At 71.0% G+C, this 331,817-nt stretch carries 282 protein-coding genes, 2 tRNA genes, 13 pseudogenes and 1 riboswitch; of the genes and pseudogenes, 150 read left to right on the plus strand and 147 right to left on the minus strand.

Going from position 1 to position 331,817, the window contains the following annotated elements; all coding sequences use genetic code 11:
- The first annotated feature begins 154 nt into the window (after positions 1 to 154).
- The 10 genes from clsA to NGF19_RS09085 all read left to right on the plus strand — a co-directional run bounded on the left by clsA (position 155) and on the right by NGF19_RS09085 (position 10,298).
- Entirely contained in the window at positions 155 to 763 is a 609-nt protein-coding gene (gene clsA / locus NGF19_RS09040) for a cardiolipin synthase ClsA (protein WP_252423882.1), read from the plus strand.
- A gap of 114 nt (positions 764 to 877) precedes the next feature.
- Positions 878 to 3,373, plus strand: coding sequence for a mannose-1-phosphate guanyltransferase (locus NGF19_RS09045; RefSeq protein ID WP_252423883.1), 2,496 nt, complete (start codon positions 878 to 880; stop codon positions 3,371 to 3,373).
- Between the two features lie 166 nt (positions 3,374 to 3,539).
- Positions 3,540 to 4,376 (plus strand): DUF881 domain-containing protein, encoded by an 837-nt coding sequence (locus NGF19_RS09050; RefSeq protein WP_252424318.1) that lies wholly within the window; start codon positions 3,540 to 3,542, stop codon positions 4,374 to 4,376.
- A complete protein-coding gene (locus NGF19_RS09055; protein WP_019708255.1) occupies positions 4,373 to 4,705 on the plus strand; it encodes a small basic family protein in 333 nt (110 codons plus the stop codon). The genes NGF19_RS09050 and NGF19_RS09055 overlap by 4 nt, the downstream gene beginning before the upstream one ends.
- A gap of 5 nt (positions 4,706 to 4,710) precedes the next feature.
- Positions 4,711 to 5,574 (plus strand): DUF881 domain-containing protein, encoded by an 864-nt coding sequence (locus tag NGF19_RS09060; RefSeq protein ID WP_252423884.1) that lies wholly within the window; start codon positions 4,711 to 4,713, stop codon positions 5,572 to 5,574.
- A 61-nt stretch (positions 5,575 to 5,635) separates the two neighbouring features.
- Positions 5,636 to 6,508: a double zinc ribbon and FHA domain-containing protein gene (locus NGF19_RS09065; protein WP_252423885.1), complete on the plus strand. Its 873-nt coding sequence runs from the start codon at positions 5,636 to 5,638 to the stop codon at positions 6,506 to 6,508.
- An 18-nt stretch (positions 6,509 to 6,526) separates the two neighbouring features.
- Positions 6,527 to 7,285, plus strand: a complete 759-nt coding sequence (ftsR, locus tag NGF19_RS09070) for a transcriptional regulator FtsR (protein ID WP_252423886.1) — start codon at positions 6,527 to 6,529, stop codon at positions 7,283 to 7,285.
- Between the two features lie 83 nt (positions 7,286 to 7,368).
- Positions 7,369 to 7,842, plus strand: coding sequence for a bifunctional nuclease family protein (locus NGF19_RS09075; RefSeq protein ID WP_067026588.1), 474 nt, complete (start codon positions 7,369 to 7,371; stop codon positions 7,840 to 7,842).
- A 229-nt stretch (positions 7,843 to 8,071) separates the two neighbouring features.
- A complete protein-coding gene (locus NGF19_RS09080) occupies positions 8,072 to 8,758 on the plus strand; it encodes a MerR family transcriptional regulator (RefSeq protein WP_308288462.1) in 687 nt (228 codons plus the stop codon).
- 67 nt (positions 8,759 to 8,825) lie between these two features.
- Complete coding sequence (locus NGF19_RS09085; RefSeq protein ID WP_252423887.1) at positions 8,826 to 10,298, plus strand: DNA polymerase IV; 1,473 nt, start codon at positions 8,826 to 8,828, stop codon at positions 10,296 to 10,298.
- 15 nt (positions 10,299 to 10,313) lie between these two features.
- Here NGF19_RS09085 and NGF19_RS09090 read toward each other — a convergent pair whose 3' ends face one another.
- Positions 10,314 to 10,682, minus strand: coding sequence for a PRC-barrel domain-containing protein (locus NGF19_RS09090; RefSeq protein WP_252423888.1), 369 nt, complete (start codon positions 10,680 to 10,682; stop codon positions 10,314 to 10,316).
- A gap of 126 nt (positions 10,683 to 10,808) precedes the next feature.
- A riboswitch (glycine riboswitch) is annotated at positions 10,809 to 10,906 on the plus strand.
- 177 nt (positions 10,907 to 11,083) lie between these two features.
- Here NGF19_RS09090 and gcvP point away from each other — a divergent pair.
- Positions 11,084 to 13,969: an aminomethyl-transferring glycine dehydrogenase gene (gcvP, locus tag NGF19_RS09095; protein ID WP_252423889.1), complete on the plus strand. Its 2,886-nt coding sequence runs from the start codon at positions 11,084 to 11,086 to the stop codon at positions 13,967 to 13,969.
- Positions 13,970 to 14,058: 89 nt separating this feature from the next.
- On the opposite strand, the gene NGF19_RS09100 is transcribed toward gcvP, so the two are convergent.
- Both NGF19_RS09100 and NGF19_RS09105 read right to left on the minus strand, forming a co-directional pair.
- The gene (locus NGF19_RS09100) at positions 14,059 to 14,265 is read right to left on the minus strand and encodes a DUF5999 family protein (RefSeq protein ID WP_289734579.1); all 207 of its coding nucleotides are present in this window, start codon (positions 14,263 to 14,265) and stop codon (positions 14,059 to 14,061) included.
- 279 nt (positions 14,266 to 14,544) lie between these two features.
- The gene (locus tag NGF19_RS09105) at positions 14,545 to 15,129 is read right to left on the minus strand and encodes a hypothetical protein (protein WP_252423891.1); all 585 of its coding nucleotides are present in this window, start codon (positions 15,127 to 15,129) and stop codon (positions 14,545 to 14,547) included.
- Between the two features lie 550 nt (positions 15,130 to 15,679).
- Between NGF19_RS09105 and NGF19_RS09110 the strand changes: the two genes are divergently transcribed.
- Complete coding sequence (locus NGF19_RS09110; protein ID WP_252423892.1) at positions 15,680 to 17,197, plus strand: glutamate-cysteine ligase family protein; 1,518 nt, start codon at positions 15,680 to 15,682, stop codon at positions 17,195 to 17,197.
- A gap of 291 nt (positions 17,198 to 17,488) precedes the next feature.
- A complete protein-coding gene (locus NGF19_RS09115) occupies positions 17,489 to 18,283 on the plus strand; it encodes a CPBP family intramembrane glutamic endopeptidase (protein ID WP_372505626.1) in 795 nt (264 codons plus the stop codon).
- A 63-nt stretch (positions 18,284 to 18,346) separates the two neighbouring features.
- Here the strand turns inward: NGF19_RS09115 and NGF19_RS09120 are convergent, their stop codons facing one another.
- Complete coding sequence (locus NGF19_RS09120; protein ID WP_252423896.1) at positions 18,347 to 19,156, minus strand: PhzF family phenazine biosynthesis protein; 810 nt, start codon at positions 19,154 to 19,156, stop codon at positions 18,347 to 18,349.
- Between the two features lie 267 nt (positions 19,157 to 19,423).
- Between NGF19_RS09120 and NGF19_RS09125 the strand changes: the two genes are divergently transcribed.
- From NGF19_RS09125 to NGF19_RS09135, 3 genes are all read left to right on the plus strand, one after another.
- Entirely contained in the window at positions 19,424 to 20,050 is a 627-nt protein-coding gene (locus NGF19_RS09125; RefSeq protein ID WP_308288463.1) for a Clp protease N-terminal domain-containing protein, read from the plus strand.
- Between the two features lie 46 nt (positions 20,051 to 20,096).
- On the plus strand, positions 20,097 to 21,101 hold the full coding sequence (locus NGF19_RS09130; RefSeq protein ID WP_252423899.1) for an EamA family transporter: 1,005 nt from the start codon (positions 20,097 to 20,099) through the stop codon (positions 21,099 to 21,101).
- Positions 21,102 to 21,283: 182 nt separating this feature from the next.
- Positions 21,284 to 22,222, plus strand: a complete 939-nt coding sequence (locus NGF19_RS09135; RefSeq protein WP_252423901.1) for a DMT family transporter — start codon at positions 21,284 to 21,286, stop codon at positions 22,220 to 22,222.
- Positions 22,223 to 22,564: 342 nt separating this feature from the next.
- Here NGF19_RS09135 and NGF19_RS09145 read toward each other — a convergent pair whose 3' ends face one another.
- Positions 22,565 to 23,254 carry a pyridoxamine 5'-phosphate oxidase family protein gene (locus NGF19_RS09145; protein ID WP_252423903.1) on the minus strand — a complete coding sequence of 230 codons (690 nt, stop codon included), beginning with the start codon at positions 23,252 to 23,254 and terminating at the stop codon, positions 22,565 to 22,567.
- Between the two features lie 35 nt (positions 23,255 to 23,289).
- Here NGF19_RS09145 and NGF19_RS09150 point away from each other — a divergent pair, with 35 nt between their 5' ends.
- Entirely contained in the window at positions 23,290 to 24,621 is a 1,332-nt protein-coding gene (locus NGF19_RS09150; RefSeq protein WP_252423905.1) for an aminotransferase class I/II-fold pyridoxal phosphate-dependent enzyme, read from the plus strand.
- A gap of 28 nt (positions 24,622 to 24,649) precedes the next feature.
- On the opposite strand, the gene NGF19_RS09155 is transcribed toward NGF19_RS09150, so the two are convergent.
- On the minus strand, positions 24,650 to 25,144 hold the full coding sequence (locus tag NGF19_RS09155; RefSeq protein WP_252423907.1) for a Rieske (2Fe-2S) protein: 495 nt from the start codon (positions 25,142 to 25,144) through the stop codon (positions 24,650 to 24,652).
- Between the two features lie 296 nt (positions 25,145 to 25,440).
- Between NGF19_RS09155 and NGF19_RS09160 the strand changes: the two genes are divergently transcribed.
- The 7 genes from NGF19_RS09160 to NGF19_RS09190 all read left to right on the plus strand — a co-directional run bounded on the left by NGF19_RS09160 (position 25,441) and on the right by NGF19_RS09190 (position 31,620).
- Complete coding sequence (locus NGF19_RS09160; protein ID WP_252423909.1) at positions 25,441 to 26,232, plus strand: HipA family kinase; 792 nt, start codon at positions 25,441 to 25,443, stop codon at positions 26,230 to 26,232.
- Positions 26,229 to 26,612 (plus strand): DUF3037 domain-containing protein, encoded by a 384-nt coding sequence (locus tag NGF19_RS09165; protein ID WP_252423911.1) that lies wholly within the window; start codon positions 26,229 to 26,231, stop codon positions 26,610 to 26,612. The genes NGF19_RS09160 and NGF19_RS09165 overlap by 4 nt, the downstream gene beginning before the upstream one ends.
- A gap of 160 nt (positions 26,613 to 26,772) precedes the next feature.
- Entirely contained in the window at positions 26,773 to 27,534 is a 762-nt protein-coding gene (fabG, locus tag NGF19_RS09170; protein ID WP_252423920.1) for a 3-oxoacyl-ACP reductase FabG, read from the plus strand.
- Between the two features lie 49 nt (positions 27,535 to 27,583).
- Positions 27,584 to 28,342 carry an SDR family oxidoreductase gene (locus tag NGF19_RS09175; protein ID WP_252423922.1) on the plus strand — a complete coding sequence of 253 codons (759 nt, stop codon included), beginning with the start codon at positions 27,584 to 27,586 and terminating at the stop codon, positions 28,340 to 28,342.
- Positions 28,343 to 28,533: 191 nt separating this feature from the next.
- Positions 28,534 to 30,114 (plus strand): ABC transporter substrate-binding protein, encoded by a 1,581-nt coding sequence (locus NGF19_RS09180; protein WP_252423924.1) that lies wholly within the window; start codon positions 28,534 to 28,536, stop codon positions 30,112 to 30,114.
- Between the two features lie 90 nt (positions 30,115 to 30,204).
- The gene (locus tag NGF19_RS09185; protein WP_252423925.1) at positions 30,205 to 30,888 is read left to right on the plus strand and encodes a uracil-DNA glycosylase; all 684 of its coding nucleotides are present in this window, start codon (positions 30,205 to 30,207) and stop codon (positions 30,886 to 30,888) included.
- Between the two features lie 174 nt (positions 30,889 to 31,062).
- A complete protein-coding gene (locus tag NGF19_RS09190) occupies positions 31,063 to 31,620 on the plus strand; it encodes a hypothetical protein (protein ID WP_252423927.1) in 558 nt (185 codons plus the stop codon).
- 25 nt (positions 31,621 to 31,645) lie between these two features.
- Here NGF19_RS09190 and NGF19_RS09195 read toward each other — a convergent pair whose 3' ends face one another.
- Both NGF19_RS09195 and NGF19_RS09200 read right to left on the minus strand, forming a co-directional pair.
- On the minus strand, positions 31,646 to 32,104 hold the full coding sequence (locus NGF19_RS09195; protein ID WP_252423929.1) for a hypothetical protein: 459 nt from the start codon (positions 32,102 to 32,104) through the stop codon (positions 31,646 to 31,648).
- A 144-nt stretch (positions 32,105 to 32,248) separates the two neighbouring features.
- A complete protein-coding gene (locus tag NGF19_RS09200; protein ID WP_252423931.1) occupies positions 32,249 to 32,860 on the minus strand; it encodes a TetR/AcrR family transcriptional regulator in 612 nt (203 codons plus the stop codon).
- 26 nt (positions 32,861 to 32,886) lie between these two features.
- Here NGF19_RS09200 and NGF19_RS09205 point away from each other — a divergent pair, with 26 nt between their 5' ends.
- Together NGF19_RS09205 and NGF19_RS09210 are read left to right on the plus strand one after the other, a co-directional pair.
- Positions 32,887 to 34,161: an FAD-dependent monooxygenase gene (locus tag NGF19_RS09205; RefSeq protein WP_372505637.1), complete on the plus strand. Its 1,275-nt coding sequence runs from the start codon at positions 32,887 to 32,889 to the stop codon at positions 34,159 to 34,161.
- A gap of 16 nt (positions 34,162 to 34,177) precedes the next feature.
- Positions 34,178 to 35,089 carry a Gfo/Idh/MocA family protein gene (locus NGF19_RS09210; RefSeq protein WP_252423935.1) on the plus strand — a complete coding sequence of 304 codons (912 nt, stop codon included), beginning with the start codon at positions 34,178 to 34,180 and terminating at the stop codon, positions 35,087 to 35,089.
- Here NGF19_RS09210 and lnt read toward each other — a convergent pair.
- The 4 genes from lnt to NGF19_RS09230 all read right to left on the minus strand — a co-directional run bounded on the left by lnt (position 35,007) and on the right by NGF19_RS09230 (position 38,126).
- A complete protein-coding gene (gene lnt / locus NGF19_RS09215) occupies positions 35,007 to 36,575 on the minus strand; it encodes an apolipoprotein N-acyltransferase (RefSeq protein WP_252423937.1) in 1,569 nt (522 codons plus the stop codon). The two genes, NGF19_RS09210 and lnt, sit on opposite strands and share 83 nt — an antisense overlap.
- Before the next feature lie 127 nt (positions 36,576 to 36,702).
- The gene (locus NGF19_RS09220) at positions 36,703 to 36,882 is read right to left on the minus strand and encodes a hypothetical protein (RefSeq protein ID WP_252423939.1); all 180 of its coding nucleotides are present in this window, start codon (positions 36,880 to 36,882) and stop codon (positions 36,703 to 36,705) included.
- Between the two features lie 163 nt (positions 36,883 to 37,045).
- Positions 37,046 to 37,276: a hypothetical protein gene (locus NGF19_RS09225; RefSeq protein ID WP_252423940.1), complete on the minus strand. Its 231-nt coding sequence runs from the start codon at positions 37,274 to 37,276 to the stop codon at positions 37,046 to 37,048.
- 70 nt (positions 37,277 to 37,346) lie between these two features.
- A complete protein-coding gene (locus NGF19_RS09230; RefSeq protein WP_252423941.1) occupies positions 37,347 to 38,126 on the minus strand; it encodes a TVP38/TMEM64 family protein in 780 nt (259 codons plus the stop codon).
- A 356-nt stretch (positions 38,127 to 38,482) separates the two neighbouring features.
- Between NGF19_RS09230 and tuf the strand changes: the two genes are divergently transcribed.
- Complete coding sequence (gene tuf, locus NGF19_RS09235) at positions 38,483 to 39,652, plus strand: elongation factor Tu (RefSeq protein WP_252423942.1); 1,170 nt, start codon at positions 38,483 to 38,485, stop codon at positions 39,650 to 39,652.
- A 78-nt stretch (positions 39,653 to 39,730) separates the two neighbouring features.
- Positions 39,731 to 40,576 (plus strand): spermidine synthase, encoded by an 846-nt coding sequence (locus tag NGF19_RS09240; protein ID WP_252423943.1) that lies wholly within the window; start codon positions 39,731 to 39,733, stop codon positions 40,574 to 40,576.
- Between the two features lie 63 nt (positions 40,577 to 40,639).
- Here the strand turns inward: NGF19_RS09240 and NGF19_RS09245 are convergent, their stop codons facing one another.
- A complete protein-coding gene (locus NGF19_RS09245; RefSeq protein ID WP_252423948.1) occupies positions 40,640 to 41,644 on the minus strand; it encodes a DUF8017 domain-containing protein in 1,005 nt (334 codons plus the stop codon).
- A gap of 129 nt (positions 41,645 to 41,773) precedes the next feature.
- Between NGF19_RS09245 and NGF19_RS09250 the strand changes: the two genes are divergently transcribed.
- Entirely contained in the window at positions 41,774 to 42,226 is a 453-nt protein-coding gene (locus NGF19_RS09250) for a DUF4442 domain-containing protein (protein WP_252423950.1), read from the plus strand.
- 182 nt (positions 42,227 to 42,408) lie between these two features.
- On the opposite strand, the gene NGF19_RS09255 is transcribed toward NGF19_RS09250, so the two are convergent.
- Positions 42,409 to 43,812 carry a type I glutamate--ammonia ligase gene (locus tag NGF19_RS09255; protein WP_252423952.1) on the minus strand — a complete coding sequence of 468 codons (1,404 nt, stop codon included), beginning with the start codon at positions 43,810 to 43,812 and terminating at the stop codon, positions 42,409 to 42,411.
- Between the two features lie 250 nt (positions 43,813 to 44,062).
- Between NGF19_RS09255 and NGF19_RS09260 the strand changes: the two genes are divergently transcribed.
- Positions 44,063 to 44,713 carry a DedA family protein gene (locus NGF19_RS09260; protein WP_252423954.1) on the plus strand — a complete coding sequence of 217 codons (651 nt, stop codon included), beginning with the start codon at positions 44,063 to 44,065 and terminating at the stop codon, positions 44,711 to 44,713.
- Between the two features lie 56 nt (positions 44,714 to 44,769).
- Here NGF19_RS09260 and NGF19_RS09265 read toward each other — a convergent pair whose 3' ends face one another.
- Positions 44,770 to 45,303 carry a gamma carbonic anhydrase family protein gene (locus NGF19_RS09265; protein WP_252424322.1) on the minus strand — a complete coding sequence of 178 codons (534 nt, stop codon included), beginning with the start codon at positions 45,301 to 45,303 and terminating at the stop codon, positions 44,770 to 44,772.
- Positions 45,304 to 45,422: 119 nt separating this feature from the next.
- Here NGF19_RS09265 and NGF19_RS09270 point away from each other — a divergent pair, with 119 nt between their 5' ends.
- Together NGF19_RS09270 and NGF19_RS09275 are read left to right on the plus strand one after the other, a co-directional pair.
- Positions 45,423 to 46,187: an acyltransferase gene (locus NGF19_RS09270; RefSeq protein ID WP_252423956.1), complete on the plus strand. Its 765-nt coding sequence runs from the start codon at positions 45,423 to 45,425 to the stop codon at positions 46,185 to 46,187.
- Between the two features lie 60 nt (positions 46,188 to 46,247).
- The gene (locus NGF19_RS09275; RefSeq protein WP_252423957.1) at positions 46,248 to 46,802 is read left to right on the plus strand and encodes a YbaK/EbsC family protein; all 555 of its coding nucleotides are present in this window, start codon (positions 46,248 to 46,250) and stop codon (positions 46,800 to 46,802) included.
- Positions 46,803 to 46,901: 99 nt separating this feature from the next.
- Here NGF19_RS09275 and NGF19_RS09280 read toward each other — a convergent pair whose 3' ends face one another.
- Positions 46,902 to 47,459 (minus strand): NAD(P)H-dependent oxidoreductase, encoded by a 558-nt coding sequence (locus NGF19_RS09280; RefSeq protein ID WP_252423959.1) that lies wholly within the window; start codon positions 47,457 to 47,459, stop codon positions 46,902 to 46,904.
- Between the two features lie 183 nt (positions 47,460 to 47,642).
- On the opposite strand from NGF19_RS09280, the gene NGF19_RS09285 reads away from it, so the two are divergent.
- From NGF19_RS09285 to NGF19_RS09300, 4 genes are all read left to right on the plus strand, one after another.
- Positions 47,643 to 48,302 (plus strand): TetR/AcrR family transcriptional regulator, encoded by a 660-nt coding sequence (locus tag NGF19_RS09285; protein WP_252423961.1) that lies wholly within the window; start codon positions 47,643 to 47,645, stop codon positions 48,300 to 48,302.
- A gap of 104 nt (positions 48,303 to 48,406) precedes the next feature.
- Positions 48,407 to 48,901, plus strand: a complete 495-nt coding sequence (locus tag NGF19_RS09290) for a MarR family winged helix-turn-helix transcriptional regulator (protein WP_252424324.1) — start codon at positions 48,407 to 48,409, stop codon at positions 48,899 to 48,901.
- Complete coding sequence (locus tag NGF19_RS09295; RefSeq protein WP_252423963.1) at positions 48,898 to 49,752, plus strand: ABC transporter ATP-binding protein; 855 nt, start codon at positions 48,898 to 48,900, stop codon at positions 49,750 to 49,752. The genes NGF19_RS09290 and NGF19_RS09295 overlap by 4 nt, the downstream gene beginning before the upstream one ends.
- Positions 49,712 to 50,572, plus strand: coding sequence for an ABC transporter permease (locus NGF19_RS09300; RefSeq protein ID WP_252423965.1), 861 nt, complete (start codon positions 49,712 to 49,714; stop codon positions 50,570 to 50,572). The genes NGF19_RS09295 and NGF19_RS09300 overlap by 41 nt, the downstream gene beginning before the upstream one ends.
- Here NGF19_RS09300 and NGF19_RS09305 read toward each other — a convergent pair.
- Positions 50,521 to 51,420: pseudogene (locus NGF19_RS09305) on the minus strand (alpha/beta fold hydrolase); the annotation flags it as partial. The gene NGF19_RS09300 and the pseudogene NGF19_RS09305 sit on opposite strands and share 52 nt — an antisense overlap.
- A 260-nt stretch (positions 51,421 to 51,680) precedes the next feature.
- Here NGF19_RS09305 and NGF19_RS09310 point away from each other — a divergent pair.
- Entirely contained in the window at positions 51,681 to 52,418 is a 738-nt protein-coding gene (locus NGF19_RS09310; protein WP_252423966.1) for a PP2C family protein-serine/threonine phosphatase, read from the plus strand.
- 8 nt (positions 52,419 to 52,426) lie between these two features.
- Here NGF19_RS09310 and NGF19_RS09315 read toward each other — a convergent pair whose 3' ends face one another.
- Positions 52,427 to 53,116: a protein-L-isoaspartate(D-aspartate) O-methyltransferase gene (locus tag NGF19_RS09315; RefSeq protein ID WP_252423967.1), complete on the minus strand. Its 690-nt coding sequence runs from the start codon at positions 53,114 to 53,116 to the stop codon at positions 52,427 to 52,429.
- A gap of 22 nt (positions 53,117 to 53,138) precedes the next feature.
- Complete coding sequence (locus tag NGF19_RS09320) at positions 53,139 to 53,567, minus strand: CoA-binding protein (RefSeq protein ID WP_252423974.1); 429 nt, start codon at positions 53,565 to 53,567, stop codon at positions 53,139 to 53,141.
- Positions 53,568 to 53,729: 162 nt separating this feature from the next.
- On the opposite strand from NGF19_RS09320, the gene NGF19_RS09325 reads away from it, so the two are divergent.
- Positions 53,730 to 55,172, plus strand: a complete 1,443-nt coding sequence (locus NGF19_RS09325; protein ID WP_252423975.1) for an MFS transporter — start codon at positions 53,730 to 53,732, stop codon at positions 55,170 to 55,172.
- Positions 55,173 to 55,692: 520 nt separating this feature from the next.
- On the opposite strand, the gene NGF19_RS30935 is transcribed toward NGF19_RS09325, so the two are convergent.
- Positions 55,693 to 56,811 carry a DMT family transporter gene (locus NGF19_RS30935; RefSeq protein ID WP_252423976.1) on the minus strand — a complete coding sequence of 373 codons (1,119 nt, stop codon included), beginning with the start codon at positions 56,809 to 56,811 and terminating at the stop codon, positions 55,693 to 55,695.
- A 98-nt stretch (positions 56,812 to 56,909) separates the two neighbouring features.
- Between NGF19_RS30935 and NGF19_RS09335 the strand changes: the two genes are divergently transcribed.
- Together NGF19_RS09335 and NGF19_RS09340 are read left to right on the plus strand one after the other, a co-directional pair.
- Positions 56,910 to 57,740: a LysR family transcriptional regulator gene (locus NGF19_RS09335; RefSeq protein WP_252423977.1), complete on the plus strand. Its 831-nt coding sequence runs from the start codon at positions 56,910 to 56,912 to the stop codon at positions 57,738 to 57,740.
- Positions 57,741 to 57,780: 40 nt separating this feature from the next.
- Positions 57,781 to 58,068, plus strand: coding sequence for a hypothetical protein (locus NGF19_RS09340; protein ID WP_252423978.1), 288 nt, complete (start codon positions 57,781 to 57,783; stop codon positions 58,066 to 58,068).
- A 105-nt stretch (positions 58,069 to 58,173) separates the two neighbouring features.
- Here the strand turns inward: NGF19_RS09340 and NGF19_RS09345 are convergent, their stop codons facing one another.
- The 4 genes from NGF19_RS09345 to NGF19_RS09360 form a co-directional block, all read right to left on the minus strand.
- Positions 58,174 to 58,779 (minus strand): nucleotidyltransferase family protein, encoded by a 606-nt coding sequence (locus NGF19_RS09345; RefSeq protein WP_252423979.1) that lies wholly within the window; start codon positions 58,777 to 58,779, stop codon positions 58,174 to 58,176.
- Positions 58,780 to 58,912: 133 nt separating this feature from the next.
- Positions 58,913 to 59,623: a hypothetical protein gene (locus NGF19_RS09350; RefSeq protein ID WP_252423981.1), complete on the minus strand. Its 711-nt coding sequence runs from the start codon at positions 59,621 to 59,623 to the stop codon at positions 58,913 to 58,915.
- Between the two features lie 149 nt (positions 59,624 to 59,772).
- A complete protein-coding gene (locus NGF19_RS09355) occupies positions 59,773 to 60,054 on the minus strand; it encodes a metal-sensitive transcriptional regulator (protein ID WP_308288464.1) in 282 nt (93 codons plus the stop codon).
- 53 nt (positions 60,055 to 60,107) lie between these two features.
- A complete protein-coding gene (locus NGF19_RS09360) occupies positions 60,108 to 60,380 on the minus strand; it encodes a heavy-metal-associated domain-containing protein (RefSeq protein WP_252423985.1) in 273 nt (90 codons plus the stop codon).
- A 186-nt stretch (positions 60,381 to 60,566) separates the two neighbouring features.
- On the opposite strand from NGF19_RS09360, the gene NGF19_RS09365 reads away from it, so the two are divergent.
- The 6 genes from NGF19_RS09365 to NGF19_RS09390 all read left to right on the plus strand — a co-directional run bounded on the left by NGF19_RS09365 (position 60,567) and on the right by NGF19_RS09390 (position 67,974).
- Positions 60,567 to 61,496, plus strand: a complete 930-nt coding sequence (locus NGF19_RS09365) for a DUF8832 domain-containing protein (protein WP_252423987.1) — start codon at positions 60,567 to 60,569, stop codon at positions 61,494 to 61,496.
- Between the two features lie 106 nt (positions 61,497 to 61,602).
- Positions 61,603 to 62,286, plus strand: a complete 684-nt coding sequence (locus NGF19_RS09370) for a hypothetical protein (RefSeq protein WP_252423989.1) — start codon at positions 61,603 to 61,605, stop codon at positions 62,284 to 62,286.
- Positions 62,283 to 62,828, plus strand: coding sequence for a SixA phosphatase family protein (locus NGF19_RS09375; protein ID WP_252423990.1), 546 nt, complete (start codon positions 62,283 to 62,285; stop codon positions 62,826 to 62,828). Before NGF19_RS09370 ends, NGF19_RS09375 begins: the two co-directional genes overlap by 4 nt.
- 62 nt (positions 62,829 to 62,890) lie before the next feature.
- On the plus strand, positions 62,891 to 63,517 hold the full coding sequence (locus NGF19_RS09380; RefSeq protein ID WP_252423992.1) for a YigZ family protein: 627 nt from the start codon (positions 62,891 to 62,893) through the stop codon (positions 63,515 to 63,517).
- A gap of 199 nt (positions 63,518 to 63,716) precedes the next feature.
- On the plus strand, positions 63,717 to 64,868 hold the full coding sequence (locus NGF19_RS09385; protein ID WP_252423993.1) for an exonuclease SbcCD subunit D: 1,152 nt from the start codon (positions 63,717 to 63,719) through the stop codon (positions 64,866 to 64,868).
- Positions 64,869 to 64,980: 112 nt separating this feature from the next.
- Positions 64,981 to 67,974, plus strand: a complete 2,994-nt coding sequence (locus NGF19_RS09390) for an AAA family ATPase (protein WP_252423998.1) — start codon at positions 64,981 to 64,983, stop codon at positions 67,972 to 67,974.
- 140 nt (positions 67,975 to 68,114) lie between these two features.
- Here NGF19_RS09390 and NGF19_RS09395 read toward each other — a convergent pair whose 3' ends face one another.
- Together NGF19_RS09395 and NGF19_RS09400 are read right to left on the minus strand one after the other, a co-directional pair.
- A complete protein-coding gene (locus tag NGF19_RS09395) occupies positions 68,115 to 69,809 on the minus strand; it encodes a DUF885 domain-containing protein (protein ID WP_252424008.1) in 1,695 nt (564 codons plus the stop codon).
- Positions 69,810 to 69,881: 72 nt separating this feature from the next.
- Entirely contained in the window at positions 69,882 to 70,385 is a 504-nt protein-coding gene (locus tag NGF19_RS09400) for an Lrp/AsnC family transcriptional regulator (RefSeq protein ID WP_252424009.1), read from the minus strand.
- A gap of 60 nt (positions 70,386 to 70,445) precedes the next feature.
- Between NGF19_RS09400 and NGF19_RS09405 the strand changes: the two genes are divergently transcribed.
- Entirely contained in the window at positions 70,446 to 71,696 is a 1,251-nt protein-coding gene (locus tag NGF19_RS09405) for a trans-sulfuration enzyme family protein (protein ID WP_252424010.1), read from the plus strand.
- 184 nt (positions 71,697 to 71,880) lie between these two features.
- Here the strand turns inward: NGF19_RS09405 and pdxR are convergent, their stop codons facing one another.
- The gene (gene pdxR / locus NGF19_RS09410; protein ID WP_252424011.1) at positions 71,881 to 73,341 is read right to left on the minus strand and encodes a MocR-like pyridoxine biosynthesis transcription factor PdxR; all 1,461 of its coding nucleotides are present in this window, start codon (positions 73,339 to 73,341) and stop codon (positions 71,881 to 71,883) included.
- Between the two features lie 47 nt (positions 73,342 to 73,388).
- On the opposite strand from pdxR, the pseudogene NGF19_RS31280 reads away from it, so the two are divergent.
- Positions 73,389 to 73,745, plus strand: a pseudogene (locus tag NGF19_RS31280) (EamA family transporter); the annotation flags it as partial.
- A gap of 525 nt (positions 73,746 to 74,270) precedes the next feature.
- Here the strand turns inward: NGF19_RS31280 and NGF19_RS09420 are convergent.
- A complete protein-coding gene (locus NGF19_RS09420; protein ID WP_252424012.1) occupies positions 74,271 to 75,101 on the minus strand; it encodes an alpha/beta fold hydrolase in 831 nt (276 codons plus the stop codon).
- Between the two features lie 150 nt (positions 75,102 to 75,251).
- On the opposite strand from NGF19_RS09420, the gene NGF19_RS09425 reads away from it, so the two are divergent.
- Both NGF19_RS09425 and NGF19_RS09430 read left to right on the plus strand, forming a co-directional pair.
- Complete coding sequence (locus NGF19_RS09425; protein WP_252424013.1) at positions 75,252 to 76,136, plus strand: RNA polymerase sigma-70 factor; 885 nt, start codon at positions 75,252 to 75,254, stop codon at positions 76,134 to 76,136.
- Positions 76,137 to 76,416: 280 nt separating this feature from the next.
- Positions 76,417 to 77,178, plus strand: a complete 762-nt coding sequence (locus tag NGF19_RS09430; protein WP_252424014.1) for a GntR family transcriptional regulator — start codon at positions 76,417 to 76,419, stop codon at positions 77,176 to 77,178.
- A 27-nt stretch (positions 77,179 to 77,205) separates the two neighbouring features.
- Here the strand turns inward: NGF19_RS09430 and NGF19_RS09435 are convergent, their stop codons facing one another.
- The 3 genes from NGF19_RS09435 to NGF19_RS09445 form a co-directional block, all read right to left on the minus strand.
- Positions 77,206 to 78,363 carry an ROK family transcriptional regulator gene (locus NGF19_RS09435; protein WP_252424326.1) on the minus strand — a complete coding sequence of 386 codons (1,158 nt, stop codon included), beginning with the start codon at positions 78,361 to 78,363 and terminating at the stop codon, positions 77,206 to 77,208.
- An 82-nt stretch (positions 78,364 to 78,445) separates the two neighbouring features.
- Entirely contained in the window at positions 78,446 to 79,108 is a 663-nt protein-coding gene (locus NGF19_RS09440; RefSeq protein ID WP_252424015.1) for a response regulator transcription factor, read from the minus strand.
- Positions 79,109 to 79,122: 14 nt separating this feature from the next.
- Entirely contained in the window at positions 79,123 to 80,277 is a 1,155-nt protein-coding gene (locus NGF19_RS09445; RefSeq protein ID WP_252424016.1) for a sensor histidine kinase, read from the minus strand.
- Between the two features lie 107 nt (positions 80,278 to 80,384).
- Between NGF19_RS09445 and NGF19_RS09450 the strand changes: the two genes are divergently transcribed.
- On the plus strand, positions 80,385 to 81,305 hold the full coding sequence (locus NGF19_RS09450) for an ABC transporter ATP-binding protein (RefSeq protein WP_252424017.1): 921 nt from the start codon (positions 80,385 to 80,387) through the stop codon (positions 81,303 to 81,305).
- A gap of 2 nt (positions 81,306 to 81,307) precedes the next feature.
- On the plus strand, positions 81,308 to 82,024 hold the full coding sequence (locus NGF19_RS09455) for an ABC-2 transporter permease family protein (protein WP_252424019.1): 717 nt from the start codon (positions 81,308 to 81,310) through the stop codon (positions 82,022 to 82,024).
- A 17-nt stretch (positions 82,025 to 82,041) separates the two neighbouring features.
- On the opposite strand, the gene mug is transcribed toward NGF19_RS09455, so the two are convergent.
- The 6 genes from mug to NGF19_RS09485 form a co-directional block, all read right to left on the minus strand.
- Complete coding sequence (gene mug / locus NGF19_RS09460; RefSeq protein ID WP_252424328.1) at positions 82,042 to 82,587, minus strand: G/U mismatch-specific DNA glycosylase; 546 nt, start codon at positions 82,585 to 82,587, stop codon at positions 82,042 to 82,044.
- Complete coding sequence (purB, locus tag NGF19_RS09465; RefSeq protein WP_252424021.1) at positions 82,584 to 84,026, minus strand: adenylosuccinate lyase; 1,443 nt, start codon at positions 84,024 to 84,026, stop codon at positions 82,584 to 82,586. The genes mug and purB overlap by 4 nt, the downstream gene beginning before the upstream one ends.
- 73 nt (positions 84,027 to 84,099) lie before the next feature.
- Positions 84,100 to 84,897 carry an SGNH/GDSL hydrolase family protein gene (locus NGF19_RS09470; RefSeq protein WP_252424023.1) on the minus strand — a complete coding sequence of 266 codons (798 nt, stop codon included), beginning with the start codon at positions 84,895 to 84,897 and terminating at the stop codon, positions 84,100 to 84,102.
- Between the two features lie 80 nt (positions 84,898 to 84,977).
- A complete protein-coding gene (locus NGF19_RS09475) occupies positions 84,978 to 85,991 on the minus strand; it encodes a hemolysin family protein (RefSeq protein ID WP_252424025.1) in 1,014 nt (337 codons plus the stop codon).
- The gene (locus tag NGF19_RS09480; protein ID WP_252424027.1) at positions 85,988 to 87,319 is read right to left on the minus strand and encodes a hemolysin family protein; all 1,332 of its coding nucleotides are present in this window, start codon (positions 87,317 to 87,319) and stop codon (positions 85,988 to 85,990) included. Before NGF19_RS09480 ends, NGF19_RS09475 begins: the two co-directional genes overlap by 4 nt.
- 99 nt (positions 87,320 to 87,418) lie before the next feature.
- Positions 87,419 to 87,856 carry a GNAT family N-acetyltransferase gene (locus NGF19_RS09485; protein WP_252424029.1) on the minus strand — a complete coding sequence of 146 codons (438 nt, stop codon included), beginning with the start codon at positions 87,854 to 87,856 and terminating at the stop codon, positions 87,419 to 87,421.
- A 118-nt stretch (positions 87,857 to 87,974) separates the two neighbouring features.
- Between NGF19_RS09485 and NGF19_RS09490 the strand changes: the two genes are divergently transcribed.
- The gene (locus NGF19_RS09490) at positions 87,975 to 88,490 is read left to right on the plus strand and encodes a GNAT family N-acetyltransferase (protein ID WP_252424031.1); all 516 of its coding nucleotides are present in this window, start codon (positions 87,975 to 87,977) and stop codon (positions 88,488 to 88,490) included.
- A gap of 84 nt (positions 88,491 to 88,574) precedes the next feature.
- Here the strand turns inward: NGF19_RS09490 and NGF19_RS09495 are convergent, their stop codons facing one another.
- From NGF19_RS09495 to NGF19_RS30940, 3 genes are all read right to left on the minus strand, one after another.
- Positions 88,575 to 91,169, minus strand: coding sequence for a M4 family metallopeptidase (locus tag NGF19_RS09495; protein ID WP_252424033.1), 2,595 nt, complete (start codon positions 91,167 to 91,169; stop codon positions 88,575 to 88,577).
- 358 nt (positions 91,170 to 91,527) lie between these two features.
- On the minus strand, positions 91,528 to 92,640 hold the full coding sequence (locus NGF19_RS09500; protein ID WP_252424034.1) for a hypothetical protein: 1,113 nt from the start codon (positions 92,638 to 92,640) through the stop codon (positions 91,528 to 91,530).
- Positions 92,634 to 93,755 carry a helix-turn-helix transcriptional regulator gene (locus NGF19_RS30940; RefSeq protein ID WP_252424035.1) on the minus strand — a complete coding sequence of 374 codons (1,122 nt, stop codon included), beginning with the start codon at positions 93,753 to 93,755 and terminating at the stop codon, positions 92,634 to 92,636. The genes NGF19_RS09500 and NGF19_RS30940 overlap by 7 nt, the downstream gene beginning before the upstream one ends.
- 361 nt (positions 93,756 to 94,116) lie before the next feature.
- On the opposite strand from NGF19_RS30940, the gene NGF19_RS09510 reads away from it, so the two are divergent.
- On the plus strand, positions 94,117 to 98,277 hold the full coding sequence (locus NGF19_RS09510; RefSeq protein WP_289734581.1) for a carboxypeptidase regulatory-like domain-containing protein: 4,161 nt from the start codon (positions 94,117 to 94,119) through the stop codon (positions 98,275 to 98,277).
- 99 nt (positions 98,278 to 98,376) lie between these two features.
- On the opposite strand, the pseudogene NGF19_RS09515 reads toward NGF19_RS09510, so the two are convergent.
- The 5 genes and pseudogenes from NGF19_RS09515 to bioB all read right to left on the minus strand — a co-directional run.
- Positions 98,377 to 98,580: pseudogene (locus NGF19_RS09515) on the minus strand (hypothetical protein); the annotation flags it as partial.
- 113 nt (positions 98,581 to 98,693) lie between these two features.
- Positions 98,694 to 99,257, minus strand: a pseudogene (locus NGF19_RS31100) (transposase); the annotation flags it as partial.
- Entirely contained in the window at positions 99,235 to 99,975 is a 741-nt protein-coding gene (gene bioD / locus NGF19_RS09525; protein WP_252424036.1) for a dethiobiotin synthase, read from the minus strand. The pseudogene NGF19_RS31100 and the gene bioD, both read right to left, overlap by 23 nt.
- Positions 99,976 to 99,978: 3 nt before the next feature.
- Entirely contained in the window at positions 99,979 to 101,259 is a 1,281-nt protein-coding gene (locus NGF19_RS09530; protein WP_252424037.1) for an adenosylmethionine--8-amino-7-oxononanoate transaminase, read from the minus strand.
- A complete protein-coding gene (bioB, locus tag NGF19_RS09535) occupies positions 101,252 to 102,406 on the minus strand; it encodes a biotin synthase BioB (protein ID WP_252424038.1) in 1,155 nt (384 codons plus the stop codon). The genes NGF19_RS09530 and bioB overlap by 8 nt, the downstream gene beginning before the upstream one ends.
- A 147-nt stretch (positions 102,407 to 102,553) precedes the next feature.
- Between bioB and NGF19_RS09540 the strand changes: the two genes are divergently transcribed.
- Complete coding sequence (locus NGF19_RS09540; protein ID WP_252424039.1) at positions 102,554 to 103,708, plus strand: 8-amino-7-oxononanoate synthase; 1,155 nt, start codon at positions 102,554 to 102,556, stop codon at positions 103,706 to 103,708.
- Positions 103,709 to 103,717: 9 nt separating this feature from the next.
- Here the strand turns inward: NGF19_RS09540 and NGF19_RS09545 are convergent, their stop codons facing one another.
- The 3 genes from NGF19_RS09545 to NGF19_RS09555 form a co-directional block, all read right to left on the minus strand.
- Positions 103,718 to 104,191, minus strand: a complete 474-nt coding sequence (locus NGF19_RS09545) for a C40 family peptidase (RefSeq protein WP_252424040.1) — start codon at positions 104,189 to 104,191, stop codon at positions 103,718 to 103,720.
- 517 nt (positions 104,192 to 104,708) lie between these two features.
- Complete coding sequence (locus NGF19_RS09550) at positions 104,709 to 105,011, minus strand: hypothetical protein (RefSeq protein ID WP_252424041.1); 303 nt, start codon at positions 105,009 to 105,011, stop codon at positions 104,709 to 104,711.
- 7 nt (positions 105,012 to 105,018) lie between these two features.
- Positions 105,019 to 105,651: an ATP-dependent Clp protease proteolytic subunit gene (locus NGF19_RS09555; RefSeq protein ID WP_252424055.1), complete on the minus strand. Its 633-nt coding sequence runs from the start codon at positions 105,649 to 105,651 to the stop codon at positions 105,019 to 105,021.
- A 213-nt stretch (positions 105,652 to 105,864) separates the two neighbouring features.
- Between NGF19_RS09555 and NGF19_RS09560 the strand changes: the two genes are divergently transcribed.
- Both NGF19_RS09560 and NGF19_RS09565 read left to right on the plus strand, forming a co-directional pair.
- The gene (locus NGF19_RS09560; RefSeq protein WP_252424057.1) at positions 105,865 to 106,140 is read left to right on the plus strand and encodes a type II toxin-antitoxin system Phd/YefM family antitoxin; all 276 of its coding nucleotides are present in this window, start codon (positions 105,865 to 105,867) and stop codon (positions 106,138 to 106,140) included.
- Positions 106,141 to 106,369: 229 nt separating this feature from the next.
- A complete protein-coding gene (locus tag NGF19_RS09565; RefSeq protein ID WP_252424058.1) occupies positions 106,370 to 107,965 on the plus strand; it encodes an alpha/beta hydrolase in 1,596 nt (531 codons plus the stop codon).
- 66 nt (positions 107,966 to 108,031) lie between these two features.
- Here NGF19_RS09565 and NGF19_RS09570 read toward each other — a convergent pair whose 3' ends face one another.
- Positions 108,032 to 108,226 (minus strand): hypothetical protein, encoded by a 195-nt coding sequence (locus tag NGF19_RS09570; RefSeq protein ID WP_252424059.1) that lies wholly within the window; start codon positions 108,224 to 108,226, stop codon positions 108,032 to 108,034.
- Positions 108,227 to 108,317: 91 nt separating this feature from the next.
- Positions 108,318 to 109,043, minus strand: coding sequence for an ANTAR domain-containing protein (locus NGF19_RS09575; protein ID WP_252424060.1), 726 nt, complete (start codon positions 109,041 to 109,043; stop codon positions 108,318 to 108,320).
- 246 nt (positions 109,044 to 109,289) lie between these two features.
- Here NGF19_RS09575 and NGF19_RS09580 point away from each other — a divergent pair, with 246 nt between their 5' ends.
- The gene (locus tag NGF19_RS09580) at positions 109,290 to 109,682 is read left to right on the plus strand and encodes a helix-turn-helix transcriptional regulator (protein WP_252424061.1); all 393 of its coding nucleotides are present in this window, start codon (positions 109,290 to 109,292) and stop codon (positions 109,680 to 109,682) included.
- A 45-nt stretch (positions 109,683 to 109,727) separates the two neighbouring features.
- On the opposite strand, the gene rocD is transcribed toward NGF19_RS09580, so the two are convergent.
- The 3 genes from rocD to NGF19_RS09595 all read right to left on the minus strand — a co-directional run bounded on the left by rocD (position 109,728) and on the right by NGF19_RS09595 (position 112,396).
- On the minus strand, positions 109,728 to 110,948 hold the full coding sequence (rocD, locus tag NGF19_RS09585; RefSeq protein WP_252424062.1) for an ornithine--oxo-acid transaminase: 1,221 nt from the start codon (positions 110,946 to 110,948) through the stop codon (positions 109,728 to 109,730).
- The gene (gene ddaH, locus NGF19_RS09590) at positions 110,948 to 111,757 is read right to left on the minus strand and encodes a dimethylargininase (protein ID WP_252424063.1); all 810 of its coding nucleotides are present in this window, start codon (positions 111,755 to 111,757) and stop codon (positions 110,948 to 110,950) included. Before ddaH ends, rocD begins: the two co-directional genes overlap by 1 nt.
- Positions 111,758 to 111,880: 123 nt before the next feature.
- Positions 111,881 to 112,396 (minus strand): Lrp/AsnC family transcriptional regulator, encoded by a 516-nt coding sequence (locus tag NGF19_RS09595; protein ID WP_252424064.1) that lies wholly within the window; start codon positions 112,394 to 112,396, stop codon positions 111,881 to 111,883.
- 101 nt (positions 112,397 to 112,497) lie between these two features.
- On the opposite strand from NGF19_RS09595, the gene NGF19_RS09600 reads away from it, so the two are divergent.
- The 4 genes from NGF19_RS09600 to NGF19_RS09615 are packed head-to-tail and all read left to right on the plus strand — an operon-like array spanning position 112,498 to position 116,542.
- Complete coding sequence (locus NGF19_RS09600) at positions 112,498 to 113,256, plus strand: LytR/AlgR family response regulator transcription factor (protein WP_252424065.1); 759 nt, start codon at positions 112,498 to 112,500, stop codon at positions 113,254 to 113,256.
- Between the two features lie 8 nt (positions 113,257 to 113,264).
- On the plus strand, positions 113,265 to 113,621 hold the full coding sequence (locus NGF19_RS09605) for a hypothetical protein (RefSeq protein ID WP_252424332.1): 357 nt from the start codon (positions 113,265 to 113,267) through the stop codon (positions 113,619 to 113,621).
- Between the two features lie 9 nt (positions 113,622 to 113,630).
- On the plus strand, positions 113,631 to 115,340 hold the full coding sequence (locus NGF19_RS09610; protein WP_252424066.1) for a sodium/solute symporter: 1,710 nt from the start codon (positions 113,631 to 113,633) through the stop codon (positions 115,338 to 115,340).
- Entirely contained in the window at positions 115,337 to 116,542 is a 1,206-nt protein-coding gene (locus NGF19_RS09615; RefSeq protein ID WP_252424067.1) for a sensor histidine kinase, read from the plus strand. Before NGF19_RS09610 ends, NGF19_RS09615 begins: the two co-directional genes overlap by 4 nt.
- A 3-nt stretch (positions 116,543 to 116,545) precedes the next feature.
- On the opposite strand, the gene NGF19_RS09620 is transcribed toward NGF19_RS09615, so the two are convergent.
- The 5 genes from NGF19_RS09620 to NGF19_RS09640 form a co-directional block, all read right to left on the minus strand.
- On the minus strand, positions 116,546 to 116,704 hold the full coding sequence (locus NGF19_RS09620; RefSeq protein ID WP_252424069.1) for a hypothetical protein: 159 nt from the start codon (positions 116,702 to 116,704) through the stop codon (positions 116,546 to 116,548).
- A gap of 169 nt (positions 116,705 to 116,873) precedes the next feature.
- Positions 116,874 to 117,842, minus strand: coding sequence for a cytochrome c oxidase assembly protein (locus tag NGF19_RS09625; RefSeq protein ID WP_372505627.1), 969 nt, complete (start codon positions 117,840 to 117,842; stop codon positions 116,874 to 116,876).
- 154 nt (positions 117,843 to 117,996) lie between these two features.
- A complete protein-coding gene (locus tag NGF19_RS09630; protein ID WP_252424071.1) occupies positions 117,997 to 119,022 on the minus strand; it encodes a 6-phosphofructokinase in 1,026 nt (341 codons plus the stop codon).
- A gap of 167 nt (positions 119,023 to 119,189) precedes the next feature.
- Positions 119,190 to 119,921 (minus strand): type 1 glutamine amidotransferase, encoded by a 732-nt coding sequence (locus NGF19_RS09635; protein ID WP_252424073.1) that lies wholly within the window; start codon positions 119,919 to 119,921, stop codon positions 119,190 to 119,192.
- Positions 119,922 to 119,953: 32 nt separating this feature from the next.
- Positions 119,954 to 121,192, minus strand: a complete 1,239-nt coding sequence (locus NGF19_RS09640; RefSeq protein ID WP_252424075.1) for a MurT ligase domain-containing protein — start codon at positions 121,190 to 121,192, stop codon at positions 119,954 to 119,956.
- A 143-nt stretch (positions 121,193 to 121,335) separates the two neighbouring features.
- On the opposite strand from NGF19_RS09640, the gene def reads away from it, so the two are divergent.
- A complete protein-coding gene (gene def / locus NGF19_RS09645) occupies positions 121,336 to 121,893 on the plus strand; it encodes a peptide deformylase (protein ID WP_252424077.1) in 558 nt (185 codons plus the stop codon).
- 7 nt (positions 121,894 to 121,900) lie between these two features.
- Here def and NGF19_RS09650 read toward each other — a convergent pair whose 3' ends face one another.
- Complete coding sequence (locus NGF19_RS09650) at positions 121,901 to 122,545, minus strand: TetR/AcrR family transcriptional regulator (protein WP_252424079.1); 645 nt, start codon at positions 122,543 to 122,545, stop codon at positions 121,901 to 121,903.
- 187 nt (positions 122,546 to 122,732) lie between these two features.
- Here NGF19_RS09650 and NGF19_RS09655 point away from each other — a divergent pair, with 187 nt between their 5' ends.
- Positions 122,733 to 123,995: an acyl-CoA dehydrogenase family protein gene (locus tag NGF19_RS09655; protein ID WP_252424081.1), complete on the plus strand. Its 1,263-nt coding sequence runs from the start codon at positions 122,733 to 122,735 to the stop codon at positions 123,993 to 123,995.
- A gap of 38 nt (positions 123,996 to 124,033) precedes the next feature.
- Here the strand turns inward: NGF19_RS09655 and NGF19_RS09660 are convergent, their stop codons facing one another.
- From NGF19_RS09660 to NGF19_RS09680, 5 genes are all read right to left on the minus strand, one after another.
- Positions 124,034 to 124,573 carry a cupin domain-containing protein gene (locus tag NGF19_RS09660; protein WP_252424083.1) on the minus strand — a complete coding sequence of 180 codons (540 nt, stop codon included), beginning with the start codon at positions 124,571 to 124,573 and terminating at the stop codon, positions 124,034 to 124,036.
- Positions 124,574 to 124,580: 7 nt separating this feature from the next.
- A complete protein-coding gene (locus NGF19_RS09665; protein ID WP_308288465.1) occupies positions 124,581 to 125,732 on the minus strand; it encodes a type III polyketide synthase in 1,152 nt (383 codons plus the stop codon).
- A gap of 117 nt (positions 125,733 to 125,849) precedes the next feature.
- Entirely contained in the window at positions 125,850 to 126,080 is a 231-nt protein-coding gene (locus tag NGF19_RS09670) for a DUF6213 family protein (protein ID WP_252424086.1), read from the minus strand.
- Positions 126,081 to 126,105: 25 nt separating this feature from the next.
- Entirely contained in the window at positions 126,106 to 127,491 is a 1,386-nt protein-coding gene (locus NGF19_RS09675; protein ID WP_252424087.1) for an NADP-dependent succinic semialdehyde dehydrogenase, read from the minus strand.
- 95 nt (positions 127,492 to 127,586) lie between these two features.
- Entirely contained in the window at positions 127,587 to 128,060 is a 474-nt protein-coding gene (locus tag NGF19_RS09680; protein WP_252424089.1) for an NUDIX hydrolase, read from the minus strand.
- Positions 128,061 to 128,182: 122 nt separating this feature from the next.
- On the opposite strand from NGF19_RS09680, the gene NGF19_RS09685 reads away from it, so the two are divergent.
- From NGF19_RS09685 to NGF19_RS09700, 4 genes are all read left to right on the plus strand, one after another.
- Complete coding sequence (locus NGF19_RS09685) at positions 128,183 to 129,154, plus strand: NADPH:quinone oxidoreductase family protein (protein WP_252424091.1); 972 nt, start codon at positions 128,183 to 128,185, stop codon at positions 129,152 to 129,154.
- Positions 129,151 to 130,332 (plus strand): acyl-CoA dehydrogenase family protein, encoded by a 1,182-nt coding sequence (locus NGF19_RS09690; protein ID WP_252424093.1) that lies wholly within the window; start codon positions 129,151 to 129,153, stop codon positions 130,330 to 130,332. The genes NGF19_RS09685 and NGF19_RS09690 overlap by 4 nt, the downstream gene beginning before the upstream one ends.
- A complete protein-coding gene (locus NGF19_RS09695; protein WP_252424095.1) occupies positions 130,329 to 131,426 on the plus strand; it encodes an acyl-CoA dehydrogenase family protein in 1,098 nt (365 codons plus the stop codon). Before NGF19_RS09690 ends, NGF19_RS09695 begins: the two co-directional genes overlap by 4 nt.
- A gap of 142 nt (positions 131,427 to 131,568) precedes the next feature.
- The gene (locus NGF19_RS09700; protein WP_252424097.1) at positions 131,569 to 131,763 is read left to right on the plus strand and encodes a hypothetical protein; all 195 of its coding nucleotides are present in this window, start codon (positions 131,569 to 131,571) and stop codon (positions 131,761 to 131,763) included.
- A gap of 3 nt (positions 131,764 to 131,766) precedes the next feature.
- Here the strand turns inward: NGF19_RS09700 and NGF19_RS09705 are convergent, their stop codons facing one another.
- On the minus strand, positions 131,767 to 132,996 hold the full coding sequence (locus NGF19_RS09705) for a phosphodiester glycosidase family protein (protein ID WP_252424098.1): 1,230 nt from the start codon (positions 132,994 to 132,996) through the stop codon (positions 131,767 to 131,769).
- 285 nt (positions 132,997 to 133,281) lie between these two features.
- On the opposite strand from NGF19_RS09705, the gene NGF19_RS09710 reads away from it, so the two are divergent.
- Positions 133,282 to 133,355 (plus strand) — tRNA-Pro (locus NGF19_RS09710).
- Between the two features lie 109 nt (positions 133,356 to 133,464).
- Here the strand turns inward: NGF19_RS09710 and NGF19_RS09715 are convergent.
- Positions 133,465 to 133,743: pseudogene (locus NGF19_RS09715) on the minus strand (site-specific integrase); the annotation flags it as partial.
- Positions 133,744 to 134,447: 704 nt separating this feature from the next.
- Positions 134,448 to 135,148: pseudogene (locus tag NGF19_RS09720) on the minus strand (transposase); the annotation flags it as partial.
- A gap of 693 nt (positions 135,149 to 135,841) precedes the next feature.
- Here NGF19_RS09720 and NGF19_RS09725 point away from each other — a divergent pair.
- On the plus strand, positions 135,842 to 136,450 hold the full coding sequence (locus NGF19_RS09725; RefSeq protein ID WP_252424099.1) for a hypothetical protein: 609 nt from the start codon (positions 135,842 to 135,844) through the stop codon (positions 136,448 to 136,450).
- Positions 136,451 to 136,680: 230 nt separating this feature from the next.
- Here NGF19_RS09725 and NGF19_RS09730 read toward each other — a convergent pair whose 3' ends face one another.
- The 3 genes from NGF19_RS09730 to NGF19_RS09740 form a co-directional block, all read right to left on the minus strand.
- Complete coding sequence (locus NGF19_RS09730) at positions 136,681 to 136,848, minus strand: hypothetical protein (protein ID WP_252424100.1); 168 nt, start codon at positions 136,846 to 136,848, stop codon at positions 136,681 to 136,683.
- Between the two features lie 291 nt (positions 136,849 to 137,139).
- A complete protein-coding gene (locus NGF19_RS09735; protein ID WP_308288470.1) occupies positions 137,140 to 137,646 on the minus strand; it encodes a GNAT family N-acetyltransferase in 507 nt (168 codons plus the stop codon).
- Between the two features lie 230 nt (positions 137,647 to 137,876).
- Positions 137,877 to 138,356: a carboxymuconolactone decarboxylase family protein gene (locus NGF19_RS09740; protein ID WP_252424102.1), complete on the minus strand. Its 480-nt coding sequence runs from the start codon at positions 138,354 to 138,356 to the stop codon at positions 137,877 to 137,879.
- 126 nt (positions 138,357 to 138,482) lie between these two features.
- On the opposite strand from NGF19_RS09740, the gene NGF19_RS09745 reads away from it, so the two are divergent.
- The 3 genes from NGF19_RS09745 to NGF19_RS09755 all read left to right on the plus strand — a co-directional run bounded on the left by NGF19_RS09745 (position 138,483) and on the right by NGF19_RS09755 (position 141,642).
- Positions 138,483 to 139,472, plus strand: a complete 990-nt coding sequence (locus tag NGF19_RS09745; protein WP_252424103.1) for a pirin family protein — start codon at positions 138,483 to 138,485, stop codon at positions 139,470 to 139,472.
- 36 nt (positions 139,473 to 139,508) lie between these two features.
- Positions 139,509 to 139,847, plus strand: a complete 339-nt coding sequence (locus tag NGF19_RS09750; RefSeq protein WP_252424104.1) for a GNAT family N-acetyltransferase — start codon at positions 139,509 to 139,511, stop codon at positions 139,845 to 139,847.
- A 298-nt stretch (positions 139,848 to 140,145) separates the two neighbouring features.
- Positions 140,146 to 141,642: a multicopper oxidase family protein gene (locus NGF19_RS09755; RefSeq protein ID WP_252424105.1), complete on the plus strand. Its 1,497-nt coding sequence runs from the start codon at positions 140,146 to 140,148 to the stop codon at positions 141,640 to 141,642.
- 127 nt (positions 141,643 to 141,769) lie between these two features.
- Here the strand turns inward: NGF19_RS09755 and NGF19_RS09760 are convergent, their stop codons facing one another.
- Genes NGF19_RS09760 through NGF19_RS09770 form a run of 3 tightly spaced genes read right to left on the minus strand, consistent with a single transcriptional unit; the run spans position 141,770 to position 144,236 of the window.
- On the minus strand, positions 141,770 to 142,450 hold the full coding sequence (locus NGF19_RS09760; protein WP_252424106.1) for a class I SAM-dependent methyltransferase: 681 nt from the start codon (positions 142,448 to 142,450) through the stop codon (positions 141,770 to 141,772).
- Positions 142,447 to 142,950, minus strand: coding sequence for a hypothetical protein (locus NGF19_RS09765; RefSeq protein WP_372505629.1), 504 nt, complete (start codon positions 142,948 to 142,950; stop codon positions 142,447 to 142,449). The genes NGF19_RS09760 and NGF19_RS09765 overlap by 4 nt, the downstream gene beginning before the upstream one ends.
- A gap of 2 nt (positions 142,951 to 142,952) precedes the next feature.
- A complete protein-coding gene (locus tag NGF19_RS09770; RefSeq protein ID WP_252424335.1) occupies positions 142,953 to 144,236 on the minus strand; it encodes a molybdopterin-dependent oxidoreductase in 1,284 nt (427 codons plus the stop codon).
- A 360-nt stretch (positions 144,237 to 144,596) separates the two neighbouring features.
- On the opposite strand from NGF19_RS09770, the gene NGF19_RS09775 reads away from it, so the two are divergent.
- On the plus strand, positions 144,597 to 145,040 hold the full coding sequence (locus NGF19_RS09775) for a GtrA family protein (protein WP_252424109.1): 444 nt from the start codon (positions 144,597 to 144,599) through the stop codon (positions 145,038 to 145,040).
- On the opposite strand, the gene NGF19_RS09780 is transcribed toward NGF19_RS09775, so the two are convergent.
- A complete protein-coding gene (locus NGF19_RS09780; RefSeq protein ID WP_252424111.1) occupies positions 145,005 to 146,420 on the minus strand; it encodes a glycosyltransferase 87 family protein in 1,416 nt (471 codons plus the stop codon). The two genes, NGF19_RS09775 and NGF19_RS09780, sit on opposite strands and share 36 nt — an antisense overlap.
- Before the next feature lie 80 nt (positions 146,421 to 146,500).
- Here NGF19_RS09780 and NGF19_RS09785 point away from each other — a divergent pair, with 80 nt between their 5' ends.
- The 3 genes from NGF19_RS09785 to NGF19_RS09795 all read left to right on the plus strand — a co-directional run bounded on the left by NGF19_RS09785 (position 146,501) and on the right by NGF19_RS09795 (position 149,022).
- Positions 146,501 to 147,559 (plus strand): NAD-dependent epimerase/dehydratase family protein, encoded by a 1,059-nt coding sequence (locus tag NGF19_RS09785; protein WP_252424113.1) that lies wholly within the window; start codon positions 146,501 to 146,503, stop codon positions 147,557 to 147,559.
- Positions 147,560 to 147,676: 117 nt separating this feature from the next.
- Positions 147,677 to 148,351: a glycosyltransferase family 2 protein gene (locus tag NGF19_RS09790; protein WP_372505638.1), complete on the plus strand. Its 675-nt coding sequence runs from the start codon at positions 147,677 to 147,679 to the stop codon at positions 148,349 to 148,351.
- Positions 148,348 to 149,022 carry a TIGR04282 family arsenosugar biosynthesis glycosyltransferase gene (locus NGF19_RS09795; protein WP_252424115.1) on the plus strand — a complete coding sequence of 225 codons (675 nt, stop codon included), beginning with the start codon at positions 148,348 to 148,350 and terminating at the stop codon, positions 149,020 to 149,022. Before NGF19_RS09790 ends, NGF19_RS09795 begins: the two co-directional genes overlap by 4 nt.
- Before the next feature lie 272 nt (positions 149,023 to 149,294).
- Here NGF19_RS09795 and NGF19_RS09800 read toward each other — a convergent pair whose 3' ends face one another.
- On the minus strand, positions 149,295 to 150,299 hold the full coding sequence (locus tag NGF19_RS09800) for a LysR family transcriptional regulator (protein ID WP_252424117.1): 1,005 nt from the start codon (positions 150,297 to 150,299) through the stop codon (positions 149,295 to 149,297).
- A 182-nt stretch (positions 150,300 to 150,481) separates the two neighbouring features.
- On the opposite strand from NGF19_RS09800, the gene snpA reads away from it, so the two are divergent.
- A complete protein-coding gene (gene snpA, locus NGF19_RS09805) occupies positions 150,482 to 151,174 on the plus strand; it encodes a snapalysin (RefSeq protein ID WP_252424118.1) in 693 nt (230 codons plus the stop codon).
- Between the two features lie 214 nt (positions 151,175 to 151,388).
- Here the strand turns inward: snpA and NGF19_RS09810 are convergent, their stop codons facing one another.
- The 5 genes from NGF19_RS09810 to NGF19_RS09830 all read right to left on the minus strand — a co-directional run bounded on the left by NGF19_RS09810 (position 151,389) and on the right by NGF19_RS09830 (position 157,636).
- Entirely contained in the window at positions 151,389 to 152,558 is a 1,170-nt protein-coding gene (locus NGF19_RS09810) for a M20 metallopeptidase family protein (RefSeq protein WP_252424120.1), read from the minus strand.
- Complete coding sequence (locus tag NGF19_RS09815; protein WP_252424122.1) at positions 152,555 to 153,712, minus strand: amidohydrolase family protein; 1,158 nt, start codon at positions 153,710 to 153,712, stop codon at positions 152,555 to 152,557. The genes NGF19_RS09810 and NGF19_RS09815 overlap by 4 nt, the downstream gene beginning before the upstream one ends.
- Positions 153,702 to 155,015 (minus strand): type I glutamate--ammonia ligase, encoded by a 1,314-nt coding sequence (locus NGF19_RS09820; protein ID WP_252424123.1) that lies wholly within the window; start codon positions 155,013 to 155,015, stop codon positions 153,702 to 153,704. The genes NGF19_RS09815 and NGF19_RS09820 overlap by 11 nt, the downstream gene beginning before the upstream one ends.
- 56 nt (positions 155,016 to 155,071) lie before the next feature.
- Complete coding sequence (locus NGF19_RS09825; protein WP_252424124.1) at positions 155,072 to 156,577, minus strand: APC family permease; 1,506 nt, start codon at positions 156,575 to 156,577, stop codon at positions 155,072 to 155,074.
- 150 nt (positions 156,578 to 156,727) lie between these two features.
- Positions 156,728 to 157,636, minus strand: coding sequence for a MurR/RpiR family transcriptional regulator (locus NGF19_RS09830; RefSeq protein WP_252424126.1), 909 nt, complete (start codon positions 157,634 to 157,636; stop codon positions 156,728 to 156,730).
- A gap of 331 nt (positions 157,637 to 157,967) precedes the next feature.
- On the opposite strand from NGF19_RS09830, the gene NGF19_RS09835 reads away from it, so the two are divergent.
- Positions 157,968 to 159,479: a DUF4246 domain-containing protein gene (locus tag NGF19_RS09835; protein ID WP_252424128.1), complete on the plus strand. Its 1,512-nt coding sequence runs from the start codon at positions 157,968 to 157,970 to the stop codon at positions 159,477 to 159,479.
- Here the strand turns inward: NGF19_RS09835 and NGF19_RS09840 are convergent.
- From NGF19_RS09840 to NGF19_RS09865, 6 genes are all read right to left on the minus strand, one after another.
- Positions 159,446 to 160,474 carry a helix-turn-helix transcriptional regulator gene (locus NGF19_RS09840; RefSeq protein ID WP_252424130.1) on the minus strand — a complete coding sequence of 343 codons (1,029 nt, stop codon included), beginning with the start codon at positions 160,472 to 160,474 and terminating at the stop codon, positions 159,446 to 159,448. The genes NGF19_RS09835 and NGF19_RS09840 overlap by 34 nt on opposite strands.
- Before the next feature lie 42 nt (positions 160,475 to 160,516).
- Entirely contained in the window at positions 160,517 to 162,220 is a 1,704-nt protein-coding gene (locus NGF19_RS09845) for an amidohydrolase (RefSeq protein WP_252424132.1), read from the minus strand.
- Positions 162,221 to 162,496: 276 nt separating this feature from the next.
- Complete coding sequence (locus NGF19_RS09850; protein WP_372505639.1) at positions 162,497 to 163,354, minus strand: S1 family peptidase; 858 nt, start codon at positions 163,352 to 163,354, stop codon at positions 162,497 to 162,499.
- Positions 163,355 to 163,553: 199 nt separating this feature from the next.
- Positions 163,554 to 164,756, minus strand: a complete 1,203-nt coding sequence (locus NGF19_RS09855; protein WP_252424136.1) for a cellulose-binding domain-containing protein — start codon at positions 164,754 to 164,756, stop codon at positions 163,554 to 163,556.
- A gap of 69 nt (positions 164,757 to 164,825) precedes the next feature.
- Positions 164,826 to 165,452, minus strand: coding sequence for a helix-turn-helix domain-containing protein (locus tag NGF19_RS09860; protein WP_252424138.1), 627 nt, complete (start codon positions 165,450 to 165,452; stop codon positions 164,826 to 164,828).
- Between the two features lie 404 nt (positions 165,453 to 165,856).
- Positions 165,857 to 167,908 carry a spermine/spermidine synthase domain-containing protein gene (locus NGF19_RS09865; protein ID WP_252424140.1) on the minus strand — a complete coding sequence of 684 codons (2,052 nt, stop codon included), beginning with the start codon at positions 167,906 to 167,908 and terminating at the stop codon, positions 165,857 to 165,859.
- A 241-nt stretch (positions 167,909 to 168,149) separates the two neighbouring features.
- Here NGF19_RS09865 and NGF19_RS09870 point away from each other — a divergent pair, with 241 nt between their 5' ends.
- From NGF19_RS09870 to NGF19_RS09925, 12 genes and pseudogenes are all read left to right on the plus strand, one after another.
- Positions 168,150 to 168,938 (plus strand): alpha/beta hydrolase, encoded by a 789-nt coding sequence (locus tag NGF19_RS09870; RefSeq protein WP_252424141.1) that lies wholly within the window; start codon positions 168,150 to 168,152, stop codon positions 168,936 to 168,938.
- 138 nt (positions 168,939 to 169,076) lie between these two features.
- Positions 169,077 to 169,737, plus strand: a pseudogene (locus NGF19_RS09875) (oxidoreductase); the annotation flags it as partial.
- Positions 169,738 to 169,765: 28 nt separating this feature from the next.
- Entirely contained in the window at positions 169,766 to 170,914 is a 1,149-nt protein-coding gene (locus NGF19_RS09880; RefSeq protein ID WP_252424142.1) for a hypothetical protein, read from the plus strand.
- A gap of 38 nt (positions 170,915 to 170,952) precedes the next feature.
- On the plus strand, positions 170,953 to 172,155 hold the full coding sequence (locus tag NGF19_RS09885; RefSeq protein WP_252424143.1) for a hypothetical protein: 1,203 nt from the start codon (positions 170,953 to 170,955) through the stop codon (positions 172,153 to 172,155).
- A gap of 126 nt (positions 172,156 to 172,281) precedes the next feature.
- Positions 172,282 to 172,773 carry a cupin domain-containing protein gene (locus NGF19_RS09890; protein WP_252424144.1) on the plus strand — a complete coding sequence of 164 codons (492 nt, stop codon included), beginning with the start codon at positions 172,282 to 172,284 and terminating at the stop codon, positions 172,771 to 172,773.
- Between the two features lie 182 nt (positions 172,774 to 172,955).
- Positions 172,956 to 174,628: pseudogene (locus tag NGF19_RS09895) on the plus strand (TlrC/CarA/OleB/SrmB family ABC-F type ribosomal protection protein).
- A gap of 337 nt (positions 174,629 to 174,965) precedes the next feature.
- Complete coding sequence (locus NGF19_RS09900; protein WP_252424145.1) at positions 174,966 to 175,298, plus strand: cupin domain-containing protein; 333 nt, start codon at positions 174,966 to 174,968, stop codon at positions 175,296 to 175,298.
- Between the two features lie 110 nt (positions 175,299 to 175,408).
- Positions 175,409 to 175,819: a hypothetical protein gene (locus NGF19_RS09905; RefSeq protein WP_252424146.1), complete on the plus strand. Its 411-nt coding sequence runs from the start codon at positions 175,409 to 175,411 to the stop codon at positions 175,817 to 175,819.
- Positions 175,820 to 176,325: 506 nt separating this feature from the next.
- Entirely contained in the window at positions 176,326 to 176,814 is a 489-nt protein-coding gene (locus NGF19_RS09910; RefSeq protein ID WP_252424147.1) for a CPBP family intramembrane glutamic endopeptidase, read from the plus strand.
- A gap of 143 nt (positions 176,815 to 176,957) precedes the next feature.
- Positions 176,958 to 178,190, plus strand: a complete 1,233-nt coding sequence (locus NGF19_RS09915; RefSeq protein ID WP_252424148.1) for a sensor histidine kinase — start codon at positions 176,958 to 176,960, stop codon at positions 178,188 to 178,190.
- Positions 178,154 to 178,794: pseudogene (locus tag NGF19_RS09920) on the plus strand (response regulator transcription factor). The gene NGF19_RS09915 and the pseudogene NGF19_RS09920 overlap by 37 nt, the downstream one beginning before the upstream one ends.
- Before the next feature lie 45 nt (positions 178,795 to 178,839).
- Entirely contained in the window at positions 178,840 to 179,280 is a 441-nt protein-coding gene (locus NGF19_RS09925; RefSeq protein ID WP_252424149.1) for a 2-thiouracil desulfurase family protein, read from the plus strand.
- Between the two features lie 95 nt (positions 179,281 to 179,375).
- Here the strand turns inward: NGF19_RS09925 and NGF19_RS09930 are convergent, their stop codons facing one another.
- Positions 179,376 to 179,912: an NUDIX hydrolase family protein gene (locus NGF19_RS09930; protein WP_252424151.1), complete on the minus strand. Its 537-nt coding sequence runs from the start codon at positions 179,910 to 179,912 to the stop codon at positions 179,376 to 179,378.
- A 135-nt stretch (positions 179,913 to 180,047) separates the two neighbouring features.
- Here NGF19_RS09930 and NGF19_RS09935 point away from each other — a divergent pair, with 135 nt between their 5' ends.
- Positions 180,048 to 180,380, plus strand: a complete 333-nt coding sequence (locus NGF19_RS09935; RefSeq protein WP_252424152.1) for a hypothetical protein — start codon at positions 180,048 to 180,050, stop codon at positions 180,378 to 180,380.
- 116 nt (positions 180,381 to 180,496) lie between these two features.
- On the opposite strand, the gene NGF19_RS09940 is transcribed toward NGF19_RS09935, so the two are convergent.
- Entirely contained in the window at positions 180,497 to 182,716 is a 2,220-nt protein-coding gene (locus NGF19_RS09940) for an NADP-dependent isocitrate dehydrogenase (RefSeq protein WP_252424153.1), read from the minus strand.
- 112 nt (positions 182,717 to 182,828) lie between these two features.
- Positions 182,829 to 183,593 (minus strand): crotonase/enoyl-CoA hydratase family protein, encoded by a 765-nt coding sequence (locus tag NGF19_RS09945; RefSeq protein ID WP_252424154.1) that lies wholly within the window; start codon positions 183,591 to 183,593, stop codon positions 182,829 to 182,831.
- Between the two features lie 78 nt (positions 183,594 to 183,671).
- Between NGF19_RS09945 and NGF19_RS09950 the strand changes: the two genes are divergently transcribed.
- The 4 genes from NGF19_RS09950 (at position 183,672) to NGF19_RS09965 (ending at position 189,038) form a co-directional block, all read left to right on the plus strand.
- Entirely contained in the window at positions 183,672 to 185,564 is a 1,893-nt protein-coding gene (locus NGF19_RS09950) for an ABC transporter ATP-binding protein (protein ID WP_252424339.1), read from the plus strand.
- A gap of 261 nt (positions 185,565 to 185,825) precedes the next feature.
- The gene (locus NGF19_RS09955) at positions 185,826 to 186,491 is read left to right on the plus strand and encodes a vitamin K epoxide reductase family protein (protein ID WP_252424156.1); all 666 of its coding nucleotides are present in this window, start codon (positions 185,826 to 185,828) and stop codon (positions 186,489 to 186,491) included.
- 339 nt (positions 186,492 to 186,830) lie between these two features.
- On the plus strand, positions 186,831 to 188,474 hold the full coding sequence (gene ctaD, locus NGF19_RS09960; protein WP_252424341.1) for an aa3-type cytochrome oxidase subunit I: 1,644 nt from the start codon (positions 186,831 to 186,833) through the stop codon (positions 188,472 to 188,474).
- Between the two features lie 3 nt (positions 188,475 to 188,477).
- A complete protein-coding gene (locus NGF19_RS09965; RefSeq protein WP_252424157.1) occupies positions 188,478 to 189,038 on the plus strand; it encodes a hypothetical protein in 561 nt (186 codons plus the stop codon).
- A gap of 80 nt (positions 189,039 to 189,118) precedes the next feature.
- Here NGF19_RS09965 and NGF19_RS09970 read toward each other — a convergent pair whose 3' ends face one another.
- Both NGF19_RS09970 and NGF19_RS09975 read right to left on the minus strand, forming a co-directional pair.
- Positions 189,119 to 190,435, minus strand: coding sequence for a cytochrome P450 (locus NGF19_RS09970; protein ID WP_252424158.1), 1,317 nt, complete (start codon positions 190,433 to 190,435; stop codon positions 189,119 to 189,121).
- A 92-nt stretch (positions 190,436 to 190,527) separates the two neighbouring features.
- Complete coding sequence (locus tag NGF19_RS09975) at positions 190,528 to 191,892, minus strand: glutamine synthetase family protein (RefSeq protein WP_252424159.1); 1,365 nt, start codon at positions 191,890 to 191,892, stop codon at positions 190,528 to 190,530.
- Positions 191,893 to 192,230: 338 nt separating this feature from the next.
- Here NGF19_RS09975 and NGF19_RS09980 point away from each other — a divergent pair, with 338 nt between their 5' ends.
- From NGF19_RS09980 to NGF19_RS10015, 8 genes are all read left to right on the plus strand, one after another.
- Positions 192,231 to 192,419 carry a ferredoxin gene (locus tag NGF19_RS09980; RefSeq protein ID WP_252424160.1) on the plus strand — a complete coding sequence of 63 codons (189 nt, stop codon included), beginning with the start codon at positions 192,231 to 192,233 and terminating at the stop codon, positions 192,417 to 192,419.
- 1 nt (position 192,420) lies between these two features.
- Positions 192,421 to 193,644, plus strand: coding sequence for an NAD(P)/FAD-dependent oxidoreductase (locus NGF19_RS09985; protein ID WP_252424162.1), 1,224 nt, complete (start codon positions 192,421 to 192,423; stop codon positions 193,642 to 193,644).
- On the plus strand, positions 193,641 to 194,447 hold the full coding sequence (locus tag NGF19_RS09990) for an acetoacetate decarboxylase family protein (RefSeq protein WP_252424163.1): 807 nt from the start codon (positions 193,641 to 193,643) through the stop codon (positions 194,445 to 194,447). Before NGF19_RS09985 ends, NGF19_RS09990 begins: the two co-directional genes overlap by 4 nt.
- A gap of 34 nt (positions 194,448 to 194,481) precedes the next feature.
- Positions 194,482 to 195,945, plus strand: a complete 1,464-nt coding sequence (locus NGF19_RS09995) for an aldehyde dehydrogenase (protein WP_252424164.1) — start codon at positions 194,482 to 194,484, stop codon at positions 195,943 to 195,945.
- On the plus strand, positions 195,938 to 196,852 hold the full coding sequence (locus NGF19_RS10000; RefSeq protein WP_252424165.1) for a 3,4-dihydroxyphenylacetate 2,3-dioxygenase: 915 nt from the start codon (positions 195,938 to 195,940) through the stop codon (positions 196,850 to 196,852). Before NGF19_RS09995 ends, NGF19_RS10000 begins: the two co-directional genes overlap by 8 nt.
- A 12-nt stretch (positions 196,853 to 196,864) precedes the next feature.
- On the plus strand, positions 196,865 to 197,710 hold the full coding sequence (locus tag NGF19_RS10005) for a fumarylacetoacetate hydrolase family protein (RefSeq protein WP_252424167.1): 846 nt from the start codon (positions 196,865 to 196,867) through the stop codon (positions 197,708 to 197,710).
- Between the two features lie 36 nt (positions 197,711 to 197,746).
- The gene (locus tag NGF19_RS10010) at positions 197,747 to 198,370 is read left to right on the plus strand and encodes a TetR/AcrR family transcriptional regulator (RefSeq protein WP_252424169.1); all 624 of its coding nucleotides are present in this window, start codon (positions 197,747 to 197,749) and stop codon (positions 198,368 to 198,370) included.
- A gap of 175 nt (positions 198,371 to 198,545) precedes the next feature.
- On the plus strand, positions 198,546 to 200,006 hold the full coding sequence (locus tag NGF19_RS10015) for an APC family permease (RefSeq protein ID WP_252424171.1): 1,461 nt from the start codon (positions 198,546 to 198,548) through the stop codon (positions 200,004 to 200,006).
- 7 nt (positions 200,007 to 200,013) lie between these two features.
- Here NGF19_RS10015 and NGF19_RS10020 read toward each other — a convergent pair whose 3' ends face one another.
- Positions 200,014 to 200,724, minus strand: a complete 711-nt coding sequence (locus tag NGF19_RS10020; RefSeq protein ID WP_252424173.1) for a type 1 glutamine amidotransferase — start codon at positions 200,722 to 200,724, stop codon at positions 200,014 to 200,016.
- A gap of 115 nt (positions 200,725 to 200,839) precedes the next feature.
- Between NGF19_RS10020 and NGF19_RS10025 the strand changes: the two genes are divergently transcribed.
- Both NGF19_RS10025 and NGF19_RS10030 read left to right on the plus strand, forming a co-directional pair.
- The gene (locus tag NGF19_RS10025; protein ID WP_252424175.1) at positions 200,840 to 202,330 is read left to right on the plus strand and encodes an aldehyde dehydrogenase; all 1,491 of its coding nucleotides are present in this window, start codon (positions 200,840 to 200,842) and stop codon (positions 202,328 to 202,330) included.
- Positions 202,327 to 203,034, plus strand: a complete 708-nt coding sequence (locus tag NGF19_RS10030; protein ID WP_252424177.1) for a gamma-glutamyl-gamma-aminobutyrate hydrolase family protein — start codon at positions 202,327 to 202,329, stop codon at positions 203,032 to 203,034. Before NGF19_RS10025 ends, NGF19_RS10030 begins: the two co-directional genes overlap by 4 nt.
- Positions 203,035 to 203,067: 33 nt before the next feature.
- On the opposite strand, the gene NGF19_RS10035 is transcribed toward NGF19_RS10030, so the two are convergent.
- On the minus strand, positions 203,068 to 203,646 hold the full coding sequence (locus NGF19_RS10035; RefSeq protein ID WP_252424179.1) for a helix-turn-helix domain-containing protein: 579 nt from the start codon (positions 203,644 to 203,646) through the stop codon (positions 203,068 to 203,070).
- Positions 203,647 to 203,795: 149 nt separating this feature from the next.
- Between NGF19_RS10035 and NGF19_RS10040 the strand changes: the two genes are divergently transcribed.
- Entirely contained in the window at positions 203,796 to 204,587 is a 792-nt protein-coding gene (locus NGF19_RS10040) for an IclR family transcriptional regulator (protein WP_252424180.1), read from the plus strand.
- A 106-nt stretch (positions 204,588 to 204,693) separates the two neighbouring features.
- Here NGF19_RS10040 and dmpG read toward each other — a convergent pair whose 3' ends face one another.
- The 5 genes from dmpG to NGF19_RS10065 are packed head-to-tail and all read right to left on the minus strand — an operon-like array spanning position 204,694 to position 209,504.
- The gene (gene dmpG / locus NGF19_RS10045; protein ID WP_252424181.1) at positions 204,694 to 205,713 is read right to left on the minus strand and encodes a 4-hydroxy-2-oxovalerate aldolase; all 1,020 of its coding nucleotides are present in this window, start codon (positions 205,711 to 205,713) and stop codon (positions 204,694 to 204,696) included.
- A complete protein-coding gene (locus tag NGF19_RS10050) occupies positions 205,710 to 206,654 on the minus strand; it encodes an acetaldehyde dehydrogenase (acetylating) (protein WP_252424182.1) in 945 nt (314 codons plus the stop codon). Before NGF19_RS10050 ends, dmpG begins: the two co-directional genes overlap by 4 nt.
- On the minus strand, positions 206,651 to 207,526 hold the full coding sequence (locus NGF19_RS10055; protein WP_252424183.1) for a 2-keto-4-pentenoate hydratase: 876 nt from the start codon (positions 207,524 to 207,526) through the stop codon (positions 206,651 to 206,653). Before NGF19_RS10055 ends, NGF19_RS10050 begins: the two co-directional genes overlap by 4 nt.
- Positions 207,523 to 208,509 (minus strand): 3-carboxyethylcatechol 2,3-dioxygenase, encoded by a 987-nt coding sequence (locus tag NGF19_RS10060; RefSeq protein ID WP_252424184.1) that lies wholly within the window; start codon positions 208,507 to 208,509, stop codon positions 207,523 to 207,525. The genes NGF19_RS10055 and NGF19_RS10060 overlap by 4 nt, the downstream gene beginning before the upstream one ends.
- Complete coding sequence (locus NGF19_RS10065) at positions 208,506 to 209,504, minus strand: zinc-binding dehydrogenase (RefSeq protein WP_252424185.1); 999 nt, start codon at positions 209,502 to 209,504, stop codon at positions 208,506 to 208,508. Before NGF19_RS10065 ends, NGF19_RS10060 begins: the two co-directional genes overlap by 4 nt.
- A 100-nt stretch (positions 209,505 to 209,604) precedes the next feature.
- On the opposite strand from NGF19_RS10065, the gene NGF19_RS10070 reads away from it, so the two are divergent.
- The 8 genes from NGF19_RS10070 to NGF19_RS10105 all read left to right on the plus strand — a co-directional run bounded on the left by NGF19_RS10070 (position 209,605) and on the right by NGF19_RS10105 (position 217,023).
- The gene (locus tag NGF19_RS10070; RefSeq protein WP_252424186.1) at positions 209,605 to 210,954 is read left to right on the plus strand and encodes an aromatic ring-hydroxylating dioxygenase subunit alpha; all 1,350 of its coding nucleotides are present in this window, start codon (positions 209,605 to 209,607) and stop codon (positions 210,952 to 210,954) included.
- Positions 210,951 to 211,286 carry a non-heme iron oxygenase ferredoxin subunit gene (locus NGF19_RS10075; RefSeq protein WP_252424187.1) on the plus strand — a complete coding sequence of 112 codons (336 nt, stop codon included), beginning with the start codon at positions 210,951 to 210,953 and terminating at the stop codon, positions 211,284 to 211,286. Before NGF19_RS10070 ends, NGF19_RS10075 begins: the two co-directional genes overlap by 4 nt.
- A complete protein-coding gene (locus tag NGF19_RS10080) occupies positions 211,283 to 212,497 on the plus strand; it encodes an NAD(P)/FAD-dependent oxidoreductase (RefSeq protein ID WP_252424188.1) in 1,215 nt (404 codons plus the stop codon). The genes NGF19_RS10075 and NGF19_RS10080 overlap by 4 nt, the downstream gene beginning before the upstream one ends.
- Before the next feature lie 68 nt (positions 212,498 to 212,565).
- Positions 212,566 to 213,141 (plus strand): 3-phenylpropionate/cinnamic acid dioxygenase subunit beta, encoded by a 576-nt coding sequence (locus tag NGF19_RS10085; protein ID WP_252424189.1) that lies wholly within the window; start codon positions 212,566 to 212,568, stop codon positions 213,139 to 213,141.
- A gap of 118 nt (positions 213,142 to 213,259) precedes the next feature.
- Positions 213,260 to 214,117, plus strand: coding sequence for an alpha/beta fold hydrolase (locus NGF19_RS10090; RefSeq protein WP_252424191.1), 858 nt, complete (start codon positions 213,260 to 213,262; stop codon positions 214,115 to 214,117).
- Positions 214,114 to 214,950 (plus strand): 3-(cis-5,6-dihydroxycyclohexa-1,3-dien-1-yl)propanoate dehydrogenase, encoded by an 837-nt coding sequence (hcaB, locus tag NGF19_RS10095; protein WP_252424193.1) that lies wholly within the window; start codon positions 214,114 to 214,116, stop codon positions 214,948 to 214,950. The genes NGF19_RS10090 and hcaB overlap by 4 nt, the downstream gene beginning before the upstream one ends.
- The gene (locus tag NGF19_RS10100; RefSeq protein ID WP_252424195.1) at positions 214,950 to 216,554 is read left to right on the plus strand and encodes an acyl-CoA synthetase; all 1,605 of its coding nucleotides are present in this window, start codon (positions 214,950 to 214,952) and stop codon (positions 216,552 to 216,554) included. The genes hcaB and NGF19_RS10100 overlap by 1 nt, the downstream gene beginning before the upstream one ends.
- A 1-nt stretch (position 216,555) precedes the next feature.
- Complete coding sequence (locus tag NGF19_RS10105) at positions 216,556 to 217,023, plus strand: hypothetical protein (RefSeq protein WP_252424197.1); 468 nt, start codon at positions 216,556 to 216,558, stop codon at positions 217,021 to 217,023.
- Between the two features lie 80 nt (positions 217,024 to 217,103).
- Here the strand turns inward: NGF19_RS10105 and NGF19_RS10110 are convergent, their stop codons facing one another.
- Both NGF19_RS10110 and NGF19_RS10115 read right to left on the minus strand, forming a co-directional pair.
- Positions 217,104 to 217,490 carry a peptidase inhibitor family I36 protein gene (locus NGF19_RS10110; RefSeq protein WP_252424199.1) on the minus strand — a complete coding sequence of 129 codons (387 nt, stop codon included), beginning with the start codon at positions 217,488 to 217,490 and terminating at the stop codon, positions 217,104 to 217,106.
- 251 nt (positions 217,491 to 217,741) lie between these two features.
- Positions 217,742 to 218,842 carry a hypothetical protein gene (locus NGF19_RS10115; RefSeq protein WP_252424200.1) on the minus strand — a complete coding sequence of 367 codons (1,101 nt, stop codon included), beginning with the start codon at positions 218,840 to 218,842 and terminating at the stop codon, positions 217,742 to 217,744.
- Positions 218,843 to 219,154: 312 nt separating this feature from the next.
- On the opposite strand from NGF19_RS10115, the gene NGF19_RS10120 reads away from it, so the two are divergent.
- A complete protein-coding gene (locus tag NGF19_RS10120; RefSeq protein ID WP_252424202.1) occupies positions 219,155 to 219,370 on the plus strand; it encodes a hypothetical protein in 216 nt (71 codons plus the stop codon).
- 40 nt (positions 219,371 to 219,410) lie between these two features.
- Here the strand turns inward: NGF19_RS10120 and NGF19_RS10125 are convergent, their stop codons facing one another.
- The 14 genes from NGF19_RS10125 to NGF19_RS10190 all read right to left on the minus strand — a co-directional run bounded on the left by NGF19_RS10125 (position 219,411) and on the right by NGF19_RS10190 (position 232,067).
- On the minus strand, positions 219,411 to 219,857 hold the full coding sequence (locus NGF19_RS10125; protein ID WP_252424203.1) for a hypothetical protein: 447 nt from the start codon (positions 219,855 to 219,857) through the stop codon (positions 219,411 to 219,413).
- Positions 219,858 to 219,932: 75 nt separating this feature from the next.
- Positions 219,933 to 220,643, minus strand: coding sequence for an NADase-type glycan-binding domain-containing protein (locus tag NGF19_RS10130; protein ID WP_252424343.1), 711 nt, complete (start codon positions 220,641 to 220,643; stop codon positions 219,933 to 219,935).
- A gap of 527 nt (positions 220,644 to 221,170) precedes the next feature.
- Positions 221,171 to 221,731 (minus strand): phage tail protein, encoded by a 561-nt coding sequence (locus NGF19_RS10135; protein ID WP_252424204.1) that lies wholly within the window; start codon positions 221,729 to 221,731, stop codon positions 221,171 to 221,173.
- Entirely contained in the window at positions 221,732 to 223,699 is a 1,968-nt protein-coding gene (locus NGF19_RS10140; RefSeq protein WP_252424205.1) for a putative baseplate assembly protein, read from the minus strand. It lies immediately after the preceding gene.
- Positions 223,696 to 224,103 carry a GPW/gp25 family protein gene (locus tag NGF19_RS10145; RefSeq protein ID WP_252424206.1) on the minus strand — a complete coding sequence of 136 codons (408 nt, stop codon included), beginning with the start codon at positions 224,101 to 224,103 and terminating at the stop codon, positions 223,696 to 223,698. Before NGF19_RS10145 ends, NGF19_RS10140 begins: the two co-directional genes overlap by 4 nt.
- 4 nt (positions 224,104 to 224,107) lie before the next feature.
- Positions 224,108 to 224,383 carry a PAAR domain-containing protein gene (locus NGF19_RS10150; RefSeq protein WP_252424207.1) on the minus strand — a complete coding sequence of 92 codons (276 nt, stop codon included), beginning with the start codon at positions 224,381 to 224,383 and terminating at the stop codon, positions 224,108 to 224,110.
- Positions 224,384 to 224,444: 61 nt separating this feature from the next.
- The gene (locus NGF19_RS10155; RefSeq protein WP_252424208.1) at positions 224,445 to 226,352 is read right to left on the minus strand and encodes a VgrG-related protein; all 1,908 of its coding nucleotides are present in this window, start codon (positions 226,350 to 226,352) and stop codon (positions 224,445 to 224,447) included.
- Between the two features lie 8 nt (positions 226,353 to 226,360).
- Entirely contained in the window at positions 226,361 to 227,161 is an 801-nt protein-coding gene (locus NGF19_RS10160) for a CIS tube protein (RefSeq protein WP_252424209.1), read from the minus strand.
- A 3-nt stretch (positions 227,162 to 227,164) separates the two neighbouring features.
- Positions 227,165 to 227,596, minus strand: a complete 432-nt coding sequence (locus NGF19_RS10165) for a phage tail protein (RefSeq protein WP_252424210.1) — start codon at positions 227,594 to 227,596, stop codon at positions 227,165 to 227,167.
- 25 nt (positions 227,597 to 227,621) lie between these two features.
- The gene (locus tag NGF19_RS10170; RefSeq protein ID WP_252424211.1) at positions 227,622 to 228,725 is read right to left on the minus strand and encodes a hypothetical protein; all 1,104 of its coding nucleotides are present in this window, start codon (positions 228,723 to 228,725) and stop codon (positions 227,622 to 227,624) included.
- Positions 228,726 to 229,414: 689 nt separating this feature from the next.
- Complete coding sequence (locus NGF19_RS10175) at positions 229,415 to 229,558, minus strand: DUF6760 family protein (protein WP_252424212.1); 144 nt, start codon at positions 229,556 to 229,558, stop codon at positions 229,415 to 229,417.
- Positions 229,555 to 229,995 carry a hypothetical protein gene (locus NGF19_RS10180; protein WP_252424214.1) on the minus strand — a complete coding sequence of 147 codons (441 nt, stop codon included), beginning with the start codon at positions 229,993 to 229,995 and terminating at the stop codon, positions 229,555 to 229,557. Before NGF19_RS10180 ends, NGF19_RS10175 begins: the two co-directional genes overlap by 4 nt.
- A complete protein-coding gene (locus tag NGF19_RS10185; protein WP_252424216.1) occupies positions 229,995 to 230,438 on the minus strand; it encodes a phage tail protein in 444 nt (147 codons plus the stop codon). Before NGF19_RS10185 ends, NGF19_RS10180 begins: the two co-directional genes overlap by 1 nt.
- Before the next feature lie 63 nt (positions 230,439 to 230,501).
- A complete protein-coding gene (locus NGF19_RS10190) occupies positions 230,502 to 232,067 on the minus strand; it encodes a phage tail sheath family protein (RefSeq protein ID WP_252424218.1) in 1,566 nt (521 codons plus the stop codon).
- Positions 232,068 to 232,361: 294 nt separating this feature from the next.
- Here NGF19_RS10190 and NGF19_RS10195 point away from each other — a divergent pair, with 294 nt between their 5' ends.
- The 4 genes from NGF19_RS10195 to NGF19_RS10210 all read left to right on the plus strand — a co-directional run bounded on the left by NGF19_RS10195 (position 232,362) and on the right by NGF19_RS10210 (position 238,098).
- Positions 232,362 to 236,249, plus strand: coding sequence for a hypothetical protein (locus NGF19_RS10195; RefSeq protein ID WP_252424220.1), 3,888 nt, complete (start codon positions 232,362 to 232,364; stop codon positions 236,247 to 236,249).
- Positions 236,250 to 236,267: 18 nt separating this feature from the next.
- Complete coding sequence (locus tag NGF19_RS10200; protein ID WP_252424222.1) at positions 236,268 to 237,047, plus strand: hypothetical protein; 780 nt, start codon at positions 236,268 to 236,270, stop codon at positions 237,045 to 237,047.
- Positions 237,048 to 237,418: 371 nt separating this feature from the next.
- Positions 237,419 to 237,784, plus strand: a complete 366-nt coding sequence (locus NGF19_RS10205; protein WP_252424224.1) for a type II toxin-antitoxin system RelE/ParE family toxin — start codon at positions 237,419 to 237,421, stop codon at positions 237,782 to 237,784.
- On the plus strand, positions 237,781 to 238,098 hold the full coding sequence (locus tag NGF19_RS10210) for a helix-turn-helix domain-containing protein (RefSeq protein WP_252424226.1): 318 nt from the start codon (positions 237,781 to 237,783) through the stop codon (positions 238,096 to 238,098). The genes NGF19_RS10205 and NGF19_RS10210 overlap by 4 nt, the downstream gene beginning before the upstream one ends.
- Positions 238,099 to 238,205: 107 nt before the next feature.
- On the opposite strand, the gene NGF19_RS10215 is transcribed toward NGF19_RS10210, so the two are convergent.
- From NGF19_RS10215 to NGF19_RS10230, 4 genes are all read right to left on the minus strand, one after another.
- Positions 238,206 to 240,338 (minus strand): AAA family ATPase, encoded by a 2,133-nt coding sequence (locus NGF19_RS10215; RefSeq protein ID WP_252424227.1) that lies wholly within the window; start codon positions 240,336 to 240,338, stop codon positions 238,206 to 238,208.
- Entirely contained in the window at positions 240,335 to 241,105 is a 771-nt protein-coding gene (locus NGF19_RS10220; protein WP_252424229.1) for a Pvc16 family protein, read from the minus strand. Before NGF19_RS10220 ends, NGF19_RS10215 begins: the two co-directional genes overlap by 4 nt.
- Positions 241,106 to 241,111: 6 nt before the next feature.
- Entirely contained in the window at positions 241,112 to 243,304 is a 2,193-nt protein-coding gene (locus tag NGF19_RS10225; RefSeq protein ID WP_252424231.1) for a VWA domain-containing protein, read from the minus strand.
- A 306-nt stretch (positions 243,305 to 243,610) separates the two neighbouring features.
- Positions 243,611 to 244,180, minus strand: coding sequence for a helix-turn-helix transcriptional regulator (locus NGF19_RS10230; RefSeq protein WP_252424233.1), 570 nt, complete (start codon positions 244,178 to 244,180; stop codon positions 243,611 to 243,613).
- A 371-nt stretch (positions 244,181 to 244,551) separates the two neighbouring features.
- Between NGF19_RS10230 and NGF19_RS10235 the strand changes: the two genes are divergently transcribed.
- Positions 244,552 to 245,922: a COG1470 family protein gene (locus tag NGF19_RS10235; protein WP_252424235.1), complete on the plus strand. Its 1,371-nt coding sequence runs from the start codon at positions 244,552 to 244,554 to the stop codon at positions 245,920 to 245,922.
- Between the two features lie 48 nt (positions 245,923 to 245,970).
- Here the strand turns inward: NGF19_RS10235 and NGF19_RS10240 are convergent, their stop codons facing one another.
- Together NGF19_RS10240 and gnd are read right to left on the minus strand one after the other, a co-directional pair.
- Positions 245,971 to 246,792, minus strand: a complete 822-nt coding sequence (locus NGF19_RS10240; protein ID WP_252424237.1) for an eCIS core domain-containing protein — start codon at positions 246,790 to 246,792, stop codon at positions 245,971 to 245,973.
- Between the two features lie 629 nt (positions 246,793 to 247,421).
- Positions 247,422 to 248,861: an NADP-dependent phosphogluconate dehydrogenase gene (gene gnd / locus NGF19_RS10245; protein WP_252424239.1), complete on the minus strand. Its 1,440-nt coding sequence runs from the start codon at positions 248,859 to 248,861 to the stop codon at positions 247,422 to 247,424.
- A gap of 269 nt (positions 248,862 to 249,130) precedes the next feature.
- On the opposite strand from gnd, the gene NGF19_RS10250 reads away from it, so the two are divergent.
- On the plus strand, positions 249,131 to 250,393 hold the full coding sequence (locus NGF19_RS10250) for a transglycosylase family protein (protein ID WP_252424241.1): 1,263 nt from the start codon (positions 249,131 to 249,133) through the stop codon (positions 250,391 to 250,393).
- On the opposite strand, the gene NGF19_RS10255 is transcribed toward NGF19_RS10250, so the two are convergent.
- The gene (locus tag NGF19_RS10255; RefSeq protein ID WP_252424243.1) at positions 250,363 to 251,460 is read right to left on the minus strand and encodes a DMT family transporter; all 1,098 of its coding nucleotides are present in this window, start codon (positions 251,458 to 251,460) and stop codon (positions 250,363 to 250,365) included. The two genes, NGF19_RS10250 and NGF19_RS10255, sit on opposite strands and share 31 nt — an antisense overlap.
- A 274-nt stretch (positions 251,461 to 251,734) precedes the next feature.
- Here NGF19_RS10255 and NGF19_RS10260 point away from each other — a divergent pair, with 274 nt between their 5' ends.
- The 8 genes from NGF19_RS10260 (at position 251,735) to NGF19_RS10295 (ending at position 261,343) form a co-directional block, all read left to right on the plus strand.
- Complete coding sequence (locus tag NGF19_RS10260) at positions 251,735 to 254,062, plus strand: GH92 family glycosyl hydrolase (protein ID WP_252424245.1); 2,328 nt, start codon at positions 251,735 to 251,737, stop codon at positions 254,060 to 254,062.
- A 120-nt stretch (positions 254,063 to 254,182) separates the two neighbouring features.
- Complete coding sequence (locus NGF19_RS10265; RefSeq protein WP_252424247.1) at positions 254,183 to 255,577, plus strand: wax ester/triacylglycerol synthase family O-acyltransferase; 1,395 nt, start codon at positions 254,183 to 254,185, stop codon at positions 255,575 to 255,577.
- Positions 255,578 to 255,738: 161 nt separating this feature from the next.
- On the plus strand, positions 255,739 to 257,214 hold the full coding sequence (locus tag NGF19_RS10270; protein ID WP_252424249.1) for an SDR family NAD(P)-dependent oxidoreductase: 1,476 nt from the start codon (positions 255,739 to 255,741) through the stop codon (positions 257,212 to 257,214).
- 99 nt (positions 257,215 to 257,313) lie between these two features.
- Positions 257,314 to 257,547 (plus strand): hypothetical protein, encoded by a 234-nt coding sequence (locus NGF19_RS10275; protein WP_252424251.1) that lies wholly within the window; start codon positions 257,314 to 257,316, stop codon positions 257,545 to 257,547.
- Positions 257,548 to 257,730: 183 nt separating this feature from the next.
- A complete protein-coding gene (locus NGF19_RS10280; RefSeq protein WP_252424253.1) occupies positions 257,731 to 258,420 on the plus strand; it encodes a nucleotidyltransferase domain-containing protein in 690 nt (229 codons plus the stop codon).
- Between the two features lie 519 nt (positions 258,421 to 258,939).
- Positions 258,940 to 259,116: a hypothetical protein gene (locus tag NGF19_RS10285; RefSeq protein ID WP_252424254.1), complete on the plus strand. Its 177-nt coding sequence runs from the start codon at positions 258,940 to 258,942 to the stop codon at positions 259,114 to 259,116.
- Positions 259,117 to 259,263: 147 nt separating this feature from the next.
- Positions 259,264 to 260,457 (plus strand): thiolase family protein, encoded by a 1,194-nt coding sequence (locus NGF19_RS10290; RefSeq protein WP_252424256.1) that lies wholly within the window; start codon positions 259,264 to 259,266, stop codon positions 260,455 to 260,457.
- A gap of 106 nt (positions 260,458 to 260,563) precedes the next feature.
- Positions 260,564 to 261,343: a sulfite exporter TauE/SafE family protein gene (locus NGF19_RS10295; RefSeq protein ID WP_252424258.1), complete on the plus strand. Its 780-nt coding sequence runs from the start codon at positions 260,564 to 260,566 to the stop codon at positions 261,341 to 261,343.
- Positions 261,344 to 261,357: 14 nt separating this feature from the next.
- Here the strand turns inward: NGF19_RS10295 and NGF19_RS10300 are convergent, their stop codons facing one another.
- The gene (locus NGF19_RS10300) at positions 261,358 to 262,134 is read right to left on the minus strand and encodes an HAD-IIA family hydrolase (protein ID WP_252424260.1); all 777 of its coding nucleotides are present in this window, start codon (positions 262,132 to 262,134) and stop codon (positions 261,358 to 261,360) included.
- Positions 262,135 to 262,208: 74 nt separating this feature from the next.
- On the opposite strand from NGF19_RS10300, the gene NGF19_RS10305 reads away from it, so the two are divergent.
- A complete protein-coding gene (locus NGF19_RS10305) occupies positions 262,209 to 262,955 on the plus strand; it encodes a cobalt-precorrin-6A reductase (protein ID WP_252424262.1) in 747 nt (248 codons plus the stop codon).
- A 3-nt stretch (positions 262,956 to 262,958) separates the two neighbouring features.
- Here the strand turns inward: NGF19_RS10305 and cobF are convergent, their stop codons facing one another.
- Positions 262,959 to 263,747: a precorrin-6A synthase (deacetylating) gene (gene cobF / locus NGF19_RS10310; protein WP_252424264.1), complete on the minus strand. Its 789-nt coding sequence runs from the start codon at positions 263,745 to 263,747 to the stop codon at positions 262,959 to 262,961.
- Positions 263,748 to 263,792: 45 nt separating this feature from the next.
- A complete protein-coding gene (locus tag NGF19_RS10315) occupies positions 263,793 to 264,308 on the minus strand; it encodes a DUF309 domain-containing protein (protein WP_252424266.1) in 516 nt (171 codons plus the stop codon).
- Positions 264,309 to 264,406: 98 nt separating this feature from the next.
- Between NGF19_RS10315 and NGF19_RS10320 the strand changes: the two genes are divergently transcribed.
- The 3 genes from NGF19_RS10320 (at position 264,407) to NGF19_RS10330 (ending at position 267,266) form a co-directional block, all read left to right on the plus strand.
- Positions 264,407 to 264,480 (plus strand) — tRNA-Pro (locus NGF19_RS10320).
- Positions 264,481 to 265,140: 660 nt separating this feature from the next.
- Positions 265,141 to 265,815 (plus strand): lytic polysaccharide monooxygenase auxiliary activity family 9 protein, encoded by a 675-nt coding sequence (locus NGF19_RS10325; protein ID WP_505016632.1) that lies wholly within the window; start codon positions 265,141 to 265,143, stop codon positions 265,813 to 265,815.
- A gap of 368 nt (positions 265,816 to 266,183) precedes the next feature.
- The gene (locus tag NGF19_RS10330; protein WP_252424268.1) at positions 266,184 to 267,266 is read left to right on the plus strand and encodes an ADP-ribosylglycohydrolase family protein; all 1,083 of its coding nucleotides are present in this window, start codon (positions 266,184 to 266,186) and stop codon (positions 267,264 to 267,266) included.
- A 13-nt stretch (positions 267,267 to 267,279) separates the two neighbouring features.
- Here the strand turns inward: NGF19_RS10330 and NGF19_RS10335 are convergent, their stop codons facing one another.
- From NGF19_RS10335 to NGF19_RS10345, 3 genes and pseudogenes are all read right to left on the minus strand, one after another.
- Complete coding sequence (locus NGF19_RS10335; protein ID WP_252424270.1) at positions 267,280 to 268,035, minus strand: glycosyltransferase family 2 protein; 756 nt, start codon at positions 268,033 to 268,035, stop codon at positions 267,280 to 267,282.
- Between the two features lie 147 nt (positions 268,036 to 268,182).
- Positions 268,183 to 269,063, minus strand: a pseudogene (locus tag NGF19_RS10340) (serine hydrolase).
- A pseudogene (locus tag NGF19_RS10345) lies at positions 269,060 to 270,033 on the minus strand (LysR family transcriptional regulator). Before NGF19_RS10345 ends, NGF19_RS10340 begins: the two co-directional pseudogenes overlap by 4 nt.
- A 152-nt stretch (positions 270,034 to 270,185) precedes the next feature.
- Between NGF19_RS10345 and NGF19_RS10350 the strand changes: the two are divergent.
- Positions 270,186 to 271,832 (plus strand): penicillin-binding transpeptidase domain-containing protein, encoded by a 1,647-nt coding sequence (locus NGF19_RS10350; protein ID WP_252424272.1) that lies wholly within the window; start codon positions 270,186 to 270,188, stop codon positions 271,830 to 271,832.
- Positions 271,833 to 272,322: 490 nt separating this feature from the next.
- On the opposite strand, the gene NGF19_RS10355 is transcribed toward NGF19_RS10350, so the two are convergent.
- Positions 272,323 to 273,378: a cytochrome P450 gene (locus NGF19_RS10355; RefSeq protein ID WP_252424274.1), complete on the minus strand. Its 1,056-nt coding sequence runs from the start codon at positions 273,376 to 273,378 to the stop codon at positions 272,323 to 272,325.
- A gap of 335 nt (positions 273,379 to 273,713) precedes the next feature.
- Here NGF19_RS10355 and NGF19_RS10360 point away from each other — a divergent pair, with 335 nt between their 5' ends.
- The 5 genes from NGF19_RS10360 (at position 273,714) to NGF19_RS10380 (ending at position 278,618) form a co-directional block, all read left to right on the plus strand.
- The gene (locus tag NGF19_RS10360) at positions 273,714 to 274,940 is read left to right on the plus strand and encodes a cytochrome P450 family protein (protein WP_252424276.1); all 1,227 of its coding nucleotides are present in this window, start codon (positions 273,714 to 273,716) and stop codon (positions 274,938 to 274,940) included.
- 207 nt (positions 274,941 to 275,147) lie between these two features.
- On the plus strand, positions 275,148 to 275,924 hold the full coding sequence (locus tag NGF19_RS10365) for a class I SAM-dependent methyltransferase (RefSeq protein ID WP_252424278.1): 777 nt from the start codon (positions 275,148 to 275,150) through the stop codon (positions 275,922 to 275,924).
- Between the two features lie 184 nt (positions 275,925 to 276,108).
- Positions 276,109 to 276,588, plus strand: coding sequence for an Hsp20/alpha crystallin family protein (locus tag NGF19_RS10370; RefSeq protein WP_252424280.1), 480 nt, complete (start codon positions 276,109 to 276,111; stop codon positions 276,586 to 276,588).
- Between the two features lie 72 nt (positions 276,589 to 276,660).
- The gene (locus tag NGF19_RS10375; protein ID WP_252424282.1) at positions 276,661 to 277,650 is read left to right on the plus strand and encodes an Acg family FMN-binding oxidoreductase; all 990 of its coding nucleotides are present in this window, start codon (positions 276,661 to 276,663) and stop codon (positions 277,648 to 277,650) included.
- Between the two features lie 83 nt (positions 277,651 to 277,733).
- Positions 277,734 to 278,618 carry a universal stress protein gene (locus tag NGF19_RS10380; protein ID WP_252424345.1) on the plus strand — a complete coding sequence of 295 codons (885 nt, stop codon included), beginning with the start codon at positions 277,734 to 277,736 and terminating at the stop codon, positions 278,616 to 278,618.
- A 6-nt stretch (positions 278,619 to 278,624) separates the two neighbouring features.
- Here the strand turns inward: NGF19_RS10380 and NGF19_RS10385 are convergent, their stop codons facing one another.
- Entirely contained in the window at positions 278,625 to 279,284 is a 660-nt protein-coding gene (locus NGF19_RS10385) for a CBS domain-containing protein (protein ID WP_252424284.1), read from the minus strand.
- 92 nt (positions 279,285 to 279,376) lie between these two features.
- Between NGF19_RS10385 and NGF19_RS10390 the strand changes: the two genes are divergently transcribed.
- Entirely contained in the window at positions 279,377 to 280,273 is an 897-nt protein-coding gene (locus NGF19_RS10390) for a DUF1918 domain-containing protein (protein ID WP_252424285.1), read from the plus strand.
- Between the two features lie 26 nt (positions 280,274 to 280,299).
- On the opposite strand, the gene NGF19_RS10395 is transcribed toward NGF19_RS10390, so the two are convergent.
- The 8 genes from NGF19_RS10395 to NGF19_RS10430 form a co-directional block, all read right to left on the minus strand.
- Complete coding sequence (locus NGF19_RS10395) at positions 280,300 to 281,547, minus strand: MFS transporter (protein WP_308288467.1); 1,248 nt, start codon at positions 281,545 to 281,547, stop codon at positions 280,300 to 280,302.
- A gap of 88 nt (positions 281,548 to 281,635) precedes the next feature.
- On the minus strand, positions 281,636 to 281,842 hold the full coding sequence (locus NGF19_RS10400) for an MbtH family protein (RefSeq protein WP_252424287.1): 207 nt from the start codon (positions 281,840 to 281,842) through the stop codon (positions 281,636 to 281,638).
- 84 nt (positions 281,843 to 281,926) lie between these two features.
- Complete coding sequence (locus NGF19_RS10405; RefSeq protein ID WP_252424288.1) at positions 281,927 to 283,417, minus strand: amino acid adenylation domain-containing protein; 1,491 nt, start codon at positions 283,415 to 283,417, stop codon at positions 281,927 to 281,929.
- Positions 283,414 to 286,764, minus strand: coding sequence for a non-ribosomal peptide synthetase (locus tag NGF19_RS10410; RefSeq protein ID WP_252424289.1), 3,351 nt, complete (start codon positions 286,762 to 286,764; stop codon positions 283,414 to 283,416). The genes NGF19_RS10405 and NGF19_RS10410 overlap by 4 nt, the downstream gene beginning before the upstream one ends.
- The gene (locus NGF19_RS10415) at positions 286,757 to 288,556 is read right to left on the minus strand and encodes a carbamoyltransferase family protein (RefSeq protein ID WP_252424290.1); all 1,800 of its coding nucleotides are present in this window, start codon (positions 288,554 to 288,556) and stop codon (positions 286,757 to 286,759) included. Before NGF19_RS10415 ends, NGF19_RS10410 begins: the two co-directional genes overlap by 8 nt.
- Before the next feature lie 50 nt (positions 288,557 to 288,606).
- On the minus strand, positions 288,607 to 305,742 hold the full coding sequence (locus tag NGF19_RS10420; RefSeq protein ID WP_252424291.1) for a non-ribosomal peptide synthetase: 17,136 nt from the start codon (positions 305,740 to 305,742) through the stop codon (positions 288,607 to 288,609).
- 473 nt (positions 305,743 to 306,215) lie between these two features.
- Positions 306,216 to 308,435 carry an AfsR/SARP family transcriptional regulator gene (locus NGF19_RS10425; protein ID WP_252424292.1) on the minus strand — a complete coding sequence of 740 codons (2,220 nt, stop codon included), beginning with the start codon at positions 308,433 to 308,435 and terminating at the stop codon, positions 306,216 to 306,218.
- Between the two features lie 464 nt (positions 308,436 to 308,899).
- Positions 308,900 to 309,778 (minus strand): helix-turn-helix domain-containing protein, encoded by an 879-nt coding sequence (locus tag NGF19_RS10430; RefSeq protein ID WP_252424293.1) that lies wholly within the window; start codon positions 309,776 to 309,778, stop codon positions 308,900 to 308,902.
- 227 nt (positions 309,779 to 310,005) lie between these two features.
- Between NGF19_RS10430 and NGF19_RS10435 the strand changes: the two genes are divergently transcribed.
- A complete protein-coding gene (locus NGF19_RS10435; RefSeq protein WP_252424294.1) occupies positions 310,006 to 311,043 on the plus strand; it encodes an aldo/keto reductase in 1,038 nt (345 codons plus the stop codon).
- 269 nt (positions 311,044 to 311,312) lie between these two features.
- Positions 311,313 to 312,086, plus strand: coding sequence for a polysaccharide deacetylase family protein (locus NGF19_RS10440; protein ID WP_252424295.1), 774 nt, complete (start codon positions 311,313 to 311,315; stop codon positions 312,084 to 312,086).
- A gap of 111 nt (positions 312,087 to 312,197) precedes the next feature.
- Here NGF19_RS10440 and NGF19_RS10445 read toward each other — a convergent pair whose 3' ends face one another.
- A complete protein-coding gene (locus NGF19_RS10445) occupies positions 312,198 to 313,211 on the minus strand; it encodes a zinc-binding dehydrogenase (RefSeq protein WP_252424297.1) in 1,014 nt (337 codons plus the stop codon).
- A 186-nt stretch (positions 313,212 to 313,397) separates the two neighbouring features.
- Between NGF19_RS10445 and NGF19_RS10450 the strand changes: the two genes are divergently transcribed.
- Positions 313,398 to 313,943 carry a TetR/AcrR family transcriptional regulator gene (locus NGF19_RS10450; protein ID WP_252424299.1) on the plus strand — a complete coding sequence of 182 codons (546 nt, stop codon included), beginning with the start codon at positions 313,398 to 313,400 and terminating at the stop codon, positions 313,941 to 313,943.
- An 11-nt stretch (positions 313,944 to 313,954) separates the two neighbouring features.
- On the opposite strand, the pseudogene NGF19_RS10455 reads toward NGF19_RS10450, so the two are convergent.
- The 6 genes and pseudogenes from NGF19_RS10455 to NGF19_RS10480 all read right to left on the minus strand — a co-directional run bounded on the left by NGF19_RS10455 (position 313,955) and on the right by NGF19_RS10480 (position 323,373).
- Positions 313,955 to 315,383, minus strand: a pseudogene (locus NGF19_RS10455) (DUF6177 family protein).
- Positions 315,380 to 319,384, minus strand: coding sequence for a type VII secretion protein EccCa (eccCa, locus tag NGF19_RS10460; protein ID WP_252424301.1), 4,005 nt, complete (start codon positions 319,382 to 319,384; stop codon positions 315,380 to 315,382). The pseudogene NGF19_RS10455 and the gene eccCa overlap by 4 nt, the downstream one beginning before the upstream one ends.
- Positions 319,381 to 320,286 carry a nucleotide-binding protein gene (locus tag NGF19_RS10465; protein ID WP_308288469.1) on the minus strand — a complete coding sequence of 302 codons (906 nt, stop codon included), beginning with the start codon at positions 320,284 to 320,286 and terminating at the stop codon, positions 319,381 to 319,383. The genes eccCa and NGF19_RS10465 overlap by 4 nt, the downstream gene beginning before the upstream one ends.
- 451 nt (positions 320,287 to 320,737) lie before the next feature.
- On the minus strand, positions 320,738 to 322,102 hold the full coding sequence (eccD, locus tag NGF19_RS10470) for a type VII secretion integral membrane protein EccD (RefSeq protein ID WP_252424305.1): 1,365 nt from the start codon (positions 322,100 to 322,102) through the stop codon (positions 320,738 to 320,740).
- Positions 322,103 to 322,115: 13 nt separating this feature from the next.
- Positions 322,116 to 322,445, minus strand: coding sequence for a hypothetical protein (locus NGF19_RS10475; protein ID WP_252424307.1), 330 nt, complete (start codon positions 322,443 to 322,445; stop codon positions 322,116 to 322,118).
- A 61-nt stretch (positions 322,446 to 322,506) separates the two neighbouring features.
- Entirely contained in the window at positions 322,507 to 323,373 is an 867-nt protein-coding gene (locus tag NGF19_RS10480; RefSeq protein ID WP_252424309.1) for an immunity 49 family protein, read from the minus strand.
- Between the two features lie 39 nt (positions 323,374 to 323,412).
- Between NGF19_RS10480 and NGF19_RS10485 the strand changes: the two genes are divergently transcribed.
- A complete protein-coding gene (locus tag NGF19_RS10485; RefSeq protein ID WP_252424310.1) occupies positions 323,413 to 323,571 on the plus strand; it encodes a hypothetical protein in 159 nt (52 codons plus the stop codon).
- 85 nt (positions 323,572 to 323,656) lie between these two features.
- Here the strand turns inward: NGF19_RS10485 and xynA are convergent, their stop codons facing one another.
- Both xynA and NGF19_RS10495 read right to left on the minus strand, forming a co-directional pair.
- Positions 323,657 to 324,343: an endo-1,4-beta-xylanase XynA gene (gene xynA / locus NGF19_RS10490; RefSeq protein WP_372505640.1), complete on the minus strand. Its 687-nt coding sequence runs from the start codon at positions 324,341 to 324,343 to the stop codon at positions 323,657 to 323,659.
- Positions 324,344 to 324,508: 165 nt separating this feature from the next.
- On the minus strand, positions 324,509 to 327,745 hold the full coding sequence (locus NGF19_RS10495; protein ID WP_252424312.1) for a glycosyl hydrolase 115 family protein: 3,237 nt from the start codon (positions 327,743 to 327,745) through the stop codon (positions 324,509 to 324,511).
- A gap of 407 nt (positions 327,746 to 328,152) precedes the next feature.
- Between NGF19_RS10495 and NGF19_RS10500 the strand changes: the two genes are divergently transcribed.
- Both NGF19_RS10500 and kilB read left to right on the plus strand, forming a co-directional pair.
- Positions 328,153 to 329,172, plus strand: a complete 1,020-nt coding sequence (locus tag NGF19_RS10500; RefSeq protein ID WP_252424313.1) for a LacI family DNA-binding transcriptional regulator — start codon at positions 328,153 to 328,155, stop codon at positions 329,170 to 329,172.
- 39 nt (positions 329,173 to 329,211) lie between these two features.
- On the plus strand, positions 329,212 to 329,673 hold the full coding sequence (gene kilB, locus NGF19_RS10505) for a plasmid transfer protein KilB (protein WP_252424314.1): 462 nt from the start codon (positions 329,212 to 329,214) through the stop codon (positions 329,671 to 329,673).
- A 37-nt stretch (positions 329,674 to 329,710) separates the two neighbouring features.
- Here the strand turns inward: kilB and NGF19_RS10510 are convergent, their stop codons facing one another.
- Entirely contained in the window at positions 329,711 to 330,268 is a 558-nt protein-coding gene (locus NGF19_RS10510; RefSeq protein ID WP_252424315.1) for a TetR/AcrR family transcriptional regulator, read from the minus strand.
- A gap of 64 nt (positions 330,269 to 330,332) precedes the next feature.
- On the opposite strand from NGF19_RS10510, the gene NGF19_RS10515 reads away from it, so the two are divergent.
- From NGF19_RS10515 to NGF19_RS10525, 3 genes and pseudogenes are all read left to right on the plus strand, one after another.
- Entirely contained in the window at positions 330,333 to 331,310 is a 978-nt protein-coding gene (locus NGF19_RS10515; RefSeq protein WP_252424316.1) for a DsbA family protein, read from the plus strand.
- A 58-nt stretch (positions 331,311 to 331,368) separates the two neighbouring features.
- Complete coding sequence (gene cutA, locus NGF19_RS10520) at positions 331,369 to 331,695, plus strand: divalent-cation tolerance protein CutA (RefSeq protein WP_252424317.1); 327 nt, start codon at positions 331,369 to 331,371, stop codon at positions 331,693 to 331,695.
- Between the two features lie 57 nt (positions 331,696 to 331,752).
- A pseudogene (locus NGF19_RS10525) lies at positions 331,753 to 331,817 on the plus strand (ATP-dependent endonuclease); the annotation flags it as partial.

Here is a 331,817-nt window from a genome sequence, read left to right on the forward strand (position 1 = left end):
TCCTTTTAGAACTCCGGTTCTTGGGCATCACGCCCAGGAACCGGAGTTTTTTGTTTTCCGACCGAACCCCGGTACAACCCCCCGTACCACGCTGTGAACCCGGCGGGTAAGGTCAGGAGGTATCGTTGGCTCATTTCCCACAGGAGGCCCCCGGGTGGAGGTCCAGGAGACCCGTGTCCAGACGGACCGAGTCCTCACCATCCCGAACATCCTCAGCATGGCACGGCTCGTCGGCGTGCCCGTTTTCCTGTGGTTGATCCTCAGGCCCGAGTTCGGTGGGCCCAAGAGCGACGGCTGGGCGCTCCTCGTCCTCGTACTGAGCGGCGTCAGTGACTATCTGGACGGCAAGCTCGCCCGGCGCTGGAATCAGATCAGCAGTCTCGGCCGGCTCCTCGACCCCGCGGCCGACCGGCTCTACATCGCGTCGACTCTCATCGGTCTCACCTGGCGTGAGATCCTGCCCATCTGGTTGACCGCTGTACTGGTGGCGCGCGAGCTGGTCCTGCTGGTGATGGTGGGCATCCTCCGGCGGCACGGCTATCCGCCGCCCCAGGTGAACTTCCTGGGGAAGGCGGCGACGTTCAACCTCATGTACGCCTTCCCACTGCTGCTTCTCAGCGACGCGACCGGATGGATCGCGACACCCGCGGCCATTTTCGGATGGGCGTTCGCAGGTTGGGGTACAACGCTGTACTGGTGGGCAGGACTCCTCTACGTGGTGCAGGTCCGCCGTCTTGTCAGGGCAAACACCATGGCCGATTGAGCCCGCCAAAGGGGGCGGCCGTAGCGGCTCGATGGCCCGCGCGGGGAAACTGCGGGACAATCTGACGGGTGAAGTCGGCTGAACCGTCGTCTCTTCGAGGAGGACGCTTCCGACATGAAGGCCGTCGTAATGGCGGGCGGCGAGGGCACACGCCTCCGCCCCATGACCTCGAGCATGCCCAAGCCGCTCCTGCCGGTGGTCAACCGCCCGATCATGGAGCACGTGCTGCGGTTGCTGAAGAGGCATGGGCTCAACGAGACCGTCGTGACCGTCCAGTTCCTGGCCTCGCTGGTCAAGAACTACTTCGGTGACGGCGAAGAACTCGGCATGGAGCTCACCTACGCCAACGAGGAGAAGCCGCTCGGTACCGCCGGAAGCGTCAAGAACGCCGAAGAGGCACTCAAGGACGACGCCTTCCTCGTGATCTCCGGTGACGCGCTGACCGACTTCGATCTCACCGACCTGATCCGCTTTCACAAGGAGAAGGGTTCGCTGGTCACCGTCTGCCTGACGCGTGTGCCCAACCCGCTCGAATTCGGCATCACCATCGTCGACGAAGAAGGAAAGGTCGAACGCTTCCTGGAGAAGCCGACCTGGGGCCAGGTGTTCTCCGACACCGTGAACACCGGTATCTACGTCATGGAGCCCGAGGTCTTCGACTACGTCCTGCCCGACGTGCCCGTCGACTGGTCCGGCGATGTCTTCCCGCAGTTGATGAAGGAGGGCAAGCCGGTCTACGGCTATGTCGCCGAGGGCTACTGGGAGGACGTCGGCACTCACGAGAGCTATGTGAAGGCGCAGGCCGACGTCCTGGAGGGCAAGGTCGACGTCGAGATCGACGGCTTCGAGATCTCCCCGGGCGTATGGGTGGCCGAGGGCGCCGAGGTGCACCCCGACGCTGTGCTGCGCGGCCCCTTGTACATCGGCGACTACGCCAAGGTCGAGACCGGCGCCGAGATCCGTGAGCACACCGTCGTCGGCTCGAACGTCGTCGTGAAGAGCGGCGCGTTCCTCCACCGGGCCGTCGTCCACGACAACGTCTACATCGGCCAGCACAGCAATCTGCGCGGCTGCGTGGTCGGGAAGAACACCGACATCATGCGTGCGGCCCGGATCGAGGACGGCGCGGTCATCGGCGACGAATGCCTCATCGGCGAGGAGTCGATCGTCCAGGGCAACGTCCGGGTCTATCCGTTCAAGACCATCGAGGCCGGTGCCTTCGTCAACACCTCGGTCATCTGGGAATCCCGCAGCCAGGCCCATCTCTTCGGCGCCCGCGGTGTGTCCGGGATCCTCAACGTGGAGATCACCCCCGAGCTGGCCGTGCGGCTGGCCGGCGCGTACGCCACCACGCTCAAGAAGGGGTCCACGGTCACCACCGCCCGCGACCACTCGCGGGGCGCGCGTGCGCTCAAGCGCGCGGTGATCTCGGCGCTCCAGGCCAGCGCCATCGACGTACGCGACCTGGAGAACGTACCCCTGCCCGTCGCCCGGCAGCAGACCGCGCGGGGCAGCGCCGGCGGGATCATGATCCGGACCTCGCCGGGCGTCCCCGACTCCGTCGACATCATGTTCTTCGACGGGCAGGGAGCCGATCTGTCGCAGGCCGGGCAGCGGAAGCTGGACCGGATGTTCGCGCGCCAGGAGTACCGGCGGGCCTTCCCCGGTGAGATAGGGGATCTGTACTTCCCCTCCAGCGTCTTCGACTCGTACACCGGATCCCTGCTGCGCAGCGTCGACACCACGGGGATCGCCGATTCCGGGCTCAAGGTCGTCGTGGACGCGTCGAACGGCAGCGCAGGGCTCGTCCTGCCCAGCCTGCTCGGCAAGCTCGGTGTGGACTCGCTGACGATCAATCCCGGCCTGGACGAGTCCAGGCCCACGGAGACCGTCGACGCCCGAAGAGCGGGGCTCGTACGGCTCGGTGAGATCGTCGCCTCCTCGCGGGCGGCGTTCGGCGTACGGTTCGACCCCGTGGGGGAGCGGCTCTCGCTCGTCGACGAGAAGGGGCGGATCGTCGAGGACGACCGGGCGCTGCTGGTGATGCTCGACCTGGTGGCCGCGGAGCGGCGCAGCGGGAAGGTCGCGCTGCCGGTGACGACGACACGGATCGCCGAGCAGGTGGCGGCGTACCACGGGACACAGGTCGAGTGGACGACCACCTCGCCCGACGACCTCACGCGCGTGGGCCGGGAGGAATCGGCCATCTTCGGCGGCGACGGGCGCGGCGGGTTCATCGTGCCGGAGTTCAGCAGCGTCTTCGACGGTACGGCCGCGTTCGTGCGCCTCATCGGACTCGTGGCGCGGACGCAGCTCACGCTCAGTCAGATCGACGCGCGGATTCCGCGTGCCCATGTCCTCAAGAGCGATCTCGCCACCCCCTGGGCCGTCAAGGGGCTGGTGATGCGCCGGGTCGTCGAGGCGGCCGGGGACCGCTTCGTGGACACCACGGACGGGGTACGGGTCGTGGAGGCCGACGGGCGGTGGGTGCTGGTGCTGCCCGACCCCGCCGAGGCCGTCACCCATCTGTGGGCCGAGGGGCCCGACGACGCCTCCGCGCAGGCCCTGCTGGAGGAGTGGTCCGCGGTCGTGGACAGCGCGGGCAGGTAGAACACACGGCACGCGCGGGTGCCGGGCGGGCTCCTCGAGGGGCCGGTCCGGCACACGGGACAGGGCCATTCGGAGGTATGGTTCGCGACGTGCGACGATGTGCGGCATGCCGCAGCCGCCCCCCATTCGGAGCACACCCGCGCACACCTCGCGTCCGGACGCGTCCATGTCGTTGCTCACCAACGTCATGGACCACAGCCTCGACGACGGATACGCCGAGGCCGCCGCCCGGAAGCGGTCGGAGGGCACCGGTGGCCTGCCCAAGACGGTGCGGGCCAAGCTCGGTCTCGCGGCCGGACTCGTGCTCGCCGCCGTCGTGGTGACGGTGGGCGCCGCGCAGGCGCGCGTGGCCGCCCCGGCGGTCGCGAAGGAGCGCGAGGAACTCATCGACCGCATCCAGCGCGAGACCACGGCCGCGGACAAGCTCGAAGCCACCGTCGACACGTTGCGCGACGACGTGGGCGCGCGGCAGCGGGAGGCCCTGAAGAAGGACGGGGGCGCCGACCGGGCCGACCTCGTCGGGATCCTGGCGGGCGCCGTCGCCGTGCACGGTCCGGGCGTGAAGCTCGTCGTGGACGACGCCAAGGAAGCCACCACCGGCGGCAACGGCAATCCGCGGGAGACCACCGGCTTCGCCGACACCGGGCGCGTCCGCGACCGTGACATGCAACGCGTGGTCAACGGGCTGTGGGAGTCGGGCGCCGAGGCGGTCTCGATCAACGGACAGCGGCTGACGGCGCTCTCGGCGATCAGGGCCGCGGGCGACGCGATACTCGTCGACAACAGGCCGCTGGTGCCGCCGTACACGGTGCTCGCGGTGGGGGACGGGGACCAGCTCGGCGCCACGTTCAAGGACAGCGCCGACGGGCTGTATCTGGACGCGCTGCGGGAGAACTACGGGATCCGGACCAGCCTGTCCACCGAGGACGACCTCCGGCTGCCCGCCGCACCGAGTGTGATCGTACGCACAGCACAACCGAGCACAGAGAAGGGCACATCGTGATCGCCGTACTGGGCCTCGTCGTGGGAGTCGTGGTCGGCCTGCTGGTCCGGCCCGAGGTTCCGGCGGTCGTCGAGCCTTACCTTCCGATCGCCGTCGTGGCAGCGCTCGACGCCGTGTTCGGTGGTCTGCGGGCCATGCTCGACGGCATCTTCGACGACAAGGTCTTCGTCGTGTCGTTCCTGTCGAACGTCGTCGTGGCCGCGCTGATCGTGTTCCTGGGCGACAAGTTGGGGGTCGGCGCACAGTTGTCCACCGGTGTCGTGGTCGTCCTCGGTATCCGTATCTTCTCCAACGCCGCGGCGATCCGTCGGCACGTGTTCCGGGCGTGAGGCCGATGAGCGACGCGGACGAGACGCCCGAGCGGCAGCCGCACACCGGCGAACACCGGCTGCGCAGGGAACTGCCGCAGGAGGTCCCGCCCAAGGCCCCTGAGGCGTCCGGGACCTCGACGTCCGGCAACGACCGCGAACCCGCGCTGACCGGCCGTCAGCGCCTGGTGAAGGGGCTGTGGCCGCCGCGCGTCACCCGGGCCCAACTCATCGTCGCGCTGCTGCTGTTCGGCCTCGGCTTCGGCCTGGCCGTCCAGGTCGCCTCCAACAGCGACAGCAGCAGTGCCCTGCGCGGCGCACGGCAGGAAGATCTTGTACGCATCCTCGATGAACTGGATGACCGTACACAGCGTCTTCAGGACGAGAAGCAGGGTCTCGAAGGCCAGCGGACCGAGTTGGAGAACAGCTCGGACCGGGCCGAGGAGGCCCGCAAGCAGACCGCCGAGAAGGAGAAGCAACTCGGCATCCTTGCGGGCACCGTGGCGGCACAAGGACCCGGCATCACGGTGACCATCGAGGACACGAAGGGACTGGTCCGGGCGAACATGCTGCTCGACGCGATCCAGGAGCTGCGCGCCGCCGGCGCGGAGGCCATCCAGGTCAACGGTGTCCGCGTGGTCGCCGGAACCTATCTGTCGGATACCGGAAAGGGTGTCAGCGTCGACGGGAACAAGATCGCCCAGCCCTATCGTTTCAAGGTCATCGGCAAGCCGCAGGATCTCGAGCCGGCGCTCAACATCCCGGGAGGCGTGGTGCAGACTCTGGAAAAGGAGCAGGCCACGGTCGACGTGGAGCGTTCGACGAAGATCGTCGTGGACGCCTTGCGAGTGGCGAAGCAGCCTGACTACGCTCGGTCGTCCTCCCCGTGAACCGCGGGTGCATGGAGACCGTCCGACGAGGGCATGAGGTTGCGGGGGGTCGGCGCACCGAATGGGTGGTGCGTGGTGGAAACTGTCTGGTGGATACGGACGTTGTGAGGATGTCCGGATCGGCCGGTGTATGCAATCAGGGTTCGTCCTGCCCCACGGGCGGGTCTGTTTCGGTCAAGGGGAATCGCCCGTGAAGTTGTTTGCGAAGTTGTTCGGCAAGAGCGCCCGAGGGGGCAGCGACACACCTGCCCGCCACCGCGCCGCGCAGCCGGGAGACGCGGAGAGCCAGCGCCCGCTGTTCCGGGATCAGGTCGGTGGCCCGGGTGGTGCCATGTCAGGAGGTCAGGGCGCGCCGTCGGTTGACCCTGCCGCGTCCGGACGCATAGGTTCCGGGAACATGTCGGCTCAGGTGTGTTCGAGGTGCGGTCACCACAACGCGGAAAGCAGCCGCTTCTGCTCCAACTGCGGTGCGCCGCTTCGGGCGGGCGCGGTCGCGGAGCGCGCGTCGGAGACGACCTCCACGATCTCCATCTCCGGTCTGGAGGCCTACGACGCGGAGGCCACGGGCCAGACGCCGATGCCGACGCTCTCCCCGGAGGCGCAGGCGGCCGTCGACGCGCTGCCGCTCGGCTCGGCCCTGCTGGTGGTGCGCCGCGGTCCCAACTCGGGAAGCCGCTTCCTGCTGGACAGCGACCTGACCACGGCCGGGCGCCATCCGCAGAGCGACATCTTCCTGGACGATGTGACGGTGTCGCGTCGGCACGTGGAGTTCCGCCGCGGTCCGGACGGCACGTTCACGGTCGCCGACGTCGGCAGCCTCAACGGCACGTACGTCAACCGGGAGAGCATCGACCAGGTCGCGCTCAACAACGGCGACGAGGTGCAGATCGGCAAGTACAGGCTGGTCTTCTACGCGAGCCAGCGGGGTATCTGACCCGCCAGGGAAGGGTCCATGCGTCACACACCGAGCGGCGGTGCCGGAAGCGGCACCGCCGCCGCGGACAACCGGCTGATGAGTATCGGCACGGTGCTGAACGTGCTGCGCGAGGAGTTCCCCGACGTCACCATCTCCAAGATCCGCTTCCTGGAGGCCGAGGGGCTCATCGAGCCGCAGCGCACGCCCTCCGGGTACCGGAAGTTCACCGCCCATGACATCGAGCGCCTCAGCCGGGTGCTGCGGATGCAGCGGGACCACTATCTGCCGTTGAAGGTCATCCGTGAGTACCTGGACGCCCTGGAGCGGGGCGAAGAGGTGCGCCTGCCCTCCCTGGGCCGCCAGCAGCGCGACGCGGCGGACACGGACGTCCTCGGCGGTCTTCTCGGCGACCCCGTGACCCCCACGGTCGCGCGGATCGGCCATGACGAGCTGCTCGCGGCCGTCGAGATCAGCGAAGAGCAGCTCAAGGACTGGGAGTCGTACGGGCTCCTCGTACCGCTGGCGGACGGAACGTACGACGCCGAGGCCGTCACCGTGGCCACTCTGGTGGCCGAACTGGGCCGCCACGGCATCGAGCCGCGCCATCTGCGCGTGATGAAGGCCGCCGCGGACCGCGAGGCGGGCCTGGTGGACCAGATCGTGGCCCCGCTGCGGCGCCATCGCAACCCGCAGACGCGGGCACACGCCGAGGCCCGGACGAAGGAGCTGGCGGGGCTCGCGGTGAAGTTGCACGCCGCGCTGGTGCGCTCCGCGCTGGGCGTACGGCACCCGTGAACGCGGGCCCGGCCTTCGGTGGATCGTCCAGCCGTTCCGTGCCCGACTACCCAAACATCCCGGGCACGGCCTAGGGTTGCTGTGTGAATGAGCTCGATGTCGTAGGTGTCCGGGTCGAGATGCCCTCCAACCAACCGATCGTGCTCCTGCGTGAAGTGGGAGGCGACCGCTACCTCCCCATCTGGATCGGCCCCGGGGAAGCGACCGCGATCGCCTTCGCCCAGCAGGGCATGGCCCCCGCGCGACCGCTCACGCACGACCTGTTCAAGGACGTGCTGGAGGCGGTCGGCCAGGAGCTCACGGAAGTGCGCATCACGGATCTGCGGGAAGGCGTCTTCTACGCGGAGCTGGTCTTCGCCAGCGGTGTCGAGGTGAGCGCCCGCCCGTCCGACGCCATAGCGCTCGCGCTGCGCACGGGAACGCCGATCTACGGCAGCGACGGCGTGCTGGACGACGCGGGTATCGCGATCCCCGACGAGCAGGAGGACGAGGTCGAGAAGTTCCGCGAGTTCCTCGACCAGATCTCGCCGGAGGACTTCGGTACGAGCAATCAGTGACGCTACGAGCAATCAGCGACGCTGCTCTGACAGCGGGGCGTTACCCGCCGGTGACCCGCGCGACAGGCCCCCGGCCCTTCGCTCAAGCATTCGGCTAGCCTTTCCCCGCGGGAGGGCACGGGAAACCACTCCTAGGGTGATTATCACTCGGCGTGCCGAGTGTGGCGATCGTTGACGCACCCCTGGTGACTGCCTACCGTCGAGAAGGCAGTCGAGGACGGAGGTCGGCGTGAGAAGCAGCGGCGGCGGTACGGCGGGGGGTGCCCCCGGACGCAGGATGGGGGAGAGCGGCTCGTACCCTTCCCCCGGCTCCCGGCTTCGCCCGAGCAGCGGATATCCCCACCACGGCAGCACGGCCGACCCGATCTCCCAGCGGCCGACGGCTGTGCCGGGTGACGGCGAGACGGACTCCGAGAACGCGTCCGAGCACATCGGCTACCGCGGCCCCACGGCGTGCGCCGCCGCAGGCATCACCTACCGGCAGTTGGACTACTGGGCCAGGACCGGGCTCGTCGAGCCGAGTGTGCGCCCTGCCTATGGGTCGGGGACGCAGCGGCTGTACAGCTTCCGGGACGTCGTCGTTCTGAAGATCGTCAAGCGCTTCCTCGACACCGGAGTGTCCCTGCAGAACATCCGTGCCGCCGTCCAGCACCTGCGGCAGAGCGGATTCCGCGATCTGGAGCGGATGACGCTGATGAGCGACGGCGCGACGGTCTACGAGTGCACGTCCCCTGACGAGGTGCACGCGCTGCTCCAGGGCGGGCAGGGCATCTTCGGTATCGCCGTCGGTGTCGTCTGGCAGGACGTGGAGAGCGCACTGTCGCAACTGCACGGCGAGCGCGTCGACACGGGCGAGACCATCGTCGGCCACAACACCACGGACGAGCTGGCGCGACGGCGTAACCGGGCGGTCTAGGACCGGTACGCCCGGCGTGGCGTGTGCGGGTGCCTCACTGTCAGTGGTGTAAGGCAGCATCGGACATGTGAGAACCGTGCCCACGATCCTGCATCTCGACATGGATGCCTTCTACGCCTCGGCGGAGCAGGCATCCAAGCCGAGCCTGCGCGGGAAGGCGGTCGTCGTGGGCGGGCTCGGGCCGCGCGGTGTGGTGGCCACGGCCTCGTACGAGGCGCGGGCCTTCGGGGTGCACTCGGCGATGCCCATGGCCCAGGCGCGCCGGCTCGCGCCGAACGCCGCGTATCTGGTGCCGCGCTTCGGGTTCTACCGGGAGATCAGCGAGCAGGTGATGGGGCTGCTGCGGACCCTGTCGCCGCTGGTGGAGCCGCTGAGCCTGGACGAGGCCTTCGTGGACCTGGAGGCCGGGGGAGTGGCCTGGGACGAGGAGTCCGCGCGGCTCACGGGGGAGCGGCTGCGCGCCGACATCCGGGCGGTGACCGGGCTGACGGGCTCGGTGGGGCTCGCCGCCTCCAAGATGCTCGCGAAGATCGCCTCGGAGGAGGCCAAGCCCGACGGTCTGGTGCTGATCCGGCCGGGCACCGAGCGCGCGCTGCTCGGGCCGATGCCGGTGCGCACGCTGCCGGGCGTCGGCCCCGCGACCGGGGACCATCTGCGGCGGGCGGGGATCACCACGGTCGACGAGATCGCGGAGGCGGGCGAGGACGAGCTGGTACGGCTGCTCGGGAAGGCCCATGGGCACGGGCTGTACGCGATGGCGCTGGCACACGACGAGCGGCCCGTGGTGGCCGAGCGGGAGGCCAAGTCCGTGTCGGTCGAGGACACCTACGACGTGGATCTCCACGACCGGCTCCGGATCGGCCTGGAGGTGCAGCGGCTCGCGGACCGGTGCGTGCGGCGGCTGCGGGAGGCCGGTCTCTCGGGCCGGACCATCGTGCTGAAGGTACGCCGGTACGACTTCTCGACGCTGACCCGCTCCGACACCCTGCGCGGGCCCACGGACGACCCCGCGGTGGTGCGGGAGGCCACCGCGCGGCTGCTGGAGTCCGTGGACACCACGGGCGGGGTGCGGCTGCTCGGGGTGGGCGTCAGCGGGCTCGCCGACTACACGCAGGAAGATCTGTTCGCCCAGGCGCGGCTGGCCACGGGCGAGGCGCCGGGGGAGGAGCCCCCGCAGCCCCCGCAGACCTCACAGCCCCCGCAGACCTCGCAGGCCGAGAGCGCTGACGAACCCGCCGAGGAGGAGCCCGCCCCCGCCGAGCGCATATGGCGCGCGGGCCACGACGTCCGGCACGCGGAGTACGGGCACGGGTGGGTGCAGGGCAGCGGGCTGGGCCGGGTGACCGTACGGTTCGAGACCCCGGACTCACCGCCGGGACGCGTCCGTACGTTCCGCACCGACGATCCACGGCTGGTACCGGCGGATCCCCTGCCCCTGGTCCCGAGAGAACCCGGAGAGTCCGAGACCGGAGAACCCGAGGCCCCCGGGCCGCCGCCGACGGCCCCGACGGGCGCGGGCACCGACGACGGCTCTCGGTAGCCCCGGGCGCGTGCGTCAGCCCCCGTCGGACCCCGCGAGACGCCCGAAGTCGCGGTCCGGCGGAGGCGGGGCGGCCACATCGAGGCCGTAGTGGTGGTAGAGCTGGAGCTCCTGTTCGGGCGAGAGATGGCGTCCGACCCCGAAGTCGGGGGCGTCCTTGATCAGGGAGCGGTCGAAGGGAACCCGCAGGGTGCCCTCCACCAGCTCGCTGGGCTCCAGGGGGACGAACGCGTCCCTGCTGAACAGCCCCGTGCGTATGGCCGCCCACTCCGGCACGCCGGTCGCGTCGTCGAGGTAGATCTCGTCGATCGTGCCGATCTTGACGCCTTGGCGGTCGAACGCCTTGCGGCCGATCAGATTCCGCGGATCGATGTCGGTCTGCACGGTCCCTCCAACTGGTCGCAACTCATCCGTTGCCACTACGAAAGAGCACAATCGGCGGGGCGGCCACTCGAAGGTCCACGGGACGGCCAGGGCGCCGTATCCGCTGGTAGTCTGACAATCGGCCGCTGAACCCGTGCGGGAGAGCTCTCCGGAATCATCCCCGGGGACGCCGAAGGAGCAAATCCTCCCCGGAATCTCTCAGGCACACGTACCGCATGGACGAGGTCACTCTGGAAAGCAGGGCGGGCGTCGACGGCTTCCGCTCTCACCGACGGTGAAAGCCGGTGACGCCTTGGTGCGGACCGGCGAAGCTCTCAGGTCGAGATGACAGAGGGGGAGGCCGTCGGGGTGCCCGCGCCGGGGTGCCCCTCGAAGGTCGCGCCAGACCAGGAGGCCTCCGCATGACCGCCCCTCGCATTCCGCTCTCCGAGCTCGAACAGGGCATCCCCTTCGAACAGCGACACATCGGGCCGGACCACGAAGCACGGGCCAAGATGCTCGCGCAGGTCGGCTACGGCTCGCTCGACGAGCTGACCGCCACCGCCGTGCCGGATGTGATCAAGAACGCCGACGCGCTGGACCTGCCGGGCGCGCGCACCGAGGCCGAGGTGCTGGCCGAACTGCGCTCCCTCGCCGACCGCAACCAGGTTCTCGGCTCCATGATCGGCCTCGGCTACTACGGGACGTTCACGCCCCCGGTGATCCTGCGCAACGTCATGGAGAACCCGGCCTGGTACACCGCGTACACGCCGTACCAGCCGGAGATCTCGCAGGGCAGGCTCGAGGCGCTGCTCAACTTCCAGACCATGGTCGCCGACCTCACCGGCCTGCCGACCTCCGGCGCCTCCCTGCTCGACGAGGGCACGGCCGCGGCCGAGGCGATGGCGCTGTCCCGGCGTATGGGCAAGAACAAGAAGGGCCTGTTCCTGGTCGACGCGGACGCGCTGCCGCAGACCATCGCCGTCATCCGGACGCGGGCCGAACCGACCGGTGTCGAGGTCGTCGTCGCCGACCTCGGCCAGGGCATCCCGGCCGACCTCGCCGCCCGCGAGATCAACGGCGTGCTGATCCAGTACCCGGGCGCCTCCGGCGCCGTACGCGACATCAAGCCGGTCATCGACCAGGCGCACGAGCTGGGCGCGCTCGTCACCGTCGCCGCCGACCTGCTCGCCCTGACCCTGCTGACCTCGCCGGGCGAACTGGGCGCCGACATCGCCGTCGGCACCACCCAGCGCTTCGGCGTGCCGATGGGCTTCGGCGGGCCGCACGCGGGCTACATGGCCGTGCACGAGAAGTTCGCCCGCAGCCTTCCCGGCCGCCTGGTCGGCGTCTCCGTCGACGCCGACGGCCACAAGGCCTACCGGCTCGCGCTTCAGACCCGTGAGCAGCACATCCGCCGGGAGAAGGCCACCAGCAACATCTGCACCGCGCAGGTGCTCCTCGCCGTGATGGCCGGGATGTACGCCGTCTACCACGGGCCGGAGGGCCTGAAGACGATCGCCCGGCGTACCCACCGCTACGCCGCGATCCTCGCGCAGGGGCTGACGTCCGGCGGTGTGGAGATCACGCACGGCGCCTTCTTCGACACCGTCACCGCGCGGGTGCCCGGCAAGGCCGCCGAGGTCGTCGCCGCCGCCCGGGACAACGGCGTCAACCTGCGTCTGGTCGACGCCGACCACGTCTCCGTGGCCTGCGACGAGACCACCACGCGCGCGCAACTGGCCGCCGTCTGGTCCGCGTTCGGCGTCGAGGCCGACATCGAGGCGCTGGACGCGACCGCCGCGGACACGCTGCCCGAGGCGCTGCTGCGCACCGGCGACTACCTCACGCACCCGGTCTTCCACCAGTACCGCTCCGAGACCGCGATGCTGCGCTATCTGCGCCGCCTCGCCGACCGGGACTACGCGCTGGACCGCGGCATGATCCCGCTGGGCTCCTGCACCATGAAGCTCAACGCGACCACGGAGATGGAGCCGATCACCTGGTCCGAGTTCGGGCAGCTCCACCCCTTCGTGCCCGCCGAGCAGGCCGAGGGCTACCTCACGCTCATCCGCGAGCTGGAGGAGCGTCTCGCCGAGGTCACCGGCTACGACAAGGTCTCCCTCCAGCCCAACGCCGGTTCACAGGGCGAGCTGGCCGGTCTGCTCGCCGTACGCGGCTACCACCGTGCCAACGGTGACGACCAGCGCGCTGTCTGCCTCATCCCGTCCTCCGCGCACGGCACCAACGCCGCCAGTGCCGCGATGGCGGGTATGAAGGTCGTCGTCGTGAAGACCGCGGCGGACGGCGAGATCGACGTCGAGGACCTGCGTGCCAAGATCGAGCGGTACCGCGACGAGCTGGCGGTCCTGATGATCACCTACCCGTCGACCCACGGTGTGTTCGAGGAGCACGTCGCCGACATCTGCGCGGCCGTGCACGAGGCGGGCGGCCAGGTGTACGTCGACGGCGCCAACCTCAACGCGCTGGTCGGCCTCGCCAAGCCGGGCCACTTCGGCGGTGACGTCTCGCATCTGAACCTGCACAAGACGTTCTGCATCCCGCACGGCGGCGGCGGTCCGGGCGTCGGCCCGGTCGGTGTGCGCGCGCACCTGGCGCCGTACCTGCCGAACCACCCCATGCAGCCCGCGGCCGGTCCGCAGACGGGCGTCGGCCCGGTCTCGGCCGCTCCCTGGGGTTCCGCGGGCATCCTGCCGATCTCGTGGGCGTACGTCCGGCTCATGGGCGGTGAGGGCCTCAAGCACGCCACCCAGGCGGCCGTGCTGTCCGCCAACTACGTCGCCAAGCGCCTCGAGCCGCACTACCCCGTGCTCTACACCGGCCCCGGCGGCCTGGTCGCGCACGAGTGCATCATCGACCTGCGCCCGCTGACCAAGGCGACGGGCGTGAGCGTGGACGACGTCGCCAAGCGGCTGATCGACTACGGCTTCCACGCGCCGACGATGTCGTTCCCGGTGGCCGGAACGCTGATGATCGAGCCGACGGAGTCGGAGGACATCGTCGAGCTGGACCGGTTCTGCGACGCGATGATCGCCATCCGCGCGGAGATCGAGAAGGTCGGCTCCGGTGCCTGGTCGGCCGAGGACAACCCGCTGCGCAACGCCCCGCACACGGCCGCCGCGCTCGGCGGTGAGTGGACGCACGCCTACAGCCGCGAGGAGGCCGTCTTCCCGGCCGGTGTCTCGGCCGCCGACAAGTACTGGCCGCCGGTGCGCCGGATCGACCAGGCCTTCGGCGACCGGAACCTGGTCTGCTCCTGCCCGCCGCTGGACGCGTACGAGGACTGATCGCCCTTGGGTGTGCGTCGGGGCCGGTTCGGAGGCGGTGTCTCCGGTCCGGCCCCTGGTGTGTGCGGCGTGCCTCGCGTGCGCGTGGCTCAGGCGGCCGTCATCACCTGGCCGGTGCCGAGCGGACGGTGCGGGGCGATGATCTGCCCGTCGGGCAGCAGCTCACCGGTGTCCTCGAAGAGCAGAACGCCGTTGCACAGCAGGCTCCATCCCTGCTCCGGGTGGTGCGAGACGAGGCGGGCGGACTCCCGGTCGGCGGATGCGGCGGTCGGGCACGGTGGCTGATGCTGGCACATGGTGGTGGGGATCTTTCGCTGGGTCGTGTGGTGTGCGTGGGCTGTCGTGTCTGTCCTGCGGCTCGTGGCGTCGTTCATGGCCGCCCCCCGTTGGCGATCCGGTGTAGGTGTGCAACCAGTGTTGCTCTGCGGACGTCGTTCCGCAGCTCTTTCGCGGCACCGTTCCTCACTGCTTGATGACGCGTCACCCCGGCGGACGGTTCACCTCGACCGCACGGTCCCTTCGGGTGGTTCGCGATGGCCGAAAGGGGCTACGGAGGATGGCCCGGCCAGCGCCGCCTAGGCGGGCGAGCCGAGCAGTGGGCCCGGGGTGACCCGGAGGGTGAGGACCGGGAGGAGTTCGGCGACGGGGTGCGGGCGGTGGGCCGCGATACCCGGCGGTGCGGGCGCGAGCGGGACCAGGAGGTCGCTCGCGGCGAGATGCCCTTCCGCCGCGTCGGCGGTGCTGTCCCCGTGCAGCCACAGCGTGAGCATGTACAGCTCGGGTACGGACAACAGCCGTGCCTGGTACGGCTGTTGAAGGGTCTCCGCCTGGCGCAGGGCGCGTTCGGTGGCGGCGACGTAGGGACCCTCGAAGAAGTGCGAGAACGCCCAGCCGTCGGGGGTCGGCACGGTCTCGGCGGCGGCCACCACGCGCTCGCCGCAGCGGATGAGGAAGCGCCAGCCGGCGAGCCGGGTGGCCGTCGCGCCCGCCGGGGTGATCCGGTCCCACACATGGACCGGCAGCGGGAGTTCGGGGGTCACGGGTCCCTGGGCTGCGCGCAGGGACGGGGTGGGGGCCGCGCGGACCGCGGTGGGGGAACCGAGCGCCGTGAGGACGGTACGGAGGGCGGGTGCGGGGGCCTCGGAGACATGCAGCGGCATGGCGGGTCGCCTCTCGTTCGACAGGCAGAGTGAAGCGAGGGAGTGACGCGGGGCGGGCGGACGACGCTGTCAGCTCTGGGGGCCGGAGAGCTGTGGGGGACGATGCCCGGACCGATGGCGCTTTCGGCGGCAGGGCTCGAAGCCGTGAGCGCCAACTCTCCGCCCCGTGGCCGAAGTTTATACGACAAGTGTTCAGGTGACGTTTCTTCCGCTTGTCCCGCCCAACGCAATCAAGGCGATATCCGGCCGATGGCGACCGCTATTCATCCTGGCCTTATGACGGCGTCCGGACGGTGACCTTGCCATACCCGTCCGTAGCGATCGGCCGAATCTCGGCGGCGCTTTTCACGACCTCTTGGCGAAGAAGCCACGCATTGTCCCATGCCCCGTGAATCATGCCTCGTGAATGTGCCCCATGGAACTCCCGTCAGCGTAGCGGGCAGCGGTCGCGCGCGGCGCGTTATGGATCGCCTCGTCTGGGCATCATCCCCGTGACCCGGGACAGTACGGGCCGGATCGTCGGCCTGCCCATCCGAGGAGGGACACTTCGATGGGGGAGAAGGTCGTGGCAGGACGGTTCGACCTGTCCGATCGGCAGCGCTATCGCGACAAGCTCAGGCAGTGTCTGGAGGGGCTGGCGCGATTGCTGGAGGAGAAGCGGTTCGACCGCCCCAGGAACCTCATGGGCCTGGAGATCGAATTGAATCTCCTGGGCTCCGACGGCATGCCGAGAATGATGAATGCGGAAGTACTGGAGAGGATTGCGAGCCGTGATTTCCAAACAGAACTCGCCATGTTCAATCTGGAGGTCAACATAGCTCCACACAGACTTGGCGGCCTGGTATTCGACCGGCTTGCCGAGGAGTTGCGCACCTCGCTCGCGTATGCGCATCGGAAAGCGAACGAGGTCGACGCCGGAATCGTGATGATCGGTATTCTGCCGACCCTCGACCGTGACGACCTGGTCTCTTCCAACCTCTCCGCCGTCGACCGCTACACCCTGCTCAACGACCAGATCGTGGCCGCCCGCGGCGAGGACTTCGTCCTCGATATAGACGGGGTGGAACGGCTCGTCTGCAATGCGCGCTCGATCACACCGGAAGCCGCCTGCACCTCCGTCCAGTTGCACCTCCAGGTCACGCCCGCGCGGTTCGCCGATGTGTGGAACGCGGCGCAGGCGATCGCGGCCCCGCAGGTCGCCCTCGGCGCCAACTCGCCCTTCCTGTTCGGCCGCGAGCTGTGGCGCGAGTCCCGGCCCCCGCTGTTCCAGCAGTCCACCGACACCCGGCCGCCCGAACTCCAGGCACAGGGCGTGCGTCCGCGCACCTGGTTCGGGGAGCGCTGGACCACCTCGGCGTACGACCTGTTCGAGGAGAACGTGCGCTACTTCCCGGCCCTGCTGCCGATCTGCGACGCCGAGGACCCGTTGAGCGTCATCGACCAGGGCGGCACCCCGAGGCTCGGCGAACTGATCCTGCACAACGGCACGATCTACCGCTGGAACCGGCCGGTGTACGGCGTCGTCGACGGGGTTCCGCATCTGCGGGTGGAGAACCGGGTGCTGCCCGCCGGGCCCACCGTCACCGATGTGCTCGCCAACGCCGCCTTCTACTACGGCGTCGTCCGCTCCCTCGCCGAGGAGGCGCGGCCGGTGTGGAGCCGGCTGCCGTTCGAGGCCGCCGCCGCCAACTTCGACGCGGCCTGCCGGTACGGCATCGAGGCGCGGCTGCGGTGGCCGCGGCGCGGGCGCTACGGCGGGATCACCGAGGTGGCCGCCGTGGACCTCGTACGCGACGAACTGCTGCCGATGGCCGAGGCCGGGCTCGACGCGTGGGGCGTCGAGCGCGCCGACCGGGACTACTACCTCGGAGTGATCGAGGAGCGCTGCCGACGCAGGGTCAACGGCGCGAGCTGGCAGACCACCACCTTCCACCAGGCCCTGGAGCAGGGGCTCGACCGGCAGACCGCCCTGGCCAGGACGACCCGGCGGTACTACGAGCTGATGCACATCGGCGAGCCCGTCCACACCTGGCCGCTCGCGTCACCGGAGCCCGCGCCGCTGGGCTGAGTGCCCGCTCCCTCGCGCTCGGGCCTGTCGTTTGGATCAGGCCGGATCAGGGAGCGGGGTCTGGTGCTGGGGGCACCTCCCACGCCGTTCAGGCAGTGGGGGAGCATCGCAAGGCGGAGGAGGGCGGCAGGGCGGAGCCCTGCCAACCGACGACAACGCGGCTGGGGGTCCCCCCTGCTCGAAGAGCTTGGGGGAGCGGTGCCAGACCCCGCGAGCCCGGCATGATCCAAACGACAGGCCCTGGGGCGAAGATGGGTGCGACAGGGTGCCCAACGGGATGCGGGAGTACAGGTGGAGTCAGAGTCGGTGGCCGATGCCGCCCGGGTGGAGCGGCCGACGCGACAGGTGTTCCGGAACGAGACGCTGCTCGTGCTGGCCCTCTCGCTCGGCGCGAGCGGCCTGTCCGCGCTGATCAGCTTCGTCGGCTCGGTCACCAAACCGGGCGGTCTCAAGGACCAGGCGGCCACCCTCAACGCCTCGGCCGCGCCCGGACGGCCCTGGCTCGACCTCGCCTGGCAGCTCTTCGGGATCACGACGGCCCTCGTACCGGTGGCGCTCGTCGCCCACCTCCTGCTGCGCGAGGGCGCCGCACTGCGCACGCTCGGCTTCGACCGGACACGGCCGGGCCCGGACCTCGCACGCGGCGCGATGGTCGCCGCGCTGATCGGGTCCACGGGCATCGCCTTCTACCTGACCGTCCGCGGACTCGGCGCCAATCTGACGGTGGTGCCGGAGGCGCTGCCCGACGTGTGGTGGAAGTACCCCGTGCTGATCCTGTCCGCGCTGCAGAACGCCGTGCTGGAGGAGGTCATCGTCGTCGGGTATCTGCTGCGCAGGCTCGGCCAGTTGGGCTGGACGCCCGGCACGGCCCTGGTGGCGAGTTCGGTGCTGCGCGGCTCGTACCACCTCTACCAGGGCGTCGGCGGCTTCCTCGGCAACCTGGTGATGGGCGTGGTGTTCGTCTGCCTGTACCGGCGCTGGGGGCGGGTCGGTCCGCTGGTGGTGGCCCACTCCCTGCTCGACATAGGCGCGTTCGTGGGGTACGCGCTGCTGGCGGGCAAGGTGGGGTGGCTGCCGACGGCGTGACCGCGCCCCGACAGGGCGGTGGGACAGGGGCGTGCGGGGAGGCCGTACGCCCCTGTCGTCGTGTCAGGCGAGCAGGTCGCCCTCGATGACGGTGACCGCGTGGCCGGTGAGCAGGGTGCGGTCGCCGCGAAGTTCCGTGCGGACGCGGCCGGAACGCGGGGAGGCCTGGAGGCCGGTGAGGTCCGGGCGGCCGAGGCGCGCGGACCAGTGCGGGGCCAGGGCGGTGTGGGCGCTGCCGGTGACCGGGTCCTCGTCGATCCCGACGTTCGGGAAGAAGCAGCGGGAGACGAAGTCGTAGCCGCGGACGGGGTCCTCCGCGCGTGCGGTCGCGATGATGCCGCGCCGGGAGTGCCGGGTGAGCGCCTTGTGGTCGGGACGCAGACCGAGGACCGTCTTCTCGTCGGCGAGTTCGAGGAGCAGGTCGCCGACGTTCGGGCCGGTGTCGAAGGCGGCCAGCGGCGCCGCGCCGAGGGCATCGGCCACACCCTCCGGCACCTCGACCGGGGCGAGCGGCGCGGTGGGGAAGTCCAGGGTCAGGGAGCCGTCCTCGCGCGGGGCGGCGGTGAGGACACCACTGCGGGTGGCGAACCGCACGGGGCCCAAGTGGGCGCCCGTGGTGTGCAGGACATGGGCGGTGGCGAGGGTGGCGTGGCCGCACAAGGCGACTTCGGTGGCGGGCGTGAACCAGCGCAGCGCCCAGTCCGCCTCGCCGCCCTCGGGCAGGCGGTGCGCGAACGCGGTCTCGGCGTGGTTGACCTCGCGGGCCACGTCCTGGAGCCACCCGTCGTCCGGGAAGGCGTCGAGAAGGAGGACACCGGCGGGGTTGCCGGTGAAGGGTCGGTCGGTGAAGGCGTCGACGATTCGAATCCGCATGGCCCGACGCTAGAGGCCCGAAGGGGCGGCGGACCAAGGCCAATTCGAGGTGACTGGACCGGTGCCGCGATGCGCGGCGGCCGGAACGGCGGTGCCGTGAGCGTCCCGTGGCGGCGCGTGGCAAGGAGGCGCGCGCCCTACGGGGACAACGGTGCGATCTCCTCCGTAAGGAGGAGAACCCGGTCAGCGATGCCCAACCTGTGTCGGACGTGAAGATGCTGCCCCACGGGGATGACCCGAGCCGACGGGGCTGATGGGGTAGGGAGCGTGCCACCCTGTCATTCCCAGCAACCGGCCGCCGAGCGCGGCGTACGCCACGTGGACCTCGACGCCCGGCTCACCGCCGCACTGACGGCCGTGGTCGCGGGCGCCCGCAGACGCGCCCTGCGGGACGGTGACCGGCAGATCGACACCGCTCATCTGCTGCACACCCTGCTGGAGTCCGACCCCGAGGTGCGGGCCGTCTTCGACGGTCCGCAGGTCGCCCGGCTGCTCGGCTATCTCGTCCAGCGCGCCATCGGCTACGGCCTGCGCTGGCAGAGCAGCGTCGAGGACTCCGGCGCGCTCCCGGTGCTGTGCGAGCCGGAGGGGTGGTCGCCGACGGCGGCGATCGCCCTGGAAGCGGCCTGCGTCCGCGCCGAGCGGGGCGGCCACCCCCGTACCCGCGGGCTCGATCTGCTCGCCACGATCGTCACGGACCCCGAGTCGCGGGCCGTCGAGGTCCTCGTGCGCGCGGGCGTCGACGTCGAGGCGCTGCCCGCGCGGATCGAAGCGGCGGCCGTGGTCGAGGAGTACGAGCAGGAGTGCACCGCGTACGAGCAGGAGCGCGCGGCGCCGGAGGGGCCGACCGCCGCACCGGGCCCGGTCCGGCAGGTGCGCAGGTCCATCCTCTGAGACAGGAGCTATCGGGGGTGACGCTCATGTCGTTGCCTGTCATCATGTGCCGGTGCATACGTCAAACGGCAGTCAGGGCGGCCAGGGCAGAGGCGTCGGACTGGGGCTCGCCCTGGTGTCGGCGCTGGCCTTCGGTGGATCGGGTGTCGCGGCCAAGCCGCTGATCCAGGCGGGGCTCGACCCCCTCCATGTGGTGTGGCTACGGGTCGCGGGCGCCGCGCTCGTGATGCTGCCGCTCGCCGTACGCCACCGGGCGCTGCTGCGCCGCCGTCCCGCCCTGCTCGTCGGGTTCGGCCTGCTCGCCGTGGCCGGTGTCCAGGCGTGCTACTTCGCCGCGATATCCCGCATCCCCGTCGGCGTCGCCCTGCTGATCGAATACCTCTCGCCCGCGCTGGTGCTCGGCTGGGTGCGGTTCGTCCAGCGACGGCCCGTGACCCGTGCCGCGGCCATCGGCGTGGTGCTCGCCGTGGGCGGCCTGGCCTGTGTCGTCGAGGTGTGGTCGGGCCTGAGCTTCGACGCGCTGGGGCTGCTGCTCGCGCTCGGCGCCGCCGGCTGCCAGGTCGGCTACTTCGTCCTGTCCGACCAGGGCGGCGACGCGGGCGAGGAGGCGCCGGACCCGCTCGGCGTGATCGCGTACGGCCTGCTCATCGGCGCCGCCGTCCTCACCGTGGTCTCGCGGCCCTGGACCATGGACTGGCAGGTGCTCACCGACCACGCGCACATGAACGGGATCGCCGTCCCGGCTGTCCTGCTGCTGTTCTGGATCGTCCTCGTCGCCACGGTCCTCGCGTATGTCACCGGGGTGCTCTCCGTGCGCCGCCTCTCGCCCCAGGTCGCCGTCGTCGTGGCCTGTCTCGAAGCGGTCATCGCGACCGTCCTCGCCTGGGTCCTGCTCGGCGAGCACCTCTCGCTGCCGCAGATCGTCGGCGGTGCGGTCGTGCTGGTGGGCGCGTTCATTGCCCAGTCGTCGGCGCCCGCCAAGAACTCCCCGGAGCCGGTGGCGAGCGGCGGCCCGGAAAGGGAGTTGTCGACTCGCGAGACGGCCGCATAGGGTGCGGACCATGCCCATGAACGCACTCGTTCTTCCCCCTCCGGCCGCCTGAGGCGGGCCTCCGGAGTCCATGCCCGGCCGAGCGGCCGGGCGGAACGGTGCTGCCCGCAGATGAAGTCCGCCGACCCCGACGTCGAACCGGGGTCGCCTTCCGAACTTCTGCACCTCTGCGGAGACAACTCATGTCGCATGCTGCTGGGAGCCTGCCCGTCGGGCGAGGCCTCCTCTATCTGATCATCGCCGGTGCCGCCTGGGGCACCGCGGGCGCCGCCGCCTCGCTGGTCTACCAGACCAGTGACATGGGGCCGCTCGCCCTCTCCTTCTGGCGCTGTGCCGGTGGACTGCTCCCGCTGCTCGCCGTCCGCCTGCTGCGCCCGCCCGTCCGTACCGCCGTACGGGAACCGCTCGGCCGCAAGGCGCTGCGGACCGGGGTCACGGGCCTCGCGCTCGCGGTGTTCCAGACCGCCTACTTCGCGGCCGTCGAGGCCACCGGGCTCGCCGTGGGGACCGTCGTCACACTCGGCGCCGGACCTGTGCTCATCGCGCTCGGTGCCCGGCTGCTGATGGGGGAGCGGCTCGGCCTCGGCGGGGTGAGCGCCGTCCTCGGGGCGCTCGCCGGGCTCGGGGTCCTCGCGCTCGGCGGCGACGGCGCCACCGTGCGCCCCTGGGGTGTGCTGCTCGCGCTCGTCTCGGCGGCGGCCTACAGCGTGATGACGCTGTACACCCGGTGGTCGGGACGCGACGGCGGGACCGACGCGTCGGGTACGACGCTGTCGGCGTTCGCGGTCACCAGCCTGTGCCTGCTGCCGTTCGCCCTGGCGGAGGGGGCGCTGCCGCACACCGTCGAACTCGGCCGGGTCTTCTGGCTCATGGCCTACATCGCGGTCGTTCCGACAGCCCTGGCCTACGTCCTGTACTTCGCGGGCGCCGCGGTCGTACGGTCGGCCACCGTGTCCGTGATCATGCTGCTGGAGCCGGTCAGCGCGGCGGTGCTCGCCGTGGTGCTGCTCGGCGAGCACCTGACGGCGGCGACCCTCGGCGGCACCGCGCTGATGCTCGGCTCGGTCGCGGGGCTCGCGCTGGCGGAAGCGCGCGGGGCACGGGAGCCGGTCCTCGTCTGACGTAGCGACCGACGGAGCGACTCGGGGCTGAGTACGGGACGGGCACGGATCGACGCACCCGTCCCGTCTCGGCCCTGGTCCGCCTGTTCCTTCTGCCGTCGCAGCAGATGCTCGCGGGCCCGCGCGTCGAGCGGACCGCCCCGTGCCGCCGGTTCGGCCGCGATCCGCTCCTGGACCTCCCGGGACTTCTGACCGGCGTACGTGAACTTCGCGCGTACACCGGTCACTTCGAGTCCGAGACCGCGGATGCCGGGCAGTATGCGGCCGTAGGGGTCCTCGCCCGCTGGGCGGCGAGCCAGAGTTGCCATTCGGCGTCGTCGCGGGGCGTGTCCCAGGGGTGGATCAGCGCGGTCCCTCCGGCAGGTAGTCCGGCAGTTCGATGCCGGGTGCCAGGTCCGGGTCGGCGAGCGGGGCGCCGTACTGCCTGCGGACCGGGAGCACACCGGCCCAGTGGGGGAGGGACAGGTCCTCGGGCTCGTCGTTCACGCCGCCCGTGCGCGCCTTGGCGGAGACCTCCGCCAGATCGAGGCGGAGCACCGCGGTGGCGGCCAGTTCCTTCTTGTTCGCGGGGCGGGAGTCGCGGGAACGGCCCGGCACGACGTGGTCGACGAGCGCGTCCAGGGCCGTCCGCTTCTCCTCGGGGTCGGTGACCTGGTGGGCGATGCCGTGCACCACCACGGACCGGTAGTTGATCGAGTGATGGAAGGCCGAGCGGGCCAGGACCAGACCGTCGACATGCGTCACCGTCAGGCACACCGCGAGCCCCGGCTCGGCGCCGTCCGCCATCCGCAGCGGGCGCGAGCCCGTCGAGCCGTGCACATAGAGCCGCTCGCCGATGCGGCCGTAGAGCGTGGGCAGCACGACCGGTGCGCCGTCGCGGACGAAGCCGAGGTGGCAGACGTAGCCCTCGTCGAGTATCGCGTGCACCGACTCCCTGTCGTACGACGCCCGTTCCGCGGCGCGGGTGGGGACGGTGCGGTCGCTCGGCGGATAGACGGCGGACGGTGCTGCCGACTGCTGGCTCCCCTGCATGGCGTTCTCCATTGCACTAGTGCATAATTGGGTTTGTGCTAGGAGAATATCGGATCAGTGGGCAGCGCGCAGCAGAGATCGCGGCGAGCGTCGAGAGCGCGGTAGGCGACGGGAAGCTGGAACCAGGCCAACTCCTCCCGTCCATGCGGCAGTTGGCGACGGAACTGGGGGTGAATCCCAACACGGTCGCCGCCGCGTACCGCATCCTGCGCGAACGCGGGGTCATCGAGACCGCCGGGCGCCGGGGCAGCCGGGTGCGGTCCGCGCCCGCCACGACGGGACGGGACGACCGGCGCGTGGACGTGCCCGAGGGGGTGCGCGACGTCTCCAACGGCAACCCCGACCCCGCGCTGCTGCCGCCGCTGGCCGCGGTCTTCACGGCGGCAGCGGCCCAGGGCGACGCCGAGCCGGTCCTGTACGGCGATGTCGCCGTGGAACCGGAGTTGGCGCGGCTCGCGCGGGCCGCCCTGGACGCCGACGGGGTCCCCGAGGGGCCGTCGGCCGTGGTCTCCGGCTCCCTGGACGCCATCGAGCGCGTCCTCACGGCTCATCTCAAGCCCGGGGACGCGGTCGCCGTCGAGGACCCCGGCTGGGGCAGCACCCTCGACCTCGTCCCCGCGCTCGGACTGCGGATGGTCCCCGTCCGCGTGGACGACGAAGGACCGCTTCCCGACGACGTACGGGACGCGCTGGCGGCCGGGGCGCGCGCCCTGATCGTCACGGGCCGGGCGCAGAACCCGACCGGTGCCGCGGTCAGTGCCGCGCGCGCCCGCGCCCTGCGATCCGTGCTCCGCGAGCACCCGGCCACCCTGCTGATCGAGGACGACCACGGCCACGGCATCGTCGCCGTGCCCCTCCACACCCTCGCGGGGGCCACCCGGCACTGGGCCTTCGTCCGCTCGGTCGCCAAGGGGTACGGGCCCGATCTGCGGCTCGCGGTGCTCACCGGCGACACCGTCACCGTCGACCGGGTCCGGGGGCGGCAGCGGCTGGGGCCCGGCTGGGTGAGCCGGATCCTGCAACGGGCCGTGGTGCGGCTGTGGACCGAGGGCGCGGTGGACGTCGGGGCGGTGGCGGCGGCGTACGACACGCGCCGTGCCGCGCTGATCGACGCGCTCGCCCGGCGCGGGGTCGCGGCCCAGGGGCGCAGCGGGCTGAACGTGTGGATTCCCGTGCCCGACGAGACCTCGGTGGTCGCGCGGTTGCTGCACGCGGGCTGGGCGGTCGCGCCCGGCGCCCGCTTCCGGCTGGGCGCGCCGCCCGGCATCCGTATCACCGTCTCGTCGCTGACGGCGGACGAGACGGAACTGCTCGCGGACGCGCTCGCTCATGCTCTCGGCCCGACCCCGGTCAGGAGGTATGCCTAGCGCGGACGAGCGCGGACGAGCGCAGGGGTCAGACGAGCTTGATCGTGTCCCCGTCGACCGCGATGTCCGCGGTGGGCAGCGGCTGGGGCGCGGGCCCCGCCTGCACGCTGCCGTCGGCCACGGAGAACCGGCTCTCGTGACAGGGGCAGGTGATCACGCCGTCCTCGACACTCGTCACGGCGCAGCCCTGGTGGGTGCACTTGGACGAGAACGCCTTGAACTTCCCCTTGCTCGGCTGTGTCACCACCACCCCCTGGTCGGCGAAGATCTTGCCGCCGCCCTCGGGGATCTCGGAGGTCTTCGCGAGGTCCGTGCCCCCGGAGCCGGCCGCCCCGCCGTCGTGCTCCCCGGCTTCGGCCGTGCTCTTGTCCGGCGCGTTGGACGCCTTGGACGCTTTGGTTGACGGGGTGCTGTCCGATTCCCCGCACGCGGTCAGCGCGGCGGCGAGTCCGGTCACACCCACCGCCGCCACGACCGTGCGACGGGACGGCTCGGAGTCGGACTGGAGCGGTTCGCTGGTCATGCGGACGTTCCCTTCCACGGATGGTGCGCTGCTCTGTACGGAAGTACGGAAGTACGGAAGTACGGAAGTACGGAAGTACGGAGGTGCAGGGGGTACAGGGGGTACGGAAGTACGAGGTACGGAGCAGTGGGCACTGGCTGTTCGAACGGCCCCGACATCTTGACCCGCGGGGGAACGGCCGCCCGCAAGGCGCGCACGGGGCCGGTGCCGAAGGGACCCGAACGCTCCACGATCCCCACCGAGCACGAGCCCACGGGCGCGTGTCGGCCGTCCAGGTCCTCGCATAGCCTGGCGGAATGCTTACACACGTCACGGCGACCCGGTTCGTCGCGCCGCTGCGCGAGGGGGGTTCGCTGCCGGGGCTCGTCGAGGGGGACGATCTCGGGGCCTATGTCATGAAGTTCAGGGGGGCGGGGCAAGGGCGCAAGACGCTTGTCGCCGAGGTCGTCTGCGGGGAACTCGCGCGGCGGCTCGGCCTGCGCGTGCCGAGGCTCGTGACGATCGGGCTCGATCCGGTGCTGGGCCTTGGCGAGCCGGATCAGGAGGTGCAGGAGCTGCTCAAGGCGAGCGGCGGGCTGAACCTCGGTATGGAGTTCCTCAGCGGGGCGATCGGCTTCGACCCGCTCGCGTTCGAGATCGGCTCCGAGGAGGCCGGGCGGATCGTCTGGTTCGACGCGCTCGTGGGCAATGTCGACCGCTCCTGGCGCAACCCCAACTTGCTCATGTGGCACGGAGATCTGTGGCTCATCGACCACGGCGCCACCATGATCTGGCAGCACAACTGGCCCGGCGCCGAGGCTTCCGCCGCCCGCCCCTACGACGCCCGCGACCACGCTCTCGCCCCCTTCGCCCCGGATGTCGCGGGCGCCGCCGCCGAGTTGGCGCCGCTGGTCACCGAGGAGCTGCTGACCGAGGTGACCGGTCGGATCCCGGACGAGTGGCTGGCCGGAGAGCCCGGCTTCGACACGCCGGACGCGCTGCGGCAGGCCTATGCGCGGCCGTTGCTCGCCCGCGCCGCCGTCATCCACGAACGCGTCCAGGGCATCGAGGCCTTTGAGGCCGAGGCCTTCGAGGGGGAGAAGAAGTGAGCGAGCGGGACGTCTTCGAGTACGCGCTGCTGCGTGTCGTGCCCCGCGTCGAGCGCGGCGAGTGCATCAACGCGGGCGTACTGGTCTACTGCCGCGCCCGGTCGTTCGTCGCCGCGCGGACGCACCTGGACGAGACGCGGCTGCTCGCGCTCGACCCGGACGCGGACGTCACCGGTGTACGTGCCGCGCTCCGTGCCGTCGAGGGCGTGTGCGCGGGCGGCGCGGCGGCCGGGCAGGCCGCGTGCGACGACGCCGGGAGGCGCTTTCGCTGGCTGATCGCGCCCCGCTCGACGGTCGTGCAGCCAGGGCCCGTGCACACCGGGCTGACCGCCGACCCGGCCGCCGAGGCGGAGCGGTTGCTGGAGCTCCTGGTGAGGTAATGGATCACACGCACCCGGTGGGCCGTTGACACCGGGTGCCAGGGCTTCTAGCGTCACGTCTACTGAAGGTACTAAGCGGTCGCTCACCCGTGGGCGTATCGCGCGGGACCGCAGATCCCCGAAGGTGTTCCAGGCTTTCCAAGGGCGAGGAGAACCAGCTATGTCCACCACTGAGCAGCGCGTGGCCGTCGTCACCGGCGCAGCGCGCGGCATCGGCGCCGCCACCGCCGTACGACTGGCCGCCGAGGGTCGGGCCGTCGCGGTCATCGACCTCGACGAGACCGCGTGCAAGGACACCGTCAAGAAGATCACCGACGCCGGGGGCAAGGCCATCGCCGTCGGCTGCGACGTCTCCGACGAGGCGCAGGTCGAGGCGGCCGTGGCGCGGATCGCCGAGGAGCTGGGCGCGCCGACGATCCTCGTCAACAACGCGGGCGTGCTCCGCGACAACCTGCTGTTCAAGATGAGCGTCTCCGACTGGGACACGGTCATGAACGTGCATCTGCGCGGCGCCTTCCTGATGGCGCGCGCGGTGCAGAAGCACATGGTGGACGCGGGCTTCGGCCGTATCGTCAACCTCTCCTCGTCCTCCGCGCTCGGCAACCGCGGCCAGGTGAACTACTCCGCCGCCAAGGCCGGTCTGCAGGGCTTCACCAAGACCCTGGCCAAGGAACTCGGCAAGTTCGGCGTCACCGCCAACGCCGTCGCCCCCGGCTTCATCGCCACCGAGATGACCAAGGCCACCGCCGACCGGGTCGGCATGGGCTTCGAGGACTTCAAGGCCGCCGCCGCCACCCAGATCCCCGTACAGCGCGTCGGCGAGCCCGACGACATCGCCAACGCGATCGCCTTCTTCACCGGTGACGCCGCCGGATTCGTCTCCGGCCAGGTGCTGTACGTCGCCGGCGGACCGCTCGACTGAGGCCGGCGGAACCGACCGAGGCCAGAAGAACCCAGAGGAACACGGACACATGACTGCACTGCCTGAACCCTCCGGCAAGGTCGCCCTCGTCACGGGCGCCAGCCGCGGCATCGGCTACGGGATCGCCGAGGCCCTCGTCGCCCGCGGCGACCGCGTCTGCATCACCGGCCGCAACGAGGACGCCCTCAAGGAGGCCGTCGAGCGGCTCGGCGCCGACCGGGTCATCGGCGTCGCGGGCAAGGCTCACGACGAAGCGCACCAGGCCGCCGCCGTGGAGCGCACCATGGAGGCCTTCGGCCGGGTGGACCACCTGGTCAACAACGCCGGTACGAACCCGGTGTTCGGCCCGATCGCCGACCTCGACCTGGGCGTCGTCCGCAAGGTCTTCGAGACCAACGTGGTCTCGGCGCTCGGCTTCGCCCAGCGGACCTGGCACGCCTGGCAGAAGGACAACGGCGGTGCGATCGTCAACATCGCCTCGATCGCGGGCGTGACGGCGTCGCCCTTCGTCGCCGCCTACGGCGTCAGCAAGGCCGCGATGATCAACCTGACCCAGCAGTTGGCGCACGAGTTCGCGCCCCGCGTCCGGGTCAACGCGATCGCGCCGGCCGTGGTGAAGACCCGGTTCGCCAAGGCGCTGTACGAGGGCAGGGAGGAGGAGGTCACCTCCTCCTACCCGCTGGGCCGGCTCGGGATGCCCTCGGACATCGGCGGCGCCGCCGCATTCCTCACGTCCGACCAGTCCGACTGGATCACCGGCCAGACGCTCGTCGTCGACGGCGGTCTCTTCCTGAACGCCGGGGTCTGACGAACCGTCCGCGGCACGGGCGTCCCCTGGACGGAAGGGCGCCCGTGCCGGGCCGTACGAGACAGACCGACCGATGACAACGTGGTCAATCACGCCTCGATCAAGAACCTCTGCGAACCCCGTTCCCCGGGCGGAGCGCTGCGGTAGCGTCTGCCGCCAACTTTGGGTACGGCAGAGCGAGGAGCGTGCGCGTGTTCCACCGGATTCGTTGTCTGCGTCGGCTGGCGGCGATCACATCGCTCACCTTGGTGACCGGTTGCGGGTCGCTCTTCTCCTCGTCCTCCGAGAAGGAGGACCCGATCGTCGTGGGCACCACCAGCGCGCCGAGCACCCTGGACCCGGCCGCCTCCTGGGACGGCTCCTGGGAGCTGTTCCGCAACATCTACCAGACCCTGCTCAGCTATCCGACGGGCGCGACGGCACCCGCCCCCGACGCCGCCGACCACTGCTCCTTCACCGACGGCACGAACCTCGTCTACCGCTGTGTGCTGCGCAAGGACATGACGTTCTCCGACGGGCAGGCACTGGACGCGCGCGCCGTGAAGTACTCCATCGACCGCATCCGCGCGATCAACACACGCGGCGGCCCCGCGGGCCTGCTGGGCAGCCTCGACCACATCACCACCAACGGCACGCGCGAGATCGCCTTCCATCTCAACAAGCCCGACACGACGTTCCCGTTCGTCCTCGCCACCCCCGCGATGTCGATCGTCGCCCCCGACGCGTACCCGGCCCGCTCCCTGCGCAAGGACGACAAGGTCCTGGGCTCCGGGCCCTACCGCCTCGCGTCGTACGAGGAGGGCGGCCAGGCCTCACTCGTGAGCAACGACCACTACAAGGGCGTCGCGAAGCGCCGCAACGACAAGGTCACCATCCGCTACTTCCAGGACTCGGGCGAGATGGTCGACGCCCTGCGGGAGAAGCGGATCGACGTCACCTACCGAGGGCTCGCCTCCTCCGACATCGTCTCCCTGCAGAGCGACGCCGCCAAGGAGGGCCTGCAGCTCGTCGAGGGCTCCGGCATCGCGATCAACTACCTGGTCTTCAACGCGAAGGACCCCTGGGCGGCGAAGCCCGCCGTGCGGCACGCCGTCGCGCAGGTCGTCGACCGCCCGGCGATCGCGCACAAGGTGTACCAGGACACCGTCGAGCCGCTGTACTCGATGGTCCCCACCGGGCTCACCGGTCACACCGCCGGCTTCTTCGACCGGTACGGCGACCCCAGCACCGACAAGGCCCGCAAGATCCTCCAGGACGCGGGCATCACGAGCCCCGTGCCGCTCACCCTCTGGTACACCACCGACCGCTACGGCTCCGAGACCGCCCCGGAGTTCCGCGAGCTGAAGAGACAGCTCGAAGGGTCGGGCCTGTTCACGGTCACGCTCAAGAGCCGCCCGTGGAAGACGTACGAGGAGGGGGCCAACAAGGGCGAGTACCCGGTGGCCGGGCGGGGCTGGTTCCCCGACTTCCCGGACCCCGACAACTTCATCGCGCCGTTCGTGGGCAAGCAGAACGCGCTCGGCATGCCCTACCCGGCCAAGCGGATCACCGATGAGCTGCTGCCCGAGACCCGGCGCCGGGACGACCGCGCCGAGGTCGTCGAGCAGTTCCAGGAGGCCCAGAAGATCCTCGTCGACGACGCGCTGCTGCTGCCGCTGTGGCAGGGCAAGCAGTACGTGGCGGCGAGCGAGGACATCTCCGGCGGGGAGCAGGCCCTGGACCCGTCGACGATCATGAAGATGTGGGAGCTGCACCGCAAGACGAGCTGGTAGCCGGGGTGTGAGGGGGCTCGGGAGTCCGTTGTCAGTGGTCGCCTGTAGGTTCAAGGAACTGCAAGCGACCGCACATCGGAGGAAGTTGACGTGACCGACATCGCCATGCTGCCGGAGTCCTGGCGGGGCGTACTGGGCGAGCAGCTTGAGCAGCCCTACTTCAAGGAACTCATGGAGTTCGTCGAGGAGGAGCGTGCCAAGGGTCCCGTCTACCCTCCGCGGGAGGAGGTCTTCGCCGCGCTCGACGCCACGCCGTACGACAAGGTGAAGGTGCTCGTCCTCGGCCAGGACCCGTACCACGGCGAGGGCCAGGGGCACGGCCTGTGCTTCTCCGTGCGGCCCGGGGTGAAGACCCCGCCCTCGCTGCGGAACATCTACAAGGAGATGCAGGCCGAGCTGGGCACGCCGATCCCCGACAACGGCTATCTGATGCCGTGGGCCGAGCAGGGCGTCCTGCTACTCAACGTGGTGCTGACGGTGCGGGCGGGCGAGGCGAACTCCCACAAGGGCAAGGGCTGGGAGAAGTTCACGGACGCGGTGATCCGTGCCGTCGCGGACCGGCCCGACCCGGCCGTGTTCGTGCTCTGGGGCAACTACGCGCAGAAGAAGCTGCCGCTGATCGACGAGACCCGGCATGTCGTCGTCAAGGGCGCGCACCCCTCGCCGCTGTCCGCGAAGAAGTTCTTCGGCTCGCGGCCGTTCACGCAGATCAACGAGGCGGTGGCCCGGCAGGGACATGACCCCGTCGACTGGACCATTCCGAACCTGGGCTGACAACCGGGGGCGGGGCCCGCGCCGGCCCCGCCCCGCCCGGCCCGTCGCGGGCCGCCGCTCGGCCGGTCACCGCCTCGGCCCAGTGCTCGTACGGATGCGCCTGAGCGCGATTGTCCGAGGTGGCGGCTAGCGTCATGAGGAAGTGGGCGACGAGCGGACGAGCGGGAGGACGCGGTGGCGAAGCGACAGGAGCAGGCGGCGCCGGACGCCGTGCTGACCCGGATCGGGCAGGTCGTCATGTTGCACCACGGCGGCGACCGCGAGGAGGCCCGCAACCGCTTCCTCGAGCTGTGGGCGGAGATCGGCGAGGACGGCGACCCGCTGCACCGCTGCACGCTGGCGCACTACATGGCGGACACCCAGGACGAGCCGGACCACGAACTCGCCTGGGATCTAAGGGCGTTGTCGGCCGCGGAGGAACTCACCGACGAACGCCCCGCCGAACATGACGGCGCGCTTGTCGTACGCGCGTTCTACCCCTCCCTGCATCTGAACCTCGCCGCCGACTATGTGAAGCTCGGCCGCTCGGGGGCCGCCCGCGCCCATCTCGGCCGGGCCCGCGGCGCGGCCGACGCCCTCGTCGACGACGGCTACGGCGACGGCGTCAGGGCGGCGATCGCCCGTCTGGAACAGCAGCTCGCGCGGGAGACACCGACGGGCGGCGCGCCCGAGCCCGGCCCGCCGGACGGTCCGGGCGGCGAGACGCTCGGACCGCCGAGACGGCAGCCGTAGGTTCTCGCTGTGCCGCCGTCCGTTCTCAACGCCCGTACGCGCGGCGGCAGATGACCGACTCGGGGCTGTCCGGCCGCCATCCGCCGTACTGCCGCCCGAGCGCGCACACGTCCGTGTTCCGGGGGATTCGGGTGGTGGTCCCGGGCGGTACGTCGATGTGCGGTCCGCGCGGGCCCGGCCTGCGGTGAGGCGTGGCGGACGGATCGTGCGAGGGCGCCGTCGGCGTGGCGCTGGACGCCGGTCGGGTCGTGTGCCGCGCGCCGGTCGGAGGTGACGGGGCGGGGGAGGGCTCGACCAGCTCCAGCGCCTCCCGCGCCGGGGCCTGGACGGGCCGGGGTTCCGCGCTGCCGTCCGGATGCGGTGCCAACGGGGACGAGCGGGCCGGAGGCGGGCCGGGCACGGTCGGTCGCTGCACGGTCACACAGCCGCTGAGGGCCGAGAGGGCCACGGTGACCAGAAGCGTTGCGGTCGTCGTTCGATGCACCCGCGCAACTCTGCTGTGTCCGGCCCGTTTTGGGGCGGAGGCAGGCGGATGATGCCCCCTACGGGTGAACCGGCTCGCACGCAGGTCCGGGCTCGGCGTGCGTACTGTCTTCCCTCCGGACAGGTCGTCCGGACGCCGAATTCCTCACCCCGCACCAGGCGTTGCCCGGTCGCCGAGCATCCCGTCGAGCAGCTCCCGCAGGCTTGTGCGTACCGCGGGCAGGTGGGGCGTGTTCGTGGTGAAGGAGCCGGCCACGCAGGACAGCATCAGGCCGTCGGCCCAGGCCACCAGTGACAGTGCGTGCCGGGCCGGGTCGGTCGAGCCCATGGCCGTCACCAGCGTGGTGAGTTGGTCGCGGAAGCGGGCGCCGGCCGCGTCGAAGTACGTCCGCAGCTCGGGGCGTCGGGTGGCCTCCAGAGCCAACTCGTAGCGCGCGACGGTGAGTTCGCGGTTGCGGGTCAGGGAGCGATGGGTCGCGAGGGCCAGGCCGTCCACCAGGGCGTCGAGCCCGTCCTCGGGGGAGGGCAGCTCGTGCAGCGCGAGCACGCGTGCCTCCCGGTCGGCGAGACGGCGCACCGCGAGTTCCAGCAGCGCCAGGCGGGTCCGCGCGAGGTTCGAGGTCGACCCCTGGGGCAGCCCCGCCGCCTCGTCCACCGCCCGGTGGGTGAGCCCGCGCATACCGCGCTCGGCGAGCAGGGCGAGGGCGGTGTCGGCGACGAGATCGGCGCGGGAGGCGCTCGTGGTGCGTACGGACATGGAGGTCACGGTACCCGGTTCACTACATCGGTAGTACAGTCGAGGCGTCGCCCCACTACACATGTAGTGAACCGGGTGATCGCCGACGTACCCAGGAGACGTTCCCAGGAGGAGTCATGGCACAGCCCTCGCACGCCGTCGTCATCGGCGGCGGCATCGGAGGTCTCACCGCCGCCGCGGCCCTGCACCGGCGCGGTCTGCGGGTCACCGTGCTGGAGCGGGCCCGCTCCCTGGAGCCGATCGGCGCGGCCATCTCGCTCTCGCCGAACGCCCTGCGCGCGCTGGACACCCTCGGCATCGGCGACCGCATCCGCGACCTCGCCGCCTGGCAGGGGGACGGTGGGCTGCGGACACCGCGCGGACGCTGGCTCTCCCGCACCGACGCCGCCGCCGCGGCCGAACGCTTCGGCGGCCCGCTCGTCCTGCTGCACCGGGCCACGCTCATCGACAGCCTCGCCGCCCTGCTCCCGGCCGACGCCGTCCGTACGGCCGCCACCGCGACCCTCGCCGACCCGGGCGACACCGGGCGCCCGGCCCGCGTCACCGTGCCGGAGGGCGAGCTTGAGGCCGACCTCGTGGTGGCCGCCGACGGCATCCGCTCCCGCGTACGCCAGGCACTGTTCCCGCACCACCCGGGACCCGTCTACTCCGGATTCACCACCTGGCGCGTGGTGATCCCCGTGCCCGGTGCCACGTTCGCCTCCCACGAGACCTGGGGCCGGGGCCGTATCTGGGGCACGCACCCGCTCAAGGACGGCCGGGTCTACGCCTACGCCGCGGCCGTCACCCCCGCCGGGCAGCATGCCCCGGACGACGAGAAGGCCGAACTCCTGCGCCGCTTCGGTGACTGGCACGACCCGATCCCCGCCGTCCTCGCCGCCACCCGCCCCGAGGACGTGCTGCGCCACGACGTCCATCAAATCGCCGAGCCGCTGCCCGCCTACCACCACGGCCGGGTCGCCCTGCTCGGCGACGCCGCGCACGCCATGCCGCCGACCCTCGGCCAGGGCGGCAACCAGGCCATCGAGGACGCCGTCGTCCTGGCCCACCACCACGAGGACCTCGCGGCCTACTCGGCGGCCCGGCTGCCCCGTACGACCGCCATCGCCCGCCAGGCCGTCCGCACCGCCCGGCTCAACATGATGGAGAGCCGCGCCGGGATCGCCGTACGCAACGCCGCCATGACCGCGCTCTCCATGGCGGGACCCGCGCTGGTCCTGCGCGGCTTCGCGGGCATCGCGGACTGGCGGCCACCGCACGGCCCGTATGCTTCCGCCGAGGTATCCACAGGCAACCGCTAACCGCTAGGAGACGTCCGTGAAGGTCGGCTGCATCGGGCTCGGTGACATCGCACAGAAGGCCTACCTGCCGGTGCTCGGCGCACGGCCGGGGCTCGAACTGCACCTCCAGACCCGGACCCCGGCCACCCTCCACCGCGTCGCCGACGGCCTGCACCTCCCGCACGACCGGCGGCACGCGGACCTGGACGCGCTGCTCGCCCAGGACCTCGACGCGGCGTTCGTCCACGCCCCCACCACCGCCCACCCCGAGATCGTCACCCGGCTCCTGGAGGCGGGCGTGCCGACGTACGTCGACAAGCCCCTCGCCTACGAACTCGCCGACTCGGAACGGCTGGTGAGCCTCGCGGAGGAGCGGGGCGTCGCCCTGGCGGTGGGCTTCAACCGGCGCTACGCACCCGGATACGTGCAGTGCGCCGAGCATCCGCGCGAGCTGATCCTCATGCAGAAGCACCGCGTCGGGCTGCCCGAGGAACCGCGCACGACGATCCTCGACGACTTCATCCACGTCGTCGACACCCTGCGCTTCCTGGCGCCGGGACCCGTGGACGACGTGACCGTACGGGCCCGGGTCGAGGACGGGCTGCTGCACCATGTGGTGCTCCAGCTCGCCGGTGACGGATTCACCGCGCTCGGTGTGATGAACCGGCTCAGCGGTTCGGTGGAGGAGATCCTGGAGGTCTCCGGGCAGGACACCAAGCGGCAGGTGGTCAATCTGGCCGACACGATCGACCACAAGGGCCAGCCGACCGTGCGGCGGCGCGGGGACTGGGTGCCGGTGGCCCGGCAGCGCGGCATCGAACAGACCGTACTGGCCTTCCTCGACGCCGTCCGCGCGGGAGAGGTGCTCAGCGCTCGGGACGCGCTGGCGACCCATGAACTGTGCGAGCGCGTGGTGACCGCGGTGCAGGAGCGCCCCCTCGCCCTCTGAACGCCCGCACGCCCTCGGTCGCGCACAGCCCGACGAGGATCAGCAGGGCGGCGTCGACCGGCCAGTCGCCGTAGCGGACGTACGGGGTGACGCCGTGACTGAGCGGCACGTCGTACACCACGGCGGTGCTCCGGCCGGTGCCGAGCCAGGAACCGATGCGCTCGCCGCTCGGGCCGTAGACGGCGGAGACGCCGGTCAGCGTCGCGTGCACCATGGGGCGGCCGGTCTCCGCGGCGCGCAGCGCGGCCAGCGAGGCGTGCTGCTCCGGCGCCCAACTGTGCTGGAACGTCGAGGTCGAGGACTGGGCGATCAGCAGATCGGCGCCGTCCTTGGCGAGATGGCGGCTCATGTCGGGGAACGCGGACTCGAAGCAGATCATCGGGCCGACCCGCAGTCCGTTCCCGACGTTCATCACCACCTGCTCGGTGCCGCGCCTGCGGTTCACCTCGGCCGCCTTGCCGACCGAGGTGGCCCAGCCGAGCACCGACCGCAGCGGTATGTACTCGCCGAACGGGACGAGCCGCATCTTGTCGTAGCGGTCGCCGGTCGGGCCGTGTGGGCCTATGAGCACGGAACTCTTGTATATGCCGGGCAGGTCGGAGCGGCGCGCGTCGACGTTCACGAGGACGTCCGCGTGCATCTGCCGGGACAGGGCGGCGATCCGGGCCGCGAGATCGGGCCGGCGCGCGAGGTCGTAGCCGACGCTGCTCTCGCCCCAGACGATCAGGCTCACCTGCTGTCCGGCCAGTTCGCGGGTGAGCCGCTCCTCGAGGGCGAACCGCTTGGTGGCGCTGTCCGTGCCGCCGACGATGCCGGGCTGGACGACCGCGATCCGGGCCCGCCCGTCGATCTCGGGGCGGGGCGACCAGACCCAGGCCGCCGAGGTCGCGACGGCCGCCGTGGCGAGCCCGGCCACCGCGGGGACGCGGGCGGCGCGCACCGTCACGAGCACGGCGAGCGCCACGTTCGCGGCGACGATCAGGAAGCTCAGCAGCCACACCCCGCCGACGGAGGCCAGCCGCAGCGCGGGCGCCACCTGCCACTGGCTCGACCCGAGCAGCCCCCAGGGGCCGCCGAGCCCCTGCCAGGAACGGACCAGTTCAGCCATCAGCCAGGCCGAGGGCAGGACGAGCAGGGCGGCGCCGATCCGCTTCGGCGAAGGTCTGCCGCCCAGGAAGCGCCGCACCAGCCAGCCCCAGGGCGCCCACAACAAGCCGAGCAGCGCCGCGATGACGAACAGGAACACGTGCAGACTCGGCAGCAGCCAGTGGTGCACCGCCACCAGGAACCCGAAGCCGCCGCACCAGCCGTCGTAGAGGGCGCGTCCGCCGGTGGGCGCGGAGCGGGCGAGCAGGATCCAGGGGATCAGCGCGACGTAGGCGAACCACCACCAGGAGGGCGCGGGGAAGGCGAGCATCGGCAGCGCCCCGGCGAGCATCGCGGCGGCGCCGCGCCACCAGCGGGAGGCGAGCCAGTCGCTGGGCATCCTCAAGTCGGCGCCTCTCTCCCGGGGTACGTGCCCTTCCAGTGTGCGCGCCGGTGAGGATCTTCGACAGGGCACCTCGGGGCAGGTGGCACGGGCCGATCGGCGCCGGGCCTCACCCGTGGTGTGCTCAGGCCGCCTTGATCATCTCGCCGCGCTTGGCCGCGGCCCACTCCACGACCAACAGCTCGTACTCCGCGCGCTGCTGGGCCGACAGAGAGCCACCCGCGCGCAGCCAGAGCGCGCGGATCCGCTCGTTCAGATCGTCGGCGGACCGTGCGGAACCAAGGCTCAAGGAATCGGGGGACATGCGGACAAGCCTAGGGGCAAGCACTGACAGCGCGCTACCGGGTGCCTGCGCACACGGTATGCGCTTGGTCACGATCGGTTCGGGTCCGCTTCGGACATGCGTTCGATGTCAAGGGGGACGCCTTCCCCTTGTGCGGGTGCACGGGATGCCTGTCGGAAGCTCGTCACGGCCAACTGTGCCGCTCGACGAACCATTCCTCAGGTCCGCCTCCGTACCACTCGATCAGGGGCGATTCGATCACGTCCAGGTCGTCCCAGCCTCCGAATCCGGCGCGTTGCAGCAGGACCGCCACGTCGTGCAGGCGGTATGCCGTGCCCAGGTTCACGTCGTCGGCCTGGATGCTTCGCCCACCGGTTCCGGTGGGCGCGGACACGATCAGATGGTGCTCGGCCATGCCTCCAGCTTCGCCCCTGGGCGCACGGCTCGCATGTTGAGCCGTTCGGGTACGGTCCTGCCCTGGCCGCCTAGCGGCCAGTGAAGTGGTGGCGCTTGCGCCAGGCCACCGCCGCGCCGGCCAGTGCCGGGACCGCGATGAAGCCCATCGCGATCAGGAAGGCGGGCGAGGTCGGTTGCGCGGCGCGGGCGCCCGCGACGGCGTACGCGGCGGTGTTCGGGATCGACCCGAGCGCCGTCGCGGCCAGGAACGCGGCCCAGCGCATACGCGAGACCGCCGCGCAGTAGTTGGCCGCCCAGAACGGCACCCCCGGGAACAGCCGGGCAGCCATCATCGAGCGGAACCCGTGCCTGCTCAACTGCCCGTCCGCCGCCTTCAGCCAGCGCCCGCGCAGCAGCGGGCGCAGCGCGTCCTGCCCGAGCAGACGGCCGAGCCCGAAGGCGATCCCGGCCCCGAGCACCGTGCCCGTCAGGGCCGTGCCGGTGCCCAACTCGGAGCCGAACAGCGCGCCCGCCGCGAGGTTCAGCAGCGGACGCGGTACGAACGCGACCGTGCACACCCCGTACGCCGTCGCGAAGACCAGCGCCGCCGCGACACCCCCGAGCTGCGGCGGCCAGCCATGGGTCAGCAGCCGCTGCGGCTCGAACAGCAGCATGCAGGAGGCGGCCGTGGCGAGCAGCAGCACCAGCAGGGACAGCCGCGACCAGGGCGAGAGCAGCACTCTTGTGCAGCGGTCGGCGATCCGGAGCGGTGGGGCGACGGTGGTGGCCGGCGGGATGGCGAACTCCGTGGCGGCGGCCCGGGGAGAGGCCGCGGCGGTGCCCCCAGAGCGGGTGGTGGCATCGAGCATTCGGTGACAGTAACCGACCGGCGTGTGTGATCGCCGCAGGGCGGGGGCGGTGCGGATCGGTGTGGGAGGGGGGAGTGGGTCAAAAACCGTTCGACGTGCGGGGGTTCTTCGGCGAGGATCTCACCCATGTTCCGGTACGCCTTCGTTCTCGCAGCATCCGCCGCAGCGGATGCCCCGAAGGCTGCCTTCCCGCTCCTCGTGGCAGCCGTCGACGGCGCCCGAAGCTGACCCTCCCCGGAACGTCCGGCGGACCCCGCAGGGGGAGGGTCGGTACGTCATCGGGGTCCCCGTCCCGGCCGGAATGCCCGCGCCGGGGCCGACACTCGGCACCACCGAACAGGCTTCGAGGTACAGCCATGTCCAAGACGGCATACGTGCGCACCAAGCCCCATCTGAACATCGGCACGATGGGTCACGTCGACCACGGCAAGACCACCCTGACCGCCGCCATCACCAAGGTCCTCGCCGAGCGCGGCGCCTCCGCCTTCGTGCCCTTCGACCGGATCGACCGGGCCCCGGAGGAGGCGCGGCGCGGCATCACCATCAACATCGCGCATGTCGAGTACGAGACCGACACCCGGCACTACGCCCATGTGGACATGCCCGGCCATGCCGACTACGTCAAGAACATGGTGACGGGCGCCGCGCAGCTCGACGGGGCGATCCTCGTCGTCTCCGCGCTCGACGGGGTCATGCCGCAGACCGCCGAACACGTGCTGCTCGCCCGGCAGGTGGGCGTCGACCACATCGTCGTCGCCCTGAACAAGGCCGACGCGGGCGACGAGGAACTCACCGACCTCGTCGAGCTGGAGATCCGGGACCTGCTCACCACGCACGGCTACCCGGGCGAGTCCGCGCCGGTCGTCCGGGTCTCCGGCCTCAAGGCCCTTGAGGGCGACGCCCGTTGGACCGCGGCGATCGACGCGCTGCTCGACGCGGTGGACACGTACGTGCCGCTGCCCGAGCGGTACGTCGACGCGCCGTTCCTGCTGCCGGTGGAGAACGTGCTCACCATCACCGGCCGCGGCACGGTCGTCACGGGCGCCGTGGAGCGCGGCACCGTCCGCGTCGGCGACCGCGTCGAGGTGCTCGGCGCCGAGGTGGAGAGCGTGGTCACCGGCCTGGAGACCTTCGGCAAGCCCATGCAGGAGGCGCAGGCCGGGGACAACGTGGCGCTGCTGCTGCGCGGGGTGCCCCGCGACGCGGTGCGCCGAGGCCACATCGTCGCGGCCCCCGGCAGCCTCGTACCCAGCCGTCGCTTCTCGGCGGAGGTCTACGTCCTGTCGGCGCGCGAGGGCGGCCGTACGACCCCGGTGTCCACCGGCTACCGCCCGCAGTTCTACATCCGCACCGCGGACGTGGTCGGCGACATCGACCTCGGGGAGACGGCGGTCGCCCGGCCCGGCGACACGGTCACGATGACGGTGGAGCTGGGCCGTGAGGTCCCGCTGGAGCCCGGCCTCGGCTTCGCGATCCGCGAGGGCGGCCGGACGGTCGGCGCGGGCACGGTGACGGCCGTGGACTGAGCCCAGGTGCGCGGGTGCCCGCCCGGTGGGGTGGGCGCCCGCGTCCACGGCGGTCCGGCGGCCCGGCACAATGGACCGGTGACCGAGCCCATACCAGTGACCCGCGCCGTGGACCACGGGACCGCCAAGCTGATGCCCGACGTGGACCGCGAGCGGGCCTGGCTGCTGACGGTCGACGGGGCGCCGCAGTCGTACGTCGATCTGGACGCGCCGACGCATCTGGAGTTCGAGTACACGAGGCGGCTCGGCCATGTGCTGGACACCGTGGCCGAACCGGGCCGTGCGCTGGACGTCCTGCATCTCGGCGGGGGCGCGCTCACCCTGCCCCGCTATCTCGCCGCGACCCGGCCGGGCTCGCACCAGGACGTCGTGGAGGCCGACCGGGGCCTGCTCGACCTCGTCGTGGCCCATCTGCCCCTGCCCGTGGGCGCCGACATCACCCTGCACCCGGCCGACGCCCGCGCCTGGCTGGAAGCCGCGCCGCCCGCCTCCGCCGACATCGTGATCGCGGACGTCTTCGGCGGCTCGCGCGTCCCCGCCCATCTGACGACGGCGGCGTACGCACGCGCCGCCGAGCGGGCGCTGCGCCCGGACGGCGTCTATCTGGCGAACCTCGCGGACGCCGCGCCCTTCGCCTTCCTCCGCTCCCAACTCGCCACGTTCGCCGCGGTGTTCGAGGAGCTGGCGCTGATCGCCGAGCCCGCGGTCCTGCGTGGACGCCGCTTCGGCAACGCCGTCCTCGTCGCCGGTCATCGGCCGCTGGACATACCCGTTCTGGCCCGCCGCGCCGCCGCGGACGCCTTCCCCGCCCGCGTCGAACACGGCGCCGCGCTACGGGACTTCATGCGCGGCGCCGAGCCGGTGCACGACGGCAACGCCGTACCGTCGCCCGAACCGCCGGGCGGGGCCTTCACCATCGGCTGACCGGGCCGGGACGCGCCAAGGCCCCACGACGCGTGGGGCCTTGGCGCGTGACTCAGGGGTGACTCACTCTCCGGTGGGGTCTCCGTGGAGCCGCACCGTGCTGAGTATCTTCATGACCGTGTCGTCCGGGACTTCGTCCTTCACGCCCGTGGCCCCGTAGAAGTTCCAGGCGACGAAGTCACCCTTGGAGTTCTTGAAGCCGAACGTGATGGCCTTGCCGTCGCTCGCGCACTTCCCCTTCTGGGGCGTGTTCTTGGAACGGGCCCAGGCGTACGCGCCCTCGACGCCGGACGCGGTCGTGTACGACTTCGCCGTCTCGTCGAAGGTCAGGCTCTTCTTGTCGGGCTGCGTATAGCCGCCGAACACCCACCAGGGGACGTTCCGAACGGCGGCGTCAGCAGCGTCCTTGGCGCCGCTGGAGCCCTTGGTGCCCGCCGCGGCCAGCTTGGTGTTCTCCATCTGGCCGTCCTTGTCCTCGTCGGCCGTGCACCAGTTCTCCTTGTAGATGGCGGGCGCGGACATGGTGATGAGGGGCGGTTCACCGGCCTTGCCGCCGGTCTTCTCGAAACCGATCAGCGTGTCCGGCGACTCGACGGACCAGTCCGGCGGCACATCGAAGGCGGTGCCCCACCTGGGGTTGATGACCGTCTTCCAGCCGGCGATGACCGGCTTGTCGCTGTCGGGGTCACGCGGGTTCACGGTCGAGGTCGGCGAAGGCTTCGCGCTGTGCGAAGGGCTGGACTCCGCCTTGACGTGCTTGCCGTTGTCGTCCTTGTCCTTGCCGAGCACCAGGAACCCGGTCACACCGGCGGCGACCACCACGGCAGTGGCGGCCACGATGGCGACGAGCTTCGTCCGGTTGCCGCCGCCCCCACCGCTCGGCGGCTGGGCCGAAGTACCGGGGACCGTCGGCGCGTTCCACTGCGGTTGGCCGGGCTGCTGATAGGGGTTCGGCTGCTGGTATCCCGGCTGCTGATACGGGTTCGGCTGCTGATACCCCGGCTGCTGGTAGGGGTTGTCGTTCTGCGGATTCTGCTCGCCCCCGGGCGGCTGCTGTCCTGGCCACATGGTCGACCAGCCTAGTGCCGCCCGTGACACGTTTCGGTCACCGATCTTCGTCAGGCCGGTACCGGAAGGCGGCCAGTGGTACCACCCATCAGCTACTCATTGGTACTACTCGCCGGTAACATCTCGTGCATGACAGTTGAGAACGCCTCGATGGGCGAGAAGCTGGCCACCGCGGTCCCGATGGTGCGCACCCTGAACCTGGAGTTCGTCGAGGTCACCTCGGAGCGCGCGGTGCTGCGGCTGCCGGACCAGCCGGACTACCACAACCACCTCGGCGGCCCCCACGCGGGCGCCATGTTCACCCTGGCCGAGTCCGCCAGCGGTGCCATCGTCCTGACCGCCTTCGGTGACCAGCTCTCGCGCGCGGTGCCGCTCGCCGTGCGGGCCGAGATCGACTACAAGAAGCTGGCGATGGGGGCCGTCACGGCCACCGCCACCCTGGGCCGCCCGGTCGCCGAGGTCATCGCGGATCTCGACGCGGGCAAGCGGCCGGAGTTCCCGGTGGCCATCGCCCTGCAGCGCGCGGACGGGGCCGTCACGGGCGAGATGACGGTGGTGTGGACCCTGCGCCCCAACGGCTGAGGCTGACGCCAACGCGGCTGCACCGCCCCGGAGTTCGGGGCCGTGCGGCCGTGGCACGGGTGCCGTCCCCGACCGCTCGACGCGCCAACTCGTCCACCCGGTAGGCGTTCTCGCGCGCAGTCCACGCAGCGATCCACCGGGCATCGGCCGGTGGGGACCTTCCCTGGCGGCCCCGTCCGCGCTCAGTACTTCCAGCGATACGCCGCCGCCACCAGCTCGTCGTCGAGTCCGGCCACGGCGGCGATCTCGCCGAGGCGTACGGCGGTCACCGCGTCCGCCAGGACCGGTCCCAACGCGGCGCGGAGCCGCTCGTCCTTGCTGAACTTCCCGACGGCCTCCTCCAGCGAGGCCGGCAGGCGGTACGCGCCCCGCGCCACCGCCTCCTCGGCCGTGAACCGCGCCGGATCCCCGGTGATCTCGTCGGGCAGCGGCAAGGACGACTCCAGGCCGTCGAGCCCGGCGGCGATGAGGCAACCGAGCGCGAGATACGGGTTGGCGGCCAGGTCGACCGGCTTCACCTCCAGGTTCGCCGCCCGCTCGGACAGCCCCGCCGTGCCGGTGATGACCCGTAGCGCGGCCTCACGGGTCTCGTGACCCCACACGGTGAACACCCCGGCCCACTGCGAGGGCTTGAGCCGGAGATAGCTCGCCGGGCTCGGCGCGGTCACCGCCGTGAGCGCGGGCAGATGGGCCAGGATCCCGGCGGCGAACGACTCGGCCTCGGCCGTCATGCCGTACCGATACCGGCCCCCCGCATGGAGATCGACCCCGTCGCGCCAGGCGGAGAGATGGACATGCCCGCCGTTGCCGACCCCTGCGCCGGTCACCGCCGGGCTGAAGACGGCCCGCAGCCCATGGCGCCTGGAAACCGCCCGGATGGTCTGCCGGACCAGAACGCTCCGGTCCGCGGCGGCGACGGGATCGAGTGCGCCCACCGAGATCTCGAACTGCCCCGCCGCGTACTCGGGATGGAGCTGGTCGACGTCCACTCCCTGGGCCGCGCACGCGGCCAGCAACTCCGCCAGGTAGTCGCCCAGTTCGACCTGGCGGACGGCGCCGTAGGCCGGACCCGTGGTCGCGGGCACGAACTCGCCCTCCGGCGCGGAGTCCAGCCCGAGCATCCACTCGACCTCGATGGCCGCCTTGAACGCGATGCCATGGTCCCGGGCGGCGTCCGCGACGACATGGCGCAGGAACGTACGGCCGCACGCCGGGTGGCGCTCGCCCTCCTGGGTGATCCGGTCCACCGGTGCCCACGCCCAGCCGGGCTGCCCGGAGAGCACCACGAGGCGGTCGAGGTCCGGATAGAGACGCAGATCACCGTCCGGCGAGCCGAGTACGTCGGTGGAGACGATCGCGTCGTTCGCCAGGAACGTGTCGAACACCGGTGACATTCCCACGCCCCAGGCGGCGGCCGAGGCGAGCCGGGCCGTCGGGATCGTCTTGACCCGCGTGATGCCCGCGGTGTCGACGTACGCCAGGACGACGCCGTGCACGCCCCGCGCCGAGAGTTCCTCGCCGAGCGCGGTGGCCCGCTCGACGTCACCCGGGCGCCCGCCGGGTCGGGGGTCTGCAAGCGCGGTCATGCGTCCTCCTCGGCGGTGGGGCTCGGCCCGACGGACAGGCGGCAGCGCCGTGTCCCGGCCGTCTCACCGGGTGAACGAGCGACGCGGCCCATGAGTTGCGTCACAGCGACGGCGCGCGGGGCGCGGGCGGGGCGGGCCCGGTCGGCGGGGGCGCGAGCCCGTCGTCCATGCCGGTCGAACAGGTAGGCTTCCTGGAGTGCGCCCCGAGGGCGTGCGCCAAGACATGGACGCGAAACGGGGAGGACCGGTAGTGCACGTCCAGGAGTGGCTCGACACGGTACCCGCGGCCCTCGTCTACGTCGTCGTCGGCCTGGTGATCGGCCTGGAGAGCCTGGGCATTCCGCTGCCGGGCGAGATCGTTCTGGTCTCGGCCGCGCTGATGTCCTCCCAGCACGGAGGCATCAACCCCGTGGTCCTGGGCGCCTGCGCGAGCCTCGGCGCCGTCGTCGGCGACTCCATCGGCTACGCCATCGGCCGCAAGGGCGGCCGGCCCCTGCTGGCCTGGCTGGGGAAGAAGTTCCCCCGGCACTTCAGCGAGGGCCATGTCGCGACGGCCGAGCGGTCCTTCACCAAGTGGGGCATGTGGGCCGTCTTCTTCGGCCGGTTCGTCGCCCTGCTGCGCATCTTCGCGGGCCCGCTCGCCGGTGTGCTGCACATGCCGTACTGGAAGTTCCTCATCGCCAACGTCCTCGGCGGCGTCATTTGGGCGGGCGGCACCACCGCGGTCATCTACTACCTCGGCGTGGTCGCCGAGTCCTGGCTCAAGCAGTTCTCGTACCTGGGCCTGGTGGCGGCCGTGGTCATCGGTCTCGCCTCGATGCTGATCGTCAAGCGGAAGGCGAAGAAGTCGAACGCCGAGCGCGAGGCGGCCGAGCCCGAGAGCGTCCCGACCGCCGACTGACGCCTCGGACCCACTGACGCCTCGGGCCGACCGAGGCCTCGGACCGACCGGGGCCCTCAGGACTCCTCGTGCACGTCTCGGTGCGCTCGCGCGAGATCCGCGTACATCGTTCCGTTCAGCGTGATGCCCTCGCGCTCCTCGGCCGTCAGTTCCCGCCTGACCTTCGCGGGGACACCGGCGACGAGTGAGCCCGGGGGCACCCGCATACCCTGCGGCACCAGGGCCTGGGCGGCGACGAGGGAGCCCGCGCCTATCACCGCGCCGTTGAGGACCGTGGCACCCATCCCGACCAGGCAGTCGTCCTCGACGGTCGCCCCGTGGACGACGGCGTTGTGGCCGATGGAGACCCGCTCCCCGACGGTGACCGGGAAGCCCGGGTCCGCATGGAGCGTGCAGTTGTCCTGCACATTGCTGCTCGCCCCGACCGTGATCCGTTCCACGTCGCCGCGCAGCACCGCGCCGTACCAGACACTGGCGCCCGCGCGCAGCCTCACATCCCCGATCACCACGGACGTGGGCGCGGTGAACGCCTCCTGGTCCACCTCGGGTTCCCTGCCGCCGATGCCCGTGATCAGCGCCTTGTGCGTCATCACCGTCTCCACCGTCTCCTCGTGCGTCGCTCCGTCGTCGGCACCGTACGCCATCGGTGGGGCGAAGATCACAGCCGTACGGGGCCGAGGGCGCACCCCGTGCTGAGTACGGTGAGCGGGTGCCCAGGAGCAGGAACACGTTCTCGTCATGGCGGCGCGCTCTCGCGCAGCGCGCCGTTCACGCTGTCTGGGCCTGGGCGCAGCGCACGGGTTCCGTGACCGCGGAGCGTCCCGGGCGCCTCCGCTTCGGCGCGATGGGCACCGGTACGCGGCTCGCCTTCCCGCTCGGCACGGTCTTCGGGGAGCCCTGGATCCACCTCGGCGCGCACTGCATCATCGGCGAGCAGGTCACCCTGACCGCAGGTCTGATGCCCGACCTCGATCTCGGCCCGCACCCCATCCTGCGTATCGGCGACGGCGTCGTGCTCGGCCGCGGCAGCCATGTCATCGCCGACACCACGGTCACGATCGGCAGCGACTGCTACTTCGGGCCGTATGTCTACGTGACCTCCACGAACCACTCGTACGACGATCCCCGCCAGCCCATCGGCAAGCAGTGGCCGCGGATGGAGCCGGTGGAGATCGGCTCCGGGTGCTGGATAGGGACGGGCGCGGTGATCCTGCCGGGCGCGCGGATCGGGCGGAACGTGGTCGTGGCGGCCGGGGCGGTCGTCCGCGGAGAGGTGCCGGACCACGCGGTGGTGGCCGGGGCCCCGGCCCGGGTCGTACGGCGCTGGACACCGGAGGACGGCTGGCAGCCGCCGCTGCGGACCCCGGCCCCGGTGCCGATCCCCGACGGGGTCACCCCCGAGCAGTTGCTCGCGCTGTCGGACCTGGACGACGAGGCCGTCTCGCGGCTCGCGGAGCTGGACGCCGAGGCCTGAGCCGGTCTCGGCGCCGAGGTGCCCGTAGGGGAGCCGGTCCACCGCTGTAACGTGCGGCCCATGCGCGCACCCATCGGAGACTTCGACCACGCCACGCCCGCCCCCGACTGCCTCGACGAGCTGACCCGCCCGGTCGCGGACGCCGTACGGCAGTGGAGCGGCAGTGTGCCCGCCGAGCAGATCGTCTACGTCGACACCAACCCCGAGTGGGCCGACACCTCGGTCTTCCTGGAGCACTACGGCAAGGATCTGCTCGACCGGTCCGCCAACTGCGTCGTGGTCGCGGGGAAGCGGGGCGGCGAGACGACACTCGCGGCGTGCGTCGTCCTCTCCGGCACGCGGGTCGACGTCAACGGTGCGGTCCGTCGCCGACTGGGCGCCCGTAAGGCCTCGTTCGCGCCGATGGAGGTGGCGACGGGGGAGACCGGCATGGAGTACGGCGGGATCACTCCGCTCGGACTGCCCGGTAGTTGGCCGGTGTTGGTGGACTCGTCGGTGGTCGACCTGCCCTGTGTCCTGGTCGGCAGCGGACGGCGGCGGGGCAAACTGCTGGTGCCGGGCAAGGCGTTCGCGGAGCTGGCGAACGCGGTGGTGCTGGAGGGGCTGGGCATCTGACGTCACGTCAGGACGAAACGGCCGTGGGCCAGGACCGGAGCGGTCCTGGCCCACGGGCCTTGTGGGGCCCGGCCGTTGATGCGGCCGGACCCCGATGGATCAGGCGGCGGCGGACACCGTCTGCGCGACCAGTGCGAGGGCCTTGGTCAGACCCTCGACGACCTCGGCGTCGTCGGCCGGGTGGGTCTCGGCGAAGCGGGTCATGGAGCCGGGGATGGCCAGCTTGGCCTCCTCGACGACGACGGCACCGGCGACCCCCACGGCCTTGCGGGCCTCGTCCTGCGCCCACACGCCGCCGTACTGGCCGAACGCGGTGCCGACGACGCCGACCGGCTTGCCGGAGAGGGCGCCCGCGCCGTACGGGCGGGACAGCCAGTCGATCCCGTTCTTCAGGACGGCCGGGATGGTGCCGTTGTACTCGGGCGTGAAGAGCAGCAGGGCGTCGGCCTTGCCGGCGGCGGCACGCAGCGCGGCGGCGGCCTGCGGAAGGCTGCCCTCGACGTCGATGTCCTCGTTGTAGAAGGGGACCTCGGCGAGACCCTCGAAGAGCTCCACCTCGACGCCCTCGGGGGCGTGCTTCACGGCGGCCTCGGCGAGCTGGCGGTTGTGGGAACCGGCGCGAAGGCTGCCGACGAGCGCGAGGATGCGTACGGACATGGCGAAACTCCCAGAGAGTGTGCGTTGAGAAGCCAAGCGGACCGAGTGAGTCCGTTGAATGTTGTACCACCTTAACCGGACCGAGGTCCACTTGCTCGTGGAGCATAACCGGACCAGGGTCCACTTCGCGCAACTTAAGCGGACCAGGGTCCGCTTGTCTCTCCGAGGCGCTACGCTGGCCCCATGATCGAGCCGCTCCCGCCCCTTCGCGCGCCGCAGGACGACCACGGCGGCCGTACCGACCTCGCGCTCATGCCGACCGGGCCGGCGCCCCGCCTGCGCGCCGACGCCGCCCGCAACCGCACCCGGCTGCTGGAGGTCGCCGCCTGCCTCGCCGCCGAACGCGGCATCGCGAACGTGACCATGGAGGACATCGCCCAGGGCGCGGGGGTCGGCAAGGGCACCGTCTTCCGGCGCTTCGGTGACCGCACGGGCCTGCTGGTGGAGCTGCTCAGCCACTACGAGCAGCAGCTCCAGTCCTCCTTCTTCTCCGGGCCGCCACCGCTCGGTCCGGGCGCGTCCCCGGCGGAGCGCCTGTGCGCCTTCGGCTCCACCGTGATCCGCCATGAGCACGCGCACCGGGACCTCTATCTGGCCGCACACGCGGAGCCGGGCCGCCGCCGCAGCAGCCCGCCGTACCAGTTCCGGCTGGCCCACGTCCGCATGCTGCTGCGCGAGGCGCGGGTGGGCGCCGACATCGACCTCGTCACGCACACGCTGCTCGGCTATCTGGAGACGGTCCTCGTGGACGACCTGCTCACCCGCCACGGGATGTCCGTGGAGCGCGTGGAGGCGGGCTGGTGCGATCTGGTCGGCCGCTACACGGGGCGATGTCCCGCCTGACGCGTGCCTCCGGGCTCTTCTTGCCCTTCCCGTGCCACCCCCTTGGCCCTCTCATTCCCCGATACCTCTGAAACAGAGCTATCGTCGAAAGCGTGGACCGCGAAATGACTGTGGGGCCGGACCCGGACCCGGAGCCGGGATCCGTGGGAGCCGAACGCTTCGCCGACGATCTGGCCGTCGCGCTCGCCGGGGTGCAGCGGCTGATCCGGCGGCGGCTGCGCGGCGGGATGACCGCGCCGCGGCTGCGCGGAGCCGAGGTCGAACTGCTGCGCCTGGTCGTGGCGCGCCCCGGTATCGGGGTGTCGGAAGCCGCCAAGGAGCTGTATCTGGCGGGCAACTCCGTCTCGACGCTGGTCAACCGGCTGGCGCGGGACGGCTATCTGATCCGCGAGACGGACCCGGCCGACCGGCGGGCCGCGCGGCTGCTGCCCACCGAGGCCGCCATCGCACGGCTGCGCGACTGGCGCGAGCGGCGCACCGCGCTCGTACGCCGCCAGGTGGCCCGCCTCGCCGAGGAGGACCGCAAGGCGCTGGAGGCGGCCCTTCCGGCCCTGCGCAAGCTGGCGGAGAACCTGCACGAGGAGGCCGAGGAGACATGATGGGCAACGTGACGTACGACGACGCCCCCGAGCCCCGCGCCGTCATCTGCACCGGGCTCGCCTACTCCTTCGCGGAGACCAAGGCGGTCGACGGACTCGACCTGTCCGTCCGGGACGGCGAGGTGTTCGGACTGCTGGGCCCCAATGGCGCGGGCAAGACCACCGCGATCCGCTGCATCACCACGCTCCTCCCCGTCCCGGCCGGCAAGATCCATGTCTTCGGCCATGACGCGGCCCGTGAACGCATGGCCGTACGGCGCCTGTTGGGCTATGTGCCGCAGCAGCTCTCCGCCGACTCCGGGCTCACCGGGCGGGAGAACGTGGCCCTGTTCGCCCGTGTCTTCGACGTCTCCCGCCGTGAGCGGGCCCGGCGTGTCGAGCAGGCCCTCGCGGCCATGGACCTCACCGCCGCGGCCGACCGGCTCGCCCGTACGTACTCCGGCGGCATGGTGCGCCGACTCGAACTCGCCCAGGCCCTGGTCAGCGCGCCCCGCCTGCTCATCCTCGACGAACCGACCATCGGCCTCGACCCGATCGCCCGCACCAACGTGTGGGAGCACATCGACATCGTCCGCGCGGCCACCGGCATGACCGTCCTCGTCACCACCCACTACATGGACGAGGCCGACCAGTACTGCGACCGGGTCGCCCTGATGCACCGTGGCCGCGTCCACGCCCTCGGCACCCCCGACGAGTTGCGGCGCGGCCTTGCAGAACGGCTCGGCACCGAAGGCCCGCTGCCCACGCTGGAGGACGTCTTCCGTGACGTCGCCGGCAGCGGACTCGACGACCAGGCAGGAGACTTCCGCGATGTCCGAAGCACCCGTCGCACCGCGTCCCGCGTCGGCTGACCGTGTCCACCCGGTCGACCTCGACCTGCTGGTGACCCCGCCCCGGGCCCGTACCGGCTGGCGGGTGCTGCCCGCACGGGTCCTCGCGATGTGCGCCGTCGAACTCCAGAAGCTGCGCCACGACCGTACCGAGCTGTACACCCGGGCGGTCCAGCCCGCGCTGTGGCTGCTGATCTTCGGCGAGACGTTCACCCGCATCCGCGCGATACCCACCGGAGGCATCCCCTACCTCGACTATCTGGCGCCCGGCATCATCGCCCAGTCGGCGATGTTCATCGCCATCTTCTACGGCATCATGATCATCTGGGAGCGGGACGCCGGCATCCTGACGAAGCTGCTGGTGACGCCCACGCCACGCGCGGCGCTCATCACCGGCAAGGCGTTCGCCGCCGGGGTGAAGGCGCTGGTCCAGGCGGTCGTGGTCGTCCTGATCGCGGCGGCGCTCGGCGTGGCGATGACCTGGAACCCGCTACGGCTCCTCGGCGTGGTGGTGGCGGTCGTCCTCGGCTCCGTCTTCTTCTCCTGCCTGTCCATGACGATCGCGGGCATCGTGCTGACCCGTGACCGGCTGATGGGCATCGGCCAGGCGATCACGATGCCGCTGTTCTTCGGCTCCAACGCCCTCTACCCCGTGTCCGTCATGCCCGGCTGGCTCCAGGCCGTCAGCAAGGTCAACCCGCTGAGCTATCAGGTCGACGCCCTGCGCGGGCTTCTGCTCGGCACCCCGTCCCATCTGCTGCTCGACTTCGCGGTGCTGCCGCTGGCCGCCGCCGCGGGCATCGCCTCGGCGTCGTCGCTGCTGGGGCGGCTGGCCCGCTGATCGGAGGAGGGGAGCGTCTGCGTGAAGAAGGCGAGCGCGCGCAGGTGGTACGTCCGGGCGGCCCAGCCCAGGCTGATGTTGTGCCCCGCGTCCGGAAGCCGGTCCACGAGCACCCGGGGCGCGGCGGTCATCAGCCCCACGAGTTCGGCCACGTCCTCGTCGGAGTGGCGCCACCAGGCCTCGTGCTCGGCGAAGGTCAGCCGGACCGGCACCCGGACGCGGGGCAGCAGACTCCCGCAGATCCCGGGCCAGTTCGCCGCGTCCTCGGCCTCGCGGCGCGGCATCGCCGCCACCACGCTCGAACCCGCCCAGAAGACACCCGGCGGGTAGAGCTTCAACGGCCCCCAGTTCAGGTGCCGTTGACGCAGGCCACCGGCCTGGCCCAGCGCGGACAGATCGGCGGCGAACCGGTGTCCGCAGCCGGAGACGTCCAGCGCGAGCAGGGGGGCGGGCAGGGCGTCGGCGGCCAGGCGCAGGGCGAGCTTGCCGCCGTAGGAGTGCCCGAGCAGCAGGATGCCCGCACCGGTCGCGAACCTCCGGGTGAAGTCCCCGAGCGCCGCGCCGATCGTGGCCGCCTGCTCGTCGAGCGTCTGTCCCTCCGGGAAGGACAGGGCCGAGGAGCCGTAGCCGGGACGGTCCAGGGCGAGCACGCTGAAGCCCTGGCGCGCGGCCAGGGTGAGCAGGGACAGATCGGGGTGCGCCTGGCCGTCGAAGTACCCGGCGGTCATGCCTCCGCCGTGCAGCGCGACCACGGTGGCGCGCGGCGGCCCGTCCACCGGTTCGGCGAGCAGTGCGGACAGCGGGATGCCCGCGCCGTCCAGCGTGATCGCCCGCACGCCGGGGGACATCGGTCTGCCCGCCTCCACCCGCTCCCGGGCCTCGGCCGCCCATGCCTCGCGCACCACGCACCCTCTTCCCGCGTCGTCTTCTTCGTTGCCCGGCGTCCAGCTTCGGAGGGGGTGCCGCGCCGCGCAAGACGGACCCCGCCCCGGAACGGCCCCCGCTGGTCCACGCAGGCATTGGCACCCCGCACGGCACCGTTCCTAGACTTGAAGCCGTAGCCCGGCTTCCGGCGGTGTGCCCCCTTGCGGGAAGGCGGTGGCCCCCCATGCCGTATGTCGCTGTGAGCGCGCTGAGCCATCCGGGGCTGCTGCGCGAGCGGAACGAGGACAGTCTCGTCATCGGGCCATGGACCCTGTGCGCCACTGTGACCGAGAGCCCGCAGACCCTGGTCTTCCCCCTCGGGACGCCCCTCGTGGTCGCCGTCGCCGACGGGCTCGGCGGGCAGCCGGGCGGCGATGTGGCCAGTGCCCTGGTCGTACGCCGCATCGCCTCGATCGGCCCCGCCCTGAGCGGCGAGGACGCCGTCCACGACGCCCTGAACGCCTGCAACCGCGCCGTGTACGAGGCCGCCGGAGGCGACAGGACCGCCATGGGGACGACGGTCGCCGGCGCCGTCTTCCGGCCCGGCTCGCTGCTGGCGTTCAACGTGGGGGACAGCCGGGTCTTCGCGGCGTCCGACGACGGACTGCGTCAGCTCAGTGTCGACGACAGCCCGCCGCTCGCCCCCGGGCAGCGCACCACGTCCCTGGTCACCCAGTGTCTCGGCGGCACCCCCGCCTACCGCGCCGTCCGGCCCCATGTGACGACCGTGCCCCTGTCACCGGGCGACCGCTGCCTCGTCTGCACCGACGGCGTGACGGACCCGCTGACGACGGACGTACTCGACGCGGTGATGCGGGAGCACGACGACGGCCGGGCGGTCTTCGAGCTGTGGAAGGCCGCGATCGAGGCGGGCGGGCCCGACAACATCACGCTGGCGGTGGCGCGGGTCGGGGGCGAATAGGCGGAGTTTCAGGGAGAGTTCGTACCGCCCTCGCCGTCCCGCTCCTCGTCCTGCGGGTAGCCGTACCGTCCCCCCAGCCGTACGAAGCAGGCCGCGGTGACGACGCGTAGCTGCTCCAGTTCCGGTGCTCGGGTACGGCGTACGAAGCACACCACCTGCTCGTGCCCGCCCGGCCCGATCGGCTGCACCAGGCGTCCGCCCGGCCGAAGCTGCGCGACGAGGGGAGCGGGCACCTCCGGGAACGCGGCCGACACCAGCACCGCGTCGTACGGAGCGCGGTCCGGCACCCCGCCGCTTCCGTCGCCGACCCGCAACTCCACGTTCCGTACGCCCCGGCCCGCCAGGTGGGCGCGCGCCTGCGCGGCGATGTCCGGCCGCATCTCGATACTGACCACGTCGGCGGCCAGGCGGGCGAGCAGCGCGGTCTGGAAGCCGAGACCGGTGCCCACCTCGAGAACGTGCTCGCCGCCGCCCAGCTCAAGGCTCTCGATCATCATGGCGGACAGCGACGGCTGCGTGGTGACCTGCCCCTGCCCGATCGGAACGGGAGCGTCCCGGTAGGCGGCGGCGCCCTGCCCGGTCGGTACGAAGTCCGCCCGGGGCGTCGTCCGTACGGCGTCGAGCAGGCGTTCGTCCCTGATCCCGGCGGCTCGAAGGGCCCGTACGAGATCTTCGGGGGTGCGGGGCAGGGCGTTCACGGGCGGTCCCGTCGGGTGGGGGTCAGCCGAGGCGCGGTACCTCGGTGGCGAGGCGCGGGATCTCGATGGCGGGGCAGCGGTTCATGACCATCTCCAGGCCGGCGGCGCGGGTCCGCTCGTACGCGGCCTCGTCGGTCACGCCGAGCTGGAACCACACGGCCTTGGCGCCCTTGGCCACGGCCTCGTCGGCGACCGCGCCCGCGAGTTCGCTGTTCACGAAGACGTCCACGACGTCGACGTCGAAGGGGACGGCGGCGAGCGAGGGGTAGCCCTGTTCCCCGTGCACCGTCTCGGCCTTGGGGTGGACGGGGACGATCCGCTTGCCGTAGCGGCGCAGGACGTCCGCGACCCCGTAGGCCGCGCGCCGCTCGTTCGAGGAGAGGCCGACGATCGCCCAGGTGTCACCGAGGTCCTCGAGGATCTTCCGGACCGTCGCCGTCTCGCTGTGCATGGCTGTGCCTCCACGGGGTCGTGATGTCGCTGTTGAGGGAACGGCCGTCGGCTGCGTGCCATTCCCGTACCGCCGCCCAGCGGGCTTACATACCCCGCAGGGGTATGCTACGTTGCTCCGCACGAGATACCCCCAGGGGGTATGTATAAGGAGGGTGAAACCATGTCAGCCGTCAATCCCCGGCGCTGGTGGGCGCTTCTGGTGCTCGCCGCCGCCCAGTTCATGGTGATCATGGACACGTCCATCATCGGGGTGGCGCTCCCGGAGATGCAGAAGGATCTCGGCTTCTCGCAGGGCGAGTTGCAGTGGGTCTTCAACGCCTACGTCATCGCCTTCGGCGGGCTGCTGCTGCTCGGTGGCCGCCTGTCCGATCTGCTCGGCGCGCGCAAGGTCTTCACCACCGGCTGGGTGGTGCTGATCGCGGGTTCGGTCGTCGCGGCGGCGGCGCAGTCCGTGACCGTGGAGGTCGTCGGGCGTGCGGTGCAGGGGGTGGGCGGTGCGCTGATCGCGCCCTCGGCCATGACGCTGCTGATGATGCTCTTCGGGCACAACCCGAGGGAACTCGGCAAGGCCATGGCGCTCTACGGGGCGGCGGCTCCCGCGGGCGGCACGGCCGGTGTCTTCCTCGGCGGAGTGTTCACCGAGTGGCTGAGCTGGCCCTGGGTCTTCGTCATCTACGTGCCGATCGGCGTCGCCACCCTGGCGGCCACCGGACTGCTGCCCGCCGTCGCCGGACGCCGAGGCGGCGTGGATGTACTGGGGGCCGTCGCGGTCACCGCGGGCCTGGCGCTCGCCGTCTTCGCCGTCGTCCGTGCGCCGGAAGTCGGGTGGGACTCCACCGGCACGGTGCTCGAACTGATCGCCGCCGTCGCGCTCCTGGCGCTCTTCTTCGTGGTGCAGAAGGCGGTACGCGAACCGCTCATGCCGCTCGCCATCTGGCGTGTGCCGCGGCTGGGTTCGGCCAACCTGGCGATGACCCTGCTCGGCGCCGCGTGGATCCCGATGTGGTACTTCCTCAACCTGTACCTCCAACAGGTCCTGGGTTACGGGGCGTTCGAGTCGGGGGCCGCGCTGTTGCCGATGACCGTGCTACTGATGATCTTCATGACCGTCATCACGGCCCGGCTGATGGCGAAGCTCGGCGCCAAGCCGCTGATCGGCGGTGGTCTGCTGGTCCTGGCGGCCGGTCTGCTGTGGCTGTCGGCCGTCGAGCCGACGGGTACCTTCGTGGTCGACGTCCTGCCCGCCTCGCTGGTCGCGGCGCTCGGTATGTCGCTCGCGTACATCCCCACGATGATGACCGCGATGTCGGGCGCCCCGCAGGAGCAGGCGGGCCTGGCCTCGGGCATCGTCAACACCACCTACCAGGTGGGGTCGGCCCTGGGCCTCGCGGCGCTCACCGCGGTGGCGACGTCGCAGGGCGCGGGGCAACTGGGCAACCTGCCCGCCCTTACGGACGGCTTCAGTTCGGCCTTCGTCTGGGCGGCGATGATCGCGGCGACCGGTGGCCTGACCACCCTGCTCGCCATGCGCGGAGACAAGGCGACCGCCGCAGGACATACGGACCCCGCTTCGACGGAGCAGGCCGAACGGGCCAGCGTTTAGGCGCACTTGAGGGCGCACTGGTGACTGGTCCTGTCTGTCGGATCGGCCGTCCGGGGAACTCCCGGGCGGCCAATGCCGTGTTGAGGACGGAGTGGGTCGTCGCGGGGGCGACGCTCGGGGTCGGCCGACGAGGATCGGTGGAATCGGTCCGTCCATGCATGCGCACGAGTACCTTCGCCCGCATGGAGGGCTCACAGAACACTCACAACTCGTCCACGGCCCGCACTCGATACGTTCGACGCGTCACAACAGCCGTTGCGGGGGCGGCCGTTCTGGTGGCGCTGAGCTTCGGGGTCGCCCTCGCGTCCGGCTCGGACGACGACACCACCGCCCCGCCTTCTTCGGAGGAGACCGTCATGCCGTCGGCTGGGGACACCAACGGCGGTACCGATGGTGGAACCGGCGGTGGAACCGGTGGTGACGGCAGCAGTGGTCCGTCGCCCACGTCCGGCGGCGAAGACCCGACCGCCCCCGGCACTGAGCTACCGCCGTCCACGGAGTCACCGTCGTCGCCCAGTTCTCAGCCCGATCTGGCCGAGCTGAACCGGCGCATCACACAACTCGACAAGAAGGTCGATGAGTTGCCCACGAAGAAGGAACTCGCCGACGCCCTGCGCGCGTTCGCCGACGAACTCGACAAGTCCGAGTAGCCGTAGCGGTACGGGAGAACCGGTGGCGCGCTGCCTGCGGGAGAGGCCGCGCGCCACCGGTGACGGTCTTCGAGTTCGTTCACCGGCAGGCATGCGCAACCAGTGAGGGCGACGCCTCCGGGGCGACCAGGGTCGGTGACGCGGGCGGCCCGGGTCTGGGCGACGCAGGCGAGTGCGCCGCCGGTGAGGCCGATCGCGGTGGTGATGTCGAGGGGCGTGCCCTGGACGAGCCAGGCCGCGACCACGGCGACCGAGGGGATGAGGGCGAAGAGGATCGACGCTCCCCTGGCCCCCGTGCGGCGTACGCAGGCCGCGTAGCAGACCAGGGCGAGCGCGCTGGCGAGTACCAGCAGGAGGAGCAGTCCGACAGCGGGCGCCGGGTCGGAGAAGTGCTGCGGGGTGGTGAGGACGAGGGCGCCGGCCGCCGGGACGGAACCGGTGACACCGATGGCCGTGAACGCGAAGGGGTCCACCGCGCGCAGCTTCCGTTCCTGGAGGAGGGAGCCGGCGGAGAGGCCGCCCAGGGCGATGAGTACGGTGATCAGTCCCGGTCCCACCGCCGGGTCGGACAACAGCCGTGGCAGGCAGGCCGCGATCACGCCCACCGCACCGCAGGCGAGCGCGAGGAGTCCCCACCGGTTCTCCCGTCGACGCAGCAGGAGTCGGGCGAGGACAGCGGTGGCGACCGGGTTCATCGCGATCACCAGGGATGCGATGCCCGCGCTGACACCGTGCGCCATACCCCAGTACAGGCCCAGGAATTGGACCCCCTGCACCAGCACCCCGCCGACCGCGGCCCAGGCGAGCACCCGACCGCGCGGCAGCGGGATGCGCCGGACGGCCACGACGGCCCACATCAGCGCGGCGCTGAGGACGAAGCGCAGCAGGATCAGCAGGAACGGCGAGACATGGTCGAGAGTGAGCGCGCCGAGCGGGTAGCTGACGGCGTAGAGGAGGACGGTCACGGTCGGGAGAAGGCGTTGATTCACGTGCCGACTTCAGCAGCACTCCCCGGCCCCGGGCGTGACCGATCACGAATCGCGATCGATGCGCTGTGCAGGGGTCGGTCACCGGCCACAATGAGGCCGTGACAACCCTCGACATCACGTGCCTGCGCAGCCTGGTCACCGTGGCCTCCTTCGGCGGAGTACGCAAGGCCGCCGACGCCCTGCATCTGTCGCAGGCGGCCGTCAGTGGGCATCTGCGCCGCCTCGAAGGGCAGTTGGGCTTCCCCGTCGTGGCGCGCCAGGGCCGTAACATCGCCTTCACTTCGCGGGGCGAGGACGTACTGCGCGAGGCGTACCGGCTGCTCGGCGAGCATGACGACGCCCTGCGCCGACTGCTGGGCCCTGGTGCCGGGGACCTCGTGGTCGTCTCCACCGAGCATGCCACCGAGCCGCTGCTGCGCGCCGTCGGTCAGGTGCTCTCCCGGGACCACCCGGACCGGCCTGTGCGGTTCCGGTTCCATCGCAGCGCGCGCGTACGGGAGTTCGTACACGATCACTCGGCGGACGTCGCTCTGGGGATCGGCGACCTCGGTCACGGCACACGCCATATCGCCGACCTTCCGCTGGCCTGGGCGGGCCCGGCAGACCGGGCGCCGGAGCCGGACAAGATCGTCGCCTTCACCGCCCCCTGCGCCATCAGGGAACGGATCCTCGCCTCCGAAGCCGCGGCGGGCAGACCCCCGGCCCGCGAGTGCGTCGACCTCCTCAGCCTCCTCGCCGCGGTCAGAACCACCGGCGGAATCACGGCACTTCCCTTGACCCGGGATCAGGAGCAGGGCCTGCGCAGGCTCGACACGCTTCCGCCCCTGCCCGCGATCCCCTTGAGCCTGGTCACCAGCGACCGGCTCGCCACCAGGACCCGGGAGGACATCGCCTCGGTGCTCTACGAGACGCGGCGTACCTACTGGTAAGGCCGCCCTGGTCGCCGTTCCGCCGTGAGAACATCCGTCCATGGGCGAAGACTTGGAAGTGAGTGCTCTGGCGATCAACGTCACGATCCCGCAGGCGCTCCGCTGGACGGACACCCGGCGCGGTGAAGCGTTCACGCTGACCACACTCAACGTCAGGCTTCTCCCTGACGGTCACCTCGCCGTGAAGGCCTACGGCCGACCGGTCGCTGGTGGCCGAGGCGCATACGTCTCGTTCCCTGTCCCCGACAAGCCCGAACTGGCAGCCCTGGTTGCCGAAGCGGCCAGCCGTGCGGGGGAGTTGTGGGCCGCCCATCGTGGCGTCGGCTGAGCTTGACGACGGTGACGCGCCGAGCCACCCCTCGTCGGTCACGCGGTCCGCGCGGCGCGGTTGAGCAGCGCCGCACACCATCGGAAGTGGCCGTCGCTGCTTGTGTCAGCCGCTGTAAGACGGCCAGTCCAGTACGGTCAGTTCGGGCCACTGTTGCTGCCAGCGTGCCGTCTTGCTCTCGTAGACCTCTCGTGGGGCGAGCGTCGGGTTGGGACGTACGACGAGGTTGAAGATGTCCGAGAGGCCGTGCGGTGCGTAGACGCGCCAACGGCCCCCGGGCTCCAGGCGTACCCCGAGGCAACACGTGGTCGCGGCGAAGCGGTCGATGGCTGCCTCGGTGGAGGTGTGCGGGGCGCAGGGGACGCCGAACTTCTGCTTGTACCAGAGGTGTACGCGGGCCTCGTTGCGGATCTCGACCTTGGCGGGCAGGTCAGCGAAGACCTCCTTGCCCGCACGGATCACGGTGTCCTCCGCTTCCCAGGACAGGTCGCCGTCGTCGAAGTAGAAGACGTCGTAGTCCTTGATCCCGCTCGTGGGAGGGCGGTCGGTGACCACGTTCCAGACGGTCTGGAACAGGCATCCCGCTGTCACGTACCAGCCGGGCAACGCCAACGACGCGGTGCGGTCCAGTACTTCCAGCAGTACGTCGTTGCGGGAGAGCACCGACTTGAGGGCGACGAGTTGTTCGTCCAGGGCGAGGTGACCGGTCATTGCCTATGACTACCACGCTGTGGGCGTCACCAGCCTTGCCTTCAGGGGGAGTTGAGGAGGGGACCTGCGGCTGGAACGGCGCACCTTCCTGTGACTTCGTACTGGTTCGACGTGGTCACGTCGCGGCTTCTGGTCAGACTGCGATCGGAAGCTCCTCGACCCAGCATTCGACCGACTTCGCCGTGATCACGGCCTGCGCCTCCTCCGCTTCCGCTCTGGTCAGGAAGGCGCCGACTCCCTTGACTTCGGGCCCCGTAGGGTGGATCACCCGCATCATGACGACGTAGACGTAGCCGTGACGCTTCCGACGCTTCGTGGCGTTCTCTTCGTCCGTCAGCGCGTCGGTGAGTTCCTGGGGCAAGGCCAAGTCGAGGCCGTGGTCGGGGCCGTCGAGAGGTCGGTGGGGCCAGATCGCCGAATCGGGGTGGAAGTCGGTGAAGAAGCTCGGGCGCGTCCGGTCGAGTATCCCCTCCGCCCAGCCGACGGCCATGGCGACCACGTAGTCGGACTCGCCCTGGCTCTCAAGGACGAAGACGTGATCTTCTTTGCCGAAGAACACGCTGGTGTACTCGGCTTTGACCCGTGCGCTCTCGGCCTCGGTCGCGCATCTGATCGCCAAGCCTCGGTAGGCGTCACGGATCTTCACGACGATGGCGGGCTTGAACAGCAGGTCGATCGTCGTCTCGGGTTCGTCAGGAGTGTCGGGTAGGCCGACGCTCCGGATCAGGAGACGGCCGTGGCTGTTCGAGTAGGCCAAGAGGTGGAAGCTGCGCTCGCTCCTGAAGACCTCGTTGCCAGGGGCGAGTTGGTGACTGCGGCAGTTGAGCCACGTGCTGTCGGTCATGGGCTCACGATCTCTGTCCTGCCCGAGTCGGTCAATGCGAGTGGGGTGGCTGAGGGAGCTGGTTTCGCTCTCTCCTCCTGCCCGGCCTGTGAGTGAAACAGGCTGCGGGGCCGGGCGGTTGGTCCGCTCGGCCCCGCAGCATGCGGTCGTCAGGTGCGTACGAGGCGTGCGATCGCTTTCGAAGCCTCGCTCACCTTGGTTCTGGCCTGTTCACCGCCCTCGACGATGGCCTCCGTGACGCAGCAGGCGAGGTGTTCGTCCAGGAGAGCCACTGCGCAGGACTGCAGCGCGGCGTTGGTGGCGGCGACCTGGGTGAGGATCTCGATGCAGTAGCTCTCCTCGTCCACCATCCGCTGGAGGCCCCGCACCTGGCCCTCGATCCTGCGCAGTCGACGGATGATGTCGTCCCGTTGAGTTCGGTGCCCGGTCATGTGGCCCCTCCTCATCGGGGACGGTGATCATCGGGGGGCGGTGACCTCGCCGGTCAGGCGGCCACGCGGCCCGCGAAGTCGTAACCGGCCTCGTCGACCGTCTTCTCGATCAGCGCGTCGAGTGCGTCGTCGGGCGCGGTCGCGGTGGTCACGGTGACCAGGCCGGTGCCGATCTCGACGTCGACCGCGCTGATCGCGTCCAGGCCACCCACGGCCTTGGCGACGACGCCCTGGCAGTGGGCGCTGCCGACGCCGTCGACCTTGTACGTGGTCTTCGTCTCCGCCTTGGTGTGGCAGCTTCCGTCGGGGGTGCAGCAGTCAGCCATGGGTCTTCCCTTTCGCTTCACCTTATACCCCTGGGGGGTATTGCTGTCGGTGGTTCATGTATACCCCCTCCCCGTATCTGGTGCAAGTCTGTTGCGGCAAGGGCTTCGGGGTTGACTTCATACCCCCTGGGGGTATGTTGATGTGCATCGGCCGCCCGCCGGGCGGCATGAACGGAGGAGTGAGCCATGAACACCGGACTCAAGGTCACCGTCTTCGCCGCCGCGCTGGCCGCGACGTTCGGAGCCACCTACGGTGTGGGCAATGCGGTCGGATCGGTCTCGCCCAAGGCGAAGGGCGACGCTCACGGAGCCCACGCCCACGCTCAGGGGCAGAGTCACACCGACGGCCACGCCTCCGGCGGCGGGCACGAGCAGCACGGGGCGGCGGCGCTCCCCGGAGGCCTCCAGGTCTCCCAGGGCGGGTACACGCTCGACCTGAAGAGCCCGCGCCTCGTGTCCGGCAAGGTGGACGAGGTGCGCTTCGCCATCGTCCGGGACGCGACCGGGCGCGCGGTCACCGAGTTCGAGCGCGAGCACGGCAAGGAACTGCATCTGATCGTGGCCTCGCGCGACCTGACCGTCTATCGCCATCTGCACCCCACGCGGGCCGCCGACGGCACCTGGTCCACCCCGGTGGAGCTGCCCGAGGCGGGCGCGTACCGCGTCTTCGCCGACTTCAAGCCCAAGGGCGGCGAAGGGCTCACCCTCGGCGCCGACCTCGCCGCGCCCGGTACGTACCGGCCCGCGGCGCTTCCGACGGACCACGGCACCGCCGAGGTCGACGGCTACGAGGTGACGCTCGACGGGGCCCTTGCCCCCGGTGCGTCCGGTGAGCTGAAGCTGACCGTGAGCCGGGACGGCAAGCCGGTGCGGGACCTCCAGCCCTACCTCGGCGCCTACGGCCACCTCGTCGCCCTGCGCGCGGGTGACCTCGCGTACCTGCACGTCCACCCGCACGGCGAGCCCGGGGACGGCGAGACGAAGCCGGGCCCGGAGGTCGCCTTCATGGCCACGGCCCCGAGCAGCGGCACGTACCGCCTCTTCCTCGACTTCAAGCACGAGGGCAAGGTCCACACCGCCGCCTTCACCGTGCACGCGGGCCACGCCGGACACTGAACCCGTACGCGCGCCCCGGTCGGCCTCGACGGTCGGCCGGGGCGCGTCTGTCCGGAACCGGTCCCACCTCCCCGCGCCGAAGCCGCCTCCCGCCTACGCTCGCCTCGTGCTCCGTATCACCGACGCCCGAAGCGGCGAGCCCGTCGACATCCGCCCGGGGCTGACCCGTGTCCACGCGCACGCGGTCGGCGCCGACACCTCGGCCCTGCGCGTGCTGCTGGTGGCCGACGTCCTGGCGCGAGCCCTGGAACTCGGGAGCACGCCCGTCATGACGGTCGCCGAGGTGCCCGCCGAACTCCGGGCGCGCGCCGACGACCTCGGCATCCGGCGCGCCGAACCGGACGCGCCCGGTGTCGGACGGGCCCTGCACGTGATCGGGGAACAGGGCGCCGCCCCCGAGGGCGTCTGCGTCGAGGTCGCCCCGGCGACCGGACCCGCCGACACCACCGCCGCCTCCTCGGTCGTCCGCCTCGCCCTCCTCACCCGCCCGCGCTGCGAGCCCGTCGACCTCGGCCCGGCCGCCCTGACCGACGCGCGGGACACGCTGGGGCGCTGGCGCAAGGCCGTCGCGGTCTGGGCGACGCGGCCCTCCAGGCCCGTACCCGACCCCGTACGCAACGAGCTGCGGGCCGCCTGGGAGAACGATCTCGATGTGCCCGCCGTCCTGGAGGCGCTGCGGCGTGTCGAGCGCGCCGACGACATGCCCGACGGGGCGCGCTTCGAGACGTACGCCTACGCCGACCGGCTGCTCGGCCTCGACCTCGCCCGGGAGATCGGGGCCCCGGCGTGAGCGGCCGGGCCGCGGCGGGCTCGCCGCGCAGACTCGTCGTGCTGCGGCACGCCAAGTCCGCCTGGCCCGACGGCGTGGACGACCACGAACGGCCGCTCGCGCCGCGGGGCCGCCGGGACGCCCCGGCCGCGGGGCGCGCGCTCGCCGAGGCCGGCTGCCTGCCCGACCTCGTCCTGTGTTCCACCGCCGTCCGCGCCCGGCAGACCTGGGAGCTGGTCGCGGCCCAGTGGGACACCCCGCCGCCGCCCGTACGGCTGGAGCCGCAGTTGTACGCCGCCGACGTACCCGATCTGCTGCAGGCCGCGCGCGCGGTGCCCGCCCAGGTGGGGACGCTGCTGGTGATCGGGCACAACCCGGGTCTCGAGGAACTGGTCCTCACGCTCGCCGGGCGCGCCGTCGGCGATGCCCTGCGCCGGGTCCGTACCAAGTTCCCCACCTCGGCGATCGCCGTCCTCGCCTGGCAGGGCGGCGGCTGGGACTCCCTCGCGCCCGGCGCGGCCCGGCTGACCGAGGTCATCGTGCCGAGGGGCGGCAAGGGGTAGCCGGGAGGGGTGGCCGGGGGTCGGCCTGCGGGGCCGGTGCGGCGAGCGCATACGCTGGCGTGATGCAGGACGAGTACCGCACAGTCGCCCGCGCGGGCGTGCACGAGACCGAGATCAACCGTTCCCGTTTCCTGTGCGCCCTCGCCCCGGCCGCCACCGAGCAGGAGGCGCAGGACTTCATCGCCGGTGTCCGCAAGGAGCACGCCGACGCCACGCACAACTGCTACGCCTATGTCGTCGGCGCCGACGCCGCGATCCAGAAGGCGAGCGACGACGGCGAGCCGGGCGGCACCGCGGGTGTCCCCATGCTGCAGATGCTGCTGCGCCGTGACATGCGCTACGTCGTCGCCGTCGTCACCCGCTACTACGGTGGCGTGAAGCTGGGCGCGGGCGGGCTCATCAGGGCGTACGGGGGCGTGGTGGGCGAGGCCCTGGACGCGCTCGGCACGCTCACCCGCCGCCGCTTCCGGCTCGCCACGGTCACGGTCGACCACCAGCGCGCGGGCAAGGTGCAGAACGGCCTGCGCGCGACCGGTCGCGAGGTGCGGGACGTGCGCTACGGGGAGCACGTCACCATCGAGATCGGGCTGCCGGACGCCGACGTGGAGGCCTTCCGGGCATGGCTCGCCGACGCCACCGCGGGCACGGCCGGGTTCGAGCTGGGCGGAGAGGCGTACGGGGACGCGTGAAGTGCGGACGAAGGGTGCAAGTCGGACAGTTCGGGCAATTGCCGTGATGCGCGGTCGAATTGGGGCGGCGCGCTGAGGTTCGTGGGGGAGCGGGTCCGGCACGCGTTAGCGTGGTGAGCGTCGACAGCGAGCCCGTGGTGGCTCCTGGCGGTTCCATAGACGGTGCAGGAGGGGGACACGTGCGGGTCGGAGCGGATTCTTGAGAGTGCTGCACACCTCCGACTGGCATCTGGGCCGGTCGTTCCACCGGGTGAACATGCTCGGCGCACAGGCCGACTTCATCGACCATCTCGTCACCACCGTGCGCGAGCGCGAGGTGGACGCGGTGGTCGTCTCGGGAGACGTCTACGACCGCGCGGTGCCCCCGCTGGCCGCGGTCGAGCTGTTCGACACCGCCCTGCACCGCCTCGCCGATCTCGACGTGCCCACGGTGATGATCTCCGGGAACCACGACTCGGCGCGCCGGCTGGGCGTCGGCGCGGGGCTCATCGGCCGCGCGGGCATCCATCTGCGGACGGACGCCGCGGCCTGCGGAACCCCGGTCGTGCTCGCCGACCCGCACGGCGAGGTGGCCTTCTACGGTCTGCCCTATCTCGAACCCGCCCTGGTGAAGGGCCAGTTCGGCGTCGAGCGGGCAGGCCATGAGACGGTGCTCGCGGCGGCCATGGAGCGCGTCCGCGCCGATCTCGCCGCACGCGCCCCGGGCACCCGCTCCGTCGTCCTCGCCCACGCCTTCGTCACCGGAGGCGAACCCAGCGACAGCGAGCGGGACATCGCGGTCGGCGGGGTCGCCGCGGTACCGGCCGGGGTCTTCGACGGCGTGGACTACGTGGCGCTGGGCCATCTGCACGGCAGCCAGACGATCACCGACCGCGTCCGCTACTCGGGCTCCCCGCTGCCGTACTCCTTCTCGGAGGCGAACCACCGCAAGAGCATGTGGCTCGTCGACCTGGGCGCCGACGGCACAGTCGGGGCCGAGCGCGTCGACTGCCCCGTACCGCGCCCCCTCGCCCGGATCCGCGGACGCCTGGACGACCTGCTCGCGGACCCCGAGCTGGAGCGCCACCAGGAGGCCTGGGTGGAGGCCACGCTCACCGACCCGGTGCGCCCCGCCGAGCCCATGGCCCGGCTGACCGAGCGCTTCCCGCACACCCTCAGCCTGGTCTTCGACCCCGAGCGGGCCCCCGAGGACCCCGGCCTGTCCTACGCACGGCGCCTCGCGGGCCGCTCCGACCAGCAGATCGCGGAGGACTTCGTGGCCCATGTGCGCGCCGCGGGCCCCGACCCGAGCGAACAGGCCGTCCTGCGGGCGGCGTTCGACGCCGTGCGCGTCGAGGGGGAGGCGCTGTGAGACCGCACCGTGCCGCACTGTGCCGACGAGGAGGCGCTGTGAGACCGCACCGTGCCGCACCGTGCCGACGAGGAGGCCTGGTGAGGCCGCACCGTGCCGAGGAGGAGACCCCGTGAGGCTGCACCGGCTCGACCTCACCGCCTTCGGCCCCTTCGGCGGCACCCAGCGCGTAGACTTCGACGACCTGTCCGCCGCCGGACTGTTCCTGCTGCACGGACCGACCGGCGCGGGCAAGACCTCCGTCCTCGACGCCGTGTGCTACGCGCTGTACGGGGCCGTGCCCGGCGCCCGGCAGAGCGGCCAGGGGCAGAGTCTGCGCAGCGACCACGCGGCCCCGGGGACGAGGACCGAGGTCCGGCTGGAGTTCACCGTCGCCGGACGCCGACTGGAGATCACCCGCCAACCGCCGTGGGAACGCCCGAAGAAGCGCGGCACCGGCATCACGACCGACAAGGCGCAGAGCCTGCTGCGCGAGTACGACGCCAAGGCCGACGCCTGGAAGGATCTCAGCCGCTCCCACCAGGAGATCGGTGAGGAGATCACCCAGCTTCTCGGTATGAGCCGCGAACAGTTCTGCCAGGTCGTGCTGTTGCCCCAGGGCGACTTCGCCCGCTTCCTGCGCGCGGACGCCGAGGCCCGCGGCAAGCTGCTGGGCCGCCTCTTCGACACCCGGCGCTTCGCCGACGTGGAGAAGCACCTCGCCGAGCGGCGCCGGTCGGCGGAGGCCGATGTGCGCGACGGGGACACCGCGTTGCTCGCCGACGCCCACCGGATGCAGCAGGCGGCCGGGGATTCCCTGCCGCTGCCCGATCTGGGGCCCGGCGAGCCCGGACTCGCGGACGCGGTCCTGGCCTGGGCCGCCGTCGCGCGCGGTGACGCCCGTGAACGGCTCACCATCGCGCACTGCGCGCGTACGGCCGCCGAGTCGGCGCGCGCCGCCACCGAGCGCGCCCTGGACGACGTACGCGAGACGGCGCGGCTGCAGCGTCGACACGCCGAAGCCCGGGAGCGGGCCGCGCGGTTGGAGGAGCGGGCCGACGCCCACCGCGAGGCGCGGGCGCGGATGGAGCGTGCCCGCAAGGCCGAGGCCGTGGCGCCCGCCCTGGACCTGCGCGAGGCCGCAGAAGCCGAGCAACGGCGGGCCGCCGCCGGGGAAGCACGCGCGCGTGCCCGGCTTCCGGAGACCTTCGCGGACGCCGGGGCGAGTGGCCTCGCCGCCGCCGCGCGCCGGGCCGCCGAGGAGCTGGGCGGGCTGGAGTCGGCCCGCCGCGCCGAGCGACGCCTGGCCGAACTCACCGCCGAGCGCGCCGACTTGGACCGGGAGGAGCGCGCCGACGAGGCGGTCCTTCAGGACGCGGCCGACTGGCTCGCCGAGTGGGAGCAGACCCGTACGGACCTCCAGGCCCGTATCGACTCCGCACAGGAGGCCGCCACCCGCGCCGAACACCTCGCCGCGCAGCGCGAGAGCGCGCGGCAGCGGCTCGCGGCGGCCCGCCGACGCGACCGGCTCGCCGAGGACACCGACGCGGCCGAGGCCCGCGTCCTCGCCTCGCGCGAACGCGCGTTGACGGCCCACGAACACTGGCTCGACCTCAAGGAGCAGCGACTCAAGGGCATCGCGGCCGAACTCGCCGCCGGACTCACCGACGGCGCACCCTGTGCCGTCTGCGGCGCCACCGAACACCCCGCCCCCGCACGGAAGCTCGCCGGACACGTCGACCGGGAGGCGGAGGAGCGCGCGCTCGCCGCCCATCGCGACGCGGAGCAACGGCGCGCCGAGGATGAGCGGCGCCTCGCCGACGTACGCGAGACACTGGCCGCCGCCACCGCCGAGGCCGGTGCCGCGCCGACCGAGCAACTGGCCGAGCAGGCCGAGGAGTTGGAGCAGTCCTACGGCTCGGCGCGGGAAGGTGCCGCACAACTGCACGCCGCGCAGGAGGAGTTGCGTCGCGCCGAGCAGGAGCGAGAGCGGCGTACCGCGGCCCGGCAGGACGCCGCGCTCCGGACGGCGGCCCGTGCCTCCCGACGCGACGCGCTCGATGACGAACGGGCCGCGCTGGAAGAGGAGTTGAGCCGGGCCCGGGGCGATGTCGGCAGCGTCGCCGAGCGCGCGGCCCGCCTTGAGGAGCAGGCCGCCCTGCTGACCGAGGCGGCCGACGCCGTGCGCGTGGCCGAGGACAGCGCGCACCGCCTCAAGGACGCCGACGCGCGACTCGCCGACGCGGCCTACCGCGCCGGGTTCGACACGCCGTACGACGCGGCTGCCGCCCTCCTCGACGACCAGGCCCACCGCGACCTGCAACACCGGCTGGACGCCTGGCAGCAGGAGGAGGCCGCCGTACGCGCGATCCTCGCCGAGGCCGACACCACGGCCGCCGCCCAGCAGCCGCCCGCCGACCTCCAGGGCGCCGAGCACACCGCGAAGGCCGCGGCCCGCAGGCTCCAGGAGGCGGTGTCCGCCCACGACGCGGCGGTCCGCCGCTGCGCCGAACTCGACCGGCTCTCCGCTCGCGTGACCGCCTCCGTACGGCGCCTGGCGCCGCTGCGCGAGGAGTACGACCGGGTGGCCCGGCTCGCGTCCCTGACGGCCGGTACCTCCGCGGACAACGAGCGCAGGATGCGCCTGGAGTCGTACGTGCTCGCCGCCCGCCTGGAGCAGGTGGCCGCCGCCGCGACCGTACGACTGCGGCGCATGTCCTCGGGCCGCTACACCCTCGTCCACTCCGACGACCGCTCCGGACGGGGCCGCAGCGGCCTCGGGCTGCATGTGGTCGACGCCTGGACCGGGCGGGAACGCGACACGGCGACGCTCTCCGGCGGCGAGACGTTCTTCGCCTCCCTCGCGCTCGCCCTCGGCCTCGCGGACGTCGTCACCGAGGAGGCCGGTGGGGTCCGTCTCGACACGCTGTTCATCGACGAGGGCTTCGGCAGCCTGGACGAGCAGAGCCTGGACGACGTGCTCGACGTGCTCGACTCCCTGCGCGAGCGGGACCGCAGCGTGGGCATCGTCAGCCATGTCGCGGACCTGCGGCGGCGCGTCCACGCCCAACTGGAGGTCGTCAAGGGGCGGACGGGATCGGTGCTGCGGCAACGAGCGCTCGGCTGACGGCCGTTCGGCGAGGTGAAGTGGGGTGAGGTGAGGTTCGGTGAGACGAGGCGTACGGCGCCGACGGCCGGACCCCGGCATGAACCGGGACTGGGACTGGGACCGGGATCGGGACTGGGTCCGGCCGTCGGCGCGTGCGGTCAGAGCCGGGACAGCTCGTCCACCAGGTCGTCCAGACCGAGCGGGCCCTGCGAGAGCGCCGCCATGTGCCAGGCTTTCGCGTCGAACGCGTCGCCATGGCGCTTGCGCGCGTTCTCACGGCCCCGCAGCCAGGCGCGTTCGCCGAGCTTGTAGCCGATCGCCTGACCGGCCATCGAGAGGTAGCGCGTCAGCTCGCTCTCCACGAAGTCCGCCGGACGGCTGCTGTGGGCGCCGAAGAACTCCTGCGCCAGCTCCGGCGTCCAGCGCTCGCCCGGGTGGAACGGCGAGTCCGCCGGGATCTCCAGCTCCAGATGCATACCGATGTCGATGATGACGCGCACCGCCCGCATCATCTGCGCGTCCAGATAGCCGAGCCGCCGCTCCGGGTCCGTAAGGAAGCCCAGCTCGTCCATGAGGCGCTCCGCGTACAGCGCCCAGCCCTCGGCGTTGGCGCTGACCATGCCCACCGTCGCCTGGTAGCGCGAGAGGTCCTCGGCCACGTGCGTCCACTGCGCGAGCTGGAGATGGTGCCCGGGAACACCCTCGTGATACCAGGTCGAGACCAGGTCGTAGACCGGGAACCGGGTCTGCCCCATGGTGGGCAGCCAGGTCCGGCCCGGACGGGAGAAGTCGGCGGACGGGCCCGTGTAGTAGGGGGCCGCAGCGCTGCCGGGCGGCGCGATGCGCGACTCCACCTTGCGGACCCGCTCGGCGAGTTCGAAGTGGGTGCCGTCGAGCGCGTCGATCGCCTCGTCCATCAGGCCCTGCAGCCAGGCGCGGGTCTCGTCCACGCCCTCGATGTGCGTGCCGTGCTCGTCGAGATGCGCGAGCGCCACCCAGGGGGTCTCGGCGCCGGGAAGGACCTTCTCGGCCTCCGCCTTCATCTCGCCGAGGAGGCGGTGGTACTCGGACCAGCCGTACGCGTACGCCTCGTTCAGGTCCAGGCTCGTCCCGTTGAAGTAGCGCACCCAGCGGGCGTAGCGCTCCCGGCCGACGATGTCCGGCGCGCCCTCGACCGCGGGCGCGTACACCGCGCGCATCCAGTCCCGCAGGTCGACGACGGCGGCGGTCGCCGCGCGGGCGGCCTCGTCCAGCTCCGCCCGCAGCGCGTCGGGGCCCTGGGCGGCGAAGTCCTCGAACCAGCCGTGCCCTTGGCCGTCCATGTCCGACCACTCGGTGAGCTGCTCGACGAAGGTCGCGGTCGCGCGCGGCCCGCCGTACAGCTTGCGCTCCAGACCGAGCGCGAGGGACTCGCGGTAGCCGCGCAGCGCGGCCGGTACGGCGCGCAGCCGCTCGGCGACCGCCGACCAGTCCTCCTCCGTCTCGGTGGGGGTCAGGGTGAAGACCGATCGCACGGAGTGGACGGGGGAGTGCAGATTGCTCACCGTCCTGAGGCCCTCTTCGGCCTCGTGCACGGCGAGTTCGGCGGTGAGCCGCTCACGCAGCAGGCGTGCGCAGCGGCGCTCGATGTCGCTGTCCGCGCCGGGACGGCGCTCCGCCTCGTCCAGCCGCGCGAGGGTCTCCCGCGCCAGCTCGGCGAGCGCCTCCTGGCCCGCGGGCGAGGTGTCGGGCAGCTTGCTCGAACTCTCCTTCACACCGAGGTAGGTACCGGTGACGGGGTCGAGGGCGACGAGAGCGTCGACGTACGCGTCGGCGACCTGCCGGGGCAGGGGGCTGTTGATGGTGTCTGACATACCGACCATCCTCATACGGAACCGGGCCTCCGTCACGGGGATTCGGCGCCCGGTGACCGAACAGGCCCGGTGCTACGCCCCGGCGGCGCGGGTCGGCACGGTCTGTCCGGGCGGCAGCAGGGGACCGCAGTCCCACTGCTGGAAGATCAACCGGGTCTCCACGCGCGCCACTTCGCGCCGGGCCGTGAACTCGTCGAGGACCAGGCGTTGGAGGTCCGCCATGTCCGCCACCGTGACATGGACGAGGTAGTCGTCGGGTCCGGTCAGATGGAAGACCGTACGGGACTCGGGCAGCGCCCGGATCCGCTCCACGAACGGGCCCACCAACTCCCTTCGGTGCGGCCGGACCTGGACCGACAGCAGCGCCTGCAGACCGCGCCCGAGCTTCGCCGGGTCGAGCCGCAACTGATGGCCGAGAATCACTCCTGAGCGGCGCAGCCTGGTCACGCGGTCCAGACAGGTCGAGGGCGCGACCCCGACCTGCGCGGCGAGATCGCGATAGGTCGTCCGTGCGTCGTTCTGCAACAGCCGCAGCAGATGGAGATCCACCGGGTCCAGTTGGACGGATTCGGACATGCGCCGAACGTAACACGGGGATCGGCGCCATGACCCCGTCCGGTGTTCAGGCTGCGATCCATGGATTCCCGCACGCATGACGCGTATGCAGCGCAGGACGGACACGCCGCCGGGGGCCGCCCGGCCGGCCGGGCGTTCGCCACCGAGGCCGTGCACGCCGGCCGCGAGGACCTCGCCGAACTGGGGCTGCACGCCCCACCGTTGGACCTCTCCACGACCTACCCCAGCCGCGACAGCCGCGCCGAGGCCGCCCGGCTCGACGCCTTCGCGGCCGACGGCGCGGAGCTGACCGGGCCGCCCGTCTACGGCCGGATCGGCAACCCGACCGTCGCCCGCTTCGAGACGGCGCTGGCCCGGCTCGAAGGCACCGAGGCCGCGGTCGCGTTCGCCAGCGGCATGGCCGCGCTCAGCGCCGTGCTGCTGCTCCGCAACTCGCTAGGGCTGCGTCATGTCGTCGCCGTACGACCGCTGTACGGGTGCAGTGACCATCTGCTGACCGCCGGGCTGCTGGGCTCCGAGGTGACCTGGACCGACCCGGCGGGCATCACGGACGCGCTGCGGCCCGACACCGGACTCGTCATGGTCGAGTCCCCGGCCAACCCGACACTCGCGGAGATCGACCTGCGCGCGATCGCCCACTCCTGCGGATCGGTGCCGCTGCTGGTGGACAACACCTTCGCGACCCCGGTGCTGCAACGGCCTGCCGAGCTGGGGGCGCGCCTGGTGCTGCACAGCGCCACGAAGTACCTGGGTGGGCACGGCGACGTGATGGGCGGCGTCGTGGCCTGCGACGAGGAACTGGCGCGCGGGCTGCGCCAAGTGCGCTTCGCGACGGGCGGGTTGCTTCATCCGCTCGCCGGATACCTGCTGCTGCGCGGCCTGTCGACGCTGCCGGTACGGGTCCGGGCCGCGTCCGCGACCGCCGCCGAACTCGCCCGCCGCCTCGCCGACGACCCGCGCGTCGCCCGCGTCCACTACCCGCGGATCGGGGGCGCGATGATCGCCTTCGAGGTGCACGGCGACCCGCACGCGGTGATCGGCGGGGTCCGGCTGATCACCCCCGCGGTGAGCCTCGGCAGCGTCGACACGCTCATCCAGCACCCGGCCTCCATCAGCCACCGCATCGTCGACGCGGACGACCGCAGGGGCGCCGGCGTCAGCGACCGGCTGCTGCGCCTGTCGGTGGGCCTGGAGGACGTCGAGGACCTGTGGGCCGATCTGCGGGGGGCGTTGGGCGCCGAGCAGGCCGACAACCGTCCGGCCGAGCAGACCGCGGACCGCCCGGCCAAGGAGGTCGCGGGAAGCCAGTGACCGCGCGCGGACTCGGCGGAGCGCCGCGCACCGGGGGATGACTCCGGTGCGCGGCATGCCGTTCGAGCGTACGCGAGCGGGTGGTCTCCCACGGAATCGGAACGATCAATTCCGGCCGACTTCCGTCAGGCTTCGGCCATCCCAAGGCTTCTATGTCACAAGGGAGTTACCGCTAGCGGGCGCGTCACGCGCGCGTGACAGCCGCCAACGCCCGTACACCCTCGCGGATCCGGGAAGGCGACAGATGCGCGTACCCGAGCACCAGCCGCACCGCCTCGTCGGCCACCGTGCCGTACGCCCCGAGCGGACGCACCGCCACCCGGTCCGCCGCCTGTTCCAGGAACCGGTCCCGCGGTCCGTACCGGTCGGGCAGCCGGGCGATGACATGCAGCCCGGCCGCGATCCCGGACACCTCGGTGCCGGGGAAGTGCTCCGCCAGGGCGGCCACCAAGGTGTCGCGGCGCTCCCGGTAGGCGCGTTGACAGCGGCGCAGGTGCCGGTCGTAGTCGCCGCGCTCCACGAACCGGGCCAGCAGCGCCTGGTCGAGGACCGGATGCCCGAGGTCCATGGTCCGTTTGCGTTCGGCGACCTCCTCGGCGAACGCCTCCGGTACGAGCAGCCAGCCGAGCCGCAGCCCCGGCGCGAGCGACTTGCTGACCGAGCCCGTGTACGCGACACGCTCCGGATCGAGTCCCTGCAGCGCGCCCACGGGGGCACGGTCGTACCGGAAGTCCCCGTCGTAGTCGTCCTCGATGACGAGCCCGTCGACGGAGCGGGCCCAGTGCAGCAGTTCGGCGCGCCGACGCGCGGAATACGCGATCCCGGAGGGGAACTGGTGGGCGGGCGTGGTGACAACGGCCCGGACCCGCGACGCGTCCAGGGGCCCGACGGCCAGTCCGTCCTCGTCCAGGGGCAACGGCACGGCGCTGATGCCGAGGGACGCGTACAGGCCACCGTGCTCGGGGCTGCCCGGGTCCTCCACACCCACGGCGCGCACCCCGCGCGCGTGCAGCACACCGCCCAGCAGCGTGATCGCCTGCGCCACCCCGGAGACGACCACGATCCGCTCGGGGTCGGCGACCACGCCGCGGCGCCGCGCGAGCAGCCCCGCGAGCGCGACGCGCAGCCGGGGCAGCCCGCGAGGGTCCGGGTATCCCAGCGAGTGGTGCGGGAGTTCGGCCAGCACCGCGCGGTGGGCCGCCGCCCAGGCCGCCCGCGGGAACAGCGACAGATCCGGGGCGCCCGGCAGGAAGCCCGCGTGGGCCGCGGGGGAGGGGCGCGGGGCGAGGTCGTGGGCGCGGGGGTGCGCCGCCCGCACGGCACCGCTCACCCAGGTCCCCGCGCCCCGGTCGGCACGCAGATACCCCTCGGCGGTCAACTGCTCGTACGCCTCCGTCACCAGCCCCCTCGACACACCGAGATCGGCGGCGAGTTCACGGCTCGACGGCAGCCGTGTGCCCGCGGCCAGCCGCCCCGAGCGGACCGCCTCCCGCAGCGCCTCCCGCAAGGTGCGGCCCCGCGCGCGTGCCGGTGCGCGGGCCGCCGGAAGCAGCAGTTCCCAGGCGGCGGCCCAGGGCGCCGACCCGTCCGGCGCGGAGGGTGCCCGACCGGGCGCCGTTCCCGAAGTGGTCCCCGATGGCGTCATGGAAGTGGACCTTAAACCGGACCGCCGCCCTGCCTAGCGTCGCCCGTATGAACGTCACCACCGCGCGCGGAGCCCTGCTCGCCGCGCTCGCCTGCGTCCTCGTCGGAGGATCCTTCACCGCCAACAGCGTCCTCGGCCACTACCCCTGGGCGGGCGGCCAGTTCCTTCGCTACGCCCTGGCCTGCCTGCTGCTCCTGCCTCTGGTCGGCCGCGGCGGTGCGGCGGCGCTGCGCGGCCTCGGACCCCGCGCGTGGGGGCGCCTCGCCCTGCTCGCCGCGGTCGGGATGGTGGGCTTCAACCTGTCGGTGATCGCCGCCGAACGCTCCGCCGAACCGGCCGTGCCGGGCGTCTTCGTGGGGTGCGCTCCGGTGGTGGTCGCCGTCCTCGTGCCGCTGCTGGCGGGGCGGCGTCCCGCGCGGCAGGTGCTGGGCGGGGCATTGCTGGTGGCCGTCGGCGCGTTCACGGTCCAGGGGTGGGGCCGTACGGACGGCGGCGGCATCGCCTTCTCTCTGTGCGCGCTCGCGGGGGAGGTCGGCTTCGCGGTGCTCGCCGTGCCCGTGGTGCGCCCGCTGGGGCCCAGGCTGCTGTCGGCGACCGTCTGCGGGATCGCGGCCCTGGAGTCGGCGGTGGCCGGAGCGGCCGTGGACGGCGGGAACTGGCTGCGCGTGCCGGACCGTACGGAGGCCGCCGCGCTGCTGTGGCAGGCGGCGGTCGTCACCGTCGTCGGCTTCGTGTGCTGGTACATGGGCCTGCAGCGCCTCGGCGCCGAGCGCGCCACCCTCTTCTCCGGGCTCATCCCGGTCGCCGCCGCCTGTACCGCGCCGATCGTCGGCACCGGCGCCTACGGGCCCGCGCAGGCGGCGGGAAGTGCCCTGGTCGGGGCCGGAGTGGCCGTGGGCTCGGGCGTGTCGGTCCGCAGGCGCCAAGGCTCAGCGGCTGCCGTCCAGGATGACCCGGGCGACCAGCGCCGGGTCGTCGTTCATCGGGACGTGGCCGCAGCCGGGCAGCCGGATCAGCCGGGCCTGCGGGATGAACCGCTTGGCGCGGACGCCCTGGCGGCTCACCAGGACCAGGTCCCTGGTGCCCCACGCGACGGTGACCGGCAGCCCGGCCACATCGTCGGTGAACCGGACGGACGTGCCCGCCCGCAGGCTCTCGGTGAACCCCTCGGCCTGGGCCAGCGCGAGCGTCTCGGCGACGACGGCCTCGGGTGAACGGCGCCCGGGGTGGGCGTAGATCGTGCTCGTCAGCACCGTACGCCCGGCCGCCGTGTGCGACAGCCGCTCCACCACCGGCAGTGGCATGCTCCGCGCGGCCCGGCGCATCGCCGCCAGGACCGTGAACGCGTATCGCCGCTCGGCCGGGGTCCAGAAGCCCGCGGGCGCGAGCGCGGTGACGGACCGTACGAGCTGCGCGCGCCCCAACTCCAGCGCCAGCAGGCCGCCCATGGAGTTGCCCGCCACATGCGGATGCTCGATCCCCAGCGCCTCGCACAGCGCACCGAGCGCGTGCACCTCGGTCGTCAGGTTGTACGGCAGTCCGTCCGGCAGCCCCGGAGAGGCGCCGCAGCCGGGCAGATCGACCGCGATGACGTCCCGCTCGGTGGCGAGGATGTCCATGACCGGGTCCCAGGCCTGGCGGTGATGCCCGATGCCGTGCAGCAGCAGAAGCGGTTCGCCGTGACCCCTGCGGGCGTAGGAGACGGTCACGGCGCGCGGGCCGTGCGCGGAGGGGAGCGGGAAGGAGACGGTGGCGGCCATGGTGCCCATGGTGCGGCGCCACGTCAGGCGGCGCCACCGGCTCGGCGGCCCCTTGTGCTCGGCTTGTGTCCTGCGCGGTGCTCGGCTTGTGTCCGGCGCTACAGCGGTTGCGTCTGGACACGGGCCGAGGACGTCGGATGGGATGGCACGGTGACCATCGACACCGTGACCGATGTCTTCGAGGAGCACCGCAGCGTCCTGATGGGCGTCGCCTACCGCATGCTCGGCCGGATCGCCGACGCCGAGGACGTGGTCCAGGAGGCCTGGCTGCGCTGGTCGGGCGCCGACCGCGACCCCGTCCGCGAACCGCGCGCCTACCTCGTCCGTATCACCACCCGGCTGGCCGTCGACCGGCTGCGTCAACTGCGGGCACGCAACGAGACCTATGTGGGCCCCTGGCTGCCCGAGCCGTACCCCACCGCCTTCGGCGACACCGTCCCGGACACGGCCGAACAAGCCGTGCTCGCCGACTCCGTCTCGCTCGCCGTCCTCGTCGTCCTGGAGTCCCTCTCGCCCCTGGAACGGGCGGTGTTCGTCCTCCGCGAGGCCTTCGGCTACCCCTTCGCGGAGATCGCCACCACCCTGGACCGCAGCGAGGCCGCGGTGCGCCAACTCGCCGCACGCGCGCGCAAGCACGTCGACGAACGGCGCCCGCGCTACGAGGTCGACCCGGCCCAACGCCGCGATCTGACCGAGCGGTTCCTCGCCGCCTCGGCCGAGGGCGACCTCGACGGACTGATGCGGCTGCTCGCCCCGGACGTCAAGCTGATCGGCGACAGCGGCGGCCACGCCAAGGCCCCGCTGCGGATCATGGAGAGCGCCGACAAGGTCGGCCGCTTCATGGCCGCCGTCGGCAGCCAGGGCCTCCCGGACGTGTCGTTCCACTTCCTGGAGGTCAACGGCGCTCCGGCCCTGCTGCTCAGGTCCGGTGGCAGGCCCGACACCCTCCTCCAGATGGACGTCGCCGACGGGCGCGTGCAGTGCCTCTACCTCATCCGCAACCCCGAGAAGCTGGCACACCTGCCCCGGCAGTAGCGGACGGCCCCAGGACGGCGAGGCCCGTGTTCGTGCGTGTTCACGAGCGCGGGCCTCGCCGTCGTCCGCTGCGGCAGTGACGGTGGCATCGCCTGCGGCATCGGCCTCGCGAACGTCGCGTGAACGCTTCGCGGCGGGGCGTCCGCGCGCACCGCGGGGGATCGAGAATTGGTCTTGACCAAGGGTGGGGGCCGCCTTATCGTCGCTGAGAAGTGCAACAACCTTTCATAAACAAGGGCGCTGAAACGCCGTCCGGGTCACGGCGATTGCGGAGGACAGGGTGGGGACCACGCAGCTCGAATCGGTGCCGGAGCCGAAGTACTGGCAGCTCAGGACCGTGCTCACCGAAGCACTCGACTCCGAGTTCTCCGTGGGCGAGATCCTGCCCAACGAACGCGACCTCGCGGCCCGCTTCGGCGTCGCCCGTGCCACCCTCCGCCAGGCCCTCGAACAGCTCGAACTGGAAGGCCGGTTGCAGCGCCGCCGCGGCGTCGGCACCACGGTCGCCCCGCCGCGCGTCGGCGTGGCCGTCGGATCCGCGCAGCACACGTGGCCGGGCGCGGCCGACGACGCCTGGCAGCCCACCGACTGCGTGCTCGCCCCACCGCCCGCCGCGGTCGCCGACCTCCTGGAGACCGGCCGGGACGAGCCGGTGCACACCGTGCGCCGCTCCCGGACGACGCACATCCAGCCCGTCGCCACCGAACTGCTCTATGTCCCGCGCTCGTCGGTGCCCGCCCTGCCCGCGATCGACACGCCCTCGGGCGCCGCCCGCGCGCGTGCCGTGCTGCGCGAACTCCAGCGCCTGCCCCTGGAGGGCCAGGACCAGTCCGTCGAACTGGGCTCGGCGGGCGCCGAGGACGCGCGCGAACTCGACCGGCTGCCCGGCGCCCCCGTCCTCCTCGTCACCACCCGCTTCCACACCGCGGGGCGTACGGCGGCCGTCTCCATGGCGACGTACCGCGCCGACACGTGCCGACTGACCTTCGGCGCCTTCGGCGGCGTCGAGATCCACCACGACCCGCAGCGCCACGCCTCCTGACCGCGCGAGGGACCAGGGGAGGCCGGTTCACCGCCGCGCCGTCGCCGTGCCCTCCACCGCGAACAACTGTTCCTCCACATGGTCCAGCGCCAGCCGCAGCGCCCCCGTCGCCACGGCGGCCTCGCCCAGCCGCGACAGGGTCACCTTCGGCGGGCGCAGACAGTAGCGGGCCAACTCCTCGCGCAGCGGGTCCAGTACGCCGTCCAGGCCCGCCGCCCAGCCACCGATGACCACCAGCTCGGGGTCGAGGGCCAGTACGAGCGCCGCCACGTCGTGCACCAGCCGCTGGAAGAAGCGGTCCACGGCCGCGCCCGCCCGCAGATCGCCCTCGCGGGCGAGCGCGAACACATCGGCGACCTGCTGTTCGTCCAGCGGCTTCAACGGCTCGTCCGTGGTCGAGAGCAGCGTCTCCGGGGCCGCCTCACGGCCGAGCAGATGCAACGCGCCGATCTCCCCGGCCGCGCCGCCGAAGCCCCGGTGCAGCCGTCCGCCGATCAGCGAGCCGGCGCCGGGACTCAGCCCCGCCAGGACGAACACGATGTCGTCGGAGTCGACGGCCGCGCCCTTCCAGTGCTCGGCGACGGCCGCCGCGTTGGCGTCGTTCTCGACCAGCACCGGGCACTTGAAGGAACGGCTGAGCCGCTCGCCCAGCCGCAGCCCGGTCCACTCCGGCAGCGCCATGCCGAGGCGCACCGTGCCGTCCGCCTCCACGATGCCGGGGCTGCCCACCCCGACCGCGCGCAGCGACCCCCGCGCCACACCGCAGCGGCGCAGCAACTCGGCGACCGTGCCGCGCAGCCGCTCAAGACGCTCGTCGGCCGGAGCCGTCTCGGCGACCTCCTTGGAGAGCGTGCCGAGCTCCCGGCCGTCCAGGTCGGCGAGCACCGCGGTCACCCGGTGCGCCCCCACGTCCAGGCCCAGCAGATGGCCCGCCTCGGCCCGGAACCGGAACCGCCGCGCGGGCCGCCCCTGCCGCCGGGCAGCACCCTCCTCGGCGGCCTTCTCCACCACCAGCCCGACCTCGATCAGCCCCTCGACCACGCCCTCGACGGTCGGCCGGGACAGCCCCGTCACCCGGGTGATCTCGGTCAGCGTCGCACAGTCCACGGCACGCAGCGCGTGCAGCACCACCGCCGAGTTGATCCGTCGCAGCAGAGAGGGATCCCCGCCGGTCAGCCGCCCCAACGTCCGTCCTCCCAGCTCGTGCGCGTGTTGGGGCGGATCGTACTCGGCGCCGCGCGCGCCCGCGAGGGCCGGTCCCACCGGATCAGCCCGGCGCGACGAACCCCGACTCGTACGCGGCGATCACCGCCTGGGTGCGGTCACGCGCGCCGAGCTTGGCCAGGACCGCGCTGACATGGGACTTGACCGTCTCCGTGCCCACCACGAGACGGGCGGCGATCTCCGCGTTGGCGAGCCCGCGCGCCATCAGCCGCAGCACCTCCGCCTCCCGCTCGGTCAGCCTGGCCCGCTCCAGGACGGCGCGCGCGGGCCGGTTGCCGCCACGGTCGCCGAACCGGGCGGCGAGCTGCCGCAGGGAGGCGGGGAACAGCAGCGACTCGCCCTCGGCGACCGTGCGGACCGCGTTCACGATCTCGGCGGGGCGGGCCCGCTTGAGGAGGAACCCGTCGGCGCCCGCGCGCAGCGCCTCGTACACGTACTCGTCCTCCTCGAAGGTGGTCACCACGAGGATCTTCGGCGGGTCGGCCACCGTACGCAGCACCGCGCGCGTGGCCTCGATCCCGTCCAGCAGCGGCATCCGTACGTCCATCGCGACGACATCGGGCCGCAGTCGACGCACCAGCGGGATGACCGCCGCCCCGTCCGCCGCCTCGCCCACCACCTCGATGTCGGGCTGTGCCTCCAGCACGGCCCGAAGACCCGTACGGACCAGGGGTTCGTCGTCGACGAGGAGTACGGTGACCGGCATTCGGCCAGCCTAGATCAACTCAGCGGCAGCTCGACGCGCACCTGCCAGTCCCCTTCCGCCGGGCCGGTCAGCGCGCTGCCGCCGAGCAGGGCCGCCCGCTCGCGAATGCCCCGCAGACCGCTGTCCCGCGTGGGCTCGGGGAACGGGGTCGGCAGCGTATTGCGTACCTGGAGGAGGAGTTGGTCGTCCGAGACCGCGACGCGGACCCGCACGGGGACGGTGCCCGCGTGCCGCAGGACGTTCGTCAGCGACTCCTGGAGGATGCGGTAGCCCTCGCGCGAGACCGGCCCCGGCAACGCCGTGAGCCGACCGGTCACTTCCGCGTCCACCGTCGCCCCCGAGGCCCGCGCCGACTCCAGAAGCCGGTCCGCGTCCGCCAGCGTGGGCCGCGCGCTCGCCGGGCGCTCGCTCTCGCGGAGGACGCCCAGCACCCGTTCCAGATCCGCGAGCGCGGCCCGGCCGGTCTCCTCGATGGCGCTCAGTGCCCGATCGGTGAACTCCGGATCACCCGCCGCGCGCGCCGCACCGGCCTGCACCACCGCCACCGTCAGGGCGTGCCCGATCGAGTCGTGCAACTCCCGTGCGATCCGCGTGCGTTCGAGCAACTGCTCGGTGCGCTCCTCCAGGGCGGCCAGCCGCTCGGCGGCGGACGGCCCGAGCAGCTTGCGCGCGCAGACCGTGACCAGTGCGCCCAGGCCGACGATCGCGCCGTACGTGACGAGCAGCGGGAGCGGTGCCAGCAGGGCCCAGGCGCGGGACGGCGGCAGTCGGTCCAGGAGCGGGAGGTCGGACGGCGTGTATCCCCAGGCGCACCGCGCCAGTTCGACCGCGGCGACGGGCGGCCACACCGACGCGAAGCAGGCCACCCAGCCGAGCACCCAGCGCAACTCCAGCCACACCACCGTACGCAGCCGGTCCCGCCAACTCGCGGACGGCACCTCGGAGATGCCGCAGTCCGGCACACCGGGCGTCAGCAGCAGCCGCGCCTGCACCCCCTCGCCCATCCGGACGGAGGGCAGCAGACCCACCGGGGCGAGCACCAGGGCGGGCACCCACGGGCGCGACGGATCGACGAAGAGCCACACGCTCGCCACCAGCATGGGCACCCACAGATGCAGCAGCCGCGTGTACGTCGTCCCGAGCACGAGCGGGCGCAGAATGCGAACCATGAGGAGATCGTCGCAGGTCGGCCCGGTGGGCGACCTCCCCCGCAGGGGGGAGACGATCTCCACCGGCGGGGGAGTCGCGGGCTGCCGCGAACCGACAGGCTGACGCCATGACCGACATCGACGTACGAGACCTCACCAAGGAGTACGGCGCCCGGCGTGCGGTGGACGAGCTGACCTTCCGCGTCCGCCCCGGCCGCGTCACCGGCTTCCTCGGCCCCAACGGCGCCGGCAAGTCCACCACCATGAGGCTCCTCCTCGGCCTCGACCGGCCCACCTCGGGCACCGCCACCATCGGCGGCCGGGCCTACGCCGAACTCCACGAGCCGCTGCGCCGGGTGGGCGCCCTGCTGGACGCCGGCGCCGCGCACGGCTCCCGCACCGCCCGCGACCATCTGCGGGCCCTCGCCGCGAGCAACCGCATCCCCGTCGGACGGGTCGACGCGGTGCTGGAGCAGACCGGCCTCGCCGAGGTGGCCCGGCGCCGGGTGAAGACCTACTCCCTCGGCATGCGCCAGCGGCTCGGCATCGCCGCGGCTTTGCTCGGCGACCCCGAGGTGATCGTCCTGGACGAGCCCTCCAACGGTCTCGACCCCGAGGGCATCATCTGGATCCGCACACTGCTGAAGGACCTCGCCGCCGAGGGTCGTACCGTGCTGGTCTCCAGCCATCTGATGAACGAGACCGCCTCGTTCGCCGACCACTTGGTGATCCTCGGCCGGGGCCGCCTCCTCGCGGACACCCCCGTACAGGAGTTCATCCGGGCACGCGTCCAGCCCGAGGTCAGGGTCCGCAGCATCGACCCCGACGCGCTCGGCGACCTGCTCGTCCGGCACGGCCACGACGCCACCCGGCACGAGGACGGCGCGTGGAGCGTACGGAACGCGCCCGCCGAGGAACTCGGCCGCCTGCTGGCCGAGGAGGGTGTGCCCGTACTGGAACTCGCCGCCCGGGAAGGCACCTTGGAGCAGGCCTACCTCGATCTGACCGCTACCGAAGCCGAGTTCACCGCCCAGCCCCAGGAGGCCTGACCATGTCGTTCACCCCGGCTCTGCGCGCCGAACTGATCAAGATCCGGACCCTGCGTTCGCTCGTGGGCTCCCTGGCCGCGATCCTGCTCACCACCGTCGCGTTCTCCGCGCTCTTCTCGGCCTCCTCCGACAAGAACGAACCGGACCAGTTGTTCAGGACGTTCTTCGGCATCAACTTCGGGGAGATCGCCGCCATCGCCTTCGGCGCGACGGCCGTGGCGGGGGAGTTCCAGGGCGGCGCGCTGCGGCTGACCCTGGCGGCCATGCCGGACCGGCTGCGCTGGTTCGCCGCCAAGGCCACGGCCGTCGCGCTGCCCGCGCTGGCCGTCGGACTGCTCACCGGAGTGGTGACGGCCGTGGTCGGCAAGGCGGCCTTCGGTGACTTGGGCCCGAGTTGGGGCCAAGCGCTGCGCGGGGCCCTCGGCTGTGGGCTGCAGCTCACGCTGATGGCGCTGTTCGCGGCGGGACTTGCCGCTGTGCTGCGCAGTGGCGTCGCGACCCTCTCGATCCTGATCCCGTTCCTGCTGATCGTGTCGTTCGTCGTGGGCGACCTGTCCGGCAGCGTCGCCGACTTCCTGCCCGACCGCGCCGGCCAGATCGCCCTGCACAGCACGTGGGACGGTTCCCTGGGCCCCTGGACCGGCCTCGCGGTCTCCGCGCTGTGGGCGGCGGCGGCCCTGGTCGCGGGCGCCTGGACGCTCCAGCGCAGGGACGCCTGACGCCCGGCCGCGCCCGGCTACTCCTGCGCGGCCACCCGCAGCCGGGCGTACTCCTCCGCCATGGTGGCCGCCGTCCAACGGGCGTTCAGCCCACTGGGGTTGGGCAGGACCCAGATCCGGGTGGCGCCGATGGTCCGCTGCTGCGGGCCGATGGTGGCCTTGCGCTCGCCGAAGGCCGCCCGGTACGCGGTGACGCCGACCACGGCCAGCCAGCGGGGCCGCAGCCGCTCCACCTTCGCACCGAGGAGCCGCCCGCCCTCCCGGTACTCCTCGGCGCTCAACTCGTCGGCCCGCGCGGTCGCCCGCGCCACCACGTTCGTGATCCCGAGCCCATGCGCGAGCAACTCGCCCTGCTCGGACGGCTCGAACCGCCGGGGTGTGAAGCCGGACAGATGCAGCACGGGCCAGAAGCGGTTGCCGGGGCGGGCGAAGTGATGGCCCGTCGCGGCCGTCGTGAGGCTCGGGTTGATACCGCAGAACAGGACGGTGAGGCCGTCCGCGACCACGTCCGGCACCGGACGGTCGCGGGCGGCCTCCGACTCCTCCCGGGTGAACCGGGTCAGAGGATCGCCCCCGGCGTGTAGCCGGCCGCCTCGGGGTGCTGCTTCATGATCTCCTCGACCCGGCCGACGACCGTCGCGACCTGGTCGGCCGCGGCGCCCGTGAAGGACAGCTTGTCGGCCATCAGTGCCGCCAACTCCTTGCGGTCGAGCGGCAGTCGCTCGTCGGCGGCCAGCTTGTCGAGCAGGTCGTTGCGCTCCGCGCCCTGCTCGCGCATGGCGAGCGCGGTGGCGACGGCGTTCTCCTTGATCGCCTCGTGCGCGACCTCGCGGCCGACCCCGGCGCGCACGGCGCCCATGAGTACCTTGGTCGTGGCGAGGAACGGCAGATAGCGGTCCAGCTCACGGGCAACGACGGCGGGGAAGGCACCGAACTCGTCGAGCACCGTCAGGAACGTCTCCAGCAGACCGTCCAGCGCGAAGAACGCGTCCGGCAGCGCCACCCGGCGCACCACCGAACAGGACACGTCGCCCTCGTTCCACTGGTCGCCCGCCAGCTCGCCGGTCATCGAGGCGTAGCCGCGCAGGATGACCATCAGGCCGTTGACGCGCTCGCAGGAGCGGGTGTTCATCTTGTGCGGCATCGCGGAGGAGCCGACCTGGCCCGGCTTGAAGCCCTCGGTGACCAGCTCGTGCCCGGCCATCAGCCGGACCGTCTTCGCCAGCGAGGAGGGTGCGGCGGCCAACTGCACCAGCGCGGTGACGACTTCGTAGTCGAGCGAGCGCGGGTAGACCTGGCCGACCGAGGTGAACGCCTGCGAGAAGCCCAGGTGCCCGGCGATCCGCCGCTCCAGCTCGGCCAGTTTGCCCGCGTCGCCGCCGAGCAGGTCCAGCATGTCCTGCGCCGTGCCGACCGGGCCCTTGATGCCGCGCAGCGGGTAGCGGCCCAGCAGCTCCTCGATCCGGGCGTACGCGACGAGCAGTTCGTCGGTGGCGGTGGCGAAGCGCTTGCCGAGGGTGGTGGCCTGCGCGGCCACGTTGTGGGAGCGGCCGGCCATGACCAGCTCCGCGTACTCGCCCGCGAGCCGGGCCAGACGGGCCAGTACGGCCACCGTGCGGTCGCGCATCAGCTCCAGCGAGAGCCGGATCTGCAACTGCTCGACGTTCTCCGTCAGGTCCCGGGAGGTCATGCCCTTGTGCACGTGCTCATGCCCGGCGAGCGCGTTGAACTCCTCGATCCGCGCCTTCACATCGTGCCGGGTGACCTTCTCGCGCTCGGCGATCGAGGCGAGGTCGACCTGGTCGAGGACGCGCTCGTAGTCGGCGATCGCCGCGTCCGGCACCTCGATGCCCAGGTCCTTCTGGGCGCGCAGCACGGCGAGCCAGAGCTGCCGCTCCAGCCTCACCTTCTGCTCGGGGGACCAGAGCGTGGCGAGCTCGGCGGAGGCGTACCGTCCGGCGAGGACGTTCGGGATACGGGGCTTTGCGGGCGCAGCAGTCACGTAGACAGATTCTACTGGCGATTCGTGCAGGCCAGCGCCGCGGGCGGGTTCGGCGGAACCTACGAGAGCCCGGTCACGGTCGGTGGCCGGGTGCGGTCGGGCCCTCGTACGGCAGCAGGTCCGGGCGCTTGGCCGGGAGGCCGTCGCCCGACGAGCGGCCCGTCAGCCGTCGCCCTATCCACGGCAGCAGATACTGCCGGGTGAAGCGGACGTCCTCGGTCCGGCGGGCGATCCAGTGCGGGCGCGCGGTCGCGGGCGGGGGCGTGCGCCAGTGCGGGTCCTGCGCCTCGTAGCCGAGCGTCTGCCAGACGGCCTCCGCGACCCGGCGGTGCCCGTCGGCCGTCAGATGCAGCCGGTCCACGTCCCACAGGCGCGGGTCGGCCAGCGACGGGGCGCCGTACAGGTCGACCACGAGCGTGCCGTGCCGTGCGGACAGCTCGTCGACGCAGGCGAACAGCTCCTCCATGCGGGGCCGGAAGCGTTCGAGGACCGGGCCCTGGCGGCCGGGGCTGCGCATCAGGACGAGCCGCTCGCACGACGGGGCCAGCCGCTCGACGGCCTCCGTCAGCAGCCCGCGTACGCGCCCCATGTCGCACTTGGGCCGCAGCGCGTCGTTGAGCCCGCCGACCAGCGTGATCACATCGGGGCGCATCGCGGCGGCGAGGTCCACCTGCTCGTCGACGATCTGCCCGATCAGCTTGCCGCGCACGGCGAGGTTGGCGTACCGGAATCCGGGTGTCCGCGCGGCCATCCGGCCCGCGAGCACATCGGCCCAGCCGCGGTAGGAGCCGTCGGGCAGCCGGTCCGACATGCCCTCGGTGAAGGAGTCGCCGACCGCGACCAGGCTGGTGTAGGTGGGGTTCGTCTGCATGGCGCCGTCGATGGTATCCCGCACACATACCCGCCGGTCGGTCACCCTCCGCGCGCACCCCTGATGACTCCGGCCGCCCCTTACGTGGATCGGCCGAACAGTTCCCGCAGCACGTCCTCCATCGTCACGAGCCCCGCCAGGCCTTCGTCCGTGCCCACGACCGCCGCCAGGTGCGTACGGCTGCCGCGCATCGCCGTGAGTACGTCGTCCAGCGGGGTGCTCTCCCGTACGCGCGCGATGGGGCGCAGATCGCGCAGCCGGAACGGGGCGTCCCGCAGCGAGGCTTCCAGTGCGTCCTTGACGTGCAGATAGCCGACGATCCGGCGCCCCTCCTCCACGACCGGGAAGCGCGAGAAGCCGGACTCGGCCGACAGGCGCTCCAACTGCTCCGGGGTGATGCCCACGCGCGCGTAGACGACGCGTTCCAGCGGCACCACCACGTCGCGCACGGGCCGGCGGCCCAGCTCCAGCGCGTCGTGCAGGCGCTCCCGCGCCCTGTCGTCGATGAGCCCGGCCTCGCCGGAGACCTTGACCAGGCTCGCCAGCTCGTCGTCGGAGAACGTGGCCGTGATCGCGTTCTTCGTCTCCACGCCCAGCAGCGCGAGCAGCCCGTTCGCCAGAGCGTTCACCGTGGCGATCACCGGGCGCAGTGCCCGGGAGAGGGCGACCAGCGGCGGCGCGAGCAGCAGCGCCAGACGTACCGGCTCCGCGAGCGCGACGTTCTTCGGCACCATCTCGCCGAGCAGCATGTGCAGATACGTCGCGAGGGTCAGCGCGATCACGAACGACACGACGTGGCCCGCGTTGGGCGGGATGCCCACCGCGTGGAACGCCGGCTCCAGCAGATGCGCGATCGCGGGTTCGGCGACCACACCGAGGACCAGGGTGCACAGGGTGATGCCGAGTTGGGCCGTGGCCATCAGCGCCGAGACGTGCTCCAGACCCCACAGAGTGCGCAGGGCCCGCCGGTCGCCCGCCTCCGCGTGCGGTTCGATCTGGCTGCGGCGCACGGAGATCAGCGCGAACTCGGCGCCGACGAAGAACGCGTTCGCGACGAGCGTCGCCAGACCGATAAGGAGCTGGACGAGGGTCACGGGGACCCCTCCTCGTCCTCGGTGGGCGGCGGTGCGTGCAGGAGCACGCGGGCGGCCCGATGCCCGGCGGTGTCCACCACGTCGAGGCGCCATCCCACGACCTCGACGGTGTCGCCCTCGGCGGGGATACGGCCGAGTTCGGTGGCGACGAGCCCGGCCAGGGTCTCGTACGGGCCCTCGGGCACCCGCAGTCCGACGCGTGCGAGCTGGTCCATGCGGGCCGAGCCGTCGGCCGAGTACAGCGCCCGGCCCGCCGCGTCCGTACCCGCCGGGGCCAGATCGGACGTCTCCTGCGGGTCGTGCTCGTCCCGCACCTCGCCGACGACCTCCTCGACGATGTCCTCCAGCGTGGCGACCCCGGCGGTGCCGCCGTACTCGTCGATGACGACGGCCATCGTGCGCTTGCCGGAGAGCCGGTCGAGGAGTCGGTCCACGGTGAGGGACTCGGGGACGAAGAGGGGGTCGCGCATGACATGGACGACCGAACGGCGTGGCCGTGCCGTGGCGGGCACGGCCACGACGTCCTTGATGTGCGCGGTGCCGACGACCGTGTCCAGGCTGCCGCGGTAGACGGGGAAGCGCGACAGCCCCGTCGCGCGTGCCGCGTTCGCCAGGTCCTCGCAGGTCGCCCGCGCGTCGAGGGCGACGACCCGGACCCGGGGCGTCATCACGTTCTCCGCGGTCAGATCGGCGAGGTTGAGCGTACGGACGAACAGCTCGGCGGTGTCCGCCTCCAGCGCGCCCTCCTTCGCGGAGTGCCGCGCGAGCGCCACCAGCTCCTGGGGGCCGCGCGCGGAGGCCAGCTCCTCGGCGGGCTCGATGCCGAGGCGGCGGACGACCCGGTTGGCGGTGTTGTTCAGATGCCGGATGAACGGACGGAACGCGGTACTGAACCAGCGCTGCGGCGTGCCCACCCGCTTGGCCACGGCCAGCGGCGAGGAGATCGCCCAGTTCTTGGGCACCAGCTCGCCGACCACCATCAGGAAGACGGTCGACAGACCCGTACCGAGGACGAGCGCGACGGACGTGGCGGTGGAGCGCGCGAGACCCAGGGAGGTCAGCGGACCCGCGATCAGCCGGGCGATCGACGGCTCGGAGAGCATGCCGACGACCAGGTTGGTGACCGTGATCCCGAGCTGCGCGCCGGAGAGCTGGAAGGTCAGGTTCCGTACGGACTTCAGGGCACCCGACGCGCCGCGCTCACCGCGCTCCACGGCGCGCTCCAGCGCGCTGCGTTCGACCGTGGTGAGCGAGAACTCGGCGGCGACGAAGGCACCGCAGGCCAGCGACAGCAGGATCGCCACCAGCAGGAGGAGCACTTCGGTCATCGGGTCACCTCCGTCCCAGGATCGTCCAGGGACAGGACGACCGCGCGATGTCCGGTGAAGCGGTCCAGCGCCCTCATGGTAAAGGCTGCGTAAAGCGCGTCAGGGGGTGAGTGGCTGGGTGAGCGGCTTCACCCAACGCCGCCAGTGGTCCTCGCGGTGATATCCGGCGGCTGCCCAGGTCTTCTGGGCGCGCTCGTTCACCTCCAGCACCATGGCGTCCCCGCGCCTGCCACCGAGGGCCACGAACCGCTTCTCGGCGGCGTCCAGAAGGGCCGTCGCCACACCTTGCCGCCGATGCGAGGGGAGCACGGCCAGCCGGTACAGGCTGCACCGCCAGCCGTCGTACCCGGCGATCACGGACCCCACGAGCAGACCGCCGGACTCGGCGAGCAGCAGCGCCCCGGGGTCACGGGCGATCAGCCCGGTCACCCCCGCCTCGTCGTCACTGACACTCGTGCCCTCGGCCGCGCTCTTCCAGAAGGCCAGCACATCGGCGGCGTCGGACAGGTCGGCGGTACGGATCGTCAACTCACTCATGATCATCAGCGAAGCACGCGCCACCCGGCCTGGCGACGACGTTTCACCGATCGAGACGGCCGACGCGGGGCGGGCGTACGGTCCGTGTGACCAACCGACGGCCACCGGAGGCGCGCCCGTGCTCAAGTCGACAGAGATCGGCACCAGCCGACTGGACCTGCTCCCCCTGAAGGTCGACCACGCCGAGGAGATGGCCGCGGCACTGTCCGACCCGGCCCTGCACACCTTCATCGGCGGCACCCCGCACACCCCGCAGACCCTGCGCTCGCGCTACGAACGCCTGACCGCGGGCTCTCCCGACCCGACCGTCACCTGGCTGAACTGGGTGATCCGACTCCGCGAAGCCGAAGCCCCCTGCCTGATCGGCACGGTGCAGGCGACGGTCAACCCCGTCCATCACGGCGCCGTCGCCGAGATCGCCTGGGTGGTGGGAACCCCGTGGCAGGGGAGAGGCATCGCGACGGAAGCGGCCCGAGGCCTCGTCGACTGGCTCGGCCGACAGCGGGTGCACACCGTCATCGCCCATATCCACCCGGACCACCACGCGTCGATGGCGGTCGCCACCGCCGCCGGCCTCACCCCCACCGACATACGCCACGACGGCGAGATCCGCTGGCACCGGAAGATCAGGTGAGGAGCTGATCAGGCACGGGCGGCCACCGTTCAACGGTGGCCGCCCGCGGTGCCGTGGCGCTCTCGGGTCCGGTGTCGCCGCGGCTTACGCGCAGGAGCCCGCGAACGTCGAGCGGGTCACGACGTCCGTCGCGGCGGCGGTGGTGTCCAGCCATACGACACGCTGTCCGTCACCGAGCGACGGAGCCAACTGTGAGCCGGAGGAGCAGGAGACGCGGCTGAAGTCGTTCAGACCGGCCAGCACGTCGGAGGTCTTGGCGACCTGCACCTTGGTGGGGCCGGTCCAGGCGCCGAGGCCGCCCCAGACGTCGTACGTCGAGTACGCAAGGTAGGTGTCGTTCACGGAGAACTGGGCGACGAAGAGATTCGACGGGTAGCGCAGGTCCGCCATCCGGGTGACGTCGTCGACCGGCGCCGAGCCCAGGACGGTGCTCGGGATCAGGAAGGTGTTCGTGATCCGGTAGAAGACGTGGTCCGAGGTGAGCTGGATGTCCGAGATGTAGTTGAACAGGAATCCGCCGATCCGCTTGTTCTGCGTCTTGCCGGTGGCGATGTCGTAGAGGTAGAGGTACGTGCCGTCGCCGCCGGCCCAGGCGATGGTGCCGTTCTTCATGGCGAGGTGGGATGCCTCGGTGCCGGACTCGGGCGTCACGTCGACCGTGGTGCCGTCGGCCTTGCGGAGCATGACGTCCTGCTCGCCGTCAGGGGAGGTGCGGATGTACGCGAGGGCGCCGTTCTCGGTGACCGGCTCGGTCTCGTCCACGCCCGGCGCGTCGACCAGCTTCTTGATCTTGCCCTGTCCCTGGTCGCCGGCCTGGTAGATGCCGACGCCGTCAGCGGTGATCCGGGTGAAGACGATCCGGTCGTCGTCGAGGGACGGGTCGAGCAGGTACGCGTCCTTCTGGGCCAGCTCGTGCTGCGACTTCTTGTCGAAGCGGCCCACGGTGATGCCGAAGGCGGCGCTGCCCGCGTCCCAGGCGATGGCGTCGCCGTGGCTGATGGCGTAGACGTCGCCGTTGACCTGGGCGGCCTGCTCGTCGACGCCGCCGTAGACCTCGTAGGCGGGCAGGACGTCGGCGCCGATGGTGGTGCCGTCGTGCGTGCCGCCCTTCTGCTCCCAGCCCTGCTCGATGCCGTGGGCGCCGAAGGCCTTGTCGATCGCGGCGAGGTCGGCCGTGGAGACCTTCATGGACTTCGCGGCGAGGGTCACGGCGTTGCGCATGTCGGTGAAGCCGGACAGCGGGGTGAGGTAGTTCTCCGCGGCCCGGTAGATGATCTGGTCCGCGAGCTTGGTGTCGACGTTCTTACGGAGGTCCCACAGCGCACCGCCGACGATGGTGGAGTTGGAGTGCACTCCGCCGTTGTCGATGTCGAGCGTGATGGGCTTGTAGTCCTTCTGCGCGTCGCGGCCGTCGTTCAGGTCGCGCAGGGCGCAGTCCTCGACCGGCTTGGTGCCGTTGCAGAGGTACTCGCCGACCAGACCGGACGTGGGGTCGCTCATCGCGATGCCCTTGTCGGCGGTCTCCATGGCGTTGCCGAAGTAGTCGGAGATCGCCTCGTTGAGGGCGCCCGACTGGTTGAGGTAGACGAGTCCGGCGGCGTGCTCGGTGACGCCGTGCGTCATCTCGTGGCCGACCACGTCCAGACCCACCGACAGCGGCACGCCGTTCATGTGGCCGTACACCATCTTGGAGCCGTCCCAGAAGGCGTTGGCGTAGTCCTTGCCGCTGCTGGCGACGTTGACGACGGAGTAGACGCTGCCGCCCTTGCCGTCGACGCCGTCACGGCCGAGCTGGTCCTTGAGGTACTCGTAGACCTTGGCGGCGTTGACGTGGGCGTCGACCGCGCCGGAGCCGGTGTTCGCGCCGTCGAAGCGGTCGGTCGAGGACTTCACCAGCGGGATGTCGTCGGTGACCGGGCCGCCCGCGACGAGCGTGTAGCTCTTGCGCTGCGCGTCATAGGTGCGTATCTGGCCGCCGGTCCGCGCGTACATGTCGCGGGTGGAGTCGACCAGGGTGTTCGAGCCGTCCGCCTCCCGGTTGGCGTTCAGCTGCACCTCGGTGCCGTCCACGCGCACGCCCGTCGCCGTCACGGGCGCGGCGTCGGCCGCGTCGATGTTGTTGTACGACAGGGCGATGCCGCCGACGCTCGCGTCGACGTACACCTCCTGGCGCACCGGACCGCCGTCAGCCCGGGCGCCAGTCACGGTGAAGTGCCAGGTCAGCGTGCCGCCATGGGAGTCGGGCAGGACGACGAGGCCGTGCTCGGCGGTCTTGGCACCCTTGACGGTGCCCAGGCGCGAGTCCAGGGAGAACATCCGCTGCTTGGCGGTGGCCTCGGTGACCTTCGGCGTGGTGGAGACGGTGAGATCGGTGTACAGGGTGCCGGTGGCGGAGGTGACCTTCTGGCCGCCGTCGGCCGGCTCCGTCTGCACCGCGTACTCGGCGCCGAGGACCGGCACCCCGTTGTGCTTCTGCTGGAACCGGACCGCGGACTGCTTGCCGACCTTCGTGGTCTTGAGGGTTTGCAGGTCGGAGACCGGGACCTGGTACGTGTCCTGATGGGCCTTGAGGTGCGCGCGGGCCGCCTCGGCGGGAGTCCCCTTGCGGGTCGCGTCGTCCAGGCCCTGGGTCATGGCGGGTGCGACCGGCACCCGGTCGGTGGTGACGTTCGCGGGCATTGGCGCCTCGCTCTCGGCCCAAGCCGATGCGCCAGGCAGCGCCGATGCCGCCGCCGCGACCACCACTGCGGCGGCAAGGGACCGGCGGAGCCGTCTTGTTCTTGTCGGGAACACGGGAACTCTCCCCATCTCACACGGGTACGTGGACTTGCACGGACACGCAGGGTCCGTGGTCTGCGCGTTCGGTGGCTCGATGGTTCGGTACGAGTCGTTCCGGGGACAAGGGATCATCACAGGCGTGAATGCGCCTTGGCGTGGATACGCCTCAAGCCGCGCCGGAATCACGCCGGTTGGGCAGTCTTCGGCCAACCGGCCCGGCGTGTGGTCGAGACGGCCCGCTGACCGCACCCCACGGTCGTCAGGTGCGCGGCCCGGCCCGCTCCGGCAGGTCGGCGGCGGTCACCGCCGGGTCCGGCGCCGCCGCGGACAGGCCGTCGTCGCCGTTCAGCCAGCCCGCCCGTACGGCCTGGCAGCCCAGTTGGAAGCGCGTCCGGGCGCCGGTGAGCCGCATCAGCCGACTGAGCCTGCGCTGCACCGTGCGGTGGCCGAGGGCGAGCTGTCGGGCGATGCTGACGTCCGTCAGGCCCACGTGCAGCAGCCCCAGGATCGACCGGTCCACCTCGTCCGGCCCGTCCGCCGGACTCGGGGCACGTCCTGTCCGCTCCGGGCCGACCAGCCGCCAGCCGCGCTCACGGTAGGCGTGAAAGAGCGCCACCAGGGCTTCCAACAGCCCGCTCTCATGAATGATCAAGGCTCCGGGATCGCGACTGCCCGGCACCGGCGAGAGCCGGACCATGGCGATCTTCCCGTCCGCGATGGCCAGTTGCACGGGCACGGAGTCCACCACGGTGAGTTCCTGCCCGGCGCGCAGCGACTCCTCCATGAGGTCCCGGATACCGGCCTCGTCGAGCCAGCCCCGCTCCAGGACCACCCGATACCGCACACCGCGCCGCATGGCCTCGGCCTCGGCCGCGTTCTCCTCCACCGGCACCACGGCCCCCTGCCGCCGGCTGACCGGCATCATGAGGCCCAGGACCTCCCGCTGCGCCGCGAGCTGCAGTTGCAGGAACCGGTGGCGTACCGCTTCCCGTCCGGTCACCACCTCCACGGACGCCCCGGGTCGGCCGCTCTGGGCCTCCTGGTACTGCTCGGTCAGCCGGGAGATGAGTCTCTCGGCCTGCCGCAGGCCGTCGCGCCGGGCGGTGAGCAGCGGCTCCAGGGCGAGGGCGGGTGGTGTGGCCCGGTAGCGGGGCTCCTCATCGACGCCGGTGTCGGCGAGGGCCAGGCCGGTGCTGACCAGTTGGCGCAGAACGGTGGCCACCCCGTGCTCGGACCAGGCGACGGCCGGGACCCCGTCGGCGGGCGCGGCGGCCAGTGCCCGTGCGAGGTCGGCGGCCCGCGCTCCCGGGTGTACGACAAGGGCGCGGTAGACCGCGTCCTCCTGGTCCGCCAACCCCAGCGCCGTCAGCATCCGCGTCCTCCGCGTTCCGGCGTCGGGACCCGCCCCTGCCCCGGGGCACCTTCGCCCAGGGGCGCGCCCGGGTCCAGCCAGCCCGAGACAGCGGCATACGAGCCGAGTTGGAAGCGGGTCGCCACGCCGACAGATTCCATCATCTGGTGAACCCGCCGCTGGACGGTGCGCTGGCTCATGTCCAGCTGGCGGGCGATGGCAGCGTCGGTGAGGCCGACGTGAAGCAGGGCGATGATCTTCCGGTCGGCCGCGTCGAGCCGTGCCTGCCCGGTGCTGCGCTCGGCTCCCGCTCGACCGGGGCCGAGAGGACTGAGCAGGCTGCCCCTAGCGAAGTACTGCTCGAACAGCGAGACCAACGCGGTGAGCAGGCCGCTGCGGCGCACTACCAGAGCCACCGGCTCTCCGGCCTCGTCCCGATCGGGGTCGAGTGGCAGCACGGCGACATCGAGGTCGGCGATCAGGAGCTTGGTGGGCAGCTTGTCGGTGACGGAGATCTGCTGTCCTTGGGCGGCCACCTCCGTGAGGGAGCGCGCGGACGCGGGGTCCTCCAGCCAGGCGCGCTCCACGACGGTGCGCATGGTCAGTCCCCGGCGCATCATCTGGCGCTCGACCTCGTCCAGGTTGTCCTCGGGGCTGATGACGGAGGCGTCCCGCATGATCGGCATCATCGCGCGGACTTCGCTTCGCGCGTCGCGCTGTATCGCGACCAGCCACCGCCGGATCGCCGCAGCTCCGGACAGGACCTCGACCGGAGCGTCGCGGACACGGGAGTATGCGGCGCGGTGGCGGTCGGCGAGCTCGGTGACGACATGCTCGACCCGGTGCAGGGCGGCGCGCCGGGACTCCAGCAGCGGCCCCAGCGAGAGGACGGGGGGCGCGGCGCGGTACCGCACACCTCCCGCGCGCCGCTCGGCGCTGGCCAGTCCGCTGTCGACGAGGGTGGTCAGTACGCGCGTGACCGCCTCTTCGTTCCCGGCGGCCGGTGTCAGGGCTGTCGGATCGCTGCCGGGGCGGTCGATGAGGAGGCGGTAGACGGCTTCCTGTTCGGCGTCGAGGCCCAGAAGGGCCAGCAGGGAGGACTCCGGTATGTCCGGTCGCGCACCCGGCTCGGCCACAGGTCCCCACTCTCCGTCCGTCCTGCTCCCTTTGTCTGTCCTGACGCGCGGTCATGGTAACGGAGCGTTCTATGTCGCCCAATGCCTCGGTGGGACGCGGCGATTGGAGCCGTGGCCCCGGCCGGGACTGACCCGGGCCGGGTCCCGCGACGCGTCGATCGAGACACCCTCGACCTCGCGATCGGCGCCCGTCGAACCGTCGCATGTCGCGTTTATGACGCGGCATAAACGCGACATGCGCTCTTGTTGCCGGTGGGGTGCTTGTTCCGACAGAAATTGAGCGGCGAGCGAAGACGTTCGCCGTCGACCAGGGAGCCATGCAAGAGGTCGACTCCGGCACCGCATGCAGAGGAGTCACACATTGCACACCCCAAGACTGTTCAGACGCCGGTACAGAAGGAGAACCCCTCCCCGCCCGGCCGTCGTCGCCTCCGCAGTCATAGCGGTCCTGGGCGCGGGGCTACCCCTCGCCACGGCCGCGGGCGCACAGCCGAGCGCGGCACCGAAGGACGCCGAACCCTCCGTCGAGCAGGTGTGCGGCACGCCCAAGCCCGGGGACGTCACCTGCCTCGCACTGCACCGCACCGACCTCGCCGGAACCAAGGGGGTCCGGTCGGCGGCGCCCAGCGGTTGGGGGGCGTCGGACCTGCGGAGCGCCTACAACCTGCCGAACGGCGGGGGCGCGGGCAGGACCATCGCCATCGTGGACGCCTTCGACAACCCGACGGCCGAAGCCGATCTCGCCGTCTACCGCGCCCAGTTCGGCCTGCCGGAGTGCACCACCGCCAACGGCTGCTTCCGCAAGGTCGACCAGCGCGGCGGCACCGACTACCCCACGGCCAGCTCGGAGTGGGCCGGTGAGATCTCGCTCGACCTGGACATGGCCTCCGCCGCCGCACCCGGGGCCCACATCCTCCTGGTCGAGGCCGACAGCGCCGGCTTCGAGGACATGGGTGCCGCGGTCGATCAGGCCGTGGCCATGGGCGCCCAGTACGTCTCCAACTCCTATGGCAGCGGGTACAGCAGCACACCCGGCAGCGGTGAGGACCCCTCCGAGGTCACCGAACTCGACGCGCACTACAACCACCCGGGCGTGGCGATGGTCGCCTCCTCCGGCGACAGCGACTACGGCGTCTCCTACCCCGCGGCGTCGCAGTACGTCACCGCCGTCGGCGGCACCGCGCTGAAGAAGGACACCGCCACGGCGCGCGGCTGGTCGGAGTCGGTGTGGCACAACAGCACCGGCGGCCCAGGATCCGGCTGCTCGATGTACGAGCCCAAACCCGCCTTCCAGACCGACACCGGCTGTGACATGCGCTCGGTCGCGGACGTCTCCGCGGTCGCCGACCCGCTCACCGGCGTGGCGGTCTACCAGACCTACGGCGGTGGTGGCTGGGGGGTGTACGGCGGCACCAGTGCCTCCGCCCCGATCATCGCGGGCGTCTACGCCGCCGCCGGCGCCCCCGCCCCGGGCAGCTACCCCAACGCCTACCCGTACCAGACCCCGTCCGCCCTCAACGACGTGACCAGCGGCGCCAACGGCTCCTGCACGCCGTCCTATCTCTGCACGGCGGGGCCCGGCTACGACGGTCCGACCGGCCTCGGCACACCCAACGGCCTCGCGGCCTTCCGCAGCGGTCCGCACGGCGAGATCAGCGGCACCGTCACCGACGGCGCCGGGGCACCGCTGGCCGGGGCCGCCATCGAGGCGGGCGACTTCCGGGCCACCACGGACGCCGACGGTCACTACTCCCTCACGGTGACGCCCGGGACCTACGACGTGACCGCCGCCGCCTACGGCTACCGCAGCGGCAGAACGACCGGAGTCGTCGTCGCCGAGGGCGGATCGGTCACCGAGAGCTTCTCCCTGGACGCGGTGGCCCGCCGGACCGTCACCGGCAAGGTCACCGACGGCTCCGGCCACGGCTGGCCGCTGTACGCGGCGATCACCGTCGACGGCATGCCCGGCGGCCCGGTCTTCACCGACCCGTACACCGGCACCTACGAGCTCCAGCTCCCCGTGGACCGGACCTACACGCTCGACATCGCCGCGCGCTACCCCGGCTACCAAGCGGTGAGCAAGGACGTCACCGCCACGAGCTCGGCGCAGACCGTGAACGTCGCCGTCCCGGTGGACCCGGACGCGGGCACCGCCGTCGGCTACAAGCTGGAGCGCACCGGTACCACCGAGCCGTTCGACTCCACGACCGCGCCGCCGAGCGGCTGGAGCGTGGTCAACGCCGACGGCACCGACGGTGGCTGGGACTTCTCCGACCCGCGCCCGCGGAACAACCACACCGGCGGCAGCGGGGCCTTCGCCATGGTCGACAGCGACCTCCTGGGTTCGAACAAGAGCCAGGACAGCTCGCTGATCAGCCCGGTCTACGACCTCAGCGGGCTCTCCGCGCCCGAGATCGCCTTCGACACCGACTACCTCGGCCACGACGGGCAGAGCGCCAGCGTGGACATCACCACCGACGGTGGCACCACCTGGACCTCCGTGTGGACGCGCACCAGCACGTTGACCGGCCCGGCCCATGTGGAGATTCCGCTCACCAAGTACGCAGGCGCCTCCTCCGTCAAGCTGCGGTTCCACTTCGCCGCCACATGGGGTTGGTGGTGGCAGGTGGACAACGTCCATGTCGGGGACCGGACCTACGTCCCGGTGACCGGCGGCCTCGTGGCGGGCACCGTCACCGACGCCAACACCGGTGACGGCGTCGACGGTGCCACCGTCACCAACACCGACGCCTCCGGGCAGTCGGCCGTGACCGCCGCCACCCCGGACGACCCGGAGCTCGGCGGCGGCTTCTACTGGATGTTCTCCGACACCGTCGGCAAGCACGCGTTCACGGCGGAGAAGGACAAGTACACCTCCGGGGACAAGACCGTGCGCGTGGCGGCGGACAGCACCACCGAGAGCGACCACGCCCTCAAGGCCGGACAGCTCGTCCTCTCCCCGGCGACCGTGGACAAGACACTGGCCTGGAGCGCCACCGGCACCCAGAAACTGACCGTGAAGAACACCGGGGGAGCCCCGGCCACGTTCGACCTCAGCAAGGGGACCGGCGGCTTCCAGACGCAGGCCGCCCACGGCGCGCCGCTCCAACGGGTCAAGGGTGAGTACTCACCGCTGCCGGACGCCACACCCGGCACCGGCGCGAAGGCCACGTCCACGGCCGCCGGGGACGCCTGGCAGCCGGTGGCGAACCTGCCGCAGCGCCTCCAGGACAACGCGGTCGCCGCGAACGACGGCAAGCTCTACTCCGCCTTCGGGTTCAACGGCAGCAAGGCCAGCACCGCCCTGTACGCCTACGACCCCGACTCGGGAGCCTGGTCCGAGCTGGCCCCCTCCGCCGACACCCGCAGGGCACCGGCCAAGGGCTTCATCGACGGCAAGCTCTACGCCGTCGGCGGATGGAGCCCCTCCGCCAGCCCCGACACCAAGCTGGAGATCTACGACCCCTCGTCCGACAAGTGGACCACCGGCGCCGACATCCCCCGCGCCTACGGAGGTTCGGCCAGCGCGGTCCTCAAGGGCAAGCTCTACGTGGTCGGCGGCTGCACCGCCTACACCTGCGGCACGTCGGACGCCTACGCCTACGACGCGTCCACCGACAGTTGGTCGGCGATCGCCCCGTACCCCGAGTCCGTCTCCTGGAGCGCCTGCGGCGGAATCGGCGACATGCTCTACTGCGCCGGGGGCACGAACGACTCCGGCACCACACGGCACGGCTATGCCTACGACCCCTCGTCGGACAGTTGGTCACCCATCGCCGACCTGCCGACCGACCTGTGGGGCTCGTCCTACACCGCCGCGAACGGACTGCTGCTCACCAGCGGAGGCGTCGTCGACACGAGCAGCGCCATCACCAACCAGGGCTTCGCCTTCGACCCGGTGGCCGGGACCTGGAGCAACCTGCCCAATGCCAACATCGCGGTCTACCGCGGCGGTGGCGCCCCCGGCTTCTACAGCGTCGGCGGCAACCCCGGCGATCCGGTCCCCGTCGCGGCTGTCCAGGTGCTGCCCGGGTACGACCAGGCAGGCAGCGACGTGACCTGGCTCTCCCTCGGGACCCAGCAGGCGACCCTGGCACCGGGGGCCAGCACCACCGTGGTGGTCACCCTGGACGCCTCGGCCGCCGACATCACCCAGCCCGGCGACTACACCACGAAGCTGGGTGTGCGCACCGACACCCCGTACAAGGTCTCCGCGATCCCGGTGACGATGCACGTCAACCCGCCGAAGACCTGGGGCAAGTACGCCGGGACCGTCCTCGGCGCCGACGGCAAGGGCGGGACAGTACCGCTCGCCGGGGCCACGGTCCAGATCGACAGTTGGGCGTCGAGCTACACCCTGAAGACCGGCAAGGACGGCAGCTACGCCCTCTGGCTGGACACCCGCAACAACCCGCTCACCGTGATCGTGGCCAAGGACGGCTACCAGCCGACCACCACCACGGTGAAGATCGTGAAGGGAGCGACGACGACGGGCGACTTCACGCTCAAGAAGTCGACCTGATCAGCACCCCCGCCACCGGTACCACCCTGTTCCACCCGTGCGGGCCGATCGGCGGATCGGCCCGCACGGGCTGTCCCACGACAGGCGTCATTCATGCGCGATCGCCGCCGAGCCGACCACCACGGCGACGATCGTGCCCCACGGGATCGCCAGGGCCTTCATGCCCTTCAGCGCGAGGACCTGTTGGGTGCACACGCCCCAGACGAGTCCGAGAGCCAGGCCGAGCAGTGCGCCGAAGACGGCGATCTGGTGGTGCACCAGCTTCTTGTAGTCGGCCTGGTCGCGGACCTGGACTTGGGGGTACCGGCGTCCCCGTCGTAACGGCCTTGTCGGCCCTGTTCGGGCCGAACTTGGGATGAGCGCATCTCAAGGCTGCTCTGGCGTGCGCCTTGGAGCGGGCGTTGTTGCTGTTCGATGTACTGGCGGACGCTCGCCAGTGGTGCTCCGCCACGGGAGGCGGAGAAGTACGAGGGTGACCGTAGGTGCCCGTGTGTGATGGCGTGGTTGGTGTGGCCGGTGAATTCCTGGCGTATCCGGCGGGGCGGAGACGCCTTTGAGGCTGTTGGCCGGCTTGGAGACGGCGGCCTTGGGCGGGCGGTGCACCAGGAGGTGGGCGTGAACGCGTTCGCCGTGAACTCCTTCAGCTCCGCCTCAAAGTCCTCACACGCCTTGCGCATGCCCCCTTCGCAGCGTGTCGGCATCTCGTCGTTGAAGACTCCATGCCGGTACTTCGTCACGGAGACCACGTGCACATGCACCGCCGAACCAACGTGCCAGCCCGCAACGTCCTGTTCGAGGGACGTCGCATCGTCGCCGCCGGACGGGCGGAGACGCCAAACGCCTGTGGAGCGCCGGTAAGACGGGCACACGTGCCCGCGCAGCGCGGTGAAGCAGGAAGCCCCCGGATGGGTCAGCCGACCCAGGCCGGAATTCCTGGACTTCAGGCCAGGGAGCACGTCAACGCATCGCCCCGTACGCACACACGTCGAGCCCCGCGCCGCCCGGCGCCGCCCCCTCCCACCTCCCGCCCAGCCGCGGCGCCAGCCAACCGGGCGCCCCCGCGCGGAAGTCGGCCGGCGCGAGGGCGCCGACACCCGCGGGCAGCATGCCCAGCAACGGCGCTCCCGCCACCACCGGAAGGTCCACGAGGTTGCACCGTGCCGCGAGATCGGCCTCCTGGGGCCAGCTCCCGATGACCACCCCTGCCAAGTCCAGCCCCTGACCGCGGAGTTCACGAGACGTCAGCTCCGTCGCGTTGAGCGTGCCCAGGCCTGCCGCCGCCACCACCACGACCGGCGCTCCCAGCAACCGCGCCGCGTCCGCCAGCGTGCCGCCCTCCTCGTCGAACCGGACGAGCAGCCCGCCCGCGCCCTCGACGAGGACCAGATCGTGCGCGGTGGCCAGTTCGGCGGCCACGCGTGCCACCTCGTGCGGCCGTACGGGCGACATCCCGGCCCGCCGGGCTGCCGTCGCGGGCGCCAACGGCTCGGGATAGCGGGCGAGTTCGACCGTGGTGAGCGCCCCCGACAGCCGGGTCGCCTCCTCCGCGTCCCCGCGCTCGCCCGGCCCCACGCCCGTCTGCGCGGGCTTGAGCACGGCCACGGACCGCCCCGCCGCGACGGCCACCGCGGCGACGGCAGCGGTCGTGACCGTCTTGCCGACCTCCGTACCCGTCCCCGTGATCACCAGTACCGACATGTGTCATCCCTCCCGCGCCGCCGCGCACACCGCGCGGGCGATCCGTGCCACGTCCGCGTCCTCGGTCACGTACGGCGGCATCGTGTAGACGAGGTCGCGGAACGGCCGCAGCCACACGCCCTCGCGCACCGCGGCCCGCGTCGCCGCCGCCATGTCCACCGGGTGGTCGAGCTGGACGACCCCGATCGCGCCGAGGACCCGTACGTCCCGCACCCCGGGCAGGGCCGCCGCCTCGGCGAGTCCCTTCCGCAGCCCCTTCTCGATCCGCCCGACCCGCGAGGCCCAGTCCTGGTCGCGCAGCAGGCCGAGCGAGGCGCAGGACACGGCGGCGGCCAGCGGGTTGCCCATGAAGGTGGGGCCGTGCGCGAGCACCGGCACCTCGCCCCGGGAGATCCCCTCGGCCACCCGAGGCGTGCACAGCGCCGCCGCCATGGTGAGGTACCCACCCGTCAACGCCTTGCCCACGCACATCACGTCCGGCGTCACCGCCGCGTGGTCCGCGGCGAACAGCGCGCCGGTCCGCCCGAAGCCCGTGGCGATCTCGTCGAAGACGAGCAGCACGTCCTGCGCGTCGCACACCTCGCGCAACACCCGCAGATAGGCGGGGGAGTGGAACCGCATCCCGCCCGCGCCCTGCACCACCGGTTCGACCACCACCGCGGCCAGTTCGTCCGCGTGCCGCTCGACCATCGCCCGCAGATGGTCCGCGTACGCCTCCTCGTACGCGGCCGGTGGTGCCTCCGCGAACAGTTGCCGGGGCAGGACACCCCGCCACAGCTCGTGCATCCCGCCCTCGGGGTCGCACACGGACATCGGATGCCAGGTGTCCCCGTGGTAGCCGCCGCGCCAGGTCAGCAGGCGCTGCTTGCCGGGGCGGCCGAGCGAACGCCAGTACTGCACACACATCTTGAGCGCGACCTCGACCGCGACCGAGCCGGAGTCCGCGAGGAAGACATGCTCAAGGCCCTCGGGGGACATGTCGACCAGGAGCTTGGCGAGCCGGACGGCGGGCTCGTGCGTGAGCCCGCCGAACATCACATGGCTCATCCGCTCCATCTGGGTGCGCACGGCGCCGTTGAGCACGGGGTGGTTGTAGCCGTGGATCGCCGACCACCAGGACGACATGCCGTCGACCAACTCGCCGCCGCCGTCCGCGAGTCGCAGCCGCACACCGCTCGCCGACTCCACGACGAGCGGCTCCTGACGTCCGGGCATGGGACCGTACGGATGCCAGACATGCCGCCGGTCCAGCGTCAGTAGCTCCTCCAGGGGCAGGTCAGGCATTGGGCGCGAGATCCGTTCCGGCACCCCGGCGCCGTACGGCGACCAGATCCGTACGCGCCTGACCCGCCTGCGCGTCGGAGGCGGCGGAAGCACAACCACCGCCGCCGCCCTCGGCGTTCTCCTGAGATCCGCACCGGCCCGCCGCCCGATGCGCCGGCAGCGTCACCTGCTCCATGCCCTCCACCTCGAACCCGGCGTCCGCGATCATCTCCAGATCGGCGCGGCCCGCCTGGCCCTCGCTGGTGAGGTAGTCACCGAGGAAGATCGAGTTGGCGAGATGCAGGGCCAGCGGCTGCAGCGTCCGCAGGTGCACCTCACGCCCGCCCGCGACCCGCACCTCGACATCCGGGCACACGAACCGCACCATCGCCAGGATGCGCAGACACCGCTGCGGGGTCAGGTTCCACTCCTTCCCGAGCGGCGTGCCCTCGAAGGGGATCAGGAAGTTGACCGGGACCGAGTCCGGGTCCAGGGCACGCAGCGCGAACACCACGTCCACCAGGTCCTCGTCGCTCTCGCCCATGCCCGCGATCAGCCCCGAGCAGGGGGACAGCCCGGCCGCGTGCGCCTTGCGCACGGTGTCGACCCGGTCGGCGTAGGTGTGGGTGGTGGTGATGTCGTCGTAGGTCGCCTCGGACGTGTTCAGGTTGTGGTTGTACGCGTCCGCACCCGCGGCGCGCAGCCGCTCGGCCTGGCCGTCGGTGAGCAGGCCCAGACAGGCGCACACCTCGACGCCCTCGTTCCGCTCCTTGATCGTCCGGATCGTCTCGGAGACCCGCTCCACGTCCCGGTCGGTGGGCCCCCGGCCGCTCGCCACCAGACAGACCCGCTTGGCTCCGCCCGCGACACCGGCCGCCGCGGCCTTCGAGGCGTCGTCCGGCCCCAGCCAGGTGTACTTGAGGATGTCCGCCTTGGAGCCGAGCCGCTGGGAGCAGTAGGAGCAGTCCTCGGGGCACAGACCGGACTTCAGGTTGACGAGATAGCTGAGCTTCACCCGTCGCCCGAACCAGTGACGGCGCACCTTGCCGGCCGCCGCCACCACATCGAGTACGTCGTCATCGGACGTGGCGAGAACGGCGAGCGCCTCCTCGCGGGACGGCGCTTCACCGCGCAGGCCCTTGTCCACCAGCGTGTTCAGCAGGTTCATGGGAGCCGATCCTGTCCTACGGGGATGCCTCGGGCCAAGGAGACTTCGCACAACAGACGCCGTTCGACGTGTGAGGTATTGCCACATCCTGGGCGGTGTGTCCGAACGCTAGGGTCTGTGGACTGCCCACAAACACCCGGAGGTTCCATGGCGTTCGGCTGGATCGAGGAGCAGGCGCGGGCGCGCCGCCGGGCCGGGCTCGTCCGGGCCCTGCGCCCGCGCGCCGCGGACTGTCCGCTGCTCGACCTCGCGAGCAACGACTACCTCGGCCTCGCCCGCCACCCCGAGGTCATCGAGGGCGCCGCGTCGGCGGCCCGACGGTGGGGCGGTGGCGCCACCGGCTCCCGGCTCGTCACCGGGACCACGGAGGCGCACGCCCGACTGGAGCGCGAACTCGCCGAGTTCTGCGGCTTCGACGCGGCCCTCGTCTTCTCCTCCGGGTACGCGGCCAATCTCGCGGCGCTCTCCGCGCTCGCCCCGCACGGCTCCCTGATCGTCTCCGACGCGGGCAACCACGCCTCGCTCATCGACGGCTGCCGCCTCGCGCGCGGCACCATCCAGGTCGTCGCCCACGCCGACCCCGAGGCCGTCCACAAGGCCCTGCACACGCACCGGGGACCCGCCGTCATGGTCACCGACGCGGTCTTCTCGGTGGACGGCGACGCGGCTCCGCTGGCTCGACTGGCCGCCGTCTGCCGGGAGTCCGGAGCCGGGATGGTCGTCGACGACGCGCATGGCCTGGGCGTCCTCGGGCCCGGCGGCCGGGGTGCTGCGCACGCGGCGGGGCTCGCGGGCGCGCCGGACGCCGTGGTGACGGTGACGTTGTCGAAGGCGCTGGGCAGCCAGGGCGGTGCGGTGCTCGGCCCGGCGCCGGTGATCGACCATCTCGTCAACACGGCCCGGACGTTCATCTTCGACACCGGGCTCGCCCCGGCCGCCACCGGAGCGGCCCTCGCGGCGCTGCGCGTGCTGCGCCGCGAGCCCGAGCGCGCCGCACGGGCCCGTACGGTGGCGGCGACCCTGCACGCCCGCCTCGCGGCCGAGGGCCACGAGGCGGTGCGGCCGGACGCCGCCGTCGTCTCGGTGCGGGCGCCCTCCCCTCAGCAGGCCGTGGCATGGGCGGCCGACTGCCGGGCGGCGGGCGTCGCCGTCGGCTGCTTCCGCCCGCCGTCGGTGCCCGACGGCGTGTCACGGCTGCGTCTGACCGCCCGCGCGGACCTCACCGACGAGCAGATCGAGCACGCCGTACGCGTGATCGGTGAGGCATGCCCCGTGACCCGGCGTACGGCGTCCACAAGGTGACCGGCGGGCTCAGCGGACCCGCCCGTACCACACGCTCTTCGTCCAGATCTTCTGGAGCTTGACCACGTCCCCGGTCTTCGGGGAGTGCCAGATCTTTCCCTTCCCGGCGTAGATGCCGACGTGGTAGACGTTCCGGCCCGAGTGGAAGAACACCAGGTCGCCCGCCTTGCGGTGCGACCCGGAGACATGGTGTGTCTTGTTGTACTGCGCCGAGGCGGTACGGGGCAGATGCTTGCCCGCCTTCTTGTACGCGTAGAGCGTGAGCCCGGAGCAGTCGAAGCGATGCGGTCCGCTGGCGCCCCACTGGTAGGGGGACCCCTTCTCGGCCGCCGCGACCCGCAGTGCCTTCGTCGCCACCGTGCCGGAGGCCGCGCTGGCGGTGGCTCCGGGGGCCACGATGCTGCCGCCGACGGCGGCGATGGTGAGTGCCGAGGCCGTACCGGCCCGGGTCAGCAGCGATGGGACACGATTGAGCGCAGTCATGCGTCACCCTTCGTCAGCCGCCTGTGAAGGATGACCTGTCGGATTCGGGCTGGCGAAGTAGCCCGGCCGCTCGCGCGGCTTCACCCCAAGGACCTCCGGATCGCTCCGGTGGCCCGCCTTGCCGGGTCCTCCACTCCTGCCGATCCACTTCCGTCGACCGGTCGTCCGGGCGGCGGCAGGACTCGGCGTCCGCCCGGACCGCCCCGCCGAGGTGGCGGGGGCTTGTCGTCAGGAAGGGATCTTCACGCAAGGAAGTCGGAAAATCACAATGGAATCGTGATTTTGTGGCGTTCCTCACCACCCACCCGTTCGGGTGGACACTCCTGCGCTGGAGGGACCTTGACGGGGTGTAGGACGTCCGGACCTGCAGCGCAGCGCCCCGCGCCGCCTCACGGACAGGCGAGTCGGGCGGCTCGTCCGGGCTCACGGACGGAGGACGGCCTCCACCGCTCGGGGGTAACCCGATCGGTCCGTTTGAACGCGGACGTGTCGTGCTACGCGGCGGCTTGACCCATCGTCAGTGCGCTTCGGGTGGTACCGCGAGACGGGCCGTACGGCGTTCGCCGTCGAGCACCCGCAGGGCGCGCGCGAGCGTCGGGGCGTGCAGCTCGCTCTCCCCGCGCTCGTGCATCAGCGTCAGCGCCTCGCGCAGCGCCATCGCCTTGCTCACCAGGGCCTGGGCGGCGCGCAGACCTCCGTACGTGGGTCCGGCCTGTGCGGGGTTGATGCGGCCGAGCAGATCGACCACCTCGAGGTAGCGGTCGATCAGCTCCGCCTCGGCGCGGGTCAGCGCGGGCAGCGGGGGAAGTTCGGGCAGCACCGGTGGCTCACCTCGCGTCGGTCGTACGGGACGCCCGGCGGTTCGGCACGACGTGGTCGACCAGTCCGTACGCGACCGCCGCCCGCGCGTCGAGGATCTTGTCGCGCTCGATGTCGGCGGTGACCCGCTCGCGGCTCTGCCCCGTGTGCCGCGCGAGCATCTCTTCCAACTGCCCGCGCGTACGCATCAGTTCCTCGGCCTGGATGGCCAGATCGCTGGCCTGCCCCTGCACGGGCTCCGCGAGGGACGGCTGGTGGATCAGCACGCGCGCGCCGGGCAGGGCGAGCCGCTTGCCGGGGGTGCCCGCGGCGAGCAGGACGGCCGCGACCGACGCCGCCTGACCGAGACAGATCGTCTCCACGTCGCACCCCACGTATCGCATCGTGTCGTAGATCGCGGTCATCGCGCTGAACGAGCCGCCGGGGGAGTTGATGTACAGCGAGATGTCCCGGTCCGGATCCAGGTACTCCAGGTGCATGAACTGCGCCATCACGTCGTTCGCCGACGTGTCGTCGACCGGCGCCCCCAGGAACACGATGCGCTCGTCCAGCAGCTTCGCGTACGGATCAAGGGTCCGGTGCCCATAACCGGTGCGCTCGGTGAACTCGGGCAGCACATGGCGGGCGGACGGTCGGATCATGGCTCGCGCCTCCTCGGGATCGCTCCGGATCGCTCCTGTAGAAAACGTACAGGACGTACGTTCTCTCCGTCGATCTCTCTTGGCTGATCTCTCTTGGTCGATCTCTCTTGGTCGGTCGGTCGATCTTTCGCTCCGATGGGGGTGGCGGGGGCCGCGGACCAGGGGCTGTCCCGCGCCCGCCGGGGATGTCGGGGCAGCCCTTAAGCTGGGGGTATGGCCTACGAGATTCCGGTGACGCAAGCCAGGGCTGAACTTGCCGATCTGATCAACCGCGTCGTGTACGGCGGCGAGCGTGTCGTCGTCACGCGGCACGGCAAGCCTCTCGTCGCCCTGGTCTCCGCGGCCGACCTCGAGCGGCTCGCCGAGCTGGACGCCGCGGAGGAGCAGGTGGTCAGCTCGGTCTCCAGCGTCCGCGAGGTGGCCCCGGCCCCGCAGGAGCGCCGCCGCTTCGGCATCGCCGCCGAGCATCGGGGAACCAGCGCGTCCTGACGGCGGCGACGCCCGGTCCGCGCCGTCCCCAGGCGCGCGACCGTTCCAGGCGCAGGAGACCGATGTCAACGGCGTTGTGCGGGAGGGGACTTGGCCCTCGTTCCGCTCAACGCGCCTTCGTGTACCGGTTATCGGATTGGTAAAGAAGCCAGGTCCCCCTCTGTTCCGTTGACCTGACAACAGACAAGATCCCCCGTATCTATCGAAACGATGTGCGGGGAGGTCCCTCTTGAGGGGAATCAGAGCGACGAGGCGAGCGACCGCGCTCGGCTCCGCGGGGGCGCTCGTGACGGCCACGCTGATAGCCGGCGCCCTGGCGCCGTCGGCCGCCGCGGACGCGGGCCAGGGTCAGAACCGAGAGGCGCGCGGCGCCGCGATCGCCGCCGAGCGGGCCGCCAAGGCCGGGATCGACTGGAAGGACTGCCCGGCCGACTGGGGGCTGGCGACGCCCATCCAGTGCGGCTGGGTCACCGTTCCGCTCGACTACGCCCACCCGGACGGCAAGAAGATCAAGCTCGCCGTCGACCGCATCGGGAACACGGGCACCAAGGCGGAGCGCCAGGGCGCCCTCGTCTACAACCCCGGCGGCCCCGGCGGCTCCGGGATGCGCTTCCCGACGCGCGTCACCAACAAGAACGCCGTCTGGGCCAACGCGGCGAAGGCGTACGACTTCGTCGGCTTCGACCCGCGCGGCGTCGGCCACTCCGCTCCCATCTCCTGTGCGGACCCCCAGGAGTTCGCGGCCGGTCCCAAGGCGGACCCGGTGCCCGACTCCGAGGCGGACAAGCTGGCCCAGCGCAAGCTCGCCCGTGAGTACGCGGAGGGCTGCGCCGACCGCACCGGCCGCGCGATGCTGCAGCAGATGACCACGCCCAACACCGCGCGCGACCTGGACGTCATCCGTGCCGCGCTGGGCGAGAAGAAGCTCAACTACCTCGGCGTGTCCTACGGTACGTACCTCGGCGCCGTTTACGGCACGCTCTTCCCGGGCCACGTCCGCCGCATGGTCGTCGACAGCGTCGTCAACCCCTCGCGCGAGAACATCTGGTACCAGGCCAACCTCGGCCAGGACGTCGCCTTCGACGGTCGCTGGAAGGACTGGGAGAACTGGGTCGCGGCCAACGACGCCACCTTCCACCTCGGCACCACGCAGAAGGCGGTCGAGGCGAAGTGGCTCGACCTGCGCGCCACGGCGAAGAAGAAGCCCCTCGGGGGCGTCGTCGGCCCCGCCGAGCTGATCAACTTCTTCCAGAGCGCCCCGTACTACGACTCCTCGTGGGTGCCGGTCGCGACCGTCTTCAGCAAGTACGTCGCCGGTGACACCCAGGCGCTCATCGACGCCGCCGCACCCGACCTGTCGGACACGGCGGGGAACATCTCGGACGAGAACGGGAACGCGGTCTACACGGCCGTCGAGTGCACCGACGCCAAGTGGCCCACCAACTGGCAGACCTGGAACCGGGACAACACCCGGCTCCACACGGACTACCCGTTCATGACCTGGGCCAACGCCTGGATGAACCTGCCGTGCGCCACCTGGCCGGTCAAGCAGCAGAACCCGCTGGACGTGAAGACCGGCAAGGGGCTGCCGCCGGTCCTGATCGTGCAGTCCACGCGTGACGCCGCGACGCCCTTCGAGGGCGCGGTCGAACTGCACAAGCGCTTCAAGGGTTCCCGCCTGATCATCGAGAAGGACGCGGGCTCGCACGGCGTGACCGGTCTGGTCAACCCGTGCATCAACAGCCGGGTGGACACCTACCTGTTGACCGGCGAGACGGACGGCTCCGACGTGACGTGCACGCCGCACGCCACCCCGAAGCCGTAAGTCACCGAGTGACATGAGAGGGGCGGCCGGATCTCCGGCCGCCCCTCTTCTCCGTCCCGGCCCGTCTCATACGTCGTCCTCCTGGTCGGAGAACAGGGGGTGCTCGGGGGACGGGGTCTCATCGGACGGGCGACCGCGCTCCTGCTCCTGCTGATGCTGGAGTTCCTGCCGTGCCTGCTCCTGGGCGCCGAGGGTCTCCTCGGTCATGTCCCTGATGTGGCCCGAGTCGTCCATCTGGCGATCACTTCTCCGGTCGGTCATGTCGGCTCACTCCTCGATGACGTTGACGGAGCCGGAGGCGCCGTGACGCCCCTGATCAGCGTGGCACGACTCGTACGTCCCCGCACACTGCTCACACAGGCGCCGTGAGGCGGCCTGCCACCCCCGTCCACGAGGCCGGGTCGGTCTCCCGGAGCCCGCTGACCGCGGCTGCCAGTTCCTGGCGTACGGGTCCCGCCGGGGCCTCGCCCGCCACGGCGTCCACCAGCTCCTGCGCGACCCGGTGCAGCTTGGTGTTGGTCTTCTGGGAGACGGTGACCAGCACGCCCCAGGCCTCCTGGGCGCTCAGCGCGAAGGACGCCATCAGGACTCCCCGTGCCAGGTCGATCACCGGCCGCGTCTGCATGGCGCGCCTGAGCTGGACCAGCTCGATCCGCAGATCCCGGTCGGGCTCGTCGGCCCGCGTGCCGTCCGGCCCGGGGGGCTGCGACGGGGCCGGGGGGATGCGGGGAAGACCGTGGTGGCCCCCCACGGGGCGCGTGGGCGTGCTGTCGCCCACGCCGCCCGTCAGATCGAACAGGGAGCGCGTACCGGTCAGCGAGAGCAGCCTGCCGACCGCCGGACCGGTCTTCGTGAGCGCGAGCGTCTTGGCGTCCCGCAGCGCCCGGCGGCGTACGAACAGCAGAGCGTTGAGGCCGGAGCAGTCGCAGAAGTCCACTCCGGCGAGATCGAGGTCGACACCGCTGGCCGAGACCCGCAGGGCGTCGTGCAAGGCGTCCCGCAGCGTCTGTTCCGTGCCGATGTCGAGTTCACCCGCCACCAGGACGGACGTCCGGTCGCCCGCGCCGTGCGACTCCACCCTCAGACAGGGCGGTGGCACGCTGGGCGGGGGAGAGGCCCCCGCGGTGCGAGGGGCTGCCCCGCAGGGCCCGTCGCGGGGAAGTAGGCGCTTGACCATGAGAGCCTCCCGAGCTCTTTCGCTCGCACGCCCCCCTGTCAGGCTCGACCCCTCCCGCATCGGATGTCAAGGGATACCTGAATTCCGATTCGTCCCTTCCGATTCGTCCCTTCCGATTCATGAATGACCGCCCCTACCCTCGGGAGTATGGGTGGAGTATCCGAGCCGCGCATCGGATGGACGTTCCTCACCAACCACGCACGCGTGCTGGTCACGATCGCCGAGGGCCGAAGAACCCGTATCCGCGACATCGCGGCGCACTGCCGACTGACGGAACGGGCCGTCCAGAAGATCATCTCTGATCTGGAGCAAGGCGGTTACCTCACCCACACCCGAGTGGGGCGCGTCAACACGTACCGCATCCAACCGGACACGTACTTGCGGCATCCGGCCGAGGAGGGTCTGACCGTCTCCGATCTGCTGACCCTCCTCGCCCACCGCGACGCGCAGCCCAATCACCGCGACGCGCAGCCCAATCACCGCGACGCGCAGCCCAATCACCGCGACGCGCAGCCCGGTCACCGACCGGCGCAGGGCTGACCGGGACCTGCGGCCCCGGAGAACTCGCCGCACCGCTCAGCGAGTTCAGGCGGTCAGGACCTTCTCCAACGCGCCCAGCGCGGACCGGAGTTCCTCCTCCGTGACCGTCAACGGAGGCGCGATGCGGATCGTGGAGCCATGGGTGTCCTTGACCAGGATGCCCTCGCGCATGAGGCGTTCGCTGATCTCGCGCCCCGTACCGACCGCGGGGTCCACATCGACGCCCGCCCACAGCCCGCGCGCGCGGAAGCCCACGACGCCCTTGCCGACGAGCGCTTCGAGCCCCTCCCGCAGCACCACGCCCGACTCGGCGGCCCGGCGCTGGAACTCGCCCGTCCGCAGCAGGTCCACCACCGCCGAACCGACCGCCGCGGCCAGGGGGTTGCCGCCGAACGTCGACCCGTGCTCGCCCGGCTTCAGCACCTCCATGACCTCCCGGCGCGCGACGACCGCCGACACCGGCACGATCCCGCCGCCGAGCGCCTTGCCGAGCAACAGGACGTCCGGTACGACCCCTTCGTGGTCCACGGCCAGGGTCCGACCCGTGCGGCCGAGGCCCGACTGGATCTCGTCCGCGATGAACAGGCACCCGGCACGGCGGGTGAGGTCGCGGACGCCGGTGAGATAGCCCTCGTCGGGGATGATCACGCCCGCCTCGCCCTGGATGGGCTCGATCAGCACGGCGGCCGTCGTCTCGTCGACCGCGGCCTCCAGCGCGGCGAGGTCGTTGTACGGCACGACCCGGAAGCCGGGGGTGAAGGGGCCGAAGCCCGCGCGGGCCGTCTCGTCCGTCGAGAAGCTGACGATCGTCGTCGTACGGCCGTGGAAGTTGTCGGCCGCCACCACGATCGTCGCCCGGTCGGCGGGCACGCCCTTGACCTCGTACGCCCACTTGCGGGCCACCTTGACGGCGCTCTCCACCGCCTCCGCGCCCGTGTTCATCGGCAGCACCATGTCCAGGCCGGTCAACTCGGCCAGCGAGGCGGCGAATTCGGCCAGCCGGTCGTTGTGGAAGGCGCGGGAGGTGAGGGTCAGCCGGTCCAACTGACGGTGGGCCGCCTCGATCAACGCGGGGTTGCGGTGCCCGAAGTTGAGGGCCGAGTACCCGGCGAGCATGTCGAGATAGCGGCGGCCCTCGACGTCCTCCACCCAGGCGCCCTCGGCGCGGGCGACCACCACCGGCAGCGGATGGTAGTTGTGCGCGAGCACCGGCTCCTCGGCCCGGATCAGCTCGGCGGACGACTCCGTACGGACGGGTGCGGTCATCAACGGATCTCCTGTGTGCAGCACTTGATGCCTCCGCCGGCCTTGTGGAACTCGGAGAGGTCGACGGGGACGGGTACGTAGCCCCGGTCCGCGAGCCGGTCGGCCAGGGCGGTCGCGGTCGGGGAGATGAAGACGTGCAGGCCGTCCGAGACGGAGTTGAGGCCGAAGGCCAGCGCGTCCTCGCGGGTGGCCAGCACCGCGTTCGGATACAGCCGGGCCAGCACCTCGCGGCTCCCCGGCGAGAACGCGTCCGGGTAGTACGCGACGGTGTCGTCGTCGAGGACGAACAGCGCCGTGTCGAGGTGGTAGAAGTACGGGTCCACCAACTGCAGCGTGATCACCGGGACTCCGAAGAACTCCTGGACCTCGCGGTGCGCCTGCCAGGTCGTACGGAAGCCGGTGCCGGCCAGGACATGGCGGCCGACGGGGACCAGGTCGCCCTCGCCCTCGCACACCGACTCCGGGCGGTGGACATCGAAGCCCGCCGCCTTGAACCAGGTGTCGTACGCGGTGGACTCCGGGCGGCGTTGCTCGGCGTGGAAGAGAGAGCCGAAGACCCGGCCCTCGAGGACGAGCGCGGAGTTGGCCGCGAACACCATGTCCGGCAGACCGGCCACCGGCTCCACGCTCTCCACGGTATGGCCGTGGGCGCGGTAGGCCCCGATCAGCGTCTGCCACTGGTTCCGGGCGAGATCGAGGTCGACCCGGACGTCGGGGTGCATCCACGGATTGATCGCGTACTGCACATCGAAGTGCCGGGGTTCGCAGACGAGGAAACGCCGCTGACGCGGCGCACGGGTCTCGGGCACAGAAAGGGTCCTCCACTTCCTGCGGTGGCTGCGGGGATTGACACCACGGTAGGAACTGAGGGAGATCGCCGACAAGCGACGAAAGCTGCGTATGCGCGCACGATCGCTGCGTGGTTGCCGAGGTCAGCGCACGTCTGCTGCGTGCCCCGGCGTGTCCTGCGGCGCGGGCTGGCTGGCGCCCGCCTCCGGGCTCTCGGGCAGCAGATGGGTCAGCACCATGTAGCTGACCGTCTTCCGGATGAACGGCTGGGTACGGATCCGCTCCAGCACCTCCTCGAAGTGCTCCACGTCCGTCGCCCGCACATGCAGCAGCGCGTCCGCGTCACCGGTCACCGTCATCGCCGCCGTGATCTCGGGGTGGTCGCGCACGACCTCCGCCAGCCGCCGGGGCGGCGCCGCGCCCTCGCAGTACACCTCGACATACGCCTCCGTACGCCAGCCCAGCGCCGACGGCTCCACCGTGGCCGTGAACCCGGTGATCACACCCGTCTCGCGCAACCGGTCCACCCGGCGCTTGACCGCCGTCGCGGACAGCCCGATCAGCGCGCCGATCTCCGCGAAGCTGCTGCGCGCGTTCGCCGTCAACGCGGTGATGATCTTGCGGTCGAGTTCGTCGAACGCGGTCGGCCTGCTGCTCATGGCGGAACTCTAACGACAGCCGTGCCCCCGTGGTCACACAGCGACAACGTCCCTGTCCCACGCATGTGCAGACGTACGGATTGCTCCTACACTCCACGTTCATGCTGCGCGCCCTTGCCGTCGACGACGAACGCCCCTCGCTCGAGGAACTCCTCTATCTGCTGAACGCGGACCCCCGGATCGGCAGCGCGGAGGGCGCGAGCGACGCGACCGAGGGGCTGCGCCGCATCAACCGCGCCCTGGAGTCCGGGCCCGACGGCCCCGACACGATCGACGTCGTCTTCCTCGACATCCACATGCCCGGCCTCGACGGACTGGAGCTGGCCCGGCTGCTCACCGGCTTCGCCAAGCCGCCGCTGGTCGTGTTCGTCACCGCCCACGAGGGCTTCGCCGTACGGGCCTTCGACCTCAAGGCCGTCGACTACGTCCTCAAACCCGTCCGCCGCGAGCGGCTCGCCGAGGCCGTCCGCCGCGTCGCCCACCTGCGGGACGCGGCACAGCTCATCCCCGTGCACGAACCCGACCCCGACCACATCACCGTCGAACTCGGCGGCGTCAGACGGTTCGTGCCCGTCGAGGACGTCACCCACGTGGAGGCCCAGGGCGACTACGCCCGGCTGCACACCGCCCAGGGCAGCCACCTCGTCCGCATCCCGCTGTCCACCCTGGAGGAGCGCTGGCGCTCGCGCGGGTTCGTCCGCATCCACCGCAGCCACCTCGTCGCCCTGCGCCACATCGAGGAACTCCGCCTGGACACCGGCGCGGTGAGCGTCCTCGTCGGCCCCGTCGAACTCCAGGTCAGCCGACGGCACGCCCGCGATCTGCGGGACCTGCTGATGCACCGGACCACGGGACGGTGAGACCGGCAGTGTCCCAGGACCCCGGCGACCGTCGAGTCGTCGTCACCGGGCCGCCCCGGCGCAGCCGCCGCACCTCCGGCTACTACCGGCCCCGTACCGAGATCGACGAGCAGACCACCCTCGGCCACACCTATGTCCGCTCCCTCATGCGCAGCCAACTCAGGGCAGGACTCACCGTGTCGGCCGTCCTCGTCCTGCTGGTGGGCCCCCTGCCCCTGCTCTTCGCCACCATCCGCGACGCCGGACTGCAATGGACCGTCCTCGGCTGCTGCCTCTACCCGCCGCTCGTCCTGCTCGCCCGCTGGTACGTACGCCGCGCCGAGCGCAACGAGCGGGACTTCGTCCGTCTCGTCGAGGACCGCTGAGGCACGACCGTGAACCAATTCGCCGTTCCCGCGGTCGCCCTCGTCGTCGTGGCGACCGTCCTCGTGGGCGCCTTCGGCCTGCGCATCTCCCGCACCACCTCGGACTTCTACGTCGCCTCCCGGACCGTCGGCCCCCGTCTGAACGCCGTGGCCATCAGCGGCGAATACCTCTCCGGCGCCTCCTTCCTGGGCATCGCCGGGCTCGTCCTGGTCCAGGGCCCCGACATGCTCTGGTACCCCGTCGGCTACACCGCCGGCTATCTGGTCATACTCCTGTTCGTCGCCGCCCCGCTGCGCCGCTCCGGCGCCTACACCCTGCCCGACTTCGCCGAGGCCCGGCTCGCCTCGCAGCCGGTGCGACGGCTCGCCGGGGCCTTCGTCGTCGGGGTCGGCTGGCTCTATCTGCTGCCCCAACTCCAGGGCGCCGGGCTCACGTTGGCCGTGCTGACCGGGGCGCCCGACCCGCTCGGCGGGATCATCGTCGCCGTCGTGGTGGTCGCGACCGTCGCCGCGGGCGGCATGCGCAGCATCACCTTCGTCCAGGCCTTCCAGTACTGGCTCAAGGTCACCGCCCTGCTCGTGCCCGCGCTCTTCCTGGTGCTGGCCTGGCAGGGCGACGGCGCGCCACGCGGCGCCTTCGCCGAACCGGCGACCTTCCGCGACCACCGCGTCGTACGGATCGACGACCGCCTCGACCTGAGGCTGTCCCGCCCGCTCGACGCCACGGCCACGGGCACCATCGACGGCCGCCGCTACCGGAGCGAGCGCGTGGCCCTCGCGCCGGGCGTCCACCGCCTCGACCGTGGCACCCGGCTGACCTTCGCCCCCGGCGACCCCGTCCCCACCGCCACCCACGGCAGCAACGGCGGCATGTCGACCTCGCTGGCCTCCGGACGCCAGGAGCGCCCGCTGTACGCCACCTACGGGCTGATCCTCGCCACCTTCCTCGGCACCATGGGCCTGCCGCACGTCGTCGTCCGCTTCTACACGAGCCCGCACGGCGTCGCCGCCCGCCGCACCACCGTCGCCGTACTCGCTCTGATCGGAGCCTTCTATCTGCTGCCCCCGGTCTACGGCGCGCTCGGCCGGCTCTACGCGCCGGAACTATCCCTCGCCGGGGACGCCGACGCCGCCGTCCTGCTGCTGCCCCAGCGGATGATCCCGGGGCTCGGCGGGGACCTGCTGGGCGCGCTGGTCGCGGGCGGCGCCTTCGCCGCGTTCCTGTCCACCGCCTCCGGGCTGACCATGGCGGTGGCCGGGGTGCTCGCCCAGGACGTCCTGCCCTCCCGCGGCGTGCGGCACTTCCGGCTCGGCACGGTGATGGCGATGGCGGTGCCGCTCGCGGCGAGCGTGCTGGTGGGCGGGTTGCCGGTCGCCGACGCGGTGGGGCTCGCCTTCGCCGTGTCCGCGTCGTCGTTCTGCCCGCTGCTCGTCCTCGGCATCTGGTGGCGGCGGCTGACCCCGCCCGGCGCGGCGGCCGGAATGCTCGTCGGCGGCGGCTCGGCGTTCGTGGCGGTGACGGCGACCATGGCGGGCTGCCCGGTCGACGGCACCCTGCACGCCCTGCTCGCCTGGCCCGCTCTCTGGTCGGTGCCGCTCGGCTTCCTGACCATGGTGCTGGTCTCCCTGGCCACACCGGGGCGGATACCGGCCCGGACGGCGGCGATCCTCGCGCGGTTCCATCTGCCCGAGGAAGTACGGGCGGAGGCGAAGGGATGAGCGGCTTCCTCGCGGGCCTGTGCGTCGCCGTCCTCCCGCTGCTGGCGGCCGGCTTCTGGCTCGGCCGGCGCACCGCGCGCCCGGAGAGCCTCGGCGGGCTCGGTACCCCCGTCGAGCACGCCACCTTCCAGACCCTGCACACCGCCTCCCTGGCCGCGCCCCCGCTGCGGGCCGGACTCACCGAGGAGACCGCCCGCAAGTCCGCGCGGCGGCTGCGCACCCTGCTGGGCACCGACGCGCTGTGCCTCACCGACCGGGAGGCCGTACTGGCCTGGGACGGCGTGGGGGAGCACCACCGCGAGGAGGTGCTGCAGCGCCTCGCCGGACCGTGGGAGACCGGCCGCGGCGAGGCCTTCCGGCTGAGCTGCGAGACCCCGGACTGCCCGCTGCGCTGGGCCGTCGTCGCCCCGCTCACCGTCGACGACCGCGTGCACGGCGCGCTGGTGGCCTGCGCGCCCCGCGAGTCCGCCGTCCTCGTCCGGGCCGCGGGCGAGGTCGCCCGATGGGTGTCCGTACAACTGGAGTTGGCGGACCTCGACCGCTCCCGTACGCGGCTGATCGAGGCCGAGATCAAGGCGCTGCGGGCCCAGATCTCCCCGCACTTCATCTTCAACTCCCTCGCCGTGATCGCCTCGTTCGTGCGCACGGACCCCGAGCGCGCCCGCGAACTCCTCCTGGAGTTCGCCGACTTCACCCGGTACTCGTTCCGGCGCCACGGCGACTTCACCACGCTCGCCGACGAGTTGCACGCCATCGACCACTATCTGACGCTGGTACGGGCCCGCTTCGGCGACCGGCTCTCGGTCACCCTCCAGATCGCGCCCGAGGTGCTGCCGGTCGCCCTGCCCTACCTCTGCCTCCAGCCCCTGGTCGAGAACGCCGTCAAGCACGGCCTGGAGGGCACGGTCGACAAGCGGCACATCAGCATCACCGCCCAGGACGCGGGCGCCGAGGCCCTCGTGGTCATCGAGGACGACGGCGCCGGAATGGACCCCGCGCTGCTGCGCCGTATCCTCGCGGGCGAGGTCAGCCCCTCGGGCGGCATCGGCCTCTCCAACGTCGACGACCGGCTGCGCCAGGTCTACGGCGACGACCACGGGCTCGTCATCGAGACGGCGGTGGGCGCGGGCATGAAGATCACCGCGCGGTTGCCGAAGTACCAGCCGGGGGTGCACTCGGCGGGACGGCTGCCCCGGGACTGAGGCTCAGGTGTGGTCGGAGACCACCATGCCGAGAGTGAGCAGGCCGAGGACGGCCCAGCCGAACCACAACCAGCCGTTGCCGCCGAGCGCCACCGTGTAGGCCGTCACCGCGACGAGTCCGCCGATGGTGAGCACCCCCATCGCCTTCGTCGAACCGGGCATCGCGACACCCTCCTCAGGGTTGGTTCCCCCCATGGTGCCCCGTTTCGCACCCGCTGCACTCGACAAGTCACAGGCTCCTCGCACCGGTTGCCGCACCGGACCCCCGGCGCCACGCAACACGAAGGGGGCCGCCCGGCTCCTCGGCCGGGCGGCCCCCTTGTGTGCGATCTCAGTGGCTGCGCGCGTTGAGCGAGGCCAGATAGGCGTTGTACGCCTTGAGTTCCTTGTCGCCGTCGCGCTCGGCGGCCCGGTCCTTGCGCCGCGCCTGCCGCTGCTCGGAACCGTGCCACTGGTACAGCAGCGCGATCAGCACGAGGACGGAGGGGATCTCGCTGAACGCCCAGGCGATGCCGCCCGCCGCGGTCTGGTCCGAGAGGGCGTCGATACCGAGCGAGGCGGCCGGGTTCTGGTAGGTGCCGATCATCGGCGTGGTCGCCATCATCAGCGCGATACCGAAGAACGCGTGGAACGGCATGCCCGCGAACAGCTCCAGGATCCGCATCAGATGGCTCGGGCGGTTCGGGCCCGGGTCGACGCCCATGATCGGCCAGAAGAACACCACGCCGACGGCGAGGAAGTGGATCATCATCGCGATGTGCCCGGTCCTGGACTCCATCAGGAAGTCGAAGAGCGGCGTGAAGTACAGCACGTAGAGGCTGGCGATGAACATCGGGATCGTGAACAGCGGGTGGGTGATCACGCGCATGTAGTGGCTGTGCAGCAGCATCAGCAGCCACTCACGCGGGCCCTTGTGACCGCGGCCCGCCGTCGGCAGCGCGCGCAGCGCCAGCGTGGTCGGGGCGCCGAGCAGGACCAGGATCGGCGAGAGCATGCTGATCACCATGTGCTGCACCATGTGCACGCTGAACATGACCATGCCGTAGTCGTTCAGCTTGGTGCACATGACGAGCATGATCGTCAGGACGCCGAGGACGAACGCGACCGTACGGCCCACCGGCCACTTGTCGCCGCGCCGGGTGAGACGTACGACACCCCACCCGTACAGACCGAGCCCGAGCAGACAGGAGATGAGGAAGAACCAGTCCGGGGACCACTCCATACCCCGGCTCAGCGTGAACGGCGGCAGATCCGTTGTCATCCCGTGCATGCCATGCATGTCATGCGCGCTGTGATCCATCCGCCAGCTCCTGTTTCATGGGTGTTGTGGACTGTTCTGTCCGCAGCAGAGTAGAACCGCCCCCCAGAGTAGAACCGCCCCCGGTCGCGGCTACGACCGGGGGCGGTGCAGTACGCCCGTCAGGGGCGCGGTATGTCACAGGGCTTCGGCGCCGTCACAGCACGCACTCCGCCTCGGCGTACCGCTCGTCGGGGACCGTCTTCAGCGTCTGCACGGCCTGCGCCAGGGACACCATCACGATGTCGGTGCCGCGCAGCGCGGTCATCATGCCGAACTCGCCGCGGTGCACGGCCTCCACGGCGTGCCAGCCGAAGCGCGTGGCGAGGACACGGTCGTACGCCGTCGGGGTGCCGCCGCGCTGGACATGCCCGAGGATCACCGGCCGGGCCTCCTTGCCGAGGCGCTCCTCCAGCTCCAGGGAGAGCTGGCGGGCGATCCCCGCGAAGCGCTCATGGCCGTAGACGTCCCGGCCGCCCTCGTCGAAGTCCATCGTGCCCGGCCGGGGCTTGGCGCCCTCGGCGGCCACGACGATCGCGAAGCGCTTGCCGGCCGCGAACCGCTCGCCGACGCGCGCGGTCAGCTCCTCTATGTCGAAGGGCCGTTCGGGCACGACGATCGCGTGGGCGCCCGCGGCCATGCCGGAGTGCAGCGCGATCCAGCCGGTGTGGCGGCCCATGACCTCCACGATCAGCACACGCTGGTGGGACTCGGCGGTGGTCTTCAGCCGGTCCAGCGCCTCGGTGGCCACGCCCACGGCCGTGTCGAAGCCGAAGGTGACGTCCGTGACGGCGATGTCGTTGTCGATGGTCTTCGGTACGCCGACGATCGGCAGCCCGTGGTCGGACAGCAGCCGGGCCGCCTTGAGCGTGCCCTCGCCGCCGATCGGGATGATCGCGTCCAGCCCGAGCTGCGCGACATGGTCCCGGGCCCGCTCCACACCGTCGCGCAGATGCTCGGGGCGCACCCGCGAGGAGCCGAGGATCGTGCCGCCGAGCGCCAGGATGCCGCCCACCGCGTCGAGGTCGAGCTTGAGGTGGTCGCCCTCCAGAAGGCCCTTCCAGCCGTCCCGGAAGCCGATGACCTCGTCGCCGTGGTCGACGACGGCACGGTGCACGACGGACCGGATGACGGCGTTCAGCCCGGGGCAGTCTCCGCCGGAGGTGAGCACGCCAATGCGCATGGACCCAGGATCCCTTCTCCACATGGGCCGGGGCCGGACCACGCTGTCCGGATCGATCCCCGCCACCCTACGGCGGCAGGCGGCGGGACGACACCGTTCGTCCGACTGCTGGACGCCCCCGCTCAGGTGTGCGGACGGGGTGTCAGAGGGGCGCCCGTGGCCCGGTGTTACGCGGTCTGCTGCTGCGCCGCCGCGATGCGCTCGTCGCGCAGCGCCTCGTACCAGCGGTCGTCCACCGGCGGCAGGGCGTTGACGTCCAGCGCCAGCTTCAGCAGCAGGTCGGCGATCAGCGGGTTGCGGGCGAGCACGGGCCCGTGCATGTACGTACCGAAGACCGTGTCGTTGTACGCGCCCTCCGTGCCGTCCCCCGTGCCGTTGCCCCGGCCCTGGCGGACCTGCGCGAACGGGCGGGCGGTCGGGCCGAGGTGGGTGACGCCCTGGTGGTTCTCGAAGCCGGTGAGCGGCGGCAGGCCGAGGCGCGGGTCGATGTCGCCGAGGACGTCGCCGACGCAGCGCTCGCCCTCGCCGCGCGTCGAGACCACGTCGAGCAGACCGAGGCCCGGCTCGCGCTGCCCGAGGTCGTTGATGAACTCATGGCCCAGGATCTGGTAGCCCGCGCAGACGGAGAACACGATCGCGCCGTTCTGCACGGCCTGGTACAGATGCCCGTCGCGGCGCAGCCGCTCGGCGGCGAGCCGCTGCGGACGGTCCTCGCCGCCACCGATCAGATAGATGTCGCCGGAGGTCGGGACCGGCTGGTCGCTGCGCACGTCGAGGCGGGCCACGTCGAGGCCGCGCTGCCGGGCCCGGCGCTCCACGACGAGCGCGTTGCCCTGGTCGCCGTAGGTGCTGAGGAGGTCGGGGTAGATCCACACCAGCCGGAGGCTGCTGTCACTCATCGATGATCGTCCTTCAGGGGTCGGTGCGGTGATCAGTTGCCGACGCGGCGGCGCAGGTCCTGGAACGCGGTGTAGTTCGCGATGACCTCGATCCGCCCGGGCGGGGCCTGCTGGACGGCCTGGTCGAGGCTGTCGCAGACCTGGAAGTGCTGGTTCGCGACCTCGAGCCGCACGGCGAGGTCCAGCTTGCGGTCGCCGAGGACGAAGATCGGGTGGCCGGTGAGGCGCGTGTAGTCGACGTCCCACAGCCAGGAGGTGTCGGTGCCGTCGGCGCCGCGCGCGTTCACGGACAGGATCACCGGGGTCGGCGGCGGGTCGATCAGCGAGAACGTCTCCAGCCAGCCGGCCGGGTTCTTCGCCAGCAGCAGCCGCAGATCGCGCTCCATGAACTGGACCACGTCATAGCGCCCGGCCACCGCCTGCACCTGGTACATCCGCTCCAGCGCGACCTGCGGGGGCACCCCGAAGACGGCGGCGACGGCCGTGGAGCTGGCGGCGTTGGCCTTGTTGGCGCGACCCGGCAACTGGAGGTGGATCGGCCAGGCCGAGCCGTGCGGGTCGAGGACGTGGTCGCCGGACAGCGCCCAGCTCGGGGTCGGTCGGCGGAAGCCGCACTCGCCGCAGTACCAGTCGTCACCGGGGCGCTGCATCACACCGCCGCAGGACGGGCAGGACCAGGCGTCGTCCTTCCACATCTGCCCGGCGGCCACCCAGACCACGTTGGGCGAGGAGGACGCGGCCCACACGATCAGCGGGTCGTCGCAGTTGGCGACGATGACGGCCTTGGAGCCCGACAGGCCCTCGCGCCAGTTCTCCGCGAGCATCCGGGTCTCGGCGGCGCGGTCGAGCTGGTCGCGGGAGAGGTTGAGCAGCGCGATGCATCGCGGGGCGGTGTCCCGGGCGACCCGGGCGAGATACTTCTCGTCCACCTCTATGACCCCGAACTTGGCGTCCGAGCCGCCCGCCAGCGCCGAGGTGATACCGGCGGGCATGTTGGCGCCGAGCGCGTTGGACACGACCGGGCCCGCGGCGCGGAGCGCCTCCGCGATCAGCCGGGTCGTCGTCGTCTTGCCGTTGGTCGCCGAGACCAGGACGACGTCCAGGTGCGTGGCGAGCCGGGCGAGCAGATCGGGGTCGAGTTTGAGCGCCACTCGGCCGCCGATCACTGATCCGCTGCCACGTCCCGCTGCGCGCGATGCCGCAGCGACCGCCTTGCCCGCGGTCACGGCCAGCTTGGCCCGCGGCGTCAGCGGGTCCGAGTTGCCTGCCATCAGTTCCCGATCCTCCTTGCGTACGGCGCGCAGCCCTGTCCCGGCAACGTGCGGATCTCAGCCTATCGAGATCCGGTCACACTCCCGAATCGCGGCACCGGCCCGGTGCCCGCGCGACATGCGGGAACCGTACCCTTGCCGCCATGCGACACCGTTCCATCCCGGGCGCCCACGGGCGAGTCCGGCCCCTCACCCTGCTCGGTGACCCTGTTCTGCACAAGCCCTGCGAGGAGGTCACCGCCTTCGGCCCCGAACTGGCCCGGCTCGTCGAGGACATGTTCGCCACGATGTACGCGGCGCGGGGCGTGGGCCTGGCCGCGAACCAGATCGGGGAGGCGTTGCGGGTGTTCGTGTACGACTGCCCGGACGACGAAGAGGTACGCCACCGGGGACATGTGGTCAACCCACGGCTCGTGGCGACGGACGGTGTGGTGCTGCGCGGACCGGAGGGATGTCTGTCCCTGCCGGGTCTCGAGGCCGGGACGGAACGCTACGACGAAGCGGTCGTCGAGGGCTTCACGGTGACGGGCGAACCGCTGCGGGTGCACGGCACGGGGTGGTTCGCGCGGTGTCTCCAGCACGAGTGCGACCATCTGGACGGCGGCCTGTACGTGGACCGGCTCGACGACCGCCGTCGACGCCGGGTGCTGCGGCAGGCGGCCAAGGCCCCCTGGAGCAGCGCGGACACGGCGCGGCGCTGAGCGCGCGTCAGAACCCCGGACCGCCCGCGCGGTCCCCGGCGACGGCCAGCCGCCCCCACAGCAGATCCGCCAGGCTGTGCACCAACTCGGCCCGCGCGCAGGGCTGTTCGCCGAGCCACCAGTCCCCGGCGGCATGCATCATGCCGACGATGCCGTGCCCCCACACCCGGGCGAGGCGGCGGCTGTCCGGGCCGAGGTCCACCCGCTCCTCGATGACCTCGGCCAGCTCCTCGCCCATGCGGCGCAGCAGCGGAATGGAGTGGCGGCCCGTGTCGAAGCCCTGGTCGCTCGGTGCGCCGCCCTCCGCCGGGTGCATCAGGAAGCGGTACACCTGCGGCCGAGCCTCGATCGCCGCGAGATAGGTGTCCAGCGTCGCCTCGACCCGCTCGCGCCGGGCGGCCGGGGCGTCCAGCGCCGCCCGCAGCGAGTCGAGCAGCGCGTCCGTGTGGCGCTTGGCGAGCGCGGCGTACAGCCCGCCCTTGTCGCCGAAGTGACGGTAGAGGATCGGCTTGGTGATGCCCGCCTCGGCGGCGATGGCGTTCATCGAGGCGCCGGGGCCGTCGCGGAGCACCACCCGGTCGGCGGCCTCCAGCAGCTCACGCCGACGCTGGTCGGCGGACCGCTGCTGATCGGTCCGCTGCCTGGTATCCATATCTCTCCCCACCCGTGGTGATCGGTGACGCCTGCGCAAACTAACACCGAAGGTCGGGGCGGCAGCGAGTGAGCTGCCGACTCCGCCGACGGGCGCTCGTGGACGGTTCGGGAGTTGACTTCTCCTACTGGCCGGTAACAGACTGCAGTTACCGCAAGTAACATGCTAGCGCAGCGCTGGAGGGGACATGGCCGAGTTCACCATGGAGCTCAACGACGAACAGAAGGAGGTCCGGGACTGGCTGCACGGCTTCGCCGCCGATGTGATCCGTCCCGCCGCCGCCGAATGGGACGAGCGTGAGGAGACTCCCTGGCCGGTCATCCAGGAGGCCGCGAAGACCGGCATCTACTCCCTCGACTTCTACGCCCAGCAGTACTTCGACCCCACCGGCCTCGGCATCCCGATGGCCATGGAGGAGCTGTTCTGGGGGGACGCGGGCATCGCCCTCTCGATCGTCGGGACCGGCCTCGCCGCCGTGGGCGTGCTCGCCAACGGCACCGACGAACAGATCGGCACCTGGATCCCGCAGATGTACGGCGACGTCCAGGACGTCAAGGTGGCCGCGTTCTGCTCCTCCGAGCCCGACGCCGGCTCCGACGTCGCCTCGATGCGTACCCGCGCCGTGTACGACGAGGCCAAGGACGAGTGGGTGATCAACGGCACCAAGACCTGGGCGACCAACGGCGGTATAGCGGGCGTCCATGTGGTCGTCGCCGTGGTCGACCCCGAGCTGGGCTCCAAGGGCCACGCCTCCTTCATCGTCCCGCCGAACACCCCCGGCCTGTCCCAGGGGCAGAAGTTCAAGAAGCACGGCATCCGCGCCTCGCACACCGCCGAGGTCGTCCTCGACGGCGTCCGCGTCCCCGGCTCCTGTCTGCTCGGCGGCAAGGAGAAGCTGGACGAACGCCTCGCCCGCGCAAGGGAGAAGGCCAAGAAGGGCGGCATGGGGGTCCCCCCGCTCGAGCGCAGCCGAGAGTGGGGGAGGGTGAAGAACGCGGCGATGGCCACGTTCGAGGCGTCCCGTCCTGCCGTGGGCGCGATGGCCGTCGGCACCGCCCGCGCCGCGTACGAGGTGGCTCTCGATTACGCAAAGACGCGCGAGCAGTTCGGCCGCCCGATCATCGACAACCAGGGCGTCGCCTTCCAACTCGCCGACATGCGCACCCAGATCGACGCCGCCCGGCTGCTGGTGTGGCGCGCCTCCTGGATGGCCGTCAACGGCAAGCCGTTCACGGCGGCCGAGGGCTCGATGTCGAAGCTGTTCGCCAGTGAGACCGCGAAGAAGGTCACCGCGCAGGCGATCCAGATCCTCGGCGGCAACGGCTACACCCGCGAGTACCCGGTGGAGCGGATGCACCGGGACGCGGCCATCTACACCATCTTCGAGGGCACGAGCGAGATCCAACGGCTCGTCATCGCCCGGACGTTGTCCGGGATGCCGATCCGCTGACTCCTTCGGCCCGTCGGCTCGTTCGGCCCGCGAGCGCGCTATCGGTGCCGCAGCGGCGTGAGTTGCTCGATGTCGTAGCGCCTGCGCAACGCCTCGATCGCCGCCAGATCCGGTGGGCCCCCGTCGCGCAGGATCTCCAGCAACTCCTCGAAGTAGCGCTCGTGGTCCGGGGGAGGGGACGCCTGGAAGAACATCTTCGCGGGGGCCTCGGTGGGGTTCGCGAACGCGTGCGGACAGCCGGGTGGTACGACGATGACCGTGCCGGGCGTCGCCCGTACCACCCGGTTGCCCGACCTCGACTCCCACTTCTGCCAGTGGTCGGGCGTCCGTACGCGCGGTTCGAAGGCGAGCACGTCCAGCTCGCCCTCGAGCACGTAGAACAACTCCTCGCTGCGCGTGTGCACATGGGCGCCGACATCGAAGCCCGGGGGCACCAGCACCTCGAACGTGGACGAGATGCGCGAGTGCGAGCCGGTCACCTTGAACGTCACCTGCTGGGCCGGTGTCTGCACGACCCGCCCGTGCCCCGGCGGCACGAGCAGACCTTCGACCGCCGCGAGCCCTTCCGTCGCCGTCATCGGTCGCTCACTTCTTCGGCCCGGCGCTCTGGGCGACCTGCCAGCGGCCCAGCGCCATCTCCGCGGTGATGCCCGGCCCGAACCCTGCGAGCAGCCCCCGCGAGGTGTGCTCGGCGCCGCCCGCCTCGAAGAGCCGCCGCAGCGCGTCCAGGACGACGGCGCTCGCGATGTTGCCGTACTCGGTGAGCGTGGCCCGGCTGAACCGGAAGGCCTCCGAGGGCACCTCCAGGAACGTACTCAGATCGTCCAGGATCCGCGGACCACCGGCATGCACGATGTAGAAGTCGAGGTCGGACGCGTCCCAGCCGTGATGTCTGGCCAACTCCCGCAGGGCCGGGGCGAGCGGCTCCATGGTGCCCGGCACCCGCTTGTCCAGGAGGAAGTGGAACCCGGTGGCCCGCACGTCGTACATGATCCACTCTTCGGTCTTGGGGATCAGATACGAGCCGTTGAGCTCCAGTCGGACGCCGGTACCGCCCTTGCCGCGGACCACCGCCGCCGCGATGCCGTCGCCGAACAGGCCGTTGGACAGCAGCGATCCGATGCCGAGGTCGGTGGGCTGGTAGCACAGCGAGCAGAACTCGCAGGCCACGATGAGCGCGTTGGCGTCCGGGTAGGCGGTGCAGAAGTCATGCGCCCGGTTGATGGCCGCACCACCCGCGGCGCAGCCCAACTGGGCTATCGGTATCTGCCGGGTGTCGCTCTTGAAGCCCATCGTGTTGATCATCCAGGCGGTCAGCGACGGCATCATGAACCCGGTGCACGACACGTAGATGATCACGTCGATGTCGGAGGGCAGCAGTTCGGCGTCGTCCAGCGCCCGCTGGACGACCGCGGGGACCCGGGCCTTCGCCTCGGCCTCGTAGAGCTTGTTGCGGTCCTCGAACCCCGGGTGCTTCAGGGTCTCCTCGATGGGCTGCACGATATGCCGGGTGACCACCCCGGTGTTCTCGATCAGCCGCAACGCCAGCGGGAGTTGGGGGTGGTCGGCGTGGCGGGAGCGCGCCAGGTCGAGCGTCTCCTCCATCGTGATCACGTGTTCCGGCACGGAAACCGCGGGTCTGCACAGAGTCGCCATGGAGCGCGCCTTCTTTCGCCTTGGCGGAGGACTTCCCGTCCCCCGGCGGAAGGGTGGGTGACCCCTCTTCGGGTGACCCACCCACGATCACCCCGGGGCGCGCGGATATCTCGTCGGACTACTCCACTTCAGCGATCCACCCAGAGTGAGATCCCTGGTACGCGAGCGGTGCACGTCCCGGCCCGGCGCGGCGAACGGTCAGCGCAGCGAACTGTGCGCGATGCACGCGACGTCGATCCGATCGGCGAGCTTCGCCAGCTCGATCGTCAGCGCGGCCACCGTGTCCTCGTCGAGCCCGTCGTCGCCGTCCTCCACGAGGCGCAGCCACCGGCCGCCCACCGTGCGCAGCAGCTTGCTGACATCGGCCGCCGCCACCTGCAACGTGCCGCGGTCGTCCACGATCAGCGGTAGGGTCACTTCGCGGTTCACAGGAGCGATCGTAGCGGCGGAACGCTCACGCTCCGTGCCATATGGTGGTGATGTTGCAGAACTCCCGGATTCCGTGCCCGGACAGCTCGCGGCCGTAACCGGACCGCTTGACGCCGCCGAAGGGGAAGGCGGGGTGCGACGCGGTCATCCCGTTGATGTAGACACCGCCCGCCTCCAGATCCCGTACGAAGCGGTCGACCTCGGTGCCGTTGTGCGTCCACACATTGGAACTCAACCCGAACGGCGCGTCGTTCGCGATCGCCACCGCCTCGTCCAGATTCGCGGCCCGATAGAGCGTGGCGACCGGACCGAAGGCCTCCTCGTGATGGATCCGCATGGGCGGGGTGACATCGGCGAGGACGGTCGGCGGGTAGTACCACCCCGGACCGTCGGGACGCTCGCCCCCGCACAGCACCGTCGCGCCGTTCTCCACCGCGTCGGCGACGAGCTCCTCCAGATCGGCCCGCCCCCGCTCGCTGGACAGCGGACCGACATCGGTCTCCTCCGCCATCGGGTCGCCGGTCCGCAGCGCCTTCATCCCGGCCGTGAACCGCTCGGCGAAGGCGTCGAACACATCCGTGTGCACGATGAACCGCTTGGCCGCGATGCAGGACTGCCCGTTGTTCTGCACCCGGGCCCGCACCGCGACCTCGGCGGCCTGGTCGAGGTCCGCGGACGGCATGACGACGAAGGGGTCGCTGCCGCCCAGCTCCAGGACCGTCTTCTTGACCTCGTCCCCGGCGACCGACGCGACGGCCCGGCCCGCCGGTTCGCTGCCGGTGAGGGTGGCGGCCCTGACCCGCGGGTCGCGCAGCACCTCCTCCACCGCGCCCGAGCCGATGAGCAGGGTCTGGAAGCAGCCCTCGGCGAAGCCCGCCCTGCGATACAGGTCCTCCAGATACAGCGCGGTCTGCGGGACGTTCGAGGCGTGCTTGAGCAGTCCCACATTGCCCGCCATCAGCGCGGGCGCCGCGAACCGGACCACCTGCCACAGCGGGAAGTTCCACGGCATCACGGCGAGCACCGGGCCGAGCGGCCGGTAGCGCACGATCGCCCACGCCGCGCCCGAGTCCTTCACGTCCTGCTCGGCGGGCTCCTCGTCCGCCAGCAGCTCCTCGGCGTGCTCGGCGTACCAGCGCATCGCCTTCGCGCACTTCGCCGCCTCCGCGCGGGCCTGCTTGATCGGCTTGCCCATCTCGGTGGTCATCACCCGGGCGACGTCCCGCTGGTCCTCGTCGAGCAGGTCGGCGGCCTTGCGCATGCGCAGCGCCCGTTCGGCGAACGTGGTCGTGCGATGAGTACGGAACGCGGTGTCGGCGGCGGCGAGCCTGCGTTCGATCTCCTCCGCGCCCAGGGCGTCGTACGTCGCGAGCGTCTCGCCGGTCGCCGGGTTCACGGTGGCGATGGGCATGGGCCGACCTCCTGGGAACGGGCTCTGCTTCGACCTTCCCGCGCGGCGGTGACCACCGCAACGCGGGCAGCGCTCCCACGGGGGCGCTCAGGTGCTCAGGCCGAGTGCTCCGCGAGCCGGTCGAGAAACACGGCCTGCGCGGTCACGATGACCTCCCGGGCCCGGTCGAGCCCCATCCACTCCACCCGGTCCAGCTCGGGGAACTCCAGGACGCGCCCCGACCTCGGCGGCCACTCCATCGTGAACGTCCCGGGCGTCACCTCCGCCGGGTCGAGGTCCGCCTCGACCGCCCAGACCGTGACGATCTTGCCGCCGGTCTGGCGCACCTCACCGAGCGGTACGGCCGCCCCGGCGGGCGGCGGCAGCCCCAGCTCCTCCTGGAACTCGCGGCGCGCCGCGTCCCACGCGGACTCCTCGGGGTCGTACTCGCCCTTGGGAACGGTCCACGCCCCGGCCTCCCGGCGGGCGAAGAACGGGCCGCCCATATGACCGAGCAGCACCTGGGGACCGCCGTGCTCGGTGCGCCGGAACAACAGCAGCCCGGCGCTGTGCCTGCCCCGCTTGCTCATGACCGCCACGCTATCCGGCGCCGCCAGACCTGTGCAGGACCGTTCCGCAACGGCAAGCGACCGCTTAGTATGCGATCGACCCCGCTCAGACGCAGCAGTCCCCGTCCCGTGGAGGCCCCGTAATGCAGGCATGGCGCGTGTACGAGAACGGCGAGCCGAGCGAGGTGATGCGGCTCCAGGAGGTGGAACGGCCCACGCCCGCGGACGGCCAGGTCCTGCTGCGGGTACGGGCCGCCGCCGTCAACTTCCCCGACGCGCTGCTGTGCCGCGGCCAGTACCAGGTCAGGCCGTCGCTGCCGTTGACGCCAGGTCTGGAGGTCTGCGCCGAGACCGAGGACGGGCGTCGGGTGATCGCCAACCCCGCGCTGCCGTACGGCGGTTACGCCGACTACGCCGTCGCCGACGCCGCGGTCGTCCTGCCCGCGCCCGAGGCGCTGGACGACGTGGAGGCCGCCGCTCTGCACATCGGCTACCAGACCGGCTGGTTCGGCCTGCACCGCAGGGCCGCGCTGGAGCCGGGCGAGACCCTGCTCGTCCACGCCGCCGCGGGCGGGGTCGGCAGCGCGGCCGTACAGCTCGGCAAGGCGGCGGGCGCGACCGTCATCGGCGTGGTCGGCGGGGCCGACAAGGCCGCCGTCGCCCGCGCGTCGGGGTGTGACGTCGTGATCGACCGGCGCGCCGAGGACGTCGTCGCCGCGGTGAAGGAGGCCACCGGCGGCCGGGGCGTGGACGTCGTCTACGACCCGGTGGGCGGTGCGGCCTACACCCAGTCCACGAAGGTCGTCGCCTTCGAGGGGCGGATCGTCGTCGTGGGCTTCGCGAGCGGGTCCGTGCCCAGCCCGGCCCTGAACCACGCCCTCGTCAAGAACTACTCGATCCTCGGTCTGCATTGGGGCCCGTACCTCGCCAAGAACCCGAAGCTGGTCCAGCACTGCCACGAGCAGCTCACCGAACTGGCCGCCCGGGGTGCCGTCAAGCCGCTGGTGAGCGAGCGGGTGCCGCTGGCCGACGCCGCGAACGCCGTGCAGCGCGTGGCCGACGGGACGACCACGGGCCGGATCGCCGTGCTGCCGGAGAACGGAGACGCCGTATGACCGACTCCACCGAACTACGCACTCGCACAAGGGAGTTGCTGGCGGCACACCCTCCCGCCGCCACCGACCGCCTCGACTTCCTCAGGGCCCGCTTCGACGCCGGACTCGCCTGGGTGCACTTCCCCGAGGGCCTCGGCGGCCTCGGTGCCCCGCGTTCTCTCCAGGCCGTCGTCGACGCGGAGTTGGAGGCCGCGGGCGCACCCGACAACGATCCGCGCCGTATCGGCATCGGCCTCGGCATGGCCGCGCCGACGATCCTCCGCTTCGGCACCGAGGAGCAGAAGCGCCGCTTCCTGAGGCCGCTGTGGACGGGGGAGGAGGTGTGGTGCCAGCTCTTCAGCGAGCCCGGCGCCGGATCCGACCTCGCGGCGCTCGGCACCCGGGCCGTCCGCGACGAAGGGGCCTGGGTGGTCAACGGCCAGAAGGTGTGGACGTCCAGCGCCCATGCGGCCCGCTGGGCCATCCTCATCGCCCGCACCGACCCGGACGTGCCCAAGCACCAGGGCATCACCTACTTCCTCTGCGACATGACCGACCCCGGCGTCGAGGTCCGGCCCCTGCGGCAGATCACCGGCGAGGCCGAGTTCAACGAGGTCTTCCTCACCGACGTCCGCATCCCCGACTCCCGCCGCCTCGGCGAGATCGGCGACGGCTGGCGGGTCGCACAGACCACGTTGATGAACGAGCGCGTGTCCATCGGCGGTATGCGCCTTCCCCGCGAGGGCGGCATGATCGGACCCGTCGCGAAGACCTGGCGCGAGCGCCCCGAGCTGCGCACCCATGACCTGCACCAGCGACTGCTGGAGTTGTGGGTCGAGGCCGAAGTCGCCCGCCTCACCGGCGAACGGCTGCGCCAGCAGCTCGTCGCGGGCCAGCCGGGCCCCGAAGGCTCCGGCATGAAGCTGGCGTTCGCCCGTCTCAACCAGGAGATCAGCGGCCTCGAAGTCGAACTCGTCGGCGAAGAAGGGCTGTTGTACGACGACTGGAGCATGCGCCGCCCGGAGCTGGTGGACTTCACCGGCCGGGAGGCCGGCTACCGCTATCTGCGTGCCAAGGGCAACAGCATCGAGGGCGGGACCAGCGAGGTCCTGCTGAACATCGTCGCCGAGCGCGTCCTCGGCCTGCCCGCCGAGCCGCGCACCGACAAGGACATCCCCTGGAAGGACCTGGCCCGATGACGACGCAGCCCGACCTGCTGTACTCGGAGGAGGAAGACGCGCTGCGCGCCGCCGTCCGGGACCTGCTCACGGACCACTGCGACCCGGCGGCCGTCCTCGCCCGTATCGCGTCGGACACCCCGCACGACCGGTCGCTGTGGAGGACGCTCGCCCAGAGCATGGGCCTTGCCGGGCTGCTGGTGCCGGAGTCTTTCGGTGGCCAGGGCGCCACGCATCGCGAAGCGGCCGTCGTCCTGGAGGAGTTGGGGCGGTCGGTCGCCCCGGTGCCCTACCTCACGAGCGCCGTCGTCGCGACCGAGGCGCTGCTCGCCTGCGGGGGAGAGGAGGCCGCCGGGCTCCTCGCGCAACTGGCGTCCGGACAGACCGTGGCGACGCTCGCGGTCGGACCGGCTGCCCGGCCGGGCGGCGCCCACCCCGTCGTACGCCATGAACAAGGCGCGCTGCACGGCGAGTTGACCGCCGTGGCGGACGCGGCCGTAGCCGACGTACTGCTGGTCCCGGCGCGGGACGGCGGCCTGTACGCGGTGAACACGGAGGTGGTGACCGTGACTCCGAAGGTGTCCCTGGACCTCACCAGGCCACTGGCCGCCCTCACCTTCTCCGGAGCCCCCGGCCGCCGACTGACCGACGACGCCGGACCGGCCGTACAACGCGCCCTGCGTACCGGCGCCGGGCTGCTCGCCTCCGAGCAACTCGGCCTCGCCGACCGGTGCTTGACCGAGACCGTGCGCTATCTGAAGGAGCGCAGGCAGTTCAACCGGCCGGTCGGAGGCTTCCAGGCACTCAAACACCGGCTCGCCGGGCTGTGGTTGGAGATCGCCGGGCTGCGCGCCGCCGCACGCAACGCCGCCGACACGCTCGCCACCGGCAGCGAGGACACCGACCTCGCGGTCGCCGTCGCCCAGGCCTACGCGGCACCCGTCGCCGTACGAGCCGCCGAGGAGGCACTGCAACTGCACGGCGGGATCGGTATGACATGGGAGCACCCGGTCCATCTGTATCTGAAGCGGGCGAAGGCGGACTCGATCGCGTACGGAACCGCGGGCGGCCATCGCGCCGCAGTGGCCGAACTCGCCGATCTGCGCGCGCCTTGACGCTGCCCGATATGCCAAGAGATGTGCCACGAGCGGACGGAACCACACGTTCGGCGGACACGTCAGCCGCACGGACCAACCCTCCACTACGCCAAACTTGCGGCCGAAAGCGGCAAAGCGGGCGTGGTGGAGGAGAACGACGATGGCCATTTCCATCTCTGTGGTGCTGCTGCTCCTGTTCTTCACGGTGGTCTTCATGCGCAACGGCGCGTTGAAGATCTCGCACGCCATGATCTGCGTTCTGCTCGGCTTCTATCTGGCCAGTTCGAGCATGGCCCCGACCATTCACCAGGGCCTGGCGGCGACGGCGGACCTGGTCAGTGGCCTGCGCCCCTGACTCTCAGAGCGTGGAGAACACACCGATCCCGTTCGGAACCGGGCGTTGGGCGCCCTTGCTGGGGTGATTGCGCACGCTCGCCGCGCGCGCCTTCGAGGCCCGGGTGACCATCGTCGTGGACCCGCCGCCGTCGAGGTTGAACCCGTCCGTGGCACCCAACTTCCCCAGGACACTGGCGACTTCGGCGACGGTGAGGCCGCCGCGATAACGAGGCCCACCGTCGAGAGCGAGGAGCAGCAGACGGTGCCCGCTGTCCGTGATGCCTACGGCGGTGCGTACGGCGGAGGTGGTGGCGTCGAGGCCGGGCAGCGGTGCGCCGTGGCGCAGTACAGGGAAGCCGCCGACGGCGAAGGAGTACCGGACGCGGGACGTGGTCGCCACCAACCGGTGCTGCACCTGGGCCCGTTCGCCCTCGGAGAGCCCGCGCAACGTCCGCGCCCCGGCCTCGCGACCCACGAGCACCGTGGTGCCGGCCGCGATGGGCCCGCTGCCGGGCCGGGCGGCCGTGGCGACGATCCGGCCCTTCCTGACCGTCACCTCGTAGGTGTCCTTGCTGCACGGCGCGGCCCGGTCGCTGTCGGTGCCGCAGGTGGCCCACCTGCGCGACACGCTGCCCCAGTCCGAGGTGTACGCCCCGATCGACCCCTGCGGCAGTGCGAACTGGTTGAGCCCACCGAGCTTCAACCGCCCTTGCGGGGTGCTCACGGAGCCGGACAGGGTGAGCCGGTCGAGCCGGGCCGTGCGGTCGGTGCCGACCCCGAGCACGTCCTTGGTGCTCGTGCCGGGCGGTAGAACGGGCCCGAACCGCTGCCCGTTCGGGACAGCGGCCTTCAGCGGGCGCCCGTCGGCGATCGCGGGCCCGTCGGACGCGCCGGTCACCGCCACGCCGGGGTGCTCGCTCTCCGTGATGTCGAAGAAGTCACCGTTGACCCCCGCGACCGCGCGCTGAGCGTCGGCGAGCCGCGAGACGGTGGCCCGCGCCGCCACGGCCTGCGGATGCAACAGCCCGACCCGTACCTGCGGATTGCGCAGATCGACAGTGAGAAGGTGCGCGCGTGCCACCCCCTTGGCCGCGGAGATGTCGAACTCGCTGTACAGAACGCTCGGTGCGATCGTCCGCGCCCGCTGCGCACCACTGGCCGGGCCCGCCCCCACGAGGGCCGCGCCGACCAGCACACTCGATACCGCAAGAGCCGTGAGCGCCCTGTCGATCCGCCAGCTCCGACGTGCCATCGCTCCCCCTGATGTCTCGTCAACTCCCTGGAAACCAAGGGGCAGTGCATCAGACACACCTCCTCACCGCATGCCCTTCGGGCACCGACGCCACGGGAACGTGTGAGTGAAAACACCCCTTCGAGTGCTTCGACCCCCAAGCCCGCCCGCACCACCCTCGGTTGTGCCACAGACCACCCCGCCAAGCCGCCATGCCCGACGGCGACCGAGGCGCGGTGAGCGGTGCCTGGCTCCGGTGCGGTAGTGTTTACCTGCGCAGTCACGCGGGTCACCGCGAGAACGCATCGGGACGTGGCGCAGCTTGGTAGCGCACTTGACTGGGGGTCAAGGGGTCGCAGGTTCAAATCCTGTCGTCCCGACTCGTAAGAGTCGCAGGTCAGGGGCTGTATCGGAAGTATTCGATACGGCCCCTTGATCATTCTTGGGGACCAGTTGGGGACCCGCGCGCTTGACCGCGTCAGCGGGTGAGCGCTGGGTGGTGGTCAGTGATCCGTGGCCGGCGATCCTGCGCAGGACGTGTACGGGGACCCCGGCGTCGGCGAACCAGATCAGTCCGGTGTGCCGGAGGCCGTGGCGGCGCAGGTGCCCGTAGCCGAGCTTGGTGACCACGTCGTCCCAGTGAGTCGCGTCGCGCAGGGCCGCGGTGAAGATGCGTCCGCCGCGCGGGCCGGTGGACGGTCGGGCGTCCGGGTCAGGACCGGCGGACAGGATGCGCTGGGCGACGAGGGGGTGGATCTCCTGGCTGACAGCTTGGCGGCCAAGTGCGAGTCGTCTCCAAGGAGTACGGAATACTAAACGGGTCTAACGGGTCTACGTAAGTGTCCAGAGGTCGATCGCATAATTCGCGAACGGAGAACACGTCGAGTGCTGGCACGGCGTGGCCGAATTGCCTCTGCTTGTGATCCGATCGGTTGGCGGTGCTCGGGGTCGGGTGTGAGGGAACATCGTCTCTGGAACCGCCGGTTTAGCTGGCGGTTTGCGCCTATATTTGCTCGCCCTCATGGCAGGATCCCGGGGGCTCTGTCCGCTCGGCGTGCAGATTTACCCAGAGGCCTCTCGGCCTCTCGGTTCCCCTGGCACCGAGGGTGGTGTGCCGTTTCCATTTACTTTCGATGACGCGTCATGTGGAGTGCGTTGCCATCCTTGAACCGGCGGCCAGGGACTCCTGCCCCGCGGCTTCGGCGGTGCACATTATGCGCAGTGTGGGCGTTACGGGCGATATCTTGACGCTCGTTCTGGTGGAGTGCCAGGCGGCCTGTCGGGCAGGTCACCCCCCTTGGCTTCGGTCTTGCATGAGGGGTCGTCGGCTTGTTGACGGGCCCCTTCCTGCTCGTCCGGAGGGGGGATTGCGGTTTGCGGGCGTGCTGATGGCCCGGTTGTCGCGTCGAGCGGGCGCAGGGTTCCACTGCTCTGGTGGGGCGGCGCTGCTCGCAGGGACGGGACAGTGCAGGTCAGCCGGGGTTTGGGAGTGCGTGGAGCCGGTCCAGGGCATCGGTGATCACGTCGGTCCAGGGCCAGTGGCGGGCGAGGCGGAGGTTGCGGCGGCGGCCGGTGGTGACGAGTTGGGAGGCGGTGGAGAACAGCCGCAGCCGCAGCCGCAGGCGGCGGGGCTCCCACAGGCGGACCTTGCCGGTCAGTGCGAGTATCGGCATCCAGGCCGGCAGGTCGAGGGCGATCTGGACGACCTCCAGCCAGATCTGGTTCTACGTGGCGTCTTGTAGGGGCAGGTTGCGCAGGCCGGTTGCGGTCCTCGGCCCGGCCTGCTGGCGGTGGCGCAGTTCCAGTTCCGCGATCGGTGCGCGGGTGTTGTTGGTAGCGAAGCACGTCAGCCGCATCCCGTCGGTGTCGGCGAAGCGCAACTGGGCGCCGGGGTGGGGCCGTTCCTTGCGCACGATCGGCCGCATGCCCTTCGGTCAGCCGGTCAGACAGTCGCCGGCCGGTTCGGCGACCCAGGCGCCGTCGCGGATCTCGCCGTCGGGTTCGACGGCCGGCGTCCATGCCGAGACCGAGATGCTCAAAGCGGCCTGGTGGATGGCGTCGGTGACGGTCATGCCTGGATCTCGCTGCGATCCTCGGCCTCCCTGGGGCGCCACCAGCGGGTCGACGGTCGTGCCGAGCCGTTCGAGCAGGGCCGACAGCGCGTCGGCCGCCCATTCGCTCACCGCGAGCAGGGATCGCGCTCCGGCGAGGACCGTGCGGGCCGTCAGTGCCAGGAGTGTCACGAGAGGGTGTCGTACTCCCCGCGGAGCGGATCTCACGGGTCCGGGACCTGTGCGAGCCGTTCCAGCAGATCCGGAAGATCGTTCCCGGACACTTCCGGATGCGGTCAGCGGACGTCCGTGCCTGCCGTGTACGGAACCCTGCCCAACGCGACGAGACGTCAGCATGGAGCGCCAGCCGACTGTGCCGAAGTCCTGACCGAAGAGGGCGCGGTAGTACGCGGCTCCGGTTCGCGCTCCATCCGAAGTTGCCGGTGGGAGTGTCCGTTGTTGCGTTGTCGGACCATCCGGTCTGTTTCCGCTGCGCCCTTCGAGATGCACGACGAATGGATCTCCTTACTCCGCCGCCACCTCCCCTGAAGGCGATATGGGTGATATCTATCCTAAACTCTCTTTTGGTTCCTCTGTGCTACTCAAAGCACCGAAATGCAACCGCAGTTGATCCCCAACTCCATAACGAGGGACACTGCCTGGCGGATGCGTGTTTCGACCGAGCGGCACTCGCTTCGGTATCCTCCCGTGCAGGTCATCGGAGGCCATCTACCCAAAGATTACTGGTCAGTTGACCTCAGGCTTTCGTGATAGCGTCCTCGGTCAGAGGGATAGTGCAACCTGAAAGGGAAATCGTGAACACGGAGAAGATCGCCGCTCGCCGCCTCTCGCTGGAAGAGGTGACGAAGCTCGGCGTGAAGGACAGGATCTTCGTTTCCGCCGACACGGCAGAACTCAAGCTTCCCGACTGCTATGTCCCTGCTTTCCTGACCAAGTCCGGTGAGGCTTTCGATGGTGGCTCGATCACGGTGAGAACCGTATTCCAGGAAGACGTCTCCTGCCTTCCCGACGACGAGAACGAAGCCGGAATCTACTTGGCCGACGAGAACGGCTCGGTGACCATCGAGGTCCTCCAGTCCGCCGGTGTCGTGCTGGACCTGGCGCTTTTCGTCCCTAATGGGGACAAGGGGGCCCTCACGGCCCTTTACGCTGCGGTCCGGCAGGCGTTCGGCGCCGACGTCGTGCAGATCTGGCGTCAGGGCCTCAAGGAGGTTCCCGACGTGAAGGTCGACATCTTCGAGGAGCAGATTCCCCGGGGGCGCAAGGGGAGCGACAGCCCCAAGCGTGACCGTCGCGCGATCGACACCTACCCCACCCGTGCGGACTTCATCGAGTTCTCCGCGGGGTGGAAGCCGGTCGTCGAGATCCACAGGCCGCTTGTCGACGACACCCCGACCATCTGAAGCGGTGTTACCTCTCGTTCTCGGCCCGAGAGAACGCCGAGAACGCATGCGCCGGACCCGGTCGACCCCTGAGCGGCCCAGGGAGCCGTGGGAATACAACTCACGAACGCCGAAGTGCCGTTCCGCTCGATGACCTCGCGAGACAGCCCGCCTGACCAAGGTCAAAGCCTGAAGTTGTTCAGCAACAGCCCTCAGGGCTTCGGCGTAGTCGAGTGACGTCCACTTCGTGCTCAGACGAGGCCGAGGAACGTGAGGGGTCGGCGGGCGTCACGCGCATTGCGGCGAAGGTCGTAGGCGATGTTCTTCGTGCCGTTCAGTCGTAGGGCACCGACCGTGAGGTTGCGCCAGGTCGCCATGGCGCGGGGTGTGTTGTCGGTCCGCCACTGTGTACTCGGCACCGTCGGCTGGCTCCGTTCGACGGTGCGCAGAGACGCAGGCCACCGAGGCGCCATGGACATGAGTCAGGAACCGTCCGCTCGCGCTCCCTTCACCGCAAGTGGTCACGAATCGGACGCCCGCCGACTACGCCGAAGCCCTGCGGTCGCTCCCGCATCCGAGCATGACCGGCCCCGACATCCTCACTGCTCAACGACGCGAACGCGCCCGCATTCGCAGCGAGAAGGAAATCCTCGGGGCGTACGCCACTCGCAGGTTCACCAGAAGTCACTGGTGAACCTCTGACCAGCGCATCAAAATGGCAGGCCCTGCAGGTCCACGCTGATGCTGGGTCGGGGCAGGTCGGTCAGGTCGTACGTCATGGTGCTCAGTGGGCAGGGTCGGACGGCAGCGGGCTGCTGGAGGGTGACCGCCGCAAAGATCTGGCGCCATCCGAGGCGCGTGAAGAACGGAACCTGCTCCGGGAGGCAGATCAGCATCACCGTTTCGGCCCCGGCCGCCCGTGCGTGTTCTACCGCGACGCTGATCATGGTCCTGGCGATGCCCCGGCCCCGGTGAGCAGGGTCCACCAGCACGCTGCCCAGCCCGGCGACACGGCGCGGCGCCCCGTCGAAGGTCATATCCCGTAGCAGCCAACCCAGGGATGCCACCCGCCGGCTGTCATGGAAGGCCGCGAGTGTGTGTTCCTTGTCCGCCCAGGCGAGACCGAGCCCGTTGATTCCGAAGGGGTCGGGCAGGCTGTCTCCGAGTGTGAGGGTGTCCTCCCGGTCGCAGGGGCCGGGCGCGTAACGCAGGCGGATGTCCGCGTCATCGCCACCGTGTTCGTCGACGAGCGCGGACCAGTCCGGTAGCCACCGCGGTGGTGTCCCACTCCTGGCGGCGAGGGGACTGGCCGAGGACGCAGACCGGGCACCGGGGGGCCTGGTCGCCTATCCGAGGTTCCACCGTGCCGTGGAGTCGGCGTCGGCGGCGCTGCGCTGATCCGGTCCTGACGCGTGCCGCGTGCCGCGTGCTGCGCAACGGGAACCGGCTACCGCGTCCGCACCGGATGCTTGCTCATGATCGAGACCCGGTTGAACGCGTTGATGGTGACCGCGACCCAGATCACGGCGGAGATCTGGTCGTCCGTGAGCACCTCGCGGGCGCTGTCGTATGCGGCCTGCTGCAGTGCCGCGTCAGCGGGATCGGTGGTCGCTTCCGCGAGCGCCAGTGCCACGCGCTCGTCGGGGGTGAACACCTCGGTGTCCCGCCACGCCGCCAGCACACCCAGCCGCTGCGCGGTCTCGCCCGCGCGCACGGCCGCCTTGGTATGTACGTCGAGGCAGTAAGCGCAGCCGTTGATCTGCGACACGCGCAGGTTGACCAGTTCCACGAGCGTTCGGTCGAGGCCCGCCTCGGCGGCTACCGCGCGGACCGCTTCCGAGGTCCGGACCAACGCCTGATAGGCCGTCGGGCTCTGCTTGTCGATGAAGATCCGCTGGAGTGCGGACCCGGTCGTGTGAGTGCTCAACCTGGGACTCCTCCGGGGCCTGTCCGGCTCCCCTGTTTTGTGGTGTGTACCTGTTGGTATCGCCGACCTGTCATCGTGCATGATGCATGATAGTTGAATCTGGAACGTCTTTGGAAGGAGTCCACGGTGAGCAATGTCGAGACGAAGCCGATGGAATTGCGATGCGGCGCGCCGGCGGACCTCGAGCGGTCGGCCGATGCGGCGCGGATCGACGTACTGACGCCCCGCGATGTGCCCCTCGGCGGCCCCCGCGCGATGACCGTGCGGCGGACCCTGCCGCAGCGCGCCCGGACCTTGATCGGTGCCTGGTGCTTCGTCGATCACTACGGCCCCGACGACGTCTCGGTGACCGGCGGCATGGATGTCGCCCCGCATCCGCACACCGGTCTGCAGACGGTGAGCTGGCTGTTCAGCGGGGAGATCGAGCACCGTGACAGCCTGGGCAGCCACGCCTACGTACGGCCCGGCGAGCTGAACCTGATGACGGGCGGGTACGGCATCAGCCACTCGGAGGTCTCCACCCCGCGCACGACCATCCTGCACGGCGTCCAGCTCTGGGTGGCGCTGCCAGGGGAGCACCGCAACACCGAGCGGGACTTCCAGCACTACGTACCCGAGCCCGCGCGAGTCGACGGCGCCGAGATCAGGGTCTTCCTGGGCTCCCTCGCCGGCCACACCTCCCCGGTGCGAACCTTCACGCCCCTGCTCGGCGCCGAGATCGTCCTCCAGCCGCACGCGGCCCTCACGCTCGCCGTGGACCCCGGCTTCGAGCACGGCCTCCTGGTCGACCAGGGCGAGGTATGTCTGGCTGACACCCTGGTGGGCCCGGCGGAGCTGGGCTACGTCCACCCGGGGATCGACGTACTGACGCTGACGAACGAGTCGGACGACGTCGCGCGGACGGTCCTGCTCGGCGGCACCCCGTTCGGGGAGGAGATCGTCATGTGGTGGAACTTCATCGGGCGCAGCCACGAGGACATTGCCAGGGCCCGGGACGACTGGCAGAACTCCTCCGATCGCTTCGGCGCCGTCGAAGGGTACGAGGGCGACCGTCTTCCCGCCCCCGCTCTGCCGAACGCCGTCATCAGACCGCGCAGGAATCCACCGCGCCACTGACCAGTCCGACACGTCACCCCACCTGAAAGGCACCTGATGAGCCAGCATTCCCCCGCTTCGGTCGTTGAGCGCAATGACGCCAAGAACCGCTACGAGATCCTGGTCGACGGCAAGCGCGCCGGACTTACTGCCTACCTCGACCGCGGTGAACAGCGCGTCTTCTACCACACCGTGGTCGACGACGCCTTCGCCGGACAGGGCCTGGCCTCCCGACTGGTCCAGGAGGCACTCACCGACGTGCGCACAGCCGGAAAGCGGATCGTGCCCGTCTGCCCGTACGTGGCCAAGTTCCTGACGCGACATCATGAGTTCTCGGACATCACCGACCCCGTGACATCCGACGTCCTGCAGTGGCTGGACGCGGAACTGGGCTGACCCCGTCTCGGTCAACGCGCTTCGCGCCCTTGACCTGCTCCGGGTCGCGGGGACCGGACCTGCGCCAGGCAAGACGTACACACTCTGGTTCACGGAGCGCCGGGCCCCGCCGCGGGTGTGATGCGGTTCCCGGCGCCGAGGGGTATCGCAGCGAGGGCAATTCGAGTGTACGGCGGCACTGTCCAGGTGTGGCCGGGAGCATGCGCGCCCCCTCGCGCATATTATCCGCCAATATTGCGATATCGACTCCCGGTCGGGCGATCACATCGCGCGGCTGCATGGATTCCCTGGGAGTGACGTGACCCGGCCCAACACTCGATTCCCGCAGGCATGGACGACCCTTGGTCTGGCGCTCACCGTGGCCGGACTGTCCGGCGGCGTGGGGCAGACCTCGCCGGAGTTCTACCGTGCCGCGTACAGCTCCGAGGTGGAGGGCGGCCAACCCACCACAGGAAGCGCCGGCTCTCTGCTCCGGGACCCGCCGGAGCTCGTCAGCCGCGGCGGGGTGCTCAAGGCGGCCATCGTCGTGGAGCGGCGCAAGGTACAGGTCGGCGACCGCCGGTTGTACGCGACGACCTACAACGGTGCGTACATGCCGCCCACGTTGCGAGTGCGGCCGGGTGACCGCATTGACCTGACCATGGTCAACCGCACCGACAAGTACACCAACCTGCACACGCACGGGCTCATGGTCTCGCCGCGCGCTCCCGCCGACGACATCTTCCTCTCCATCAAGTACGGGCAGTCGTACCACTACCGTTACCGGCTCCCGCGCGACCACCCCACCGGCACCTACTGGTACCACTCACACGCCGACATGCTGTCCGCCGCCCAGGTCGCCGGCGGTGAGTCGGGCATCCTCGTCGTCGAAGGCCTGAAGCGGCACCTGCCGCCGTCATTGCGCCACATCACCGAGCACACCGTCGCGCTCAAGGACGACCAGGTCGAGGGTGACGCGATCAAGACCCACCCCTTGAGCGTCGGGGCGGCCACCAACCGCACCGTCAACGGCCAGCAGAACCCGGTGATCCGCATCCGGCCGGGGGAGACCCAGCTCTGGCGGTTGGCCAACATCGGCGCCAACATCTACTACAAGCTGCACCTGCCGGGCACCCGCTTCCATGTGATCGCCCAGGACGGCGTTCCGGTGCGCAGGATCCACACCGAGGACACCCTGTTCGTCTCCGCCGCCGCTCGTTTCGACGTCTTGGTCCAGGGCGGCGCTCCTGGCACGGCCCGACTGGAGACGCTGCCGTACAACACGGGCCCGGCGGGCAACCAGTTCCCCCAGGCCGACCTCGCGACCGTCGTCACCGACGGCCCGCCCATGCACCGGGAGGCCGTCCCGAGCCGCTTCGCCCCGCAGGAGGACCTGAGCCACGCGAAGATCGCGGCCCGTAAGACGATGGTCTACACCGAGAACACGGCGGGCACCGTCTTCTACATCAACGGCCGGACGTTCGATCCGAAACGGACCGACTTCACCTCCACCCTCGGCACAGTCGAGGAGTGGACCGTCCGCAACGACTCCGACGAGGACCACAGCTTCCATCTGCACACCGACCACTTCCAGTTGATGAGCACCAACGGGAAGGCCGAGGACCCGTCCCACAGTGTCTATGACACGGTGAACGTGCCGAGGCGTGGCTCCGTCGTCCTCCGCGTCCACTTCACGCACTTCACCGGCAGGACCGTTCTGCACTGCCACATCCTCAACCACGAGGACATGGGCATGATGGCCGTCCTCGACATCGTCCCGCCCCGCGACCGCCACCAGGAGACACACGGCGGTTGACAGCCGAACAGGCCGTACGGCCAACGGTGTCACTTCCTTCTGGAAGATCCACCGTTGGCCTCCCGACAGCACCATCGACACCGGCTCCGCGTACCTGGCGGCACGAGCGCGGAGCGGTCGCAGCGCCTCAGCGGCGACGTACCGAGGCCGTGTCCTGGTGGCGCAGGGCGAGGAAGCACCGGTGACCGTGTCTCCACTGGTCGGTGACGCTGAGGGCAAGGCCCTCGGCGATCCTGTGCAGCGCTGGTGCACCCAGACGTGCCCAGGGAAACGGCGGACCTTCGTGGCCATGGGTGTCCTCGAACCGGGCGGTGCAGCGCTCCTCGACATCGTCGGGGTCGACCTCGACGAGGAGAAGACCCGTCGGGGCGGTGACCTGGAAACAGCGGTACAACAGGGCGCGCGGGTCACCGCCGATACCGATGTTGCCGTCGATGAGCAGGACGGTCTGCCAGCCTCCCTCGGCCGGTAGCCGGTCGAACACCGAGCGGCGCAGTGCGATCCCGCCGAGAGCGATGGTGTGGGCCACCGCCAGGGGAGCCACATCGACGCCGAGCGCGAAGGCTCCGCGACTCAGGAGTGCCCTGCACAGCCGGCCGGGCCCGCAGCCCACGTCGAGAACGGGGCCGACGCAGCGATCGAGCACGGATTCGTCGGCCGTGGTGGGATGCGCGTACCAGCGATCCACCGGCATCCGGATCCGGCGTCCGTCCGCCAGCCGCAGGTACACCAGCTCGTGGCCGCTGCGCAGGGCCAGTGCGTAGGCTTCTGCGCCGGTGCCGGGCGACCGCTCCTCGCCGGACGTCATGGTGCGGTGTCGTGACCCGGTGCGGGTCGCTTCTCGTCGGCGCGGGCGGCCCGCCGGAGACGGCGGAGCTCGAGGGCGAAGGCAAGGGCGGAGGCGCCGAAGAGCACAGCGGTGATGGCCAGCCATCGGCCGAGGTAGACGCCTTCGGACAGTCGTGCGGCATCGGGGTAAGGGATCGCCAGGTCGAGGATGAGGGGGAACCAGACGAGCAGGAGCACGCCGGAGAGGAAGGCGGGCACGCGCAGGTAGTTGATCCACGGCGGTTGCGGGATGTGGGTGGCGCGATGTCGCAGGACAGCCTGTGCCGACAGATCGGCGAGTGAGTACAGGGGCAGCAGGATCAGGTCGTGGACGATCGCCGCGCCGACGAACCAGATCGCGACCGCCAGCGGGCGGACGGCGAACAGGCGCACCAGGGCGTAGCCGGTGAGGGCGAACGAGGCGACCAGGACGAGAAGATGGAGGGGGCCGGAGCCGTACCAACGGACGAAGCGCGCCATGATCATGTCCTGAACGTGAGCCGGCGCACCCACTTGGTGTTGTTCACGCCGGGGTTGGCCGGGACGATGACGCGCGCCGGGTGGCCGTGGTCGAGCGAGAGGTCCGCACCGTTGACTTGCAGGGCGAGCAGCGATCGGAGGTCGTGGATCTGGTTGCCCCGCAGTACCACCGAGCGGTAGGGGCCGTGTGGTTGGACGGACTCCACCAGGACGCTTCCGGCGTCGGGGAGGCCGGCCAGAGCGGCGAGGTCGGCCAGCCGAAGGCCGCTCCAGTGCTGGTCGTCGGTGGACCATCCCTCCACGCAGGCGATCGGTAGTGCGGCGGCATGCCGGGGCATCGCGAGGAGCTGTGCGCGAGTGAAGACGAGTGTCGGCCCTCGGCCGCGGACCTCCAGCCGCCAGTCCGGCCCGACATGGGCGGGGGTGACGCCGAGGGAAGCGGCCGTCTTGTTGACCTGGAAGTCCTTCGGGCCGCCACCCGGATCACGGTTGTGCGGCGCGAGAAGGGCGGTCCTTCGCAGTCGGCCGCCGATGCTCTGCCCCGCGGTGACCACCAGGAGGAGCAGTGATCCGCTCCCCACCAGGGCGAGTGCGCCGCGACGGGTCATGGTCGGTGCCGCGGGCTCGAGCGCGACCAGGCCGTCCGGATCGGGTGGCTCCGGCCGCGTGTCGGCGAGTCCGGTGCGCAGCTCCGTCAGCAGGCTGCGGGAGCGCAGGGAGCGGGTCATCCGGCCGAGTCTCAGGCTCACATGGACGACGAACGCGGCGATGAACACCCAGGCGCCGTAGAAGTGCAGGGTGTAGAAGGAGCCCGGGAAGACGTAGAAGAGCTGGATGTTGAGGATCCCGGTGGCGAACTCGAAGACGACCCCGCCCACCAGCGCCAGCAGCGACAGCCGCTCCAACGCATGGGCGGCGCCGCGGGATGGCGGCCACTCGAACAGCTTCGGGATCACCGACCACAGTTTGGCCAGCACCACCGGCACCAGGACCACGCCGAGCGTCACGTGCACGCCTTGGGTGAGCCGGTAGAGCCAGTAAGGACGCGTAGGCCAGTCGAACAGGTAGAAGCCCAGCAGGCCCTTGTCCGGGGTCTGGTCGTTGAGTGCGCCGAGGCCGGGGTTGTAGGCGGCGTAGGAGAGCAACCCGGTGACGAAGAGCAGCGGGATGCCGATCAGCAGCACCAGGCCGAACACGGACGTCAGCCAGGGCCCACGGAGGGGACTGCGCCAGAAGCCGGGACGGAACGGCCCCGGTGGCGGGGGAGTCCGCTCGACCCGCCGCACGAAGGCCCGGACACGAGCGGCGCCCTCGGCGGCCCGCGCCGCGGCGGCAGCGCGAACGCGTTCGAGGCGCCCCGGCGCGTCCCCCTCGTCCGATGCGGGGTGCTGCGGCCCGTCGGAGCCCGGCGCCGACGGTCGTCCGCCACTGTCCACCGGCTGCCTCCTCCGTCTCCGGGCCGACGCTGAGAAGGCGGATGAACTCCATCGCTCCGTCAGTGCCTGTCAGGTCATCAGCTACAAGCTGGCACAGGTCGGGTCGGCGTTCCGGGCCAGTCGTGCATGCGGGTGTCTCTTGCCAGTCGAACGGTCGACGTGGCACTCCGTACGGCTCGACGGGTCGTGCCGTGGCCTCATAGTGGTGGGGTGCGACGCATCAGCGCACGGCACAGCATCCTCACCCGGCCCGGCCGCACCGCGCTGACCAGGGAAGTGCTCTGGTTCGTCATGATCGGCGTCGCCTCCACGGTGGTCCAGGCACTGCTGTACTGGGCTCTGCGCCATGAGGCGTCGCCGGTCCTGGCCGATTTCGCCTCCCTCGCCGTCGTCACCGTCCTCAACACGGAGGCCAACCGCCGACTGACCTTTCGCGGGTCCACGGTCCGGGTCCTCCAGGCACATCTGGCCGCGGGCGGCCTGTTCCTCCTGGCCTACCTGGTCACCTCGGGCGCCGTCCTGCTTCTCCGTCACTACCGGCCCACCGTCTCGCCGGCGGCGGAGACTCTGGTGCTCGTACCGAGCTTCGCCCTGGTGACCGTGGTGCGCTTCGCCGTCTTACGGATGGTCGTCTTCAGCCGCCGCCACCGATGACCCCCTTGCATCCGGTGTGGCTGACAGCCCGCCGCCGCGTTGCCGGGTCCGGACGAGTGCGCCGACGAGCACCGTAGCGGCGGCCAGCCCGTACGCAGTGGCCTGCACGCCATGCCACTCCCGTGCGCCCGCGACATACAGCACGGTGCCCGCGGCGGCGACAGCGAGCCACTCCCATCGGCCGCCCATGGCAACGAGGGCCACGACAAGCAGCGCGTACCAGTAGTACGCGGGCGAGGTGAGCAGCAGCGCAGTGCCTGTGACCAGCAGCGATCCGTGCCACGGCCGCTTCGGATCGCCGCGCCGCAGGACGTACCAGGCACTGAGCGCGACCAGTGCGACAGCGGCCGGACCGGCCCAGGCGTCCGGCAACACCAGCCGCAGCAGCGCGAACCGGCCGACGTCGCCCGGCTCGTACCCCTCCTCCCGCAGGTAGCCGGGGAGGTATCCCAGGACCGCGGAACCGGACGCCAGCAGGTGGGGGAGGTAGACGAGTGCCACGACACCACCGGCGGCGAGCAGCACGCTCGCCGTCTCCCGCAGCCGGGCACGCGGGTGGCGCCCGGGGGCCAGCACCCCCGACAGCGCGCCCGGAACGGTGAGAGCGGGCAGCAACTTGACGGCGATCGCGGCCCCGAGCAGCGCTCCACGGCGTGCTCCCGCGGCCGTCCCGAGCGCGGCCACCGTGAGCAGCACTCCGAGCGTGTCCACATGGGCGTCGTTGACCGCGGCGAACGGCACCGCCGGACACCATGCCCACAGCGCCACCCACCACGTGTCGCCACCCCTGCGCCGCTGCACCAGGAGCAGCGCCACCGTCGTGGCGACGGCGAGCACCGCACCGGCGATCTGCAGCGGCTTGTGCCGCCCGCCTGCCGGGGAGACGGCGTGCACCAACAGGAACCACCCCTCGGCCACGGGCGGATAGATCGTGCGTTCGGACGGCCTGTTGATGCGCGTGCACACGCCCCTCACCGAGCGGAGGTCCCACCCATGGCATGCGGAGGTGGCGGGGAAGAGCCACGGATCACGCAACCGGGCGAGCTGCGGCGCGTCGGGCGGGTGGGCGTACGGGGAGACCCCCGCGGCCTGCACTCGGCCGTCCCACGCGTAGCGGTACATGTCGTCGCTGGTGCGTGGCGGAGCCGAGAGCGCCACCGAGCACAGGGCGATCCCGCCGGCCAGGATCAGTGCCACGGAGGTGCGCACCGGCATGCGCCGCACCACCCACACCGCGCAGGCGAACAGCACCCACGCGGCGGCGTACCAGTACAACAGCGCGGCCGGACGGCCGAGATCACCGCCTGCGCGGAGGGTCGCGGCGACGACGGCCGTGAGGGCGGCGAGGAGCGTGATGGCGCAGAGCGTACGGACGCGCACATCCGCCACAGTGGCAGCCGCGAACGCGCCGGACGGACTCGCCGCGCCGCGTAGGCGGATCCAGCCGTAGCCTCGAAGGCGTGCTGATTCTCGTCACGGGCGGGGCCGGGTTCATCGGCTCCCAGGTCGTCGGTGCGCTGGTCGAGGCCGGACACGAGGTGCGCGTGCTGGACCTGCGGTTCCCCGAGCCGCCGCAGTTCCCGCCCGGCGTCGCGTTCGTACGGGGCGATGTGCGGGACCGGGCGGTGGTCGAGGAGGCGCTGCACACGGTGGACGCCGTCTGCCACCAGGCGGCCATGGTCGGCCTGGGCCGGGACTTCGACGACGCGCCCGCCTACGTGGGGTGCAACGACCTGGCCACCACCGTCCTGCTCTCGGCCATGGCCCGGCTGCAGGTGAACGAACTCGTCCTGGCCGGATCGATGGTCTACTACGGCGAGGGCCGCTACGACTGCGCCCACCACGGGACCGTCCGGCCGGGCCCGCGCCGGGTCGCCGACCTGGACGCCGGGCGGTTCGAGCCCGTCTGCCCGCGCTGCGGCGATCCGCTGACCCCCCGCCTCGTGCCGGAGGACGCACCGCCCGACCCGCGTAACGTCTACGCGGCGACGAAAGTCGCTCAGGAGCACCTGGCCACCGCCTGGGCCCGCGCCACCGGCGGCCGGGCGGTCGCCCTGCGCTACCACAACGTCTACGGGCCGGGCATGCCGCGCGACACCCCGTACGCCGGGGTGGCCTCGCTCTTCCGCTCCGCGCTCGCCCGCGGCGAGCCGCCCCGAGTCTTCGAGGACGGCGGCCAGCGCCGGGACTTCATCCATGTCCGGGACGTGGCCGCCGCCAACCTGACGGCGCTCGGCGCGGTCGGTGCCGCGATCCCGGACGGCACACTGCGCGCCTACAACGTCGGCAGCGGGAGCCCGCACACCGTGGGAGAGATGGCCACCGCGCTCTCCGCTGCCTGCCGTGGGCCCGAGCCGGTGGTGACCGGCGAGTACCGGCTGGGCGACGTCCGCCATATCACCGCCTCCTCGTCACGACTGCGCGAGGAACTCGGCTGGCTGCCCCGAGTGCCGTTCGCCGACGGCATGCGGGAGTTCGCGAAGGCCCCCCTCCGTGGCACGGGAACGGCGCCTGGGTGACGCGCGGATGGGAGCGGATCCGCGAACGGGAGCCGCCGGATGCGCCCCGATCCGGGCGCGCCGTCCCTCGGTTCTCACCGTAGGCTGAAAGACGTGACCGAGAGGCAACGGCCCCTGGTGGACGTCGTACTCCCGTGCCTGAACGAAGTGGCCGCCCTTCCCTGGGTGTTGGAGCGGATTCCGGCCGACTGGCGAGCCGTTGTCGTCGACAACGGCTCGACCGATGGCTCCGCCGAACTCGCCGCGTCGCTGGGCGCGTACGTCGTGGGCGAACCGGTGCGCGGCTTCGGCGCCGCCTGCGCGGCCGGGCTGCGCGCCGCCGCCGCGCCCATGGTCTGCTTCTGCGACTGCGATGCCTCCCTCGACCCGGGGCTGCTGCCGTCCCTCGCCCAGCCCGTCCTGGACGGTGAGGCGGACCTGATGCTCGGCCGCCGCAGGCCGACGACGCGCGGGGCCTGGCCGATGCACGCCCGCCTCGCCAATCGCGAACTGGCCCGGCTGATCCGCCGCCGCACCGGCCTGCGCCTGCACGACCTCGGTCCGATGCGGGTGGCCCGCCGGGAGGCCCTGCTCGAACTGGACCTGACCGACCGCAGGTCCGGCTATCCGCTGCAGATGGTCGTCCGCGCCGCCGACGCCGGATGGCGGGTGCGCGAGATCGACGTGCCGTACTACCCGCGCACCGGCCCTTCCAAGATCACAGGAACCTGGCGTGGCACCTGGCACGCGGTGCGCGACATGCGCGCGGTGTTCAGCGAGCCGCCGCGGCGTCCGGCGAGAGTACTGCGGTGAGCGGCCCGGTCGGGCCGAGGCCCGAGAGCGAGGCCGGCTCGACCACGGTGTTGGTGATCGCCAAGGAGCCAAGGCCTGGGCACGTGAAGACCCGGCTCACCCCGCCGTTCACCCCCGTCCAGGCAGCCGCGCTGGCGGAAGCTGCGCTCGCCGACACCCTCGAGACCGTACTGCGCTGCCCGGCCCGCCGCCGAGTGCTCTTCCTGGACGGCGCGCCTGGACGCTGGCTGCCGCCCGGCATCGAGGTGATCTCGCAGGTGTCCGGCGGCCTGGACGAGCGGTTGGCCGCGGCCTTCGCCGCCGTGGCGGACGGCCCCGCCCTGCTGGTCGGCATGGACACCCCACAGCTCACGCCGCAGCTCCTCGCCCCGGTCATGGGTCCCGGCGCGTGGCGGGGGTGCGACGCGTGGTTCGGCCCGGCGGAGGACGGCGGGTTCTGGGCGCTCGGCCTGGCTGTGCCCGACCCGGCGCTGCTGCGAGGCATCCCGATGTCCACCGCGTACACCGGCGCCGCACAGCGCGACCGCCTCACCGGGGCGGGCCTTCGGGTGCGCGACCTGCCGCTCCTGCGCGACGTGGACACGGCACCCGACGCAGCCGAGGTGGCAGCCGCGGCGCCGGGATCGAGGTTCGCCACCCGCTGGGAGCGCTACTCTTCCGGCTTGCTCTAGCCTGGCGCGGCGCCCGCCCGGCGCATGGGCAGCAGTGAATCTCGTACGACCGGTTCACCGGCGACGACACAGCACGTGACGCAGTGCGTTGGCGATCAGCCGGTCGCTGCGGTCGGTCATGTGCGCGCAGGAGGCGTCGAGTTGCTGGGGGTCAAGGGGGCGCAGGTTCACATCCTGTCGTCCCGACAGTGATATCGGTTGTTCCGTCCGCAGGTCAGGGGCTCTCTTCGGAGGGCCCCTGATGCGTTCGGAGGAGCGGCCACGCCGGGGGCTCAGGCCCGTGTTCTGGGCGGTGTGTTCGTGAGCCCGTTCGGCTGGTGTCGGCCGTCGGGTGGCAGCGTGGCCGGAGTGCGGGCGTTCTTCAGCCACTCCACGTAAGCCGGTGCCTCCCGGGCCACGGCCCAGTAGGACTCCTCCAAGTGCGGGTAGACCTCGTCCAGTTCGGCCTCGGTACGGGCGGCCAGCAGCAGCCGCACGCTGATGGGGTCGCCCTCCAGCGGGCGGATGGCCAGATCGGGGCGGGGGTGGGCGGTGGGCTGGCTGACGGTGACGACCTCGCCGATCGCGGCCAGCGAGTACGCGGTGAGGTAGTCGCCGTGCAGCATCTCCGACCGCAGGCCCGCCGACCGCAGGGCCCGGAACAGTGCATCCCACTCGCCGTCGACGGTGGCGTCGACCATCCAGCGGTCACCGGCCAGGTCGGCCATCCGCACCCGGTCGCGCGAGGCCGCCGGGTGGTTCGCGGCGAGCGTGACGAACTGCGGCTCGCGTTCGACGAGGACGCGGACGCGGAGTCCGGGCGGCATCCGCAGCGGGCTGCCCTCGACCTCGTGCACGAACGCCATGTCGAGCCTGCCGGCGGCGACCATGGCCAGCAGCGAGTTGGCGGAGACGTTCATCTGGAGCGTCGGCTCGATCCGCGCCACCCCGGTCCGCAGCCGGTGCAGCCAGCCCGGGATGGCGCGGTTCGCCGTGGCGCCGATGCGCAGCCGGAAGCCGCAGGCGACGCGGGCGGCTGCGGCCCGGGTCTCCGTCACCATCGCCGCGAACTCCGTCACCAGCGGCCGGGCCCGGCTGAGCACCACCAGGCCCAGCGGGGTGGGGCGGCAGCCCGTGCGGCTGCGTACGAAGAGCTGGGCGCCGAGAGCGTTCTCGATGCGCCGCAACTGGGTGCTCAACGAGGGCTGCGCCATGCCGAGTTCCCGCGCCGCTCTGTGCAGACTGCCGGTGTCGGCGATGACGCAGAGCACGCGCAGGTGCCTGACCTCCAGCTCCATGGGGGGAGCGTAGAGCGGGGCTCCGTGTGACACCAGGTGTTCAAGTGCCAGCGAATGCGGATGAGTTGGACCCTGATAGCCCGGCGCTATCCCCGATTGCCATCATCCCGGGACCCGTTCAGTCGTCCGACACTTCCTGGCAACCGATCGTTCCACCCCACAGGACGAGTAGGAGCCCCCCCATGACGTCGTTGCGTACAAGCGCCGGGCAGAAGAACTCCAGGAGACTCGCGGCTCTCGCGCTCGGTCTCGGACTGGCCGCGGCGGCCCTGGGCACCGCGGCCCCGGCGGGCGCCCAGCCCCAGGGTGCCGACCGGGCCCCGGCCCGTAGCGTCGCCGGCTACGTCGGTTCCGCCGAGAACACCGACAACAAGGCCTTCTTCGACGCGGTCCTGAAGTCCGTCGCCCAGCGGCAGGCCGCGCAGCCCTCCCTCAAGACGGTGACCGTCTACTACAACGCCTCCCAGGCACCCAGCTTCCGCTCGCAGATAGCGAGCGCCGCCTCGATCTGGAACAGCTCCGTGTCGAACGTGAAGCTCCAGGCGACATCGGGCAACGCCGACTTCGCCTACTACGAGGGCAACGACCCGAGCGGGTCGTACGCGTCCACCAACGGCCACGGCAGCGGCTACATCTTCCTGGACTACGCGCAGAACCAGCAGTACGACTCGATCCGGGTGACCGCCCACGAGACGGGCCATGTGCTGGGCCTGCCCGACCACTACAGCGGCCCGTGCAGTGAGCTCATGTCGGGCGGTGGCCCCGGCCCGTCCTGCACCAACCGCTACCCGAACGCGACCGAGAAGTCTCGCGTCAACCAACTGTGGGCGAACGGTCTGGCCAAGGCCCTCGCCGAGGCCGGCGTGCGGCGCTGACCGACTGCGCCACGCCACCGGCCTCCCGGCCGTGACCTCACCACACCCGTACGGACCGCGGCTCCCCACCCGCGGTCCGTACGTCTGTGCCGGTCGCTCCGGCAGGGTCCTTCGAGCCGATCAGAGGGTGAACCGGCTCACCCGGTGTCGAGCACGGCGTCGGTGCCCCGCTCCCAGGCGCTCGACCCTCCGCGGCGCCTTCGGTCGAGGGGCTTCAGCCCGCGATGGTGTCGGCTGCCGCGAGGTAGCCGGCGAGAAGGGCGTGTGCGACCTCGCTGACCGCGGTGTCGTCGGGCAGGAAGGCGGCCGAGTGCAGACCTTCCTGGTCGCCCCTGGTGCCGACGAACATCATCAGCGAGGGGAAGTGCTCGGAGTAGTAGGAGAAGTCGTCGGAGCCGGCGGACCTGAGTTCGGGCGCCGGGCGGAGCCCCAGCTCGCCGAGCAACGGTGCCGTCGCCGAGGCAAGGGCCGGGTCGTTGACCAATACGGGCTCGCCGTGGACGAAGGAGACCTCGGCCCGGCATCCTTGGGTGCGGGCAATGAGCCGGGCTGTCTCCCTCATCTCCCGCTGTACGGCGGTACGTTGGTCCGCGTCCATGGCGCGCAGGGTGCCGCGTGCGCTCGCCACGTCCGGTACGACGTTGGCCGCGCTTCCGGCATCGAGCCGGGTGACGCTGAGGACCAGCGGCGACATGGGGTCGGTGCGCCGGCTGACCAGAGTCTGCAGGGCGACGACGATATGGGCGAGCGCGGCGACGGGGTCGTGCGTGAGGTGCGGGTAGGCCGCGTGGCCCCCTTGCCCGTGCACGGTGATCGTGAACTCGTCGGAGGAGGCGTTGACCGCGCCGGGTGTGCAGGCGACGGTGCCCGGGGCCAGCAACGGCTGGACGTGGGCGCCGATGACCGCACGGCACTGTTCGCGCCGGAGGATGCCGTCCTCGACGATGTCCAGCGCGCCCGACGGATAGGCCTCCTCGCGCGGCTGAAGGACCAGCAGCATCGGTACGGCGCCGACGTGGTCCACCGCGAGGGCCAGCGCCGTCGCGGCGGCCATGTGGACGTCGTGGCCGCAGGCGTGCATGACGCCGCTGCGCCGCGAGGCCCAGGGCACGCCGGTGCGCTCGGTCACGGCCAGGGCGTCCATCTCCCCGCGTACGGCGATGGCGGGCCCTGCGCCGCCCACGCGCACGATCGCCCCGGTGTCGGCGGTCTTGACCACGTCGCAGCGGGCAGGCAGCGCCTCGATCACCGTGTCGCGGGTCTGGGCCTCGTCGCCGGACAGGCGCGGCTCGGCGTGGAGGCGGCGGCGCAGGGCGAGCGCGTCGGGCAGGCGCCGTCGCAGCTCTTCGGTCAGGCGGGTGCGGGTCGGGGAGTCCATGGTCATCGCGCCTCCGTCAGACCGTAGACACGCCGGGCGTTGTCCCGGCCGGTCAGCCGGACGACGCGGGCGGCCTCATCGGGGTGCCAGTCCCCGTCGTCGACCCACCGGCCGAGCGCGCGGCGCATCCCTCGACGCCAGAGCAGGGCGCCCAGGTAGTGCAGTTCGGGCGGGCCCCACGCGTCCGACGAGAAGAGGACCTTGGAGAAGGGGGCGAGTTCGAGTGATTCGGCGATCAGCGCGTCGGAGCGAGCGCCCGTGTAGTTGACGCCGAGTCCGACGTCGAAATAGACGTGCGGGAAGATCTGGGCGAGGTAGCCGGCGCCGCGCTGGTACGGATAGCAGTGCAGGAGCAGCAGATCGACACCGTGCGGCTGGACGTTCTTGATGAACCGCGTGAGCAGCAGCGGGTCGCAGCGGTGCAGTTCCACGTCGGCGTCGCCGTAGCCTGCGTGCAGTTGGATCGGCAGACCGCGGTCTACGCCCGTCCACAGGGCGAAGCGCAGCAGGACGGGGTCGGACACCCGGTACGTTCCGGTGGCTTCCGCATTCCGCAGCCATGCCCCGGCGGCGCGGACGGTCTCGTCGTCGGTGGGGCGGTCCGGGTCGAAGTCGAAGCCGTGACGGTAGGCGATGATGCTCTTCACGCCGACCGCAGCCGCGGTTCGTTCGGCGAGCACGGCACGGAACCGTCCGGGGAGTTCCGTGGCGGTGGCTCCGCCACGGGCGACGTCTTCCAGTACCGATTCGAGGCGTACGACCTCATGGGCCGCTTGCCCGGAGACCTCGGCCATCTCCGCCACGCCGAGGATCGCCTCGCCCTTGTGCCCCGTCTCGACGAGGTAGTCGCCGATTCCGCTGGCGGTCAGGAGACGGCGCGTGACCTCGGAAGGTCCGAGGGCGTCGCGGGCGGCCAGGTAGGACTCTGCCGAGGCATGTGGTTCGAGTCCCAGGAGGGGGGCGCACCAGCGGCGTATCGCGAAGCCGAGCTGGGAGTCGAGGTGGGTCGTGCCGGGCGGTGCGGGCCAGTCGGACTCGGTGAGCATCAGCTCGAATCCGGCACGGTCCGTGGCACCGCGCAGCGCGCCGTGGACATGGTGGTCGACGAGCGGCGTGGTGCGCAGCGCGGCTTCGAGTGTGGGGTGGACTTCAGTGGACACGTGCGGTCTCCCGGGCGCGGGCGGCGTCGCCGTCGAGGCCGTCCAGGTGGGCGAGTTCACCATGGCGGACGGCGAGGTGGGTGGTGAGCAGGTCGGGGTCGAACCAGGAGCATGCGACCTTGTCGGCCTCCAGCGCCTGGAGTGCCTCCGGCAGGGTGCGCGGCAACGCGGGCACCGCGGTGAGATCGCTCTCGGCGGCGTTCTCCGGCCATACCTTCGGCCGCGGGTAGTCGGCCGGGTCGCCATTCAGCCCCTCGAGGCCGGCGCGGACGAGTACGCCGAGCGCCAGCCAGGGGTTGGCGGTGGCGTCGGCCGCCCGGTACTCGAGGTTGAACTGGCGGGCCAAGTCGCCTCCGCCGAGCCGGGACGTGGGGCAGATCCGCAGCAGGGCCTCGCGGTCGCGTTCGGCGAGATAGACACCGCCGGCGCTCCAGCGGTGCGGGGTCAGCCGCAGGTACGAGGTGGGGCTGGGCGCGGTCCAGGCCGTGAGCGCGCGAGCGTGGCGCAGGATGCCGGCGGCGAAGCGGACGCCGGGTTCGGACAGGCCGCCCGGCTGCGTGGGGTCGTGGAGGACGGGGCGTCCGTCGGCGTCCTGGAGGCTGAGGTGGATGTGGACGCCGTTGCCGGATCCGTCGGGGTCGGGCAGGGGTGCGAAACCGGCGCGCAGGCCTCGTCGGGTGGCGAGGTCGCGGACCAGTTCCCGCAGCAGCACGGCCCGGTCGGCGGCGGTGAGGGCGTCCGCGGGACGCAGAGTGATCTCGAACTGGTCCTCGCCGTACTCGGGCAGCCAGTTCTCGGGCTGCAGCCCGGCCCCGTCGAGGAGAGCAAGGAGGTCGGACCCGAACGGCTCCGCGGCGCGCAGCCGTTGCAGGGAGAAGGGGCGGGTCGCGGGAAGGCCTTCGAGGGTGAATTCGTGCTCGAAGGACGCGGTGACGCTCAGGCCCGTCGTCTCGCGCAGTTCGTCGAGAGCGGTGCGCAGGAAGGTGCGGGGACAGCAGGCCCAGGGCTCGCCGTCCAACTGTGTCTGGTCGGCGAGGTAGAGGCGCAGTCCGGGCTTGCCGACGTCCGGGTCCGCGGGGATGTCGGTCCGCGTGGACTCGGCGGGCAGCAGACGAAGGTCGCCGGTGGAACCGAACGCGGCGCCGGACGCGATGGTCCCGAAGGACGTGATGCCGAGGTTGGCGGGGACCCAGCCGGTGCCGCTCCGCAGGACGTCCTCTTCGTCGGAGTGGGGCACGGCACGGCCTCTGACCTGTCCTGACAGGTCGCAGGTCGCGACGAACACGGTGGTGGGGTCGGACATCGACGGCTCCTGAACGGGTGCTGTGGTGCGGGAGGTTGCTCGCGAGAGCGGCGTGGCTACGAGGACAGGCCGGTGGGTTGTGCGGAGTGGGGCGAGGGCGCGCCGGGGGCGTGGTCGGCCGGTGCCGGTGGTACGGGGTCGGCGCCGACCGCGTCGGCCTGTTCCGCGCGCAGGCTGTCCCCGATGCGCTGGGCCCGTTCGGGGGCCAGAACCACTATGGCCGCTCCGGCCAGACACCAGGCGCCCGCGATCCACGGGAAGTAGCTGTAGGGGGCCTCCTGGCCGGTGGACTGCTGGGTGAAGACGAAGACGAGGTAGGCGATGGCGGCGACGGGCACCACCACTTCCCAGCGGGGGATGCCGCCCCGGCCGGAGAGCGTGAAGGCGATGACTCCCGCGCCGGCGACCGCGTAGGCGACGAGGAGGCAGAGGACTCCGATGGTGGCGAACCAGTAGTAGGTGTCGAAGGCGTTGGTGCCGGCGACCCAGACAGCGGCGCAGAGCAGGACGCCGATGACGCCGGTGGAGCGCAACGCGGGGACGGGGGCGTGGGTGCGCGGGTGGGTGCGGGCCAGTCGGCGCGGGCCGAATCCGTCGCGGGCCAGGGCGAAGCACAGGCGCGCGGCAGCCGCTGAGGAGGACAGCGCCCCGGCGAACGCGGCGGCGGCTGCGGTGAAGGCGATGACAAGGGCGAACCAGGTACCGATGTACTGCCCGGCGAGGGTGGACAGCGCCGACTCGGCGGAGGTGAAGGCGGCGATGCCGCGGTCGTCGGTGCCGAAGCCGATGGTCTCGGCGAACATCACGCCCACGTACAGGATGCCGGTGAGCACGATGCTGCCGACCAGCGCTCTGGGAATGTTGCGCTTGGGGTCGGCGGTCTCCTCGCCCAGGGAGGTGCAGGCCTCGAACCCCGCCCAGGAGAGGAAGGCGAACACGGTCGCCGTGACGATGGCGCTCGTGCTGTGGCCTCCCGTGGTGAAGGGGGACAGGTCGAAGCCCTGGCCGCGGGGCGCGCTGCCGGTGCCGACGCGGACCATGACGACGGCGCTCAGCACCAGCATCGCCAGGATGCCGATGCCTTCGATCAGCAGAAGTGCGCGCGCGGTGATGCGGGTGTCACGTGAGTTGAGAACGGTCACACCGACCGCGGCGATCAGTGAGATGACGATCCAGGGGCCGCTGTCGTGGACCCCGAGCGCGGCCAGGAAGGCGCGCACGAAGACGCCTGTGGCGGCCAGGGTGCAGGCGAGGAAGGCCAGGTATGTTCCGAGCAGGGCGAATCCGCCGAAGAAGCCGGCGCGCGGGCCGATGGTGCTTCCGGCCAGGGCGTAGACGGAGCCGGCGTGGCTGATGTGCCGCGTCAGGCGCCAGAACCCGTAGCCGACGAGGGCGACGCCGAACAGGCCGAGAAGGAAGACGAGTGGGACGGCGGTGCCGACCGTGCCCGCGACCCCGGCGCCATTGAGGCCCATGGCGAGCGTCGGGCCCATCATGCCGACGGAGAGCGCCCAGGCCTCCCAGAGTCGGAGCTTGCGTCGGGGCCGGTCTTCAGCAGGCACGGAGGCTCCCTGGTGGGCGGGGCCGCTGCGTACGGCCCGGACGCTGACATGAAATATCCATTCCAGGTAGGGCGTCAATAGTCTGTCCACGGCGAAACAGTTGTTTCACCCTTCCGGGGTTTCGCCCGCTCAGGAGACCCGCTTCGCTCCTCAGCCCAAGTCCGGTTCAGACCCGAGTTCCAGTTCTGCGAGCGCCTCGTCGACCGCGCGCATCCGCTGGGTCGCGGCAGCCCCGAGCCGCGCCTGCACAGCGGCCACCAGCGCCTCCGTCAGCGCCAGGGGTGCTACCAGACTGTCGAACGGGCTGGGCGCCTCCACCCGAGTGGGCAGCACGACGTCCGCGAACTGCGCGATGGGCGACAGCCATGGGTCGGTGACCAGTACGACTGTCGCCCCACGGCCATGGGCGAAGCGCGCCAACTCGACGGTGCCCCGCTGATACCGCCTCAGATCGAAGACGACACACACGTCCCGTGGCCCCAGATCGGCCGCCAGGCCCTCGTCGCGTCCCGGCCCCCGCACATGCAGCAGCGTGTCCGGGCGCATCAGCCGCAGATGCAGATCGAGGTACTCCGCCAGCATGGAGGTGAACCGCCCGCCGAAGCCCACGATGCGCCTCGACGTGTCACACAGCAGCTCCGTGGCCCGCTCGAAGTCCTCGGCAGGCAGCGCGGCGAAGGTCTGCTTCAGGGCGGCACAGCCCACATCGGCCGCCACCTCGACCAGTTCCGACGTGTTCGAGGCGTCCGTGATCATCGCCGGCAGCGTCAACGGCGAGGCCCTTCGCGCCTGCACCTCGTCCCGCAGCGCCGCCTGGAAGTCCCGGTAACCGGCGAACCCGAGGCGGGCCACGAAACGCACCACGGTCGGAGCACTCGCACCGGCCCGCGCGGCGAGCGCCGAGGTCGACTCCAGACCCGCGGCCGGATAGCGGCCGAGCAGCGCCTTCGCGATCTTCCGCTCACCGGCCGAGAAGGAGTCCTGCGCACGGCGCACCCGGTCGGCCACCGTCTGCGCGGGCGCGCGCGATGCGTCGCCATGGTCTTGAGGGGTGGGCATTCGTTCCTTCTCTCCGCTCGCTTCAGGATCTCCCGCAGGCCGCCCATCGTGGTCGAACCGCGCCTCGGATCGTGTCATCTCGTCCCGTCCGCCACCTAGCGGAGGGCGGGACTCTTCCGTTCCCGCCGAGAGCCGAGAGCCGAGAGCCGAGAGCCGAGAGCCTGCGCCGTCGCGCCGCACGGAATCGCGACGCGTTCGCGGGAACGGACCGGGAGGCCACCGCGATCACGGCTGCGTAGCGGACCGGGAGCCCTCCGCGGCCACGGCTGCGTTGTCAGTCCGTTGCCATACCCTTCCAGCCATCGCACAGCGACTGGAAGGATCAAGAGAGTTGACTGGCCTGTCCTCTTTCCCCCTGCCCTTTGAAGCGTCCCGTTCCATAGCGTTGGCAACGCCCCGGACGCTGCGGGAACTTCAGATGATGGAGTGCAGCGCCCATATCCGGGCGAAGCCCGGGTGGTTCGAGAAGATGAACGATGCCGACATCGTCGCCAGGTGGACGCAGGAAGCCGTCGCCCAGGGCCTCACCGAGGCGCAGGTGCGTTACGTGCTTGCCGAACTCGCGCATTACGCCGCGCTGCGGGACGGAGGAACCGGCGTCGAGGTGTCCGCCGTCGACGGGGTGTGGCAGTCCGACACACTGATCGACGACACGCTCCGGTCCCGGCTGCGTGAGGCGGTCCGTGTTCTGGAAGAGGTTCCCGAAGACGAACGGGACTGGCATCCCGGATCCGACGGGCAGGTGCTGGATCTGGTGCATCCGTCACTGTTCTGTCTGGTGAGAGAGGCGAGCGGGGCGCCCGAGCAGGCTTGGCGGAACCCGACGGACGGCTCCACGCGGCATGAGTTCTCGGAGAAGTTCCAGTGGCTGCCCACGGATGTAGACGTGAGTGACGACGGTGAGGTCACCTTCCGTTCGTACGTCAACAACGTCCATCCCGAGAACCATCACGAACTCGCCTCCGTTCTGCCGGACTTGTTCGCGCGTCTGCGTCCACTGCTGGAGAACGTGCTCACCGATCTGCGGCACCCTCGGCCTCTGCGGATCGAGGTCGATCCCTTCGGGTGGTACGGCGACTCGGAGCCGGAGTATCCGAGGAAGTCCTCCTACAGCGATGACGAGGCCTACGCGGAAGCCGTCCGTGTATGGGAGACGGCCTATGACGAATGGAGGGACAACCGCCTTCCGGCCGTCCCGGACGCCCCGGCCTTCGCCGCGCCCGAACTGCCCGATGAATCCGCCCGAGTCGACCTGCGTGGCCGCAGCCTTCAGGTCATCGTCAAGCTCGCCACCATTCATCTCACCCCGGACAAGCCCGAGTACCCCGGCGGTTCCTGGCATGTCGAGGGGATGATGAACGAGCGGATCGTCTCGACCGGCATCTACTACTGGGACAGCGAGAACATCACCGAGAGCAGGCTGAGCTTCCGGGCGGCGGTCGACGACCCGTCCTACGAACAGAACGACGACGAGGGTGTGCGTGAGGTCTACGGCCTGGAGAACGAGGGCGCGCTGAACCAGGTGCTGGGATCGGCATCGACACCGGCGGGCCGCTGCCTGGCGTTCCCGAACATCCTGCAACACCGCGTCGGATCGTTCCGCCTCGAGGACCCGACCCGCCCCGGATATCGCAAGATTCTCGCGTTCTTCCTGGTCGACCCGTCGCAGAAGATCTGCTCGACATCCGATGTGCCGCCGCAACAGCCCTGGTCGGACACCTCGACCATGACGCTTCAGCAGGCCAAGACCTACCGCGAACAGCTCATGCAGGAACGCAAGTTCTTCGTCGACGACCACAACGAGCAGCTCTACGAACGGGAGTTCTTCCTCTGCGAGCACTGAACCTGCGGCGCCTTCGGTTCCAGCCCCCAGGCCGTGGCGCGGCTCGCCGCGGCCACGCGGTTGGGGGCGTCGAGCTTGGTGAGGATGTGCTCGACGTGCGTGGCGACGGTGCGTGTGCTCACGAAGAGGCGTTCGGCGATCTCCCGGTTGGTGAGCCCGGTGGTCAGCTCGGCCAGGACGTCCAGTTCACGCGGGGAGAGCCCAGCCGGGGGCACCACGCGGCGGCACTCGGCGAGTGTCGCCGCGCCCCGGCGGGCGAGTCGCAGTTCGAGCAGTCGTGACCCGTGGGGCACGAGGATCGTGGCGGGCAGGGTCCGCCGCACGGACGCGCGTCGTACGACATCGCTCAGCAGTGCCACGTCACCGAGCCAGGCCGGGACCCGACCGCCGAGGGGCAGAGGGGCCGTCTGCGGCGGGTCCGGTACGGCCAGCGTCCACCCGTCGGCCGGGGCGTCCGGCGGCAGGGCGACGGGGCCTGGCGGTACGAGGACATCGACGGCCGCCGCCAGGCAGTCGTCGAGCAGGGCCAGGACGTGGTCGGTGGGCCGGAGTTGGCGCCGCCGCCCCTTCATGCTGAGGTTCAGCACACCCACGTAGCGGCCGTCCGGGGAGAACAGGCACTGGGTCACCCCGTCCTCGAAGCCGGACGGTTCGATGACATCGCGGATGATGGTGGAGGCGGACCGCAGGCCCTCCGGCACGTCATGCAGCCACAGCAGCCCACCGGGGCGGCGCACCAGAGCGAACAGCGGATCCTCGTGCAGCCCGTTGCTCAGGTGCTCCCGCGCCCGCTCCGGGTAGCTGTTCGCCAGGCTGACATGGCGGCGCCGTACGGGATCCCAGCGGGCCAGGCACGCGTGGTCGCAGTCGACCACCTCGGACAGGGCCGAGAGCACCGCATGGGCGCTCCCGGCCTCGTACGTGCCCCGTACCGCGGCATCGCGCACCCGCAGCGCCGCCTCCAGGACCGTCTCCATCGAAGCCACCGCCTCCATCCGCGTAGCATCGACGGCCGCGCGGCCCCCGTCAACGCCTGTTCAGCCGGTGAGGAGGTCGTGCACGATCTCACCGCCGAGCACCGTCAGCGTCACCGGCAGCTCCGGGATGTCGTGCGGATCGGCGCTCAGCAGGTCGCCGCCCAGCACGCACAGGTCGGCGACCTTCCCGACCTCCAGCGTGCCCTTCCAGTCGTCCGCGAAGTCCTGCCACGCGCCGCCGGCCGTGTAGGTGCGTACGGCCTCGGCGAGGGTGATGCGCTGATCGGGGCCGCTCACCCGACCCTTGGCCTTCGACTCGCGCAGCAGCATGGTGGCGATGCCCTGCCGCCAGTCGGGGAGCGTGACGGGCGCGTCGGAACTGCTCGCCACGGTGACCCCCGCGTCGATGGCGTCCCGGTAGGGCCACTCGTACGCGGCCCGCTCCGGACCGACGAGTTCCTCCTCCAGGTCGGCGATCGTCCACTTGATGGTGGGGTTCATGTTGGCCCCGAACCCGTGCTCGGCCAACCGCTTCATGCTGCGGGCGGTGAGGAAGTCGCCGTGGATGACGTAGTGCCGGGCGTCGGGACGGGGATGCGCCTCGGCGGCGACCTCGAAGGCGTCGACGACGGTGTCGATGCCCCGGTCCCCGGTCACATGGACGCCGACCTGGTAACCGGCGGCGTGCGCGTGCCGCACCATCTCGCGGACCTCGGCGACCCGCTCGTCGTCGGTCTCGCCGGCCACGCACAGCGCGCCGCAGCCGCCGCCGAGATACGCCTCGTGCATCCACGCCGTCTTGTTCGGCGGGATGCCGTCGGCGAAGATCTTCACGCCGATGACGTTCAGCCGACGCGGGTCCTCGCTCGCCGACACCTCCATCCCGTCCAAAGCGCGGGCGAACTCCGCCCCGGTGCCGGACATGCCGACCGGCAGGAGCAACACACTCACGCGCGCGGTGAGTTCGCCGTCGGACAGCAGTTGCCGGTAGACATCGAGGGTCTCCCCGGCCAGCGCACCGCCCATGATCTGCTCACCGCCTGGGCCGAGGCCCGGCTCGGTGTAACTGGTGATGCCGAGCGCGCGCAGGTGCGCCAGCGTCGAGCGGATCGCCGTGGCCCGGGTCTCCCGGGTGAGCGGGGGCAGCACCTGCTGGACACTCACCTGGGCGCCTTCCCGCAACAGCCCGGTGGGCTCTCCGGAGCCGTCCGTGACGATGACTCCGCCAGGGGGCGCGGGGGTCGCCCGGTCCACTCCCGCGCGCCGGAGCGCGGCGGAGTTCACCCAGCAGGCGTGTCCGGAGAAGTCCTGCAGCAGGACCGGGTGGTGCGGGCTGACGGCGTCGAGGTCGTGGCGGGTCGGCAGCCGCGAGGGGTCGGCCACGCACTCGGCGAGATAGCCGGGGTCCCAGCCGATGCCCGTGATCCACTGACCGGGCGGGGTGCGCTCGGCGGCCTGCCGCACCGCTTCGGTGATGTCGGCGATCGACTCCACGGCGGGGTGGCCGAGGTCGAGCGAGAGCGGGGGCGAGGCGACGCCGAAGGCACAGCCGTGCAGATGGGAGTCGTTGATGCCGGGCAGCAGCGTGCCGCCCCGCAGGTCGATGACGCGGGTGTCCGGGCCCGTCAGGGCGTCGATCTCGGCGCGATTCCCGACAGCCGTGATGGTGTCCCCGGTGACGGCGAGGGCGGAGGCGAGGGCGAAGTCGGCGTTCACGGTCAGCACGGAGCCGTTGACGAAGACCAGGTCGGCGAAGGCGGGCAAGGCAACTCCCGGGCAGGACGCGGGTGGACGGCGGGACACCCCGGGGCGCACTCGGGGTGGGAGCGACTCTGCGATGTCACCCCGGTGCCGCGCATCGGTCATTCGACCGATGTGCCGGTACGACGGACAGGGCTGATCCTGAAGCGCGGAGAACGAGGATCGCTCATGCCGGTGGGTATCCCGTACGTGTGCCGATCGCCGGGTGGTTCGTCAACGAGGACGGCCGCCGTACGAACGTGCCCGCGGGCAGATCCGTACGGCGGCCGTCTCTACGAACTAGGCCTGGGGCTTGCGGAGTTGGCATCCCTTGCGGTTCAGGTCGAGCTTGCTGCCGTCGACGACGCACGGCACGATCCCGTACGTCTCCTGCGCGTAGTGCGTGCCCTGGCGGACGGTGATACGTCCCTTGCGGTCGACCTCGCAGGGGTTGTTGAGCGTGCACTGCTCGCCGTCGTCGTTACCGGTGTTGTTGACGGCGATCACGCGGCCGGTGTGGTCGTCGATCACCGGGGAGCCGGAGGTGCCGCCGATGGTGTGGCACGAGGGCGTGTAGCGCACCGAGTCCTTCCAGGTCCACCAGTACTCCTTGAGCTGGTCCACGAACCCGTCGACGGAGCACTTGTACTGCTCCTTCCAGTACCCGGACACCACGGTGATCTCGGTGTTCTTGCGGGGGTGGCGCGGGTCGAGCAGCAGGGGCCGTACGTGGTACTTGCTCTCGATCTCGGCGTAGGCGGTGGTCGTCCGGTACAGCGAGACATCGGTGTCGGTCATCGTCGCGTACGAGATCTGGTCGGCCTGGAGCGTGCCGAGCACCCCGGCGTCCGCGTCGAGCAGCTTGAACGTACGGGTGGACGGCTGGTCCACGATGACCTGGCCCGCCTTCGGGAAGCCGCTCTCGATGCAGTGCCCGTTGGACAGCACGAGCGCGGGGTCGTCGGGCCGTGACTGCGGGGTGCGCACGACGGAGCCGGAACAGTTGCTGAGCGCGACGGTACCGGCGAACGTGACGGGCGCGTCGTTCGGTCTCGCGCGGGTACCGGCGTCTCCGCCCGCGGTCTGCGCGACGGCGGGTGCCGCGCCCGCGCCCGCCAGGGCGAGCGCGAACACCGTGCCGGTGAGCGCCTTGCCGATCCTCGGTGAACGACGTGTCGTGCGTGTCATCGGTGCTGCGGGTGACATTGGGTGGAGCCCCCTTGCCGACGCCGAATGCGACGTCTGTAGCCGATGGTTGCCGTGCGCATTCTTCGGTGCGGACGAGCGGCGGGACAAGGGGTTGGATCAACTCCGTTTCCCAAGTCGGCTCCGGCAAGGGGAGCTTGACCTGGTTCGGTCAGCAACTGATCGGCGAGGAGCCGACAGCCACGTCGTCGAACCACAGGGTGTCGTCACCGCCGCCGTAGCTCTCCCAGCCGAGGCGCAGGCCGGTGGGGCGCGGTGCGGTGGTGCGGGACAGCCACTGCTGGTCGATGTCCGGGGTGGGGACACCGTCCGCGTGCAGTCCGGGCACCTGCTGGTCGCCCAGCCAGGTGTCGAGGTGGCCGTTCGACGTGTCGATCATGAATCGCAGACACTGCCAACTGCCGGTCGGCAGCGGCTTGCTCTGCGCGACACCGGCCGGGCTCTGCGCGGGCAGGGTGGCGTCGTCGATCTCGCGGTTCCACTGCAGGGCGCTGTTCTGGCCGCCGATGCGCAGCGCCTTGCCGCCCTGGGAGCTGTCGGGCATGGAGACGAAGGCGACATGCCCTGCGGGGAGCGCGGTGGTGTGTCGGACCCACATACGGAGGTACAGGGGACTCACCGACGACAGGTTCGCTGTCGTAGCGACGAAGGCGTGGTTGCAGTAACCGCCCTTGCCGTCCACCCGCATCGACTTGCCGCCGCTGTGCGCGACGGAGGTGTCGACCGTGACCGTGCCGGTGCCCTGGCAGTCAGGTGCCGCGAACTGCCAGGCGCCGGAGGGCGTGGAGCCGCTCTGGTCCTCGAACCCGGAGCAGAGCACGGCACCACCGCAGTCACCGCCGGGCGGCGGAGTCGTCGGAGGCGGGGTGGTGGGAGGTGTCGTGGGCGGGGTTCCCGGATCGGTCGGCGTCGTGGTGTCGCCGCAGGCCACGCCGTTGACCGCGAAGTCGGTCGGCGTGGGGTTGGCGGACTGGTAGGTCCCCTGGATGCCGAAGTCGGCCGAACCGCCCGTCGCCAGGCCGCCGTTCCATCCAGCGTCCGTGACGGTGACGGACTTGCCGCTCTGGGAGGCGATGGCGTTCCATGCCGAAGTCACCTGCTGGTCACCGCCGTACGTCCAGGTCAGACGCCAACTGGTGAGCGCCGGGCCGAGGTTGGTGACCTTGATGGCGGCGGTGTAACCGCCGGACCACTGGTTGACGGTGTAGTCGACCCGGCAGCCGGAGTCCGCGGCGCTGCTGGGGGGTGCCGCGATGACGGCGGACAGCAGCAGCCCGAGGGCCGAGAAGGCCGCCAGTGCCGCCCATGTCCAGGGTCGATGCCGTAATCGCGTGACGAGAGTGCGCGTGTGCATGGTTGCCTCCGGGACAGGGGTGGGTGGAGTACCGACCCGCAAGTGTGGGAGCGCTCCCATATATGACAACTACTTTGATCGTGCACTGTCAATGCGCGCGGGGGTCGAATCCGTACGGGAGCGGGGCTTGGCCCGGACATGGACGCGTTCTCCCTGGGGGCCGAACAGGCTGAGGATCTCCACGGGGGAGTCGCCCGTGGGGCCGAACCAGTGCGGCAGGCGGGTGTCGAACTCGGCGGCCTCGCCCGGTCCCATGATCAGGTCGTGGTCGGCCAGGACGAGCCGCAGGCGGCCGGAGAGGACGTACAGCCACTCGTACCCCTCGTGCGTGACCGGCTCGGGCCGGTTCTGGTGCGCGGGGATGATCGACTTCCAGGCCTGCAGACCTCCGGGCTGGGCCGACAGCGAGATCATCGTGCGGCCCTTGTGGACGCGGGGTCTGAGGCGGATGCGCGGGTCGCCGACCTCGGGCGCCCCGACGAGTTCGTCCAGGGGAACTTGGTGGGCCTGCGCGATGGGCAGCAGCAGTTCCAGGCTCGGGCGGCGCAGGCCCGACTCCAGTCTCGACAGCGTGCTCTTGGAGATGCCGGTGGCCTCGGCCAGCGCCGACAGGGTCACGCCGCGCTGGGTCCGGATGCGCCTGAGGCGGGGGCCGACCTGGGCCAGGGTCGCGGCGATCGGTGATTGCTCGTCCATGCCCCCATCTCACCTCCCGCGTCCCGGAAATGGCAACGGAAGTTGTCGCTATGGGGCCTGGCGCGCACGCTCGCGGCAGGAGGTCGTACCCGTGATCAATACGACGAATGACCGGAGTGAGGGCCGCCCTCGATGCCGGTGCGGGCGTCACCTCGGTCTCCTGGATCGGTGCGGGGCCGGCGCTGGTGACCGTGCCGATGGTGCTGCTCGACCGCGGGATCACGCGCCACCGCGGGACTTCAGCGTCGGCGGAACAGAGTCCGGTCGGTCGGCCTGGTCGGCGACCGTAGAGTCCGGCCGCCTTGCCTGGTCGGCGAGCAGGGAGCGTTGCCCTCACCAGGAGAACGCTCCCTGCCGCGCGCGGACCGACCGGCGAGCGGCTCGACCGGCGAGCGGACCGGGCCCTACTGCCGGTCGGACGTCACCACCTCGTCCCGCACCGGTACGTGCGTCGACCGCTTGTCCGGTCCGCGCCCGGCGAACCGCATGGCGACGCACGCCCCCAGGTACAGCAGCGCGACCACCAGCAGAAGCGCCTGATAGCCCGTCACGAGTGCGAGGTACTCGAGTACACCGCCGGTCAGGGAGCCCAGCAGATTGGCGCCGAACGCGGAGGTGGGATCGGGGGCGAGCGCGAGACGGTCCGAGAAGATGAGGTTGGCGAAGAAGATGGGGGCGAAGGCGAGGGCGATGGCGGCGGCGAGCCGTCCGGCGAAGGGCAGCGCGAGCACGGCGTGCGCCGGGACGAGCCAGGCCACCGCGAGGGAGCCGAAGAGCAGGAGTTGCAGCAGTGGTTGGTTGACTCGCCGCAGTCTGCGCCGGACCTCGACCGCGCCGAGCACGGCGAGCAGGACACCGATGAAGACCAGGGCGTTGACCAGCCAGGTCGTACCGAAGTAGAGCGCGAAGCCGATCACGTTCTTCGTCTCGAGCAACATGAAGGCGGCGCCCATCAGGAACATGTCGGTGTAGCGGACCGTGCCCCGCAGCCGTACTCCGGTCAGGCGCACCGACAGCAGGGTGACCAGCAGGATCCCGCCCAGCACGCCCAGGTAGAGCGTGGGGATGCTCCGGTGCAGGAGATACGGGAACGGGTGGTCATCGGTCGCGGCTGCCGGGACCGCGCCGCTGGGCTGCCAGACCTGCTTGCACGACTGGTCGGCGGGTGTCATACCGGCCACCAGGACGGCCGCGTTCTTGGCGAACGTCGTCATACAGGGCGCATGGCCGTAGATGTCGTCGAGGGATCCGGCGAAGCGGTCGATCAGCCAGCTCGTCCGGTAGTAGTTGTACATGGCGAAGGCACCGTGCGGTGCCAGGTGATCGCGCGCGGCCTCGAACGACTGCTGGGTGAACAGATAGCTCTCCAGGCGGAGGTTGCTCGCCCCGGACACCAGCGTGAGCGAATCGGGCAGCGCGAGGACGATGAGGTCGTACTTGTCCTTCGTCCGCTCCAAGTAGGCCCGGCCGTCGTTGATGTGGACGTGCACCCTGGGGTCGTCGTACGGCTTCGCGGGGTGGCGCTGCGCACCGATCTGCTGCAGCCGGGGATCGATCTCGACCGCGTCCACGCGCTCCGCGCCGTGTGCCAGCGCGACGGCGACGTCATTGCCGTTGCCCGCCCCGATGACCAGCACGCGCTTGTGCGGGTTGGTCGGCGTCCGGTCGTACGCCTGCCGGTAGAGCGAGTCCTTCTGCATCAGGTTCGACAGCGGCTCGATGGTCTGGTGCGGGACGCCGTTGGCGGAGATGCGGTACCCCGGGCCCGATGCCTTGGGCGCCACTTCGATCTTGTAGTACGGCGACCAGGAGATACCGGCGGTGGTCGTCTCCAGGAACAGCGCGGCGACCATCGCCGTGAGGGGGACGGCGTAGCGCATGGTGTTGCGTCGGCCGCCGAGGGCCAGCAGGGCCATGGCGGCGATGACGCCCCAGACGACCGAGGGGGTGCCGAGCCGCGACAGCAGGGCGAAGAACACCGAGCCGGTGATGCTGCCGAGCAGGTCGAAGCGGTAGGCGTCGAGCGGGGGAAGCTGCCGGAAGAGATCGGCGGTGATCTTGCCGATCGCGACCATGATCACCGTGGTGAGCAGGAAGATGACCGGCAGCGTCACCCACTCGGGGAAGCCGGTGGTCTTCACGGAGGTGAAGTAGATGATCTGCTCACTGCTCTGACGCACCTGCACCGGACATGCGCGGACCAGGATGATGAGAAGCGCGAGCGGAACCGGTGCCCACTGTTTGATCCACTGCCCACGCGAGGCGGGGATCAGGAACCCGAGGCCGATGCCGAGAAACGACCCCAGCAGGATGAAGTTGGAAAAGTAGCTGAGGTGGACGACGTTGGCGCCTGCCCATCTGATCAGCGCCAGCTCGACGAAGAGCATCGTGGCGCTGGCCAGCAGAAGCCACCACCGGACCGACCGGTCATTATGTCTTACTTCAGACAGGTTCATGCGGCCACGGTGCCGCCTTCGGGACGACTTCGCTCCGGGGGTGAGTCTGGTTCGGGAGCCGACCACTCGCGCGGGCCAGAGCGGATCGGCCGACTGGAGGTACGGCTCGGCAAGGGGGCGTTGCCGACTGCACGAGGACGCGGACAGCCCTTGGGTGTCTACGCGGTCGTCTACGTACGTGGCTCGCCCGCTTTGGCGGGAGATGCAAGGATGTGTCGCGCGTCCAGCAGAAGGAGGGCCCGTGATCACACGTCGCCAGTTCTCGGTGCTCGGTGCCGCCGCGGCCTCGGTGGCCGTCGGGCCCTTGGCGCAGGCAGCGCAGGCAGCGCAGGCAGCGCAGGCAGCGCCGCGGGGGCGTTCGCCGGTGCGGCATGTGACGCTCGTCCACGGTGCCTACGCGGACGGCTCCTCCTGGTCGAAGGTGATTCCGTTGCTGCAGGCGGCAGGCCTGGAGGTGATCGCCGTGCAGAACCCGCTCACCTCGCTGCGGGACGACGTCGCGGCGACCGAGCGGGCGCTGGCGCGGCAGGACGGTCCGACTCTTCTGGTCGGTCACTCCTATGGCGGAACGGTGATCTCCCAGGCGGGACTCGCGCCGACCGTCGCCGGGCTGGTCTACGTCGCCGCGCGGGCTCCGGACGCCGGTGAGGACTACCCCGCCGTCGCGGCCCGGTTCCCGGCTCCGCCGGTCGCCCGCGGGGTCGTCAAGGCCAACGGCTTTCAGTGGCTGAGCCGGCAGGCGTTCCTGCGCGACTTCGCCCATGACCTGCCCGAAGCCGAGGCGTTGAGGCTCTACGCGGTCCAGGGACCGCTCTCGACCGCTCCGTCGACGACGACCGTGGCGGCGTGGCGGCAGAAGCCCAGTTGGTACGCCGTCTCGAAGAACGACCGCATCATCGATCCCGGTCTGCAACGCTTCCTGGCCGCCCGGATGCGTGCCCACACCGTCGAGGTGGACGCCGGACATCTGTCGCTGGTCTCGCGCCCCAAGGACATCGCGGGACTGATCCTGGAGGCTGCCCGGGGGTGATGGCCCGTCCAGCCCCTGTGCCCTGTCACCTTCGGCTGGCCGGAGACACCGGAGACACCGGAGACATTGGGGATCTCTCCGGCAGGCCCCTTGATGCCGTCTCGATGGTCTCGTCCAAGATGTCCCGGACAGGGACAGTTCGGCGGGGTCGAAGTCCACGCGGCCAACGGCCACTTGCTCCACCAGTTCCTGGCGACGGGCACCAACCACCGTACGGACGCCTACGGTGGCTCGGTCGCCGGGCGGATCCGGTTCGTGGTCGAGGTGGTTCGCGCGGTCGCCGACGCGATCGGTCCGGAGCGGGTGGGCCTGCGTATCTCGTCCGGGAACACCGTCAACGGCATCGATGAAGGGGACACCGCGAGCATCTACCCGGCGCTTTTTGCGGAGTTGGCGGGCACCGGCCTGGCCTACCTGCACCTCGTGTTCGCCGACCCGGACCAGCCTCCCGAGCGACGGCGGCCGAAGCGCGGGCGAGCGACTCCTGGCCGCGGGGGCCGACCTGATCGCGCTGGGCCGCGCCTTCTTGGCCAACCCCGACCTGGTCGCACGACTGCGCACGGGCGCACCGATCAACCAAGTACGGGACACGTACGCGATGTACGTCGGCGGAGAGACCGGGTACACCGACCACCCGACCCTGGCCGACGCGTACCGCGACACCAACTCGCCTGTCTGTGCCGGAGCTTGTGGAGGTTCCGCGACCGTCCCCCGGCTGCTCCGCCGTCGCGGTCAGGCACCGTATCCGGATCGCACGGTTACCGCGTCGAGACACGGTCTCGTTAGCCTCGGCGGTTGAAGATCACGGGGTGTACGGGGGTGGACGTATGGGGGCGACGGGCGGGGTGCGTGTGACGGGCGAGGCCGGGGAGTCGGTGAAGCGCTCGGGGTGGCGTGGAGTCGGGAAGCGGAAGGTGCTGGCAGGCGGTGCGGCGCTTGTGCTGCTCGCCGCGCTCGCCGGTACCTGGGCCACCCGGACCTGGCCCTTCACCGCCGACGAGAGCTACTGCTGGGGTGCCTGGCGGGAGAACAGCGGCCCCGAATTCCTCGGCGGCGCGGCCCTGGACGACGGCAACGGCCGACGCACCGGAACCGAGGAGGCCCCGACCCCGCAGCACCCCACCGGCACCTGCGCGGTCGCCATCGACACCTGGCACTCCTTCGGTGACGGCGACAAGATCACCACGCGTGTCAAGGTCAATGTCGACTACGGGCCGGTCCCCAAGCCCCTTTCCGAGCGCGCGACTTGGGTCGCCGATCACCTCGGGGGCGACGCGCTGCCGCTGCCCGACGGGCTGCCCGGCGTCGTGCACAGCCTCGGCGGCGCCATCGTGCTGCCGAAGCGGTGCGACGCCCCCGACGGACGGCCGACCGTCGTCACCCTCACCTCCCACGCCACGGACACCTGGAGCAAGGGCACTTCGGCTGGGCAGGTGGGGCTGGGCGGCCCCCGATCGGTAGCCGCGCTGCTCGTCGCCGCCGCCAACCACGGGATGCAGGCGGCCGGTTGTGAGGCGGGTCGGCCGTACAAGCTCGTCTCGCCGATGCTGCACCTGCCCGAGAAGGCGGAGAACTTCGTCAGCGACGACATCTGCCGTATCCCCGGCCTCACCGCCGACAAGGCGGTCGGGGACGAACTGGAGTACCAGGTCGGCGCGGTCGACCGGGACCTGCAGTCCTGCTCGCTGCGGCTCGAGCGGGGCGAGGGACGGGTCTACGACGGCTTGATGGTGGCGCAGCCCCGGCTGGCGGACCTGCTCGACGGAGTGACCGGCGACCGGCCGCCCGCGCCGGGCTGGCGTGGCACGGGCGTGTTCAAGGACGACTACGGCATCGTCCGCGCGGACTGCGCGGGCCGTCCGGCGACCTTCGTCATGCTCTACATGTCGAGCGAGCGGCAGAAGGCGTTCACCGACGCGGTCACCCAGCGCCTCGGCTGCGCCCCGCTGGCACCCCGGCACACCCAACCGTCATGACCGCCATGAGCAGCAACGAAGTCGGGGGAGACAACCCTGTGTCCGAAGCAGACGACCACCGCCCCGCCGAGGTTCCCGAACCGCCGCCCGCCTCGCGTGCCTGGTGGCATCCGAGCCGACTGCTGCGCGGCCGGGTACGGCCCGCCGTCGCCACGGCCGTCGTCGGCGTACTGCTCGGCGTCGCCGGGACGGCCTGGCAGACCGGTACCGGCCCCTTCCGGGACGACCGCACGTGCTGGGACGCGCTCGACACCGGCGACCTGAAGCGCGTCTTCCGCGAACCGGACAAGGTCGTCGCCGAAGAGACCGCCGTCCAGTACCGGGACCTGCTCGGTTACTCGGGCGTGTGCCGGATGAGCACGGGGCGCGGCGCGGTCACCGTGAACGTGCACCAGCTCGACGAGCACTACGACGGCCTCGGCCGCTGGGGCACCGAGTTCCTGGCGCCCCGGCTGGTCCCGATGGGCGGCGGGCTGCTCGGCATGGCCTCCGACACGCGCGCCTGGCTGGCCCTTCCGGAAGGCTGTGTCGGCAGGCCTTCGGGGCTCGACGGCCCCACCGTGGTCGACATCGACACCGGATGGACCGTCCAGGACCGCGAGGTCGACAAGAAGGAGCGGGCCGGGCTGACCCACATGGTGGTGAAGCTGGTCAACCGGATCATCGACCAGGAGGGGTGCAGCGGCACCGTCGTGGATCCCTCGGACCGTCTCCCGGCCGCCGACGACATCCGGGCCGAGGACCGCCCCGACGCCGTATGCGGCATCAAGGGCCTGACCTTCCCGGCGCGGTCCGAGGACGACACCGACGCAAGCGGCGGCAAGAAGGGCGGCAAGAGGGGCGGCAAGGACCGTACGGACGACTCGGCGGACTGGTCGCGCGTCCAGGTCACCCCGGACGGCGGCCCGGTACGCGCCTGCGACCACATCCGGGTGGGCAGCACGGGGCTGCGTCTGATGACGGTCTCGGACCCCCGGCTCGCTGCCCTCTTCGAGCGCTCCCGCAGCGAGTACGGCACCCCGCTGAAGGGCGCCCGCGGCAGCAGCGGGTCGCTCTCCGCACGGAACGGTGTCTTCTGGGCGAGCTGCCAGACCGGGGACGTCGCCTTCGTGGCCCGTAACACCGAGTGGGACTCCAGCGCGCTGCTGCACACGGTCTTCCCCCGCTACATCGAGGCGGAGGCCATCCGCGTCGGGTGCGGCACGCTGAAGGTCACGACCGGGACGTCCGAAGGGAGTTAGCTCGCGCAGCCAGGTCGCGCGCCGACCGTGGACTTCGAGCTGATCGGCACCGAGAATGACCGTCCGGCGAGGCGATGTCGCCTTCGGGTCCGACATCGCCGTGAGCGAGCGCGCGAGGAGATCGGTATGTCGTACCCGAAGCAGCTCTTCCACGGGGACAAGGGCGAGGTCAACGCCCGGCTGTGGAAGGGCGACTCCGCGCCCGACCTGGAGATCGGCACCCGCTCGAAGGTGCACTACCTCGCCACCGGCGCGTCCACGGGCGGGCAGTACGGGCTCTACCGATGGGACATGGGTGCGGAGCCCGGCAGCGGGCCGGGCGCGCACTTCCACCGGACGATGTCGGAGTCGTTCTTCGTCCTGTCCGGCACGGTCGGCCTGTTCGACGGCGACCGTTGGGTCAACGCCACGCCCGGCGACTTCCTGTTCGTCCCGCCGGGCGGCGTCCACGCCTTCGACAACCCGGAGGGGCCCGCGTCGATGCTGGTCCTGTTCGCTCCCGGGGCCCCGCGCGAGGCCTACTTCGAGGAACTCGCCGAGATCGTGGCGAGCGGACGCCGACTCAGCGAGGAGGAGTGGACCGACCTGTACCACCGCCACGACCAGTACATGGTCTAGGGCCCGGGACGCCAGCGATACGGAAATCGGTTGCCGCCCCTGTCGGGGTCCACTAGCGTGACTCCCATGGGAACTCTGTGATCATCCCCCGCCCGACCGCGTAGAGCCTCGCTCCGCCGTCGTGGCGTCTCGGTGTACTCGATTCCGTTTCGATCGGCACGTCCGAGAACAGGGGTTGTCGCATGCCCGCGCCCTCTTCCTCCACCACCCCCTCCTCCGCTTCCCAACTCTCCCTGCACGGCGTCACCAAGCGCTACGACGAGCGCACCGGTGCTCGACCAGTGCACCTTCTCTCTCGCCCCCGGCGAGAAGGCAGGCGCCATCGGCGACAACGGGTCAGGCAAATCAACCCTGTTGCGCCTGCTCGCCGGTGAAGAGCAGTCCGACAGCGGCGAAGTGACCGTCACCGCTCCCGGCGGCATCGGCTACCTCGCCCAGACCCTCGCGCTGCCCTCCGACGCCGTGGTCCAGGACGCCGTCGACCTCGCCCTCGCCGAACTGCGCGCCCTCGAAGCGGACTTGCGCCGCACCGAGGCCGCTCTCGGGCAGACCGCCTCCGGTGCCGACCTCACGGCCACCCTCGCGACGTACGCGCGGCTGACCGAACAGTACGAGGCGCGCGACGGATACCGTGCCGACGTCCGCGTCGACGCCGCCCTCCATGGGCTCGGCCTGCCCTCGCTCGACCGGCGGCGACGCCTCGGCACCCTGTCCGGTGGCGAACGCTCACGGCTCGCACTCGCCGCCACGCTCGCCTCCCAGCCCGAACTCCTCCTTCTCGACGAACCCACCAACGACCTCGACGACCAGTCCGTGGGCTGGCTCGAAGACCATCTGCGCGCCCACCGCGGCACCGTCGTCGCCGTCACCCACGACCGCGTCTTCCTCGAACGCCTCACCACGACCGTCCTGGAGATCGACGCCGGACGTGTCTCCCGGCACGGCGACGGGTACGCGGGCTATCTCGCGGCCAAGGCGGCCGAACGCCGCCGTCGCCGACTCCAGTACGACACATGGCGCGAGGAACTCGAGCGCAGTCGCCGCCTGGCCCGCTCTCACGCCGACCGACTGGACGCCATCCCGCGCAAGATGGAGAAGGCCGTCTTCGGCGACGGGGCCTTCCGTGCCCGCGGACGCGTGCACGGCGCCATGAGCCGCATCCGCAACGCCAAGGAACGCGTCGAACGCCTCACCGCCCACCCCGTCGCCCCGCCGCCGGACCCACTGAAGTTCACCGCGCGGATCACCACCGCGGGGGACAGCACGACGACCGAGCCGGCCGTCACGCTCGACGGCGTGGTCGTCGACGGACGCCTGCGGTTGCCCGAACTGCGTATCGCGCCTTCCGAACGGCTGCTCGTCACCGGCCCCAACGGGGCAGGCAAGTCAACCCTGTTGTGGGTGCTCGCCGGTGAACTCCCGCCGGACTCCGGCACGGTGTGCGTCCCCGGGCGCGTCGGACACCTGCGGCAGGAGGAGACCCCCTGGCCGTCCGGTAGCACCGTGCTCCAGGCCTACGCCCAGGGACGCCCCGGCGACCGCGACGAACACGCCGACCGGCTGCTGTCCCTCGGCCTGTTCGAGCCCGACGCCCTGCGCCTGCGGATCGGTGAACTCTCGTACGGTCAACGGCGGCGCATCGAACTGGCCCGGCTGGTGACCGAACCGGTGGATCTGCTCCTGCTCGACGAGCCGACCAACCACCTCTCGCCCGCCCTCGTGGAGGAACTGGAGGAGGCCCTGACCGGCTACGAGGGCGCGCTGGTGCTCGTGACAGCACGACCGCCGTATGCGGTCCGAGTTCACGGGGTCCCATCTGGAGCTGTACGAGGGAGCTGCCGCCCTGGACCGGTGAGCCGCCACACCCCGGCTCCCGCGGTCCCCACGTTCGGCGCAGTGCCTCTTCCCCGGCGAGCAGTCGCCCGACCGGCGCCGTACCGCCGATCCGGTCGGGGCAGGGGAGTGGCTCGTCGCCGATCCGGAGCGCGCCGCCACCTGCAAGCGGGCCCGCGGCAAGGGCAGGTGCGTACGCTTCGCCTGGCGCGAGGCGACCGAACTGGTGGCGGCGGCGCAGGTGCACACGGTCCAGCGGTACGACCAGGACCGGATCCCACCCCGCCGAACCCGGCACCAGCGAACGCCGCCGGCGTCGTATCGGCATCCGCTACTGACACAGGAGGCACACCACCGCCATGCAGAAGTTCTCCCTCGACGCCCGCGTCCGCGAACACCTGGAACGGGCCGCCGCGTCCCCTACCGGCCGTAGCGCCGAAACCCTCTACGGCGGCCACGAGCACACCCTGCGCCAGACCCTCATCGCCCTGCGCGCCGACACCGCTCTGGCCGAACACGAGAACCCCGGCGAGGCGACGCTGCTGGTGCTGCGCGGCCGGGTGCGGCTGCGCAGCGGCGACGACGCGTGGGAGGGCATGGCCGGGGACCTGCTCCTCGTGCCGCCCGCCCGCCACAGCCTGGAGGCCCTCGAAGACTCCGCCGCCCTGCTGACGGTCGCCAAGGCCGCCTGACCCACACGGCGTTCGCCGTCGGCTCGCGGCCCCGCGCCACCGGGCCGACGGCTAGGATCCCGTCCTGAACCGGCCCCCCTGAGGGGTACGCAACGGACGGATCACCCGCGATGACTGACCCTCACACCCCCGCCCCCGACCCCGGCAACCCGGCCCCCGTGCCGCGCCTGCTGTGCGACACCCGGGCCCTCGCCGAACTCCCCGACGCCCCGGCCGGAGCCCTGTGGAAGCTGGCCGAGTCCGGGCGCCAGCTCGACGCCAACGTCGTGCATCTGCCGGCCGGGCACCAGGTCGACACCCACACCGAGCCGGACCTCGACGTCCTCCTGCTCGTCCTGTCCGGCGACGGCACGCTGACCGCGCAGGACGACCCTCGACAGATGAGCGAGGGCGCCCTGCTCTGGCTGCCGCACGGTTCCACCCGGAGCCTGGCCGCGGGAGAACACGGCATGTCCTACCTCACCGTCCACCGACGCCGCCCCGGCATGCAGATCCGCTCGCGCCGGGAGGCGACCGGCTGAAGCAGTGTGGCCAGGGGCGCGGGGGTGTATCTGCGTACACCCCCGTTCGGCACCCAGGTGGCAGTCCCCGCGACCTCCCCGACCGGCATCGTCGAAGGCGATGGATCCGGTTCCACCGAAGGGGGTTCGCGCCATGCGGCACGACAGGGACAAGTACGACAGAGACAAGCACGGAACGGACCGGCGCGCCAAGGTCAAGTGGGTGGCTCCCACAGGGGTGTTCCTCGCCGTCGCGTTCGTAGGGGCGGGACTTCTGGGCCTGGTGCAGCCCGCCCTCGGAGTTCCTGACGAGATCATCGAGCTGCCCCAGTTCGGACCCGCCCTCGGTGTCCTGGTCGTGGCGGCGGTGTGGCCCATGCGGATCCGGTCGCTGCTGGTGCTCCGAGGCGCGACGCCGCCGTCGGGCGACGCACGTCGGGCGAGCCGGGACGTCGCCTCCTGGGCGTTGCTCGCCACGGCCGTCGGGATCATCGCGCTCGCGACGGGCGCGTACGCCCTGCTCAGCGGTGACGGTCGGGTCGGACCCGAGGACACTGGCCCACCCCTTCGTCCTGATCGCCGCCGCCCAACTGGTCGGCGCGTGCGGCGAGGAGATCGGCTGGCGGTGTCTGCTCCAGCCCGTGTTGCAGACCCGGTTCCGTCCCCTGGCGGCGTCGGTCGTGGTGGGCGTGGTGTGGGGTCTGTGGCATGTGCAGGTCCTCGGTCGCGCTCCGGCGTACGCGGCCGGGTTCGTGCTGGCCGCGACAGCGATGTCGGTGATCCTGGGGCTCGGGCTGGACCGGGTCCGGGGGAACCGGCTGCTCCTCGCGGGCGGCTTCCACGCCCTGGTGAACCTGGGCATGCTCCTGTCCATGGACGAGGAGTCGGGCACGGTGCTGCCCATGGTGCTCTTCGGACTGGCCGCCCTGACGGCGGCGGTGCCCTGGGTGGTGGCGGCGCGGACCAGGGCGGCGAGAGTGCGTACCGGGCGCCGCGACGGGGCGAACATTGCCTGACGCGGCACTAGGATCCCGATCCGGGGCGCTGACCGCGCCGACCGGCTGAGCAGGGGGAACGGCGAAGGCATGGCTGTGGGCGGACGGCTTCCGGACGGCACCGCACGGTCCGCGGTGCCCGACGGGCGCTGGCCCGGTGTCAGGTGCTGAGCCTGGAGGGTCTCGCCGTGTTCGGTGCCGCGAGCCTGGTGGTGGGCGCGCTGCTCCTGGTCCCGCTCGGCGCCGGTCTCTGGCTGCTGCCGCCCGCGGCAGCGGTCCTGCGCCGCACCTCCGACCGGTGCCGGACCCGTCTCACTCGCTGGACCGGCGCCCCGGTCGGCCCGCCCGAGCCCCTGCCCCGCGTATCGTCCGGGCGGACCGGGTCCGTGGGGCGGGCCTGTCGGCGGAGCGCCGCGGTCCTCGGCGACGACGGCTTCGGGCGGGACCTGCGCTGGGCCTTGCTGGAACCCGTCACCGGCGCCCTGCTGGTCACGCTGCCGCTCGTACTGGTCGTGCACGGGGTGTTCGGCGCACTGGTGCAGCCGTTCCTGTGGCGGCGGCTCGGTGACGACTACTGGTTCGCGTTCGTGCCGGTCCGCTCCACCCGGACGATGCTCGTCGCACTGGCCCTCGCGCTCGTGTTCCTGGCGGCGGGCGTACGGTTCGCCCCCGTAGCGCTGCGTCTGCACGCACGGCAGGCCCGCCGTCTGCTGGCCGTGCCGCCCACCGTCGAACTGTCCCGGCGCGTGGCCCGGCTCACTGAGACCCGGGCCGAGGCGATGGACGTGCACGCGGCCGAACTGCACCGTATCGAGCGCGACTTGCACGACGGAGCCCAGGCCCGTCTGGTCGCTCTCGGTATGACGCTGGACCGGGCCACCCTGCTGCTGTCGAGCGAACCCGACGCTGCTCGCGCGCTGTTGCTGGATGTGCGCGAGGCGTCCGAGCGGGCACTCCAGGATCTGCGGGAGCTCGTCCGGGGCATCCGTCCGCCGATCCTCGCCGACCGCGGACTCGGCGACGCCCTGCGGTCGTTGGCGCTGGACAGCCTCCTCGACGTGCGGGTGGACGTGCGGTTGCCCGCCCGGCTTCCGGCGCCCGTCGAGTCCGCCGCCTACTTCGCCGTGGCCGAACTCCTCGCCAACGCGGGCAAACACGCGGGCGCCGACGAGATACGGGTGACGGCCGCGCACGACGGCGCCCGGCTGCGCGTCACGGTCGCCGACGACGGGAAGGGCGGCGCGGACCCGGCGGGCGGGACCGGACTGCTGGGCGTACAACGGAGGTTGGGTACCTTCGATGGCACCGTCGCCGTGCACAGCCCGCCCGGCGGACCGACCATCGTGACCCTGGAGATTCCGTGCGCGTCGTCCTCGCCGAAGACCTCTTCCTCCTGAGGGACGGGCTGGAACGTACCCTGCGCGAACACGGTTGCGAGGTGGTCGCGGTCGACAACGCCCCCGCGCTGCGACAGGCCCTGCGCGAGGAACACCTCGACGTGGCGGTGGTCGACATCCGCCTGCCGCCGACCTTCACCGACGAGGGCCTCAAGGCCGCCATCGAGGCGCGCCGTGACCGACCGGGCCTGCCCGTGCTCATCCTGTCCCAGTACGTCGAGCAGTTGTACGTCCACGAGTTGCTGGCCTCGGGCGACGGCGCCGTCGGCTATCTGCTCAAGGACCGGGTCACCCGCACCGAACAGTTCCTCGACGCGGTCCGCGCGGTCGCCTCCGGCGGCACGGTCATGGACCCGCAGGCCATCGCCAGGCTGCTGACGCGCAGCGAGCACGGGGACGCATCGGCGGGCTCACCCCGCGCGAACACGACGTGCTGAAGCTCATGGCCGAGGCCCGGTCGAACGCGGCGATCGGGCGCGCCCTGCACATCAGCGGGAGCGCGGTGGCCAAGCACATCGCGGCGATCTTCGGCAAGTTGGGGATCGAGGCGTCGGACGACGACAACCGGCGGGTGCGGGCCGTGCCGGCGTATCTCAAGGGGTGACGGGGCCCGGCGAGTGTCGGCGCCGCTGTCGATAGGGTGGTTCCCATGGAACCGGTGGTGGTCAGTGCGTGTCTGACGGGTGTGCCCTGTCGGTACAACGGGCGCGTGGTGGAGTCGGAGCGGGGGAGGGCGCTGGCCGCCGAGGGGAGCGCGGTCGTGTTCTGCCCCGAGGTGGCGGGCGGTCTGTCCACCCCGCGTGAACCGGCCGAGATCGTCGGCGGGGACGGCGAGGACGTGCTGGAGGGCCGCGCGAGGGTGGTCGACATCACGGGCGTGGACTGCACCGAGCAGTTCCTCGACGGCGCGCGTCAGGTGCTGGACGCCGCCCGTGCCGCCGGGGCCCGCAAGGCGGTCCTGATGGCCCGCAGCCCGTCGTGCGGGTGCGGACAGATCTACGACGGTACGTTCAGCGGCACCCTGCGCCCCGGGGACGGTGTGGCGGCGGCGCTGCTGCGGCGCCACGGCATCGAGGTGGACCCGGCCTGACGGAGTGTCAACTCCCCGGTCAACTCCCCCTTTCCTGGCGGGCGTTGGCCCGGCGCCGCTCTCCGTCGAGCAGGGCGCCGGGCCGGACGCAGCGGTCAGGACAGGCAGCCGACATGGGCGAGGGCCTGCTTGAGCAGTACGCCCTGACCGCCCGGCATCTCGTTCTGCACCACGACCGAGGACGCCTCCTGCGGGCTGAACCACTCCAGGTCGAGCGCGTCCTGGCGAGGTCGGCAGTCACCGGACACGGGGACGATGTAGGCGAGCGACACCGCGTGCTGGCGGGGATCGTGGAACGGGGTGATCCCCTGCGTCGGGAAGTACTCGGCCACGGTGAAGGGCTGCAGGGACGGCGGGACGCGGGGGAGCGCCACCGGGCCGAGGTCCTTCTCCAGATGACGCAGGAGGGCGTCCCGGACCCGCTCGTGGTGCAGGACCCGCCCGGAGACGAGCGCGCGGCTGACGGTCCCGTCGGGGCCGATCCTCAACAGCAGGCCGATGCTGGTGACTTCGCCGCTCTCGTCGACGCGCACGGGCACCGCTTCCACGTACAGGATCGGCATGCGGGCACGCGCCAGCTCGAGGTCGTCGGAGGCCAGCCAGCCGGGCGTGGTTTCGGTCGTGTCAGGCATTGCCCGATCGTACGGCGACAGGCCCGCGCCGTGTGCGTGGTGCTCCAGGTCAGACGGATCTCACACCGAACCGGGTGACCGGCGGTCCCGGAACCAGCCTGCTCCGTGTGCCCGGTGGTACGGGATGCTGGAGGTATGGAGATCGAGGTGCTGGTGGTGCCGGACTGCCCGAACGAGAAGGTCGCCGCCGAACGGCTGCGGCAGGCCCTGGACGACGTGGGGCTGGGTGAGGTCGGCTTCACCACGCGGGTGATCACCGAGCGGGCCGAGGCCGAGCGGAGCGGGTTCACGGGCTCCCCGACCATCCTGATCGACGGGCGCGACCCGTTCGCCGAGCCCGGCCGTACGCCAGGGCTGGCCTGCCGGGTGTACCGCACGCCCGAGGGCCTGTCCGGCGCCCCCGACATCGAGCGGCTACGGCAGGCGCTAGCCCCGGACAGCGCTCGGACCCATCACGACGGCCTCTGACGACGGCCTCTGTCGCCTGCCGGTGTCGCCTGCCTGTGACGCCGGCCCACCCCTGACAACAGACCGCCCCGGCCGGATGCGATCCGGCCGGGGCGGCTGTGCGTACGCGGCGGTGGTTACGCCAGCGTCGCCAGGGCGTCGTTCCACGTCGCCGACGGGCGCATCGTCGCCGCGGCCTTCGCCGGGTCGGGCTGGTAGTAGCCGCCGATGTCGGCCGGCTTGCCCTGGACGGCGATCAGCTCGTCGACGATCTTCTGCTCGTTCGCGGCGAGCGTCTCGGCGAGCGGCGCGAACGCCTTCGCCAGCTCCGCGTCGTCGGTCTGCCGGGCCAGCTCCTGCGCCCAGTACAGGGACAGGTAGAAGTGGCTGCCGCGGTTGTCGATGCCGCCGACGCGACGGGTCGGGGACTTGTCCTCGTTGAGGAACGTCGCCGTGGCGCGGTCGAGGGTGTCGGCGAGGACCTGGGCGCGGGCGTTGCCGGTGGTCTTCGCGTACTGCTCGAGGGACGGCACCAGGGCGAAGAACTCGCCGAGCGAGTCCCAGCGCAGGTAGTTCTCCTTGACGAGCTGCTGGACGTGCTTGGGCGCGGAACCGCCGGCGCCCGTCTCGAACAGGCCGCCGCCCGCCATCAGCGGGACGACCGACAGCATCTTGGCGCTGGTGCCCAGCTCCAGGATCGGGAACAGGTCCGTGAGGTAGTCACGGAGGACGTTGCCGGTGACGGAGATGGTGTTCTCGCCGCGGCGGATGCGCTCCACCGACAGCTTGGTCGCCTCGATCGGGGACAGGATGCGGATGTCCAGGCCCTCGGTGTCGTGCTCCGGCAGGTACTGCTCGACCTTGGCGATCAGGTTGGCGTCGTGGGCGCGGTTCGCGTCCAGCCAGAACACCGCGGGGTCACCGGTGGCGCGGGCGCGGGTGACGGCGAGCTTCACCCAGTCCTTGATCGGGGCGTCCTTGGCCTGGCAGGCGCGGAAGATGTCGCCGGCCGAGACGGTCTGCTCCAGGACGACGGTGCCGTTCTGGTCGACCAGACGGACCGTGCCCGTGGTCGGGATCTCGAAGGTCTTGTCGTGGCTGCCGTACTCCTCGGCCTTCTGCGCCATGAGGCCGACGTTGGCGACGGAGCCCATGGTGGCCGGGTCGTAGGCGCCGTGGGCGCGGCAGTCCTCGATCACGGCCTGGTACACGCCCGAGTAGCTGCTGTCCGGCAGCACCGCGAGGGTGTCGTGCTCCTGGCCGTCCGGGCCCCACATGTGACCGGAGGTGCGGATCATGGCCGGCATGGAGGCGTCCACGATCACGTCGGAGGGCACGTGGAGGTTGGTGATGCCCTTGTCGGAGTCGACCATGGCCAGCTCCGGGCCCTCGGCCAGCTCGGCCTCGAAGGAGGCCTTGATCTCGGCGCCCTCCGGCAGGGCCTCAAGGCCCTTGAAGATGCCGCCCAGACCGTCGTTCGGGGTCAGACCGGCCGCGGCGAACGTCTCGCCGTACTTCGCGAACGTCTTCGGGAAGAAGGCGCGCACGACGTGACCGAAGATGATCGGGTCGGAGACCTTCATCATCGTGGCCTTCAGGTGCACGGAGAAGAGGACGCCCTCCTCCTTGGCGCGGGCGACCTGGGCGGTCAGGAACTCGCGCAGCGCGGCGACGCGCATCACGGCGGCGTCGACGACCTCGCCCTCGAGGACCGGCACCGACTCGCGCAGCACGGTGGTGGAGCCGTCGTCGCCCTTCAGCTCGATGCGCAGCGCACCGGCCTCGGAGATCACCACGGACTTCTCGGTGGAGCGGAAGTCGTCCGCGGCCATGGTCGCCACGTTGGTCTTGGACTCGGGGGTCCAGGCGCCCATGCGGTGCGGGTGGCTCTTGGCGTAGTTCTTGACCGAGGCGGGGGCGCGGCGGTCGGAGTTGCCCTCACGCAGGACCGGGTTCACGGCGGAACCCTTGATCTTGTCGTAGCGGGCGCGGACCTCGCGCTCCTCGTCGGTCTTCGGGTCGTCCGGGTAGTCCGGCAGCGCGTAGCCCTGGCCCTGCAGCTCCGCGATCGCGGCCTTGAGCTGCGGGATGGACGCCGAGATGTTCGGCAGCTTGATGATGTTGGCGGCGGGCTTCTTGGCCAGCTCGCCCAGCTCCGCGAGGGCGTCCGGGATGCGCTGGCCCTCCTGGAGGTACTCCGGGAACACGGCGATGATGCGCCCGGCCAGCGAGATGTCACGCGTCTCCACGGTGACACCCGCCTGCGAGGCGTACGCCTGGACCACCGGCAGGAAGGAATACGTCGCCAGGGCCGGGGCCTCGTCAGTGTGTGTGTAGATGATGGTCGAGTCAGTCACCGGGTGCTCCGCTCCACGTCTGCAACATTGCTCGACATCAAGATATCTCGTGATCGCCTCTGACTCGACAGCGGTTCCGGTCGGTACCGGTCCCTTGCCCGCCGATGCGCGGTCACTGATCGTCGAACGACCCGTGCCGCCCGGCCCCCGCCGTGAAGCGGGCCGCGCCCGGCAGGCCCTCGGCCAGCACCTTCATGCCGTGGCGCAGCTCGCCGCGCAGGGCCTCGGCCTCCGTCAGCCCCTCCTGGTCGAGGACCGAGGCGCGGTCGCCGCGCAGGCAGTCCTGCGGGAAGCGGGCGAGGGCGGCGGCCAGCTCCTCGGCCTCCGCGCGGGCGCGCCCCGTCGGCACGACGCGGTTGGCGAGCCCCATCTCGTACGCCTCACGGGCCGGTACGGGACGTCCCGTGAGGATCAGGTCCAGCGCGCGGCCGGTGCCGATCAGCCGCGGCAGCCGTACCGTCCCGCCGTCGATGAGCGGCACGCCCCAGCGGCGGCAGAAGACCCCGAACACCGCGTCCTCCTCGGCGACGCGCAGATCGCACCACAGCGCCAGTTCGAGCCCGCCGGCCACCGCGTGCCCGGCGACCGCCGCGATCACCGGCTTGGACAGCCGCATGCGGGTCGGCCCCATCGGGCCGTCGCCGTCCTCGGCCACGCGGTTGCCGCGCTCGGTGCCCACGGCCTTCAGATCGGCGCCCGCGCAGAACGTCCCGCCCTCGCCCCACAGCACCGCCACCCGCGCCGACGCGTCCGCCTCGACCTCCCGGAAGGCGTCGGCGAGCGCGGCGGCCGTCGGCCCGTCCACCGCGTTACGGGCCCCGGGACGGGAGAGGACGACGGTGGCGACATGCCCCTGGCGCTCGATCCGGACCGGCATCAGGCCGCCCCTTTCACTCGGTTCCTTCGATTCCTTGACCTCGACATTGCTTGAGGTCCTAGCGTTTGTCCCATGAGCATGGAGACCACCGCCTGGCAGCAACTGCACAGCGTCATGACCGCCCGGCAGGAGCGCAGACCCTTCGCCCGCGCCACCCTGCGCCGCATCGGCGCCTTCGCGCGCCCGCACCGCCGCCGTATCGCGCAGTTCGTCGTGGTCAGTGTGGTGACCGCACTGCTCGCCGTCGCGACTCCCGTCCTGGCCGGCCGCGTCGTGAACACGATCGTCTCGCACGGAGACCGGGGCACGGTCGTCCGGTTGTCCCTGCTCATCGCCCTCATCGCGCTCGCCGAGGCGGCACTCGGCCTCCTCGGCCGCAGGCTGTCGGCCACGCTCGGGGAAGGCCTCATCCTCGATCTGCGCACCGCCGTGTTCGACCATGTGCAGCGCATGCCGGTCGCGTTCTTCACCCGGACCCGTACGGGCGCGCTGGTCAGCCGTCTCAACAACGACGTCATCGGCGCCCAGCGCGCCTTCAGCAACACCCTGTCCGGCGTCGTCGGCAACATCGTCACGCTGCTGCTCACGCTCGTCGTGATGCTCACCCTGTCCTGGCAGATCACCCTGCTCGCCCTGGTCCTGCTGCCGGTCTTCGTCCTGCCCGCGCGGCGCATGGGCGGGCGGATGGCGCGCCTGCAACGGGAGGCCGCCGACCTCAACGCCGCCATGGGCAACCGGATGACCGAGCGCTTCTCCGCGCCCGGCGCCACCCTCGTCAAGCTCTTCGGACGGCCGGAGGACGAGTCCGCCGAGTTCGCCGCGCGCGCCCGGCGGGTGCGGGACATCGGGGTACGGACGGCGATGGCGCAGTCCGCGTTCATCACCGCGCTCACCTTGGTCTCCGCCCTCGCGCTCGCCCTCGTCTACGGCCTCGGTGGCTGGTTCGCCCTCGGCGGCACCCTGGAGCCGGGCGCGGTCGTCTCGCTGGCCCTGCTGCTCACCCGCCTCTACGCGCCGCTCACCTCCCTCGCGGGCGCACGCGTCGAGGTGATGAGCGCCCTCGTCAGCTTCGAGCGGGTCTTCGAAGTCCTCGACCTCGAACCGCTGGTACGGGAGAAGGCGGAGCCGCGGCGGGTCCCCGACGGCCCGGTGGCGGTCGAGTTCGACCGTGTCCGCTTCGGCTACCCGTCCGCCGACAAGGTCTCCCTCGCCTCGCTGGAAGAGGTGGCCGCCCTGGACACGCGCGGCGGCACGGAGATCCTGCGCGGCATCTCCTTCCGCGCCGAACCCGGGCAGACCGTCGCGCTCGTGGGCTCCTCCGGCGCCGGGAAGTCCACCATCGCCGGGCTGCTGCCCCGGCTCTACGACGTGGACGAGGGCGCCGTCCGCGTCGGCGGCGTCGACGTACGCGACCTGAGCGCCACCTCGCTGCGCGAGACCCTCGGCATGGTCACGCAGGACGGCCATCTGTTCCACGACACCGTACGGGCCAACCTGCTGCTGGCCCGCCCGGACGCCTCCGAGGACGAGCTGTGGGACGCGCTGGGCCGCTCCCGGCTCGACGACCTCGTACGGTCCCTGCCCGACGGACTCGACACCGTCGTCGGTGAGCGGGGCTACCGTCTGTCCGGCGGCGAACGCCAGCGCATGACCATCGCCCGGCTGCTGCTGGCCCGTCAGCGCGTCGTCATCCTGGACGAGGCCACCGCCCATCTGGACAACACCTCGGAGGCGGCGGTCCAGGAGGCCCTCACGGAGGCGCTCTCGGGCCGTACCGCCGTCGTCATCGCCCACCGGCTGTCCACGGTGCGCGCCGCCGACGCGATCCTCGTGATCGAGTCGGGCCGGATCGTGGAGCGGGGCACGCACCATGAACTCCTCGCGGCGGGCGGGCGATACGCGCAGTTGTACCGCACGCAGTTCGAGAAGGCGGGCGTACCGCCGGAGGCCGAACCGGAGGCCGTCGGGTAAGGACGGCAGGTCCCGGGGTCCCAGGGCCGTTCGGCCCCTGTTGCCCGTCCCACCCACTGACTTCACTGGTCCCGCGGTCCCGTCGTCCCGCCTGCCCGCGGTGCGGCGGGACTTGTGGTGCGCGGGCGGACTGGACGGCGTCGTACGAGGGAGCCTGCACGGAGCCGGACGCGGCGACCGCCGACCGCACGGGCACACCCACCCATCGACCCGCGCGGGCCACCGGCCCGCACCGAGCACGAGCGAGGCGGACCGACCCCGATGACCAGCAGCACTGCCACCGTGCACCAGCTCACCACCACGGCCCCGGACGACGGAGGGCAAGGGGAGATCACGCAGGAGGGCACGACCGGGGCGTCCCGTGCTTTCGCCTGGATGCTGATCGTCACCGGGGCGCTCGGGGTCCTCTCCTCGTTCGTGATCACCATCGACAAGATCGAACTGCTGCGGAACCCGAACTTCGTCCCGGCGTGCAACCTGAGCCCGGTGGTGTCCTGTTCGAACGTGATGACCAGTGACCAGGCGTCCGTGTTCGGCTTCCCCAACCCGCTGATCGGGCTGGGTGCCTACGCGGTTGTGGTCGCGGCCGGTGCGGCGCTGCTGGCCGGGGCCCGCTACCGGGGCTGGTTCTGGCTCGGGCTCAACGCGGGCGGGCTGCTCGGGGTGGGCTTCTGCATGTGGCTGATGAGCCAGGCGCTGTACGAGATCGGGTCGTTGTGCCTGTGGTGCTGCCTGGCGTGGGTCGCCACCATCGTCTTCTTCTGGTACACCACCGTGCACAACCTCCGGCACGGCATCATCCGGGCCCCGAAGGCGCTGGTCGCCGGGGTGCAGGAGTTCCACTGGGTGGTGCCGGTCACCTGGTGTCTGACCATCGTGATGCTGATCGCCACGCGCTTCTGGTCCTACTGGCAGACGCTGCTCTGACCTCACCCTTCCTCGCTTCGGCCGTCCCTTTCGGCCGTCCCTTCCGCCCTCTGCCGGTCCCGGGGTCGAGGGCCATGTATGTCCGTCTTGCTCCGATCCGGCGGCGGGCTCGGGACGTTGGGCCCTTCGACCGGGACCTTGCGGGGGCCCTTCGGCCCTATCCGGACCAGGTACCCAGGCGCCGATCATGATGCGCGGCCGGGAAGGGTCGTGGCCGTGGTCGTCTCGCACCCAGGTCGCTTCCCGGCCCGTCACGCACACGCCCAGGGAGGATGCCGTCCGGTGGACGAGGCACAGATAGAACAAGTGGGGACCGCGCCGACGCGCACCGAGGTCTCCGTGACGGACGAATCGTCCGGACAGGTGGAGCATGTTTCGCGGCGGTCGGCGTGGGTGGAGTGGCTGACGACCACTGACCACAAGAAGATCGGCACGATGTATCTGGTCAGCTCGCTGATCTTCTTCATCGTCGGCGGACTGCTCGCCTTGCTGATGCGTGCCGAACTGGCCCGGCCGGGCATGCAGCTCATGTCGACCGAGCAGTTCAACCAGGCGTTCACGATGCATGGTTCGATCATGCTGCTGCTGTTCGCGATGCCGCTGTTCACCGGCTTCGCGAACTGGATCATGCCGCTGCAGATCGGCGCTCCCGACGTCGCCTTCCCGCGACTGAACATGCTGGCCTACTGGTTCTTCCTGTTCGGTTCGACGATCGCGGCCCTCGGCTTCCTGACCCCGGACGGGGCCGCCGACTTCGGCTGGTTCCTCTACGCCCCGCTGTCCGACAGCGTCCACTCGCCCGGCCTCGGCGCCGACCTGTGGATCATGGGTGTGGCGCTCTCCGGCTTCGGCTCGATCTTCGGTGCGGTCAACTTCATCACCACGATCGTCTGCATGCGCGCCCCCGGCATGACCATGTTCCGCATGCCGATCTTCGTGTGGAACGTGCTGCTGACCTCCCTGCTCGTCCTCATGACGTTCCCGGTCCTCGCCGCGGCGCTCTTCGCGCTCGAGTGCGACCGCAAGTTCGGCGGCCACATCTTCGACGCGGCCAACGGCGGAGCGCTGCTGTGGCAGCACCTCTTCTGGTTCTTCGGCCACCCGGAGGTCTACATCCTGGCGCTGCCGTTCTTCGGCATCGTCTCCGAAGTCATCCCGGTCTTCAGCCGTAAGCCGATGTTCGGCTACATGGGCCTGGTCGGGGCGACCATCGCCATCGCCGGTCTGTCGGTGACCGTGTGGGCGCACCACATGTACGTCACGGGCGGTGTGCTGCTGCCGTTCTTCTCCTTCATGACCTTCCTGATCGCAGTACCGACAGGTGTGAAGTTCTTCAACTGGATCGGCACGATGTGGAAGGGCAGTCTGTCCTTCGAGACACCGATGCTCTGGACGATGGGCTTCCTCGTCACCTTCGTCTTCGGTGGTCTGACCGGTGTCATGCTGGCCTCGCCGCCGCTGGACTTCCACGTCTCCGACACGTACTTCGTCGTCGCGCACTTCCACTACACGCTCTTCGGCACGGTCGTGTACGCGATGTTCGCCGGATTCCACTTCTGGTGGCCGAAGTTCACCGGCAAGATGCTCGACGAGCGGCTCGGGAAGATCACGTTCTGGACGCTGACGGCCGGCTTCCACCTCACGTTCCTGGTGCAGCACTGGCTGGGCGTGGAGGGCATGCCGCGCCGGTACGCGGACTACCTGGCCGCCGACGGCTTCACCACCCTCAACACCTTGTCCACCATCGGCTCGTTCCTGCTCGGTCTGTCGGTGCTGCCCTTCTTCTACAACGTGTGGAAGACGGCCAAGTACGGCAAGAAGGTCGAGGTCGACGACCCGTGGGGGTACGGCCGTTCGCTGGAGTGGGCCACCTCCTGCCCGCCGCCGCGGCACAACTTCGCGTCGCTGCCGCAGATCCGGTCCGAGTCCCCGGCGTTCGACCTGCACCACCCCGAGATCGCCGCACTCGAGAAGGCGAGCTGACCCGTGTCCCGGACCGTGCTCGCCCTCGGGGCCGCGCTGGTGACCGCCGCCGGCTGTGTCTGGTACCTGCCGGCGCTGGCCGACCTGCGTGCCGGTGCCGACCGCACCGTCTCCCGCCGCACCGCCGCGGCGGCCACGGTGAGCGGCTGGACCACGCTCGCCGTCGTCGCCGCCCTGCTGCTCGTGACCCGAGCCTGGTGGATCCCCTGCGCCGCCGCCCTCCTGGGCGCCGCCGTCACCGGCGGTGTCCGAGCGCGGGCGATCACGCAGCGCCGACGTGAGACACGCGAAGCCGCCCGTCAGTGGGCGGAGTTGCGCGCCGGCACGGTCCGGGACCGGGTGGACCACTCACGGGGCATCTTCGTCGTCGTGGTCGCCTGCGGGCTGGCCATGGCCGCGCTCACCGCGGTCATGACCTTGGCCGCGGGTCCCGAGGACAGCCTGCACTGGGTGCTGGCCGTCGCCGCTCCGGCCGTGGTGGTGGGGCTGTTCCTCACGGCCGCGATCACCTGCACCCATGTGTCGCGCCGTACGACGACGAGCCACGCGCGCGCTTCGCGCTGACGGCTGGTCGCACCACGGCGCCGGGCCCCGGCTCACCCCGGAACGGGTGAGCCGGGGCCCTTTGCCGTCGGCGGGTGGCGTCAGGCCAGAGTGACCTCGACCGGCAGCTTCTTGATGCCGTTGACGAAGTTGGAGCGGACGCGGGGGATGTCACCGGCCAGCCGGATGTCCGCGATGCGCGGGATCAGCTCCTCGAACATGATGCGGATCTCCGTACGGGCCAGCAGATTGCCCAGGCACAGGTGCGGGCTGCCCTTGCCGAAGGTGACATGGTCGTTGTTCTGCCGGGTGACATCGAAGTCGTACGGGTTGCCGAAGACCTTCTCGTCGCGGTTGCCGGAGGCGAACCACATCACGACCTTGTCGCCCTCCTTGATCCGCTTGCCGCCCAGTTCCACCTCGCGGGTCGCGGTGCGCCGGAAGTGGTAGAGGGGCGAGGCCCAGCGCAGGAACTCCTCCACCGCGCCCGGGATGAGCGAGGGGTCGTCCTTGAGGCGGGCCAACTGCTCCGGGTGCTGGAGCAGCGCGAGCAGGGAGTGGGAGATGGTGTGGCGGGTGGTCTCGTTGCCGGCGACCACCAGCAGCAGGAAGTAGTTGTCGAAGTCCTGCGCGGACAGCGGGACTCCGTCGCGGGGCGTCGCGTTGACGAGCTGCGAGACGAGGTCGGTGCCGTCGCCGCCGCGGCGCTCCCGGGCGAGTGCGCGGCCGTACTCGAAGACCTCGATCGAGGCGGGGGAGCGGAAGGGCAGATCGCGGTACTTCTCGCTCTCCTCGGTGTTGAGCAGCACGTCCGCGTAGTCCGGGTCGGTGTTGCCGATGATCCGGTTGCCCCAGTCGATGAGCTGCTGGTTGTCCTCCGGCGGTACGTCGAGGAGGCGGGCGAGGACGTTGATGGGGAAGTCGGCGGACACCTCCTTGACGAAGTCGAAGGTGCCCTTGGCCAGGGCCGCGTCGAGCGTCCGTGCGGTCAGGCCGCGCAGGAAGTCGCTGTAGCTGCTGATGACGTTGGCGCCGAACTGCCGCTGGATCACGCTGCGCAGGGCGCGGTGGCGGACGCCGTCCATCTCCAGGATGGAGGCGCGCTTCTTGATCTGGTCGTCGTCGACCTCTTCGAGGTTGACGAACCTCGTGGAGGTGAACGTCTCCGCGTCGCGGTCGACCCGGGCGATGTCGGCGTGGTGAGTGATCGACCAGAAGCCGGAGTTGGGCGCCTCCTCGGGCTGCCAGTGCACCGGCTCCTCGTGGCGCAGGGTGTGGAACATCCGCCAGGGGGTGACGCCGTCGGCGAAGTTGTCGAGGTCGGCGAGGTCGACCTGGTCGAGCGGGAGCGGCTCGGCGAGGGCGGCGCGCAGTTCGGCGCCGGTGGTGGGGTGGGCGGGGACCGTGGGACTCGTCATGGTGGTGCGCCTCCTGGGCGACGGGACGACGGGACGAAGGGGAGAGCGAGGGGGGACTGAGGGGGCGAAGGGGCAGGACGTGGCGGGGGCCGTCACAGGTGCTGGGCGTACTCCGTGAACTCCCAGTCGGTGATGTGCCGTTCGAAGCGCTCGACCTCGTTGCGCTTGTAGGCGAGGAAGGAGGCGGTGAACTCCTTGCCGAGCACCTCGGACAGGGCGGTGTCCGCCTCCAGCGCGTCGAGCGCGGCGGGCAGATCCTTCGGCAGCAGGGCCGCGCGGGCGGTGTCGTAGCCGTAGCCCTCCAGCGGGGCCGGGGGCTCCTCGCCCGCCTGGACGCCGAGCAGCGCGGCGGCGAGGGTGCCGGCGATCAGCAGATACGGGTTGGCGCCCGCGTCGCCGAGGCGCAGTTCGAGCCGGGCGCCCGAGCCGCGCTCCGGGGGGATGCGGACCATGGCGCTGCGGTTGTCCAGGCCCCAGTCGATCAGCCAGGGCGCGAGGGTGTCGGGCCCGAACCGCTTGTAGGAGTTGACCGTCGGATTGGCCAGCGCCGCGAGCGCGGGGGCGTGGGCGAGGATGCCCGCCACGGCGTGGCGCGCGGTGGCCGACAGGCCGTACGCCCCGGCGGGGTCGTCGAAGGCGTTGCGGCTCTCCGCCGCGTCGGTGGTCTCGCACGACAGATGCAGATGGAAGCCGGAACCGCCCGCGTCCGCGAAGGGCTTGGCCATGAAGGTGGCCACATTGCCTTCCTTGCGGGCCAGTTCCTTGACGGCGGCCTTGAAGCGGAAGGCGCGGTCGGCGGCGTCGAGGGCCGCGGAGTGGGTCAGGTTGATCTCGTACTGGCCGCCGTCGAACTCGTGGTTGCCGGTGACGACTCCGAGGTCGGCGTCGCGCAACTGCCGCAGTGTGCGCAGCAGATGGTTGTCGGGGTCGGAGCGCAGCCCGGCGGTGTAGACGGTTCCGGTGGCCTCCGGGGAGCGGCGCCAGCCGGTGGGCGTGCCGGGGGCGGGCTCCAGCAGGAAGTACTCCAGCTCGGGGCCGACCACCGGGCGCAGCCCCTGCTCGGTACATCGGGCCAGTACGCCGCGCAGCAGGTTGCGGGGTGATTCGGCGGCTGCCCGGCCGGTCCCCGCGTCGGTGACGTCGCCCAGGCACCAGGCGACGCCCGGCTCCCAGGGCAGGGTCACGAGGGTGTCGAGGTCCGGGCGGACGGTGACGTCGGGCAGTCCGGCGTCGAGCCCTCCGGCGACCGGGACCACATCGCCCTGGGGGCTGGTGTGGTACACGGCCTTGCAGAAGGCCAGCCCGTGGGCGCATGCCGAGGGCAGATGGTCCAGCAGGACGTCGCGGGCACGGTCGGTGCCGATGAGGTCGGGGAAGACCACCCGGACCACGTCGATGCCCTCGGCGGAGAGCCGCTCCATGTGCCGGCGGATGTCTGGGGTGTCCTGGGCGCTCACCGATGTCTCCTTGGGCGGGATGGTGGGGCGCCCTCGGGCCCTGGGGCTCCGAGGGCGGAAGGACGCGAGCCGGGGATGAGGGGGAGGGAATCCCGGGCTGCTCATTTGAGCCCGAACGATAGGAACTGGATTCACGACGCCGCAAGGGGGTGGTCGAAGAAATTTATCCATCTGGACAGCTCTTGACCACCGTCCCTCCCGTTCTTATGTTGTTTGACGCCAAACGAGTTGGGGGTGCGGTTCCCCGCACCCCTTTGGCGAAGGGGCCCGGTCCGCCAGCGATCGGGCCCCCTCTCACCCCACCGCCTCGTTCCGACGCCCCCCCAGGAGGACCGGCCATGAAGGTCGTCGTCGACATGAACAAGTGCCAGGACCACGGCCAGTGCGTCTTCGCGGCCCCCGACGTCTTCCGGATGGACGACGACGGTCACCTCGCCTACGTCCCCGACCCGGACGACGCGCTGCGCGACGAGGTCGAGGAAGCCGCCGACGTGTGTCCGCTCCAGGCCATCCGGATCGAGGGCTGACATGGGCGCCCGCATCGTCGTCGCCGGCGCCTCCCTGGGCGGCCTGCGGGCCGCCGAGCAACTGCGCGCGGCGGGCTGGACCGGAGCCGTCACCGTCATCGGGGACGAGCCCCATATGCCGTACAACAGGCCTCCGTTGTCCAAGGAGGTCCTCGCGGGCAAGGCGCCCTTCTCGTCCCTGGCCTTCACCCCGAAGGCAGCCGCCGCCGACGTCGAATGGCGGCTGGGCACGGCCGTCACCGCCGCCCGGCTCGCGGACCGCGTCGTCGTCCTGGACGACGGCAGCGAGCTGCCGTTCGACGGCCTCGTCGCCGCCACCGGCATGCGACCCCGCCGACTGCGCTGCCCCGGCCCGCTCACCGGGCGGCACACCGTCCGCACCATCGCCGACGCGCAGGGCCTGCGGGACGAACTGACCCGGCCGGGCGCCCGCGTGGTCGTGGTGGGCGCCGGGTTCATCGGCTGCGAGGTCGCCGCCACCGCGGTCGCGCTCGGCGCCGCCGAGGTCACCGTGGTCGACCCCCAGCCCCTGCCCATGGTGGGCCCGCTCGGCGACCTGCTCGCCACCGCGCTGCTCCGGCGCCACGAGGAACGCGGTGTACGCTTCGCGCTCGGCGCGGGCGTCGCCGGCTTCGAGGGCGAGGACCGGGTCACCAAGGTCGTCCTGGACGACGGCAGGGTCCTCGCGGCCGACGTCGTCGTGGAGTCCGTGGGCTCGCTCGCCAACACCGAGTGGCTGGACGGCAACGGCCTCGACCTGTCCGACGGAGTCCTCACCGACGAACACCTGCGCATCGGCGGCCTCCCCTACGCGGTGGCGGTCGGCGACCTCGCCCGCTTCCCCAACGCCCGCTACGACGGCGTGGCGCGCAGGGTCGAACACTGGTCGATCCCCACCGACACCGCCCGGCACGCCGCCAAGTCCCTCGTCGCCCATCTCCACGGCACGGACGCCGACTTGGCGCCCTTCGCCCCGCTGCCCACCTTCTGGAGCGACCAGCACGAGTTCCGCCTGCAGTCCTTCGGGGCCCCGGCGCTCGGCAAGGACGACGTACGGGTCCTAGACGGCGACCCGGACACGGACGTCGTCGTCGGATACCACCGCGACGGCCGCCTGATCGGTGTCGTCGCCCTCGGCGGCCAGGCCGCGGCGGGCGCCGCCGCCCGCTACCGCCCCCAGCTCCTCAAGCAGATCGCTCCCACGGCCCAAGGAATCCCGACATGACCAGCGTCCGCGGCTACTTCCCTCCCAAGACGGCGACCGGCTCCTCCTCGCTGATCCCCTCGCCCCCCTGGCGCTACTCCGGCGACCTGCTGACCGTCGAGTACCGCACCGACCCCGCCCGTGTCCGCGAACTCCTGCCCGAACCCCTGGAGTTGTCGGACGAGGACCCCGGCGCCGTTGCCCTCATCTGGGCCGACTGGCAGTCCTGCTCCGCCTCCGGGGAGGAACTGCTCGACCCCGTACGCGCCCAGTACAAGGAGGCCTTCGCCGTCGTGCGCTGCTCCTACCGGGGGCGGACGTACTCGCGCTGCGTCCACATCTGGGTCGACAAGGACTTCGCGATCGCCCGCGGTCTGCACCAGGGCTACCCGAAGAAGCTCGGCTCGATCCACCAGACGCGCCCGCACCCCTACGGCCCCGCGCCGCGCATCGAGGCAGGCGCCCGCTTCGGCGCCACCCTCGCCGCCGCGGACCGGCGCCTGGCCCAGGCCGTGGTCACCCTGCGCGAGCCGTCCGAGACGAACGGGTTCGTCAACGGCCACCCCATGGCGCACCACCGCTGGCTGCCCTCCATCGAGAAGGGCAAGGGACTCGCCCTCGACGAACTGGTGGAGTCCGGCGCCGCCTCCTTCGAGGCCGGACCGGCCTGGCGCGGCGAGGCCGAACTTGAGCTGTTCGAGGCACCCACCGAGGAACTGGCCCGCCTGGAGATCCACGAGCCGATCGCCGCCTACTACCGCCAGGTCGGCGTCGTATGGGACGGCGGCCGACTGTTGGAGTCCGGCACGTCCGGTGCCGAGTAACCACCCTTCTGTTACAAGGACTTGGAGACCGGACATGACCGACCACACCCTCACCGTCGCCGGTGTCGCCGTCGACACCCGGCACTGGATCGGCGGCGAACGCGTCGCCTCCGCCGAGACGTTCACCGACCTCTCGCCGATCGACGGAAGCACCCTCGGCGAGATCTCCCGAGGCACCGCCACGGAGGCCGCGGCAGCAGTCGTCGCCGCGAAGGCCGCCTTCCCCGGCTGGGCCGCCACCCCCGCCGCCGAACGCGCCCGCATCCTGCACGCCGTCGCCGACGGCGTCGAGAAGCGCCTCGAAGACCTCGCGATCGTCGAGACCACCGACAACGGCGCCCTGCTGCGCTCCCACCGCCGGGGCGTGATGCCCCGCGTCGCCCACAACTTCCGCTTCTTCGCGGACTGGTTGCTGCGCCTCGGTCACGACGACTTCGACACCCGCGGTCACACCAACCACGTGAGCTGGGACCCGGCCGGCCCCTGTGTGCTGATCACCCCGTGGAACGCGCCGCTGATGCTGGCCACCTGGAAGGTGGCCCCGGCGCTGGCCGCCGGGAACACGGTGGTCCTCAAGCCCGCCGAGTGGTCACCGCTGACCGCCTCGCTGCTCGCCGACATCGCCGCCGAGGCCGGACTTCCCGCCGGTGTCCTCAACATCGTCCAGGGCTACGGCGCCGAGGTGGGCAGCGCCCTCGTCTCCCACCCGGACGTACGGCGAATCAGCTTCACCGGCTCCGTACCCACCGCGAAGCACATCGCGGCGTCCGCCGCCGCGAACCTCACCCCGGTCAGCCTCGAACTCGGCGGCAAGTCCCCGCTGTTGGTGTTCGCGGACGCCGACCTCGACCTCGCCGTCGACCTCGCGGTTGAGCAGTACGACAACGCCGGCCAGGTCTGTCTCGCCGCCACCCGCATCCTCGTGGAGGAGTCGGTCGCCGAGGAGTTCACCAGCCGCTTCACCGAGAAGGCCGCGCTGCTGCGCCAGGGCGACCCGCGCGACGAGTCCACCGACATCGGGCCGGGCATCCACGCCCGGCAACTGGAGAAGATCGACGGCTTCGTGCAGCGGGCCGTCGCGGCCGGGGCCCGCGCGGTCATCGGCGGCCACCGCGGGGACGGCCTCTACTACGCGCCGACCCTGCTCACCGATGTCGCCCAGGACTCCGAGATCGTCCAGGAGGAGGTCTTCGGCCCGGTCCTGACCCTCCAGACCTTCACCAGCGAGGAGGAAGCCGTCCGCCTCGCCAACGACACCCGCTTCGGCCTCGCCGCGACCCTCGCCACGGGCGACCGGGAGCGCGCCGCGCGCGTCACCGCACAGCTCGTCGCGGGCACGGTGTGGGTCAACTGCTTCTTCGTACGCGACCTCCAGGCCCCCTTCGGCGGCTCGCGCCACTCCGGTGTCGGCCGCGAAGGCGGCACCTGGAGCTTCGACTTCTACTGCGACCTGAAGAACACCGTGACCGCCCCGAAGGGATGGAGGGACCATGGGTGAGATCGTCGGGGCGGGTCTGCTCGCCCACGTCCCCACCGTCGTGCTGCCCGAGGCCGACCGGCTGGAGCTGAACGAGGGCAAGGAGATCACCCTCGTCACCGGCCTGGAGCAGCTCCGCAGGGACGTCTTCGAGCGTGACGACTACGACACCGTCGTCGTGCTGGACTCGCACTGGGCGACCACCGTCGAGTTCGTCGTCACCGCGCAGGAGCGGCGGGCGGGTCTGTTCACCTCCGAGGAACTGCCGCGCGGCATGTGCCGTATGCCGTTCGACTACCCCGGTGACCCCGAACTCGCCCACAACATCGCCTCGTTCGCCGACCGGCACGGCACCTGGATCACCGCCATCGACGACGCGTACCTGCCGGTCTACTACGCCACGATCAACCTCTGGAAGTTCCTCGGCGAGGGCCTGCCCGACAAGCGATGGGTGACCATCGGCGTCTGCCAGACCGGCGACATGGAGGACCATCTGCGCCTCGGCCGGGCCCTCGCGGACGGGATCGCCGCCACCCCCGGCCGCCGGGTGCTGCTGATCGCCTCCGGTGCCCTCTCGCACACCTTCTGGCCGCTGCGCGAGCTGCGCGACCACGAGGCCAGCGACCCGGTGCACATCTTCACGCCCGAGGCGCGCGCGGCGGACCACGAGCGCATCGCCTGGTTCAAGGAGGGCCGCCACGACAAGGTCCTCGACACGATGGACGAGTTCTGGAAGTTCAAGCCCGAGGCGAGGTTCTTCCACTACCTGATGATGGCCGGCGCCCTCGGCGAGCAGGCGTGCGTCGCGCGGGCCCGCCAGTACGGGGAGTACGAGAACTCCATCGGCACCGGCCAGGTGCACCTCTGGTTCGACCGCCCGGCCGACGGCTGGACCGGCACCGCCCCCACCACCCCGCACAGCCTCTGAGGAGCCACCGACATGCCCGAGTACCGCCGCATCCTCCTGGACGGCGCCACCGTCCAGGTCACCGTCGAGGGCGAGGAGTTGGTCGCCGCGGACGGCCGCCGCGTCACGATCGACGACGCCCACCACCTGCCGCCGGTCGTCCCGTCCAAGGTGATCGCCGTCCACCTCAACCACCGCAGCCGCGTCGACGAGTTCGGGATCGAACTCCCCGACACCCCCACCTACTTCCACAAGCCGACCTCCGCGCTGAACTCCCACAAGGGCGCGATCGTCCGCCCCGAGGGCTGCAAGTGGCTCAACTACGAGGGCGAGGTCGCCATCGTCATCGGGAAGACCGCGCGGAACATCTCCCCGGCCGAGGCGGGGGAGTACATCGCGGGCTACACCGTCGCCAACGACTATGGCCTGCACGACTTCCGCGACACCGACGCCGGGTCCATGCTGCGCGTCAAGGGCTCGGACACCCTCTGCCCGCTCGGCCCCGGCCTCGTCACCGACTGGGACTTCCACGGCAAGCGGCTGCGGACGTACGTCAACGGCGAGGTGGTGCAGGACGGTTCGACCGACGAGATGAAGTGGGACATGCACTACCTCGTCGCCGACATCGCCCGCACCATCACCCTGTACCCCGGCGACGTCCTGCTGTCCGGCACCCCGGCCAACTCCCGGCCCGTGCGACCGGGTGACGTGGTCGAGGTGGAGGTGGAGGGCCTCGGCCGGCTCACCAACCACATCGTCACCGGCCCGGTCCCCGTCCGCAGCGACGTGGGCGCGCAGCCCACGGAGTCCGAGGAGGTCCTGTCCACGGCCCTCGGCGGAGACTGGGAGTTCCGGGGCATCCGGCCGCCCCGGCGGTGAGCCGTCGAGCCGCGACGGGCCGATAGGGTCGACAACATGACCGATTCCGCAGGGACTTCCGGGAGCCGACGGCCACGCAAGCGCCTGCACTACGGGGAGGGCCGTGAGGCCCTGCTGAACGCCGCCGTGCGGGTGGTGGCGCGGGGCGGTCTGCGCAAGCTCACCTATCGGGCCGTCGCGGAGGAGGCCGGGGTCACCCATGGGCTCGTCGTCCACCACTTCGGCTCGCGTGACGCGCTGATAGAGGAGGCCTTCGGCCACACGATCCGCACCTCGCTCAACGTCAGCGCACTCGAACCGGGCACCGGCGAGATCGCGGACTTCTCGACCGGACTGTCCGACATGGTCACCGCGGATCCGGGCATGCAGGCGTACCAGTACGAGATGCTGCTCGAAGCCCGCCGCAGGCCCGAACTGCTCGCGCAGGTACGGGCGTTGTACGACGAGTACTTCGACGCCACCCGGCGCGAGCTGTCCCGGATGCTGCCGTCCGGCGCCGACCAGGCACTGACCCGGCTGGTCTTCGCAGCGCTCGACGGGCTCGTCCTGCACCAACTCGTCCTGGGCGAACCCGAGGTCACCGACACCGCCCTGGAGGAGCTGCGCGCCCTGCTCAGGCTCCGGCACACGGACGGCGACGGCGACGGCAGCGAGGCGTGACTGCCCGCTGAGCGACGGACGAGAGGCCCTGGGCTCCAGGGCCTCTCGCGTTCCCGCTCGCCCCACGCGAATCTCCGCTCGACCCCTTGCCAAGCGGATAGTTCCGGCCCACCATGGGGCAACTCGTTTGGCCTGAAACGACTTCTTGCTCTCCCGCTCCCGGTAGGTGAATCGAGTGGACACTCAGACGGCGGACGCACCGCCCCTCGCACAGGACTCCGCCACGGCAGGCCGGCTCAAGCCCAACTCCCTCGGCGTCCTGGGCATCCTCTTCTTCGTTCTTTCCGCACAGGCGCCGCTGACCGGCATCGCCGGGGCCGTGCCCCTCGCCGTCGCGATCGGCAACGGGGCCGGTGCGCCCGCCGCGTATCTCGCCTCCGGCCTCGTCGTGCTGCTGTTCTCCGTCGGCTTCGTCGCCATGGGCCGCCATGTCGTGGACGCCGGCGCCTTCTACACGTACATCGGCAAGGGCCTCGGCCGTCTGGCGGGCTCCGGCAGCGCCGCGGTCGCGCTCTTCGCCTACTGTTCGATCCAGGCGGCCATGTACGGGCTGTACGGCGCGACGGTGAGCGCCCTGGTCGAGCACTACGCCGGGGTGCATGTGGCGTGGTGGATCTGGGTCCTGGTCACCATGGCCGTGGTCCAACTGCTCGGCGCCGCCGGGATCGAGATGGGTGCCAAGGTGCTGACCGTCTTCGTCGTGGCGGAGTTCAGCATCCTGCTCGTCTTCGCCCTCGTGACCTTCGTCCGGGGCGGCGGGCCCGAGGGGCTCGCGTTCACCGACAGCTTCTCCCCGTCCGCCGTGCTCCAGGGCGCGCCGGGCGTGGCGCTGATGTTCGCCGTGGCGTCGATGTTCGGCTTCGAGGCCACCGCCATCTACGGCGAGGAGGCCCGCGAACCCCGTAAGACGGTCCCGCGGGCCACGTATCTCTCGGTCGTGGTGATCACCGGCTTCTTCGCCTTCACCTCCTGGATGCTGGTCTCCGCGCACGGGGCGTCCAAGGTCATGGCCGACGCGGGTGCGGCGCTGGGCTCCGGTGACGCCACGACCTTCGTCTTCGCGCCCGTCACCGACCAGTTCGGCGCCTGGGTCGGCGATGTGCTGCCCGTGCTGCTGGCCACCTCGCTGTTCGCCGGAGTCCTGGCGTTCCACAACTCCGCGAACCGCTATCTGTTCTCCCTCGGCCGCGAGGGCCTGCTGCCGCACCGGCTCACCGCGCTCAACCGGCGTCACTCGCCCTGGGTGGCGGGCACCGTGCAGACCGCGATCGCGCTGCTCGTGATCCTGCCCTTCGCGCTGCTGGGCAAGGACCCGGTGCTGACGCTGTTCTCCTGGCTGAGCGGGGTCGCGGTCCTCGCGATGATGCTCCTGTACTTCCTGACCTCGGTCTCGGTGGTCGTCTTCTTCCGCCGCTCGCGCGCCGACACCCGGCCCTGGAACACCCTCGTCGCCCCCACCCTGGGCGCCCTCGGTATCGCCGGTGCCATCTGGCTGATCGTCCAGAACTTCACCACGCTCATCGGCGGCGACAAGACCACCGCGCTGTGGCTCCAGGTCACGGTGCCGGTGGTCCTGGCCCTCGGGGTCGCCGCCGCCCGCCTCGGACAGCGGCGGACGGCTTCGGGCGGCTCGTAGGCGTATGTCAGCGCGAGGCGTTCGCCACCTGGTCGAGGAAGCCGTCGACCAGGCGACGGGCGTTCTCGCGCGCCACCGGTTCCATGGCGCGGCTCTTCGCGAGCAGCCCGTCCGGATCCACCCCCTGGCGCAGGCACTGCTCCCGGCCGCCGAGTTCGAGCCAGCCCTGGACCATCGCCGTGGTGATCTCCGGATGGAACTGCACCCCGAGGGTGCGCCCCACCTGGAACGCCTGCGGGCACACGGCGTTGCGGGCCGCCTCCCGCGCGCACGGCGGCAGGACGCAGCGGTCGTAGTGCCACTGGAACCACGGTCCCGGCGGCACCAGCGCGGGGTCGTCGGTCTCGATCTCCGTCCAGCCGATCTCGGGACGCGGGGCGGGGACGACCGATCCGCCGAGCGCGGTGGCCAGCGCCTGGGCGCCGAAGCAGACGCCCAGCACCGGCACGCCCAGCCGGTGCGCCTCGCGCAGCAGGGCGAGTTCGGCACCGATCCAGCCGCCGATGGCCTCCTCGTCGTACACCGACCAGGGGGCGCCCAGCGACACGATCAGGTCCCAGCCGTCGGCGCCCGGGAACTCGTAGGAGAGGTTCGGTGTGTGATGCCGCTCCCGCGGCACCACCGTCACGGTGGTGAGGTCGTATCCGCGCTCCACGAGCCGGGCACCGACCAGTCCCGGTTCCGTCACGTGCTCGTGCCGGATGACGAGTGCACGCACGTCGGCCGCTCCTTTCCCCGGTCCGGCGGGCGCCGGACCGATCCTGTCGAACCCTTGTTCAGTCTGTCGCACGATCATATCGTTTGATATCAAATGTTTCTTCTGGAGGCCCCGCATGCTCGACGTGTCCCATGAGGAGTGGCTGCGCCGCGCCAAGTCCCTGACCCCGCCCGGCGGTCACCACATCGACGGCGCCGACCAGCCCGGCGGGGGAGCGGACTTCGCGGTCGTCTCACCCCGTGACGGCCAGGTACTGGCGCGCGTCGCCGACGCCGGTCCCGCCGAGGTGGACGCCGCGGTCGCCGCCGCCCGGCGGGCCTTCGACTCCGGACCCTGGCCGCGCCTCACGCCCGCCGAGCGCGGCCGGGTGCTGCTGCGCATCGCCGACCTGCTCGAAGAGCGGCGCGAGGAACTGGCGTTGACCGTCAGCCTGGAGATGGGCAAGCCCATCAGCGACGCGTACGGGATCGAACTGCGCGCCGCCATCGGCACGTTCCGCTGGTACGGGCAACTGGCGGACAAGCTCACCGACGAGTCACCGCACACCGCGCCCGACGCACTGGCGCTGGTCACCCGCGAGCCCGCCGGAGTCGTCGGCGCGGTCGTGCCCTGGAACTTCCCTCTCACGCTGGCGAGTTGGAAGATCGCCCCGGCGCTGGCCACCGGCTGCACCGTGGTGCTCAAGCCCTCCGAGAACTCCCCGCTGTCCGCACTGCTGCTGGCCCGCGTCGCCACCGAGGCCGGACTGCCGCCGGGTGTACTCAACGTCGTGTGCGGCGACGGACCGGTGGCCGGCCGCGCCCTCGGCCTGCACCCGGACGTCGACGTCCTGGCCTTCACCGGCTCCACGGCCGTCGGCCGCCACTTCCTGCGCTACGCCGCCGACTCCAACCTCAAGCGCGTCTGGCTCGAACTCGGCGGCAAGTCACCGAACATCGTCCTGCCCGACGCCCCCGACCTGGAGCGCGCCGCGGTCACCGCCGCCTGGGGGATCTTCTTCAATCAGGGCGAGATGTGCACTGCCCCCTCCCGGCTCCTGGTGCACTCCTCGATCGCCGAACAGGTCACCGAGGCCGTCGTGGCGCGGGCGCGCGCCCTGCGCGTCGGGGACCCGCTCGACCCGGCCACCGAGATGGGCGCCCTGGTCGGCGAGGCCCACCTCGGCCGGGTGCTGGACCACATCGGCACCGGCCTGGACGAGGGCGCCCGGCTGCGCGTCGGAGGCGAGCGCACCCTCGCCGATTCCGGCGGCAGCTTCCTGCGGCCCACCGTCTTCGACCGCGTGGACCCCGGCATGCGGCTGGCCCGCGAGGAGATCTTCGGCCCGGTCCTGTCCGTCCTCGCCTTCGACGACCTGGACGAGGCCGTCGCGCTCGCCAACGCCACCGAGTACGGGCTCGCCGCCGCGCTGTGGACCTCCGACCTGACGACCGCCCACCGGGTGTCCCGCGCCCTGAAGGCAGGCACTGTCTGGGTGAACTGCTACGAGGAGGGCGATCTGACCGTGCCCTTCGGCGGTATGAAGCAGTCCGGCAACGGCCGCGACAAGTCCGTCCACGCCATCGAGAAGTACACCGAACTCAAGACCACCTGGATCCAGTTGTGAGACCTCTCATCGCCGTCCCCGCCCGCTTCGCCGCCTCCACCTCCGCCCTGCGCCACGCCGCCGAGGTCAACGCCCGCGCGCTGATCGACGCCGTGTGGCGGGCCGGCGGCGAACCGGCCGCCCTCCATCCCGCCGACCCCACCACCGACGACGTCACCGCCCGCCTCGCCCGGTTCGACGGCGTCCTGCTCCCCGGCGGCGGGGACATCGCCCCGTACCGCTACGGCGTCGCCGACACCCACGCCAGCGTCTACGACGTGGACGACCTCCAGGACGCCTTCGACCTCGAAGCCGCCCGCACGGCGCTCGGCTCGGGCCTTCCGCTGCTCGCCGTCTGCCGGGGCCTTCAGGTCGTCAACGTCGCCCTGGGCGGCACCCTGGAACAGGACATGGGCGGCCCCGAGCACGACCACCGCCATGTCGTGCACCCGGTCGAGATCCGGCGCGGCACCCTGCTCGAACAGGCCACCGGCACCGAGAAGGCGGAGGCGTCCTGCTACCACCACCAGCGCGTCGACCGCGTCGCGGACGGGCTCACGGTCAGCGCGCGCGCCGCGGACGGCACCGTGGAGGGCCTCGAACTCCCGGACGCCGCCGGGTGGTTCACCGCCGTTCAGTGGCACCCCGAGGACACCGCCCACGAAGACCCCGTCCAGCAGGCCGTGTTCGACGCCTTCGTCCGGGCCGCCCGCGACCGGGGGTGACCCGGCCGTGAGCCGTTCCCTTCCCCGGCCGCGTCACCCCGAAGGGGCCAGCCCGTTGGTGACGATGGGCCGGAAGCGGCGGAGCTGGGGGAGGGTGGTCACCATGTGGGCCACCACCCGGTCGCTGAGGCAGACATGGTGGTGGGGAACATCGCCGGGGAAGCGCACGAAGTCACCCGCCGACAGGTCCACCGGCTCGCTGAGCGGGCCGGTGCGCAGCTTCCCCGTGATCACGTAGAGATGATGCAGCGTGCCCGCGGCGTGCGGAGCGATCGTCTCCGGGGCGCCCGCACCGCGCTCCAGGCGGAGCACCAGGGTCCGGACGTAGCCGGAGCCGTAGGTCTCGTCCAGCGGGCGCTCGCTCCAGTGCGCCGCGTCGGACCACTCGCCCTCGTCGTGCCGCTGGACGTAGACCGGGGTGCCCCACTCGGTCAGCAGCCGCCGGGCGGGTACGTCGAGCGCCGCCCCGAGCAGCGCCAGGGTCTCCACGGTGGGATTGCCCGCCCCCTGCTCGATCTTGGACAGCGTCTGCTTCGACAGGCCTGACCGGCGGGCCAGTTCACCCAGGGACATCCCCCTCTCCAGCCGGAAACGCCGCACGTTGCGTGCCACGAGATCGTTCTCCCGGGGCAAGGTGTCACTTTTAATGTGCATCCCGTCATTGTTGACGAACGGCCGCGGTGTTCGCATCCTTGTCACGTAAAGGTTTCCGCGGCGTCAATTGAAAGTGACGCCGCCCCTTGAGGGTGAGGTGAACCACCATGACCGCGACCCTCGACGGCCCCGTGCGCGACGACCGGGCCGCTGTCGACAAGGCCATCAGCCTCCTCGTCGTCCTGGGAGACAGGGCGCACGGGGAGACGGGTGTCAGCGAGCTCGCACGGCGGGCACGGATGAGCAAGTCGACCGCGTACCGGGTGCTCGGCATGTTGGAGCGCAACGGCGTCGTGGAACGCGTCGGCACCGGCTACCGGCTCGGCGAGCGGCTGCACCATCTGGGCCGCGCCGTCTACGCCCCGGGCGCGGAGGGGGTCCGCGACCTGCTGCTGCCCTACCTGGCCGACCTGTACGAGACGACCCGGGAGACCGTGCACCTGGCCGTGCTGCACGGCACGCACGTCGTCTATCTCGCCAAGCTCTACGGCCACCGCCCCACGCCCGTGCCGTCCCGGATCGGCGGTCGGCTGCCGGCCCATACGACGGCGGTCGGCAAGGTGCTGCTCGCCTACGACTCCGACGCCGCGGAGCGGGTGCTGTCCGAGCCGCTGGAGCGCTTCACCGACCACACCCTCACCGACCCCGACGAGCTGGCCGCCGAACTGGACGCCATCCGTCGCAGCGGTGTCGCCTTCGACGACGAGGAGTACCAGCCGGGACTGGCCTGCGTGGCCGCCCCCGTGCTCAGCCGGGGCGGCCGGGCCGTCGCGGCGCTCTCGGTCGCCGGGCGGCACGGCCGGATCGACACCCGCGCGCTGAGCGGCCAGGCGCGCCGCGTCTGCGCCTCGGCGTCACGGGCCTGGGCGGCGCGGGTCGCGCGGACGTACGCCGCGTAGGTTCCGGGGCTCGCGGTCCGTTGCGCGCGACGACCAAAGGCATGGCGACCAAGGGTGGGTACCGACGACGGCATGTCCTCGGTACCCACCCTCCGGCTCTCGACGGTCAGGACGCCGGGGCCGACCTCAGCAGGTCCAGTGCGATGTCGACGATCATGTCCTCCTGGCCGCCGACCAGCCCGCGTCGGCCCACCTCCATCAGGATGTCGCGCACATCGATGCCGTACTGCCCGGAGGCGGCCTCCGCGTGCCGCAGGAAGCTGGAGTAGACACCCGCGAAGCCGAGGGTGAGCGTCTCGCGGTCGACCTGGACCGGACGGTCCTGCAGGGGTCGTACGAGATCGTCCGCGGCGTCCTGGAGGGCGAACAGGTCGCAGCCGTGCTGCCAGCCCTGCAACTCGGCCACCGCCACGAACGGTTCGATCGGGCAGTTGCCCGCGCCCGCGCCGTGCCCGGCGAGCGACGCGTCGACCCGGGTGACGCCCTCCTCGACGGCGACGACGGAGTTCGCCACCGCCAGGGACAGGTTCTGGTGGGCGTGGATGCCGATCTGCGTCCCGGGGTCCAGCACATCCCGGTAGGCGCGCACGCGTGCGCGGACGCCGTCCATGGTGAGCCGGCCGCCGGAGTCGGTGACGTACACGCAGTGGGCGCCGTACGACTCCATCAACTTGGCCTGCTCGGCCAGCTTCTCGGCGGGTGCCATGTGGCTGAGCATCAGGAACCCGGAGACGTCCATGCCGAGTTCGCGGGCCGTGGCGATGTGCTGGGCGGCGACGTCGGCCTCGGTGCAGTGGGTGGCGATCCGCACGGACCGCACACCGAGGGAGTGCGCGTGCCGCAGTTCGGCGATGGTGCCGATGCCGGGCAGCAACAGCGTGGTGAGCGTGGCCCGTTCGAGGACGGAGGCGGCGGCCTCGATCCACTCCCAGTCCGTGTTGCTGCCGGGCCCGTAGTTCAGCGAGCCGCCCGCCAGACCGTCGCCGTGGGCGACCTCGATCGCGTCGACCCCGGCCGCGTCCAGGGCGGCGACGATCCGGGTCACGTCGGCGGGTGTGATGCGGTGCCGTACGGCGTGCATGCCGTCCCGCAGCGTGACGTCCTGGACGTACAGGTTCGTGGTCATACGGATGCCCCCTGGTGTGCGTGCTGGGCGATGCGCTCGGCGGTGCGCAGGGCGGCCGAGGTCATGATGTCGAGATTGCCGGCGTAGGCGGGCAGATAGTGGGCGGCGCCCTCCACCTCCAGGAACACCGACACCCGGGTGGTCACCTCGGGTGCGCCGTCGGGCAGGAGGGTGTGCACGGGCTCGTCCGCCGGGAGCCGGGTGAACTGGACGTCCTGCTTGAGCCGGTAGCCGGGCACGTACTGGGCGACCTCCGCCACCATGTCGGCGACCGAGGCGCGGATCGCGTCGTGATCGGCGTCGCCGATGAGGCAGAAGACGGTGTCCCGCATGATGAGCGGCGGCTCCGCGGGGTTGAGGACGATGATCGCCTTGCCGCGCGCCGCGCCGCCCACCTTCTCGATGGCCGCCGAGGTGGTCTCGGTGAACTCGTCGATGTTGGCGCGGGTGCCGGGGCCCGCCGACTTCGAGGCGATGGAGGCCACGATCTCCGCATAGGGGACCGGAGTCGTCCGGGCGATGGCGTGGACGACCGGGATGGTCGCCTGGCCGCCGCACGTGACCATGTTGACGTCGTCCGCGTCCAGATGGGCGTCGAGATTGACCGCCGGGACGACGAACGGGCCGATCGCCGCGGGGGTGAGGTCGATCAGCGTCTTGCCGAACGGCCGGAGCTTCTCGGCGTTGACGAGATGGGCCTTGGCCGAGGTGGCGTCGAAGACGATGTCGATGTCCTCGAAGCCGTCCATCGCGATCAGCCCGTCCACGCCCTCGTGGGTGGTGGGCACCTTCAGCCGCCGGGCGCGGGCGAGGCCGTCCGAGGCCGGGTCGATGCCGACCATGGCCGCCATCTCCAAGGTCTCGGAGAGCCGGAGGACCTTGATCATCAGGTCGGTTCCGATATTGCCGGAGCCGATCACGGCCACTTTCGTCTTCGTCATGAAGGGTCCTTAGGGTCCTTGTCGTGCTGGTCGGCGCATGGGGCCTGGTCGGTGGACGTGGTTCTGTCGGTCGACGTGGCCTCGTCGCTGAACGTGGCGGTCACCTGGCCGAGGCCGGAGATCTCCGCGCGGACGGTGACGCCGGGCGTGACGACGGCCATCGGGCCGAGGGCGCCGGAGAGCACGACCTGGCCGGCGCGCAGGGGGTCCCCGAGCGTGCGGGCCGTACGGGCCAGCCACAGCAGGGCGTTGAGAGGATCACCGAGGCAGGCCGCGCCGTCACCCTCGGAGACGAGCGCCCCGTCGACGTACATCCGCATGACCGTCTCGCGTGGCTCGAACTCGCCGAGCGGCAGCCGGGATTCACCGAGCACGTACAGCCCGCTGGAGGCGTTGTCGGCGACGGTGTCGCCGAGGGTGATGTCCCAGTCGGCGACGCGGCTGTCCACGATCTCCAGGGCGGGTGCCGCGTAGGCCACCGCCGCGCGGACCGCGGCGAGATCGAGGTCCTCCTCGTCCAGGTCCGCGGCCAGGACGAAGGCGATCTCCGCCTCGGCCTTCGGCTGGAGCAGCCGGGCCATCGGCACCGCCGCCTCGCCGGAGACGTCCATGTCGGCGAACAGGACCCCGAAGTCCGGCTGGTCCACGCCGAGTTGACGCTGCACCGCGGGCGAGGTGAGACCGATCTTGCGACCGGTGACGACTGCTCCGGCCGCCAGTCTGCGCTCGGTGAGACGGCGCTGCACCGCGTACGCCGTCGCGACGTCGGCCGTGCCCACGAGGTCGCGGACCGGGGCGCACGGGCGCCGCTCGGCGGCGGCGGTCTCCAGCCGCTCCACGGCCGCGGCAATGGCCTTCTCGCGCTCGCTCATCGGCCCGACTCCCCTTCGCGAAGCGGCTGTTCGGCCGCTGTACCGGTCGACGGCTCCGCGGTCGCCACGGCGAAGCCCGCGACCCACTCGGGGACCGGCGCGTAGAAGCGGGACGTCATGCGGTACGGGCCGGTCGCGGCCAGCGAGGCGAACGCGGCGACCCACGTGCGCACTTCGTGCGCCGAGCCGCCGCCCTCGGCGCCCATCCACTCCACGGTCCAGCCGTCGACGTCGGCCAGTCGGCCCTGCTCGAAGGTGTCGAGGACGAGGTTGTCCCAGGCCGGGTTGAGCGGAATCATCGTGGTGGAGCCCGCCGCGTAGTCGCGACCGGCCTGGATGACGCGCTGCTCGCCCCTGGCCCGCTGCTCCGGGGTGGGCGGACGGCCCTCGATGAGCGCGTCGGCCACCCGCGGCGGGGCGCCGTCGAGCACCGGCACCGGAGGGTCGTGCGAGAGCCCGCCGGAGCCGAGGAAGAGCACCCGCCGGTCGAGTTCGGTCGCGGCCTGCCCCAGCGCGGTCCCGAGGGCCCGGATCCTGCTGACCGGCCCGAGCGGCGTGGCGACACCGTTCACGAACACCGGCACCACCGGCACCTGGTCGATGCCGCCGAACAGGACCTCCAGCGGCTGCACGAAGCCGTGGTCCACGGTCATCCGGGCCGAGACGCTCAGATCGACGCCCCGGTCGAGGACCCCGCGGGCGAGCGCGCGCGCCGCCTCGGTGTCGACCGAGAGAGGACCGGCCGACGAACCGAAGTCACCGACCGCGTGCGCCTCGGTGGCCAGGCAGAACGGGGGCATCTCCTTGTAGAAGAAGCCGTTGTAGTGGTCCGGGGCGTACAGGACGACCAGGTCCGGATCGAAGGCGCGGACGAAGGCGCGCGCGGTGTCCACGGCGCTGTCGACCGCGGCCACGACCTGAGGGTCGGGATCGTTCTTGCCGATGAGGGGGGAGTGGGACAGGCCGACGGCGGCGGCGGTCATCGCGGTGCTCCTGACGGTTGCGAGCCGGACGGATGGATGACGAGCTTGCCCGTGAGTCGCCCGTCGAGCATGAGCTGGAAGCCCTGGTGGATCTCCGTGAGCGGCAGCGTGCGGTCGATCACCGGACGCAGCCCGGTGGCGTCCATGAGCTTCAGCAGCGCCACCAGTTCACTGCGGGTGCACCCGGTCGAACCGAGGACACGCTGCTGGAGGTAGAAGATCCGCCCGAGGTCGGCGGGCGGATTGGTGCCGCTGGTCGCCCCCGCGATCACGACCGTGCCGCCGGGCCGCAGCGACTTCAGCGAATGCGACCAGGTGGCCTCGCCGACCGTCTCGATCACGACGTCGACCCGCTCGGGCAGCCGCTCACCGGACGGCACCGCCGCCCGCACACCCCAGGCAAGGGCCTCGGCCCGCTTCTCCTCGCTGCGGCTGGTGGCGTACACGACGGCGCCCGCGGCCAGGGCCAGCTTGATCGCGGCCGAGGCGACACCGCCGCCCACGCCCTGCACGAGCACCCGGTCGCCCGCGGTGATCCGTGCCTGCGTGAACAGCATCCGGTAGGCGGTCCCCCAGGCGACGGGCAGGCAGGCGGCCTCGTCGAAGGAGAGCCACGACGGCTTGGGGATCAGATTGCGGGTGGGCACGGACAGCAGCTCGGCGAAGGCGCCGTCGTGCTGTTCGGACAGCAGCGCGCGCCCCGGGTCCAGCGTCTCGTCGCCCATACCGGCGTCCGCGTCCGCGATGACGGGATGCACCAGGACCTCGTTGCCGTCCTCGTCGTACCCGGCGGCGTCGCAGCCGAGGACGACGGGCAGCCGCTCGGGCGGGTGGCCGACACCGCGCAGGGTCCACAGGTCGTGCATGTTGAGCGACGACGAGACCACACGGACGGTCGACCAGCCGGGCCGGCGCTCGGGCGGGGGAACATCACCCAGGACGAGCCCGGCGAGCGGGTCGGTCGCGCTCTGGGAGACAGCGGTTGCAGCAAGCATGGGCTCACGCTCCCCCGCGGCCCGCGCCCGCCGACAGCCCGTGTTCCGTCCTGCGGAACGACGGATGGCGACGGCTCGCCCCCCTGGGTTTGCTGGGGCCATGACCTCGACGAACGAACCCCAGGGCGCGGCCACGACGGCCCCGCGCGGGGCCCTGCGGCGCCCGGCAGACCTGGCACGGAACATCGACGTCTCCGGGCTCGTGGACACCGAGGGCGGGCTGCTGGACCGGGTGGTCTTCACCGACCAGCAGCTCTACCGGCAGGAGCTGCGCCGTGTCTTCGCCCCGAGCTGGCTGTTCCTGGCCCACACCGACCAGTTCCACAAGCCGGGTGACTTCTTCACCACGTACATGGGCGAGGACCCCGTCATCGTCACCCTCGACCGTGACCGGCGGATCCGCGCCTACCTCAACTCCTGTCGGCACCGCGGCGCCCGCGTCTGCCGCGCCGACTCCGGCACCACGCGCAACTTCACCTGCACCTACCACGGTTGGTCCTTCAACCTGGACGGCGCGTTGGTCAGCGTGCCCAACCAGGACGGCTACCCCGAGTCCTTCGAGACGGGGGAGTGGGGCCTGGTGGAGGTCCCGCACGTGGAGACGTACCAGGGGCTGGTCTTCGGCACCTGGAACCCCGAGCCCGTGTCCCTGCGCGAGTCCCTCGGCGACATGGCCTGGTACATGGACGCGATGCTCGACCACGACGACGAGGGCACCGTCGTGGTGGGCGGCGTCCACAAGTGGGTCCTCGAAGGCAACTGGAAGCTGGCGGCCGAGCAGTTCGCCACCGACTGGTACCACGTCAACATGAGCCACGCCTCCGCGCTCATGGCGCTCGCCCCGGCGGGCAAGAAGCCCAAGGACGAGGTCGTCCACCGCACCGGCCGTCAGTACTCCGACGCGAACGGCAACGGCGCGGGCTTCCCGGTCCACCCCAAGAACCGGTTCGACGCCCAGACCGTGCACCGGTGGATGGACTACGACGCGCTGCGCGCACGCCTCGGCGAAGCCCGCGTCGAAGGACCGCTGACCAACGGCCACGCCACCGTCTTCCCCAACTTCTCTTACCTCCCCGTCAACGGCTCGCTGCGCGTCTGGCACCCCAAGGGCCCCGACAAGATGGAGGTGTGGGCCTGGACGATCGTCGACAAGTCGATGCCGCCCGAGGTGCGTGAGGCCCAACGCCTGTACAACCTGCGCACGTTCGGACCCAGCGGCATCTTCGAGCAGGACGACGGCGAGAACTGGAGCGAGTGCCAGGCCATCTCGCACGGTTTCATCACCAACAACGTGGCCCTCAACTACCAGATGGGGATGGGCTCCGAGCGTGCGGACGGCCGCCACCCCGGCACGACCAGCGAGCTGTACAGCGACGCCGCCGGACGCGCCTTCTACACCCGCTGGCGCGATCTGATGAACACCCCTGCCTGGCACGAGGAGCAGAAATGAGTGACGGCATCCGCGTCGCCGCCCTGGACGACATCCCCCAGGGCGAGGGCATCGCCATCGACAAGGCGGTCACCGGCACCGCCGACGACATCGCCCTGCTGCGCGACACCGACGACAGCGTGTACGCGCTGGACGACACCTGCACCCACGGGGACGCCTCGCTCGCCGACGGCTGGGTGGAGGACGGGTATGTCGAATGCCCGCTGCACTCCAGCAAGTTCTGCCTGAAGAACGGCGACGTCCAGGGCCTGCCCGCCACCCGCAACGCCTGCCCGCACCGCGTCGAGGTACGCGACGGCGAGGTCTACCTCTTCCCGGGGGAGACGCCGTGACCGACCGTGTGGTGATCGTGGGTGGCGGCATCGCGGGCGTCAGCACCGCCGCCGCCCTGCGCGCAGGAGGCTTCGAGGGCGATCTCTCCCTCGTCGACGCAGGCGAATTCCCCTATGACCGCCCGCCGTTGTCGAAGGCCTTCCTGGCCGGGACCAAGGACCTCGGGCAGATCGCTCTCCAGACGTCCGACTGGTACGACGACCAGCGGGTCCGCCTGGTCAACCGGGCGGTCGTGACGGCCCTGCGGCCGAGCGACGGCGCCGTGGAGCTGGCGGACGGCCGGCTGCTGCCCGCCGACCGCGTCGTCCTCGCGACCGGCGGCGGCGCCGCCCGGCCCCCGATCCCGGGAGCGGGCAGCGACCGCGTCCACGTCCTGCGCACCGCGGACGACGCCGACCGGCTGCGTCCGGCGCTCTTCCCCGGCGCCCGGCTGCTGGTCGTCGGCGCCGGACTGATCGGCGCCGAGGTCGCCGCCACCGCCGTACGCCTCGGCTGCGAGGTTGTCCTGGTCGACCCGGTGGCCACCCCCCTCGCCGCCCCGCTCGGCCCGGAACTGGCCACCTGGCTGCACACCCTGCACACCCGGCACCGGGTCACGACCGCACAGGCCGCCGTGGAGTCCTTCACGGACCGCCCCGACGGCATCGAGGCACGCTTCACGGGCGACGCCACGCCACAGCTCTTCGACGCGGTGGTCCTCGGCGTCGGCATGGTGCCGCGCACCGAACTCGCCGAGCAGGCAGGGCTGGAGGTCGACCGGGGCATCGTCGTCGACACCCGGCAGGTCACCTCGAACCCGGCGGTGCTCGCCGTCGGCGACCCCGCGCGGACCCGCCACGAGGGCACCCTTCTGCCGCGCACCGAACACTGGGAAGCCGCGCAGCACGACGGCGCCCGCGCGGCGGCCACGGTCCTCGGCACCCCGCCCCCGGCCCCGACCGCCCCCTGGTTCTGGACCGACCGGCACGGACACCACATCGAAGGCGTGGGCAGCATGGCCGACGCCACGCGGACGGTCCTCCGCGGCTCCCTGGACGACCCGTCCTTCGCGGTCTTCGGGCTGCGCGACGAACGGGTCGTCGCGGCGGCCTCCGTCGACGACCCGTCCGCCGTACGGGCCGCCCGCCGGATGATCGACCGCCGCGTCACGGTCGACGCCGCCCGACTGGCCGACCCGGCCGTCAACCTGCGCACGCTGCTGCGCGGATGACGTGCCGGTGTGCCGTCCAGCGGCACACCCCGTAACGCCTCGCCCCGCAGAAGGGATCGAATGACACCGTGAGCACAGCCATCGAGCAGAACCGGTCACGCGCGGGGGCGCGCGCCGACCGTGACACGCACTTCGAGGTGGAGCAGTTCTACTACGAGGAGGCCGACCTCCTCGACGCCGGCCGCTACGCCGACTGGCTCGACCTGCTCGCCGACGACCTCGACTACTGGATGCCGACCCGCACCAACCGGCTGCGCCGCCAGCAGTCCCTGTCCGTGGCCGCGCGGGGCGAGGCCGCCTTCTACGACGAGAGCAAGGACAGCCTCGCCTGGCGCGTACGCCGGTTCGACTCGGGCATGGCCTGGGCCGAGGACCCGCCCTCGCGGACCCGGCACCTGGTGACGAACGTGATGGTGCGGCATGTGGACCCCGCCGAGCACGACGGGTTCACCACCGACGACCTGTGGGTGCGCTCGGCGTTCCTGGTCTACCGCAACCGGCTGGAGCGCGAGGAGAACGTCTTCGCGGGCAGCCGTACCGACATCCTGCGCCGCGGCGGCGACCGCGGCCTCCAGGTGGCCCGCAGGACCATCCTCCTCGAGCAGAACATCCTCCAGGCGAAGAACATCTCGACGTTCTTCTGACCACCGGTCCGCCTCGCGTCGTACCACCCCGCCACCTCGCTCCCCGCCGACCTCCTGCCGATCTCTCCTGCAGACTCCTGCCGATCTCTCCTGCCGATCTCCTTGTGAGGGACATCCCGTGACCGACCTCGACCTCAAGCACCACCGCGTGCCCACCTCGCTGGGTGACATCGCCGTGGCCGAAACCGGCGAAGGGCCCGTGCTGGTGATGCTGCACGGCGGTGGCCCCGGTGCCTCCGGTGCTGCCAACTACCACCAGAACCTCCCCGCCCTGGCCCGGCACTTCCGTGTCGTCCTGCCGGACCAGCCCGGCTTCGGCGACAGCTACCGCCCGAGCGAGGAGGAGCTGGAGCAGCGGTCGATCACCGAGATCACCGTGGACGCCCTCTACCAGGCCCTCGACGCCCTCGGTATCGACACCTTCCATCTGCTGGGCAACAGCCTCGGTGGCGCCGCAGCCCTCGCCATGGCCCAGCAGCGCCCGGAGCGGGTGACCCGCTTGGTGCTGATGGCCCCCGGCGGCGGCTGGCTGCCCTTCGGCCCCACGCCCACCGAGGGCCAGAAGGAGATGTTCCGCTACTACAACGGCGGCGGCCCCAGCGAGAAGAAGATGGCCGCGTTCATCCGCACCATGGTCTTCGACCACCGCCAGTTCGGCGAGGACGTCGTACGCGCCCGCTACGAGGCCTCCCTCGACGAGAGCCACATCGCCTTCTACCACCGCTACAACGCGGCGTTCGCCCGGCGCGGCGGCATGGACCCGCTCTGGCGTGAGCTGCATCGCATCACCGCGCCCACCCTTCTGCTGTGGGGGCGTGACGACCGTACGATCACCCTTGACGGCGCGCAGCTCATGCTCAAGAACATCCGGGACGTGCAACTGCACGTGTTCGGGCGCTGCGGCCACTGGGTGCAGCTCGAGCGGCAGCGCGAGTTCGACGAACTGGTCACCGGATTCCTCAGGGAGCAGGCATGAGCGGCGGCTGGCTCGAGGGGAACGCGACCCTGATCACCGGCGGCGGGTCCGGCATCGGCCGCGCCGTCGCCGAACGCTTCCTCGCCGAGGGAGCCTCCGTCACGATCCTCGGCCGGGACAAGGACCGGCTGGAGGAGGTCGTGCGCTCGGTGGCCGACCCGTCCCGCGTCCACACGGTCACGGCCGACGTGCGGGACGGCGCGGCTCTCGCCGCCGCCGTCGCCGAGACCGTCGAGCGCTTCGGCAAGCTGGACACCCTCGTCGCCAACGCCGGGGTGTGGGACTACCAGCGCCAGCTCACCCGGCTCAGCCCCGAGGAGGTGGACACCGCCTTCGACGAGATCTTCTCCGTCAACGTCAAGGGGTATCTGCTGGCCGCCCAGGCGGCCTGGCGCGAGCTGGTGAAGACGCGCGGCAGCATCGTCATGACGCTGTCCAACGCCTCCTTCTACGTCAACGGCGGCGGCCCCCTCTACACGGCGAGCAAGCACGCCTGCCTGGGCCTGATGCGCGAACTGGCCTACGAACTCGCCCCCAAGGTCCGGGTCAACGGCGTGGCCTGCGGCGGCATGAACACCGATCTGCGCGGGCCCGAGTCCCTCGCCCTGGCCGGTCGTTCGATCTCGGCGTCCTTCGCGAAGAAGGGCCCGGACACCCCGCCGCCGCCCATCCCGCTGCACGACTCCAGCACGGAACCGCGTGACTTCACCGGCCCGTACGTGCTGCTCGCCTCCCGCGCCCAAAGTGGTCCCATCACCGGACATGCGATCTCCGTCGACGGCGGCATCGGCGTACGCGGATTCGCGCGTGCGGCCGGCGGCGACGACCTCTGATGCTCGATGAGGAGCCGACCGTGACTACGCCCCACCCGCTCAACTCCGGCCTGAGAGTCGACCTCAACCCGGCCGCCGCGATCGCGCGCAACGCCCGCCACCAGGGCGACACCGTCGCCGTCCGCTACGAGGGCGGCGACCTCACCTACGCCCGGCTCGACGACCGGTCGGCCCGGCTGGCGACCGTCCTGGCCCAGGGCGGCGTCGCCGACGGCGACCGGGTCGCCTACCTCGGCCTCAACAGCGGCGCCTTCCTGGTGACCATGCTGGCGGCCTTCCGGCTCGGCGCCGTGTTCGTCCCGGTCAACTACCGGCTGGCCGAACCGGAGCTGGAGCGCGTGCTGCACGGCAGCGGTGCCACGGTCGTGGTCTGCGAGGAAGGGCACCGCGAGAGCGTCGAGCGCGTGCGCGAGCGGACCCACCTGACCCGCTTCCTCCTCGTGGACGACGACCCGGAGGCACCGACGCCGGGCGCGGCGGGCTGGGAGCCCTGGTCCCCGCTGCTGGAGACCGCCCTGCCCACCCCCGCCCTGGCCGTCAAGCACGCCGACGACGCGGCGATCCTGATGTTCACCTCGGGCACCACCGGCGCGCCCAAGGGGGTCGTACTGACCCACGGCAACGCCTGGTGGAACGCCGTCAACGTCGAACTGCGGCTGGACACCCGCCGCGGCGACGTCACCTACGCCGCCGCCCCGCTCTTCCACATCGGGGCCCTGAACAGCTTCGTGTTGCGCACCCTGGTGCGCGGCGGCACGGTGGTGGTGCGCCGCGCCTTCGACCCGCAGACCTGTCTGGACGACGTGGTCACCCACCGGGTGAACTCGATGTTCGGCGTGCCCCAGATGTTCGGCGCCCTGGCCCGCGTGCCCGGTGTCTTCGAGCAGGACCTGAGCCATCTGCGGGCCGTCGTGGTCGCGGGCGCCCCCGTGCCGCCCTCGCTGATAGAGCAGTACGCGGCCCACGGCGTGCTCCTCCAGCAGGCGTGGGGACTGACCGAGACCGCCCCCTTCGCCACCCATCTGCCGGCCGAGCGCACCCTGGACAAGATCGGCTCCGCGGGCATCCCGATGCCCTTCACCGAGGTCCGCGTCGTCGACACGGTCACCCAGGAGCCGCTGAAGCCCGGCGAGCCCGGCGAGATCGTCGTCCGCGGCCCCAACGTCACCGCCGGGTACTGGAACAACCCGGAGGCGACGCGCGCGGCCTTCGACGACGAGGGATGGTTCCACTCCGGCGACATCGGCCACCTCGACGAGGACGGCTTCCTGTACATCGTGGACCGCCTCAAGGACATGATCATCAGCGGTGGTGAGAACGTCTACCCGGCCGAGGTGGAGCGCGTCCTGGCCGCCATGCCGGGCGTGCACGACGTCGCCGTCGTCGGGGTCCCCGACGAGCAGTGGGGCGAGACCGTGGCCGCCGTGGTGACCGTGGCGGACCCCGAGGCGATCACCCTGGAGGACATCCGGGCCTACGCCGCCGGGCAGTTGGCCCGGTACAAGCTGCCGCGCCGCCTCACGCTCGTCCCCGCCCTCCCGCGCAACACCTCCGGGAAGCTGGACAAGACCGTCATCCGGCGCATGGCAGAAGAGGAGGGCTGAGGTGTTCGCGGTCCCCGCCCTGCCCGCACTTCCCGTCCCGGCCGCCCGCACGGCCACGGTGGAGTCATGGACGCGCTTCACGGGCCGGCTGCGCCTGTCCGGGCCGGGCGGCGACGTCGTTGGTGTCCAGGTGGAACGCTGCGCGGCCGGGCGGCTCCGGGACGCGTACCCGGCCGGAGCCCGCGACCTGGAGGTGCGGATCGACGGCGGCTGCCCGGACGGCGACGCGCGGGCCGTGCTGCTCCGGAGCCTGGTGGACGCGGTCGGCGCGGCGGATCCGCACTGCCGCAGAGTCGTCCACGCTGTCGAGGAGGGCGACCACGACGGCCTCGCGGCGGCGGTGCGCGCCGGGTTCCGCCATGTCGTCGACGTGGACCTCGGGCAGCAGCAGCAGCTCAGCCTGCTGGTGGCCGAGCCGGACTGGGTCACCGCCACCGACATGGACCTGGAGCACGTCCCCGGTAGCTGAGCCCGTACACACCCCGCCGTACCCCTGCGGACACGCGCAGAGTCCACAGGGGTACGGCGCGGCTGCCTGCCCCCGGCTGCCTACTGCGGCCGGAAGGACCGGATCTGGTAGTTGCCCTGGAGGTTGCCGCCGTGGCCGGCCGGGGTGGAGCCGACGCGGTGGTTGTAGTTGGTGCCCGTGTAGTACTGGACCCGGTGCCCGGTTCCGTTCCACAGCGAGCGGACGTTCCTGTTGCTCCGGATGAAGGAGCAGTCGTCGGCGGTGTTCGCCTTGCTGGCCTGCCGCCACTGACAGCGGGCCCCTCCGCCGTTGTAGTCGCTGTAGATGCAGAAGTACCCCGGGGTGCAACTGAAGGCGGCCCGGTGGACCGTGGGCGCGGGCGTCGCGGCCGACGCCGCGACGGGGACGCCCCCGAAGGCGGCGGCCAGCGCGACAGCGGCGAGGGTGAACGAGCGGAATCGGCGCATGCCATGGACTCCTTCTCCTCCCCGGACGTCCCGGGCGGCCGTGCCACGCGGGACAGGGGAGGTTCAGCGGGATCGTCTGCTCACGAGGACGCCACAGCGGCGGAACCGCGAGCAAGGACAAGGCCGGTAAACCGCCCTTTAAGGGGAAAGGGAGGCGAAGTCGGGGCGCGGTGTCGTACGAGGGTCGGTACGGAGGCGCGGGCACGCGCGCCCGCGCCTCCGTACCGGGACGCGCAGCCGCGCCCCGGAGATCACGCGCCGGCGCTGCTGGTGGCGCCGTCCTGCGAGGTCGCGGACTTGGAGCCGAGCGCGCCCTTGGCCGCGTTGATCACCGTGTCACGCTGCCGGTGGTGCCGCTCGTACTCCAGTACCTGCCGCACCACACGGTCGGAGACGTTGCGCAGATGCGTCTTGACCCGCTCCGGCCCCATCGCGTCGTATCCGGCCCAGGGCTCGTCCTCGCGAAGGTGCCTGATGGCCTGCAGCACTCCGGCACGGCCCGCGTGGGAGCGTTCGTAGCCCTCGATCACCGTCAGCTCGGTCTGGGACAGGCCGCGCAGCCGCTGCTGGATCTCCGTGAGGCCGAGCTGGCCGAAGCCGGGGATGGGCAGATCCCTGTCACGGGCGCGCTCTGCCAAGCGGGTGACGTCGGGTACGTCGCGCAGGGCGCCCTCGGCCTGGTGGCGCGCGCGTCCGGTGCCTCTGCGGAAGGCGGACCGCAGCCGGGCCATGGCCACCCGCACCCTGCGCCTGACCAGGTACAGCAGCCTGCGGCGGTCGGTGGCTCCGGGCCGCGGGGAGCGGTGGCCGTCGGTGGCCGTCGCCACGGCCATGGCCCGCCGCGCGAGATCCTCCTCAAGGGTCTCCAGCATCTGCTCGTCCTGGCGGCACAGCACGGACAGCAGCTCGGCGGTCTCCCGGTCGTGGAACTGTTCCGCGATGTTCTTGCCCACCTGACAGGTGGCCAGCGCACGAGCCGCGGCGGCGTACGCCTCCTCGGTGTTCTTCAGCAGTCGGCGCTCGTCGGCGGGCCGACGGCCGTGCGCCGTCTCCGTCACGACCGCCGCCCCCGCTCTCAGGGGCAGCACGGCCGCCCGCACGGCACCGCGGGTCATGGACCGCGTCAACCGCGCGGCGGCGGAGAACAGTCCGCGGGCCGGGCGTATCTCGCGGACCCGGTCCTCGATCCGTTCGAGGTGGTCCCGGGCCTCGGCCACCTGGCGTTCCAGCCGTTGCCGCCGGATGCCCGGCGGGGTGATGGTCGCATCCGTCCGGAAGCGGTCGACGACCGCCGCGTGGGCCTCACGGGCGTCCTCCAACGCCGGTATCAGGACATCCGTCATCGCTGCCATGAGCTGCTCCTGGTGGGTCGGGTACGGCACCGCGGCCATGGACGAGGAAGGGTGGGCCCGCCGTCCCTCGCCCGTGGCCGGGTGACCGAACCCATCCTGCGGAACGTTCCGGAAGATCGCCCGGCGAGCCGACCGCTCCCCGGCCCGTCCACGCAGGTGGCGCGGCAGCGGGTGACAGGAGGCCACCGCTGCTGATCGAGTGGTGAATCCCTGGGGTCCGGGTGGATTCTGGTCCTAGTCATCCACCGACCGGCGCGGCGCACAGCGGCTCCGCCCCGGCGGTGGTGCTCCTTCCCTCCCCCGGGGGGCGACGTGAAAGTCGAACTGATCCAACGCGCCGCCGACGTGCTGGTCGACGTCCCGGACGACGTGCACGAGGAGATCATCAAGCTCATCGACGCGGTGGCCGAGGACCCGGAGGCCCAGATACCGGCGGATCTGGCCGCGGCCTTCGGCGAGTGGTGCTGGCTCGTGTACATCATTCACGAGGACGTGATCGAGGTACTGGACGTCGGCTGCGCGCGGTGACGCCGGGACCGAGCCGCCTTCCGTGCGCCCCCGTCGCGGCTCACTCCAACTCGCGTGCTCCGTCCCCGGCCGGTTCCTCCTCGGGTACGGGGAGCGGCTGCCGCCACGGCGTGGAGGTGTCGATCAGCGGCGCGGTCCCGCGGATCGCCCGCGCCGCGGCCTCCGCGCGCGGGCCCGTCCGTACGGAGACGGCGAGGGCACGGAAGGGTGCGGGAGGCCGGGTTTCGACGTACACCACGGGCCTGCCGGACCGCACCGCCACGAAGTCCTGCCCGCCTTGATGCACACGCGTACCGACGCTCAGGGCACCGGGCAGCCACACGCCTCGCCCGGGGTCGCCGCGCAGCGCACGCCACCAGTCGGGTTCCACGACCACCCGGCACACCGCCGTCAGCGGCACGCGCACACCGAAGCGACGCGCCGCCGCCTTCTCCCACCACGACAGGCGGACGACCACGTCCTCACCCTTGACGAACATCCGTGCCATCGATCGGCTCCGCTCCTCCCTGCCATCCTCACTCAGGGAGGCGTCTCCGGCGCCCGCGTACATCAGCGCCCGCTGTCACTGACGCCCGAAGAACTCCACTTCGGCGACGGCCACCCGGCGGTCCGCGCGGACGCCGTAGGCGGCGTCCACCGTCAGCCGTACCCGCGTCACATCCGACCCCCGCACCGTGAAGCTCTGCTGGCCGGGCGCGTCGCTGAGGTTCAGGACCTTGCTGGTGCGCTCGCCCTCCGAGGAGACGAGGGTGACGGTGATCTTCGACGGCCGTGCCTGGCCCAGGAACTCGTCGGACTTCGTCGAACTCCCGGACGTGATCAGCAGTTCGCGCAGCCGCACCGGACGTTCGAAGTCGGCCTCCAGATACTGCCCCGTGCCACGGCCGGGGTCGGCCGGCGCCCAGTAGCGGTTGTTGAAGCCGTCGAAGGCCGCCTGCGCGTGGTGCGACGCCGCCTGACTGGAGGCACGCACCTGCGCGGGGTGCACCGGCTTCGGGTCACCGGTACTGCTCTGCGCGAAGGAGAACAGCTCGGTGAGCTGCGCACGGCCGAACCATGCCGCGACGAGGAGGACGACCAGGATCCACGGCAGCGTCAGGCGCGGTCGGCGCCACGCCCGGCGCTTGGGCCGGGTCCCGGCCGCCAGCGGGTGCCGCTCGCGGCGCGGCAGCAGCCGACGCCACCAGGGCGGCCTGGGCGCCTCGCCGGGGGCCCGCGCGGGGTCGAGCAGGGTCCCGCAGCGCACGCACAACCGCCGCTCGTACGGGTTCATGGCACGGCAGCTCGGGCAGGGGCGCTCGGAGCGGGGCGGCGGATCCTCCGGGCGGGGCGGCGGGTCCACGGGTGGGCCGGTGGGGTGGTCCGGGCCGGGGCCTGAGGGGTGGTGCGGGGGCTCGTCGGGACGCCGGGGGGCGACCGCGGGCGTCGTCGTGCCGGTCCGTACGGCTGGTGGGGTCGGCGCGGCGGCGACCGGGGCGGAGGCATCGGACGCGGGCGCGCGCCGTGTCGGAGATGGAGACGGAGACGGGGGCGACGGCGGCAGCGAAGGGCGCGGTGGGGTCGGCGATGTGGGCAGCGGTGGGGGAGCAGCGGGCCGAGGCGTCGGTGGCGGGGTGGAGGGCCGAGGTGTCGGCGGTGGCGGAGACGCGGGCCGCGGCGGCGCCTGCGGCGGAGTGCTCGGCCCCGCCGCCGGGGTCGGCTCCTCGCCGCGCTCCTCGTCCTCCCACGCCAGGAACGCCTGGCAGGACGCGCAGAAGCGGGTGCCGGGCGCATTGCGGTGGCCGCAGTCGGGGCAGATCATCACGCACCCGCCCCGTCCGCCGCCACGACCTCCACCGCGTACCCCACCTGCGCGGGCACCTCGGCCGCCACCAGCCGCTCCAGCCGCGCTCGGGCCGGCGCCACTGCCTCCGCGTCCGCCACCCGCACCCGTACCCGCACCCAGGGCCGTGCCGCACCGGGCAGCGCCGACCCCGGCTCGGCGGACCAGGACGTGGCGCCGCTCTCGCTGATCTCCGGTTCGAGGCCCGTCTCCACGCGGATCGCCGCGGCCAGCCCGGCCAGGGTGCCCCGCTGCCGGTGCCGGGCCACCGCACCGGCCACCACCGCCCGGCGCCGCTCGACCGGCCGCTCCCCGTCCACCTCCGCCGCCACCCACTCCGCCAGCCACGCCAGCAGATCCTCGGGCGCGGTGCGCGGGTCCAGATGCGCGGGCAGGTTGTCCAGGGTGAGCAGCACCGGCGCCAACACCTCGTCCAGCGCGCCCAGGAACCCCTGGACGAAGGGCTGATCCAGGTAGACCGCGGGGAGTTGACGCAGCAGCGGGTGCGGCGTCGGCAGCCCCGGAAGTGTTCCGCGCACTCAGGCCTCCCTCACCCGCAACTGGTGTTCATAGCTGAACACCAGCGCGTGCCGGTCGAGTTCGATCTTCGTGGCGGCCTCGCCGCGCCGCCCGGTGACCGGGTCCGCCGGGAACAGCCGTACGTCCTCGACGAGATCGACGCCGGGTACGCGTTGCAGCACCGCGAACACCTCCCCGGAGTGCACCGGCCGCCCGAACGGCCAGCCCTCGCCCCGCGGTCCGCCCGTCAGCGGATTGAAGTAGCCGTACAGGGCCGCCAGTGCCGCCTCGCGCAGCCGGTCGGCCGCCGTCCCACGGCCCGCAGCCACCGAGGCGACCACGGTCACCCCCTGGTAGTAGGGCGGCTCCACGACCAGCCGGGTGCCGATCGGGCGCCGCTCGTCCAGATACGACGCGATCATCGCGAGCGTGTCCCGCGGCGGGATCAGCTCCTGGAACCGGATCCGCCCCTGCTCGTCATCACGACCGGCCGGCACCACCAACAGCCGTACACCGCCCACCTGTTCGGAAGCCTCGCCATCCCCGGACGGACCGGCCGGGACACACGCCACCCGAGCGGCGTCCGGTGCCACCTCGCGCGCCAGCAGCTCGTAGTCGCGCGGCACCACCGCACGGTGCAGGGTGCGCAGCGTCATCGGCCCGCGCACCCGCGCGTTCTCCACCGTCTCGCCGTCCACCCCGCCGAGCGCCGGACGCCGGTTCTCCACCCGCGCCACGAACGGCAGCGAACTGCGCAGCACCCGCAGCGCACCCCGCGCCACATTGCCCCGCCGCCCCCCGCCCGTACGGTAGGACCGCACCCGCACCGCGGCGCCCTTCGGCGGCACCGCGCCGTACAGTCGCAGCGTGCCGTCGGACTCCCGTACGGCGGGCCCGAAGTCCACCTGCCCGGAGTTGGGGTCCAGGGTGAAGTGGCGGTCGTACGGCGTGGAGTGCGCGAAGTCGTCCACCCGCGTCCACTCCACCCACCCGCGCCCCTCCGCCACCTCCACCACGAACGGTTCCTCGCCCGCCACCACCGGCGGCCGGGCCACCCCGAACGCCTGCCCGGCCACCCCCTCCGACAGACCGAGGACCTCCTCCACGACGGTCTCGGCGTGCGCGGCCTCCACCGTGCCGCCGATGGTGAACGCGCTCGCCGCGCGGACCGTCGGGGACGCCACATACGTGGGCTGGTCCGGCGTGGCCTCGACCAGACGGCAGCGCAGCCAGCCACCGGAGTGCCCGGCCACCACCGAGGCGGTGTGCCCACCGGGCACATGCAGGATCACCTCACCGGCCTTGTTGAACCCGCCCGTGTCGTCCTTCTCGACCTCGCACACCACCCAGCCGGTGCCGTCCCAGGCCTCCCACAGCAGCGGCGGGCGGCGCGGATCGACCCCGACACCGTCCACCCGGCAGTCCAGCCGCAGGACCACCGCACAGCCGGGCACCGGCCCCGACAGTCCGACGTACAGGCAGTCCCCGGGGGTGGGCGCACCGCTGAAGCACGGCACGTCGCGGCCGAGGGCCAACTCCTGTGAGCGGTCAGCCGCGTTGCCGGTCGCCGGCCAGGTGGCGAGATGGGACAGCGCGCACGGCACGACCGACAGATCACGGCCGGTGGTGAACACCACCGCCTCCTCCGTCTCGGTGCGCACGGTGGCCACCTCGGTCCCGGCCGCGATCCGCACGGTGCCGGGCTGCGGCGCGGACAGCCAGAACGTGGCATCGGTCCGCGCGGCCGTCGGCGGATACAACCGCACCCCGATGAGATCGAGGAAGGCCAGGTAGTTCTTGTCCGGCACCCGGTTCAGCCGGTACACGAGCTGGTCGACCATGGTGGCGAACGCCTCGATCAGCGTGACACCCGGATCGGAGACGTTGTGGTCGGTCCACTCCGGGCAGCGCTGCTGCACCAACCGCTTGGCCTCGTCCACCAGTTGCTGGAAGCGCCGGTCGTCCAGGTTCGGGCTGGGGAGTGTCATACGGACCCCTCGTGGTCCGGGATCACATAGAACGGGAAGACCAGGTTGCGCGGATCGTTGGTGCCGCGCACCGCGTACCCGATGTCGATGTAGAGCACCCCGTCGTCCGCGTCGTCGAACCGTACGGAGACATCGGCCACTTCGATACGCGGCTCCCACCGCTCCAGCGCGAGCCGTACCTCGTAGGCGAGTTGACCGGCCGTGCCCGCGTCGGCGGGCGCGAACACGTAGTCGCCGAGCGCGCAGCCGAACTCCGGGCGCATCGGCCGCTCGCCGGGCGAGGTGGCCAGGATCAGCCGGATCGACTCCTCTATCTCCCGCTCGTCCCGGACCAGCGCGATGCTGCCGGTGGCATCCGTCCGCGGGGGGAACGCCCAGCCCGCGCCGATGAATTGGCGGCCCATGCCCTCAGCCTCCGATCTGCACGCTCGGGCACCCGGACGTGATCGGCGCACCACAGCCCGCCGTATCGCCGACCCGGGCGGCCGGTCGGCCACCGATGAGCACACTCGAACTGCCGGGCGGGGCAAGGGCGGACGGGGCGTGCGCGGCGGGCGAGGAGCACTGGTGTGCGGTGCCCACCGTCGCCGCGGGCTGCCCGCCGATCAGCACCGTGGGCTCTCCGGGCGGGCCGATCACCCCCGGATGCCCGGTGGGATCGCCGACGCGTGCGGCTGCTGGCATGTGCTGTGCCCCCTGACTGGTCCTGACCCGTTCCGTGCCGTGCCGTTGCCTGCGTTGCTCGTCAATTGATGCGTACGAGAGGCGCGTTGACGGTCAGCGTGCTGCCGCCCTTGAGTTCGGTGCGCGTGGTGCTGCCCACCGCCACCCGGTCGCCGCGCACCTCCACCGCGCCGCCCGTGGACAGCTTCACCTCACCGCTGCCGCCGTCCACCTGGACCCCGGTGCGAGAGGTGAGCTTCACCGCGTCACCGGTCAACTCCAAGGTGCCCTCGCCCGCGTCCAGCGCGACCCCGCTGCCCGCCTTGATCGAGACCTGCTCCTTCGCCTCGATCTCCACCGTGCCGTCGCTGTGCACCACGATGGTGGTGCCCTTGCGATCGAGGTCGATCTTCAGCTTGCCGTCGCCCGTCACCAGCCGTACGCCCTGCGGGCCGTTCGCCGCGTCCAGCAACTCCAGCTTGTTGCCGCCCTTCGAACCGAACGCGCGCTTGTTGACGGCCCCGCTCGTCGGGTCGACGGCCGCGGCCTCCTGACCGTCCCCCGCGCCACCCTCACCACCGGCCTGCGCCGAACCGCCGCTCTGCCCCGGCTTGTCCTGCCCGTTGTGGAGACCGGCGAGCACATACGGGCGGTCCAGACGGCCCTGTTCGAACCCGACCAGCACCTCGTCCCCGACCTCGGGGATGAACGCCTCACCGCCACCGGTCCCACCCGACTGCGCCGTCCGCGCCCAGTCGCTCGCGTACTCGTCGGACAGCCACGGGAACCGCACCTTCACCCGGCCGAGCCCCTCCGGGTCCTTGGTGTCCGTCACCGTGCCGTTCGCCAAACCCGAACACCGCCCGGCCGCACCGCCGTTGCTCCCCGAGCCGCCGCCGGTCAGCCCGTACAGCGAACGCTCCTGCTGCCCCGAGACCGTCACCCAGGTCTCGTAGCCACGCATCGGATCGAACACATGCCGCGAGGACGTCACCGTGTACCGCCCCTCGAAGGGCGCGCCCACCCCGGCCAGCGTGACCGCACCACCCGCCCGCACCTCCGGATTGCCCCGGATCACCGCCTCCAACTCGGCGAACGACCCGGCGATCCGCGCCGCGAGCGACTTCGCCGCCTGATCCACCCGGGCCTGGTTGTCGTACGGCGCGTCCGACACCACGAAGTCCGCCTCGCCGAACGGCCGCGCCACCTCGGCCGCCGTCACCCCCAGCTCCAGCGTCGCCGCCTCACCCGCGTCGGCCCGGCCGATCAACGGCTGCTTGGCCCGTACGTCCCACCCCCGCACCTCGACCGCCGACACCTGCTCGGCGGCCGACACCCCGGCCCGACAGCGCAACAGGTTGGCACCCATCTCCAGCACCAGCGGATCACGGTCGGCCCACGCGGACGTGTCCGGCGCGGCACTCGCCCCCGTGGGCTTCACGACATGCAACTGACCATCGGTCACATGAAGCTGCGCGCCCGCCTCCTCGACCAGCACGCGCAGGAACTCCCAGTCACTGATGTTGGGTTGGGCCACATGCTCCAGGACCGGACCCGCCACCTCCATCGTGCCCGGCTTCAACCCCGCCCGCCGCGCCACCTGTACACAGATGTCGGCGAGCGTCATGTTCTGGTAACCGGCCACCCGACGGCCACGGAAGAGGCGGTACGACTCGTCCAGCCCCCGCACTACCGTGAAGGTTCCCATGTCGTCGATCTCCACCTCCAGCGCCGTCACACTCCCGGTGAACAGCGGACGCGGCGAGGGACCACCACCGGCGGCGGCCAGCAGCCGCACCCGGGTGCCGATCCGCACGCCCGTCTGCTCCAACAGCACCCGGCTCGGATCACGGAAGCGCAGCACGAACAGGTCCGGCAACGTACGGCTGTCGTCCACATACCCTTCGACCAGGGTGTTCGCCTGGGCGGGCGTCAGCGGGCGGCCGTCGAACTCCACGACCAGGGTCTTGGCGACACTCTGACCGACCATGACCGGCCTCACCGCCCCCCGTCGTGACCATGGCCGCCGCCATCGCCCTTGCCGTCGCGTTCCACCTCGTCCAAGGCGGGAAGCAACAGCTCCCGCCCCTCGGGCAGGCGCATCGGATCATCGATCCCGTTCGCCTCCGCGATCGTCCGCCAGGCCGCAGGGTCGCCGTACTCGCGCCAGGCCAGCGACGCCAACGTGTCCCCGGCGCGCACCCGGTGCACCCGGCGCGCGTGCAACGCTCCCGACGTCGGGTTCTGCCCCGGCGTCTCCCCGGTGATCTCCTCCATCGTCACCTGGCACACCGCCCGGATCGGCACGCCCGAGGTGGTGAACAGGGTGTACTTCGCCTGGACTTGACTGACGTAACCGGGGAACCCGGTGAGCCCGCCCCAGTGGAAGACCACCCACGGCGGCGACGCCCGCTGCTGCTGCCGTGTCTCGCTCGTCGGCACACAGCACGCGAACAGCTTCTCCACCGCGGTCACCACACTGGTGTCGTGCGTGTCGCTCGCGTCGAAGAACATCTCCACCGTGAGCTTGCTGGGCTGCGGCCCCTGGTACTCGGGCGGCCCCGCGCTCTTCGCCCCCTTGGCCGGAGTCCGCTTCCAGGCCGCCGACTTGGCCAGCGACAGCTCCTTCGGATTGAACTGGAAGTCGATCCGCCCGCACGCCGCGCCCGGCGTCAGCCCGCCACCCGGCGGCGGGGTACGCAGCTCCAGGTACGCGTGCTCCAACTTCGGCCGTGCACCGCCCCCTTGGACGGCGCCGCGCCCCGCGTTCGCCGCGCTGAACGCCACCGGTGAACTCACCGCTCAGCCCTCCATCACATAGCCGTGATGAGCGATCTCGATGGTCTCCGTCGCGACCTTGGGGGACTCCGGGTTGAACGCCGGACCCGACCACCGCACCGGCACCACCTCCAGCAGCCCCCACTGCGCCACCTTGCGCCCGTCACCGGTACGCGCCTCGATGTGCGCCGTCCTGCGCTTGATCCCGGTGGTCATGCTCGCGAACCACTTGGCCACCTTCTCGGTGTCCCGGGTCAGTGGCCTGGACAGCTTGATGTTCGGGTACTTCAGCCGGGTGGGCAACTGCCACAGATGGCCGTTGTTGCCGCCCTCCTCACGCTGTTCGAGCACCACCTCGCAGCCCAGGCCCTCACAGGTGTTGAACGAGCCCAACTCGATGCCGTCCACGGTGACGACGAAGCACACGCTGACCGCCGGTTCATCGGTCACGGACATGCCGTACCCCCTCTCTCCGCACGCGTCAGTGCCGGGTGTCGATCAGATGACCAGCCCGCTCCCGGTCCAGCCGCAGCTCCGCCTTGAGCAGCCGACTGAGCGGCGCGAACAGGGCGCGGACCAGCTCGTCGTCCACCTTCGGCGGGCCGCTTCCGGGGGCGCCGGACGCCGGGTCCTGAACCGGCGCGGCGGAGGGGGCGGCGGGGTCGGGTTCCTCCGGGACGGGCTCGGGGGACGGACTCGGCGGTTCGGGCGGGTCGGGTGGCTCGGGAGGGTCCGGGGGAGGCGGGTCGGAAGCAGCCGCGTCACGCTGGACGACCCCGGGCGACGGGGCGAACGGGAGGCGCTGGACGGGCGGGGGGAGCGCCGTCGGGGCCGACGACGGACCGTACGACGGTACGGGGCGCACGGTCGATGGGGGCGATACGGGTGATGCAGGTGCTGTGGGCGCTGTGGGCGCTGTGGGTGCCGTGGGTGTCGTGGGGGCTACGGACGGTGGGCGGAACACCACCGAGCCGTCGGCCATGCGCTGGGCCACTCCGGCGGCGACGGCGACCGCACCGGCGTCCGGCATGGGGCGGGACGTGGAGGTGAGGGCGCCGGGTGCCCGTGTGGGGATCGGCGGGGGAGTGGCCGGTGCGGGAGCGGGCGGCGGCGAGACGGCACGCTGAGCGGACGGCACCGGGGTGCGCCCCTCTGCGGCCGGCGTCGTCGTTGAGGTCGCGGCCGGGCCGTCATCGGGCGCGGACGACCACCGAAGCGGTACGACGCGCGGCTCGGCCGTGGCCCCCGGCGTGCTCCCCGAAGGCACCGCCCCGGAGAAGAGCGGCACCGACCGCTGTGCGACGAGCGGCACCAACGGCCCTGCCGCCGGGGTTGGTTCGGGTGTCATCGGCGTTCCTGCGGCGGTGGCCCGCTGGATCGGCACGGGCGGGGCGGAGACCATGGGCTGTGGCTTCGGCTCGGGCGCCGGGCCGGTGTCCCCGGTACGTACGACGAGCGGATCGTCGGCGAGCAGCGGCCGGGACGGCGTCTCCGCGGGCGGTGCGGGCTCGGGCGCGTCCGGCGGCAGGGGCCCACTGGTGCTCGCGGCGGGTGTGCGCTGGGCGGTGGGCGGCAGCGCGGTCAACGGCTCCCCCAGGCCGAAGCCGTGCGGACGTGCGGTCTCCGTGGCCCGCGGGAGCGGCGGCGCGGCGGACGACGAGGGTACGGACGGGGGAGGGGGCGAGTGGTCCGTACGTGCACCGGACCCAGCCCCTTCGACCGACACCCGCTCCAACCGACGCAAGGGCATGTCCGCAGGCGGGGCCGAAATCAGCGGAGCGGCTGTGTTCCTGATGCCAGGTACGTCGTCACGTACGTCGTCATGTACGACATCGGGTACGGCGGGCTGACCGCCGAACTCCCCGGCTTCCACGGCCCGTTGCAACGGAACGACGGGAAGCCGTGCTCCACCGCTCGCCTGCCGCCCACGCACCGCCCCCCGGCTGTCCGGCCCCACCTCACGGCTCACCGTCGGCGCCCCGGGTGGCGTGCTCGGGGCCACGAGCCCATGGCCCAGGCCCGATGGTGCCTGCGGGCTCACCAGATGGCCGAGCGGCGTGAAGAACGACGCGTCCTGCCAAGTACCCAGGGAGCCTTGGAACTTCGCCGGGTCGGTCACCAGATCGGGAGCGCCCACCGTACGCTGCAACGGCGGCACGTCCCGCCAACCGGCCGCGCCCGCAGGCGGGTCGGTCGCCTCCGAGGCGCTCTGTGCACCGTCATCGCGCCCGCGCCCGTGCCCGCCGGTGAGCCAGGACAGCCATCCCATCCGCGTCACCGCTCGTTCAGCCGGGCGACGTACTGCACATACCGCAGCCGGTCCGGGTGTTCGAGGTCGAGGATCTGGTCGAGAGACCAGTGGAAGTGGTAGGCGAGGTACGCGACTTCCTCATGGATGCGGTCGGTCGCGTACGTCATGATTCCCCCAGGCGACCACCACCGGACAGATCCACCGCGAAGTTCTCCTGGCACGAGGGGCAGGTGACCGCGGCACGCGTGTGCCCCTCGGCGTTGATCCGGCGGTAGAAGTCCTGGAGGAAGGCGAGGTCGGAGGCGAAGAGATCCTCGACGATGCCGGGGTGGACGTCCTCGATCGCACCGAGGCGCACGATCACCCGCGAGATCAACACCACGGACAGGTAGGCAGAGTTCTCCCGGACCCGGTCGTCCCGCAGCGGCACGAGTTCGTCGCGGGCGGTCGCCAGCCGCATGACCCCGCTGCGGTGCACGGTCCCCGAGTCGTCCACGTATCCGCGCGGCAACTCGAAGGGGAACTCGGTGCGCAGCGTGTCGACCGCCCCGCCGTGGTCCGTGTCCGTGCCGGTCTGCGCGGACGCCGCGATCGTACGCCGCATCAGTCGAGTTCCACGCTTTCGTACGTGATCGACAGCTTCTCCGTCAGCACGGAGGTGTCCCCCGCCTTGAGGGTGCTGATCTCCAGCGACTTGGGCCATGCGTTGATCAGCTTGTAGCGCTTGATCGGGAGGCCCTCGTAGTCGTAGACGATGATCGAGCCGTTGCGGCGGGCGTTGACCATCTTCCCGAACCGTGAGTCCTTGATCCACCGTTCGAAGCTGTTGTCCTCGGTCAGACCACGGGTGACGGTGACCTCACCGGCCTTGGGGCGGCCCGGCAACTTCTTGATCGCGTACTTGCCGTCGGCCGTGTTCTGCTTCAACTCGATGACGTCCTGCTCCATCTTCAGACCGCTGACCTCGGTGATCTGCTTGATGAGGACGCTGTCGAACTCAAGGCCGAAGGAATGTCCCACGGAACTGTCGAGCTCGGGGAGCGGCATGCAAGCCTCCTACAATCCGTTCGTCGAATCCGTTCGTCGGAAGGGCTCTCGCAGCACTCACCGTCACTCGTCGACCCCGCCCGACCCGGCCGAGAGCTGCGCGAGCCGGAACACCACGAACTCCGCCGGCTTGACCGGTGCCACGCCGACCTCGCAAATGACCTGACCGGCCTCGATGGACTCCGGAGGGTTGGTCTCGCGGTCGCACTTCACATAGAAGGCCTCGTCCGGGGTCAGCCCGAACAGGGCGCCCTTGCGCCACTCGTTGACCAGGAACGCCGAGATGGTGCGCCGGATACGGGCCCACAACGCGTCGTCGTTGGGCTCGAAGACCACCCACTGGGTGCCCGCGAGGATCGACTCCTCCAGGTAGTTGAAGAGCCGCCGCACGTTGAGGTAGCGCCATGACGGGTCGTCAGCGAGCGTGCGTGCGCCCCATACTCGGATGCCGCGACCGGGGAAGGCACGGATGCAGTTGAGTCCGACGGGGTTGAGGAGGTCGTGCTCGCCCTTGGTGATCTGAGTCTGCAACCCGACCGCGCCACGCAGGACTTCGTTCGCCGGCGCCTTGTGCACGCCGCGCGTCTCGTCGTTGCGCGCCCAGACACCCGCTACGTGCCCGCTCGGGGGTGCGAAGGCGTCGCGGCCCACGGCCGGGTCGAACACCTTGATCCACGGGTAGTACAGCGTCGCGTACTTGGAGTCGAACCCGGTCGTCTCCTCACGCCAGGACTTGATCTGACGGGGACTCAGGCCGGGCGGGGGATCGAGGATGGCGATCCGGTCGCCCATCGCCTCGCAGTGGGTGATCAGCCCGCGCTGCACCGAGATGACCGTCTCCAGGTCCAACGCCCCGCGCTGGAAGGCGCTCATCAGGTCGGGCACGGCCACCATGGTGACCTCTTCGACGGCCTCCAGACCGCCGAACCCGGTGCGCCGGTCGGGGTCGCCGACGTACGCGTCCGTCGACAGGGCGGTGGGCACCGCGACGGCCCCCGCGTCCGACCCGGCCGCGGGCGCCGCGGCCAGCGTCACCGACTGTGCGTCGGGACGCGCGGGCGCGGCCCCCTTGCCGGACTCCTCCAGCCGGATGAGCTGGGAGCGAGCCCTGACCTGGGTGGCCACATTGTCCTTGCTGCGCTTGGTGGTCACGGACGGGTACGTCTCGGCGACCACCCCGTCCCGCTTCACGACCAGCGAGAAGACGTCCTGCGGCGGATCCTCGCCCTCGGGGTCGGCGACCTCGACGGTGACCTCCCCGGTGACACCGGGCAACATCTTGACGACATACGGCCCGAGTCGCGCCGTAGGCCCCGCGGCACCTTCCTCCGCGGCTCCCGTACTTGCGTCGCCCTGATCCCCTGCCGCGCCGCCGATGCGGATGACGTAACAGATCCCGCCGCCGTTGGCGAAGTACCCGTAGACGGACGAGGCGAGATAGGTCCCCTCGACGAAGTCACCGAACACGGTGGTGAACTGCGTCCAGTTGGTGATCAGCGTCGGCTCGTTGAACGGGCCCTTCTGCGCGAAACCGATGAAGGCGGCGACGGAGGTCCCGACCCCCTCGATCGGCCGTGACCCGGATTCCACCTCTTCGACGTAGACGCCCGGGGACAGGTACGACGGCATGCCACTCTCCTTGACCCTTGACCGGGGACTTGATCCTTGATCGGGGAAACGAGAGCGATTGTTCCCGCGCGGCCGACCAGCGAAGAAGAGCTTTCGGTCGTACTGATGTACAGGACTCCATGCCCGAAGGGCAGTTGAGGTCCTTTCCCTATCGGGCACATCCGGCTGCCCTCACCGCTTCACGTCCGGTCTCGGGCGCGCCCGGGGTGGACCCGGCACCCTGAGGAGCATGCTGCGGACGCCTCTGCCGCCACCGCCGCCACCCCGACGCCGAGAGGCCGAGCGGGTGGTGCGGTGAAGGCGTCCCAGGAGAAGGTGCCGCAGAAGGTAGCGCGCAACGCCTCGGAGAAGGCGGTACAGAAGGCGCCGCAGCAGGACGGAAGCACCGCGCCCGCGCACGTCACGGAAGCCACCCTCGCACCGTCGCGCACCCCCGTCCCTCCTCCCTCCGGGCGGGGGTTGAGTCTCCAGAGCCTGCGCCACCTCCAGGGCGCGGCGGGCAACGCGGCCGTCTCCCGGCTCGTGGCGCAGCGCTACACGGCTCCCGTGAAGCCGCCGCCGTCGCAGGCGCCCGGGATGCGCAGGGTCACCGCCGACATCGCCGCCAAGAAGCAGAAGTTGGCCCAGCACCATCCGGCGACCGCCGAGTCCCGTGCGGCCCAGGACGCGGCGAAGGCTCCGCCCGATGACAAGGAGGCGCAGGGCAAGGCGGCCAACGCGGAGAAGATGAACGCGGCCAAGCCCGGCGAGTTCGACAAGGCCGCGTTCATCGCGGCGGTCAACGAGGCGATCGCCGCGCAGGCGCCCAAGAACCTTGAAGAGGCGGACAAGTTCGCCGACTCCGGCAAGGCCGAGAAGGTCAAGGGCGCGGTCGACGGCAAGGTCACGGACGGCAAAGAAGCCTCGGCCAAGGACATCGAGACCACGACGAAGGCCGCTCCCGACACCTCCAAGGCCAAGGAGAAGCAGGTCACCCCGATGCAGCCGGACCAGTCTCCGGCGAATCCGGGTGCGCCGAGCGCCGCCGACGCGACGCCGCAGCAACAGCCGCCCCAGGTCACAGACTTCTCCGAAGGACCGAAGAAGACCGACCACGAGATGGCGGAAGCCGACGTCACCGAAGAGCAGTTGGCGAAGAGCAACGAGCCTGACTTCAAGGCCGCGTTGGGGGAGAAGCACAAGGCGGAACAGCACTCGGCGACCGCTCCCGCCCAGGCGCGGGCCGGGGAGAAGGCACACCTGGCATCCGCGAAGGCGGGCGCCGCCGCGGCCGGCGCGCAGGCGATGAACTCCCTGACGGCGACCCGCCATGCGGCGGGCAAGCGGGTGGACGGCGGCAAGGGCGAGGCCAAGTCGAAGGACGAGCAGAAGCGGGCGGAGGTCACCGGCAAGCTCCAGAAGGTCTTCGACGCCACGCAGAAGGACGTCGAAGGAATCCTGAAGAGCCTGGACGGCAAGGTCGACAAGCAGTTCACCGAGGGCGAGAAGAAGGCCCGCGACGCGTTCAACACCGACCAGAAGCGTCGCATGAACCAGTACAAGAGCAAGCGCTACGGCGGCTTCTTGGGTCCGGCCAAATGGGCCAAGGACAAGCTGCTGGGAATGCCGAAGGAAGCGAACGACCTCTTCCAGGAGTCCCGCAAGCTCTACGTACGTCTGATGCAGGGCGTGATCTCGTCCATCGCCGACACGATCGGCACGGAACTGGGCAAGGCCAAGGCCCGGATCGCCAAGGGCCGTTCCGAGCTGAAGGCGGAGGTCGACAAGCTCCCCGCAGACCTGAAGAAGTACGGGCAGGAGGCGGCCAAGGACTTCGCGGGCAAGTTCAACGACCTCGAGTCGGAGGTCAACGACAAATCAAAGCAACTCGTGCAGACCCTGGCGCAGAAGTACACCCAGGCCCTGAACGCCGTCGACGAGGAGATCAAGAAGCTACAGGAGGCCAACAAGGGCCTTGTCCAGAAGGCAGTTGATGCGGTCAAGGACGTCATCAACACCATCAAGAGGCTCACGAACCTCCTGTTGGGCATTCTGGCGAAGGCCGCAGCCGCGATCGCGAAGATCATCAAGGACCCCATCGGCTTCCTGGGCAAGCTGGTCCAGGCGGTGGGAGCGGGCCTCCACCAGTTCATCTCGAACATCGCCACCCACCTCGAAACAGGCCTGGTCTCCTGGCTGTTGGGCACGGCGGTGAAGGCGGGCATCGAGATCCCGAGCCGCTTCGACCTCAAGGGCATCATCCAGTTGATCGGCTCGCTCCTGGGCCTGACCTGGGCGAACATCCGCGCCCGCATCGTCCGCAAGGGCGTCCCCGACCAGGCGATGAACACGGTCGAACAGTCCGTCCCGGTGGCCAAGGCCCTGGCAGCGGAGGGCCCGGCGGGCGCGACCAAGGAGATCTCCGCCGAGGTAGGCGACCTGAAGTCCACGATCTTGTCCGACCTCAAGTCCTACTTGATCCCCACGGTCATCATCGCGGGCATCACCTGGATCCTCTCCCTCCTCAACCCGGCCTCGGCCTTCGTCCGCGCCGTCAAGGGAATCATCGACATAGTCACGTTCATAGTGAACCAGGGCGCCCAGATAGTGCAGTTCGTCAACGCGGTCCTGGACGCGGTCGTGGCAATAGCCAACGGCGGCTCAGCAGGCGTCCCCAAGATGGTCGAAACAGCCCTGGCAGCAAGCATCCCCCTACTGATCGGCCTCCTGGCCTCACTCCTGGGCATAGGCGGCCTGGCCAACAAGATCAAACAGGTCTTCCAGAAGGTCTCCCGCCCGGTCAACCGGGCCATCGACAAGATCGCCACCAAGATCGCGCAGCTTGGCCGGAAGATCTGGTCAAAGATCAAGGGAAAGAAGAGGAAGGAGGAGTCAGGGAAAAGAGGAGAGGGAAAGCCCGGGAAGGCGAGTGCCTCTACAAGCTTCGCCATGAGCGGGCATCCGCACACTATCACCGCAACGATAGAGCGCGGTCGAGTCCGGCTTGTCATGGCAAGCAGCACGCCGGACAACCTTATGAGCAAGGCAGAGAGAGCTCTCGCGTCCGAGGAGTCTCTCAAGAGTTCTGTCACTGATCCGGAGCAGGCTTCGCGTCATGAGAATGCCGCACGCGACCTCAGGGCGTTCATTGGGAATTACCAGCCCAAGATCCAGAAGCTGAAGGTCAGTACCAAGAGTGAAACGAATCGCGCTTCGGAAGCCGAACAAGTGCTGCGTGACATGGCTGCCGATCTCGTGGAGATAGGTAGTAAATACTCGCGAACCGATCTGAAGTCCTACGATGAGTTGGATCTTCCGGATATCGTGTTGAACCGAATCATCTACGATGCCTTGAGAACAGTACGAGATCAGACGCTCAGGGATCGAAAGTCGGCTGACCGGGCCCCAGAAGAGCAAGCGGACAAGCAGCAGAGACTGGATGGAATGCTGCATCGGGCGATGGAGGGCTATGCGGGAGCTTCCGCGGCCGTCCTCCCTGCTGAGGCCGATGTCCAGATGTTCAAAGGGAATGTATTCGGTTTCGCCCATGGAGAATATTTCGTCGATCATCAGTACAACTACATCGTTCCCGACAGGACGTCGAGCGGGATCCGTGGCGTTGATGACAATCGCGGAAGCTTCCAAGGGAGAGTCTATGTTTCAAGTAAGCGGGTGATACCTAGAGCACCTTCAGGCGGACCTGATCTTGGTGACCCCACGCGCGGCCTCATCGACGACTATCAATACACAAAGCATCCCATGAGTTCCTCGACTATGCGAAGTATCGCGATAGAGGTGGCGTATGGAGGAGGCACGGGACCAGGGCAGGGCACCATGTTCCTTGCCTCCATGATTGCAGAGGCGCAGCGCAACGGAATAGCTCATGTAACGAACATGCTGCTCCTGAACGACGACGACCCGGATGACAACTTCTTCAAAAGAGCACCCATGACAGGGGGAGGGACCGCCAGTGAGGCGAGAGACGCCGAGGGGAACCTGAAGCATCCCAAGGACAGGACGCTTGCCGACCTCGTGACAGGTCATCACCCGAGCCGGGAAGTGACCGACAAGGAGATCGGCATGGTGAGGAGCCGGTACGAAGACTTCGAAGGGAAGGCGCTCTCGGAGATCGTGAAACAGATAGGGAAAGAACATCTCAGGTCGAAGTTGATTGAATTCCTCGTTGTGATGACGAGGATCTAGTCTGGGGGTGTCTGATCTATGTTTCCCGGTGATTCCACGCCTGCGGCTCGATGTGAAGGTCTCATCCATGACTCCCTAGACGCGATTGCGGGGGATTATCGGGAGGCGCTGTCCGGTGAGATGGAGGGAGGAAATACGTTTTCGATGCTCGGTACGAGTTTGCACGTAGATCAGATCCGCCGAATCGTCACTGATGCCACTCGATTGGACTCCTGGTCGGTTCGTGACGGGAAGTATTACCTGCCCAACCAGACGATGCTGGCGAGGAATTGGCTCTCCGTGTTCATTGGGCGGAAGCGGTCCCTGAGCGCAAGCAGCTTCCTCGAATTTCTGGCCGACCTGACAGGCTTGCGAGACCGTCTTCCTGCTCCCGAGATCGCGGTTGCTCGATTTGTTAACCTGGCCGTCGTAGAGAGATGTCATAATCCATCCCATACGCTTCCCATCTGGGTGACGGTCGCCCACAAGGTCTCCGTGAGGCGGGAGGAGGACAACCTGCACCGTGATATCCCCGACCTGCTGACTGAATTTGACATTCTCTACGATGAGATCCCCGAGGGTGCGTCGATGGCTGAGCCCTTGAGGCCGGGTTCGGCTAGCTCTACCGCGACCACCATGGACGAATACCAGGCGCGGCTGTTGGGTTCTGTCTTTCCGCATCTTGCCGATCAGGTCTCGAACCTGTCTGGAGGCGAGGAGGGAGCGGCACTGTTCGCTGCTCACGAGGCAGACCTGAGGGAATATGTGACCCGGAACCTATTCGGCCGTGTAGCCGAGATAGTAAGCGCTGTCCCGTAATCCCTGGCGGATCAGCGCGCGGCGTCGGATGCGGTGCATCGCAAGGCGGAGGGACGCCCGAATGCTGGACGTATTCGGGCGTTCCGACAACGCGGCGAGGTGCCGTAGCCGTCGTCGCGCGCCCGTCAGGGATTACGGGACAGCCCTTAGCTGATTCAGTCTGGAAGTGGACACCCCGTCTGTGATCCTGCTCGCTATCTCCCCGCCGCAGGGCGTCCGGGAGGCGTCAGGTCCATCTGGAGGCGCCCAAATCGGCGTCACCCGATTGAGCGTCTGCTGAGCCGTTCTTGCGCTCGACAGGCGGGTAGTACATCAGGGTACTAGTATGTACACGTACTACATGGTGAGGCGTCATGCCCTGGTGCCTTGAGATGACCAGCGAGGTTTGTGACTGGCTCCATCGGTTGAGGAAGGACGACCGTATGACTGCCCGGCTTGTCGGTCAGGCCATCCAGGCTCTCGTTGAAGAGGGTCCCGCTCTGGGGCGGCCCCTGGTCGATCGGCTCAAGGGAGCCGAGCTGCATAACCTCAAAGAACTACGGCCGGGATCGAGCAGGGCCAGCGAGGTCCGCGTCTTGTTCGCTTTCGACCCTCAGCGCAACGCGGTTCTCCTGGTCGCGGGAGACAAGGCAGGACAGTGGTCCCGGTGGTACCAGTGGGCGATCCCAGTAGCAGAGGCCCGCTATGCCGAGTGGCTGGATCATCTGGCGCGGCGGCAGGAGGAGGGAGAGGAATGACAGAGTTTCACGCTTGGGATGACGTCAAGCGCGAGGTCTTCGACGCGGAGGACCTCGATGCAATCCACAGCGGCGCTCAGCGCATGGTGGCCGAGGCTCGTGCGCATCGGCTGGCCGAGATGCGAAGGCAGCTCGGTCTTACGCAGGGCGAGGTTGCCGCCCGTATGCATGTGCGACAGGAGCGGGTGTCGGCGATCGAGCGGGGGAAGACGACTGCTGCGGAAGTAGGGACGATCGCCGCCTACATCGCCGCCCTTGGGGGGCAGTTGGAGATTGTCGCGAATTTCAACGGCACGCGGGTTGTCGTGGCGTGATGTGAGTCAGGGGGACATGCCGAGACTCCGGGCTCGCTGAGTGGCCCGTTCGGCGTCCTCATGAGAGCCCCCGGTTCGTCCGCTGGACGGCTGGGCCGGGACTGACCTCAGTCCGTGGCGAGAAGGGACATGTACGGCCCGAACTCCGAAGCCAGTGTCAGGCGGCCCAGCTTCTGGTATTCCCGTTGGATCGCGTGGATCAGGTCCGCCATCGTGACCGGCGTGCCTGACTCCGCGGCCAAGTAGGCGGCCGTCACCGCCACCGAGCGGATGTTGCCGCCCGCCAGTTCGAAGGAGTTCGCGCAGAAGTCCAGGTCCAGGTCCGCGGTGCGGGGGAGGGCGGGGCCCAGGCAGCGGTCCCACAGGGCGCGGCGTTGGGTGGCATCGGGCACGGGGAAGTCGATGACCAGGTCCAGGCGGCGGGTGAAGGCGTCGTCCAGGTTGGCGCGGAGGTTGGTCGCGAGGATCGCCAGGCCGTCGAAGGTCTCCATCCGCTGGAGGAGATACGCGCTCTCGACGTTCGCGTACCGATCGTGCGCGTCCTTCACCTCCGAGCGTTTGCCGAAGATGGCATCCGCCTCGTCGAAGAGCAGTACACCGTTGATGCCGGCCGCCTCGGAGAAGATCCGCTCGAGGTTCTTCTCGGTCTCGCCCACGTACTTGTCGATGACCGTGGCCAGATCGACCGTGTAGAGGTCCAACCCCAGGTCCGCGGCGATCACTTCGGCCGACATCGTCTTGCCCGTACCCGAATCACCCGCGAACAGGGCGCTCACACCCCTGCCCCGGCCACCACCCGGCCGCATGCCCCACTCGCCCAGGACCCGGTCGCGATGCCGGGCGCGCGCGGTGAGTTCGCGGAGTTGGGTGAGCGTGTCCGGAGGGAGGACGAGGTCGGACCACGTCACCGCCGGCTCTATACGGCGCGCCAGGCGGTCGAGTCCCGCCGCGTTCTGCGCACGGGCACCTGCGCGTATGTGGTCCGCGTGAAGCGTGCCGCCGTCCAACATCGCGGCTTGGGCAGCGCCCTGGGCGGCTCTGACGATCTGGTCCGGTGCGAGCAGGAAGGGGGACAGGAGATGGGTCAGGTCCAGGTCCGGATTCAGGTCCGGATTCAGGTCCTGGTCCTGGGGGGTGGGTACCGGGTACGCCTTCGTCCAGAGCGTGGCCCGTGTCGTCGGTTCCACGCGGGGAGCGTGCAGGAGCAAGGGAGGGCGGGACGACCACGCCGCGTCCCACGGCACCCTGCCCACCAGGACCGTGGGGACGGACACGTCCGTCACCAGGCGGATGATCTCCCCCTTGTCGGGCTCCCGTGTCAGCGCGTCGAGCGGTGCGCACACCAACCCCGAGGCGGTGAGCCTGGCTTCGCGCGCGAGAACGCGTACGGCCTCGGCGGGGTGCGGGTCATGGGCCAGGCGGTCGAGGTCGACGCCCAGGACGCTCTGGCCCGCGCGGGCCAGAGCGGACGCGGCGAGCGCCGTCCCCGCGCCGCCCTGTTCCTCGCGGAGGTAAGTGAGCGGGACCCCGGCGGCGAGGGCGCGGGAGAGGGGGGCGGGGTCTCCGACATCCGCGATGTCCTGTCCGGGTGTCAGCAGGTCCACGATGCGGGGATCGGGGGTGTCGTCGCCGAGGAGATGGGCGGTGACCCGGTCGGGGACGCGGAGCGCGCGGGCGAGGAAGGGGCGGTCCTGCTCCTCCACCAGCAGAAGGCCCCCGGAGCGCAGCGGAGCCTGCGGCGACAGCCGTGCCCTGGCTGCCGCGTCGGCCGCGGACAGACCGCACAGGCCGAGCGCGAGACCGGTCGTGGGTCGGCGGCGGGTGACGTCGTCGTTCAAGTAGCCGTAGAACTGCTCGAATCGGTCGTCCAGGTCCGGGAGCAGTGCGATCAGCAGGATCTCGATGTCCAGTGGAGTGAGCTCGAAGCCCCCTGCCAGCATGCGGAGTTGGACCGCGTGCCCCGCCGCTTCCGCCTCGTCCGCGCGTGACTCCGCTTCTTCCTTGAACGCCGCGTCCGTTTCGTCGGGAGCGGTGCGGGCGAGGGAACGGGGACCGGAGTCCAGTAGGCGCTGTATCGTCTCGTCGCTCAAGTACAGCCCGCGGAACGCGTCGTCCGGGGCCGGGTCCGTGAGTTGCCGGGCGTGCACCGCACGTCGTACCCGCTGTTCGACGAGGATCGTCCGATCGAGGAGGTGGCGCAGACCCGGGGAGAAGGCAGAAGGGTCCGAGGGATACGTCATTCCGTAGTCTCCGTAGACTCCGCAGAACCCGTGGAACCCGTAGCCCCCGGAGGCTCAGGACGCTCCGAGGACTTCGGTCTCTCCTCCGCCACACGCGACGCGATGCCGCCCCTACGCGCCCCGTACACCGGCAGATTGGCGCCGCCGGGCATCCGCTGAGTGGGGCGGTCCGCAGACGACGACCGGTCCGGGGGCATCTCGCCGAAGCCGAGCTGGATCCCCTCCTCGTCGACGCGCGGTCCCGCCGGATAGACCGGCGACTCGGTGACCGGCACGCTCACCACCAGGTCCAGCGACGGCTTGAGTTCGCCGCCGAGCGCGCTCCAGACGTCGGCGAACGACCGGTCCTCGGGCGGCGGCAGCGCGACCGTCATGGGGACGGAGACGCCTAACTCCCCCAAGGTGCCGGTCAGTTGCTCGGCAGGCAGTGCCTCGTACCGCAGCAGGCACGCCAAGAGCGAGGAGAGCAGGCGGTGTTCGTCTTCGGGGCGCTTGGTCCAGGCGGTGATGAGATACGACAGCTTGAAGTAACGGGGCGGGCGGCGCCGGGCCACGATGCCGCCCTGCTCGTCGTACTCGTTGAGCAGACCGCGTTCACGGCGCCGCATGTCCTCACGGATGTCGTACAAGTACAGGTTGACCGTGGGGGCGTTGACCTTCGCGGCCCAGTCGCGGGTCGGCGCGTCGAAGACCACCGCCACCTGACCGCCCGCCAGGGCATCCGTCCGGAACATCGTGCGCAGCGCATCGTCGACCTCGTGGATCACGTGCCATCACCTCTGACCCGCGAAGTCGGGCGGCTGAAGGCTGCGTTGCACGATCAGCACCGGCTTCGTGAGCCGCTTCAGGCCCCGTACGTCGACACGGAGCGTACGCGGTCCGAGCTGGTCCTTGCGCAGCACCAGCACCTGCGCCTCGAAGGTACCGTCCCCGCCGACCCGTACGGTCGACTGTGCCGCCGTGATGCCCGGCCGCCAACTGAGCGTCACCGCGCGTCCGGGCGGGAAGTCCTTGCCGCGCGCCAGCACCACGTCGCCGGGCCTGGCCACCTGCGGTGTGACGGTCAACTTCGGCTGCAGCACACGGATACGGGTCGTCGCGGTGTTGTTCGCGAGACGCGGGTCACGGGGCGAGCCGGTGACCGAGGCGCGTACCTCTCCGCTCACCGCGCTGTCGTACACGGCACTTTGGGTGACGGTGACGCGACCACCGGGAGCGATGGTGCAGGGCTTCGCCCGCGTGCAGTTCGACAGGGCGGTCAGCGTGCGCTTGCCTGTGCTCTTGCCGCGCGGCCAACTCGTCGTCAGAACCACATGTTTGGCCGTCTTCGGGCCCGCGTTGGTGAGGGTGAGGCCCACCCGTGTCGTCAGTCCGGTGTAGTTGGGTACAGGGGACACGGTCGCGGTGACGGCGAGGTCCGCCTCGTTGGGTACAGGGGGTGGGGCGACCGTGAATACAGCCGTGTCGGTGCCCGTGTTGCCGGACGCGTCGGTGGCGGTGCACGTGACCTCGGTGGTACCGACGGGGAAGCGGGAACCGGAAGCCGGGTCGCAGGTGACCGGCAGCGTGCCGTCGACCGCGTCCTCGGCGGTGGCGGTGAAGTCGATGACGACGCCGTTGGCGCCGCTGGCTTCGACGGTGCGATCGTCGACCGTGACGACGGGTGCGGCCACGTCCTTGACGGTGATGGTGATGCGCTGCTGATAGCTCCCGGGGGCGGGGTCATCGGCAACTCCCGCGTCACCACTGCCGCCACCGGTGGTCACACCACCGATGACACGTGCGCTCCGGTCGCCGCTGCGGGAAGCACCGCCGCCGTCGACCGGCCCGCCGAGGTCCCCGCCGTTGGACCCACTCCTCGGCCCACCGAGCACTCCGCCGATGAGCCCCCTGCTATGGGTACCGTCCGCACGGAACTCCCGGCCGGGCGTCGCATCCCCCCGGAACTCCCGGCCGGGCGTCACATCGACCGGCGTCTGCCCGCTCGGTGGCTTGCCGTCCAGCAGGAACTGGACCGTGCAGCTCAACGCCATGCCCTGCGGGGCGTCGTCCGCCACCTTGATCGTCTCGGTGAAGGCGGCGGTCTCTCCGCTCGTCACCCGTCGGCTCGGCGGGTTGAGGGTGACGGAGAGGGCGGGATCGCAACTGACCGTCTCATGGCTGACATTGGTGGGCAGATTGGTCAGCCCCTGGGCGACGGTGTCCGCGACCTGGTCCGCGTCGATGTTCTGGAACAGCTTGCCGCCGGTGGCCTCGACGACCTTGGTCGCCTGGTCGGGGTCGTGGGTCGGTTCCCGGTTCTGTGCGGGGCCGTTGCCGTTGTCCCCGTTGCCGTTCAGCCCGTCGCCGAGGTCGGTCGTCACATCCACGCCGATCACCCGTACCCCCGCGTCCTTCAGGACGTCGATGGCGTCGGTGAGGCTGTGGTCCATGCTGGGATCGTGACTTGAGGCGTCGCCGACGAGGACCACGACGGGGCTCGCGCCCTCCCGGAAGACGGTCTGCCCGCCGGCCCCGTTGCCGATCTGCCACAAGGCGTTGATCCAGTCCTCCGCAGGACCCGGACTGTACTCACCGCGGTCGGCGGTGAGACCGTCGACGCCCCTCTGTACGGCGTCCAGGTCGTCCGTGAGCCCCTGGAGCACCGTGAACACCCGGTCCCCGTCGATCTTGTCCCCGTACGTCGCCACGGCGAAGCGGGAGTCGGGCTGCTCCTGGCGTACCCGGTCGGTGATCCTGCTCAGGTTGGCCTGGACGTTGTCGATGGTGGGCTGCATGCTGCCCGTGCCGTCGACCAGCAGGACGACGTCCGGTCGGGGCGGCACCACGGGGGTGCGGACCCGTTTGTCGACCGCGAGCGAGCCGCCCGGGGCGAGCGCCTCGTCCACCACGGCGGGGGTCACCGGCGACTGCGGAGCGGCGATCGGTACGCCCACGGCGGCTCCCGTGACGGCGCCACCGATCACCAGGAGCAGTGCGGTAACCAGTACGCCGATACGGGACCTGTGAGAACGCGTGCCACCGTCAGATGGGTGAAAGCGCCGAAATCCCCGTACAGAACGTATCGAATGCACTGAACGCGCTGAACGCACTGCACACCCCACTCAGGACTCACGACCGGCCTCATCGGTCCGCTTCGGACTCTCACGATCGGCACGCTTGGTTTCCCACCCTTGCCGATGGCCGTCGTGCGGTGCAGCGGGGACGAGCCAGTCCTTCGGGAAGGACCGAATGCCCTATGAGGCAGGCGGTGAACTATGCGCGCGGGGACCTCATATCAGCCCTTGCCGCAAGGCATATGCCACCGCATGCGAGCGATTACGCAGATTGAGTCGCGACATCACGGCATGCAGCACGTTTTTGATCGTCCGCTCCGAGTACGAGAGCTTCACGGCGATATCGGACGTGTCGTACCCCTCGGCCACCAGCCGCAGGACCTCGATCTCGCGAGGCGAGAGGCCGGTGAAGCTGAGCCCGTGCGGCGCGAGTACTTGTCCCTGGAGTCGCCCGACCTGTTCGAGCAGGCTTCCCAGCAGGTCGGGCGGCACCCGGCCCTCGCCCTTCGCCACGGAGCCGATCACCTGCACCAGGCGTTCCGGCGTCGCCTCGGAGCGTCGGACGATGCCGACGAAGCCGCATTCGGCGGCGTTCACGAGTTGTTGTTCGTCGATGTGGGTGGTGACCAGTACCCCCCGCGCGGTACTGGTCCGATGGATGTGGCGCAACACGCGTAGCGCGTCGTCATCGAGGACATCGAGGACGACGACCACCACCTGTGGTGTGTCCCCCTCGTCCCATTCGACGACCTTGACTTCGGGTCGCGCGCGGAGCTGGCTGGACACTCCGGCCTGGGATACGGGGTCCTGGGCGCGAAGCGCCACCGTGACCCGCTCTGTGTTCGTCTGTAACACCGCCGCTCTCTCTCTTCGGGCGACCGAGGAAGATCGAGGAAGGCCAAGCAAGACCGAGGAAGGTCGAGCGAGACCGAGGAAGGCCAGGCAAGACCGAGGGAGAACGCCGAGGAGAGATGAAGAGAACGTGGGGAGGACATCATCACGTTTCATTCACTTGGGTCTCCCTTTGCCAATCGGCCACACTAATACCCCTGTTTCCCCAAGGGAATTGTTCGTGTCACCCAGGGCATCGTCATTGCCCGAAAGTGTTCCTGTGTGGCCGGTCCTGATGGGTCGCGGCGGCCAATACGGTGCGCGGCATGAGTGTTTCGGCGAGCCTGGACGAGTCTTCCGTCACCGTCGAGCCGGGCGGCGAGGCGGAGCTTGCGGTGCGGGTGCTCAACTCGGGGACCATCGTTGAGGAGTGCCGGTTCGAGGTGGTCGGGCCGTGTGCCGACTGGGCCACGGTGGAACCGGAGAGCCTGTCGCTCTACCCGGGCGCGACCGGCAACGCCACCGTCAGGCTGCGCCCGCCCCGCAACTCCCAGGCGGCGCCCGGGGAAACACCGCTCGGGCTGCGCGTGGTGCCGACAACTGACGGCAGCGAGACGGTGGTTCTCGAACGCAGCGTGACCGTACGGCCGTTCACCGAGGTCACCTCGGACCTCGTACCGCCCGGTTCGCACGGCGCGTGGCGCGGGCGGCACAAGGTGGCCGTGGACAGCAGAGGCAACACGCCCGTCACGATCGCGTTGAGCGCGCGGGGCGCGACGGAACGCTCACGGCTCGCCTTCGAACCCGCCGAGCTGGAAATCCCGCCCGGCCAGGCCAAGTTCGCCACCCTGACCGTGCGTCCGGCCAAACGGCTGTGGCGCGGCACCCCGCTCACGCACTCCTTCCAGGTGGCGGTCACACCCCGGGTGCCGGAGGGGCAGGACCCGTACGAGCCGGTGGTCCTGGACGGCTCCTACGAGCAGCAGGCCATCCTGCCGCGTTGGCTTCCCCGCGCCCTCGTCGCGGCGGTGCTCGTGGCGGGGGCACTGGTCGGGCTCTGGTACGCGGTGCTGCGGCCCACCGTGCGCTCGGCGGCCCGTGAGGCGGTCACCCCGGAGGTCGTCGAGTCCGCCGCACAGCAAGGGAAGGCCACCCCGAACGGCGGTGGCCGGAACGGACAGGACCAGGGGCAGGACCAGGGCCAAGGACAGGGCCAGGGGAACACCGGCGACGGCGGGAAGGGAAGCACGGCCGGTCCCGGCGGCGCGTCGCCGTCCCCGGGCGCGGCCGGGAACGCCAAGCCCGGTGAGCCGGGCGGCCCCGCGGCGCCGGAGAGCGCCCGGGTGCAGGTCAAGGACGCGGTCGGCGGCGGCGACACCCGGCGGACGGCGTACACGGTCCCGAGCGGCAAGACCTTCGAACTGACGGACATCGTCGTACAGAACCCGCAGGGTGACGCGGGCACCCTGGTGGTCTCCACCGGAGACGGGCAACTGCTCAACCTGGCGCTGGAGAACTTCCGTGACTCCGACTACCACTTCGTGACGCCCATCCAGGTACGGGCGGGCGGCCGGATCACCCTCGCCGTGAGCTGCCGACAGGTGGGCAAGCCGGTCAAGGCCCCGGCGCCGTCCCAGTGTTCGGAGTCCCTGTTCCTCGGCGGCAAGATCTCGGCGAACGCGGAGGCGGGCGGCTGAGCCACGAAACCCCGTGGAACCAGGGGGAGTTCGCGCCCGAGAGCCTCGTCAGGTCTCAGGCGCGGACTCCTCCTCTTCGTCCTCCTTGCCCGCGCCTTCCGCGGCCCGCTGCACGAACGACCCCTGCACATCCGCCGGTTCCTCGTCCTCGTCGGCGGCCTGGCGCTGCACGGGAGCGGCGGCGGGAGCGGGCGACGGGGCCGCCTGAGGCGACTCCGAGACGGGCGCCGAGGGTGAATCCGCGGCGGGCGCGGGCGCGGCCAGTACCCGCTCGGCGTTGGCCGACGCCTCCTGCTCGAAGCGGTCGGACGGGTCGCTCACCCGGATCCCACCCGGCGCCTCCGTACCGTCGACCGGGCCACTGCGCTGCTGGATGACATGGGTCAGCTCATGGGCGAGCGTGGTACGGCCCTGGTGGGAGGAGGGGTCGTAACTGTCCCGTTGGAAGACGATGTTGTCGCCGACCGTGTAGGCGTGCGCGCCGACCTCCTTCGCCGACTCGTGCGCCGCCGATCCGGTGTGCACGCGTACGGAGGAGAAGTCGGCGCCGAGCCGTCCCTCCATGTCCGCGCGGGTCTCGGCGTCCATCGGCTGACCACCACCGGACGAGACCACGTCGTGGACGCTGGACCGCTCCTCGCGCCGCTCCGGCTCCCGGTCGGCCTCCCGCTGGAGCGCGGCGCCCACGGCCGCGTTGCCGACCGTCCGCTGCAGGGCGCTCATCCCGGAGCGGCCGATCACCTCCGTACGCCCGGTGGCGGCGGCCTTCAGCAGATGGGGAAGCTCCGCCGACGCCGGATCGGAGGTCTCCCGGGCCGCCTTCGCGGGCTCCTCGTGCTCGTGTTCCTGTCCGTGGTCGTATGCGCGCATGTGCCGCTCCCCGAGGAATGCCGGATGTCCGCCTCGAGCGTCAAGCCTCGCGGGCGGCGCCGCTTCCCGTCCAGGCCTGCCCGCGTCGGGGAGGGGCAGCGCGACCTGCCCCTTCGGGCAGCATCCGCTCGCGTCGCCGCACGGCCGGGGAGCACCCTGGAACCACTGCGCCTGGGACGCACCCTGGAACCACTGCGCGGCGCCCCGCGGGCGAGTGTCGGTGCGGCGGCAGGGTACCCGTGGGACAAGGCCAGGGCCACCACGATGACTGGCTGGAGGACACGATGACGCAGCCGTTCCCCGATCCCGCCCAGCCGGGACCACCCCCCGGACCGGGACCGACCCCGGGCCCCGAGCCGGAGCCGGCCCCCGAACCGGTCCCCGCACCCCCACCGCCCCCACCGGGGCCCCCGCCAGGACCCGGCCCCGACCAACCGCAGCCGGTCCCGGAACCCGGCCCGCAACCGCCCCCCACCCCAGAGCCGCCCCCGTCCCCGATCCCTCGGCCACCGGGCCCGGACCCCGTCCCGGAGCCCGAACCGGGGCCGCCGGTGAAGTGAGGACGGCCCGCTCGGAGCAGCACAGGTGGCCCGGCGCGCCGGGCCACCCTCATGCGCCGGACACGCCCTCTACGCCTCGACCTCCGAACGATCCCCGCCCCACAGCGTGTGATACGACCCCGCGCGGTCCGTCCGCCGGTACGTGTGCGCCCCGAAGAAGTCCCGCTGCCCCTGGGTGAGCGCGGCGGGCAGCCGCTCGGCGCGCAGGGCGTCGTAGTACGCGAGCGCCGCGGCGAAACCGGGCGCCGGAACGCCCTGGCGGGTCGCCGCGACCAGGACCTCGCGCCAGTCGTCCTGTGCGTCCGCGATCTCCTGCGCGAACGTCTTGTCCGACAGCAGGCTCGGCAGATCCGCCCGAGCGTCGTAGGCGGCGCGGATGCGGTCCAGGAAGGCCGCGCGGATGATGCAGCCGCCACGCCAGATCGACGCCACCTTGCCGAGGTCGATGTGCCAGCCGTACTCCTCGCTGCCCGCGGCGATCTCATGGAAGCCCTGGGTGTAGGACACGATCTTCGAGGCGTACAGCGCCTGCTCCACACGGTCCGCGAAGGCCGCCGCCTCCGCCTCGCCCATCGGCGCGGGCCGCGGCCCGGCGAGGCCGCGCGAGGCCTCGCGCAGCGCCGCGTGCCCGGACAGCGAGCGGGCGAACACCGCCTCCGCGATACCCGACACCGGCACCCCGAGATCCAGCGCGATCTGCACGGTCCAGCGGCCGGTGCCCTTCTGCTCCGCCTGGTCCAGGACCACGTCCACGAACGGCGCGCCCGTGGCCGCGTCGACATGGGAGAGCACCTCGGCGGTGATCTCGATCAGATACGAGTCCAGGCGGCCGGTGTTCCAGGTGCGGAAGATCTCCGCGATCTGCGCGGGGGTGCGTCCGGCGACATCGCGCAGCAACTGGTAGGCCTCGCCGATCAGTTGCATGTCGGCGTACTCGATGCCGTTGTGGACCATCTTCACGAAGTGACCGGCGCCGTCGGGACCGACGTGGGTCACGCACGGCGCGCCGTCCTTCGCCTTCGCGGAGATCTTCTCCAGCATCGGGCCGAGGGAGGCGTAGGACTCGGTCGAGCCGCCCGGCATGATGCTCGGCCCGTGCAGCGCGCCCTCCTCTCCGCCGGAGACACCGGTGCCCACGAAGTGGATGCCCCGCTCGCGCAGCTCCCTCTCCCGGCGGCGGGTGTCCGCGAAGTGCGCGTTGCCGCCGTCGATGATCATGTCGCCCGGCTCCAGGAGCCGGGCGAACTCCTGGATCACGGCGTCGGTCGGCGCGCCCGCCTTCACCATGATCATCAGACGTCGGGGCCGCTCCAGCGCCGCCACGAAGTCCTCCGCGCTCTCGGTCGGCACGAAGTCGCCCTCGTGTCCGAATTCCTTGATGAGATCGTGTGTGCGGGACGCGGTCCGGTTGTGCAGCGCGACCGTGTAGCCGTTGCGCGCGAAGTTGCGGGCGAGGTTGCGGCCCATGACCGCGAGCCCCGAGACACCGATCTGGGCTGACGTGCTCATTACGGTTGGCTCCTAGAGATCGTGGATCGAGCAGTGACGGTTGTGCCGTCAGTATGGTCCGGTGACCGGCGTGACGTGCCGGTATCGCCCTCGCATTCGGGAGGTCCGCGCGTCGGGAAGGCCCTCGCCCGCTCCCGCCGCTTCCCGACGGCGTCAACCACGGCTGAACACCGGCCGGTTGACGCGCGAGAGAGGCCGACCGGCGTCTTGTCACAGCCGCGCCGCACCGCTAGCTTTTGCCCCTTCTGACACATGTCGAGGGGGTCTCGATGGCCGCACGCGGCCGGCACCGCCGGTACCAGCCGACCAGGATCAACCGCGCCTCGCTCACCGTGACGGTGGGCAGCGCGGGCGTGGCGATCCCGCTCATCGGCGCCGGCATCGCACACGCGGCCGACGCGGACACCTGGAACAAGGTCGCCGCCTGCGAGTCGAGCCACAACTGGAACACCAACACCGGCAACGGCTACTACGGGGGGCTCCAGTTCACGCAGTCCACCTGGGAGGCCTACGGCGGAACGGCGTACGCCCACCGCGCGGATCTGGCCACCAGGGACCAGCAGATCGCCGTGGCCGAGAAGGTCCTCAAGGGACAGGGCCCCCGAGCCTGGCCCGTGTGTTCGACCCGCGCGGGCCTCAGCCCGAGCGGGGAGACGCGCACCGCCACGGCCCCCGGACCCGAGCAGCGAAGCTCCTCCCCGCACACCGTCCAGCCCGTCAAACGCTCCGTGCGTGACGTCACCCCGCAGACCACACCACAGTCACAGGCGGGCACGGCCGAGATGTACACGGTCGTACGCGGTGACACGCTCTCCGGTATCGCCGACGACCAGCGGGTCAGGGGCGGTTGGCAGCGGCTGTACTCCGCCAACCGTGAGGCGATCGGCGCGGACCCGGACCTGATCCTGCCGGGACAGCGGCTCCACCTGCGCGACAAGGCCACGGGACACCCCGCAACATCGACGCCCGCGCCGAAGCAGAAGTCCTCCACACCGAGCCAGAAGTCCCCCGCCAAGCCTCACAAGCCGAGCGCGCCTACCCAGAAGTCGCCCGACAAGCCCCACAAGTCGGCACCCAAGCCCCACAAGTCGACGCCGCAGAAGCGGACTTCGGAGCGGGCCACCACCCACGCCCTGTCCGCTCCGGTGAGCGCCGGAACGGGCACGCCGTACCACGCCACGGGTTCCTCCTGGTCGAAGGGCTACCACACCGGCGTCGACTTCCCCGTGCCCACCGGCACGTCCGTGAAGGCGGTGGCGGCCGGGCATGTGGTCAGCGCCGGGTGGGGCGGTTCCTTCGGCTATCAGGTGGTCCTTCGGCACGCCGACGGTCACTACACGCAGTACGCCCATCTGTCGGCGATCTCCGTGAAGAGCGGGCAGAGCGTGGCGGCCGGTCAGCGCATCGCCCGCTCCGGCTCCACGGGCAACAGCACCGGCCCGCACCTGCACTTCGAAGTGCGTACGGGCCCCGACTTCGGCAGCGACATCGACCCGCTCGCCTATCTCCGGGCAGGCGGCGCCGGGGTCTGACGCCCCCGGACGAGGACGCGGCGCGCACCGGCCCTGACCCGTGACCGACGCCGCTCCAGCGTGGGCACCGGCACCAACAGGCCGCCGTGGACCGGGCAGTACGGCAACGGCGGCCGGGCGCGGTGGGCGACCCCGCCGCTGCCCTGAGGAGGGACACGCATCGGTGTCGGAGGCTGCTCGGCGGGTTCGGTGACAGCGGGCTCCGCGAGGGGCCCGGCCGCCACCACCGGCCGCCGCTCGCCGCTGATCCGCTCCGTGGTCAGCAGGATCAGCCCGCCCGCGGCGAGGACACCGCTGCCGAGCGCGAGCGCCGTGCCCGTGGTCCCGTAGCGGAAGGACTCCCCGAACAGGACGATGCCCACCGCTGCCGCCACCACCGGGTTCATGACCGTCAGCGTGGCCAGCGGCGCCGCGAGGCCCGCGCCGCGGTAGGAGGCCTGCGACAGCAGCATGCCGGCCGTCGCGAGGACGCCTATCACCGCCAGGCTGGGCAGATCGTCGAGCGAGACCCCGCTCGTCCAGTCCACCGCGACCGTCTTCGTGAACACCGACGCCATCCCGAACGCGACACCGGACGCCACCGCCAGCAGCACACTGCGCACCACCGGATGCCGGTGCGCGGCGCGGGCCGCGGCCATCAGTGTCACGATGCCGCCGACCGTGACCAGGGCCAGCAGCACCCGCTGTGCGTCGTTCAGCGACCGCGCGTCGGACGCGACGACCAGGGAGAGCAGGCCCGCCAGCCCGACCGTCGCCATGACGGCACCCCGCCAGGCGGTCGCCCCGGCCCCGCGACCCGCGAACAGGGCCGCCATCGGCAGCGCGAACACGATGGTGAGCGCGCCCAGCGGCTGGACCAGGCTCAACGGACCGTAGGCGAGCGCCACCACATGCAGCAGCGCGCCGAGACCGTTCAACAGCACGGCGGTCCACCAGCCGAGCCGGCGCAGCGGAGCGAAGCGCTGCCCCGGCGAGGACGCGGCCACCCGCTCCTGCACGATCGCTCCGCCCGCGTAGGCCACGGCGGAGACGAGCGACAGCAGCATGGACAGCGCGAGGGCGCTCATGAGCGGCTCCTCGACGTGAGGCGGCACGGCAGGCGGTCGTATCCCATACCCCACACGATGCCGTGCGCCGCCGTCCCCGTCGTCGTACCTGAGGCCGCATTGGGTCGTACTGCCGATGGAGTACTACGGGATGACCCCCCGTGGCCGGAAGGGGGGAAGAGGGACGGGCCGCGTCCGCGACGCGACGGCGCCCAACTCCTCGGGTTGCGCTGAAAGCTGACGGGGCGCCAGCACCATGAGGGCAACGATGTCGATCTTCCGGAGGTCTTCCGAGATGAGATGGACCCGGTGCCTGCGCCTCGCCGTCGCGGGCACGGTGGCCGCCACGGCGCTGTTCCCGCTGCGGGCGGCCCAGGCCGAGCCGACCGGCGGCAGCCTCACCGACCTGGTCAACCCCTTCATCGGCACCCAGCACGAAGGCAACACCTTCCCGGGCGCCACCGTGCCCTTCGGCATGGTGCAGTTCTCACCGGACACCGGGCACAGAACCGGCTACGACTACGGGCAGCACACGATCCGCGGCTTCTCCCTGGTCCATCTCTCCGGCGTCGGCTGCCCCATCGGCGGCGACCTGCCCGTGCTGCCCACGACGGGCGACGTCACCGAGACCGACTACTCCAAGTACGCGGCCGGGTTCAGCCACGCGCACGAGCAGGCGAGCCCCGGCTTCTACCAGGTCCGCCTCGACTCCGGCATCGAGGCCCGACTGACCGCCACCGAACGGGCGGGCGTGCAGCGTTACACGTTCCCGGCCACCGACAAGGCCAACGTGCTGCTCAACACCGGTCAGTCACTGCACAAGAACGTCTCCTCCACGGTCGAGATCCTCGACGACCGCACCGTACGCACCAAGATCACCGGCAGTGGCTTCTGCCGCTCCACCCGCCCCTACACGGTGTACACGCTCACCCGCTTCGACCGCCCGTTCACCGCGCACGGCACGTGGTACCAGGACTCGATCACCCGGGGCGCGACCAGATCGTCGGGCCCCGGACCCAACGGCGCCTACGTCACGTTCGACACGACGAGCGACCGTACGGTCGAGGCGACCACCGCGCTGTCCTACGTCGACGCGCGCGGCGCCGAGGTCAACCTCGCTGCCACGCAAGGGCGTTCGTTCTCCCAGGTACGGGAGGCCGCTCGCCGCGCCTGGGAGGACCGGCTGGGCGACGTGAGGGTCCAGGGCGGCGGAGACACCCTGCGCACCACCTTCTACTCGTCCCTGTACCGGTCCTTCCTCGCCCCGAACATCGGCAGCGACGCCGACGGCCGCTACAAGGGCTGGGACCAGAAGACCCACCGGGCGCGGGGGTTCACGTACTACCAGAACTGGTCGCTGTGGGACACCTACCGCACCCAGGCCCAACTCCTGTCCCTGCTCGCGCCGCACGAGTCACGCGACATGGCGCTCTCGCTGCTCGAGGTCGACGAGGAGGGCGGCTGGCTGCCCAAGTGGGGCTACGGCCCGGTCGAGACGAACATCATGAGCGGCGACCCGGTCACCCCGTTCCTCACAGGCGTCTACCAGCAGGGACTGCTCAAGGGGTACGAGGAGCGGGTCTACCGCGCGCTCAGGAAGAACGCCGACGGTGTGCCGCCCGCCGACACCATGTACACCGGCCGGGAGTCCAACCGCGAGTACCTCGCGCACGGCTTCGCCCCCTTCGTCAAGGGACGTCCGTACGCCAAGCCCGGTGACTCCGACTACCACCACGGTGGTTCGGTGACGCTGGAGTACGCGCTGTCCGACGCGATGCTCGCGCAGATGGCGCGGAAGCTGGGCCACACCGCGGACGCGGCGCGCTATGCCGCCCGGTCGCGGAACTACCGCAACGTCTTCGACCGCTCGACCGGCTTCGTCCGCGCCCGGGACATCTCCGGCGCCTTCGCCGGACCGGCCGACCCGGCCCGCAGCGAGGGCTTCCACGAGGGCACGGCCTGGCAGTACCAGTGGCTGGTGCCGCAGGACCTGCGCGACATGATCGGCCTGATCGGCGGCGAGCAGGCGGCCGACGCCCGCCTCGACGCCTTCTTCGCCTACGACCGGCTCCTGAAGGACCCGGCGAGGACCGCGCGCGAGGTGTGGGTGAACGGCCCGTACGCCTACTACAACGCGGACAAGTACAACCCGCAGAACGAGCCCGACCTGATCGCGCCGTACGCGTACCTGTGGACCGGCCGCCCCTGGAAGACGACGGACGTGGTGCACGCGGCGCTGACGCTGTTCACGGACGGGCCCACCGGTATGACCGGCAACGACGACCTCGGAACGATGTCCGCGTGGAACGTGTTGTCGTCCATCGGCATCTTCCCAGTTCAGCCCGGCTACCCCACCTGGGGTCTGACGACGCCCGTCTTCGACCGGGTCGACCTGGCCCTGGACCGCGCCTACTACCCGCGCGGGAGGCTGACCATCACCGCGCCCGGCGCCTCCGACGGCAACCGGTACATCCAGGGCGTGCGGGTCGGCGGAGCGGCCTACGACCGCACGTACGTCACGACCGACGTGCTCCGCCGTCCGGGTGCGCTGGAGTTCACGGTCGGCGCGCGGCCGTCCGAGTGGGGAACGGGGCCCGATGCCGCGCCACCTGCGCTGAAGTGACTCAGCGCCCCGACAGGTCCCGTCTCTCCCGGGCTCTCCCGGAGAGGCGGGACTTCATCTGCCGTTAACTGTACGTAGCCTGATCGTACTTGACCGTAATCGTCCGTCGGAGGTTGATCCTTGCTTCCCACCCCGTCGACGCGAGGCAAGCCTTGGACTTCTGACCTGCTCGCACCCCTCGACCTCTGCTTCTGGAACATCGAGTCCGACCGGCATCCGATGCACCTCGGTGCCCTCGGCGTCTTCACCTGTCACTCGCCGACCGCTGGCGCCCACGCCGCCGACCTGCTGGCGGTCCGGGCCGCCGCCGTGCCGGGGCTGCGCATGCGGATCCGCGACGTCTGGCTGCCGGACGTCCGCGCCCCGCGCGACCTCGCCGAGGTACGGCTCCCGCTCGCCCTCGGCGGCGCGGCCCGGGAACCGGTCCCCGACTTCGACCCGCTCGACCACGTACGACTCCACGCCCCCACCGCGGACTTCCACGACGCCGCGGGCCGCCTCCTGGAACGCCCGCTGGAGCGCGGGCGACCGCCCTGGGAGGCACATGTCCTGCCGGGGGAGTCGGGCACGTCCTTCGCGGTCCTCTTCAAGTTCCACCACGCGCTCGCCGACGGTCTGCGCGCCCTGACGCTCGCCGCCGCGATCATGGACCCGATGGACCTGCCGGAGCCCCGGCCCCGCCCCCCGGAACCGGCCCGCGGACTCCTGCCCGACGTCCGCAAGCTCCCCGGACTGCTCCGCGGCACCCTCTCGGACATGGGCCGCGCCCTGGACATCGGCGCCTCCGTCGCCCTGTCCACGCTCGGCATGCGCTCCTCGTCCGCCTTCACCTCCGAGCCCAGCGGCACCCGCCGCACCGCCGGAGTCCTCGTCGACCTCGACGAGGTGCACCGGGTACGCAAGTCGGCGGGCGGCACCGTCAACGACGTCCTCATCGCCGTCGTCGCGGGCGCCCTGCGCCGCTGGCTGAACGAGCGCGGCGACGGCAGCGCGGGCGTCGCGCCCCGCGCCCTGATCCCCGTCTCCAGACGCCGGCCGCGCAGCGCCCAGCCACAGGGCAACCGGCTCTCCGGGTATCTGATACGGCTCCCGGTCGACGACCCCGACCCGCTCACGCGGCTGAGCACGGTGCGCACCGCCATGGACCGCAACAAGGACGCGGGGCCCAACCGGGGCGCGGGCGCGGTCGCCCTGCTCGCCGACCACGTCCCCGCGCTGGGGCACCGCCTGGGTGGCCCCCTGGTCAGCCAGGCCGCCCGGCTCTGGTTCGACATCCTGGTCACCAGCGTGCCGCTGCCCAGCCTCGGCCTGCGGCTCGGCGGCAACCCGCTCACCGAGATCTACCCGCTCGCCCCGCTGGCCCGCGGCCAGTCCCTGGCGGTGGCGATCTCGACCTACCGCGGCCAGGTCCACTACGGGCTCGTCGCCGACGGCCGGGCGGTGCCGGACCTCGGCCGCCTCGCCCGCTCGGTGACGGAGGAGGTGGAGACGCTGCTGGTGGCCTGCCGCGCCTGACCGGACCCGAACCGCCACCGCCCCGCCACCGTCCTGCCCGCCCCGTCCGCCGGGGCGGGCAGGACGCGGTTTGGAGACCGGGCTCATGGCTCCGTAAAATTCCCCGTTCGAAAGCGAGCGCGGTCGGAGCGCTGCGCAGGTGAACGAGGAACGGCAGCGCGATGACGGTGACTGAGGACGGCCTGGCGGCCATGGACGGGGTGGCGTACGGCCCCGGCATCGACCCGGAGCGGCTGGCCGTCTGCCTCAGCGTGCTCGAAGAACTCGACAAGCTCGAGGTCGACCACCCCGACGCCGTCAAGGTGCGCCGGGCCACCTCGCACATCTACCGCATGGTCAAGCAGCGCCGCCGCTCGGAGCGCCGCGCCGCCAAGACCGCCCACGACAAGGCGGTCACCGAGGCCACGGCCACCGGCTCCGCGCAGCGCATCGACGACGAGACCGAGGGCATCCTGCCGTCGTCCGTCACCGAGGCCGGCCGGATCGCGGGGATACTCCAGCGCCCGCGCTCCTGCTACGTCTGCAAGACGCGGTACGTCGAGGTCGACTACTTCTACCACCAGCTCTGCCAGAAGTGCGCCACGGAGAACCGCGCCCGCCGTGACGCCAGGGCCGACCTCACCGGCAAGCGGGCGCTGCTCACCGGTGGCCGCGCCAAGATCGGTATGTACATCGCGCTGCGGCTGCTGCGTGACGGTGCCCACACCACGATCACCACGCGGTTCCCGAACGACGCGATCCGCCGCTTCAAGGCCCAGCCCGACAGTGACGAGTGGATCCACCGGCTGAAGATCGTCGGCATCGACCTGCGCGACCCCGCCCAGGTCGTGGCGCTGGCCGACTCGGTCGCCGCGGCGGGCCCGCTGGACATCCTGATCAACAACGCGGCGCAGACCGTACGCCGGTCCCCGCAGGCCTACAGCGAACTGGTGTCCGCCGAGTCCGGCCCGCTGCCCGCGGGCGAGCTGCCGTCGGCCGAGGTGATCGGCGCGTTCGGCTCCGGTGCCGTGCCTGCGCTCCCGGTCTCCGGGGGCGGCGCACTCACCGCCCAGGACGTCACCGACCTGGCGCTCGTCTCCGGCTCGGCGTCGCTGGAACGCATCGCGGCGGGCACGGCGATCGACGCGGGCGGCCTCGTGCCCGACCTGCACGACAGCAACAGCTGGGTCCAGTCGGTGGAGGAGGTCACCCCCATCGAGCTGCTGGAGGTGCAACTCTGCAACTCCACGGCGCCCTTCATCCTGATCAGCCGGCTGCGTGGCGCCATGGCCGCCTCCTCGGGCCGACGCACGTACATCGTGAACGTCTCCGCGATGGAGGGCGTGTTCGCCCGCGGCTACAAGGGCGCGGGCCATCCGCACACCAACATGGCGAAGGCCGCCCTGAACATGCTCACGCGCACCAGCGCGCAGGAGATGTTCGAGAAGGACCGCATCCTGATGACCGCCGTCGACACTGGCTGGATCACCGACGAGCGCCCGCACCCGGACAAGGTGCGCCTGGCGGACGAGGGCTTCCACGCCCCGCTCGACCTCGTCGACGGCGCGGCCCGGGTATACGATCCGATTGTGCGCGGCGAGCAGGGCGAGGACCTGTACGGCGTCTTCCTGAAGGACTACGCGCCCGGGAAGTGGTAGGCGCGAAACGGCCTGGGAAGGGGCGGCGCGGCACCTTCGACGTGTCGCCCGGCGCCGGGCGGGAACTCGGTCCCTGGTGAGTACCGTGGGAGGAGTTCCATGGCCGGACCACATGAGATCGATCCACGCGCCGCCGAGGATCCCCGCAACGTCTACCCGAGCGACGACGAGTTCTATCGGACGGACCGCCCACCGGGCCATGTCCTGCCGGAGGACCGACCACGCGGCGGCGAGCCCAGACAGCGGCTGAAGCACCGCGGGACCTGGGCCACCATCGCGCTGATCCTCTGCATCATCGTGGTGATCGCCGCCGGGATCGCGCTGTTCCCCTGAGCGATCGCGGCAGGGGGTTTGCTGGGACGGAGGTACGCCCCGGAGAGCGGGTTCTCCGGGGCGTACCCCCGAGCCGTCGGCCGCCAACCGTCGGGAAATCCGGGTGACCGCGTCGCCGTCCGAGACGACAATGGACGCCACGGCGCCGGTTCCACCCCATCGACCCGAGGAAGGCGGCCCCTTGTGACCGTCCCCCACGTCCTCCTGTCCGGCATCGTCGGTTCGACCGCGTACGGGCTCGCCCATGAGGGCTCCGATGTGGACCGGCTCGGTATGTTCGCCGCGCCCACCGAGGCACTGCACGGCCTGCACCGGCCCAAGGAGTCCCACGTCAGCACGGCCCCGGACCGCACGCTGCACGAAGCCGCGAAGTGGTGCCGACTCGCGCTCGGCGGCAATCCGACCGCCATGGAACTCGTATGGCTCCCGGCCGAGTTGTGCGAGATACGCACACCGCTCGGCGACGAACTGATCGGTATCCGTACGTCGTTCCTGTGCGCCCAGCGCGTCCGCGACGCCTATCTCGGCTATGCCACCCGGCAGTTCAGACGTCTCGAAGCCCGCGGCGACGGCTCCTTCTCCGCGGACACCCGCAAACGCACCGCCAAGCACGCCCGTCACCTGAAGCGGCTGTGCCACCAGGGGCTGGAGCTGTACACCACCGGGAAGCTGACGATCCGCGTCGAGAACCCGCAGGAGTACCACGACTTCGGCGAGCGCGTCGCCGCGGACGCGGAGGTCGCACGGCCGCTGCTGCGCTCCTTCGAGAACGCCTTCGACGAGACGCGTGGGGTGCTGCCGCAACAGCCCGACGAAGCCGCCGCGGAGGCGTGGCTGCGGCGCGTCCGCGCGCACTTCTACGCGCCGCGATGAGCCCTGCGTGCCCTGCGCGCCTGCTCTGCCTGCCCTGCGTGCGCCGTGTGCGCCGGACTGATGTGCGCCGGTGCGCGCCGGTCGCACTGCGGCACGCCGGGCGAGCGGGCGGTGAACTGAGCACCGTGTGCGCCGATCCGCACATCAGTGCCTCCGAATCGGTGAACAGTTCGATGATTGAGCCGAACGGGTGGCTCGATAGAGGGCGATCGATGTCAAATCGGTTGAGAATGAGGCCGTATGAGCGCGGGTGTCGCAGGGTGTTTACACAGATGTTTCAGCCCCATCGAGCGGGGTCCCGCTCATTTGGTTACTCTTGTCTTTGACGGACAACTTCAAGGGGTCCTACCCACACCCACGGTCCGTCCTGGGACAAGCCGGTCACCACGGCCTGCTCTCGTAGGAGTTACCGGCGCCACCGCGTCCGAACCTGTTTCCACATCAGACCCGACGGACGCCGAGGCGCAGCGGCAGACCGGGCTACGTCCCGAGGGTTACCCGACACATAAGGAGTGCGCGGTGACACCGGAGAAGACGAATCGCGAGCAACGCCCCAAGGAACGTGCGGAGCGCGGGGGACGCCGGACGGAGAAGCAGCTCGGCAGCCTGGAGGTGTGGGCCAGGTCGGCCCCCATCCGGCTGGCCGGGTACGAGGACGACCTCGCGGAGCCCCATATCCTGCCGAGTATCGACTGACCTCGCGGGGCCGTGTCACCGGAGAGCCCAGCCTCTGGTGACACGGCTCCGTCGTCCGAGCCGCGGACCTTCCCAGCGGGGCGCTCGGCGGACTATAGTCCGAAACTAGCAGCGCTAATTAACCCTGAGGCAGGTCAGGAGTACTCCGTGCGTACGCGTACCGTCCACTTCGCCGCGGCCCGCCGCACCCCCATCGGCAAACTGCGCGGCGCTCTGTCCTGCGTACGCCCCGACGACCTCGCCGCCACCGTCATCCGCGGTCTGGTCGCCGACGCGCCCGCCCTCGATCCGGCCCGCATCGACGACGTCTACTGGGGCGCCGCCAACCAAGCCGGTGAGGACAACCGCAACGTCGCGCGCATGGCCGCCCTCCTCGCCGGTCTGCCGGAGTCCGTACCGGGCGCCACCGTCAACCGGCTGTGCGCCTCGGGCCTGGAGGCGGTGACCCTGGCCGCCCGTACGATCGCCGCGGGCGAGGCCGACATCGTGCTCGCCGGGGGCTCCGAGTCCATGAGCCGCGCCCCCTTCGTCCTGCCTCGCCCCGACGAGGCCCTGCCGCACCGCGTCGAGACCGCCGACACCCGCCTCGGCTGGCGGCTGGTCAACCCGGCGATGCGCGAGCTGCACGGCCTGCTGTCCATGGGGGAGACCGCCGAGGAGGTCGCCGGGCGGTACGGCGTCTCGCGTGAACGCCAGGACGACTTCGCGCTGCGCAGCCACCAGCGTGCCGCCGCCGCTCGCAAGGACGGCTGCTTCGACGCCGAACTCCTGCCGGTGAGCAGGCCGGACGGCATCGTGGTCGACGCCGACGAATGCGTCCGCGAGGACACGTCGGCCGAGAAGCTCGCCCGCCTCAAGCCGGTGTTCCGCGAGGGCGGCACCGTCACCGCGGGCAACGCCTCGCCCATGAACGACGGCGCGGCCGGGCTCCTGCTCGTGAGCGAGGAGGCGCTGAACGACCTGGGCCTCGAATCCCTCGGCCGGTACATCGCCGGGACCTCGGCCGGTGTCCACCCGGACGTGATGGGCATCGGCCCCGTCCCCGCCACCGAGAAGGCCCTGGCGCGCGCGGGCTGGACCATCGGCGATCTCCAGGAGGCCGAGTTCAACGAGGCGTTCGCCGCACAGGCCCTCGCCTGCGTCGACCGGCTCGGCATCGACCCGGAGCTGGTCAACCCGACCGGCGGCGCCATCGCCCTCGGCCATCCGCTCGGCTGCTCGGGCGCGCGCATCCTGACGACCCTGCTCCACCGCATGCGCCGTACGGGCGCGGCCCGTGGCCTTGCGACGATGTGCGTGGGCGTCGGGCAGGGCAGCGCGGTACTGGTCGAGCGGAACTGACGGAGAACTGACGGAGCGTCAACAGAATTGCAGGGCAAGGGTATTGCGCGGCTGGTGAGACGGCTGCCACGGCGACGGATGCGTGACCGTAGCATCGACCCTTGCCATGGACACGATGACACTCTGGACCATATCCCCGTGGGGCTTCGCCGCGCTGGCCGCCGCGGCGCTGCTCGTCGGCTTCTCCAAGACCGCCGTGAGCGGCGCCAACACGGTCAGCCTCGCGATCTTCGCCGCCGTCCTGCCCGCCCGCGCCTCGACCGGCGTCCTGCTGCCCGTGCTGATCGTCGGTGACGTCCTCGCGGTCCTCACCTACCGGCGGCACGCCCACTGGCCCACGCTGTGGCGCCTGTTCCCGGCCGTCGCTGTGGGTGTCGTCCTCGGCACCCTCTTCCTGGCCGGGGCCGACGACGCGGTCGTCCGCACCTCGATCGGCGCGATCCTGCTGCTGATGGCCTCCGTCACGCTGTGGCGCCGCCGACGCGCGGGCCAAGGCGAGGAACCCGGACCCGAAGCGGTGACCACGAGCGCCGGCCGGCTCAAGGCCCGCTCCTACGGCGTCCTCGGCGGCTTCACCACGATGGTCGCGAACGCGGGCGGCCCGGTGATGTCGATGTACCTCCTCTCCGCCGGGTTCCGCAAGCTGGGCTTCCTCGGCACCTCCGCGTTCTTCTTCCTCGTCGTCAACGTCTCCAAGGTGCCCTTCAGCGTGGGGCTGGGCCTGATCGACGGCCGGTCGCTGCTGCTGGATGCGGCGCTCGCGCTGTTCGTGGTGCCCGGGGCGTTCCTCGGCAAGTGGGCGGTGAAGTGGATCAACCAGCGCCTGTTCGAGGCGCTGGTGATCGTGGCGACAGTGGTCGGCGGCGTCCAACTGCTGCTGCGTTGAGGGTGGTTGCGGCACTACCGGAGCAGCGCGGGCAGATCCGCGAAGGAGTCGAGGACGTGGTCGGGCTCGCCGCTCGCGGCCCGGTGGACCTCCGGCAGATACTTGCCGGTCCTGACGAGCACCCCGGTGAGACCGACGCGCTGCGCCGCGAGGACATCGGACTCGATGTCGTCGCCGACCATCAACGCCTGGTCGGCACGGACTCCGAGATGGGCCAGCGCCGCCTCGAAGAACGCGGGCGACGGCTTGCCCGTGATCTCCGCCCGCGTGCCCGCGGCCTTCTCCAGCCCGAGCAGGAACGCACCCGTGTCGAGTCGCAGCCCGCGGTCGGTGCGCCAGTACAGATTGCGATGCATGGCCACCAGGCGGGCACCCTGGCGGAGTTGACCGAAGACGCGGTCGAGCGCGGCGTAGCCGAACTCGGGGCCCGCGCCGCCGACGATCACGACCTCCGGGACGGTGTCCCCCTCGACGAGCCGGACCCCGGCGAGATCCTCCCGGATGTCACCGCTGTTGAGCAGCGAGCACCGCGCGCCCGGACAGCGGTCGGCGAGGTACGCGGCGGTGACCGCGGGCGCGGTGAGGATGTCCTCGGCGGCTACCGGGAATCCGGCCGCCGAGAGCGTCGCGGCGATCGAATCGCGCGTACGGGACGTCGTGTTGGTGAGCAGGACGACGGGAAGCCCCCGGTCGCGGATCTCCCACAGCGCCTCGACCGCGCCCGGCAGTGGCTGCCACGAGACCGTGAGGACACCGTCGATGTCGATGAGCACGGCACGCACTGAGTCCATGCCGGGACCCTGACGAGCGCGGTGGGCCCACGGGCCGTGCCGCGCGCACCCAGGACACCCGTACGCTCGACGTCATGCCCTCGCACGTCCTGATCCTCGGCGGTACCACCGAGGCACGCGAACTCGCCGCCCGGCTCGCGTCCCGCGCCGGTGTGCGCGTTACCACGTCCCTGGCGGGGCGGGTCTCCCGGCCGGGGCCTGTCGACGGGGACGTACGCGTCGGGGGGTTCGGCGGGGCGGAGGGGCTGGCCGCCTGGCTGCGCGCGCACCGCGTGGACGCGATGGTCGACGCCACGCACCCGTTCGCCGCCCGCATCACGGCGAACGCGGCCCGTGCCGCCGCGCTCACCGGAGTGCCCGCCGTCGTCCTGCGCAGGCCCGGTTGGCACGCGGGCAGCGGGGACCGCTGGCACGAGGCGGCCTCGCTCGCCGAAGCCGCTGATCTGCTGCCGAGGCTCGGCCGCCGTGTCTTCCTCACCACCGGCCGCCTGGAGATCGCGGCCTTCGCTCACCTCGCGGACCTCCACTTCGTCGTACGGTCCGTGGAACCGCCCGAGCCCCCCGTGCCGCCGGACACGCGGACACTCGCGGCCCGCGGGCCCTTCACGGTCGAGGGAGAGACGGCTCTGCTGCGCGCGCACCGTATCGACGTGCTCGTGACGAAGGACAGCGGTGGCGCGGCGACGGCGGCCAAACTCACGGCCGCGCGGGAACTCGAACTGCCCGTGGTCGTCGTACGCCGCCCGCCGCTGCCCGAGGGTGTGACCACGGTGCCGGACGTGACCAGGGCACTGGCCCGGCTGGGGCTCGCCCCCGAATGACCGCTACTCGGCCGCTTCGCCCCCACCCCGCGGATGCCTGCGCAGCAGATAGGTGTCCATGATCCAGCCCTTGCGCTCCCGGGCCTCCGCCCGCAGCCGCCCGATGCGCTCGGCGGTCTCGGAGAGGGGCCCGGAGACGAGTATCTCGTCGGGAGTGCCGATGTAGGCGCCCCAGTAGATGTCGATGTCCTGGTCCGCGTACTGCCGGAAGGCCTGGTGGGCGTCGAGCATCACGACCACGTCGTCCACCCCGTCCGGGAAGCTCTCGGTGAGCCGGCGGCCCGTGGTGATCTGGACGGGCCGGGCCACCCGGTTGAGCCCCGTACGGTGCTTCGCGACGAGCGCCGAGACACTGCTGATGCCGGGCACGACGTCGTACGAGAACGTCACCGCGCCCCGGTCCAGTACCTCCTCCAGGATGCCGAGCGTGCTGTCGTACAGCGCGGGGTCGCCCCACACCAGGAACGCGCCGCTCTCGTCCTCGCCCAGCTCCTCGGCGATCAGCCGCTCGTAGAGCGCGGCGCGCGCCGAACGCCAGTCGCCGACGGCGGGGGAGTAGGCCGCCCCGCCCGCGGTCCGGTCGCGCTCCGGGTCACGCGCCTCGACCAGGCGGTACGCCCCCTCCGGCCGGTGCGCCTCGAGAAGGTCGTGGCGCAGCCGGGTGAGGTCCGACTTCACCTCGCCCTTGTCGAGCACGAAGAACACGTCCGTCCTCCGGAGCGCCTTGACCGCTTGCAGGGTGAGCTGATCGGGGTCGCCCGCCCCGATGCCGATGACATGGATCTTCCGCACGGCACCGAGTCTGCCGTACGCCACTGACACTCCACACCACGCCCCCTATGACGACTCCCCGCGCAGCCGGGGCGAGCAGGCCCGCGCGTCCACGGCGACCGAACCCCGCTCCACGACCGAGGCCAGTTCACGGGCCCAGCCGACCAGAGCGCCGGTGTCCATGCCGTACGGCATGCTCCGTCCCGTCTCGGCCACCCACCCCTCGACGGCCCCGGCTCCCCGGCGCAGCAGCCGGGCGCCGCCGGTCGCGTTGCCCCGGGCCGCATGCGTGAGACCGACCGCGAGCTGGGCGAGCCCCCGCCACAGCGCACACTCCTCGTCGGGCCCCGACTTCCAGGCGTCCTCGAAGACCTCGTGCGCGTGGAACGGCTTCCCGGCGGCGAGCAGCGCCTGAGCCTCGGCGACGGTGTCCTCCGGGGTGCGCACGACCCCCTCCGGCTGACGCGCCACTCCCTGGGCCCCGTAGGGCAACGGCCGCCCCAGCCCGTCCCTCGGCCGCGCGTTACGGGCCCGTCCTTCCCTGTCCCGGTCGCGCCCCCGCCCACCCACTGCGTCGCTCATACCCCGATTCTCTCGCGCCTCCGGCCCCCTGCGAGGCACTCCCCGCAGTGCGGTAAAGTTCTGTTCACGCGATCACGCGGGTCACCGCGAGAACGCACCGGGACGTGGCGCAGCTTGGTAGCGCACTTGACTGGGGGTCAAGGGGTCGCAGGTTCAAATCCTGTCGTCCCGACTCGGAAGAGTCGCAGGTCAGGGGCCGTATCGGAGGTATCCGACACGGCCCTTTGATCATGTTTGGGGACCAGGCGGATCTCCTCGACGATGGGTACCTTGCGGGGCCGCTTACCCTTGGTGCCCTTGGCGGTCAGCCCGCCGGGGGCGGGAGTGGTCTGTGGTCGGACGGTCCAGATCCACTGGCTGGTGTCGATGTCCTCCGACGCGGCGGCCGAGCCGCAGTCCATGCCGCCCGCTCACCGCGGGGAAGCCCAGTCCGGAACAGCCGCACAAGCAAACGTGGAACGGACTCGGGCGTGATCAGCCAGGCCTCTTCTCCATGGCCTGGCTGATGGTCCACCGGGAAGCGTGACGGCACCTGGTCCGTGAGCGTCTTCGGGGCCGCGGCGGCGACCCAGGTGAGTGGGAGCGCGCCATCGGCACCTGGGATCTCGCGTGTTGTGGAACGGGACAGCCCTCAGGCCGGTACCAGGTCCCGTTGCCATGCTGCGAACACCCCTCCCTGGCAGAACGGTTCTGACTCCCGGCTCACGGCAGATGCCCTGCTCGCCGCCCACCCCTGTAATCAACTCCGTTTGCTTCATTGACATTTCACTCAGAAGACGTACGTTGGGAGCGCTCCCATGGCAGCCTTGCAACTGGAAGGAGTTCCCCCCGCATGCGCAAACAGACTCCGTTGACCGGGCGTTCGCGGTCGTCCCTCCGCCGGCCTCTCCAGGCGCTCGTCATGATGTTCGCCGTGGTTGTCGGCGCACTGACCTGGTCGGCCCCCGCTCAGGCTCACGGCACCATCGTCAACCCCGCCTCCCGCGCGTACCACTGCTGGCAGACGTGGGGCAACGACCACACGAACCCGGCCATGCAGACCGAAGACCCCATGTGTTGGCAGGCCTTCCAGGCCAACCCCGACACCATGTGGAACTGGATGAGCGCGCTCCGCGACGGCCTCGGTGGCCAGTTCGAGGCGAAGACCCCCGACGGGACGCTCTGCAGCAACAACCTCTCGAGGAACGACAGCCTGAACAAGCCCGGGGAGTGGAAGACCACCACCGTCGGCAACAACTTCTCGGTCCAACTGCACGACCAGGCTTCCCACGGTGCCGACTACTTCAAGGTCTACGTGAGCAAGCAGGGCTTCAACCCCAAGACCCAGAGCCTGGGCTGGGGCAACCTCGACTTCATCACGCAGACCGGCAGCTACGCCCCGGCGCAGGACATCACGTTCCCCATCCAGACCTCCGGCTACTCCGGACACCACATCCTGTTCGTGATCTGGCAGGCCTCGCACCTCGACCAGGCCTACATGTGGTGCAGCGACCTGAACTTCGGCTGAGCCGGGGAGCGCCGTACACAACACCGGCATCTGCCAGGCGCCGGTAACCCGCCGCCCGACCGACCGAGCTCCGTCGGGGCAGGGGACCCATGCGGTCACCCTGCCCCCACGGGGCTACCTGCGTTCCTGGCCAGGGCCTTTCTTATGGATCAGCGGGCCGCGCAGGTGCTCTCGGACAGCTCTCGACGAGTAGGCTCCGGTCCGCCAGGACTGCAAGACAACCACCGCAACGACTACCGCCCACGCGAGTGGGACACCCGCGCCGGGACTGTCGAACTCGCTATAGAACACCACCACTTCGGCGGACGTGACCGGTCATCAGAGAATCGGCTGGTTCGCCGTCGCGGTAGTTGGGATGATGTCTGGTGATGACCGATCAGCCTCCTACCTCAGCCTCCGTTCCTCTCTTCGACCACCGTTCCGCCGCGCGTGACTCACTTCTTGGATTGGCCGTCGGTGATGCGTTCGGCGCGCAGTTCTTCGTTCCCGAGAACCGGTCCGCTCTGGACGAGCGCCGGCTGCCGCCCGGTCCGTGGCCGTGGACGGACGACACCGAGATGGCCTGTTCGGTGTTCGACGGGCTGCGGCTGCGGGGCAGGGTGGACCAGTGGGAGCTGGCGCATTCTTTCGCACGGCGGCATGACTTCGATCGCGGGTACGGTCCGGCGATGAACCGGCTCCTTCGGCAGATCCGCGAGGGCGGTTCGTGGCGGGATCTCGCGGCCGGGCTGTTCGACGGGCAAGGATCCTTCGGTAACGGCTCGGCGATGCGGGTGGCGCCGTTGGGGGCCTGGGTTGCCGTGGATTTGGAGGAGGTCGCTTGGCAGGCGGCGCGTTCGGCCGAGGTCACGCACACTCACCCGGAGGCTGTGGCGGGCGCGGTGGCCGTCGCGGTTGCGGCCGCCTGCGCCGTACGCAGTCGTGGCCGCCGCATAACGCCACAGGAGTTGTTGCAGCCGGCCGTGGAGCTGACTCCGGCGGGGAAGGTCCGCGACGGTGTGGCCGAGGCGCTTGACCTTGCCGGTCAGCCGCATGTGGAGCTGGCCGCCCACCGGCTGGGCAACGGGCGTCACGTCAGCGCGGTGGACACGGTGCCGTTCACGCTCTGGTGCGTGGCAAGACACCTCGACGACTTCGAGGCCGCGCTGTGGGCAACTGCCTCGGCGGGCGGGGACGTCGACACCACGTGCGCGATCGTGGGTGGAATCCTGGCATCTCGCTTGGGTGTTCCCGGCATCCCCAAGACCTGGTACGACACGGTGGAACCGCTGCCGGGGTGGCTGGAAGTGGATCGGCTCGGCGACGACGCGAGCCGGGCGGACTTTCCCCGGACGGTACCGATCAAGCGCCCCAAGCCGATCCGGGCTCCCGACCTGGTGTGGACACCCGGCGAGTGGCAGCGTATCTGCCACGGTGTCCAGGCCCAGGCCATGGAAGAGAAGGGGCCCTGAGGCGTTGACGGCATCAGTGGGCTTCCAGGGCGCTTGAAGTCCAGTGCCACTGGGTGTGCTGGAGGGAATCGAGTCGGGACACGATCGCTGTGCGTATCGTCGAGAACTCGGCTTCCTGCCAGTAGTCCGGGTGTGCCGTGGTCTGGTTGTTGTGCTTGCGGTAGATGCCACCTGGGGTATCGAGCATGCGGCCGGGTGCCACCGCGGCGCAGATGAGTACCAGGGCCAGAGCCTCAAGGGCCGGTAGCGCGGGCCACCCTCCTACCGCTCGGACGAGATCGGTTCGTGCCGCCAGGTGTGTGCCGACTATCGGGAAGCGGTCCGCTTCGTATGCCTCGCGCAGGGTCTCGTAGCCGAGCGCTCCGGCGAGGGGATCGTAGGGGCCCGGGACGAGGCGCCCGTCCGGGAGCAGGTCCAAGGCGCCGGAGACGCACCAGCCTGCGTGGGGATGCGTGGTCAGCTCCTCGATGTCGCGCTGCAGGGCGCCCTCGGTGAGCAGGTCATCGGCGTCGAGTGCGCGGACGACGGATCCTGTGGCCCTGGCCAGCCCGAGAGTGCGTGCGACGCCGGCTCCGCCGCGCCTCCCGACCGCGTACCGGACGCGCGGATCGTCGGGGAGGTGAGCAAGCGGGCGACGGCTGCGTCCGTCCTCCTGCACGATCCACTCCCAGGACCAGCCCTGCGGCAGCGTCTGCTCGGTGAGGGAGGCGTAGGCCTCGCTCAGGTACTGGTGCCCGCCGTCGTGGACGGGGGTGATGATGCTGATCACCGGCACTACGACCACCGAGATCCACTGGCGTCGGCGCGAGCCGCATGTTTGCCCATGCGTGCACCCTTCCAGATTCCGCCCTGGCGATCCACGCCTTCCCAGGAAGGAGGCCTGACTCGAGCCGCTCCGTGACGACTTGACGGTACGTCAGAGAGCGCGTAGTGCGTCGACGGCGATGCGGGCGGTCGTACCGATGACGGCGTCGGCGGCGGGCAGGGTGGCGGCGGGGTTGGCGGTTCGGGTGAAGACGGCGACGGCGTAGCGGCCCCCATCGGGGTATTCGACGACGCCGACCTCGTTGCGCACCGTCGGCAGAGTGCCGGTCTTGCCTGCGACATGGACGTCGTCGAAGGGGAACCCGGACGCCATGCGGTGCGGCCATACCTGGAGGCCGAGGAGGCGGCGGATGGAGGCGCCGTGCTCGGGCGTGCAGGCCTCGTCGCGCCATACGGCGCCCAGCAGTCGGGTCATGTCGCGGGGGGTGCTGCGGTTGGTGCGGGCCGGGTCGAGAGCCCTGAGCCGGCTGATGACATGTGGATCGGTCAGGGCCTGGGCACCGCCGGGTCCCACGTCCTCCCGGATGGTGGCGAAGAGCTCCGCGAAGGTGTGGACGGCATGGGTACGCGTCAGGCCGAGGCGGGCCGTGGTGTGGTTGACGGCGTCAAGGCCGACGCGCTCCAGCAGCAGGTCGGCGGAGGCGTTGTCGCTGACGGCCATCGCCAGGTAGGCGACATCGCGCAAGGACATGCGGACGGGGTCGAGCATGGCGGCAAGGCCCGTGGGCCCGGTGGTGCGGTCGGTCGGCCGGCACTCGATCTGTTCGCCGAGATCCAGACGCCCCGCCGCGGCCAGCTCGTGGAGGGTGACGAGCAGACAGAGCTTGTGGACGCTGGCGGTGCAGACCGACTGGTCGGCGCCGACGTCGAGCTGTGCGCCGGAGTCGATGTCGAGGGCGTGCAGTCGGCCGGTGACACGGTGACACCGGCTTCGGCGAAGGCCGCGTGAATGCTGCGAGGGGTGTCGGTCACAGCCAGTACTCCGATGCCGGACGAAGGTACAGCGGGCGCGAGGGTACATCGGAGGTCGCGTCGGCCGTCGTACGCAGTGCGTGCGTGGCCGCTTCCGTGAAGGCCTTGACGGCGGCGTCACCACGGCCCTTGGGCCAGGCGACGGAGTGCCGCCAGGCCAGTGGGGCACCGGCGAGCGGGCGCCACACGACACCCGAGTCGGGGCGCTGGCCGTGAACCTGCTCGGGCCGGGTGTCGCGTGGGCCGAAGGCGACCGCGTCGGCGGACAGGAGCAGACCGTGGACGAAGCTGGCGCCCTGGCCGTGCCGGACGGCGGCGGGGGTGAAGCCGTTGCGGGCGCACGCGGTCAGCAGGTCGTCGTACAGCGCCGGGGCGTCGGCGCGGGGAAAGAGGATCAGGTCGTGTCCGGCGAGAGCGGAGAGCGGCACCTCGTCGAGTTCCGCCGCCGCGACGGTGCGCGGCAGCAGCACGCCCAGCTCACGACGGAGCACCGGGCCCAGCTCCAGGCCGGAGACATCGCAGGGGTGGTGGACGATCCCGACGTCCAGATCGTGCGATGCCAGCCGGGCGAGCTGCTGGGCCGTGGTCAGCTCCAGCAGCACCAACTCCAGCCCGAGATGCCTGCGTTGGAATTCCGTCAGCAGCGCGGCGACGGTCTCGCCCGCGATGTCCGGCGACAGCGCGGCGCGCAGGAGGCCGGTCTCGCCGTCCCGGATACGGCGCGCGGTGGCCATGAACGCCTCTGAACCCGCGAGCAGTTCACGGGCCTGTGCCAGCAGCAGCGTCCCCGCCTCGGTGATGGTCACCCGGCGGCTGCTGCGCTCGAACAGCCGGACACCCAACTCCCGTTCCAGGGCTGGATGCGCTGCGACAGCGGTGGCTGGGCCATGCCCAGACGGGCCGCGGCACGGCCGAAGTGTGACTCTTCTGCAACAGCGACGAAGCACTCCAGGTGCGGCACAAGGTTCACAAGCAGCAATCATGTCGACTCTTGATGGATCCGAGATCAATATGAGTCTTGGACAGATCGGGCAAGGCGTTGCTCTCCTGAGGTCATGGCTGCGGTCGCCCCGAGCGTGCGGGGAGGCCTGTGAACTCCCCTTCCGGCGACAGGACTTCGCGATGCATGAATCCGGACACGTACCCGCTCCCTCCACCAACGGTCGTCGCAAGCCCCGCAAGATGCTCGGGGCTGTCGCCGCGGCGGTCGGGGTGACCGCGGTCGCCGTAGGAGCGACGAGTGCGGCCGGTCTCGGCCCCTTCGCCCGCGGCGCATCCCCCGATTCCGGTCCCGACCCGGCGGCCGTGGGCCAGGCGCGCGCCTTCCTCGACGACTGGGCCGCGGGCCGACTGCCGAGTGCGGCGGGTCGTACCACCAGACCCGAAACGGCGCAGGAGGTGCTGAGCAACTTCACCGCGGGCCTCGACATCGGCAAACCCGCTCTGACGGCCGCGACCCCGGCAACTGCCAACGGTGGCACCGTCGTTGTCCCCTTCACGGCGCGGATGCCCATCACCGACCTGGGCACATGGACGTACAAGTCGAAACTGTCGCTGAGCAAGCAGGACGGAGGTGGGTGGAAGGTGGACCGGACGCTGTCGCTCGTCCACCCGCACCTGAGTGAGACGGAGAAGTTCCATCTGGAGCGTGCGAAGACGGAGGTTCCCAAGGCCGCTGACCGGCATGGGGAATCCCTCTCGGGCGACGAGTACCCGTCCTTGAGTCCCGTCCTGGCCCAGCTCGGCTCCGGCGGTTCCGGTCCGCGCGGCACGATCCAGCTCGTCGACCGGGCCACCGGAGAGGTCGAGCGCACGGAGGCCACCTTCGGCGCGAAGTCCGACGTACCGACGGAGGGAACCGTCCGCACCACCCTCGACGCCATCTGGCAGTCCGCCGCGGAGGAGGCGCTCACCTCCCAAGCCGACGGAAAGAACGCCTCACTTGTCGCCCTCCGGATCGACAACGGCGAGATCCTGGCCGTCGCCAACTCCCCGTCATCCGGCTTCAACCGCGCCGTCTCCGGCACCTATGCGCCGGGCTCCACCTGGAAGGTCATCACGAGCAGCGCTCTGCTGCTCAAGAACGCCGTCGCACCCGACGACATCGTGGACTGCCCCAAATACCTCACCGTGGGCAAGGAGTTCCACAACGTGGAGACCTCCGAACACCGCAACGCCACCTTCCGGAAGGACTTCACCGAGTCGTGCAACACCGCGTTCATCAGCCTGCGCGGCAAGCTCGGCAACCGGGAGCTGGGCGACGTCGCCCGCACGTACTTCGGCGTCGGCCAGGAATGGCACGTCGGCATTTCCACGTACGACGGATCGGTACCGGAGCCGAAGGACGAGACCGAGAAGGCCGCCTCGATGATCGGGCAGGGCAGGATCCAGGCCAACCCGCTGATCATGGCGTCGGTCACCGCGACCGCGGTCTCCGGCACCTTCCACGAGCCCACGATCAGGGGAGGGACCGAGAAGACCACCACGACGACCCCGCTCCCGGCGAAGGTCGTCTCGCAACTGCGCGAGATGATGCGCGCCACCGTCACCGACGGCACGGCCAGAAGACTGTCCGACCTGCCCGGCGACCTCGGCGCGAAGACCGGCACCGCCGAGGTCTCCGACGACGAACCCAACAACGGCTGGCTCGTCGCCTACCGCGGCAACGTCGCCGTGGCCTGCGTCGTGGAGCAGGGAGTCACCGGCGGCGGCTCCGCAGGCCCCATCGTGCACAGCCTGCTGGCCGCTGTCCCCACCGACGCGTCGTGATGCAACGGCCACTCGGCTGGGATGCCACTCGGCAGGGATGCCGGTGAACGCGGAGGACGCCCGCGAGGCGGCCCGCTGTCCGGCGGAGGCCCGCGGGTGTCAGCGCTGCGGGACATACTCGTGCCGCGGCGCCACCCGGGTGCCACGGTTGACCTGTTGACCTGCTCCCCGGCGCGGTCACAGGACGTTCCTGACGACAGGGATCGAGGGCGTGCTTGCCGCGGGTCCGGCCCGCTTCGAGGTGCCGCAGCACCGTCGCCCCTTCGGTCAAGGGGTGACCCTGGGGGGCCGGGCGTGTACACGCCGTGGGCGATGAGGGACTCGATCTCGACGAGCAACGACTGGTAGAGGGACGGGGGCCGAGGCCGCCGGCGCGCCGATGTGCAGCACCTTGACCTGGCCTCCAGCACGGCCGGAACCCGGAACGGTGAGCGCGGGCGCCCGCCGTGCGGGCCCCGCGCTCTCTCACGTTCAGTGCCAGTACTTCATGTCAGTTCCCCCTTCCCGGCTGCCGTGGGCGCAGGGTGACCTCGAAGCGGTCGAGACCGCGAAGGGTCAGATTGCGCCGGTGTTCTGGTTCCGCGACCGCCCGTGCCTCGGGATAGTCCCTGGCCAGGGTCCCGAGGAGCGATCCGGCCAGCCGGATCGCCATGGACGCGCCCAGACAGGCATGGGCACCGCGCCCGAACCCCAGATGCGGATTCGGGGCGCGGTCCAGTCGCAGCTCGGTGGGGTGAGGGAAGCGCAGCGGGTCGTGGTTGGCCGCGCCGAGCAGCAGCGTGACCGGGTCACCGGCCCGGATGACGACGCCCGCCAGCTCGGTCTCCGTCACACAGACACGCGCGTCCGCCTGCACGGGCGCGTCGTACCGGATCAGCTCGTCGACGGCGGTGGACACGGACGCCTCGCGGAAGGCGGCCAGGGCACCGGGGGTCGTCAGCAGAGCCGCAGCGGCGTTGCCGAGCAGCCGGGAGGCGGATTCGTAGCCCGCGTGGAGAACGGCGCGCAAGCTGTTGCGCAGGACTGTGCGGTCCACGCCCGCGGCATCCGCGTTCCGGGCGACGTAGGCGATGAGCCCTTCCTCGGGCGGATCGGCGAGCCAGCCGCCCGCGTACTCGGCGAGTTCGGCCCGCGCGGCGACCGCCGGTTCGTGCTTCTCCGGCCACAGCCCGGCGTCCATCCCGTCGACGACGGTACGGGACATGGGCGCGAACCACGCCTGGTCCGGGGCCGGTACGCCGAGGAAGGCGGTGATGAACCGCAGCGCCAGCGGTTCGGCCAGTTCCCCGACGAAGTCGATGGACGGCCGCCCGGCCAGCTCGGCGAGCAGGTCTTCGATCTGCCCTTCCAGCCGGTCGTGCAGCGCCTTGCGGTCCTGGGCCCGGAATCCGTCGAGCAACAGATGGCGAATCGCGGTGTGTTCAGGCGGATCGAGTGTCTGGACGCTCAGCAAGGGGGAGGGAATGTCCTCGCCCGCACGACGCCAGTCGGAGGCGAATCGCGCGCTGTCGGTGAGTACGGCAAGGCAATCGGCGTGCCGAGTCAAAACCCAGGAGCCTAGCAGTTCATGCCAGAAGACGGGAGAGGTCGCGCGCAACTCCGCATAAGCGGAATAGGGGTTCCGTAAGACCGACGGACGGGCCAGATCCAAGATCGGATCGATGGCAGCCGCTTGATCCACGACAATCTCCCCCCGTGCAGAAGGCCTGGTTGAGGCCGTGTTTGCTTCCGGCAGAGCAAATGCGAAGTGGCGAAATCACCGGTGGGTGACGCGCGTTCGCCGTACATCTCGAAGTGATCGTCGGCGACGCTACCACGCCACTTGAGCGAATGGTATGACTACCTGGCTTAGAACTTTCGTATGACGTCGGGGAGTTGAGGATGTCCGAGCAAAGCCAGACAATCGTCCACGATGTGCCGGTGAATGTCGCTCAACAGGCGGACCCCTACCCGCTGTTCGAGCGCATTCGGGAACAAGGCGTGGTTCAGCGGGTACGGCTGAATCCCACTCTTGAAGTGTGGATGATCACCGGCTACGACGAGGCCGTGTCGGCGCTCACCGACCCGAGGCTCAGCAACAGCCCGGTCAAGGTCAACGGCCTCGCCGAGGAGATGGCCCACCAGGAGCGCACCAACGTCCTGATGGCCAGCATGCTGGTGGCCGACGGCGACGATCACACCCGCTTGCGCAACCTTGTCTCCAAGGCCTTCACCGCACGCCGCGTGGACCGACTGGCGCCGCGCATCCAGGAACACACCGACGCCTTCCTCGACGCGTTCGCCGCGCGGGGATCCGCCGACCTGGTCACCGAGTTCGCCCTGCCGCTGCCCATGGCCGTACTCAGCGAGCTCATCGGTATTCCGGCCGAGGGGCAACCGGATTTCGCCAGGCTCGCGGTCGGGCTGATCATGCCGCCCAACACCCCGGAGCGACTTGCCAAGGGCGCCCGCGCCCGTGCCGAACTCGTCGAGTTCTTCGAGCCGTTGATCGCCGCACGCAAGGCGGAGCCGCGCGACGACCTGCTCAGCGCGCTGTGCGCGGCCCAGGCCGAGGAACGGATCAGCGACCGCGAACTGCTCTCCATGGCCATCCTGCTCACCCTCGCCGGGCACGAGACGACCGCCAGCGTGATCGCGAACGGTGTCCACGCCCTGCTGCGCAACCCCGAGCAGTGCGCGGTCCTTCGGAACGACCCCACCCTGCTCCCCGGTGCGATCGAGGAACTGCTGCGCTACGAGGGCCCGGTCAGCCGCGGCGTCGCCCGCTTCACCGTCGAGGACTTCGAGATCGCCGGTGTCACCATCCCGGCGGGCGAGATGATCATCGTCGGACTCGCCGCGGCCAACCGTGACCCGGCCCGCTACGACCGGCCCGACATCCTCGACGTCGCCCGACGGGAAGTCCCCCAGCAACTCGCCTTCGGCCACGGCGCGCACTTCTGCCTGGGCGCCCCGCTGGCCAGGGCCGAGGCCCGGATCGCCATCGGCTCCCTGCTGCGCCGCTTCCCCGACCTGGAACTGGCGACTCCGGACGAATCCCTGGCCCGCCGCGAGGGCATTCTCCGCGGGATGGCCACGCTGCCGGTGACCTTCACGCCGCAGAAGTAGGCATTAGTAGGCATTGGTAGGGCAATGATAGGAATTCACGTCGCAGAAGCAGGCATTCACCCGCAGAAGCAGGGGCAGACGCTCACGGCTCCGCGCGCGCCGACCTGCTGCACCCTCCCGGCTGGGACGCGTCGTACGCAGCCGGAATCGGACATCCGGAGACAGACATCCGGAGACAGACCTACCGGAGAGGTAGAGGTAGTCCCCATGGCATCGGCCTCCAGTACAGCGGAGTTCGACGAGATAGCCCCCACCTATGACCAGTCTCGCGGCGGAACAGCCCGCGCCGCCGGGTTCGCCGACCAGTTGGCACCGCTGCTGGACCCGGCGCACCCGGTCCTCGACATCGGTGTCGGCACCGGCATCGTGGCCGCCGAGCTGACGGCCCGGGGCCATACGGTGTGCGGCGTCGACCTCTCTCCGGGCATGCTCGCCCTGGCCAGGAACCGGCTGGGGCGGCGCGTGGCCGTGGGCGACGCCTGTCGGCTGCCCGTGCGTACGGCGTCGGTGACGCAGGCGGTGTCCACGTGGCTGCTGCACACCGGCCCCGACCGCGGGGCCGTCTTCGGGGAGGTCGCCCGGGTGCTCCGTCCCGGCGGTCGGTACCTGGTGATCCCGGCCCGGGGCATGCGCCCCACGGACGACATCGGCCGCATCATGAACGAGTTGGAGGACCGTCTCGATCCCGCGGGGACCCGGCAGGACGGCCCGGAGGTACTCGCCCCGATCGCCGCGGCGCGGGGCCTGGTCTACGAGGGCCCGGCCGGCGAGCGGCCCGCGACGTTCACCGTGTCGCCGCAGGACATGGCGCGGTCGCTGTCCGGCGGACTGTTCACCGGCGCTTGGTCGCTCGGCGAGGACGAGGACGACCTGCGCGTCGTGGACGAGGCCCGCGAGCGACTGCTCGCCCTGCCCGACCCCACCGCGCCCCGGGTACGGACGATGACCGACTTCGTCATGGTCTTCACCCGGACCGAGAGCTGAGCAACGGTCGGCTTCTCCTGAGGGCGACGATGGGGCGGCCCTCAGGAGACCCCGGCCCTGGCCGCCCCCGGTGATGAGCCGAGTGCGGTCGGTGCAGGGGCGACGGGCCGATTCGCGGGGCGATATCGGGACACGCAGCATGGAAATGAACCCGAATGCCGTCGTATCGCGGAGGTGAACCGCGATGACTCTGCCCGCACACCACCACCACGGCCGACTTCTGGAACGGCCGTTCCCGGCCCTGAGCTGGGGCCGACCGATGACCGCCGAGTTCGACGACCTCTTCGAGCGGATGAACCGGTTCCTGGAGGCGACCACCGGTACCGCGTCCGCCATCGGGGCCTGGTCGCCCCCGGCGGACCTGCACGAGACGGACGACGCGTACGTGGTCGAGGCGGAGCTGCCCGGGATCGCGCGGGAGGACATCGACGTCGAGGTCGGCAACCGGGAGTTGAGGATCACCGGAGAGTACAAGGAACGTGAGCGAGAAGGCGTGCTGCGCCACAGCAGCAGGCGCACCGGCCACTTCGAATGCCAGGCGCTGCTGCCGACCGAGGTCAGGGCTGAGGACATCACGGCGACGCTGGTCGACGGGGTGCTGACCGTCACCGTCCCCAAGGCCCAGGCGGCCAAGCCGCACCACATCGAGATCACCCCAGGCTGAGACGGCCGCGTCCCGCCGCCGTATGCCTCCCGTGCGGCAAGGCAGCGACCGGCCGGTACGAAGGAGACTCCAGTGACCACACCACTCCTGGACGCATCCGCCGTCACCGCGTTCGTCAAGGACGCCACGGCCGCGCCGTCGCTGCTCAACGCACAGCCCTGGACGTTCCGGTTCCGGCGGGACGACGGCACCCTGGAGTTGTACGCCGACCCCGGCCGGGCACTGCCGAAGACCGACCCGCACGGGCGCGGACTGCATCTGGGGTGCGGTGCGGCACTGTTCAATCTGCGGGTGGCGGCGACGGCGGCGGGCTGGCGGCCCGACACCCGGCTCCTGCCCGACGCGTCCGATCCCACGCTGCTCGCCGAGACGGAGTTCACCCCCACCTCGCACCCCGACGAGGCCCTCGCCCTTCTGCACGCGGCGATCGAACGACGCCACACCAGCCGGTATCCGTTCCGCGAGGACGACATACCGGCCGACCTGATGGACGCACTGTGCGCGGCGGCCGACCGCGAGGGAGCCCGGTTGGTGTTCCCCGACACCTGGCATGTGCAGTCGATACTGCACCTGGTCCACGACGCCGAGGAAGACGAGGCACGAGACCCCGAGGTACGGGGCGAGACAGAGCGCTGGACTCGTACGGAGCCGGCCGGGGAGCCGAGGCCTTCGGACGGGATCCCCGCCGAAGCCTTCGGACCGCGCCAGTCCGGAGCCAGTTCCCCCGTACGCGACTTCGCCGCCGGACGGCCGGTACCCGGTCGCGACTGGGCACGCTTCGAGAAGCGGCCCCACATCGCCCTGTTGGGCACGGAGAGCGACCAGCCGCTGGACTGGCTGCGGGCGGGCCAGGCGCTGGAGCGCGTACTGCTCCGGGCCACCTCGGGCGGCCTGGTCGCGTCCCTGGTCTCCCAACCCCTCGAACGGCCCGAACTCCGGTGGGCGGTGCGCGACCCGGAGTCGGAGATGGGACACGTACAGATGGTGATCCGTCTCGGCTACGGCCCCGAGGGACCCGCGACCCCGCGCCGCCCCGTGGCCGATGTGCTCGACATCGTCTGACGACTGAATCGTCCGACGACCGAAGACAGCGTCCGACGGCCGCAGTGACGAAAGGCGGTGAGGACCAGGTGGGCACGACAGGACTGCCTCCGCCACTGCTCGTAGGCGTCGACGGGTCGGAGTCCAGCCTTCGGGCGGTGGACTGGGCGACCGACGAGGCGGCACGCCACGCGGTGCCGTTGCGGCTCGTGCACGCGTCCCTGTGGGAGCGGTACGAGCACTTCATCCCCTCGGGTGCCCCGCAGCGCCCGCCCCGTCAGACGATGGCGGAGTACATCGTCGCGACCGCGGAGGAACGCGTCCGGCGCCGTGACCCGGACGTGAAGGTCACCGCCGAGATCCTGGCGGACGACCCGGTGCACGCACTGCTGCACGAGGGCCGCGAGGCCATGGCCGTGGTGACGGGATCCCGCGGGCGCGGCGAGCTGAAAGGGCTGCTCCTGGGGTCGGTCGGCCTTGCCGTGGCGGGCCGCGCCGCCGGGCCGGTGATCGTCGTACGCGGGGACCGGGCAGGGCGGGAGAGCACGCACGGGCGCATCGTGCTCGGTGCGGGTGAACCCGGCACGAGTGACACGGCGGCCCGGTTCGCCCTGCGGGAGGCCGAGACGCGGCACTGCCCCCTGGACGTCGTCCGCGCCTGGCGCCGCCCCGCGCACCAGCCCCGCGCGCACCCCCTGCTGACCGGAGACCTCGCGCTCTACCTGGAGGAGCGGGCAGCCACGGTGATCGACGCTCTGCTCCAGGACGCCCTCGTCGACCATCCGGACGTCCGGGTGAACCGTGCCACGGCCGAGGGGGTGCCCGGCAAGGTGCTGCTGTCCCGTTCGGCCGCCGCGGACCTCCTGGTCATCGGGGTGCGCGCGCGGCGCACCCCTGACCACGGAGAACTCCACCTCGGGCGGACGGCGCACACGTTGCTGCACCACGCCGAGTGCCCGGTGGCCGTCGTGCCCGACTACCAGGAATGACCGACCTCACGGCCTCGTGTCGTCGGTGCCGTAAGCGATGTGCGCGGAGACCGAGACCACGCCGTCCACGCTCCGGCACAGCCGCTCGATGATGGGGATCAGGCTTCTGTACTCGACGGAACCACCGAGGGTGACCTGGCCTTCGCGTACCTCGACCGTCACTTCCGTGGGGGTGAGGCCCATCGTGCTGTGCAGCAGGTCCCCGGTGATCTCCTCGCGGATGGCGTCGTCGCGGCGCAGGAAGGTCCGCAACAGGTCACCGCGGCTGACGATGCCCAGCAGCCGGTCCGCCTCGTCCACCACGGGGAGCCGCTTGACGTGGTGCACCTCCATCAGCCGGGCCGCCTCGACCGCGCTCCACTCCGGGCGCGCGCACACTGCGGGCGCCGACATCAGTTCCTCGGCCCTGGCCCCCTCCGCCTTGGCCCGCTCCCACGCCTCCAGATGCGGGATGGGCGTCCGGCCGGAGGGGTCCGGCCGGTCCGTGCACTTGCGCAGCAGATCGGCCTCGGACACCACCCCCATGGGGCGGCCCAGGTCGTCCACCACGGGTACGGCGGTGAGGTCGTTCTCCGCCAGCAGCTTGGCGATCTCCTTGAACGGCAGGTCACGCTGTGCCCGGACGACATCTCGGGTCATCAGTTCTTCGACGGTTCGGTGGTGCACGTCCGCGCTCCCCGTGGTTGGCACCGCATGCGTCGGCATGTCGCGCGTGGCACGTTGGGTACAGCCACGATTGTGCGGGAAGGGCGGCGATCATGCGAGCTCACCTCGGCGACCACCTCGTCATCGAAAGCCCGGCGACCGGCACCACCCAGCGCGACGGCGAGATCGTCGGACTCCATCACGACGACGGAACGCCCCCCTACGACGTGCGCTGGTCGGACACCGGCGAGGTGACCCTCGTGTTCCCCGGGCCCGACGCGCACGTCCACCACGGCGAGCACGAGTCCGCGGGCTCGCCCCGCCCCGCCCACCCGGTGTCCGACGCGGCCTCGCCCACCGGGGTGCCCAACCCCGGTGACATCGGCCGACGCGTGGCCGCGGAACGCGAGCGACAGGGCCTGAGCCGGGCAGAGGTCGCCCGCCGCGCCGTCATGGCACCGGAGTACCTCGCCTACCTCGAAGAACATCCGGCCGAGCCGAGCATGGCGACGCTCATCCGGCTGTCCGACGCGCTGGGCACCAGCGTCGAGGCGCTGTGCGGAGGCGGCCTCGACCTCCCGCCGGGCCAGGGACACGCGCTCCTGAACCCTCGGTTGCGGGATCTCGACCCTGACGAATGCCGCACCTTGCTGTCCACCCACGGGGTGGGGCGCATCGCGGTGTCGACCCCAGACGGCCCGGCGGTCATCCCCGTGAATTACGAGGTCGTCGACGACGCGATCACGTACCGGACCATGCCGGGGTCCGTGCCCGCGCTGGCGGTGGGAACCGAGGTCGCCTTCGAGGTCGACCACCTGGACGAGGCGATGAGCCGGGGCTGGAGTGTTCTCGTCGTCGGCCCGGCGCACGTCGTCGCGGACCCCGACGCCGTACGGGAACTGGCCGAGCACGCCCACACCGACCCCTGGGCCGGAGGCACCCGTGAGGAGTGGGTGTCGATCCGACCCCGGCGCATCACAGGTCGCCGTATCGAACCGGCCGCTCGCTGATTCCATCCCGTTCCCCGAGGTCGACATCACGCGGTAGCCGGCTTCTGGTTCGGCGCGGGATCGTCGTCGGCCGGGGCGTCCGCCACCGACGGCACCACCTCCGGGGTGGGAATCGACCGCACCAGCAGACTGACCGCGCACGCCACCGTCGTCACGGTCATCACCGCGTACATGATCCGGTAGTCCAGCACCCCGATCAGCGCGGCCCCCGCCAGGAGCGACAGGGCCTGCGCCCCGTCCTTCGCCGTGTTGACCGTGGCGTTGACGCGGCCCTGCATACGGGCCGGTGCGTACAGGTGCACCGCCGCGCCCAGCACCACGGCCACGAACGGCAGGCCCACGCCGATGAGTGTCGTCCCGACGAGGAAGACCCCCACATCACGGGAGACGCACAACAGCAGCCCCGCCGCGACGAGTCCGTAACCGGCACAACTCGTACCGACGTCCCCCCACCGCCGTATCACCGCCCCGGAGACCAGACCGCCGAGCGCGGAACCGGCGCCCTGGATCGACGCCATGACACCGACGAACGCCGCCGGGCGGCCCAGGCCGTGATCGACGGCGGCGAAGGCCGCGGTCTCCAGCATGCCGATGCCGCCGAGGAAGACGACCATCGCCAGCGTCAGCCGAAACAGCAGCGGTGTGGCGCGCAGATACCGCAGACCGGCGACGAGGGAGGTGCCGAAGGACTCCTCGACGGGGTCCGGTTCCGACTCGGCCACCTGGACCGATGCGATCAGCAGCGCGGCCGTGCTCAGGATGACCGCCCCCAGCACGGCCAGCGCGACACCGCCGAAGGCCACGTACACCCCGGCGCCCGCCACCGGGGACGCGATGCGCACGCCCTCCCTGGTGGCGATGAGCAACGACCTGGCCTGGACGGCCTCGGACGACGGCAGGAGGTCCTTCAGCAGCGCCTGCCGGGCGGGGGTGGCGACCAGCGCCCCGTAGGCGAGGGCGACCACATAGATGATCCACAACTGGCCGGAGCCCCGCACGGCCAGCAGGGACAGCACGAGAACCGCCATGCCGCCGTACATCCTCACCAGCAGCGGCTTGCGACGCACCCGGTCCACGAGGTGCCCCAGCAAGGGCGCGGCCAGGCCCGGCACGGTGAGCGCCAGCATGACCAGACCCGCGGCGGCGTTCGAGCCGGTGAGATCCTTCGCCCAGATGGCGAGTGACAGAAACATGGCGCTGTCCCCGAAGCTGGAGACCGCCTCGCCGGCGAACATCCGACGGAACTGCGCATTGCGGCGAAGAATCGCCCACACGACTGACCTCCACTGCTGGCTGGGGATACGGCCGGGGAAGGCACCCGTACGACGACGGGCACCTTCCCGGCCCTCGATCGGTGAGCGCTCAGTTCTCGCCCATGGCCAGCCGCAGGCTCTTCGGGCGCATGTCCGTCCAGACCGCGTCGATGTGGGCCAGGCACTCCTCGCGCCCGCCGCTGAAGTCCGTGCGGTGCCAGCCGGCCGGAAGCGGACGCCCCTCGGCCCACAGGCTGTACTGCTCCTCGTCGTTGTGGACCACGCTGTACCGGGTTTCGGTCGTCTGCTCGCTCATGAGTCCGCTGCCTTTCGTGACTGACGGTTCGGTTGACGGGAGTTGATGTCGTGGGGCGCACAACTGGAGGCGTGTGCGCCGTGTTCAGGGATGTCTCAGGCGCTCCTCGACGATGCGCCGCACCCCGCCCCGGTCGGTCTTCCCCGAGGCGTTGTGCGGCAGTTCGTCGAAGAACAGCAGGCGCCCCGGCCGCATATGGACCGGCAGGTCGTGCCGCAGGCGTTCGCGCAGCGCGGCCTCGACGGCTCCCGGGTCGACGGGTACGCCGTCCTCGCCCCGGCACACGACGGCGAGATACAACTCGCCTCGTCCACGCAGCACTTCGGTGAGCAGGGCGATGGCCTGCGAGACACCCGGGACACGCTCGGCGACCGACTCGATCTCGCCCAGCTCGACCCGGTGCCCCCGGATCTTCACCTGGTCGTCGATCCGGCCGTGGAAGACGTACTGCCCGTCGGCACCGACCCGCACCATGTCGCCCGTCAGATAGGCACGGGAGCCGTCCGGGCCCGTGGTGAACGACCGGGCGGTCAGGCCGGGTTCCCCCACGTAACCGCGCGCCACGCCGACCCCGTAGAGGCAGAGTTCACCGACCTCGCCCTCGGGAACGGGCTGCCGCGAGTCGTCCAGCACCTGGGCGCGCAGACCGGTGATCGGTACGCCGATCGGCATCGGGTCCCGGTAGGGCGGACGGACCTCGGTGCACAGCCCGCAGACGGTCGTCTCGGTGGGGCCGTACCCGTTCCACAAGGTGCCGACGACCCCCTCCAACTCCTCGGCCAGCGTGGCGGGCAGCGCCTCGCCGGCGCTGACCAGGTGCGTGAAGACCCGCTCACCGGCCAGGAAGGGAAGCAGCAGCCGCAACTGACTGGGGGTGGCGTACGCCGCGCAAGGTTCCTGCGTGCGCAGCCACTTCGCGAAGAACTCCGGGTTGCGCGCACAGCGCGACGGGGCGACGACGATCGTGCCGCCGCTCGTCAGCGGCACCAGCATCTCCGGCACAGACATGTCGAAGACGACACTGCTGTGCGCGAGCATCCGGTCGCCAGGGCCCAGCCCCATGGCGCCGGAGAAGTGGTCCAGCATGGTGAGCAGCCCGGTGTGCTCGATCTCCACCCCCTTGGGGAGCCCCGTCGAGCCCGAGGTGAACAGGATGTACGCGGCGGGTTCGCCCGCGTCCGGCCGGTCGACGTCCGTTCGCCCGGAGGTCACCTCGGCGACGGCCGAGCGGACGGCGCCGTCGGTGTCCGCGAAGGGAACGGCCGCCGCGCAGCCCGCCTTGCGCACCTGATGACGGCGGCGTTCGGCAGGCGCGGCCGGATCGAGCGGCACCGCCACCGCGTCCAGCAGCCACGTCGCCAGCAGAGCCACCACGTAGTCGGTGCCGTACCCGCACTCGACGGCGACCCGCGTACCGGCGCGCACCCCGTCCGCCGCCAGCTCCGCCGCCCGGGAGCGGACCGCCGACACCAGTGCCGCGTAGGTCAGTTCGCCGCTCTCATCGCTGATCGCGGCGGCGTCCGGCCGGACTTGGGCCCAGTGCAGGAAGCGGGCCAGGGAAGGAGCGGCGCTCACAGCTCGTCTCCCGTCAGTTCCCGCCGTACGAGGGCGGTGAGTCCGTGCAAGGTGGGGTCCTCGAAGAAGTCGACGAGATCGATCGTGACGTCCAACTCCTCGCCGATCAGGGCCAGTAGCCGCATCGCCTTGATGGAATGCCCGCCCACGTTCAGGAAGTTGTCCTCGGGCCGGGCGCTTCCGGTGTCGAGCACCTCCTGCCAGAGCGCGGCGACCGTGGCGTCGACCGGGTCGCCGTCCTGCGGCGGAGCACAACCACCGTCCACATCCCCGGTGTTGGCCGCGGGCGACATCGACAGCAGTGCCTCGCGGTCCGCCTTCCCGTTGGCAGTCACCGGGATATGGTCGACCACGATCACCGTCGGCAGCATGTACTGCGGCAGTTCGCCGCGCAGTTCCTCCCCGAGCACGGTGACGTCCAGGACCGCCCTCGGCGCCGCGTCCCCGGCGGTCTCCGGTGCCACGAACGCGAGGATCTCGATGCCGTCGTCCGTCGGACGCGCGTGCACGACGGCGTCGGCCACCCCGTTCCGCCTCCGTACCGCCGCCTCGATCTCGGCGAGTTCGACACGATGGCCGCGCACCTTCACCTGGTCGTCGAGCCGCCCCACGTACTCGTACCGCTCACCGGGGAGGACCCGCACCTGGTCGCCCGTGCGGTAGAGCCGCTGCCCGGGACGCCCCGCGAACGGGTCGGGGACGAAGGCGGCGGCGGTCTGCGCCGGGGCGTCGAGATAGCCGTGGGCGAGCCCCTCGCCACCCACGTACAGCTCCCCGGTCCCGCCCGTCCCGACCCGCTGCCCGGACGCGTCGAGCACGTACGCCGTGCTGCGCGGGAGCGGGCGGCCGAGGGGGACCACACCCTCGGCGAGATCCTCCGCGGTCACCTCGTGGGTGGTGCTGAACGTGGTGTTCTCGGTGGGCCCGTAGCCGTTGACCACGGTGGCGGGCGGCCCGGCCGCGAACAGCTTCGCCAGCCTGCGCGCATCGTGCTTCTCACCGCCGAAGAGCAGCACCCGCAGCTCCCGGAAGGCGTCCGGCGCGAAGTCCACCATCTGGTTGAGGAGCGTCACGGTGAGGAACATGACCGAGATGCCCTCGTCGGTGAGGAAGGACCGCATTCGCCGGGGTGACAGCAGGACATCCCGGTCCGCGACGACGAGAGTGCCGCCACCGGCCAGCGCACCCCAGATCTCCAACGTCGCCGCGTCGAAGGCGGGGTTGGAGACATGCGCGACCCGGTCGGCGGGGCCGAACGTCACGAAGTCCGCGTCCGGCACGAGCCGTACGACCGCGCGGTGCGGCACCACCACCGCCTTGGGGCGGCCTGTCGAGCCGGAGGTGCAGATCACGTAGGCGACGTCGGCGTCGGTCACCGCCGCCGGGACCATCGGGGCCTCGTCGGTGACGAGGAGCTTCTCCAGCAGATGGGTGGGCACCACCTCCGCGAGCAGGTCGGCCGTCGCGTCGTCCGTGACGACGGCCGCTGTCGCGGCGGTGCGCACGATGTGCCGGGTGCGTTCGGCCGGCTGCGCGATGTCCACCGGCAGGTAGGCGGCGCCCGCGTACAGGATGCCGAGGCAGGTGGTGACCGACGCGATGCCGCGCTCCATGGGCACGGCCACCGTCGCGCCGCGGCCGATCCCGGCCGCCCGGAGACCGGCGGCCAGGACGCTCGCCCGTCGGTCCAACTCCCCGTACGTCAGCGTCGTCCGCCCGTGCCGCACGGCCACCGCGCCTGGCTGCTCGACGGCCTGTCGGTGCACTCGTTCATGGATCGGTACGAACACACCGGGCGCGTCCGTGCCGCACTCCGACGGCAGCGGGGCGTCCGGCTGTGCGAAGGCGGCGTCGACGGCCGCCAGCATGCGCCGGTGCAGGGCCGCCGCGGCCTCGTCGGTGAACAGGTCGGTGGAGTACTCCAGTTCGCAGACCGTTCCGCCACTGGTCCGCGTGACCAGCCACAGCGCCTCGTACTTCGCGGTGCCCGTGCCGATCTGCTCACGCTCGGCGCGGTGACCGTCCCACCGCAGCCCGCACCCCGTGGTGTCCATGTAGGTGAGGGCGGTCTGAGCCAGCGGGGCCCGCGACCGGTCGGTGCCGGACCCCACCTCCTCGACCAACGTCTGGAACGACACCTGCTGATGGGCCAGGGCCCCGGTCACCACACGGCGCACCAACCGCAGTACGTCACGGGCCGTGGCCCCCGGCCGGACCACGAACCGCAGCGGCAGTGTGTCGACGAACATGCCGACCTCGCCCGCCTGGGCGGGACCCCGCGACGAGGCCGGCACCGCGAGCACCAGATCCCGGTCGCCCGTCACCGCGACCAGAGCGGTCACATAGGCGGCCACCCACATCATGAACGGACTGAGCCGCTCCTCCTCGGCCGCCGACACGAGCGCCGACACCTGCTCGTCCGTGAGCACGACGTGGTGGGCGGCGCCGTCGACACCGAGCCGTGCCGGACGCGGCAGATCGTGCGGCAGGGACAGCGCGCCGGGGCAGTCGGCGAGCATCGTCCGCCAGTGGTCCAGCGCCGCCTCGGCATCCCGGGGCCGTACGGACACCGCCTGCCTGCCGACCGGCTCCCGTTCCCACCCCGTGCCCCCTGAGCCGGAGGTGTCCTCGTACAGCTCCTGGAGCTGGGTTTCGAGGAGGTCCAGCGAGACCCCGTCACACACCAAGTGGTGCACGGTCAGGACGAGTTCGCTGCCCGCGTCGCCCCGGTCCACGACGAGCGCCCGCAGCAGCGGAGGCCGACCGAGGTCGAACGGTGTGCGCACCTCGGTGTCGACCAGTTCGCGCACACTCGTCTCCGACACACCCCGCGCGTCCACCCACCGGCACGCCACGGAGACCTTCCGCGCGGTCAGCGCGAGCGCGGGCTTCACGAAGCCGCGCCGCAGCGCCTCGTGCCGGGCCGCCAGGGTGTCGAGCGCGGCGCGCAGCCTGGTGACGTCGAGCCCGCCGGGGAAGCGGTAGCGGACCGCGAGGTGATAGACGGCGCTGCCCGGATGGAGCTGTTCGACGGTCCAAAGCCGTTCCTCGGCCGCGGTCAACTCCCTTGTCTCCGGCTTCTCCTCCTCGGGACCCGCGCCCAACGCCGCCGCCAGCGCGCCGAATTCCGGGTAGTCGTAGAGGATGTCCAACTCGAGGTCCTGGCCGGTGAGTTCGCGCAGCGAGATCGCCACCTCCACGGAGAGGACGGAGTCGCCGCCCTCGTCGAAGAAGTTGCAGCCGTCGCGGATGTCGTCCAGACCGAGGGCGTCGCGCCAGATCGCGGCGACGGCCTCACGCAGCTCCGCCGCGGAACGTTCCCCCTCGGGGGCGGGCCGCTCACTCATCGCCCGCACCCGCCGTCCCGGCCGCCGACGGCTCGTCGCGGGTCACCAGCCAGTCGCCGATCGCCAGCGCGTCCAGCGTCGAGCGGGCGTATGTGGCGACCGCGACCTCCGGCGTCCGGACGACCGGCTGGCCGCGCAGGTTGAACGAGGTGTTGACCACCATCGGAATGCCCCGGTCGTCACCGACCCGGCGGATCAGCCGCCAGAACCTCGGCGCGCTCTCCCGGTCGACGGTCTGCACCCGCGCCGAGCCGTCGACATGCGTGATCGACGGCAGCTTGTCCCGGTACTCGGGCCGCACCTGCGCCACGAAGAGCATGTGGCGGTACATCGACTCCTGGCCCGGCTCGATCTCGAAGTAGGTGGTCGCCTCCTCCGCCAGGACGGCCGGCGCGAACGGCCGGAACTCCTCACGCTGCTTCACGACGGTGTTCAGATGGGCCCGCATGTGCGGCGACGACGGGTCCGCGAGGATGCTCCGGTTGCCCAGCGCACGCGGGCCGAACTCCATCCGCCCCTGGAACCAGGAGACGACCTTCCCCGCGCCGATCAGCGCCGACACCTCGGCCAGCAGATCGTCCTCGGCCAGCTTCCGTACGGTGAACCCGTCCCCCAGTCCCTGTAGTTGGTCCTCGATGTCCGCGTCGTCGAACTCCTCGCCCCAGTACGGCATCGCCATCGAGACCGGCGGCTCCGGTACATGCTGCTGGAGCTGCCACAGCGCCGCGCCGAGCGCCGTACCGTCGTCCCCCGACGCCGGCTGGACGAAGACCCGGTCGAACAGACCGCTGCGCGCGATCACACCGTTGGCCGTGCAGTTCAGCGCGACACCACCCGCCATACACAGATTGCGGGAGCCACCCGCGGCGTCGGCCGTCTCGCGCAGGACATACAGCAGGCACTCCTCCAGCTTGCGCTGGACCGTCGCGGCGACATCCATGTGCCGCTGGTCGAGCGGCGCCTCCGGATGCCGGGCCGGACCGAACAACTCCTCCAGCCGCCGGATCGCCCCCCGGTGCGTCTCGCGCTCCGTCGGCGACTTGTCGTGCGCCAGGACGGGGGCCAGCAGCCGCCCGCCCGGAGCCCTGCGCACCAACTCGTCCGCCACGTTCGCGAACCGGCTCGCATCCCCGTAGGGCGCAAGCCCCATCACCTTGTACTCGTCCATCCCCGGCAGGAACCCCAGGTACTGGGTGATGACGCTGTAGAGGATGCCGAGCGAGGCGGATATGGAGTAGCTGCGCACCCCCTGCAACGCGGCACCGCTGCCCCGCAGCACCGACGTGGACTCCGCCTCCCCCATACCGTCGGCCACCAGAACCGTCGCGTCGGAGAACCCGCTCAGGTAGTAACTGCTGGCCGCATGGGCCATATGGTGGCCGACCCGGACGAACTTGCGCGCCCAGTCCTGGTCCGGACAGTGCGCGCGCAACACCTCGTACTGCACGTCCTCGCTGTACACCTCCCGGTACCAGCGCCGGGCGAACTCGTCGCGCTCGAACGCGACCGACGGCTCGTACCGGAAGCCGTGCGCGACGAAGTCGACGTCGTCCAGCGTCACTCCGGCCATCCGCAGGCACGCCTCGATCGCGTCGACAGGGAACGCGCCCGTGCCCTTCACCCCGTCGTGCCGCTCCTGCGCCGAGGCGGCGATCACCCCCTGCTCCCCGACCAGGGCCGCGGCCGAGTCGAGGCCCTGCACCACACGCTGTTCCCGCCAGTCCAGACCGGGCAGCATGCTCTTCTTGACGGACAACGATCGGTCGAGTCCGCTGACACCGAGCACTAGCACGTCGAGTTCCTTTCGAAAGGGTCCAGCCGGATTCGGCTGGGTACGGCGGATCAGGACCGGTGGGACGCGTCTCCGTCGCCCCGATCGGTCGGATCGTCCGGGCCGGTGAACACCTCGGCCACATCCCCGACCCAGGGCTCCCGCATGAGCTGGTAGTGGTCGCCGTCGGCGTACGAGACACGCAGCGTCCCGGCGAACCGCCGCCACCCGGTGATCGCGGCACGCACGGCCGCCTCCTCACCCTGGCGCGACACCACGAGATGCACGGGGCCCGCGTACGGGGAGGGCCGGTGCCCGGCCAGGCCGGACAGCATCCCGTGCCAGAACTCCATGAGCGACGCGGTGACCGGCCCGTTCAGCTCGGCCAGCGCCTCCGCGTCCACACCGAGCAGCCGCAGTACGTCGTCGATGGCGTGCTCCGCCAGGAGTCGGCGCGGTCCCAGCCGTCCCACGTCGGCACGCAGCCGCTCCAGCGCCGCCGCGTCCGCCGCCGCGTCCGGGCCCTGCTGGGGAGCCGCGTCGACGACGACGACACGATCGGCCACGATGCCCCGGTCCGCCAGCCGCGAGGCGACCTCGTGCGCCAGCACACCGCCGGCCGACCAGCCCGCGATCACGGGCCTGCGTCCCCGCAGCAGGGGCGCCAGTTCACGGGCGTAACCCGACGCCAGCGAGGCGAAGTCCGCCGTGTCCCCGCCGCTCATCAGGTCCCCCTGGACCCCCAGGACCTCGAAGGAGCCCGCGACCCGGGCCGTCAGATCCCGATAGCAGAAGAGCGTGCCACCGAGCGGATGCACCAGCACCAGCGGCTGGAGCCCGGGAGAGCCGCCGAGGCCGATGACGCTGCGCGGGCCGCCGCCCCGGCGCTCGGCCTCCTGTGCGTGCCGGGCGTCATCGAGGAACGCCGCCTGACCCGCCAGTGTGGGTGTGCTGTACAACTGCGGCAGCGGAACCGTGGTGCCGAACGCGGCGCCCAGCTCACCCGCGAGCCGTACGGCCAGCAGGCTGTGCCCGCCGATCGCGAAGAAGTCGTCCCGCCGGTCGGCGTGAACGCCGAGGACCTTGTGCCACACCTCGGCGACACGCCGCTCCGTCCGGGAGAACGCCGACTCCGCCGCGCCGGGGTCCGGTTCGCCCGGATTCCCGATGCCTTCGGGCGCTCCTGCGGGGAGGCCGGTGGTCGACAGGGCCCCGCGGTCCAGCTTCCCGGCCGGGGTGAGCGGCACCGTGTCGACGACGACGAAGTGCGTCGGAACCGCCGCCGACGAGAGCCGCGAGGCCGCGTGCCGCCGCAGTTCCCGCTGGTCCGGGGCGCCACCCTCGGCCGGTACGACGTTCGCCAGCAGCCCCTCGTGGTCCGGATGACGGCCGACGATCGCGGCGGCCACGCCCGGATGGGCACGCAACACGGCCTCGACCTCCTCCGGCTCGACACGCTCGCCGCGCACCTTCACCTGGTGGTCCACCCGCCCCAGGAACTCGAGATCGCCGGAGTCGGTGAGACGGCCGACGTCACCCGTGCGGTAGAGACGACTGCCCGCCGGGCCCCAGGGGTCCGGCACGAAACGCTCGGCCGTGACCCCGGGTCGGCCGAGATAGCCCCGGCCCACCCCGATGCCACCGACGCAGATCTCACCCGCGGTGCCGGGCGGCACTTCATGCCCCGCGGCGTCCAGGAGGTGGATCCGAGTGTTGGCGCAGGGCCTGCCGATGACGGGTCCGCTGTCGCCGGTCACCCGTGCCATGGTCGCCTCGACCGTCGCCTCCGTGGGCCCGTAACTGTTGAACACCTTGATCCCGGACCGCTCGGCCAGCGCCGCCCACAGGTCGGGCGGGCACGCCTCGCCGCCGAGAACGAGCAGCCGGGGCGGGTACGGAGCGTCCAACAGACCTTGTTCTACGAGCAGTTGACACTGTGCGGTGGTCGTGTCGATGACGTCCACCGCCCGCTCGCGATCACGGGCGAGAGCGACGAGATGCCCGGGGTCACGCCGCTGCTCCTCGCTCAGCACGCACAGGGTGTGACCGTCGAGCACCATCAGGATCTGTGCCAGCAGGAAGTCGGAGATGTACGCCGACGTGCCGGTCACCACCCGCAGCGGCTTCTCGGCCCCCAGCGAACGGGTGCGCGCCAACGGTGTTCCCACCGCGAAGGTGGCAAGGCTGCCGTGCTCGATCATGACGCCCTTGGGGCCACCGGTGGTGCCGGACGTGAACATCACATAGGCCAGGTCGCGGGTGCTCACGGACGGCAGCGCGGAACCGTCCGTCTCCTCTGCCTCATGTGTGAGGCACGACAGGTCGAACAGCGGGTGACCGCTCGGGGCGGCCTTCGGGTCGTCGGTGATCAGCAGGGTGGGCCGGGCCTGGTCCAGCATCGAGCGCAGCCGGTGTTCCGGCAGCCCGGGGTCGAGCGGGACGAACGCCGCCCCCGCCTTCCACACGGCCCAGAAGGTGGTCAGCGCCGCCGAGCCGGGCCGCAGGAAGATGCCGACGACATCGCCGTGACGCACCCCGCTCCGGCGCAGCCGCCGGGCGAGACGGTCGCTGTCCGCGTCCAGTCGGGCCAGAGTGATACGCGTCCCGCCGTCCTCGATCGCGATCGCGTCCGGGGTACGGGCGGCCTGCCGCTGCAGCAGCTCGTGCACCGGAACCCGGCCCGCCGCACGCGCGTCCGTCGTGTAGTTCAGCATGTCGAGCAGCGCCTGCTCGGCCTCGCTCAGCAACGGCGCCCCGTACACGTCCGCTTCGATGTCCGCCGCCACCGCTTCCAGCGCCCGCAGGTGGTAGTCGCGCAGCCGGGTGACCTGGTCGGCCGACAGCTTCGCGGTGTCGTACTCCAACTCCATCCACATCCCGCCGAGTACGGATTCCCGGCTGAGCGTGACGCTGAACGGGAAGCTCGTGGGAGCCATGCCGGGGACGTCGTCGCCCGGCCCCTCCTTGGCCAGCGCACCCGCCTCGGCGAGCGCGCCGAACTGCGGGAAGCTGTTGTAGGTGAAGTTGACCTCGAAGAGCGGCGCACCACCCAGCTCGCGCTGAAGCGCGGCCATCGGATACCTGCGGTGCGGCAGCATCTCGCGCTCGGCGTCGAACACGGCCCGCGCCAGCTCGGCCCAACTGCCCTCCCGTACCCGGAGCCTGAACGGCACGGTGTTGAGGAAGAGCCCGCGCACCTCGGCCCCGTCGGTCTCCTCCAGCCGGCCGTTGGCCGTCAGCCCGGTGATGACATCCGGGCTCCCCGTCGCCAGGCCCAGCGCACGCAGATGGGCGGCCAGCAACACGGCCTTGAGCGGAACACCGGCCTGCGCGGCACCCTGCTCCAGCGCGGCCAGGAGCTGCGGGGGCAGATGCGTGGTGACGTTGCGATAGCCCGGCTGGTCGGTCAACTCGACCGCGTCATAGGGGAGGTGGGCGTCGGGTCGGTCGGTGAGGAGGGTGTGCCAGTAGGTGGTGTGGGCGGGGTCGGTGAGCGCGTCTTGTTCGGCTGCGATGTAGTCGCGGTAGGTGGAGCGGAGGGGTGCGAGTGTGGGTGTGCTGCCGTCGAGGAGGGTGTGGTACGTCTCGATGATCTCGGCGAGGGTGGAGGCGAGGCTCCAGCCGTCGAGGATGGCGTGGTGGTCGGTGACGGTCCACTGGAAGGCGTCGTCGGACAGCACATGGACCGTCATACGGCACAACGGCGCCGCACTCGTGTCGAACACCTTCGCCCGCTCGGTACGGACGCACTCCCGCAGAGCCGCGCGCTGCGCGTCGTCCCCGAGACCCCGCAGATCCAGCACCGTCAGTGGCACATCGGCGTCCGTGTACACCAGTTGGAGCGGCTTGCTGTACCCGGTCAGCGCCAATGACGTACGCAGAACGGGATGCCTGCGCACCACCAGCGCGACGGCTCGCCGGAACAGCGGAGCGTCGAACGGACCGGCGACCGGGAGGTTCTCGACGTTCAGGTAGGGGTTGCGGTCGGGGTCGCGTTGCATCTCGTAGACCATGCCGATCTGGAGTTCGGCCATGGGGTAGGCGTCGTCGAGACCTGGGGGTAGCTGGCTGCGGTCGTGGGGGGTGAGGAGGGAGAAGGGTTCGGTGGTGGGTGCTGTGGTGGTGGGTTGGGTGGTGGTCGTCGTGGTGGTGGCGGCGAGGTCGGCGAGGGTGGGGTGCTGGAAGAGATCCTGGAGGTCGAGGGTGAGTCCGTGGTCGCGGGCTCGGCCGAGTACTTGGATGCTGCGGATGGAGTCGCCGCCGAGGTCGAAGAAGTTGTCGTGACGGCCGATGCGGTCGACACCGAGGATGTCGGCCCAGATGGCGGCGAGCAGTTGCTCTGCTCCGGGCAACGGGGCGACGAACTCGGCCGCCAGCTCTGGGCGTTCGGTTGTCGGATCGGGCAGTGCCCGGTGGTCGAGCTTGCCTTGCGGGGTGAGCGGGAGGGCGTCGAGGAAGACGAAGTTCCTCGGGATCATGTAACCGGGGAGGCGGTCGGCGAGGGCGTCGCGGAGTTCGCTGGTGGTGGGCTGGTCGGCGTCCGGTTCCGGGACGAGGTAGGCGACCAGGTCCGCGCGGTCACCGAGATCGTCCCGGACGACGACCACCGCCTGGCGGATCACGGCCAGCCGTGTCAACTGGTCCTCGATCTCGCCGAGTTCGATGCGGTAGCCGCGGATCTTGACCTGGGCGTCGGCGCGTCCGAGGTATTCGAGGTCGCCGGAGGGCGTCCAGCGGGCGAGGTCACCACTGCGGTAGAGCCGGGCACCGGAGGCCGGCGTCAGATGATCCGGTACGAATCGCTGGGCGGTGAGGGCGGGTTGGCCGGTGTAGCCACGGGCCAGGCCCGCGCCGCCGACGTGGAGTTCGCCGATGACGCCGATCGGGGTGGGGTTGCCGTAGGGGTCGAGGACGTGGAGGCGGAGGTCGGGGAGGGCCCGTCCGATGGTGGTGGTGTTGCCGTCCAGTTGGTGGTGGTCGATGTGGTGGGTGGTGACGTGGACGGTGGTTTCGGTGATGCCGTACATGTTGACGAGGCGGGGTGTGGCGTGACCGTGGCGGTCTGTCCAGCGGCGTACGGAGGGGGTGTCGAGTGCTTCGCCGCCGAAGACGATGGCGCGTAGGGCGAGGTCGTGTTGGTGGGTGTGGTCGGTGGCTTCGAACTGGCGGAAGGCGGAGGGTGTTTGGCTGAGGATGGTGACCGATTGGTCGTGTACGAGGGTGTAGAAGGCGTCGGCGTCGCGGCTGGTGAGGTAGGGGACGACGACGAGGCGTGCGCCGGTGGTGAGGGCGCCCCACATCTCCCAGACGGAGAAGTCGAAGGCGTAGCTGTGGAAGAGGGTCCAGGTGTCTTCGCGGCCGAAGGGGAGTCGTTGTTGGACGGCTTCGAAGAGGCGGGTGACGTTGGCGTGGGTGACTGTGGTGCCCTTGGGGCGTCCGGTGGATCCCGAGGTGAAGATGACGTAGCAGGCGTGATCGGGGTCGAGGCGCTGGGGGAGGTGGGCGAGGGCGTGGCTGAGGCTTGGTGTGGCCTTGGGTGTGGGGAGGGTGGTGATGTCGAGGGTGTGCCAGGGGCCGTCGGGGACGGTGGTGTGGGTGGGCTGGTGGGTGAGGACGAGGGTGGCGCCGACTTCGGTGAGCATGTGGTGCATGCGGTCGGTGGGGAAGGCGGTGTCGAGGGGGACGTAGACGCCGTGGGCCATGAGGACGGCGAGGGTGGTGATCACGGTGTCGACGGAGCGTTCGACGCAGACGCCGACGCAGATCTCGGGGCCGACGCCTTGCTCGACCAGGTGTGTGGCGATCTGGGCGGCTCGGGTGACGAGTTGGGCGTAGGTGAGGGTGGTGTCGTCGCAGACGACGGCCACGGCATCGGGGGTCTCCAGCGCGCGACGTATGACCAGTTCGTGGATCGCGCTGACGGACAGTGACGCGCCGTCACCTGCCCATGACTCCACCAACTCGCGTTCTGTGTCGCCGAGCAGAGTGACGTCTCTGATCGCGGTGTCGGGTGCGGAGACCATCGACTCCAGTACCCGCACGTAGTAGTCCCGCATCAACGCCACCTGAACGGAGGACAGCTCGCCGCTGTCGTACTCCATCTCCAGGCTCAGCCCCTGGTACCCGGGCTCCTGGCTGACGGCCACCAGCAGCGGGAAGTGGGTCCGCCCGCCCCCGTTCGCACGCGCCCGATCGTCGTCCGCGTCCGCGCCACCGGCGAGTGTGTCGATCTGGCGGAAGTGGTTGTAGACGAAGCCGGTCTCGAAGAGCGGTTCCCCGCCCAGTTCGCGCTGGATCGCGGACATCGGGTACCTGCGATGGGGCAGCATGTCCTGCTCGGCCTCGAACACCGCGCGCGCGAGGTCCTGCCAGTCGCCGTCCGGCAACTCCAGCCGGAACGGCAGCGTGTTGAGGAACAGCCCGCGCACCTCGGTGCCGTCGGTCTCCTCCAACCGCCCGTTGGACGACAGCCCCGTGACGACGTCCCGGCTGCCGGTGGCGAGGCTCATGACGCGCAGATGGGCCGCCAACAGCACGGACTTCAGTGGTACGCCGCACCGCCGGGCGAACCGGTCGAGATCCTCGCTCAGACCGACCGGCAGCGGAGTGATCAACTCTCCGTGCCGGCGCTCCGCGTCGTTGCGATGCACCTCGCCCGCGCCGTACGGCCCCGCGAGTCCCTCGGGAAGAGCGGTGGTGTGGCGGGGGAGTCGGGTGTCGGGTCGGTCGGTGAGGAGGGTGTGCCAATAGGTGGTGTGGGTGGGGTCGGTGAGTGTGTGCTGTTCGGCTGCGATGTAGTCGCGGTAGGTGGAGCGGAGGGGTGGGAGTGTGGGGGTGTGCCCGTCGAGGAGGGTGTGGTAGGTCTCGATGATCTCGGCGAGGGTGGAGGCGAGGCTCCAGCCGTCGAGGATGGCGTGGTGGTCGGTGACAGTCCACTGGAAGGCGTCGTCGGACAGCACCTGGACGGTCATCCGGAACAGCGGCGCCACCGCCACCGAGAAGCCCTCGTCCTGTTCACTACGGACGCGCTCCGCGACCGCCGCCCGTTGCGCGGCGTCGTCCCGACCACGCAGATCCACGACGGTCAGCGGCAACTCGACGCGTTCGTGCACGAGTTGCAACGGATCGCTGTAGCCGCTCAGGTCGAACGAGGTACGCAGGACCTCGTGGCGGGCCACCGCCAGCTCGACGGCCCGCCGGAAGGCGTCCTCCTCGAACCGCTCGCCGAGGCGCACCGTACTGACGTTGTGGTACGGGTTGCGGTCCGGGTCGATCTCCATCTCGTAGACCATGCCGACCTGGAGGGCCACCATCGGATAGGCGTCCACCAGCCCCTGCGGCAGTGCCTGCCGGTCCTTGTCCGACAACAGGGCGAACGGCTGCGTCGGTGGTGCGGGGAACCGGTCGTCGGTCTCGGCAGTCGCCTCGGTGGCGAGCGCGGCGAGCGTCGGGGACCGGAACAGCACGGGCAGCGTGAGCAGCAGACCCTCCTCCCGGGCCCGTCCGATCACCTGGATGCTGCGGATCGAATCGCCGCCCAGGTCGAAGAAGTTGTCGTGCCGGCCGATCCTCTCGACCCCGAGGACCTGACGCCAGATCACCGCCAGCCGCTCCTCCGCTCCGGGCAGCGGCGCCACGTACTGGGACGACAGCTCGGGCCGGTCCCCGGACGGTGCCGGGAGCCTGCCGCGGTCCACCTTGCCCTGGGCCGTCAGCGGGAACGCGTCGAGGAACACGAACGCCTTCGGCAGCATGTACTCCGGCAGCTTCTCCCGTAGCAGTGACCGCAGTTCGGACACATCGGGCGCCGGGTCGTCGCACACCACGTACGCCACCAGGTCGGCCCGGCCCGACGCGTCCTGCGGCGCGGTCACGACACACTGGCGTACGCGCGGATGAGCGCCGATCGCCGCGCTCACCTCGCCGGGCTCCACCCGGTAGCCGCGAATCTTGACCATGTGGTCGACCCGGCCGAGGAACTCCACCCGGCCCTCGGACGACCAGCGCCCCCGGTCACCCGTGCGATACAGCCGGGCACCCGGCACGGAGGGGTGCGGCAGGAACCGCTCGGCGGTCAGCGCGGGGCTGCCCAGGTAGCCGCGCGCGAGGCACGGCCCGGCGACGTACAGCTCACCCGGACTGCCCACGGGCACGGGATGACCGGCCTCGTCCAGCACTCGGACCTCGGTGTTGGCCAGCGGTGTGCCGAGTGGCAGCGGACCGGCCGGGAGCGAGTCCGCCGTGAAGACGCCGCACACCGAGAACGTGGTGGTCTCCGTCGGCCCCCAGCAGTTGACCAGCTCAAGTGACGGGCAGCGGGCGAGAATTCGGCCGGCGTGCGGCGCGGACACCGTCTCACTGCCGGTGAGCAGTCGGCGCAGCCCGTCGAAGGTCTGCGGCTGCTCGTCCACGAGCAGGGCGAACAGCGAGGCGGTGGCGTGGAGGACGGTCACGCCGTGCTCCGTCACCCAGCCCGCCACATCCGCCGGGGCGTACCGTCCGGGCGGCGCGAGCACGAGCCGGGCCCCCGCCGCCAGCGGCGCCCATATCTCGAAGGTGGAGACGTCGAAGGCTACGGTCGCGATCTGGAGAACGGTGTCGTCCTCCCGCAGCTCCATCGCGGGACCGCCGTGCAGAAGCTCGGTCACGTTGCGGTGCCGGGTCACCACACCCTTCGGCCGCCCGGTGGAACCGGAGGTGAAGATGGCGTAGCAGGCGTTGTCCGGCCCGGCGGAGACCTGCAACTCCCGGCCGAACGGCCCCTCTTCGGGCAGAGCGACGGTGTCCACATCGACCGTCTCCCACGGCCCCTGCGGAATCAGCTCCGTCGTGCTCGCCCCGGCCAGGACCACCCGCACGTCCGCTTCCTGGAGCATGTGCGCGAGCCGGGCCGCGGGGAAGGAGACATCCAGCGGTACGTAGGCCCCACCGGCCTTGAGCACGGCCAGCATGCTGACGACCAGCTCGGGCGAACGGTGCAGGCCGATCCCGACGAACACCTCGGGACCCACGCCCAGTTGACGCAGGCGATGGGCCAACCGGTCGGCGTGCGCGTCCAGTTCGCCGTACGTCAGGGACCGCTCCCCGGCGACGACGGCGACGCTGTCGGGCTGCGCCGCCGCCCGCGCCTCGACCAACTCGTGGACGGGCGTGGACGGGACAGCGGCGGTGTTGTCGTTCCAGCGTTCCAGCAGGGCTCGTTCGGCCTCGCCGAGCAGGACGGCCGCTCGGTGGTCCGCGTCCGGGTTCTCGGCGATCGCCCGCAGTGCCCGCAGGTGGTAGTCGCGGATCAGACGCATCTGCTCCGCGGGGAACTCCCTGGCGTCGTACTCCAACTCCATCCGCATTCCGGCCAGACCCGGTTCACGGCTCATCGCCACATGCAGCGGGAAGCTGGTCCGCGCGACCCCGGCGGCCGTCTCGTCGTGCGGTCCGGAGACCGAGGCCCGGCCCCCCTCGGCCAGCTCGTCCACGTGACGGAAGTGGTTGTAGACGAATCCGGTCTCGAACAACGGGTCGCCGCCCAGGGCGCGTTGCAGCGCCGGCATCGGGTATCGGCGGTGCGGCAGCATCTCGCTCTCGGCCTCGAACACGGCGCGCGCAAGGTCCGCCCAACTGCCGTCGGGCAGCCGCAGCCGGAACGGCAGCGAATTGAGGAACAGCCCACGGACCTCGGTGCCGTCGGTCTCCTCCAACCGCCCGTTGGACGACAACCCGGTGACGACATCCGCGCTGCCCGTGACCAGGCCCAGAACCCGCATATGGGCGGCCAGCACAACGGCCTTGAACGGCACACCGATACGAGCGGCACTGTCCTCCAGCGCCGACAGCAGCTCCGGCGGCACCACGGTGACCAGCGCTCCGTACCCACCCGTGCTGTCGTGCTCATGCACCTCGCCGTCGAGCCGTTCCCCGATCAGCGCGGAGTCGCCGTTGCCGCTGTTGTCGCTGTGGCGGGGGAGTCGGGTGTCGGGTCGGTCGGTGAGGAGGGTGTGCCAGTAGGTGGTGTGGGTGGGGTCGGTGAGTGTGTGCTGCTCGGCTGCGATGTAGTTGCGGTAGGTGGAGCGGAGGGGTGGGAGTGTGGGGGTGTGGCCGTCGAGGAGGGTGTGGTAGGTCTCGATGATCTCGGCGAGGGTGGAGGCGAGGCTCCAGCCGTCGAGGATGGCGTGGTGGTCGGTGACGGTCCACTGGAAGGCGTCGTCGGACAGCAGATGGACGGTCATCCGGAACAGCGGCGCCACCGCCGGATCGAACCCCGACGTCCGCTCCCCACGGACGTAGTCGGCCAGCTCACGCCGCTGCCCGGCCTCGCTCAGCCCGCGCAGATCCACCAGGCCGAGGGGTATCTCGACGTCCGTGTGCACCAACTGCATCGGCACGGACAGACCACTGAGGTCGAACGAGGTGCGCAGCACCGGATGCCGCTCCACCACCAGGGACACGGCCGCACGGAAGGCTTCCTGCTCGAACCGGCCCGGCAGATGCAGCGACGTCACGTTCAGGTAGGGGTTGCGGTCGGGGTCGCGTTGCATCTCGTAGACCATGCCGATCTGGAGTTCGGCCATGGGGTAGGCGTCGTCGAGGCCCGGGGGGAGGTGGTCGCGGTCGTGGGAGGAGAGGAGGGAGAAGGGTTCGGTGGTCGGTGCTGTGGTGGTGGGGTGTGCGGTGGTCGTGGCCGTGGCGAGGTCGGCGAGGGTGGGGTGCTGGAAGAGGTCCTGGAGGTGGAAGGTGAGTCCGTGGTCGCGGGCTCGGCCGAGTATCTGGATGCTGCGGATGGAGTCGCCGCCGAGTTCGAAGAAGTTGTCGTGGCGGCCGACGCGGTCGACACCGAGGATGTCCGCCCAGATGGCGGCGAGGGCTTCTTCGGTTCCCGGGAGCGGCGGGATGAACTCCGTTTCGAGGGTGGGTCGTTCGGAGGACGGGGCGGGCAGTGCCCGGTGGTCGAGCTTCCCCTGCGGGGTGAGCGGGAGGGCGTCGAGGAAGACGAAGTTCCTCGGGATCATGTAGCCGGGGAGCTGGTCGGCGAGGGCGTCGCGGAGTTCGCTGGTGGTGGGCTGGTCGGCGTCCGGTTCCGGTACAAGGTAGGCGACCAGGTCCGTACGGCCGTTCGCCTCCTGATACGGAAGGACGACGGCCTCACGCAGACCATCCAACCGGGCCAACTGGTCCTCGATCTCGCCAAGTTCGATGCGGTAGCCGCGGATCTTGACCTGAGCGTCGGCCCGGCCGAGGTATTCCAGGTCGCCGGAGGGCGTCCAGCGGGCGAGGTCACCACTGCGGTAGAGCCGGGAACCCGGTGTGTGTCCCAGGTGATCGGGGACGAAACGCTCGGCCGTGAGGGCCGGCCGAGCCCCGTACCCGCGCGCGAGCCCCGCCCCTGATACGTACAGTTCGCCGATGACGCCGATCGGGGCGGGGTTCCCGTAGCGGTCGAGGACATGGAGGCGGAGGTCGGGGAGGGCGCGCCCGATGGTGGTTACGTTGCCGTCCAGTTGGTGGTGGTCGATGTGGTGGGTGGTGACGTGGACGGTGGTTTCGGTGATGCCGTACATGTTGACGAGGCGGGGTGTGGCGTGACCGTGGCGGTCTGTCCAGCGGCGTACGGAGGGGGTGTCGAGTGCTTCGCCGCCGAAGACGATGGCGCGTAGGGCGAGGTCGCTTTGGTGGGTGTGGTCGGTGGCTTCGAACTGGCGGAAGGCGGAGGGTGTTTGGCTGAGGATGGTGACCGACTGGTCGTGTACGAGGGTGTAGAAGGCGTCGGCGTCGCGGCTGGTGAGGTAGGGGACGACGACGAGGCGTGCGCCGGTGGTGAGGGCGCCCCACATCTCCCAGACGGAGAAGTCGAAGGCGTAGCTGTGGAAGAGGGTCCAGGTGTCTTCGGGGCCGAAGGGGAGTCGTTGTTGGACGGCTTCGAAGAGGCGGGTGACGTTGGCGTGGGTGACTGTGGTGCCCTTGGGGCGGCCGGTGGATCCCGAGGTGAAGATGATGTAGCAGGCGTGATCGGGGTCGAGATGCCGGGGCAGGTGGGCCAGGGCGTGGCTGAGGCTTGGTGTGGCCTTGGGTGTGGGGAGGGTGGTGATGTCGAGGGTGTGCCAGGGGCCGTCGGGGACGGTGGTGTGGGTGGGCTGGTGGGTGAGGACGAGGGTGGCGCCGACTTCGGTGAGCATGTGGTGCATGCGGTCGGTGGGGAAGGCGGTGTCGAGGGGGACGTAGACGCCGTGGGCCATGAGGACGGCGAGGGTGGTGATCACGGTATCGAGGGACCGCTCGACGCAAACACCGACGCAGACTTCGGGTCCGACGCCTTGCTCGACCAGGTGTGTGGCGATCTGGGCGGCTCGGGTGACGAGTTGGGCGTAGGTGAGGGTGATGTCGTCGCAGACGACGGCCACGGCGTCAGGGGTCTCCAGCGCGCGACGTATGACCAGTTCGTGAATCGCGCTGACGGGGAGTTCCGCACCGTCACCCGCCCATGACTCCACCAACTCCCGCTCTGTGTCGCCGAGCAGGACGACGTCTCCGATCGCGGTGTCGGGTTCGGTGACCATCGACTCCAGTACCCGCACGTAGTAGTCCCGCATCAACGCCACCTGGTCCTCGACCAGCACACCGAGGTGGTAGTCGAGGCTCAGGAGCAGCCGGGTGGAGTACGGATTGCGGATCACACCGACACTCAGCGGGAAGTTGGTCGGCTCGGCACGCAGCGTGCTGAAGCTGTCGATCTTCCCGTCCACGATCGTCAGACTGCCCTCACCGAACTCGTCGGTGAGCACGTGGAAGTGGTTGTAGACGAAGCTGGTCTCGAACAGGGCCTCGCCACCCATCCGACGCTGGAGCGCGCCCAGCGGGTATCTGCGATGGGGCAGCATGTCCTGCTCGGCCTCGAACACCGCGTGGATGAGGTCCAGCCAACTGCCCTCCGGCAGTTCCAGCCGGAACGGGACGGTGTTGAGGAAGAGCCCCCGCACCTCGGTCGCCCCGGCCTCCTCCAGCCGCCCGTTGGACGACAGCCCGGCCAGTACGTCCCTGCTTCCGGTGACCAGACTCATGACCCGTAGATGCGCCGCCAGCATCACGGACTTCAGCGGCACCCCGCAGCGCTTGGCCAGCGCCAGCAGCTCGTCGCACAGCTCCGCCGGGAGCAGCGTCTCGATCGAACCGTGCTTCTCCGCAGTGTGCAGCACCCGCCACTCGTTCTCGCGCTCGGGCGTCGCCAGTTCGGCGTTGTGCCGGTCCGGCCAGCGGGGGAGCCGGCCCGTGGGCCGGTCCGTGAGTCGCTCCAGCCAGAACGCCTCACTCTCCTCCGAGCGCAGCACCTCCCGCTCCGCCGCGATGAAGTCGCGGTACGCGGACGCGGGCGGATCGAAGGCGGCGACCGTGTCCGCACCGGCCGCGAGCTGCTGGTAGAGGCCCGTGATCTCGGCGAGCGTGGAGTGAAGGCTCCAGCCGTCGAAGATGGCGTGGTGCTCGGTCACCGTCCACTGGAAGGCGTCGTCGGAGAGCCAGTGAATGCCGAACCGCAGCAACGGCGGCCGGGAGTGGTCGAACACATGGGAGCGTTCGAAGGCCACGTATGCGGCGATCTCCGCCTGTTGCGCCTCGTCGTCGAGTGCGCGCAGATCGGACACCACACACGGCATCTCGGCCGTGGCGTGCACCAGTTGGAGCGGCTCGCTGTACCCGCTCAGCTCCAGGGACGTACGGAGGATCGGGTGGCGTTCCACGACCAGGCGGAGCGCCTCCCTGAAGCTGCGCTCGTCGAACCGGCCGTTGATGCGCATGCTGTCCACGTTGTGGTACGGCAGCCGTTCACGGTCCAGCTCCATCTCGTAGATCATGCCGACCTGGAGTTCCGCCATCGGATAGGCGTCCACGAGGCCTTGCGGCAACCGCGCCCTGTCCTCGGCGCTCACCATGGAGAACGGCTCACTGTCGCGCTGCGAGGTCGCGGACACCGCGTGGGACGAGGTGGCTTCGGCAAGTCCCGCGAGGGTGGGCGAGCGGAAGAGGTCCTGCAGCTCGAAGCCCACCCCCTGGGTACGAGCCAGTCCCAGCACCTGGATGCTGCGGATGGAGTCGCCGCCGAGGTCGAAGAAGTTGTCGTGGCGGCCGATGCGGTCGACGCCGAGGACGCTGCTCCAGATCCCGGCGAGCAGTTCCTCCGTTCCGGGCAGCGGGGCGACGAACTCGGCGGCCAGTTCTGGGCGTTCGGTCGTCGGATCGGGCAGTGCCCGGTGGTTGAGCTTGCCTTGCGGGGTGAGCGGGAGGGCGTCGAGGAAGACGAAGTTCCTCGGGATCATGTAGTCGGGGAGGTGGCCCGCGAGGGCGTCGCGGAGTTCGCTGGTGGTGGGCCGGTCGGTGCCCGGTTCCGGGACGAGGTAGGCGACGAGGTCCGTGTGACCGCCGAGATCGTCCCGGACGACGACCACGGCCTGCCGGATCTCGGGCTGCCGTCCCAACCGTGCCTCGATCTCCGGCAGTTCGATGCGATAGCCGCGCACCTTCACCTGGGCGTCGGCCCGGCCGAGGTACTCCAGGTCGCCGGAGGGCTTCCAGCGGGCGAGGTCACCACTGCGGTAGAGCCGGGCCCCCGGTGTGGGGCCGAGATGGTCGGGCACGAATCGCTGCGCGGTGAGAGCCGGTTGGCCCGTATAGCAACGCGTCACGCCGGGCCCGCCGACGTACAGCTCCCCGACGACTCCGATCGGACTCGGATCGCCCGACGGATCCAGGACGTAGAGCCGGAGGTCGGGCAGCGGACTGCCGATCCGGCTGAACGTACCGTCGAGTTGGTCCTCGTCCACCTCGATGTAGGTCACGTGCACGGTGGTCTCGGTGATGCCGTACAGGTTGACGAGCAGCGGCGAGGTGTAACCGTGCCGGGTGCCCCAGCGGCGTACCGAGGCCCGGTTCAGCGCCTCGCCCGCGAACAGCACGGCCCGCAGGGCCAGTTCGTCCCCTGCCGCCGCGTCGACCGTCTCGAACTGGCGGAAGGCGGACGGGGTTTGGCTGAGCATCGTGACCGACTGGTCGCGTACGAGCGCGTAGAACGCCTCCGCGTCCCGGCTGGTGAGGTAGGGGACGACGACGAGGCGTCCGCCACTGGTGAGAGCACCCCACATCTCCATGACCGACACGTCGAAGGCATAGCTGTGGAAGAGGCTCCAGGCATCGTCCGGGCCGAAGGGGAGGCGTTGTTGGACGGCTTCGAAGAGGCGGGTGACGTTGGCGTGGCTGACGGTGGTGCCCTTGGGGCGGCCGGTGGACCCCGAGGTGAAGATGACGTAGCAGGCGTGATCGGGGTCGAGACGCTGAGGGAGGTGGGCCAGGGCGTGGCTGAGGCTTGGAGCGGCTTCAGGCACGGGGAGGGTGGTGATGTCGAGCGTGTGCCAAGGGCCGTCGGGGACGGTGGTGTGGGTGGGCTGATGGGTGAGGACGAGGGTCGCGCCGACTTCGGTGAGCATGTGGTGCATGCGGTCGGTGGGGAAGGCGGTGTCCAAAGGCACGTAGACGCCGTGGGCCATGAGGACGGCGAGGGTGGTGATCACGGTGTCGACGGACCGCTCGACACAGACACCGACACAGACTTCGGGGCCGACGCCTTGCTCGACCAGGAGCGTGGCGATCTGCGCGGCTCGGGTGACGAGCTGGGCGTAGGTGAGGGTGGTGTCGTCGCAGACGACGGCCACGGCATCGGGGGTCTCCAGCGCGCGGCGTATGACCAGTTCGTGGATCGCGCTGACGGGAAGTTCCGCACCGTCACCCGCCCATGACTCCACCAACTCCCGCTCGGCGGGCCCCATGAGGGGAAGCCGGCTCACCGGGAGATCGGGGGTGGCGAGGATCTGACCGAGCAGGATCTGCCAGTGGTCCACCAGGGTACGGATGGTGTCGGCGTCGAACAGGTCCGTCGCGTACTCGACTTGGAGATGGAGCCCGTCCGGACGCCGGTACACCGACCAGGTGAGGTCGAACTTCGCGGTCCCCGTGGGCACCATGGAACGCTCGACGCTCAGCCCCTCACCGAAGGGCTCCAGCGGCTCCTCCTCGTGGAAGGCGAAGAGCGTCTGCACGATCGGGTTGTGACTCAACGACCGTTCGGGGTGCAACTGCTTCACGGCGAGATCGAACGGGGCCCTGCTGCGGGAGAGCGCGCTCAGCAGCGACGCGCGGGAGCGCGCCACGAGTTCCCGGAAGCCGGGGTCGTCCCCCAGGTCCACCCGCAGGACGAGCGTGTCGACGAAGAAGCCGACCAGATCGTTGAGCTTGGCGTTGTCCCGGCCCGCCACCGGGGAACCGACGACGATGTCGCCGCTCCCCGAGTGGCGCGCGGCGAGCACCTGGAAGGCGGCGAGCAGCACCGTGTACAGACTGACGTTCTCCTCGGCGGCGAACGCCTCCAGCGCCGCCGAGGACACCCCGGTGAGCGGGAAGTCCGTCGTCTCGCCCCGATAGCTCATCTCGGCCGGTCGGGGGCGGTCCGTGCCGAGGTCCAGCACGGCCGGAGCATCGGCCAGCGCGTCCGTCCAGGCCGCCAGGGTCTTCTCCGTACGAGGGCCGCGCAGCGTCTCGTGCTGCCACAACGCGTAGTCGGCGTACTGGACCGGCAGGGGCCGGACCGACCCGCCGCCCGCGCGATACGCCTCGTTCAGCCGACGTTGGAAGACGTCCAACGACCAGCCGTCACAGGCGATGTGATGGAACGTGAGCTGCAACCAGTGCTCGTCCTCGGACAGTTGGTACAGCGTCGCGCGCAGCATCGGATCCCGGGCCAGGTCGAACGGCCTGCGGGCATCGGCCTCGACGGCCTCCTGAGCGCTGCGGACGCGGTCGGCGGGGGCGAGGCCGGTGAGGTCGACGAGCGGGCAGTCCGTCTCACGGGCCTCCAGCAACCGCTGGCGCGGTTCCCCGTTCTCGTCCGCCTCGAAGACGGTGTACAGGGCGTCCTGACCGGCCGCGGCCGTGGCGACGGCGGCCGTCAGACGGGCGGTGTCCAAGGGGCCGGTGAAGCGGAGAACGACCGGGATGTTGTAGACAGCGTTGTCGCCGAGCCAGCGGTCCAGGAACCAGAGCCGCTGCTGGCCGAAAGAGAGCGGACCGCGCTCGTCCGGCCTGGCGCGGAGTCGGCCGGCCGGTGACGGTCTCGTACCGCCTCCCGCGCGTGCGCCGTCTTCCGCGTTCTGGTCGGTTGTGGGGGTGCCGTCCATGATGATGCCCTTCTCACCGGTCCGCTAAAGGTGCAATAAAAACGAAACGCGGTCACGGGTTCTTGGAGATGCGTGGCGGTGCAAACCTGCACTGCCGAAGGGAACCTGTGAACGCTGCAAAGAACTGCGGGATCATTTGCATGGGACATGGAGGAGCGCTGTCACATTAGAGAGGCCCGTCACGACTGGTCAACCCTCGTGATCAGTGCCTGACCTGCGCCTTTTAACGATCGGGAGGGTTTTGGATCAGTTCCTTAGCGTAAATTTAGGGAAGCAATAGAGCCGGGCAAGCGCATGGCTGCCTTATAGGGGAACGCATATGGGCGGAAGATTGAATCGCGTTTGGGCGCGTCTTTGCCTCGGAGGCCCTTGAGGGTTGTGGGAAGTTGCGCAGGGCCGCCGGGAGAGGCTGTCAGCGGGACAGTCGTGACGGGCCGCACGCCGATATCGAGTCGGCGAAAGGGGTGCGGTGGCTACGGCCGGACCGCCGTGCCGCCACCCGAGAAGGGGCCCTTTCGGGCCAGTGCCGCCGAACTTCTCATCAGGCGGGAGGAGATGGTCCACAGGCCGATTTCCGCTGCCTGCCGACCCGCCGCCGCCACCTGGGCGCGCTCCTGCTGGTACCAGGCGAACGGGTCCGCCAGCAGACGGTCGACCAGGCTTCGGGGCATCGCATGGCAGCGAATGGGCTCGTCCGGCACGGGCGGGTCCCCGTACCCGCCGCGGCGCTGCGCTTCTCCGGTGAGATACGCCAAGGTGTCGAGAACGCGCCGCAGCGCCGCTCGTTGCTCCTCCGGTGACTCCTCCGCCGCCAGGCGTTCCAGGGCGAAGGCCCGTACGAAGGAGGGGAAGCGGTACCGGACGGCTCTGGACGTCTCATCCACCACCGCGTCGAGCAGATAGGACTCGGTGAGTTCGTCCAACAGGTCCTGGGCGCGGTGCGGTTCGCATTCGAGCAGCGGGGCGCCGATCCAGGGGGCGAAGTCGGGCAGCTTCAACTGGGCGAGTCTGCGCAGGGTTTGCCGGGCCTCCGGACTGAGCGCACCGTAAGCCGGGGCCATGCAGGTGCGGACCGCCTGCTCCACGTGGCGCAACTCGTCCGGGCGTCGCGCCACCTCGGCGTAGCGGTCCACCGCCTCGGTCTGGACGACGGCATCCGCCACGGCCCGGTGCGGCCGGGCGGCCAGCCGGGCGGCAGCCGCGCGCAGCAGGAGCGGCAGATCGTCGCAGGCACGGCAGAGTTCCTCGACGGCCAGTGGTTCGGCGGCGACCCGCCGGCGGCCGATGATCTTCACCAGCAGGTCCACGGAACTCTCCCGCCGGAACCGGGAGAGTTCGATACGGGTGTCCGCGGGCAGCCCGGTGAAGCGCCGCCACGAGGTGATCAGCACCCGCGAACCGGGCGATCCGGGGAGCAGCGGGGCGACCTGGCCCTCGGACGTCGCGCCGTCCAGCACGACGAGGACTCGGCCCTCCGCCAGCAGGTCGCGGTACATCTCGGCGCGTTCCTCGACGCTGCCGGGGACGGCTTCGTCGGCCACGCCGAGCGCGCGCAGGAAGCGGCGGAGCACCTCGGCGGGGCTCGTGGGGTGGCCCGGAGCGCCGGACAGATTCGCGAAGAGCTGCCCATCGGGGTAGTCCGGAGCGAGTCGATGGGCGACGTGTACGGCGAGGGTCGTCTTGCCCGAGCCGCTCCGACCTGTGATCACGGTGACGGGGACGACGGTCCGGGGCGCGTCGGTGCGGGTGGAGGCGGCAAGAATGCGCTGGATCGCCTGCGCGCGGCCGGTGAAGTCGGGGATGTCGGCGGGCAGCAGCCGCGGAATCCGGTGCGCCAAAGGTGCCGGAACCACCGGAAACGCAGGGGGAGTTGGGCCGTTGCCGGGTCCGGTCGGCTGGGCGGGGTCCGTCGTGACCTTGATGCAGGGCTGGATCCGGGGCGGCGTGTCCCACTCCTCTTCCCCCGCCAGGATCATGCGGTGCAGTCGCTGCAGCTCCGCGCCGGGCTCGATGCCGAGCCTCTCGACGAGGGCCGTCCGCGCCTGGCGGTACACCTCCAGGGCCTCGGCCTGCCGTCCCGCGCGGTGGAGCGCGGTCATCAGGAGCACCCGCAGACGTTCCCGCAGGGGGTGGGCGGCGACCAGGGCGCCGAGTTCACTCACGGCGCGGTGGTGGTTGCCGAGTTGTAGTTCGAGTTCGAGGCACTGCTCCTGTACGGCGAGGCGGCGCTCGTCGAGTTGGACGGCGTTCGCTCGTACCGGCTTGCTGCTGATATCGGTCAGAGCGTGCCCCTGCCACAGCCCCAGCGCGGCCCGTAACTCCTTCACCGCCTGCTGGGGTTGATGGGCGGCAGCGGCTCGTCCGCCTGCCGCGACCCGTTCCTCGAAGTCATGGAGGTCGAGTTGCCCCTCGGTCGTCCGTAAGAGATAGCCGGGCGAGCGGGTCACGATGGGGCAGGGGTGGGGGCCCGAGGTGAGCATGCGGCGCAGGGCGCAGATGCCGATCTGCACCTGGGTACGGCTCGTCGCCGGTGGCTTCCGCTCCCATATCGCCTCCACCAGACGGTCGTTGGAGACGACACGTCCCGAGTCGAGAAGCAGCATCGCCAGCACCGTGCGCTGACGCTGTCCGCTGACATCGATGCGCCTGCCGTCGTCCACGACTTCGAGCGGCCCCAGAATCCTGAACTGCATGGGCCCCCTTCGAGGCAGTGGCGGCTCATAGAGGGCGCTGGCAACCAGCCTGACGTACAGGCCTGCCGGCCTCCAGCGCGCCTGGCGTGTTCGAATATCGGTGCAAGGGGTACGAAAAGCGGATACGGGACGTGCATTCGAATGATTGCATGATCGAAAGGACCCGTCAACGACTCACTTCCCTGGCCGCGCCCGTCAACTCCTTTTCTATGCAGGCACGTTATGGAGTCCTGCCATCCGCGAGTTCCGGGAATGGAACGTCCGAAATTCCATGTTTGAAGTGCGGCACCCCGGTTCTTTCCGGGGGTGAATCCCTGGGGGTGATCGGGTTCCGGCCATCGGATGAGTGCGGCGACACGATCCTGGGGTGCGCGCGCATGCGGTCCGGTCCTACGGGCTCGCGCGAGCGGATCCTGACCTACGCGCGAGCGGATCCTGGCGTACGCCGCATCCGGTGCGGGCCGCTACACCAGTGCCCCGTCCCCTACCACGACCCGCAGCGCGGCCTCCGACGGTGAGCCGGGCTCCGCCACGTACACCATGAGTTCCTGGCCCTCGTCCCCGCCCCCGGTCGCGGGGAGGATCAGCTTCTCGTAGCCCAACTCCAGCTCGCCCACTGCCGGATGACGCAGCCGGTGCCGACCGGTCCGCTTCTCGGCGACGGCCCGTGCCTCCCACAGCTCCCGGAAGCGAGGGCTGAGCCGCCGCAGCTCCAGCAGCACCGCGCACAGCCGCGGCTCGTCCGGGGTCCGCCCCGATGCCGCCCGCAACCCCGCGACCAGTTGCTCACGCACCGCCTCCTGATCGGCGTGCAGTCGCCCGGCGGCCGGTTCCAGGAACATCATCAGGGCGAGGTTGAGCCGGTCCTCGGGGACCTCTTCCAGCAGCGGCCAGAGCAGTCCCAAGGCCCGGTTCCAGGCCAGGACATCCAGCCCTCTCCCCAGTACCAGCGCGGGAGTCGCCCCCAACCCGTCCAGCAGCGCCCGCACTTGCGGCCGAACCCGCTGCCGCGGCACCGGCGGTGGGGTGCACACGCCGCCCTCTCCGGCCGAACCGCCCGTCGGCCGCGCGGCCACGTTGTGCAGATAGCGGCGCTCGTCCGCGTCGAGCCGCAGTGCCCCGGCGACCGCGTCGAGGATCTCCGCCGATACCGCCGTCGCCCGGCCCTGTTCGATCCGGGTGTAGTAGTCGACACTGACCCCGGCCAGTTGGGCCACTTCTTCCCTGCGCAGCCCGCGCACGCGGCGCCGGTTGGTCCCTTCGGGCAGCCCCAACTCGCTTGGCGAAAGGGCGGCTCGCCGCCCCTTGAGGAAGGGCCCCAGCTCGGAACGTGCGTCCACCATACGGTCCAGTATGGCCCAGCCGTCTCCGACCTGGTCGTCCACCCGATCGGCCCTTCACTCACCCGCCCCTTCGCTCGACCTGGCCCTTCGCTCAACCTGGTTCTGCCGGACCCAGGTTGGAGCGGATCTGGTTACGAGGCGCGGTCCGGCCGACAGTGGATGCGTCAGCACGCCCGCCGGTATCCGGCAGAACGCAACGCACGGCGCCCCGCGAAGGAGAGACCGTCATGAAGTACCGCACACTCGGTGGAAGTGGCATCCAGGTCAGCGAGTTCACCCTCGGCGCGATGATGCTCGGCGCGTGGGGGACGGCCGACCACGACGAGGCCGTTCGGATCGTGCACACCGCACTGGACGCCGGAATCAACACCGTCGACACCGCCGACATGTACTCGCTCGGTGAATCCGAGGAGATCGTCGGCAAGGCCCTCAAGGGGCGGCGTGACGATGTCGTCCTGGCGACCAAGTTCCACAACCCGATGGGCGAGGACCCCAACCGCCGCGGCAATTCTCGCCGTTGGATCGCCCAGGCCGTCGAGGACAGCCTGCGCCGCCTGGACACCGACTGGATCGACCTCTACCAGATCCACCGCCCCGATCCGGAGACCGACTTGGAGGAGACCCTCTCGGCCCTGTCCGACCTGGTCCGGGCAGGCAAGATCCGCGCCTATGGCACCTCCGCCTTCCCGGCCTCGGAGTTGGTGGAGGCGCAGTGGACGGCCGACCGGCGCGGCCTGGTGCGCCCGCGCGGCGAGCAGCCGCCGTACTCGATCCTCGCCCGTGGCATCGAACGGGAGGTGCTGCCGATGGCGCGGAAGTACGGGGTGGGTGTGATCACTTGGTCGCCGCTGAGCGGGGGCTGGTTGTCGGGCAGGTACGGCGGCCCGGACGGGGCGGACCCGCGCACCTCGCACCGCGGCAACACCGGGATGGTGGACTCACTGTTCGATATGAACCTGCCCGGCAACCGCGCCAAGTTGGATGCCGTCACCGAGCTGAAGAAGGTGGCGGCCGAGGCGGGAGTCTCCCTGCCGACCCTCGCCACGGCCTTCGTCCGCAGCCACCCCGCGGTCACCTCGGTCATCATGGGCCCGCGGACGATGGAGCACCTGGAAGGCATGCTGGAGGGTGTGGACGTCCGGTTGGACTCGGCGATCCTCGACCGCATCGACGAGGTGGTCCCGCCGGGAACGGACATCGCGCGCGATGTGACCTTCTACGAGCCGCCCGCCCTGACGGACGCCTCGCTGCGGAGGCGGCGGTGAAGCGTGCGGACGCGCCGGTGAAGCGTGCGGACGCGCCGGTGAAGCGTGCGGACGCGGCGGTGAAGCGTGCGGACGCGGCCGGTCTGTCGGCATCGCCGAACCTTCGCACAAGCGCCCGTCCGGGCGCTGCCCGCCGAGTTGTCCGTGAACTCCCCTGGAATTGTCCGTGATTGGTAACAGACGCATCCTGCGGCCGCCGTGCCTCGTCCTGTCATGTGGTCGGAAGGCGACCAGGGGTCGGCGAGGAACTGCGGGAAAGTGGGGCGGACATGGCGCGGCACGGTGGCGGGCGGGGCTGGTACGGCAAGGTGCTCGGGGCGGCGCTCGGGGTGACGGTGCTGGCCGCCGGTGCCTCGGCGTGGACCGCGCAGGCCGGTTCCGCGGGTGACTCGTCGCCTCGTGCGACCGCGTCGGCCGCGCCGGGCGGTGACGTCAAGGCGGTGGGGGTGAGCATCGCGCACGCCTCGGACAAGGGGGACCACGCCGTCAACATCACCATCGACGACGGCCCCGACCCCGTGTGGACCCCTCAAGTGCTCGACATCCTGCGGGAGTACGGGGTGAAGGCCACGTTCTGCATGGTGGGACCGCAGGCGAAGGCCCACCCGGACCTCGTGAAGAAGGTGGTCGCGGCCGGGCACCGGCTGTGTGACCACACCGTGTCGCACGACACCGCCATGGACTCCAAGTCCGAGGCCTACCAGTCGCAGCAGATCCTCGACGCCGAGCGCATGATCACGGAGGCGTCCGGGGGCGTCCGGCCGATGTACTACCGGGCGCCCGGTGGGGCGTTCACCCCCTACAGCCGCAAGCTGGCCGCCTCCCGGGGCATGCGCCCGTTGGGCTGGAACGTGGACACCAAGGACTTCGAGCGGCCGGGCACGGAGGCCATCGTCGCCACCGTCGAGCGGGAACTGTCCAACGGGCCGACGCTCCTCTTCCATGACGCGGGCGGCGACCGCTCCCAGACCGTCGCGGCCCTGCGCCGCGTCCTCCCGTGGCTCAAGGAGCAGGGCTACTCCTTCGGCTTCCCGGCGCGTTGAGCCGACTTCAAGGCGGTGTGTGCGGTGTGTTGACGGGCGGCGTGCCGACGCGGGCGGCGTGTCACAGGTGTTGTGTGGCACGCCGCCCGCGTCGGCGTCGGTGGCACCCGGTCAGGGGCGCAGGATCAACCGGATCGGGTCGCCGGTCTTGTTCGTCAGCCGCTCCACCGCTTCGGCGGCCTCCGCCAGCGGGAGTTCACCGCTGATCGACGCGGAGAAGTCCAGTCGGCCGCCCTGGAGCAGGGACAGCAACTGGGGCAGCGCGACCGGCATGTCGGAGCCGTAGTGGCCGAGGATCTGCTGCTGGAGGTAGCTGAAGCGGGTGCCGTCGGTGACGGTCAGCGGCTTGTCGGTCAGGCCCACGAGGACCAGCCTGCCCTTGCGCGCGAGCACCGACAGAGCCTGCTCACGGACGGCCGGCACACCGGCGAAGTCGAAGGCGGCGGCGAGACCGGCGCCACCGGTCGCCTCGCCGATCCGCTCGCGCAGCGCCGGGTCGGCGGAGTCGAGCGCCAGGTCCGCTCCCTGGGCGAGGGCGCGCTCGCGGGCGGTGGGGTTGGGGTCGACCGCGATGACGGGGCACGCGCCGATGGCCCGCAGCAACTGGACGGCGTGGACGCCGAGTCCGCCGACACCCCATACGCCGACGGCCTCGGCGGGCTTCACGGCACCCGTCACGGTGATCGCGCCCCACGGAGTGGAGACCGCGTCCGGGATGATCGCGCCCTGGTCGAAGGGGATGGCCGCGGGCAGTTCGGTGAGGGCGTTCTCGGCGGAGAGCGCGTACTCGGCCCAGCCGCCGTCGTAGTCCACGCCACGCGTGTACGTGACGCCGCCGCGGATCTCACCCGCGTACAGCACGACCCGCTGCCCCGGGGTCCAGCGGGTGACGCCCTCGCCGATCTCCGCGATGGTGCCGGACACCTCGTGGCCCAGGGTGACCGTGTCGCCGCGCAGCAGCAGCGGTGTGAGGGTGCCGTCGATCAGGTGGACGTCCGACAGGCAGACGCCCGCGGCCTCCACCTTCACCAGGACCTGGCCGGGACCGGGTGCGGGCTTCGCCACCTCCTCGATGCGCAGGGTGCGGCTGGGGATGTGCAGCCGGGCGGCGAGCATCTGCTCCATGAATGGCCTCCTTGACACGGCGGCGACCTGGGGCCGCGGGCCCCTCGACGCAAGTCACCTTGCGATGAAACGTACGCTCGCCGTTCAGGTAACGCAAGTAGACCTGCGTTACCATGGATCATGCCCTCGTCCGACCGGAACGTACCGTCCCAGAACGTGCCGCCCTTGCGGCGCCGAGGAGCCCGTATGCGCTCCGCCGTCCTCGCCGCCACCGTGGACGTCCTGACCGAACACGGGCTCGCCGGCACGACCGTCGGCGCCGTCGCCCGCGCCGCCGGAGTCCACGAGACCTCCGTCTACCGGCGGTGGGGGACCCGCGAGAACCTCATCCTGGAAGCCCTGACCGAACAGGTCGACGCGGCGATGCCCCTGCCGGACACCGGGCATGTCCGGGACGACCTCGCGGCCTACTTCGGCGCGCTGGCGCGGCTGCTCGCGACGGCACAGGGCAAGGCGCTGCTCCGGCTGAGCGCCGAACGCGACGACACCCTGCCGGACCGCCGCCTCCCCTTCTGGACCGAGCGCCTCGAACGCGGCGCCGTCATGGTCCGCCGGGGCGTCGAGCGCGGCGAACTCGCACCGGACACGGACCCCGGCCTCGTCATCGAGGCCATCAGCGGCGCCCTGTTCACCCGCGCCCTGATCAGCGGCGCCCCACTCGACGAGACCCTCGCCACGCGCCTCGTCACCCTCGCACTGACGGGCGCGCTCCCGCGACCTCCGGCCGAGTAGCCGCGGGGCGGCTACGCCGTGCTCTCCGGTGGGGGCGACGAGCGGGGCCTCAGATGGGCCATGAGCGTCGTCAGGTGTGTCCAGGCGTCGGGGTCGGTGCCGTCGCCGAAGGGGTAGTGCAGGGCGGGGTCGGCCGCGGTGCCGAGCTGCCGGGGCCTGATCGCCACCGGGGGCCTGCGGGCATGGGCCAGGCCGATGGTCCGCACGTCCCGGGCGCCGAGTGTGAAGGCGACCGGGACCGGTGGTGCGCTGAGGTGCGGGCGCAGTGTGAGGTCGGCCGGGGCCGGCGTCAGGGTGGTCAGCATCGTCGTCAGGCCCTGTGTGTCGACGAGCGTGGCCGCCAGTGACTCGATCGCGTCCAACGGGATGTGCCGTGCTGTGTCCCAGGGTGAGCGTGACATCCTCGGCGACGCCGGACGTGGTGCGGGTGGTGCGGTGGGTGGCGATGGCCGGGTGGGCGGCGGTGCCGACGACGACGGTCTGGGTGGGAGCGGGGGCGCGACGGCGCGCCAGGTCGGTCAACTGGCGTGCTGACCAAGGGAGGTTGGCCGGTTCGGCGGTTCCCCAGCCGAGGGGCGGCTCCCCGGTGAGAGAGCGCCAGGCCGTCTCCAGGGCCCTGCCGAGGACGAGGTCCGCGTCGGGGGTGTGGACCGTGCGGAAGGCCACCGTGAGCCGCCGCTCGTCGGTGGGAGCCGCACCGGCCTTGAACGCGTCCGCGACCATGCCGTCCCCGGTGACGGTGAACGTGCCGTTGAGCCAAGCAAGTTCAGCGCCCGAGAGGCCGTCGTAGTAGCCGCCCCGCGGGGCCTGGACCACCCAGCGGTGGGGAGCGCCCCCGAGCGCGGCGCGCAGCGGCAGCGTCAGGCGTACGTGGGACGGTGTCACGAGGTGCAGGGCGCGACCGGAGGCCGTCACCAGGCGCAGGACGTCGGACAGCCAGGCCGTCAGGCCGAGGACCGGGCGGTCGGCGAGGACGACGGCCGTGGAGTCGGTGAGGACGTCGACGGCCGGGAGCGCGCCGTCCGGCAGTGGTGTCGCGGTCACCTCGTCGGAGGGCTCGGGGGTCTCCACGACCCCGGTGCCGCCGGAGCCGTGCGGCCAGACCGTGCCGCCGAGCAGCATCGTCAGCCGTCCGCACACCGACGCGGCCAGCGGCTCCGCCTCGGGTACGGCGCTGGAGGCGCGGACCTCGGTCCACCAGAACGGCGGCTTCGGCGCCGCGACTTGGGCGCCCAGAAGGCGTTCGGCCTCACCCGGTGTATGGACCAGCAGCGGCGCCTCGACGGACACCAGCGGGCGGCCCGCGGCCGTGCACAGATGGACGACCGCGCTGTCGTGGGTGGTGGTCAGCGTGAGACCGGGACCGCCCGCGTACAGGGCCGCGAGCAGCGTCGACGTGTCGGGTGCCGTCGGGGTGAGGGCGATGAGGTCCTGTGTCATACCGGCGTCTCCGTGGGCTCGCCTTCGGGCGCGAGTGCGGTCTGGATCAACTGGTGGCGGCGTCCGCGCCGGACGAGGGTGCCGCGGCCGGGCGGCAGGGTGGAGGCGTACAGGCCGGGGAAGAGCTGGCCCTCGCTGCGGTCGCCGGTCATCAGCAGTGCCGTCGCCCCGGTCTCGCGCAGCGCGGTGAGGAACGGCTCGTACAGGGCGCGCGAGGCGCCCGCGACACGGCGGGTGACGACGAAGTGCAGACCGATGTCCTGGGCCGAGGAGATGTACGGCAGGAACGGCGCCAGGGGCTGCTGCCCGGCGGCCGTGAGGATGTCGTAGTCGTCGACGAGGATCACGATGCGCGGTCCCGTGAAGGAGGGTTCGTCGGTGAGCGCGTCGGGGTCGGCCGTCTCCGGGAGACGCTTCTCCAACTCGCCGGCGATGCCGGTGGCGAGGGCGTTCGCGAGCCGCGCGTTGTGGGCGTAGCCGCCGCGGTACGGCTCGGGGATGACGCCGCGCAGGCCGCGGCGCGGGTCGAACACCCCGAAGACCAGCTCGTCTTCGCGGTGGCGGTCGATGAGGGAGCGGGAGACGAGGTGGAGCAGATTGGTCTTGCCGCATTCGTTGTCGCCGAGGACCAGGAGATGCTGGTCGGCGCCGAACAGGTCGAGCGCGGCGGGGGAGAGGGTGTCCTGGTCGACGCCGATCGGGACGGCGTGTGGCTCGGCGGCCACGGACGGCAGACGCTGCGCGGGCAACTTCGCGGGCAACATCCGCACCGGTGCGGCGAGTTCGCCGTGCCAGGTGGCCCGCAGCGTGGCCGCCGCCTCTTCCAGCGCCGGACCGACGCCCTCCGCGGTGGCGTGCGCGTCGATGCGGGGAAGGGCCACATGCGCGAACAGCTTGTGGTCGGTCAACGCCCGGCCCGGTGTGTCCTTCGACAGCGTCTCGGAGAGCTTGCGGTCGATGGAGGAGTCGGCGGGGTCGTTGAGGCGCAGCTCGATACGGCTGCCGAACAGCGACTGCGTGGCGATGCGGACGTCGTTCCAGCGGAGCATGCCGGCCACGATGCGGATGCCGTAGCCGCTGCCGCGCTTGAGGAGATCGCTCACGGCGTCGTCGAGGTGGGCGAACTCGTCGCGCAGCGCGCCGAATCCGTCGATGAGCAACACGACGTCCGTGGAGCCCAGTCGGGCGAGTTCACCCTTGGCGCGCAGCGCGCGGAGCTGGTCGAGCGAGTCGATGCCGTACTCGCGGAAGATCTCCTCGCGTTCGGCGAGCATGGCGCTGACCTCGGCGACGGTGCGGCTTGCGCGTTCGTGGTCGGCGCGGCCGGCGATGCCGCCGACGTGCGGCAGACTCGCCAGTGCGGACAAGCCGCCACCGGCCAGATCCAGACCGTAGAGCGCGACGTCGCGGGGGGTGTGGGTGAGCGCGAGGGACAGGGCCAGCGTGCGCAGCAGGGTCGTCTTGCCGGCTTGCGGACCGCCGATGACGGCCGTGTGCCCGCCCGCCATGTCGAGGTTGTGCACCCAGGGGCCCTGCCACTGCTTCGCCGGGTCGTCCAGGATGCCGAGCGGCACCCGCAACGGGCCGTCCCCGCAGGCGAGTCGAAGCCCGTCCACGGACGCCCGGACCGGGCCCGCCGCCGCGTCCAGCGTCAGCACCTCGGGCAGGGGCGGCAGCCAGATGCGGCGCACCGGATCGGCGGCGCCCACGAGTTGACCCACCGCCGTGGAGAGGGGCGTGGGCCCGGACTCGAACTCGCGCGCCGCCGGGGCCATTTCGTCCGTCGTGGCGGCCTGTGACGCGGCGGGCGCGTTGAACGCCGGATACGTCCAGGCGCGCGGGCCGTCCTCGGGACGGTCCTCGACGCTCGGCCCGCGATGGGCGCCGGAGACGAAGCCCGCCTTGAACCGGGTGTACGTGGAGGTGTCGACCTTGAGATAGCCGAAGCCCGGCAGCGGCGGCAGATGGAAGGCGTCCGTGGTCTCCAGGACCGTGCGCGACTCGTCCGCGGAGAAGGTGCGCAGCCCCAGCCGGTAGGACAGATAGGTCTCCAGACCCTTGAGCTTGCCGCCCTCGATGCGCTGGCTGGACAGCAGCAGATGGACGCCGATGGAGCGGCCGATCCGTCCGATGGACAGGAACAGATCGATGAACTCCGGCTTGGCGGTGAGCAGTTCACCGAACTCGTCGATGACCACGAACAGATGCGGCAGGGGTTCGAGGTCCGGGCGCTCACCGGCCCGCAGCGCGCGGTAGTGCCCGATGTCGGCGACGTTGCCCGCGTCCTTCAGTACTTGCTGGCGGCGCTTGATCTCGCCCGCGAGGGAGGTGTGGACGCGTTCGACCAGGCCCGCCTGATTCTCCAGGTTGGTGATGACACCGGCCACGTGCGGCAGACCCGCGAACGGGGCGAAGGTGGCACCGCCCTTGTAGTCGACGAGCACCATCGCCAGATCCTCCGGCGCGTGCGTGGCCACCAGGGCGAGCACGAGGGTGCGCAGCAGCTCGCTCTTGCCGGAACCGGTGGCGCCCACGCACAACCCGTGCGGGCCCATGCCGAGTTCGGAGGACTCCTTCAGGTCGAGAAGGACCGGCTGGTGGCGGTCGTCCACGCCGATGGGGACGCGCAGGAAGTCCCGCTCGCCGCGCGGCGCCCACAGCCGCTCGAGGTCCAGGGCACCCATGTCGTCGATGCCGAGCAGTTGCGGGAAGCCGACCGGCCCGGACACGGGCGTACCCTCGGCGGCCGACTCGGCGGACAGCCGCAGCGGGGCCAGCGTCCGCGCGAGCCCCTCGGCGGCGGAGACCGGCGCGTCGTCCGCGACACCCCGGGTTCGCGACGTGGTCTGTTGCCGCAGGTCCTCCACCGTGATCCGGTCGTCGTCGACCGTGATCCGGACCGTGACGTGATCGGGTTCGTGGATCTGCTCGGCCAGCAGGTACAGGACCGTGACGCCCATGGCCTCCAGGGCGACGGCGGAGTCCGGCCGCGGGAGTTCCGCGGCGACCTCCCCGTACTCGTCGCTGACCACGACCAGCCGGTCGGCCAGATCCAGCGCCTTCCGGTCGGACAGGCCACGCCGCACCTCGGCCGCGTACGACGCACGGCGCTTCAGGTCGGGGCCGATCACCTCGGCGAGCTGGCGCAGATCAGGAGCGATACGCCGCGCGGCCACCGGGCCGTCCTCGCTCTGCGGACCGAGGACGTGCGGAAGCCACTTGGCCCACTCCCACGCGTCGATCCGCTCTCCGGGCACGGCGAGCGCGAGCGCCACGTCGTCCGGCGCGTGCAACACGGCGGTCTGCATCAACAGGGCGCGGGCCACGCGCAGGACGCCCTCGCGGTCTCCTACGACACTGACATGGCCCACGCGGTCCAGCGGCACCGTCAGCGGATGGTCCGGTGTGACGGCATAGCGGGCCTGCAGCGCGCGGGCCTCGTTCAACATGAACGGATCGGGAGGCGTCATCACACCGCCGCCCGTGTTCGGTCCGATGGTCAACTCCCGTACGGGGACGTCCCCGACGCCGACGCGCACCTGGAGGAAGTCGGTGTCCGTGCGCCGCCGTTCCCACAACCGGGCCGGATCGCGCAGCACGTCGTACAACGCGCCGGGGGCCGGATGCAGCACCTGGGCCGCCCCGCGCTGTTCGCGCTCGGCGGCGCTCAACTCGGCGCGCTGCTCTTCCAGATACTCCAGGTAGCGCTCGCGCTGGACGCGCCGCTGCCGCTGTGCCTTGCCGCGCTGCGACAGGAACAGCGCGACCGCGCCGAGCAGCGCGATGACCAGGACGACGGCGCCGAGCCCCGCGAACTGGCTGGAGCGGATCACGGTCATCATGACGACCGAACTCGCGACGCCCGCCATGGGCAGCAGGGCGGTGGCGGCGCTGCCCGTCTTCCCCTCGGGCAGGTTCGGCGGGGCCTCGATGACGCGCTCCCCGGCGGGTGGCAGGGGACGGGTGGAGCGGGCCGGGCGGTGGACGAGGTGCTGGGTCACCGGACGCGTACCGCCCGCGTCATGGCCTCGGCGGCCAGCTCGGTGGCGGCCCTGCGGGTGCTCTCGCCGAGCAGGCCGGTACGGATCGGGCCGCCACCGGACAGGTGCCGGTCGTACGGCAGATGGACGACGCTCACTCCGGTCTCGCGCAGATGGGCCATGGCCGCCTTCAGCTCCAAGGTCGGGTCGTTGCTGGTCGTGTTGAGCGCCACGACGGTGGACGTGAGCGCGGCGTGCGGCAACTGCCCCAGCCAATCCAGCACGATCCGGGTGCCGTTCACGCCCTCGGCTGTCAACGGGGCCACGACCACGCGGGCATGCGCGGTGTCCATGGCCGTGCGCGCCACCTCACCGGGCAGCGTCTCGCAGTCCACCACCGTCACGGCGAAGTAGCGGCGCAGGGCCAGTGTGACGGTGCGGTACGTGGGGATGTCCAGTGGGGCGGACAGCCGCCCCTGACTGGCGGGCAGCAGCCATCCGCCGTCCGTCAACGGCATCAAGTAGCCGGTGACGTCGGTGAGTTGCATCGAGGGGGTCAGGATCTGGGCGAGATCGCCGCAGGACCAGCGCACCGACTCCGCGCCCAGCCGCACCGGCAGGGTGCCCAGCGCGGAGTCCGCCTCCAGAGCGAGGACGGGGTCGTGCCGGTAGTGGTTGAGGGTGCGCGCCAGCAGGGATGCCGTGGTCGTCTTGCCCACGCCGCCGCGGATGGACGTCACCGCGATCACCCGGCCCGTCGTCACCGGCTGCTGCAACAACGCCGCGAGCCGGGACTCCTCGGCGACCTCCCGCGCCGCCGACGAGGTCAGCTTGCGCAGACTGCGGCCGGTGCGCCGGGCCACCGAGTCACCGTGCTGCGGCGATCCCAACGCCAAGGCCAGGCGCGGATCGAGCGTGGGCACGGGCTCGGGCGTCCGGATCGGCAGCGCGGCCTCACGGGGAGGGCGGACGGCCGGGGTGGAGGAGTGGGAGGAAGACGGTGACGGTGACGGGCGTGGGGACGGTGCGGGTTGCGGGGACGACGAGGGTTGTGCGGGTTGTGCGGGTTGTGGGGACGGTGCGACCTGCGGGGAAGGTGCGGGCCGCGCCCCCTCGGTCGAGGGTTGCCCGGAGCCCTGGTTCGCCTGCGCGGTCGGGGAGTTGACCACGGATTGCGCGGTGTCCCGGGCCTGTGCGCGAGGGTCCTGGGACGCGGAACGCGGACGCGGGCGCCCCGGATGCGGGCGCTCCTCGTCCGGCCGACGCACCGGCAGCGACTGCCGTGCGGCAGCGGACGCGTCCTGCCGGGCAAGCGCGTCGAGATCGCGCAGGACATCGTCCTGCCAGCGGCCGGAGCCCGTCATCACCATCACCTCATGCGAAGGTGCCGAGCAGCCGCCCGTACACCCCGAACACCCCGAGCACCAGCGGGAACAGGGCGATCACACCCACCGACTCCATGACATCCCCGAGCTTGCGCAGCCGTACCCGCACATGCTCCGGGGGATCGACCGTCAGCACGCCCAACGCCATCACGGCCAGCGCCGTGAGTACGGCGAGCGGCCCCGCCGGTCCCTGCCGTTCCGCCCACAACCAGGCCAGCCGCACCGCCACCGTACCGGCGGACGCGAACAGGACGACCACCTGCGCCACCAGCGGATAGGCGCGGGCCCGAAGCGCCAGGACGAGCGCGGCCCCCGCCGAGAGGCCCACGGTCCACGGGGTCACCGTACGCACCGTGAACAGCGCGGCCACGGCCCCCGAGGAGGCCGTCACCACCGTCGCCAAGGCCAGCCCCCGGTGGGTGGCGGCCAGTGCCGACGCCACCTGGAACCGGCTCACCGAGGCTCCCGTTGCGCGCCGGTCGTCGAGGCCGGACAGTCCGGACGCCATCAGTGCGAGCCGCGGCAGCACGCCCAGCGCGACGGCGCAGATCACCACCAGGATCGCCCCCGCACGCGCGGAGCCCGCCGGATCCGCGCCGCCCGACTGGAACGCGAGCGCGGCCTCCCAGCAGCCCACGGCACCCGCCAGCGCACCCGCGCCGACGAGAGCGCCCCGCCCGAACGGCGAACACCAGCCCAGCAACGCCAGAGCGACGACCACGACCGAACCCGCAGCCGCCAGCCGCACGGTGCCCGCCCAACCGTGCGCCTGTGCCAAGGACTCCGTGCCCAGCACACCCAGCGCCGCACCGGCGACGATCAACGCGGCGGCAGGCCCGCTGCGCGACACCCGTCCGAGCAGCGCACCGGCTCCCGCGAGCACCACGGTGACGGCCAGCAGCGCGATCCCGGCGGTCTCGGCGGTGTAGCCCGCGCGCGCCATGAGCCCCGCGGCCGACGCCCAGACCACGACCGCGCCCGCCGCCACGATGCGTCGAGCCCGTGCGTCCCAACGCCAGGCACGTACGTCCAGATCACCGGCCGCCTCGTCACTCACGTCATGGACGACGGGAGCCGACGGGGCGTCCTCCACCCGTACGAGCCGCAGCACCGCGCCGTCGGCCACGCCCGCGGACTGCAGCGTGGCGTCCGGCTCCAGGGCGCTGCCGTCGGCCGTCACCAGATGACGGGCCTGCGGCCTGTCGTCGACCTGGTCGTCCAACAGCCGCATCACGTCGGGCAGAAGCAGACCGATGGGCTCCTGCGAGGGCAGAACCAGGTCCACCCGCCGCCGCTCACCGACCAAGGTGACACGGCTGAGTGCGGTACGGCTCACAGTCCCCGGGGAAGTCACGCGTTCGAACCTATCACCGGGCGGAATCCGCAGGTTCCGGCGATACGGAAGCCGGAACGGAGGCGGGAACCGAGGCCGGAACGGAGGTCGGCGCGGCCGGACTTGAGGGGAACACGGAGGTCCCGTACGGACTCTTCCCGATGATCCGGTGGGAGACGAAGGACCACCCCACGCACCCGGCACACAGCACAGCAGCGATCACCACCCCGGCGAACGCCTTCCCCAACCGCTCGTCCACCGAGCGCCGTTGACGCTGCGCACCGAACAACACGGCATCGCGCAGCCGCCGACGGCGCACCGCGACCGACTCGAGGAGCTGGCTGTCGTAGTCCTGAGCTGACATAGATCAATTCCATAGGGCGTTGGTTGCAGGCGCGTCGGCCTGGAGGACATGTTGGCCGGTATCACGTGGCGAACTGGCCGATCCACCAGCGCTCCAGAAGACACTTCGGAAGGTACTCGGACTCGACCTCGACCGGGATGCCCGCGTCGAAGGCCATACAGGCCATGGCCAGCGGCCCGAGCGCCACCAGCCCCTCACCACTCCTGGACCGGGCTTCGTTGCCGGTCCAGTATTCACGGTGCCAGGTGAGCGCCTTCTCCAGGGCGGTGTTGAACGGTTCCGGGTCTTGCCGCTGATACCGGTGGAAGACCTCAAGCGGCGGGTAGAGGATGTTCAGCATGAGCTCGGCACTCGCGATGTGAGGTACCGCCGGGTCCGTTCCGTCGATGGCGGTCACGAGCGTGTCCCACATCTCCGGGCGCCCGAGCCAGGCGTTCTGCAACGTCTCCACCCAGGCGTAGAGGTACTCGTCGAACTCCATCCCCGAGGCGCGGAGGAACGAGACGGGGATACGGGCCAGTTGGTCGAGCCGCTCGTTCTCCCGGCAGATCACGGCGAGATAGTACGAGGTGAGCCAGTTCCCCGCGTGCAGGTAGTCCTTCGGACCGGTCGCGGGGAGGTGCTTGATCTGTCCGTGGCTGCCGATCCGGCACGGGACGGGGCCTTCGGGGGCCACTCCTGAGATGAACAGCCCCGATCCGACCTGCATTGCGGTGACCCACGTCTCCCAGGTCGCGAACTCCTCAACGGGGGGATCCGTCAGGCAAGCCCATTTGGCCACGGCCAGTGAGCAGTCCAGAGCATCGTAACGATCGAATTCAGAGGTTTCGAGTTCTGACAGTGCCTCCTCCGCGGTCTGGACGATCGGCGCCATGGCTTCGTCCATGTCGTCAACGGGGAAGTCGTGGCGGGGGATCCGGGTGACCACGTGTCCTGCTCCGTTCGCCTGGCTCGGGGAGGCAGGCCGGTGCGTCGTGGAGCTGAGTCCTGGGCTGCCGTCAACTGGACGACGCCTCAAGGCCGTCAGTGGTTCCAGGACATCACAGGACACCGCGTCGAGTGGAACTGCCGGGCGGACAACGAGTGCAGCTCCGCGGTGGCCGAGCGGCTGGGCGGTCGATGGTGACGGTGGCCCCAGAGCCTCCCGGATTCCGGCGAAGGGCCGGGGTCGCCCCCCGGCCCTTCGCCTCACCCGGTGGGTGCGGTCTGGGTCAGCTCACCGTGAGGTTGGAGTTGCCGCTGCTCTGGTAGCCCTCCGTCAAGAGGATCATGTAGTTGAAGGCGCCCATGTTCATGCCGTGACCGGCCCACGCGTCGAAGTGGTTGCCCGACGTGATGGTTCCTCCCACGCGCTTGGACTGACGCACGCTCCAGTACTGGTCGAACGTCGCGGGCCCGATGATGGAGGGGGCGTTGACCCGCCTCGTCTGGTAGATGTCGTACGTGCCGCCGTCGCTGCTGACGGCACCCTTGTACGTCCCCGTGGGCCGGTAGGTGCCCCAGCTCTCGATGACGTAGTACTCCACGAGCGGGTTGAGGGTCCACCCGTAGAGCGCCAGATAGCCGTTGCCCGACGGGTTGAAGCTGCCGGAGTAGTTCACGTTCCGGCGGCTGCCGGTGCTCCAGCCTTTGCCGCAGGTGAAGTTCCCGCAGTTGGTCCACGAGGTGCTGTAGTTGCCGCCGTTCCCCAGGGTCATGGAGACCGAACCGCCACCGTCGGTCCAGAACGAGTAGAAGTACCCGTTGTTGGTGCCCGTCTGGTTGGTGGTGATGGTCGTGGCGGCCTGGGCGGTCCCCGGCAGCAGCAGCCCGGAGGCCGCCAGCGCGAGCGCACCGGTACCGGCGCCGGCGAGGAGTCTCCTGCGACTGATCGACGGGGTGGGGTGCTTGTCCTCCATGTGCATGCTTCCTCCTCGGAAGGCTCGTGGAGAACCCGGGGCCGCGTGCTGCGGCCTCGGGAGCGCGGTTCGGTCCGGCGTCGTGTCAGCGAGGACCGAAGTCTGGTCAGTGGGGACTGAGTTCGGTCAGTGAGGGCCGAGGCCCGGTCGAAGGGGGCGGTGGGTTCAGCGCAGGCGACGGCTCTCGGGCGGGCCGAGGTAACTGGGCCTGAGGCCACCGGTGTCCACGACGAGGTTCTGCAGGACGACGGTGGGATCCACCATCCAGAACTTCAGCACGTGGATGCCGGACTTCGTGATCCGGTGCGTGGTCGTGGTGACGTTGACGTTGTCGGAGGTGTTCCGCTGCCACTGCATGTTCATCGTGCCGTCGTCGGAGCCGGTGAGCGTGGTGATGTTCACCGACTGCGGTCGGTCGTCGTCGAAGGAGACCGCGTAGGTGAGTCCGTCGCTCGCCAGGACGTTGTTCCGGGGTGACAGATACGCCGACACCTTGACCGGTCCGGTCGTGAAGAGCGTGACGGTGTACTCGAGGCGGGGGCCGTCGCCTCCCGGGGTCTGCCGGGGCGCGGTGACCGGGAAGGGCTCCATGCCCGCTCCGGTCCTGCCGATACCGGCAATGCGCCGCCAGGAGACGGTACTTGTGCCATGGGCCTTGCTGTAGTGGGCGGCCTCGATGGAGACATGGCCGTCCGCCTCGACGAATCCGCGCAGACCCCGCGAGGGCACGTCCGGGTTGTCCACCGGGACCTTGACGGTCACCCGCTGGCCGCCGGGCCCGGTGACGGTGAGGGGCACCGTGGTCCTGCCCTTGGGCGCGCGGGACCAGTCCGCCCGGACGGTGACCCGTACCTGGCTGTCGACGCGCCCCCTCGTCGCGTCGACGGACAGCCACGGGACCCCGGTCCGGACCTGGTAGTCGAAGGGCGCCGTACCCCGGTTGAAAATCTCGATGTACGGGGCCGGTCCACTGGCGTACGGGCTGAGCGCGGGCAGGGTGCATTCGGCCGTGGCGCCGGGCCACGCCTGGTCGCTGCCGTCGACGGCGACGCCCATCCGGGTTGCCGAGGACGGGGTGATCCGCTTGACCGCGGGGAAGACGACATCGGGGAGGGCCACGTTGTCGATCTCCGGCTGCTGCCAGGGAGCGTTCGGGCCGTACCGTTCCACATCGCCGTAGTCGATGTGCGGCTGGGTCTGGAACCCCTTCCATTTCCCGTCCGCCACACCGTTGTCGAAGCGGTCGGCCAGGGCCTGGTCGTGACGGAAGTACGACTCCGTGGCCGAGGCGAGGGAGTTGGTGGCGGCCCGGCCCTGGTCGGCGTAGAGGAGGTTGGTGAACTGCGCCTGGCGCAGGGCGTAGAGGTTGGCGGTCGCCTTGACCGGATAGAGGACGAGCTCGTAGTAGGCGTCCCGCTTGTTCCGCGGCAGGGCGCCGTTGATGCGCTCGGCCGCGGTGGACAGCTCCTGCCATTCCCGCGTGACGCGTTCCATCTCCCGGTAGTTGGTGATGCTGAACGGCGTCGCCTGATCGTCGTAGACGACGGCGGAGGGGTCCGTGGGCAGATCCTTGGCCGGGTCCACGGTGATCTTCCGGTTGAGCAACTCGGGCTTGCGGCGGGCCTGTAGACGTCCGTAGGTGTCCAGGACCGCGGCGATGGCGGTGGCCTGCCCGGAGCCGAAGTTCTGCCGCGCGTAGCGGTACAGCCACTCGGGGAGGTGCTCGGCCGCCCAACGGCCGGGGTTCCACGCGTAGTCGAGGAAGAACTGCGTGGGCAGCTCGTTGCTCTTCAGATCACCGGAGTTGACCACCCACAGGCGCCGGATGCCGTAGGTGTAGGCCTGGTCGAGCTGGTCCCAGACGTTGGCCAGGTTGGCAGTGTCGACCCACTTGTAGTTGCGTCCCGCGCCGACGTAGTCGAAGTGGTAGTACAGGCCGTAACCCCCGCTGTGCGGCGGCAGGGACGGGCTCGGGACCAGGCGCAGATTGCCCCAGTTGTCGTCGTTGAAGACCACCGTCACGTCGTCGGGCGCCCGCAGGCCCTGCTCCCAGTAGCGCTGGACCTCCTTGTAGAGCGTCCACACCTGCGGAGTCTCCTGCGCCGGTCTGCCGGTGATGTCGGCGATGATCTCGCGCTGCGTGGAGACGATGCTCCGCATCAGGTCGATGCCGTCGCCGTCCGGGAGCGCGGTGTCGCCGTTGCCGCGCATGCCGAGCGTCACCACGCCCTCGAAGCCCTCGGTCACCTTGCGGCGGATGCCCTCCGCCCAATACGCCTTGATGGCCTCGGCGTTGTGCCGAAAGCTCCACTCGCCCGTGCCGCCGTAGGGATCGTGGCCCGGAGTGACGACGGTGCCCTGGCTGTCGCGCACGGCGGGTACGGCGTGCCGGTTCCACTCCTCGATACCGCGCATCATGGGTGCCTCGTGGGAGGTGCCCATGACGATGCCGTACGCCGTCGCGGTGGCGTGGTTCTTCGGATCGTCCTCGGCGAAGGCGCGCCCCCACACCGCGGGCCAGAGGTAGTTGGCCTTCAGTCGCAGCATCAGCTCGAAGACCTTGGCGTAGAAGGCGTGGTTGAAGCCGCCCGGGTAGCCCTCGGCGAGACCGGGGCCGAAGTAGTCCGGTGCCCAGGTGCCCAGCGCGGGGTTCTCGTCGTTGATGAAGAAGCCGCGGTACTTGACGGCGGGTGTGCCCTGGGTGTGGCGGCCGGGCAGGACATGGAGCAGGTCCTGGTGGCTCGGGGTGGCGTCGGCCCACCAGTACCACGGTGAGACACCGATGCCCCGGCTGACGTCGTAGACACCGTAGATGGTGCCGCGTTGGTCGCTGCCCGCGATCACGAAGGCGCGGTCGATTCCGGGCAGCGGATGGTCCACCACCTGCTCCAGTGAGGTCTCCCACCGGCCGGCGATCCCGGTCACGTCCAGCTTGCCCGCGGCCACCAGGGCGTCGATCAGCGGGCTCTTGCCGAGGGTGCCGACGAGGACGACTTCGCGGGGGCCGGTCGGGATGGTGTCGTGGGAGAGGCCGGGCGCGATGCCCGTGACCCGCTGGAGGTCGTCCCGCAGATCGCCGACCGCGCGGACGACGCCCGGGTGGTCGGCGGCGCTGACCACGAGGGGGGTGGCCGTGCCGTGCTCGACGAGCGGGAAGGTGCCGGGGCCGCGCGAGGTGGTGATGTACGCCCCGGGGTCGGTGGGCCGCGCCGGTCCGTCGGCCGCGCCCGCCCAGGCGGGGCTCGACGCGCCCAGTACGGAGGCGACCGGTGCGGCCAGGGCGGTGAGCCCGGCGCCCAGGGTCAGCGCCGTCCGCCTGCTCATACCGCGGCCGTCGTCGGCCGCCGATGTGTCGGCGGCGTCGGGCGGTGGGGTGGTGGGTCTGTGCCGCGCGGAATCCATGCCGTCCTCCATGAGACCGGGAAGCCCTTTCGACTGCCGACCGCCGAGGGCCGGTCGCGGGTTCGCCGTGCGTGGGTGCTCCGTGCTCCGGCAGGAGCGGCTGCGGCGGCTGCCGGAAGGTCTCGATGCGGGGAAGGCCTGCGAGGACGGTCCGCGCAACGGGGTGGAGCGTCCAACGGGGTGGAGCGTCGAGGAGCATCGAAAGGGGCCGATAGGTCTTCCGGAAAGTTTCCGGAAGTTGTCGCGAAACGTTAGGGTCGGGCCGACCGCCCGTCAACCCCTGTGGCATCAACTGCCGTACGCGGGCGCGGGGTTGGTCGGACGAGACGCGAGGGACGGCGTCGCGGCGCACGGCCTCGGCGATCGGCGATTGCCTATGCTGAGGGAGCGCAGGCGAGGAGGCAGGGATGACAGCACAGGGCGCGGGCCGCGTCACGATCGCGGACATCGCCCGGGAGGCGGGTGTGTCTCTGCCGACGGTCTCCCGGGTGCTCAACGGGCGCGCCGATGTGTCCCCTTCGACCCGCCGGCGGGTCGAGGAACTGCTGGCCCACCACGGCTACCGGCGTCGTGGCGCCCAGGCCGGCAGCCGGGCGGAACTGATCGACCTGGTCTTCAACGACCTCGACAGCCCCTGGGCCGTGGAGATCCTGCGCGGTGTCGAGGACGTCGCGCATGCCGCCGGTCTGGGCACGGTGGTCTCCGCGGTGCACCATCGCAGTACGTCGGCCCAGCAGTGGCTGGTCAACCTGAGAGCGCGGGCCTCCGACGGCGTCATCCTGGTGACCTCGGACCTGGCCCCCGAGCTGTACCCCGAGTTGAGCCGCCTGGGCGTGCCCACCGTCATCATCGACCCGGCGGGCGTACCCACCTTCGGCATACCGACGATCGGCGCCATGAACTGGGCCGGAGGCCGCAGCGCCGTCGAGCATCTGCTCTCACTCGGGCACCGCCGCATAGGCATCATCACCGGTCCGCCGACGCTGCTGTGCAGCCGGGCCCGCCTGGACGGGTACCGGGCGGCGCTGGAGTCGGCCGGTGTCGAGATCGACGACCGGCTCGTCCGGCAGGGGGACTTCTCCCACGAGGCCGGGTTCGGCTCCGGCGCCGAGCTGATCGGCCTCGCCGACCCACCGACCGCGATCTTCGCGTCCAGCGACCAGATGGCGCTCGGCGTCTACGAGGCCGCCCGCCAGCACGACCTGCGCATCCCGGACGACCTCAGCGTGGTCGGCTTCGACGATCTGCCCCAGGTCCAGTGGTCCCCGCCGCCGCTGACGACGGTCCGTCAGCCCCTGGACGAGATGGGTCAGGTCGCGGCTCGTACGCTGCTGCGGCTGATCCAGGGCGAGACCCTGGAGAGCCCGCACGTCGAGCTGGCCACCCGACTGGTCGTCCGCAGTAGCACCGGCCCCCTGCACCGGTGATCCCCGGACATGGAGGTCGTTGTCACAAGCCTTATAGCGGTGCTCGGCACGCTGCTGGGCTCAGCCCTGACCCATCTGTCGCAGCGGCGCACCGTGCTGCGGGCCGAGCGGTTCACGCGCAGCGAGCGGCTGCGGCAGGAACGCATAGACGCCTACTGTGCGTACGGGGGTGCACTGGCGAACTATCGGCGCGGTCAGATGGACTACTGGTTCGCCATGCACGATGGCCGCGTCCTTGAAGGGGAGTCGATTCATCAACTACGCCGGGAGACCAAGAGGTTGAGGGCCACCGCCATGGAGGCGATGTTTCGCGCCGAATTGCTGACGCACTCAGCGGAGATGGGTGAGCTGGGGCGGCAGGCCCTCAAGGCGGTTGACCGGATTCCCGGTGCGCAGTCGCGGAACGAGTTGAGTCAAGTCCGGGAAGCGTCACGCTCCTTGATCTACGAGTTCATCGGGGCGTCGCGGCGCCATATTCCAGGGCTGAACGAACGCGAGTAGTCCCTTCATTCGCGCGCCGTGTCTGCGGCGCGGTGCGTCAGCGTCGGAAGAGCCTCCAGAAGGCGTCGGCTGTTTCTGGTGCGGAGGTCGGAGCATCCTGGGTGATCCAGTTGGCGATCACGCCGATCAGGGCGCCGGCCAGATAGGCGGCATGCACCTCGTCCGGCACGTCGCCGAAACCGGCGGGACGGCGTCCTTCGCGGAAGGCGGCGGCGAGTTCGGCGGTCAGACGTTCCCGCAGGCGCGCGGTGAACAGGGCACATCCCTGGGCGCCCAGCATGCGCTGATACAGGGCCGCGTTGTCGCAGAAGTGCTGGAACAGGGAGTTCAACGGTTCGGGTACGTCGTTCCCCGGCGCGTCGAGAGGGCACAGGGTCGCCGCACGGGTCACATGCGCCACCGCTTCTTCCATGGCATCCGTCACGAGCGCGTTCACGTCGGGGAAGTGCTGGTAGACGGTGGCCCGGTTCACGCCGGCGTGCTTGGCGACTTCGGACATCGTGATCGCGGTGGTGTCCTTGATCGCGGCGAGTTCCAGGATCGCCGTCCGCAGCCGAGCCCGACTGCGCTGGGCACGAGGATCGTCCAGGTTCATACCCCGCACACTAATCGCCATCTGTCGCTTTGCTAATCAACAGGTGTCGGTTAGTGTGCGGGTCATGCGAATCGAGATCTGGGCAGACGTGGTCTGCGCGTGGGCGTACATCGGCAAGCGGCGTCTGGAGAAGGCGCTGGCCGACCTGGCGCCGACGGACGCCGGGGCCGAGGTGGTCTGGCGTCCGTTCAGGATCGACCCGACCACGCCGGACCAGGCGGTCCCGCTTGAGGAGGCGCGGCGCGACCCGCTGGTGGACGCCGCGTTGCGGCAGTGCGCGCCGGGCCTGTCCCCGGACGAGAACCAGGTTCGGGTCTCCAGGATCGCCGCGGACGAAGGGCTGGGTCGGCGGTGGGGGGCTGCCTGGCGGGCCAGTAGCCATGATGCCCATCGCCTCCTCTTCCTGGCCCGGGAACATGACGGCGCCGCGTTGCAGAACGAGGTGGCCGAGCAGGTGCTGAAGGCGCACTTCGTCGACGGCGACGACATCAGCGACCGCCGCTGCCTCAAGGTCGTCGCCCTGCGCTCCGGGTTCGCCGAGGGGGCTGAGCTGCTGGACACCGATGCGGGCGACCGGGAGGTGCGAGAGCTTCTGCTGATCGGCAAGGCGCGAGGCATCGCGACATCGCCGACGATCGTGGTCGGTGACCGCGCGCTGGCGGGCGCCCAGCCGCCGGAGGCGATCGCGGCCTTCCTCGCCCGGGCCGAGCCGGGGCGCGAGATGCCGCAGGAGGTCCGCCGGTTGCGCTGGGCCGAGTCCCTGCTGGACCAGCGCGATCCCCTCGGCGCCCTCACCCTGCTGAAGCCCTTGCTCCGCGCGCACCCGGACGACCTCAACGTCCGTCGCGCCGCGGCCCGCGGCTACTTCCACTCGGCCCAACTGTCCCGTGCCCTGGATGTGTTGGAGCCGCTGGTCGACGACGTGCCGGACGACTCCTATGCGCGCCTCCTGCTCGGCCGCACGCTCCAGCGCCTGGGGCGGGCGAAGCAGGCTGCTCCGCATCTGAAGGTGGCCGCCGCCATGACGCCCGAGTTCGCCTGACCGGCCGTCCCCGGTGACCGGTTAGGGTCGTGATCCACCGAGTTGGAGAGGTAGCCGCATGACCACCGAGATCGTGATCGCACAGACGACTGTCGACGACGAGGACCAGGCGAAGGCGCTCGCGCGAGGCGCGGTCGAGAACCGGTTGGCGGCGTGCGCTCACATCGACGCGCCCCTCACGGCGGTCTACCGGTGGCAGGGCGCGATCGAGACCGCGCGGGAATGGCGCGTCTCGTACAAGACCACCACGGACCGGCTCCCGGCCCTCGCGGCCTGGGCGACGGAGAAGCACCCGTACGACGTGCCGGAGTGGATCACGCTCCCCGTGACTGGGGGTTCCGAGGCGTATCTGTCCTGGGTCGCCGAGGAGACGACGGTCTCCTAGCGTCGGGACTCGCGGTCACGGTGCCGCTGGGCGGCCGGTGGTCTCGACGGCGATCCGGTGCGCGAGTCGGCCGAGCGGCTGCCCGTCCGGACGGTCGTCCTGCTCGAAGGACCGAGCGATGT

Source organism: Streptomyces macrolidinus, from assembly GCF_023887685.1.
Classification (GTDB): Bacteria; Actinomycetota; Actinomycetes; order Streptomycetales; family Streptomycetaceae; genus Streptomyces; species Streptomyces macrolidinus.

Excerpts from the sequence above, each read along its gene's own strand:
- NGF19_RS09045 (WP_252423883.1), top strand. The coding sequence starts at position 878 with ATGAAGGCCGTCGTAATGGCGGGCGGCGAGGGCACACGCCTCCGCCCC.
- NGF19_RS09050 (WP_252424318.1), top strand. The coding sequence starts at position 3,540 with ATGTCGTTGCTCACCAACGTCATGGACCACAGCCTCGACGACGGATAC.
- NGF19_RS09060 (WP_252423884.1), top strand. The coding sequence starts at position 4,711 with ATGAGCGACGCGGACGAGACGCCCGAGCGGCAGCCGCACACCGGCGAA.
- NGF19_RS09065 (WP_252423885.1), top strand. The coding sequence starts at position 5,636 with ATGGGTGGTGCGTGGTGGAAACTGTCTGGTGGATACGGACGTTGTGAG.
- ftsR (WP_252423886.1), top strand. The coding sequence starts at position 6,527 with ATGCGTCACACACCGAGCGGCGGTGCCGGAAGCGGCACCGCCGCCGCG.
- gcvP (WP_252423889.1), top strand. The coding sequence starts at position 11,084 with ATGACCGCCCCTCGCATTCCGCTCTCCGAGCTCGAACAGGGCATCCCC.
- NGF19_RS09100 (WP_289734579.1), bottom strand. The coding sequence starts at position 14,265 with ATGTGCCAGCATCAGCCACCGTGCCCGACCGCCGCATCCGCCGACCGG.
- NGF19_RS09105 (WP_252423891.1), bottom strand. The coding sequence starts at position 15,129 with ATGCCGCTGCATGTCTCCGAGGCCCCCGCACCCGCCCTCCGTACCGTC.
- NGF19_RS09110 (WP_252423892.1), top strand. The coding sequence starts at position 15,680 with ATGGGGGAGAAGGTCGTGGCAGGACGGTTCGACCTGTCCGATCGGCAG.
- NGF19_RS09120 (WP_252423896.1), bottom strand. The coding sequence starts at position 19,156 with ATGCGGATTCGAATCGTCGACGCCTTCACCGACCGACCCTTCACCGGC.
- NGF19_RS09135 (WP_252423901.1), top strand. The coding sequence starts at position 21,284 with ATGTCGCATGCTGCTGGGAGCCTGCCCGTCGGGCGAGGCCTCCTCTAT.
- NGF19_RS09145 (WP_252423903.1), bottom strand. The coding sequence starts at position 23,254 with ATGCAGGGGAGCCAGCAGTCGGCAGCACCGTCCGCCGTCTATCCGCCG.
- NGF19_RS09155 (WP_252423907.1), bottom strand. The coding sequence starts at position 25,144 with ATGACCAGCGAACCGCTCCAGTCCGACTCCGAGCCGTCCCGTCGCACG.
- NGF19_RS09160 (WP_252423909.1), top strand. The coding sequence starts at position 25,441 with ATGCTTACACACGTCACGGCGACCCGGTTCGTCGCGCCGCTGCGCGAG.
- fabG (WP_252423920.1), top strand. The coding sequence starts at position 26,773 with ATGTCCACCACTGAGCAGCGCGTGGCCGTCGTCACCGGCGCAGCGCGC.
- NGF19_RS09175 (WP_252423922.1), top strand. The coding sequence starts at position 27,584 with ATGACTGCACTGCCTGAACCCTCCGGCAAGGTCGCCCTCGTCACGGGC.
- NGF19_RS09200 (WP_252423931.1), bottom strand. The coding sequence starts at position 32,860 with ATGTCCGTACGCACCACGAGCGCCTCCCGCGCCGATCTCGTCGCCGAC.
- lnt (WP_252423937.1), bottom strand. The coding sequence starts at position 36,575 with ATGCCCAGCGACTGGCTCGCCTCCCGCTGGTGGCGCGGCGCCGCCGCG.
- NGF19_RS09220 (WP_252423939.1), bottom strand. The coding sequence starts at position 36,882 with ATGTCCCCCGATTCCTTGAGCCTTGGTTCCGCACGGTCCGCCGACGAT.
- NGF19_RS09225 (WP_252423940.1), bottom strand. The coding sequence starts at position 37,276 with ATGGCCGAGCACCATCTGATCGTGTCCGCGCCCACCGGAACCGGTGGG.
- NGF19_RS09230 (WP_252423941.1), bottom strand. The coding sequence starts at position 38,126 with ATGCTCGATGCCACCACCCGCTCTGGGGGCACCGCCGCGGCCTCTCCC.
- tuf (WP_252423942.1), top strand. The coding sequence starts at position 38,483 with ATGTCCAAGACGGCATACGTGCGCACCAAGCCCCATCTGAACATCGGC.
- NGF19_RS09245 (WP_252423948.1), bottom strand. The coding sequence starts at position 41,644 with ATGTGGCCAGGACAGCAGCCGCCCGGGGGCGAGCAGAATCCGCAGAAC.
- NGF19_RS09250 (WP_252423950.1), top strand. The coding sequence starts at position 41,774 with ATGACAGTTGAGAACGCCTCGATGGGCGAGAAGCTGGCCACCGCGGTC.
- NGF19_RS09255 (WP_252423952.1), bottom strand. The coding sequence starts at position 43,812 with ATGACCGCGCTTGCAGACCCCCGACCCGGCGGGCGCCCGGGTGACGTC.
- NGF19_RS09265 (WP_252424322.1), bottom strand. The coding sequence starts at position 45,303 with ATGACGCACAAGGCGCTGATCACGGGCATCGGCGGCAGGGAACCCGAG.
- NGF19_RS09275 (WP_252423957.1), top strand. The coding sequence starts at position 46,248 with ATGCGCGCACCCATCGGAGACTTCGACCACGCCACGCCCGCCCCCGAC.
- NGF19_RS09280 (WP_252423959.1), bottom strand. The coding sequence starts at position 47,459 with ATGTCCGTACGCATCCTCGCGCTCGTCGGCAGCCTTCGCGCCGGTTCC.
- NGF19_RS09285 (WP_252423961.1), top strand. The coding sequence starts at position 47,643 with ATGATCGAGCCGCTCCCGCCCCTTCGCGCGCCGCAGGACGACCACGGC.
- NGF19_RS09290 (WP_252424324.1), top strand. The coding sequence starts at position 48,407 with ATGACTGTGGGGCCGGACCCGGACCCGGAGCCGGGATCCGTGGGAGCC.
- NGF19_RS09295 (WP_252423963.1), top strand. The coding sequence starts at position 48,898 with ATGATGGGCAACGTGACGTACGACGACGCCCCCGAGCCCCGCGCCGTC.
- NGF19_RS09300 (WP_252423965.1), top strand. The coding sequence starts at position 49,712 with ATGTCCGAAGCACCCGTCGCACCGCGTCCCGCGTCGGCTGACCGTGTC.
- NGF19_RS09310 (WP_252423966.1), top strand. The coding sequence starts at position 51,681 with ATGCCGTATGTCGCTGTGAGCGCGCTGAGCCATCCGGGGCTGCTGCGC.
- NGF19_RS09320 (WP_252423974.1), bottom strand. The coding sequence starts at position 53,567 with ATGCACAGCGAGACGGCGACGGTCCGGAAGATCCTCGAGGACCTCGGT.
- NGF19_RS09325 (WP_252423975.1), top strand. The coding sequence starts at position 53,730 with ATGTCAGCCGTCAATCCCCGGCGCTGGTGGGCGCTTCTGGTGCTCGCC.
- NGF19_RS09340 (WP_252423978.1), top strand. The coding sequence starts at position 57,781 with ATGGGCGAAGACTTGGAAGTGAGTGCTCTGGCGATCAACGTCACGATC.
- NGF19_RS09345 (WP_252423979.1), bottom strand. The coding sequence starts at position 58,779 with ATGACCGGTCACCTCGCCCTGGACGAACAACTCGTCGCCCTCAAGTCG.
- NGF19_RS09350 (WP_252423981.1), bottom strand. The coding sequence starts at position 59,623 with ATGACCGACAGCACGTGGCTCAACTGCCGCAGTCACCAACTCGCCCCT.
- NGF19_RS09355 (WP_308288464.1), bottom strand. The coding sequence starts at position 60,054 with ATGACCGGGCACCGAACTCAACGGGACGACATCATCCGTCGACTGCGC.
- NGF19_RS09360 (WP_252423985.1), bottom strand. The coding sequence starts at position 60,380 with ATGGCTGACTGCTGCACCCCCGACGGAAGCTGCCACACCAAGGCGGAG.
- NGF19_RS09365 (WP_252423987.1), top strand. The coding sequence starts at position 60,567 with ATGAACACCGGACTCAAGGTCACCGTCTTCGCCGCCGCGCTGGCCGCG.
- NGF19_RS09380 (WP_252423992.1), top strand. The coding sequence starts at position 62,891 with ATGCAGGACGAGTACCGCACAGTCGCCCGCGCGGGCGTGCACGAGACC.
- NGF19_RS09395 (WP_252424008.1), bottom strand. The coding sequence starts at position 69,809 with ATGTCAGACACCATCAACAGCCCCCTGCCCCGGCAGGTCGCCGACGCG.
- NGF19_RS09400 (WP_252424009.1), bottom strand. The coding sequence starts at position 70,385 with ATGTCCGAATCCGTCCAACTGGACCCGGTGGATCTCCATCTGCTGCGG.
- NGF19_RS09405 (WP_252424010.1), top strand. The coding sequence starts at position 70,446 with ATGGATTCCCGCACGCATGACGCGTATGCAGCGCAGGACGGACACGCC.
- pdxR (WP_252424011.1), bottom strand. The coding sequence starts at position 73,341 with ATGACGCCATCGGGGACCACTTCGGGAACGGCGCCCGGTCGGGCACCC.
- NGF19_RS09420 (WP_252424012.1), bottom strand. The coding sequence starts at position 75,101 with ATGGCCGCCACCGTCTCCTTCCCGCTCCCCTCCGCGCACGGCCCGCGC.
- NGF19_RS09440 (WP_252424015.1), bottom strand. The coding sequence starts at position 79,108 with ATGCCGGTCACCGTACTCCTCGTCGACGACGAACCCCTGGTCCGTACG.
- NGF19_RS09445 (WP_252424016.1), bottom strand. The coding sequence starts at position 80,277 with ATGGTTCGCATTCTGCGCCCGCTCGTGCTCGGGACGACGTACACGCGG.
- NGF19_RS09450 (WP_252424017.1), top strand. The coding sequence starts at position 80,385 with ATGACCGACATCGACGTACGAGACCTCACCAAGGAGTACGGCGCCCGG.
- NGF19_RS09455 (WP_252424019.1), top strand. The coding sequence starts at position 81,308 with ATGTCGTTCACCCCGGCTCTGCGCGCCGAACTGATCAAGATCCGGACC.
- NGF19_RS09470 (WP_252424023.1), bottom strand. The coding sequence starts at position 84,897 with ATGCAGACGAACCCCACCTACACCAGCCTGGTCGCGGTCGGCGACTCC.
- NGF19_RS09480 (WP_252424027.1), bottom strand. The coding sequence starts at position 87,319 with ATGACCGAAGTGCTCCTCCTGCTGGTGGCGATCCTGCTGTCGCTGGCC.
- NGF19_RS09485 (WP_252424029.1), bottom strand. The coding sequence starts at position 87,856 with ATGAGTGAGTTGACGATCCGTACCGCCGACCTGTCCGACGCCGCCGAT.
- NGF19_RS09495 (WP_252424033.1), bottom strand. The coding sequence starts at position 91,169 with ATGCCCGCGAACGTCACCACCGACCGGGTGCCGGTCGCACCCGCCATG.
- NGF19_RS09500 (WP_252424034.1), bottom strand. The coding sequence starts at position 92,640 with ATGCTGACGGCGCTGGGGTTGGCGGACCAGGAGGACGCGGTCTACCGC.
- bioD (WP_252424036.1), bottom strand. The coding sequence starts at position 99,975 with ATGTCGGTACTGGTGATCACGGGGACGGGTACGGAGGTCGGCAAGACG.
- NGF19_RS09530 (WP_252424037.1), bottom strand. The coding sequence starts at position 101,259 with ATGCCTGACCTGCCCCTGGAGGAGCTACTGACGCTGGACCGGCGGCAT.
- bioB (WP_252424038.1), bottom strand. The coding sequence starts at position 102,406 with ATGAACCTGCTGAACACGCTGGTGGACAAGGGCCTGCGCGGTGAAGCG.
- NGF19_RS09540 (WP_252424039.1), top strand. The coding sequence starts at position 102,554 with ATGGCGTTCGGCTGGATCGAGGAGCAGGCGCGGGCGCGCCGCCGGGCC.
- NGF19_RS09545 (WP_252424040.1), bottom strand. The coding sequence starts at position 104,191 with ATGACTGCGCTCAATCGTGTCCCATCGCTGCTGACCCGGGCCGGTACG.
- NGF19_RS09555 (WP_252424055.1), bottom strand. The coding sequence starts at position 105,651 with ATGATCCGACCGTCCGCCCGCCATGTGCTGCCCGAGTTCACCGAGCGC.
- NGF19_RS09560 (WP_252424057.1), top strand. The coding sequence starts at position 105,865 with ATGGCCTACGAGATTCCGGTGACGCAAGCCAGGGCTGAACTTGCCGAT.
- NGF19_RS09570 (WP_252424059.1), bottom strand. The coding sequence starts at position 108,226 with ATGACCGACCGGAGAAGTGATCGCCAGATGGACGACTCGGGCCACATC.
- NGF19_RS09580 (WP_252424061.1), top strand. The coding sequence starts at position 109,290 with ATGGGTGGAGTATCCGAGCCGCGCATCGGATGGACGTTCCTCACCAAC.
- rocD (WP_252424062.1), bottom strand. The coding sequence starts at position 110,948 with ATGACCGCACCCGTCCGTACGGAGTCGTCCGCCGAGCTGATCCGGGCC.
- NGF19_RS09595 (WP_252424064.1), bottom strand. The coding sequence starts at position 112,396 with ATGAGCAGCAGGCCGACCGCGTTCGACGAACTCGACCGCAAGATCATC.
- NGF19_RS09600 (WP_252424065.1), top strand. The coding sequence starts at position 112,498 with ATGCTGCGCGCCCTTGCCGTCGACGACGAACGCCCCTCGCTCGAGGAA.
- NGF19_RS09615 (WP_252424067.1), top strand. The coding sequence starts at position 115,337 with ATGAGCGGCTTCCTCGCGGGCCTGTGCGTCGCCGTCCTCCCGCTGCTG.
- NGF19_RS09620 (WP_252424069.1), bottom strand. The coding sequence starts at position 116,704 with ATGCCCGGTTCGACGAAGGCGATGGGGGTGCTCACCATCGGCGGACTC.
- NGF19_RS09625 (WP_372505627.1), bottom strand. The coding sequence starts at position 117,842 with ATGGATCACAGCGCGCATGACATGCATGGCATGCACGGGATGACAACG.
- NGF19_RS09630 (WP_252424071.1), bottom strand. The coding sequence starts at position 119,022 with ATGCGCATTGGCGTGCTCACCTCCGGCGGAGACTGCCCCGGGCTGAAC.
- NGF19_RS09635 (WP_252424073.1), bottom strand. The coding sequence starts at position 119,921 with ATGAGTGACAGCAGCCTCCGGCTGGTGTGGATCTACCCCGACCTCCTC.
- NGF19_RS09640 (WP_252424075.1), bottom strand. The coding sequence starts at position 121,192 with ATGGCAGGCAACTCGGACCCGCTGACGCCGCGGGCCAAGCTGGCCGTG.
- def (WP_252424077.1), top strand. The coding sequence starts at position 121,336 with ATGCGACACCGTTCCATCCCGGGCGCCCACGGGCGAGTCCGGCCCCTC.
- NGF19_RS09650 (WP_252424079.1), bottom strand. The coding sequence starts at position 122,545 with ATGGATACCAGGCAGCGGACCGATCAGCAGCGGTCCGCCGACCAGCGT.
- NGF19_RS09655 (WP_252424081.1), top strand. The coding sequence starts at position 122,733 with ATGGCCGAGTTCACCATGGAGCTCAACGACGAACAGAAGGAGGTCCGG.
- NGF19_RS09660 (WP_252424083.1), bottom strand. The coding sequence starts at position 124,573 with ATGACGGCGACGGAAGGGCTCGCGGCGGTCGAAGGTCTGCTCGTGCCG.
- NGF19_RS09675 (WP_252424087.1), bottom strand. The coding sequence starts at position 127,491 with ATGCCCATCGCCACCGTGAACCCGGCGACCGGCGAGACGCTCGCGACG.
- NGF19_RS09680 (WP_252424089.1), bottom strand. The coding sequence starts at position 128,060 with ATGAGCAAGCGGGGCAGGCACAGCGCCGGGCTGCTGTTGTTCCGGCGC.
- NGF19_RS09685 (WP_252424091.1), top strand. The coding sequence starts at position 128,183 with ATGCAGGCATGGCGCGTGTACGAGAACGGCGAGCCGAGCGAGGTGATG.
- NGF19_RS09690 (WP_252424093.1), top strand. The coding sequence starts at position 129,151 with ATGACCGACTCCACCGAACTACGCACTCGCACAAGGGAGTTGCTGGCG.
- NGF19_RS09695 (WP_252424095.1), top strand. The coding sequence starts at position 130,329 with ATGACGACGCAGCCCGACCTGCTGTACTCGGAGGAGGAAGACGCGCTG.
- NGF19_RS09700 (WP_252424097.1), top strand. The coding sequence starts at position 131,569 with ATGGCCATTTCCATCTCTGTGGTGCTGCTGCTCCTGTTCTTCACGGTG.
- NGF19_RS09705 (WP_252424098.1), bottom strand. The coding sequence starts at position 132,996 with ATGGCACGTCGGAGCTGGCGGATCGACAGGGCGCTCACGGCTCTTGCG.
- NGF19_RS09750 (WP_252424104.1), top strand. The coding sequence starts at position 139,509 with ATGAGCCAGCATTCCCCCGCTTCGGTCGTTGAGCGCAATGACGCCAAG.
- NGF19_RS09760 (WP_252424106.1), bottom strand. The coding sequence starts at position 142,450 with ATGACGTCCGGCGAGGAGCGGTCGCCCGGCACCGGCGCAGAAGCCTAC.
- NGF19_RS09765 (WP_372505629.1), bottom strand. The coding sequence starts at position 142,950 with ATGGCGCGCTTCGTCCGTTGGTACGGCTCCGGCCCCCTCCATCTTCTC.
- NGF19_RS09800 (WP_252424117.1), bottom strand. The coding sequence starts at position 150,299 with ATGGAGCTGGAGGTCAGGCACCTGCGCGTGCTCTGCGTCATCGCCGAC.
- snpA (WP_252424118.1), top strand. The coding sequence starts at position 150,482 with ATGACGTCGTTGCGTACAAGCGCCGGGCAGAAGAACTCCAGGAGACTC.
- NGF19_RS09810 (WP_252424120.1), bottom strand. The coding sequence starts at position 152,558 with ATGACCATGGACTCCCCGACCCGCACCCGCCTGACCGAAGAGCTGCGA.
- NGF19_RS09820 (WP_252424123.1), bottom strand. The coding sequence starts at position 155,015 with ATGTCCGACCCCACCACCGTGTTCGTCGCGACCTGCGACCTGTCAGGA.
- NGF19_RS09830 (WP_252424126.1), bottom strand. The coding sequence starts at position 157,636 with ATGCCCACCCCTCAAGACCATGGCGACGCATCGCGCGCGCCCGCGCAG.
- NGF19_RS09840 (WP_252424130.1), bottom strand. The coding sequence starts at position 160,474 with ATGGAGGCGGTGGCTTCGATGGAGACGGTCCTGGAGGCGGCGCTGCGG.
- NGF19_RS09855 (WP_252424136.1), bottom strand. The coding sequence starts at position 164,756 with ATGCACACGCGCACTCTCGTCACGCGATTACGGCATCGACCCTGGACA.
- NGF19_RS09860 (WP_252424138.1), bottom strand. The coding sequence starts at position 165,452 with ATGGACGAGCAATCACCGATCGCCGCGACCCTGGCCCAGGTCGGCCCC.
- NGF19_RS09865 (WP_252424140.1), bottom strand. The coding sequence starts at position 167,908 with ATGAACCTGTCTGAAGTAAGACATAATGACCGGTCGGTCCGGTGGTGG.
- NGF19_RS09880 (WP_252424142.1), top strand. The coding sequence starts at position 169,766 with ATGGGGGCGACGGGCGGGGTGCGTGTGACGGGCGAGGCCGGGGAGTCG.
- NGF19_RS09890 (WP_252424144.1), top strand. The coding sequence starts at position 172,282 with ATGTCGTACCCGAAGCAGCTCTTCCACGGGGACAAGGGCGAGGTCAAC.
- NGF19_RS09900 (WP_252424145.1), top strand. The coding sequence starts at position 174,966 with ATGCAGAAGTTCTCCCTCGACGCCCGCGTCCGCGAACACCTGGAACGG.
- NGF19_RS09905 (WP_252424146.1), top strand. The coding sequence starts at position 175,409 with ATGACTGACCCTCACACCCCCGCCCCCGACCCCGGCAACCCGGCCCCC.
- NGF19_RS09925 (WP_252424149.1), top strand. The coding sequence starts at position 178,840 with ATGGAACCGGTGGTGGTCAGTGCGTGTCTGACGGGTGTGCCCTGTCGG.
- NGF19_RS09930 (WP_252424151.1), bottom strand. The coding sequence starts at position 179,912 with ATGCCTGACACGACCGAAACCACGCCCGGCTGGCTGGCCTCCGACGAC.
- NGF19_RS09935 (WP_252424152.1), top strand. The coding sequence starts at position 180,048 with ATGGAGATCGAGGTGCTGGTGGTGCCGGACTGCCCGAACGAGAAGGTC.
- NGF19_RS09945 (WP_252424154.1), bottom strand. The coding sequence starts at position 183,593 with ATGCCGGTCCGGATCGAGCGCCAGGGGCATGTCGCCACCGTCGTCCTC.
- NGF19_RS09950 (WP_252424339.1), top strand. The coding sequence starts at position 183,672 with ATGGAGACCACCGCCTGGCAGCAACTGCACAGCGTCATGACCGCCCGG.
- NGF19_RS09955 (WP_252424156.1), top strand. The coding sequence starts at position 185,826 with ATGACCAGCAGCACTGCCACCGTGCACCAGCTCACCACCACGGCCCCG.
- NGF19_RS09970 (WP_252424158.1), bottom strand. The coding sequence starts at position 190,435 with ATGACGAGTCCCACGGTCCCCGCCCACCCCACCACCGGCGCCGAACTG.
- NGF19_RS09980 (WP_252424160.1), top strand. The coding sequence starts at position 192,231 with ATGAAGGTCGTCGTCGACATGAACAAGTGCCAGGACCACGGCCAGTGC.
- NGF19_RS09985 (WP_252424162.1), top strand. The coding sequence starts at position 192,421 with ATGGGCGCCCGCATCGTCGTCGCCGGCGCCTCCCTGGGCGGCCTGCGG.
- NGF19_RS09990 (WP_252424163.1), top strand. The coding sequence starts at position 193,641 with ATGACCAGCGTCCGCGGCTACTTCCCTCCCAAGACGGCGACCGGCTCC.
- NGF19_RS09995 (WP_252424164.1), top strand. The coding sequence starts at position 194,482 with ATGACCGACCACACCCTCACCGTCGCCGGTGTCGCCGTCGACACCCGG.
- NGF19_RS10000 (WP_252424165.1), top strand. The coding sequence starts at position 195,938 with ATGGGTGAGATCGTCGGGGCGGGTCTGCTCGCCCACGTCCCCACCGTC.
- NGF19_RS10005 (WP_252424167.1), top strand. The coding sequence starts at position 196,865 with ATGCCCGAGTACCGCCGCATCCTCCTGGACGGCGCCACCGTCCAGGTC.
- NGF19_RS10010 (WP_252424169.1), top strand. The coding sequence starts at position 197,747 with ATGACCGATTCCGCAGGGACTTCCGGGAGCCGACGGCCACGCAAGCGC.
- NGF19_RS10025 (WP_252424175.1), top strand. The coding sequence starts at position 200,840 with ATGCTCGACGTGTCCCATGAGGAGTGGCTGCGCCGCGCCAAGTCCCTG.
- NGF19_RS10040 (WP_252424180.1), top strand. The coding sequence starts at position 203,796 with ATGACCGCGACCCTCGACGGCCCCGTGCGCGACGACCGGGCCGCTGTC.
- dmpG (WP_252424181.1), bottom strand. The coding sequence starts at position 205,713 with ATGACCACGAACCTGTACGTCCAGGACGTCACGCTGCGGGACGGCATG.
- NGF19_RS10050 (WP_252424182.1), bottom strand. The coding sequence starts at position 206,654 with ATGACGAAGACGAAAGTGGCCGTGATCGGCTCCGGCAATATCGGAACC.
- NGF19_RS10055 (WP_252424183.1), bottom strand. The coding sequence starts at position 207,526 with ATGAGCGAGCGCGAGAAGGCCATTGCCGCGGCCGTGGAGCGGCTGGAG.
- NGF19_RS10060 (WP_252424184.1), bottom strand. The coding sequence starts at position 208,509 with ATGACCGCCGCCGCCGTCGGCCTGTCCCACTCCCCCCTCATCGGCAAG.
- NGF19_RS10065 (WP_252424185.1), bottom strand. The coding sequence starts at position 209,504 with ATGCTTGCTGCAACCGCTGTCTCCCAGAGCGCGACCGACCCGCTCGCC.
- NGF19_RS10070 (WP_252424186.1), top strand. The coding sequence starts at position 209,605 with ATGACCTCGACGAACGAACCCCAGGGCGCGGCCACGACGGCCCCGCGC.
- NGF19_RS10075 (WP_252424187.1), top strand. The coding sequence starts at position 210,951 with ATGAGTGACGGCATCCGCGTCGCCGCCCTGGACGACATCCCCCAGGGC.
- hcaB (WP_252424193.1), top strand. The coding sequence starts at position 214,114 with ATGAGCGGCGGCTGGCTCGAGGGGAACGCGACCCTGATCACCGGCGGC.
- NGF19_RS10100 (WP_252424195.1), top strand. The coding sequence starts at position 214,950 with ATGCTCGATGAGGAGCCGACCGTGACTACGCCCCACCCGCTCAACTCC.
- NGF19_RS10110 (WP_252424199.1), bottom strand. The coding sequence starts at position 217,490 with ATGCGCCGATTCCGCTCGTTCACCCTCGCCGCTGTCGCGCTGGCCGCC.
- NGF19_RS10115 (WP_252424200.1), bottom strand. The coding sequence starts at position 218,842 with ATGGCAGCGATGACGGATGTCCTGATACCGGCGTTGGAGGACGCCCGT.
- NGF19_RS10125 (WP_252424203.1), bottom strand. The coding sequence starts at position 219,857 with ATGGCACGGATGTTCGTCAAGGGTGAGGACGTGGTCGTCCGCCTGTCG.
- NGF19_RS10130 (WP_252424343.1), bottom strand. The coding sequence starts at position 220,643 with ATGAACCCGTACGAGCGGCGGTTGTGCGTGCGCTGCGGGACCCTGCTC.
- NGF19_RS10140 (WP_252424205.1), bottom strand. The coding sequence starts at position 223,699 with ATGACACTCCCCAGCCCGAACCTGGACGACCGGCGCTTCCAGCAACTG.
- NGF19_RS10145 (WP_252424206.1), bottom strand. The coding sequence starts at position 224,103 with ATGGGCCGCCAATTCATCGGCGCGGGCTGGGCGTTCCCCCCGCGGACG.
- NGF19_RS10150 (WP_252424207.1), bottom strand. The coding sequence starts at position 224,383 with ATGCCAGCAGCCGCACGCGTCGGCGATCCCACCGGGCATCCGGGGGTG.
- NGF19_RS10155 (WP_252424208.1), bottom strand. The coding sequence starts at position 226,352 with ATGGTCGGTCAGAGTGTCGCCAAGACCCTGGTCGTGGAGTTCGACGGC.
- NGF19_RS10165 (WP_252424210.1), bottom strand. The coding sequence starts at position 227,596 with ATGTCCGTGACCGATGAACCGGCGGTCAGCGTGTGCTTCGTCGTCACC.
- NGF19_RS10175 (WP_252424212.1), bottom strand. The coding sequence starts at position 229,558 with ATGACGTACGCGACCGACCGCATCCATGAGGAAGTCGCGTACCTCGCC.
- NGF19_RS10180 (WP_252424214.1), bottom strand. The coding sequence starts at position 229,995 with ATGCGGCGTACGATCGCGGCGTCCGCGCAGACCGGCACGGACACGGAC.
- NGF19_RS10185 (WP_252424216.1), bottom strand. The coding sequence starts at position 230,438 with ATGCCGCTCCCCGAGCTCGACAGTTCCGTGGGACATTCCTTCGGCCTT.
- NGF19_RS10190 (WP_252424218.1), bottom strand. The coding sequence starts at position 232,067 with ATGCCGTCGTACCTGTCCCCGGGCGTCTACGTCGAAGAGGTGGAATCC.
- NGF19_RS10200 (WP_252424222.1), top strand. The coding sequence starts at position 236,268 with ATGTTTCCCGGTGATTCCACGCCTGCGGCTCGATGTGAAGGTCTCATC.
- NGF19_RS10205 (WP_252424224.1), top strand. The coding sequence starts at position 237,419 with ATGACCAGCGAGGTTTGTGACTGGCTCCATCGGTTGAGGAAGGACGAC.
- NGF19_RS10210 (WP_252424226.1), top strand. The coding sequence starts at position 237,781 with ATGACAGAGTTTCACGCTTGGGATGACGTCAAGCGCGAGGTCTTCGAC.
- NGF19_RS10215 (WP_252424227.1), bottom strand. The coding sequence starts at position 240,338 with ATGACGTATCCCTCGGACCCTTCTGCCTTCTCCCCGGGTCTGCGCCAC.
- NGF19_RS10235 (WP_252424235.1), top strand. The coding sequence starts at position 244,552 with ATGAGTGTTTCGGCGAGCCTGGACGAGTCTTCCGTCACCGTCGAGCCG.
- NGF19_RS10240 (WP_252424237.1), bottom strand. The coding sequence starts at position 246,792 with ATGCGCGCATACGACCACGGACAGGAACACGAGCACGAGGAGCCCGCG.
- gnd (WP_252424239.1), bottom strand. The coding sequence starts at position 248,861 with ATGAGCACGTCAGCCCAGATCGGTGTCTCGGGGCTCGCGGTCATGGGC.
- NGF19_RS10250 (WP_252424241.1), top strand. The coding sequence starts at position 249,131 with ATGGCCGCACGCGGCCGGCACCGCCGGTACCAGCCGACCAGGATCAAC.
- NGF19_RS10255 (WP_252424243.1), bottom strand. The coding sequence starts at position 251,460 with ATGAGCGCCCTCGCGCTGTCCATGCTGCTGTCGCTCGTCTCCGCCGTG.
- NGF19_RS10260 (WP_252424245.1), top strand. The coding sequence starts at position 251,735 with ATGAGATGGACCCGGTGCCTGCGCCTCGCCGTCGCGGGCACGGTGGCC.
- NGF19_RS10270 (WP_252424249.1), top strand. The coding sequence starts at position 255,739 with ATGACGGTGACTGAGGACGGCCTGGCGGCCATGGACGGGGTGGCGTAC.
- NGF19_RS10275 (WP_252424251.1), top strand. The coding sequence starts at position 257,314 with ATGGCCGGACCACATGAGATCGATCCACGCGCCGCCGAGGATCCCCGC.
- NGF19_RS10295 (WP_252424258.1), top strand. The coding sequence starts at position 260,564 with ATGGACACGATGACACTCTGGACCATATCCCCGTGGGGCTTCGCCGCG.
- NGF19_RS10300 (WP_252424260.1), bottom strand. The coding sequence starts at position 262,134 with ATGGACTCAGTGCGTGCCGTGCTCATCGACATCGACGGTGTCCTCACG.
- NGF19_RS10305 (WP_252424262.1), top strand. The coding sequence starts at position 262,209 with ATGCCCTCGCACGTCCTGATCCTCGGCGGTACCACCGAGGCACGCGAA.
- NGF19_RS10315 (WP_252424266.1), bottom strand. The coding sequence starts at position 264,308 with ATGAGCGACGCAGTGGGTGGGCGGGGGCGCGACCGGGACAGGGAAGGA.
- NGF19_RS10325 (WP_505016632.1), top strand. The coding sequence starts at position 265,141 with ATGCGCAAACAGACTCCGTTGACCGGGCGTTCGCGGTCGTCCCTCCGC.
- NGF19_RS10330 (WP_252424268.1), top strand. The coding sequence starts at position 266,184 with ATGACCGATCAGCCTCCTACCTCAGCCTCCGTTCCTCTCTTCGACCAC.
- NGF19_RS10350 (WP_252424272.1), top strand. The coding sequence starts at position 270,186 with ATGCATGAATCCGGACACGTACCCGCTCCCTCCACCAACGGTCGTCGC.
- NGF19_RS10360 (WP_252424276.1), top strand. The coding sequence starts at position 273,714 with ATGTCCGAGCAAAGCCAGACAATCGTCCACGATGTGCCGGTGAATGTC.
- NGF19_RS10365 (WP_252424278.1), top strand. The coding sequence starts at position 275,148 with ATGGCATCGGCCTCCAGTACAGCGGAGTTCGACGAGATAGCCCCCACC.
- NGF19_RS10370 (WP_252424280.1), top strand. The coding sequence starts at position 276,109 with ATGACTCTGCCCGCACACCACCACCACGGCCGACTTCTGGAACGGCCG.
- NGF19_RS10390 (WP_252424285.1), top strand. The coding sequence starts at position 279,377 with ATGCGAGCTCACCTCGGCGACCACCTCGTCATCGAAAGCCCGGCGACC.
- NGF19_RS10400 (WP_252424287.1), bottom strand. The coding sequence starts at position 281,842 with ATGAGCGAGCAGACGACCGAAACCCGGTACAGCGTGGTCCACAACGAC.
- NGF19_RS10410 (WP_252424289.1), bottom strand. The coding sequence starts at position 286,764 with ATGAGTGAGCGGCCCGCCCCCGAGGGGGAACGTTCCGCGGCGGAGCTG.
- NGF19_RS10420 (WP_252424291.1), bottom strand. The coding sequence starts at position 305,742 with ATGGACGGCACCCCCACAACCGACCAGAACGCGGAAGACGGCGCACGC.
- NGF19_RS10425 (WP_252424292.1), bottom strand. The coding sequence starts at position 308,435 with ATGCAGTTCAGGATTCTGGGGCCGCTCGAAGTCGTGGACGACGGCAGG.
- NGF19_RS10430 (WP_252424293.1), bottom strand. The coding sequence starts at position 309,778 with ATGGTGGACGCACGTTCCGAGCTGGGGCCCTTCCTCAAGGGGCGGCGA.
- NGF19_RS10435 (WP_252424294.1), top strand. The coding sequence starts at position 310,006 with ATGAAGTACCGCACACTCGGTGGAAGTGGCATCCAGGTCAGCGAGTTC.
- NGF19_RS10440 (WP_252424295.1), top strand. The coding sequence starts at position 311,313 with ATGGCGCGGCACGGTGGCGGGCGGGGCTGGTACGGCAAGGTGCTCGGG.
- NGF19_RS10445 (WP_252424297.1), bottom strand. The coding sequence starts at position 313,211 with ATGGAGCAGATGCTCGCCGCCCGGCTGCACATCCCCAGCCGCACCCTG.
- NGF19_RS10450 (WP_252424299.1), top strand. The coding sequence starts at position 313,398 with ATGCGCTCCGCCGTCCTCGCCGCCACCGTGGACGTCCTGACCGAACAC.
- NGF19_RS10475 (WP_252424307.1), bottom strand. The coding sequence starts at position 322,445 with ATGTCAGCTCAGGACTACGACAGCCAGCTCCTCGAGTCGGTCGCGGTG.
- xynA (WP_372505640.1), bottom strand. The coding sequence starts at position 324,343 with ATGGAGGACAAGCACCCCACCCCGTCGATCAGTCGCAGGAGACTCCTC.
- NGF19_RS10495 (WP_252424312.1), bottom strand. The coding sequence starts at position 327,745 with ATGGATTCCGCGCGGCACAGACCCACCACCCCACCGCCCGACGCCGCC.
- NGF19_RS10500 (WP_252424313.1), top strand. The coding sequence starts at position 328,153 with ATGACAGCACAGGGCGCGGGCCGCGTCACGATCGCGGACATCGCCCGG.
- NGF19_RS10510 (WP_252424315.1), bottom strand. The coding sequence starts at position 330,268 with ATGAACCTGGACGATCCTCGTGCCCAGCGCAGTCGGGCTCGGCTGCGG.
- NGF19_RS10515 (WP_252424316.1), top strand. The coding sequence starts at position 330,333 with ATGCGAATCGAGATCTGGGCAGACGTGGTCTGCGCGTGGGCGTACATC.
- cutA (WP_252424317.1), top strand. The coding sequence starts at position 331,369 with ATGACCACCGAGATCGTGATCGCACAGACGACTGTCGACGACGAGGAC.